This is a genomic window from Nocardia sp. BMG111209 (assembly GCF_000381925.1).
Taxonomy (GTDB): Bacteria; Actinomycetota; Actinomycetes; order Mycobacteriales; family Mycobacteriaceae; genus Nocardia.
This window is the reverse complement of sequence record NZ_KB907309.1, coordinates 572,925-1,034,297: the sequence shown is the minus strand read 5'-3', so window position 1 is coordinate 1,034,297 and position 461,373 is coordinate 572,925. Positions and strand designations below refer to the sequence as shown.

At 69.5% G+C, this 461,373-nt stretch carries 400 protein-coding genes, 7 tRNA genes, 1 other RNA gene, 5 pseudogenes and 1 riboswitch (2 of these 414 running past the window's edge); of the genes and pseudogenes, 235 read left to right on the top strand and 178 right to left on the bottom strand.

Annotated elements, in window-relative coordinates:
* The 3 genes from gltB to G361_RS0135840 all read left to right on the top strand — a co-directional run.
* On the top strand, nucleotides 1–4,341 hold the 3' portion of the coding sequence (gene gltB / locus G361_RS0135850) for a glutamate synthase large subunit (protein ID WP_026343912.1). It extends 327 nt beyond the left edge of the window; 4,341 of the gene's 4,668 nt are visible here — the last part of the coding sequence; its start codon lies beyond the left edge, outside the window; the stop codon is at nucleotides 4,339–4,341.
* On the top strand, nucleotides 4,334–5,803 hold the full coding sequence (locus G361_RS0135845) for a glutamate synthase subunit beta (protein ID WP_019931971.1): 1,470 nt from the start codon (nucleotides 4,334–4,336) through the stop codon (nucleotides 5,801–5,803). Before gltB ends, G361_RS0135845 begins: the two co-directional genes overlap by 8 nt.
* Before the next feature lie 385 nt (nucleotides 5,804–6,188).
* The gene (locus tag G361_RS0135840; protein WP_155981962.1) at nucleotides 6,189–7,109 is read left to right on the top strand and encodes a cutinase family protein; all 921 of its coding nucleotides are present in this window, start codon (nucleotides 6,189–6,191) and stop codon (nucleotides 7,107–7,109) included.
* A 91-nt stretch (nucleotides 7,110–7,200) separates the two neighbouring features.
* Here the strand turns inward: G361_RS0135840 and G361_RS0135835 are convergent, their stop codons facing one another.
* The 4 genes from G361_RS0135835 to lysX all read right to left on the bottom strand — a co-directional run bounded on the left by G361_RS0135835 (nucleotide 7,201) and on the right by lysX (nucleotide 12,258).
* Nucleotides 7,201–7,536 (bottom strand): hypothetical protein, encoded by a 336-nt coding sequence (locus G361_RS0135835; RefSeq protein WP_155981961.1) that lies wholly within the window; start codon nucleotides 7,534–7,536, stop codon nucleotides 7,201–7,203.
* Nucleotides 7,537–7,791: 255 nt separating this feature from the next.
* Entirely contained in the window at nucleotides 7,792–8,049 is a 258-nt protein-coding gene (locus G361_RS0135830; protein WP_019931968.1) for a hypothetical protein, read from the bottom strand.
* A gap of 132 nt (nucleotides 8,050–8,181) precedes the next feature.
* The gene (locus G361_RS0135825) at nucleotides 8,182–8,805 is read right to left on the bottom strand and encodes a histidine phosphatase family protein (RefSeq protein ID WP_019931967.1); all 624 of its coding nucleotides are present in this window, start codon (nucleotides 8,803–8,805) and stop codon (nucleotides 8,182–8,184) included.
* Between the two features lie 66 nt (nucleotides 8,806–8,871).
* On the bottom strand, nucleotides 8,872–12,258 hold the full coding sequence (lysX, locus tag G361_RS0135820; RefSeq protein WP_019931966.1) for a bifunctional lysylphosphatidylglycerol synthetase/lysine--tRNA ligase LysX: 3,387 nt from the start codon (nucleotides 12,256–12,258) through the stop codon (nucleotides 8,872–8,874).
* 148 nt (nucleotides 12,259–12,406) lie between these two features.
* On the opposite strand from lysX, the gene G361_RS0135815 reads away from it, so the two are divergent.
* The gene (locus tag G361_RS0135815) at nucleotides 12,407–12,631 is read left to right on the top strand and encodes an RNA-binding S4 domain-containing protein (protein WP_019931965.1); all 225 of its coding nucleotides are present in this window, start codon (nucleotides 12,407–12,409) and stop codon (nucleotides 12,629–12,631) included.
* Nucleotides 12,632–12,642: 11 nt separating this feature from the next.
* On the opposite strand, the gene rraA is transcribed toward G361_RS0135815, so the two are convergent.
* From rraA to G361_RS0135770, 9 genes are all read right to left on the bottom strand, one after another.
* Nucleotides 12,643–13,128: a ribonuclease E activity regulator RraA gene (gene rraA / locus G361_RS0135810; RefSeq protein ID WP_019931964.1), complete on the bottom strand. Its 486-nt coding sequence runs from the start codon at nucleotides 13,126–13,128 to the stop codon at nucleotides 12,643–12,645.
* Nucleotides 13,129–13,253: 125 nt separating this feature from the next.
* Entirely contained in the window at nucleotides 13,254–14,198 is a 945-nt protein-coding gene (locus tag G361_RS0135805; protein WP_019931963.1) for a copper resistance D family protein, read from the bottom strand.
* Nucleotides 14,198–14,752 (bottom strand): copper resistance CopC family protein, encoded by a 555-nt coding sequence (locus tag G361_RS0135800; RefSeq protein WP_019931962.1) that lies wholly within the window; start codon nucleotides 14,750–14,752, stop codon nucleotides 14,198–14,200. The genes G361_RS0135805 and G361_RS0135800 overlap by 1 nt, the downstream gene beginning before the upstream one ends.
* The gene (locus G361_RS0135795) at nucleotides 14,749–15,423 is read right to left on the bottom strand and encodes a YcnI family protein (protein ID WP_019931961.1); all 675 of its coding nucleotides are present in this window, start codon (nucleotides 15,421–15,423) and stop codon (nucleotides 14,749–14,751) included. Before G361_RS0135795 ends, G361_RS0135800 begins: the two co-directional genes overlap by 4 nt.
* A gap of 61 nt (nucleotides 15,424–15,484) precedes the next feature.
* Nucleotides 15,485–16,144 carry a hypothetical protein gene (locus tag G361_RS0135790; protein WP_155981960.1) on the bottom strand — a complete coding sequence of 220 codons (660 nt, stop codon included), beginning with the start codon at nucleotides 16,142–16,144 and terminating at the stop codon, nucleotides 15,485–15,487.
* 225 nt (nucleotides 16,145–16,369) lie between these two features.
* Nucleotides 16,370–17,059, bottom strand: coding sequence for a DUF6474 family protein (locus tag G361_RS0135785; RefSeq protein ID WP_019931959.1), 690 nt, complete (start codon nucleotides 17,057–17,059; stop codon nucleotides 16,370–16,372).
* A 160-nt stretch (nucleotides 17,060–17,219) separates the two neighbouring features.
* On the bottom strand, nucleotides 17,220–19,211 hold the full coding sequence (gene htpG / locus G361_RS0135780; protein ID WP_019931958.1) for a molecular chaperone HtpG: 1,992 nt from the start codon (nucleotides 19,209–19,211) through the stop codon (nucleotides 17,220–17,222).
* A gap of 52 nt (nucleotides 19,212–19,263) precedes the next feature.
* On the bottom strand, nucleotides 19,264–20,988 hold the full coding sequence (locus G361_RS0135775) for a TM0106 family RecB-like putative nuclease (RefSeq protein WP_019931957.1): 1,725 nt from the start codon (nucleotides 20,986–20,988) through the stop codon (nucleotides 19,264–19,266).
* 210 nt (nucleotides 20,989–21,198) lie between these two features.
* Nucleotides 21,199–21,966: an SDR family NAD(P)-dependent oxidoreductase gene (locus G361_RS0135770; RefSeq protein WP_019931956.1), complete on the bottom strand. Its 768-nt coding sequence runs from the start codon at nucleotides 21,964–21,966 to the stop codon at nucleotides 21,199–21,201.
* Between the two features lie 147 nt (nucleotides 21,967–22,113).
* Between G361_RS0135770 and G361_RS0135765 the strand changes: the two genes are divergently transcribed.
* Both G361_RS0135765 and G361_RS51980 read left to right on the top strand, forming a co-directional pair.
* Nucleotides 22,114–23,025: an SDR family NAD(P)-dependent oxidoreductase gene (locus G361_RS0135765; protein WP_052172951.1), complete on the top strand. Its 912-nt coding sequence runs from the start codon at nucleotides 22,114–22,116 to the stop codon at nucleotides 23,023–23,025.
* A gap of 60 nt (nucleotides 23,026–23,085) precedes the next feature.
* Nucleotides 23,086–23,316, top strand: a pseudogene (locus tag G361_RS51980) (TetR/AcrR family transcriptional regulator); the annotation flags it as partial.
* 264 nt (nucleotides 23,317–23,580) lie between these two features.
* Here the strand turns inward: G361_RS51980 and G361_RS51975 are convergent.
* The 4 genes from G361_RS51975 to G361_RS0135745 all read right to left on the bottom strand — a co-directional run bounded on the left by G361_RS51975 (nucleotide 23,581) and on the right by G361_RS0135745 (nucleotide 26,874).
* Nucleotides 23,581–24,405, bottom strand: a complete 825-nt coding sequence (locus G361_RS51975; RefSeq protein ID WP_019931954.1) for a TMEM165/GDT1 family protein — start codon at nucleotides 24,403–24,405, stop codon at nucleotides 23,581–23,583.
* Nucleotides 24,406–24,725: 320 nt separating this feature from the next.
* A complete protein-coding gene (locus G361_RS0135755) occupies nucleotides 24,726–25,256 on the bottom strand; it encodes a hypothetical protein (protein ID WP_019931953.1) in 531 nt (176 codons plus the stop codon).
* Between the two features lie 209 nt (nucleotides 25,257–25,465).
* Nucleotides 25,466–26,089 (bottom strand): superoxide dismutase, encoded by a 624-nt coding sequence (locus G361_RS0135750; RefSeq protein ID WP_019931952.1) that lies wholly within the window; start codon nucleotides 26,087–26,089, stop codon nucleotides 25,466–25,468.
* A gap of 173 nt (nucleotides 26,090–26,262) precedes the next feature.
* Nucleotides 26,263–26,874 (bottom strand): hypothetical protein, encoded by a 612-nt coding sequence (locus G361_RS0135745; RefSeq protein ID WP_019931951.1) that lies wholly within the window; start codon nucleotides 26,872–26,874, stop codon nucleotides 26,263–26,265.
* Between the two features lie 294 nt (nucleotides 26,875–27,168).
* Between G361_RS0135745 and G361_RS0135740 the strand changes: the two genes are divergently transcribed.
* The 4 genes from G361_RS0135740 to G361_RS0135725 all read left to right on the top strand — a co-directional run bounded on the left by G361_RS0135740 (nucleotide 27,169) and on the right by G361_RS0135725 (nucleotide 30,405).
* Nucleotides 27,169–27,552, top strand: a complete 384-nt coding sequence (locus G361_RS0135740) for a rhodanese-like domain-containing protein (protein ID WP_019931950.1) — start codon at nucleotides 27,169–27,171, stop codon at nucleotides 27,550–27,552.
* On the top strand, nucleotides 27,552–28,631 hold the full coding sequence (locus G361_RS0135735) for a DUF4328 domain-containing protein (RefSeq protein WP_019931949.1): 1,080 nt from the start codon (nucleotides 27,552–27,554) through the stop codon (nucleotides 28,629–28,631). The genes G361_RS0135740 and G361_RS0135735 overlap by 1 nt, the downstream gene beginning before the upstream one ends.
* A complete protein-coding gene (locus tag G361_RS0135730; RefSeq protein WP_019931948.1) occupies nucleotides 28,628–29,395 on the top strand; it encodes a glycerophosphodiester phosphodiesterase in 768 nt (255 codons plus the stop codon). Before G361_RS0135735 ends, G361_RS0135730 begins: the two co-directional genes overlap by 4 nt.
* 86 nt (nucleotides 29,396–29,481) lie before the next feature.
* On the top strand, nucleotides 29,482–30,405 hold the full coding sequence (locus G361_RS0135725) for a DUF5926 family protein (RefSeq protein WP_019931947.1): 924 nt from the start codon (nucleotides 29,482–29,484) through the stop codon (nucleotides 30,403–30,405).
* Nucleotides 30,406–30,423: 18 nt separating this feature from the next.
* Here the strand turns inward: G361_RS0135725 and G361_RS45930 are convergent, their stop codons facing one another.
* The 3 genes from G361_RS45930 to G361_RS0135710 form a co-directional block, all read right to left on the bottom strand.
* Entirely contained in the window at nucleotides 30,424–31,794 is a 1,371-nt protein-coding gene (locus G361_RS45930; RefSeq protein ID WP_019931946.1) for an LCP family protein, read from the bottom strand.
* Between the two features lie 70 nt (nucleotides 31,795–31,864).
* Complete coding sequence (locus tag G361_RS0135715) at nucleotides 31,865–32,653, bottom strand: CPBP family intramembrane glutamic endopeptidase (protein WP_019931945.1); 789 nt, start codon at nucleotides 32,651–32,653, stop codon at nucleotides 31,865–31,867.
* A gap of 24 nt (nucleotides 32,654–32,677) precedes the next feature.
* The gene (locus G361_RS0135710) at nucleotides 32,678–33,430 is read right to left on the bottom strand and encodes a DUF2470 domain-containing protein (RefSeq protein ID WP_019931944.1); all 753 of its coding nucleotides are present in this window, start codon (nucleotides 33,428–33,430) and stop codon (nucleotides 32,678–32,680) included.
* A gap of 94 nt (nucleotides 33,431–33,524) precedes the next feature.
* On the opposite strand from G361_RS0135710, the gene G361_RS0135705 reads away from it, so the two are divergent.
* From G361_RS0135705 to G361_RS0135695, 3 genes are all read left to right on the top strand, one after another.
* On the top strand, nucleotides 33,525–34,061 hold the full coding sequence (locus G361_RS0135705; protein WP_019931943.1) for a hypothetical protein: 537 nt from the start codon (nucleotides 33,525–33,527) through the stop codon (nucleotides 34,059–34,061).
* Between the two features lie 102 nt (nucleotides 34,062–34,163).
* Nucleotides 34,164–35,084 (top strand): prephenate dehydratase, encoded by a 921-nt coding sequence (pheA, locus tag G361_RS0135700; protein ID WP_019931942.1) that lies wholly within the window; start codon nucleotides 34,164–34,166, stop codon nucleotides 35,082–35,084.
* Complete coding sequence (locus tag G361_RS0135695) at nucleotides 35,081–35,785, top strand: histidine phosphatase family protein (protein ID WP_019931941.1); 705 nt, start codon at nucleotides 35,081–35,083, stop codon at nucleotides 35,783–35,785. Before pheA ends, G361_RS0135695 begins: the two co-directional genes overlap by 4 nt.
* Here G361_RS0135695 and G361_RS0135690 read toward each other — a convergent pair.
* The 3 genes from G361_RS0135690 to G361_RS0135680 all read right to left on the bottom strand — a co-directional run bounded on the left by G361_RS0135690 (nucleotide 35,728) and on the right by G361_RS0135680 (nucleotide 38,167).
* Nucleotides 35,728–36,606 carry an ESX secretion-associated protein EspG gene (locus G361_RS0135690; protein ID WP_019931940.1) on the bottom strand — a complete coding sequence of 293 codons (879 nt, stop codon included), beginning with the start codon at nucleotides 36,604–36,606 and terminating at the stop codon, nucleotides 35,728–35,730. The genes G361_RS0135695 and G361_RS0135690 overlap by 58 nt on opposite strands.
* Nucleotides 36,607–37,788, bottom strand: a complete 1,182-nt coding sequence (locus G361_RS0135685) for a PPE domain-containing protein (RefSeq protein WP_026343909.1) — start codon at nucleotides 37,786–37,788, stop codon at nucleotides 36,607–36,609.
* Nucleotides 37,789–37,855: 67 nt separating this feature from the next.
* Nucleotides 37,856–38,167 (bottom strand): PE family protein, encoded by a 312-nt coding sequence (locus tag G361_RS0135680; protein ID WP_019931938.1) that lies wholly within the window; start codon nucleotides 38,165–38,167, stop codon nucleotides 37,856–37,858.
* Between the two features lie 209 nt (nucleotides 38,168–38,376).
* On the opposite strand from G361_RS0135680, the gene G361_RS0135675 reads away from it, so the two are divergent.
* A complete protein-coding gene (locus tag G361_RS0135675; RefSeq protein WP_019931937.1) occupies nucleotides 38,377–39,249 on the top strand; it encodes a family 16 glycosylhydrolase in 873 nt (290 codons plus the stop codon).
* Nucleotides 39,250–39,252: 3 nt separating this feature from the next.
* Here G361_RS0135675 and G361_RS0135670 read toward each other — a convergent pair whose 3' ends face one another.
* On the bottom strand, nucleotides 39,253–39,603 hold the full coding sequence (locus G361_RS0135670; RefSeq protein ID WP_019931936.1) for a metallopeptidase family protein: 351 nt from the start codon (nucleotides 39,601–39,603) through the stop codon (nucleotides 39,253–39,255).
* A gap of 10 nt (nucleotides 39,604–39,613) precedes the next feature.
* On the bottom strand, nucleotides 39,614–40,732 hold the full coding sequence (locus tag G361_RS0135665) for a septum formation family protein (protein ID WP_019931935.1): 1,119 nt from the start codon (nucleotides 40,730–40,732) through the stop codon (nucleotides 39,614–39,616).
* A 102-nt stretch (nucleotides 40,733–40,834) separates the two neighbouring features.
* On the opposite strand from G361_RS0135665, the gene serS reads away from it, so the two are divergent.
* Together serS and G361_RS0135655 are read left to right on the top strand one after the other, a co-directional pair.
* Nucleotides 40,835–42,100 carry a serine--tRNA ligase gene (serS, locus tag G361_RS0135660; protein WP_019931934.1) on the top strand — a complete coding sequence of 422 codons (1,266 nt, stop codon included), beginning with the start codon at nucleotides 40,835–40,837 and terminating at the stop codon, nucleotides 42,098–42,100.
* A gap of 186 nt (nucleotides 42,101–42,286) precedes the next feature.
* Nucleotides 42,287–44,065: a bifunctional diguanylate cyclase/phosphodiesterase gene (locus G361_RS0135655; protein WP_231387195.1), complete on the top strand. Its 1,779-nt coding sequence runs from the start codon at nucleotides 42,287–42,289 to the stop codon at nucleotides 44,063–44,065.
* 36 nt (nucleotides 44,066–44,101) lie between these two features.
* On the opposite strand, the gene G361_RS0135650 is transcribed toward G361_RS0135655, so the two are convergent.
* Nucleotides 44,102–45,652, bottom strand: coding sequence for a Rieske 2Fe-2S domain-containing protein (locus G361_RS0135650; protein ID WP_019931932.1), 1,551 nt, complete (start codon nucleotides 45,650–45,652; stop codon nucleotides 44,102–44,104).
* A 169-nt stretch (nucleotides 45,653–45,821) separates the two neighbouring features.
* Here G361_RS0135650 and G361_RS0135645 point away from each other — a divergent pair, with 169 nt between their 5' ends.
* Both G361_RS0135645 and G361_RS0135640 read left to right on the top strand, forming a co-directional pair.
* Nucleotides 45,822–46,601, top strand: coding sequence for a 1-acyl-sn-glycerol-3-phosphate acyltransferase (locus G361_RS0135645; RefSeq protein ID WP_019931931.1), 780 nt, complete (start codon nucleotides 45,822–45,824; stop codon nucleotides 46,599–46,601).
* Between the two features lie 38 nt (nucleotides 46,602–46,639).
* A complete protein-coding gene (locus G361_RS0135640) occupies nucleotides 46,640–47,395 on the top strand; it encodes a 1-acyl-sn-glycerol-3-phosphate acyltransferase (protein WP_026343908.1) in 756 nt (251 codons plus the stop codon).
* Between the two features lie 30 nt (nucleotides 47,396–47,425).
* On the opposite strand, the gene G361_RS0135635 is transcribed toward G361_RS0135640, so the two are convergent.
* From G361_RS0135635 to G361_RS0135610, 6 genes are read right to left on the bottom strand one after another with little or no spacing between them, the layout of a single operon-like run.
* On the bottom strand, nucleotides 47,426–48,148 hold the full coding sequence (locus tag G361_RS0135635) for a hypothetical protein (protein WP_019931929.1): 723 nt from the start codon (nucleotides 48,146–48,148) through the stop codon (nucleotides 47,426–47,428).
* Nucleotides 48,145–49,809 carry an ABC transporter family substrate-binding protein gene (locus G361_RS0135630; protein ID WP_019931928.1) on the bottom strand — a complete coding sequence of 555 codons (1,665 nt, stop codon included), beginning with the start codon at nucleotides 49,807–49,809 and terminating at the stop codon, nucleotides 48,145–48,147. The genes G361_RS0135635 and G361_RS0135630 overlap by 4 nt, the downstream gene beginning before the upstream one ends.
* Nucleotides 49,810–49,825: 16 nt before the next feature.
* Nucleotides 49,826–51,499 carry an ABC transporter family substrate-binding protein gene (locus G361_RS0135625; RefSeq protein WP_026343907.1) on the bottom strand — a complete coding sequence of 558 codons (1,674 nt, stop codon included), beginning with the start codon at nucleotides 51,497–51,499 and terminating at the stop codon, nucleotides 49,826–49,828.
* A 9-nt stretch (nucleotides 51,500–51,508) separates the two neighbouring features.
* A complete protein-coding gene (locus tag G361_RS0135620; RefSeq protein ID WP_019931926.1) occupies nucleotides 51,509–53,359 on the bottom strand; it encodes an ABC transporter ATP-binding protein in 1,851 nt (616 codons plus the stop codon).
* Nucleotides 53,356–54,318 (bottom strand): ABC transporter permease, encoded by a 963-nt coding sequence (locus G361_RS0135615; protein ID WP_019931925.1) that lies wholly within the window; start codon nucleotides 54,316–54,318, stop codon nucleotides 53,356–53,358. The genes G361_RS0135620 and G361_RS0135615 overlap by 4 nt, the downstream gene beginning before the upstream one ends.
* 37 nt (nucleotides 54,319–54,355) lie before the next feature.
* Nucleotides 54,356–55,333, bottom strand: coding sequence for an ABC transporter permease (locus G361_RS0135610; RefSeq protein WP_019931924.1), 978 nt, complete (start codon nucleotides 55,331–55,333; stop codon nucleotides 54,356–54,358).
* A 216-nt stretch (nucleotides 55,334–55,549) separates the two neighbouring features.
* Here G361_RS0135610 and G361_RS0135605 point away from each other — a divergent pair, with 216 nt between their 5' ends.
* Complete coding sequence (locus G361_RS0135605; protein ID WP_036496414.1) at nucleotides 55,550–56,350, top strand: HAD family hydrolase; 801 nt, start codon at nucleotides 55,550–55,552, stop codon at nucleotides 56,348–56,350.
* Nucleotides 56,351–56,697: 347 nt separating this feature from the next.
* Here G361_RS0135605 and G361_RS45925 read toward each other — a convergent pair whose 3' ends face one another.
* Entirely contained in the window at nucleotides 56,698–59,622 is a 2,925-nt protein-coding gene (locus G361_RS45925) for an N-acetylmuramoyl-L-alanine amidase (protein WP_369798005.1), read from the bottom strand.
* Nucleotides 59,623–60,315: 693 nt separating this feature from the next.
* Here G361_RS45925 and G361_RS0135595 point away from each other — a divergent pair.
* From G361_RS0135595 to G361_RS0135505, 19 genes are all read left to right on the top strand, one after another.
* Nucleotides 60,316–61,857, top strand: coding sequence for a SpoIID/LytB domain-containing protein (locus tag G361_RS0135595; protein WP_231387194.1), 1,542 nt, complete (start codon nucleotides 60,316–60,318; stop codon nucleotides 61,855–61,857).
* Nucleotides 61,858–61,973: 116 nt separating this feature from the next.
* Nucleotides 61,974–62,738, top strand: a complete 765-nt coding sequence (locus tag G361_RS0135590) for a MerR family transcriptional regulator (RefSeq protein WP_019931920.1) — start codon at nucleotides 61,974–61,976, stop codon at nucleotides 62,736–62,738.
* 151 nt (nucleotides 62,739–62,889) lie between these two features.
* Nucleotides 62,890–63,378, top strand: coding sequence for a hypothetical protein (locus tag G361_RS0135585; protein ID WP_019931919.1), 489 nt, complete (start codon nucleotides 62,890–62,892; stop codon nucleotides 63,376–63,378).
* Nucleotides 63,379–63,467: 89 nt separating this feature from the next.
* The gene (locus G361_RS0135580) at nucleotides 63,468–64,343 is read left to right on the top strand and encodes a hypothetical protein (RefSeq protein ID WP_019931918.1); all 876 of its coding nucleotides are present in this window, start codon (nucleotides 63,468–63,470) and stop codon (nucleotides 64,341–64,343) included.
* Between the two features lie 72 nt (nucleotides 64,344–64,415).
* Nucleotides 64,416–65,618, top strand: a complete 1,203-nt coding sequence (gene glf, locus G361_RS0135575; protein WP_019931917.1) for a UDP-galactopyranose mutase — start codon at nucleotides 64,416–64,418, stop codon at nucleotides 65,616–65,618.
* Nucleotides 65,615–67,552: a glycosyltransferase gene (locus G361_RS0135570; RefSeq protein WP_019931916.1), complete on the top strand. Its 1,938-nt coding sequence runs from the start codon at nucleotides 65,615–65,617 to the stop codon at nucleotides 67,550–67,552. The genes glf and G361_RS0135570 overlap by 4 nt, the downstream gene beginning before the upstream one ends.
* On the top strand, nucleotides 67,549–68,118 hold the full coding sequence (locus tag G361_RS0135565) for a phosphatase PAP2 family protein (protein WP_019931915.1): 570 nt from the start codon (nucleotides 67,549–67,551) through the stop codon (nucleotides 68,116–68,118). Before G361_RS0135570 ends, G361_RS0135565 begins: the two co-directional genes overlap by 4 nt.
* A gap of 23 nt (nucleotides 68,119–68,141) precedes the next feature.
* Nucleotides 68,142–69,086: a decaprenyl-phosphate phosphoribosyltransferase gene (locus tag G361_RS0135560; RefSeq protein WP_026343903.1), complete on the top strand. Its 945-nt coding sequence runs from the start codon at nucleotides 68,142–68,144 to the stop codon at nucleotides 69,084–69,086.
* Nucleotides 69,087–69,090: 4 nt separating this feature from the next.
* On the top strand, nucleotides 69,091–71,121 hold the full coding sequence (gene zomB, locus G361_RS0135555) for a flagellar motor control protein ZomB (RefSeq protein WP_019931913.1): 2,031 nt from the start codon (nucleotides 69,091–69,093) through the stop codon (nucleotides 71,119–71,121).
* A 174-nt stretch (nucleotides 71,122–71,295) separates the two neighbouring features.
* The gene (locus G361_RS0135550; protein ID WP_052172950.1) at nucleotides 71,296–72,381 is read left to right on the top strand and encodes an alpha/beta hydrolase family protein; all 1,086 of its coding nucleotides are present in this window, start codon (nucleotides 71,296–71,298) and stop codon (nucleotides 72,379–72,381) included.
* Between the two features lie 278 nt (nucleotides 72,382–72,659).
* Nucleotides 72,660–73,700 (top strand): alpha/beta hydrolase family protein, encoded by a 1,041-nt coding sequence (locus G361_RS0135545; protein ID WP_081635737.1) that lies wholly within the window; start codon nucleotides 72,660–72,662, stop codon nucleotides 73,698–73,700.
* 363 nt (nucleotides 73,701–74,063) lie between these two features.
* Nucleotides 74,064–75,134 (top strand): alpha/beta hydrolase family protein, encoded by a 1,071-nt coding sequence (locus G361_RS0135540; protein WP_081635736.1) that lies wholly within the window; start codon nucleotides 74,064–74,066, stop codon nucleotides 75,132–75,134.
* Between the two features lie 234 nt (nucleotides 75,135–75,368).
* Nucleotides 75,369–77,192 (top strand): alpha/beta hydrolase-fold protein, encoded by a 1,824-nt coding sequence (locus G361_RS0135535; protein ID WP_052172949.1) that lies wholly within the window; start codon nucleotides 75,369–75,371, stop codon nucleotides 77,190–77,192.
* 154 nt (nucleotides 77,193–77,346) lie between these two features.
* Nucleotides 77,347–77,868 (top strand): DUF732 domain-containing protein, encoded by a 522-nt coding sequence (locus G361_RS0135530; RefSeq protein ID WP_019931908.1) that lies wholly within the window; start codon nucleotides 77,347–77,349, stop codon nucleotides 77,866–77,868.
* A 53-nt stretch (nucleotides 77,869–77,921) separates the two neighbouring features.
* Nucleotides 77,922–78,857, top strand: coding sequence for a cutinase family protein (locus tag G361_RS0135525; protein ID WP_026343899.1), 936 nt, complete (start codon nucleotides 77,922–77,924; stop codon nucleotides 78,855–78,857).
* A gap of 305 nt (nucleotides 78,858–79,162) precedes the next feature.
* Nucleotides 79,163–81,079: a long-chain-fatty-acid--AMP ligase FadD32 gene (gene fadD32 / locus G361_RS0135520; RefSeq protein ID WP_019931906.1), complete on the top strand. Its 1,917-nt coding sequence runs from the start codon at nucleotides 79,163–79,165 to the stop codon at nucleotides 81,077–81,079.
* Nucleotides 81,080–81,205: 126 nt separating this feature from the next.
* Nucleotides 81,206–86,536: a polyketide synthase Pks13 gene (gene pks13, locus G361_RS0135515; protein ID WP_019931905.1), complete on the top strand. Its 5,331-nt coding sequence runs from the start codon at nucleotides 81,206–81,208 to the stop codon at nucleotides 86,534–86,536.
* 21 nt (nucleotides 86,537–86,557) lie between these two features.
* Nucleotides 86,558–88,102 (top strand): acyl-CoA carboxylase subunit beta, encoded by a 1,545-nt coding sequence (locus tag G361_RS0135510; protein WP_019931904.1) that lies wholly within the window; start codon nucleotides 86,558–86,560, stop codon nucleotides 88,100–88,102.
* An 86-nt stretch (nucleotides 88,103–88,188) separates the two neighbouring features.
* Complete coding sequence (locus G361_RS0135505) at nucleotides 88,189–88,389, top strand: DUF5988 family protein (RefSeq protein ID WP_019931903.1); 201 nt, start codon at nucleotides 88,189–88,191, stop codon at nucleotides 88,387–88,389.
* 122 nt (nucleotides 88,390–88,511) lie between these two features.
* Here the strand turns inward: G361_RS0135505 and G361_RS0135500 are convergent, their stop codons facing one another.
* The 5 genes from G361_RS0135500 to G361_RS0135480 all read right to left on the bottom strand — a co-directional run bounded on the left by G361_RS0135500 (nucleotide 88,512) and on the right by G361_RS0135480 (nucleotide 101,884).
* Nucleotides 88,512–91,907 carry an arabinosyltransferase domain-containing protein gene (locus tag G361_RS0135500; RefSeq protein WP_019931902.1) on the bottom strand — a complete coding sequence of 1,132 codons (3,396 nt, stop codon included), beginning with the start codon at nucleotides 91,905–91,907 and terminating at the stop codon, nucleotides 88,512–88,514.
* Nucleotides 91,908–92,086: 179 nt separating this feature from the next.
* Complete coding sequence (locus tag G361_RS48830; RefSeq protein ID WP_155981957.1) at nucleotides 92,087–95,977, bottom strand: arabinosyltransferase domain-containing protein; 3,891 nt, start codon at nucleotides 95,975–95,977, stop codon at nucleotides 92,087–92,089.
* A 1,122-nt stretch (nucleotides 95,978–97,099) separates the two neighbouring features.
* Entirely contained in the window at nucleotides 97,100–99,412 is a 2,313-nt protein-coding gene (locus G361_RS0135490; protein ID WP_019931900.1) for an arabinofuranosyltransferase, read from the bottom strand.
* Between the two features lie 236 nt (nucleotides 99,413–99,648).
* Nucleotides 99,649–100,410 carry a decaprenylphospho-beta-D-erythro-pentofuranosid-2-ulose 2-reductase gene (locus G361_RS0135485; RefSeq protein ID WP_019931899.1) on the bottom strand — a complete coding sequence of 254 codons (762 nt, stop codon included), beginning with the start codon at nucleotides 100,408–100,410 and terminating at the stop codon, nucleotides 99,649–99,651.
* Between the two features lie 16 nt (nucleotides 100,411–100,426).
* The gene (locus tag G361_RS0135480; protein ID WP_036496190.1) at nucleotides 100,427–101,884 is read right to left on the bottom strand and encodes an FAD-binding oxidoreductase; all 1,458 of its coding nucleotides are present in this window, start codon (nucleotides 101,882–101,884) and stop codon (nucleotides 100,427–100,429) included.
* 287 nt (nucleotides 101,885–102,171) lie between these two features.
* On the opposite strand from G361_RS0135480, the gene G361_RS0135470 reads away from it, so the two are divergent.
* Entirely contained in the window at nucleotides 102,172–102,576 is a 405-nt protein-coding gene (locus tag G361_RS0135470; protein WP_019931896.1) for a GtrA family protein, read from the top strand.
* A gap of 25 nt (nucleotides 102,577–102,601) precedes the next feature.
* On the opposite strand, the gene G361_RS0135465 is transcribed toward G361_RS0135470, so the two are convergent.
* Nucleotides 102,602–104,794, bottom strand: a complete 2,193-nt coding sequence (locus G361_RS0135465; protein ID WP_155981956.1) for a molybdopterin-dependent oxidoreductase — start codon at nucleotides 104,792–104,794, stop codon at nucleotides 102,602–102,604.
* 73 nt (nucleotides 104,795–104,867) lie between these two features.
* A complete protein-coding gene (locus G361_RS0135460; RefSeq protein ID WP_019931894.1) occupies nucleotides 104,868–105,362 on the bottom strand; it encodes a hypothetical protein in 495 nt (164 codons plus the stop codon).
* 494 nt (nucleotides 105,363–105,856) lie between these two features.
* Between G361_RS0135460 and G361_RS0135455 the strand changes: the two genes are divergently transcribed.
* Nucleotides 105,857–106,726, top strand: a complete 870-nt coding sequence (locus G361_RS0135455; RefSeq protein WP_019931893.1) for a helix-turn-helix transcriptional regulator — start codon at nucleotides 105,857–105,859, stop codon at nucleotides 106,724–106,726.
* A gap of 67 nt (nucleotides 106,727–106,793) precedes the next feature.
* Here G361_RS0135455 and G361_RS0135450 read toward each other — a convergent pair whose 3' ends face one another.
* Nucleotides 106,794–107,165: a MarR family transcriptional regulator gene (locus G361_RS0135450; protein WP_019931892.1), complete on the bottom strand. Its 372-nt coding sequence runs from the start codon at nucleotides 107,163–107,165 to the stop codon at nucleotides 106,794–106,796.
* A gap of 279 nt (nucleotides 107,166–107,444) precedes the next feature.
* On the opposite strand from G361_RS0135450, the gene G361_RS0135445 reads away from it, so the two are divergent.
* Nucleotides 107,445–108,914, top strand: a complete 1,470-nt coding sequence (locus G361_RS0135445; protein WP_052172981.1) for an MFS transporter — start codon at nucleotides 107,445–107,447, stop codon at nucleotides 108,912–108,914.
* A 53-nt stretch (nucleotides 108,915–108,967) separates the two neighbouring features.
* Here G361_RS0135445 and G361_RS0135440 read toward each other — a convergent pair whose 3' ends face one another.
* Nucleotides 108,968–109,531: a dTDP-4-dehydrorhamnose 3,5-epimerase family protein gene (locus tag G361_RS0135440; protein ID WP_019931890.1), complete on the bottom strand. Its 564-nt coding sequence runs from the start codon at nucleotides 109,529–109,531 to the stop codon at nucleotides 108,968–108,970.
* 4 nt (nucleotides 109,532–109,535) lie between these two features.
* Nucleotides 109,536–110,405, bottom strand: a complete 870-nt coding sequence (gene rfbA / locus G361_RS0135435; protein ID WP_019931889.1) for a glucose-1-phosphate thymidylyltransferase RfbA — start codon at nucleotides 110,403–110,405, stop codon at nucleotides 109,536–109,538.
* 177 nt (nucleotides 110,406–110,582) lie between these two features.
* Here rfbA and G361_RS0135430 point away from each other — a divergent pair, with 177 nt between their 5' ends.
* Complete coding sequence (locus G361_RS0135430) at nucleotides 110,583–111,950, top strand: alpha/beta hydrolase (RefSeq protein WP_019931888.1); 1,368 nt, start codon at nucleotides 110,583–110,585, stop codon at nucleotides 111,948–111,950.
* A gap of 221 nt (nucleotides 111,951–112,171) precedes the next feature.
* On the top strand, nucleotides 112,172–113,173 hold the full coding sequence (rfbB, locus tag G361_RS0135425) for a dTDP-glucose 4,6-dehydratase (RefSeq protein ID WP_026343896.1): 1,002 nt from the start codon (nucleotides 112,172–112,174) through the stop codon (nucleotides 113,171–113,173).
* 9 nt (nucleotides 113,174–113,182) lie between these two features.
* Here the strand turns inward: rfbB and G361_RS0135420 are convergent, their stop codons facing one another.
* Both G361_RS0135420 and G361_RS0135415 read right to left on the bottom strand, forming a co-directional pair.
* Nucleotides 113,183–115,048, bottom strand: a complete 1,866-nt coding sequence (locus tag G361_RS0135420; protein WP_019931886.1) for a glycosyltransferase — start codon at nucleotides 115,046–115,048, stop codon at nucleotides 113,183–113,185.
* A 70-nt stretch (nucleotides 115,049–115,118) separates the two neighbouring features.
* Nucleotides 115,119–115,712: a GtrA family protein gene (locus G361_RS0135415; RefSeq protein WP_019931885.1), complete on the bottom strand. Its 594-nt coding sequence runs from the start codon at nucleotides 115,710–115,712 to the stop codon at nucleotides 115,119–115,121.
* A gap of 129 nt (nucleotides 115,713–115,841) precedes the next feature.
* On the opposite strand from G361_RS0135415, the gene G361_RS0135410 reads away from it, so the two are divergent.
* Nucleotides 115,842–116,810: a glycosyltransferase gene (locus tag G361_RS0135410; RefSeq protein ID WP_019931884.1), complete on the top strand. Its 969-nt coding sequence runs from the start codon at nucleotides 115,842–115,844 to the stop codon at nucleotides 116,808–116,810.
* The gene (locus G361_RS0135405) at nucleotides 116,810–118,384 is read left to right on the top strand and encodes a DUF2142 domain-containing protein (protein WP_019931883.1); all 1,575 of its coding nucleotides are present in this window, start codon (nucleotides 116,810–116,812) and stop codon (nucleotides 118,382–118,384) included. The genes G361_RS0135410 and G361_RS0135405 overlap by 1 nt, the downstream gene beginning before the upstream one ends.
* Nucleotides 118,385–118,441: 57 nt before the next feature.
* On the opposite strand, the gene G361_RS0135400 is transcribed toward G361_RS0135405, so the two are convergent.
* From G361_RS0135400 to G361_RS0135375, 6 genes are all read right to left on the bottom strand, one after another.
* Nucleotides 118,442–119,530 carry an LLM class flavin-dependent oxidoreductase gene (locus G361_RS0135400; protein WP_019931882.1) on the bottom strand — a complete coding sequence of 363 codons (1,089 nt, stop codon included), beginning with the start codon at nucleotides 119,528–119,530 and terminating at the stop codon, nucleotides 118,442–118,444.
* A 156-nt stretch (nucleotides 119,531–119,686) separates the two neighbouring features.
* The gene (locus G361_RS0135395) at nucleotides 119,687–120,535 is read right to left on the bottom strand and encodes an NAD(P)-dependent oxidoreductase (protein ID WP_026343894.1); all 849 of its coding nucleotides are present in this window, start codon (nucleotides 120,533–120,535) and stop codon (nucleotides 119,687–119,689) included.
* A 452-nt stretch (nucleotides 120,536–120,987) separates the two neighbouring features.
* Nucleotides 120,988–121,911: a glycosyltransferase gene (locus G361_RS0135390; protein WP_019931880.1), complete on the bottom strand. Its 924-nt coding sequence runs from the start codon at nucleotides 121,909–121,911 to the stop codon at nucleotides 120,988–120,990.
* 11 nt (nucleotides 121,912–121,922) lie between these two features.
* Nucleotides 121,923–122,735, bottom strand: coding sequence for an ABC transporter ATP-binding protein (locus G361_RS0135385; protein ID WP_019931879.1), 813 nt, complete (start codon nucleotides 122,733–122,735; stop codon nucleotides 121,923–121,925).
* 8 nt (nucleotides 122,736–122,743) lie between these two features.
* Nucleotides 122,744–123,610, bottom strand: a complete 867-nt coding sequence (locus G361_RS0135380) for an ABC transporter permease (RefSeq protein ID WP_019931878.1) — start codon at nucleotides 123,608–123,610, stop codon at nucleotides 122,744–122,746.
* Nucleotides 123,611–123,737: 127 nt separating this feature from the next.
* Nucleotides 123,738–124,316: a bacterial proteasome activator family protein gene (locus G361_RS0135375; protein WP_019931877.1), complete on the bottom strand. Its 579-nt coding sequence runs from the start codon at nucleotides 124,314–124,316 to the stop codon at nucleotides 123,738–123,740.
* An 87-nt stretch (nucleotides 124,317–124,403) separates the two neighbouring features.
* Between G361_RS0135375 and G361_RS0135370 the strand changes: the two genes are divergently transcribed.
* Nucleotides 124,404–125,609 (top strand): cysteine desulfurase-like protein, encoded by a 1,206-nt coding sequence (locus G361_RS0135370; protein WP_019931876.1) that lies wholly within the window; start codon nucleotides 124,404–124,406, stop codon nucleotides 125,607–125,609.
* 6 nt (nucleotides 125,610–125,615) lie between these two features.
* Here G361_RS0135370 and G361_RS0135365 read toward each other — a convergent pair whose 3' ends face one another.
* The gene (locus tag G361_RS0135365) at nucleotides 125,616–126,602 is read right to left on the bottom strand and encodes an NAD(P)H-quinone oxidoreductase (RefSeq protein WP_026343892.1); all 987 of its coding nucleotides are present in this window, start codon (nucleotides 126,600–126,602) and stop codon (nucleotides 125,616–125,618) included.
* Between the two features lie 223 nt (nucleotides 126,603–126,825).
* Here G361_RS0135365 and G361_RS0135360 point away from each other — a divergent pair, with 223 nt between their 5' ends.
* Nucleotides 126,826–127,275 (top strand): YtxH domain-containing protein, encoded by a 450-nt coding sequence (locus tag G361_RS0135360; RefSeq protein WP_026343891.1) that lies wholly within the window; start codon nucleotides 126,826–126,828, stop codon nucleotides 127,273–127,275.
* 33 nt (nucleotides 127,276–127,308) lie between these two features.
* Here the strand turns inward: G361_RS0135360 and G361_RS0135355 are convergent.
* Nucleotides 127,309–127,393: transfer RNA gene (locus G361_RS0135355), tRNA-Ser, on the bottom strand.
* Nucleotides 127,394–127,546: 153 nt separating this feature from the next.
* Here G361_RS0135355 and G361_RS0135350 point away from each other — a divergent pair.
* Complete coding sequence (locus G361_RS0135350) at nucleotides 127,547–128,602, top strand: alpha/beta hydrolase family protein (RefSeq protein WP_063711926.1); 1,056 nt, start codon at nucleotides 127,547–127,549, stop codon at nucleotides 128,600–128,602.
* 3 nt (nucleotides 128,603–128,605) lie between these two features.
* On the opposite strand, the gene hisC is transcribed toward G361_RS0135350, so the two are convergent.
* The gene (hisC, locus tag G361_RS0135345) at nucleotides 128,606–129,685 is read right to left on the bottom strand and encodes a histidinol-phosphate transaminase (RefSeq protein WP_019931872.1); all 1,080 of its coding nucleotides are present in this window, start codon (nucleotides 129,683–129,685) and stop codon (nucleotides 128,606–128,608) included.
* A gap of 124 nt (nucleotides 129,686–129,809) precedes the next feature.
* On the opposite strand from hisC, the gene G361_RS0135340 reads away from it, so the two are divergent.
* The 9 genes from G361_RS0135340 to G361_RS0135300 all read left to right on the top strand — a co-directional run bounded on the left by G361_RS0135340 (nucleotide 129,810) and on the right by G361_RS0135300 (nucleotide 139,330).
* The gene (locus G361_RS0135340) at nucleotides 129,810–130,520 is read left to right on the top strand and encodes a dienelactone hydrolase family protein (protein WP_019931871.1); all 711 of its coding nucleotides are present in this window, start codon (nucleotides 129,810–129,812) and stop codon (nucleotides 130,518–130,520) included.
* A gap of 87 nt (nucleotides 130,521–130,607) precedes the next feature.
* Nucleotides 130,608–130,697, top strand: a tRNA-Ser gene (locus G361_RS0135335).
* Nucleotides 130,698–130,738: 41 nt separating this feature from the next.
* Nucleotides 130,739–130,811, top strand: a tRNA-Arg gene (locus tag G361_RS0135330).
* A gap of 195 nt (nucleotides 130,812–131,006) precedes the next feature.
* The gene (locus G361_RS0135325) at nucleotides 131,007–132,152 is read left to right on the top strand and encodes a DNA cytosine methyltransferase (RefSeq protein WP_019931870.1); all 1,146 of its coding nucleotides are present in this window, start codon (nucleotides 131,007–131,009) and stop codon (nucleotides 132,150–132,152) included.
* Between the two features lie 129 nt (nucleotides 132,153–132,281).
* Nucleotides 132,282–132,698 carry a very short patch repair endonuclease gene (locus tag G361_RS0135320; RefSeq protein ID WP_036496187.1) on the top strand — a complete coding sequence of 139 codons (417 nt, stop codon included), beginning with the start codon at nucleotides 132,282–132,284 and terminating at the stop codon, nucleotides 132,696–132,698.
* A gap of 88 nt (nucleotides 132,699–132,786) precedes the next feature.
* Nucleotides 132,787–133,587 carry a DUF998 domain-containing protein gene (locus G361_RS45915; protein ID WP_019931868.1) on the top strand — a complete coding sequence of 267 codons (801 nt, stop codon included), beginning with the start codon at nucleotides 132,787–132,789 and terminating at the stop codon, nucleotides 133,585–133,587.
* A gap of 318 nt (nucleotides 133,588–133,905) precedes the next feature.
* Entirely contained in the window at nucleotides 133,906–135,693 is a 1,788-nt protein-coding gene (locus tag G361_RS0135310; RefSeq protein ID WP_231387192.1) for an ABC transporter ATP-binding protein, read from the top strand.
* A gap of 472 nt (nucleotides 135,694–136,165) precedes the next feature.
* Nucleotides 136,166–138,607, top strand: a complete 2,442-nt coding sequence (locus G361_RS51290) for an ABC transporter ATP-binding protein (protein WP_231387191.1) — start codon at nucleotides 136,166–136,168, stop codon at nucleotides 138,605–138,607.
* 174 nt (nucleotides 138,608–138,781) lie between these two features.
* Nucleotides 138,782–139,330, top strand: a complete 549-nt coding sequence (locus G361_RS0135300) for a putative glycolipid-binding domain-containing protein (RefSeq protein ID WP_255359888.1) — start codon at nucleotides 138,782–138,784, stop codon at nucleotides 139,328–139,330.
* Nucleotides 139,331–139,338: 8 nt separating this feature from the next.
* Here the strand turns inward: G361_RS0135300 and G361_RS0135295 are convergent, their stop codons facing one another.
* On the bottom strand, nucleotides 139,339–140,289 hold the full coding sequence (locus G361_RS0135295; RefSeq protein ID WP_026343889.1) for a prephenate dehydrogenase: 951 nt from the start codon (nucleotides 140,287–140,289) through the stop codon (nucleotides 139,339–139,341).
* Between the two features lie 58 nt (nucleotides 140,290–140,347).
* On the opposite strand from G361_RS0135295, the gene G361_RS0135290 reads away from it, so the two are divergent.
* The 3 genes from G361_RS0135290 to G361_RS0135280 all read left to right on the top strand — a co-directional run bounded on the left by G361_RS0135290 (nucleotide 140,348) and on the right by G361_RS0135280 (nucleotide 141,508).
* Nucleotides 140,348–140,884 carry a tRNA adenosine deaminase-associated protein gene (locus G361_RS0135290; RefSeq protein ID WP_019931863.1) on the top strand — a complete coding sequence of 179 codons (537 nt, stop codon included), beginning with the start codon at nucleotides 140,348–140,350 and terminating at the stop codon, nucleotides 140,882–140,884.
* A complete protein-coding gene (locus G361_RS0135285; RefSeq protein WP_036496186.1) occupies nucleotides 140,885–141,355 on the top strand; it encodes a nucleoside deaminase in 471 nt (156 codons plus the stop codon).
* 65 nt (nucleotides 141,356–141,420) lie between these two features.
* Nucleotides 141,421–141,508: transfer RNA gene (locus G361_RS0135280), tRNA-Ser, on the top strand.
* A gap of 40 nt (nucleotides 141,509–141,548) precedes the next feature.
* Here G361_RS0135280 and G361_RS0135275 read toward each other — a convergent pair.
* Nucleotides 141,549–141,743 carry a DUF6374 family protein gene (locus G361_RS0135275; protein WP_019931861.1) on the bottom strand — a complete coding sequence of 65 codons (195 nt, stop codon included), beginning with the start codon at nucleotides 141,741–141,743 and terminating at the stop codon, nucleotides 141,549–141,551.
* A 137-nt stretch (nucleotides 141,744–141,880) separates the two neighbouring features.
* On the opposite strand from G361_RS0135275, the gene G361_RS0135270 reads away from it, so the two are divergent.
* Nucleotides 141,881–142,726: a VOC family protein gene (locus G361_RS0135270; protein ID WP_019931860.1), complete on the top strand. Its 846-nt coding sequence runs from the start codon at nucleotides 141,881–141,883 to the stop codon at nucleotides 142,724–142,726.
* A gap of 82 nt (nucleotides 142,727–142,808) precedes the next feature.
* Nucleotides 142,809–143,744, top strand: coding sequence for an LLM class F420-dependent oxidoreductase (locus G361_RS0135265; RefSeq protein WP_019931859.1), 936 nt, complete (start codon nucleotides 142,809–142,811; stop codon nucleotides 143,742–143,744).
* 75 nt (nucleotides 143,745–143,819) lie between these two features.
* Here G361_RS0135265 and G361_RS0135260 read toward each other — a convergent pair whose 3' ends face one another.
* Entirely contained in the window at nucleotides 143,820–146,162 is a 2,343-nt protein-coding gene (locus tag G361_RS0135260; RefSeq protein WP_019931858.1) for an MMPL family transporter, read from the bottom strand.
* A 219-nt stretch (nucleotides 146,163–146,381) separates the two neighbouring features.
* Between G361_RS0135260 and G361_RS45900 the strand changes: the two genes are divergently transcribed.
* From G361_RS45900 to G361_RS45895, 6 genes are all read left to right on the top strand, one after another.
* Nucleotides 146,382–147,005 (top strand): TetR/AcrR family transcriptional regulator, encoded by a 624-nt coding sequence (locus G361_RS45900; RefSeq protein ID WP_019931857.1) that lies wholly within the window; start codon nucleotides 146,382–146,384, stop codon nucleotides 147,003–147,005.
* Nucleotides 146,989–147,516, top strand: a complete 528-nt coding sequence (locus G361_RS0135250; RefSeq protein WP_019931856.1) for an Rrf2 family transcriptional regulator — start codon at nucleotides 146,989–146,991, stop codon at nucleotides 147,514–147,516. Before G361_RS45900 ends, G361_RS0135250 begins: the two co-directional genes overlap by 17 nt.
* 12 nt (nucleotides 147,517–147,528) lie before the next feature.
* Nucleotides 147,529–149,265 (top strand): ABC transporter ATP-binding protein, encoded by a 1,737-nt coding sequence (locus tag G361_RS0135245; protein ID WP_019931855.1) that lies wholly within the window; start codon nucleotides 147,529–147,531, stop codon nucleotides 149,263–149,265.
* Between the two features lie 154 nt (nucleotides 149,266–149,419).
* Nucleotides 149,420–151,339, top strand: a complete 1,920-nt coding sequence (locus G361_RS0135240; protein WP_019931854.1) for an ABC transporter ATP-binding protein — start codon at nucleotides 149,420–149,422, stop codon at nucleotides 151,337–151,339.
* Entirely contained in the window at nucleotides 151,336–152,586 is a 1,251-nt protein-coding gene (gene tgt, locus G361_RS0135235) for a tRNA guanosine(34) transglycosylase Tgt (RefSeq protein ID WP_019931853.1), read from the top strand. Before G361_RS0135240 ends, tgt begins: the two co-directional genes overlap by 4 nt.
* A 193-nt stretch (nucleotides 152,587–152,779) precedes the next feature.
* On the top strand, nucleotides 152,780–153,352 hold the full coding sequence (locus G361_RS45895) for a universal stress protein (protein ID WP_019931852.1): 573 nt from the start codon (nucleotides 152,780–152,782) through the stop codon (nucleotides 153,350–153,352).
* A gap of 51 nt (nucleotides 153,353–153,403) precedes the next feature.
* Here the strand turns inward: G361_RS45895 and G361_RS0135225 are convergent, their stop codons facing one another.
* Nucleotides 153,404–154,156: a queuosine precursor transporter gene (locus G361_RS0135225; protein WP_019931851.1), complete on the bottom strand. Its 753-nt coding sequence runs from the start codon at nucleotides 154,154–154,156 to the stop codon at nucleotides 153,404–153,406.
* A 79-nt stretch (nucleotides 154,157–154,235) separates the two neighbouring features.
* Between G361_RS0135225 and G361_RS0135220 the strand changes: the two genes are divergently transcribed.
* Nucleotides 154,236–154,754 carry a DUF4190 domain-containing protein gene (locus G361_RS0135220; protein ID WP_019931850.1) on the top strand — a complete coding sequence of 173 codons (519 nt, stop codon included), beginning with the start codon at nucleotides 154,236–154,238 and terminating at the stop codon, nucleotides 154,752–154,754.
* Nucleotides 154,755–154,820: 66 nt separating this feature from the next.
* Here the strand turns inward: G361_RS0135220 and G361_RS0135215 are convergent, their stop codons facing one another.
* The 3 genes and pseudogenes from G361_RS0135215 to G361_RS51285 all read right to left on the bottom strand — a co-directional run.
* On the bottom strand, nucleotides 154,821–155,696 hold the full coding sequence (locus G361_RS0135215) for an RDD family protein (protein ID WP_019931849.1): 876 nt from the start codon (nucleotides 155,694–155,696) through the stop codon (nucleotides 154,821–154,823).
* Nucleotides 155,697–155,754: 58 nt separating this feature from the next.
* On the bottom strand, nucleotides 155,755–156,669 hold the full coding sequence (gluQRS, locus tag G361_RS0135210) for a tRNA glutamyl-Q(34) synthetase GluQRS (RefSeq protein WP_026343887.1): 915 nt from the start codon (nucleotides 156,667–156,669) through the stop codon (nucleotides 155,755–155,757).
* A 168-nt stretch (nucleotides 156,670–156,837) separates the two neighbouring features.
* A pseudogene (locus G361_RS51285) lies at nucleotides 156,838–157,242 on the bottom strand (DUF309 domain-containing protein); the annotation flags it as partial.
* A 288-nt stretch (nucleotides 157,243–157,530) separates the two neighbouring features.
* Between G361_RS51285 and G361_RS0135200 the strand changes: the two are divergent.
* Nucleotides 157,531–157,740: a DUF397 domain-containing protein gene (locus tag G361_RS0135200; RefSeq protein WP_019931846.1), complete on the top strand. Its 210-nt coding sequence runs from the start codon at nucleotides 157,531–157,533 to the stop codon at nucleotides 157,738–157,740.
* An 83-nt stretch (nucleotides 157,741–157,823) separates the two neighbouring features.
* On the opposite strand, the gene G361_RS0135195 is transcribed toward G361_RS0135200, so the two are convergent.
* On the bottom strand, nucleotides 157,824–159,464 hold the full coding sequence (locus G361_RS0135195; protein ID WP_019931845.1) for a cytochrome bc complex cytochrome b subunit: 1,641 nt from the start codon (nucleotides 159,462–159,464) through the stop codon (nucleotides 157,824–157,826).
* A gap of 138 nt (nucleotides 159,465–159,602) precedes the next feature.
* Between G361_RS0135195 and G361_RS0135190 the strand changes: the two genes are divergently transcribed.
* Nucleotides 159,603–161,069 (top strand): WS/DGAT domain-containing protein, encoded by a 1,467-nt coding sequence (locus tag G361_RS0135190; protein ID WP_026343886.1) that lies wholly within the window; start codon nucleotides 159,603–159,605, stop codon nucleotides 161,067–161,069.
* 117 nt (nucleotides 161,070–161,186) lie between these two features.
* On the top strand, nucleotides 161,187–162,011 hold the full coding sequence (locus G361_RS0135185) for a methyltransferase domain-containing protein (protein WP_019931843.1): 825 nt from the start codon (nucleotides 161,187–161,189) through the stop codon (nucleotides 162,009–162,011).
* Nucleotides 162,012–162,073: 62 nt separating this feature from the next.
* Here the strand turns inward: G361_RS0135185 and G361_RS0135180 are convergent, their stop codons facing one another.
* Together G361_RS0135180 and ffs are read right to left on the bottom strand one after the other, a co-directional pair.
* The gene (locus tag G361_RS0135180; RefSeq protein ID WP_019931842.1) at nucleotides 162,074–163,363 is read right to left on the bottom strand and encodes an aminotransferase class I/II-fold pyridoxal phosphate-dependent enzyme; all 1,290 of its coding nucleotides are present in this window, start codon (nucleotides 163,361–163,363) and stop codon (nucleotides 162,074–162,076) included.
* A gap of 152 nt (nucleotides 163,364–163,515) precedes the next feature.
* Nucleotides 163,516–163,610: signal recognition particle sRNA small type (gene ffs, locus G361_RS47900), an RNA gene on the bottom strand.
* Nucleotides 163,611–163,794: 184 nt separating this feature from the next.
* Between ffs and G361_RS0135175 the strand changes: the two genes are divergently transcribed.
* Both G361_RS0135175 and G361_RS0135170 read left to right on the top strand, forming a co-directional pair.
* Complete coding sequence (locus tag G361_RS0135175) at nucleotides 163,795–164,826, top strand: hypothetical protein (protein ID WP_019931841.1); 1,032 nt, start codon at nucleotides 163,795–163,797, stop codon at nucleotides 164,824–164,826.
* Between the two features lie 62 nt (nucleotides 164,827–164,888).
* Nucleotides 164,889–164,973: transfer RNA gene (locus G361_RS0135170), tRNA-Ser, on the top strand.
* Nucleotides 164,974–165,039: 66 nt separating this feature from the next.
* Here G361_RS0135170 and G361_RS0135165 read toward each other — a convergent pair.
* On the bottom strand, nucleotides 165,040–165,666 hold the full coding sequence (locus tag G361_RS0135165; RefSeq protein ID WP_155981952.1) for a hypothetical protein: 627 nt from the start codon (nucleotides 165,664–165,666) through the stop codon (nucleotides 165,040–165,042).
* Nucleotides 165,667–165,812: 146 nt separating this feature from the next.
* Between G361_RS0135165 and G361_RS0135160 the strand changes: the two genes are divergently transcribed.
* A complete protein-coding gene (locus G361_RS0135160) occupies nucleotides 165,813–166,388 on the top strand; it encodes an HhH-GPD-type base excision DNA repair protein (RefSeq protein ID WP_019931839.1) in 576 nt (191 codons plus the stop codon).
* A 3-nt stretch (nucleotides 166,389–166,391) separates the two neighbouring features.
* Here G361_RS0135160 and G361_RS0135155 read toward each other — a convergent pair whose 3' ends face one another.
* The gene (locus G361_RS0135155) at nucleotides 166,392–166,922 is read right to left on the bottom strand and encodes a PadR family transcriptional regulator (protein WP_019931838.1); all 531 of its coding nucleotides are present in this window, start codon (nucleotides 166,920–166,922) and stop codon (nucleotides 166,392–166,394) included.
* 124 nt (nucleotides 166,923–167,046) lie between these two features.
* On the opposite strand from G361_RS0135155, the gene G361_RS0135150 reads away from it, so the two are divergent.
* Nucleotides 167,047–167,640, top strand: a complete 594-nt coding sequence (locus G361_RS0135150; protein WP_019931837.1) for a hypothetical protein — start codon at nucleotides 167,047–167,049, stop codon at nucleotides 167,638–167,640.
* Between the two features lie 78 nt (nucleotides 167,641–167,718).
* Here the strand turns inward: G361_RS0135150 and G361_RS0135145 are convergent, their stop codons facing one another.
* From G361_RS0135145 to G361_RS0135130, 4 genes are read right to left on the bottom strand one after another with little or no spacing between them, the layout of a single operon-like run.
* Nucleotides 167,719–168,948 carry an LLM class flavin-dependent oxidoreductase gene (locus G361_RS0135145; protein ID WP_019931836.1) on the bottom strand — a complete coding sequence of 410 codons (1,230 nt, stop codon included), beginning with the start codon at nucleotides 168,946–168,948 and terminating at the stop codon, nucleotides 167,719–167,721.
* A gap of 13 nt (nucleotides 168,949–168,961) precedes the next feature.
* Nucleotides 168,962–169,960, bottom strand: coding sequence for an ABC transporter substrate-binding protein (locus tag G361_RS0135140; RefSeq protein WP_019931835.1), 999 nt, complete (start codon nucleotides 169,958–169,960; stop codon nucleotides 168,962–168,964).
* On the bottom strand, nucleotides 169,957–170,763 hold the full coding sequence (locus G361_RS0135135; protein WP_019931834.1) for an ABC transporter ATP-binding protein: 807 nt from the start codon (nucleotides 170,761–170,763) through the stop codon (nucleotides 169,957–169,959). Before G361_RS0135135 ends, G361_RS0135140 begins: the two co-directional genes overlap by 4 nt.
* Nucleotides 170,736–171,461: an ABC transporter permease subunit gene (locus G361_RS0135130; RefSeq protein WP_019931833.1), complete on the bottom strand. Its 726-nt coding sequence runs from the start codon at nucleotides 171,459–171,461 to the stop codon at nucleotides 170,736–170,738. The genes G361_RS0135135 and G361_RS0135130 overlap by 28 nt, the downstream gene beginning before the upstream one ends.
* A gap of 405 nt (nucleotides 171,462–171,866) precedes the next feature.
* On the opposite strand from G361_RS0135130, the gene G361_RS0135125 reads away from it, so the two are divergent.
* From G361_RS0135125 to G361_RS0135115, 3 genes are read left to right on the top strand one after another with little or no spacing between them, the layout of a single operon-like run.
* A complete protein-coding gene (locus G361_RS0135125; RefSeq protein WP_019931832.1) occupies nucleotides 171,867–173,126 on the top strand; it encodes an SfnB family sulfur acquisition oxidoreductase in 1,260 nt (419 codons plus the stop codon).
* 29 nt (nucleotides 173,127–173,155) lie between these two features.
* Nucleotides 173,156–173,671 carry an NADPH-dependent FMN reductase gene (locus G361_RS0135120; protein ID WP_026343882.1) on the top strand — a complete coding sequence of 172 codons (516 nt, stop codon included), beginning with the start codon at nucleotides 173,156–173,158 and terminating at the stop codon, nucleotides 173,669–173,671.
* Entirely contained in the window at nucleotides 173,664–174,182 is a 519-nt protein-coding gene (locus G361_RS0135115; RefSeq protein ID WP_019931830.1) for a flavin reductase family protein, read from the top strand. Before G361_RS0135120 ends, G361_RS0135115 begins: the two co-directional genes overlap by 8 nt.
* Before the next feature lie 37 nt (nucleotides 174,183–174,219).
* Here the strand turns inward: G361_RS0135115 and G361_RS0135110 are convergent, their stop codons facing one another.
* Nucleotides 174,220–174,858 carry a hypothetical protein gene (locus G361_RS0135110; protein ID WP_019931829.1) on the bottom strand — a complete coding sequence of 213 codons (639 nt, stop codon included), beginning with the start codon at nucleotides 174,856–174,858 and terminating at the stop codon, nucleotides 174,220–174,222.
* A 239-nt stretch (nucleotides 174,859–175,097) separates the two neighbouring features.
* Here G361_RS0135110 and G361_RS0135105 point away from each other — a divergent pair, with 239 nt between their 5' ends.
* A complete protein-coding gene (locus tag G361_RS0135105) occupies nucleotides 175,098–175,661 on the top strand; it encodes a hypothetical protein (RefSeq protein WP_019931828.1) in 564 nt (187 codons plus the stop codon).
* A gap of 52 nt (nucleotides 175,662–175,713) precedes the next feature.
* On the opposite strand, the gene G361_RS0135100 is transcribed toward G361_RS0135105, so the two are convergent.
* Complete coding sequence (locus tag G361_RS0135100; RefSeq protein ID WP_036496396.1) at nucleotides 175,714–176,346, bottom strand: hypothetical protein; 633 nt, start codon at nucleotides 176,344–176,346, stop codon at nucleotides 175,714–175,716.
* Between the two features lie 309 nt (nucleotides 176,347–176,655).
* On the opposite strand from G361_RS0135100, the gene G361_RS47545 reads away from it, so the two are divergent.
* The 3 genes from G361_RS47545 (at nucleotide 176,656) to G361_RS0135085 (ending at nucleotide 179,034) form a co-directional block, all read left to right on the top strand.
* Nucleotides 176,656–177,345, top strand: a complete 690-nt coding sequence (locus tag G361_RS47545) for a hypothetical protein (protein WP_019931826.1) — start codon at nucleotides 176,656–176,658, stop codon at nucleotides 177,343–177,345.
* Nucleotides 177,346–177,457: 112 nt separating this feature from the next.
* Nucleotides 177,458–177,802, top strand: coding sequence for a YciI family protein (locus G361_RS0135090; RefSeq protein WP_019931825.1), 345 nt, complete (start codon nucleotides 177,458–177,460; stop codon nucleotides 177,800–177,802).
* Nucleotides 177,799–179,034 (top strand): RNA polymerase sigma factor, encoded by a 1,236-nt coding sequence (locus tag G361_RS0135085; protein ID WP_019931824.1) that lies wholly within the window; start codon nucleotides 177,799–177,801, stop codon nucleotides 179,032–179,034. Before G361_RS0135090 ends, G361_RS0135085 begins: the two co-directional genes overlap by 4 nt.
* An 18-nt stretch (nucleotides 179,035–179,052) precedes the next feature.
* Here G361_RS0135085 and G361_RS0135080 read toward each other — a convergent pair whose 3' ends face one another.
* Entirely contained in the window at nucleotides 179,053–179,916 is an 864-nt protein-coding gene (locus G361_RS0135080) for an SDR family oxidoreductase (RefSeq protein WP_019931823.1), read from the bottom strand.
* Nucleotides 179,917–180,101: 185 nt separating this feature from the next.
* Here G361_RS0135080 and G361_RS0135075 point away from each other — a divergent pair, with 185 nt between their 5' ends.
* From G361_RS0135075 to G361_RS0135025, 11 genes are read left to right on the top strand one after another with little or no spacing between them, the layout of a single operon-like run.
* Nucleotides 180,102–181,052 carry an amino acid ABC transporter permease gene (locus G361_RS0135075; protein ID WP_019931822.1) on the top strand — a complete coding sequence of 317 codons (951 nt, stop codon included), beginning with the start codon at nucleotides 180,102–180,104 and terminating at the stop codon, nucleotides 181,050–181,052.
* On the top strand, nucleotides 181,049–181,855 hold the full coding sequence (locus tag G361_RS0135070; protein ID WP_019931821.1) for an amino acid ABC transporter ATP-binding protein: 807 nt from the start codon (nucleotides 181,049–181,051) through the stop codon (nucleotides 181,853–181,855). The genes G361_RS0135075 and G361_RS0135070 overlap by 4 nt, the downstream gene beginning before the upstream one ends.
* Nucleotides 181,856–181,891: 36 nt before the next feature.
* Nucleotides 181,892–182,866, top strand: coding sequence for an ABC transporter substrate-binding protein (locus tag G361_RS0135065; RefSeq protein WP_019931820.1), 975 nt, complete (start codon nucleotides 181,892–181,894; stop codon nucleotides 182,864–182,866).
* A 16-nt stretch (nucleotides 182,867–182,882) separates the two neighbouring features.
* Nucleotides 182,883–183,980, top strand: coding sequence for an LLM class flavin-dependent oxidoreductase (locus tag G361_RS0135060; protein WP_019931819.1), 1,098 nt, complete (start codon nucleotides 182,883–182,885; stop codon nucleotides 183,978–183,980).
* The gene (locus tag G361_RS0135055; RefSeq protein WP_019931818.1) at nucleotides 183,977–185,581 is read left to right on the top strand and encodes an ABC transporter substrate-binding protein; all 1,605 of its coding nucleotides are present in this window, start codon (nucleotides 183,977–183,979) and stop codon (nucleotides 185,579–185,581) included. Before G361_RS0135060 ends, G361_RS0135055 begins: the two co-directional genes overlap by 4 nt.
* 7 nt (nucleotides 185,582–185,588) lie before the next feature.
* Nucleotides 185,589–186,545, top strand: a complete 957-nt coding sequence (locus tag G361_RS0135050; protein WP_026343881.1) for an ABC transporter permease — start codon at nucleotides 185,589–185,591, stop codon at nucleotides 186,543–186,545.
* 27 nt (nucleotides 186,546–186,572) lie between these two features.
* Entirely contained in the window at nucleotides 186,573–187,532 is a 960-nt protein-coding gene (locus tag G361_RS0135045; protein WP_019931816.1) for an ABC transporter permease, read from the top strand.
* A complete protein-coding gene (locus G361_RS0135040; RefSeq protein ID WP_019931815.1) occupies nucleotides 187,529–189,157 on the top strand; it encodes an ABC transporter ATP-binding protein in 1,629 nt (542 codons plus the stop codon). Before G361_RS0135045 ends, G361_RS0135040 begins: the two co-directional genes overlap by 4 nt.
* Nucleotides 189,154–190,233 (top strand): LLM class flavin-dependent oxidoreductase, encoded by a 1,080-nt coding sequence (locus G361_RS0135035; protein ID WP_019931814.1) that lies wholly within the window; start codon nucleotides 189,154–189,156, stop codon nucleotides 190,231–190,233. Before G361_RS0135040 ends, G361_RS0135035 begins: the two co-directional genes overlap by 4 nt.
* A gap of 8 nt (nucleotides 190,234–190,241) precedes the next feature.
* The gene (locus tag G361_RS0135030) at nucleotides 190,242–191,603 is read left to right on the top strand and encodes an NtaA/DmoA family FMN-dependent monooxygenase (RefSeq protein ID WP_019931813.1); all 1,362 of its coding nucleotides are present in this window, start codon (nucleotides 190,242–190,244) and stop codon (nucleotides 191,601–191,603) included.
* Nucleotides 191,600–192,769 carry an LLM class flavin-dependent oxidoreductase gene (locus G361_RS0135025; RefSeq protein WP_019931812.1) on the top strand — a complete coding sequence of 390 codons (1,170 nt, stop codon included), beginning with the start codon at nucleotides 191,600–191,602 and terminating at the stop codon, nucleotides 192,767–192,769. The genes G361_RS0135030 and G361_RS0135025 overlap by 4 nt, the downstream gene beginning before the upstream one ends.
* Here G361_RS0135025 and G361_RS0135020 read toward each other — a convergent pair.
* Complete coding sequence (locus G361_RS0135020; protein ID WP_019931811.1) at nucleotides 192,750–194,642, bottom strand: ABC transporter ATP-binding protein/permease; 1,893 nt, start codon at nucleotides 194,640–194,642, stop codon at nucleotides 192,750–192,752. The two genes, G361_RS0135025 and G361_RS0135020, sit on opposite strands and share 20 nt — an antisense overlap.
* Before the next feature lie 108 nt (nucleotides 194,643–194,750).
* Complete coding sequence (locus tag G361_RS0135015) at nucleotides 194,751–195,116, bottom strand: glyoxalase (protein WP_026343879.1); 366 nt, start codon at nucleotides 195,114–195,116, stop codon at nucleotides 194,751–194,753.
* 110 nt (nucleotides 195,117–195,226) lie between these two features.
* On the opposite strand from G361_RS0135015, the gene G361_RS45885 reads away from it, so the two are divergent.
* Nucleotides 195,227–197,086: a glycosyltransferase family 39 protein gene (locus G361_RS45885; protein WP_019931809.1), complete on the top strand. Its 1,860-nt coding sequence runs from the start codon at nucleotides 195,227–195,229 to the stop codon at nucleotides 197,084–197,086.
* A gap of 246 nt (nucleotides 197,087–197,332) precedes the next feature.
* Here G361_RS45885 and G361_RS0135000 read toward each other — a convergent pair whose 3' ends face one another.
* From G361_RS0135000 to G361_RS0134975, 6 genes are all read right to left on the bottom strand, one after another.
* Nucleotides 197,333–200,059: a fumarate reductase/succinate dehydrogenase flavoprotein subunit gene (locus tag G361_RS0135000; RefSeq protein ID WP_019931807.1), complete on the bottom strand. Its 2,727-nt coding sequence runs from the start codon at nucleotides 200,057–200,059 to the stop codon at nucleotides 197,333–197,335.
* 20 nt (nucleotides 200,060–200,079) lie between these two features.
* Nucleotides 200,080–200,841: an ABC transporter ATP-binding protein gene (locus tag G361_RS0134995; RefSeq protein ID WP_026343878.1), complete on the bottom strand. Its 762-nt coding sequence runs from the start codon at nucleotides 200,839–200,841 to the stop codon at nucleotides 200,080–200,082.
* A complete protein-coding gene (locus tag G361_RS0134990) occupies nucleotides 200,838–201,710 on the bottom strand; it encodes an ABC transporter permease (RefSeq protein ID WP_026343877.1) in 873 nt (290 codons plus the stop codon). Before G361_RS0134990 ends, G361_RS0134995 begins: the two co-directional genes overlap by 4 nt.
* Nucleotides 201,707–203,137, bottom strand: coding sequence for an ABC transporter substrate-binding protein (locus G361_RS0134985; RefSeq protein WP_019931804.1), 1,431 nt, complete (start codon nucleotides 203,135–203,137; stop codon nucleotides 201,707–201,709). The genes G361_RS0134990 and G361_RS0134985 overlap by 4 nt, the downstream gene beginning before the upstream one ends.
* A gap of 117 nt (nucleotides 203,138–203,254) precedes the next feature.
* On the bottom strand, nucleotides 203,255–203,482 hold the full coding sequence (locus tag G361_RS0134980) for a ferredoxin family protein (RefSeq protein ID WP_019931803.1): 228 nt from the start codon (nucleotides 203,480–203,482) through the stop codon (nucleotides 203,255–203,257).
* Nucleotides 203,479–204,270, bottom strand: coding sequence for a GntR family transcriptional regulator (locus G361_RS0134975; protein WP_026343876.1), 792 nt, complete (start codon nucleotides 204,268–204,270; stop codon nucleotides 203,479–203,481). Before G361_RS0134975 ends, G361_RS0134980 begins: the two co-directional genes overlap by 4 nt.
* A 599-nt stretch (nucleotides 204,271–204,869) precedes the next feature.
* Here G361_RS0134975 and G361_RS0134970 point away from each other — a divergent pair.
* The gene (locus G361_RS0134970; protein WP_026343875.1) at nucleotides 204,870–206,141 is read left to right on the top strand and encodes an ROK family protein; all 1,272 of its coding nucleotides are present in this window, start codon (nucleotides 204,870–204,872) and stop codon (nucleotides 206,139–206,141) included.
* A gap of 10 nt (nucleotides 206,142–206,151) precedes the next feature.
* Here G361_RS0134970 and G361_RS0134965 read toward each other — a convergent pair whose 3' ends face one another.
* A complete protein-coding gene (locus G361_RS0134965; RefSeq protein WP_019931800.1) occupies nucleotides 206,152–207,264 on the bottom strand; it encodes an FAD-dependent monooxygenase in 1,113 nt (370 codons plus the stop codon).
* A gap of 134 nt (nucleotides 207,265–207,398) precedes the next feature.
* On the opposite strand from G361_RS0134965, the gene G361_RS45880 reads away from it, so the two are divergent.
* The gene (locus G361_RS45880) at nucleotides 207,399–207,989 is read left to right on the top strand and encodes a TetR/AcrR family transcriptional regulator (RefSeq protein WP_019931799.1); all 591 of its coding nucleotides are present in this window, start codon (nucleotides 207,399–207,401) and stop codon (nucleotides 207,987–207,989) included.
* A 95-nt stretch (nucleotides 207,990–208,084) separates the two neighbouring features.
* On the opposite strand, the gene G361_RS0134955 is transcribed toward G361_RS45880, so the two are convergent.
* Nucleotides 208,085–209,689, bottom strand: a complete 1,605-nt coding sequence (locus G361_RS0134955) for a DUF2207 family protein (protein ID WP_026343874.1) — start codon at nucleotides 209,687–209,689, stop codon at nucleotides 208,085–208,087.
* A gap of 365 nt (nucleotides 209,690–210,054) precedes the next feature.
* Between G361_RS0134955 and G361_RS0134950 the strand changes: the two genes are divergently transcribed.
* Together G361_RS0134950 and G361_RS0134945 are read left to right on the top strand one after the other, a co-directional pair.
* Entirely contained in the window at nucleotides 210,055–210,924 is an 870-nt protein-coding gene (locus G361_RS0134950; RefSeq protein WP_019931797.1) for a neutral zinc metallopeptidase, read from the top strand.
* 241 nt (nucleotides 210,925–211,165) lie between these two features.
* Entirely contained in the window at nucleotides 211,166–212,119 is a 954-nt protein-coding gene (locus G361_RS0134945; protein ID WP_019931796.1) for a neutral zinc metallopeptidase, read from the top strand.
* Nucleotides 212,120–212,123: 4 nt separating this feature from the next.
* On the opposite strand, the gene G361_RS0134940 is transcribed toward G361_RS0134945, so the two are convergent.
* The 3 genes from G361_RS0134940 to G361_RS0134930 form a co-directional block, all read right to left on the bottom strand.
* The gene (locus G361_RS0134940; RefSeq protein WP_019931795.1) at nucleotides 212,124–214,397 is read right to left on the bottom strand and encodes an MMPL family transporter; all 2,274 of its coding nucleotides are present in this window, start codon (nucleotides 214,395–214,397) and stop codon (nucleotides 212,124–212,126) included.
* A 74-nt stretch (nucleotides 214,398–214,471) separates the two neighbouring features.
* Nucleotides 214,472–215,767 (bottom strand): ammonium transporter, encoded by a 1,296-nt coding sequence (locus tag G361_RS0134935; RefSeq protein ID WP_019931794.1) that lies wholly within the window; start codon nucleotides 215,765–215,767, stop codon nucleotides 214,472–214,474.
* Nucleotides 215,768–215,849: 82 nt separating this feature from the next.
* Nucleotides 215,850–216,722 carry a hypothetical protein gene (locus tag G361_RS0134930; protein WP_231387188.1) on the bottom strand — a complete coding sequence of 291 codons (873 nt, stop codon included), beginning with the start codon at nucleotides 216,720–216,722 and terminating at the stop codon, nucleotides 215,850–215,852.
* A 426-nt stretch (nucleotides 216,723–217,148) separates the two neighbouring features.
* Here G361_RS0134930 and G361_RS48820 point away from each other — a divergent pair.
* The 5 genes and pseudogenes from G361_RS48820 to G361_RS51540 all read left to right on the top strand — a co-directional run.
* Nucleotides 217,149–218,756 (top strand): annotated as a pseudogene (locus tag G361_RS48820) (DNA polymerase III subunit gamma and tau); the annotation flags it as partial.
* 1,925 nt (nucleotides 218,757–220,681) lie between these two features.
* Nucleotides 220,682–221,893, top strand: a complete 1,212-nt coding sequence (locus G361_RS0134920) for an acetyl-CoA C-acetyltransferase (RefSeq protein WP_019931791.1) — start codon at nucleotides 220,682–220,684, stop codon at nucleotides 221,891–221,893.
* A gap of 45 nt (nucleotides 221,894–221,938) precedes the next feature.
* Nucleotides 221,939–224,083 (top strand): 3-hydroxyacyl-CoA dehydrogenase NAD-binding domain-containing protein, encoded by a 2,145-nt coding sequence (locus G361_RS0134915; RefSeq protein WP_019931790.1) that lies wholly within the window; start codon nucleotides 221,939–221,941, stop codon nucleotides 224,081–224,083.
* 133 nt (nucleotides 224,084–224,216) lie between these two features.
* Nucleotides 224,217–227,777 carry a serine/threonine-protein kinase gene (locus tag G361_RS0134910; RefSeq protein ID WP_019931789.1) on the top strand — a complete coding sequence of 1,187 codons (3,561 nt, stop codon included), beginning with the start codon at nucleotides 224,217–224,219 and terminating at the stop codon, nucleotides 227,775–227,777.
* 241 nt (nucleotides 227,778–228,018) lie between these two features.
* On the top strand, nucleotides 228,019–228,150 hold the full coding sequence (locus tag G361_RS51540) for a hypothetical protein (RefSeq protein WP_255359881.1): 132 nt from the start codon (nucleotides 228,019–228,021) through the stop codon (nucleotides 228,148–228,150).
* A 108-nt stretch (nucleotides 228,151–228,258) separates the two neighbouring features.
* Here the strand turns inward: G361_RS51540 and G361_RS0134900 are convergent, their stop codons facing one another.
* Both G361_RS0134900 and G361_RS0134895 read right to left on the bottom strand, forming a co-directional pair.
* Entirely contained in the window at nucleotides 228,259–229,575 is a 1,317-nt protein-coding gene (locus G361_RS0134900; protein ID WP_019931787.1) for a class I SAM-dependent methyltransferase, read from the bottom strand.
* Nucleotides 229,572–231,005: an FAD-binding oxidoreductase gene (locus G361_RS0134895; protein ID WP_019931786.1), complete on the bottom strand. Its 1,434-nt coding sequence runs from the start codon at nucleotides 231,003–231,005 to the stop codon at nucleotides 229,572–229,574. The genes G361_RS0134900 and G361_RS0134895 overlap by 4 nt, the downstream gene beginning before the upstream one ends.
* A gap of 321 nt (nucleotides 231,006–231,326) precedes the next feature.
* Here G361_RS0134895 and G361_RS0134890 point away from each other — a divergent pair, with 321 nt between their 5' ends.
* The 5 genes from G361_RS0134890 (at nucleotide 231,327) to recR (ending at nucleotide 235,364) form a co-directional block, all read left to right on the top strand.
* Nucleotides 231,327–231,764 (top strand): SRPBCC family protein, encoded by a 438-nt coding sequence (locus G361_RS0134890; protein WP_019931785.1) that lies wholly within the window; start codon nucleotides 231,327–231,329, stop codon nucleotides 231,762–231,764.
* A 168-nt stretch (nucleotides 231,765–231,932) separates the two neighbouring features.
* Nucleotides 231,933–233,123: an acyl-CoA dehydrogenase family protein gene (locus tag G361_RS0134885; RefSeq protein WP_019931784.1), complete on the top strand. Its 1,191-nt coding sequence runs from the start codon at nucleotides 231,933–231,935 to the stop codon at nucleotides 233,121–233,123.
* Nucleotides 233,120–234,259: an acyl-CoA dehydrogenase family protein gene (locus G361_RS0134880; RefSeq protein ID WP_019931783.1), complete on the top strand. Its 1,140-nt coding sequence runs from the start codon at nucleotides 233,120–233,122 to the stop codon at nucleotides 234,257–234,259. Before G361_RS0134885 ends, G361_RS0134880 begins: the two co-directional genes overlap by 4 nt.
* Nucleotides 234,260–234,415: 156 nt before the next feature.
* Nucleotides 234,416–234,742: a YbaB/EbfC family nucleoid-associated protein gene (locus tag G361_RS0134875; RefSeq protein WP_026343872.1), complete on the top strand. Its 327-nt coding sequence runs from the start codon at nucleotides 234,416–234,418 to the stop codon at nucleotides 234,740–234,742.
* Nucleotides 234,743–234,755: 13 nt separating this feature from the next.
* Complete coding sequence (gene recR, locus G361_RS0134870; RefSeq protein ID WP_019931781.1) at nucleotides 234,756–235,364, top strand: recombination mediator RecR; 609 nt, start codon at nucleotides 234,756–234,758, stop codon at nucleotides 235,362–235,364.
* On the opposite strand, the gene G361_RS0134865 is transcribed toward recR, so the two are convergent.
* Nucleotides 235,365–236,009 (bottom strand): hypothetical protein, encoded by a 645-nt coding sequence (locus G361_RS0134865; protein ID WP_019931780.1) that lies wholly within the window; start codon nucleotides 236,007–236,009, stop codon nucleotides 235,365–235,367.
* A gap of 60 nt (nucleotides 236,010–236,069) precedes the next feature.
* Here G361_RS0134865 and G361_RS0134860 point away from each other — a divergent pair, with 60 nt between their 5' ends.
* The 4 genes and pseudogenes from G361_RS0134860 to G361_RS0134845 all read left to right on the top strand — a co-directional run bounded on the left by G361_RS0134860 (nucleotide 236,070) and on the right by G361_RS0134845 (nucleotide 245,182).
* Nucleotides 236,070–239,549 carry a DUF2126 domain-containing protein gene (locus tag G361_RS0134860; protein ID WP_019931779.1) on the top strand — a complete coding sequence of 1,160 codons (3,480 nt, stop codon included), beginning with the start codon at nucleotides 236,070–236,072 and terminating at the stop codon, nucleotides 239,547–239,549.
* 30 nt (nucleotides 239,550–239,579) lie between these two features.
* Nucleotides 239,580–243,137, top strand: a pseudogene (locus tag G361_RS51280) (circularly permuted type 2 ATP-grasp protein).
* 1 nt (nucleotide 243,138) lies between these two features.
* Entirely contained in the window at nucleotides 243,139–244,044 is a 906-nt protein-coding gene (locus G361_RS0134850) for a transglutaminase family protein (RefSeq protein WP_026343871.1), read from the top strand.
* A 7-nt stretch (nucleotides 244,045–244,051) separates the two neighbouring features.
* Nucleotides 244,052–245,182, top strand: coding sequence for a putative zinc-binding metallopeptidase (locus G361_RS0134845; RefSeq protein WP_019931776.1), 1,131 nt, complete (start codon nucleotides 244,052–244,054; stop codon nucleotides 245,180–245,182).
* 103 nt (nucleotides 245,183–245,285) lie between these two features.
* On the opposite strand, the gene G361_RS0134840 is transcribed toward G361_RS0134845, so the two are convergent.
* Both G361_RS0134840 and G361_RS0134835 read right to left on the bottom strand, forming a co-directional pair.
* The gene (locus G361_RS0134840) at nucleotides 245,286–246,404 is read right to left on the bottom strand and encodes a DUF5685 family protein (protein ID WP_019931775.1); all 1,119 of its coding nucleotides are present in this window, start codon (nucleotides 246,402–246,404) and stop codon (nucleotides 245,286–245,288) included.
* Between the two features lie 79 nt (nucleotides 246,405–246,483).
* Nucleotides 246,484–247,254, bottom strand: a complete 771-nt coding sequence (locus tag G361_RS0134835) for a sulfite exporter TauE/SafE family protein (protein WP_019931774.1) — start codon at nucleotides 247,252–247,254, stop codon at nucleotides 246,484–246,486.
* 178 nt (nucleotides 247,255–247,432) lie between these two features.
* Between G361_RS0134835 and leuA the strand changes: the two genes are divergently transcribed.
* Nucleotides 247,433–249,235: a 2-isopropylmalate synthase gene (gene leuA, locus G361_RS0134830; protein ID WP_019931773.1), complete on the top strand. Its 1,803-nt coding sequence runs from the start codon at nucleotides 247,433–247,435 to the stop codon at nucleotides 249,233–249,235.
* Nucleotides 249,236–249,407: 172 nt separating this feature from the next.
* Nucleotides 249,408–251,267, top strand: coding sequence for a MinD/ParA family protein (locus G361_RS48815; RefSeq protein WP_019931772.1), 1,860 nt, complete (start codon nucleotides 249,408–249,410; stop codon nucleotides 251,265–251,267).
* Between the two features lie 72 nt (nucleotides 251,268–251,339).
* Here G361_RS48815 and G361_RS0134820 read toward each other — a convergent pair whose 3' ends face one another.
* The gene (locus G361_RS0134820; protein ID WP_019931771.1) at nucleotides 251,340–252,293 is read right to left on the bottom strand and encodes a LysR family transcriptional regulator; all 954 of its coding nucleotides are present in this window, start codon (nucleotides 252,291–252,293) and stop codon (nucleotides 251,340–251,342) included.
* A gap of 74 nt (nucleotides 252,294–252,367) precedes the next feature.
* Here G361_RS0134820 and G361_RS0134815 point away from each other — a divergent pair, with 74 nt between their 5' ends.
* The 7 genes from G361_RS0134815 to G361_RS0134785 all read left to right on the top strand — a co-directional run bounded on the left by G361_RS0134815 (nucleotide 252,368) and on the right by G361_RS0134785 (nucleotide 260,726).
* Nucleotides 252,368–253,318 carry an EamA family transporter gene (locus tag G361_RS0134815; RefSeq protein ID WP_019931770.1) on the top strand — a complete coding sequence of 317 codons (951 nt, stop codon included), beginning with the start codon at nucleotides 252,368–252,370 and terminating at the stop codon, nucleotides 253,316–253,318.
* Between the two features lie 214 nt (nucleotides 253,319–253,532).
* On the top strand, nucleotides 253,533–255,161 hold the full coding sequence (locus tag G361_RS0134810; protein WP_019931769.1) for an FAD-dependent oxidoreductase: 1,629 nt from the start codon (nucleotides 253,533–253,535) through the stop codon (nucleotides 255,159–255,161).
* Nucleotides 255,162–255,221: 60 nt separating this feature from the next.
* Complete coding sequence (locus G361_RS0134805) at nucleotides 255,222–255,845, top strand: pyridoxamine 5'-phosphate oxidase family protein (protein ID WP_019931768.1); 624 nt, start codon at nucleotides 255,222–255,224, stop codon at nucleotides 255,843–255,845.
* A gap of 70 nt (nucleotides 255,846–255,915) precedes the next feature.
* Nucleotides 255,916–257,157 (top strand): MurT ligase domain-containing protein, encoded by a 1,242-nt coding sequence (locus tag G361_RS0134800; protein WP_019931767.1) that lies wholly within the window; start codon nucleotides 255,916–255,918, stop codon nucleotides 257,155–257,157.
* Nucleotides 257,154–257,864, top strand: coding sequence for a type 1 glutamine amidotransferase (locus G361_RS0134795; protein ID WP_019931766.1), 711 nt, complete (start codon nucleotides 257,154–257,156; stop codon nucleotides 257,862–257,864). The genes G361_RS0134800 and G361_RS0134795 overlap by 4 nt, the downstream gene beginning before the upstream one ends.
* Before the next feature lie 293 nt (nucleotides 257,865–258,157).
* Nucleotides 258,158–259,777, top strand: coding sequence for a GMC oxidoreductase (locus tag G361_RS0134790; protein ID WP_026343870.1), 1,620 nt, complete (start codon nucleotides 258,158–258,160; stop codon nucleotides 259,775–259,777).
* A gap of 142 nt (nucleotides 259,778–259,919) precedes the next feature.
* Nucleotides 259,920–260,726: an ion transporter gene (locus tag G361_RS0134785; RefSeq protein WP_155981951.1), complete on the top strand. Its 807-nt coding sequence runs from the start codon at nucleotides 259,920–259,922 to the stop codon at nucleotides 260,724–260,726.
* A gap of 4 nt (nucleotides 260,727–260,730) precedes the next feature.
* Here G361_RS0134785 and G361_RS0134780 read toward each other — a convergent pair whose 3' ends face one another.
* From G361_RS0134780 to G361_RS0134770, 3 genes are all read right to left on the bottom strand, one after another.
* Nucleotides 260,731–261,936 carry a low temperature requirement protein A gene (locus tag G361_RS0134780; RefSeq protein ID WP_019931763.1) on the bottom strand — a complete coding sequence of 402 codons (1,206 nt, stop codon included), beginning with the start codon at nucleotides 261,934–261,936 and terminating at the stop codon, nucleotides 260,731–260,733.
* Nucleotides 261,937–261,968: 32 nt separating this feature from the next.
* On the bottom strand, nucleotides 261,969–262,427 hold the full coding sequence (locus tag G361_RS0134775) for an SRPBCC family protein (protein ID WP_019931762.1): 459 nt from the start codon (nucleotides 262,425–262,427) through the stop codon (nucleotides 261,969–261,971).
* 207 nt (nucleotides 262,428–262,634) lie between these two features.
* Complete coding sequence (locus tag G361_RS0134770; protein WP_026343869.1) at nucleotides 262,635–262,820, bottom strand: DUF1918 domain-containing protein; 186 nt, start codon at nucleotides 262,818–262,820, stop codon at nucleotides 262,635–262,637.
* A gap of 186 nt (nucleotides 262,821–263,006) precedes the next feature.
* On the opposite strand from G361_RS0134770, the gene G361_RS0134765 reads away from it, so the two are divergent.
* Nucleotides 263,007–264,272, top strand: coding sequence for an aspartate kinase (locus tag G361_RS0134765; RefSeq protein ID WP_019931760.1), 1,266 nt, complete (start codon nucleotides 263,007–263,009; stop codon nucleotides 264,270–264,272).
* Between the two features lie 2 nt (nucleotides 264,273–264,274).
* Nucleotides 264,275–265,309 (top strand): aspartate-semialdehyde dehydrogenase, encoded by a 1,035-nt coding sequence (locus tag G361_RS0134760; RefSeq protein WP_019931759.1) that lies wholly within the window; start codon nucleotides 264,275–264,277, stop codon nucleotides 265,307–265,309.
* A gap of 108 nt (nucleotides 265,310–265,417) precedes the next feature.
* Here G361_RS0134760 and G361_RS0134755 read toward each other — a convergent pair whose 3' ends face one another.
* Nucleotides 265,418–265,996: a TetR/AcrR family transcriptional regulator gene (locus G361_RS0134755; RefSeq protein ID WP_019931758.1), complete on the bottom strand. Its 579-nt coding sequence runs from the start codon at nucleotides 265,994–265,996 to the stop codon at nucleotides 265,418–265,420.
* A 105-nt stretch (nucleotides 265,997–266,101) separates the two neighbouring features.
* Here G361_RS0134755 and G361_RS0134750 point away from each other — a divergent pair, with 105 nt between their 5' ends.
* Nucleotides 266,102–266,515, top strand: coding sequence for a nuclear transport factor 2 family protein (locus G361_RS0134750; RefSeq protein WP_019931757.1), 414 nt, complete (start codon nucleotides 266,102–266,104; stop codon nucleotides 266,513–266,515).
* Here the strand turns inward: G361_RS0134750 and G361_RS0134745 are convergent.
* Complete coding sequence (locus G361_RS0134745) at nucleotides 266,512–267,849, bottom strand: serine hydrolase (protein ID WP_019931756.1); 1,338 nt, start codon at nucleotides 267,847–267,849, stop codon at nucleotides 266,512–266,514. The two genes, G361_RS0134750 and G361_RS0134745, sit on opposite strands and share 4 nt — an antisense overlap.
* Nucleotides 267,850–268,183: 334 nt before the next feature.
* Here G361_RS0134745 and G361_RS50580 point away from each other — a divergent pair, with 334 nt between their 5' ends.
* Complete coding sequence (locus G361_RS50580; protein ID WP_019931755.1) at nucleotides 268,184–268,822, top strand: LUD domain-containing protein; 639 nt, start codon at nucleotides 268,184–268,186, stop codon at nucleotides 268,820–268,822.
* 480 nt (nucleotides 268,823–269,302) lie between these two features.
* Here G361_RS50580 and G361_RS0134735 read toward each other — a convergent pair whose 3' ends face one another.
* The 3 genes from G361_RS0134735 to G361_RS0134725 form a co-directional block, all read right to left on the bottom strand.
* Nucleotides 269,303–270,790, bottom strand: coding sequence for a catalase (locus G361_RS0134735; protein ID WP_019931754.1), 1,488 nt, complete (start codon nucleotides 270,788–270,790; stop codon nucleotides 269,303–269,305).
* Nucleotides 270,791–270,802: 12 nt separating this feature from the next.
* Nucleotides 270,803–271,294, bottom strand: coding sequence for a transcriptional repressor (locus G361_RS0134730; protein ID WP_019931753.1), 492 nt, complete (start codon nucleotides 271,292–271,294; stop codon nucleotides 270,803–270,805).
* Between the two features lie 435 nt (nucleotides 271,295–271,729).
* The gene (locus tag G361_RS0134725) at nucleotides 271,730–272,404 is read right to left on the bottom strand and encodes a class I SAM-dependent methyltransferase (RefSeq protein ID WP_019931752.1); all 675 of its coding nucleotides are present in this window, start codon (nucleotides 272,402–272,404) and stop codon (nucleotides 271,730–271,732) included.
* Nucleotides 272,405–272,544: 140 nt separating this feature from the next.
* Between G361_RS0134725 and G361_RS0134720 the strand changes: the two genes are divergently transcribed.
* A complete protein-coding gene (locus G361_RS0134720) occupies nucleotides 272,545–273,105 on the top strand; it encodes a TetR/AcrR family transcriptional regulator (RefSeq protein ID WP_019931751.1) in 561 nt (186 codons plus the stop codon).
* A gap of 22 nt (nucleotides 273,106–273,127) precedes the next feature.
* Here G361_RS0134720 and G361_RS0134715 read toward each other — a convergent pair whose 3' ends face one another.
* Nucleotides 273,128–273,613 carry a glutathione peroxidase gene (locus tag G361_RS0134715; RefSeq protein WP_019931750.1) on the bottom strand — a complete coding sequence of 162 codons (486 nt, stop codon included), beginning with the start codon at nucleotides 273,611–273,613 and terminating at the stop codon, nucleotides 273,128–273,130.
* A 10-nt stretch (nucleotides 273,614–273,623) separates the two neighbouring features.
* Complete coding sequence (locus G361_RS0134710) at nucleotides 273,624–274,868, bottom strand: cytochrome P450 (RefSeq protein ID WP_019931749.1); 1,245 nt, start codon at nucleotides 274,866–274,868, stop codon at nucleotides 273,624–273,626.
* A 249-nt stretch (nucleotides 274,869–275,117) separates the two neighbouring features.
* Here G361_RS0134710 and G361_RS0134705 point away from each other — a divergent pair, with 249 nt between their 5' ends.
* Both G361_RS0134705 and G361_RS0134700 read left to right on the top strand, forming a co-directional pair.
* Nucleotides 275,118–276,749 (top strand): GMC family oxidoreductase, encoded by a 1,632-nt coding sequence (locus tag G361_RS0134705; RefSeq protein WP_019931748.1) that lies wholly within the window; start codon nucleotides 275,118–275,120, stop codon nucleotides 276,747–276,749.
* Nucleotides 276,750–276,813: 64 nt separating this feature from the next.
* A complete protein-coding gene (locus tag G361_RS0134700; RefSeq protein ID WP_019931747.1) occupies nucleotides 276,814–277,173 on the top strand; it encodes a DUF1304 domain-containing protein in 360 nt (119 codons plus the stop codon).
* A 6-nt stretch (nucleotides 277,174–277,179) separates the two neighbouring features.
* On the opposite strand, the gene G361_RS0134695 is transcribed toward G361_RS0134700, so the two are convergent.
* The 9 genes from G361_RS0134695 to G361_RS51535 are packed head-to-tail and all read right to left on the bottom strand — an operon-like array spanning nucleotide 277,180 to nucleotide 284,928.
* Complete coding sequence (locus tag G361_RS0134695) at nucleotides 277,180–278,256, bottom strand: hypothetical protein (RefSeq protein WP_019931746.1); 1,077 nt, start codon at nucleotides 278,254–278,256, stop codon at nucleotides 277,180–277,182.
* Nucleotides 278,243–278,974 carry a class I SAM-dependent methyltransferase gene (locus tag G361_RS0134690; RefSeq protein ID WP_019931745.1) on the bottom strand — a complete coding sequence of 244 codons (732 nt, stop codon included), beginning with the start codon at nucleotides 278,972–278,974 and terminating at the stop codon, nucleotides 278,243–278,245. The genes G361_RS0134695 and G361_RS0134690 overlap by 14 nt, the downstream gene beginning before the upstream one ends.
* Nucleotides 278,968–280,290: a glycosyltransferase family 4 protein gene (locus G361_RS0134685; RefSeq protein ID WP_019931744.1), complete on the bottom strand. Its 1,323-nt coding sequence runs from the start codon at nucleotides 280,288–280,290 to the stop codon at nucleotides 278,968–278,970. Before G361_RS0134685 ends, G361_RS0134690 begins: the two co-directional genes overlap by 7 nt.
* Before the next feature lie 57 nt (nucleotides 280,291–280,347).
* A complete protein-coding gene (locus G361_RS0134680; RefSeq protein ID WP_019931743.1) occupies nucleotides 280,348–281,208 on the bottom strand; it encodes a TIGR03619 family F420-dependent LLM class oxidoreductase in 861 nt (286 codons plus the stop codon).
* 35 nt (nucleotides 281,209–281,243) lie between these two features.
* On the bottom strand, nucleotides 281,244–282,752 hold the full coding sequence (locus G361_RS0134675; protein WP_019931742.1) for an FAD-dependent oxidoreductase: 1,509 nt from the start codon (nucleotides 282,750–282,752) through the stop codon (nucleotides 281,244–281,246).
* A 10-nt stretch (nucleotides 282,753–282,762) separates the two neighbouring features.
* The gene (locus G361_RS0134670) at nucleotides 282,763–283,161 is read right to left on the bottom strand and encodes a carboxymuconolactone decarboxylase family protein (protein WP_019931741.1); all 399 of its coding nucleotides are present in this window, start codon (nucleotides 283,159–283,161) and stop codon (nucleotides 282,763–282,765) included.
* Entirely contained in the window at nucleotides 283,158–284,057 is a 900-nt protein-coding gene (locus tag G361_RS0134665) for an NAD(P)-dependent oxidoreductase (protein ID WP_019931740.1), read from the bottom strand. The genes G361_RS0134670 and G361_RS0134665 overlap by 4 nt, the downstream gene beginning before the upstream one ends.
* On the bottom strand, nucleotides 284,054–284,806 hold the full coding sequence (locus G361_RS0134660) for an SDR family oxidoreductase (RefSeq protein WP_019931739.1): 753 nt from the start codon (nucleotides 284,804–284,806) through the stop codon (nucleotides 284,054–284,056). Before G361_RS0134660 ends, G361_RS0134665 begins: the two co-directional genes overlap by 4 nt.
* Entirely contained in the window at nucleotides 284,803–284,928 is a 126-nt protein-coding gene (locus tag G361_RS51535) for a hypothetical protein (protein ID WP_255359879.1), read from the bottom strand. The genes G361_RS0134660 and G361_RS51535 overlap by 4 nt, the downstream gene beginning before the upstream one ends.
* Before the next feature lie 248 nt (nucleotides 284,929–285,176).
* On the opposite strand from G361_RS51535, the gene G361_RS0134650 reads away from it, so the two are divergent.
* The 5 genes from G361_RS0134650 to G361_RS0134630 all read left to right on the top strand — a co-directional run bounded on the left by G361_RS0134650 (nucleotide 285,177) and on the right by G361_RS0134630 (nucleotide 289,482).
* The gene (locus G361_RS0134650) at nucleotides 285,177–285,983 is read left to right on the top strand and encodes an SDR family oxidoreductase (protein ID WP_026343866.1); all 807 of its coding nucleotides are present in this window, start codon (nucleotides 285,177–285,179) and stop codon (nucleotides 285,981–285,983) included.
* The gene (locus G361_RS0134645; protein WP_019931736.1) at nucleotides 285,983–286,186 is read left to right on the top strand and encodes a ferredoxin; all 204 of its coding nucleotides are present in this window, start codon (nucleotides 285,983–285,985) and stop codon (nucleotides 286,184–286,186) included. Before G361_RS0134650 ends, G361_RS0134645 begins: the two co-directional genes overlap by 1 nt.
* Before the next feature lie 156 nt (nucleotides 286,187–286,342).
* Nucleotides 286,343–287,953, top strand: a complete 1,611-nt coding sequence (locus G361_RS0134640) for an acyl-CoA synthetase (RefSeq protein WP_019931735.1) — start codon at nucleotides 286,343–286,345, stop codon at nucleotides 287,951–287,953.
* Nucleotides 287,954–288,028: 75 nt separating this feature from the next.
* Nucleotides 288,029–288,718 (top strand): acetoacetate decarboxylase family protein, encoded by a 690-nt coding sequence (locus tag G361_RS0134635; RefSeq protein ID WP_036496182.1) that lies wholly within the window; start codon nucleotides 288,029–288,031, stop codon nucleotides 288,716–288,718.
* Entirely contained in the window at nucleotides 288,715–289,482 is a 768-nt protein-coding gene (locus G361_RS0134630) for an SDR family oxidoreductase (RefSeq protein ID WP_019931733.1), read from the top strand. The genes G361_RS0134635 and G361_RS0134630 overlap by 4 nt, the downstream gene beginning before the upstream one ends.
* 6 nt (nucleotides 289,483–289,488) lie before the next feature.
* Here the strand turns inward: G361_RS0134630 and G361_RS0134625 are convergent, their stop codons facing one another.
* On the bottom strand, nucleotides 289,489–290,028 hold the full coding sequence (locus G361_RS0134625) for a PadR family transcriptional regulator (RefSeq protein WP_019931732.1): 540 nt from the start codon (nucleotides 290,026–290,028) through the stop codon (nucleotides 289,489–289,491).
* A 121-nt stretch (nucleotides 290,029–290,149) separates the two neighbouring features.
* Between G361_RS0134625 and G361_RS0134620 the strand changes: the two genes are divergently transcribed.
* A complete protein-coding gene (locus G361_RS0134620) occupies nucleotides 290,150–291,067 on the top strand; it encodes an SDR family NAD(P)-dependent oxidoreductase (RefSeq protein WP_019931731.1) in 918 nt (305 codons plus the stop codon).
* On the opposite strand, the gene G361_RS0134615 is transcribed toward G361_RS0134620, so the two are convergent.
* Complete coding sequence (locus G361_RS0134615) at nucleotides 291,030–291,464, bottom strand: helix-turn-helix domain-containing protein (protein ID WP_019931730.1); 435 nt, start codon at nucleotides 291,462–291,464, stop codon at nucleotides 291,030–291,032. The genes G361_RS0134620 and G361_RS0134615 overlap by 38 nt on opposite strands.
* Nucleotides 291,465–291,593: 129 nt before the next feature.
* Here G361_RS0134615 and G361_RS0134610 point away from each other — a divergent pair, with 129 nt between their 5' ends.
* Entirely contained in the window at nucleotides 291,594–292,223 is a 630-nt protein-coding gene (locus G361_RS0134610; protein ID WP_019931729.1) for a TetR family transcriptional regulator, read from the top strand.
* On the opposite strand, the gene G361_RS0134605 is transcribed toward G361_RS0134610, so the two are convergent.
* On the bottom strand, nucleotides 292,224–293,057 hold the full coding sequence (locus G361_RS0134605) for a crotonase/enoyl-CoA hydratase family protein (RefSeq protein ID WP_019931728.1): 834 nt from the start codon (nucleotides 293,055–293,057) through the stop codon (nucleotides 292,224–292,226).
* Nucleotides 293,058–293,208: 151 nt separating this feature from the next.
* On the opposite strand from G361_RS0134605, the gene G361_RS0134600 reads away from it, so the two are divergent.
* The gene (locus G361_RS0134600; RefSeq protein ID WP_019931727.1) at nucleotides 293,209–294,813 is read left to right on the top strand and encodes a succinic semialdehyde dehydrogenase; all 1,605 of its coding nucleotides are present in this window, start codon (nucleotides 293,209–293,211) and stop codon (nucleotides 294,811–294,813) included.
* 169 nt (nucleotides 294,814–294,982) lie between these two features.
* Complete coding sequence (locus G361_RS0134595; protein ID WP_036496374.1) at nucleotides 294,983–295,636, top strand: three-helix bundle dimerization domain-containing protein; 654 nt, start codon at nucleotides 294,983–294,985, stop codon at nucleotides 295,634–295,636.
* A 66-nt stretch (nucleotides 295,637–295,702) separates the two neighbouring features.
* Here the strand turns inward: G361_RS0134595 and G361_RS0134590 are convergent, their stop codons facing one another.
* The 3 genes and pseudogenes from G361_RS0134590 to G361_RS0134580 all read right to left on the bottom strand — a co-directional run bounded on the left by G361_RS0134590 (nucleotide 295,703) and on the right by G361_RS0134580 (nucleotide 297,596).
* Nucleotides 295,703–296,503: an enoyl-CoA hydratase/isomerase family protein gene (locus G361_RS0134590; RefSeq protein ID WP_026343862.1), complete on the bottom strand. Its 801-nt coding sequence runs from the start codon at nucleotides 296,501–296,503 to the stop codon at nucleotides 295,703–295,705.
* 111 nt (nucleotides 296,504–296,614) lie between these two features.
* A pseudogene (locus tag G361_RS49935) lies at nucleotides 296,615–296,731 on the bottom strand (enoyl-CoA hydratase/isomerase family protein); the annotation flags it as partial.
* Between the two features lie 109 nt (nucleotides 296,732–296,840).
* Nucleotides 296,841–297,596: a TetR/AcrR family transcriptional regulator gene (locus tag G361_RS0134580; RefSeq protein ID WP_019931723.1), complete on the bottom strand. Its 756-nt coding sequence runs from the start codon at nucleotides 297,594–297,596 to the stop codon at nucleotides 296,841–296,843.
* A gap of 297 nt (nucleotides 297,597–297,893) precedes the next feature.
* On the opposite strand from G361_RS0134580, the gene G361_RS0134575 reads away from it, so the two are divergent.
* From G361_RS0134575 to G361_RS0134555, 5 genes are read left to right on the top strand one after another with little or no spacing between them, the layout of a single operon-like run.
* A complete protein-coding gene (locus tag G361_RS0134575) occupies nucleotides 297,894–299,123 on the top strand; it encodes an amidohydrolase family protein (protein WP_019931722.1) in 1,230 nt (409 codons plus the stop codon).
* Nucleotides 299,124–299,129: 6 nt separating this feature from the next.
* Complete coding sequence (locus G361_RS0134570) at nucleotides 299,130–300,779, top strand: AMP-binding protein (RefSeq protein ID WP_019931721.1); 1,650 nt, start codon at nucleotides 299,130–299,132, stop codon at nucleotides 300,777–300,779.
* Nucleotides 300,776–301,612 carry an amidohydrolase family protein gene (locus tag G361_RS0134565; protein ID WP_019931720.1) on the top strand — a complete coding sequence of 279 codons (837 nt, stop codon included), beginning with the start codon at nucleotides 300,776–300,778 and terminating at the stop codon, nucleotides 301,610–301,612. The genes G361_RS0134570 and G361_RS0134565 overlap by 4 nt, the downstream gene beginning before the upstream one ends.
* A 22-nt stretch (nucleotides 301,613–301,634) precedes the next feature.
* Nucleotides 301,635–302,693: an acyl-CoA dehydrogenase family protein gene (locus G361_RS0134560; protein WP_019931719.1), complete on the top strand. Its 1,059-nt coding sequence runs from the start codon at nucleotides 301,635–301,637 to the stop codon at nucleotides 302,691–302,693.
* A gap of 13 nt (nucleotides 302,694–302,706) precedes the next feature.
* Complete coding sequence (locus G361_RS0134555) at nucleotides 302,707–303,888, top strand: acyl-CoA dehydrogenase family protein (protein ID WP_019931718.1); 1,182 nt, start codon at nucleotides 302,707–302,709, stop codon at nucleotides 303,886–303,888.
* A 6-nt stretch (nucleotides 303,889–303,894) separates the two neighbouring features.
* Here G361_RS0134555 and G361_RS49930 read toward each other — a convergent pair whose 3' ends face one another.
* Nucleotides 303,895–304,596 carry an NAD(P)-dependent oxidoreductase gene (locus tag G361_RS49930; RefSeq protein ID WP_019931717.1) on the bottom strand — a complete coding sequence of 234 codons (702 nt, stop codon included), beginning with the start codon at nucleotides 304,594–304,596 and terminating at the stop codon, nucleotides 303,895–303,897.
* The gene (locus G361_RS49925) at nucleotides 304,593–305,174 is read right to left on the bottom strand and encodes an NADPH-dependent FMN reductase (RefSeq protein ID WP_019931716.1); all 582 of its coding nucleotides are present in this window, start codon (nucleotides 305,172–305,174) and stop codon (nucleotides 304,593–304,595) included. The genes G361_RS49930 and G361_RS49925 overlap by 4 nt, the downstream gene beginning before the upstream one ends.
* Nucleotides 305,175–305,353: 179 nt before the next feature.
* Here G361_RS49925 and G361_RS0134540 point away from each other — a divergent pair, with 179 nt between their 5' ends.
* Nucleotides 305,354–306,244 (top strand): RNA polymerase sigma-70 factor, encoded by an 891-nt coding sequence (locus tag G361_RS0134540; RefSeq protein ID WP_019931715.1) that lies wholly within the window; start codon nucleotides 305,354–305,356, stop codon nucleotides 306,242–306,244.
* 107 nt (nucleotides 306,245–306,351) lie between these two features.
* Here G361_RS0134540 and G361_RS0134535 read toward each other — a convergent pair.
* From G361_RS0134535 to G361_RS0134525, 3 genes are all read right to left on the bottom strand, one after another.
* Nucleotides 306,352–306,425: transfer RNA gene (locus tag G361_RS0134535), tRNA-Pro, on the bottom strand.
* 77 nt (nucleotides 306,426–306,502) lie between these two features.
* Nucleotides 306,503–307,648, bottom strand: coding sequence for a hypothetical protein (locus G361_RS47535; RefSeq protein ID WP_019931714.1), 1,146 nt, complete (start codon nucleotides 307,646–307,648; stop codon nucleotides 306,503–306,505).
* 86 nt (nucleotides 307,649–307,734) lie between these two features.
* Nucleotides 307,735–308,697, bottom strand: coding sequence for a metallophosphoesterase (locus G361_RS0134525; RefSeq protein WP_019931713.1), 963 nt, complete (start codon nucleotides 308,695–308,697; stop codon nucleotides 307,735–307,737).
* Nucleotides 308,698–308,807: 110 nt separating this feature from the next.
* On the opposite strand from G361_RS0134525, the gene G361_RS0134520 reads away from it, so the two are divergent.
* Entirely contained in the window at nucleotides 308,808–309,272 is a 465-nt protein-coding gene (locus tag G361_RS0134520) for a GatB/YqeY domain-containing protein (RefSeq protein ID WP_019931712.1), read from the top strand.
* A 57-nt stretch (nucleotides 309,273–309,329) separates the two neighbouring features.
* Here the strand turns inward: G361_RS0134520 and G361_RS0134515 are convergent, their stop codons facing one another.
* Nucleotides 309,330–311,684, bottom strand: a complete 2,355-nt coding sequence (locus G361_RS0134515; protein WP_036496180.1) for a penicillin-binding protein — start codon at nucleotides 311,682–311,684, stop codon at nucleotides 309,330–309,332.
* 329 nt (nucleotides 311,685–312,013) lie between these two features.
* Here G361_RS0134515 and G361_RS0134510 point away from each other — a divergent pair, with 329 nt between their 5' ends.
* Nucleotides 312,014–312,337: a WhiB family transcriptional regulator gene (locus G361_RS0134510; protein ID WP_019931710.1), complete on the top strand. Its 324-nt coding sequence runs from the start codon at nucleotides 312,014–312,016 to the stop codon at nucleotides 312,335–312,337.
* An 82-nt stretch (nucleotides 312,338–312,419) separates the two neighbouring features.
* Here G361_RS0134510 and G361_RS0134505 read toward each other — a convergent pair whose 3' ends face one another.
* The gene (locus tag G361_RS0134505) at nucleotides 312,420–313,583 is read right to left on the bottom strand and encodes an ArsA family ATPase (protein WP_019931709.1); all 1,164 of its coding nucleotides are present in this window, start codon (nucleotides 313,581–313,583) and stop codon (nucleotides 312,420–312,422) included.
* Nucleotides 313,583–314,641, bottom strand: coding sequence for an ArsA-related P-loop ATPase (locus G361_RS0134500; RefSeq protein WP_369798001.1), 1,059 nt, complete (start codon nucleotides 314,639–314,641; stop codon nucleotides 313,583–313,585). The genes G361_RS0134505 and G361_RS0134500 overlap by 1 nt, the downstream gene beginning before the upstream one ends.
* A 172-nt stretch (nucleotides 314,642–314,813) precedes the next feature.
* On the opposite strand from G361_RS0134500, the gene G361_RS45865 reads away from it, so the two are divergent.
* The 3 genes from G361_RS45865 to G361_RS0134485 all read left to right on the top strand — a co-directional run bounded on the left by G361_RS45865 (nucleotide 314,814) and on the right by G361_RS0134485 (nucleotide 316,328).
* Complete coding sequence (locus G361_RS45865; protein ID WP_153349195.1) at nucleotides 314,814–314,978, top strand: DUF4177 domain-containing protein; 165 nt, start codon at nucleotides 314,814–314,816, stop codon at nucleotides 314,976–314,978.
* The gene (locus G361_RS0134490; RefSeq protein WP_019931706.1) at nucleotides 314,978–315,448 is read left to right on the top strand and encodes a RidA family protein; all 471 of its coding nucleotides are present in this window, start codon (nucleotides 314,978–314,980) and stop codon (nucleotides 315,446–315,448) included. The genes G361_RS45865 and G361_RS0134490 overlap by 1 nt, the downstream gene beginning before the upstream one ends.
* Before the next feature lie 88 nt (nucleotides 315,449–315,536).
* A complete protein-coding gene (locus G361_RS0134485) occupies nucleotides 315,537–316,328 on the top strand; it encodes an MBL fold metallo-hydrolase (RefSeq protein WP_019931705.1) in 792 nt (263 codons plus the stop codon).
* Nucleotides 316,329–316,352: 24 nt separating this feature from the next.
* On the opposite strand, the gene G361_RS0134480 is transcribed toward G361_RS0134485, so the two are convergent.
* Together G361_RS0134480 and G361_RS0134475 are read right to left on the bottom strand one after the other, a co-directional pair.
* A complete protein-coding gene (locus G361_RS0134480) occupies nucleotides 316,353–317,027 on the bottom strand; it encodes a Crp/Fnr family transcriptional regulator (RefSeq protein WP_019931704.1) in 675 nt (224 codons plus the stop codon).
* A 187-nt stretch (nucleotides 317,028–317,214) separates the two neighbouring features.
* Nucleotides 317,215–317,442: a hypothetical protein gene (locus tag G361_RS0134475; RefSeq protein WP_019931703.1), complete on the bottom strand. Its 228-nt coding sequence runs from the start codon at nucleotides 317,440–317,442 to the stop codon at nucleotides 317,215–317,217.
* Between the two features lie 294 nt (nucleotides 317,443–317,736).
* On the opposite strand from G361_RS0134475, the gene nth reads away from it, so the two are divergent.
* The 4 genes from nth to G361_RS0134455 are packed head-to-tail and all read left to right on the top strand — an operon-like array spanning nucleotide 317,737 to nucleotide 321,030.
* Complete coding sequence (gene nth, locus G361_RS0134470) at nucleotides 317,737–318,417, top strand: endonuclease III (RefSeq protein ID WP_231387217.1); 681 nt, start codon at nucleotides 317,737–317,739, stop codon at nucleotides 318,415–318,417.
* On the top strand, nucleotides 318,414–319,052 hold the full coding sequence (locus G361_RS0134465; RefSeq protein ID WP_019931701.1) for a TlpA disulfide reductase family protein: 639 nt from the start codon (nucleotides 318,414–318,416) through the stop codon (nucleotides 319,050–319,052). Before nth ends, G361_RS0134465 begins: the two co-directional genes overlap by 4 nt.
* A complete protein-coding gene (locus G361_RS0134460) occupies nucleotides 319,049–319,840 on the top strand; it encodes a CoA pyrophosphatase (protein ID WP_019931700.1) in 792 nt (263 codons plus the stop codon). The genes G361_RS0134465 and G361_RS0134460 overlap by 4 nt, the downstream gene beginning before the upstream one ends.
* A complete protein-coding gene (locus G361_RS0134455; protein ID WP_019931699.1) occupies nucleotides 319,837–321,030 on the top strand; it encodes a MarP family serine protease in 1,194 nt (397 codons plus the stop codon). Before G361_RS0134460 ends, G361_RS0134455 begins: the two co-directional genes overlap by 4 nt.
* Before the next feature lie 58 nt (nucleotides 321,031–321,088).
* Here the strand turns inward: G361_RS0134455 and G361_RS0134450 are convergent, their stop codons facing one another.
* From G361_RS0134450 to acs, 3 genes are all read right to left on the bottom strand, one after another.
* The gene (locus G361_RS0134450; protein WP_026343857.1) at nucleotides 321,089–322,072 is read right to left on the bottom strand and encodes an alpha/beta fold hydrolase; all 984 of its coding nucleotides are present in this window, start codon (nucleotides 322,070–322,072) and stop codon (nucleotides 321,089–321,091) included.
* Nucleotides 322,073–322,095: 23 nt separating this feature from the next.
* Nucleotides 322,096–322,620: a phage holin family protein gene (locus G361_RS0134445; RefSeq protein WP_019931697.1), complete on the bottom strand. Its 525-nt coding sequence runs from the start codon at nucleotides 322,618–322,620 to the stop codon at nucleotides 322,096–322,098.
* Between the two features lie 200 nt (nucleotides 322,621–322,820).
* Nucleotides 322,821–324,770: an acetate--CoA ligase gene (acs, locus tag G361_RS0134440; RefSeq protein WP_019931696.1), complete on the bottom strand. Its 1,950-nt coding sequence runs from the start codon at nucleotides 324,768–324,770 to the stop codon at nucleotides 322,821–322,823.
* Nucleotides 324,771–325,361: 591 nt separating this feature from the next.
* Between acs and G361_RS0134435 the strand changes: the two genes are divergently transcribed.
* Nucleotides 325,362–326,105 carry a hypothetical protein gene (locus G361_RS0134435; RefSeq protein WP_019931695.1) on the top strand — a complete coding sequence of 248 codons (744 nt, stop codon included), beginning with the start codon at nucleotides 325,362–325,364 and terminating at the stop codon, nucleotides 326,103–326,105.
* Between the two features lie 369 nt (nucleotides 326,106–326,474).
* Here G361_RS0134435 and G361_RS45860 read toward each other — a convergent pair whose 3' ends face one another.
* Nucleotides 326,475–327,449, bottom strand: coding sequence for an HAD-IB family hydrolase (locus G361_RS45860; protein ID WP_019931694.1), 975 nt, complete (start codon nucleotides 327,447–327,449; stop codon nucleotides 326,475–326,477).
* A 909-nt stretch (nucleotides 327,450–328,358) separates the two neighbouring features.
* Here G361_RS45860 and ssd point away from each other — a divergent pair.
* Both ssd and G361_RS0134420 read left to right on the top strand, forming a co-directional pair.
* The gene (ssd, locus tag G361_RS0134425) at nucleotides 328,359–329,441 is read left to right on the top strand and encodes a septum site-determining protein Ssd (protein WP_026343856.1); all 1,083 of its coding nucleotides are present in this window, start codon (nucleotides 328,359–328,361) and stop codon (nucleotides 329,439–329,441) included.
* Complete coding sequence (locus G361_RS0134420) at nucleotides 329,438–330,631, top strand: TadA family conjugal transfer-associated ATPase (RefSeq protein ID WP_019931692.1); 1,194 nt, start codon at nucleotides 329,438–329,440, stop codon at nucleotides 330,629–330,631. Before ssd ends, G361_RS0134420 begins: the two co-directional genes overlap by 4 nt.
* A gap of 313 nt (nucleotides 330,632–330,944) precedes the next feature.
* On the opposite strand, the gene G361_RS51970 is transcribed toward G361_RS0134420, so the two are convergent.
* Nucleotides 330,945–331,340 carry a hypothetical protein gene (locus tag G361_RS51970; protein WP_369797999.1) on the bottom strand — a complete coding sequence of 132 codons (396 nt, stop codon included), beginning with the start codon at nucleotides 331,338–331,340 and terminating at the stop codon, nucleotides 330,945–330,947.
* An 82-nt stretch (nucleotides 331,341–331,422) separates the two neighbouring features.
* On the opposite strand from G361_RS51970, the gene G361_RS0134415 reads away from it, so the two are divergent.
* From G361_RS0134415 to G361_RS0134395, 5 genes are all read left to right on the top strand, one after another.
* Nucleotides 331,423–331,920, top strand: a complete 498-nt coding sequence (locus tag G361_RS0134415) for a type II secretion system F family protein (RefSeq protein ID WP_369797998.1) — start codon at nucleotides 331,423–331,425, stop codon at nucleotides 331,918–331,920.
* Entirely contained in the window at nucleotides 331,917–332,513 is a 597-nt protein-coding gene (locus tag G361_RS0134410; protein WP_019931690.1) for a type II secretion system F family protein, read from the top strand. The genes G361_RS0134415 and G361_RS0134410 overlap by 4 nt, the downstream gene beginning before the upstream one ends.
* A 57-nt stretch (nucleotides 332,514–332,570) precedes the next feature.
* Entirely contained in the window at nucleotides 332,571–332,783 is a 213-nt protein-coding gene (locus tag G361_RS0134405; RefSeq protein ID WP_026343855.1) for a DUF4244 domain-containing protein, read from the top strand.
* Nucleotides 332,784–333,112: 329 nt separating this feature from the next.
* Nucleotides 333,113–333,421, top strand: coding sequence for a TadE family type IV pilus minor pilin (locus G361_RS0134400; RefSeq protein WP_231387187.1), 309 nt, complete (start codon nucleotides 333,113–333,115; stop codon nucleotides 333,419–333,421).
* Nucleotides 333,422–333,980: 559 nt separating this feature from the next.
* Nucleotides 333,981–334,400, top strand: a complete 420-nt coding sequence (locus G361_RS0134395; RefSeq protein WP_019931687.1) for an Rv3654c family TadE-like protein — start codon at nucleotides 333,981–333,983, stop codon at nucleotides 334,398–334,400.
* Between the two features lie 310 nt (nucleotides 334,401–334,710).
* Here the strand turns inward: G361_RS0134395 and G361_RS0134390 are convergent, their stop codons facing one another.
* Nucleotides 334,711–337,137 carry a DEAD/DEAH box helicase gene (locus G361_RS0134390; protein WP_019931686.1) on the bottom strand — a complete coding sequence of 809 codons (2,427 nt, stop codon included), beginning with the start codon at nucleotides 337,135–337,137 and terminating at the stop codon, nucleotides 334,711–334,713.
* 436 nt (nucleotides 337,138–337,573) lie between these two features.
* Between G361_RS0134390 and G361_RS0134385 the strand changes: the two genes are divergently transcribed.
* The 4 genes from G361_RS0134385 (at nucleotide 337,574) to G361_RS0134370 (ending at nucleotide 343,054) form a co-directional block, all read left to right on the top strand.
* Nucleotides 337,574–337,780, top strand: a complete 207-nt coding sequence (locus G361_RS0134385; RefSeq protein WP_019044597.1) for a cold-shock protein — start codon at nucleotides 337,574–337,576, stop codon at nucleotides 337,778–337,780.
* Between the two features lie 333 nt (nucleotides 337,781–338,113).
* On the top strand, nucleotides 338,114–340,993 hold the full coding sequence (gene topA / locus G361_RS0134380; protein WP_019931685.1) for a type I DNA topoisomerase: 2,880 nt from the start codon (nucleotides 338,114–338,116) through the stop codon (nucleotides 340,991–340,993).
* A 110-nt stretch (nucleotides 340,994–341,103) separates the two neighbouring features.
* The gene (locus G361_RS0134375) at nucleotides 341,104–341,610 is read left to right on the top strand and encodes a DinB family protein (protein WP_019931684.1); all 507 of its coding nucleotides are present in this window, start codon (nucleotides 341,104–341,106) and stop codon (nucleotides 341,608–341,610) included.
* A gap of 235 nt (nucleotides 341,611–341,845) precedes the next feature.
* On the top strand, nucleotides 341,846–343,054 hold the full coding sequence (locus G361_RS0134370; RefSeq protein WP_026343853.1) for a DNA polymerase III subunit delta': 1,209 nt from the start codon (nucleotides 341,846–341,848) through the stop codon (nucleotides 343,052–343,054).
* Nucleotides 343,055–343,370: 316 nt separating this feature from the next.
* Here the strand turns inward: G361_RS0134370 and G361_RS45855 are convergent, their stop codons facing one another.
* Nucleotides 343,371–344,666, bottom strand: a complete 1,296-nt coding sequence (locus tag G361_RS45855; RefSeq protein WP_019931682.1) for a bifunctional diguanylate cyclase/phosphodiesterase — start codon at nucleotides 344,664–344,666, stop codon at nucleotides 343,371–343,373.
* A 206-nt stretch (nucleotides 344,667–344,872) separates the two neighbouring features.
* On the opposite strand from G361_RS45855, the gene G361_RS49920 reads away from it, so the two are divergent.
* Together G361_RS49920 and G361_RS0134355 are read left to right on the top strand one after the other, a co-directional pair.
* Entirely contained in the window at nucleotides 344,873–345,028 is a 156-nt protein-coding gene (locus G361_RS49920; protein WP_019931681.1) for a hypothetical protein, read from the top strand.
* Between the two features lie 123 nt (nucleotides 345,029–345,151).
* Nucleotides 345,152–345,227, top strand: a tRNA-Thr gene (locus G361_RS0134355).
* Nucleotides 345,228–345,476: 249 nt separating this feature from the next.
* Here G361_RS0134355 and G361_RS0134350 read toward each other — a convergent pair.
* Nucleotides 345,477–346,364, bottom strand: a complete 888-nt coding sequence (locus G361_RS0134350; protein WP_019931680.1) for an SDR family NAD(P)-dependent oxidoreductase — start codon at nucleotides 346,362–346,364, stop codon at nucleotides 345,477–345,479.
* 99 nt (nucleotides 346,365–346,463) lie between these two features.
* Here G361_RS0134350 and G361_RS0134345 point away from each other — a divergent pair, with 99 nt between their 5' ends.
* From G361_RS0134345 to G361_RS0134335, 3 genes are all read left to right on the top strand, one after another.
* Entirely contained in the window at nucleotides 346,464–347,165 is a 702-nt protein-coding gene (locus G361_RS0134345) for a TetR family transcriptional regulator (RefSeq protein WP_155981950.1), read from the top strand.
* A gap of 95 nt (nucleotides 347,166–347,260) precedes the next feature.
* Complete coding sequence (locus tag G361_RS0134340; RefSeq protein ID WP_026343852.1) at nucleotides 347,261–347,734, top strand: YbaK/EbsC family protein; 474 nt, start codon at nucleotides 347,261–347,263, stop codon at nucleotides 347,732–347,734.
* A gap of 143 nt (nucleotides 347,735–347,877) precedes the next feature.
* Nucleotides 347,878–348,342, top strand: coding sequence for a flavin reductase family protein (locus G361_RS0134335; RefSeq protein WP_081635768.1), 465 nt, complete (start codon nucleotides 347,878–347,880; stop codon nucleotides 348,340–348,342).
* On the opposite strand, the gene G361_RS0134330 is transcribed toward G361_RS0134335, so the two are convergent.
* Complete coding sequence (locus G361_RS0134330; protein ID WP_019931676.1) at nucleotides 348,343–348,966, bottom strand: LysE family translocator; 624 nt, start codon at nucleotides 348,964–348,966, stop codon at nucleotides 348,343–348,345.
* A gap of 122 nt (nucleotides 348,967–349,088) precedes the next feature.
* Nucleotides 349,089–349,202: riboswitch (SAM riboswitch) on the top strand.
* Between the two features lie 52 nt (nucleotides 349,203–349,254).
* Here G361_RS0134330 and G361_RS0134325 point away from each other — a divergent pair.
* Nucleotides 349,255–350,565, top strand: a complete 1,311-nt coding sequence (locus G361_RS0134325; protein WP_019931675.1) for an aminotransferase class V-fold PLP-dependent enzyme — start codon at nucleotides 349,255–349,257, stop codon at nucleotides 350,563–350,565.
* Between the two features lie 4 nt (nucleotides 350,566–350,569).
* Here the strand turns inward: G361_RS0134325 and G361_RS0134320 are convergent, their stop codons facing one another.
* Together G361_RS0134320 and G361_RS0134315 are read right to left on the bottom strand one after the other, a co-directional pair.
* A complete protein-coding gene (locus G361_RS0134320; protein ID WP_019931674.1) occupies nucleotides 350,570–350,758 on the bottom strand; it encodes a hypothetical protein in 189 nt (62 codons plus the stop codon).
* Nucleotides 350,759–350,814: 56 nt separating this feature from the next.
* Entirely contained in the window at nucleotides 350,815–351,255 is a 441-nt protein-coding gene (locus tag G361_RS0134315) for a DUF2752 domain-containing protein (RefSeq protein ID WP_019931673.1), read from the bottom strand.
* A 212-nt stretch (nucleotides 351,256–351,467) separates the two neighbouring features.
* Here G361_RS0134315 and G361_RS0134310 point away from each other — a divergent pair, with 212 nt between their 5' ends.
* On the top strand, nucleotides 351,468–352,256 hold the full coding sequence (locus tag G361_RS0134310) for an SDR family oxidoreductase (protein WP_019931672.1): 789 nt from the start codon (nucleotides 351,468–351,470) through the stop codon (nucleotides 352,254–352,256).
* A gap of 13 nt (nucleotides 352,257–352,269) precedes the next feature.
* Nucleotides 352,270–353,352 (top strand): diacylglycerol kinase, encoded by a 1,083-nt coding sequence (locus G361_RS0134305; protein ID WP_036496174.1) that lies wholly within the window; start codon nucleotides 352,270–352,272, stop codon nucleotides 353,350–353,352.
* A gap of 23 nt (nucleotides 353,353–353,375) precedes the next feature.
* On the opposite strand, the gene G361_RS0134300 is transcribed toward G361_RS0134305, so the two are convergent.
* Nucleotides 353,376–353,696, bottom strand: coding sequence for a 2-oxo-4-hydroxy-4-carboxy-5-ureidoimidazoline decarboxylase (locus G361_RS0134300; RefSeq protein WP_019931670.1), 321 nt, complete (start codon nucleotides 353,694–353,696; stop codon nucleotides 353,376–353,378).
* 158 nt (nucleotides 353,697–353,854) lie between these two features.
* On the opposite strand from G361_RS0134300, the gene G361_RS0134295 reads away from it, so the two are divergent.
* The gene (locus tag G361_RS0134295) at nucleotides 353,855–354,676 is read left to right on the top strand and encodes a crotonase/enoyl-CoA hydratase family protein (protein WP_019931669.1); all 822 of its coding nucleotides are present in this window, start codon (nucleotides 353,855–353,857) and stop codon (nucleotides 354,674–354,676) included.
* A gap of 86 nt (nucleotides 354,677–354,762) precedes the next feature.
* On the opposite strand, the gene ppa is transcribed toward G361_RS0134295, so the two are convergent.
* Entirely contained in the window at nucleotides 354,763–355,254 is a 492-nt protein-coding gene (gene ppa, locus G361_RS0134290; protein ID WP_019931668.1) for an inorganic diphosphatase, read from the bottom strand.
* A 218-nt stretch (nucleotides 355,255–355,472) separates the two neighbouring features.
* On the opposite strand from ppa, the gene dacB reads away from it, so the two are divergent.
* From dacB to G361_RS0134260, 5 genes are all read left to right on the top strand, one after another.
* On the top strand, nucleotides 355,473–356,921 hold the full coding sequence (dacB, locus tag G361_RS0134280; protein WP_026343851.1) for a D-alanyl-D-alanine carboxypeptidase/D-alanyl-D-alanine-endopeptidase: 1,449 nt from the start codon (nucleotides 355,473–355,475) through the stop codon (nucleotides 356,919–356,921).
* A gap of 14 nt (nucleotides 356,922–356,935) precedes the next feature.
* Nucleotides 356,936–358,096 (top strand): zinc-dependent metalloprotease, encoded by a 1,161-nt coding sequence (locus G361_RS0134275; protein WP_019931665.1) that lies wholly within the window; start codon nucleotides 356,936–356,938, stop codon nucleotides 358,094–358,096.
* Nucleotide 358,097: 1 nt separating this feature from the next.
* The gene (gene tilS, locus G361_RS0134270) at nucleotides 358,098–359,084 is read left to right on the top strand and encodes a tRNA lysidine(34) synthetase TilS (RefSeq protein ID WP_019931664.1); all 987 of its coding nucleotides are present in this window, start codon (nucleotides 358,098–358,100) and stop codon (nucleotides 359,082–359,084) included.
* 16 nt (nucleotides 359,085–359,100) lie between these two features.
* Nucleotides 359,101–359,655 (top strand): hypoxanthine phosphoribosyltransferase, encoded by a 555-nt coding sequence (gene hpt / locus G361_RS0134265; RefSeq protein WP_019931663.1) that lies wholly within the window; start codon nucleotides 359,101–359,103, stop codon nucleotides 359,653–359,655.
* Nucleotides 359,656–360,216: 561 nt separating this feature from the next.
* The gene (locus G361_RS0134260; RefSeq protein WP_019931662.1) at nucleotides 360,217–361,101 is read left to right on the top strand and encodes a LysR substrate-binding domain-containing protein; all 885 of its coding nucleotides are present in this window, start codon (nucleotides 360,217–360,219) and stop codon (nucleotides 361,099–361,101) included.
* A gap of 6 nt (nucleotides 361,102–361,107) precedes the next feature.
* Here G361_RS0134260 and G361_RS0134255 read toward each other — a convergent pair whose 3' ends face one another.
* On the bottom strand, nucleotides 361,108–362,460 hold the full coding sequence (locus G361_RS0134255; RefSeq protein WP_026343849.1) for an amidase: 1,353 nt from the start codon (nucleotides 362,458–362,460) through the stop codon (nucleotides 361,108–361,110).
* Between the two features lie 229 nt (nucleotides 362,461–362,689).
* Between G361_RS0134255 and G361_RS0134250 the strand changes: the two genes are divergently transcribed.
* Complete coding sequence (locus G361_RS0134250) at nucleotides 362,690–365,056, top strand: serine/threonine-protein kinase (protein ID WP_231387185.1); 2,367 nt, start codon at nucleotides 362,690–362,692, stop codon at nucleotides 365,054–365,056.
* 30 nt (nucleotides 365,057–365,086) lie between these two features.
* The gene (locus tag G361_RS0134245; RefSeq protein ID WP_019931659.1) at nucleotides 365,087–365,803 is read left to right on the top strand and encodes a cyclase family protein; all 717 of its coding nucleotides are present in this window, start codon (nucleotides 365,087–365,089) and stop codon (nucleotides 365,801–365,803) included.
* Here the strand turns inward: G361_RS0134245 and G361_RS0134240 are convergent.
* Complete coding sequence (locus tag G361_RS0134240; RefSeq protein WP_019931658.1) at nucleotides 365,781–368,225, bottom strand: phosphoketolase family protein; 2,445 nt, start codon at nucleotides 368,223–368,225, stop codon at nucleotides 365,781–365,783. The two genes, G361_RS0134245 and G361_RS0134240, sit on opposite strands and share 23 nt — an antisense overlap.
* Before the next feature lie 279 nt (nucleotides 368,226–368,504).
* On the opposite strand from G361_RS0134240, the gene G361_RS0134235 reads away from it, so the two are divergent.
* Complete coding sequence (locus G361_RS0134235) at nucleotides 368,505–369,191, top strand: nucleoside/nucleotide kinase family protein (protein ID WP_019931657.1); 687 nt, start codon at nucleotides 368,505–368,507, stop codon at nucleotides 369,189–369,191.
* Nucleotides 369,192–369,371: 180 nt separating this feature from the next.
* On the opposite strand, the gene G361_RS0134230 is transcribed toward G361_RS0134235, so the two are convergent.
* Together G361_RS0134230 and G361_RS0134225 are read right to left on the bottom strand one after the other, a co-directional pair.
* Complete coding sequence (locus tag G361_RS0134230; protein WP_155981949.1) at nucleotides 369,372–370,253, bottom strand: PfkB family carbohydrate kinase; 882 nt, start codon at nucleotides 370,251–370,253, stop codon at nucleotides 369,372–369,374.
* Nucleotides 370,254–370,267: 14 nt separating this feature from the next.
* Complete coding sequence (locus G361_RS0134225; RefSeq protein WP_019931655.1) at nucleotides 370,268–370,519, bottom strand: DUF2277 domain-containing protein; 252 nt, start codon at nucleotides 370,517–370,519, stop codon at nucleotides 370,268–370,270.
* Nucleotides 370,520–370,658: 139 nt separating this feature from the next.
* Here G361_RS0134225 and G361_RS0134220 point away from each other — a divergent pair, with 139 nt between their 5' ends.
* Nucleotides 370,659–371,507, top strand: coding sequence for a DUF1266 domain-containing protein (locus G361_RS0134220; RefSeq protein ID WP_231387184.1), 849 nt, complete (start codon nucleotides 370,659–370,661; stop codon nucleotides 371,505–371,507).
* An 18-nt stretch (nucleotides 371,508–371,525) separates the two neighbouring features.
* On the opposite strand, the gene G361_RS0134215 is transcribed toward G361_RS0134220, so the two are convergent.
* Complete coding sequence (locus G361_RS0134215; RefSeq protein ID WP_019931653.1) at nucleotides 371,526–372,458, bottom strand: hypothetical protein; 933 nt, start codon at nucleotides 372,456–372,458, stop codon at nucleotides 371,526–371,528.
* Between the two features lie 346 nt (nucleotides 372,459–372,804).
* Here G361_RS0134215 and ftsH point away from each other — a divergent pair, with 346 nt between their 5' ends.
* The 18 genes from ftsH (at nucleotide 372,805) to G361_RS0134125 (ending at nucleotide 391,082) form a co-directional block, all read left to right on the top strand.
* Complete coding sequence (gene ftsH / locus G361_RS0134210) at nucleotides 372,805–375,195, top strand: ATP-dependent zinc metalloprotease FtsH (RefSeq protein WP_019931652.1); 2,391 nt, start codon at nucleotides 372,805–372,807, stop codon at nucleotides 375,193–375,195.
* Between the two features lie 73 nt (nucleotides 375,196–375,268).
* Entirely contained in the window at nucleotides 375,269–375,889 is a 621-nt protein-coding gene (gene folE / locus G361_RS0134205; protein WP_019931651.1) for a GTP cyclohydrolase I FolE, read from the top strand.
* A gap of 62 nt (nucleotides 375,890–375,951) precedes the next feature.
* Nucleotides 375,952–376,878: a dihydropteroate synthase gene (gene folP / locus G361_RS0134200; protein WP_019931650.1), complete on the top strand. Its 927-nt coding sequence runs from the start codon at nucleotides 375,952–375,954 to the stop codon at nucleotides 376,876–376,878.
* Nucleotides 376,875–377,258: a dihydroneopterin aldolase gene (gene folB, locus G361_RS0134195; RefSeq protein WP_019931649.1), complete on the top strand. Its 384-nt coding sequence runs from the start codon at nucleotides 376,875–376,877 to the stop codon at nucleotides 377,256–377,258. The genes folP and folB overlap by 4 nt, the downstream gene beginning before the upstream one ends.
* On the top strand, nucleotides 377,255–377,794 hold the full coding sequence (gene folK, locus G361_RS0134190) for a 2-amino-4-hydroxy-6-hydroxymethyldihydropteridine diphosphokinase (protein WP_019931648.1): 540 nt from the start codon (nucleotides 377,255–377,257) through the stop codon (nucleotides 377,792–377,794). The genes folB and folK overlap by 4 nt, the downstream gene beginning before the upstream one ends.
* A gap of 5 nt (nucleotides 377,795–377,799) precedes the next feature.
* Nucleotides 377,800–378,270, top strand: a complete 471-nt coding sequence (locus G361_RS0134185; protein ID WP_026343848.1) for a DUF3180 domain-containing protein — start codon at nucleotides 377,800–377,802, stop codon at nucleotides 378,268–378,270.
* A 169-nt stretch (nucleotides 378,271–378,439) separates the two neighbouring features.
* Nucleotides 378,440–379,876, top strand: a complete 1,437-nt coding sequence (locus tag G361_RS47530; protein WP_155981948.1) for a DUF6779 domain-containing protein — start codon at nucleotides 378,440–378,442, stop codon at nucleotides 379,874–379,876.
* Between the two features lie 149 nt (nucleotides 379,877–380,025).
* Complete coding sequence (locus tag G361_RS0134175) at nucleotides 380,026–380,937, top strand: Rossmann-like and DUF2520 domain-containing protein (protein WP_026343847.1); 912 nt, start codon at nucleotides 380,026–380,028, stop codon at nucleotides 380,935–380,937.
* Nucleotides 380,934–381,857: a pantoate--beta-alanine ligase gene (gene panC / locus G361_RS0134170; RefSeq protein ID WP_019931644.1), complete on the top strand. Its 924-nt coding sequence runs from the start codon at nucleotides 380,934–380,936 to the stop codon at nucleotides 381,855–381,857. The genes G361_RS0134175 and panC overlap by 4 nt, the downstream gene beginning before the upstream one ends.
* Before the next feature lie 32 nt (nucleotides 381,858–381,889).
* Nucleotides 381,890–382,309: an aspartate 1-decarboxylase gene (gene panD / locus G361_RS0134165; RefSeq protein WP_026343846.1), complete on the top strand. Its 420-nt coding sequence runs from the start codon at nucleotides 381,890–381,892 to the stop codon at nucleotides 382,307–382,309.
* A 22-nt stretch (nucleotides 382,310–382,331) separates the two neighbouring features.
* Nucleotides 382,332–383,126, top strand: a complete 795-nt coding sequence (locus tag G361_RS0134160; protein ID WP_019931642.1) for a type III pantothenate kinase — start codon at nucleotides 382,332–382,334, stop codon at nucleotides 383,124–383,126.
* 177 nt (nucleotides 383,127–383,303) lie between these two features.
* The gene (locus G361_RS0134155; RefSeq protein WP_081635724.1) at nucleotides 383,304–383,948 is read left to right on the top strand and encodes a cysteine dioxygenase; all 645 of its coding nucleotides are present in this window, start codon (nucleotides 383,304–383,306) and stop codon (nucleotides 383,946–383,948) included.
* Entirely contained in the window at nucleotides 383,945–384,376 is a 432-nt protein-coding gene (locus G361_RS0134150; protein ID WP_019931640.1) for a rhodanese-like domain-containing protein, read from the top strand. The genes G361_RS0134155 and G361_RS0134150 overlap by 4 nt, the downstream gene beginning before the upstream one ends.
* 190 nt (nucleotides 384,377–384,566) lie before the next feature.
* Nucleotides 384,567–386,033: a lysine--tRNA ligase gene (gene lysS, locus G361_RS0134145; protein WP_019931639.1), complete on the top strand. Its 1,467-nt coding sequence runs from the start codon at nucleotides 384,567–384,569 to the stop codon at nucleotides 386,031–386,033.
* Nucleotides 386,034–386,151: 118 nt separating this feature from the next.
* Entirely contained in the window at nucleotides 386,152–386,514 is a 363-nt protein-coding gene (locus tag G361_RS0134140) for an Lsr2 family protein (protein WP_019931638.1), read from the top strand.
* Between the two features lie 197 nt (nucleotides 386,515–386,711).
* Nucleotides 386,712–387,335 (top strand): FHA domain-containing protein, encoded by a 624-nt coding sequence (locus tag G361_RS0134135; RefSeq protein ID WP_019931637.1) that lies wholly within the window; start codon nucleotides 386,712–386,714, stop codon nucleotides 387,333–387,335.
* Nucleotides 387,336–387,628: 293 nt separating this feature from the next.
* Nucleotides 387,629–390,169, top strand: a complete 2,541-nt coding sequence (locus G361_RS0134130) for an ATP-dependent Clp protease ATP-binding subunit (protein ID WP_026343841.1) — start codon at nucleotides 387,629–387,631, stop codon at nucleotides 390,167–390,169.
* A 106-nt stretch (nucleotides 390,170–390,275) separates the two neighbouring features.
* Complete coding sequence (locus G361_RS0134125) at nucleotides 390,276–391,082, top strand: phytanoyl-CoA dioxygenase family protein (protein ID WP_019931635.1); 807 nt, start codon at nucleotides 390,276–390,278, stop codon at nucleotides 391,080–391,082.
* 79 nt (nucleotides 391,083–391,161) lie between these two features.
* Here G361_RS0134125 and G361_RS0134120 read toward each other — a convergent pair whose 3' ends face one another.
* Nucleotides 391,162–391,971 (bottom strand): LLM class flavin-dependent oxidoreductase, encoded by an 810-nt coding sequence (locus tag G361_RS0134120; RefSeq protein ID WP_019931634.1) that lies wholly within the window; start codon nucleotides 391,969–391,971, stop codon nucleotides 391,162–391,164.
* Nucleotides 391,972–392,170: 199 nt separating this feature from the next.
* Between G361_RS0134120 and G361_RS0134115 the strand changes: the two genes are divergently transcribed.
* On the top strand, nucleotides 392,171–394,873 hold the full coding sequence (locus tag G361_RS0134115; RefSeq protein ID WP_155981947.1) for a discoidin domain-containing protein: 2,703 nt from the start codon (nucleotides 392,171–392,173) through the stop codon (nucleotides 394,871–394,873).
* Between the two features lie 7 nt (nucleotides 394,874–394,880).
* On the opposite strand, the gene G361_RS0134110 is transcribed toward G361_RS0134115, so the two are convergent.
* The gene (locus G361_RS0134110) at nucleotides 394,881–395,195 is read right to left on the bottom strand and encodes an antibiotic biosynthesis monooxygenase (RefSeq protein ID WP_019931632.1); all 315 of its coding nucleotides are present in this window, start codon (nucleotides 395,193–395,195) and stop codon (nucleotides 394,881–394,883) included.
* A 125-nt stretch (nucleotides 395,196–395,320) separates the two neighbouring features.
* On the opposite strand from G361_RS0134110, the gene G361_RS0134105 reads away from it, so the two are divergent.
* The 3 genes from G361_RS0134105 to G361_RS0134095 all read left to right on the top strand — a co-directional run bounded on the left by G361_RS0134105 (nucleotide 395,321) and on the right by G361_RS0134095 (nucleotide 398,330).
* Nucleotides 395,321–396,061, top strand: a complete 741-nt coding sequence (locus tag G361_RS0134105) for an alpha/beta fold hydrolase (protein ID WP_026343840.1) — start codon at nucleotides 395,321–395,323, stop codon at nucleotides 396,059–396,061.
* An 83-nt stretch (nucleotides 396,062–396,144) separates the two neighbouring features.
* Complete coding sequence (locus G361_RS0134100) at nucleotides 396,145–397,329, top strand: acyl-CoA dehydrogenase family protein (protein WP_019931630.1); 1,185 nt, start codon at nucleotides 396,145–396,147, stop codon at nucleotides 397,327–397,329.
* A 176-nt stretch (nucleotides 397,330–397,505) separates the two neighbouring features.
* Entirely contained in the window at nucleotides 397,506–398,330 is an 825-nt protein-coding gene (locus G361_RS0134095) for an enoyl-CoA hydratase/isomerase family protein (protein WP_019931629.1), read from the top strand.
* 43 nt (nucleotides 398,331–398,373) lie between these two features.
* Here G361_RS0134095 and G361_RS0134090 read toward each other — a convergent pair whose 3' ends face one another.
* The 6 genes from G361_RS0134090 to carD all read right to left on the bottom strand — a co-directional run bounded on the left by G361_RS0134090 (nucleotide 398,374) and on the right by carD (nucleotide 403,010).
* Entirely contained in the window at nucleotides 398,374–398,676 is a 303-nt protein-coding gene (locus tag G361_RS0134090) for a DUF4190 domain-containing protein (protein ID WP_019931628.1), read from the bottom strand.
* Between the two features lie 99 nt (nucleotides 398,677–398,775).
* A complete protein-coding gene (gene rlmB / locus G361_RS0134085) occupies nucleotides 398,776–399,732 on the bottom strand; it encodes a 23S rRNA (guanosine(2251)-2'-O)-methyltransferase RlmB (protein WP_019931627.1) in 957 nt (318 codons plus the stop codon).
* Complete coding sequence (cysS, locus tag G361_RS0134080; protein WP_019931626.1) at nucleotides 399,733–401,130, bottom strand: cysteine--tRNA ligase; 1,398 nt, start codon at nucleotides 401,128–401,130, stop codon at nucleotides 399,733–399,735. It lies immediately after the preceding gene.
* 148 nt (nucleotides 401,131–401,278) lie between these two features.
* Complete coding sequence (gene ispF / locus G361_RS0134075) at nucleotides 401,279–401,761, bottom strand: 2-C-methyl-D-erythritol 2,4-cyclodiphosphate synthase (protein ID WP_026343839.1); 483 nt, start codon at nucleotides 401,759–401,761, stop codon at nucleotides 401,279–401,281.
* Between the two features lie 35 nt (nucleotides 401,762–401,796).
* Complete coding sequence (gene ispD / locus G361_RS0134070; RefSeq protein ID WP_081635723.1) at nucleotides 401,797–402,519, bottom strand: 2-C-methyl-D-erythritol 4-phosphate cytidylyltransferase; 723 nt, start codon at nucleotides 402,517–402,519, stop codon at nucleotides 401,797–401,799.
* A gap of 2 nt (nucleotides 402,520–402,521) precedes the next feature.
* Nucleotides 402,522–403,010 (bottom strand): RNA polymerase-binding transcription factor CarD, encoded by a 489-nt coding sequence (gene carD, locus G361_RS0134065; protein ID WP_019931623.1) that lies wholly within the window; start codon nucleotides 403,008–403,010, stop codon nucleotides 402,522–402,524.
* 269 nt (nucleotides 403,011–403,279) lie between these two features.
* Between carD and G361_RS0134060 the strand changes: the two genes are divergently transcribed.
* Complete coding sequence (locus G361_RS0134060; protein ID WP_019931622.1) at nucleotides 403,280–403,948, top strand: hypothetical protein; 669 nt, start codon at nucleotides 403,280–403,282, stop codon at nucleotides 403,946–403,948.
* 115 nt (nucleotides 403,949–404,063) lie between these two features.
* Entirely contained in the window at nucleotides 404,064–405,473 is a 1,410-nt protein-coding gene (radA, locus tag G361_RS0134055; RefSeq protein WP_019931621.1) for a DNA repair protein RadA, read from the top strand.
* A 3-nt stretch (nucleotides 405,474–405,476) separates the two neighbouring features.
* On the opposite strand, the gene G361_RS0134050 is transcribed toward radA, so the two are convergent.
* Together G361_RS0134050 and G361_RS0134045 are read right to left on the bottom strand one after the other, a co-directional pair.
* A complete protein-coding gene (locus G361_RS0134050; RefSeq protein WP_019931620.1) occupies nucleotides 405,477–406,163 on the bottom strand; it encodes a hypothetical protein in 687 nt (228 codons plus the stop codon).
* A gap of 123 nt (nucleotides 406,164–406,286) precedes the next feature.
* Entirely contained in the window at nucleotides 406,287–406,910 is a 624-nt protein-coding gene (locus G361_RS0134045) for a carbonic anhydrase (RefSeq protein WP_019931619.1), read from the bottom strand.
* A gap of 177 nt (nucleotides 406,911–407,087) precedes the next feature.
* On the opposite strand from G361_RS0134045, the gene G361_RS0134040 reads away from it, so the two are divergent.
* Complete coding sequence (locus tag G361_RS0134040; protein ID WP_019931618.1) at nucleotides 407,088–407,984, top strand: A/G-specific adenine glycosylase; 897 nt, start codon at nucleotides 407,088–407,090, stop codon at nucleotides 407,982–407,984.
* Nucleotides 407,985–408,049: 65 nt separating this feature from the next.
* Here the strand turns inward: G361_RS0134040 and G361_RS0134035 are convergent, their stop codons facing one another.
* The 5 genes from G361_RS0134035 to kstR all read right to left on the bottom strand — a co-directional run bounded on the left by G361_RS0134035 (nucleotide 408,050) and on the right by kstR (nucleotide 414,619).
* The gene (locus tag G361_RS0134035; RefSeq protein WP_019931617.1) at nucleotides 408,050–408,928 is read right to left on the bottom strand and encodes a metal ABC transporter permease; all 879 of its coding nucleotides are present in this window, start codon (nucleotides 408,926–408,928) and stop codon (nucleotides 408,050–408,052) included.
* The gene (locus G361_RS45845) at nucleotides 408,925–409,740 is read right to left on the bottom strand and encodes a metal ABC transporter ATP-binding protein (RefSeq protein ID WP_036496348.1); all 816 of its coding nucleotides are present in this window, start codon (nucleotides 409,738–409,740) and stop codon (nucleotides 408,925–408,927) included. Before G361_RS45845 ends, G361_RS0134035 begins: the two co-directional genes overlap by 4 nt.
* 374 nt (nucleotides 409,741–410,114) lie before the next feature.
* Nucleotides 410,115–411,008, bottom strand: coding sequence for a metal ABC transporter solute-binding protein, Zn/Mn family (locus tag G361_RS0134025; RefSeq protein ID WP_019931615.1), 894 nt, complete (start codon nucleotides 411,006–411,008; stop codon nucleotides 410,115–410,117).
* 190 nt (nucleotides 411,009–411,198) lie between these two features.
* Nucleotides 411,199–413,769 (bottom strand): trehalose-phosphatase, encoded by a 2,571-nt coding sequence (gene otsB / locus G361_RS0134020; protein WP_026343838.1) that lies wholly within the window; start codon nucleotides 413,767–413,769, stop codon nucleotides 411,199–411,201.
* Between the two features lie 193 nt (nucleotides 413,770–413,962).
* On the bottom strand, nucleotides 413,963–414,619 hold the full coding sequence (gene kstR, locus G361_RS0134015) for a cholesterol catabolism transcriptional regulator KstR (protein ID WP_019931613.1): 657 nt from the start codon (nucleotides 414,617–414,619) through the stop codon (nucleotides 413,963–413,965).
* Nucleotides 414,620–414,787: 168 nt separating this feature from the next.
* Here kstR and G361_RS0134010 point away from each other — a divergent pair, with 168 nt between their 5' ends.
* From G361_RS0134010 to G361_RS0133985, 6 genes are read left to right on the top strand one after another with little or no spacing between them, the layout of a single operon-like run.
* Nucleotides 414,788–416,974 (top strand): acyl-CoA dehydrogenase family protein, encoded by a 2,187-nt coding sequence (locus G361_RS0134010; protein WP_369797995.1) that lies wholly within the window; start codon nucleotides 414,788–414,790, stop codon nucleotides 416,972–416,974.
* Between the two features lie 27 nt (nucleotides 416,975–417,001).
* A complete protein-coding gene (locus tag G361_RS0134005) occupies nucleotides 417,002–418,063 on the top strand; it encodes an acyl-CoA dehydrogenase family protein (RefSeq protein WP_019931611.1) in 1,062 nt (353 codons plus the stop codon).
* On the top strand, nucleotides 418,054–419,223 hold the full coding sequence (locus tag G361_RS0134000; RefSeq protein ID WP_019931610.1) for an acyl-CoA dehydrogenase family protein: 1,170 nt from the start codon (nucleotides 418,054–418,056) through the stop codon (nucleotides 419,221–419,223). The genes G361_RS0134005 and G361_RS0134000 overlap by 10 nt, the downstream gene beginning before the upstream one ends.
* Before the next feature lie 37 nt (nucleotides 419,224–419,260).
* On the top strand, nucleotides 419,261–420,193 hold the full coding sequence (locus G361_RS0133995) for a bifunctional MaoC family dehydratase N-terminal/OB-fold nucleic acid binding domain-containing protein (protein WP_081635767.1): 933 nt from the start codon (nucleotides 419,261–419,263) through the stop codon (nucleotides 420,191–420,193).
* Nucleotides 420,190–420,606: a MaoC family dehydratase gene (locus G361_RS0133990; RefSeq protein WP_019931608.1), complete on the top strand. Its 417-nt coding sequence runs from the start codon at nucleotides 420,190–420,192 to the stop codon at nucleotides 420,604–420,606. Before G361_RS0133995 ends, G361_RS0133990 begins: the two co-directional genes overlap by 4 nt.
* Nucleotides 420,603–421,775: a lipid-transfer protein gene (locus G361_RS0133985; protein WP_019931607.1), complete on the top strand. Its 1,173-nt coding sequence runs from the start codon at nucleotides 420,603–420,605 to the stop codon at nucleotides 421,773–421,775. Before G361_RS0133990 ends, G361_RS0133985 begins: the two co-directional genes overlap by 4 nt.
* A 30-nt stretch (nucleotides 421,776–421,805) precedes the next feature.
* Here the strand turns inward: G361_RS0133985 and G361_RS0133980 are convergent, their stop codons facing one another.
* Nucleotides 421,806–422,015 (bottom strand): hypothetical protein, encoded by a 210-nt coding sequence (locus tag G361_RS0133980; protein WP_019931606.1) that lies wholly within the window; start codon nucleotides 422,013–422,015, stop codon nucleotides 421,806–421,808.
* A gap of 989 nt (nucleotides 422,016–423,004) precedes the next feature.
* On the opposite strand from G361_RS0133980, the gene G361_RS0133970 reads away from it, so the two are divergent.
* From G361_RS0133970 to G361_RS0133950, 5 genes are read left to right on the top strand one after another with little or no spacing between them, the layout of a single operon-like run.
* Entirely contained in the window at nucleotides 423,005–423,940 is a 936-nt protein-coding gene (locus tag G361_RS0133970) for a DUF4129 domain-containing protein (protein ID WP_052172945.1), read from the top strand.
* Nucleotides 423,941–423,986: 46 nt separating this feature from the next.
* Complete coding sequence (locus tag G361_RS0133965) at nucleotides 423,987–424,514, top strand: hypothetical protein (RefSeq protein ID WP_019931603.1); 528 nt, start codon at nucleotides 423,987–423,989, stop codon at nucleotides 424,512–424,514.
* Between the two features lie 30 nt (nucleotides 424,515–424,544).
* Nucleotides 424,545–425,507 carry a MoxR family ATPase gene (locus tag G361_RS0133960; RefSeq protein ID WP_019931602.1) on the top strand — a complete coding sequence of 321 codons (963 nt, stop codon included), beginning with the start codon at nucleotides 424,545–424,547 and terminating at the stop codon, nucleotides 425,505–425,507.
* The gene (locus G361_RS0133955) at nucleotides 425,504–426,778 is read left to right on the top strand and encodes a DUF58 domain-containing protein (RefSeq protein WP_019931601.1); all 1,275 of its coding nucleotides are present in this window, start codon (nucleotides 425,504–425,506) and stop codon (nucleotides 426,776–426,778) included. The genes G361_RS0133960 and G361_RS0133955 overlap by 4 nt, the downstream gene beginning before the upstream one ends.
* On the top strand, nucleotides 426,775–427,227 hold the full coding sequence (locus tag G361_RS0133950) for a hypothetical protein (protein ID WP_019931600.1): 453 nt from the start codon (nucleotides 426,775–426,777) through the stop codon (nucleotides 427,225–427,227). Before G361_RS0133955 ends, G361_RS0133950 begins: the two co-directional genes overlap by 4 nt.
* A 217-nt stretch (nucleotides 427,228–427,444) precedes the next feature.
* Here G361_RS0133950 and G361_RS0133940 read toward each other — a convergent pair whose 3' ends face one another.
* A complete protein-coding gene (locus tag G361_RS0133940; RefSeq protein ID WP_019931598.1) occupies nucleotides 427,445–428,308 on the bottom strand; it encodes a MaoC/PaaZ C-terminal domain-containing protein in 864 nt (287 codons plus the stop codon).
* A 41-nt stretch (nucleotides 428,309–428,349) separates the two neighbouring features.
* On the bottom strand, nucleotides 428,350–430,056 hold the full coding sequence (gene kstD / locus G361_RS45840) for a 3-oxosteroid 1-dehydrogenase (RefSeq protein WP_019931597.1): 1,707 nt from the start codon (nucleotides 430,054–430,056) through the stop codon (nucleotides 428,350–428,352).
* Nucleotides 430,057–430,192: 136 nt separating this feature from the next.
* On the opposite strand from kstD, the gene G361_RS0133930 reads away from it, so the two are divergent.
* The 3 genes from G361_RS0133930 to dmpG are packed head-to-tail and all read left to right on the top strand — an operon-like array spanning nucleotide 430,193 to nucleotide 432,974.
* The gene (locus G361_RS0133930) at nucleotides 430,193–430,978 is read left to right on the top strand and encodes a 2-keto-4-pentenoate hydratase (RefSeq protein ID WP_019931596.1); all 786 of its coding nucleotides are present in this window, start codon (nucleotides 430,193–430,195) and stop codon (nucleotides 430,976–430,978) included.
* Nucleotides 430,979–430,990: 12 nt separating this feature from the next.
* Entirely contained in the window at nucleotides 430,991–431,902 is a 912-nt protein-coding gene (locus G361_RS0133925; RefSeq protein ID WP_019931595.1) for an acetaldehyde dehydrogenase (acetylating), read from the top strand.
* Between the two features lie 34 nt (nucleotides 431,903–431,936).
* The gene (dmpG, locus tag G361_RS0133920) at nucleotides 431,937–432,974 is read left to right on the top strand and encodes a 4-hydroxy-2-oxovalerate aldolase (RefSeq protein ID WP_019931594.1); all 1,038 of its coding nucleotides are present in this window, start codon (nucleotides 431,937–431,939) and stop codon (nucleotides 432,972–432,974) included.
* Nucleotides 432,975–433,197: 223 nt separating this feature from the next.
* Here the strand turns inward: dmpG and G361_RS0133915 are convergent, their stop codons facing one another.
* Both G361_RS0133915 and G361_RS0133910 read right to left on the bottom strand, forming a co-directional pair.
* Entirely contained in the window at nucleotides 433,198–433,515 is a 318-nt protein-coding gene (locus G361_RS0133915; RefSeq protein WP_019931593.1) for a hypothetical protein, read from the bottom strand.
* Complete coding sequence (locus G361_RS0133910; protein WP_026343835.1) at nucleotides 433,515–434,714, bottom strand: Rieske 2Fe-2S domain-containing protein; 1,200 nt, start codon at nucleotides 434,712–434,714, stop codon at nucleotides 433,515–433,517. Before G361_RS0133910 ends, G361_RS0133915 begins: the two co-directional genes overlap by 1 nt.
* 221 nt (nucleotides 434,715–434,935) lie before the next feature.
* Here G361_RS0133910 and hsaA point away from each other — a divergent pair, with 221 nt between their 5' ends.
* Genes hsaA through hsaB form a run of 4 tightly spaced genes read left to right on the top strand, consistent with a single transcriptional unit; the run spans nucleotide 434,936 to nucleotide 438,548 of the window.
* Entirely contained in the window at nucleotides 434,936–436,099 is a 1,164-nt protein-coding gene (hsaA, locus tag G361_RS0133905; protein WP_026343834.1) for a 3-hydroxy-9,10-secoandrosta-1,3,5(10)-triene-9,17-dione monooxygenase oxygenase subunit, read from the top strand.
* Nucleotides 436,099–437,010, top strand: a complete 912-nt coding sequence (gene hsaD / locus G361_RS0133900; RefSeq protein WP_019931590.1) for a 4,5:9,10-diseco-3-hydroxy-5,9,17-trioxoandrosta-1(10),2-diene-4-oate hydrolase — start codon at nucleotides 436,099–436,101, stop codon at nucleotides 437,008–437,010. The genes hsaA and hsaD overlap by 1 nt, the downstream gene beginning before the upstream one ends.
* Nucleotides 437,007–437,906, top strand: coding sequence for an iron-dependent extradiol dioxygenase HsaC (gene hsaC / locus G361_RS0133895; protein ID WP_019931589.1), 900 nt, complete (start codon nucleotides 437,007–437,009; stop codon nucleotides 437,904–437,906). Before hsaD ends, hsaC begins: the two co-directional genes overlap by 4 nt.
* Before the next feature lie 42 nt (nucleotides 437,907–437,948).
* Nucleotides 437,949–438,548, top strand: a complete 600-nt coding sequence (hsaB, locus tag G361_RS0133890) for a 3-hydroxy-9,10-secoandrosta-1,3,5(10)-triene-9,17-dione monooxygenase reductase subunit (protein WP_019931588.1) — start codon at nucleotides 437,949–437,951, stop codon at nucleotides 438,546–438,548.
* 244 nt (nucleotides 438,549–438,792) lie between these two features.
* On the opposite strand, the gene G361_RS0133885 is transcribed toward hsaB, so the two are convergent.
* From G361_RS0133885 to G361_RS0133865, 5 genes are all read right to left on the bottom strand, one after another.
* Nucleotides 438,793–439,725, bottom strand: coding sequence for an AraC family transcriptional regulator (locus tag G361_RS0133885; protein WP_026343831.1), 933 nt, complete (start codon nucleotides 439,723–439,725; stop codon nucleotides 438,793–438,795).
* A 355-nt stretch (nucleotides 439,726–440,080) separates the two neighbouring features.
* Nucleotides 440,081–441,007, bottom strand: coding sequence for an NADP-dependent oxidoreductase (locus G361_RS0133880; RefSeq protein ID WP_019931586.1), 927 nt, complete (start codon nucleotides 441,005–441,007; stop codon nucleotides 440,081–440,083).
* A 178-nt stretch (nucleotides 441,008–441,185) separates the two neighbouring features.
* A complete protein-coding gene (locus tag G361_RS0133875) occupies nucleotides 441,186–441,593 on the bottom strand; it encodes a cupin domain-containing protein (RefSeq protein ID WP_026343830.1) in 408 nt (135 codons plus the stop codon).
* A 187-nt stretch (nucleotides 441,594–441,780) separates the two neighbouring features.
* Complete coding sequence (locus G361_RS0133870; RefSeq protein ID WP_019931584.1) at nucleotides 441,781–442,605, bottom strand: alpha/beta fold hydrolase; 825 nt, start codon at nucleotides 442,603–442,605, stop codon at nucleotides 441,781–441,783.
* On the bottom strand, nucleotides 442,602–443,219 hold the full coding sequence (locus G361_RS0133865) for a TetR/AcrR family transcriptional regulator (RefSeq protein WP_036496172.1): 618 nt from the start codon (nucleotides 443,217–443,219) through the stop codon (nucleotides 442,602–442,604). The genes G361_RS0133870 and G361_RS0133865 overlap by 4 nt, the downstream gene beginning before the upstream one ends.
* Nucleotides 443,220–443,288: 69 nt before the next feature.
* Here G361_RS0133865 and G361_RS0133860 point away from each other — a divergent pair, with 69 nt between their 5' ends.
* On the top strand, nucleotides 443,289–444,026 hold the full coding sequence (locus tag G361_RS0133860; RefSeq protein ID WP_036496344.1) for a Sir2 family NAD-dependent protein deacetylase: 738 nt from the start codon (nucleotides 443,289–443,291) through the stop codon (nucleotides 444,024–444,026).
* On the opposite strand, the gene G361_RS0133855 is transcribed toward G361_RS0133860, so the two are convergent.
* The 7 genes from G361_RS0133855 to G361_RS0133825 all read right to left on the bottom strand — a co-directional run bounded on the left by G361_RS0133855 (nucleotide 444,019) and on the right by G361_RS0133825 (nucleotide 451,614).
* Nucleotides 444,019–444,771 (bottom strand): DUF427 domain-containing protein, encoded by a 753-nt coding sequence (locus G361_RS0133855; RefSeq protein ID WP_026343829.1) that lies wholly within the window; start codon nucleotides 444,769–444,771, stop codon nucleotides 444,019–444,021. The two genes, G361_RS0133860 and G361_RS0133855, sit on opposite strands and share 8 nt — an antisense overlap.
* A 90-nt stretch (nucleotides 444,772–444,861) precedes the next feature.
* A complete protein-coding gene (locus tag G361_RS0133850; protein ID WP_026343828.1) occupies nucleotides 444,862–446,136 on the bottom strand; it encodes an MFS transporter in 1,275 nt (424 codons plus the stop codon).
* Nucleotides 446,136–446,615, bottom strand: coding sequence for a MarR family winged helix-turn-helix transcriptional regulator (locus tag G361_RS0133845; RefSeq protein ID WP_019931579.1), 480 nt, complete (start codon nucleotides 446,613–446,615; stop codon nucleotides 446,136–446,138). Before G361_RS0133845 ends, G361_RS0133850 begins: the two co-directional genes overlap by 1 nt.
* A 183-nt stretch (nucleotides 446,616–446,798) precedes the next feature.
* Nucleotides 446,799–447,854 carry an acyl-CoA dehydrogenase family protein gene (locus G361_RS0133840; RefSeq protein WP_019931578.1) on the bottom strand — a complete coding sequence of 352 codons (1,056 nt, stop codon included), beginning with the start codon at nucleotides 447,852–447,854 and terminating at the stop codon, nucleotides 446,799–446,801.
* Nucleotides 447,851–448,861, bottom strand: coding sequence for an acyl-CoA dehydrogenase family protein (locus G361_RS0133835; RefSeq protein WP_019931577.1), 1,011 nt, complete (start codon nucleotides 448,859–448,861; stop codon nucleotides 447,851–447,853). The genes G361_RS0133840 and G361_RS0133835 overlap by 4 nt, the downstream gene beginning before the upstream one ends.
* A 28-nt stretch (nucleotides 448,862–448,889) precedes the next feature.
* Nucleotides 448,890–450,020, bottom strand: a complete 1,131-nt coding sequence (locus G361_RS0133830; RefSeq protein WP_019931576.1) for an acyl-CoA dehydrogenase family protein — start codon at nucleotides 450,018–450,020, stop codon at nucleotides 448,890–448,892.
* Nucleotides 450,021–450,063: 43 nt separating this feature from the next.
* Entirely contained in the window at nucleotides 450,064–451,614 is a 1,551-nt protein-coding gene (locus G361_RS0133825; RefSeq protein ID WP_019931575.1) for a FadD3 family acyl-CoA ligase, read from the bottom strand.
* A gap of 53 nt (nucleotides 451,615–451,667) precedes the next feature.
* On the opposite strand from G361_RS0133825, the gene G361_RS0133820 reads away from it, so the two are divergent.
* The 6 genes from G361_RS0133820 to G361_RS0133795 all read left to right on the top strand — a co-directional run bounded on the left by G361_RS0133820 (nucleotide 451,668) and on the right by G361_RS0133795 (nucleotide 458,570).
* Complete coding sequence (locus tag G361_RS0133820; protein ID WP_019931574.1) at nucleotides 451,668–452,894, top strand: acyl-CoA dehydrogenase family protein; 1,227 nt, start codon at nucleotides 451,668–451,670, stop codon at nucleotides 452,892–452,894.
* 28 nt (nucleotides 452,895–452,922) lie between these two features.
* Nucleotides 452,923–453,717: an SDR family oxidoreductase gene (locus G361_RS0133815; protein WP_019931573.1), complete on the top strand. Its 795-nt coding sequence runs from the start codon at nucleotides 452,923–452,925 to the stop codon at nucleotides 453,715–453,717.
* 124 nt (nucleotides 453,718–453,841) lie between these two features.
* Nucleotides 453,842–454,630 carry a hypothetical protein gene (locus G361_RS0133810; RefSeq protein ID WP_019931572.1) on the top strand — a complete coding sequence of 263 codons (789 nt, stop codon included), beginning with the start codon at nucleotides 453,842–453,844 and terminating at the stop codon, nucleotides 454,628–454,630.
* Nucleotides 454,631–454,698: 68 nt separating this feature from the next.
* Nucleotides 454,699–455,358: a TetR/AcrR family transcriptional regulator gene (locus G361_RS0133805; RefSeq protein WP_019931571.1), complete on the top strand. Its 660-nt coding sequence runs from the start codon at nucleotides 454,699–454,701 to the stop codon at nucleotides 455,356–455,358.
* Between the two features lie 41 nt (nucleotides 455,359–455,399).
* Nucleotides 455,400–456,554: an acetyl-CoA C-acetyltransferase gene (locus tag G361_RS0133800; protein ID WP_019931570.1), complete on the top strand. Its 1,155-nt coding sequence runs from the start codon at nucleotides 455,400–455,402 to the stop codon at nucleotides 456,552–456,554.
* Nucleotides 456,555–456,605: 51 nt separating this feature from the next.
* On the top strand, nucleotides 456,606–458,570 hold the full coding sequence (locus G361_RS0133795) for a molybdopterin-dependent oxidoreductase (protein ID WP_019931569.1): 1,965 nt from the start codon (nucleotides 456,606–456,608) through the stop codon (nucleotides 458,568–458,570).
* Between the two features lie 27 nt (nucleotides 458,571–458,597).
* Here the strand turns inward: G361_RS0133795 and G361_RS0133790 are convergent, their stop codons facing one another.
* Nucleotides 458,598–459,056 (bottom strand): MarR family winged helix-turn-helix transcriptional regulator, encoded by a 459-nt coding sequence (locus tag G361_RS0133790; RefSeq protein ID WP_019931568.1) that lies wholly within the window; start codon nucleotides 459,054–459,056, stop codon nucleotides 458,598–458,600.
* An 89-nt stretch (nucleotides 459,057–459,145) separates the two neighbouring features.
* Between G361_RS0133790 and G361_RS0133785 the strand changes: the two genes are divergently transcribed.
* Nucleotides 459,146–460,552, top strand: a complete 1,407-nt coding sequence (locus G361_RS0133785) for an MDR family MFS transporter (protein ID WP_019931567.1) — start codon at nucleotides 459,146–459,148, stop codon at nucleotides 460,550–460,552.
* Nucleotides 460,553–460,760: 208 nt separating this feature from the next.
* A protein-coding gene (locus tag G361_RS0133780) for a YdcF family protein (protein ID WP_196814714.1) crosses the window boundary here: on the top strand, nucleotides 460,761–461,373 show its 5' portion. Its footprint extends 248 nt past the window's final position; only the first 613 of its 861 coding nucleotides appear in the window; it begins with the start codon at nucleotides 460,761–460,763; its stop codon lies off the right edge, out of view.

The window sequence follows — 461,373 nt, the reverse complement described above, 5'->3', positions numbered from 1 at the left end:
CGCGAGGCCGCCCGCGCCTGCTACGGCGTGGAGAAGATCGTCAAGGAAGAGGGCCTGGCCGTCCTGGGCTGGCGCGAGGTGCCCATCGACGAGTCGTCGCTGGGTGCGCTGGCGCGCGACGCCATGCCGTCCTTCCGGCAGTTGTTCATCGCCTCGCCGGCCGACGCCGCCGAGCAGTTGTCCGGCCTCGAGCTGGAGCGCCGCGCCTACGTCGTCCGGAAGCGGGTCGAGCACGAACTGGGCCGTTCCGGCGCCGGTGAGGGCGTCGGCAAGGAGACGGTGTACTTCCCGAGCCTGTCCGGCGAGACCTTCGTCTACAAGGGCATGTTCACCACTCCGCAGCTGCGGGCGTTCTATCTGGACCTGCAGGACGACCGCATCGAGTCGGCACTGGGCGTGGTGCACTCCCGCTTCTCCACCAATACCTTCCCGTCCTGGCCGCTCGCGCACCCGTACCGCCGGGTCGCGCACAACGGTGAGATCAACACCGTCACCGGCAACGAGAACTGGATGCGCGCCCGCGAGGCGCTGCTGAACTCCGACGTGTTCGGCTACGACCAGTCCGGCAACAACCGGCTGGAGAAGATCTTCCCGGTCTGTACCAAGGGGGCCAGCGATACGGCCCGCTTCGACGAGGTGCTGGAACTGCTGCACCTCGGCGGCCGCAGCCTGCCCCACGCGGTGCTGATGATGATTCCCGAGGCGTGGGAGCGGCACGAGTCGATGGACCCGGCCCGTCGCGCCTTCTACCGCTACCACTCGATGCTGATGGAGCCGTGGGACGGCCCGGCCTCGGTGGTGTTCACCGACGGCACGGTCGTCGGCGCGGTGCTCGACCGCAACGGCCTGCGTCCGTCCCGCATCTGGGTCACCGACGACGGCCTGGTCGTGATGGCCTCCGAGGTCGGCGTGCTCGACATCGATCCGGCCCGGGTGGTCCGCAAGGTCCGGCTGCAGCCGGGCCGGATGTTCCTGGTCGACACCTCGCAGGGCCGCATCATCGGCGACGACGAGATCAAGTCCGAACTGGCCGCGTCGCAGCCGTACCAGCAGTGGCTGGACGAGGGCGTCGTCAAGCTCGCCGACCTGCCCGACCGGCCGCACGTGCACATGCCGCACGATCGGGTGCGGATCCGGCAGCAGATCTTCGGCTACACCACCGAGGATCTGAACATCCTGGTCTCGCCGATGGCCATCACCGGCGCCGAGGCGCTCGGCTCGATGGGTACCGACACCCCGATCGCGGTGCTGTCGGCCCGGCCGCGGCTGCTGTTCGACTACTTCTCACAGCTGTTCGCCCAGGTCACCAACCCGCCGCTGGACGCGATCCGGGAAGAGGTGGTGACCAGCCTGCGCGGCACCATCGGCCCCGAGGCCGACCTGCTGCATCCGGGCCCGGAGTCCTGCCGGCAGATCACCATCACCCAGCCGATTCTCGACAACGACGAGTTGTCGAAGCTGATCCACATCAACGACGACGGCAGCCGGCCGGATCTGCGCTCGGTGGTCGTGCACGGCCTGTACCCGGTGCGCAAGGGCGGCAAGGGGCTGCGCAAGGCGCTGGAGGCGGTCAACACCCAGGTGTCGGCGGCCATCGAGGGCGGCGCGCGGATCATCATCCTGTCCGACCGCGAATCCAACGAGAAGCTGGCGCCGATCCCGTCGCTGCTGCTCACCGCGTCGGTGCACCACCATCTGGTGCGGGACCGCACCCGGACCCAGGTCGGCCTGGTGGTCGAGGCCGGTGACGCCCGCGAGGTGCACCACATGGCCCTGCTGAACGGGTTCGGCGCGGCCGCGGTGAATCCGTACATGGTCTTCGAGTCGATCGAGGACATGCTCGAGCGGGGCGCGCTGTCGCTCGGCAAGAACAGCGCGGGCAGTATAGCGGCCGACTACCGCAAGGCGGTCGCCAACTACAGCAAGGCCGCGAGCAAGGGTGTGCTGAAGGTGATGTCCAAGATGGGCATCTCCACCATCGCCTCCTACCGCGGCGCGCAGCTGTTCCAGGTCGTGGGCCTGTCCCAGGAGCTGGTCGACCGGTACTTCACCGGCCTGCTCTCGCCGCTGGACGGCATCGGGCTCGACGACATCGCCACCGATGTGGCGGCCCGGCACAGCGTCGCCTACCTGGAGAACCACAACGAGCGCGCGCACCGCGAACTCGAGGTCGGCGGCGAGTACCAGTGGCGGCGTGAGGGCGAGTACCACCTGTTCAACCCGGATACGGTGTTCAAGCTGCAGCACGCCACCCGCAGCGGTCAGTACCGGATCTTCAAGGAGTACACCAAGCTCGTCGACGACCAGTCCGAGCGGCTGGCCTCGCTGCGCGGCCTGTTCGCCTTCAAGACCGGTGACCGCCGGCCGATCTCGATCGATGAGGTCGAGCCCGCCACCGAGATCGTGAAGCGGTTCTCCACCGGCGCGATGAGCTACGGCTCGATCTCCTCGGAGGCGCACGAGACCCTCGCGATCGCGATGAACCGGCTCGGCGGCCGCTCCAACTCCGGTGAGGGCGGCGAACATCCGGCCCGCTTCGAGGTCGAGGAGAACGGCGACTGGCGGCGCAGTGCGGTCAAGCAGGTGGCCTCCGGCCGCTTCGGCGTGACCGCGCACTACCTGACCAACTGCACCGATATCCAGATCAAGATGGCCCAGGGCGCCAAGCCCGGTGAGGGCGGTCAGCTGCCGGCGCACAAGGTCTACCCGTGGGTGGCCGAGGTGCGGCACTCGACGCCGGGCGTCGGCCTGATCTCGCCGCCGCCGCATCACGACATCTACTCGATCGAGGATCTGGCCCAGCTGATCCACGACCTGAAGAACGCGAATCCGCAGGCGCGGATTCACGTGAAACTTGTCGCGGAGCCGGGTGTCGGCACCGTCGCCGCGGGCGTCTCCAAGGCGCACGCCGATGTGGTGCTCATCTCCGGCCACGACGGCGGCACCGGCGCCTCGCCGCTCACCTCGCTGAAGCACGCGGGCGGTCCCTGGGAGCTCGGCCTCGCCGAGACCCAGCAGACGCTGCTGCTCAACGGGCTGCGCGATCGCATCGTGGTGCAGGTCGACGGTCAGATGAAGACCGGCCGCGACGTCGTCGTCGCCGCACTGCTCGGCGCCGAGGAGTACGGCTTCGCGACCGCGCCGCTGGTGGTCTCCGGCTGCATCATGATGCGGGTCTGCCACCTGGACACCTGCCCGGTGGGCGTGGCCACGCAGAATCCGGTGCTGCGGCAGCGGTTCACGGGTAAGCCGGAGTTCGTCGAGAACTTCATGCTGTTCATCGCGGAGGAGGTGCGCGAGCACCTGGCCGCGTTGGGCCTGCGCACGCTGGACGAGGCGATCGGCCGGGTCGAACTGCTCGACACCGCTCGTGCCAAGGAGCATTGGAAGGCGAGCAAGCTCGACCTGTCGCCGATCCTCCACGAGACCGAGACGGCCTTCATGTACCAGGACCGTCGCAACACCAAGTCCCAGGACCACGGTCTGGACAAGGCGCTGGACAACCAGCTCATCGCCCAGGCCGCCGATGCCCTGGAGCGCGGTAAGCCGGTGAAGTTCGATACCAAGATCACGAACGTGAACCGGACCGTCGGCACGATGCTCGGCCACGAGGTGACCAAGCTCTACGGTGGCGCGGGCCTGCCCGACAACACCATCGACATCACCTTCACCGGATCCGCGGGCAACAGCTTCGGCGCGTTCGTCCCGGCGGGTATCACCCTGCGGGTGCTCGGCGATGCCAACGACTATGTCGGCAAGGGGCTTTCGGGTGGCCACCTGGTGGTGCGCCCGTCGCTGAACGCCCCGGCGGATTTCGTCGCCGAGGACAACATCATCGCGGGCAACGTGATCCTGTTCGGCGCGACCAGCGGTGCGGCGTTCATCCGCGGCGTCGTGGGTGAGCGGTTCGCCGTGCGCAACTCGGGCGCCACCGCGGTGGTCGAGGGCGTCGGCGACCATGCCTGTGAGTACATGACCGGCGGCCGGGTGGTCGTGCTCGGCGCGACCGGCCGCAACTTCGGCGCCGGCATGTCCGGCGGCGTGGCCTACGTCTACAACCCCGAGGGCACCTTCGCCACGAATATCTCGGCGGAGCAGGCGGAGGCGATCGAGCAGCTGTCCGGTGACGACTTCACCTGGCTGCACGATATCGTCACCCGTCACCGTGACGAAACGGGTTCGGCCGTGGCCGAGGCCATTCTCGGCGACTGGTCGCAACAGGTGAACCACTTCGTCAAGGTCATGCCGCGCGATTACAAGAAGGTTCTGCTCGCTATCTCCGAGGCTGAGAAGAACGGTCGGGACGTGGAGGAAGCGATCATGGAGGCTGCACGTGGCTGACGCACAGGGATTCCTGAAGCACACGAGCCGGGAACTGCCGAAGCGCCGTCCGGTGCCGCTGCGCCTGCTGGACTGGAAAGAGGTGTACGAGGAGAAGTTCTCCCACGACACCCTGCAGACCCAGGCGAGCCGCTGCATGGATTGCGGTATCCCGTTCTGCCACCACGGTTGTCCGCTCGGCAATCTGATTCCCGAGTGGAACGACCTGGTGTACAAGGGCCGGTGGCGCGACGGTATCGATCGCCTGCACGCCACGAACAACTTCCCGGAATTCACCGGGCGGCTGTGCCCGGCGCCGTGCGAGGCGTCGTGCGTGCTCGGTATCAACCAGGATCCGGTGACCATCAAGCAGGTCGAGGTCGAACTCATCGAGAACGCCTTCGACGAGGGCTGGGTGCAGCCGGTCTACCCGACCCGGCTGACCGGTAAGCGGGTCGCCGTGGTGGGCTCCGGCCCCGCCGGCCTGGCCGCCGCCCAGCAGCTGACCCGGGCCGGTCACACCGTGACCGTGTTCGAGCGCGACGACCGCATCGGCGGTCTGATGCGCTACGGCATCCCGGAATTCAAGATGGAGAAGCGGTTCATCGACCGCCGGATCGCGCAGATGGAGGCCGAGGGCACCATCTTCAAGCCCGGGGTGAACGTCGGCGTCGACATCACCGCGGCCCAGCTGCGGGAGCGGTTCGATGCGGTGGTGCTGGCCGGTGGCTCGACGATCGCTCGCGATCTGCCGGTGCCGGGCCGCGACCTCGACGGCGTGCACCAGGCGATGGAATTCCTGCCGCAGGCCAACCGGGTCCAGCTCGGCGACGACATCGCCGACGCGGACGGGCTGCCGCCCATTCACGCCAAGGGCAAGAAGGTCGTGATCATCGGCGGTGGCGATACCGGCGCGGACTGCCTGGGCACCTCGCACCGGCAGGGTGCGGCGAGTGTGCACCAGTTCGAGATCATGCCGCGGCCGCCGGCCGCGCGGGCCGATTCCACCCCGTGGCCGACCTACCCGCTGATGTACCGGGTGTCCTCGGCGCACGAGGAGGGCGGCGAGCGCGTCTACTCGGTCAACACCGAGCGGTTCGTCGGCGAGGACGGCAAGGTCACCGGCCTGCAGGCGCACGAGGTGACCATGGTCAACGGTCGGTTCGAGAAGGTGGAGGGTACCGACTTCACCATCGAGACCGATCTGGTGCTGCTGGCCATGGGTTTCGTCGGCCCGCAGAAGCGGGGTCTGCTCGAGGATCTGGGCATCGGCTACGACCAGCGCGGCAACGTCATGCGCGACAACAACTGGCAGACAACGGTTCCCGGCGTATTCGTGGCCGGTGACATGGGCCGTGGCCAGTCGCTGATCGTGTGGGCCATCGCCGAGGGTCGTTCCGCCGCCGCCGCGGCCGACCGGTACCTGGAGGGTGAGAGCGCGCTGCCCGCGCCGATCACGCCGACCGCCGTCGCCCAGCGATAGTCCGGCAACTCGCGCACCGCTCGACCGGCCGGTGTTGCCCGGCGATAACCGGCGACCGCCGAACCGCGCCGGATCGGCGTTTTCGGTAGCCGGGATCGGCCGGAATGCGACATCCCCGCGGATCGAATCCGCGGGGATGTCGCATTTCCGCCTCCGCGGATCGACAGCGATTCGCCACGGCCACTGTGTGTATCGCCGAAACGCGCCGAGGTGACGAGCGGGGATGCCGCCGACCGTTTATGCTGTTCGCGGAGATCGCCGACGGGGTACAGGTAGCGGGTAACCAGTTTCACGAACGTTAACCACACCGCCGTTCCACGCCGACACGATGATCACCCAAACATGGTCGGAAGCCCCAGGGTCGGGCTGGCTGAACTGGAGCAGTATGCGGTTGAAGAGGATTGCTGCCGCCACCGCAGTGGCCGCGGCAACAACGCTGGGCTCGATGTCCGGTATCGCGTTCGGAAATGGTGTCGCGGCAGCCGATCCGGGGTGCCCCGATCTGTATGTTGTTGCGATCCCGGGTACTTGGGAGACCGGTAAGGATCGCCCGGAGGACATGACCGGTCCGGGCATGCTCTCCGGCGTGACCCGCGGGCTACCGGGGTCGGTGGACGTCGACTATGTCGACTACGCCGCGACCGCCTTCCCGTGGGAGGGCGACATCTACGGCGCGTCCAAGAAACAGGCCGTCGACAATGCGCGCGGCCTGATCGGCAGTATGGCCGCCCGTTGTGGCGCAACGCGTTTCGCCATCGTCGGGTACAGCCAGGGCGCCGACGCCGCGGGTGATCTCGCGGCCGAGATCGGTACCGGGATCGGCGTGGTGCCGCCCGCTCGGGTGGCCGGCGTGGGCCTGATCTCCGATCCGCGGCGGTCGCCGACCGATGTGCAGGTCGGCCCGCTGGTCAGCGGCGCCGGCGCCGGTGGGCCGCGCGTGGGCGGGTTCGGATTCCTCAGCGATCGGGTGCGGACCATCTGCGCCGAGGGCGATCTGTACTGCTCCACCGACGACCAGGACTACCTGTTCCGGATGGCGGGCTTCCTCGCTCAGGCGTCGGATCCGAGCCCGATCAACCTGTGGCGGTACCAGATGGAGGCCGGTTCGATCATCGGCGACCTGATGGCGCACGGTGGCGTGGCCACCCTGGGCTCGCAGCTCACCGAGGATGCCAACAAGGAGCGGATGCAGCAGCTGACCGACTTCTACGGTTCCGGCGCGCACACCTCCTACGGCTTCTATCAGGTCGACGGCGGGCAGTCCGCGATCGGCTGGATGCACAACTGGATCGCCGGCATGGCCTGATCCACCGCGAGACACCGAAGGCCACTCCCGTTGCGGGAGTGGCCTTCGCTGTTGTCGGCGACCGGAAACTACCGGGCGCCCGCGCTGTTCGTCAGCCGAAGGAGCCGGTGGGCGGCAGCGGCGGGTAGCCGGGGCCACCCGGCCACGGGCCGTGGTCACGATCGTGATCCCACGGGCCGTGGTCGCGGTCGTGATCCCAGGGGCCGTGGTCGCGGTCGTGATCCCAGGGGCCGTGGTCGTGATCGTGATCCCAGGGGCCGTGGTCGTGGTCGTGATCCCAGTCGATCGCGACGGCATTCGGGGTGGCGTCGTCGGCGGCGGCCAGCGCCGGCGCGGCGACCGCGGCCAGCGGGGCGGCGAGCAGGGCGCCGGCGACCGCGATGCGGGCCGTCACCCGCCGGCCGCGAGTTGTCTTCGTGGAGCGCAACGGAATGCCTTTCTGTCGAGAACATGAGTCACGCCTGTGCGACGGCTCATGGTTCTCCATGCAAGGGTGGATACCTGAACGGCACGTGCGATCAACCTTAAAGTCCGCTGGGAATCGCGGCTAATGACTTGACGTGATGTCCTAAATGCGCCAACGATTTTCGCGTTCAGGCCGCTGAAATGCCGAGAGCCACATCCGCGCGGATGTGGCTCTCGTTGTCGCCGTGGAAATTCCACGGTGGCCGATCGGCGGATATCAGCCGAACGAGCCGGTCGGCGGCATCGGCGGCAGCGGCTGATCCGGGCCGTGGTCGTGATCGCGGTCCCGCGGGCCGCCGTCGTGGTCCCGGTGATCGCCGGGGCCGCCGTCGTGATCGTGATCCCAGTCGACGGAGATCGCGGTCTGCGGCGAGTCGGGGGTGGCGGCGGACGCGGAGACGGCGAGTGCGGTCAGCGGGGCGGCGAGCACGACGCCGGCGACGGCGATCCGGGCCGCCATCCGGCGGGACTTCATGGTGGAAAGCAACGTAGGGCCTCTCTGTTCGGTCCGGCCGCCGATCCGGCGGCCACAGGAACCATGTAACAGGGCGTTGCTTGGACCGGTGTAGCAGTGCGCTGGCAGGTGGCTGGGAACCGTACGCCGGAATCAGGCCTGGGAGATATTGCGTGGCAACAGGTCCCAGACGTGGCCGTTCTCGTTGATCGTGGCCACCGTGCGACGGCCGGTGCGCGACTGCAGGATTCGGGTGACCGAGCAGTAGTCGATCGGGAAGGTCAGCGGCAGTTCCAGATTCAGCAGATGTTGCAAGGTGGTGTTGACCACACCGCCGTGGGCGAAGGCGACCACGGTATCGGCCGGATCGGCCGCGCCGATCACCTCGTCGACGGCCGCCCGCACCCGGGCGCCGAAGGCGTCGGCGTCGATCGACTCCGGCAGATATCCGGCCTTGATCCGCTCGTACGCGGCCTGGGTGTTCAGGTCGCTGTCGCGGGCCTGTTCGATCGGCAGGTAGAGCGGCAGGCCGAGATCGTATTCCGCCAGCCCCTCGACGATCTCGACCGTCAGGCCGAGCTTCTCGGCCAGCGGCGCCGCGGTCTCGCGGGCCCGGCGCTGGGGGCTGCTCACCACGCGGGCGATCCGATGGTGGGCCAGCGCCGCCGGGACCCGCGCGGCCTGGGCCCAGCCGATGTCGGTCAGTTCCGGGTCGGCGATCCCGGTGGACGTGACCACCCGTTGCGGCTGGGCGTGGCGAACGAAGACGAGTTGCATGTCATTCACTGTGCCGTACCCGATTCGCCCGGTCCGCACGGACCCGGGCGATCGGTGCCCGCCGCCCTAGGAGGTCCGGGGTTTGACCAGCGGGAACGGCAGCGTCTCGCGGATGCTGCGGCCGGTGATCAGCATGACCACGCGGTCCACACCCACGCCCAGCCCGCCGGTCGGCGGCATCGCGAATTCCAGGGCCTGCAGGAAGTCCTCGTCCAGTTCCATCGCCTCCGGATCACCGCCGGCGGCCAGCAGCGACTGCTCGGTGAGCCGGTCGCGCTGTTCCAGGGGGTTGGTCAGCTCGCTGTAGGCGGTGCCGAGTTCCACTCCCCAGGCCACCAGATCCCAGCGTTCGGCCACCCCCGGGGTGCTGCGGTGGGCGCGGGTCAGCGGCGAGACCGAGGTGGGGAAGTCGATGTAGAAGGTCGGCTCCTCGGTCCGCGACTCCACCAGATGTTCGTACATCTCCAGCACCACCTGACCGGCGTCCCAGCCGTACTGGAACGGCACGCCCGCCTTGTCGCAGAGCACGCGTAGTCGTTCCAGATCGGTGTCCGGGGTGACGGTTTCGGCCAGCGCGTCCGAGATCGCGCCGTGCACCGTGCGCACCGGCCAGTCACCGGAGATGTCCACCTCGGCGAGGGTGCCGTCCGGTTGCGGCCGCAGGGCCACGCAGCTGCCGTTGGCGGCGACCGCGGCGTTCTGGATCAGCTGCCGGCACGCGTGCATCATGCGTTCGTAGTCGCTGTGCGCCTCGTACGCCTCCAGGATCGTGAACTCCGGATTGTGACTGAAGTCCACTCCCTCGTTGCGGAATACCCGGCCCAGTTCGAACACCTTCTCCACGCCGCCCACGCACAGACGCTTCAGGTACAGCTCGGGGGCGATGCGCAGATACAGGTCGAGGTCGTAGGCGTTGATGTGGGTGGCGAACGGGGTCGCGTTGGCGCCGCCGTGCACCTGTTGCAGCACCGGCGTCTCCACCTCCAGGAAATCCCAGGCGGTGAGGGTGTCGCGCAGCGCCTTCATCACCGCGCTGCGTTTGGCCAGGACCTCGCGGGTGTCGGTGCTGATCGCCATGTCGACGTAGCGCTGCCGGACCCGCGCCTCCGGATCGGCCAGGCCGCGCCACTTGTCGGGCAGCGGGTGCAGGCATTTGCCGATCATCCGCCAGTCCGCGGCGAGCAGCGACAGCTCACCGCTGCGGCTGTGCCCGATCTGGCCGCTGACCTCGATCAGATCGCCGAGGTCGAAGAATCCGTCGAATTCGTGCAGCCGGGCCGGGCCGACCCGGCCCCGATCGATGACCAGCTGGATCTCCCCGGACCAGTCGCGCAGCAGGGCGAAGATGACGCCGCCGTAGTCGCGGATGCGCAGCAGTCGCCCGCACACCCGGACCGTGGTGCCCTTCGGCGACTTCCGGGCCGCGGCGACGGCATGGGTCGGGGGATAGGCCACCGGATAGGCGTCCATCCCGGCCTCCTCCAGCCGGCGCACCTTGTCCATGCGGACCCGGACCTGTTCGGGGCGGCGGGCGACGGCCTGTTGCCGTTCCGCGGGCGGCAGCTCCGGCGGGCTGCCGTCGGCGTGCAGTCCGCACAGGGCCGCGGGGACCGCCGGATGCAGGCCGGTGTGTTCCATGGCGTCGGGCTGTTTCCCGAGGCGCGGCAGGAAACCCTCCGCCAGCGCGCTCGCGACGCCGACCCGCAGCAGCTGGCGGCGCTCCTCGAACAACAGGAAGCGCGGCACCCACAGCGGCTGATACTTCACGTTGGAGCGGTACAGCGCCTCCAGCTGCCACCAGCGCGAGAAGAACATCAGTACCCCGCGCCACAACCGCAGCACCGGACCGGCGCCGATCCGGCCGCCCTCCTCGAACACCGACCGGAACACCGCGAAGTTCAGCGAGACCCGGGTGATGCCGTACTGCTCCGAGGTGAGCGCCAGCTGGGAGATCATCAGTTCCATGATCCCGTTGGGGCCCCGGGGATCCCGGCGCATCAGATCCAGTGAGACCCCGGTGCGGCCCCACGGCACCAGCGAGATCATGCCCCACACCCGGCCGTCGCCGTCGTCGCCCACCCCGGCGTCGGGTGCGGCCGGGCCGACCGCCTCGACCAGCAGGCAGTTGCCGTCGAGCTGATCGCCGAGACGGCCCAGCGCCATCGAGAATCCGCGCTCGGTCTCGGTGTCGCGCCAGGTGTCGGCGCGGGCGATCACCCGCTGTAGTTCCGCGTCGGACAGCTCGCTGTGCCGCCGGACCCGGACCGAGATGCCGTGCTTCAGCAGCCGATTGGCCGCCTGCCGGACCTGTTTCATATCCGGGCCCGCCAGCGAGAACGACCGGGTGTCGAGAATCGCCTCGTCGCCGAGGCGCAGCGCCGACAGCCCGGCCCGGCGATAGGCGTTGGCGCCCAGCTCGCTCGCGCCCATCACCGCGGGCGCCCAGCCGTACTGATCGGCCACCTGCAGCCACGCGTCGACCGCCTGCGGCCAGGCCTCGCGCATCCCGATCGGATCGCCGGAGGCCAGGCACACACCGAGTTCCACCCGGTAGGTGACCGCCGCCTTACCGCTCGGCGCGAAGGCCACCGCCTTGTCGCGGCGGGTGGCGAAGTAGCCCAGCGAATCCTCGACGTCGGACCGTTCCAGCAGGCCGCGCAGCGCCGACTCGTCCAGGCCGGTCATCGCGTTGGAGGACCGTTGCGACCGGAACAGCACGATCGCGGCCGCCAGCAGCGCCATCGCGCCGAACAGGCCGAGCAGCAGGTTCACCCAGTGCCGCGGGCTGCCGCGGAAGTTGTTGGTGTCCACCAGGATCGTCGCGGTGACCTTCGCGAGCGCCCACAGCGGACGTTCCACGCCGCGCGGCAGGCTGCCGGGGAACAGCTCCACCAGCCCCCAGCCCAGCAGCCAGCCGATCGCCAGCCCGCCGGCCAGTACGCCGAGCGCCTTCCACACCGCGCCGCGGCGCACCTGGGTGTAGAACTCGGGCCAGGCGGCGATCAGCAGGACCACCACCACCGCGTGGACGATGAACGCGGCCAACGCGTTCCAGTCCTGTTCGTCGGCGAAGTCGAGGGTGTTGGCGACCGCGAACAGCGCCATGTACCCCACGACCAGCCACCAGGCGATCCGTTTGCGTCCGGCGGTCGCGCCCGCCAGCAGCCCGATCACCAGTGCCCAGACCAGGCTGGTCTCCGGTGCGTCGAAGTAATAGGCGTCGATGTAGCGCCGCGGCACCGCGATGATGTAGCGCAGCCCGGGGGAGATACTCCACAACGCGCACAGGACCGCGAAGATCCCCAGTACCAGCCCGGCGAAATGCGGCACCTCACCGAATCGGCCGTGGCCGCGGTGGGGCACCTCCGGCGATTCCGAGCCGCGCCGGTCGCCCGGCCGGTCGGCGGGCGGTGGTGTGGCAGTGCCGAACTGCCGGTCCTGCGTCGAGGTCACCGCACCAGTGTGAATGTTGTCCTCACTCGATCGCAGAAGGTCGCCGGGTATGTCCGCGTCGCCGCTCGCCCGGCCGGTCGGCTCGGGAACGCCCCGGGCGCGGGGGTCGGATTCGGTTCCTCCCGTGCGGGAAGGTAATGATGTACCCATGTCGGATCCAGTCGATGTGCCGATCGATGACGACGTCATTCGCCTCGGGCAGTTCTTGAAGCTGGCCAACCTCATCGAATCGGGCGCGGAGGCCAAGACGGTGATCGCCTCGGGGCTGGTCCGGGTGAACGACGAAGTCGAGTTGCGCCGCGGCCGGCAGCTGCATTCCGGTGACGTGGTCGCGCTGGCCGGGCACCTGGTCCGGGTCGTCACCGTCGGCTGACCGGCGCTCGCTCATTCGGCGCGGACGACGATCCCGTCGTGGTCGCTGTACACCATATCGCCCGGCGTGAAGGTGACCCCGCCGAATTCGACCGGGACGTCGCGCTCGCCCGATCCGGTCTGCGTGCTCTTGCGCGGGTTGGTACCCAGCGCCTTCAGACCGATGTCCAGCGTGCGCAATTCGGCCGAATCGCGGATCGCGCCGTGCACGATCACCCCCGACCAGCCGTTGGCGACGCCGCGACCGGCGATGATGTCGCCGACCAGCGCGGTGTGCACGCTCGCGCCGCCGTCGACGACCAGTACCCGGCCCGCGCCCGGCTCGCCCAGGGTCTGCTTGACCAGCAAATTGTCCTGAAAACAGCGGATCGTGACGATGCGGCCCGCGAACGCCGCGCGGCCACCGAACTGCGTGAACTGGGTGTCGCAACTCCGGATGTCGGGACCGATCTCGTCCGCGAGATCGGCGGTGGCGACTGTCTTTGCTGTTTCGGTCACGGGAGCAAGCTTGCCACGACTGGGTCACCGGCTCCCTGAGACCTTTCTGCCGGATTTCTCGAGATGCCTCGAGACGGCGGCGAACCGCCCGCGGAGGTGATACCGCCGAGCGGGGCGAACCACCGTCAGGCGGTGACCGCCAGCGTGGCCGCGAGTCCGTACACGATCGCCATCGCGAGTACCTCGGTCACGGCGCGTCGCAGCGAACCCTCGGCACTGACCCGATGCGCCGCGGCCCGCGGTACCCAGGTCCGCCGCCACCACCAGCCCAGGACCAGCAGTTCCACCAGCAGTGCGGTCTTGGCGAGCAGGATGTGGCCGTATCCGGTGGTGACCAGCGGGGTGAGCCCGCCGAGCCGGACCAGGGCGTTGCACACGCCGGTCGCGGTCACCGCGATCGCGGCCGGCATCGCCCAGCGCGAGTACTGCGGCAACAGTGCCGCCCAGTCGCCGCGGCTGCGGATCACCACGGCCAGCGCCACCAGCAGCCCGAACCACGCCGCCGCGGCCAGCGCGTGCACCGCCGCCAGCAGCGAACCGAACGGCTGCTGCGACATGTGCCCGGTGATCGGCCGCAGGGTCACCGTCACCGCGGCGAACACCAGCACCGGATCGGCCGCCGCGCGTCCGGGCCGGCGGAAGGCCGCGGCACTGTAGGCGGCGATCAGGCCGGTCCCGATCAGCACCGCGATGCCGACCTGTCCGGTGCTGACCTTCGTGAGATAGGTGCCGAACTGCCCGGCCCCCAGCCGGATCACCGCCACCCCCGCCACCTCGGCCGCCTGACAGCCGAGCAGGACCAGTTCCAGGATCGCCCACAGTCCGGCGAGCGCGGCCAGTGGCCGCCAGGCCGGTGGGCTCCCCGGACCCTGCAACCGCGGTAGCAGGGCCAGGCCGAGCACCGTAGCCCCGGCGCAGTCGGCCAGCCCCCGGATCGGCGCCTCGAACTGCACCGGATCGGGGGTGGCCAGCATCCAGGCCCACGCCGCGCCCACCAGCGCGGCCGGGACGACCAGCAGCAGTGCCGAACGCCGGGCGCCGAAACCGCCGTGGGTCGTCTTACCGGTCACTACGTCGCCGTGCCCTTCCCACGGCCGCGGGGCCCACCGAACAACGCGAACAGCAGTCCGCCGCCGAACAGCACGACCGCGGCGACGATGAACACCCACAGCGGGACGCCGCCGGAACCGCTGCCGGCCACCGGATTACCGTCGGCATCGGCCGCCTTCGGCCCGGGGGCGCCGGTCCCGGCCCGGGTCAGCGTGAAACTGCGGGTGCCGCTGACCGGATGGCCGTCGGCGGAGGTCACCCGGTAGGCGACCGTGTACGTCCCCACCGGTCCCAGCTCACCGACCGGCACGCTGATCACCGGCCCGGCGATGGTCGGCTGTCCTTTGGACCACAGGTTGCCGTCCGGGCCCACCACGGTGAGCGCCGGGAAGCTGGTCTGCAGATTCTCGTTGAACGTCAGGCTGACCCGGGCCGGTCCGCTGTCCAGCCGGGCACCGTCGGCCGGATCGGTCGACACCACGATCGAATGCGCGGCCGCCGGGCCCGCGGCCGAGACCGCGAGCCCGCCGAACAGCAGCCCGGCGACCAGGCCGGCGAGCAGTTTCCGGATCATGACCGCCGGCCCCGCAGCACACTGCCCAGCCCGAGCGCGGCGCCCAGCGCGCCGAGCGCCAGGCCGATCCCGCCGAGCCAGCGCGCGGTGTCGTCGGAGCCGTGATCGTCGTCGTGCCCGGCGGCCTCGGCGGGGGTACCGGCCGGGGCGTCCATATGACCGTGGTGGTCGCCACCGCCCGCGGCCAGGGTCAGCATCGGCGCGGGATGTTCCGGCTCCTGACCGTCCGGGCCCATCGGCTGATTCCAGTCGACGACCTTGCCGTCGCTGTAGGTCTGGGATGCCGGGAGGCTGACCGAATCCTGTTTCGGCAGTAGGCCGACCGAGAGGACGAAGCGCTGGAAGTGTCCCGGGCCGACACCCGGATTACCCGGGTCGGCGGTCCAGGTGACGGCGACGACCTGGTTCTTGTCGTTCTTGTCGACCTTGGCGGTCCAGCCGGCCAGCGGTTCGGTGAGGGCCGAGGATACTCCCGGCAGCTGGACCGACAACTTGGTGGTGGACGCGGTCTCCGATTCGGTCGGCACCCGGAAGGTGACGACCCCGTAGCCGCCCTGGGTCGCACCCGGGGCGTCGGCGGTGACGTGGGCGGCGGCGGTCCCGGCGGCCAGGAGGGTCAGCCCGGCGACGGCGCCGGAGGCGAGCAGGACGCGCGACAGCGCAACAGACATGAGGATGCTGCTTTCTCTGTGGAGTGCGGATCCCGGACGGGATCGCGGAGGTGTCGGCGGATCAGGCCGGCACCGGCGGCGCGCGCGCAGCGATCGCGCCGAGGTGGAGAAAGCGAGGAAGCGGGACCGGGCTGTCCGGCCGGCGGAGCGGGCCCGGCGCCGGGGACGGCGGGCGCGGACGATCGACGACGGCCCGGATCGCCCGGGAGACAACGGAGTAGAGCCGTTCGGCCGCCACCAGCAGCAGCGCGCACAGCAGGATCGCCACCGCGTGGGCGGCCAGCATGGCGTGCCCGGACCGGGCGAACACCGCCGGCGCCGCTACTCCCGGCGTGAATGTGGCGGCGGCCGTGGCATGTTCGTGCCCGATCAGCCCCGCCAGCGCCTGGTGCCCGGCCCATTGACCGGCCGCGAGAGCGGCGAGCAAGCCGGCCCGGCCGGTCGCCAGCGCGAGCGACGGCAGAGTCGTCGCGATCGCCCCCACCGCCGCGGCGACGGCGATCAGCAGCGTCAGCGCGGTCGAATTCGGGAAACCGCCACCGGCGAGCCCGTGCGCGGCCACCGCCAGGCCGGCGGAGACGACGCCGACCGCGCCGCCGCGCACACCCGCGAGCCCGGTATCGGCGCGGCCGGTGGCAGTGCGCTCGAGGTGGAGCCGGCTCGATGCGGTCCTGTTGTCCGCCGACCGACCTTGTGCCCGAGGCGTCGTCCGGCTGTCCACCGACCGACGATGTGCCCGGGGTGTCGACCGGTTGTCCGCCGGCCGCCGGCATGTGCGAGGCGTCGTCGCTCGGCTGTCCGGCTGTGTGGGACGGTCCGCGCCGGTCGCCGGAGCTCCGGTACGCAACGCCGATCGGGACCCGGCGGGCGCGTGGCCCGGGGTCGGCGATCGGTGCCGGTCACCGGAAGGCATCGGATTACGTCTCGGGCGGGGTGCTCGGCGGGATCAGTGCACGCCGAGGCGGGTCAGCAGATCGCCCTCGACCTCGGCCAGCTCGTTCGAGATCGACTCGTAGACGGCGTGGCGGCGGGTCGGCGGCATCCGGTCGGCGGTACGGATGGCGGCGGTCAGGCTGTCGAGGCGGTCGCGGGTGGCAGCGGCGAATCGGGCCGTCTCGTCGTCGCGGTTGCCGTTCTTGCCCCGGGCGCGGCCGGCGGTCTCGGGCCGCTTCTGCTCGGCCTTCTGCTCCAGCTCGGCCAGGGTCTGCCCGGCGTTGGCGATGCGCACCTGCAGCCTCGCCCCCGGGCCGGAGTATTCGGCGAGCTGGTCGACACCGATACCCAACTGCTGGGCGCGCCGGGTGTCGAGCTGTCCGCGCACGAAGGTGGCCGCGCGATAGGCCAGGGGGGCCAGCACCGGCACCAGAATCCGGGCCACCCCCAGGTATTTACGGACCTGACCGATGCTGAACAGATCCCGCTCGGCCTTCGCGGCGGCCTTCAGTGCCGCCTTCTCCTGCGCCTTCAGCGTCGCCACCTGCTGCTTGGCTACATCGCGCTGGGTGCGCAGTTCGGCGCGGTCGCGCCGGCGCGAGTTGCGGGCGCCGAGCTTGGCCTCCAAGCCGGCCTTGTGCTTGAGGGCTTTCGCCTCGGCTTTGCGGTTCGCGCGCCGCGAGCGCTTGGTGAACAACCCCATGGGTAGGCCCTCCGTCATGCTGGTTCGCCGTGGGCGGGGTGGTCGTCAGCCGATGCGCCTGCCCACGAGCCACACGGTTTGGGACAACCCTAACCGGTCCCGGTGACGGTCCACGAGGGACGGTCCGCGCCACCGCCGGGGGTGGCGCGGACCCGTTCGCTCACACGGTCTTGGTCAGCCGTTCGGTCAGGATCTTCGCGAACGCCGCCGGATCCTTCAGCTCGCCGCCCTCGGCGAGAATCGCGGTGCCGTACAACAATTCGGCGGTCGCGGTGAGGTCGGCGTCGGTACCGGCGTCGGCCTCGGCCCGGTTCTTGCCGTAGGCGTCGCGCAGGCCGGTGACCAGCGGGTGCGCCGGGTTCAACTCCAGGATCCGCTTGGTCTGCGGCAGTTCCTGGCCCGAGGCCCGGTACATGCGTTCCAGCTGCGGGGTGAAATCGAAGACGTCACCGACCACGCACGCGGGCGAGGTGGTCAGGCGCGACGACAGCCGGACCTCCTTGACGCTCTCGCCGAGGGCCTGCTGCAACCACTTCAGCACCTCGCCGAAGTCCTTCTCCTGCTGTTCGCGCAGCTGTTCGGAGGACTTCTTCTCCTCCTCGGTCTCCAGGTCGACCTCGCCCTTGGCGATGGACTGGAACTGCTTGCCGTCGAATTCGGTCACCGAGCCGACCCACATCTCGTCGACCGGATCGGTGAGGATCAGCACCTCCAGACCCTTGGCCTTGAACGCCTCGAGATGCGGCGAATTCTCGATCTGCGACCGGGATTCACCGGTCATGAAGTAGATCTTGTCGTGGCCCTCGGGCAGCCGCTCGAGATAGGCGGCGAGGGTGGTGAGCTCCTCGGTGGAATGCGTCGACGCGAACGACGAGACCTGCAGGATGGTTTCGCGATTGTCGAAGTCCGACAGCAGGCCCTCCTTCAGGACCCGGCCGAATTCCGCCCAGAAGGTTCGATACCTCTCGTCGCCGTCGGCCTCGCGGCCGGCGTTCTGCAGATCCTTGACCGTCGACAGCACCTTGCGGACCAGCCGCTTGCGGATCATCTGGATCTGCCGGTCCTGCTGCAGGATCTCGCGGGACACGTTGAGCGACAGGTCCTGCGCGTCCACCACGCCCTTGACGAAGCGCAGATACTCCGGCATGAGCTCTTCGCAGTTGTCCATGATGAACACCCGGCGCACATACAGCTGCACACCGCGCTTGTGCTCGCGGGTGAACAGGTCGAACGGCGCGCTCGACGGGAGGAACAGCAGCGCCTGATATTCGAAGGTGCCCTCCGCCTTCATCGGGATGATCTCCAGCGGATCGTCCCAGGCGTGCGAGACGTGCTTGTAGAACTCCTTGTATTCGTCCTCCGACACCTCGCTGCGCGGCCGGGTCCACAGCGCCTTCTGCGAGTTGAGGGTTTGATCCTCGATGATCGTCTTCTCTTCGGCGTCCTCGCCGGTGCCCTCGGTGATGGTCCGCTCGACCTGCATCCGGACCGGCCAGGCGATGAAATCCGAGTATTTCTTGACGATTTCGCGGAGTTTCCACTCCTGCGTGTAGTCGAAGAGGTGGTCCTCCGGATCGGCCGGCTTCAGCCGCAGCGAGACCGAGGTGCCCTGCGGTACCGCGGCGAGCCGCGCATCGTCTCCCGCCAGGGTCTCGATGGTGTAGCCGGAGCTGCCCGCATTCGACTCCCAGCGCGTGGCGGTGGTCTCACCGGCCCGGCGGGTGGTCAGCGTGACCTGGTCGGCGACCATGAAGGTGGAGTAGAAGCCGATGCCGAACTGCCCGATCAGCTCCTCGGCGGCGGCGTCGGACTTACCGTCCAGCAGTTGTCTGCGCAGCTCGGCGGTGCCGGACTTGGCCAGCGTGCCGATCAGATCGATCACCTCGTCGCGCGACATGCCGATGCCGTTGTCGCGGACGGTGAGGATCCGGTTCTCGGTGTCGACCGCCAGGTCGATGTGCAGATCGGAGATGTCGACCGCGAGATCCTTGTCGCGGAACGACTCCAGCCGGAGTTTGTCCAGCGCGTCGGACGCGTTCGAGATCAACTCCCGCAGGAATGTGTCCTTGTTCGAATAGACCGAGTGGATCATCAGTTCCAACAGCTGATGGGTTTCGGCCTGGAATTCCAATTGTTCGACGTGATCGGTCACGTCGACATAGTACGACGAGCGGCCGGGCCGCCCGGCGGGTCACCCGGACGCGCTATCGGAAGTCCGCCATCGCCGGGACTTCGGCTTCGGCGCTGCGGCCGCCGGACTCGGTGGGGTACATCCAGTCGCGCAGCGCCTTGGTGGCGCGCACATCGTCCTCGTTGTATTCCAGCAGCCGGGTGCGCTGTGACAGATCCGGCGGACCGTCGTACCCGACGGCCTGCCGGTACCAGCTCATCGACGCCTCGCCGCCGGCCTCCGGATCCCGCCAGCCGAATCCGGCCACCGGCGCGATCTTCTTGAGTCCCTTGCCGTTCGGGCAGATGAACTGGGTGGACACCGCCTCGAACATGTCGACCCACTGCGCGCCGTCGACGAATTCGCGCACCTGCGCCTCGGTGGGGATGCCGGGCAGGCCCGCGAACCGGCGGGCCGACTCGTACAGCCACTTGTCCTCGGCGGTGCGGGAATAGCAGTAGGCCGCAAAGGTTTTCCCGGCGGCGACGGCCTCGGCGCGGATATCCATCAGCCAGGTCCAGAACTCCGCGAAGGAGCGGGCCTCGTCCGTGGTGGGCAGCGGATCCCAGCTGACGAACGGGCGGTAGACGCCGTCGAGCAGCGTGCCCCACAGATAGGCGCCGTACTCCTGATAGCTCTCCAGATCGACGTCGACCTCGACATCGGCGCGGCGCACCCATAGTCGCTCGACCCGGCGGACCAGCGGCGCGCCGGACATCCAGGCCCGCGCGGTGACGACGGCCTCCTCGAACGGCTCGTACTGCCAGTCGTCCGGGGCGTCGCCGGTCCAGTTCGCCAGATCCTCGATGGTCTCCACATCGTGGCGGCGCAGGACCTCGGCCCGCGATCCGGCGGCGACCAGGCTCACGTCGTGATGGTCGACGAGCCAGCGCTCGCAGCTGGGAGTGTCCGGACCCTCGCTGCGGGTCCACCACGGGCACTGCCGGCATTCCGGCACCTTGGACGGCACGGTCGGCAGCTCACCGCGCACCACCGCGATGCGGTCGGCGTAACGGCGGTCGTAGTCGTCGAGCAGCGGGCCCAGTTCGTGGATCAGCACCCGATCGGCGTGGAAGCCGATGGCGCCACCCACCAGCGCGGGGCTCGCCAGCCCGTGCCGCTGCAACATCCGGTACAGATGCACCAGCCGCTGCTGATCGCGGGGCTGGGTGCGGACGCGAACGGTGCGGTCCGGCCGCGGCTTCCAGTCCAGCAGGCTGCTGGTGAGCGGGTGGTGCTCGGCCGGATCGGGCTGGCGTGGATCGGTGACCTTGTGGTTGACCACGATGATCGGGATGTAGCCGCCGCGGTCGTCGTCGCGCAGCAGGATCTCGACCCCGCCGCGGCGCCCGGTCTCCGGCTCCTGCGGCAGCAGCGCGCCCCAGATGCGTTCCGCCCCTTCGGCACACGCCTGCATGGTGTCCGCCGCGCGGGCGCCGGCCGGCCGGTCCGGGGTGATCACCGTCCAGCGGCCGGGCTCCGCCGCGATCAGCAGATCGCGCACCCGCTCGCGATGGGCGGTGGCGGCCTCGCGCCGCTGCATCACCCCGACATCCTCGGTGACGCCGGTGAGGACCTCGGGGTGGGCGGAGTTGAGATGCAGCCGATGGCGGCAGCCGATCAGGGCGCGGGCGTCGACATAGGCGCCGGACGGCGCGGCAGCGGTGTATCCGGCGGGCTCGCACGCCGCGGCCGCTCGTGGCTCGTCGTGCCCACCCTCGTCTTCGCGACCGTCGCGGTCACCACTGCCCGAATACACGTGTAGCAGTATGGGCCCTGCCCCCGACAAGACCGTGAACCGCACTGCACGCAGTGGTTGCGAACCGATATGGTAAGCGCCGCCACCCGCTCGGACGGGCCGGGATGTGACGTCGCACAGGCGGTCCGCGCCGAGCGGACGACCGTTCCCCGGATACGCGGCAGGCCCGCCGTGACAGTGCACGACGGGCCCGTGGATCGTGGACGCTCGCTAGCGCGGCGCCATGCGCAGCGCGCCGTCCATCCGGATGGTCTCGCCGTTGAGGTAGTCGTGCTCCACGATGTACTGCGCCAGCTGCGCGTACTCGTCCGGGCGGCCCAGCCGCGACGGGAACGGGACCCCCGCCTCCAGGCCCTTGCGGTACTCCTCGGTGACACCGGCCAGCATCGGGGTATCGATGATGCCCGGGGCGATGGTGTTCACCCGGATGCCGAACTGCGCCAGGTCGCGCGCCGCCGGAATGGTCATGCCGGCGACGCCGCCCTTGGAGGCGGAGTACGCGATCTGGCCGATCTGCCCCTCGAACGCGGCGACCGAGGCCGTGTTGATCACGACGCCGCGCTGCCCGTACTCGTCGACCGTGTCGGTCTTGGAGATCGCGTCCGCGGCCAGCCGCATCACATTGAAACTGCCCAGCAGATTCACGGTGATGACCGTCCGGAACAGCTCCAGATCGTGCGGGCCGTTCTTGGACAGGATGCGCCCGGCCCAGCCGACACCCGCGCAGTTCACCACGATGCGCGGCGGGACACCGGATCCGACCACGGTCGCGATCGCCGCGGCCACCTCGTCACCGCTGGTCACGTCGGTGGGCAGCAGGGTCACACCCCCGGGCACGCTGTCCCCGGCCCGCTCGATGGACTGCGGCAGATCCAGCCCGAAGACGGTGGCACCGAGGTCGGCGAGGCGTTTGGCGGTCGCGGCGCCCAGCCCGGACGCGGCCCCCGTGATGATTGCGGCGGAGCCCGAAATCTCCATGGCAAAGATCCTCTCGTTGACGATGGCTCGCTGGCCCTCCGTCAACGCACATTAACCGGCATTCCGGACGCGGTCACGACGGGTGGGCGGCGCGGTGCCGATCCGCATCGGCGAACAGTTCTGTTCATCGGTGGTACGGTCTGCGGTATGCACCCCCGTGTGGATCGCGCGTTCCGGCGCCGCGTGCCACTGCGTAGAAAAACCGTTGCCGGGCAACGGATTCTGATCACCGGCGCGGCCCGCGGCATCGGGGCCGCCCTGGCCCGGCAACTGCACGCGCACGGCGCCCGGGTGGCGGTTCTGGGCATCGAGGCGGAACTGCTGGCCGAGGTGGCGCACGACTGCGGCGAGGCGCCCTGGCGTTATTGCGACATCGGCGATCCGACCCAGGTGGAGCGCGTGGTGAATTCGCTCGTCGGTGAGCTCGGCGGGCTCGACGCGGTGGTCGCGAACGCGGGGGTGGCGCGGCAGCTGGCGCTCGTCGGCGGCGATCCGCGGGTGCTGGAGGAGACGTTCGCGGTGAACGTGCTCGGCGTCTACTACACGATGCGCGCCGCCGGTCCGCATCTCGCGCACGCCGGCGGATATCTGCTCGTGATGTCGTCGCTGGCCGCGGCCATCCATCTGCCCCTCGCCGGCGCCTACAGCGCCTCCAAGGCGGCGGCGGAGGCCCTGGCCAACACGCTGCGCAACGAGATCCGGCACACCGGCGCCCGGGTCGGCACGGCGTACTTCGCGGAACTCGACACCGATATGACCGAGCGCGGCTTCGGCACCGCGGCGGCGCACGCCATCCTGGGCCGGACCACCGTCTCCGGGGTGGCGCCTTTGGGACCCGCGATCGACTCATTGGAGCGCGCACTGGCCCGCCGCTCACGGCGGGTGGTATCACCATGGTGGGTCGGCGTGATCCTGCCGTTTCGACCGCTCGGTCAATGGGTAATAGACCTGGCGCTACGTCGTGGTGTGGGCGATGCGGTCGCGATCGCGCGAACCGAGCCGGCCGGATTCACCACCGACCAGCCGGCCCGCTCCCGCCGCACGGATCGGCCCGCCTAGTTGTCCGCAACGTTCCCGTCGACGGGCAGTGCCGGGATCCACGGCCCGTCGTGAACCGAAATGGAGTTGCTCGTCATGCCCCCCTCGGCCGGTATCACCCGTCAACTACCCCGTGGTCGCCACGGTCTGTCCCGGGAGACGGTGATCGCCTCGCAACGGGAGCGGATCCTCGGCGCGATGGCCGCCGCCATGGCCGAGAACGGCTACGTGGGCACCTCCGTCGCGACCATCATCAAACGGGCCGGGGTGTCGCGGGAGACCTTCTACGAGCAGTTCCGTTCCCGGGAGGACTGTTTCGAGGCGGGTTACCAGCGGGCGGTGGAGATGATGCTGGACCGGACCGGCGCCGCCCGATCCCGCACCGCGGCGGCCGATCCGGAACAGCGCCTGGACCGGCTGCTGCGGGCGTATCTCGACGCGCTGGCCGACGAACCCACCTATGCGCGGCTGTATCTGGTCGAGGTGTACGCGGTCGGCTCGAAGGCGATCGCCCGCCGGGTCGAACTGCAGGAGGGTTTCGTCGACGTCATCGTGGAGCTGCTCGGCGCGAACACCTCAGCGCAGCGTTTCGCCTGCACCACCCTGGTGGCCGCGATCAGCGCGATGGTCACCGCGCGCATCGCAGCCGGCGACCTGGACGGACTGCGCGGACTGCGCGAACCCATCCTCGAACTCGTCCATCGCGGCGGTGAGCTCTTCGGTATCGACGCGCCCTGACGACCGCCGGTCCGCCAGCCACAGCGCACCTCCGGCGAGGACCGGGACGACCAGCGCCAGCGCCAGTCCGGTGGGCCGGTTCAGGTCCGATACCAGCGCGGTGAGCAGGGTGTCGAAACCGAGGTAGCCGAACAGCAATCCGGATCCGATGGCGATCAGCCGCTCGGGCAGATGCCGGCCGACGGTCGCGCCGATCGCGATGGCCAGCCCGCCCGCGGCGACCATGCCGAGCACCGCGCCGATCCACACCGCCACCCAGTTGTGGCCGGAGGCGAGCGCGAGGGTGGCGAACATGGTGCGGTCGCCGAGTTCCGCGATCAGGAATGCGGAGAACACCACCACGAGGCCGCGGCCGGGCCGCTCCGCGGGAATCTCCTCGTCGCCGGATTCGTGGCCGGGACGGTTGTCGTACAGCGTCCACGCACCGACCGCGAGCAGCACCAGACCGGTGCACAGGGCGATGACCCGGGTGGGCAGCGCGGTACCGAGCACATGCCCGACGCCGGCGCCGAGCAGATTGACCACGACGCTGGCGACGCTGATCCCGATCAACACCACCCACCACCGATAGCGCAACGTGAACGTCAGCGCCATCAGCTGGGATTTGTCGCCGAGTTCGGCGAGGAACAGCATGCCGAAACTCAGCAAAATGGTGGCGATCATGTAGGGCTCCCCACCGCCCGGCCGCCCCACCGGCCGAAAGACGGATGCCCTCGGCCGGCGACGCATCCGAACGGAATTCGGTATCGGTCATCGGCCGAAGGTCTCGCCCACCGGAATCCGATCCGGTTCGCAGGGCCGGATCCCGGATGGGACCAGTATGTCGACCGTGCGATTGCGGGCTACTCCCCTTCGCTGGGACCAAGCCTACCCTAAGGGTCCGGATCCGCCAACCGCGTGTGCGCGAGATCGCATAGCGCACAATAAGTTTGGGGATCCGGCCGGATAAGTTCGGTTACCCTGCTGCGCGGGTTCCGGTCACCTCACGCGGCCAGCAGCATGGCCAGAACCGCAGTGTCGGGATCACTGATCGGGTCCACGCCGACCCGGCTGATCATCGAGGTGACGGTGCCGTCCAGCTCCGCCTCCACCCAGGCCGCGCGATGCGACAGGCCCAGGTGCGGCACCCCCGGCAGCAGGACGCAGCCGGACGCCGCGCCCGCGCACTCCGGCAGCGACGGCCTGGTCTCGGAGGGGGGATGCAGCATCATCAGCGCCGGTGGCACATGATCGGCAAATCTGCCGGGTGCGAGCGCCTCCTCGCCGAGTACCGGGCCCTCGGCCAGGACCAGCCCGACCGTGCCGGGCTGCGGATCGTCGGGCAGTTCCTCGCGGGCGCCGAAGACCGTCGAGGTGGTGAGCAGGCCGGGCATACTCGCCACCCGCACCGCCAGCACCAGCAACTGGGCCCATTCCTTGGTGGTGTCGGGCCAGCGCCCGGCGATGACGAATCCCCGCAGCGATCCGTGCAGTCCGAACGGAGTTATCCGCACCTGGTCGTCGTGTGCGCGCATCGTGGACCTCCAGAAGCCGAGTCGACCCGGCGGCGGTCCGCAAAGTGGCGAACGCGTCGCCGATGATCACTGGGTACCCGAGAATGCCTCGAACAATGCCTGGCACACAAGTCCCGGAGAGTGCCAATTCGCTGGTAACCCGGCCGAAACACGAACGAGCCCGGATCCTCACGAGGAGGATCCGGGCTCGCCGGTGTGCCGTCGGCGGATCAGCCGAAGACGAGACCCTTGCCCTGCGACACGGCCCGCGCGAAGCGCTCCTGGGTATCGGCCCAGTTGACCACGTTCCAGAAGGCGGAGACGAAGTCGGCCTTGACGTTCTTGTACTGCAGGTAGAAGGCGTGCTCCCACATGTCGACGATCAGCAGCGGGACGATGCCCACCGGGTAGTTGGCCTGGTGGTCGTAGACCTGGAAGGTCAGCAGCTTCTGGCCCAGGGTGTCGTAGGCCAGCACCGCCCAGCCGGAGCCCTGCAGACCGTTGGCGGCGGCGGTGAACTGCGCGCGGAACTTGTCGAACGAACCGAACTGGTCGTCGATCGCGGCGGCCAGCTCGCCGACCGGCTTGTCACCGCCGTTGGGGGACAGGTTCTTCCACCACAGCGAGTGGTTGACGTGCCCGCCCAGGTGGAAGGCGAGGTTCTTCTCGTTCAGGAAGATGGCGCCGTGATCGCCGGCCTCCCGGGCCGCTTCGAGCTTCTCGACCGCCGTGTTGGCCCCGGCCACGTAGGCGGCGTGATGCTTGGAATGATGCAGCTCGTTGATCTGCCCGGAGATGTGGGGCTCCAGAGCGCTGTAGTCGTAATCCAGATCTGGCAGCGTGTACTCAGCCACGTTGTCCCTTCCTTGATGTCGGGCTGTGTGCACTCGGTCAAAGGGTTCGAGCGCACCCAACCATCATTCGTACACCCGCTCCCGTGCAACTCGAGGCCGCGCCCCTCCATTCCGGCAGCTGGGCGGCCGTCGCGTCCGGCGCCCCGCGGCGGCGGCGTACCGGGTGCGCGAAATCACATGGGGGGAGCCACATCCGGGAGCATGGTGCGTGGGTCACAGGCGTCGTGCGCCTTCCACCACCGGCGGCTGCCGGCGATGAATTCCGGGAGCGCGACGGGCAGGCCGTCCTGCGTGGCGACCTCCACGCTCTCGAACCACACCCGCACATCGAGTTCGCGCGGATCGGTGCCCTCCTGCAGGCTGAATTCCAGCACGTGGCGCGGGGGCGCGTCGCTCACGACGGTGTCGAAGCTGAGCAGTTCCCGCCACAGCGACCAGCCGCTGTCGTCGGTGTCGATGAATTCCCAGCCGTGCAGGGCGGCGCCCCCGAAACCGAGGGCGGCCTCGCTGAGCCCGTCCAGGGTCAGCGGCAACACCTTCGGATCGAGTTCGTCCCAGTACTGGACACGCAGCGACGCGGCGACCCGGCCGACACCGGTGAGGGCCAGTTGGATCACGCGATCCTCCGGAGGCGGACCGTCGAGGGGGAGGGTGAGCACTTCGAGTTCCAGGTGTAACCGGTCGTTTGCGACATCGACCGCCACACCGCGGCAGGTTGCCTCGGAAAGTGCCATGTTCAGCCCGGCGGTATCGAGGTCGTCGAGTAGCCCCCTGGTCGCTTCCATAGGGGGAAGGTTACCGACGTCACCGGGCCGGATCCCGCATTTCCGCGGCTTCGGAAGTGTTGCCGGATTTTCGGAAGTCGCGGGAACCGAACGGTCCCGCACCCCGTCCAAGTATTCGGCGGGCGATTGCTCCGGGATAGGAGGAGGGGAGTCCCGGATCGATCGCCCGCTTCCGTCGTGGCCCGAATGCCGCATCCGCAACCTGTGGATAAGGTTGTGGACACTGTGCATAACCTGTTTTCGAGGGCCCCCGAACTCTCGGCATCGGTCGCCGGGCGTGGCAGGATCGAAGCCGTGACGAGCTCCGAGATTCCGTCCGTGCCGATCGAGGCCGTGCCGGCCGAATTCGACACCGCGGCGCCCGCCGGATCCGGCACCGCGGCCACCGCGCCGGCCCGCCTGCTGCTCGACGTCCGGGAGGACGACGAATGGCAGTTCGGGCACGCGCCCGGCGCCGTGCACATTCCGATGAACGACGTGCCGGCTCGCCTCGCGGAGCTGGACACCGGCACCGAGATCTACGTGATCTGCCGCCAAGGCGGCCGCTCCCTGCAGATCGTGCGCTATCTGACGCATTTCGGATTCGACGCGGTCAACGTGCTCGGCGGCATGGTGGCCTGGCAGCAGGCGGGCCGGCCGCTCGCCGCCGCCGGCGACCACGAGGCGAAGGTCTACTGATGAGCGTCCCCGGCGGTGCGGGCCGCGGTGGCGCCGTGGTGCAGCCCTGCGCGCGGTGCGGGTCGCGCTGGGCGGTGCAGGGCACCCCGATGCACTGGTGCCCGCGCTGCCGCGGGGTGCTGTTGTCCCCGGGTCCGGTCGACGCGCCGCCCGAGCGCCGCAACTATCGCTGGGTCGCCCGCCCGCCCGGCCGGCGGCCGCGCGGGAGCGCGCGTGCGGCGGCACCGGCGTCGGCCGGTACGCCCGGCTATGCCGAGGTGCCGCGCTGGGGCCTGCGCGACAGTCCGCCGGCGCCGGCGGCGGACAGGCGGGGCCGGTTGGCCCGGCTCGCCGATCGGGTCGCCGGGTTGCTGGTGCTCACCGCCGTGCTGTTCGCGCTGGCCGCCGTCGCCGAGATCGGCCGGTACCTGATCCTGTTGCGCAACCGCACCCGGCTGATTCCCCGGGCGCTGCTGGTGGTGTCGGACGTATCGCTGTACCTGCTGGCCGGATTCGCGCTGCTGGCCGCGCTGGTCACCGCGATCGCGCTGGTCGGCTGGCTGATCCGGGCCCGGCGCACCGCCTATGCCGCGGCGGGCGAACAGGATCCGCGGCCGGTGTGGATGGTGTTGTGCGGCTGTCTCGTTCCGGTGGTCAACCTGCTGTGGCCGGGAGTGTTCCTCACCGAGCTGGCCCGGCGCGCCGATCCCCGCGCGCTGCGCGCGGTGCGGATCTGGTGGTGCGCCTGGGTATTCGACGGTGTCCTGGTGGTCGTCGCGCTGTGCTGGCATACCGCCGATTCGCTGCAGGCGCGCGCCGACGGTGTGATGATCAGCGCCTACACGGATCTGGCGGCCGCGGCGGTCGCCCTGCTCTCGCTGTGGGTCGTGCGCCGCTGCGAGGGTCGTGACCTGCGCGGTCGCGCTCGGCAGCCGCGGCGCTGGGTGCCCGCCGCCGGTCCCGCCGCGGTGCTGATCGAACCGGTCCACGCCGTCGGGGAATCCGCCGGCCGCGCGCCGTCGACCCCGGTCGGGGATGATCGTGCCGCAACGGGCGCCACGCCCGGCGCCGCGGAGCAGGAGGAGGTCATGGCGAAATGAACGGGGGCAACCGCGCACCGTTCGTGGTCGCGCATCGTGGCGCGTCCGGAGAACGCCCGGAGCACACCCTGGCCGCCTACGAGCTGGCCCTGCAGGAGGGCGCCGCCGGACTGGAATGCGATATCCGGCTGACCCGCGACGGTCATCTGGTGTGCGTGCACGATCGCACGGTCGATCGCACCTCCGACGGCACCGGTCTGGTCAGCGAGATGAGCCTGGACGAGCTGAAGGAGCTGAACTTCGGCACCGCCGAGGAGCCCTCGCCGGTACTGACCCTGAGCGAGCTGATCACGCTCGTACTGGACTGGCGTTCCCAGCCGAGCAAGCTGTTCATCGAGACCAAACATCCGGTGCGCTACGGCGCGCTGGTGGAGAACAAGCTGCTGGCCGAGTTGCAGCGGTTCGGCATCGCCACCCCCGCCTCCGCCGACCACTCCCGCGCGGTGGTGATGTCCTTCGCCGCCACCGCGGTCTGGCGGATCCGCCGCGCCGCGCCGCTGTTGCCGACCGTGTTGCTCGGCGAGTCGTCCCGCTACCTCGGCGGCAGCGCCGCGACCACGGTCGGCGCCACCGCCGTCGGTCCCTCGGTGAAGACCCTGCGCGAACATCCTGATCTGGTCGACAAGGCGGCCGCCGCCGGGCGGGCCACCTACTGCTGGACCGTCGACGAGCCCGCCGATGTGAAGCTGTGCGCCGACCTGGGCGTCAGCTGGATCGCCACCAACCATCCGGGCCGGACCAAGGCGGTGCTCGACGCCGTCTGAGCCGGTGGCGGCATCCGGCCGCGCGCGGTGCGGATCGGCCAGGGGTTGCGGACGGTCGGCGGGCCGACACTGTAGGTTCTGCGTTCGTGGGTAAAAGCAAGCGCAACAGTCCCAAGCCCGACAGCAACCGGGCACAGCGCCTCGCCGAGCGCCGGGCGGCGCAGGAACAGGCGGCGCAGACCGTCACCCGTCCGTTCGCCGGGCTGGCCGCCGAATGCGATCTGGTCGCTCTCCGGGAGTTCGTGCCCTCGGCGACCGCGACGCTGAAGCTGGCCCCGGGCGCCCAGGGCGATCGGCCGGTCACCCTCGCCACGGTGCTGCCCGGTGCGGTGGCCGCGCTGGTGCGGGCCGGCGCCGAACCGACCGGATTCGTCGGCGCCCAGGTCCAGCACCAGTCCGCCGATCCGGCCGCGGACCTGGCCGCCGCCATCCTGTGGACGCAGTCCGCCGAGCCGGGCGGCTCGCTCGACTCGGTCGCCGAATCCGGCGTTGCCGCACCGGCGCTGACCGAGGTGATCGATCCCGGTGCGAGCCTCGATCTCACCGTGCACTCCGACTTCAACTGGTGGGTGCCGGCCGGTGTGCAGCCCGATCCGCAGGTGGCCGCCACCATCGAACAGGCCAACCGCGCGATCATGCCGTCGGCGCGACTGGAACTCGGCGCCGACGCGGTCGGCGCGGCCTGGTGGGTGGACGCGGGGGAGCGGGCGCATCTGCGCTGGGTCCGCCCGGAGAACGAGGACGACCTCATGCTGGCGCTGGCCCGGGTGCACGCCGCGGGCGGTCTGCAACTCGGTGAGGGTTCCCGGTTCGCCGGTTCGTTCCGGACGCACGGGCTGCTGGTGCCGGTGTTCGATCTGGATCACGATCGCCATCCGGCCGAATGGGTCACGGCCGCAGCCGAATTCGGGGTCCGGCTGCTCGCGGCCCTGGCCGCCGACTCGCCGTTGACCGCGGACGAGCGCCGCTCGCGCGACGGCCTGCGGTCGCGTCAGGTCACGCTGCGCTGAACCGGTTCGCCGGCCGCCTCAGCCGACCGTGATCAGATCCGGCGGCAGCGGGCGGTCGGCGGCCAGGTCACCGAAGAACGTGGTGGCCCGGTCGTGGTCCCACAGCAGGACGTTCCCGCTGCCGGACACGTCCTCGAAGCCGCCGATCGGCACGGTCGTGGCGATCGTGCCGCCGTGCAGCGCCCAGCCGAGCCGGGCCAGGTCCCACAGGTGATCGCCGTGGTCCACCTGGACCGAACCGGCGGCGCCCTGCGCCAGCGACCACAGCCGGAACGGATTGGCCAGCGTCGACGCGCCGGTCGCCTTCTTCAGCAGCGCGGCCAGGAACAGTCGCTGATCGTTCATCCGGTCCAGATCCGCGCGCGCGGTGGCGCGGCTGCGCACGAAGCCGAGCGCCTTCGGCCCGTCCAGATGCTGGCAGCCGGCGGGCAGGTCGATACCGGCCAGCGGATCGTTCATCGCCTGCGGCAGGCACATATCGATGCCGCCGACCGCGTCGACCAGTCCCGCGAACCCGCCGAAGCCGATCTTGGCGAAATGGTCGATGTGCAGGCCCGTGGCGACCTCCACGGTCTGCGACAACAACTTCGGGCCGCCGAGGGAGAAGGCCGCGTTGAGTTTGTCGCGGCCGTGGCCCGGAATGCTCACATAGGAATCGCGCGGCAGGCTGACCACCGTCGCCTGCCCCGATTTCGGCATGTGCACCAGCATGATGGTGTCGCTGCGCTCGCCACCGGCATCGGCGGCGCTACCGGTGGTGAGCTGGGCCTCCTGCGCCGAGGAGAGCCCGTCGCGGCTGTCCGATCCGGCGAGCAGCCAGTTCGTGCCGGGGGTGTCGCCGACCCGGTTCGCATACCCGCCCAGGGCGTCGATGCGGGTCAGGGTGCTGTCCAGATAGATCAGCGCCGCGATCGGCGCGATGATCAGGATCAGCAGCACGATCAGCAGCCGCCGGCCCCAGCGCGGCCGGCGGCGGCGCGGCGGGGCGATCGCGGCCTGCGGGGAGTCCGGCGGCGGATTGCGCCGGCCGCGGCGCGCGCCGCCCTCGCCACCACCGGCACCGCTCTGCGCGGTACGCCGCGGCGGCGGTCCGGGCGGCGGCGCGACCGGCCGCCGGTTCGGGGGCGGCGGGCCGCCGCGGTTCGCGCCGGGCGGTGGCCGGTGTGATTGCGGCGGCGAGTTGTTCGGGGTCGGCACCGCGGAATAGGCCAGCGGCGAACCGGATTGCCGATCGCGGCGCATGACCTGCGTCGGCTCGGGGGCGGGCCGGGTCGGCACCTCGTCCGGGGACCGATGGTTCGGGGCAGGCCGGTACGAGCCGGGCGTGCCGGACGGCGGTACCCGGCGTGTCCGTGCGTCGTGCCGGGGGTCTTCGCCGTTCATCTCCATAGATGCTACTGATGTCGCCGCCGGTACGGTTCATGTCGATTCCGGCGATGCCGATGACCTGCCGGATCGGTCAGGGCAGCCAGGACACGTGCCCGTGCAGCACGGTGTAGCCGACGTAGGCGACGGTATCGATGGTCGCGTGGGCCAGCACCAGCGGCCACAACCGCGTGGTCCGCTGCCAATAGCCGCCGAAGATCACGCCCATCACCAGATTGCCGAGCCCGCCGCCGAGCCCCTGGTAGAGGTGGTAGCTACCGCGCAACAGCGCCGAGGCCACCAGCGATCGCCGCGGTGACCAGTCCAGCGCCCGGAGCCGGCTGATCAGATAGCCGACCACCAGCACCTCCTCGGCGACCGCGTTCGCGATCGCGGACAGCACCAGCGCCGGCAGCCGCCACCAGTGGTCGCCCAGCGAACTCGGCACGATGGTGACGCTGAGGCCCAGGGCGTGCGCGACGAGATACAGCGCCAGCCCCGGCAGTCCGATCAGCGCGGCCAGCGCCGCGCCGGGCAGTACGTCGGCGCGCAGTCGCGGCCGGGCCAGCCCGATCAGCCGCGGTCCGATCCCGCTGCGCCACAACAGATACAGGCCGAGGGCCGCCCAGCCGACCAGGCGCAGCGCGCTCAGCAGCTGGAACAGCAGGTCGATGGTGGACTGTTCGGCGCGCGACGGATTCAGCGCCACCTTCTGCCCGCCGACACCGCCCGGGGCGAGCGCGCTCTCCACCAGCGACAGCGCCGCACTGGCCCCGCTGAGGCCGAACGTGACGACCAGGACGATGACGATCTCCAGCCGGATCGCCGTCCGCTCCCGATCCGGGGTGGGCGCGGGCCACGCGGGCGCGGGTTCAGACACCATGCCCGCCAATGTAGGGGCGCGGGATCAGGGGCGTCGCATGCGGTTCAGAAAGGGGCAGCCCGCGAGGATGCGCAGGGCGCGCGACAGTGACTGCACATCCTCGGCCGGACTGGCGAACGGCAGCCGCACATCGTGGTCGGCCTCCGGACCCTCGACGCGCAGCGTGATGCCGTAGCGATCGATGGCCAGCGGCCGGATCCGGCCGCCGCGCAGGCGAACCGGCAGATGCCGGGCCAGCGCGCCGACGATCTCGGCATGATCGCTGTCGATGTGCTGCAACCACGCCGATTCCAGCTCCCAGAACGGATCCGTTGTGGCGGAGCGCAATTCGGCCGGCGGCACCGAGACCGCGCCGGCCGCGTCGGCCATCACCGCGGAATCCAGGACCAGCCGCAGCAGCACGGTCGTGTGGCCGACGTCGAGCAGGGCCGGATGCGGATATTCGGCGGCGACCTCGGCGGCCAGTGCGCGCTGGGCGAATTCGGGGACCGCGCGCAGCCGGCCGCGCAGCCAGATCAGCGCCCGCACCGGTTCCCGCAGCCGCAGCGGGGCCCGATCGGTGAGCTCCAGCATCGCGGGGGTCCAGGCCGCGGCCGCCGCGGCGGCCCCCGAATCGGCGGCGACCGCGAGCACCGCGTCGCCGCAGGCCCGGACGTGATGCAACACGGTGGGAACCGGTTCGGCTCCGGGCAGGGCCAGGGTTGCCGCCCCGGCGCGTGCGCAGGCGCTGCGCACCCGCTCGGCGGCGGTGGGTGTGACGACGGTCGTGTGACCCATGCGAACCTCCAGGGATCCGAACCGATAGTTAGGTAAACCTAAGCTAAGTGATACCGGCCGGTCGCGCAAGCATTCCGGTCATTAAGGTCGAAACGTGCCGCACGACTCCGCTCCCACCCCGGAACCGGTTCCCCTGACCCTCGGCATGCCCGCGGCACCGGCACCACCGCGCGGCCTGATCGACGGACTGGTCCGCCGACAAACCGCTGCGGCCCCGCTGCCGCCGGTCGCTCCGGCACCGAGTGCGGCGGGTCCGGTATCGAGCCCGGCCGGGCCCGGCGACGAGGTGGATCGGTCGCCCGCGCCGGTCCTGGACCTGGACCTTCCCGACGAGGAGGTGGCCGGCTTCCTGGCCGGGATCGCGCACGCCGACACCGGATTCGTGGCCCGGACCCGCTCCGGCGACCGGGCGCTGGCCGTGGTGGCCGGGACCGCCGCGGCACTGTGCGGAATGGATATCCGGGCCGCCCTGGCCGCGCCCGATCTCGAGTTCCTGCGCGGGCTGCGACCGGCGGCGGTGGCGGCGGTGCGCGAGGTGTTGCTGGCCGTCGAGACCGCGGAGCCCGATGCGGTGACCCGCGGATTGGCACCACTTACGGCCACACCACCGGAGGTGGCGACACCGCGCTGAAACGCCCGGTGCGGCGGCCCTACGGCGTGGCGTCGCGGAGCGTCCCACCCGCGGAAGGCGCAGCGCGGCCGGATCCGGCGATCGGACAGTAATGTCGTATCCGTGCCTCGTATCGCCTACTTCGGGCCCTCGGGAACCTTCACCGAGATGGCTCTCGCCGAGTTGGAGGCGGCGGGAGCCTTCGACGGCCCCGTCGAACGGATCGCCGCGCCCAGTCAGGGCGCCGCGCTCGAGTTGATCCGGGCGGGCGAGGCCGAGGGGGCGGTGGTGCCCATCGAGAGTTCGGTGGACGGTTCGATCGCCCCGACCCTCGACGCGCTCGCGATCGGCCCGCGGTTGCAGATCGTCGCCGAGACCGAATTGGATGTGGCCTTCACGATCCTGGCCCGGCCCGGTGTCACGATCGCCGACGCGCGGACCGTCGCGGCCTATCCGGTGGCGCTGGCCCAGGTCCGGATGTGGCTGGCGGACCGGATGCCGCAGGCGCAGTCGTACACCTCCGCCTCCAACGCCGCCGCGGCCGAGGATGTGGTGCGCGGCCATGCCGACGCGGCGGTGTCGACCACCCTGGCCGGCGAACGGCTGGGGCTCGAGGTGCTGGCCGACGGGGTCGCCGACTACGACCATGCGGTGACCCGCTTCGTCCTGGTCACCCGGCCACGGCCGGCGCCGCCGCCCACCGGCGCCGACCGCACCTCGCTGGTGGTGCTGGACCTGCCCAAACAGCCCGGCGCGCTGATGCGGGCCCTGGACGAATTCGCCACCCGCGGTGTCGATCTCACCTTCATCGAATCGCGTCCCACCCGCACCGGCATGGGTACCTACCGCTTCCACCTCGACTGCGTGGGACATATCGAGGACACCGCGGTCGCCGAGGCGCTCAAGGCTCTGCACCGAACCGCCGGCCAGATCCGCTATCTGGGATCGTGGCCGGCCGGGTCGCCCAGCGGTACTCCGCCGCCGCCGGACGAACCGTCGGCCTTCTGGTTGGCGGATCTGAAGAAGGGGGTGGCGGACCTGTGACGGGAAAGCTGATCCTGGTGCGGCACGGCGAGACCGAGGGCAACGTCGCGAAGATTCTCGACACCCGGTTACCGGGCCTGCCGCTCACCGAACGTGGTGTGGCACAGGCCAAATCCTTCGCCGCGAATCTGCCGGCGCCGCCGCGCCGGCTGTTCTGCTCGGAGGCGCTGCGGGCCCGGCAGACCGCGAGTTGTATCGAGGCGGTCACCGGCGTGCCGGCCGAGGTGCTCGACGGCGTGTACGAGGCCCAGGTCGGCGATCTGGAAGGGGAGAGTTCCGAGGCGGCGCACGACACCTTCCAGGAGATCTACCATGCCTGGCATCTCGGCGACCTGGATGTTCGTGTGCCCGGCGGGGAGTCCGGGCAGGCGGTACTCGATCGGTGCCTGCCCGTGGTGGAGCGGCTGCGGGCCGACCTGCTGACCCCGGCGGCGCTCGCGGCGGATCCCGCGCCCGGCGATGTCCTGCTGGTCAGCCACGGCGCCGCGATCCGGCTGGTGGCCCGCGCGATCGGCGGCGTGGCGCCGCCGTTCACCACCCACAACCACCTGGACAACACCGAGACGGTCGAACTGCTGCCGCGCTACGTCGACCGGGACGGCACACCGGAATTCGACGGCTGGGAATGCGTCCGCTGGGGTCGCTACACGCCGCCGTTCGGTGGCGATGTGGAGCCGACGGTCGACGATCCGATGGGCTGACCGGTCCGCGGCCCGAAATCGGTGCGCAGCGGCAGCCGGTCCAGCAGATCCTTGACCGCGGTGCGCAGCCGCGCCGGGGTACCGGTGGCCAGCGAGGTCCACTGCACGCCGTCGTCGGCGCGGGTGGTGGTGCCGAGGAAGCGACCGTTGCGGGTGTTGTAGACGGCCACCGTGCCGTCGCTGATCTCGCGGGTGCCCTCGCCGTACACCACGCCCACCACCGAGGCGTGCGAATGGATCTCGACCAGCGCCGAGGCGAGCACCCGGGCGTCGCGGTCGGGCTTGCCGGCCCGGGTGAGGCGCTCGGTGGTGGCGTCGACATCGGCGGTGTCGCGCAGGATCGTCTTCAGATCCGCGGTGAACGCGTTCATACCGGACAACTCCAGCGGTTCGGCCGCGCCGAGTACGGCCAGTACGGTGCCGGGCAGATCGTGGCTCGCCTCGTCGACGACGTACGAGTCCGGTCCGCGCAGGACCGTCACCTCGAACTCGTCGCCGTGCGCGATACAGCAGCGGTTCACCCGGTCGCCGACGTACCAGCGGACGGCCAGTACCCAGTGCGGCAGGTACAGCGCGCGCAGCCGATCCGCCAGATCGCGGTGCACCGCGTCATCGATCAGCAGTCCGCGCTCGGTGAGCGCGGCGGCGGCCGCGGCCATCGCCGCGTCGTGCGCGGCCACGTGGTCGTAGCGGCCGATCGCGTCCAGGACCACCGGGACCTCATCGATGCGCAGCGCCTCGAGCAGATATTGCATCTCGTCCAGCGACAGCACGACCGCATCCAGCGCGGCCGGGCTGCGGCCCGCGCCGAGCACCGTCACCTAGCGCCCACTGGGCATCGGATCGGCGCCGATCACCCCGGGGGCGATGTCCCGGCCGTCGGCGAAGTGCTCGCCGCGCAGGTAATCGGGGCCCTGATGGTCGGCCTCGTCCTCGTCCTCCTGGGGCTGATAGCCCAGCAGCGGATTGCCGCCGACGGCCTGTCCGCGGCCCGCCGCATGCGGATCCTCGAGGTCGAGGGTGATATCGGTGCCGGTCGCGGCGGCCGGACCGCCGCCGATCACGCCGCCGGCGCCCCAGCCCTCGGGCAGCCGCAGGCTGTTGCCGCTGTTGCCGATCGAGCCGCCGCCGTAGGACACGGTGCGGGTGACCGCGGCCGGGCTCGCCGCGCCCGCGTTGCCCACGCCGCCCATCATCATCGGCGGCATCGAGCCGGAGGGCAGCAGCTGCGAGGGCATACCGCCGGTCGCGGCGTTGAGCACGCCGCCCGCGACATCGCCCGCGGCGGTGGCGCCGGTGCTCACCACCGTGCCGGCCACATGTGCGGCCTGGTCGAGCGCGCCCGTCACGCCCGGATTGCTCAGCGCGGCCTGAACGCCGGCGATCGCGGCCTGCGCCGGATCGGCCGCGGAGTCCTGGAAGGCCTGATCGGCGTCCTGACCGTCGACCGCGGAGCCCGCGCCGTTCGCGATCGCCGGGGGCAGCGGGAACTGGTTCGGGGTGGTGACGATCGCGGTGGTCGCGGCCTCGTAGGTCTCCATCACCATCGCGGCGCGCAGATCGATCGCGGCCTTGGCGGCCTCGGCGAGTTCGGCGCTGCCGTCCAGATCGCCGCCGGAGGCGTGCGCGACCGTACGCGCGGTATCGGCGGCCGCGATCTCCGGCAGGCTGGGCATGGCCAGCGAGGCGACCGTGTACGCGGTGGCGTTGGCGGCGGCCTTCATCCCCATCGCGGCGGACAGTGCGCCCTGCTGTTCGGCCCAGCCGATGAAACCGGTGAGCCGGCTCAGCGCCGCCACACCGTTGACGCCCTCGAGGCCGGCGCCGAGTTCGGCCAGCACCCGGGCGACGGTCGCGGTGGCATCCACCCAGGCGCCCGTCAACGCGCCCCACGCCGTGGCGGCGGCCGAGATGGGTACGGCGTGCGTCCCGGTCTCGAGTGCGGCCGAATTGCCCTCGGCCAGCCGGGGTAACCAGAACACCCCGGTGATCCCTGCGGTCATCGTGTCTCCCCTGAACTCGCTGTTTCCGCCCCCGTGCCGGTTGTGGTTCCCCCGGATCGGCCGCGGCCTACACCTCGATGGCGGCGATACCTGCGGCGTGTGCGGCGTCCTGAGCCGCGTACTGGACCACCTGCTGCCGCAACATCGCTGCGGCATGGTGCAATTCGAGGATCCCCTGGGCGACCGAGTTGTCGTGGGTGACCGCGGCCTGATTGAAGTGGTCGGCCGCCATCAGCGACACCTCCTCGGCGCCCGAGGGGAGCACATGGGTCACCGGACCGCTGAGGGTCGCGGCACCGGCCAGGCGCTCGGCCAGTAGGTCCAGTTCCGCGGCGGCGGCCAGAATCACTTCGGGTTGCACGAGCACATTGCCAACCATTGCTCGAACTCCTTCTCGAGACGGCGTAATCAGATTAGCCCATCAGCACTGCCGTGGCCGCCCTTCCCCGGCCTGCCGACGACCCGGTGATCCGTACCCGATCGCGCACCGCGGCGGGATCTCATCGAATCCTCATGCGGCACTCGGCAATATCACTCGTGCGGTCCCGCCGGGATCGCGGAAGTCGGCTCGGCCGAAAGGTTTGCGAGATGATGGTCCCCTCCGCATCCCGCCCCCCGCGCACCGGTAGCCGAGGCGCGGCCGCCGCCCTCACGGCGGCCGCGCTGCTCACCGTCGCGGGTACCGCGACCGCCGAGCCGGCCCCGGATCCGGCGGTGCGGCAACTGGTCTGGCAAGACGAGTTCACCGGCGCCGCCGGGGCCCGCCCCGACCCGGCGAACTGGGGTTACGACCTCGGCGGCGAACCGCAGTGGGGCAATCACGAGTGGCAGTACTACACCGATCGCGCGACCAACGTCGCCCTGGACGGCGCCGGACATCTGGTGATCTCCGCGCGCCGTGAGCAAGTGCCCGGGATGACACCGTGTCCCGACGGTCCGTGCGATGTCACCTCCGGCCGGATCACCACACTCGGACGATTCGCCCAGACCTACGGCCGGTTCGAGGCGCGGATGAAAATCCCTGCGGGCAAAGGGTTGTGGCCGGCCTTCTGGCTGATGGGCACGGATATCGATACGAATTCCTGGCCCGGCAACGGCGAGATCGACATCATGGAGACCATCGCCGACGATCCCGGCACCGTCTACGGCTCCGCCCACGGGCCCGGATTCGCGGATCCCGGCTATTCCCAGGGCTTCCGGGCCGCCGGGCAGCGGCTCGCCGACGACTTCCACACCTACGCCGTGCAATGGGGACCGGACCGCATCGAGTGGTTCCTGGACGACGCCCGCTACTACACGCTGTCCCGCGCGGACCTGAAACCCGGGCACACCTGGGTTTTCGATCACCCGTTCTACATACTGCTCAACCTGGCCGTCGGCGGTGAGTGGCCCGGACCGCCGGACAGCGCCACGGTCTTCCCCGCGAATCTGCTCGTCGACCACGTCCGGGTCTACCGGTGACCGCTAGCCCCAGCCCAATTCGTGCAGACGGTCCTCGTCGATGCCGAAATAGTGCGCTATCTCGTGGATCACGGTGACCACGACCTCCTCGACCACGTCCTCCTCGGTGGCGCAGATGTCGAGGATGGCCTCGCGGTAGATGGTGACGGTGTCCGGCAGCGAACCGCCGTACCAGGTATCGCGTTCGGTGAGGGCGATGCCGTGGTAGAGGCCCAGCAGCTGCGGATCCTCCGGATTGCGCGGCTCGATCAGCACGACCACGTTGTCGATCGCGCGGGCCAGTTCCGGCGGGATGAGGTCGAGCGCGTCGGAGACCAGTTCCGCGAAGCGCTGCTCCGGCATGGCGACGGTCATGCCCGGCCCGTCAGCGCGGCGGCGCCGCGCCCGGCAGCGGGGCGGGAGTCGAGCGGCCCGAGGTGGGCGGCGGCACCGGGGCCTGGCCGTCGATCAGGATGTCCGCCTTGGCCGGTCCGGTGATCGTCGAGAAACCGTCCTGGGAACCCTTGCCCACGAAGCAGTTCAGCTTCCGGCTGCCGACCAGCCAGCTGCGGGCGTCGATACTGTCCCAGAAGGCGGTGAGCGTCTTGGCGAGCAGCGCGTCCTGGCCGCCCAGATAGTCGTTGATCACCTTGCCGCACTCGTCCTGCATGAACTTGTCCTGGTCGTCCTTGGCCGGCGGACCACCGGTGAAGCGCGTGCTCAGATCCTCGGCCGACATCACCTCGTAGGCATGTGGTTTCGCGCAGTCGACCGGTTCGTTGGTGGGCAGGCTCTGCGCGATGCCGATGCACTGGCCGACCTCGAAGGTGCGGGACTGATCGCTGTCGCGGACCCGCCCGGTGACCGGCTGGGAGGCGCTGCCGGTGGCGCTGACCACCTGCAGGCCGCAGCGGATGGTGCGGTCGCCGTGCGCCCAGCCGGGCTCGCCCGGATTGATGATGCCGACGACGAAGCGGCCGCGCGGATCGAGTTTGCCGCCCAGATAGGACGCCGCCGCCGGGGCGCAGTGCTCGTCGCGCAGTTCGGAGAAGCGCAGCATGTCCGGGAATCGGCTGCCCGGACCGAACTCCTTGCCCGGATATTTGCTCAGGTCGATCTCGGCGGTCACCTCGAACAGGTGCTTGTCCGCGCAGTTGACCTTGGTGAGGTCCAGCGCCTTCGGCGAAGACCAGGTCAGGCAGTCGCCGGGGCGGGAGGATCCGAAGGCGGAGTGCGCGCGACCGGTCGGTTCCGTGGAACCGGGATCGTGCGCCTCCAGCCCGTGCGAACTGCGGAAACCACTGATCAGCATCGTGACCAGCGCCGCCACCACGGCGCCGACCGCGATGGCGAGCAGCCCCCAGCGGATCCGCTGGGCCGGCAACAGGGGCCGGCGGCCGGGGGCCGGAGCGGCGGAATCGGCCTCGTGCGCGAAGACGGCGGTGGACGCGCCGGTAGCGGGCGAGTCGGGCGGAGCGGTGCGCGGCGGCAGATCGGGTGGCATCGCGCTCCATGATGGCAGCGCAGTCGCGTGGCCGCCACGAGCAGGTTCACCCGCAACGGCCCGACGGTGCCGCGCCGGTCGTACCGACTAGGCTGAGGCCCCATGATCGACCTGCGATTCCTGCGCGACAACCCGGATGTCGTCCGCGCTTCCCAGCGGGCCCGCGGTGAGGACCCGGCCCTGGTGGACGCGCTGCTGGAGGCCGATTCCGCGCGCCGTTCCGCGGTCGCCGCCGCGGATACGTTGCGCGCCGAGCACAAGACACTCGGCAAGAAGGTCGGCAAGGCGAGTCCGGAGGAGCGCACCCGTCTGCTCGAACAGGGTGCGGAACTCTCCCGGCGGGTCAAGGAGGCGGAGGCGGTCGAGCAGACCACCGACGCCGCACTCGACGCCGCGGCCCGCGCCATCTCCAACGTCGTGCAGGAGGGCGCCCCGGCCGGCGGCGAGGACGACTACATCGTGCTCGAAACGGTCGGCGCCACCCGCGAATTCGACTTCGAGCCGAAGGACCACCTGGAACTCGGCGAGGCCCTCGGCATCATCGATATGGAACGCGGCGCCAAGGTCTCCGGCGCGCGGTTCTACTTCCTCACCGGATACGGCGCCCTGCTGCAACTGGGCCTGCTGCAGCTGGCGGCCCGCAAGGCGGTCGCCAACGGCTTCACCATGATGATCCCGCCGGTGCTGGTGCGCCCGGAGATCATGGCGGGCACCGGATTCCTGGGCCAGCACTCCGCCGAGGTCTACCACCTCGAGGAGGACGATCTGTACCTGGTCGGCACCTCGGAGGTGCCGCTGGCGGGCTACCACTCCGGTGAGATCATCGACCTCGGCGGCGGTCCGAAGCGCTACGCGGGCTGGTCCTCCTGTTTCCGCCGCGAGGCGGGCAGCTACGGCAAGGACACGCGCGGCATCATCCGCGTGCACCAATTCGACAAGATCGAGATGTTCGTCTACTGCCGCCCGGAGGAGGCGGACGAGGAGCATCGCCGCCTGCTGGCCTGGGAACGGGAGATGCTGGCCGCCATCGAGGTCCCCTACCGGGTGATCGACGTGGCCGCGGGCGATCTGGGCAGCTCGGCCGTGCGCAAATTCGACTGCGAGGCGTGGGTGCCCAGCCAGGCCGCCTACCGCGAGCTCACCTCCACCTCCAACTGCACCACGTTCCAGGCCCGCCGCCTGTCGGTCCGCTACCGCGACGAGAACAACAAACCGCAGATCGCCGCGACCCTCAACGGCACCCTCGCCACGACCCGCTGGATCGTGGCCCTCCTGGAGAACCACCAGCAAGCGGACGGTTCGGTCCGGGTACCGGCCGAGCTGGTCCCCTTCGTGGGCACGGATTTGCTGAAGCCTCCGAGTCGTTAGCCAGCTGGTTTCCCACACCGTGAACCCGCCGGAGCGAAGCGAAGGCCAATGACACAGCTTTTACTGCGGATGTGGCGACTGCTCCCTACTCGAGTGTTTAGGCTATGTCACGTGCGAGGAATCGGCTCTCGCGGCGATACCCGCACGCGGGTGCGGGCGGCATCGGCGCTGGCTACAGCAATGCTCATGGCGCGTACCACCGGGGCGTTCTACGTCATGGGCGGGGTACTGGGCCTGCTGATCACTGCCGTCGCCCCGGGTACCGAGGGCAACCGGCCGCTGGTGGGTGTTGCTGCCGCGATCGCGTTGTTGCTGGGCATCAGTTTGCTGATCTGGGGCCCGCATTTGCCGCACTGGATCCACCACGGCTACGTCGCGGTGGCGACGATCCTGGTGTCGGTGGCGGTGCACTGGTTCCCGAACATGGTCGGCGGTATCAGTCTCGCCGCGTTCTACGTCTTCGTCGCCTGCGATGCGGCGATCTTCTTCGCCTGGCAGTGGGTCGCCGCGCATGTGCTGCTGGCGGTGCTGCTGTGCCTGTGGGTGGTGCCCTCGCGCGGCCTGCCCTGGTGGGCGGGCATCATCCCGGCCGGGGTCACCGTCGGCGCCGGCATGGTGGTCGGCGTGCTGACTCGGCTGGCCGCCGACGCCGATATCGACACGCTGACCGGACTGCTCAATCGGCGCGGCTTCGATCGCGCGCTGTCCGGCGCCATCGGATACGCCACCCGCACCGGTCAGGGCCTGGCGCTGGTCCTGGTCGACCTGGACCGATTCCAGAAGATCAACGACCACCTCGGCCATCGCGCGGGTGACGCGGTCCTGCAGCGGGTCGGCGACACCTGGTCGAAGCTGCTCGCCCCCGATCAGCGGCTGGCCCGCTACGGCGGCGACGCCTTCGCGCTGTTGCTGCCCAACACCACCGAGCAGGCGGCGATCCTGCTCACCGAACAGCTGCGGGCCGCCGTCACGACCGGCTGTTCCGCCGGTGTCACCTCCTGGCAGCCCGGCGAATCCGGGTCGCTGCTGGTCAGCCGCGCGGACGTCGGTCTCTATCGGGCCAAGCAGGCCGGGCGGAACCGGACCGTGCTGGAATCCTCCCGGCAGCTCCCGCTGGCGGTGGAGTTGCGCGAGGCCATCGATACCGGCGCGCTGGACGTGCACTATCAGCCGATCGTCAGCCTGAGCGAGGACGGCGGTCAGGCGGTGGGCGTGGAGGCGCTGCTGCGCTGGTCGTCGAGCGCTCAGCCGGACGTCACCACCGAGGGCCTGATCCGGGTCGCCGAGGAATACGACCTCATCTCCGATCTGGACGAGCTGGTGCTGCGCCGGGCCTGCGCCGACGCGGCCCGGCTGCAGGAGAGTTTCACCAAGCTCGATCTGACCCTGAACGTCAACGTCAGCGGTCTGGAACTGGCCGAATCCGATTACGCGGACCGGGTTTCGGGCATCCTCGCCGATACCGGCTGGCCGGCCGAACAGCTGGTGCTCGAGGTGACCGAGAGCGAACTGGCCGCGGAATCCCAGACCGCCCTGGGCAATCTGCACAAGCTGCGCGACCGCGGGGTCCGGATCGCCATCGACGATTTCGGCACCGGATACTCGTCGCTGAGCCGCCTGGCCACCATCCCGAGCGACATCCTCAAGGTCGACCAGTCCTTCGTCGCGGCGATCCGCTCCGACTCCCCGGCCCCGCCGCTGCTCGGCGTGATCGCGGCGCTGAGCAAATCGCTGGACCTGCAGGTCATCGCGGAGGGCGTGGAGACCGAATACCAGGCCGCGGTGCTCACCGAACTGGGTTTCGCCCTCGCGCAGGGTTACCACTACAGCGATTCGCATCCGGTGGCCGAGCTGATCAGCGATCTCAACGACCGTCGCGGGCTGGTCGGCGCGGGCATCCCCGAGGGGGACCACACCTCCAACGGCTGGGTCCCGGTCGAGAACGGGTACGGCCTGCCGAACTGATCCGGTGCGGGGCGGCACGCCGCCCCGGCGATCGGTTCAGAGCCGGCGGCTGCGCAGTTCGTGGCCCTTGGAGGTCTTGCAGCGGCCCGATTCCAGATCCCACTGCCAGCCGTGCAGATTGCAGGTCAGCGTGGTGCCCTCGACCACACCGAACTTCGACAGGTCGGCCTTCAGGTGCGGGCAGCGCCGCTGCACCTCCCAGCCGGCCAGCTCGCAGGACGCCGTATCGTCGTGCGATTCGGCGAACCAGCCGTCGGCGTAGGCGATGCGCTCCTCGCTGAGGCATTTGAAGAAGGTGTAGAGGTACTCGTTGTACCCGCCGATCCGCCACGCCTGGAAGCGGGTGGACAGGAAGATGGTGTTCACCCAGTCCGGCTCGTCGTCGCGCAGCACCGTGCGGACCAGCTGCGGGTCGATGCGGAAGCCGTAGCGGTACTTGCCCTCGCCTTCGATCGGGGCGCGCACGGTCCGCTGCGGGAAGTCCAGCACCACGGTCTCGTGGCCGAGCACCAGGCCCACCGGATAGCCGATACCGTCGGAGATCTGCGGGCTCGCCGCCATGATCGGCTCGAACAGCGTCTTCAACTGCGGCAGCAGCGGTTCGTCGCCGATGGCCCAGTTGGCCTTCTCGGCGGCCAGGATCGGCGCCTTCTCCTGTGCCAGCCGCTCGATGTAGGCGGCCTTGTCGCCGTAGATCCGCTCCGGATCGACCGGATGCGCGACCGACAGTTCGGCGCCGTGCACCTCGGCCACCGAGCCCGGGATCATCAGCACGCCGTGGTCGTTGCCGTGCAACCGCAGCTGTTCCAGGAAGGTGACCTGGTCGGGGAAGATGTTGCCGTTCTCGGCGGAGGAGCGGTCCGGGCCGTCGTCGTTGAGGTAGCGCAGCTCCGGATCCAGGAATACCGGCGGTCCCGCCGACGGCACCACCCAGGTCGCGCCGACCTGCTCGACGTAGCTGCGCGCCCGGTCCATGCCGCGCTGCCGCTTCTGCTTGCCGAAGTTGGCCTTGGTGCGGGCCGGGATGTCGTACACCATCGGGTACCAGATGGCCCCGGAGTACTGCAGCAGGTGCACGTCGACGTGGCCGAACCGGTCGTGCAGCACATCCATGTCGACCGGCCGCGCGTCGTTCATGTTGAAGCAGACCGTCTCGCCGTCGGCGACGACCAGGCCCGAGTCGCCGATCGGGCCGTCCGCGGGGGCGCGCAGGGCGATGATCATCACATCCAGATCGCCGCCGGGGCCGCTGACCGTGTGCCGGACCGAATCGCGGGTCTCGAGGAACTTCCGGAAGCCGAGTTTCTCCAGCTCACGTTGCAGATCCGGCACCGGGAAGTCCGGCAGCAGGACGGTGGCGTCCTTGTTGACGTACTCGTCGAGCAGCCGGGCGTCGAAATGGTCACGGTGCAGATGCGAGACGTACAGGAAATCGACGTCGCCCAGCGTCGCCCAGTCCAGCCCCGAATTGTCCGGGAACGGGAACCACGACGCGAAGTACGCCGGGTTGACCCACGGATCACACAGGATCGACCCGGCCGCGGTGCGGATATGGAAGCCGGCGTGGCCGACGCTGGTGATCTGCACGAAACTGGTCCCTCCTGAACCGATTGCCGGTGACCCAGGGTAGCCGCTGAATCGTGACATCGCCGATCCGGCGGCACCGGGCCCGCCGTGTTCGCCGCGGATGTCCGGAATGACGTGATGTGCCGGTGTCCCGGGTCACCGGCGCCGCGACCGACTAGGCTGGCCGAACGTGGAACCCGTCTACCGGACGATCATCGGGCTGGCCCGGACCGTCTTCTTCGCACAGGGCCTGAAATTCGACGTCAGGGGTGCCGAGCGCATCCCCGCTACCGGTGGCGCGGTCATCGCCGTCAACCACACCGGATACCTGGACTTCACCTACGCCGGGCTGCCCGTGCGCACCCCGAAGCGGTACATCCGGTTCATGGCGAAGAAGGAGGTCTTCGATCACGGCGTGTCCGGCCCCATCATGCGGGCGCTGAAGCACATCCCCGTCGATCGCGGGGCCGGCGCCGACTCCTACCAGGCCGCGGTCGGCTATCTGCGCCGCGGCGAACTGGTCGGCGTGTATCCGGAGGCCACCATCAGCCGCAGCTACGAGATCAAGGGTTTCAAGTCCGGCGCGGCCCGGATGGCGATCGAATCCGGCACGCCGATCATCCCCATGGTGATCTGGGGCGCGCAGCGGGTGTGGACCAAGGGCTATCCGAAGCGGCTCGGCCGGACCAACACCCCGATCTCGATCGCGGTCGGCGAGCCGATCCGGCCGCCGGTGGTCGAGGGCGACGATATCGGCGCCGCGGCCGCCGAACTGACCGAGCGACTGCACTCGACCATGCAGGACATGCTGCTCGAGCTGCAGAAGGACTACCAGCACGAGCCCGGCGCGTACTGGGTTCCGGCCCGGCTGGGCGGCAGTGCGCCCACCCTGGAGGAGGCCGACGCGCTCGACGCCGCCGAGGCGCAGGCGCGGGCCGACCGGCGGAAGACGGAATCCGGCTCGCAGTAGGCGCGAATCGGGAGTTAGTGGCGGAGAGTCCGATGGTGATGGGGCAAGAACCGGTCTTCGATGTGCTCACCGGCCTGGTGCGTACGTTCTTCGGGCTGCAGGGCCTGCGGATAGATATCGGCGGCCAGGACAATATTCCGCGCACGGGCGGCGCCGTACTGGCGGTGAACCACACGGCGTATCTGGACTTCATGGAGGTCGGGCTGGTCGGCCGCAGATCCGGCCGCAACGTCCGCTACATGATGAAGGCCGAGTTGGAGCACGGCATCGTCGGCTGGCTGATGAAGCACTGCAAGGCGATCGGCGTCGACCGCAGCGCGGGGGCGCAATCCTATACGCGCGCGGTGGATTCGCTGCGGGACGGCGAGATCGTGGTGGTCTATCCGGAGGCCACGATCAGCCGCAGCTTCGAACTGAAGGAATTCAAGTCCGGCGCGGCCCGGATGGCGATCGAGGCCGGGGTGCCCATCATTCCGATGACCATCTGGGGCGCGCACCGGGTCTGGACCAAGGACCTCCCGAAACAGCTGGGCCGCCACCGCTTCCCGATCAACATCCGGATCGGCACACCCATCCCGCCGGGCGAGTCGGCCGACGACCTGACCGCCGACCTGCGCACGGCCATGACGGAACTGCTGACCCGCGCACAGGAGGGCTACGACATGCCCGCCGGCGCTCCTTGGGTCCCGGCCCGCCTCGGCGGCTCGGCCCCGACCCCGGAACGGGCGCTCGTCCTGGACCAGGAGGAAATGGCCCGCCGCCGCGCCGCCGCCGAGCGCCGCGCCGCGGGCTGAACGCCGAGCCGGAGGTGGCCGGGTCCGCGGTCAGCTCGGATCGGAGCCGCGGATGGCGGGTAGCCACACGGCCACCGCGGCGGCGACGACCGTCGCGCCGCAGTAGGCCCCGACTCCGCCCCCGGCGACGTAGATCCAGAGCAGGCCCGCGAACGGGGCCGCGACGGCGTGCTGCGCGTCGAGCAGCAGGCGGCGTCCCGGCCGGGCGCTGCGGGCGGCCCGAGCCGGACCGTCCGGATCGGCGCGGCCCGGATTGTCGATCAATCGGCCGGCGGGTTCCGAATCACGATGCCGCCCGGCCGGATACACCCGCAGCGTGCCGATTCGCACGGTGCCGCCGATGGATTCGATCGCCGCGGCCGGTACCGTGACCAGGGCGGGATCGAAATATACCGGCAGCCAACGGGTCCGGCCGTCGACCGAATATTCCAGCCAGGAGCGGCTGGTCAGCCGGTGCTGCTGCCGGACCCGTTCACCCGTCGCGGCCGGCGAGCCGAGCAGCCCGGGCGTCGTTGCCGGATGGCGACATTCGGCCGACTCCGTCCGGACGCCACCGCCGGACGTCGCCGGGCGGAACCACCCGAACGCGACGGCAAGCCGGAAACCGGTGTAGCCCAGCACGATCAGCGCCACCGTCACCAGCATGGCCAGCTGTTCCGGATCGGCGAACGGCGTCCAGGCCAGGCAGGCGACCAGGGCGCCGCCCGCCGTCAGCACCGGGTAGGCCAGTGGATGACGGAAGGCGGAACTCACTGCACGAAGCCGATTTTCGTCCAATCCGCGGACGCGAGCCCGAACGCGCCGATATTCGCCAGATTCGACCGGACCGCGTAATTGCCGGAGGCCTGGTTCAGCGGCAGCGAGAAGCCTTCTGCCCAGATCATCTTGTCGCACTGGTTGGCCAGGTCGATCGCCTTGCCCGGATCCAGTTCCGACAAGGTCTGATCGATGAGCGTATTGAGCTCCGTCGACCCGATCCGGCCGTGGTTACCCTGCGGGTTGTCCGGGTAGTACGCGTAGATCTGCTCCAGCGCGCCCAACGGCAGCGCGCTGCCGCTCCAACCGAACTGTGCCAGATCGAAATTGCCCGGGTTGATGACGTTGGTGAACAGACTCTGCCCGGGGTAGGTCTGGATGTCGAGCTTCACGCCGACCTTGGCCAGGTTCTCCTGGATGATCTTCGCGCTGTCGACCCACAGGTCCTGCTGATACATCACATCCCGCAGCACCAGCTTCCGGCCGTCCTTCTCCCGGGTGTCGCCGTTGAGCTTCCAGCCCAGCGAATCCAATTCCGCGGCGGCCTGATTCGGGTCGAAGGCGGTCGGCGCCGAATTGTCCTGGTACCCCTTCTGACCGGCCATGAAAATATGGTTGTTCAGCGTTTTCGGAGTGTCGACCACGCCGTGCTGGCTGGCGTTCACGATGGCCTGCCGGTCGATCGCCTTCGAGATCGCCAGGCGCAATTTGGCATCGGCCAGGATCGAGCCGTTCGCGCCGTTGAAGGTCAGTACGTTGAACGACGGCTCCGCGGCGCGCCGGACGGCGATTCCGGGTGTGGTGCGCGCGGCCGTCACATTCGCCAGCCCCGACATGTAGGCGTAGTCGAGTTCGTTGTTCTGGATGCCGCCCAGGACCGCGGTACTGTCCAGCACACTGAAGGTGACGGTGTCGAGTTTGGGGGTGTCGCCCCACCATTTCGGATTGCGGCTCAGCGTGATCCGATTCTGGGTGCGGTCGATATTGCTGATCACGAACGGGCCGGAACCGACCGTGAGGGTGTTGCGATCCAGGTCGTTGAACGCTTGCGGGTTCGCGGTGACCGCCTTCGGATACAGCGGGCTGAATTGCCCCTGCCATTCGGCGTACGGCTTGCTGAACGTGACGATCGCCTGCCGATCGTCGACCCCCCGCTCCACCTTCGCGACCCGGTCGAAACCGCCCGGGGAGTTGATCTGGAAACCCTTGTCCGCGCCGCCCAGCGCTGCCGCCTCGGACTGCAGGTCCGCCCAGGTGATCGGGCTGCCGTCGGTCCACACCGCCTTCGGGTTGATGGTGTAGGTGACCTGTTGCGGGTTGGTACCCGTCAACGCGACGTCGGTGAAATAGTCGTGATTCACCGAGGGCACAGCCGCGGCGTCGAAATTGAATGCCGACGGCAGCAGCGGGGCGACCACGGCCGAGACGTCGGCGTCCGTATCGACGTGCAGATTGTTGAAGGTCTCCGGGAAGGAGCTGATCGACATCCGCAGATTGCCGCCGTCCTTCAACGCGGCGGGATCCTGTGGATCGATATCGTTGGTCGTCCCGATATCGGCGGTGCCGGACGGGCCGGTGCCGGCGCTACAGCCCGACACCAGCAGTCCGACGGCGACCGCCGGGATCGCCAGTCGGGTCACCAGTGGACGAATCCGCATGGGTCGCTCCTTATCCTCAGTTCACGAAGCCGATGAGGGTGTAGTCGTAGGAGGCCAGGCCGGGTGCGCCGAAGTTGGCGACGTTGTCGCGCACTCCCCAGTTGCCCGGGTCCTGCGTGAGCGGCAGTGAGTGCCCCTCCTCGAACACACTGCGGTCCACCTGATTCGCCAGGTCGATCGCCTTGTCCGGATCGAGTTCGGACTGGGTCCGGTCGATCAGGTCGTTGAGTTCCGGCGAGCCGATCCGGCCGAAATTGCCCTGCTCGTCGTCGGGATGCAGCGCGTAGATCTGCGGCAGACTGCTCAGCGGGAACGGATCGCCCTGATAGGAGAACTGGGCCAGATCGAAATCGCCCGGAATCACCACACCGCTGAAGAAGTTCTGCGCCGGCCGCACGTCGATGGACATCTTCACGCCCACATGGGCCAGATTGTCCTGGATGATCTGGGCTATCTGCACCCAGGCCGGATCGTTGTACATGACGTCGCGGATCTCCAGCCGCCGGCCGTCCTTGACCCGCACGTCGCCCTGCAGGGTCCAGCCGAGCTTGTCCAGTTCGGCGGCGGCCGCCGCGGGATCGAAAACCGTGCTGTTGTCCCGATATCCGGGCTGCCCTTGCAGGAAGATGTGGCTGTTCAACGGAACCGGGGTATCGGTGAGGCCGCGCAGCGCCGCCGCGGCGATCCCCGACCGGTCGATCGCCTTCGAGATCGCCACGCGCAGTTGCCGATCGGCCAGGATCGAACCGGGGGCGCCGTTGAAGGTGAGCTGCCGCCAGCGGTTACCGGGTGCGCGCCGCAGCACCACTCCCGGCGAGGTGCGCACGGCCGCAACGTCGTTGCTGGTGCTCAGCCACGCGGCGTCGAGTTCGTTGTTCTGGAGTGCGCCGGGCCAGGCGGCCCGGTCCAGCACGCTGAAGGTGATGGTGTCCAGCTTCGGCGGCGTACCCCACCATTTCGGGTTGCGGCCCAGCGTGATCCGGCCCTGGGTGCGGTCGATCGACTGCACCGCGAACGGCCCGGCGGTCAGCGTGATCCCGTTGACCAGGCCGTGGTCGAACGCCTCCGGATCGCCGGTCACCGATTTCGGGTACAGCATCGCGTTGCCCGAGAACTGGCCGCGCCATTCGGAATAGTGCTGCTTGAAGGTGATCACGGCCTGCCGGTCGTCGGCGCCGCGCTGGACATCGGACACCCGGTCGAAGCCGTTGTTGATGGCGATCAGGTACTTCTTGTCGGCGCCGCTGAGCGCGTGCGCCTGCGCGGCGATATCGGCCCAGGTGATCGGCGACCCGTCGCTCCACACCGCCTTCGGGTTGATGGTGTAGGTGACCTGCTGCGGATCGGTGCTGGTCAGCTGCACATCGGTGAAGAAGTCGTGGTCGACCTCGAGCCGGCCGCCGGGATCGATCGTGAACGCCTGCGGCAGCATCGGGCGCACGATATCGGCGAAGTCGGCGTCGTTGCCGTCGTTGGAGAGCACATTCCAGTTCTCCGGGACCGACGGCGTCGGCAGCCGCAGATTCCCGCCCTCGCGAACCCCTTCGCGCGGTACGGGATTGATGTCGTTGGTGGTGCCCAGCGCGGTGCGACCGGCCGGCGCCGGCGCACCCCCGGAACAGGCGCCGAGCCCGAGGACCGTCGTCACGGCGACCGTCACCGCCAGCACTGCGCGCGCGGATATCCGCACGATGCCCTCCTATCGTGAGACGACCGGAACCGGTACCGCGTCGATCAGCGCCCGGGTGTACTCGTCCCGCGGATCGGCGAAAATCCGGTCCGCCGGGCCGTATTCGACGATCCGGCCGCGATACATCACCGCGATGTCGTGGGCGAGGTTGCGCACCACCGAAAGGTCGTGGGACACGAACAGATACGACAGGCAGCGCTCGATCTGCAGGTCCCGCAACAGGTTCAGCACCCCCGCCTGGATCGAGACGTCCAGCGACGAGACCGGCTCGTCGAGCACCAGCAGGGCCGGGTCGAGCGCCAGCGCGCGGGCGATGTTGATGCGCTGCTTCTGCCCGCCGGAGAAGTCGGCGGGATAGCGGTCGGCGTGTTCGGGCTCCAATCCGACCTGTCGCAGCAGTTCGGGTACCCGCCGGCGGATCTCGTCGCGGCGGCGGCCGTCGACGCGCAGCGGTTCGGCGAGCGCGTCGAAGATCGGCAGCCGCGGATCCAGCGAGGCCGACGGGTCCTGGAACACGATCTGCATCCGCCGCCGCAGCTCGCGGCGCTGCTCCCGGGTCAGGGTCGCGACGTCGGCGCCGAACACCTCGATCGTGCCGGATTCGGGCCGCACCAGATCCATGATCTGGGTCAGCGTGGTGGACTTGCCCGAACCGGACTCGCCGACCAGGGCCAGCGTGCGACCGGCCCGGATCTCGAAATCGACGCCGTCCACCGCCCGGACCACGCCGGTGCGGCGGCGGAACACCATGCCGGAGGTGAGCGGGAAGGTCTTGGTCAGCTCCGAGACCCGCAGCACCACCGGGGTGTCCGCCTCCTCGTCGCCGCCGGGCTCGGGCGCGACGACCTCGCGGCGGTACGCGGTGAACAGTTCCTCGGTGCCGACCTCGCCGGTGCGCAGGCAGGCGGCCGCGTGGTCGGCGGCCAGGGGCGCCAGCGGCGGTTCGACGGTGCGGCAGGCGTCGATCGCGACCGGGCAGCGCGGCGCGAACGGGCAGCCCGGCGGCAGCGCGTGCATGGCCGGCGGACTGCCGGCGATCGGGATCAGCGGGGAGCGGGCCGGGCCGTCCATCCGCGGGATCGAGCCCAGCAGGCCGACGGTGTACGGCATCCGCGGCGCGTTGAACAGCTCGGATACCGGCGCGGACTCGACGATCCGCCCGGCGTACATCACCGCCACCCGGTCGGCGAGGGTGGCCGCGATACCCATGTCGTGGGTGATCATGACGACGCCCGCGTGGGTGATGTCGCGCGCGGTGCGCAACAGTTCGAGGATCTGCCGCTGCACCGTCACGTCCAGTGCGGTGGTCGGCTCGTCGCAGATGATCAGCTCGGGATTGTTGGCGATCGCCATCGCGATCACCACCCGCTGCCGCATACCGCCGGAGAATTCGTGCGGGAAGGCGCGGGCGCGCTGTTCCGGATCCGGGATGCCGACCAGATCCAGCAGTTCGACCGCCCGCGCGTCGGCCTGCCGCCGGCCCAGATCCTTGTGCGCGGTCAGCGCCTCGGCGATCTGGTCGCCGACCCGGTACACCGGGGTCAGCGCCGACAGCGGGTCCTGGAACACCATGCTGATCCGGCTGCCGCGCAGCGCCGACAGCTGCCGGTCGCCCATGCCGAGCAGTTCCCGGCCGCGCAGCCGGATCGACCCGCGCACCCGGGCCTGGTCGGGCAGCAGTCCCATCACCGCCAGCGAGGACACCGACTTACCGGAGCCGGATTCGCCGACGATGGCCAGCACCTCGCCGTCGGAGACGGTGTAGTTCACCCCGCGGACGGCGTCGATGCGCCCCTCCTCGCCCGGGAACGACACCGCCAGATCGGACACCTCGAGCAGGGATACGTTGGGCTCGGTCATGACGCCTGGACCTTCTCGTCGGCGGACGGCGCCGCATCGGTCGTGGTGCTCTTGCGGCGCCGGGCCCGGGCGCGCCGGGAACCCGGATCGAACGCGTCGCGCAGGCCGTCACCGATCAGGTTCGCGCACAACACGATCGCGATCAGGAAGCCGCCGGGGAACAGGAACATCCACGGGGCGGTCCACTGGTCGGCGCCGCGGCCGATCAGCGATCCCAGCGACACGTCCGGCGGCTGCACGCCGAATCCCAGAAAGCTCAAACCGGTTTCGGACATGATCGCAGAACCCACCGCCAGGGTGGTGTCGATGATCACGATCGAGGCGATGTTCGGCACGATGTGGGTGGTGATCACCGTCCAGGTGTTCGCTCCCATATACCGTGCGGCCCGGACGAATTCGCGATCGCGCAGGCTCAGCGTCATCCCGCGGACCAGGCGCGCGCTGATCATCCAGCCGAACGCGGCGAGCAGCGCGGTCAGCAGCAGGATCGAGCCGCTGCCCTTGGTGCGCGGCGCGAAGATCGCGATGACGATGAAGCTCGGCACCACCAGCAGCAGATCCACCAGCCACATGATGGCCCGGTCGGTCCAGCCGCCGACCAGTCCGGCCACCGACCCGGCGGTGACCGCGATCAGCGAGGTGAGAATCGCCACACAGATACCGATCACCAAGGACTTCTGCAGCCCGTGCAGGGTCTGCGCGAGCATGTCCAGGCCGATGGTGTCGGTACCGAACAAGTGCTTCGGACTCGGCGGCTGCTGCAGCGCGTAACTGTCGCGCTGGGAGTACTTGTAGGGCAGCAGCGGTGGCAGGCCGAACGCGCCGGCCACGATCAGCAGCAGCACGATCGCGGCGGTCACCGCGGACCGGTTGCGCCGGAAGCGGCGCCACACCAGGGTGCGCCGCCCGGCCGCGGTGGCCTCCGGCGTGCCCTGCACGATCATCTCGGCGTCGGTCATGCCGCCTCCCCGGTCGACGTTCCGGCGTGCCCGGCGCTCATCCCACACGCACCCGGGGGTCGAGCAGGGCGTACACGATGTCGGACAGCAGGCCCGACACCAGCACCACCAGGCCGGTGAACGCCGTGACGGTCACCACGATGTACAGGTCGTTGGCGTTGACGCCGTCGATGAACCACTCGCCGACGCCGTGCCAGCCGAAGATCTTCTCGGTGAAGGTGGCGCCGGTGATCAGGCCGCCGAGGCCGTAGGCGAACAGGGTCGCCATCGGGATCAGCGCGGTCCGCAGCCCGTGCTTGTACAGGGCCCGGCCGCGGGTCAGCCCCTTGGCGCGGGCAGTGCGGATGAAATCGCTCTGCAGCACGTCGAGCATGGCGTTGCGCTGATAGCGGCTGTAGCCCGCCATCGAGCCGAGCGCCAGGCCCAGGCTCGGCACCACCAGATGTTGTAATCGGTCGACGAACTGGTTCCACCAGCCGTGCACCGCGGTGGCCGAGGTCTCGCCGGTGTACAGGAAGATCTGCATACCGGTGGCCGAATTGACTTGTAGCGCACCGTATTTCAACAAGGTGGCGAGCAGGAACACCGGCGTGCTGAGCAGCAGCAGCGAGACCACGGTCGTGAAGTAGTCGCTGAACTTGTACTGCCGGATCGCGCCCGCCGCGCCGATCAGCACGCCCAGCACAGTGCCGACGACCGAGCCGATCAGCAACAGCCGCAGGCTCACTCCGATCCGCCGCGGCAGCTCCTTCGAGATCGGCTGTCCGGCCAGGGTTTTGCCGAAGTCGCCGTGCGTCACGCCCTCCGCCCAGGTCAGATAGCGCTGCGGAATCGGCTCGTTCAGGTGCAGTTCCGCGGCCTTCGCGTCGATCACCGACTGCGGCGGCCGCGGATTGCGCTGCTCGAGATTGTTCAACGGGTGGAAGGTCAGCGACGCGAGAGCGAACGTGAGGAACGACGCCAGGATCAGCAGGACGACGTAGTTCAGCGCGCGCCGCAGCAGAAAGCCGGTCATCGGTCCCCTCGGGTCGGTTACTAGCCCCTGATCATAGGGACCGCCGCGGCGGACGGCCCGTCATGCGCGGTCTACGACATGCGGGAATCGTCTCATCCGGGACGGTCGTGTTCATATCGGCGCACCGCGCCCGACCGTTGCATGGCGTATCCTGGCGGACCCGTCCCGGCCGACAAGGAGGCACCGGTGACCATTCCCGACCTGCAGAAACCCAAGATGGTGGCAACCGATGTCGATGGCACGTTGATCGACGAGCGGGAGCAGGTGAGCGTGCGCACCCGGGCCGCGGTCGCCGCGCTGGTGGCCGACGGCGTGCCCTTCGTCCTCGCGACCGGCCGCCCGCCGCGCTGGATCGCCCCGGTGGTGTCGGGCCTGGGCCACGCGCCGCTGTGCGTCTGCGGCAACGGCGCGGTGGTCTACGACAGCGCGACGGACCGGATCCTGGAGGCCCGCACCCTCGAGCCCGCGGACCTGACCTGGATCGCGGAGCTGGCCGAGCGGGTGCTGCCCGGCTGCGGCCTGGCCGCCGAGCGGGTCGGCCGCAGCGCCCACGACGCGGCCACCCCGCAATTCGTGAGTTCACCGGAATACGAGCACGCCTGGCTCAATCCCGATGACACCCGGGTGTCGCGGGCCGAGGTGGTCGCCGCTCCGGCGATCAAGATGCTGATCCGCCTGCGCGGCGCCGAGAGCGCCGACATGGTGGCGGCGCTGGCCCCCGAGCTGGCGGACCGCGCCGATCTCACCTACTCGACCAACAACGGGCTGATCGAGGTCTCCGCACCCGGCGTCACCAAGGCGTCCGGCCTGACCACGGTGGCGGAGCGGCTCGGCGTCGCACACGCCGCGATCATCGCCTTCGGCGATATGCCCAACGACGTGCCCATGCTGCTCATGGCCGGCCACGGGGTCGCCATGGCCAACGCCCACCCGGCCGCGCTGGCCGCGGCCGACGAGGTCACCGAGACCAACGGCGCCGACGGCGTCGCCCGCGTCCTCGAACGCTGGTGGCACTGAGCGGACGCCGGTGGTGCTGAGCGGACGCGGGTGGCGCTGAGCGGACGCGGGTGGCACTGAGTGAGCGGACGCGGGTGGCACTGAGTGAGCGGACGCGGGTGGCACTGAGTGAGCGGACGCGGGTGGCACTGAGTGGATGCCAATGGCACTGAGCTGGGCGGATGCCGGTGGCACTGAGCTGAGTGGATGCCGGTGGCACTGAGCCCGCCGCTGGAACGACGGCGGGCTCAGCTGGTTCCGGAGCGGCTCCGCGCCGGTGGGTTCCAGCGCGGCGGCTCAGTGGTTTTCGGCGCGATGCGTTCAGCGTGTCCCGGAGTGGCGTGCCCAGCGTGTCCCGGAGTCGTGCGTCAGCGGGTTCCGGAGCGGCTGCCGGTCCCCGGTGGCCAGGCCGGGTTCGCGCCCGGCGGCGCCTGCACCGCCGGTGGCACCTGTGGGGCCGCCGGCGCGCCGGGGGCCCGATTCCCCGGTGGCGTGACCGCCGGTCCTGCTGCGCCGGGGGAATCCTGGCCACGGGCCGCACCGGCCTGGTCGCCGCGCTGGCTCACGTCCGCGTAGTAGCTGACCAGCGTGGTCACGATGCCGGTCAGCTGATTGAGGATCAGCGATCCGTACTGGAAGTCCGCCCGCAGCCCGTCCGGCACCGCATAGGCGTTGCGCGTCGGCAGTCCGAGGACGCCGGATTCGGCGCCCAGCTGCAGGAATCGGTCCATCAACCGGCCGACCACCTCGACCACCTGCCCGTCCGGCCGCGCGTACACGTACCCGTTGACGAAGCGCGCGTACTGACCACCGTCGCTGGTGCGGCGCGGTTCCGAGGCCGCCGCGCCGAGCCGACCGTTCGGGCCGCCCTGCCCGGACCAGTACCTGGCGATGATGTTGTCGTTGACCAGGCCGAGCAGCTTGGTGGTCAGGTCCGCCAGCGCCTTCAGATCGATCGGCGGGCCCGGCGGCGGAGCCGGTGCGGCGACCGGTGGCCGGTTCGAGGACACCCCGAGGTTCGCCGGCTCGGTCCCGCCGCTGGGTGCGGCGGCCTCGGCGGCCGCGATATCGCGGATCCGGTCCATCTGCGCGTAGGCGGCGTCGCCGGGACAGCTGGTGTTGCCGACATCGCGGTGCGCGAACACGATCGGCAGCCGCACCGCCTCGCCCTCGTCGTACTTGCTGTAGATGGTGCCCTCCGAATACAGCGTGGTGCTGCCCTTCGGATCCAGGCCCGCCATCCGGGCCCGCCAGCCGATGAACTGCCCGGCCGCCTGCAGCGCGGCCTCGCTGGGCGCCTCGTCCCCGTAGTTGCCCATCAACGCGACGCCGGAGGTGTTCTCGTTGAAGCCGCCGGCGTGCGCACCTTCGACCGCCCGGTCCAGGCCGCCCGCGCGGCCCTCGAAGATCTGCCCGTACTTGTCGACCAGTGCGTTGTAACCGATATCGCACCAGCCCAGCTTGCGCGCGTGATAGGCGTAGATGGCGCGCACGATGCCCGCCGATTCGGCCTTGGTGTACTCGGTGCGACCGGCGGTGTGGTGCACGGTGATCGCGCTGACCCCGTCGTCGTAGGTGGGTTCGGAGCAGCGCAGCGATTCGTCCGCGCCCCACTGGGCCCGGCTGATCACCCGCGGCCCGTTACCCGGCAGCGGCGTGGCGACCGAGGACAGATTCTCGTCGATCAGCCCGCGGCCCGGATCGATCAGCACCGCGGCCAGCGTCCGGGCCGGATCGTCGGCGGTCGCCGGAGTACCCGACAGCGGTTCGGAGGCCGGATCACGTTGGAACTCCGGCAGATTCGGCACGATCGCCGGATCCGAGCCGTCGGGCGCCGCACTGTCGTGCGTGGCGGGCACGGTATCTCCGGGCGCCGCGAGCGGATAATCGCCCGGCGCACTGTGCATCTCCGGCAGGACGACGCCGATGCCGTCCTGCGCGCGGTCCCCGGCCGTCGGCGCCGGGGCTTGTCGGTCGACCGCCGCGAGGCCGGGCTGCCGGGTGACCAGCACCTGCACGGCCTTGGTCGTGCCGACATAGATCGGTTCGGTACCGGTCTTGTCGTCCGCGGACGGGGCGAGGTGATCGCTGCGGCGGGTGTCGACCCGGTCGGTCGCGTACCACGGACCCCAGCTGCCGTCGGCCTGCTTCGCCCGGACCATGGTGGTCGTGCCCCCCAGATCCTGCGCGGTGAACGCGACCATGCTGAACGGGGTGTCGCGGCTCAACTCCTTCACCGTCGCCCCCACCCGATCGGCGAGTTCCGCGGGCACCGCGCCCGGACTCAGCGCCGGGGCACTCGGATCCGCGCCCGCCGGGATCACCGCGTCGGCCGCGCCGGTCCGCGACCGGCCCGCCGGGACCGGATCGGTGGCGGTCGTCGTGGCCGGAGCGAGGCCCGGCGCCGCCGATCCGGAGCCCGGCGCCTTACGCAGCCGCTCACCCGCGATGGCACCGGCCGTCGGCGCCGGCGTGGCCACCGGCAGCGGGACCGCGGGAGCCTGGAGCGCTGGCAGCGGCGGGAATCCGGGCGCGTTCGGAGTGGTGGTCGGCGCGACCGCCTGCGGCCCGCCGGTGGGCGCGAAACCCTGCGGCGAGACCGGAGTGGTAGCGGGTGCGACCGCTTCCGCTGAGACCGGCGCGCCTGCCTCCGGTGAGATCGGCGAGGCGGGTGCGACTGCCTCCGGCGAGACCGGTGAGGTGGGTGCGAAGCCCTGCGGCGAAATCGGCGTGGTGGCGGGTGCGACCGCTTCCGGTGAGACCGGTGAGGTGGGTGCGAAGCCCTGTGGTGAGACCGGCGAGGTGGGCGCGACCGCCTGCGGGGCGATCGGTGCGGTGGTCGGCGCGAAGCCCTGCGGCGAAATCGGCGTGGTGGTCGGCGCGAAACCTTGTGGCGCGATCGGTGTCGTGGTGGGCGCGAAACCTTGGGTCGGTGTCGTGCCGCGGTCGAACTGCGGCAGCGGGATCTCGTTGGGTAGCACCATGCCCGGGACCAGCGATTGCAGTCCGCCCGGCACCGGGATGGCCGTCGGCAGCGGCAGCGCGCGCAGGTCGGACAGGTGCAGATCGGGGAGGTTCAGCCCGGTCAGCTCCCGCAACGGCAAGGTCACGTCGGGCGCCGCGGCGAGCGCGACCTCGGCCATCCGAGCCGGTACGGCGGCGATGCCGTTCTCGTTCGCCGGTCGGTAGCCATCGGGTTGATGCACGGCGTAAGCGGTCGCCAGCGGCGCGGCGACCGCGACGACGGCGACGACCGGGAGAACATAGGGGCGTTTGCGTCTGCGGTACGGCACGATCATCTCCCATTCCAGGTAGAACCCCGTCGATCGGGCGGACAGTGCGCAGATTGATATCCGGCCGATCAATGGCCGCACGTGTCTCGGCTGTACAAACCTAAGTCTCTAGTAGAGGATTAGCCCGAATCGACCCGAATGTAGCTGTGCTTTTGCCGGTGACGGCCGGGACATGCCGATGTCACGGTCACGGCGTGATCACATCCCCGCGATCACCCGCGATCCGGCACCGGCGACCACCGGCGTGCAGCACAGGCGGACGTGCGGGCGGACGTACGGACGAAGGGCCGCACAGCAGCACAGGCGGACCGGCGCGCGGAGCACGGCGGACGGGCGCCCCGGCGGACGGGCGCACCAGAGGACAGGCGCACGGGTGGATAGGGAGGACGGGTGCACAGGCAGACGGGTGCACAGGCAGACGGGCGGACAGGCGGACAGGCGAGGAGCGCCGGACGGGCGGAGCGGCGGGCGGACGCACCGACCAACGGGCGGACTGGAGCACGGGCGGACCGGCGCACAGAGCACCGGCGGACAGGCGCACCGGCGGACGGGTGCGCAGGCGGACGGGGCGAGCGGACGGGCATCCCGGTGTGAGCACATTTCCGCAGCCCGCGGCGTGGTCACCTCCGAGCACCACAGCACGACGCGACAATTCACCCCCCGATCCGGCGGGCCGACACGACGGAGGTTGCAGTGACGCGACGCGGTGACCTACCCAGCCGCAGGCGTGGCCGGCCGGCTGCGGCCGGCCTCGCCGCCCTGCTCGTGACCTCGGGTGCGGCCGCCGTCGGCTGGGTGACGGCCACGCCGGTCGGACCCGCCCACGCGGCCGCGGCGTACCGCCCGACCGGCATCGGCCACGGCCGCGGCATGAGCCAGTTCGGGGCGATGGAACAGGCCGCGGCCGGCGCCTCGGCCGACCACATCCTGCTGAGCTACTACCCCGGCGCGACGCTGGCCGCGGTCCCGCGCACGCCGGTCCGGGTCCGCCTGATGTCCGACGACGGCGAGACCCTCGACGTCCAGTCCGATACCGGCCTGCTGGTCGGCGGCCGGCGAGTGGTCGCCGGCCAGGCCGCCCACCTGACCCCTACCTCCGGCGGTGGCGCCGACGTGGTCGTCACCATCGACTGCGACGGCGACACGCTGTGGCGCGGGCACACCGACGACCCCTGGGCCTATCCGCTGGATCAGGGCAACAACCGCCCCGCCGCCGAACATCTGAAGATCTGCGGTGGTGGCGCGTATCGCGGCGCGCTCGGCGTCGCGCTGGAGGGTGACGCCGCGCGCACGATCAACGAGGTGGACGTCGAGGACTATCTGCTCGGCGTCGTGCCCGCCGAGATGCAGGCCAACTGGGCCGACCGCGGCGGCACCGAGGCGCTGCGCGCCCAGGCGATCGCCGCCCGCTCCTACGCACTCGCGGAACACCGCTACGCCTACGCGCAGACCTGCGACACCACCGACTGCCAGGAATATCCCGGCACCGAACGCGAGGACGACCGCGCCGCGGCCGCCGTGCGCAGCACCGCCGGCCAGGTCCTGCTCCGCACCGGCCGCATCCTGCGCACCGAATACTCCTCGTCCCCGGACGGTGGACAGCCGATCGATATCACCACCCTCGACCTGGGCCCCGCCCCGCAACAGCTGGGCGCCGTCCCGCATCCGAACATTGCCCCGATCCCGCGCCCGCAGACCGTCATCGACGTGAAATACGCCGAGACAGGCGGCAACACCGGCCCCCTCGGCGCTCCCGACGGCCCGGAACTGCCCCTACCGGCCGGCCTGGGCACCTACCGCCAATTCCACAACGGCGTCATCGTCGCCACCGCCGCACTCGGCGTCCAGGTGATCGACCTCCGCGCCCTGAACGCCCTCCTCCACCCCGTCCCCCGCCCCGCCGACCACCCCCAACCCGACGAGCCTCCCACCACAGCCGCCACCCCCACCCCACCCCCGACGCCGATGGCATCCGGTCCCGTCGCAGCATCGAACTCGACCCCGTCCCCGGCCGCCCCCGGTGCCTCCACTCCGAGCGTCGCAGCAACAGCCGCCACCGGAGGCGGCGGCGCCGGCGAAGCGCCCTCGCGACGCCAGGACGCCATCGGTCCGGACATCGGCGCCGACGCCACCCGGAGCCGAGGCGGCAACTCGGCCGACAGCATGCCAGGCCGCAGCGGCCGCCAGGGCCCGACCGCTGCGGACGCAGGCGCTGCGGGGCGAGTCGGCAACTGAGCCCGGGCCGCGGCAACCGCCGGCGGGCGGCACGGTTTCACCACGAACACCCCTTGACCTTGACGTAACGTCAAGTTGCAACCTGGAGTGGTCGACGCGACGAGGGAGCGAAAACCGTGGAGTCCAGGGCCGAATGGTCGATTCAGGAGCTGGCCCGGGCCGCCGGGACCACCAGTCGCACGCTGCGCCATTACGGGCAGGTGGGGCTGTTGCCGGCGGCTCGGATCGGGGCCAACGGCTATCGGTACTACGACCAGGACTCCCTGGTCCGGCTGCAGCGCATCCTGCTGTTGCGGGAGCTCGGTCTCGGCCTGCCGGTGATCGCCGAAGTTCTTGCCGGACAGCAGGATACGGTGGTCGCACTGCGGACCCACCTCGGCCTGCTGGAGCAGGAGCGGGAGCGGATCACCCGGCAGATCGCGTCGGTGCACACCACATTGCGCAAGACGGAAGCGGGAGAGCCACTCATGGCCGAGGAAGTATTCGACGGATTCGATCACACGCAGTATCGGGACGAGGTGATCGAGCGCTGGGGTCAGGACGCCTACGACAGCGGTGATCGCTGGTGGCGGTCGATGACCGACGCGCAGCGGCAGGAGCACGGGCAGCGACATCTCGACATCGCCGCCGACTACGGCCGGGCGCACGCCGCGGGGCTGGCGCCGGGCGACGACGCGGTGCAGGAGATCGTGCAACGGCACTACGACTGGATCACCGTCGGCTGGCAGGGCCGGCGGCCCACGGCGGCGGCGTTCACCGGTCTCGGCGATATGTACGTCGCGGATCCGCGGTTCGCCGCGAACTACGATCGGCACGGCGCGGGCACGGTCGGATTCGTGCGCGCGGCGATGGGCGTGTACGCCGAAAACCGGTTGGCGTGACGGGAATTCGTGCCCCACGAATTCACCACGGACGGTTCACGGTTCCGTCTCGAGTGTGGACAGTGCCGTAACGGAACCCTAGCCTCGATTCTTATCCGATTGTCCTTTTCCGACCGGTGATCACACCGCCTTCACGGAGGGTGGGACAAGCATGCGCAAGCTCCGTGTGACGGCCCTGCTCGACGGGCGGGTCATCGACCTGGACGCCGTATCCGGCGTCTGGACGCTGTTCATCGACGGTGTCTGCCACCACCCCGACGACATCGTGGACGACCCCCGTACCGGGCGGGTCTTCTGGGTGGAGCGGCCCGACGATTTCGACCCGGCCCGCATCGCGATCCAGCGGGTCGAGGCCGACGGAGCCGATCGGGTGACCATCGTGCCGGGCGGCGACGGGGTGCCGTCCGGCCTGGTCTGCGATGTCGACGCGGGCAAGCTGTACTGGGGGGTGCTGGGGAGCCCGCGCGTGCTGCGCTGTGATCTGGACGGCGCCAACGTCGAGAGCGTGATCGATCTCGCGTGTGCCTATACCTCCGTGCAGGCGGTGCGCCGCAATCTGTCGCATTCCTGCCGGGGCCGCAACGATTTCTCGTCCTCGGCGGGGGCGAATCCGGCCGGGTGGTTCTGCGGCCGCCGGTAGGCGTTCGGGGAATTCACGGCGAATTCTCGGTGACGGTGGTTCGTGGTGCGGGTTTCCGGGTGGCGATACATGACGAAGCGAGGTTTCGCATGGGCAAGCTGCTGGCGCTGGCGGTGTCGCGGGGCGAGATCCTCGAGGTGGATATCGATACCGGGACGACCGCCGCATTCGTGACCGGGCTGAACCGGATGCCCGACGGCATCGTCGAGGATCCGAAGACCGGCCGGGTGTACTGGACGGATATGGGCGCCGACCCGGCCGCCGGCACCGGGTCGATCGAGCGGGTGGACGCCGACGGCGGCGGCCGGACCACGATCGTCCCGGTCGGCGGCACCCACACCCCCAAACAGCTGGCCGGGGACTGGGTCGAGGGCAAGCTCTACTGGAGCGACCGTGAGGGCATGCGGGTGATGTGCTGCGACCTGGACGGCGAGAACGTGGAAACCCTGATCGACCGGTCCACCGGCGACGAGGACGCGGAGCTGCGGCGCTGTGTCGGCGTCGCCGTCGACCACGGGCGCGGCCAGCTGTACTGGACCCAGAAGGGCCCCGAGAAGGGCGGCCGGGGCCGGATCTTCCGCACCACCGCGGCCCCGGCCGCCGATCCGGCCCACCGCCCCGACCTGGAGATGTTGTGGTCCGGGCTGCCGGAGCCGATCGATCTGGAGCTCGACCTCGACAACGAGCTGGTCTACTGGACCGATCGGGGCGCGCCGCCGGCCGGCAACACCCTCAACCGCGCGCCGCTGCCGGCCCATCGCGCGCCGGGCGGGCCGCCGGAGATCCTGGCCGACGGATTCCGGGAGGCGATCGGCCTGGCGTTGACCGCGGATCGGACATCGGCCTACGTCAGTGATCTCGGCGGCACGATCCACGAGGTGGATGTCACCGCCCGGACGAAACGGCCGGTGCTGCGGTCCGGCACTCCGCTCACCGGGCTGGTGATCCGCAAGTACGGCGGCTGATCGGGCCGCCCGCGGACCGGGCTCACCGACTCGCCCTGGCGGCGGAGCGGACTTCCGATACGCTGGGCTCCCGTGACCGTCGCTTCCCCCTTCGATCTCATCGTCGTCGGCTCCGGCTTCTTCGGGCTGACCATCGCCGAGCGCACCGCGAGCCAGCTCGGCAAGCGTGTCCTGGTCGTCGAACGCCGCCCCCATCTGGGCGGTAACGCCTACTCCGAGCCCGACCCGGAGACCGGGATCGAGGTGCACAAGTACGGCGCCCACCTCTTCCACACCTCGAACAAGCGGGTGTGGGAGTACGTGAACCAGTTCACCGAGTTCACCGGGTACCAGCACCGGGTCTTCGGCTTGCACAAGGGGCAGGCGTACCCGCTGCCGATGGGCCTCGGATTGTTGTCGCAGTTCTTCGGGCGGTATTTCAGCCCCGAGGAGGCCCGCGCGCTGATCGCCGAGCAGTCTGCCGAGGTCGACGGCAAGAACGCCGCCAACTTCGAGGAGAAGGCGATCTCCCTGATCGGCCGTCCGCTCTACGAGGCCTTCTTCCGCGACTACACCGCCAAGCAGTGGCAGACCGATCCCAAGGAACTTCCCGCCGGCAACATCACCCGGCTCCCGGTCCGGTACACCTTCGACAACCGGTACTTCAACGACACCTACGAGGGCCTGCCGCGCAACGGCTACACCGCCTGGCTCACCAAGATGGCCGAATCCGACCTGATCGAGGTCCGGGTGGACACCGACTGGTTCGCCGTCCGCGACGAGCTGCGCGCGCAGAATCCGGACGCCCCGGTGATCTACACCGGCCCGCTGGACCGCTACTTCGACTACGCCGACGGCGAATTGGGCTGGCGCACCATCGATTTCGAGACCGAGGTGCTGCCGACCGGTGACTTCCAGGGCACCTCGGTGATGAACTACAACGATGCGGACGTGCCCTACACCCGCATCATCGAGCCGCGGCACTTCCACCCGGAGCGGGACTATCCGGCCGACCGGACGGTGATCCAGCGCGAGTTCTCCCGGTTCGCGCAGACCGGTGACGAGCCGTACTACCCGATCAACACCCCGGAGGACCGCGCCAAGGTGCTCGCCTACCGCGAGCGCGCGAAGGCCGAAACCGCTTCCGCCAAGGTCATTTTCGGCGGTCGCCTGGGCACCTACCAGTACCTGGACATGCACATGGCCATCGGCAGCGCGCTCAGCACCTTCGACAACGTGCTGCGGCCGCATCTGGAAACCGGTGCGCCGCTGGTGGATCAGGACACGAACCGATGACCCAGGCCACCGTGGAGAACGCGACGGAGATCAACGGTTCGCGCGCGATCTCGTTGCTGCAGCGCATCATTCTGCCCCGGCCGGGCGAACCGCTGGACGTGCGCACGCTGTACCTGGAGGAGTCCGCGACGAATGCCCGTCGCGCCCATGCCCCGTCGCGTACCTCGCTGTCGATCGGCGCGGAGTCCGAGGTGTCGTTCTGCACCTACTTCAACGCGGTCCCGGCCAGCTACTGGCGGCGCTGGAGCATCCTGAAGTCGGTGGTGCTGCGCCTGGAGCTGTCCGGTCACGGCCGCGTCGACGTGTACCGCTCCAAGGCCGACGGCTCGCGAATCCACGTGCAGGGCAACGAGTTCAGCGCGTCGGATGCGGCACATGTCGAATTCGAGGTGGATCTCGGCCCGTTCGAGGACGGCGGCTGGATCTGGTTCGACATCACCACCGACACCGCGGTCGAATTGCGCAGCGGCGGTTGGTACGCGCCGATCGAGGCCCCGGGCGACGGCGGCATCGCGGTCGGCATGCCCACCTTCAACCGGCCCACCGACTGCGTGAAAACCCTTGCGGCCCTCGGCTCGGACCCGCTGGTGCTGGAGAAGATCAAGGCCGTGATCATCGCCGACCAGGGCACCCGCAAGACGGTCGACGAGCCCGGATTCGCCGAGGCCGCAGCGGGTCTCGGCGGCCGGCTGGCCATCCACGATCAGCCCAACCTCGGCGGCTCCGGCGGCTACAGCCGGGTCATGTACGAGGCGCTGAAGACCACCGACGCCCAGTACATCGTCTACATGGACGACGATATCGAGATCGAGCCGGACTGCATCCTGCGCGCGCTCGCCTTCGCCCGCTTCGCCCGCACCCCCACGCTGGTCGGCGGGCAGATGCTGAACCTGCAGGAGCGTTCGCACCTGCACGTGATGGGCGAGATCGTCGATCGCGGCATCTGGATGTGGACGTCGGCCCCGAACGTCGAGTACGACCACGACTTCGCCAAATACCCGCTGCGCGACCGGGACAACTCCAAGCTGCTGCACCGGCGCATCGATGTCGACTTCAACGGCTGGTGGACCTGTGTCATCCCGCGCTCGGTCGCCGAGGAGATCGGCCAGCCGCTGCCGCTGTTCCTGAAGTGGGACGACGTCGAATACGGCCTGCGCGCCCGCGCCGCCGGCTATCCGACGGTCACCCTGCCCGGTGCGGCGGTGTGGCACATGGCGTGGAGCGACAAGGACGACGCCATCGACTGGCAGGCGTACTTCCACCTGCGCAACCGGCTCGTCGTCGCGGCGCTGCACCTGCCCAACGACGGCCGGCCGATGGTGCTCAACACGATCAAGGCGACGCTGAAACACCTGCTGTGCCTGGAGTACTCGACGGTCGCCATCCAGAATCAGGCGATCCGCGACTTCCTGGCCGGTCCGGACCGGCTGTTCGATCTGCTGCCCTCCGCTCTCGGCGAGGTGGCGCAGATGCGCAAGGAGTTCCCGGACGCGGTGGTCGTGCCGTCCGCCACCGAACTACCGCTGCCCAGCGGCAGCGGCGTGGGTGCGGTCGGCGAGCCGGGCAATCCGATCGCCAAGGTGGTGCGGCTGGCCAAGGGCGTGGTGCACAACCTGCGCGCCGCCGATCCGCAGCACCATCAGCGTCCGCAGCTCAATGTGCCCACCCTGGACGCCCGCTGGTACCTGCTGTCGCAGGTCGACGGCGTCACCGTGACCACCGCCGACGGCCGCGGCGTGGTCTACCGCAAGCGCGATCCGCGGCAGGCGTGGGGCCTGTTCACGGAGGCGATGCGGTTGCGCCGGGAACTGGCCGGGCGCTTCCCGACCGTGCGCGAACGGTATCGTGCGGCGCATCCGCGGCTGACCAGCACGGCCGCGTGGGAGAACATCTTCGGAATCCACGGCGAACCGATCCAGGGAGAGCAGCAATGACCGCCGCCCAGCCGGCCGACCCGCCCCGCCTGCACGTCGTCCCCGAACCGCCCGCGCCCCGGCCGATCGAGGTCCGGATCATCAACGCGGTGCAGAACTCGATCGGCGGCGATCCGCGGGTGGTGCGGGCCGCGCGCGGACTGTCGCACTTCGGCGAGCATTCCCTGGGCTGGCTCGGGATCGCCGCGGTGGGCGCGCTGGTCGACCGGCCGCGGCGGCGGCAGTGGGCCGGGGTGGCCGTCGGCGCGTTCGGCGCGCACGCCGCCTCCGTGATCCTGAAGCGGGTCGTCCGCAGGCCGCGGCCGCACGATCCGTCGGTCCGGATCAACGTGTCGACGCCGAGCAAGCTGAGCTTCCCGTCCTCGCACGCGACCTCCACCACCGCGGCGGCGGTGTTGCTGGGCAGGCTCACCGGGTTACCCTTGCCCGCGGTGCTGGTACCGCCGATGCTGATCTCCCGGGTCGTGCTCGGGGTGCACTACCCCACCGACGTGCTCGCCGGTTCGGCGCTGGGCGCTGCCTCCGCCGCCGTCGTGCTGGCCGCCGAAAAGAGACTCGAGAGTTGACCGCACAGGAAAGAGCCCTGGTCGTGAGTGAAGAGCCGACAACCGTCGAATTGGACGAGGCCGTCATCAAGGGCCCGCCGAAGACCCTGGTCGGCGGGCTGTTCAAGGCCATCCGGCCGCGGCAGTGGGTGAAGAACGTCCTGGTGCTGGCCGCGCCGATGGCCGCCGGCAAGCTACCCGACGGCCAGTACGCGCTGGCCGACGCCACCCGGCTCGGGCACATCGGCATCGCCTTCGTGGTGTTCTGCCTGGCGGCCTCGGGCATCTACCTGGTCAACGACGCGCTGGACGTGGAGGCCGACCGCGCCCACCCGACCAAGCGCTACCGGCCGATCGCCGCCGGCGTGGTGCCGGTGAACCTCGCCTACGTGCTGTCGGTGGTGCTGCTGGCCGCCTCGCTGGTGGGCTCCTTCCTGGCCTCCTGGCAGCTCGCCGTCGTGATGGCGGTGTACATCTCCATCCAGCTGGCGTACTGCTTCGGGCTCAAGCACCAGGCCGTGCTGGACATCTGCATCGTGTCCTCGGGCTTCCTGCTGCGCGCGGTGGCCGGCGGCGCGGCGTCGAACATCCACCTGTCGCAGTGGTTCCTGCTGATCATGGCGTTCGGTTCGCTGTTCATGGCGGCCGGAAAGCGCTATGCGGAACTGAAGATCGCGCTGGACACCGGCGCCAAGATCCGTAAGTCGTTGCAGTACTACACCCCTACCTACCTGCGCTTCATCTGGACGTTGTCGGCCACCGCGGTGGTGGTCTTCTACGGCCTGTGGGCGTTCGAAACCGATCACAAGCACACCCAGTGGTTCGCGGTCTCGATGATTCCGTTTACGATCGCAATCCTGCGCTACGCGGTCGACGTCGATGGCGGCGAGGCCGGTGAACCCGAAGAGATCGCGCTGGGGGACCGCATTCTGCAACTCCTGGCCATCGCGTGGATCGGAGCGGTAGGTGTTGCTGTCTATCTCACCTGACGAGATGGTGGTCGAGGGACAAGAGAACGAGGGAGGGCCGGCGGCGGGTGCCGCCGGCCCGGCCACCCGCGCTCAGAGGCGATCGGCTCTGGTGTCCCGGACCGTCTTCGTCGGTGGGGTAGTGCTCACCGCGGTCCTCTTCGCGCTCGGCGCCTGGCAGCGCCGATGGATCGCCGACGACGGACTGATCGTGTTGCGCACCGTGCGCAATCTGCTGGCCGGATACGGGCCGGTGTTCAACGAGGGCGAGCGGGTGGAGACCAACACCAGCGCCGCCTGGACCTACGTGATCTGGTTCTTCGCCTGGATCACCCACGCCCGGCTGGAGTACGTCAGCCTCGCCGTGGCGCTGAGCCTCTCGGTGCTCGCGATCGTGCTCGCCATGCTCGGCGCCGCACGGCTGTGGGGCCGGCCCTGGACCACCCCGCAGCGGGCCGGTACGCCGGTACTGCTGCTGCCCGCGGGCGCGGCGGTGTACATCGCGGTGCCGCCGGCCCGCGACTACGCCACCTCGGGCCTGGAGAACTGCCTGGTGATCTGCTGGCTCGGCCTGCTCTGGTGGCTGCTGATCCGCTGGAGCCGCACCGAACGCGCGAGTACCGGCCTGATGCTGACGATCGCCTTCGTCGCCGGGCTGTCCTGGCTGATCCGGCCGGAGATGATCATCGTCGGCGGCCTCGCCGGTCTGCTGATCTTCCTCGCCCCGATGCCCGCGAGCCGGCTGAAGCCGATCGTGCTGCGGTGCGCGATCCTGGTGGCCGGTTGCCTGGTGCCGGGCCTGTACCAGATCTTCCGGATGGGCTATTACGGTCTGCCCTATCCGAATACGGCCGTGGCCAAGGAGGCCGGCGGTGCGAAGTGGGGTCAGGGTTTCACCTACCTGTGGGATCTGACCGGACCGTATCTGCTGTGGCTGCCGGTGCTGCTGCTCCTGGTGGCCGCCGTGCTGAGCCGGCGTCCGGCCCGGGTCCGCCCGGCCGCCGGCACCGCGGCGGAGTCCGCCCGGCCCACCGGTCTCGGCCCCCGCGCGGCCCGGATGTGGCAGCGCCGCGATCGGCTGCGCACGCCGGCCGTCGTGGTCGCGCTGGTGCTGGTCGCCGGGCTGGCGCTGGTGGTGTTCGAACTGCGCGTCGGCGGCGACTTCATGCACGGCCGGATGTTGCTGCCGCAGTTGTTCTGCCTGCTGCTGCCGGTCGCGGTGCTGCCGGTGCGGGTACCGGTCCGGCGATCGGCCGCACCCGCCGAATCGGACGGGCGGCCCGCCGCGAAACCCGCGGGCCGTGCGGCGACCTGGCTCGCGGCGGGTACCGCGGTGGTCTGGCTCGCCGTCGTCGGCTGGTCGGTCTTCGTCACCGACAGCACCGGCAACAACTCCGGCGCCAACATCAGCTCGACCGGCATCGTCGACGAGCGGATCTACTACGTGCTCAACAGTTCTCATCAGCATCCGGTGCTGGCCGAGGACTATCTCGACTATCCGCGGATGCGGGCGATGGTGCAGGACATCGCCGCCACGCCCGACGGCGGCCTGCTGCTGAGTTCGCCGTCGTACATGATGTGGTACGTCGCACCGCCGCCACTGCCGATTCCCGACGGCGGCGCCGGGCATACGGTCTACTTCCTGAACCTCGGGATGACCAGCATGAACGTCCCGCTGGACGTCCGGGTCATCGATCAGGAGGGCCTCGCGTATCCGCTTGCCGCGCACACCGATCGGCTCAGCGACGGCCGGATCGGGCACGACAAGAACCTGTATTCGGACTGGGTGATCGTCGACGCCGGCGCGGTCGGCCAGCATCCCTGGATGCCGTGGTTCCTGGACGAGAAGTGGGTCAAGCAGGCCCGCACCGCGTTGACGTGCCCGGACACCCAGGCGTTGCTGGCCTCCTCGCGAGGGCCGTTGACCGCGTCCAGATTCCGCCACAACGTGGAGCAGGCGCTGCATTTCGCGAAATACCGGATCGACCGGGTACCCAAGTACGAGATCCAGCGCTGTGGTCTGGTCGATCCGACCACCCCGGTCGCTCCGAATTAACTGAACCTGGACGCTTATCCGAGCGGTCTCGGCGGGGTAACACCGCGATGGTCCCCGGACGATAAGCTGCCGGGAGACATCCGTCGGAAGCGCGTGTCCCACATCCGGTCCGGCGGTCGTGACGTAGCAGCGGCCGGGTTCGCTCGTCCGTACAACGGAAAGGCCGATCGAACTATGCGTGGGGTGACTGTTTTCCGGGCGCGGCACAGCAGCCCGGGCCGGCGTGCCGCCCGGTTGACCAGAGCGGTACTCGGCCTGGCGTTGGCGGCACTGTTGCCGATGAGCCTCGCGGTGGGCGGCGCCGGGACGGCGTCGGCCGCGTTCGATCCGTCCGCCATGGACTTCTGGGTCGACTCGCCGGTGATGGGTCCGATCAAGTCGCGGATCTTCCGCGCGGCGGACGGCAACACCAGCCGGGTCGTGTACGCCCTGGACGGTATGCGGGCCCGCGACGACCTCAACGGCTGGGAGATCGAGACCAATGTCGCGGCGCAGCTCACCGCCGCCAACATCAACGTCGTGATGCCGGTCGGCGGTCAGTCCAGCTTCTACGCGGACTGGAACGCGGCCAGCTCGTTCCTGGGCCTGCCGCCGGTGAGCGGCTCGTCCGGCTCGGCCTCGGGATCCTCCTCGGGTTCCGGCGGCCTGCAGGTGCTCGCGGGCGGCCCGGGTAAGAGCTACCGGTACGACTGGGAATCCTTCATCACCCGCGACCTGCGCAACGCGCTGCGGGACCGGCTGGGGTTCAGTACCTCCCGCAACGGCGTCTTCGGCCTGTCCATGGGCGGCAGCGCCGCGGTGACGCTGGCCGCCTACCATCCGGAACAGTTCAGCTACGCCGGTTCGTACTCGGGATACCTCAACGTGTCGGCGCCGGGTATGCGGGAGGCGTTGCGCGCGGCCATGATCGACGCCGGTGGCTACAACATCGACTCGATGGCGCCGCCGTGGGGTCCGCAGTGGCTGCGGATGGATCCGTTCGTCTTCGCCCCCCGGTTGAAGACCAACAACACCCGCCTGTGGATCTCCGCGGGCAGCGGTCTGCCCGGCGTCGCGGACGGGGCGAACTTCGCCACCGTCAACGCCATGGGCCTGGAAGGCCTGGCCCTGGCCAACACCCGGGCGTTCCAGGTGCGCATGGTGACGCTGGGCGCGGACAACGTGACCTACGACTTCCCGAACATCGGCGTCCACAACTGGCGGTACTGGGAGAGCGAAGTGAATCGGATGCTGCCCGATCTCTCGGCGAATATCGGCTGACCTTCGGCCACGATCGACGGACTCGGCCCGGGAACTCGTTTCCCGGGCCGAGTCCTTTTTATGCGACGTGACGGTCCGGCAAATACCAGGTTTACGTCACGGTTCGATAAAGGAGGGTGTTTCCCCCTGAATCGGACAGGGTGGTCTGCCTATAGAAGAGCCGGTAAGTCACAACGCCGAAACCTTCGTCACCACGGGAAGCCTTCGGTGTCGAGAGTCGATCGTCAAGCACTTGGGTTGCGGTCACCGCGTGATCGCACGGGCGAAAGGTCGAGTCGATGCGGGTTCGTTGGATACGCGAAAGGGTTGCCGCCGAGGGCGAAAGGGAACGAAGGCCCGGCGGCGGAAATGGTGGCCGGGTCCGGCGACTCGTGCGCGGGCTCGCGGGATTCGCGCTGGCCGTGGCGCTGCCGGCCGTCCTGGCGATCGGTGGTGCGCCGGTGACGAAGGCGGCGTTCAACCAGGACGGCTTCGATTTCTGGGTGGACTCCGGCATGGGTCAGATCAAGTCCCGGATCTTCCGGGCCGCGGACGGCAACACCAGCCGGGTGCTGTACGCGCTGGACGGCCTGCGGGCCCGCGACGACCTGTCGGGCTGGGAGATCGATACCGATGTGCCCCGGCTGGTCTCGCAGTACAACATCAACATCGTGATGCCGGTGGGCGGCCAGTCCAGTTTCTACACCGACTGGGCGGCGGCCAGTAACACCAACGGTCAGGCGAAGGCCTACACCTGGGAGACGTTCCTGACCCAGGATCTGCCGGGCGCGCTGCGGGATCGGCTCGGATTCAGCCCGGTCGGCAACGCCATCATGGGTTTGTCGATGGGCGGGTCCGCTGCCATGACGATGGCGGCCTATCACCCGGAACAGTTCAAATACGCCGCGGCGTATTCGGGCTATCTGAATCTGTCCGGGATCGGTATGCGCGAGGCGTTGCGGCTGGCGATGCTGGACGCGGGCGGCTACAACATCGACGCGATGTGGGGTTTCCCCTGGGATCCGCGCTGGACGCGCAACGATCCCACCCACGAGGTCAATCTGTTGCGGGCCAACGGGACCCGGCTGTGGGTCTCCTCGGGTAACGGCATTCCGGGCCCGCGTGACCAGATCAACCAGCCGATGGACGCCTTCCATCTGGTCAACGCGCAGGTGCTGGAGGCCATCGCGCTCGGTAACACCCGGGCCTTCCAGGCCAGCTGGGACGGTTCCGGTCCCGGCAACGCGACCTTCGACTACACCGCGGTCGGCGTGCACAGCTGGCACTACTGGACGGACGAGGTCGTCAAGATGCTGCCCGATCTGAGCGAACACCTCTAGTATTCGAGAGGGACACAACGGACAACCAGCAGTGCGCTGGTGCGGTGCGACGAAACATCACAGCACCGCATCCCGTCGCCTGCTGGTTGTCCATATGTGGACAGCCGAACGTGAAAAACGCTGCCGATTCACAGCTTTCGACGGCGCGACATCATCGGGCGGACGCGGTAAGGTCACTACACGATTACGAAAGGTGCACGGGCGGATTTCGGTCAGCCGACCGATACCGTCTTGCTAACGATTGGGCGGTCGAATATCGTCCAGCAAGCGCAAGTGTGACCAGTTCGTAGGTGGCGGCCCGGCCACTGCGCCAACGGCAGCGACTACAACAGCAGACACAGCAGAAGAAAGAGAGCAGTATCCATGCGTTTCGGCAGGTCCGCCGCGCCGGCTGCGGATTCGGCGCTCGCGACTGAGAGTCTCCGGTCGCGTCGGCGAGAAGCTCGGTCCGGTTGGCGCACACGACTTCTCGCTGTGGGGGCCGCAACCGTGGCTGTCCCGCTCGCGGCAGCCGCGGCTACCCCGGCGGTCGCACTGGCCAGCCCGGTGGTCAATTCCGTACATCGCACTCCGGCCGGTGGCTACGACGAACTGATGGTTCCGTCGGTCATGGGTCCGGTCAAGGTCCAGGTGCAGTGGGCGAAGAACGGCGGCAGCTCCGCGCTGCTGCTGCTCGACGGCCTGCGCGCCCGGGACGACAAGAACGCCTGGTCGTTCGAGACCAACGCGCAGGACCAGTTCGCCAACGACGACGTCACCCTGGTGATGCCGGTCGGCGGTCAGTCCAGCTGGTACGCCGACTGGGCCTCGCCGAGCAACACCAACGGCCAGAAGTTCACGTACAAGTGGGAGACGTTCCTGACCCAGGAGCTGCCCGGCTACCTGGCCAACAACTACGGTGTCTCGCAGAAGAACTGGGCCGTCGCCGGTCTGTCGATGAGTGGTCCCGCCGCGCTGCGGCTGGCCGGTTTCCATCGCGACCAGTTCAAGTACGCGGCCTCCTTCTCGGGTCCGCTGAACTGGAACGCCCCGGGCATGCGTGAGGCCATCCGCGCGATGATGCTCGACGCCGGCCGGTTCAACTGCGACGCCCTGGCGGTGCCGTGGAGCCCGCAGTGGCTGAAGATGGACCCGATGGTGTTCGCCCCGCAGCTGCGCGGCCTGCCGATGTACATCTCGGCCTCCAGCGGTCTGCCGGGTCAGTACGACCACCCGAACAGCGCGGTGGGCGTGTTCAACACCGGTACCGCGATGGGCATCGAGGCCATCTCGATGGTCAGCACCCGGGCCTTCCAGGCGCGGCTGAATTCGCTGCATATCCCGGCCACCTACGATTTCCCGGCGGTCGGCACCCACTCCTGGCTGTACTGGCAGGACGAGCTGGGTAAGTCCCGCCCGGGTATCCTGGCGGCTCTCGGCGCCAGCGCCGGATAAATCGCGGCGCCGCATACGGCGAACGCTACGAATCACCCACTGCCCCCGGCATCCCGCCGGGGGCAGTGGCGTTTCGGAACCGTGCAATACCGTTCAGTTATTTCCGGGCATTGTGGCGAAATGTCCGGGAACTGCCCGGAATCGATTGCATTACTCCGCGCGTCCTACCTGGCTACCCACCGGCATGACGGTAGAAACATGGTCGTGGCAGCAGCGCGAAATGATGCGGGGAGGATGTTCCGTGGCGTTCGGCGGGGCGCGGTGCTGGCCGCCGCCGCACTGCTACCGCTGACCGCCGGTGTCGTCGCGGTACCGGCCGCGGCCCAGCAGGCCGCGATCCCGGCGCCCGCCGCCGTTGTGCAGCAGGCGATCTGGCTCAGCGACCGCCGCGTCGCGCTGTGGATCAACTCGCCCTCGATGGGCGCTCCGGTACAGGTGCAACTGCTGCTCGCCCGGGACTGGAACACCCACCCCGAGGCGCGATTCCCGGTCATGTACCTGCTCGACGGGCTGCGGGCCACCGACGACGAGAACGGCTGGACCAAACAGGCCGGCGCGCAGGACTTCTTCGCCGACAAGAACGTCACGGTGGTGCTGCCGGTCGGCGGCGAGTCCAGCTTCTACTCCGACTGGCTCGAGCCGGACAACGGCCACAACTACAAGTGGGAGACCTTCCTCACCAGGGAGCTCCCGCCGCTGCTGGAGGGTCAGTGGCGGGCCACGGATGTCCGTGGCCTGGAAGGTATTTCGATGGGCGGCACGGCGGCGATGTTCCTGGCCGGCCGCAATCCGGGCTTCGCCCGGTTCGCCTCCGCGTACTCGGGCTACCTCACCACCACCACGCTGGGCATGCCGCAGGCGATCACCTACGCCATGCGCGATGCGGGCGGATTCGACGCCAACTCGATGTGGGGCCCGCCGACCAGCGACGAATGGGCCGCGCACGACCCGTACAACCTGGCCGAGAAGCTGAAGGGCACGAGCCTCTACATTTCCGCCGGCAGCGGTACCACCGGCACCTTCGACAGCCCGTCCGATATTCCGCTGGTCAGTACGAATTACACCGGTATGGGACTGGAGATACTGTCCCGGCTGACCAGTCAGAATTTCATCACCAAACTCGGCCAGCTACAGATTCCGGTCACGGTCGAATACCGTCAGTCCGGAACACATTCGTGGCCGTACTGGGATTTCGAGATGCGGCAGTCCTGGCCGCAGGCGGCCGCCGCGCTGGGCGTGGACTCCGACCGCTCCGACTGCGGGGTCGGCGGCGATATCGCCGCGGTGGCGCAGTCCACCGGCTGGCTCGGCGACTGTGTCACCGGCGAATATCCGGTGACCGGCGGCGTCGCCCAGGACTTCCACGGCGGCCGGGTGATCTGGTCGCCGCTCGGTGGCGCGCATCCGGTGGGCGGCATGATCGGCGGCAGCTACGAGGGCGCGGTCGGACCGGGCGGTCCGCTCGGCCTGCCCGTCGGCGACGAGGTTCCGCTGCCCGACGGGGTCGGCCGGATGCAGGAATTCCGCGGCGGCACCGTCTACTGGAGTCCCCGCACCGGCGCGCAGGCCGTACGCGGCGCCATCCTCGACGCCTGGGGCCGGGAGGGCTACGAGCGCGGCCCGGCCGGTTATCCCACCGGTCCGGAGGCGCGCACCCCCAGCCGGGACGGTGTGGTGCAGGGCTTCGAGAACGGGCCCATCTTCGCCGGCGAGAAATCCGGCGCGCATCGGGTGCAGGGGCTGGTCCTCGGCAAATACGCGCAGCTGGGCTTCGAGGGCGGCCCGCTGGGCTTCCCGACCGCGGGGGAGGAACCGCTCAAGGACGCCGGCCGGTTCAGCCGGTTCGAGGGCGGCAACATCTACTGGAGTCCGCTGTCCGGCGCCTGGGCGGTGCGCAACGGCCCGATCATGGAGGCCTGGGGTCAGCAGGGCTTCGAGAACGGCCGGCTGGGGTTCCCGATCAGCGACGAGTTCGCGATTCCCGGCGGGATCCAGCAGAACTTCCAGACCGGATTCGTGGTCGTCCACGACGGTCGCGCCGAGGTGCACGGCGTCTGAGATGCGGGATCGCGGCGGTCGGCGGCGAACCGGCCCGGTCGCGGGTTTCGGTCTGAGAACTGCATGAGGTTCGTCCTTGCCGTGCCCTGATCGCGCGCGTTGCCGTTAGCCTGGGTGACGACCTATCCCGAAAACAGATCGAGGACCCGCATTCATGCTCCGGATTCGTGGTAAGGCAACAGCGGCCTGCGCCGCCCTGGCACTGGTTCCCGTGTTCTACCTCACCGCCTGCGGTCACAACGACTCGACCGCCTCGAGCACGCCGACGCTGAAGACCTCGACCACGACCGCCGCACCGTCGTCCACCAGCGCGGTCGCCGAGCAGCCCTCCGCGCAGCAGCAGCCGCCGGCCCCGGCGCCGACCACCACGTCGGCCGTCGCCGAGCGGCCGCAGCCCGCGCAGCCGACCACCGATGCCCCGCTGGCCGGTAAGGATCAGGCGTTCCTGGACGAGCTGAACAAGCGCGGGGTACATCCGTCCAGCCCCGACATCGCGCTGACCACGGCCCAGTACATCTGCCAGAGCAAGGCCGCCGGCGCCTCCGATTCGGAGCTGACCACCTACGTCAACGCCATGGCCGGCGCCGATCCGTCCTTCGATCAGCAGAAGATGCCGGTGGAGCAGGCCGGGAAGATCTACATCGACGTCGCCGGCGCGACCTACTGCGACAAGTGACCGTGCGCCGTCCCGGATATCCGCAGCGTGGACCGCAGTCCCGCCGCCGCGGCATGGGGTGCCTGATCGCGCTGGCGGCCGTCGCGATCATCGTGATCGTGGTGCTGCTGCTGTGGTACCTGCTGGCCGGGCGGTTGCGGCCGCCGGGGCCCACCCCGCCGGGACCGAAGCGGCCCACCAGCCAACCGGCCAGTTGCCCGGATGTGCAGTTACTGTCCATTCCAGGCACCTGGGAGTCGCGCAGCGACGACGATCCGCACAATCCGGTGGCCAATCCGCTGGCGCTGCTGCGCAATGTCACCACTCCGGTGCGCGCGCAGTTCCCGCAGAGCCGGTTGGATATCTATACCGTGCCGTACGTGGCCCAATTCTCCAATCCGGTCGCACTGCCGCCGGACGGTCAGCAGTCCTACAACAACAGCCGGTCCGAGGGCGCCCAGCGGGCCCAGGACGAACTGGCCCAGATGAACCGGACCTGCCCGCTGACCAGTTATGTGATCGTCGGTTTCTCCCAGGGTGCGGTGATCGCCGGTGATCTCGCGGCCCAGATCGGCGCCAACCGCGGGCCGGTGCCCGCGGATCTGGTGCTCGGCGTGATGCTGATCGCCGACGGCCGCCGCGATATCGGGCCCGGCCAGGCGACCGAGGTCGGCGCCGCACCGCCCGGAGTGGGTGCGGAGGTGGCCCTGAAGGGCCTCAATGTGCCGGGGATCACCATGACCGGCCCGCGCGCGGGCTTCGGCGCGGTGGCCGATCGGACCTTCACCGTCTGCGCCCCCGGCGACCTGATCTGTGACGCGCCGCGGCAGGCGCTGACCCCGGTGAACCTCATCCCGAGCGTGCTGTCACTGGTGCGCGCGGCCGGTAATCCGGTGCACGCGATGTACAACACCTTTGTGGTCGACGACAAGGGAACGACCACGACACAGTGGACGACATTGTGGGCCGAGGGCATCATCTCCGATGCCCCGCATCCGGCCCACTCCTGATCCGGTCCGGCGGCGGTTCCGGTGGTAAATTCCTCGTCCACACCAAAGGCACAGTGAAGGTGAATCCGACTCGAGGAGGCAGCCGGTGGTGATTGCACTCTCGGGAGACTCCTCCCGTCGCTGCTCTGTAACATAGCCCTGGCTCGAGTACATCTGGCCGAACTGGCGGTCACCGCGCAGACCGCCACAAATAACCGCAGGCAGGCTCGCAAGTAGCACTCGAGCGCCCGCAGGCATGGACAGTCGGGGCCTCACAGGCAACAGCGGCGACGACGCCGTGCTGCGTGTGCCTCGGAGGAGAAGGAATGACGGACGAGACTTTCGACGACTACCTGGACGAAACCGGGAACATCAGAATTCCCGAGGGCCGTACCCTGGTCGATTACGTCGAGAAGCACACCCGCAACGATGCGAATGATCTTGCTTATCGATACATCGACTACTCACGCGAGCGCGACGGTGAGTACCAGGATCTGACCTGGAAGCAGTTCGGCGTCCGGCTGCGCGCGGTGGCCGCCCGCCTCCAGCAGGTCACCAAGCCCGGTGACCGAGTTGCGGTGCTGGCGCCGCAAGGTCTGGACTATGTGATCTCCTTCTTCGCCGCCATCTATGCCGGCTGTATCTCCGTGCCGCTGTTCGACCCCGACGAGCCGGGACACACCGACCGGTTGCACGCGGTACTCGGCGACAGCAAGCCGTCCGCGATCCTGACGGCGAGTTCGTCGGCGGCGGGGGTGCGGCAGCTGTTCCGCTCGCTGCCCGCCCCGCAGCGGCCGCGGATCATCGCGGTCGACGCGGTGCCCGATACCCTCGGCGAGTCCTGGGTGCGCCCCGCCATCCTCGTGGACGATATCGCCTACCTGCAGTACACCTCGGGATCGACACGCGTTCCAGCCGGCGTCGAGATCACCCACCGGGCGGTCGGCACGAATGTGCTGCAGATGGTGCACGCGCTGGACCTCAACGAGAACTCCCGCGGCGTCACCTGGCTGCCGCTGTTCCACGACATGGGCCTGCTCTGCGTGATCGTGCCCGCGATCGGCGGCAAGTACATCACCATCATGTCGCCCAGCGCGTTCGTCCGGCGGCCCTACCGCTGGATCCACGAGCTGGCCGCGGTCTCCGACGGCGCCGGCACCTTCGCCGCCGCGCCCAACTTCGCCTTCGAGCACGCCGCCGCCCGCGGCCTGCCGCGCAACGGCGAGTCGCTGGACCTGTCGAACGTCATCGGCCTGATCAACGGCTCCGAGCCGGTCACCGTCAGCTCGATGAAGAAGTTCAACGAGGCCTTCGCGCCGTACGGCCTGCCGAAGACGGCCATCAAGCCGTGCTACGGCATGGCCGAGGCCACCCTGTTCGTGTCGGCGACCCGGCACGAGGACGAGGCCAAGGTCATCTACGTCGATCGCACCGAGCTCAACGCGGGCCGGGTGGTCCGGGTCGAGCAGGGCACGCCGAATTCGATCGCCCAGGTCAGCTGCGGCTACGTGGGTATTTCGCAGTGGGCGGCCATCGTGGACGCGGAGTCCATCGACGACGCCACCGGCGCCCGGGAACTGGCCGAGGGCGAGGTCGGCGAGATCTGGCTGCACGGCAACAACATCGGCATCGGGTACTGGGGCCGCGAGGAGGAGACCCGCAACACGTTCGGGAATCGGCTGCCGAACCGGCTGCCGGTCGGCAGCAAGGCCACCGGCACCCCCGAGGACGGCATCTGGCTGCGCACCGGCGACTACGGCGTGTATGTGGACGGCGAGCTCTACATCACCGGCCGGGTCAAGGATCTGGTGATCGTCGACGGCCGCAACCACTACCCGCAGGATCTGGAGTACTCGGCCCAGGAGTCCAGCAAGGCGCTGCGCCCCGGCTTCATCGCCGCGTTCTCGGTTCCGGCCAATCAGCTGCCGGCCGACGTGTTCGGCCCGGAGACCGGCCTGCAGTTCGACGCGGACGACTCCTCGGAGGAACTGGTGGTCGTGGCCGAGCGCGGCCCGGGTGCCGGCAAGGCCGATCCGGAGCCGATCGCGGACGCGGTCCGCGCGGCGATCTCCCAGCGCCACGGCGTCACCGCCCGCGACATCCTGCTGGTGCCCGCGGGCTCGATCCCGCGTACGTCCAGCGGCAAGATCGCCCGCCGGGCCTGCAAGGCCGCCTATCTGGAGGGCACCCTCCGCGGCGGCTACACCCAGCAGGCCTTCCCGGATGCACCGGACGAGGACTGACTCGCACTCCCTCGGTCCCGGCGGCAGCTTCTGCCGCCGGGACTTCGGTACATTCGGCACGTGACGGCGACACCAGCTGTCAATCCCTGCCGTGCAACACCCCTACACAGGTAGCTTGAGGAATTGATGGCTGACAACGAGGGATTCCCCCAGACCGCCGACGGCGCCGCGGAAACCGCCGTCGCATCCACCCCGGCTGCCGGGCAGTTGGACGGCGCCGGCACCGGCATACACCGCCCCGCCACCGATCTCTCGGTGGCCGAGCTGCGGGAGTGGTTGCGCCGCTGGGTCGCCGACGCGACCGGGCAACCGATCGAGCAGATCACCGTGGACCGGCCGATGGAGGAATTCGGCCTGGCCTCGCGGGACGCGCTCGCCCTCGGCGGCGATATCGAGGAGCTGACCGGCGTCACGCTCAACGCGACGATCGTCTATCAGCACCCCACCATCGCCTCGCTGGCCGAGCGGATCGTCAACGGCGAGCCGGACGTCCCGGAAGGACCGCTCGACGAGGCGTTCTACACCGCCGGGCACCTCGCGGGCGACGCGCACGACGTCGCGATCGTGGGCCTGTCCACCCGATTGCCCGGAGCCGGTGACACGCCCGAGTCGACCTGGGAGTTCCTCGCCGGCCGCGGCGACGGGGTCCGGGAACGGCCGGCCGGGCGGTGGTCGGAGTTCACCGCCGATCCGCGGCTCGCGGCGGCGATCGATGCGGCCAACACCAAGGGCGGCTACCTCGACCAGGACGTCATCAAGGGCTTCGACGCCGAATTCTTCGCGATGTCGCCGCTGGAGGTGGAGCGGGTCGACCCGCAGCAGCGGCTGATGATGGAGCTCACCTGGGAGGCGCTGGAACACGCCCGCATCCCGGCGAACGAGCTCAAGGGCGAGCCGGTGGGTGTGTTCATCGGATCGTCCACCAACGACTTCATGCTGATCGCGGCGCTGGGGCTGTCCGGCGAGCGCGATCCGAACGTGCCGGTGTCGGCCGAGGCGTACTCGCTGATGGGCAGCGCGTCCTCGATCATCCCGAACCGGGTGTCCTACTTCTACGACTTCCGCGGGCCGTCGGTCTCCGTCGACACCGCGTGCTCGTCCACGCTGGTCGCGGTGCACCAGGCCGTGCGCGCGCTGCGCTCCGGCGAGGCCGACGTGGCCCTGGCCGGCGGCGTGAACATGCTGGTGGCGCCGGCCGCGACGCTCGGCTTCGAGGCGAACGGGGCGATCGCGAAGGACGGCCACATCAAGGCGTTCTCCGCCGATGCCGACGGTTTCGTCCGGTCCGAGGGCGGCGGCCTGGTGGTGCTGAAGCGCCTCGCCGACGCCGAGCGCGACGGCGATCAGATCTACGCCGTGATCAAGGGTTCCGCGGTCAACAACGACGGCCGCTCCAACGGCCTGCTCGCCCCCAACCCGGACGCCCAGGCCGAGGTGCTGCGCCGCGCCTACCGCGACGCCGGCATCGCGCCGACCTCCGTCGACTACGTCGAGGCGCACGGCACCGGCACCCTGCTCGGCGATCCGATCGAGGCGGACGCGCTGGCCCGGGTGATCGGCCGCGGCCGCGACGCCGACAAGCCGGCGCTGCTCGGCTCGGCGAAGTCCAATTTCGGCCACCTGGAGTCGGCGGCCGGCGCGGCCAGCCTGGCCAAGGTGGTGATGGCGTTGCAGCACAACGTCATTCCGCCGAGCGTCAACTACTCCGGGCCGAATCCGTACATCCCGTTCGACCAGGCCCGGCTGCGGGTGGTCGACGAGCCGACCGAATTCCCGCGCTACAGCGGCACCGCCACGATCGGCGTCTCCGGCTTCGGCTTCGGCGGCACCAACGCGCACGTGGTCATCCAGGAGTACGTGCCCGCCGCCGAGACCGAGGACGAGGAGTTCGAGGTACCCGCCGGGCTCGCCGCGAAGGCCGAACTCGAGGGCGACGTCGAGGACGAGCTGGACGACGAGACCACCGATGTGATCGCCGACGCGGAGGCGATCGTCGCGGCGGCCGGTCCGGCATCCGCCACCGATGTCCCCGAGTGGACCGACGCGCGCGCCACGCCACTGCCGGTGATCCTCCCGGTCTCCGGGTACCTGCCGTCCCGGCGTCGCCGCGCCGCCACCGATCTGGCCGACTGGCTGGAATCGGCCCAGGGCGCATCGACGCCACTGGCCGATGTGGCCCGCACCCTGGCCAAGCGCAACCACGGCCGGTCCCGCGGCGTGGTGCTGGCCACCACGCACGAGGAGGCGATCGCGGGCCTGCGGGCCGTCGCCGCCGGCAAACCCGGGCCGGGCGTGTTCACCGCCGACGCCCCGGCCGCGCACGGCCCGATGTGGGTGCTGGCCGGTTTCGGCGCGCAGCACCGCAAGATGGGTAAGCAGCTCTACCACGAGAATTCGATCTTCGCCCGGACCGTCGACAAGGTCGACGAGCTGATGGAGTTCGAGACCGGCTACTCGGTCCGGGAGATGATCCTGGACGACGAGCAGGACTGGGACGTCGGCACGTCGCAGGTCGGCATCTTCACCATCCAGGTCGGCCTGGCCGAGGTGCTGCGCGCACACGGCGCCGTGCCGGAGGCCGTGGTCGGTCATTCGATGGGTGAGGCCGCGGGCGCGTACATCGCCGGCGGTCTGAACCTGGAAGACGCGGTGCGCGTGATCAGCGCCCGCTCCCGGCTGATGGGCGAGGCCGAGCAGGCGCTCACCGACGATCAGGTCCGCAACATGGCGCTGGTGGAATACAGCGCCGATGCCATCGTCGAGGTGCTCGCCGACTATCCGGATCTGGAGGTCGCGGTCTACGCGGCCCCGACCAACACCGTGATCGGCGGGCCGCCGGAGCAGGTGCACGCGGTCGTCGCGCGCGCCGAATCCGAGGGCAAGTTCGCCCGGGTGCTGCCGACCCGCGGCGCCGGGCACACCTCGCAGATGGATCCGCTGCTGGGCGAGCTGGCCGCCGAGCTGGCCGGGATCGAGCCGACGCCGCTGCGGGTCGACCTGTACTCGACCGTGCATCGCGACGCGGTGTACCCGACCGGTAATCCGGCGGTGCACGACGTCGACTACTGGGTCACCAACATGCGGCATTCGGTGTACTTCACCAATGCGGTGCGGCATGCGGTCGACAACGGCATCACCACCTATCTGGAGCTGGCGCCGAATTCGGTGGCGCTGATGCAGGTGCTGGGCACCACCTACGCGGCCGGTGTGCACAATGCGGCGCTCGTCCCCACGCTGAAGCGCAAGGAGGACGAGTCCGCCGCGGTGATCGGCGCGCTGGCGCAGCTGTACGCGCAGGGGCATCCGGTGAACCTGACCTCGTTGCTGCCCGCGGGCCCGTTCGCGAACGCGCCGCGCACCGCCTTCCTGCGCAAGGAGTACTGGCCGAAGGCGAATATCGCGCTCGGTGGTTCCGGCGCCGGCCGGGTGCCGGGTGCGCACGTCGCGCTGCCCGACGGCCGGCACGCCTGGGAGGTGTCGGCCGAGGTCGTCACCGAGCTCGGTGCGCTGGTCGCCGCCGCCGCGGGACAGGTGCTCACGGAGGTCACGCTCGGCGCCTCGGTGGCCCACGCCGCGGCGCCCGCGAGCGGCACGCTGACCACCACGCTCACCCCGCATCCCGGCGGCGCGTCGGTACAGGTGCACGCCGCCGAGGGCGCCGGGTTCCGGTTGTTGTTCGACGCGGTCGTCACCTCGGGCGCCCCGCTGCCCGTGGCCGTCGCGGCACCGGCCGCGCCGAGCGAGAGCGTTGCGGCACAGCAGGATTCGGTCGATGCGGGTCCGGTATCGTTCGGTGAGCGCTGGAGTCCGGACAGCACGGAGACGATCGACGCGCGGCTGCGCGGCATCGTCGCCGAGACCATGGGCTACTCGCCCGAGGATCTGCCGATGGAGATCCCGCTCATGGAGCTGGGTCTGGACTCGCTGATGGCGATGCGGATCAAGAACCGGGTCGAGTACGAATTCGACATCCCGCAGTTGCAGATCGCCGCCGTGCGCGACGCCAGCCTCACCGAGGTCGCGAAGATGCTGCGGTACGCCATCGAGCATCGCGACGAGGTCGAGGCGCTGGCGGAGCAGCAGGCCGCCGGCGGCGGCACGCTGACCGTCGACGAGACCGTGGTTGCCGCGGCCCGCGCGGCCATCGAGTCCGGCGCGGATCCGGCGGCCGCCGCCAAGGCCGCCGCGGGTGTCGAGACCGCCACTGCCGCAGCCGGATCCGCGGGCGCCGGCGAAAGTGCAACGGCCCCGGCGGGTTCCGAGACGGCCGGCGAAAGCGCAACGGCCCGAGCGAATTCCGTGACCAGTGCGGACACCGACTCGGCCGCGACCGAATCCGCCTCCGCCGCAGGCGGTGTGCGGACCGAAGCCGGTCGCGAGGAGAACGTGCCGCCGCGCGATGCGGCCGAGCGACTCACCTACGCCACCTGGGCGACGGCCACCGGCAAGTCGGCCGGCGGCATCTTCGATCTGCTGCCCGCGATCGACGAGGAGCTCGCCGGGAAGCTCGCCGAGCGACTGTCCGAACGGGTCGGCGCCACCCTCGATCCGGTCGAGGTACGGGCCGTCCGGACCATCGAGCAGCTGTCCGATATCGTCCGCAGACATCAGGAGGACGGCGGCAGCCTCGACGGCTTCGTCCGCACCCTCCGGGCCCGGCCGGACGGCGCGACGACCGTGCCGGTCTTCGTATTCCATCCCTCGGGCGGTAACACGCTGGTGTACGAGCCGCTGCTGAAGCGGCTGCCCGCCGACACCCCGATGTACGGCTTCGAGCGGGTCGAGGGTTCCATCGATGAGCGTGCGCGGCAGTACATTCCGGAGATCCGCAAGCTCCAGCCGGAGGGGCCGTACGTGCTGTACGGCTGGTCGCTGGGCGCGGTGTTCGCGTTGCAGGTCGCGCAGATCATGCGGGACGAGGGCGCGGACGTCCGGCTGATCGGCCTGATCGACCTGGCGCTGCCGGTGGACAACGAGGTGAACACGCCCGAGGAGCGGGTGCGCCGGATCGAGCGGTACCAGGCCTTCGCCAAGAAGACCTACGGTTTCCAGGGCGAACTCGATGAGGAGCAGATGGCGGAGCTGGCCGGCGTCGACGACTCGGAGCAGTTCCAGATCATCTCGGAGCTCATCAAATTCGCGGGTGTGCAGATCCCCGGCGGCGTGCTGGAGCACCAGCGCACCTCATGGGTGGAGAGCCGCGAGTTGCAAAAGGTGACGCCCAGCCGGTATGACGGTGACACCGTGCTGTACCTTGCGGATCGTTACCACGACGGAATCATCGAGCTGGAACCGCGTTTCGCCGACCGCCGGCCCAACGGTGGCTGGGACGAGTACATCCCGAATCTGGAGATCATCCACATCCCGGGTGACCACCTGCAGATCATCGATGAACCGCGTATCGCTACGATCGGCGCCGACCTGACCGAGAAGTTGACCGAGATCCAACGCAGCTGACCGATATCCGAGGGGAGATCTGTGAGCACTACCGCTGAGAAACTCGCCGAACTGCGCAAGAAGCTCGAAGTGGCGCAGGAGCCGGCAGGCGAAGCGGGGGTAGCGAAACGGACCCGCAAGGGCATCCCCTCGGCCCGGGATCGGATCGCCATGCTGCTCGATCCCGGGACGTTCGTGGAACTCGGTGCGCTGGTGCGCAATCCCGGTGACCCCGACGCGCTGTACGGCGACGGCGTGGTCACCGGGCACGGCCTGGTCGACGGCCGCCCGGTGGCGGTGTTCTCGCACGACCAGACCGTGTACGGCGGGTCGGTGGGCGAGATGTTCGGCCGGAAGGTGGCCGCGATCTACGAATTCGCGGCCAAGGTCGGCTGCCCGGTGGTCGGCATCAACGATTCCGGCGGCGCGCGGGTGCAGGAGGCGGTGACCTCCATGGCCTGGTACGCCGAGCTGGGCCGCCGCCAGGAGCCGCTGTCCGGCATGGTGCCGCAGATCTCGATGATGCTCGGCAGCTGTGCCGGCGGTGCGGTCTACGCCCCGATCAACACCGATGTGCTGGTGGCCACCGAATCGGCCTACCTGTTCGTCACCGGCCCGAAGGTGATCCTGGAGGCCACCGGCGAGGATGTCAGCCTGGAGGAGCTGGGCGGCGCGCACAGCCAGGCGCAGTACGGCAACATCCACCACGTCGCGAAGGACGAGCCCGCGGCGTTCGAATGGGTGCGGCAGTACCTGAGCTATTTCCCGTCCAGCTGCCAGGAACAGGGCCCGGTGATCAATCCGGGTCTGGAACCCGAGATCACCGACAGCGACCGGGAACTCGACGCGATCGTGCCGGATGCCGACAACGCCGCCTACGACATGTACGACGTGCTGCTGCGCATCTTCGACGACGGCGACTTCCACGAGGTCGGCGCGGCGGCGGGCCGCAATCTGATCACCGGCTTCGCGCGGGTCGACGGCCGCGCGGTGGGCGTGGTCGCCAATCAGCCGATGATGTTCGCGGGCGCGCTGGACGCCCGCACCGCCGACAAGGCCGCGCATTTCGTGCGGATCTGCGACGCGTTCGAGATTCCGCTGGTGTTCGTCGTCGACACACCCGGATTCCTGCCCGGGGTCGAACAGGAGAAGATCGGCGTCATCAAGCGCGGCGGGCGGTTCATCGCCTCGTACGTCGAGGCCAGCGTGCCGAAGGTGACGGTGGTGATCCGCAAGTCCTACGGCGGCGGCTATGCGGTGATGGGCTCCAAACAGCTCGGCGCCGACGTGAATCTGGCGTGGCCCACCGCCCGGATCGCGGTGATGGGCGCGGAGAGCGCGATCAGCCTGATCGGGGCGCGACAGCTGGCGGCCGCGCCGGAGGATCAGCGCGAGGTTCTGCGCAGGCAGATGATCGACTTCTACAACGCGACCATGGCCACGCCGTGGGTGGCCGCCGAGCGCGGCTATGTGGACGCGGTGATCGAGCCCGCGGCCACGCGCCTGGAAATTCGCCGGGCCCTGCAACTGCTGCGGGACAAGAAGCTCATCCGCAATCCGCGCAAACACCACCTGTTCCCGTTCTGACCGTCCGACCGGCCGGAACACGACCGCAACCATTGTCTTTGCCGGAATCCGCGGGACCGGCGACCACTGTATGAGAGCCTTCTGCTATGGGTAGCTCACCGAAGGCTGTACTAGAAGGCGGACCGTCCGACCTGTCGCAGCGGATCGTCCCGATCACTCCACCGGGTATCGAGTTACGCGTTCCGCACGACGGCGGCTACGAGCGTTTCCGCGCGACCCCGCGCCGGCGGGACACCACCGAGGGCAGCCTGCCCGTCTACGAATGGTTCGAGCACATCGAACACTGATCCCGCTCACCCGGTCCGGTTCCGAAGACGAGCCGCGGGCGGCGTACCGAGTACGCCGCCCGCCCGTTCCGAACTTCACCGAGCCGATCCGCCGCGATCCGCGCGCGGATGGCCCGATCGACTCAGTACATCCGAATCTGACCCGGCGTCCAGAATCCCGATCGGGTCTGCTCCCCGGTATCGATCCTGGCCGGAGTGGCATTCGGGTAGTAGCGGTCGTAGCGCTCGAGCGAACCCCAGTCCCGCGCCCAATCGCCCTTCAGATAGGTCGGAATCGTCGAGGCGCCGGCCAGCATGTTCGCGAAACCGTTGACGCCACCGAACTCCTCGGCCTGCCAGGTGTCGGTCGAACTGACCGCGAGCGGCCGGTCCGGCTTGATCCGGAAGTTCGGCATATCGGCCACGCCGTCGCGGTGCAGGAACGGCTGCTGGCAGGGGAACTGCAGGCCCACCGCCCAGTCCTCCAGCACCTCCTGCTTGGTGCCGATGTAGTCGCCCAGCGTCTGCAGGACCGGCACCCGCGGTGCGGTGAAGGCCAGCCACTGATCGCCGATCAGCACGTTCCGGCTGGCGACGATGCGGATCGCGTCGGCGTCGCCCGCCAGCGCGTCCATCGGGACGCGCAGGTTGCGCCAGGACGGCGCCGGGCCGATATCGCGCGGGATGGTCGCGCCCAGCTTGGTGACGGTGCCGTCGGCGTTGCGCTTGCCGTACTCGACCGCCAGGTCCTGCCCGTATTGCAGTGCGCCCGCGGTGTCGTAGGACAGGATGCGCCCGGCCGCCGAGATCACCACCAGCGGTGACTGCGACGACCGCGCCGGCAACTGGTACCAGCTGGAGGTCAGATGCGCCGGCTCCTGGATCCCGGCCTGATAGCTGCCCTGGACCGGTGTGGTCTTCGGGTCGAGCCCGAACGGGAGCGCCACCGTACTGCCGTTGACCCCGGCGTCGGCGATGCGGCCGCCGCCGGTGCCGGCACTCTGCCCGTCGGCCACGTTGATACCGACGGACTGGGTGGTGGTGTTGCCGGAGCCCGGCTTCACCTCGACCGAATCGGCCTTCAGCGTGTCGGGAATTCCGTTGGGGTCGAAGCCCGTCGGATTCTCACCGCCCAGCGGGTCACCGTTCTTCGGCGGGTGTGCCGGATCGATGATCGGAGTCAGGTTGCCGCCGTTGGCATTTCCCTCCACCAGCACATCGTTGGCGAGACCGCACGAATTGCCGCCCAGCGCATCGAAATTCGAGCGGGCCAGCGAATAGGACGGGTACTGCGAGTACGCGCCCTTGGCCAGCGACAGCACCTCGAACGCCACCATGAGCAACGCCACGATCGTCAGCGGCACCCCGGCCAGCCAGCGCGCGGTCGCCGCGCGCCGCGGCCGGTCGCCCGGCGGTGCCACATAGTCCTCGCGCAGCGCCTGCCAGCCCACCAGCACCAGCGCGAGGCCGAACAGCACCAGCATGATGGTGTTGGACTGATGCCCGTGCAGCTGCACCGGCTTGTCGAACCACGGCACGCCGTAACTGGAGACGTACCAGTACCCGTTGGTGCCCGAGAACGACACCGCCAGCACGAACAGCAGCGCCGCCAGGAAGATCGACCGGCTCTTGCGCGACCGCAGCGTGGTCCGCGACACCGCGACCGCGGTCGCCGCCGCCAGCGCGCCGGCGATACCGGCGTACGCGCCGAAGTGGTGCGTCCACTTGGTCGGGTTGAACATCATGAAGAAGATCGTCCCGGCGACCATGCCGATCAGCCGCCAGGTCGGCCCGGAGGCCAGGCCGGGCACCTGCCGCCGGCGCAACAGCACCAGCGCGGTGGTGATCAGGCACAGGATCATCGCCAGGAAGGCGAAGCGGCGCGACACCGAACCGTCGACGGTCTGGACGAACAGGTAGTAGTAGCGGAGGTAGTCCTCCCACCAGGCCAGGTTGGGGCCGGTGATCTGCCGGATCCGGTCGGCCTCCTGGATATTGGCGAAGGTCTGGTCGCCGTAGACGACGGTCAGCACCAGCACCCCGGCCGCGCCGATCGGGGCCAGCTGCGGCACCGTCGCGCCCAGCCAGCGGCCCGCGCCCCGCGCGATCAACTCCCGGCGGCGGCGCACCACGATCCGCACCAGCGGGCGGATGGCGGCCAGCAGCGCGGCCACGCACATCAGGCCCGTCGGCGCCGCCGCGAGGGTGAAGGCCGCGAAGAACACCGCGATCGCGGCCGGCAGCAGCCGGCTGGTGGCGATGGCCCGCTCGAGCGATACCCAGGTCAGCATCGCGCCGAGCGCCACGATCGGCTCCGAGCGCAGGCCGTTGTCGTAGGGCAGCCAGAACGCGAGGAACACCATGCCGGCCGTCCACAGCGCAATGGAATCGCCCCGGACCAGGAGATTGCGGCCGAGCGCGCCGCGGGTGCCGCGACCCAGCCGCGGCAGCACCTCCCGGCTGATCACCAGCCAGCACAGGATGCCGCAGAGCAGGGCCGGGATCCGCACCCACCAACTCGCCGTGGAGAAGTTCGCGAACTCCTGGATCACGTAGTAGTACCAGCCGAACGGCGCCTCCGGTACGCCGTACCAGCGGAAGTAGTTGGCCAGATAGCCCGCGTGCGGGGCCACCCGCACCATGGTCAGGATGTAGCCGTCGTCGGAGGTGTTGGCGCCGATGAAGTGCCAGATGCCCAGCGTGCCGATCACCGCGCCGTCGGCCCAGGTGGGCCGCAGCCAGCGGGCCGGCAGGACGCGGCGGTGACCGCGGCCGTCGGCGAGGTCGATCCGGGCCAGCGCCAGCAGCGCGATGAGCGTGCACAGCACCGCGGCGATCGTCGCCACGATCTTGGTCAGCGTGGGGTGCGAGGTGAACCGGGAGTCGACGGTCATGTGGAAGGACAGCCCGGCCGGCGCCGCGCCCTTCAGGTCGGAGAACACGCCGACCACCTGCGGCCGCAGATCCCCGTTGAGGGATCCCTCGACCGGCACGGTGACCTGTTCGGTGGCGCCCGCCGGACCACCGGCCACCGGCCGCTCGACCGTGGCGGTGAGCCCGGTGAACGCGGCGCTGGTGTGGGTGGCGTCGGAGCTGATATCGATCGAGGTGCAGCGGCCGAGGTCGGCGCGCTTGGCGGTCGCGACGATGGCGTTGCGGTCCACCACGTCCACCGAATCCTCGGTGACGCGCACGAACAGCGATTGCAGCGCCGACCGATCGCCCTGCGGCGGGGCCGTGTTCAGCAGCAGGCCGCCCTGCTGCAACTGCGCCGCCAGGGTGCAGGGGATGCTCGCGCGCAGATCGACCGGCACCTGCGACATCAGCGGCGCCTCGATATTGCCGATCGCCCCGCTCTGCGGCCAGTTCACCTCCGCGGTGGTCTGCACCACCGGCAGGAACGGGGTGGCGAGTGCGAACAGTGCCCCGAGCAGCCCCGCGATGGCGGCGATGAGCCGCGCGGCACGGTAATCGCTCGGCTTGGGCACCGGTGGTAGCGGTGCCGGTTTCGTCAGGACAGCGGTTGCGACATCGGACACGGTTGGGAATGGTATCCGCATCGAGCCGATATCCGCCCACAGTGCACACGAGCACACAGGAGATTCCGTCCGGACGGAAAATCCGTCGCTTCCGGCGGGCCGGAAATTCGGTACTCCGGCGGGCCGGAAATTCGGTACTCCGGCGGGCCGGAAATTCGGTACCGGTCGGAATCCGGCGATCAGCGTGTCTTGATCGGCGCGTCCTTCCCGAGGCCCCAGCGATCCCGGACCGTGACGTCGATGGCAGCGGGTGCGGCATCCGGCCGGTACGGGGTGAAGCGCTCCAGTTCGCCCCAGTCCCGATCCCAGTTGTGGTTCAGGTAGGTGGACACCGTCGCCGGTTTCGACAGCAGTCCGGTCCAGCCGAGCGGACCGCCACCGATATCGTCCTGCCAGGCGTTGGCCGCGTCGGAGCCGACCCGGTCGGGCAGGATCCGCCAGCGCGGGGCCTCCGCCACCCCGTCGGCGTGGTCGAACGGCCGCTGGCACGGGAAGGCCAGTCCGACATGCCAATCCGCCAGCACCGGATCGGTGCGCCCCACCACATCGTCCAGCGTGGCCACCCGTGGCAGCCGCGGCGGCGTCACGGCCAGCCACTGCCGCGCGGTCAGGTCGTTGGCCACCGCGACCAGGCGCACGGCGTCGGCGTTGGCGGGTACCCGATCCAACGGCACCCGCAGATTGCGCCACGACGGCGCGCCGCCGATATCCAGCGGCAGGACCGAGGTCAGCGGCGCGAACGACCCGTCCGCGTTGCGATGGCCGAAGTCCACCCGCAGATCCTGGCCGTAGCTGACCACACCGTCCTTGTTGATCGACTTGATCCGCCCGGCCGCGGTCACCACCAGCACCGGCCGGTCCGGATCCTGCCGGGCGGCCGGATCGAGGCGGTACCACTGCGAGGTGAGGTGGGCCTGCTGCTTGTCGCCGGTGGTGTAGCTGCCCAGCACCGGGGTCCGGGCCGGATCCAGCCCGAACGGCAGCAGCGCGGTACTGCCGTTCACCCCCGCGGCCGTGGCGGTGCCGCCACCGGTCCCGGCGGCGGTCGTGCGGGTGGTCTTGTTCTTGGTGTTGGCGCTGGTCGAATTGGCGCCGCCGGCCACGGTCTCGTCCGGATCGGCGGTCAGGTCGTCGGCGACCCCGTCCGGGGTGAAGCCGACGTTGTCCCCGGGTGTGGCGGCCAGCCCGTCCTTCGCGGCCCCCGAATACGGCTGCAGGAGCGAATCCGCGGTATCGGTCTCCACCAGCACCTCGTCCGCCAGCGCACACGGATGCCCGGTCAGCGCCCGGAAATTCGATTCAGCGAGCGAATACGCCGGATACTGGGTCACCGCCGCCTTACCGAACGAGGCCACCTCGAACAACACCATCGCCGCGGCCGCGATGGTCAACGGCTCGACGGCGAACCGATCGAACCGGCGCCGGACCGGCCGAGCCGCCACATACGGCTGCCGGTAATAGCGCCACGCCGCAACCAGCAGGCACAACACCGCGAGCCCCAGAAATACCGTCGAGAAGCCCTTCCCCGCGATCATCGGCGGCTTGTCCCACCACGGCACGCCGTAACTGGACACGTACCACCAGCCGTTGGATCCGGTGAAGGTGACCGCCAGCAGGAAACACACCGCCGCCGCGAACAGCGACCGATGGTAGGGCGCGCGAATACTGTTGCTGCCCACGGCCATCGCGGTGAGAGCCGCCAGCGAACCGGCGAGCCCGGCGTACACCCCGAAATGATGCGTCCACTTGGTGGGCGTGAACATCATCAACAACAGCGACATGAAGACGATGCCGAGCACCCGGACCGCGGGCCCGCGCGAGGTACCCGGAATCCGCCCGTTCTTGCGCAGCATCACCAGCACACAGACACCCAGGCACAACAACATCCCGAGAATGCCGAAACGCCGGGCCAACCCACCGTCCGGCGACAACATCAGCAACGAGTCCCACCGAGTGCGCTCGTCGAACCAGGCCACATCAGGCCCGACCAACTTGCGCACCCGCGTCGCCTCCAGCACCGAGGCCAACGTCTGATCGGCGAAGACCACGACCAGCACCAGGGTCCCGGCGGCGATCCCGGGCGCCAGCAACGCCGCGAACCGCAGCCAGGCCGAGCCCGCCGCACGGGATTCCGCGGTACGCGACGTCGCTGCGTCCGGCGTGGTGCGCGGTACCGCAGTGCGCGATGTTGTCGCGTCCGGCGTGGTGTGCGATGCCGCCGCGTCGGGCGTGGTGTGCGATGCCGCCGTGTCGGGCGTGGTGTGCGATGCTGTCGCGTCTGGGGTGGCGCGCGATGCTGTCGCGTCTGGGGTGGCGCGCGGTGTCGCCGTATCTGGCGTGGTGCGCAGTGTCGCCGCATCGGGCGCGGTACCTGATGGCGCCGCATCCGGTGGCGTACCTGGTGCCGCTGTATCCAGTGTCGCCGTGTCCGGCGTGGTACGTGGTGCTGCCGTACCGGGCGCGGTATGGGCAACCGTCGCAGCCCGACCCGCCGGGCCGGAGACCGCCGCACCCGCCGGCCGGCCGAGGGCCCGCGCGACGAGCACCTGCAACACCGGCCGGGATCCGGCGATCAGCGCCGCGAGGCAGATCAGCCCGGTCGGCCCGGCGGCCAGCGAGAACGCCGCGATCAGCACCGCCAGCGCCGCGGGCAGCAGCCGCCGGGTGGCGATGGCCCGCTCGACCGAACACCAGGTGAGCAGCGCGCCGAGCGCGATCAGCGGCTCCGGCCGCAGCCCGTTGTCGTAGGGCAGCCAGGCGGCGAGGAAGACCAGCGCCGCCGTCCAGCGCGCGACCCCGCTGATCCGCAGGGCCTCCGGATGACCCGGCCGCCGCTGTCCCGGCCCGAGGATCCGCTCCTGCCGATCGTCGTGGACATCGCGGGCGCGCCGGACCCGGCAACCCAGCCGCGGCAACACCTCCCGGCTGATCACCAGCCAGCACAGCACCCCGGCGAGCAGTGCGGGAAGCCGCATCCACGGCCCCGCGTCGGTGAGCCGGGCCATCCACGCCAGCACCTCGTACGGCCAGCCGAACGGCGCCTCGGCCACCCCGAACCAACGGTAGTAGTTCGCCATATAGCCCGCGTGACGCGACACCCGGGCCATGGTCAGGATGTATCCGTCGTCGGAGGTGTTGGCGCCGATCAGATACCAGAGCACCAGCGTGCCCAGCGCGACCGCATCCGCCCAGGTCAACCGCCACCAACGAGAGGGCAGCACCCGCCGATCCCGGCGACCGTCGGTGGTGTCGAGCAGATGCAGGGCGATCAGCGCGATCAGGGTGAGCAATACCGCGCCCACGATCGCGACCAGCTTGATCGCGCTGGGCGAGGAGGTGAACCGGGTATCGATGTCGGCGTGCAGATGCGCGTTGCCCAGCCGCCCCCGATCCAGATCGGTGAAGACGCCGACCATCTGCGGCCGCGCATCACTGGTGACGGTGGTGAGATACGGCGTGCCGTCGTGACGCCGAGCCCCGACGAGCTCGGCGGTGGTTGCCGTCGCCGTGGAATGCACGGTGAGCGAGGAGCACTCGGCAATCTCGGCCACCGGCACATGCAACAGCGGGATATCGCGCACGATCACCGACAACACCGGCCCGCTCGCCGCACCCGAATCATTGGCCGCACCCGCCGTATCGGCCGAGCCCGGCCCGCCGGCCGCACCGGAACCGCCCGGTGCATTCGTGGCTGCACCCGGTGCACCGGCTGTGCCCGATTCGCCCGTGCCGCTTCCGGTTTCGGCACCGGGGGTGGTGGATGCACCGATCACCTTGGCGACCAGCCCTTTTGCCGCGGCTTGATCGGCCTGGGTCGGCGCGGTCGCGAGTACCGTCCCGGTGGGCAGATCGCGGAACGCGGTGCACGGCACCGAAATATCCACGGCCAGCGGCACATACGCCACCAGCGGGGCCTGTACCTCGAGTGACGACGATTGCGGCCAATCCAGGGTGGCTCGGTCCTGGCGCACCGGCAGCAGCGGAACCGCCACCGCCAGCAGCACACCGAACAGACCTGTCAGCAAAGCGATCAGCCGGATCCGGGACAACGCCGGGGAGTCTGCGCGCACGAAGCACGATGCTAGCCATAACGGGTCGTGGAATCTGCCGGCATCCACCACCCGGGACGGGAGCCTGCCCGGGAACCACCCGAATCGCTCACCCGGCCGCCGTGAGCGGCCCCCAATGGCCCGAGTTATCCACAGAAGTGCGACTTATCCACAGGAATGTGCAGTAGTCCACAGACTTGTGCACAGCCGAGGGTCGTCCCCGGCCGACTGTTACCCCGATCACTCCGATTCCGGCCGGTCATCGACCGTCCGGAATCGCGATGACGCCACGCCAGCCGGCGCACATCCATCGGCACAGTGGCGGTGGCGGTCCTCCCCCCACCGCACGACGGATCCCGATCTGCGGCTCGCGGTCGACCAAGACGGTCCGCGTGCGGCCAACCGGGACGGTCTGGGTGCGCCGACCGGGACGGTCCGGGTGCGTGTCGACCAGGACGGGCCCCGATGCGGTCAACGGTGTCGGTGCCGTCGACTGGGCCAGTCCCGGTGCGGTCAACTCGGCCGGGTCCGGTCGCGGTCGATCGGCCCGGCCGTGTGCGGTCGATCGGGCCGACTCCCGCTGCGGTCGGTACGGCCGGTCTTGTCCGGTCGATCGGCCCGGTCCGTGTGCGGTCGATCGGGCCGATCCCCGCTGCGTTCGGTATGGCGGATCCGGTCGCAGTCGACCGAGCTGGTCCGGTCGCGGTCGATTGGGTCGGCCCCCGCTGCGGCCGGTCCTGTCCGGTCGATCGGCCCGGTCCGTGTGCAGTCGATTGGGCCGATCCCCGCTGTGGTCGGTATGGCGGGCCCGGTCGCAGTCGACTGGGCTGGTCTGGTCGCGGTCGATTGGGCCAGCCCCCGCTGCGGTCGGTATGGCCGGTCCGGTCGCGGTCGATCAGCCCGGTCCGTGCGCGGGTCGATCGGACCGACTCCCGCTGCGGCCGGTCCTGTCCGGTCGATCGGCCCGGTCCGTGTGTAGTCGATCGGGCCGGTCCCCGCTGTGGTCGGTATGGCGGGCCCGGTCGCAGTCGACTGGGCTGGTCTGGTCGCGGTCGATTGGGCCGGTCCACGCTGCGGTCGGTATGGCCGGTCCAGTCACCAGGCCGGTCGAAGTTCGGTCGACCAGGCTGGGCTGGGCCGGTTTCAGCGTTGGACGGTGATCACCGTGAACGGGCCGGCGACCGTGCTGTGGAAATGTGGATCGTCGAACAGCGTCTTGGGGAAGGTGACCGTGTAGCGCCGCACGTTGGGGTCGTTCGGGTAGACGTCCTCGGACAGGCGCAGGGTGTAGTTGTCCCCGCTGGTGCGGAATACGAACGCATCCGGCGTCCGCCACGGGCTGGCGGCGAGCGCGTCGAGTAGTTCGGCAGGTGTCTTCAGCGAACTCCAATGCCCGATCTCCCGGGCGCGGCCGGCGAAGTCGGCCAGCGGATTGGCGTAGTGCGAGGTGAGCGCCTGGAATCCGAAGTAGGGGTAGTAGGCCAGGAAGCTGGTGTCGGCGGTGAGCACCACGGTCTGGTCACGGGGGCGTCCGGTGTCGGCGAGCAGGGCCGCGTCGACGGCCCGGTACCAGGACACCGCGGACGGGCTGCGCTTGTCGGCGCGTTCACCGTTGCCGTCGGTATCGGTGTAGGCGGTGGTGATCTCGTTGCTCAGGATGTTCGGGATGTGCTGGGCGAAGGCCAGTACCGCCAGCACGGACACCACCACGGCCACCGTCCGGAACCGCTGTGGCTCGTTCAGCGCCCGGTAGATCGCGCGGCCGCCCTCCGCCAGCCCGAACACCCCGGCTGCGGCCAGCAGCACCTGCAGGATCGGCTCCAACCGGAACGACAGCAGCGTGGTGCCGCCGACGGTGACGGCCATCGACAGCAGTGACCACAGATAGATCGCTACCACCGCGATCCCGAGCGCCTGCGCCCGCCGCGAACGAACCGACCGCAACACCAGCCAGACCGTGCCGACCAGGCACAGCGCACCCAGCAGCGAGAACTCGAACATCGGCAGCGGCAACTGCGACCCGGACTCCGGCAGATAGTGGAAGGCCGTGTTCGACAGAGCCCGGCCGCCGGTGAGCGCCTTGGCCAGATACGGCGCCCACACCAGCAGGGCGAGAATCCCGGCGAGCACCCCCATCCCGATCAGCCGAATCAGGATGGGCCACAACAGCCGCCACGGATTCGTCCGCTGCTGCCACCACAGCGACAGCCAGGCCAGCAGTCCCATCAGCACGACGGCGAATACCGCCACCACGAAGAACAAGCTGTAGGACATCGCCGAAACACCAAGGAACAACCCGGTTCCCAGCACCGCCCCCCAACCCCCGGCAGTGGTCGGCCGGGGTTCAGCGGTGGCCGGCCGGACGTCAGCGGTGGGCGGCCGGGCGTCGACGGTGGCTGGCCAGGAGTCGGCAGTGGCCAGCCGGGTTTCAGCGGTGGCTGACTGAGTGTCGGCCGTGGCAGTTTGGGTTTCGGTGGTGGCCGACCGGGTTTCGGTGGTGGCTGAATGGGTTTCGGCGGTCGCTGACCGGGCGGCGGCGGTGGCCGGTTGGGCTTCGGCAGTGGCCAGCCGGGTTTCAGCGGTGGCTGGCCGAATGTCGGCCGTGGCAGGTTGGGTTCCGGCGGTCGCTGGCCGAGTGTCGGCAGTGGCAGGTCGGGCGTCGGCAGTGGCTGGCTGGACTTCAGCGGTGGCCGACTGGGTTTCGGCGGTGGTAGATCGAGTTTCGACCGTGTCCGGCCGAGCGTCGTCGGCTAGTTCGGGGCGGTACAGCGCTCCCCAGGCCAGCACCATCGCCGGTGCGAACAGGATGACCAGGACGGCGCTGTATGCCTCGGGTGAGGCGTAGGCCACCATCACCACCGTGGTCACCGCCGCGACGGCAACCGCCCAGTCGGCTCGGATCAGCTTCGACCACAACACATATGCGAGTACCGAGGCGATCGACAGGGACATGATGGCCCAGGGCTTGAACGCCTCCCAGCCTGCGACGCCCAGCAGATTCGCCACGCGGCCGCCGATCCAGAACCAGCCTGCCGGATAGAACGGCGGCAGCCCGGCATAGGTCATGTCGTGCAGGGCTGCGGTGTCGGTGAGCCGGGTGAGGTATTCGGTACGGAACTCCTGATCCACCGAGATACCCAGCAGATACAGCTTGGTGGCCGCCAGCGGCATACCCAGCGTGACCGTGACGAAGCCCGAAATACCCACCCAGGTCAGCACTTCGGCGAACCGGCGGGCCCGGCGCAGCCGGATCAGCGCGACCGCGCCGACCAGCAGTGCGATCGTCACGACCTGCCCGACCGTGGTGATCGACCGGGTCACGTTGGAGGAGTTGAACGCCGGCCAGTGCACGACCGAGAACGCCTCGAGCCCGACGGCCGCGACGACCGCCGCGACCACGATCGCGAGCACCGCCTCGCCGAGCCCCCCGCCGACCTGCCGGACCAGTTCTCGCACGCCGCCTCCGCACCTCTTCATAGCCTGTGGACCATGGGCCGTGGGTCAGCCTACAAGTAGCCGCGAAACCCGGACGGTCCGTGCATGCCGGTCACCGGGGTCGCGAAAACCTTGTGGACAATCGGCCGCCTGTGGACAACCGGTGGCCGCGCCGTCACCCCACGCATCGGAAAAGGCGCCCTCCGGCGGGCCGGAGAGCGCCTTCCTGCGAGCGGCACGAAGCCGCTCGCGGTGGATCAGATGGGGAGCTTGCGGAAGATCGGCCGCGGGATGTGGCGGAGGATCATCATGACCCAGCGGAAGGTGCCGGGTACCCAGATGATCTCGCGGCCCTTCTCGGCCGCGGCGACCGCCTCGGCCGCCACGTCGTGCTTGTCGACCGTCAGCGCGTTCTCCTTGACGTGCGCGGACAGCTTGGTGCGCACCTGGCCTGGCCGGATGACCAGCACCCGCGGGCCGAAGGAGCGCAGCGCCTCGCCGAGGCCGAGGTAGAAGCCGTCGAGGCCGGCCTTCGTCGAGCCGTACACGAAGTTGAAGCGGCGCACCCGCTCGCCGGCGACCGAGGACATCGCCAGGATCCGGCCGTAGCCCTGCGCCTTCATCTTCTCGGCGAGCAGTACGCCCACCGAAACCGCGGCGGTGTAGTTGATCTCGGCCATCAGCACGGCCTTGCGCTGGTCCTGCCAGAAGACCTCGCCGTCGCCGTCGATACCGAACGCGACGATCGCCACGTCGACATCGCTCTCGGCCCACGCGGCCTCGATCACCTTGGGGTGGCTGCCGGTGTCCAGCGCGTCGAAGTCGACGAGTTCGACCGAAGCGGCGCCCGCGGCCTCGACCTGCGCCACCGCGTCCGCGCGCAGCGGATCGTTCGGCAGGGCGGCGAGGATCACGCGGGCCGGGCCCTTCTTCAGGTACTCGCCGACGATCGCCAGACCGATCTCCGAGGTACCGCCCAGCAACAGAATCGCCTGCGGATTACCCACTGCGTTGATCATTTGGTGATCTCACCGCTCACTGCAGCTCCAGCCTTCTCGCCATATCGGACATGAACACACCGTGCGGATCGACGCTGCGGCGGACCTTGATCCACTCGTCGATCCGGGGATACATCTGATGGAAGGTCTCCGCGGAGGTGCGGGAATCCTTCGCCGTGTAGAGCCGGCCGCCGAATTCCAGGACCCGGCGGTCGAGTTCGGTCACGAAATCGTTGAGCCCGGCCGTGATCGGGAAATCGACGCACACGTTCCAGCCCGGCATCGGGAAGCTCAGCGGGGCCTGGTTGCCCGGCCCGAACAGCTTGAACACGTTGAGGAACGAGTAGAACCCGGACCGCTGGATGTCGCGGATGATGTTCTTGAATTCCTCGACCGCTTCCGGCGGCACCACGAACTGATACTGCAGGAAGCCGTGCGAGCCGTAGGCGCGGTTCCACTCACCCATCATGTCGAGCGGGTGATAGAACTGCGTCAGGCTCTGCACCTTGCCCCGATAGGTGCCCGACTTGCGGTACCAGAGCTCGCCGATCGGGGTGAACGTGTACTTGTTGGCCAGCCCGTTCGGGAAGATGTCCGGCACCGTGAAGAAGGTCTTGCCGTTGAACCGCAACGGATCCTTGCGCAGCTTCGGCGGCAGCTGATCCAGTTTCGCCAGGTTGCCGCGGGAGATCGCGGCGCGGCCGAGCTTCGGCTCGGGGCTGATGGCGTCGAACCAGGCCGAGCTGTACGCGTAGCGATCCTCGGAACCGTCGCTGTGGAAGGCGACCGTCTCGTCCAGATCGGCGGTGACATCGCCGTCGGCGATGAAGTACGCGGACTCGGTCGGCGTCATCTCGATGGTGGCCCGCAGGATGATGCCGGTCAGACCACAGCCACCGATGGTGGCCCAGAACAGCTTCGCGTTGCGCTTGGGGGAGATGTGCTGGATCTGCCCGTCGGCGGTCAGCAGGTCCATCGAGCGCACATGGTTGCCGAAGCTGCCCGCGCTGTGATGGTTCTTGCCGTGGATATCGGAGCCGATGGCGCCGCCGACGGTGACCTGGCGGGTGCCCGGCAGCACCGGAACCCACAGGCCGAACGGCAGCGCGGCCCGCATCAGCTGGTCGAGGTTGACGCCGGCGTCCACGTCGACCAGATGGGTGTCACGGTCGATGCGGTGGATGCGGCTCATCGCGGTCATGTCGACGACGAGGCCGCCGGCGTTCTGGGCGTTGTCTCCGTAGGAGCGGGCCAGGCCGCGCGCGATGACACCGCGGCGCAGGTGGGCCGGCTTCGACTCGTTCTCCTCGGCGACGAGGGCAACGGCCTTCGCGATCAGCTCCGGATCGCCGGTGGAGAGCACTTCGGCGGAGGTGGGCGCGGTACGACCCCATCCCGTGAGCCGCCGCATACGCGTCGGTAGCGAGTACGTGTCGGTACCCGTCGTGGTCTCGGCCGAGGCCACCGCTGTGGAGGTCTGAGCATTCGTGGACATCGGGATAGAGGCTACAGGCATGACCCGACAAAGGGCCGGGTGTCGTCCACGTCACCCGGGTTCGGGACCGATGTCACAGGTCGGGCCCGTATACCGGCTCACGATCCGGCTGTGCGGATCCGAACCGACGGCGCACGCGGTGCGGCGCGGCAAGATCATCGCACGTGATCGTCGCCGTTGCCCCGCACACGATGTCTCGAACAGATTCGTGGTGACCGCCCGGCCCCGCTACGCTCGTGCGGGTGAGTGCGGAGCCCCATGTCCCCCTGCCGGTCGACCTGCCCGTCATGGACGAGCAGCAGGTCGCCACGGACCTGAAGACGCAACTGGTGCGGTTCGTACTGTCGGGCGGTTTCTCCGCGATCATCGACTACGGGCTGTACGTGCTGCTGGGCATGGCCGGACTGCCGGTGGCGGCGGCCAAATCGGTCAGCTTCGTCGCGGGCACCACAACGGCCTACCTGATCAACCGGCGCTGGACCTTCCGGGCCGAGCCCAGCCGCAAGCGTTTCCTGGCGGTCGTCGTGCTGTACGCGGTGACCTTCGCCGTGCAGGTGGGGATCAACCAGCTCCTCTACTTCACGCTCGAGGATCAGTGGTGGCGCAAGCCGCTGGCCTTCGTGATCGCCCAGGGCACCGCCACAGTGATCAACTTCGTGGTGCAGCGCGCGGTGATCTTCAAACTGCGCTGAACCCGCACGTCTCGACCGGGCCGGCTCAGGCCGGGCTCACGGTGACGGGCACCCCGTTGAAGACGGCATTCCCGGACGGTACGTCGACCACGGAATCGTCGGTCAGCACGTTGGCGCTGACACCCGCGTGCGCGCTCGCCACCGTCTGACTCGCGGTGTCGGCGTGGCCCCAGCCGTGCGGCAGGCTGACCACCCCGGGCATGATGTCGCCGTTCGGCTCGACCACCACCGTGATCGCGCCGGCCGCGGACTTCACCACCGCACGCTCGCCCAGGCCGAGCCGGGTCATATCGTCCGGATGGACATGCAGCGTGCACCGATTCGATCCGCCGACCAGGGTCGGCACATTGTGCATCCAGCTGTTGTTGGACCGCAGCTGGCGGCGGCCGATCAGCACGACATCGGGTGCGGCGTCGGCGAGCCGGCCGGTGAGCCGGGTCACATCGGCGAGCATCGGTGCGGGGGCGAGATCGACCGCGCGGGCGGTGGTCCGTAGCACCTCGGGAAGCCGCGGCCGCAGCGGGCCCAGGTCGATTCCGTGCGGATTGTCCAGCAGTACTTTCAGATTCAGCGGACCGTAGGGCGTGGGCAGCGCGGCCGGATTCCATTCGCCGTACGCCCCGAGCCGCAACATGAGATCGAGCCGCTGTTCGGTGGTGTCGGCGCCGAGCAGATCGCCGCGGCGTTCGGGGATCCCGGCCTTGTGCAGGGTGCCGGCGATGACCAGTTCGTCGACCGATTCCAGTGCGGTGCGGCCGGGCTCGGGCTGCTGGCCGAGCAGCGCCAGCGCCAGCCGGGCCACCACCTCCGACTCCGAGGGCCGGTCGTCGAGTGGGACCAGCGGCGGCGAGTACCGGGCGTAGTTGTGCACCGCGAACGCCAGCAGCGCGAAGTCGTAGTGCGGCGACTGCAGGGTGCGCGGCGGCGGCAGGATGACATCGGCGTGCCGGGTCGTCTCGTTCAGGTAGCGGTCGACGCTCACCATGAAGTCGAGACCGGGCAGTACGCGATCGAGCCGAGCGCCGTTGGGCGCGGACAGCACCGGATTACCGGCGACCGTGACCAGCATCCGGATCTGCCCCTCGCCCGGGGTCTCGATCTCGTCGGCCAGGGTCGCGACCGGGAATTCGCCCATGGCCTCGGGTAGTTCGCGCACCCGGCTGGTCCACCGGCCGAGCCGGAACGGCCGGGTGCGGACGATGCCGAGTGTGGCCGGCGTGGCCCACATCGCGCCGCCGGGGGAGTCGAGATTGCCGGTGAGCGTATTGATCACGTCGACCAGCCACTGCGTGACGGTGCCGAATTCGGCGGTGCAGGTGCCGATGCGGGCATAGACGGCCGCCGTCGGCGCGGCGGCCAGTTCGCGCGCCAGCCGGACCACGGTCGCCGCCGGGACGCCGGTGCGCCCGGACACCACCTCGGGCGTGAACGGCACTGCGGCGGCGCGGATCTCGTCGAGGCCGGTGACCTCGACCCGGACAGTGGTCAGCTCCTCCGCGAACAGAGTGTGCACGATCCCGAACAACAGATAGGCATCGCTGCCCGGCCGCACGAAGACGTGCTCGTCGGCCTGCTTGGCGGTGCGAGTGCGCCGCGGATCGACCACCACGAACCGGCCGCCGCGCCGCCGCAGCGCCTTGATCCGGCCCGGGTAGTCCGGTGCGGTGCACAGTGATCCGTTGGATTCCAGCGGGTTGGCCCCGAGCATCAGCAGGTAATCGGTGCGGTCCAGATCGGGGACCGGCACGGCGAGCGGATCGCCGAACATCAGCCCGCTGGCGACCTGCTTGGGCATCTGATCGGCGGTACTGGCCGAGAAGAGATTACGAGTACCCAGGGCGCGCAGCAGCGCCGGGAGATAGAGGGCGCCGGCGACGGTGTGCGCATTCGGATTACCGAAGTACAGCGCGGCGGATTGGCTGCCGTGCGCGGCGGTCAGCGCCGGCATGCGCGCGGCGATGAGATCGAAGGCCTCCGTCCAGGAGGCGGTCCGGCGCACGCCGGTGGCGCGATCGCGGATCAGCGGCTGGGTGAGCCGGTCGGGATCCTCGTCGAGATGTCCGAGGCTGGCGCCCTTGGGACAGAGGAAACCCCGGCTGAACGGGTCCTGCCGATCGCCGCGGATGCCGGTGACGTGATCCTCGGCGTCGAGGGTGACTTCGAGCCCGCACACCGCCTCGCACAGCGGGCAGGTGCGGAGCAGATTCCGGGTGGTCATGGCATCCATCATGACCCTCGGCTCCGACAGAAAACGGTGGAACCGGACGGACCGGGGCTCCGGCCCGCCCGATTCAGCTGGCGATGCGGGCGACCTGCGGCTTGCGGCCGGAGCGGGCCGCGCGGATGGCGGCGGCGACGGCCACCAGCGGCGGTGTCCAGCGCGCCTCGTGCGGCGCGACGGACCAGACGGCGGTGCCGGCCGACACGCGGCTCGGCGGCAGCGGCACACCCGCGCCGTCGGTGTGGACGACCACACCGGCTTCGCGCAGTGCCTGGATCGCCATGGCGGCCTTGCGAACACCCGCGACGATGTGGATCTCGCGGCGTTCGATGCCCGGCAGCTCGATGATCGGACCGGTGAGGTTGTTGGCGCGGAGGTAGCGGCGGACGGTGGCGGCGAGTTCGCCGGTGACCTCGATCGCCGCGATGTCCTCATCGGTGATCAGGCAGATGCCGTTGGCCGTTTCGGCGACCGTCCAGCCGCGCTGGATGTAGTCCTGCGCGGAGGCAGCCAGCTCGGCGGCCGAGACGGAAGTCGGAAACGTCGTACGCACTGTCTTCTCCATTCCCCGGGGTGGATCCAAGTCGAGCTTCGTTGTTCATGGGGCGTATCGGAGCGGGCCCTCGTACGTGTTACACGTCCGCGAAACTTTTTCGGGCGGCACCGAATTCGTCACAAGATCAGCGAATTCATGCTCTTCGGCTATGGTCTGGCGACTCGCTGGGGTGAGCCGACCACAACCAACTGTGGTCCCCGTTCCTTCGAGCCCGATGCGCGCAGTCTGGGAGCCACTCGAGAGCTCGCCGTGACGGTTCGTCGGCCGAAATCTACCGAAAACGGTGCGCCGGAAACTAATCATCTTTGGCCCACACTCGACGGTGACGTAAATGTGACACGACCGGTATCCGTGAGATCTTCCGCTGTGCAAGAATCCGATCGCACACCCGGTAGGAGGAATCCGGGTCCTGGCGTTGAGTTTTGCCGTTCGATGGGCCGTGAGGGCGGTTTCGATGTTCGGCCTACGAACGAGGGGGAAGCATGGCTTTACCACCGCACGGAATGACCGGATCCACGATCACCGGATCCACCATGCCCCGCCGGCAATTGGGACGGCAACTGCGCGATCTGCGCAACCGCGCCCGCATGACCACGAGGGTCGCCGCGCAGCGACTCGAGTGGTCCGAGGCGAAGATCTGGCGAATCGAAACCGGGCAGACCTCGTTGCGCAGCCTCGATGTCGAGGCGATGTGCAAGGTGTACGGCGCACCGGTCGAGATCGTCGAACCGCTGGCCGCGCTGGCCCGCGAGACCAAGGCGCGCGGGTGGTGGACCGAGTTCAGCGACGTGATCGCCGAGGGATTCGAGGTCTACATCGGGCTGGAGGAGGCCGCCGCACGGGTGTTCACCTACGAGACCGACCTGGTCCCGGGCCTGTTGCAGAGTGAGGAGTACACCCGGGCGGTACTGATCGGCGCACGCCCCGACATCACGGCCGACGAACTGGAGCGCCGGATCGCCGTCCGGGCCGCCCGGCAGGCCGCGATCACCCGGGAGCACTCGCCGATCCGGCTGGAGGCCGTGATCACCGAAACGTTGCTGTGGCATCGCGTCGGCGGCCCGGATGTGGTTGTCGCACAACTGGAACATCTGCGCCGGATGTGCGATCTGCCCAACGTCGAGGTCCGGGTGGTACCCACCGACACCGGCTATCACGACGGGATGGATTCCGGCCGGTTCGTGCTGCTGGAATTCCCGGACAGCGCGGGCGACGTCCCGGAACCGCCGGTGGTCTACGTCGAAACCTTCACCGGCTCGGTCTATTACGACAAGGAACCGGAGATCGACCGCTACCGCTCGGCATTCACCGACATCAAGGCCGTGGCGATGGATGCCCGCACGGCCATCGACGAGGCCCGCGCCGCGTTGTAGCCGGGGCGTAGCGCAGTAGGAACCGAGACCGCGGGCCGGGCGATAGCCGGGCCCGCGGTCTCGTCGTTCAGTGCAGGGTGTCCGCGAGTACCGCGCGATGCGTGGGTGCGGCCGCCGCGTGCAGCAGCCGGCCCCGATCGGTGACGCAGACGAAGATGGCCCGCCGGTCGTCGGTGCACATGCCGCGGGTGACCAGGCCGTCGCGCTCCAAGCGGGCGACGGCCCGGCTCAGCGCGCTCTGGGAGAGGTGGATATCCGTGGCCAGATCGCTCATCCGGTAGCTCTCGCAGTCCGCGTCGACCAGCCGGTCCAGACATTCGAATTCGCTCAGCCCGATGCTGTGCCGGCCCTGCAGTTCCTTCTCCAGGGCGCAGGAGGCGGCGGCGTGCTGGGCCAGCAGATCGCGCCAATGGCCCACCAGATCGGCCTCGCTGCGCACGTGCCCGGACCGCGGGCCGGAGCGATCGACCGTGCCGCAGGCGGCGGTTTCGAGACTCGCCGCCGGCGCGCCTTCGGGACTCGTCGCTCGCGCGCCTTCAGGACTCGTCGCTCGCGCAGTTTCGGGACTCGTCGCTCGCGCAGTTTCGGGACTCGTCGCTCGCGACGACGACGATGTCGACGACTTGGACATGGCCGTCATCCTAGTCGGCGCGGCACAACCATGCAACCGCATTTAATGCGTAGACATCATATGCGTGCGCATGTAATGTTCCGTGCCATGACATCCCCCGCAACGCTTCCGGCCGCCGACGCGGCCGGCACTCGGTGGTCGGCCCGGCTGTGGGGCCTGCTGATCACCCTGTGCATCGTCCTGTTCCTCGACGGGCTGGACGTGTCGATGATCGGCGTGGCCCTGCCCTCCATCGGTAAGGAACTGCACCTGTCCACCTCCACCCTGCAGTGGCTGGTCAGCGGATATGTGCTCGGCTACGGCGGACTGCTGCTGCTCGGCGGCCGCACCGCCGACCTGGTCGGCCGCCGCAAGGTCTTCCTGATCGCGCTCGCGATCTTCGCCGTCGCCTCGCTGGCCGGCGGCCTGGTCAGCAGCGGCCCGCTGCTGATCCTCACCCGTTTCGTGAAGGGCCTCGCCGCCGCGTTCACCGCGCCGACCGGCCTGTCGATCATCACCACCACGTTCGCCGAGGGCCCGGCCCGCAACCGGGCGCTGTCGATCTACACCGTCTTCGGCGCCGGCGGCTATTCGATGGGCCTGGTGTTCGGCGGCCTGATGACCGGCGTGGGCTGGCGGTGGACCTTCCTGCTGCCCGTCCCGGTGGCCCTGATCGCCCTGATCGCGGCCGCGGTGCTGGTCCGCAAGGACGGCCCCGCCGAGGAGGGCGGTCACGATCTGCTCGGCGCGCTGTTCGCCACCTCGGCCATGCTGCTGCTGGTCTACACCGTGGTGTCGGCGCCGCACGCGGGCTGGGGTTCGGCCCGCTCGGTGGCCTCGTTCGCGGCCGTCGTGGCCCTGTTCACGGCCTTCCTCGGCGTGGAGAAGCGGGTGCGGTATCCGCTGGTCCGGCTCGGAATCCTGCGCCGCGCGACGCTGGTGCGGGCGTGCCTGGCCATCGTGGCCGTGGCCGGGTCGTACTTCAGCTTCCAGTTCATCGTGACGCTGTACCTGCAGGGCACCCTCGGCTGGTCGCCGCTGCAACTCGCCCTGGGCCTGCTGCCGGTGGGCCTGCTGGTGGCGCTGTCCTCGGTGTTCTCCGACCGGCTGGTCGACCGGTTCGGCACCGGGCCGATCATCGCCGTCACGATGGTCGTGATGACGGTCGGCTACGCGCTGTTCCTGCGGGTGGACACCCACCCGTCGTACCTCACGATGATCCTGCCCGCGGTACTGCTGATCGGCATCGGCTGGATCGGCTTCCCGGCCATCAACATCCAGGCCACCAACGGCATCTCCGACGACGAACAGGGCCTCGCCGCCGGCGTGCTGCAAACCTTCATGCAGGTGGGTGCGGCGATCGTGCTGGCCGTGAACACCGCGCTGATCTCCGGCAGCACCGGCGACGGTTCACCGGCGGCGATCCTGCACAGCTTCCGGCCGGGCCTGATCCTCGCGGTCGTGGTCGCGGGGGACGGAGCGGTGGTCGCGCTGGCGCACTTCCTGCCCGGCCGCCGAGCGGCGGAGAGCGCGGACGAGGAGGTCGCCGCGGTCGACGAACTGGAACTGGCCGGGTGACCACCCGGAATGACGGACGCCGCGGTGCTGGCCACCGCGGCGTCCGTCGCGTCTCAGGACCGGCGCAGGCTGTGCAGTCCGGGTGCGGCGATGTCCTTGGCGGACCGGACGAAGGTCAGCGGCTGCCCGTCCCGGCCCACGGCCGGCCACTCGATACCCAGTTCCGGATCGAAGGCGTCCAGGTCACGGTCGAATTCGGGGGTGTACTCCAGCGAACAGAGGTACGTAACCGTGGATTCGTCCGCCAGCGAGAGCAGCGCATGCCCGAGCCCCTCGGCCAGGAACACCGACCGCCGGTCCACATCGTCGAGCAGCACGCTGTCCCAGACACCGAAGGTCGGCGAGTCGCGGCGCAGATCCACCACCACGTCCAGGAAGGCCCCCCGTACGCAGGTCACGTACTTGGCCTGACCCGGCGGATCCTCGGTGTAGTGGATGCCGCGCAGCACCCCCGCCGCCGAGGTGGACATGTTGACCTGCAACAACTCGAACGGCCGGCCGACCGCCTTCTCGAATTCGGAGGCCTTGAACGATTCGGTGAACACCCCGCGCTCGTCACCGTGCAGCCGGGGGGTGAACTCCCACGCACCCGGCACCGCGAGTTCGCGTATCCGCATGGTCCTACTCCTGCCCGTGCGCCAGCAGGCCCAATAGGTAGGTCCCGTATCCGGACCGCACCAGCGGCTGGGCCAGCCGACCCAGCTGTTCGTCGTCGATGAAGCCCATCCGCCAGGCCACCTCCTCGGGCACGCCGATCTTCAGGCCCTGCCGTTCCTCGATGGTGCGCACATAGTTGGACGCGTCCAGCAGCGAGTCGAAGGTGCCGGTGTCCAGCCACGCGGTGCCGCGGGCGAGCACCTCCACCTGCAGCCGGCCCTGCTCGAGATAGGTTCGGTTGATATCGGTGATCTCGTACTCGCCGCGCGCCGACGGCCGCAGCCCGTGCGCGATCTCGACCACGTCGTTGCCGTAGAAGTACAGGCCCGGAATGGCGTAGTTGGAGCGCGGCAGCTTCGGCTTCTCCTCGATCGAGATCGCCTTGCCCTCGGCGAATTCGATCACCCCGTAGGCGCTGGGATCCGACACCCGGTAGGCGAACACCGCACCGCCGTCCACCGCCTCGAACCGGGACAGCCGCGTGCCGAGGCCCGGACCGTGGAAGATGTTGTCGCCCAGCACGAGCGCCACCGTCTCGGCGCCGATGTGGCCCGCGCCGAGCACGAACGCCCGGGCCAGCCCGTCCGGCTCCGGCTGCACCACGTAGTCCAGCGACAACCCGAACTGGGAGCCGTCGCCGAGCAGCCGCCGGAACGCCTCGGCGTCCTCGGGAGTGGTGATGACCAGGATGTCCCGGATGCCGGCCAGCATCAGCGTCGACAGCGGGTAGTACACCATCGGCTTGTCGTAGACGGGGACCAGCTGCTTGCTCACCCCGCGCGTGATCGGGTGCAGCCGCGACCCGGTGCCGCCGGCCAGGATGATTCCTCGCATGTCCCAGCAGTCTGCCAGCCGCGGCCCGACCGGGTGCGACGAGGTTCCGAAACGATCACGGTGGTTTACGCGGCCCACTCGGAGGACAATTCATAGGTAGTGAGATGTCAGCGCCGACACCTCGCCCTTCGTTACCCGGCATCCCGTGTCGGCGCGCCAGACAGAGGTAGGTGCGCGATGGTGGCGATCCGGTTCGGTGAAGTTCTCGGCCACGTCCTGCCGGGCACGAGCGCTCTGCTCGCCCCGGCCCCGAAGCCGTTCGGCCGGCGATGCCGTCCGACCTCCCGGGCCATCCCGGCGGCATCCCAGCCGGTCCCCGCGGCGGCATCCCAGGACGCCACAGCTCAGGCGATCCCGGCTCGCACGTCGCAGGCCGTCCCAGCCTCCGCATCTCAGGCCGTCCCGGCAGCCGCATCCCTGGCCGTCCCGGCCGCCGCATCCCTGGCCGTGCCGGCCGCGACCTCGCAGACCGCGGTCCACGTCGACCTCCCCGCCACGGACGAGCCCGCTCACCCGGACCCGCTCGCCCTGGCGGATTCGGCGCTCACCCAGGCCGCGACCGTCGATTCCGCGGATATCGGCACGGTCATGAATCCCGGCAGCCGCAGTCTCTCGGCCCAGGCGCTGCTGCTGGCCTGCCGCGCCATGATCGGCCCGCTGCTGCGCTACACCCCGATCACCCCGTTGACCATGCCGGTGGCGCGGGCCGCCGTGGACACCCTCGCCCGGCTGCGGCCGGAGCCCGCCGGTGTGGAGCGCGAACAGGTCCAGCTGCCCGGTTTCCGGATGGAGATCGTGCGGCCCGCCGGCGCGCGGCGGTCGCTGCGGCACGGCGCGGTGCTGTATCTGCACGGCGGCGGCTTCGTGATCTGCGGCCTGGAAACCCATCGGCCGGTGGTGGCCGCGCTGGCCCGGCGCACCGGACTGCCCGTCGTCAGCGTCGACTACCGGCAGCTGCCGGACGCGCGGATCCAGGACTCGATCGAGGACTGCCTGACCGCCTACCGCTGGCTGCTGACCCACGGCGCGAATCCGAAGCGGATCGTGATCGCGGGCGATTCGGCGGGCGGCTTCCTGAGCTTCGCCGTCGCGCTGCGGGCCGTCGCCGACGGGCTGCCGACCCCGGCCGGGCTGGTCGGCCTGTCCCCGCTGCTGGATCTCGACCACGTCGCCAAGCAGAGCTACGTGAACGTCGCGCGCGACGCCTACATCCCGCTGCCCGGTCTGCAGCGGATCGTCCACTACGGCGCCGAACTCGACGGGCTGGTCGACCCGGCGTTGTCGCCGGTCAACGGGCCGCTGGCGGGTCTGCCGCCGGTGCTGATGATCGTCGGCGAGGACGAACTGCTGCGTTACGACTGCGAGCTGATGGCCCGTCGGCTGACCGCCGCCGGCGTGCCCAACACCCTCGAGTTGTGGCGCGGCCAGGTGCACGCCTTCACCAGCATCCTGCCGGGTATGCCGGAGAGCCGCGCCGCGCTGGGCCGGGTGGCCCGCTTCGTCCGCGGCCGGATCGACGAGCAGCCCGCCGCCCGCAGCGCCTGACCGGCCTGCGACGGCGCTCGGCCGAACGGGCAGCGGCCCGAACGGCATCGTGCGCCGGGAACAATCCAGGACCCGCCTGATACGCACCCCCGTCCGGATCCACCGGGCGGGGGTGTGGCCCGCCGCGAACCGTCCGATATGCCCGGACCGTCCCGGGACACGGTTGTTCGTGATCGGATGCTGCGGCGGCGCGGGCCACCCGAGCCGTTAGGGTGGCGGTCGTGCGAGTGCTCGTAACCGGGGGCGCCGGGTTCATCGGCGCGAACTTCGTCCACCAGACCGTCGCGGAACGGCCCGACGTCCACGTCGTGGTGCTCGACGCGCTGACCTATGCCGGAAATCGGGCCTCGCTGGCGCCGATCGCCGATCGCATCGAATTCGTGCAGGGCGATATCGCCGATCAGGAGCTGGTCGATCGGCTCGTCGGCGGTGTGGACGCGGTGGTGCATTTCGCCGCCGAATCGCACAACGACAATTCGCTGACGCAGCCGTGGCCGTTCGTGCAGACCAATATCGTCGGCACCTACGCGCTGCTGCAGGCGGTGCGCCGGCACGAGGTGCGCTACCACCACATCTCGACCGACGAGGTGTACGGCGATCTGTCGGCCGCCGAACCGGCCTTCGACGAGAACACCCCCTACAACCCGTCCAGCCCGTACTCCGCCAGCAAGGCCGCGAGCGATCTGCTGGTCCGGGCCTGGGTGCGGTCGTTCGGGGTGCGCGCCACGATCTCCAACTGCAGCAACAACTACGGCCCGTACCAGCACGTGGAGAAGTTCATCCCGCGGCAGATCACCAATCTGATCGACGGGGTGCGGCCGCGGCTGTACGGCGCCGGGCACCAGATCCGGGACTGGATCCACGTCGACGACCACAACCACGCGGTGTGGGCGATCCTGGAGCGCGGCCGGATCGGGCAGACCTATCTGATCGGCGCGAACGGCGAATCGGACAACAAGACCGTGGTGCAGCTGATCCTGGCCGAATTCGACCGGGCCGCAGACGATTTCGACCACGTCACCGACCGCCCCGGCCACGATCAGCGCTACGCCATCGACGCCACCCTGCTGCGCACCGAATTGGGCTGGGCGCCGAAGTATTCCGACTTCAAGGCCGGACTGGCCGCCACCGTCGCCTGGTACCGCGAGCACGAGGACTGGTGGCGGCCGCAGAAGGCCGCCACCGAAAGCGCCTACGCCGCCGCGGGGGAGCGGGTGCTGTAGCACCCGGGATCAGCTGCGGTACAGCCGTTCCCAGTTCTCCCGGCTGATCAGCTCCGGCACCGCCGCGCGGTACTGCGCGGAGAGGGCGGGCAGTTCCCGCTGCAACCGCCGCAGCACCCGCACGGTGCGCAGCAGCAGCCGGACGGCCTTGGCCTTGTCCCGGCGGCGGATCCGCACCCCGGCCTGCGAGGCGTCGGTCACCACCACGTGGTCGAACAGCGAGACGTGCCACCAGTAGGCGTCCTCGCGGGTGATCCCCACGATCCCGTGCCGGGTGCGGCCGGTCCACTGCAGGATCGCGCGCTTGATCAGCACCAGCAGCGGCCGGCTCGGTTCGCCGGTGGCCCGGTGCAGGTGGATGTCGGAGGAACGCACCGGCGCACTGGGCATCGGATGCTGGACCGTCTCCGGATAGTCGCCACGGCCGGAACGTGCGGCGGCCAGCGCCGCCCGGCCGCCGTCGCGCAGCACCGACGGACCCTGCAGGAAGTCCTCGATGCCCTGCAACGTGGTGTGCGCCAGGCCGTACTGCATCGCCACCAGATGTTCGGACAGTTCCCGGAACAGCTTCCGCGCCACCGCCTTCGGATCCAGATCGGTGTGCAGCGAGCCGACGATCAGGGAGTTGCGCATGCTGAAGTAGCGCGCCCAGTCGTCGTAGTCCTTCCAGTAGAAGTCCGCGTGCCACACCGCCGCATTCGGCAGGGTGACGGTGACGAAGCCGGACTTACGGGCCCGCAGGCCGTATTCCACGTCGTCCCACTGGAAGAAGATCGGCAGCGGCAGGCCGATCTCGGCGACCGCCTCGGCCGGGATCAGGCAGGTCCACCAGGCGTTGTAGCCGGCGTCGACGCGGCGCTCCTGGTGATGCTTCAGCATGCTGGTGTTGCGCAACGCCTTCGACACCTTCTGGCCGTGCCGCAGGTCGTCCAGATGTACCTCCTCGGCGCCGACGTTGAGGTAATCGGGGTTGAGCAGGAACAACATCTGCGCGCCGACCAGTGTCGGCTCGGTGGTCAGGTTGGCGAAGGCGTTGAGCCGCAACACCGTTTCCGGCTCGCAGAGGATGTCGTCGTCCATCAGCAGGATGTCGACCGGCTCGCCGTCGCGCGCGGACACCTCGTACAGGCCGCGCGTGAAACCGCCCGCCCCACCGAGATTCGGCTGCCGCAGGTAGTGCAGCTTGTCGCCGAGCCGTGGCGCGGTCTCCTGGAACAGGGTCCGGCTCTCCACCGTGTCGGTGCCCTGATCGACGACGTACACCGAATCCACGAGGTCCAGCACGGCCGGATCCGAGGCCAGCGCCGCGACCGTGGCCGCGCAGTCGTCGGCGCGGTTGAAGGTGCAGATCGCGACGGCGACCGGGCGGACGCGCTCGGGAGCCGCGGCGGTCCAGGCCAGTTCGCTGACGGTGACGCCGCCGCCGATCGCCTCGAACTCGAGCCACAGCGCGCCGCCGTCGACGTACTGGTTCAGCGGTGCGCGCAGCACCACGCGGCCGTCGGTGTCGACGTCGGCGAAGTCGACGATCCGGCGATGCCCGGCGATATCGGAGGCCGCCAGCCGGATCCGCACCCGGCCGGAGACCTCGAGCGTCATCGCGGCCTCGATCTCGGTGACCGTGGTCCACCGTTGCCAGTAGCTCGCGGCGAAACGGCCGAAGTAGGTGTTGGTGGTGACCCGCGCGCCCTTCTCCAGGCGGAGTGCCAGCCGCTGGCGCTCCACCTTGCCCTTGATATCGGCGTAGAGATCGTCGCTGACCCGCGCGGACGGCCCGGTGAACACGCCCCGCTGCAGTACCAGCCGGTCGGGAGCGTGTCGGTCGGTCACCCGCCCGTCGATCTCGGGTGCGGTCACGGCCTGGCCCTGGTCCATGTAATTCCCTCTGTGCTGTCTGGCGATGGTGCCCCCGGCTCGGCATCGAGCGGCCACCATTATGTCTACATCAAGGATTCGCCGCTGGTCCCGCGGGTGCGGCCGCGTCGGATTGCGGTGTGGCGGTGGTGACGAACACGAACGCTCCGTACGCCCAGAATCGGAACATCACCGCGATGATCTGCCCGATCAGCGTCCCGGAGATGTTGTCCGACAGGGGGCTGGACAGGCCCAGCGCATAGCGGGAGAAGCCCAGGCAGCCCAGTTGCAGCCCGATCGCGATCAGGTTGAACAGCGCGTACAGCACGTACTGCCGCGCCGAACCGCTACCGCGCTGGCCGTAGGTCCACCACTTGTTACCGAAATACGTGACGACCGTCGCGGTCACGATCGCGATGATCTTGGCGAGCAATGGTGAGTGATACAGCACACCCGTGCCACCGGCGAAGACCAGCAGGTTGTACGTGCCGGCGTCGACCACGAAGCCGATCGCCCCGACCACGAGGAACGCCGCACTGCGTTTCAGCGTGGCCGAAAGCCCACCGGCCGGCAGCCCACCGGCCGCGTGCGTGGCCGATAGCCCATCGTCTGCGGGCTCGATACCGGGCGCCGAACCGCCCTCGACCGGCGCGGTGGATCCGGTCACGGTCTCGCTGCTGGACACCCGGCGTACGGTACCGCAGCCGAAGACGATTCACAGCATATGGTCAGCCGTCCTGCTACAGTCCCCAACCGGTTCCCTTAACCCGGGCCGCGCTCTGCACGCTTTCGATTCAGATGAGGGATTGACGGGGTGGACCCCACCGAGCTTCGCATCGCCGCAGTGGTGCCGTGCCACAACGAGGAGGCCGCGGTCGGCAAGGTCGTCGCCGATCTGCTCGCCGCGGTACCCGGCATCGTCGTCTACGTCTACGACAACCGCAGCACCGACGCCACCGCCGAGCGGGCCCGCGAGGCCGGCGCGATCGTGCGCACCGAAACCACCAAGGGCAAGGGCAATGTCGTCCGGCGCGCCTTCGCCGATATCGAGGCCGACGTCTACGTCATGATCGACGGCGACGACACCTACGACGCGTTCGCCGCGCCGATCATGATCCAGACCCTGCTCGCGGGCCCGTACGACCACGTACTGGGCGTGCGTAAGCAGGCGACCAGCGAGGAGTCGGCCTACCGGCCCGGTCACGAGACCGGCAACCGGGTGCTGAACGGCGTGGTGGGCAAGGTGTTCGGCGAGAACGTCGAGGACATGCTCTCCGGATACCGGGTGTTCTCCCGACGCTTCGTGAAGAGTTTCCCGGCGGTGTCCCGGGAATTCGAGATCGAGACCGAACTCACCGTGCACTCCCTGCATCTGCGGGTGCCGCAGTCCGCGGTACAGGTCGGCTTCCGCGACCGCCCGGCCGGCAGCGAGAGCAAACTGCGCACGTACCACGACGGTTTCAAGATCCTGGCGCTGATCTTCGGCCTGGCCCGGCACGAGCGGCCGGTGGCCTTCTACGGTCTGTTCGGCACGATCTCCTGGCTCATATCGGTGATTCTGATCACACCGATCGTGGTGGAGTTCTACGAGATTCATCAGGTGCCGCGCTTCCCGACGCTGTTCCTGGGCTTCACTCTGCTGTTGCTGGGCAGTCTCGCCTGGACCGCCGGCCTGATCCTCGACGGCATCCGCCGCTCCCGGCACGAGGCCGCGCGGCTGATGTACCTGCGGTACTCGGCCGTCGGCGTGGACTCGTCCGAGCGGATCCGGCAGGTGTACTGATGACCGTCGAGGCGGAACGGGTGACCGATGTGATCGATACCGGCGCGGATGCCGGGATCGATGCCGACGCGAGTGCCGCGGTTGCCGCCGAGCCGGTGACGCCCGCGCGGCCGGGAACGAGCGCGCTGCGCCGGGCCGCGGGCTGGACCGACCGCAACATCGGTTCCGGCGCGGCGGCATTCGTCGTGGTCGCGGCCCTGTTCGGGGTGATCTTCTCGGTCCTCACCCCGGCGTTCTGGGGGCACGACGAGATCACCCAGTTCGGCCGGGCCTATCAGGTCGCGCACGGCGGGTTCACCCCGCAGCGCATCGAGGACGCGCGCGGTGTCGCCTACGGCGGGCAGATCCCGCTGAGTATCGACGGCCTGATGTCGTACGCCTTCGAGGATTACAACCGCAACGGTGAAGAGCCGGATCCGCTGATGGCCGATCCGGCCGCGTACCGGCAGATCGGCGCCGCGCCGATCACCTCCGCCACCAAGCAGATCTGGTTCACCAATACCGCCGCCTACTCCCCGGTGGCGTATGTGCCTGCGGCCGTGGGCATCCGGATCGCGCAGGCGGCCGGCCTGGACGTCTCGGCGACGGTCGAGCTGACCCGATTGTGCGGGCTGCTGGCCTATCTGGTGATCGTCGGCTTCGCGCTGCGGGCGCTGCGCGGCCATCGGGTGCAGTGGCTGGCGTTCACGGTGTCGGTACTGCCGATCGCGCTGTTCCAGGCCGGGACGGTGACCGCCGATACGGTGACCAACGCATTGGCCGTCCTGGTGTCCTGTCTGCTGGTGAAGGGCCTGTTCCTCGGTGCCCCGCTGACGGTTCCGGAGCGGGTGGCCGCCCTCGGCGCCACGCTGCTGCTGCCGTTGAGCAAGCCGACGTATGTGCTGCTGGCCATGTTGGTGGTGCTGATCCCGGCCCGGGAATTCGGTTTCACCCAGTGGCGCAAGTGGATTCCGTGGGTGGTCGCGGCCGTGGGTGCGATCGGTTTCGCGGCCTGGATGAAGATCGCCGCCCCGACCGGCGACGGTATGGGCCTGATGCGGCCGGAGCGCCAATGGCATTCGGTCCGCCCCGGCGATCAGCTGCACGGAATCCTCAGTCACCCGGTGCATTTCGTGACCGTCTTCACCGACAGCGCCTGGCTGCGCGATCAGCGCTGGTTCACCCAGTTCTTCGGCGAACTCGGCTTCGCGTACGTGGACGTCCCCGCCCTGACCATCGTGGCCTGTCTGCTGGCGTTCGCGGTCAGCGCCGGCATCTCCGAGCGGTTCACCATCGGCCGGTGGCGGACGGCGATCGTCGCCCTGACCATCCTGGCCAGCGTCGCGATGATCTATGTGACGCTGTACATGTCATTCACCCCGGTCGACTACTACCTGATCGACGGCGTGCAGGGCCGCTACTTCGTACCGCTGGCGATCGTCGGCCTGGTCGTCCTGTTGCGCTGGATTCCGGTGCGGCTCAGCGACTCCCGCGGCCGTACACCGGTCCGCGGCGCGGCGATCCTGATCGTGGCCGCGACGCTGGTGGGCCTGGTGGCTGCCGTCGTCAAGTACCACTACCTGGTCTGGGGCTGACCGGTCCGGGCTCGATCGCCCGTCGAGGCGCCGAATCCGACCCTCGGCGGCGAGTGATCAGACCCCGACCGCGTCGCGAGCCCGCACCCGCGGTAGCACCTCGGTGGTGAGCAGGTCGAGCGAGTGCTGCCAGGCGGGTAGCTCGTCGGCGAAATCGTGCACGTTCAGCAGTAGCGTGCCGAAGCCGCCGGTCTCGCGGGACAGGTCGCTGAGATGTTCGGTGACCGTCTCCGGCGATCCGGTCAGCCACAGCCGGTCGGCGACGAAATCCAGGTCGATGTGTTCCGGATCGACCGTCCGGCCGTTCGGCAGCCGGCCCAGCAACGGCGCCAGGCCCAGGCGCAGATACAGCGGTAACAGGAACTGTTCCCAGCAGCGTCCCATCGCGCCGGTGCGCGCGCGGCGGCGGGCCTCGGCATCGGTATCGGCCACGTAGACATCGCGGACGATCCGCCAGTCGGCCCGGTCGGCGCACCGGCCCGCGGCCGCCGCGCCACCCGCCACGGTCGCGAAATGCCTTGCCAGATAACGATTGTCGGGTGCGACCGCCGGACTGATCGGGAGATAGCCGCGGGCCCCGGCGAGCCGATGGTGCGCGGAATCGGCCCGCAACGCCGCGAGCGCGATCGGCGGATGCGGCCGCTGCACGGGGAACAGCTGGTGGCCCGGATCATCCGGCCCGTCCGAGGTCCGGAATCGAGCACGGTTGCGCGGCGGCCCGTCCGTCCACAGCCCGACGATCGTGTCGAGCGCGTCGAAGGTCATCGCGCGGTGCAGCCCCGGCATCGCGTCGATGCCGAACAGCTGCCGGTCGCAGGGCAGCGCCGCACTGGCCACGCCGAACTGATATCGCCCGCCGCCGAGCTGGTCCAGATAGGCGGCCCGATGCGCCGCCTCGACCGGATGATGGAACGGCAGCTGGGCCAGCGGCCCGAGCCGGATCGCCGAGGTACGCGAGAAGGCCTGCGCGATCAGCAGATCCGGCGCCGGACTGCGCGCCCACCGGGTGGTGAACTGCTCGGCCAGCCACACCTCGGTGAGCCCGGCGCGGTCCAGCAGCAGGATCTGTTCCAGATCGATGCGATGCCCGTCGGCGATCCGCCGCTCGGGCGGATGCGAACCCGCGAGATACGCACCGACCCGCATACGCGTTTCCTTCCCGGCGGCCGAGCATTCGGTCCTCGAGGTCGGGAGATCCGGCGCGTACGACGTGACCAGCGCCGATGCTCACCATCCGCCGGGATCGTATGGGCGATTCCGGCGGATCGGCAAGGCACGCGGCGTACCGAGACAGCTATGTGATCACAGGAACAGATCGAGACTCAGCGGTCCGTCGCCCGGAACCACCCGGTACTTGTCCAGATCGGTGATGCCGTGCGTGGCCAGGACGTCGTCGTCGATGAAGAAATTGCCCGTGGTGTCCTTCGCGGGCGAGGTCAGCACCAGATAGGCGGCGTCGGCGTAGATGTCCGGCGTGCGCGAGGACGAGATGGTCTCGTCGCCGCCGAGCAGATTCCGGACCGCGGCGGTGGCGATCGTGGTCCGCGGCCACAGCGAGTTGACGCCGATCCCGTACTTGCGCAGTTCCTCGGCCAGACCGAGGGTGGTCAGCGACATGCCGTACTTGGCGATCGTGTAGCCCAGCGAGGATCCGGCCCACTTCGGGTCCAGGTTCAGCGGCGGCGACAGGGTCAGGATGTGCGGATTCCGTCCGGCCTCGGCGGACTGCTTCAACGCCGGGATCGATGTCTTCGACAGCAGGAAGCTGCCGCGGGCGTTGATGTCCTGCATCAGGTCGTACTTCTTCATCGGCAGCGTCTCGGTCGGCGAGAGGTCGATCGCCGAGGCGTTGTTGACGACGATGTCGATACCGCCGAACCGCTGCACGGTCTGCTCGACCGCGTCTGCGACGGCAGCGTCGTCGCGCACGTCACCGACGTATTTCAGCACCGTGCCGCCGGCCTCCTCGAGTTCCGCGGCCGCGGTGTGGATGGTTCCGGGCAGCTTCGGATGCGGCGTATCGGTCTTCGCGATCAGCGTGATGTTCGCACCGTCGGCCGCCGCCCGCTTGGCGATCTCCAGCCCGATACCCCGGCTTCCGCCGGACATGATCATCGTCCGGCCGGCCAGTGGCTTACTTGCTTCCGTCATTGGCAGCTCCTCGTCGTGCGGCAATCCCCGCAACGATCGTGCCATGCCACACCGGCGTCGGCGTTGGTATCCGCCCGCGCTCGGCGCACCGCCGCCGAGGTGGATTCGGTGACGGTGTGCCGAGAAATGGAGAGGTGGCGAGAACGCGGGGCCGGGACCCAGCCGGTACCGTACGGCGGTGCGGCGGCAACGAGACGGCTGCGGGTCAGTACCCGAGCCGGACGGTGGATAGTCCGTCGCCGGAACGACATTCGTCGCCCGGACGCGAAACGACCTGTACCGCCGTCGAATTCGCGATCACCTATCCACCTCCTCTGCCGCGCACGGGCCCTGTGCCCTACCCGGTCCGCCTCTGCTGTGCGGGAACGACTTTCACGATGGCAGGCCGAAGGCACCGGCCGCAAACGAATTTCCGATGATCGAATTCGCGCGGACGGGAGAAGCGTTGTGACTCAGGGCTTGTCGAACTGCTCGCGGCGCCCCAGCCGCCGCAGCCGCAGCCATTCGGCCAGTCCGGCCGGATCCTTCTGCTGCACCAGGAAGAACCAGGAGAACCGGGCCCACTCCTGCGGCAGCAGCTTGCGCATCCCCGGCTGCGACATCAGATAGCCGCGGTTGCGGTAGGTGAAGTAGCGCTTGACCGGATCGTCCGGGTACTGGGTGTGCATCCGGCCGCCCAGGATCGGCTTGAACTCCGCCGACCCGTTGGGATGCAGATAGGCGGTCTGCAGGCAGGTGCCGAACGGCAGCCCGGACCGCACCAGCCGGCGGTGGATCTCCACCTCGTCACCGCGCACGAACAGCCGCAGATCCGGCACGCCGATCTTGTCGATCGCCTCCGCCGAGAGCAGGGCGCCGTTGAACAGCGAGGCGATACCGGGCAGGAAATCGTCGTCGCCGAGTTCCGAGCGATGCCGCCGCCACACCAGTCCGCGGCGCAGCGGGAAGGCCAGCCGGTCCGGTTCGGCGATATCGCACACCACCGGCGACACCTCCGAGAGCCGGTGCCGCCGAGCGCAGTTCATCAACTTCTCGAGTACGTCCGGACCCTCGGGCCGGCCGTCGTCGTCGGCCAGCCAGATCCAGTCCGCGCCCTGGGTCAGCGCGTGCAGGATGCCCAGCGCGAAACCACCCGCGCCGCCGAGGTTGTGCTCGGACCCCAGATAGGTGGACTCGATGTCCTGCTCCCGCACCAACTCACCGACGTCGGCCTCGTTGGCGTTGTCGACCACGATCAGATGATCGATCGGCCGGGTCTGCGCGCACAGCACCTTCAGCGATTCGGCGAGCAGATCTCGCCGCTTGTGGGTGACGACCACGGCCACGATCCGCGCGGACGGACTCCAGGTCGTCGCACCCGATATCGGCGGATTCATGCCCTGACCGTTCATGCAGACAGTTCCCGTTCCTGTTCCAGTTCGCGCAACACGTGGGCGACGTGGTCACCCGCCTCCGGGCCTTCGTAGGCCCGCACCACATCCTCGATCCCTCCGGACATTCTGACGTGTCCGTGATCGATCCACAGTGCGCGATCGCACAATTGCGCAAGGAACTCGTTGGAGTGACTGGCGAACACCAGGATGCCCGATCGGGCCACCAGGCGCTGCAATCGCGCCCTGGCCTTCTTCATGAACTCCGCGTCGACGGCCCCGATACCCTCGTCGAGCAGCAGGATCTCCGGATCGATGGAGGTCACCACCCCCATCGCCAGGCGCACCCGCATACCGGTCGAATAGGTGCGCAACGGCATCGCCAGATAATCCCCGAGTTCGGTGAAGTCGGCGATCTCGTCGATCTTCGACAACATCTGTTTCCGGGTCTGCCCGAGGAACAGGCCGCGGATGATGATGTTCTCGTAGCCGGAGATCTCCGGATCCATGCCGACACCGAGGTCGAACACCGGCGCCACCCGCCCGTGGATCTGCGCGATCCCGCGGGTCGGCTCGTAGATACCGGCCAGCAGCCGCAGCAGCGTGGACTTACCGGCGCCGTTGTGCCCGACCAGGCCGACGCGGTCGCCCTCGCGCAGCGACATCGTGATCTCGCGCAGCGCCTCGACCACCACCACGTCGGAACTGTTGCGCCCGATCGCGCCACCGGCCTTGCCCAGGAACGCCTTCTTCAGCGAGCGGGACTTGGCGTCGAAGATCGGGAACTCCACCCACGCGTCGTGGGTGTCGATGCTGACTCGGCTCGTCATATCACCCTCTACACCCAGTACGGGACGCGGGAACGGAATTGCTTCATGGCCAGGATCGCCGCGATCCAGCCGACCACGGTGATGGTCAGGACCAGCAGCCAGCTGTGCAGCACGATGTGCTCACCCAGCAGGGGAGCGCGCACGATCTCCAGATAGTGATAGGTCGGTATGACCTGGACCAGCCGGGCGCGCTCGCTCACCGAACCGCCGCGGTCCTCCAGCGCCTTCGTACTCCACATCACCGGGGTCAGGACGAACAGCATCAGGGTGGTGCTGGAGAGGATCGGCGCGATGTCGCGGTAGCGAGTGGCCAGGATGCCGAACACCACCGACACCCACATGGAATTCGCGAAGACCAGCAGGATGCCCGGAATCGCCAGCAGACAGGTCCAGCTCAGATTGCGCCACAGCCCGAAGACCACCGCCATGACCAGATAGATCACCGCGTTGTGCGCGAAGAACAGGAACTGCCGCCACACCAGCCGGTACACGTGCACGCTCAGCGCCGAGGGCAACTGTTTGATCAGGCCCTCGTTGGCGATGAAGACCTCCGACCCCTCCAGGATGGAGTTCTGGATCACGTTCCAGACGATCAGGCCGATGGTCACGTACGGCAGGTAGTACCGCATCGGCTGATGCAGCAGTGCCGAATACAGCACGCCCATCGCCGCCGCCTGGACGCCGGTCGCGATCGTGATCCAGAACGGGCCCAGCACCGAACGCCGGTACCGCTGCTTGATGTCCTGCCAGCCCAGCTGCAGCCACAGCTCGCGCTGGGCGAACCCGTCGCTCAGATCCTTGAAGGCGCGTCGGAACGACTGCGAGTCCGAGGCCGGCAACGCGGGGGCGTCGGCCGGAGTCTCGTCCGCGGTCACCGATTCAGCGGGGGCAGCTGCAGGCACAGTGCTCGACTGTAGCGGTGTCCGCTCCCCGGCAGGAGAGTGACCAGCCGATCGGGGTGATTCACGAGGACCCCGATCCGCCATCCGCTCGCCGCTCGATTCAGAGGTACTGTCCGCCGCTGGAACCACTCTGGCGGCCGTCCTGCGGGGTGTTGATGCCCGGGGGCAGCGCGTGCCGCATCTGCTCGAGCTGTGCCCGCGCCGCCATCTGCTGGGCGAACAGCGCGGTCTGGATGCCGTGGAACAGGCCCTCCAGCCAGCCGACCAGCTGGGCCTGGGCGATCCGCAGTTCGGCGTCGGACGGGATGCCGTCGTCGCTGAACGGCAGCGCCAGCCGCTCCAGCTCCTCCCGCAGTTCCGGGGCCAGGCCCTGTTCCAGCTCGTGGATCGAGGTGGTGTGGATCTCCTTGAGCCGGCTGCGGCTGGCGTCGTCCAGCGGTGCGGCGCGGACCTCCTCGAGCAGTTGTTTGATCATGGTGCCGATGCGCATGACCTTCGCCGGCTGTTCGACCATGTCGGCCAGCGATTCGTCCTTGCTGTCGGTGTCGGCATCGCCCGCGTGGTCGCCGCTGTCGCCGACGACCTGCCCGCCGACGATCTGACCGGCGGGTACGACCAGCGGTCGGCCCTCGGGTCCGATCACCACGATGGAATCAGGTGCTCCGTCCGGGTGCGTCATGCCCCCATCATGTCGCGTATCGGCGCGGCGCGCTAAATGCGGGAACACGGTTACGCCGTCTCGCCGGGTGCCCTTAGAGTGGCTCGCATGACTTACGACGTCGCGAGGGTTCGGGGCCTCATACCGTCCCTGGGCGACGGCTGGATCCATCTCGACCCGCAGGCGGGCATGCTGGTTCCGGATTCGGTCTCCAGGGCGGTGTCGACGGGTTTCCGCACCTCGGCGTTCAGTCACACCAATCGGCACACCGCGGCCAAGCGCAGCGCCGCGATCCTGGAGGGAGCCCGCGAGGCGGTCGCGGATCTGGTCGGCGGCGATCCCGCGGGGGTGGTGCTGGGCCCCGACCGGGCCGTCCTGCTGGCCTGGCTGTCCGAATCGTTGAGCTCGCGACTCGGACTCGGCACCGGAATCGTGTTGTCGCGCCTGGACGACGAGGCGAATGTGGCCCCCTGGCTGCGCATCGCCAACCGCTACGGCGCCCACGTCCGCTGGGCCGAGGTCGAGATCGAGACCTGCGAGATGCCGGCCTGGCAGTTCGAGGAACTGATCGGCCCCACCGCCCGCCTGGTCGCGCTCACGGCGGCCTCCCCGATAGTCGGCTCGGCCCCCGCGGTCCGGGTGGCCGCCGACCGGGTCCACGAGGTGGGCGGGCTCCTGGTGGCCGATTGTGTAGGTGCGGCCCCCTACGCCCTCATCGACATCACCGAACTGAACGCCGACGTCATCGCCCTGTCCGCCCCCGCCTGGGGTGGCCCCCAGATCGGCGCCCTGGTCTTCCGCGACCCCGCCTTCCTGGACCGTATCCCCGCGATGTCCCTGAATCCGTACGCGAAGGGCGCCGAACGCCTCGAGGTGGGCGGCCATCAATACGCCCTCCTGGCGGGCCTGACCACGTCGATCGACTACCTCGCCGGCCTCGACGAACAGGCCGGCGGCACCCGCCGCGAACGCCTGGAAATCTCGATCAGCTCGTTACAGGACTACCAGGACCATCTGTTCGAACATCTGATGACCGTCCTGGACCGCATCCCCGATCTCACCGTGATCGGCCGCGCCTCCACCCGCATCCCCACGGTCAGCTTCACCATCGCCGGGATGCAGGCGGAGAAGATCTCCGCCAAACTCGCCGACCACCGCATCGGCACCCTCAGCGGTATCCACGGCGGCAGCCGCCTCCTCGACGCTCTCGGCGTCAACGACGAGGGCGGCGCGGTCACGGTGGGCCTGGCCCCCTATACGACCAGATTCGAGATCGACCAGCTGGGCCGCGCCCTCACCGCGCTGGAACGCTGACCTCCGTCAGTCCCGAATCCGCAGAATCACCTTCCCCACGGTCTCCGGCGAATCGAGCAGCCGATGCGCCTCGGCAGCCTCGGTGACCGGCAACTCGGCATGTATCACCGGCGCCACCACCCCCTCGGCGACCAACGGCCACAGCTGCCGATGCACCTCCCCGATGATCTCGGCCTTACCCGACCGCCCGGTGGTGGGCCGCCCCCGCAACCCCATGGCATGGATGGTCCCCCGCTTCCCCAGCAGCGCACCGAGATTCAGTTCCCCCCGCACCCCACCCTGCATCCCGATCACACACAATTGCCCGTCCGGCGCCAGCGCCTCGACATTCCGCCCGAGATAAGCGGCCCCCATATTGTCGAGAATCACGTCGGCCCCACCCATATCCCCCAGCACCGCAACGAAATCCGCCTCACGATAATTGATCAGCGTACTGGCCCCGAGTTCCTTGCACCGAGCCAATTTCGCCCCCGACCCCGCCGTCACCGCAACCCGGGCCCCCAAACTCACCGCCACCTGAATCGCATGCGTCCCGATCCCACTCCCACCCCCGTGGACCAGCAGCAACTGCCCCGCATGCAACCCCGCCCGCATCACCAGATTCGACCACACGGTGGCCGCCACCTCCGGCAACCCCGCAGCCGCAACCGGATCCAACCCCGCCGGCACCGGCAACACCTGCCCCTCGGGCACCAGCACCTGCTCCGCATACCCCCCACCACTGAGCAGCGCACAAACCCGCTGCCCCACCTCGAAGTCCCGCACCCCCGCCCCCACGGCGGCGACAACCCCCGAACACTCCAGCCCCAGCACCTCGCTGGCCCCCGGCGGCGGCGGGTAATACCCCTGCCGCTGCATCAGATCGGCCCGATTCACCCCCGCCGCCGCCACATCGACGAGCACTTCCCCGGGCCCGGGCGCAGGCAGATCGGCCACCGAAGCCCACCGCATCACCTCGGGCCCACCGAAACCATCCAGTGTGATTGCGTACACGCGCACGATTGTCCCGCGCCCCACCGTGGCCGTGGGTCCCTCCCCCCGTCTTCCCCGCGTTTCCGGTGCTCGGGCGAGTCGGGCACCAACGCCGATCAGAGCTACCACGATGCTCGGCGTCCCCGCCGCCGTCCCCGTCAATCCGCTACCGCCCCGAAGCGTCGACCCTCGATGCGCGGCACGGCGTGATACGCAGGACCCCTGACCGAAAGGAGCCCGAGCCATGCCCGCTGTCGCAGACCTAGCCCTGGGCCTGGCACCCATCGCGGGCGGAGTAATTCTCGGCGCGGCGGCGGGTTACCTGAAGGGGCCGGACGTCCGCAAGGGGATCAGACAGGACATGGACCTGCTGGACCGTCTGCCGTCGGAGGATGTGGAGCGGCGAGCCGCCCTGCAACGAAGTATCGATACCCGCGTCGACGATCTGGTCGCGACCGTCCACCGATACCGCCCGCTCCGCCGAGCGGCCGCAACGTATCGCGGTGGCCTACGCGACATCCTGCTGTTCATCAGCATGATCCTGTTCACGGGCGTCTGGTGGAGCGTCGATCACGACAAGAACAGCTGGCTACCGATGTTCGTTGTCCTCATCGTGATTTCGATCTGGGCGGCCGCCTACGCCTCGAGCGGCCTCCTCAGAGCCGTACTCGGCTTCCGACACCGGAACGACTGACCCACAACACCTCACAGCAGGTACCCGACCTTGCGGTGGGTGTGGGATTTGAACCCACGGTGGCGTGAACCACGACGGTTTTCAAGACCGTTCCCTTAGGCCGCTCGGGCAACCCACCTTGCTCCGGGCGGTGCCGGGGCCGTTTCAGACTACTGGCGGGTGGTGGGGGATTCACAATCGGTGAGGTGCGCGGATGTGGCGCGGGTCACAATCCAGTGGACACGGGTTTATTTGCTGCTGGATTGCTATTGGCGCTGTCAGAGTGTGCGGCATGGGTGGTCGCCGCACGTGGCGCCGGTTTTCCGGCGTCTTCGTCAGTGCTGCGTTCGTATCTCACGCGGCCCTGGCTGTGACGTCGCCCGCCCAGGCGGAACCCGGTCTGCCCCCTACGGGGTCGGCGGATTGGGGGGTGCCCTGGGTGGTGCGACCGGTGGCTCCGGAGGAAGTCTCCATCGACCATGTCGAGGAGATCTCCGATCGGTGGCTGCGAGTATTCGTCAATTCCCCGGCGATGGCGCGGACCGTACAGGTTCAGGTGTTGCTGCCAGCGGATCGGGACACGCCGCGGCCTACCGTCTACTTGCTCGACGGGCGGGCGGCCAGCGACGACGGGAACAGTTGGCTCGATCAAGGGAATGCGGCGGACTTCTTCGCCGACAAGCAGGTGAATGTGGTGGCGACCGTGGGCGGGCCGGCGGGGTATTACACCGACTGGCAGCATCCGGATCCGGTGCTGGGCAACAACAAATGGGAAACCTTCCTCACCAAGGAGTTGCCGCCGCTGATCGATGCGGAGTTCGGGGGCAACGGGCACAACGCCATCGAGGGCGTGTCGATGGGGGCCGAGGCCGCCACGATGCTGGTGATGCGAAATCCGGGGCTGTATCGAGCCGTGGCCGCGCACAGCGGATGTTATGCGATGGGGTCGGAGTTCGGGCAGGCCCAGGCCCGGGCGGTGGTGCAGACCTACGGTGGCAATCCGGACAACATGTTCGGCGACCAGGACGATCCGGACTGGGCGGCACACGATGTGCTCATGAACGCGGAAGCCTTGCGCGGCAAGGCGATCTATCTGTCCGCGGGAAGTGGGCTGCCGGGTGCGTTCGACAGCGCGGCCACCATGGACGCGCTGAACGCGGTCGTCTTTGGCGGTCCGCTCGAGGCCGGGGCGAACATCTGCACGATGGTGCTCGCGGATCGGTTGTCGCGCATGCAGATTCCGGCGACGGTCGATATGCGGCCCAGTGGCACCCACTCGTGGCGGTACTGGGCCGACGATCTGGCCCACGCCTGGCCGACGCTGGCGGCGGCTCTGGGCGCGGAGTAGGGATCAGCCGAGGAAGCGGGTGCGGGTGGCCGCGTCGGTGGCGAAGGCCAGGAACAGGTCGTTCTCGTGCGGGTCGCCGGCGGTGACCCGCACGCCGTCGGTGCCGTACGGGCGGACCACCACGCCCGCCTCCTCGCTGGCCCGGCCGTACGCCGCGGAGCGGTCGCCCAGCGGCAGCCAGAAGAAGTTGGACTCGCTCGGCGGCACGGTGTAGCCGGCCGCGATGAGGGCGGCGCGCATGCGCTCGCGTTCGGCGACCACCCCGTCGGTGCGGTCCAGCAGTTCGTGCCGGGCCTCCAGGCAGGCGATGGCCGCGGCCTGGGCCACCCGGTTCACGCTGAACGGAATGTGCACCTTCAGCAGCGCGGTGATGACCTCGGGGTCGCCGACCGCGTAGCCGACCCGCAGGCCCGCGAGGCCGTAGGCCTTCGAGAAGGTGCGCAGCACCACCACATTCGGCCGGTCGCGGCGGATCGCGATGCCGTCCGGGAAGTCGTCCTCGGGCAGCCGCAGGTATTCGTAGTACGCCTCGTCCAGCACCACCAGCACGTGCTCGGGCACCTTGTCCAGGAACTCGACCAGTTCGGCGCGACCGGCCGCGGTGCCGGTCGGGTTGTTCGGGTTGCAGACGAAGATCAGCTTGGTCCGCGGGGTGACCGCCGCGGCCATCGCGTCGAGATCGTGGGTGAACTCGGGGGTCAGCGGCACCGGGACGGCCCGCGCATTGCCCACCTGAGTGACGATCGGATATGCCTCGAAGGACCGCCACGCGAAGATCACCTCGTCGGTGGGCGCGTCGCAGGTGATCTGCACCAGTTCCTGGCAGAGCGCGACGCTGCCGCAGCCCGCGGCCACGTTCTCCGTCTCGACGCCGAGGAACTTCGCCAGCGCTGCCCGCAATTCGCCGGCGCCGTTGTCCGGGTAGCGGTTGACCTGCTCGACCGCCTCCGCGATGGCCTTGGACACCGACGGCAGTGGGCCGAAGGTGGTCTCGTTGCTGGCCAGCTTGACCACGTCGGGCAGGCTGCGGCCCGCGACATAGGCCGGGATGGACGCGAGGTCCGGGCGAATACGAGCGTTCACATCACTACAGTAAAGGGTGCCGGACGAGCGGGATCGCACCGCCCAACCTGCCGGAAAATTTTTGGGTGCGCACCCGTTACAAAGGATTTCTGACGAAGCTACATCCGCGAACTATTATGGCGACATGTCGGGCGTCTACCGGGACACTGCACTCGTGCGCGACCGAATTCCGCAGGCGGCGGGCGGGCCGCAGGCGGCATTGGAGACACGGGTGCCCATCACCGTCGTCGAACCGGAGGGGGTGGGTCGCGGCGGCATCGTGGTGCTGCACGAATCGCGCGAATTCGCCGTTCCGCTGCTGGAGTTGATGGGATCGCTGGCCGGTGACGGCTGGATCGTGGTCGCGCCGCACCTGTTCCATCGCGATCCGGACATCGCGGACGCCGTATTCGGCCAGGACCTCTTCGACGATTTCGATGCCGCCTTCGACTGGCTGACCGGGCACGGGGTGTTCCCGGACTGCGTCGGGGTGCTGGGTTTCGACACCGCCGGCACCGCCGCCTTCCTGGTCGCCACCAACCGCCCGATCGGCGCCGCGATCAGCGTCGCCGCCCCCGGAATAGTGACGCCGCTGACCGAGGAGGCGCCCGCGCTGGTGCACGCCGCGCCGCTGCTGCAGGCGCCGTGGCTCGGGTTGTACGGCGCCGACGACGCCTCGATCGCCGCGGATCTGGTCGACGAATTACGCGATGCCGCAGCGGCTGCCGCCGTCGCCACTCTGGTGGTCACCTGCGCGGGTCAACTGCACCGCGCGGACCAGCCGCGTTTCGATTCCGGCGAGCCCGCGGACGCGGTGACCCGCATCTTCGACTGGTTCGACAGCCACCTGCGTTGACCAGCCGTTTTGCGTCCTGAGCGGTTGCTCTGTACTCTTGCGTCTCGGCGGTTCGAAAGGACCGGTGCCCTCGAAGAGAAGGCTCCAGGAGGCGTGCCAGAGCGGCCGAATGGGACTCACTGCTAATGAGTTGTCCCTTCACGGGGACCGGAGGTTCAAATCCTCTCGCCTCCGCCATGTCCGGTAACGGACGATACAACTACATATCGAACAAGCCTGCGCCCGTAGCTCAACGGATAGAGCATCTGACTACGGATCAGAAGGTTAGGGGTTCGAATCCCTTCGGGCGCGCTGAACTGTCCCCCATCGGAATTCCGATGGGGGACAGTTGTTTTCGTATGTGATGTGCATCCCGTTTTCGCGGGCTCCAGGGCGAGTTGTTCACCGGGGGTTCCCCGTGGCTCGAGTACCCTGCACCCACGAACTCGTTCGTGACGGCGAGTGGCCGGGGTCGGAGGCGAAAGGACGGGTGTGACGGGCGCGCGGATGGTCGGGCTGTTCGCCGGGATCGGTGGACTGGAGCTCGGTCTGAGCGCGCACGGATGGCACACCGAACTGCTCTGTGAGATCGATCCGGGCGCGCAGGCCGTACTGGCGGCGCACTTTCCGGATGTCGAGCGGCACGCCGACGTGACCCGGTTGCGCGCGCTGCCCGCCGGCACCGATCTGGTCGCCGCCGGATTCCCTTGCCAGGACCTGTCGCAGGCCGGCCGGACGGCGGGTATCACCGGATCGCGATCCGGTCTGGTGGACGAGGTGTTCCGGCTGGTGCGCCGCCGCCGCGGCCCGCGCTGGCTGCTCATCGAGAATGTGCCGTTCATGCTGCAACTGGATCGCGGCGCGGCGATGCGGCACATCACCACCGCGCTGGAGGAACTCGGCTACACCTGGGCCTATCGCGTCGTGGACGCGCGCGCCTTCGGACTGCCGCAGCGCCGGCAGCGGGTGCTGATGCTGGCGTCGCGCACCGAAGATCCGCGGCCGGTGCTGTTCGGCGCCGAGGCCGGGCCGCGCACGATCGGCGATCCGGCCACCGATCCGTGCGGCTTCTACTGGACCGAGGGCGTGCGCGGGCTCGGCTGGGCGGTGAACGCGGTGCCGACGCTGAAGGGCGGTTCCGGGCTGGGTATCGCGAGCCCGCCCGCGGTGCGGCTGCCCTCGGGTGAGATCGTCACCCCCGGACTCACCGATGCCGAACGGCTACAGGGCTTTTCCCGGGACTGGACCGCGCCCGCGGTGAACGCGCCCGGGGTGCGATCCGGGCATCGGTGGAAACTGGTCGGCAATGCGGTGAGCGTGCGGATGGCGACCTGGGTCGGCTCCCGGCTGGCGGGCCCGCTCCCGGACGAGCCGCTGCCCGACGAACTACCGCTGATCGGACCGCGCTGGCCGACCGCCGCATGGGGGCGCGCGGGCTGCGTCCATCGGGTGCCGGTCTCGACCTGGCCGGTGCACGAGCCCTACGAGGACCTGCGCTGGTTCCTCGACGACGCACGGCTGCTGTCCCCCCGGGCGACCGCCGGATTCCTGCGCCGCGCCGGCCGCGGCACCCTGCGCTTCCCACCCGGATTCCTCGCCGACGTGGAGAACCATCTGCTGCGCATGGGAGGCTTCCCGCAGGAGGCGGCGTGAGGACGCGTGCGGGGCACGGGATCGGCTCGGAACAGCTCGGCGTGCGCCTCACGAAATATTGATAGTCTCTGCCGGATACTTCCCGGGGTGGGAACATCGAGTCCGGTCCGGGCGCTGAAGAGGTGGTGCATGGGTTCCGGACGGCCTGCGACCGATGCCGTGACGAGTGCCCGGATGTCGCGGCAGAAGCGGGTGGGAACGGCGCCGGAGATCGCGTTGCGCCGGGAGTTGCATCGCCGTGGTTGCCGGTATTTCGTCGATCGGGCCCCGCTGACCGGGCTGCGCCGCCGGGCCGATCTGGTGTTCCCGCGCCGCCGGGTGGCGGTGTATGTGGACGGTTGTTTCTGGCACAGCTGCCCGCAGCACGCGACCTCGCCGCGCAACAACGCGCAGTGGTGGGCGGACAAGCTGGCCGGCAATGTCGTCCGCGATCGCGATACCGATGCCCGGCTGATCGCTGCGGGCTGGCAGGTCGTGCGGATCTGGGAGCACGAGGACGCCGTGACGGCGGCCGATCGGGTTCTGGCGGCCCTCGCCGATCGATAACTCGATCGAGTGGGTCATGATGGAGGCAGGTGCCGAGGCAACCATCCGACCAGTTTGTGGCGGCCGACGAACCTACGAATCGAGGGCAATGACGCCAACGGAACATCGCTGGGCGGGGCTGGCCGTTCTGGACCCGCCGCCGGCACCGGTACGCCGGGGCCCGCGGGTGCTGCGCTGGTGCGTGGCCGTGGCCGTGGCGCTCGCCGGAGTTTGTTATTCGTCCTGGGTGCTGGAGTTCGTACTGCCGATCGGGCTCGATCCGGTCAATTCGTTCCTCAGCGAACTGGACGCGCAGGGCCGTTCCTACGGCTGGGTCTTCTCCACCGCGGACACGCTGACCGGAATTCTCGCGTTGATCGCCGCGATCGGGGGGATATTCGAATATTCCTGGGGCAGATTGTCGATCGCGGCCTGGGTGGCGCTGGGTTGTTTCGGTATGTCGACGATCGCCGACGCGCAGTTGCCGCTGCGCACCTGCCATCCGGATCCCTGCCCCAAAACCGATGACAGTGGCCTGTTCCCGCAGCTGCATCAGATCCATGCCCTGACCAGCACGCTGGCGGTGACATCGATCTTCGTGGCGATGATCGCGTTCAGCGCGGCGGCGTTCCGGTACCGGCGCTGGCCGGTGCTGCGGCATTCCGGGTTGTGGATACTCGTGCTCGCGTCGGCGGTGACGGCCTGGATGCTGATCGCCGACAATCTGCCGGGTAATTACGGCCTGGGTATCGCGCAGCGCATCCAGATCGGGTCGATCTCACTGTGGCTGATCGCGCTGGGGGTGCAGCTTGGCGTGACCGCCCGCCGCGCCGAACTCAGCGTCGCCAACGGCGAGCATCCACCAGGGAGCGGGGCGCGGTGGCGGCGAGGGCACCGGAACTGGCCATGATCACGAGCACGGTCAGCATGACGGCGAGGGCGAGGATGTTCTCGAAGAGGGTCATGCAACGAGCGTCACATCGCACGCTCACAGGCCGCGGTGCGCACCGTGCGTAATCGCTGAGAGCTGTGCCGACGGTCCGGTGCCGATCTCTCGAGCCGGTGTGCGGGAACGGAAAATCGGTTGGCCCGGCGGGCGAATGCTGGCAGCCTGGAGAAGCCCTCGAGTGAATGTTCGGTAGCGGGCAGAGTGTGAGCGGTATCCGTGTGACCGGGTGGGGCGATTCGAATCTCCGCGTGACTGCTCCAGACGATGAAGGGGGGAGTTGTGCCGGTTCCGAGTTCCGGACCGTTACGACGCCTGTGGCCCGACCTGCGGGTCTTCCGGCGCGCGCTGTACCTGAGCGCCACCCTGTCCGGGGTGGGCATGATCTGCGATATCGTGCAGCCCGCGGTCACGGCCCGGGTCATCGACGGTCCCGTCGCGCGGCACGAGATGTCCGGCCTCTGGGCGCCGGTGCTGTTGATGCTGCTGCTCGCGGTGATCAACGCGGCCTCGTCCTACACCCGCCGGGCGATCATCGCCGAGCCGGCCGCCGCGGTCGAAACCACCTTGCGCGCCACCATGTTCCGGCAATTGCAGATCCTCTCCGTCGGTGCGCACGACGCCATGGAGTCCGGGCAGCTGACCTCGCGCGCGGTCACCGACATGTCCACGCTGCGCCGGTTCTTCGCGTTCGTGGTGCCGTCGCTGGTGGCCCTGGGCGCCACCGTCGCGGTCGGGCTGGGGTTGCTGTTCGTCTTCGCCTGGCAGATCGGGCTGGTCGAGCTGGCCATCGCGGTGCCGCTGGCGCTGCTCGCGCTGCGCTTCGAACGCGACTACGGCCTGGCGTCCCGGCGCGCCCAGGACCAGTCCGGCGATCTGGCCACCACGGTCGAGGAGTCGGCGCAGGGCATCCGGGTGCTGAAGGCGTTCGGACGCGGGCCCTGGTTCGGGCAGCGCTTCGGCCGGCAGGCCCGCGTACTGCAGGCCCTGGAGCTGGCGAAGGCGCGGCTGGCCGCCCGGCTGTGGGCGGCGCTGAACACGCTGTCGGCGCTGGGTATCGCCGCCGCGCTGGCCATCGGCGGATATCTGCTGGTTCATCACACGATGACCCTGGGCACGCTGGTCGCGGGCATCACGCTGACCACCTTCCTGCAGTGGCCGATCATCGGCTTCGGCATGTTGCTCGCCGAGCTCAACCATTCCCGCACCGCCGCCGAGCGGTACTGGGAGATCATCGACACCCCGGTCGAGATCACCGATCCGGACCGCCCGGTGCCGCTGCCGCAGCTGCTACGCGGCGATCTGCGGTTCGACCATGTGCGCTTCCGGTTCCCGGACGCGGAACGCGATCTGCTGCACGACATCTCGCTGCGGGTGCGACCGGGCGAGACGGTCGCGGTGGTCGGCGCCACCGGCAGCGGTAAATCGGCCCTGCTCGGGCTGGTGGCCCGGCTGTTCGACGTCGCCGGCGCGCCGGGTGGTCCCGGTGCGGTGACCGTCGACGGTATCGATGTCCGCACCCTGCGACTGGCCGATCTGCGCTCGGTCGTATCCGTGGCCTTCGAGGATCCGGTGCTGTTCTCCGCCAGCGTGCACGAGAACGTCACGCTCGGTTATCCCGATGCCACCGAGGCCCAGGTCCGCGCGGCGCTGGAGGTCGCGCGCGCCACCGAGTTCGTCGAGGCCCTGCCGTGGGGTCTGCGCACCCGCATCGGCGAACAGGGCCTGAGCCTGTCCGGCGGTCAGCGTCAGCGGCTGGCCCTGGCCCGGGCCGTCCTGGCCCGGCAGAGCCACGCCGGCGGTCACCTGGTGGTGCTCGACGATCCGTTGTCGGCCCTGGACGTGGCGACGGAGGAACAGGTCCAGACCCGCCTGCGCGTGGCGCTCGCCGGGGCCACCGTCCTGCTGGTCGCCCACCGCCCGTCCACCGCCGCCTGGGCCGACCGCGTCGCCGTCCTCGACGAGGGCCGCATCATCGCCGACGGCCCGCACGAACAACTGCTCGAAACCTGCCCGCGCTACCGGGAACTGATGGGAGGCGAGGTCGATGCCCCGGTCCACGCCCGATGAGAAACCGACGCCGTCGAAACACGCTGTGACAGAAGGTGCAACCGTGCCCGCCCCGGCGGATGACATCCGGAAAGGCCCCGAGGCGACCGCGCCGGGCGATGTGTCCGGCGGTACCGCACCGGGCCAGGTCGGCGGCGTCAGGCAGCACTCCGGAGCAGCCGCATCCGAGACGGTTCGCCGGGCCCACAGATCGGCTTCCGACGCGAAAGCGGTCGGGCGCACGGGGTCCGACGGTGGATCCGTCGCGAATGCGACCGGGCGCACAGAGTCCGGCGGTGGGTCCGACGTGAAAACGGGCGGGCGCATGGAGGCCGGCGGCGGGTCTGTCGGGAATACGACCGGGCGCACGGAGTTCGACGGTGGGTCCGTCGGGAATGCGGTCGGGCGCACGGAGGCCGGCGGCGGGTCCGTCGCGAAAGCTGCCGGCAGCATGGAGTCCGGCGGCGGGTCCGTCGGGAATGCGGTCGGGCGCATGGAGATCGGCGGCGGGTCTGCCGCGCAAGCGGGCGGGCGCATGGAGTCCGGCGGCGGGTCTGTTGGGGTCCTGATCGAGGATGCTCCGGCGGACGACGTGCCCGGCGGGTCCGGGGAAGCCGGGTGGCGTGGGGTGGCCGCGGAGGAGGCCGAGGCGACCGAGGAGGTCAACCTGGCGCTGGCGGCCAGGTCGCGGCGGTTGCTGTGGTCGTTGTTGCGGCCGTATCGGCTGCGCGTGATCGCGGCGCTGGTGATCATCGTGCTGGACAACGCCGCGATCGTGGCCGCACCCCTGTTCGTCGCGTACGGGCTCGACGCCGGGGTGGCTGCGGCGATGCGCGGGGACTGGTCACCGCTGATCGTCGCGGTCGCGGGGTCGGCCGGATGTGCGCTGCTCAGTGGGGTGACGACCTTCTTGTTCGTGCGGACGGCCGCGCAGCTGAGCCAGCAGGTCCTGGTCGATCTGCGGCTGCGGGTGTTCACGCATGTGCAGCGGCTGCCGGTCGCCTTCCACGAGACCTATACCTCCGGCAAGATCGTCGCCCGGCTGACCAGCGATCTGGAATCGCTGGAGGATCTGCTGGACCGCGCGCTGAACGACGCGCTCAGCGCGGTGCTGTCGCTGGCGACGATCGCGGTGGTGCTGCTGTGGCTGGACGTGCCGCTGGCGCTGGTGGTGCTGGCCGGCTTCGTGCCGCTGGTCTACATCACCCGCTGGGCCCAGCGGCATCAGCGGGCCGGGTATCGGCGCACCCGCGGCGCGATCGCGAAGGTCGTGGTCCACTTCGTGGAGACCATGGGCGGTATCCGCGCGGTGCAGGCGTTCCGGCGTGAGGAGCGTAACCAGACCATCCTGGGCGTCGAGGACACCGAATATCGGGCCGCCAACAGCAGTGCGCTGCGCGGCATGGCGATCTACATCGGCCTGGTCCGGGCCATCAGCGGCGCGACCACGGTGGTGATCCTGCTGGTCGGCGGCTGGCGGGTGATCCGCGGCGACACCGCGATCGGCGTGCTGGCCGCCTTCCTGCTCTACCTGCGGCAGTTCTACGGCCCGCTGGACGAACTGGCACAGGTTTTCAACTCGTACCAGTCGGCGGCCGCGGCGCTGGAGCGGATCTCCGGAGTGCTGGAGGAGCGGCCGACCGTGCCGGAACCGCTCGAACCCCGCCCGGTGGCCGAGCCGGGTGCGCGAGCCCGCGGCAAACTGCGCTTCGACCGGGTGTCCTTCGACTACCCGTTGCGTGGGGGTGCGGGACCGGATCCCGACGCGGCCACGACCGGGCACGACGGCATGGGCTCGGGTCCGGTTGGGACAGACCCGGTAGTGGGCTGGGCCGAGGCAGGGCACGACGCCATGGGCTCGGGTCCGGTTGGGACAGACCCGGTAGTGGGCTGGGCCGAGGCAGGGCACGACGCCATGGGCTCGGGTCCGGTTGGGACAGACCCGGTAGTGGGCTGGGCCGAGGCAGGGCACGACGCCATGGGCTCGGGTCCGGTTAGGGCAGACCCGGCGGTGGGCTCGGCCGAGGCAGGGCGCGACGGCGCGGGATCGGACCGGGTGGTAGGCGACGCGGCCGCGAGTACGACCGCATCCCGGCCCGGTGACGTGACCGCATCCCGGCCCGGTGACGCGACCGCATCCCGGCCCGGTGACGCGACCGCATCCCGGCGCGGTGACGCGACCGGAACCCGGCCCGGTGACGCGGGCGCGTCCGGATCCGGTGACGCGGGTGTGTCCCGGTTCGGCGACCGTCCGACCCAGTTGGAGTTGTCGCTGACCGTTCCGGCGGGGCAGGTGGTGGCGCTGGTCGGTGCGACGGGGGCCGGGAAGTCGACGCTGGCGAAACTGGTGGCGCGCTTCTACGACCCGACCGGCGGCAACGTGCGGCTCGACGGTGTCGACCTGCGCGATATCGCCGATGTCGAGCTGCGGCGCAACATCACCATGGTGACCCAGGAGTCGTACCTGTTCTCCGGTTCGGTGGCCGACAACATCCGGCTCGGCAAGCCGGAGGCCACCGATGCGGAGGTGCGGGCCGCGGCCGGTGCGGTCGGGCTGGCGGATTTCGTCGATACGCTGCCCGAGGGCTTCGAGACCGATGTGCGCAAGCGCGGCGGCCGGTTGTCGGCCGGGCAGCGGCAGCTGGTGGCGTTCGCCAGGGTTTTCCTGGCGGATCCGGCGGTGATCGTGCTGGACGAGGCCACGTCCAGCCTGGATATTCCGGGCGAGCGGCTGGTGCAGCGGGCGCTCGAGACGGTGCTGTACGGCCGCACGGCCGTCATCATCGCGCATCGGCTGTCCACGGTCGCGATTGCCGATCGGGTGCTGGTGCTGGAGGCCGGCCGGGTGGTCGAGGACGGGTCGCCCGACGAATTGGTCGCTGCCACAGGACGTTTCGCCGCGCTGCACACCGCGTGGCGGGAGTCGCTGGTGTAGGTCGGGTTCCGTTCGGACTGCGCGCGAGCGGCACTCCGATGACTGGGGCGTAACCTGTGGGCCGTCGTCACCTAACGTAGAGGGGTGACGAATCCAGCCCAGGGTGATACGACGGCCGCGCAAGAGGGCGGCCGCAACGGGGACACGGTCGCGGCGGAGTCGCGCTGGCCGGCGATTCTCACCTGGCGAGCACACAATTTCTCCCGGATGGAGTCGGTCCGGGTGACCGTCACCGGTAACCGCATCCGGGCCTCCGGCCGCATCATCGCCGGTGAGTGTGACGATCACCCGGCCTTCAGCGCCTCCTACGACCTGGTCACCGACGAGGCCGGGATGACCAAGCGGCTGTCGCTGCGCAGTACGGTCGCCGCGGGCGAGCGGCATGCGTCGATCGCGCGCGACGAGGAGAACTACTGGCTGATCGACGCCGGCGGCAGCCATGTGCGATCCACCTTCGGTGATGCCCTGGATGTCGACGTGGTGCTCAGCCCGTTCTTCAACACCCTCCCGATCCGGCGCTTCGGCCTGTCCCGCACCTCCGACTACGTGGAGGTGCCGGTCGTCTACGTGCGGCTGCCGGAACTGCTGGTCGAGGAGGCGAAGCTGACCTACTCCAGCGGCGCCGACGGCATCCACGTGCTGTCGCCGGTGTCCACCGCGACCGTGACAGTCGACCAGGACGGCTTCCTGCTGAACTATCCGGGTCTCGCCGAGCGGATCTGATCGGCCGATCAGTCCAGCTGCCGGATCACCCCGCCGCGCTGCCCGGCCGCGCGCAAGCGCTCGTGCCAGTCGTGGTCGCCGGGGCGGATGCCGGTGATGTCCTCGCGTTCCAGCGTGTCGTAGCGGTTGCGTTCGCTGTATCCGGCATCGATCAGCGTGCCGAGCGTGCCGTCGGCGGCCAGCGTGTCGCGGGCGTCGCCGAGCAGTCGCAGCGTGTCGTCCAGCGCGTCGAGCAGCGCCGCGGCATTCGGCTCGCAGATCGCGCGGACCAGGCCGGGCGCGGTGCCCGCGACGCGGGTGCCGTCCCGGAAGGATCCGGCGGCCAGTCCCAGCGCCAGATCACCGCCGGCGGCCCCGGCCACCGCGAGCGTCTCGGCGAGCACATGCGGCAGATGCGAGATCCGCGCGACCGCGCGATCGTGTTCCTCGGCGACCACCGGGGCGATCACCGCACCGCAATCCAGCGCCAGTCGTGCCACCCGCGTCCAGGACTCGGCGTGGGTGCCGGGATCGACCCCCAGCGCCCACACCGCACCGGCGAACAGATCGGCACCGGATGCCGCCCAACCGGATTCGGCCGTGCCGGCCATCGGATGCCCACCGACGAACCGCGCCTCGAGTTCGTGCTTGCGCACGGTCGCCAGCACCGGCGCCTTCACGCTGATCACATCGGTGAGCACACAGCCCGGGGCGAGCAGCCGGATATCGGAGAGGACCGAGTCCAGCGCGGGCATCGGCACCCCCACCACGATCACCGCATCCTCGGCCGCGGCCCGCTCCAGGACCGGCCGGATATCGGTGCCGACGTCGAATCCGTCGGCCCGCGCGGCCTCCGCACCTGCGGCGGAACGGTTGTATCCCCAGCTCCGGTAGCCTGCCGCCGCGGCGGCGCGCAGCACGGACCCTCCGATCAGTCCGGTGCCCAGCACACATACCGCTGATTTCCGTAGGGCTGTCATCGAATCAGATTCGCATACGACTTCAACATTTCCGCCGAAGCGGACTACCGTTGCGGCCATGGCACAGCGCTCGAGCACGAACAGGGCGGCGTCGGATGAAGGCGACGACGTGGATGGCTTCGCCGTGGCGGTAATTCGCGAGGACAGCAAGTGGCGGTGCAGCCCGCTCAGTTCGGCCGCACTGCTCAGCCTGGAGGCGGCGGACAGCGAGCTGCGAGCGCTGCGCAGCACCGGAGCCGTGTTCGGATTACTCGACGTGGACGATGAATTCTTCGTCGTGCTGCGGCCGGGCCCGGCCGGCAGCCGTCTGTTGCTCTCCGATGCCACCGCCGCGATCGACTACGACATCGCCGCCGATGTCCTGGACGAGTTGAACATCGAGATCCCCGATATCGATCCCGACGAGATCGATGACGTGGAGCCCTGGGGCGAAGGCGATCTCGGTGTGCTCGCCGATCTCGGCCTGCCGGAGCCGGTGCTCAGCGTGATCCTGGCCGATACCGAGCTCTATCCGGACGAGCAGATCACGATGATCGCGCAGCGCCTGGGCTTCGCGGGTGAACTCACCGCGGTGCTGGACAAACTGCCGCACTGAATGCGGCCACCCTCACCCGCTCTCGACGAGGCGTACGTGCGCGCGGCTCTGGCCGCCGCCGACGCCGCGGACCCCCGGGACGTGCCCGTCGGCGCGGTCGTATTCGACGCCGACGGCCGCGAGCTGGCCCGCGCGGCCAACGCGCGCGAGGCGACCGGCGACCCGACCGCACACGCCGAGATCCTCGCGCTGCGCGCCGCCGCGGCGGTGGGCGGCGACGGCTGGCGGCTGTCCGAGGCCACCCTCGCGGTGACCCTGGAGCCCTGCACGATGTGCGCCGGGGCCCTGGTGCTGGCCCGGGTGCGGCGGCTGGTCTTCGGGGCATGGGAGCCGAAGACCGGCGCCGTCGGCTCGCTGTGGGATGTGGTGCGTGACCGTCGTCTCAATCATCGTCCCGAGGTTCGGGGCGGCATTCTCGAATCCGAGTGTGCCGCAAGGCTGGACGCCTTCTTCCGCACCCAGCGCCCCTGATCGGCCGCGGCAGCGGGATCCAGGCGATTTACGGTTTCGGCGACCCTTCCGGTAAAGTCACCCGCGGTGGCGTGTCCGAGCGGCCTAAGGAGCACGCCTCGAAAGCGTGTGTGGGGTATCCCCCCACCGAGGGTTCAAATCCCTCCGCCACCGCCTCGAGCCCCTTACCTGTTTCGGCAGGTGAGGGGCTTTTTCATCCCGCCTGCTCCCAGTGCGGCCGATGTTCGGCCAATTCGCTGAACACCCGCAGGCCCGCGGCGATCTTGCCGGACATGATGTTCAACTGCTCGGGTGGTACCGGGGTGCCGGTGGCTGCAGCCGCGGCGAGGGTGTCGCGGACCTGTTCGAGCCACAACTGCGCGAAGTGGAGGTGGCGGTCGAGGGGCATGGGCCGAGACTACTCCGGTTCGAACGTACATTCGATAACGAATCCGTCTCGGGCCGATCCGGCGGATCGCTCGCGGCGCGGCCCGACTTGTCGGTATCCGGGGCTACGGTCGGAACCGAGACCGAAGGGAGTCACAGATGACCGGTGTGCGGACCTATCCCGCAGGTGTGACGTCATGGATCGACGTGGAGTGCCTCGATGTCGAGGCCGCGAAAGCGTTCTACGGCAACATATTCGGCTGGACCTTCGCCGACGCGACGCCACCGGGCGCGCCGTCGCGGTATGTCATCGCGCAGCTGGCCGGTGCGGATGTCGCGGGTATCGGAGTTCCCGTCGATCCGGCGGCCGCACGGCCCGGATCGGCAACGTGGAACACCTATGTCGCCGTCGACGATGCGCAGGCCGCCGCCGACCGGATCGTGGCCGCGGGCGGCCGCGTCGTCGCACCGCCCACACCTGCCGGTGAGGGTGGGATTCTCGCGGTCTGCGCGGATCCGACCGGCGCCGGGTTCCGGCTGTGGCAGGCCGGCCGCCGGTCCGGCGCGCAGCTCGTCAACGTGCCCGGTGCGTGGAATTTCAGCAATCTGCGCACGGCCGACCCGGCGGGGTCGCAGGCCTTCTACACCGAGGTTTTCGGCTGGTCCATCGAGGATCTCGGCTTCGCGACGATGATCCGCCGCCCCGGCTACGGTGATCATCTCGCCGCGACCGTCGATCCGGATATTCGCGAGCGCCAATCCGGTCCCATGGTGCCGCCCGGTTTCGCCGATGCGATCGGCTGGGTGGAGCCGCTCGCGCCCGGCGAGACGCCGCGCTGGCACGTTGCCTTCACCGTGGCCGATCGCGACGAAACCGCCAGTGCGGCAACACGACTGGGCGGCACCGTACTCGCCACCGGCGATACCGACTGGACCCGGGACGCGGTGATCCGCGACCCGCAGGGCGCGACGTTCACGGCGAGCCAATTCACCCCGCCGTCCTGAACCGGCGGCAACGTCGCCGGGCCGGGGGTCCGGTCCGCCACCGCCACGAATTCGTCCGATCAGGGGACTATTGTGGGCGGACGTGGACCTACGCATCTTCACCGAGCCCCAGCAGGGGGCCGACTACGACGACTTGTTGCGCGTGGCGAAGGCGACCGAGGCCGCCGGCTTCGACGCCTTCTTCCGTTCCGACCACTTCCTGAAGATGGGCGGGGTGTCCGGGCTGCCGGGCCCCACCGACGCCTGGCTCACGCTGGCGGCGCTGGCCCGGGAGACCTCCCGTATCCGGCTGGGCACCCTGGTCACCTCGGCCACCTTCCGGCATCCGTCGGTACTGGCCGTCTCGGTGGCGCAGGTGGACCGGATGTCCGGCGGCCGAGTCGAATTCGGGCTCGGCGCGGGCTGGTTCGCGGGTGAGCACGAGGCCTACGGCATCGAATTGCCCGGCCCGGCAGAACGTTTCGATCGATTCGCGGAACAGCTGGAGATCATCACCGGGCTGTGGGCCACCCCGGAGGGCGGCAGCTTCGACTTCACCGGCAAGCACTACCGGCTGGCAGGCGCACCGGCACTGCCGAAGCCGGTGCAGCGGCCGGGTCCGCCGGTGATCATCGGTGGCTTCGGCAAGAAGCGCACGCCGGAACTGGCGGCCCGCTTCGCACAGGAGTTCAACGTCGCCTTCTCCGATACCGATACGGCCACAACCCAATTCGAACGGGTCACCGCCGCCGCGCAGGCGATCGGCCGGGACCCGGGCGAGATCATCCGGTCGGTCGCGCAGGTGCTGTGTGTCGGGCGCGACGAGGCCGAGGTGTCCCGCCGGGCCGCCGCCATCGGCCGCGAGCCCGCCGAACTGCGCGCCAACGGTCTCGGCGGCTCGCCCGCCGAGGTGGTCGACAAGATCGGCCGCTACCGCGAGGCCACCGGCATCACCCGGCTCTACCTGCAGCTGCTCGACCTCTCGGATCTGGATCACCTGGAGCTGGTGGCCGCCGAGATCGCCCCGCAACTGGGCTGATTCGGCAACGCCCCGGAAAGCGCTCGGCCCCGCACCCGAATTCGGGTGCGGGGCCGAGCTTTTCGCTGCGGAGGATCAGCCGACCGGAACCGGTTCCGCGGCCGCCTGCTTGTCCTGCTGCTGCAACGCGCGCAGCTTGGAACCCTCGACGTCGATATCGGGCAGGATCCGATCCAGCCACTTCGGCAGCCACCAGGCCCACTTGCCCAGCAGCACCAGCAGCGACGGGATCAGCACCATCCGGACCAGGAAGGCGTCGAACAGCACGCCCGCGGCCAGCGCGAAGCCCATCGACTTCGCGGTGACATCGGATTCCATCAGGAAGCCCGCGAACACCGAGATCATGATGATCGCCGCCGAGGTGACCACCCGGGCGCCGTGGTGGTAACCCACCACCACCGCGTCCTTCGGTGACCGGCCGTGCATGTACTCCTCGCGCATCCGGGTCACCAGGAACACCTGGTAGTCCATGGCGAGGCCGAACACCAAGCCGATCAAGACGATCGGCAGGAAGCTGACCAGCGGATGGGTCTCCTTGATCAGCCCCAGCTTGCCCTCCTGGAAGATCAGCACCGTGGCGCCGAACGTGGCCGCCATCGACAACAGGAAGCCCAGGGCAGCGGTCAGCGGCACCAGGATCGACCGGAACACCAGCACCAGCAGGACGAACGCCGCCAGCGCCACGATCGACATGTACGGCACGATCTTGCCGAGCAGCGCGTTCGACACGTCGGCGTAGATGGCGGTGGTACCGGTGATGCCGTACTCCATGCCGTAGCGCGCCTTGAACGCGCTCTCCGCGTCGCGGGCGTGCTTCACCAGATCCTGCGTGGCCTTGTTGTTCGGCCCCGAGGTCGGGACCGCCTTCAACAGGGCGCCGGTGCTGTTCACGTAGTCGTTGGCTTTGCTCTGCTGATCGACCGTGTTGGTCTGCGCCGCGGTCACGTAGTCCATGCCGGGATACGAGGCCAGCTTGTCGTGCAGTTCGGTGACCGCCGCCTGGCGCTGCTTCGGATCCACGTTGGTCAGATCCGCGACCACGGTCAGGATGCCGTTGCTGCCCTCACCGAAACCCTCGGTGCGCAGGTCGTACGCCTTGCGGATGGTGGTCGTCTTCGGCTGCGCGTCCTCACCGGGCAGGCCCAGGGTCAGCTTGGTGGCGGGCAGCGCCAGCAGGCCGAGCACCACCACGGCCAGCACCAGCGTGACCGCCGGCATCCGGCCGATCAGGCGGCCGACCCGCATACCGTTGGTGACCGAGTTCTCGTCCTCGGGATCGTGCTTGGCGACCAGCGGCAGCTTCGGCTTGAACAGGAACCGGCCGAAGGCGCCCATCAGCGCCGGCAGCAGGGTCAGCGCGACCATGATGGCGAAGGCCGCGGCCAGCGCGCCGCCCAGGCCCATCCAGGTGAGGAAGCTGACGCCGACGATGCTGAGCCCGCACAGCGCCACGATGACGGTCATACCGGCGAACACCACCGCGGAACCGGCGGTGCCGATCGCGCTACCGGCCGCCTCCTCCGGCGAATCCTGTACGGCCAGTTCGTGTTTGTATCGGGAGACGATGAACAGCGCGTAGTCGATGGACAACGCGATACCGATCATCGACGCCAGCACGGTCGTGAACGCCGGGATATTGGCGATCGAGGTGCCCGCCATGATCAGCGCCGACGCCGAGCCGACACCGATGATGCCGGTCAGGATCGGCACGAACGCGGCGATCAGCGCCCCGAAGGCGATCATCATCACGATGAAGGCGACGGCGTAGCCGATCATCTCGGCGCTGCCGCTGCTCTGCATCTGCTTCTGCGCGACGGTGCCGTCCATCTCGACGGTCAGCCCGGCGGCGCGGGCGTCGTCGGCGACGTTGTAGGCCAGCGTCCGGTCGGCGTCGGTGACGTCGGCGAACTTCTTGATGGCGAACGGCGCCTGGATCACGGCCACCGAATCGGGGATGTCCTTGCTCAGCACGTTCAGTGGTGCGGCGCTGCAACGGGACACGAAGTCCGAGCCGGTCCGCTCACCGCCGAGGCAGTTCATCTGGGTGGCGGCCTCGATCGGATCGGCCAGCGGCTTGGCGTGGTCGATGATGTCGAGGTTGTTCAGCTTCTGCACCAGCGCGGTGACCGCGGCGTGGTTCGCGGGATCGGTGAGCTTCTGGCCCGCCGGGGCGCCGACCACGTAGGTGCCCGTGACCGCGTCGAACTTGAACTGCGCGGACAGCCCGGGGAACTGCTTGTCCAGAATCTCTGTGGCGCGGGCCGAGGGCAGGTTCGGCATGTTGAAGTCGTCCTTGACCGGCTGCTTCAAGCTGACGCCGAGGACGCCGAGGATCACGATGATCAGTAACCAGACGGGCAGGACGATCCATTTCCGGCGGAAGGCGAATTTGCCCCACCGGTACAGATATACGGACACGAGGGATGTGCTCCTAGTGATGGCTTCGGATCGGGTGCTGAGCTGTCTGTGGGGGCCCGTAGGGCAAGCACTCACGCGGTCGCCGCGCCGCGAACCGCCTCCATGTAACGCTGTCTACCTACCGTGCGGTAGGTAGACTACCTATGATTAACCGGAGGTACAACCTCGATATTAGGGGATGCCCCAACGGGGGTTCGAAGTCGATGAGAGGATCACCTTATGGCGGTGCGCAGTACTCCCGGAGGGGTCGTCGCAGGTAGAAGTACCAAAGAGGCGATTCGGGAGGCCGCGATCGAGCTGTTTTCGGACAAAGGATTCGAACAGACGAGCCTGCGCGAGGTCGCCGATGCGGTAGGAATCACAAAAGCTTCGCTGTATTACCACTACGCGTCGAAGCAGGATCTGCTGCTGGCGATCGTCGACCCGATCGTCGACGACCTGCACGCGGTCGCCGACGGCCTGACCGAATTGGAGCACGGCCCGGCCGGTCAGCGCGCGATACTGACCCGGCAGGTGCGCGCGATGCTCCGGCACCGCCGCACGGTGCTGATGTTCGTGCGCGACACCACGGCGATCGCGCGGGCCATCGCCAACCGCGACGAGGAGCTCAAGGATGCGCGGATGCGGCTGTGCCGCTGGCTGGCCGGGCCGGACCCCAGCGACGAGGCCCTGTTGCGCGCCGCCGCGGCCTTCCAGGTGCTGACCGTGGCGCTCGGATCGCAGGAACTGGTGCCGGAGGCCGACACCGAGCTCATCGAGCGAGTGGTGCTGGACGCCGCGCTCGGTGTGCTGGGTGTCGGAGCGGCGGACGGAACCGAGGACGATCGTGCACATCACGGCTAGGGTCGACTACGCCGTCCGGGCGCTGCTGGAGATCGCGGGGGCCCAGCCGGACGCCGCGAAGGCCGACGGTATCGCCGCCGCACAGGCCATTCCGCCCAAGATCCTGGAAACGGTGCTGGCCGAACTGCGCCGGGCCGAACTGGTCCGCAGCCGCCGCGGCCCCGACGGCGGTTACCGCCTGGCCCGGCCGCCCGCCGAGATCAGCATCGCCGACGTGATCCGCGCGATGGAGGGCCCGCTGGCCTCCGTGCGCGGGCAGCGGCCCGAGGATGTGGCCTACGGTGGTGCGGCACGGCCGTTGCAGCAGGTGTGGATCGCGCTGCGCGTGAATATCCGCGCTGTGCTGGAACAGGTGTCGATCGCCGATATCGCCGCCGGCGATCTGCCCGGCTTCGTGGCCGAGCTCACGAGCGACCCCGGCGCCTGGACGCGCCGGCCGGTTCCGGATGGGACCCCATCCGTGGTGCTGAGAGGAGAAAAGGGCGAGCCGTCCGTCGAACGATGGCGGTAGCCTGCACGCATCATGTTGATCCGATTGCTCCGCACCTTCCTGGCTCCCTACCGCACACAGCTGGTGGGTGTCGTGGTGCTTCAGCTGATATCTGTTATAGCGATGCTCTATCTTCCGTCGCTCAACGCCGACATCATCGACAACGGCGTCACCAAGGGCGATGTGACCTACATCTGGACGACCGGTCTGTGGATGCTGCTGGTGTCCGGGGTGCAGATCGTGGCCTCGGCCGCCTCGGTGTATCTGGGCGCGCAGGCCGCGATGGCGGCCGGGCGCGATATCCGCGCCGCCCTGCTGCACCGGGTCGGATCCTTCTCCGCCCGCGAGGTCGGCGTGTTCGGCGCGCCCTCGCTGATCACCCGCAACACCAACGACGTCCAGCAGGTGCAGCTGCTCATCGTGATGAGCGTGACCGTGCTGGTGATGGCGCCGATCATGTGCATCGGCGGCATCGTGATGGCGTTGCGGCAGAGCCTCGGGCTGTCCTGGGTGCTGGTCGTCGCGGTGCCGGTGCTCGGCGCGACGATGGGCCTGGTCATCTCGCGGATGGTGCCCGGCTTCCGACAGATGCAGGAACGCATCGACGGCGTGAACCGGGTACTGCGCGAACAGATCACCGGCATCCGGGTGGTGCGGGCGTTCGTGCGCGAGCGGCAGGAGACCTGGCGCTTCGGCGTGGCCAACAAGGAGCTGACCGACATCTCGCTGTACGTCGGCCGGTTGGCGGCGCTGATGTTCCCGGCGGTGATGCTGATCAGCAACGTCACCACGGTGGCGGTCATCTGGTTCGGCGGGCATCGGATCGACTCCGGGTCGATGCAGGTCGGCGCGCTGACCGCGATGCTGTCGTACATCATGCAGATCCTGATGGCCGTGATGATGGCGTCGTTCCTGGCGATCCTGGCGCCGCGCGCGGCGGTCTCCGGGGAGCGCATCGCCGAGGTCCTCGACACCGAATCGTCGGTGCAGCCGCCGCGGTTGCCGCAGCCGTTCACCGAGGACGCGGGCACGGTCGACTTCGCCTTCGCCGAGTTCAAATATCCGGGCGCCGAGAAGCCGGTGCTGCAGGCCATCCGGTTCCGGGTCGAGCCCGGCACCACCACGGCGATCGTCGGATCCACCGGTTCCGGTAAGACCACGCTGGTCAACCTGATTCCCCGGCTGATCGATGTCACCGACGGTGCGGTGTACGTGGGCGGCACCGATGTCCGGCACATCGACCTCGAAACGCTGCGCGGGTCGATCGGCCTGGTGCCGCAGCGCGGATACCTGTTCTCCGGCACCGTCGCGAGCAATCTGCGCTACGGCCGCCCGGAGGCCACCGACGAGGAGCTCTGGGCGGCACTGGAGATCGCGCAGGCGGCCGATTTCGTCCGGGATATGCCGCAGGGGCTGGAAACCCCGGTGGCGCAGGGCGGTACGACCGTCTCCGGCGGTCAGCGGCAGCGGCTCGCGATCGCCCGCGCGCTGGTCCGCAAGCCGCGGATCTATCTGTTCGACGACTGCTTCTCCGCCCTGGACGTGGCCACCGACGCGCGCGTCCGCGAGGCCCTCCGGCCGGAAATCGCGCAGGCCGCGGTCATCACGGTGGCGCAGCGGATTTCGACGATCCGCGACGCCGACCAGATCGTGGTGCTGGAGGACGGTGCGATGGTCGGCCTCGGTACCCACGACCAATTGGTCCGCGAGTGCAAGGAATATCGAGAGATCGTGGAATCCCAGCTCAGTGTGACGGAGGCGGCCCGATGAGCCACAATGGCGAAGCCGCTCACCGGGCCGCCCGGGTGCGGGTGTCCCGCAGAGACACAGCCGGCCCGATGAGCCACAATGGCGAAGCCGCTCACCGGGCCGCCCGGGTGCGGGTGTCCCGCATGACAGTGGCGGCGGCCCGATGAGGCCCGGGATGCCGGGCCCGGGGGCGCCGGGGACCAAGGCCAAGTCGTTCGGGCCGTCGTTGCGGCGGCTGGCCGTCCGGCTGGCTCCCGAAAGGCTCTATCTCGTCGTCATTTTCGTCCTCGCGGCGACCGCGGTGGTACTCAACACGCTGGGGCCGCAGATCCTCGGCCGGGCCACCAACCTGATCTTCGACGGTGTGATCGGCAAGCAGTTGCCGGCCGGTCTCACCAAGGATCAGGCGATCGCGGGGCTGCGCGACCAGGGCCAGAACCGGCTCGCCGACATGCTGCGCGGGATGGACGTGATCCCCGGTACGGGCATCGATTTCGGCGCGGTCGGCCGGGTGCTGATGCTGGTGCTGGCGCTCTACGTGGTGGCCTCGGTCTTCACCTGGTTGCAGGGTTTCCTGATCAACGAGGTGATCAACCGCACGGTGAAGCGGCTGCGCGCCGATATCGAGGACAAGATCCACCGGCTGCCGCTGAGCTACTTCGATTCCACGCCGCGCGGCGACGTGCTGTCCCGCGTCACCAACGACGTCGACAACATCTCGCAGAGCCTGCAGCAGACCATGAATCAGCTGGTCATCCAGGTGCTCTCGGTCATCGGCCTGCTGTCCATGATGTTCTGGATCTCGCCGACGCTGGCCCTGATCGCACTGGTCACGCTGCCGGCCGCGATCTGGGTGACGGCCCAGATCGCCAAGCGCTCCAAACCGCACTTCATCGACCAGTGGAAGTACACCGGCCTGGTGAACGCGCAGGTCGAGGAGGCGTTCACCGGCCACGAGGTGATCAGCGCCTTCGGTCGCATCCGGGAGGTCGGCCAGGAGTTCGATCAGCGCAACGAGAAGCTGTACCAGTCCAGCTTCCGCGCCCAGTTCATCTCCGGCCTGATCATGCCGACGATGACCCTGCTCGGAAATCTCAACTACGTGCTGATCGCCGTGGTCGGCGGCCTGAAGGTGGCCACCGGCAGCCTGTCGCTGGGTGAGGTGCAGGCGTTCATCATGTACTCGCGGCAGTTCAGCGCGCCGCTGATGCAGGTCGGCGCGATGATCAACCTGTTGCAGTCCGGCGTCGCCTCGGCCGAGCGGATCTTCGAGATCCTGGACGCCGAGGAGCAGCAGCCGGATCCCGCCGAGGAGGATCTGCGGCCGCTCGAGCACGGCCGGGTGGCCTTCGAGCACGTCGGTTTCGGTTACGAGCCCGACAATCCGATCATCGAGGATCTGTCGCTGGTCGCGGAGCCCGGTCATGTGGTGGCGATCGTCGGCCACACCGGCGCCGGCAAGACCACGCTGGTGAATCTGCTGGAGCGGTTCTACGAGATCGACTCCGGCGCCATCACCATCGACGGCGTGAACATCACCGACATCACCCGCGACCGGCTGCGGTCCCGGATCGGCATGGTGTTGCAGGACACCTGGCTGTTCGGCGGCACGATCCGGGACAACATCGCCTACGGCAATCCGAACGCCTCGGAGGAGGAGATCGTCGCCGCGGCCACGGCCGCATACGTGGACCGGTTCGTGCACGCGCTGCCGCACGGCTACGACACCGTCCTGGACGAGGAGGGTTCCGGGGTCAGCGCGGGCGAGAAACAGCTCATCACCATCGCCCGCGCCTTCCTGGCCAAGCCGTCGATCCTGATCCTCGACGAGGCCACCAGTTCGGTCGACACCCGCACCGAACTGCTGGTGCAGCACGCGATGGCCGAATTGCGCCGGGACCGAACCAGTTTCGTGATCGCGCACCGGCTGTCCACGATCCGCGACGCCGATCTGATCGTGGTGATGGACAAGGGCCGGATCGTCGAACAGGGTTCGCATCGCGAGTTGCTGACGGCCCGCGGGCCGTACCGCGAGCTGTACGACGCGCAGTTCTCGGGCGCGGCGGTCGGCGCGGAGGCGGTCGAAGCCCTGTGACCGACTTCGGTTTCGAGGTCGGCGCCCGGCTCGACGGGCGGCACGGCCGTACGGGTGTGCTCACCACCCCGCACGGCCGGATCGCCACCCCCGCCTTCGTACCGGTCGGCACCAAGGCGACGGTGAAGGCGGTACTGCCGGACACGATGCGGGAGATCGGCGCACAGGCGTTGCTGGCCAACGCCTATCACCTCTACCTGCAGCCGGGTCCGGACATCGTCGACGAGGCCGGGGGCCTGGGCCGGTTCATGAACTGGCCCGGCCCGACCTTCACCGACAGCGGTGGCTTCCAGGTGATGTCGCTGGGTGTCGGTTTCAAGAAGGTGCTCGCGATGGAGGCGGTCGGCGTGCCGCGCGACGACGTCGTCGCGAAGGGTAAGGAGCGCCTGGCCGTCGTGGACGACGACGGCGTCACTTTCCGCTCCCATCTGGACGGCTCGAAACACCGCTTCACACCGGAGGTTTCGATGCGCATCCAGCACGGGCTGGGCGCCGATGTGATGTTCGCCTTCGACGAGCTGACCACGCTGATGAATACCCGTGGCTACCAAGAGAAGTCGCTGCAGCGCACGCACGAGTGGGCGCAGCGCTGCCTGGACGAGCACGAGCGGCTGTCCGCCGAGCGCGCACATCGTCCCTATCAGGCGCTGTTCGCGGTCATCCAGGGAGCGCAGTACGAAGACCTGCGGCGCAAGGCATGTCGCGATCTGGAGGCGCTGCGCGGCCGCAGCGGAACGGAATTCGACGGTTCGGAATTCGACGGGTACGGCATCGGCGGCGCGCTGGAGAAGAGCAATCTGGGCACGATCGTCGGCTGGTGCTCCGACGAACTGCCCGAACACAAACCGCGGCATCTGCTGGGTATCAGCGAGCCGGAGGATTTCTTCGCCGCCGTCGAGAACGGCGCCGACACCTTCGACTGTGTGAACCCGTCCCGGGTCGCGCGCAATGCCGCGATCTATGTCGACGAGGGCCGATTCAACATCAACACCAGTCGATTCCGGCGCGATTTCACCCCTATCGACGAGACCTGCGATTGCTATACCTGCGCCAACTACACCCGCGCGTACATTCACCATCTCTTCAAAGCCAAGGAGATGCTGGCATCCACGTTGTGCACGATTCACAACGAGCGCTTCACGATTCGGCTCGTGGATCGGATCCGCGACAGTATCGATGCGGGCCGTTACGACGATTTCAAGGCCGAGGCGCTGGGTCGCTGGCAGGGACGTATCCGAACTCACTAGGTCCGGTGGCCGCCGGCCCTGGCCCTCAGAATTAACAGAGAGGTAATATTTCACGGTCCGCCGGAAGAATCGGCGGCGAGTGTCGAAGTTCCGCCCGGATGGCACCGGCGAGTGCGCACAGGCCGTCCACGGGTCGCCCCCGCCGCCGATAGCAAGGGCATTCCGGTGGGTTCTGGAGCTCTGGAGGGTCCGGGTGGCACAGCAAGTCCCGCGGGTACAGCGACTGTTCCCGCGCATCGTCGTGGGAGTGAGCGGTTCGCTCGGTAGTCTGGCCGCCCTGCACCGGGCCGTGGGCGAGGCGCGTCGCCGGCCCGAGGCCGAGGTGGTGGCGGTGCTGGCCTGGCAGCCGCCCGGCGGCGAGTACGCGCAGTCCCGATATCCCTGTCCGGAGCTGCTGGACGTGGCCCGCTCGGCGGCGCGCGGCCGGCTGCTGGCCGCGCTCGACGACGCCTTCGCCGGGATCGACCCCGGTGTGCCGTTGCGGGCCGAACTGATTCGCGGTGAACCGGTCGACGCGCTGCTCGCCTGCGCGGAACAGCCGGACGATCTGCTCGTGGTGGGTTCCGGCGGTGGCCGGTTGCGCCGCGGGCTGCGGCGGCCGGTGTCGGCGCGGCTGGTGCGGCGGGCCGTCTGCCCCGTGCTGGTGGTGCCGAAGCCGGAACTGCAACGCGAACTGGAACGCGTGGGGTCGCGGTGGCCGGCCTGGCTGCGATTCGGCCGGAATCCGGATCCGATCCTGCCGGACGCGACGGTCGGTACCGCCTGACCTCGGTTCACGATCCGGCACCGGGAACGGTGCCGGATCGCCGGTCCGGGGTCAGCTGAACAGCGCGGGCCGATCGAGCGGGGCGTAGCTCGGCTCGTGCTTCTTCAGATAGGCGATGCAGCGGTAGCTGATCGGCATGATGAACACCTCGCACATGGTCTTCCAGACGAAGCCCACGATGACGTAGTTGATGAACGAGCCCCAGGTGTTGATGCCGATCGCGGTGGCCGCGATCGAGCAGAACACGAGCGTGTCGCCGAACTCACCGGCCACGGTGGAGCCCAGCAGGCGGGCCCACAGATGCTTCTCCTTGGTGCGCTCCTTGATCAGCACGAGGGTCACCGAGTTGAGGAACTGCCCGATGACATATCCCGCGAAGCCGGCGGCGACCAGCTGCGGAGTGGTGCCGACCACGGTCCGGAAGGCGTCCTGATTGTCGTAGAAATCGGCCTTGGGCAGCCCGATCGCGATCCAGAAGCAGATCACCATCAGGCCGAGCATGCCGAAGCCGTAGTAGATGGTCCGGCGCGCGGCCTTGAAGCCGTACACCTCGCTGAGGATGTCGCCGATGACATAGGCCAGCGGGAACAGGAAGAAGGCGCCGTCGGTGGTGATCGGCAGGATATCGATGGGCCCCAGCGACACATGCTTGTCGCCGAAGAACTGCACGCCCTTGGTCGCGCAGATGTTGGAGATCATCAAGACGGTGGTGAACAGTGCCACGATCAGGGTGTATGCACTCCCCGAGACCTTCGCGAATGCTGCGTGTTCGGTCTCGGGGCGCCCAGATCCGTCGTTGTCCACCGGAGTTGCGGGTAGTTGTGTCTCACTCACGAGGTGTCGACGATACCTGCACGTCGGCGCTGTGGAATAGGCTGAGTCAATGACGAATCCCGGCGATTCCGACGAGTGGTGGAAGCAATACGGTGGCGAGGGGGTCTCCAGCGAGTCCGGAGGACGGTCCGAACCGCCGCCGCCCGCCCCGCCGGCGGGGTACTCCTCGGCCCCGCAGTACCCGCAGCAGCAGCCGCCGGCCACCCCGCCCCCGCAGCCGTATCCGGCCTATCCCGCGCCCCCGCCGTACCAGGCGCCGCCGCAGTACGGGCAGCAGCCGCCGGGGTACGGGCAGCCTCCGGCGTACGGGCCGTATCCGGGATATCAGCAACCGGCCCAGGGCAACAACGGCATGGCGATCGCCGCACTCGTGCTGTCGATCGTGGGACTGTTCTGCTGTCCTGCGGGGATCGCGGGGATCATCTGCGGTTTCACCGCGCTGAACCAGATCAAGGAGCGCGGCGGCCAGGGGCGCGGCATGGCCCTCGCCGGGATCATCATCTCGTCGATCGGCTTCGTCGTGACGCTGCTGATCGTCGTGATCGACGTCGCGACCAGTAACCGCTGACCGTACGGAACGACAAGGGGCGCATCCGAATTCGGATGCGCCCCAGATCTGCCGCCGGGCCGGGACTCAGCCCTTGACCACCACGGCGCCACCGGCGAACTTGTCGTGCCAGCCCTGGTGGTTCGGGTCCGAGGAGATCGTCATCGCGATCCGGATGACCAGCACCAGCGACGCGATGCTGCCGATGCAGGGAACGATTCCGGTGAGCAGGAACAGATTCCGCTTCAGCGACGAGCCCGCGTCGAGGTTGTTGCCGTCGGGACCGATCACGCGCAGACCCAGCGCCTTCTTACCCAGCGTCGCCCCGAGCTGGGTCTCCAGGCCGATGTAGTACAGCACGCCGAGCACGGAGATCAGGATCGGCAGCAGGAACCTGCTGACCAGACCTCCGCTGCCGATGGCCAGCAGCAGTACGAAACTGAGGATGTAGGACGGGATCGCGACGATGATGCCGTCGATGAGCCGGGCCGCGAACCGGATGCCCAGTTCGGCCGGATGGGCGCCCGGAGGCAGGTTCAGCGGCTGGCCGAACTGCTGCTGCGGGTAGGGCGCGTAGGGGGCCTGCTGCTGGCCGTACGGGTCCTGCGGCTGCTGTTGGCCGTAGGGCTGTTGCTGCTGCCCGTACGGTTGCTGCTGTTGGCCGTAGGGCTGCTGTTGGCCGTAGGGGTCCTGCGGCTGCTGCTGCCCGTACGCGTCCTGCCCATAGGGCTGCTGCTGCCCGTACGGCTGTTGCTGCTGTCCGTAGGGCTGCTGCCCGTACGGCTGGCCCGGTTGCTGTCCGCCCGGCGCGTACTGCGGCTGCCCGTAGGGCTGCTGCGGTTGGCCGTAGGGTTGCTGGCCGTAGCCGGACTGACCCGAATACTGCTGGCCGCCTTGCGGATACGGTTGCCCAAAGGACTGTCCGCCGGGAGGTTGGTTGGGATCGTACCCACCATTGGTCATATCAGGAATCCTCGATGCTGAATGGACGTGCTGGTATCGACTGGGTACGTTACGGATATCAACCGCGTCGCAACAAGCCGCTCGGTTCGAATATCCATGGTGAGCGCGACAACGTTTCCGGATCGAATGTCGTGAGCAACTCCGCCGCGGTCCCGGCCGTCGCATCGATCGAGCCCGTGAGCAGTGCCGTCACTTGCTCGGCGGTTTCGCCGGCGGCGAGCCGATCGGCGAGGGTGACCGCTCCGTCCCGTTTGGCCAATCGTGCGCCGTCCCGATTGAGAACCAGTGGCACATGGGCGTATCGGGGCACCTCGAATCCGAGCAGCGTGGCCAGATACGCCTGCCGCGGTGTGGCGGGCAGCAGGTCGTCGCCGCGGACGACTTGGTCGAAGCCCTGTTCCCCGTCGTCGACGACGACCGCCAGATTGTATGCGGGCGTACCGTCTCCGCGGCGCAACACGAAATCGTCCACGAGACCCCGGTAGTGCCCGTGTATTTCGTCGATCACATCGAATTCGGTGACCTCCGAACGCAATCGGAGCGCCGCCGGCCGTCCCTCGGCCCGGCGCGCGGCGCGTTCGGCCTCGTTCAGCTCGCGGCAGGTTCCGGGGTAGGCTCCCAGCGGTCCGTGCGGAGCGGTCACGGCCTGCTGAATTTCCTTTCGCGTGCAATAACATTCGTAGGTGAGTCCGGCCGCGGTCAGGCGCTCGAGGGCGGCGTGATGCCGCGGCAGCCGCTCCGATTGCCACACCACCGGGCCGTCCCAGTCCAGCCCGATCGCGGCGAGATCGGCGAGTTGCCGTGCGGCGACGTCGGATCGGGACCGGTCCCGATCCAGATCCTCCACGCGGATGCCGAATTCGCGTCCGGTGGAACGGGCGAACAGCCAGGCCAGCAGGGCGGTGCGCAGATTGCCGAGATGGAGATCGCCCGACGGGCTGGGGGCGAACCGCCCCGCGCCCGGGACCGGCACCCGCAGCGCCGGGCGCAGTCGCGAGTCCGCGGGCAGCCGGCCGGCCGCGAGCTCGGCCAGCAGCTCCCGCGCACGGCCGATCAGGCCGGCGGTATCGATGTCGTACGGCGCGGGTTCGGCGGCGGTCAGCCGGCCGACGGCCCGCTCGAGCAGTAACGTCGCCCCCTTGCGGTTACCCCGCTGGATATGGGTCAGGCCGACCGCGTACTGGGCCAGACCCTGCCACAGCATCTTCTCGGCAACCGGTCCGTTCTTCCACGCCGCCTCCAGGACCTCGTGCGCGTGGAACGCCGTACCGTCGTTCAGCAGCCGCTGCGCATAGTCCAAAGTTTGCCGAGAAGTTAGCTGGAGATCATCGGGGATGCGGGGCACCCCGGTACTACCCGGCGGTAACGGACGACCGAGCCGGTCGCGGGGCCGGGCATTCCGGGCGTGTCCGGCGTCGTCTCGGTCGCGTTCGGTCACCGGACCATTCTGCCCGGCGCCGCCCGCGCGTGAATATCCGGTACGAACCACTCGACCGTGCGCAGCCGGTAATTCCCACCGATCTGCAGCATTGATCTTGTAATTCATCAAGCAATTTGTCCGCAAACCATCAGACATCCGGATATGTCCGGATCCACGGCCGGTGAACGCGAAAACTGTCCCTGGCGCGACTGTGAAAACCTGCTAGTGTGCAACACGGCGGGCAACACCCCGCAAAGTGAACAGGCGGAGGTACGCGGCCGACGCGAGCGGCAGTTGTACACCACCACCCATGGCGTATCCCAGGATTCCGGTGCTCGGCAGGAGTCGGGGAACAAGATCGAATGATTAGCCAGGGTCAACTCGTATTCTCGATGTAGCGAAGGAGCTATAGCTGTGAAGGTCGACGTGACCGGTGCTGTGTGGCGAAAGAGTTCATACAGCGGTCCCGACGGAAACTGCGTGGAGGTCGCGTTTCTGGGCGACGACAATATCGCAGTCCGCGACACCAAAGACCATGGGCATGGTCCGATCCTGGCCTTCGCCCCCGGCGAGTGGGACACCTTCCTCGCCGAGGTGACGGGCGGGATGTTCGACCGGGCCTGAGCCCCGCGCCGAACCGTACGGAACCGGCCTCGGGCCGAACGGCTCGGGGCCGTGTGCGATATTCCGCGATTCAATCAATTGTTTCAGTCGGCGTACTCAATTTTCTCGGACGGGTCGCCCCCCGCCATTTCCTGAGCCTGCCGCAACACCGCGAGCCTGCGAGATTCCTGGGAATGCTCACCCGCGCGCAGCTGCTCGATTTCCGGCAGCGGATCGGCGCGGAAGAAGCTCCCGGCGCCCGGTTTACCGGAGAGTCCCAGTTCGTTCATCTTCTTCGGAACCGCCGCACCCTGGTACGCCAGCGGAATCGGATGGCCGTGTTCGTCGACCGGTCCCAGCGGCTGATGCAACTCGATGTATTCGCCGTCCGGCAACCGCCGGATGACCCCGGTTTCGATGCCGTGCGCCAGCACCGCCCGATCGGAACGTTGCAGGGCCAGGCACAACCGATAGGCGGCGAAATAGGCCACCGGCGGCACCACCAGCAATCCGATGCGGAAGATCCAGGTCGTCGCGTTCAGGGAAATGTCGAACTTCAGCGCGATGACGTCGTTGACGCAGGCCAGCGTCAGCACCGCGTAGAAGGCCAGCGACATCGCGCCGATCGCGGTGCGGACCGGCACATCGCGCGGCCGCTGCAGCAGATTGTGCGGCGCGCGGTCGTGGGTGAGCCGCTTCTCGATCCACGGATAGCCGATCAGCAGCCCGAACAGCAGCGGCATCAGGATCGCCACCGCGAACGATCCGGGCACCGTATGCCCGAACACGTAGATCTCCCAGGCCGGGAACAGCCGCAGGAATCCGTCGGTCCACATCAGATAGAAATCGGGCTGGGTGCCGGCCGACACCTGGGACGGGTTGTACGGACCCAGATTCCAGATCGGATTGATCTGCAACAGGCCGCCCATGAGCGCGAGTACGCCGAGGGTCATCATGAAGAACGCGCCCTGATCGAAGGCGAACACCGGCACGATGCGGGTGCCGACGACATTCTTCTCCGTCCGCGCGGGCCCCGGCAGCTGGGTGTGCTTCTGATACCAGACGAGGGCGACGTGCGCGGCCACCAGCGCCGCCATGATGCCGGGGAACAACAGTACGTGCGCGATATACAGCCGCGGGATGATGATCGTGCCCGGGAAGTCACCGCCGAACATCAGCCAGTGCAGCCAGGTGCCGACCACCGGGGTACCCAGTGTGATACCCGCGAATGCGGCCCGCAGCCCGGTGCCGGAGAGCAGATCGTCGGGTAATGAATAGCCGAAGAAGCCCTCGAACATCGCGATGATCAACAGCACCGAGCCGATCACCCAGTTCGCCTCGCGCGGTTTGCGGAAGGCGCCGGTGAAGAAGATCCGGCACAGGTGGACGACCATCGATGTCGCGAACAACAGTGCGGCCCAATGATGTACCTGCCGCACGAACAAACCGCCGCGCACCTCGAAGCTGATGTTCAGCGCCGTCTCGTAGGCCCGCGACATGGTGACGCCGCGTAACGGCTGATAGGCGCCCTGATAGACCACATCGGACATCGACGGGTCGAAGAACAGCGTGAGATAGATCCCGGACAGGATCAGAATGATGAAACTGTAGAGCGCGATCTCACCGAGCAGGAACGACCAATGCGTCGGAAAGACCTTGTTGATGGATCGTTTGGCGAAATTCGCCGCTCGGTAGCGCTGATCCGCGGAGTCCGCCTGTGCGGCGAGGACCTCTGATACTGCCATGGCAGTCACCCACTCGAGAGCGTGGAAATCTTCTACTACAGAGCGTAGCACTTCTCGTTTCGGCGATCGATGACTTTCGTGGACCGCGATAGCCAAGGCGAATCGCGGACCCGCGGCGCGGCGGCTATCGTCGGCGGCGTGCCCACGCTCGCCCCACCGGACGCGATCCGCTACTGGCTGTCGCGGCGCGCCTGCAACGATCTGTTCCTGCTGTACTGCTTCGACGAACCCGGCTGCCCGCCGGAGGCCCTGCGCGCGACTCTCCACGCCCGCTGCGCGGCCGTCGCCGATCTGCGAATCCGGCTGCGCGAGTACCGCTTCGCCTATCCACGCTGGGTGCCGTGCGAGATCACCGCCGCACGGTTCACCGAACACCGTCCGCCGCAATCGGAGTGGGCCACGGTCGTCGCCGCACTCGGCGACCTCCTCGCCGACGGGGTCCGAGCCGACCGGCAGCCCTGGCGACTGCACCTGTTCCGCGAGGTGACCGGAGCGCCGGGTGGCGACGGCCCGGCACTGGTCGTGATCCTGCAACTCTCCCACGCCCTCGCCGACGGCCGCCGCGCCGCCGAGATCGCCCGCGCGGTATTCGGTCCGGAGCCGATCCGGGCCCGGGTGCGGCACGCGACGGACCTCGGCGGCCCGTCGCCACGGCGGATGCCCGCTGCGATCGCCGCAGGGGGCCGCACGCTCGCCACGTGGACCATCGAGGCGCGGGCACTGGCGGCACTACCGGTCGCCATGGTGCGCACCGTCGTTCGCGGGACAGCCGCCGAACGGGCCCGCCGGGAATTGGCGGAGCGGACGGCGCGCGGCGAAATCCCCCGGCCGGGAGGCCAATTCGCGCCGACGGTACTGAACCGCCCACCCGCACCGATCCGGCACGAGGTGCGGATGCTGGTACGCGACGACCTGCGCGTACCCGGCCGCACGGTGACCGCACTGGTGCTCGCCGCCATCGCGGAGGCCCTGCCGGCCCATCTCGCCGAACGTGGTGCGCCACCTTCGGATCGCGCCGAGCCGGTATCCGTTGCGCGACCTGTGGATCCTGCCGAGCCGGTACCCGCGGTGCCACCCACCGAACTCGCCGCGCAGGTATCCGTCGCACTACCCACATCGAACCGATTGCGGCGCAACAATTATCGCGACGTGGCAGTCGAATTGCCTTGCGACGAACCCGATCCGCATCGGCGCACCGATCTGATCGCCACCACGCTGGCCGCTCGCCGGGTGCGGGCCGCCCATCCGCTGCTGGACGCCCCCGACCGGGTGACCGCCGTCCTCCCCGCCCCGGTGCTGCGCCGCGACATAGCCGCATTCCCACTCGACACGGTCCCGGCGACGCTGTCCGCGCACACCGTCGTCTCCAGCGTCCACCGCGGCCCGGCCGACCTGACCTGTGCGGGCGCGGCGGTCCGGTTCACCGCGGGCTTCCCGGCCCTCGGCGCGGTCATGCATCTGACGCACGGCGTGCACGGGCTCGGGGATACCGTCACGGTGTCGGTGCACGCCGATCCGGACGTGTTGCCCGACCTCGGCGACTATGCCGCGGCGCTGGACGCCGCCCTCACCCGGGTGGTCGCGCACGCCGTCGCGCCGCGGTGACCCATACCACAGTTGAACCGGCCGGTAGCCTGCGGTCCCGCGTAGGGTGGGCCCATGCCTGACACTCTGGCTACACCCCCCGTGGCAACGGTGCCGAAAGACAGAACGGTTACATCCATGGCGCCCACCCCCAGCACCTCGTTCCCCGGCCTGCGTCCGGACCACTTCGACCGCGAAGGTTACGACCAGCTCGTCGACGTCCGGGACCTGCGGGCGACCCTGCCCGGCATCCGCCGCCTGCGGACCTGGGCCCACGAGGCCCTCGCCGCCGCGGCCGGTGAGAGCGCCGTCGACGTCGGCTCCGGAACCGGTTCGGAGGTGCTGGCATTCGCGGACGCGGTCGGCCCGACCGGCGCCGCGATCGGCGTGGAACCGGACCCGGACCTGCGCCTGGCCGCGGAACGCCGTGCGGCACAAGCGGGTTCGTCCGCGCGATTCGTCTCCGGCGACGCCTACGGCCTGCCCTTCGCTTCGGACTCCGTCGATGTCGCCCTGTGCGAGCGCGTCTTCCAGCATCTGACCGCCCCGGCCCGCGCCACCGCAGAGATCGCGCGCGTGCTGCGGCCCGGCGGTCGCGTGGTGCTGATGGACAGCGACTGGGGCACCGCGATCGTGCACCCGGGCGACCGGCACGTCGTGCACGAGGTGGTCGAGACCCTGATCGCGAGCACCACCCAGCCGTTCTCCGGCCGCCGGTTGTCCGGCCTGCTCACCCAGGCGGGCCTGGTCATCGACGAGGTGGCCTCGCATGCGCTGGTACAGGATCCGAGTGCGGGGGCCGGTGCGCTGGTCGGCCGCATCTCCGCGATGGCGGTCGCGCGCGGCGCGATCACCGAACCGCAGCGCGAGCGGCTGCTGACCGATCTGGCGATGGGCGCCCGCACCGGCGACATCCACCTGTCGGTCACCGTGTTCGCGGTACTCGCCCACAAACCGGCGTAGTCCGGACCGACGAGAGACGGCCCGCCGGCGCTCCATCGGAGTGCCGGCGGGCCGTTCGGGTCTCAGTCGGTGATGTGCTTCTCGGTGGCCGCGAGCAGTACGCAGGTGGCCAGCCCGTCCATCGCCGTCTCCAGATCCGTCAGCGACGGGAAGCTGGGGGCGATGCGAATGTTCTTGTCCTCGGGATCCTTCCCGTAGGGGAAGGCCGAACCGGCGGCGGTCAGCGCGATACCGGCCTCCTTCGCCAGCGCGATGGTGCGCGCGGCGGTGCCCTCCAGGACGTCGAGGCTGATGAAGTAGCCACCCTTGGGCTCGGTCCAGGACGCGACCTTCGACGGTCCCAGCCGCTCCTCCAGGATGCGCAGCACCAGAGCGAATTTCGGCTCGAGCAGGGCGCGGTGCTTCTGCATGTGCGCGCGCACGCCGTCGGCATCCTTGAAGAACCGCACGTGGCGCAGCTGGTTGATCTTGTCCGGGCCGATGCTCTGCACACCCGCGTGCTTGAGATACCAGCTCAGGTTGGCGCTCGAACCGCCGAGGAAGCTCACGCCGGAGCCCGCGAACGTGATCTTCGAGGTGGAGGCGAAGACGAAGGGGCGGTTCGGATTACCCGCGGCGGCGGCCAGGCCGAGCACGTCCAGCACCGGATCGGCGAGGTCGGTCAGCGGGTGCACGGCGTAGGCGTTGTCCCAGAACAGGCGGAAGTCCGGTGCGGCGGTCGGCATCGAAACCAGCTCGCGGGCAACCTCTTCCGAGAGCGTGACGCCGGTCGGGTTGGCGTAGTTCGGCACCACCCACAGACCCTTGATCTGCGGATCCTCGGCCACCAGCGCCGCGATGGCAGGCATGTCCGGGCCGTCGTGCCCGATGGCGACCGGGATCATCTCGATCCCCAGCGCCTGGCTCAGCGCGAAGTGCCGGTCGTAACCGGGGGCGGGGCAGAGCATCTTGACGACGGGCTCGTCGACCCACCGGCGGGCCGAATCGGCGGTGCCGTACAGCAGCGAGAACGCCAGCAGGTCGTGCATGAGCGAGAGGCTGGAGTTGTTGCCCGCCAGCAGATTCGCCACCGGAATGCCGAGCAGTTCGCCGAAGATGGCCCGCAGCTCCGGAAGTCCTTGCTGCCCACCGTAATTGCGGCAGTCGGTGCCGGTGGCGTCGCGGTAGTCACCGGAGCCCGGCAGCGAGAGTAAGTCGGCGGACAGATCCAGCTGTTCGGGTGCGGGCTTACCCCGGGTGAGGTCCAGCGTCAGCTTCTCGGTCTGGAGCTTCGCGTAGTTCGCGGTCTGCGTCTCGTGTTCGGACACGAGTTCCGCATGGCTCATCAAACCGATCTGCGTCTGCCGGGGCATCGTGGGTAGCCTTTCCAACGGCGATGTGGTCGTGACCGGCCTCCGTCGCCGGTCCAGCGGACCACGTTACTCGCCGGTCCGGGCGCTGGCGACGGTTGTGTCGCGGCCGTTCGCGGCCTGGCAGGATGCCGCACAACCGGCGCGGCGGGAAGATTAGGGGACCCCGCGCACCCGGCAGAGCCCGTTGACCCTTGCTGCCTTCCGGCCCTGGGGGAGTTCACAGGATGCTCGCCGCGCGGGATCCGTTCGCCAGTGTAGCAGCGCCCCGGCGGTGCTCTGCGCACGGTCGATCCCGGCCCACGAGCGGGAGGTCGACTCCGAGACGTACGTCCTCGTACTGGTTACGATCGCTGCGAAGTTCGCCGCGAAAATCCGCGCTTCGAGAGGTTCGTCGCGGATCACCGCGTTTCGACCGGGGAGGAACCGAGCAAGTGACACGCAGCAATCCGCCGCAGGACGGGAGTCCCGGCGACGGGCATCCCAACGAGACCGTGCAGTGGTGGTCGACCCCGCCGGCCGACAGTGCCCCGGTCACCGGCACCGATCCGACCGTGCTCGGCGGATTCCCGAGTCCCCCACCGGCGTATCCGAGTGCGCCACAGCCCTATCCCCAGCCCGGCTACGATCCCCAGGCCACGGTCCTGGGGGCCGGCTATCCACCGCAGCAGTCGCCCTACCCGTCGCAGCAATACGGCACGGTCCCACCCTCATCACAGCAGTTCGGCACGGTTCCCCCGCCGCCGCAATACGGCGCGATGCCGCAATACGGCACCCCCGGCCCCATGCCCCAGTACGGCGCCATGCCGCCGAAGAAGAGCAACAACGGCGTGGTCATCGCCGTGATCATCGTCATCGTCCTGCTGATCGCGGGCGGTGTCGTCGGCCTCGTCGCGCTCACCCACAAATCCGGCGGCTCGGCCCTCGGCGGCGCCTCCGGCAGCAAGCACGACGGCAACTACACCATCAGCAAGGCCGGTAGCAACGCCTGCAGCGTCGTGGACCCGACCGTACTGCAGAAATGGGCCCCCACCGCCGGCACCTCCGAACACACCGAACGCCAGCCCACCAGCTACGACGGCGGCTCCCTGAACTGCTCGGCGCGCTACAGCGGCGCCGGGAAATACGGCAGCAACGACGCCACCCTGAGCGCCGGCGCCACCTTCGCCAGCGACTACGGCCCGCCGCAGTACAACTCCTGGCACGATTCGGACACCCGCACCACCGGCTCCGGCCGCTCCTCCGGCGCCCTCAGCGGCATCGGCCAGCAGGCCTACTTCGCCTCCGAACAGACCAACTACTCGTCCTTCGTGGTGCTCGACTACACCTGCGCCGCCCTGGACTCCAACCTGTCGGCCAAGGTGGAGCTGCGCGTCCACTCCGACCCGGGCACCCTCAACACCACCACGGTCGCGAACACCTGCACCGACCAGCTGAAGAAGGTCTTCGCCACCCTCCACAAGTAATCCCACCCCCGCCGACCGGCCCGTTTGCCGATAACCGGGGGGCAACCGGTATATTGCTCGACGGAGGATTCGCCTAGTGGCCTATGGCGCTCGCCTGGAACGCGGGTTGGGTTAACGCCCTCAGGGGTTCAAATCCCCTATCCTCCGCCGAAGCCGGCCCGGGACTGCACTCGCAGCCCCGGGCCGAGCCGTTTCCGCGGGCACTCGTGTTGTTCAACTCCCCAGGTCGGCGTGCCCCTGCGCCAGGAACGGGCCGATCAGGTTGTCCTGTTTCTTCAGGACGGCGGCGATGACCGTGGACAGGGTGGCGGCGTCCTGGGTCCAGGCGGTGGGGTCGTCGGCGCCGGGGGCGTCGGGGGTGAGGTATCGCTGGGCGAAATCGTCCCAGCGCCTGCCGAATTCCGCGAACGAGGTCGAGATTCGGGTTATCGGGCCGATCATCGCGTCGCTGCCGATCATCAGCAGGAGGGCGGAGGAGGCGTAGAACTGCACGGATCGGTCGCTGTAGGACTGGTAGCGGGTGGTGATGGTTTCGCGGGGGAGGGCCGTGCGGAGATTGCTCTGGAGGGTGCTGAGTTCTTTCAGCATTTCGAAATACGCTGTCAGATAAGCGTTGTAGATATTCTCGCGGTCGGGGTGGGCCGCCCGGGTGGCGGTGTGGTGTTCCGCGCGGAGGGTGTGGTCGACGCCGAGGGAGATCGCCGAGCCGGCGGCGACGATGCAGGAGATGATCGCGATCAGTACGGCGGTCACCAGCGCGTAGCGCGGGAGGGCGCCGGGCGGGGGGAACGTATCTTCCCGGATTCGGGGCGGTTCCGGAACGGGGTGTGCGACGGCCATGGTGTTCTCCAACCGGTGCGTGTCCGATAGGTCGGTGAACGTTGTTCATGAAGCGGTCGGGATGTTCTGGTCACCGTACAATCCGGGGCCGGTCCGGTGTGGCAGGTGGCGTCCGGCGCGGCGGGCGGGGATGAGATGATCGGTGCATGGTGAGCCGCATGCTGTGCCTCGCGCAGGAGCCGGAGGCCGACAAGCTGTTGTCGACGAACGATTTCGCGTTGTTGACGGGGATGCTGCTGGATCAGCAGTTCCCGATGGAACATGCCTTCCGGGGGCCGCAGAAGATCGCGGAGCGGATGGACGGATTCGATCTGCGGCGGATCGCGGAGGCGGATCCCGAGGGTTTCGAGGAATTGGGGGCCACGCCGCCGGCCATTCACCGATACGGGCGGTCGATGGCGCGACGGGTGCAGGAATTGGCCCGGTATGTCGTGGACAACTACGACGGGGTGGTGTCGAGGTTGTGGACCGACGGGGATCCCGACGGTAAAGAGGTGTTGCGGCGGCTGCGGGCGCTGCCCGGATTCGGGGATCAGAAGGCGCGAATCTTCTTGGCGCTGTTGGGTAAACAGCGCGGTGTGCAGCCCGCGGGGTGGCGCGAGGTGGCGGGGGCCTACGGCGACGAGGGGTCCACCCGATCGGTGGCCGACGTGGTCGACGCCGAATCGCTCGCGCAGGTGCGGGCGTTCAAGAAGCAGGCGAAGGCCGCCGCCAAGAAGTAAGGACTACTCGGCGGCGGGGGCGATGCGGTCGGCGACCTCGGCCTGCCAGTCGCGGCGCAGCGTCATGTAGCGCTTGCCGTATTCCAGCACCATGCGGCCGTAATGGGACAGATTGTCGTCGCCCCAGTTGATGTTGTTCTGGTCGTCGGTCTCCAGCTTCTCCAGCTGCGTGTTCAGATAGTCGACGCCGCGCAGCAGGTAGTTCCGGGCCTGTTCCGGTTCCACCTGGCCGAGGAAGAACATGCGCAGTAACGTCTCGTCGCGCACCGGCCGCCGTGGCGGGACCTCGACGAGCCAGTGCCGCAACTCCTCCCGGCCGGCCTCGGTGATCCGATACTCCTTCCGGCCGCGGGCCCCCTCGGCCGCGACCTCGATGAGGCCGTCGGCGGTGAGTTTGCCCAGCTCCGTGTACAGCTGGCTCTGGGTGGCCGGCCAGACGCCGGCCAGGGATACATCGAAGACCTTCATCAGGTCGTAGCCGCTGGCATGCTCGAGTTCGGCCAGCAGGCCCAGGACACCGTGTCGCAAACTCATACCCCGAACTTAACAGATCAGAGCTGACATATCACTATTGACATGTCTGTCGGTGGTCTTCTACCGTCGACCTGTCAAACATGGAACGTCGGGCCGCAGGGCTCGAGCGCTGAGAGGCACGACAATGCTGAAGTACTACGCCCGGACCTTCCTCCCCTGGATCCTGCTGGCGGTCGTCAGCAGCTTCGACGAGCGCGCCGGGGCGCTGTCCGGCCTGGCCGCGGCGGTGGTACTGCTGATCGATGATCGCCGCAAGGGAACCCCCTGGGACGCCATGATTCTCGACGTCTCCAGCACGCTCTACATGGTCGTGCTCAGCGTGCTCACGCTGGTGACGCCGCATCTGGCCGTACTGCACTACGGCACCTCGCTGGCCATCGGCTGGCTGGCGATCACGGCCTGGCTGGGACTGGCCGTCGGGCAGCCGTTCACCATCGGCATCGCCCGGCGCTCGGTCAACGAATTCGTCGCGAGCACGGCCGTCTTCCGGCGGATCAACATCGTGATCACGACGGTGTGGGCACTGTGCTTCACCGCCGATGCGGTGGTGCTGGCCGTCCTCCAGCACTGGGCCCCGCACAACGTGCCGGTGCTGGTGGTCTGCAAGGTCGGATTCTTCACGATCGCAACGATCTTCACGGCCCGGTACCCGAAGGTCGTGCAGCGGCGGCTCGGGGTCGACCCGGCGAATCTGCCGACGGCCGCTCCGGTGGAGTGAATCACCCTTCACGGCAACGGCATTCGGCCGCCGGTCCGCACACTGCGGATCGGCGGCCGAATGCCGTTGTGGCCGTGACTAACTGCTGGAGGCGGTCACCGCGGTGGCGAAGGGGGTCGACACCGGTCCCGCCGGACGCTGCGTCGGATGCTTCCACAGGCCCTTGCGCCGCAGGATCGGCAGCACGCCCTCACCGAACCAGTACGCCTCCTCCACATGCGGATACCCGGAGAGGATGAAGTGCTTGATGCCCAGCCGCGAGTACTCGATCAGCCGCTCGGCGACCTCCGCGTGCGAACCGACCAGCGCGGTGCCGGCCCCGCCGCGAACGAGACCCACACCCGCCCAAAGATTCGGCGCAATCTCCAACCGTTCGGTCGAGCTGTACCCTTCGGGCTTCCTCCCGGGGCCTTCCGTGGTGACGCTCGCTGCCGCCTCCAAGCCCGTCGCTCGGAAGCCGGCGTGCAGCTCCAGCATCCGCCGCTGCCCCTCCGACTCACTCTGCGCCAGATTCGCCTGCACCCGTTCGATATCCGCGGGGTCGACCGCCTGCAACAGCCGATCCGCCTCCGCCCAGGCCTGTTCCGAGGTGTCGCGGGAGATCACGTGGATGCGCAGCCCGTAGTCGAGCACCCGGCCGTTGTCGACGGCCAGCCCGCGAATCCACTCCAGCTTCTTGCTCACCGCGAACAGCGGTTCGCCCCAGGTGAGATAGGCGTCGGCGTACCGGGCCGCGACCGGGCCCGCCGGGCCGGAGGAGCCGCCGAAGAAGATCGGCGGCAGCGGATCGGGCCGGTTGTTCAGCAGCGCGTTCTCGACCTGGATGTGCTTGCCCCGGAACGAGATCGGATCGTGCGACCGCCAGAGTTCGCGCACCACGTGCAGGAATTCGCCGGTGCGCTCGTAACGCTGCTCCTTGGACAGGAAGTCGCCGTAGGCGCGCTGCTCGTGCGGCTCGCCGCCGGTCACCACGTTCAGCAGCAGCCGGCCGCGGGAATGCCGCTGGAAAGTGCCCGCCATCTGCGCGGCGAGCACCGGACTGATGATGCCGGGCCGGAAGGCCACCAGGAACTTCAGCGTCTCGGTGGTCTCCACCAGCATCGCGGTGGACAGCCACGCGTCCTCGCACCAGGCGCCGGTCGGCGTCAGCACACCCTCGAAGCCGTTCTCCTCGGCGGCGCCGGCGACCTGGTTGAGATAGCGCAGCGACGCGGGCCGGTCACCGGCCATCGAGGTGCCGTGACCACCCGCCATCAGGTTGCGGGAGTCACCGTAGGTGGGCAGGAACCAGTGGAAGGACAGGCTCATCCGGATACTCCTTTCAGGACTTCGGGAACAGGTCGTTGAAGCGGGTGTCGATGAAATCGGTGATGCGCACCTTGTGCGGGATCAGCGCGGCGTCCGAGAACGCATCGGCCACTTGTTGTTCCGCGGCGATGGTGGGGTCGTCGATCGGATGATCCTGGAAGGTCAGGCGTTTGACCGCGGCCGTGGCGATGTCCAGCGACAGGCCGGAGGTCTGCGAGAAGGTCTGTGCCCAGGCCGCGGTGTTGGCGACGGCCCAGGTGTGGGCCCGGGAGATGCGCTGGATCAGATCGCGCAGCGCGGCCGTCTTGGCCTTGTCGCCCAGCGCTTTCGTGCCGGCGACGTAGAAGGAGTCGCCGGAGATGTAACCGTCGCCGTCCACCAGGATCCGCGCGCCGATCTGCTGCTCCGCCTGCGCGGTGTACGGGTCCCAAATGGCCCAGGCGTCCACCTTGCCGGTGGACAGTGCCGCGAGCGCGTCGGCGGGCTGGAGGTACTGCGCCTGAATGTCGTTGAACGACAGGTTGTTCTTGGTCAGCACGCTGAGCAGATGGTGGTGCGCCGAACTGCCCTTGGCGACGGCGATCTTCTTGCCGCGCAGCTCGGTCAGGCTGTGGATGGGCGAATCCTTCGGCACCACGATCGCCTGCCCGTGCTTACCCGCCTGATAGGCGGTGACGATCTTGATATCCGAATTCGCCGCGGCCGCGAACACCGGCGGGGCGTTGCCCACCCCGCCGAAATCGACGGCGCCGGAATTGATCGCCTCCAGCATCGGCGGTCCGGAGGTGTATTGCGACCAGGAGATGTGGTACGGCGTGTTCTTCAATTCGCCGGCGGCGTCCAGCAGGGCCTGCAGCCCGGTGCCCTTCTGGTCGCCCAGGTTCAGGGTCACCTTGGTGAGGTCGACGGCGCCGTCCGAGCCGACCGCGGCGTCCTTCGCATCGTTCGAGGAACAGCCGGTCGCCACGATGGCGGTGAGTGCCAGGGCGGCGAACAAGCGGCGGGTGATCATGCGTTTCCTTCTTCGGATTCTTCTCGGACGGCGTCTTCATCTGTGGCAACGCCGAGTTCGCGGAGCAGTTCTCCGCGCAGTGTGGTGAAGCGTGGGTGGTCGCGCCGGCGCGGGCGGGGCAGGTCGACGCGGATCTCGCGCGCGAGCCGGCCGTCGGCCAGTACCAGGGCGCGGTCGGCCAGCAGCAGCGCCTCGTCGACGTCGTGGGTGACCAGCAGGACGCCGGGCCGGTGCTTGGCCCACAGTTCGAGCACCAGCGTGTGAATCGTGATGCGGGTCAGCGCATCCAGCGCGCTGAACGGCTCGTCGAGCAGCAGCAGGTCCGGATCGCGCACCAGGGCGCGGGCCAGTGCGGCGCGCTGGGCCTCGCCGCCGGAGAGCGTCAGCGGCCAGGCGTCGGCGTGATCGGACAGGCCGACCTCGGCCAGTGCCGCATCGGCGGCGGCCTTCGGATCGCGACCACGCAGACCCAGAGTCAGGTTGGCGCGCACCCGCTTCCACGGCACCAGTCGCGGCTCCTGGAAGGCGACGGCCACATCGCCGCCGACGGTCAGTTCGCCGCCGTGCTCGTGGTCCAGTCCGGCCAGGGCGCGCAGCAGCGTCGATTTACCGCTGCCGCTGCGTCCGAGCAGTGCCACGAATTCGCCGCGCTCGATCCGCAGATCGATCCCGTCCAGCACGGTGCGGTCGCCGAACGCCTTGGTGAGCCCGGCCACGCGGGCCACGACCGGATCGGCCGCGGCGGTATCGGCCGGGCGAAAATCGCTGTCCGCCTTCAGTTCCCCAGCAAACCGCGTCGCCATACCAGCGCCTTCCTTTCGATCAGCCGGACGATCGCGTCCGTGAGCAGTCCGAGCAGGCTGTAGACGAGCAGGCCGACGACGATGATGTCGGTGCGCAGGAATTCCCGGGCATCGTTGATCATGAAGCCCACGCCCGCATCGGCATTCACCTGTTCGGCGACGATCAGCGCCAGCCAGGCGATACCGAGCGACTGCCGCAACCCGACCAGGGCCTGCGGCAGGGCGCCGGGCAGCACGATGTGCCGGATCAGGCCGGCCCGCGACAACTGCTGCACCCGGGCCACTTCGGCCAATTTCCCGTCCACGCTGCGGATTCCGGCGAAGGTGTTGAGGTACAACGGAATCGCCGCACCGAACGCGACGAGCACGATCTTGGGCAGCTCGCCGATGCCGAACCACAGGATCAGCAGCGGGATCAGCCCGTAGAACGGCAGCGTGCGCAGCATCTGCATCGGCGGGTCGACGAGGTATTCGCCGAACAGGCTCAGGCCCGCCACCACCGCCAGCGCGACGCCGATCACCGCCCCGATGAGGAAGCCGATCAGTGCCCGCTGCAGGGAGACGGTGATCGCGTGCGGCAGCGTGCCGGCGCGGATCAGGTCGACCGCGGTGGTCACCACGGTGGACGGGGAGGCCAGCAGTTTCGGCGGCAGGACCCCGGTGGAGCTGAGCAGCTGCCAGAGCACGATGAGTACCACCGGGCTGATCAGCCGGACCCAGGACCCTGGGGATCGGTGCGATCGCGGCCTGGACGGCGCCGACCGCAGCGCGAGAGTGGACACCGTGAGAACCTCGTGCTCTGCGAAGAGGGGTGGACGGAGCCGGGCGGTCGGCATCCGTAATCGATGCTGGCAGTGGATGTCCAGCCGGTCACCGATTGAAATCTGCGTGGTTGGAACCCTCCCGCCCCGATTTCCGCGGCGGCGCGGACCGCGGCGATGCGATCCCGCCGATTCAAACCCTCGTCGCGGCCGGCGGGACGTGCTGTAGTGGATGGCGCGCCGGCTGCTCGGATGCCGCGTCCGGTGGCCGAGCGTGACCACCGGCACCACGGGAGCCCTGATGAGTTCTGCACACCGCTGTCGACCTGGGACGCGAAACCGATGACCGTGGTGGCCGAGCGCATCACCTCCGCCGCCCAGGCGCGGGCGACCGCCGCGGCGCTGGCGGACGAGTTCGCGGTGGAAGCCGCCCTGCGGGATCGGGAGCGCCGGTTGCCGGTCGCGGAGATCGAGCGGCTCGCCGCGTCGGGTCTGCTGGCGATCACCGTACCGGCCGCCTACGGCGGCGCCGATCTGCCGCCGAGCGAATTGGCCGAGGTGACAAGGCTTCTCGCGGTCGCCGATCCGAATATCGCGCAGATTCCGCACAGCCACTTCGTCTACGTGAACCTGGTGCGGCTGGCCGGGTCGGACTCCCAACGGGAGCACTACTTCTCGCGGCTGCTGGCGGGCGCCCGGATCGCGAATGCCCAGTCCGAACGCGGCGGCGCCACCGTCGCCGAGGTGGCGACCACGCTCCGGCCCGAGGACGACGGCCGGTTCCGCATCGACGGGGTCAAGTACTACTGCACCGGTTCGCTGTTCGCCGATCTGCTGGCGGTGCTGGTCCGGCTCGACGATCCGGCGGGCCGCGGCGGGCTGGAACCGGGCGAGTACATCGCCTATCTGCCCGCCGACGCACCCGGGGTCCGGATCGTCGACGACTGGAACGGGCTGGGGCAGCGCACCACCGGCAGCGGCACGGTCGCCTTCGACGCGGTGATCGTGAATCGTGATCAGTTGATCGCGCGCTCGGCCGCGGTGCGCGCGCCGACCGGATACGGGGCGTTCGCGCAATTGCTGCACGCGGCCATCGATGCCGGCATCGCGCGCGGGGCGCTCTCGGCCGCAGCGGAATTCGTCCGCACCCGCAGCCGCCCCTGGTTCGAGGCACAGGTGGCGCGCGCCGCCGACGATCCACTGGTGATCCAGCGCTTCGGCGAACTGGCCGTGGCCGTCGCGACCGCCGAGGCCACGCTGGTCGCCGCGGGCCTGGCGGTGGACGCCGCCACCCGCGCCGATGCCGTGGACGCCGCCACCCGCGCCGACGCGCCGGCCGCCGCCACGACCGCCGATGCGGTGGCCGCCGCCTCGCTGGCCGTCGCGACCGCGAAGATCACCGCCGACCGGGCCGCCACCGAGGTGTCCTCGGCGCTGTTCGAGGTGAGCGGAACCCGCAGCGCCGCAGCCGATCTCGATCTCGACCACTTCTGGCGCAACGCGCGTACCCATACCCTGCACGACCCGGTGCGCTGGAAGTACCAGCATCTCGGCCGTGCCGTACTGCACGGCACCCCGCCGCCGTTGCACGGGGTCATCTGACGAATTCGACCGAGCGAGAGGACACGACGATGACAGTGACGGTGGTGGTGGGCAATCCGAAGCCCGCCTCCCGCACGCTCACCGCGGCCGGACTGGTGGCGCGCGGATTGCGCCCGGACGCGGAGCCGGCCGTGATCGACCTGGTCGAACTCGGCCCCGCCCTGCTCGGCTGGGGCGATCCGAATGTCGCCGAAGCCGTTCGCGCGGTGGCGGATTCGGAGCTGGTGGTATTCGCCAGCCCGACCTTCAAGGCCACCTACACCGGACTGCTGAAGTTGTTCCTGGAGCAGTTCGACGGCGGTACCGGGCTGGCCTCGGTGGTGGCCGTGCCGGTGATGCTCGGCGCCGGACCGGCGCACGCGCTGGCCCCCGATCTGCTGCTCAAACCGGTTCTGGTGGAACTCGGCGCCACCACCCCCGTGCCCGGACTCTATCTGTCCGACAAGACCTTCGCCGAGGATGGCGTCATCGACGCGTACGCACACCGCTGGGGTCCGGTGGTGCGTGCGCTGTCCAGAAGTACGGAGAGCGTGAATCATGTCTGAGCTGAACGAGATTCCCGCCGACGGGGTCGGCCTGCGCCACGCGTTCGCCGCCTTCCCGAGCGGTGTGGTGGCCGTCTGCGCCGATATCGACGGCACGCCGGTCGGTTTGGCGGTGAGCACCTTCGTGCCCGTATCGCTGGACCCGCCGCTGGTGTCGTTCTGCGTGCAGAACAGCTCGAGCACCTGGCCCCGGCTGTCGCAGGCGGGCAACCTCGGCCTGAGTCTGCTCGGCACCGAACAGGCCGCCGCCGCGCGCTCGTTGAGCGCGAAGAACGGCGATCGCTTCGCCGGGCTCGAATTGCATCGCGGCACCGGCGATTCGGTGTTCGTGCACGGCGCCCCGGCCTGGATCGAGGGCACCATCGAGACCCAGGTGCCCGCCGGTGACCATCACGTGGTGCTGCTGCGCATCCACCGCCTGGCCACCCGGGCCGACATCGATCCGCTGGTGTTCCACGGCAGCCGGTTCCGCCGGCTGCACGCCGAGTCGCCGTTGCAGGCGGCCGGCTAGCCGAAACCACCCGAGCCGGGCCGGATTCCGGCCCGGCTCACAGTGGATGGGACGGCCGGAAGCACAGCCGCCGGCGCGGTCCGGTCCCGGGCCGGGTGTTCACGATCACGCCGGTCGCCAGGCCCTGCGCGGTGATGTCGTGGCGTTCCATGTCCTGGCTGAGCGCGTCGAGGTGGATCAGGGTGTGCCGCACCAGGATTGCGGCGATGTCCGCCGGCTCGCTGTAGGCCTCGCGATAGGCGGCCACCGCCCGCGGATCCTCGGTGAGCGCGGCCATCGCGCCGAGGCGCATCCGCTCGGTGAGGCCCTCCCACAGCCGCTCCTCCTCGGCGGTGCGCAGCCGCCGCCAGCCGCCGCGATAGTCCAGATCCTGCACGATCGCGTCGGCGGGCTTACCGAGCCGTGTCTCGCACACGACCGCCCACAGCGCGCACATCCAGCTCATCGCGAGCAGCACGTCGACCGGTTCCCAGTCGTCGAGCTCCGCCTCGGCCTCCTCCTGGGTGTTGAGGTTGGCCCAGCGGAACACCAGATCCTCGACCTCGGTGATCACATCCCCGGGCAGTTCCTCCTCGTCGGGCCGCACGATCTGCACCCCGCGCTCCGAGACGAGATCCTGCAACTCGACCATGTCGGCCTCCGCGGTCGACACCCAGCGGTGCGAATCCCCGATCATCCGTGACTGCCCCCGGTCCGAGCTACAGCAATTACCACTACGGATTCAGCCACGAATCGGACACACGCGCAACCAAAAACGGTGTGATCTGCACTTTCCCGGTCGCAGCAGCGGGATCCGGACGGTTGTCAGGACCCACAGCACGTTCCCATGTGCGGACCGGGCAATTTCTCGAGGTCGCCCCTTATGGTCGCCGATGGATCGGGACGCGACAGCATCGGACGCGGGAAGGCAGAGGTATGACGACAGGCGACGAGCAAGGACGCTCGACCGGACCGGCGGAACCGGCCACCGATACGGAACCGATCACCGCCGCGGAACCGGCCACCGGCGGCGAACCGGCCACCGAGTCGCAGGCAACGCCCGGCGCCGAAACGACCGCCGGATCGGAGCCCGGCACCGATGCGCGGTCGGCGGACCGGCAACCTCCCGCCGAGCATGCGACGGAACCGATCGCCGTCCACGGCCAACCGGCCCCGATCGGTCCCTTGGCCATCGTCGGGCCGCCCCGGCGCTGGGCCGATCGGTGGCGCGGCTCACGCCCGCTGCGCGTCGGCGCGGCGGTGCTGGCCGTCGTGGTGATCGGCGGGATCGGGTTCGGCGCCGGTCTGGCGGCCGGTGGCCACGGCGAGCACCGGCACGGCGACGGCCGGCATGCGGCCGACCACCGCTTCCATCCCGGCGCGCTGCCGTGGATGTACCGCTTCGAACACGGATCCCGGGACGACCGGCCCCGCGCGGAACGTCCCGCACCGCAACAACAACCGTCGCCCGGGACGGTGGCGCCCGCCCCGACGCACTGAATCCGCGGCCGTCCGGACGTTCACCCCCGGCGGCTCGGACCCGGTCGGCCGCTCAGGGCCGGCCGCTGAGCACCGCGGTCACCGCGTCCAGGAACGGCTGCCCGCCCATCGCGTAACCGCCCGCGACCGCGCCGACCAGCAGCCCGATCGGGCCGGTGAGCAGGCTGAAGAAGCCCATGCCGAGGACGGTGCCGAGGAGTCCGCCGAGGACCCCGCCCGCGACGACGCCGACGACGTTCTGGTTCACCTCGTTCGCCAGCTGGGCGGTGGAACTGATCGGCTGCATCTCGCCGATCTCGGCGGCGCCGACCTTCGGCGCCAGCAGCAGCGTGTGCCCGTCGTCGGAGATCTGTTGCGCGACCTGGACGGCGACACCCCGCACCCGGTACGTCAGCGGTACGGAGGTCATCTCGTCGCCGGTATCGGAGGTGAGCGTCACCCGGTCACCGGTGAGCGCGAACCGGCCCCCGGTCACGCTGGTGGTGAGTTCCCGGGACAAATCGGTGCGGACCACGTGATAGTCCACGCCCCGGTCGGTGCCGTCGGACGAGATCTGTTGCGCGGCGGTGGCGCCGGGCCGATCGAGCGGAGTGGGGGTGAGCGGGTCGGCGCTCACGGTTCCCGCGCCGACCCCGACGGTGGTGACTGTCAGGACCGCGAGCGCGGCGAACGAGCCGAACTTCATGAAGATTCCTCGTGGCAGGCGTGCGGAATCCGGCCGGGTGCGCCCGGCCGGGTGGAAACTGTACAGCGACCGGAACTTCATTCCCCCGAGTCGAAATTCGCAAACCTCCGTTCGCACACCGGATGGTGAAGTTATCGTATCGTTATCGAAATGCCGACAAACGGCGCAAACGTGACCGAATTCACTCGGGGCTCGACTCGGTCGTATGCCCTGCGGTAGATATCTTGTGATTCGAAAATCCGTATCCGGTCTCTCGAAACGGAAATCGCCGCTTTTATCAATAGCGTTACAGCTCTGGAGGACAGGCACATGTCGCGTCGACGTGGCCAGGCCCTGTTTGCGCTGCTGGGCTTCGTCGTCACCGCCTCGGTGGCGACCGGAGTGCTGGTCGGCGGCGCACTGTGGGCCGCCGACCACCGCAATCAGGACAATGAAAGTCGCAGTGCCACAGGCACTTCGGCTCCCACTACCGATCTCGTCGCGCTGCCGCCGACTGTGCCCGCCGGACCGGCCGACGAGGCGCCGCCCTCGGTCGCCACCGCGGCGAACGCGCCCGCCGGCGCCGCGGAACTGCACAAGGGCGCGCAGGAGAAGAAGCCCGGCGCCGATATCGCCACCGGTGATTGTGTGGGATTCGGTGGTGAAAACGGAGCAATTCAGAAAAGCGAGTGTGGCACACCGGGCGCCGATTTCCGGGTCGCCGGTGTGGCAGCGCGAAATACCTCGTGTCCGGCCGATTCCGATCGCACCTATCCGCGTCCGTTGCCCGGCGGTGATCAGGACACGCTGTGTCTCGACGTCCCCTGGACCGTCGGTAATTGCGTGGATGTGACCGGCGCCGGTCCGATCCCGGCCGCCTGTGTCGCCGCGCTGTCGAGCCGGGTCAAGGTGGTGGACATCAAGCGGGGCACCGCGGATGTGAATGCCTGTGCCGGCGCCGGCGACCGCGGATTCGTCTACGCCCAGCGCCGCTTCGTCGTCTGCGTCGCACACCTGTGACCGAGTCCGGACTGTGACCCGGGACACGGTGGACTACCGTCGAGATCGACCGCGGCCGTTCGTGTAGATCCCGGAGGCCGGCATCGGGCCGGTCCGCGGAGAGGAGCACACGATGAAGCAGTACTTTCTCGGCATCCAGCAGCCGGAGGGCGGCACCCCGCCGGACAACCTCGACGACATCATGCGCGACCTCGCGGCGCTCAACGACGAGATGCGGGCCGCCGGAGTGTGGGTGTTCTCGGCCGGCCTGCACGCGCCGAGTACGGCGACGGTCGTCCAGGCCCGGCCCGGCGGCGAGGTCCTGATCACCGACGGGCCCTATGTCGAGAGCAAGGAATATCTGGCCGGATTCAGCATCATCCGGGCCGAGGATCTGGACGCGGCCCTGGTCTGGGTGGGCCGGTTGGCATCCGTGATCGGCCTGCCGATCGAGGTGCGGCCGATCATCGACGAGTGAATCCCGATGCGGTGGTGGATGTCCGGGCGATCGAGGCGGTGTTCGCCGCGGAGTACGGCCGGGCCGTCGCCGTCCTGATCCGGGTCTTCGGCGATATCGACGTCGCCGAGGATGCGGTACAGGACGCCTTCGCCGCGGCCCTGCGGCACTGGCCCGCCGAGGGGCTGCCGCCCGCGCCGGCGGGCTGGATCATCACGACCGCCCGCCGCCGCGCCGTCGACCGGTTGCGCCGGGAGGCGGCGCGGGCCGGTAAGTACGCGCAGGCCGCGCTGGTGTCCGCCGAGGAGCAGACGCAGTCGTACGACGTGCGCGACGATCGGCTGCGCCTGATCTTCACCTGCTGTCATCCCGCGCTGGCGATGCCCGCCCGGGTCGCGCTGACCCTGCGGCTGCTCGGCGGGCTCGGCACCCTCGCGCTGGCGCGCGCCTTCCTGGTCTCGGAAACGGCCATGGCACAACGGCTCTCGCGGGCCAAGGGCAAGATCCGCGCGGCGGGTATTCCGTACCGGGTGCCCGCCGCGGCGGACCTGCCGCAGCGCCTGCCCGGGGTGCTCGCGGTGCTGTACCTGATCTACACCGAGGGACACACCACGACCACCGGACCGGAGCCGACCCGGGCCGATCTGTGCGGGGAGGCGATCCGGCTGGCCCGCCTGCTCACCGAACTGCTGCCGGACGAGCCGGAGGCGATCGGCTTGCTGGCACTGCTCGTGCTGACCGAGGCCCGCCGGCCCGCGCGGCTCACCGCGGACGGTTCGCTGATCCCGCTCGCGCGGCAGGACCGGCGGCGCTGGGATCCGGCCCTGCTCGGCGAGGGGCGGTCGCTGGTGCGAGAGTGCCTGCGGCGCAATCGGCCCGGCCCGTACCAGATCCAGGCGGCGATCAACGCCGTGCACGCGGACGCCGCCACGACCGCCGATACCGACTGGACGCAGATCGTCCGGCTCTACGATCATCTGGCGACGCTGGCGCCGAATCCGGTGGTGGCACTGAACCGGGCGGTCGCGATCGCCGAGATCGACGGTCCGGCAACGGCTCTGGCGCTGGTCGACGAACTCGGCCTGTCGAGCTACCACCTCTATCACGCGGTCCGGGGCGAACTGCTGGACCGGCTGGGCCGCTCGGCCGAGGCGGCCGCGGCCTTCGAACTGGCACTGGCACATACGGAGAATCCCGCCGAACGCGACCATCTGCGCAACCGGCGGGAGCAGCTCGACATCGAGCTGCCGTGAGGCGGAAGTCGCTGCCGGTCAACGGGTTCGGCCGGGCTCCGGCAGCGGCGGGAGTAATCGGTCGAAGCGCCGGTTGGCCAGGCGCATCGTCAGTTCGTAGGGGAGCGCGAACTTCCGGGCCACCCAGTAGGCCAGCCGGATGTCCGGGGAGGTGTGCACCAGATACCGGTTGTGCCGGATCCCGGCCAGGATCCGATCGGCCACCCGCTCCGGCGGCACCGCATACCCCTCGAACAGCCGGGTCAGCCGGCGCATCCGCGGATCGTCGCGGTCCACGCCGATGATCTGCACGCTCTGCACCAGCGGGGTGCGGACCGCGCCGGGCACCACCAGACTCACCCCGATGTCGTGCCGCGCGAGGTCGAAACGCAGCACCTCCGACACCCCGCGCAGCCCGAATTTGCTCGCGCTGTAGGCCGCGTGCCACGGCAGCGCCAGCAGCCCCGCCGCCGAGGAGACGTTCACCAGATGCCCGCCGCGACCGGCGCGCACCATCGGCGGCACGAAGGATTCGATGATGTGGATCGGGCCCATCAGGTTGACCTCGATCATCGAACGCCAGTGCCGGTGTTCCAGATTCTCCACGGTGCCCCAGGTCGCGACCCCGGCGATGTTCATCACCACGTCCACCGGGCCGTATTCGGCGTGCACCTCCTCGGCCCAGGCGGCGACGGCCTCGTGATCGGTGATGTCTAGGACGCGGGCGGCCAGGACGTCCCCGCCGGCGTCCTGGACGACCGCGACCGTCTCCGCCAGACCGGCGGCGGCGACATCGGTGAGGATCAGCCGGGCGCCGGCGCGGGCGGCCGCGAGCGCGGTGGCCCGGCCGATACCGCCGGCGGCGCCGGTGAGCAGACAGACACGGTCGGTCAGGTCGCGCATGGGCGGATCTCCTCGTCGAAATCTCCGGGGCAGGTATCCGCCGAACAGCGGATACGCCCGGTCACCCTATTTGTGAACATCAGTGTACGCAAATTGACGGCATCGCGAGCGGCATTGCCGAACAGTTGAATTCACGATGATCCGGAGTGCAGACATCGCGTCCGGCCCTGCCTACCTTGAGGATCATGAGTAGCGCGGCACCGGCCGGCGCGGCCGAACCGGTGACCGCCGGGCCGTCCGACGACGAAAGCCTGGTCGTCGCCCGCACCCGGCACCCCTGGCGCTGGGTGGTGGCGGTCGTGGCGCTGGTGCTGGTGGCGCAGTTCGCGCACGGCCTGATCACCAATCCGGGCTGGGACTGGCCGACGTTCCGGCTGTACTTCACCGCGCATTCGGTGCTGACCGCGCTGAAGGTGACCCTCGAGCTCACCTTCTGGGGCACCCTGCTGGGCTTCCTGCTCGGTGGTGTGGTCGCGATCGCGCGGCTGTCGCGGATCCCGGTGCTGCAGGTGATCGCGTGGACGTATGTCTGGGCCTTCCGGTCGATTCCGCTGATCGTGCAGCTGCTGTTCTGGTTCAACATCGCCTATCTGTACAAGCGGTTGTCGCTGGGTATCCCGTTCGGGCCGGCGGTGGTGACCTTCGACGTCAATCAGGTGCTCAGCGGATTCAGCGCCGCGGTGATCGGCCTGGCGCTGCACCAGGCCGCGTATTCGGCGGAGATCATCCGCGCGGGCGTCATCTCGGTGGACACGGGTCAGCTGGAGGCGGCGAAATCGCTCGGCCTGCCGCGACATCGGCAGTTCTTCACGATCATCGCCCCGCAGGCCATGCGCGGCATCCTGCCCAATGCCGCCAACGAGGTGATCAGCCTGTTCAAGGGCACCTCGATCGTCTCGGTGATGGCGATCGCGGAACTGTTCTACCAGGTCCAGGTGATCTACGGCCGCAGCGGCCGGGTGGTGCCGCTGCTGATGGTGGCGACGGTCTGGTACATCGTGCTCACCACCGTGCTGAGCATCGTCCAGTACTACATCGAACGGCATTTCGCGAAGGGCGCGTTGCGGGAGCTGCCGCCCACACCGTGGCAGCGGGTGCGTGCCACGCTGGCCGACATCACGGGGGGACGGACATGACGGAGACGGCCGTATCCGAACGCGTCGCGGACACCGCTGCCGGTGGCTACGCGGTCGAATTACGCGGTGTACACAAGAGATTCGGGCATCACGAGGTGCTGCGCGGGATCGATCTGGCGGTCCGGCCCGGCGAGGTGACGGTGATCCTCGGCCCGTCCGGTTCCGGCAAGTCCACGCTGCTGCGCACGGTCAACCACCTGGAGAAGGTGGACGCCGGCACCGTGCGGGTGAGCGGTGAGCTGGTCGGCTACCGCCGCAAGGGCAACCGGCTGCACGAACTGTCCGAGCGCGAGATCCTGCGGCAGCGGTCGCGGATCGGGTTCGTCTTCCAGAACTTCAATCTGTTCCCGCACCTGACCGTGCTGGACAACGTTGCGCTGGCGCCGATCTCGGCGCAGCGGCGGCCACGCGCCGAGGTCCGGGCCGAGGCGCGCGCGTTGCTGGCCCGAGTCGGGCTGGCGGACAAGGCCGAACAGTATCCCCGCCGATTGTCCGGCGGTCAGCAGCAACGGGTCGCGATCGCGCGGGCGCTGGCGCTGCGGCCGAGCGTGGTGCTGTTCGACGAACCGACCTCCGCGCTGGATCCGGAGCTGGTCGGCGAGGTGCTCGACGTGATCCGCGGGCTGGCCCGGGACGGCGCGACCCTGGTCATCGTCACGCACGAGGTCGGATTCGCCCGTGAGGTCGCGGACACGGTCGTGCTGATGGACGACGGCCGGGTCGTCGAACAGGGCCCGCCCGCCGAGGTTTTCGACAACCCGCGTCACCAGCGCACCAAAACCTTTCTCGCGCACGTCCTCTGAGTGCACATGCTCCGCTCGACGAAGGAAGAATCCATCATGCCGCTCTCCCGCAGACATGTTCCGGCACTGACCGTGCTCGCCGCCGCGGTATTGCTGACGGGGGCCTGCAGCAGCGCCGAACCGCAAGCCGGCGAGACGAATTCGGTGAACGGCCAGTCCTACGACCTGTCCCCGGAACAGGCGAGCCGGGTGCACGCCACCAAGGTCGACGCCATCGCCGCCGAACTGCCGCAGGTCTATCGCGACCGCGGTGTGCTGACGGTCACCGGACAGGTCGGCGCGGTGCCGCCGCTGAGCTTCTACGCCACCGACAACAAGACCATCATCGGCAGCGAGATCGACCTCGCCGACCTGGTCGCCGAGGTCCTCGGCCTGAAGACCGAGCACCGCAACGCCGACTGGGCCCAGAATTTCGTCGCGATCGACTCCGGTGCGGTGGACACCTTCGTCTCGAACGTCACCGTCACCGAGGAGCGCAAGGAGAAGTACGACTTCGCCACCTACCGGCTGGACAACGTCGGGCTGGAGATCCCGAAGGATGCCACCTGGACCTATGCGGATCGGAAATCGCTGGCGGGCAAGCGAATCGGCGTCGGCAGCGGTACCAACCAGGAGAAGCTGCTGGTCGACTGGGACAAGCAGAACCAGGCCGAGGGCCTGCCGAAGATCGATATCGCCTACTACCAGCAGACCAGTGACTACTTCCTCGCCCTGACCTCCGGCCGGCTGGACGGTTACCTCGGGCCCAACCCGTCGGTGCAGTACCACGCCTCCAGCACCGGCAAGACCAAGGTGGTGGCCACCTTCTCCGGCGCGGGAACGGCGTTGCAGGGCAAGATCGCGGTCCTGGTCAAGAAGGACAACGGGCTGGTGAAGCCGGTGCACGACGCCATCCAGTACCTCATCGATCAGGGGCTCTACCAGAAGTGGCTGGCGCACTGGGGGCTGGAGAGCGAGGCCGTCCCGGCCTCGGAGATCGACCCGGCCGGCCTGCCGAAACAGGCGCCGTAGGGCAGGGAGCGCGGTCGTGAAATTTCTGTTGCTGACCCTGATCACGCATACGCCGGATCCGGTCACCGGCGCGGTCGAATCCGCCGCGCAGCGGCTGGCGCGGGTGGTCGACAATGCCCGGCTGGCAGAGGAACTCGGCTACGACGGCTTCGCCGTCGGTGAGCGGCACGAGGATCCGTTCATCTCGTCGGCGCCGCCGGTGGTGCTGAGCCACATCGCGGCCGTCACCTCCCGCATCGCCCTGTTCACCGGGGTCACCACGCTGAGCCTGCTGGATCCGGTGCGGGCATTCGAGGACTACTCGACCCTGGACAATCTCTCCGGCGGTCGGCTCGAACTGATCATCGGCAAGGGTAACGGCGCCGCGCAGGCGCAGCTGTTCCATGTCACCACCGAGGATCAGTGGGACCGCAATCGTGAAGGCTACGAACTGTTCCGGCAGCTGTGGGAGAGCGACAGCGTCACCTGGGAGGGGCGGTTCCGGCCGTCGCTGACCGCCGCGAAGGCCCTGCCCCGGCCGTTGCAACCGCGCCTGCGCATCTGGCACGGCAGCGCCACCAGCCGCGAATCGGTGGATCTGGCCGCGCGCTACGGTGATCCGCTGTTCTCCGCCAACGTCACGCATCCGATCGAGCCGTACGCGGACCTGATCGATCACTACCGGGAGCGCTGGGCCGCCTACGGGCACGATCCGGCCGATATCCTGATCGGCGCCGGGACCGCCGGCTTCCACCTCGCCCGCGACTCGCAGGACGCGCTGCGGGCGTATCGGCCGATCTTCGAGGCCCGGCAGGCCGTCGGACGCACACACGGTCTGCCCGCGGTCTTTTCGAGCCTCGAGGATTTCGCCGAGCGCAGCTCCGCACTGATCGGCAGCCCGCAGCAGGTGCTGGAGAAGGTGCAGCGCTATCACGCCCGCTTCGGTCACGAGGTGATCCATATCGCCGCGGACGGAGACGGATTCACCGACAAACAGCATCGCGAGAGCCTCGAACTGTTCCAGTCCGAGGTGGCTCCCCTACTGCGCCACAGCATTCCCAGCCGCCCCCTCGGCGCGCAGCGTCATCCCACGGCCGATCCACGGCCGTCGTCCACCGAAGGAACCACTCGATGAAACGTCCCCTGGCCCTGTTCGGCGCGGTCGCCGCGGTCACGACCCTCGCCGCGTGCGGTTCCGGCTCCGGCGGCGGGGATCAGGCCGGCCCGCCGCGGCCCGGCGGCACGCTGCGCTACGGGCTGTCACAGGCCCCGACCTGCGCGGATCCGGTGCAGGCGCAGACCAATCAGACCGTCTACGTGACGCGTCAGGTGGTGGACTCCCTGGTCGACCAGGATCCGGCGACGGGTGAGATCAAGCCGTGGCTCGCCGACACCTGGCAGGTCGGCCCGGACGCCAAATCCTTCACCTTCCACCTGAAGGACGGCGTCACCTTCTCCGACGGCACACCGCTGACCGCCGATTCGGTCCGGAAGAACCTGGACGCGCTGGTGCACACCATCGGCGCGGCCAAGGCGTCGCTGGCGGCCAGCTATGTCGCGGGATACGTGGGGACCACCGTGGTCGATCCGCTCACCGCGCGGGTGGACTTCAGCGCGCCCGATGCGCAGTTCCTGCAGGCGGCCTCCACACCGCAGCTCGGCCTGGTCTCCGATGCCACCACGGCGAAATCGGCCGAGGACCGGTGCCAGGGCGTGATCGGATCCGGTCCGTTCAGCTACGCCGAATACAAGCAGGGCGCCTCGGCGACGCTGGTCAAACGCACCGGCTACCACTGGGGTTCGCCGGTGTTCGGCAACCACGGTGACGCGTATCTGGACAAGATCGTCTTCACCGTCATCCCGGAATCGGGGGTGCGTACCGGCAGTGTGACCTCGGGCCAGCTGGACGCGGTCAGCGACGCGCTGCCCCAGGACGCACCGCAGATCGAGGGCGCCGGCGGCAAGGTGCTCACCGTCTCCAATCCGGGCATCCCGTTCGGCATCGGGCCGAACATCAGCCGGGGCGCGCTGCGGGATCCGGCGGTGCGGACCGCCCTGCGCACCGCGATCGATCGCAAGGAATTGATCGATACCGTGCTGGGCCCGCAGTTCAAGCCGGCCACCGGCACGCTGGCCAGCAAAACCCCTGCCTACGTGGATCTTTCGGCCCGGCTCGGCTACGACCCCGACGCCGCCCGCCGGACGCTCGACGCCGCCGGCTGGGTCCCCGGGCCGGACGGCATCCGGGTGAAGGACGGGCAGCGGCTGTCGTTCGGGGTGTTGTTCGCGCCGGTCTTCGACGGTAATCAGGCCATCCTGGAACTCGTCCAGCAACAGGTGCGCAAGGTCGGCATCGATCTGCAGCTGGACAAGGAGGCGTCCAACGTGGTCGCCGCGCGGCAGCTCAGCAAGGATTTCGACGCGGTCTACTTCAACCTCACCCGCGCCGACGGCGACATCCTGCGCACCACCTTCGGTATCGATCAGCAGAACTACAACGCGCGCGGCCCGATTCCGGCGCTGGATCAGGCGCTGACCGGTGAACTCGGCAGTACCGACGCCGCCGCGCGGGCGAAGCTCATCGGTGACGCGCAGACATCGATTCTCGACCAGGGCCTGTGGGTTCCGACCATCGAGCTGTCCCAGGCCATCGGCACCGCCGCGACCGTGGTGGATCTGAAGTTCGAGGCCTCGGGCCGGTTGCAGTTCCACGACGCCTGGCTACGCGGGAAGTGAGGCACCGATGGGACGGTACGTGGCGTCGCGGGTGATCCAGGCCGTCGCCGTCCTGTGGGCGGCCTTCACCGGCTCGTTCATCGTGCTGTACCTGTTGCCCGGTGATCCGGTCACCCTGGCGGCCGCCAATCCGGGCATCCCGCTCGACGCCGCGGCCGTCGCCGAACTGCGGGCCCGATACGGGCTCGACAAGCCGGTCTGGCAGCAGTACCTCACCGCACTCGACCGGGCGCTGCACGGGGATCTCGGCCGTTCGCTGACCAACGGGCAGCATGTGCTCGACGCGATCGGCGACGCGATACCCACCACCCTGGTGCTGGCGGTCACCGCGCTGGCGCTGGCGCTGGTGTTCGGCACCGCGCTGGCACTGACCGCGGCCTACACCGAAAAGCGCCGGCTGCGTGGATTTCTGATCGCACTGCCGCCGATCGGCGCCTCGGCGCCCACCTTCTGGGTGGGATTGCTGCTGTTGCAGGTGTTCTCGTTCCGGTTGCGGCTGGTGCCGGCGTTCGGCGGCACCGGCGTGCAGGGCACCATCCTGCCCGCGGTCACGCTGGCCGTCCCGGTCGGCGCGGTGATCGCCCAGGTCCTGTACACCAGCCTGGCGCAGACCTGGCGGCAGCCGTTCGTCGAGGTCGCCTTCGCCAAGGGCGCCTCGCGCTGGTGGGTGCAGTTGCGGCATGTGCTGCGGCCCGCGCTGGCGCCCGCGCTCACCGTGGCGGGGGTCTGGGTCGGCACCGTGCTGGCCGGCTCCGTGGTCGTGGAGACCGTGTTCTCCCGGGCGGGCCTGGGCCGGCTCACCCAGACCGCGGTGCTGAACGAGGACATCCCGGTGGTGCAGGGCATCGTCGTCTTCACCGCGACGGTCTTCGTGGTGGTCAACCTGGTCGTCGACCTGATCTATCCGGTGCTGGATCCCCGTGTGGCACAGCACTTCCGGCGGAGAGGTGCGGTCCGTGTGTAATCCCTTGTCCCGCAATCGGAGCCGCTCATGACCGATTTCCTGGCGACGCGCGGTGCACCGCCCGATACCGGTCCCCGCGACCCCGCGCGGCCGGAGCCACCGGACGGGATACGGCCGGATCGCGGCCGTTCCGGCTCCGCCGAGCGGTCGTGGGCGGTTGTCCCGGGTCCGCGCGCGGTCGCGCGGGCGCTGCGGGAACACGCTGCGGTGGCGCTGTCGGTGCTGGTCCTGATCGTGGTGCTGGGCTGGGCGGTGGTGCCGGGCCGGTTCGCGGGGCGTGACCCGCTCACCGGTGTGCCGGCGCAGAAGTTGCGCGGGCCCAGCGCCGAACACTGGTTCGGCACCGACAATCTCGGCCGCGACCTCTACACCCGGGTGGTGCACGCGGCCGGGATCTCGGTGACGGCCACCCTGATCGCGGTCGGTATCGGACTGGTCGGCGGCAGCCTGATCGGTCTCGTGTCCGGCGGGCTCGGCGGTCCGGCGGACACCGTGATCATGCGCATCGTCGATGTGCTGCTGGCGGTTCCGGAACTGCTGAGCGCGCTGGTGCTGGTGACGGTGCTGGGGGTCGGCAGCCGCAACGTCGCGCTCGCGGTGGGACTGGTGATGATGGCGCAGTTCGCCCGGCTGATGCGCTCGGAGGTTCTGCGGGTGCGCCGCACGCCCTATGTCGAGGCGGCGTTCGCCTCCGGGGTGCGGTGGCCGGTGGTGCTCGTGCGGCACGTGCTGCGCAACTCCTACGCACCCGTGGTGGCGCTGGCCGCGGTCGACTTCGGGGTCGCGGTGCTGGCGGTGTCGTCGCTGAGCTTCCTCGGTTACGGCGCGAAACCGCCGACGCCGGAATGGGGTTCGCTGATCGCCGAAGGCCGCAACTTCCTCGCCACCGCCTGGTGGATGACCACGCTGCCGGGCCTGGTGATCATCGCGGTGGTCCTCGCGGCGCAGCGCATCGGCCGCGCCCTGGGCCGGGACGGTGCCCGATGACCGCGCCGGCGGAGCCGCTGTTGCGCGTCGTGGATCTGCGCGTCGAATATCCGGGGGCGGTCCCGGCGGTGGCCGGCGCCTCGCTGACCGTCGCGCGCGGCGAGACGGTCGCGCTGGTCGGCGAATCCGGTTCCGGGAAGTCCACTCTCGCCAATGCGGTGCTCCGGCTCGGCGACGGCGTGATCACCGGCGGCCGGATCCACTTCGACGGCGACCGCGTCGACGATGCCGGGCCGCGGGTGCTACGGCAGATCCGCGGCGCCCGGATCGGCCTGGTACCACAGGATCCGGGTACCTCGCTGAATCCGGTGCTGCGCATCGGCGATCAGGTGGCCGAGGCATTGCGCATCCACGGCCGCGCCACCCGCCGCGACGCCTGGGTGCAGGCGGTGGACATCCTGACCACCGCCGGACTGGACCGCCCGGAGCTGCGGGCCCGGCAGTATCCGCAGGATCTCTCCGGCGGTCAACGGCAGCGGGTGCTGATCGGGATCGCGCTGGCCTGCGGCCCGCAGCTGGTCATCGCGGACGAGCCGACCAGCGCGCTGGACGTCACCGTGCAGAAACGGATCCTGGATCATCTCGCGGCCCGCACCGCCGAATCCGGCACCGCCGTGCTGCTGATCACCCACGATCTGGGCGTGGCGGCCGACCGCGCCGACCGTATCGTGGTGATGCGCGGCGGCGAGATCGTCGAAACCGGTTCCACCGCAGATATTCTCGGCGATCCACGGCACGAGTACACGAAGCGGCTGCTGGCCGCCGCGCCGAGCCTGGACACCGCGACCCGCCCCACCCGCCCGGCCGCCGCCACTCCGCTGCTGGTGGCCACCGGACTGCGCCGCACCTTCCATCTCGGTCACCGCGAAACCCTCACGGCCGTCGACGATGTCACCCTGCATGTGGACCGCGGCGAAACCCTGGCCGTGGTGGGCGAATCCGGTTCCGGGAAGACCACCACGGCCCGTATCCTGGCCCGGCTGGAGCAGGCCGACGCGGGCAGCATCACCTTCGACGGCGTGGATCTCGGTGCGGTGCAGGGTAACCGGCTGCGCGAACTGCGCCGCCGCATCCAGGTCGTGTACCAGAACCCCTATGCCGCACTGAATCCCAAGCTCACCGTCGAGGCCATCGTGACGGAGCCGTTGCGGGCCTTCGGGCTCGCGCCGCGCCGGGATCGGCCGCGGCTGGCCGGGGAACTGCTCGACCAGGTCGAACTGCCCGCCGCGTACGCGGCCCGGCGGCCGGCCGAACTGTCCGGCGGCCAGCGGCAGCGGGTCGCCATCGCCCGGGCCCTGGCGTTGCGCCCGGACCTGGTGGTGCTCGACGAGCCGGTCTCCGCGCTCGACGTCTCGGTGCAGGCGCAGATTCTCACCCTGCTGGAGAACCTGCAGGCCGAACTGCATTCGAGTTATCTGTTCATCACCCACGATCTGGCCGTGGTCCGCCGTATCGCGGATCGGGTGGCGGTCATGCGCGACGGCCGCATCGTCGAAACGGCCGCTACCGCAGACATTTTCAGCGCGCCCACGCACGAATACACCCGAGAGCTGTTGTCGGCCGTCCCGGGTTCGGCGGGGACGGCGGGCGGGCGGCGCGCTCCCGTCGAAAGGACTCCCCGATGACCGCACGCAGGAATTTGCTCCTGGGAGTGGAACTGTCCGGCACCGGAGCGCATCCGGCGTCCTGGCGGCGCCCGGACTCGCGGGCCGAGGAACTGTTCACCGCCGGCTACTGGCTGGACGCGATCACCGCGGCGGACCGGTACGGACTCGATCTCGTCTTCCTGCCCGACTCGTTCGCGCTGCAACCCGTGGGTGCGCTCGGCCGGCTGGAGGCGGTCGGCGTCGCCGCGCGCGCCGCGGCCGCGACGTACCGGATCGGGCTGATCCCGCAGGTTCCCGTCACCCACACCGAACCGTTCCACGTGTCGAAGGCGGTGGCCAGCGTCGATTTCGCGACCCTCGGCCGGGCCGGATGGGAGGTCACGGTCTCGCGCGGGCAGTCGGCGCTGTTCGGGCGCAAGGCCGAACAGGACGAGGTCTCGCTGTGGGCCGAGGCCGACGAGGCCGTGGAGGTGGTGACCCGGTTGTGGGACAGCTGGGAGGACGACGCCGAGATCCGCGACGCCGCCACCGGCCGGTTCATCGACCGGGACAAGTTGCACTACATCGACTATGTGGGCGAGCACTTCTCGGTGAAGGGCCCCTCGATCACGCCGCGGCCGCCGCAGGGGCAGCCGATCGTGGTGATCCGCGCGGCCGATCCGCACAGTACCGCGGTGGCCGTCCGGCGGGCCGACGTGATCCGGGTCGCCGCGGCCGATCTCGCCGCCGCCGCACAGGCCCGCGCCGAGGTACGCGCCGCGGTGGCCGCCGCCGGCCGCGATCCCGACCGGGTCTCGGTGCTGGTCGACCTCGATGTGCACCTCGCCGCCACCGAGGAGAACGCCGTCGTGGACGTGGCGCAACTGGAGGTGTGGACGCCGACCGCCGATCCGAACACGTTGCGGCACATCGGAACCGCGGACACGCTGCGCGAACTGCTGGGGCGCATCCACGCCACCGGCGCGGGCGACGGGGTGGTGCTGCGGCCGCTGGCGGTGGCCGCCTTCACCGCCGCGCTGCCGAAACTGGCTCCCCGCCTGCGGGATCGGCTCGGTCTGCCGCGTCCCGTCGATCGCTACGCTCCGACCGCCTGAGGAGAGAGATGCCGGATACACAGGTACGCAGACAGGTTCATCTCGCCGCACACTTCCCGGGCGTCAACAACACCACCGTGTGGCGCGATCCCGACTCGGGCAGCCAGATCGACTTCGACTCCTTCGTACACCTGGCCCGCACGGCCGAGCGGGGGCTGTTCGACTTCTTCTTCCTCGCCGAGGGACTGCGATTACGGGAGCACCGCGACCGGATCCACGATCTGGACGTGGTGGGCCGGCCCGACACCCTCACCGTCCTCAACGCGCTGGCCGGGGTGACCACCCGGCTCGGGCTGGCCGGGACCATCAACACCACCTACAACGAACCCTTCGAGCTGGCACGGCAATTCGGCACGCTGGACCACCTCTCGGGCGGCCGGGCCGCCTGGAACGCGGTCACCTCCTCGGACGCCTTCACCGGCGAGAACTTCCGCCGCGGCGGCTATCTCGAACATGCCAAGCGGTACACCCGCGCCGCCGAGGTGATCGACGCCACCCGCGCGCTGTGGGACGGCTGGTCCGCACCGCCGATCGTCGACCGTGACCGCGGAATCTTCACCGCCGCACCGGCGACCGTGCGTTTCCACAGCGATCAGTTCGATATCGAGGGACCGTTCGTACTGCCGCCGAGCCCGCAGGGTTATCCGGTGCTGTTGCAGGCCGGTGATTCCGCCGAGGGCCGGGAGTTCGCCGCCGCCAAGGCCGATGCGATCTTCAGCATGCACGGCGAACTCGAGGACGGGCAGCAGTTCTACCGCGACGTGAAGGGCCGGCTCGCGAAATACGGCCGCTCCCGCGACGATCTGCTGATCCTGCCCGCCGCCACCTATGTACTCGGCGACACCCCCGCCGACGCGCAGGAGCGGGCCCGGCACATCCGGCGGCAGCAGGTCGGCCCGCAGACCGCGCTGGCCTTCCTCGAACAGGTCTGGGGCCGTGACCTTTCCGGCTACGACCCGGACGGCCCGCTGCCCGACGTGGATCCGGCGGACAATGTGAACATCACCCGCGGCCGGGTCCGGCACGCCAAGGATCCGCGCGCGGTCGCGGACGCGTGGCGGTCCCGGGCCGAGGCCGAGGGGCTGAGCATCCGCGAGCTGATCATCGCGGTCACCGCGCGGCAGCAGTTCGTCGGCACCCCCGCGGAGGTGGCGGCGGAGATCGATCGCTATGTGCAGCACGACGCCTGCGACGGCTTCGTGCTCGTCCCGCACCTGACGCCGGGCGGCCTCGACGACTTCGTCGAGAAGGTCGTCCCCGAACTCCAGGACCGCGGCAGTTTCCGCACCGAATACACCGGCACGACCCTGCGCGAACATCTGGGCCTGCGCCATCCCCATCGGACCAGCGAAGGAGTACGCGCCTCATGACCGGCATCCCACTCTCCGTTCTCGATCTGTCGCCGGTGAGCGCCGGATCGACCCCCCAACAGGCTCTGCGCAACACCATCGACCTGGCGCGGCAGGCCGAGGCCTGGGGATATCGCCGATTCTGGCTGGCCGAACACCATTTCGTGCAGGTCGCCAGCTCGGCCAGCATCACCCTGATCGGGCTGGTGGCCGCCGCGACCGAAACCATCCGGGTCGGCTCGGCCGCGGTACAACTGGGCCATCACACCTCGGCCTCGGTGGTGGAGGCGTTCGGCACCATCGACGCGCTGCACCCGGGCCGGTTGGATCTCGGCCTGGGACGCTCCGGACATCGGGGCACGCAGTTGCGCGACAAGGGCGCCGCGCCTGCCACACCGCCGCGGGAGACCGAGGTGCGCGACGGTGTGGTGATCCCGCCGCCGTTCAGTCCCGGGCAGTTCCTGAACCTGTCGCGGCTGCTGGCCGGGCAGGCGGCGCTGCAACTGCCGGGTGCGGAGCCGATCGAGTACACCCGGCAGGTGAACGAGATCCGGGCACTGCTGGACGGCAGCTATCAGACCCCGGACGGTGTTGCGCTGCACGCGGTTCCGGGTGAGGGCGCCGATATCGAGCTGTGGCTGTTCGGATCCAGCGGCGGTGAGAGTGCGCGGCTGGCCGGGGAACTGGGCCTGCCGTTCGCCGCGAACTATCACGTCTCGCCCGGAACCATCCTGGAAACCGTTGCCGCGTACCGGGATTCGTTCAAGCCGTCGGAGCGGCACCCGAAGCCGTATCTGGTGGTGTCCGCGGATGTAGTGGTCGCCGAGGACGAGCGGACCGCGCAGCGGCTCGCGGCCAGCTACGGCCACTGGGTGTACAGCATCCGCAGTGGCGAGGGCGCCGCCGCGTATCAGGATCCCGATACCGCGGGCGCGCTCACCGGCGAACAGCGGCAGCTGATCGAGGATCGCCTCGCCACCCAGTTCGTCGGCACCCCGGCGCAGGTCGCGGCGCGGCTGACCGCATTGCAGGAACTGACCGGCGCCGACGAGATCGTGATCACCAGCGTCACCTTCCGGCACGCGGATCGGCTGACCTCGCACCGGCTGCTGGCCCGGGAATGGGGTCTGACCGGGGTGAACGGGAGCGCGCCGGCGGACGCGGCCGTCACGAACGGGTCGCGCTGACCGGGGCGTAGGTCCAGGATCCGGCGCCGGTGAGCTCCAGCCGATCGGTGTGCAGGCGCATCACCGTCTCCCGGTGCGCGGTGCTGACCAGGACCAGATCGGGCAGGTCGGCGCGCAACCGGGTGTAGAGCGCGGCCTCCATGTCCGGGTCCAGGGCCGAGGTCGCCTCGTCCAGGAAGGCGACCTCCGGGGCGATCAGCAGGATCCGGGCGAAGGCGAGGCGCTGTTGTTCGCCCGGCGACAGCACCATCGCCCAGTTGGCGTCCTCGTTCATCCGGGGCACCAGATCGTGGAGCTGTACCCGGTGCAGCGCGTCGGCGAGCGCGTCGTCGGACAGGCAGCCGGGCAGGCCGGGATAGATGACCGCGGCGTGCAGCGGACCCAGCGGCAGATACGGCATCTGCGGTGAGAACACCACCCGGCCGTCCTCGGGGCGGCCGATCGTCCCGTCGACATACGGCCACATATCGGCGAGCGCGCGCAGCAATGTGGTCTTACCACATCCGGACGGACCGGTGATCACCACCGCGTCGCCGGCGGACAGCCGCAGGTTCAGATCCGTGACCAGGCGGGTGCCGTCGGGCCGGGACAGATTGATATCGGCCAGGTCGACCGCGCGCCGCTCGAGCCGGGTGCTGACCCGCGGCAGCCGCCGGGTGCGGTCGTCGTCGTGGAGCAGGCCGTCCAGGCGTGCCAGCGTGGCCCGGAACGCGGCGAAGGTGTTGTAGTTGTTGCGGAAATAGGACAGCGAGGTCTGGATCTGCCCGAACGCCGATCCGGTCTGCTGCACGTCACCGAGCGTCAACCGGCCGTCGAAGAACCGCGGCGCCTGCAGCAACCACGGCACCACGAACGCCGCCTCGGTGGCGGTCTGGTTCCAGCCGATCAGCATGGTGGTGCGGTTCACCAGGCTCCGATACACCCGCAGCACTTCCTCGAAGCGCGCGTGCAGGCCGTGTTCCTCGGCCGCCTCGCCGCGATAGAAGGCGATCGGCTCGGCGTTCTCCCGCAGCCGGACCAGCGAATACCGGAAGTGCGCGGTCACCGCCTGATAGCGGAATCCGAGCCCGACCAGCGGACGGCCGATCCGGAACGCGACCAGGCTCGCCACCAGCACGTAGACCAGTACCAGGAACACCATCGCGCGCGGCAGTTCGATACCGAGGATGTTCAGCGGCCCGGACAGCCGCCACAGGATCCAGGCGAACGACGCCACCGACACCACCGCGGACAACGCGCCGAGCGACAGCGAGCGGGCCATCGAGATCATGTCGCCGACGTCCTGCTGGATGCGCTGGTCGGGGTTGTCGGTCGGATGGGCCAGGAAGCGGCTGCGGTAGTACACCCGGTCGTCGATCCAGTCGCCGGCCATCCGATCGGTCAGCCAGCGGCGCCAGCGGATCTCGAACAGCTGGCCGAGGTAATAGTCCAGCTGCGCGCGCGCCACATCGATCACGGCCAGTACCGCGAACACGACCAGCGAGTTGCGGAAGCGACCGGCCGCGGTGTGCAGTGCCGCCCGGTCGCCGCGGCCGATCGCCTCGGCCGCGTACTGCAGGGCCGAGAACATGTCGTTGCCCTGATACGACGTCAGCACCTGGATCTTGACCGCGGTCACCGTGATCAGCACGAGCACCGCGGCGTAGCCGAGGGTCACCGCGCCGGTGCGGCCGTGGAAGAAGGCGCCGGTCACCCGGTCGAAATGCCGGCCCCACTCGGTGAGCCGCAGGGCCAGCCAGCCCACCACCGCGCACGCGGTCACCGCGAGGACGAAGACGATCGCCAGCCACCGCACCGATTCGATCGGTTCGGCACCCCAATCCAGCGACTCGGTCAGCGTGGCCTCCGGTCGTTCACGGGCACAGTCGGTCACAGGGCGAGCAGGTGGGACGGCGCCACGACAGGCGGCGATGTCACAGTAGTTGCTGGATGGCCGCGGACGTCGGATGCGACGCCCGGAATATGCCCGCGTGACGGCCGATCAGCCGTCGATGAACTCGAGCCGGTTCCCGACGCCGTCCTCGGAGTGGAAACGCCGCCGTCCCGGAATCTCCGCCGGATCGGCCCAGGTGACCGGGCTACCCGCGGCGGTCAGCGCGACGGCGGTGGTATCGGCGTCCACCACGAACGCGGGATGGGCCTTGCGGGCGGGCCGGAAATCGGGCTCCACCCCGACGTGCAGTTCACTGTCGGGTCCGCCGCGTCCGGGAATCCGGAACCAGCAGCCGCCGCGCGCCGCGAGCAGCGGCGGCTTGGGCAGCTCCACCCAGCCGAGCACGCCGGTGTAGAAGGCGCGCTGGCGATCCTCGCCGCCCGGCGGGCAGCCGACCTGCACATGATGGAGCACGCTCCCAGCGTAGTCGCCGTCTCCACCCGTAGGTGGAAATCGGCTGGCCGGCAGGTTGATTCGCCCGCAATTCGATTGACCCGCCCGCGCGGCGTTTCGATAGTGGACCTGTGACCGCACTCGCGCTACCGCGGGCCACCGGCGGTATCAGGTGGCAGTTCTGGCGTTCTCCCGACGATCAGCCCTGCTGGGCCCGACCGGCCCTGTTGCTCGTGGCCGCCGTCGCGGCCGTGAGCTACGCGTGGGGTATCACCGTACTGGTCCCGCACATCTACTACGCGGCCGCCGTCCGATCGATGGCCTCGTCCTGGCACGACTTCTTCTTCGCCGCCTTCGACCCCGACGGCCTGATCAGCATCGACAAGTTACCCGGCGCGTTCTGGGTGCAGGCGCTGTCGGTGCGGCTGTTCGGCCCGCACGTCTGGGCGCTGGCCCTGCCGCAGGTGATCGAGGGGGTGCTCACCATCCTGGTGCTGTACCGCGCGGTGCGGCGCACGGCCGGACCCGCCGCGGGCCTGGTCGCCGCGGTGGTGGTGGCCGCGACCCCGGTGACGGTGGCACTCGATCGGGGCAACATCTCCGACACGCTGCTGGTTCTGCTGCTCGTGCTCGCCGTCGACCGGACGCTGGCCGCGGTGCAGTTCGGCAACTCCCGGAACCTTTGGTACGCAGGTATTTTCGTGGGACTGGCATTCCAGGCGAAGATGGTGCAGGCCTGGCTGATCGTGCCGGTCCTCGCGCTGGCCTATCTGGTGGCGCGCACCGGCGTGCGGCCGGTGCGCCGACTGGTCGATATCGTGGGTTTCGGGGCCGTGACCTCGGTGGTGTCGCTGAGCTGGATGACCGTGGTGAGCCTGATTCCGACCCGCCACCGCCCGTATGTGGACGGCAGCAACCATGATTCGCTGTTCGATCAGGTTTTCGTCTACAACGGTGCGGACCGCACCGACAGCGGCTTCACCGTGGGCGCCGCCAACTTCTCGATGGCTCCCGGCGGCGTGAACTACCGAGACCAACTGGTACTCGGCCCCGACGACCGGCTGAATCACCTCTTCACCGGAGCGGGCGGCCGCGACATCGGCTGGCTGATCCCACTCGCGCTGCTGGTGTTGATCGTGGTCGCGGTGCTGGTGTGGCGGCGTACCGGCACGGGTACATCCACCGACCGCACTGCCGATTCCGCTGCTGCCGTGCAGCGGGCAGCGGTGATCCTGTGGGGTGGCTGGCTGCTGGTGTACGTCGCGGTATTCCTCGCGGCGGGCACGATCAACCCGTACTACCTCGCGGCGCTGACAGCCCCGGTGGCGGCGCTGATCGGCTGGGGCACAGTCGAATCGGTGCACGGGTCGAAATCCGCCCAGCGGGTGGTCGCCGTGCCGGCCGCGCTCGTCACGGTGTTGTACGGCTGGTGGCTGCTGCAACCCGCCCCCGTCGCGGTGCGCTGGACGACCGTCGCGGTGGCCCTGCTCGCCTGCCTGATCGCCATCGGATTGCGCGGTGCCGCAACGGCGATCGTCCTGCTGATCGCGGTGCTGGCGGGCCCCGCAGTGGCCGCCGCCTCGGTGGTCGAGGACGGATACAGCGGCCTCGATACGCCCTTCGAATCGGCGACCCAGGCCCACATAACCCACGACGTGGTCCGGGACGCGATGAACACCGGCCCGAAACTGGTCGCCTCCGCGCACAAGGCGTTCCCGGCGGCGCACGATCCGGCCGTCGCCTACACCTCGATCCTGGCCGCCCCCTTCATCTTCAGCACCGGCGCCGAGATCCCCCCGTTCGGCGGCTTCACCGGTATGGCCCAGGCCCTCACCACCGATGATCTGGCTCGTCTGGTCGCCCACGGCGATATCGGCTTCGCGCTGGTCACCCCGTCCGGCGACCCTCGGGTGCAGTGGATCGTGCAGCACTGCAAGCACCTTCCCGGCGACGAGGGAACGGTCGGCGCGTACATGTGCGGGCATCCGTGAGGTGAATGACCTCATCCGGCAGCCGGTCTCCACGAGACCGGCTGCCGGGCAGCGGTATTCGAGCCGGATCCCGCGCCGGTCGACGGGGCGGTCCGGCGGCCGGTTGCCACGCCCAGTTACCGGACGGCCGAAAACCCGACCTGCCTGTCGGTGGTGAGATCACCGGCCGGAAACCGCTCGGCGATTCCGCCCACGGAAATCGCTCGGCGATTCCGCAAAGGGGGGATACGGATTCGTTGTGGCCGTTCAGGAGTGGGTGAGGGCTCGGCGAGCGTAGGCACGGACGTCGGCGTCGGTGTCGTCGAGCACGGATTCCAGGGCGGTGCGGGCGGCGGGGTGGGCCGGCCAGTCGGCGAGGGTGAGGACGGCGGCCTTGCGGACGTCGGGGTGCGGGTCGGTGAGGGCGGTGTGCAGGGGTTCGGTGGCGGTTTCCGGGCCCAGGGCGGTATGGCCGCGGGCCGCACCGACGCGGACCTGCCAGGCCGAATCACGCAGGGCAGCAGTGAGAATCGGTGCGTCCGAGGTATCGCCGAGGGGCGCCAGGGCAGCCAGGGCGGCGGCGCGGACCAAGGGGTCGGGGTCGGTGGTGAGGGTGCGGAGGGTCTGCGCGCCACCGCGGCCGACGGTGGCCAAGCCGTGGGCGGCGGCGATGCGGACCTCCCGGTTCTCGTCGTGGGCCGCCGTTTCCAGGGCGGACCAGTCGTCCAGCGACACCAGGGCGCGGACCCCCTCGACGCGGACGCGATGATCGTTGTCGTGCACCGCCTTCGTGAACTGTTCGGTGGTGCCGGCGTGGAGGGCGCGGAGCAGATCGACCACGGCGGCCCGCACCTGAGGATCGGGAGAACCGGTGTGCGCGGGCAGGACACCCGGATGCGGCGGATCCGCGATGGTCACGTCGCGGGGCAGGATCTCCACGAGTTCGCGCAGGCCCGCGATGGCGGCAGCACGCACGGGCGCCTCGGTGTCGCCGAGTGCGGCGACGAGGGCCTCGGCGAAGCCGTCCGGGGTGTTCTCGGTGAGGACCGAGAGAGCGGTGGCGCGGACCCGGGGCTGCGAATCCGCCAGATAGGGAACGAGTTCGGCCACCGTGGGGGCGTCGAGTCGCAGCAGTTGGGCGATGCGGGGTGCGGCGGCATCGTCCGGTTCGTCGGCGCTGTGGATCGTGGTGCGGGTGGCGGCCGCGGCCGTGGTACCGGTGCGCGGCGGACCCGCGACGGGCTCCGGCTGGCGGACCGGGATCGGTTCGGTGGCGGCACTGGGCACATCGGCGAATTCGGGGACCGGCACCAGATACGGTGCGACCGGCCGCTTGAGGAATTCCATGGCGCCGTCGGCGTTCTTGCGCAGGTTCAGGTGGAAGCGCCAGTCGGTATCGTCGCGCTGCGGCAGATCGGCGCGTTCGTGGTAGAGACCCCAACGGGATTCGGTGCGGGTCAGTGACGAGCGGGCCGCCATCTCGGCGCAGTCGCGGATGAAGGTCACCTCGGCGCAGCGCATCAGCTCGTGCGGGGTGGTGGCGCCCATATCCGCGATCTCGGTGCGCATCCGGTCGAAGGTCTCGATCGCCAGCGACAACTTCGTCGATGTCTTCGGCGGGGCCACATAGTCGTTCACGAAGCGCCGGAGTTTGAATTCCACCTGGGGCTGGGGCGGGCCGTCGGGATGCCGCAGCGGACGGTAGATCAGTTCGTGCGCGGCAGTGAGTTGATCCGCCGGAAGTTCCTCGGGTGCGGTCACTTCCGCGAGAGTGGACGCGGCGTGCGCACCGGCCAGATCGCCGTAGACGAATGCGCCGATCATGTAGTTGTGCGGTACGCAGGCCAGATCGCCCGCGGCGTACAGGCCGGGGACGGTGGTCCGGGCGTGCTCGTCGACCCAGACGCCGGAGGCCGAATGTCCACTGCACAAACCGATCTCGGAGATGTGCATCTCGATGTCGTGGGTGCGGTAGTCGTGGCCGCGGTTGGCGTGGAAGGTACCGCGGGTCGGCCGCTCGGTGGTGTGCAGGATGCCCTCGAGCGATTCGAGGGTCTCGTTCGGCAGATGCGAGACCTTCAGATAGATGGGCCCGCGGGCGGATTCGATCTCCCGCTTCACCTCGGCCATCATCTGCCCGGACCAGTAGTCGGAATCGACGAAGCGCTCACCCTGCGCGTTCACCTGATAGCCGCCGAACGGGTTGGCGACATAGGCGCAGGCCGGTCCGTTGTAATCCTTGATCAGCGGGTTGATCTGGAAGCATTCGATACCGGACAGCTCGGCCCCGGCGTGGTAGGCCATGGCGTAACCGTCACCGGCGTTGGTGGGATTCTCGTAGGTGCCGTACAGGTAACCGGAGGCGGGCAGGCCGAGCCGGCCGCAGGCGCCGGTGGCCAGGATCACCGCCTTCGCGCCGACCGCGACGAATTCGCCCGTGCGCGTGTGCAATGCGGCCGCGCCGACGGCCCGGCCGTTCGCGGTCAGCACCCGCACCGGCATCAGCCGGTTCTCGATGCGGATCCGCTCGCGCATCTTCCGTTGCCGCAGTACGCGATACAGCGCCTTCTTGACGTCCTTGCCCTCCGGCATCGGCAGCACGTACGAGCCGGAGCGGTGCACCCGGCGGACCGCGTACTCGCCGTAGGCGTCCTTCTCGAACTTCACCCCGTAGCGCTCCAGCCGCTGCACCATCGCGAAGCCGCGCGTCGCCGTCTGATAGACGGTGCGCTGGTTGACGATTCCGTCGTTGGCGCGGGTGATCTCGGCGACGTAGTCCTCGGGTTCGGCCTTACCGGGGACGACGGCATTGTTGACCCCGTCCATCCCCATCGCCAGCGCGCCGGAGTGCCGCACGTGCGCCTTCTCCAGCAGCAGCACGTTCGCGCCCTGTTCGGCGGCGGTCAGCGCCGCCATGGTGCCGGCGGTGCCGCCGCCGATCACCAGTACGTCGCAGTCGAGGCGGGTGAATTCGGCCGAATCCGGAATCTGCATCGGGAACGCTCCACGGAGGGTCAGGACATCACGGCGATGTCGTCGGAATGGTCCAGTGCGGCAAGAATTTCGGCGCGCAGGCCGGAACGGTCGGCGGCGGCCTCGCGCGGCCGCGGCACCTCCAGCAGGGCGCGCGGCGGCCGGCCGGCGCGGCCCAGCACCACGATCCGGTCGCCGAGCAGCAGCGCCTCGTCGACGTCGTGGGTCACGAAGACGACCGTGGTCGGATGGGTGTGCCAGGTGTCGATCAGCAGCCGCTGCATGGTGGCGCGGGTGCGCGAGTCCAGCGCGCCGAACGGCTCGTCCATCAGCACCGCCCGCGGGGCGCCGGCCAGGCCGCGAGCCAGCTGTACGCGCTGCCGCATCCCGCCGGACAGTCGTTTCGGCAGATGATCGCCGAAGCCGGCGAGACCGACCTCCTCGATCCACCGATCCGCGCGTTCGCGCCGTCCGGCCCGCGGCACGCCCCGAAGTTTCAGTGCCAGTTCGATATTGGCGCGCACGGTGCGCCAGGGCAGCAGCGCGTCGTCCTGGAACACCATCGCCCGATCCCGGTCCGGACCCGTGACCGGGGTTCCGTCGGCGAGGATCCGGCCCGCGCGCGGCCGCAGCAGTCCGGCGAGTGCGCGCAGCACGGTCGATTTGCCGCAGCCCGAAGGTCCCGCCAGTACCAGGATCTCGCCCGGCCGCACGTCCAGGGTGAAGTCGGCGACCACGGCCGCTCCGCCGTAGGCCAGTTCGACACCGTCCAGCCGCAAACCCATTCCGGTGTCGCGTGTCATGCCGTGACCTCCTGCGCGCGCGGCAGCCACCGGGTCACCCGGCGGCCGGCCAGTTCGACCACCGCCGACGTGCCCAGTCCCAGTACGCCGATGGTGATGATGCCGACGAATACGCCGGGATAGTCCACGACCGTGTAGGCGGCCCAGGTGCGGTAGCCCACGCCGAGGCGGCCGGAGATCATCTCCGCCGAGATCACACAGATCCAGGACACGCCCATCCCGACCGAGAGCCCGCCGAATACGCCGGGCAGGCTGCCCGGCAACACCACTCGCCACAGCACGTCCCAGCGGCCGCCGCCCTGGGTGCGGATCGAGTCCTCCCAGATCGTCGGCAGCGCGCGCACCGCGTGCCGGGTGCTGACCATGATCGGGAAGAACGCGGCGAGGAAGGTGATGAACACGATTCCCGCCTCGTCGGTGGGGAACAGCAGGATCGCCACCGGCACGATCGCGATCGCCGGCACCGGCCGGAGCAGTTCGGTCAACGGCCCCAGCACATCCGACAGCAGCGGCGAGCGCGCCAGCGCGATACCCGTTGCCACGCCGAGCACTCCGGCCAGCCCGAATCCGCTCAGGATGCGGATCAGCGACTGCGCCAGATCCAGCCAGTAGGTGTTCGTCCCCAGCTGATGCCCGAGCGCGCGCAGGATCTGGGTCACGGTCGGCAGCGTGTCGAAGCGCACCCAGACCCGAATATGGTTGGCGGTCAACACCTGCCAGAGCAGTACGGCCAGCAGCACGGAGACGACCCGGATCGCGCGCGACCGCCACACCCGGCCACCCCGGGCCGGGGTCACGGGATCGGCGGGCGGGGCATCGGCGTCGAGCGCGGCCACCGGAATCGGTAAGGTCCCGAGGCTCGCGCTCATGATCGCACCTCGCCGACCGCCTGCTCGTAGGAGACCGCCACGCCGCCGGGGTGCGCCGCGAGGTACCGCTGCACCGCCGCGGGCGTCGTGAACGGCAGATAGGTGTCGCCCGCGTGCACCCACAGCGCCTTGTCGGCGAACCACCGGGTGCCGAATTCGGCGTCCGGCACATAGGCGGCGCGCACCTTCTTCCCTTGGGCGCGGGCCGCTTTCACCGCGCGCAGCAGGCCGGTGGGATCCGCCGCCGGGGTGGCGGTGTCCTGACCGTCGAGCCAGATCTCGCCGGCCAGGGCGGGATCGGACACCGGTCGGTTCGCGACCGGATCCGTACCGGTGATCGGCGCCGGATTGCCGAAGTTCGCCACGGCCGCGTCGTAGTTCGCGCCGTGTTCGGCGAACGCCTTGCGCAGCGGCTCGTCGTTCACGAACCCGTCGATGTCCAGATCGGCGAAGTCACCGATCGACTTCAGGTACGGCACATCACCTTTGAACGCCGAGATCAGCTGCGGCTTCAGCGGGGCGTCGAAGGAGGTGCCCCCCGGGCCGTTGTACAGGTACACCACCTCCGGCGGCAGTCCCGAACCGTCCGCGACCAGTTGCGCCGCCGTCAGCGGGTGCTGGTGCAGGAAGTCGGTCGCGTCGAGCTGGGCCTGGAGGAAGGCGTCGAGCACCTCCGGATGGTCCTTCGCGTAGTCGCGGCGGGCCACCACGCCGTGGAAAGTGGGCACGTTCAGTTCGGCGCCGTCGTACAGCAGCCTGGCCTTGTTCTGGAACACCAGCAGTCCGGGCCACGCCACGAACTGCGACAACGCTTGTACCTGACCGGATTCCAGGGCCGACGCGCCGACCTGCGGTTGCTGGTTGAGCACCTCGACGCCGGACTTCGGGTCGATGCCGGTGCGGCTCAACGCCTGTCGCAGCAACCCGTCACTGGCCGAACCGACGCTGGAGGACACCTTCCGCCCGGCGAGGTCGCGCAGCGACTGCACCGACGAATCCTGGCCCACCACAATCATGTTCAGCGAACCGTGCGGCTGATAGCCGGTGACGGAGACCAATTCGGTGCGCGACTTCTCGGTCGCCTGCGTGCGGGATCCGTTGATCAGCAGCGGATAGTCGCCCATCGAGCCGATATCGATCTTCTGCGCGACCATCTGGGCGGTGATCGGGGCGCCGGTGTCGTAATCCTGCCACTCCACGCGGTATTTCGGCCCGCCCTTCGCGCTCAGCGCGGAGAGCCGTTGTTCCAGAAAGCCTTTCGCTTTCAGGAGGGTGCCGGCGGTGACGGTGTTGATGGTCTTGGACTGATATCCGACGACGACCGCGACGGTGCCGGCGGAATCCGAAGTGCTGTCGAGCGAACAACCCGCGGCGGCCAGGGCCAGGGTCGCGGCGACGGCGACGAGACGGGCAGGACGGTACTTCATAGGGATCCTTGCGGGGGCGGCGCCGCAACAGCAGCGCGGGAGGCGGACGCGGATTCGCCGCTCATCGGGACGGACGGAAATGCGCTGCGGTGTCACGAGTTCGCAGCGGCCACGGATTCAGCGCAGCAGATAGGGCATGTTCACGGTGACGGCGCCGGTGGGACAGCGCGCCGCGCACGGCCCGCAGTACCAGCACTCGTCGACGTGCATGAACGCCTTGCCGTTGTCCGGATTGATCGCCAGCGAATCCAGCGGGCAGATCTCCACGCACAGTGTGCAGCCCTGGATACACAGGGATTCGTCGATCGTCACCGGGACATCGGCGCGCTGGTTGACCAGGGTCATCGGATCAGCCTCCAATCGCTGGCGTCGGCGGGCCGGAACAGGCTGCCGCGCATGGTGATACGGTCGCCGCGCATCCGGATGTACTCCAGATCCACCGGCCGGCCGTCGTCGAGCCGGGTGAGTCGTTCGAGCAGCAGCAGCGCGCCGCCCTCGGGCATCTGCAGGGTCGCCGCCGAATGGGTGTCGGCGGTGATGGCCTCCAGCACCAGATCGGCGGATCCCAGTGGCCCGCCGCTGATCTCCTCGATCAGGGCGAAGATGTCGTTGGACTCCAGATCGCGGTCCAGCACCGCCTCGCCGATATCGGGGGCGAGGTAGGTGAGGTCCAGGCTCAGCGGCAGATCGCCGAGGTAGCGCAGCCGTTCGAGGTACACCGCCTGCACACCCGGCTCCAGTCGCAGCCGGCGCGCGACGGCGGGCGGCGGATCCTCCCGGCGGGCCGCGCGCACCTCGTTGCGTACCTCGCCGTGCCCGCGCAGGGTTTCCTTCAGCCCGCGCAGGGTGTCCAGGCCGTGATCGTATTTGCGTTGCGCCACATGGGTGCCGACCTTGGGGGCGCGCTCGATGAGCCGTTCGTCCTTGAGCAGCGCCAGCGCGTCGCGCACGGTGTTGCGGGAGACGGCGAATTCCGCGGCCAGTTCGGTCTCGCTCGGCAGCGCGTGCGCGAAGGCGCCGGTATGGATCTGCTGGCGCAGGATGTCGGCGACCTGCCGGGCCCGGTCCGCCCGCCGGACGCGGTCGCCGCCCGCCGCGCGAACCGGACGGTCGGTGATATCGATCCCGTCCATCTCGACAGGCCGCAGCCGGTGATCGTGCCCACTGCCGCCGCTGGGCTCGTCGCCGGCCGCGGCCGGGCCGTTTCCGGCGCTCGGGCCGGGGTCGTGCGACGGCGCCGGTGCTGGCATCATCCGATCCTCCTTCATGCCCGTGACCTGCTGGTTCGTCACTGTACCGAGACTGTTCGCCGGTATCGGCGGGCCGGCGCCGGGCCGTCGGCGCGGGCGGTGGATTCCGCCGCCGGCCCGATGGTCCGGCCTGGCTGGATGCGCCGGATCGGGGCTATTACGCCACCGGCCCCAGGGGCGGAAAAGTTATGTTCAGGGTGATCGGAATGGATGCAGACCGCCCGGTCTGGCGTCTTCGAGACATGGGATGTTACATTTTGAAACATGTCTCCCAGCCATCCGAACGCCGCACACGTCACGTATGTGACGGTTGCGCTCGGTGTACGGCTGCCGCGGCAACGGGAACTGTGTTGCTCCCGGCCGCGCAGCTGAGAACCGCTCTTCGAGTCCTCCGGTAAGATCTCTCGGCCCTTCTCGCTGCCTTGTTGCTGTCTCGGAATTCGTCCCCTTGCCGCGGGGACCTCAACAAGGATTGCCGCCTCATGACGAGCCCCACCCTCGAGCGACCGTCTAATTCCGCCCTGTCCGCCACCCGGACCGCGCCCGCCCGACCCGCCGTTCCCCCCGAGCTGCGCATCGCCGACAACCCGGCCGCCGCAGTGCTCCGGGCCGCCACCCGTGGCCCCATCTTCCGTGACACCGCCGCACAGGCAACCGGATTGAGTATCGCCACCGTCAATCGCCAAGTGGCGGCCCTGCTTTCGGCCGGGTTGCTGCGAGAACGCGCCGATCTCACCGCATCCGGCGCGGTCGGCCGTCCCCGGGTTCCGTTCGAGGTCGACACCGACTCGTACGCGACCCTGGGCGTGCACATCGGCGCCAACGTCACCCGCATGATCGCCGCCGACCTGTCCGGCCGCATCCTCGGTGGCCTGGAGATCGCCACCCCGCAGACCGGTCAGGAGGCCGCGCTCACCATCATCGCCCGCAGCGCCAAGGCGTTCCTGGACCGGTTACCGCGCCGCCGCCCGTTATGGAGCGGTATCGCGCTGGCCGGCCGGGTCGACGCGGCCGCCGGTGTGGTGGACCATCCGCGCCTGGACTGGCACGCCGCGCCGGTCGGCGCGGTATTCGGCAGTGTGCTGGACCTGCCCGTCTCGGTCGCCGCGCACGTGGAGGCGATGGCCGCCGCCGAACTGCTACTGGCCACCGGCGACGAGCCGCGCACGCATCCGGACAGCAGCCTCTACATCTACGCGCGGGAGACCGCCGGTATCGCGGTGACGCTGCACGATCGCGTGCACACGCCGAGCAGCGGTCCCGGTTCCATCGCGCACCTGCCCACCGGTTCCGATATCGAATGCCGCTGCGGCCGGCGCGGCTGCCTCGAGGCCACCGTCGGTGAGGCGGCGGTGCTGGGCCGTGCCGTACGGGCGGGCATCGTGCCGAAGCGGGAGGCGCCGCGGCGCCCGGTGATCGCCGATCTGTACCGGGCGGCCGACTCCGGGTCGGAACCGGCGCGCGAGGTGCTGCTGGAGCGAGCCGAGATCCTCGGTCGCGCAGCGGCTCTGATCCGCGACATGTTCAATCCGGATCGGGTGGTACTGGGCGGGCAGGCCTTCACCGGCTACCGGCCCGGAATCGACCGGGTGGCAAGGGCTTTCGCGCAGAGCACCACCCTGCCGCCGGCCGATCTGCGGATCAGCCGGTTCGGCGGCCGGGTGCAGGAGCACGCCGCGGCGGTCACCTCGCTGAGCGTCTTCTACGCCGACCCGCTGTCGGCGATGCGGCGCGCCACCCGCACCCCGCGCTGACCCGCGGTCCTCATCGGCTCAGGACGCGAACCGCGTTGTCGCGCACCGCGATACCGGTTCGCGTCTTGGGCACCAGCAGCATTCCGGCGGTGCGGAATCCGCGCTGCCGCGGCCGGACCAGCCGGCGGTGCCGCCGCTCGTAGCGGGCGAGCGCCCCGGTGAGATCGCCGGGCGTCGCGGCGAGTTCCTCGGCGAGCGTGTACGCGCCGCAGATCGCGAGCGTGGAACCGTCGCCGAACAGCGACAGGCTCGACGCCGCGTCGCCGACCAGGGCGATCCGGCCGGAACTCCAGTGCGGCAACACCACTCGCGTCACCGCGTCGAAGTACACGTCCTCGGCCGCGCCGACCGCGTCGAGGTAGGGCTCGAACACGCCCAGCCGTCCGCCGTAGACCGACGCGATCATCCCGAACTGCCGCGCGGTGTCGCGATAGTCCAGGTCCGGTACCGGTTCGTGCCGGAACATGAAGGCGGCCACCGGTTGTCCCGCACCCGGATGTACCGACAGCGCCGCGCCCGGCAGGTTGTACATGACGACCTCGTCCGGCGCGGCGAACGGCCGGTCCACCGGCAGCGTCGCCACGTACATGCCGAGGTTGCGGGTGAACTCCGGCTCCGGGCCGAAGGCCAGCCGGCGGACCGTCGAATGGACGCCGTCGGCGCCGACCACCAGATCGAAATGCGCCGATTCGGCGCGGGCGAAGGTGACGTCGACCCCGGATCCGGCGGGGGTGAGCGCGGTGACGGTGTCGTCCCAGCGGATCTCGGCTTCACCGGCGGCGGCCGCCAGCAGGGTCGCGGCCAGCGTGGACCGGGAGATCTCCACCTCGCGGTCGCCGGCCGAACTCTGGAAGCTCCGCATACTCACCGACGACCGGATCTGTCCCGTGCGGTCGGCGAACACCAGCCGGTTCGTGTGCGAGGCCGCCGCCCGCAACTGCGGCATCACCCCCATGCGCTCGGCCACGTCCACCGCGGCGCCCTTCACGTCGACGGGATTTCCGCTGGACCGCAGCCCCGCGGCGCGTTCGGTGACGGTGACCCGGTGGCCGTGCCGGGCCAGCCAGTAGGCCAGGGTCGAGCCGGCGACACCGGCGCCGGAGATCAGGATGCGTGCGCCCATTTCGGCTTCCTCTCATCAAGTGGACGAAATTCGTCCGCTACGGCTCTACGGTACGCTAACCGGAACATTTTCGTCCACATGTTTCTCGTACCATTTCCCGGAGCGGAAGCAGACGAGTTCGAAGAGGTGCGCCGATGGCCGAACAACTGCGGGCCGACGCCCGCAGCAATCGCGATCAGATCCTGGCCGCGGCCCAGGTCATCTTCCGCGAACACGGGGTCGACGTCCCGATGAAGGCCATCGCGGATCAGGCCGGTGTCGGCGTCGGCACGCTGTATCGCCGATTTCCGGACCGCGCCGCGCTGATCAGCGCCGCGGCCCACGCCTATCTGACGGGTCTGGCCGATCTGGCCACCACCGCCCAGCAAGAGGAGGCCGGTGCCTGGCCCACGCTGTGCCGGATCCTGCGCGAATGCGCCGAACTACGCCTCGGCGCGATGGCCTCCGCGCTGGAACCGGGTCTGCACGGCGACATCCGCAACGACGCGACCCTCGCCGCCCCGCGCGCCCGCATCGCGGACCTGATCATCGCGCTCACCGAACAGGCACACGCCGACGGCGACCTACGCCCCGACGTCACCGCCGACGACGTGGCGAGCCTGATGACCCTCCAGGTCTACGTACTACCGGAACAGTCCTACTCCGCAACCGTCCACCGCGTCATGACGATCGCCCTGAACGGCATGCGCCCCAACCCCGAACCCCCCGAACGAAGCAAGGACTGACCCCGGTCAACGGCCCCACCCGGCCGATGGCTCACCCCTGTTGTTCGAGACAAAGGGGGCCACGAACCCGCCGAAGCGAAGCGAAGGCCGAAAACTCAAGCGAACAAGCCCTCGAGGGCGGTGATGAAGTAGGGGAAGTGGCCGGCGAAGCGGTGCAGGTTGCGGTCGCGCTCGAAGCCGCCGAACCAGTACAGGCCCGGATTCCGGTCGTTGGTGGGGTCCAGGTCGCGGAAGGCGCGGATCCAGTTGTCGACGCGGCCGCCGATGATGGTGAACGGCAGGGCACGGGAGAACACCAGTTCCCGGTCGGCCGAGGGGATCTGGCCGGCCTGCACCGCATCGAGGCCGCGTTGCAGGGCGCGCACCTGCCCGGCCAGCTTCCGGCCCGCGGCCGTGCGGCGGGGCAGATAGCGCGGCAGCAGCAGCGCCGCCACGCCGCCGAGCGCGACGGCCACGCCGACCAGGGCATGCCGTCCGGCGACGGCGAGCCCCACGGTCGCGCCGATGCCCACCACCAGCAGCGCGATACCCAGCCAGAAGGCGAGGCCGCGCCGGGCGGGGTCGATCAGGGTGCCGTTCGCGGCGGCGTCGGCGCGCAGCGCGGCCCGCGCCGGATTCGCCGCCACCCGCCCGCGCAGCTCGGACACCTGCACCGAATCGGTGCCGTCGGGCAGCAGCGCGCGGTACACCTCCCGCTCGTAGCCCCGCAGCTGATCGTCGGCGGCGTTGACCCGGTTGATCCGCCAGTCGGCATCGCTGATCGGGGTGATCCACAGGTAGCGCCGCACGGCCAGATCGACCACGGTGGCGGCCAGATCGGTGGCGTCGGCCGAGGCGTCGAGCAGCAGTCCGGCCTCACCGGGCAGCACCCCGTCGGGGGAGATGAACTCGGCTCGATTGTCCTTGTGCCGCACCGGATCCAGCGGTTCCCGCGCCGCCAGCGCCGCGGCGTCCTGGCGCCGGGACCAGAACACGAAACCGGCGGCGGCGAGCAGCGCGGCCACCAGGACGCCGAAGGCGACCAGGACCGGTGCGCCGAAGGAGAACGCGGTCGATCCCTTCCCGTCGTGGATGTCGGCGTTCGGCGGCACCGTACCCGGTGGCAACTGCATGCTCAGATCGATGATGTCGCCCTTGCGCAGCCCGTCCTTGTGCAGGGTCAGGACCCCGTCGGGCTCGACTCGCACATCGGCACAGAGCTGTTGCTGCCCGGCCGGCCCGATCTTGCAGTCCGCGATACCCATTCGGAAGCTGGGGCTGATCACCGAGGCGGTGATCGAGGCGACGTCGGTGTTGAGCACGCCGGTCCAGCGGAACACCTGGCTGCCCGGTGCGTCGTTGACGGTGCCGTGCACGGTGTAGTTGAACGAGGAGTCGCCGGGCCGCGCCTCGACGGTGAACAGGTCGCCGTCCACCGTGGCCGTGCCGGCGCCGGTGGAGCCGATATCGGTGACGGTGAAGCGCCGTTCCCCGCTGTCGCCGAACGCGACTCGCAGCGGCAGCACCATGTGGAACTGCCCGCCCGGCGGTACCTGTATCTTCTCCGCGACCTGCATCAGGCCGTCGTCGGTGAGTTTGATGTCCGCCGCGATGGTGACGCCGTCGATCGGATCCTGTGCCTGCGCAACCGGACCCGCGGCGAACAAGCCCGCGGCGACCAGCCATAGAGCGCCCAGGGCGCCCCCCCGAGAGATAAGCATGAAGCCAGATCTTAGACAGCTTGGTATGGTTCGTCATCGGCTGTAGAAGCGCCGACTCGGGAAGTACCTGCTAGAAACGGGGGCACGGGGGAGTGAGTCAACCACCCTACGGATACGGTTCGATACCGCCAAACAGTCGACCGGCGCCGTACGGGACGCCGTCCCATCCAGGTCAGGGGTACGGGCAGCCGGGATACCCGGCGCCACAATCATATCCGCAAGGGCGGCCGCCGCATCCGCAGCAGCCGTATTCCTCTCCCTACCCGGCCGCGCCGCAGTATCCGGCGCGGGCGCCGCAGCCCTACGGCCCGCCCGGCCGGCCGCCGCAGCGCCGCCGCGGTGGCGGGGGAATCGGCACGGTCCTGGTGGTTCTCGTACTCATCGTCGCGGGGCTGGTGGTGCGGGGCGCGATCAGCGGGAGCAAGCCCGGCAGCACCACTCCGTCGGACTCCGGCGCGCACTACACCTACCCCTCCGGCGTGCCGGCCCCCGGCAACGGAAAGGATTCCGGCGCCACGGGAGTCGCCGCGACCGGCGCCAATCCGCTGCTGGCCGACCCGGGTTCGCCGCTGAGTCCGGCGCACTGCGACTACGCCCCCTGGGGTACCCAGGTCGAGACGGCCCGCAAGTTCTTCACCAGTGCCGCATCATGTCTGGAGCAGGCGTGGCGCCCGGTGCTCACCGCCGACAAACTGCCGTTCACCCCGCCCAAGCTGAACGTCACGGCGACCACGGCCGGTATCACCACCCCGTGCACCGGTAACAGCAGCAATTTCGCCGCCTTCTACTGCAGCGCCGACCAGACCATCTACCTCCCCATCAGCCAGTTGCAGACCGACATGTTCCAGAACCATTGGGAGGTCTACCTGTCGGTCTTCGCGCACGAGTACGGCCATCACGTGCAGGCGCAGGCCGGGATCATGGCCGCGGCCAACAAGCAGCGCCGGGACGCGGGCGTGACCAGCTCCGGCGGTCTCGAGATCTCGCGTCGAATCGAGTTGCAGGCCAACTGCTTCGACGGCATGTTCCTGGCCGCGACCTCCGGCGGTGGTTCGCTCACCTCCGCGCAGACCACGATCACCCGCAAGGACGCCTACGGTCGCGGCGACGCCGGCGGCGATATGCGCGACCACGGCACCTCGCAGCACATGGGCGATTGGTGGAGCGCGGGTTTCGACGACAACAAGACCGCGCAGTGCAACACCTTCACTGCCTCGGCAACCGATGTGAGCTGAGGCGACGATGAGCTACCCGCCGGGATATCCACCACCGCAAGGGTTTCCGCCGCCACCGGGTTACGGGCCGCCGCCCGGCCCCGGGGCCCCCGGTTACGGGGCCCCCGGTTACGGTGCGCCGCAACCCTATCCACCGTCGGGCGGGTATCCCGGTCGGCCGCCGGGCTTTCCGCCGCTGCCGCCGTCGGGGTATCCGTATCCGCCGCGTCGCTCCGGCGGTGGCGGCGGGATACTGATCGCGGTGTTCGCGGTGTTGCTGGTGGTCGTGCTGGCCGCCGCCGCACTGGTGTTCGCGGTCGCGGGTGGCAGCAGCACGAATACCGCGCACCCGTCCTTCCCGCCGCCGAGTTTCACCTATCCGTCGACCGCCGACGCCGCGGTCCCCACCTCCGCCGCGCCGGTGCCCACCGCGGCCGCCCGGACGAGTTACGTCTCCCGGACCACGAGCGCGATCGCCACGACACCCACGCCCACCGGGCCGCGTCCGGCGACCGTCGACAACGCGATCTTCGCCGATCCCGAATACGGCCTGCAGAACATCGCGTGCGACTATCCGCGCTGGGCTTCGGATCAGGCGTCGGCGCGGGCCTTCTTCGAGGCGGCGCGCGGTTGCCTGGACCGGATGTGGCAGCCGCTGCTGCGCGCGGCCGGACTGTCGTTCGCCACCCCGAATATCGCGGTGCCGGTCCACGCCGCCGACCAGCCGTCGCCGTGCACCGGCGGATCGCCGAACTACGCCGCCTTCTACTGCTCGGCGAACAGCACCATCTACATGCCGCTGGACAAGATCCAGGTCGATATGTACGGCAACGACGCGGTCATCTACCTGGCGGTCTTCGCACACGAGTACGGCCACCACGTACAGGCGATGTCCGGGATCATGGCCAAGGAGAGCCGGGACCGCTACAACGCCGGGCAGAGTTCCGCGGCCGGCGCCGAGCTGTCCCGGCGCCTGGAGCTGGAGGCGCAATGCTTCGGCGGAATGTTCGTCGGCTCCTCGCAGGCGGCCGGAACCGTCACCGCGCAGCAGGGTCAGCACACCATCGACGACAGCTACACCCGTGGCGATCGGCCCGGTGACGTCCGCGACCACGGCACCACGAGGCATTACGGCGACTGGTGGGCGCAGGGCTACAAGTCGAACCGCTCGCAGCAGTGCAATACCTGGAACGCCGATTCCGGCGATGTCTCCTGACGGTTCACCGCACGTCGTGCAGTAATTCCGAATCGCTTGCGGCGCCGGACTTTTCGAGGTCCGGCGCATCCTCCTCGTGCAGGCCGAGCCGCTCGTGCAGGCGTGCGAGTGGCCGCGGCGCCCACCAGTTCGCGGTGCCCATCAAGCGCATCAAGGCCGGTACCAGCAGGCCGCGGATGAGGGTGGCGTCGGCGAGCACCGTCAGCGTCAGGCCGAGCCCGAACATCTGCATGAACGACACCTTCGACGACACCAGCGCGCCCAGCACGATCGCCATCAGCAGCGCCGCGGCGGTGACGATGCGGCCGGTGCGTGCCACGCCGATCGCCACCGAGCGCACGTTGTCGTCGCGCGTGCGCGGCGAGGCCAGCCACGCCTCGCGGATCCGTGACAGCAGGAACACCTCGTAGTCCATGGACATGCCGAAGGCCACGCAGAACATCAGGATCGGCATAGTCGGCACGAGCGTGCCTGTGGGCGTGAATCCGATCAGCCGGGACAGATGTCCCTCCTGGAAGATCCACACCATCATCCCGAACATCGCCGACAGCGACAGTGTATTGAGCACCACCGTCTTCAGCGGCAGCACCACACTGCCGGTGAACAGGAACAGCACCACCACGGTGGCGAGCACGATCAGCGCGAGCGCCAGCGGCAACCGGGCGCCCAGTGAGCGCAGGGAATCGGCGTTGATCGCCGCGCTGCCGCCGAACATGGCGGGCGCCGGTGGGGGTACCGCGCGCAGATTCTGCAACTGCTGCTTCCCGGCGGGAGCAAAGGGGTCCAGATCGCTTGCCGCCACCAGGTACTGACCGGTGGCGTTGGCCATTCGGGCCGGTGCATCGGCCATCCGATGCCCGCGGATGTACACACCGGTATCCGACAGCACCGCGGATACCTGGGGGACGGACGACAGCGCGGCTGCGTAACTGCCCGCGTCACCGGAATATCCGTCGAGCAGCACGGTGGTGCCACCGCCGGTGTTGATCGCGGGGAACTCGTGGCGCAGCACATCGCCGACGGCCCGGCTGCTGGCGCCGGTGGGCAGCACCCGATCGTCCGGATAGCCGAATTTCACGCCGAGAAAGGGTGCGCCCAAGGTCAGCAGCACGATGATCAGCACCACCGAGACCGGCACCGCGTGGCGCATGGTCACGGTCACGGTGCGGTACCAGAAGGTCTGCTCGAGCGGGCGTGGTCGCGGTGCGGGGCGCCGGAACAGCCGCCGGACCGGCTCGCGCAGATCCCACGCGTTGACCCGCTCGCCGAGCAGCACCATCGCCGCGGGCAGAATTACGATCGATGCGGCGGCCGCCGCCACCACCACCGCGACCCCGGCGTAGGCGAACGACTGCAGGAAGAACAGGTTGAACACCGCGAGCACGGCCAGCGCCAGCGCCACCGTGAGGGCGGAGAACAACACCGTGCGGCCCGCGGTCACCGCCGCCCGGATGGCGGCGTCGCGCGGGGCCCGGCCGTCGGCCAGTTCCTCCCGGAACCTGCTGACGATGAAGAGGCTGTAGTCGATCGCCAGGGCCAGGCCCATCGCCGTGGTCATGTTCAAGGCGAACACCGAGACGTCGGCGAGCAGCGCGCAGACCCGCAGGATCGCCAGCGTGACCAGGATCGCGAATATCCCGATCGCGAGCGGCAGCGACGCGGCGATCACACTGCCGAACACCAGCACCAGGACCAGCAGGGTCAGTGGCACGGCGATCGCCTCGGCGACCGCGAGATCCTTGGTGACCTGGCTGTTCGCCTCGTGGAACATGGTGGCCGAGCCGCCCTGGAGCATGTGTATGCCGGGGACGCGGGTGGCCGGCAACTCGTCCAGCTCGTCGGCGACCTTCCCGGCCGCTTTCTCGGAGGCCTCGTCGCCGCCGGTCAGATAGGCCAGGATCAGGCCCTGTTTCGCGTCGGTGCTGCGCAGGGTCGCCCGGACCGCCGGTGGGCTGGTCCAGTACGAGCGCAGACCGGCGATATCCGGCCGCGCCTGTAACCGGTCGAGCACGGCGTGCGCCGCGGCCTCCGCGGCCGGACTGTCGACTCCCTGGTCCGCTCCGATCAGCACCACCAGATTCGGGTCGGCGCCGTCGAAATGATCGGCCAGCAGCCGCGCGGAGCGGGCGGATTCCGCGTCGCCCGGCACGAAACCACCGCCCTTGAGTTCACCGGCGACCGAGGACCCGAACACTCCGCACAACAGCGCCACCACCAGCGCGAGGAACAAGGTGGTGCGCGGATGCCCAGTGGTGAGGCGGGCCAGGCGAGTCAGCATTGGGCGTCCCCCTGAAACGGCCGTACGGTGACGGTGCCAGCCTATCCGGGTGACCGTGGTCCACGGCGGGCCGGTCAGTGATCCCGATCACCGGGCGGTCGCGGGCTGTTGCCGAACAACCCGCGCGGCGCGTGACCGTGCACGCCCTCGGCGTATGCGGTCTCGGCATGCAGTGCGAAGTCGATGCCCGCGACCTCGTCCTCCTTGCTGATCCGGAAGCCCAGCACGCGATCGATCACCTTGCCGAGCGCGAACGAGATCGCGAACGCCCACGACGCCACCACCAGCACGGCCACGATCTGCTTGCCCAGCTGGGCGAGTCCGCCGCCGTAGAACAGGCCGCGGGCGCCACCGGTCATCACCTTGCTGGCCAGCAGGCCGATCAGCAGGGTGCCGGTGATCCCGCCGACGAAGTGCACGCCGACCACGTCCAGCGAATCGTCGTAGCCGCCCTTGAACTTCCAGCCCACGGCGAACGAGCACGCCACGCCCGCGACCAGGCCGACCACGACCGCGCCGAGCGTATCGACCGAACCGCAGGACGGCGTGATGGCGACCAGTCCGGCCACCGCGCCGGACGCGGCGCCGAAGGTGGTCGGATGCCCGTCGCGCACCCGTTCCACCACGAGCCAGCCGAGCATGCCGAGACAGCCCGCGACCAGGGTGTTGAGGAATACCGCCGCCGCGACCCCGTCGGCCTTCAGTGCCGAACCGGCGTTGAAGCCGAACCAGCCGAACCACAGCAGTCCCGCGCCGAGCAGCACGAAGGGCAGATTGTGCGGGCGCATCGCGTCCACCTTGAACCCGATCCGCGGTCCCAGGACCAGGGCCAGCGCCAGCGCCGAGGCGCCGGAGGCGATCTCCACCACCAGGCCGCCGGCGAAGTCCAGCGCGCCGAACGAGGCCAGCCAGCCGTCGGGTCCCCACACCCAGTGCGCGATCGGGACGTACACCAGCAGCGTCCACAGCGGCACGAACACCACCCAGGCCGAGAACTTCGCCCGGTCCGCGATGGCGCCGCTGACCAGCGCCACGGTGAGAATCGCGAAGGTGAGCTCGAAGGTGACATAGAGCAATTCCGGAACACCGACCCGCACGGTTGCGGGCGTGATCCCGGACAGTGCGAAATGCCCGAGGTTGCCGATGATTCCACCGCCCGCGTCCCGGCCGAACGCCATCGAATAGCCGAACAGTAGCCATGTCACCGTCACCAGCGGAATGGAGACGAAGCTCATCATGAGCATGTTCAGGACGCCGGTGGAGCGGACCATGCCGCCGTAGAAGATCGCCAGGCCGGGCGTCATGAGCAGCACCAACGCTGTGCTGATCAGTAGCCAGACCGTGGCGGCGGGATCGATCGACGAGGGCACGGTAACTCCTTCGGACGCGGGCAGCGTTGCAAGAAAGTTACCGAATGCTCACACGGGTCCGGATCGCGCGGGTGACGTGCCCTTATCGCCGCGGTTTGCGGGTCAGCGCGCGCCGCCCGCGTGGGCCCGGTACCGGCAGATCCTCCTCCAGCGCGAGCCACTCGGCGGTGATCAGCCACTGCTGCTGTGCCCGGACGTCGGCGGTGTCGTTGAACACGCGCCGACCCCGGTCGTCCCGCAGGTCGTGAGCGAGTACCGACCAGCGCGGCGGGCGGCCCTGCTCGGTCCGATGCTGATCGAGGAAGCTCGCCACGAGTGTGCCGATGGTGTTCACCGGACGCAGCGAGACCCGGTTGCCGTATTTCGCGGCATGGAATCGCCGGCCCGCGCAGAGTGAGCGCGGCTCCGCGTTGTAGGCGATCCAGCCGGCCCGTTGGGCACGCTCGATCAGCCACAGGTGTTTGACCGCGTTCGGGGAGATGTCACCGACGCATTCGCGGATCAGCTCCAACATGGGGTCGGTGTGCAGGATGTCGCGGCGGGTCGGGCCGACGTCGTTCATCACCCAGTACTCGTGGGTGAGCTGGGCCAGCAGCCGGCCGACGTCGTCGATGCTGCGCTGCGCGCGTCGGCCGAGGCGCTCGATGCGTTCGGCCTCCCCGCGCATCTCGTTCTGCACGATGAGCGTCCGGATCGCGGCCATGGTCGGTACCTGGCCGCGCTCCAGCAGTTCGAGGATGGCGGCGGAGGTACGGGGATCGGCGGCGGCCGTCACCGGTAGCGAATCTCGTTTGAGGGCGTACTCGCGCGGGCTGATCGCTCTGCTCAGCAGACCGACGGCAGTCCGGTCGTCCGCGAACTCGGTACGTGAGAGCCAGGCGGCGGCGATGTCGTCACACGGCGGCACGGTCGGGTTTTCCTCCGGGATCCGGCAGGAGTTCGGGTGACGTCCCATCGAAGAACTCCCGCGCTGACTGCGGCGAGTTGCCAGGTTGTGCCCCGGTCGGGATGAGGGACCGACCGGGGCCACCAACCTGATGAAGGTTTGGCTACCGAAGTTGCCGGGGATCACGTTAGCCAGTCAATTGCGAGAAGGCTAATTGCTTGACATGATCGTTATGTTGGTGGCGTTGAGTGCAAACGGGGAAATAGTTTGCCCGGCGGCGCTGTTCGGGAATTCGAATTTTGTAGCCCGGGGGAAACCGTAAGTTATCAAGTCCGGTCCTGCCGGAATTCGGAAACGCTCGGTCGGTTCTCGTGCCCGGAACGGGTTTCCGGAATAATTGTGACATGGGTCACGTTTGGCCGGTGATCGAAGGTCGCAGAACGCGCGTGCCGCCATGACGGAGACGCTGTCGGTGGACGCCGGTACCCTCACCCCGTGGCTCTGTACCGGAAGTACCGACCGGCAACCTTCGCGGAGGTCGTGGGGCAGGAGCACGTCACGGATCCGCTCAGCACCGCGCTCGACACCGGGCGGATCAGTCACGCCTACCTGTTCTCCGGCCCGCGAGGCTGCGGCAAGACCTCGTCGGCGCGCATCCTCGCGCGCTCACTCAACTGTGTGGAGGGTCCGACCTCCCGGCCGTGCGGGGTCTGCGCCTCGTGCGTGGCGCTGGGGCCCGGCGGCCCCGGCAATCTCGACGTCATCGAGCTCGACGCGGCCAGTCACGGCGGCGTCGACGACACCCGCGAACTGCGCGACCGGGCCTTCTACGCGCCGGCCGAATCGCGGTACCGCGTGTTCATCGTCGACGAGGCGCACATGGTCACCACGGCCGGCTTCAACGCGCTGTTGAAGATCGTCGAGGAGCCGCCGGCCCACCTGATCTTCATCTTCGCCACCACCGAGCCCGACAAGGTGCTGCCGACCATCCGCTCGCGCACCCACCACTACCCGTTTCGGCTGCTGCCGCCGGCCACCATGCGCGGGCTGCTCGGCCGGATCTGTGAGCAGGAGGGCGTACAGGTCGAGGAGGCCGTCTATCCGCTGGTGATCCGCGCCGGCGGCGGTTCACCGCGCGACAGCCTCAGCGTGCTCGATCAGCTGCTGGCGGGAGCGGGCCCCGAGGGCGTCGCCTACAACCGCGCGCTGGCCCTGCTCGGCGTCACCGATATCGCCCTGATCGACGAGGCGGTCGAGGCACTGGCCGGCGACGACGGGGCCGCGCTGTTCGGCACCGTCGACCGGGTGGTCGAGGCCGGGCACGATCCCCGCCGCTTCGCCGGCGACCTGCTGGAGCGCATCCGCGATCTGATCCTGCTGCGCGCGGTCCCCGACGCCGTCGAACGCGCCCTCGTCTCCGGTCCCGGCGACGTGCTGGACCGCATGCACGACCAGGCCGGCCGTATCGGCCCCGCCACCCTGACCCGCTACGCCGAACTGCTGCACGCGGGCCTCGGCGAGATGCGCGGCGCCACCGCTCCCCGCCTGCTGCTCGAGGTGGTGTGCGCCCGCATGCTGCTGCCCTCGGTCTCGGACGCGGAATCCGCCACCCTGCAACGCCTGGAACGCCTCGAACGCGGCGTGGCGAGCGGCGCGATCGCCCCCGCCGCGGCATCGGCCGGCCGGCCCGCCGCCGATTCCCCGGCCGACTCCGCCACCGATCCGGCAGGATCCCCGGGCGGATCCGCGGCCCCCACCGCACCGGCCTCCGGATCATCACGCCGCCGCGGCGCCGAAGCGCTCGCCGCACTGCGAGCGAACAAGGGCCCGGCGGCCGAGCCGGAACCACCGCGATCCGCGCAGCCCGAGCCGCGCCCGCACCCGGCCCACCGCGCCCAATCGCCGAACGGCCCGGCCGAGCCGATCCCACCCGCCCCCGAGCCCGATCGGCCCGCCGACGAGCCGATGCCCGCCGACCCACCCGGACCGGCCCCCACAGCCGTCGGTGAGCCGGGTCATGCACCCCGGCCCGACACCGGAACCACCGCACAGCGTCCCAGCGCCGCCCCGGCAGGCAGCGCCGAGTCCGATGCGGCAGACGCCTCCCCCCGCCCGAACCCGGCTCGGACAGAGACGATCCGGGACACCTCCGACTCCGCGCGCGGATCCGGACACCTCGCCGATGGCGCGGATGCTTCCCCCGAATCCGCGTCTTCGGACGCGGATGCGGCACGTCGGTCCGACGACAGCGCAGCCACCCGCCACGAATCGTCCGAGTCGGCACGGCAGCCTCACGATGCGGGTCTCCAACCCGAATCCGCTGACGCGGCACGGCAGTTCCGCGACGATGCGAACGCCAGGCCCGAATCGGCCGGCGCGGCAAGGCCGTCCGGCGGCGCTTCGAGTGCTCGGTCCGAAAGCGACCACGCGGCAGGACAATCCGACCGAAATTCGGATATCCGGACCGAAAGTACCGATGCGGCAGGTCAATTCGACAATGACGCGGACGTCCGACCCGGATCCGCCGACGCGGCGGCGCAGTTCCGCGACGAAGCGGGCGTTCGGCCCGGATCCGTGGATGCGGCACAACGAGTCCGTGACGATGCGGATGCCCGGTCCGGATCTGCGGATGCGGCACGGCACGTCCGCGATGATGCGGATGCCCGGTCGGGATCTGCGGATGCGGCACAACGAGTCCGTGACGATGCGGTTGTCCGGTCGGGATCTGCGGATGCAGCACGGCACGTCCGCGATGATGCGGATGTCCGGTCCGGATCTGCGGATGCAGTACAGCAAGTCCGTGGGGATGCGGATGCCCGGCCCTCATCCGCCGATGCGATCCAGCGGCACGACGGCAGTGTGAGCGGTCGGTCCGCAGCGGCGGGATCCGATGGCGGTGTCGCGGCCGCCGGGCACCCGGATGTCGCGGAAGATCCGCATTCGTCCGCTGCGACCCCCGAGGGGGCCGACTTCCCGGCTGACGCAGCCTCGGCCGTTCCGGCAGGTGCCGCGGACGCTACTCGGGAGATCGAGGCGGCCTGGAGTGATATCCGGGCGAAGGTGCGCGAGTTCGGGGCGGCGGTGCACGCCTTGTTGTCCGGGGCCGCGGTGTCCCGGGTCGACGGCGACACCATCGTCTTCACGCATCAGCACGCGCCGCTGGCGCAACGGTTGTCCAATCCGAAGTATGTCGAGGCGGTGGAGTCGGCCGTCCGGGCTGTGCTCGGGCGCTCGTACGGCGTCCGCTGGGAGGTCGGTGGGCCCGGGCAGCCGGCCGCCGGCGCGCGGTCCTCGGCCGGCGGCGCGGGAGCGCGTGGCACCGACGGTGCGAACGCCCGGCCGCAGGGGGGTGCGGCGAACGGCGGGCCCGCTCGCCCGCAGAACGGGCGGGCGGCGGCGAATCCGGCCAAGTCGTCGGAGCCGCCGAAGTTCTCCCGGCCCAGTCAGGCGCGGGCCGGCGAGGCGGGGACGCATACGCCCACGGCCAGGTCCGGCGACGCCGACAAGGGCTCCCGGAACGCCCCGCCGGACGACGACATTCCACCACCGGATGCTCCCGATTACCCCGATGATCCCGGTCCGGTCGATTACTCGTCGGTAGGTTATTCTGACTACCCGTCGGTAGGTTATGACGGTGTCCCGCCAGCGTCGACGCCCGAGGAGGAGCGCGAAATGCTCGCCGAATCGGCACGGCCGGTGGCTCCGGAAGACCGTCGTGACCCCGATGAGGTGGCATTGGAGCTGTTGCGCGCAGAGCTGGGGGCAACCCGTCTGGAGGGTTGACAGCAACCGGCACTACACCGTTAAGTTAACCGGAGTTCGCAACTGGCGGTACTATGGACGGGTGGTCGTCAGCAGTGGTGCAGCGCGGCTCGGAGGTGCTCGGGTGACCGGGTGCTCCGTACCACGTCAACCGCCGTGTGCCGATGTTCTTACAGCGTCAAGACGGTCGGTCGCATGGCCGGTCGGCGAGGTCTACCTGCGCACCGGCCGACCGGGCGCACCCTCGAGGAAGGAAAGTCTCCGATATGACCACAGAGGCCTACATCTACGAGGCCATTCGAACCCCGCGTGGCCGTAACAAGAAGGGTTCGCTGCACTCGATCAAGCCGATCGATCTGACCACCGGCCTGGTGCACGAGCTGCGCCGCCGGTTCCCGAATCTGGACGAGGAGCGGATCTCCGACATCATCCTCGGCGTCGTCTCCCCGATCGGCGATCAGGGCGCGGATATCGCCCGCACCACCGTGCTGACCGCGGGCCTGCCCGACACCGTCGGCGGCGTGCAGATCAACCGCTTCTGCGCCTCCGGCCTCGAGGCCGTCAACTTGGCCGCGCAGAAGGTGCGCTCCGGCTTCGACGACCTGGTGATCGCCGGTGGCGTCGAGTCGATGTCCCGGGTGCCGATGGGCTCCGACGGCGGCGCGATGTTCGCCGACCCGTGGACCAGCTACGAGAACTACATTGTCCCGCAGGGCATCTCGGCCGACCTGATCGCGACCATCGAAGGCTTCACCCGCGACGATGTCGACGCGTACGCCGTGCAGTCGCAGGATCGCGCGGCGGCGGCCTGGAGCGGCGGTTTCTTCGCCAAGTCGGTCGTCCCGGTCACCGATCTCAACGGCCTGACCGTGCTGGACCACGACGAGCACATGCGTCCCGGCACCACCGCGGCCGACCTGGGCAAGCTGAACCCGGCGTTCAGCGTCGTCGGTGACTTCGGTGGGTTCGACGCCGTGGCGCTGCAGCGCTACCACTTCGTCGAGAAGATCGACCACGTGCACACCGGCGGCAACAGCTCCGGCATCGTCGACGGCGCCGCGCTGGTGCTGGTCGGCAGCGAGGAGGCCGGCGCGGCCTCCGGCCTGACCCCGCGCGCTCGCGTCGTCGCGACCGCCACCAGCGGCGCCGACCCGACGATCATGCTCACCGGCCCGACGCCGGCCAGCCACAAGGTGCTCGCCAAGGCGGGACTGACCGTCGACGACATCGATCTGTTCGAGATCAACGAGGCCTTCGCCTCCGTGGTGCTGAAGTTCCAGCGGGATCTGAACATCCCGAACGAGAAGCTGAACGTCAACGGCGGCGCCATCGCCATGGGACACCCGCTCGGCGCCACCGGCGCCATGATCACCGGCACGATGGTCGACGAGCTGGAGCGCCGCAACGGCCGCTACGCCCTCGTGACGCTGTGCATCGGCGGTGGCATGGGTGTGGCCACGATCATCGAGCGGGTCTGACGACCTTCCGTAGCTGCCTTCGAACTTCTTGGGAGACAAGACCTTATGACCGACAACATGATCGCGTGGGAGAAGGACGCCGACGGCATCGTCGTGCTCACGCTCGACGACCCGAACCAGGGCGCCAACACCATGAACGAGCTCTACAAGAGCTCGATGACGGCCACCGTGGACCGCCTCGTGGCCGAGAAGGACGACATCACCGGCGTCGTCATCACCTCCGCGAAGAAGACCTTCTTCGCCGGCGGTGACCTGAAGAACATGATGCAGACCACCCCGGACGACGCGGCCGCGATCTTCGCCGAGGTCGAGGGCATCAAGAGCGATCTGCGCCGGCTGGAGACCCTGGGCAAGCCGGTCGTCGCCGCGATCAACGGCGCCGCGCTCGGTGGCGGCCTCGAGATCGCGCTGGCCACCCACCATCGCATCGCGGCCGACGCGCCGGGTTCGGTCATCGGCCTGCCCGAGGCGACCCTCGGCCTGCTGCCGGCCGGTGGCGGCGTGACCCGTACCGTCCGCCTGCTCGGTATCCAGGTCGCGCTGCTGCAGGTGCTGCTGGAGGGCCAGCAGAACAAGCCGGCCAAGGCCAAGGAGCTGGGCCTGGTCGACGAGCTGGTCGGCACCGTCGAGGAGCTGGTCCCCGCCGCGAAGGCGTGGATCAAGGCCAACCCCGACGCGTCCGTGCAGCCGTGGGACAAGAAGGGCTTCAAGATTCCGGGCGGGTCCCCGTCCTCGCCGGCGCTGGCCGCCAACCTGCCGGCCTTCCCGGCCAACCTGCGCAAGCAGATCAAGGGCACCAACATGCCGGCGCCGAAGGCGATCATGGCCGCCGCGATCGAGGGCGCCCAGGTCGATTTCGACAACGCGTCGACCATCGAGTCGCGCTACTTCGTGCACCTGCTCACCGGCCCGGTCGCGAAGAACATGATCCAGGCCTTCTTCTTCGACCTGCAGCACATCAAGAACGGCGGCTCCCGCCCGAAGGATGTGCCGAAGCGCGAGATCACCAAGGTCGGCGTGCTCGGCGCGGGCATGATGGGCGCGGGTATCGCGTACGTCAGCGCCAAGGCCGGCTACCAGGTCGTGCTGAAGGACGTCAGCCAGGAGGCCGCCGACCGCGGCAAGGGCTACTCGGTGAAGCTCGAGGAGAAGGCGGTCGCCAAGGGCCGCAGCACCGAGGAGAAGTCGAAGGCGGTCCTGGACCGCATCCATCCGACCGCCGATCCGGCGGATCTGGCGGGCGTCGACTTCGTGATCGAGGCGGTCTTCGAGAACACCGAGCTCAAGCACAAGGTGTTCCAGGAGATCGAGGACGTCGTGACCCCGGACGCGCTGCTGGGCTCCAACACCTCGACCCTGCCGATCACCGAACTCGCCACCGGCGTGAAGCGGACCGAGGACTTCATCGGCATCCACTTCTTCTCGCCGGTCGACAAGATGCCGCTGGTGGAGATCATCCGGGGCGAGAAGACCTCGGACGAGGCGCTGGCCCGGGTGTACGACTACACCCTCGCCATCAAGAAGACCCCGATCGTCGTCAACGACAGCCGCGGCTTCTTCACCTCGCGCGTGATCGGCACCTTCGTCAACGAGGCGATCGCCATGCTGAGCGAGGGCATCGAGCCGCAGACCATCGAGCAGGCCGGCCTGCAGGCGGGCTACCCGGCCGCGCCGCTGCAGTTGTCGGACGAGCTGAACCTGAAGCTCATGCAGAAGATCGCCAAGGAGACCGCCGAGGCGGCCGAGCGCGGCGAGGTCACCCTGCCGGCGCGGCACCCGGCCCAGGATGTCATCGACTACCTGGTCGCCGAGGGCCGTCCGGGCCGCTTGGAGAAGGCCGGCTTCTACGAGTACGACGAGAGCGGCAAGCGTACCGGCCTGTGGCAGGGCCTGCGCGACCACTTCAAGACCACCACCGACGAGGTGGCGCCGTTCCAGGATCTGATCGACCGGATGCTGTTCGCCGAGGCCATCGAGACCCAGAAGTGCTTCGACGAGGGCGTGCTGACCTCGACCGCCGACGCCAACATCGGCTCGATCTTCGGCATCGGCTACCCGGCCTGGACCGGTGGCGTGCACCAGTTCATCGTCGGTTACCCGGGTGGGCAGGCGGCCTTCGTGGCCCGTGCCGACGACCTGGCCGCCAAGTACGGCGCGCGCTTCCAGGTCCCGGCCTCGCTGCGCAAGTAACGGGCGCCGAATTCCCGAGGTGACGGGAGCTCCGACGGCCCGGATCGCGGAAATTCTCCACGATTCGGGCCGTCGCCCTGTCTGCCGCGCTACGTTGGAAATGAGTGCCGTCGGCTCGAGGTGGTGGTGAGACGTGGACCCGCACGCGAGCAAGTCCGGCGGCGGCGTACCCGGATCCCGAGAGCCGCGCGACGCGCGAACACGGCGCTATCGGCCGTTCGCGGCGGTCGCGGACCTGGCCGCGGTGGGTTTGCACGATCCGGAGGAGATCGGCCGCGGCGGTTTCGGGGTGGTGTATCGCTGTGTCCAGCGCGCCCTGGACCGGGTCGTGGCGGTCAAGGTGCTCTCGGCCGAGATCGATGACGACGCCCGCGAGCGATTCCTCCGCGAGGAGCAGGCGATGGGCCGGTTGTCCGGCCATCCGAACATCGTCGACATCCTGCAGGTGGGGGTCACCCCGGGCGGACTGCCCTTCATCGTGATGCCGTACGCGGTGCACGGCTCGCTGGAACGGCTGGTCCGCGACAACGGCCCGCTGGACTGGGTGGATTCGGTCCGGGTGGGGGTCCGGCTGGCCGGTGCGATCGAGACCGCGCACCGCGCGCAGGTGCTGCACCGGGACGTGAAACCCGCGAATGTGCTGCTGTCCCGGTACGGCGAACCGCAGTTGACGGATTTCGGTATCGCCCGCATCCCCGGCAGCTTCCGGACCTCCGCCGAACTGATCACCGGATCGCCCGCGTTCACCGCCCCCGAGATCCTCGCCGGGGAGGAGCCGACCGAGCGCTCCGACGTGTACGGCCTGGGCTCGACCCTGTTCGCGCTGATCACCGGCCATGCCGCCTACGAGCGGCAGTCCGGGGAGAAGGTGGTCGCGCAGTTCCTGCGCATCGCGTCCGAGCCGCTGCCGGATCTGCGCCGGCTCGACATTCCGGCGGATGTCGCCGACGCCGTCGAGCAGGCCATGGCCCACGATCCGGCGCGGCGGCCGTCGTCGGCCTTCGATCTGGGTGAGCTGTTGCGGTCGGTGCAGCGCCGGCACGGCCAGGTGCCCGACGAAATGGCGCTGCTGGCACCGGAATCCGCGCCGGTGGCGGAGAACACTATGGAAGACGCCGCCACCCACCGGTATTCGATCCACGATGCCGGCGCTCTGGTGACCGGCCCGCGCCGATCCGCCCCGCTGCGGCTACCGGCCGCGGACCGGACGCCGAGCGTACCGCCCACTCCCACAACGAAATTCGGTCCGGAGACCGCGACCCGCGCACCGATGGCGCGGCCGGAGCCGATCGACGCGCTACGGGCCGCCGGGGAGCGCCGGCTGACCCTCGTGCACGGTCCGGCGGGCTACGGCAAGAGCGCGGTCGCCGCGCAGTGGGCGGCGGAGCTGGCCGGTCGCGGCGCCGCGGTCGCCTGGCTGAGCATCGATCGCGACGACGATCAAGAGGTCTGGCTCCTCGCGCATCTGGTGGCGGCGATCCGGCGGGTGTGCCCGGAGGTCGGCGCGGGCCTGGAGCAGCTGTTGGAGGAGCGTGCGAGCGAGGCGGTGCCGTATGCGATCGCCGCGCTCGCCGACGAGATCGACGCCGGCGAGCGGCCGCTGGTCGTCGTGATCGACGACTGGCACCGGATCACCGACGCGGGTGCGCAGCGGGTGCCGGCGGCGTTGCTGGACAGGGGTTCGCCGCGGTTGCGCTTCGTGATCGTCACCCGCGAACGATCCGGGTTGCCGGCGAGCCGGTTGCGAGTGCGCGACGAGCTGGCCGAGATCGGCCCGGACCGGTTGCGGTTCTCCCTTCCGGAGACCGCGCAATTGCTGCGGGAGCACGACGGTTTCGCGCTGACCGACGAGCAGGTGCGGCGGATCCACGACGCCACCGACGGATGGCCCGCGGCGATCGGGCTGGTGAGCCTGTCGCTGCGCGACGGCACGGCGCCGGACGATCTGCCGGACGAGGCGATCCGCGAATATCTCGCCGAGAATCTGTTCGACAGCCTGGAACCGCGGATGCTGGACTTCCTGACCGCGATCGCGGTGGTCGAGCGGGCCTCCGGTCCGCTGGCGACGGCGCTGAGCGGCCGGCCGGATGCCGAGGGGCTGCTCGAGGAGGCGCAACGGCGGGAGCTGTTCGTCGGCCGCGACGAGCACGACGGCTGGTTCCGGATGCAGCCGCTGTGCGCCGAACAACTGCGGGAACGGCTGGAACGGGAACATCCGGAGAAGTTGAAATCGTTGCACCGCAAGGCTTCTCGCTGGTACGCCGAACACCGGCAACTGCGCCGGGCGGTGGATCACGCACTGGCGGCGACGGATTCGGCGCTGGCGTTGGATCTGCTGGAACGCCACGGTATGGACCTGATCGACGGTTCGCGGCTGGCGACGCTGCTGGGTTCGGTGGCGAAACTGCCGGTGCACGAGGTGGCTTCGCGCACGAAGCTGTTGCTGGCGCTGGCGCGGGCGAATGTCGGGCTGCAGCAGTCCGGTGCGGCCCGCACCGCGCTGGGCCGGCTGTCCGCGCTGCTGGCGCGCCGACCGGCCGACGATGCCGACGCGATGCGGCAGCGCTGCCAGACCGTCGTGCTCACCGCGGCCGACGAGGTCGCCCGGGACCGGACCGCCGGTGTGTCGGAACGGGTTTCGGCCTGTCTGGACAACGCCGCCGAGCTGCCCGCGTGGACCGTCTCGACCGGGGCGAATCTGGTGTCCTTCGTGCGCTGGTGCGAATTCGATTTCGTCGGCGCCCGGAGCATGCAGGAGTGGGCCGCGCCGTATCACGCCCGGTCGAAGGATCCGCTGGGCCCGGTCTTCGGCCTGCTGAGCACGGGCGCCGCCGCCTATGAACAGCTCGACATCGGCACCGCCACAGCCTGTTTCGAACAGGCTCGGGAGACCGCGCGGGAACGGTCCGGCCCGCGCTCGCAGGCGATGCGGGTATCGGCTGCGCTGCTCGGCGAATCGGTCTATCGGCGTGGCGATCTGGACGAGGCCGAGCGTCTGCTCGATTGCGGTCACGAGCCGGCGGCCCGGGTGGGCCCGGTGGATTTCGTCATCACGGTCTTCGTGATCGGTGCCCGGGTGCAGGCGGTGCTCGGCGATACCGCGGCGGCCGCCGAGCGGCTCGACGAGGGCCTGCGGATCGCGGCCGATCGCCGGCTGCCTCGGCTGGCGGCCCACCTGCGCGCCGAACGGCTGCGCCTGGGCATCGGCGGCGACGCGCTCACCGACAGCGCGATCCTGCAACCGGGGATGCGTTCGTGGCGGCACACCACCGGTGCGGCCGTGCTGCTGGCCGAGGCGGAGGAGATCGCCGCGATCCGGGCCCTGCTGGCCCGGCACTACCGCGGTCTGGAGACGCCCGGCGACGCCGCACCGCTCGGTACGGACGACACCGCGGTGAAGCGGGCCCGCGCGTTGTACGGCCGCATCCGCGAACAGCAGCGTCCTCGTGCCGAATTGGATGCCGGGCTACTGCTGGCCGAGTGTCTGGCCGCCGCGGGCTGGACCGGCGAGGCGATCTCGGTCCTCACCCCCGCGGTGCGGCGCTGCGCTGACCTGGGCTGGACCCGTCCGCTGCTGGACGCCGGCCCGGGTGTGCTGTCGCTGTTGCACACCTTGCGCAGTCAGGTGCTGCTCGATCCGGCGGACGGCGACGATCCGGAGGCCACCCGCCGATTCCTGGATCGGGTTTTCTGAGCCGGGATTTCGGGCCGGGATTTCGGCCGCGCTCCGCCGGAATCGGTTCCGGAAGAACCGGAGAGAATGGTGGGAAATCGAATATTCGGAAATTCGGAATTCGATTTCGGAGAATGGGTGCGGCAATGCGACGGCGGTAAATCCACGCCGCGATCTGTTATATGATCGAGATACCTCCTTCCGAGGGGCGATGGACTTACGTGGTCCAGACATCGCGCCCAGGAAGGAGGTGGGTGGGTTTATGGGAAAGCACCATAAGAAGATGACCCCGGCCAGCCGGTTGGCCGAAGCACTGTTCACCGCAGTGCTCGTAGTCGGCTTGGCCGGTATGGCCGAGGTCGTCTTGCGCGTGGTCCGCCGGTCGGTGGGCTAGCGATTCACCCGGGTGGAGCGTCTAGCCGGACGCTCCACCCCCGGCACATCACCGGAGTGACGAGATGAATTCTACACACAAATTCTCGGCGCGAGCCACTGTTTGCGCTCAGGCATTCCACCAGGGGCGCAGCGGCCCGGTCCATTCTTCGTCCTCGCCGAGCTTCATTCCCAGCACCTGGTGCAGCTGCACCACATTCCGCTGGAATCCCAGCCGGCAGCCGGCCATGTAGAGACCCCACACCTTCGCGGTACCCTCGCCGACCTCTTCGACGCACGCGTCCCAATTCGCGACCAGATTCTTGCACCATTCGTGCAAGGTGAGCGCGTAATGCGGCCGCAGATTCTCCTCGTGCACGACCTCGAGGCCCAGGTTCTGGATCTCCGAGATGATCCGGCCGGAACCGATCAGCTCACCGTCCGGGAAGACGTACCGGTCGATGAAGTCGCCCGCCTTGGTGGTGCGGGTGTTGTCCGGCCGGGTGATGCAGTGGTTCAGGAACAGGCCGCCCTCGCGCAGCTTCGACTGGATGAAGCCGAAGTACGACGGGTAGTTCTGCACGCCGATGTGCTCGGTGAGGCCGATCGACGACAGGGCGTCGAAGCCGCTCTCGCGCACGTCCCGGTAGTCCGAGTGCCGCACCTCGGCCAGGTCCTGCAGACCCTCCTCGGCGATGCGCGCCTGCGCCCACTCGGCCTGTTCGCGCGACAGCGTCGCGCCGATGACCTGCACCCCGCGCTTGGCCGCATACCGCACCATGCCGCCCCAGCCGCAGCCGATGTCCAGCAGCCGGTCGCCCGGCTTCAGGTTCAGCTTCTCGAACACCAGGCGGTACTTGTTCTCCTGCGCCTGCTCCAGGGTCTGGTTCTCGTCCTGGTAGACCGCGCAGGTGTAGGTCATCGACGGGCCGAGCACGTACTCGTAGAACGTGTTCGAGACGTCGTAGTGGTGGTGGATCGCCTCGGCGTCGCGAGTCTTGGAGTGCCGCAGGCCTTCCAGCGCGATCCGGCGCCACCGCGGCAGGGTCTCCTGCGGTGGCGGGGCGATCGGCTTGAGCGCGTCCCAGCCCAGCGAGCGCGCGATGGTGACCAGCGCCAGCGGCGAGGGCCGCCGGAACTTCATATCGCCCATCGCCTTCAGGATCGGGTACGGGTCGCCGGGGTGCACCCCCTCGGAGGCCAGATCGCCCGCGATGTAGGCCCGCGCCATGCCGAGATCGCCGGGCGCGGTGGCGATGTAGTTCATCCCGCGCGCGTTCTTGATCTCCAGGCCGAACTCCGAGTCCGCGGCGCCCGTGCTGGAGCCGTCGTACGCGGAGAAGCGGATCGGTACCTCACCTTCGAGCAGGGCCTCGAAGATCTCGGCAATGCTGAGTTTCGTTCCCAGCTCCGCGATTACGTCCGAACGTTCCCTGAACGTTGTCACTTGCGTTGCACCGCCTTCGAATACAAATCCAGCAATCGATGATCGGGGTCGTAGTTCTTCTTCAGCCGGGTGTAGACGTCACCGCCGTACAGCTGGGCGAACTCGTCCCGTTCGTAGAAGGAATCCGAGTACAGGGACTTGTGCCCGTCCAGCTCGGTGACTTTGCGCTCGATCGCGCGATTGGCCGCACCCTCGGCCTGTCCCGGCGTGGTCGGAACCGCCGACCAGAAGCCGACATTGACGTAGGTACGACCGGGTTCCAGCGGGTACAGCGGCCACGCGCGTTCGCTGGGATCTGCCAGCTCGTCCCGTAACCGCAAGGGGCACAACCAAATCGGCTCGATCGGGATCTCGGTGAGGAACCACCGCAGGAATTCGGCGGTGCGCTCGATGGGCACCTCGACGTCCTGCACCACGCGTTCCCGCGGCGGGTTGCCCTTGCGGGCCTCGAGCCGGTCGCCGATGTCGTACTTGTGGTCCAGCGCGATCAGCTTCCAGTAGAAGCTGGAGCGCCGGTACTGCTTCGGCCAGAATCGGCGGATCGACGGATTCTGGGTACCGAATGCCCGTGAGCACCAGAACCAGTCGGTGTCCCAGCGCCACAGGTAGTCGTGGATGGTGAGCCGGTCCCGCTTCGGCTGCGCCGAATCGTGCTGGATGGACTGGTAGTAGATGTCCATCCCGGTGTAGTCGCTGACCGGGCCGGGCTCGTCGGTCTGCCGGCCGAGGATCAGATAGCTCTCGTCGGCGGTGAAGACGACACCGTCGAGGTAGTCGACCCGCTCCCCGGCGTATTCGCGATCGGCGATGATCTGCGCCATCACCGTCTCCAGCTCGCCGAGGTCGTGGAACCGCACGTGCCGCAGCGCCACATAGGGCTGCACCGATTCCAGTTCGATCTTCAGCCGGGTGGAGTAGCCGAGCGTGCCGTAGGAGTTGGGGAAGCCGCGGAACAGATCCGCGTTCTCGGTGGGCGAGGCCGTGATGATCTCGCCGGAACCGGTCAGCACGTCCATCTCCAGCACGGATTCGTGCGGCAGGCCGTTGCGGAACGAGGTCGACTCGATACCCAGCCCGGTGACCGCGCCACCGAGGGTGATGGTCTTCAGCTGCGGCACGACCAGCGGGCTCAGCCCGTACGGCAACGTGGCGGCGACCAGATCCTCGTAGGTGGTCATGCCGGCCACCTCGGCGGTCTTCGTGGCCGGGTCGACCTCGATCACCCGGTTCAGCCCCGAGACGTCCAGCCCGGGAGCGTTGGTGCGGGCCCGGGCGCGGAACAGGTTGGAGGTCTTCTTCGCCAGCCGCACATCGGCGTCGCGCGGGATCGCGGCGTAGCTCGCCAACAGGCGACCGACTCCGTCCCGGTGCGCGGCGAAACCGCTCTCCAACTCGGCCGACGCGCGTCCGGCCTTGCCCAACAGACTCACTGCCACGCTCCTGACGCTATCTCGCACCCCTGTAACCGGCCACCGCGAGGGTCCCTCGAAGTGGAATTCTTCACGCACATGTTGCATTGTGTTGAGGTTTCGGCGCTATTGGCCCGAACCAGCGAACCACCTGGTCGGAGCCTGTTTCCCGGCACAATACGACAAGGGGCCGACATCCGCGCGGGCAACGGTGCAGGGAGGTTGCCCGCATGACGATTCCGATGACGCCGATGCCCTTGTCCACCGGCACGGCGGCGTAGCATAGCCCGGCGGCAGGTATGGTGCGCCCCCCGCACCGCCAACTCGATCAAGGAGCACTTCGTGGGACAGGTCAGCGCCTCCAGTTCGATCGTCGTTCCGGCGGATCCGCAGCGCACGCTGGAGGTGATCGCGGACTACGGGACCGTGCGGCCCCGCATCCTCTCCGCGCACTACCGCGACTACAAGGTGCTGGAGGGCGGCACCGGCGCGGGCACCGTGGCCGAATGGACCCTGCAGGCCACGCAGAAGCGTTCCCGCAACGTACATGCCGTCGTATCGGTCTCGGATTCGATGGTCACCGAACGCGATTCGAATTCCACCATGGTCACCACCTGGACCGTGACGCCGTCCGGGGCCGGCTCGCTGGTGACCGTGCGCACCAGCTGGAAGGGCGCCGACGGGGTGCCCGGATTCTTCGAGGGCATCTTCGCGCCGCTGGGCCTGAAGAAGATTCAGGCCGAGGTATTGGAGAACCTGAAGCGGGAACTGGCGGGCTAGATTTCTTTTCCGTGACGAACGCGCACTGATTCCGAATCGGCGGCGACGAGGAGTTGCCGTCCGATAACCGGAAAGGGTTGTGTGACAGCTTCAGCGTACAGTCGAGGCGTCGGTGCCCGATGCTCCGATATTCAGTCTTCGTCTGTGCGTACTCGGTACGGAGGACCGATGGACCTCGAACTCACTGCCGACGAGAAGAAGTTCCGCGACGGACTGCGCGACGTCTTCCGCAACGAGGTGCCGGCCGATATCCGGCAGCGCTCGCTGGACGGGCGCACCACCCGGGACGACCTGGTCACCTCGATGCGGATTCTCAACAGCCACGGCCTGGCGGTACCGGAATGGCCGGTGCGGTTCGGCGGGCAGGACTGGTCGGAGGTCCAGCGGTTCATCTACGCCTCGGAACTGCAACGGGCCTCCGTCCCGCAGCCGCTGGCGTTCAACGCCAGCATGGTCGGGCCGGTGCTGTGCGAATTCGGCAGTCCGGAGCAGCAGGAACGCTTCCTGGCTCCCACCGCCAACCTGGATATCTGGTGGTCGCAGGGGTTCTCCGAACCCGAGGCCGGCTCGGATCTGGCCTCGCTGAAGACCACCGCGCGCCGCGAGGGCGACGAATGGGTGATCGACGGCAGCAAGACCTGGACGACGCTGGGCCAGTACGGCGACTGGATGTTCCTGCTGGCCCGCACCGATCCGCATGCGCCGAAACGCCAGATGGGCATCTCCTTCTTCCTGCTGGATATGAACACCGCCGGCCTGGAACGACGGCCGATCGTCCTGATCGACGGCGAGCCGGAGGTCAACGAATTCTTCTTCGACGGTGTCCGGATACCCGCGGAGAATCTGGTCGGCGAGGAGAATCAGGGCTGGACCTACGCGAAATTCCTGCTGGGTAACGAGCGCAACAGTATTGCGCGGATCGGTACCAGCCAGACCTATTTCGAGGCCGTCACCGAGATGGCCGACGAGGTGGATATCGGCGGCGAACCGCTGTCGCAGGATCCGGAATTCCGGGCCCGGCTGTACGACATCAAATTACGCCTGCTGGCGCTGGAGGCCACCCAGATGCGGGTGACCGGCGCCTCCGCGAACGGGCAGCCCTCGCTGGTGTCGTCGCTGCTGAAACTCGAGGGCACCCGGGTGCTGCAGGATCTCAGCTCGCTGCGGATGGAGGTCGCGGGTTCGGACGCGGGCCTGGTCGGGGAGCACGACGGCCCCGATCTGAGCACCACCGATTTCGCGAATCTGGCCGCACTGCAATATCTGAATCTGCGCAAGGTCTCGATCTTCGGCGGGACCAACGAGATTCAGCGCCGCGTGATCGCCCTGAACATCCTCGGACTGAAGGGGACGCGATGAATATCGAGCCCGACGACGACCAGCGGATGTTGTTCGAGGCCGTCGACGGCCTGCTGGCCCGCTCCTACCAGCCGGGTTTCCGCGGTAAGACGGTGCGCTCGGACCGCGGCTACAGCGACGAGGTGTGGTCCGGGCTGACCGATATGGGCCTCACCGGCCTCACCATCGCGGAGGAGTTCGACGGTATGGGCGCCGGCCTCGGCGAGGTCTACGTGGCGATGACGGCGATGGGTAGACACGCCGCGGTGGAACCGCTGCTGGACGGCGTGTACCTGCCGTCCTGGCTGATCGCCGAGCTCGACACCGGCGACACCCGCGCCGGATTGCTGCGACGGCTGGCCGGCGGGCAGGAGATCTTCGCCGTCGCGCATGCCGAGCCGCGCCGGATCTGGCACGCCACCCCGACGGTGACCGCTACCGAGAGTGCCGACGGCTCGGTGGTTCTGGAGGGGGTGAAATCGCCGGTGCCGCGGGCCGCGCAGGCGGCGCTGCTGCTGGTCACCGCGGTCGGCGCCGACGGCCGGACCGGCGTGTACGCCGTCGACACCGATGCGCCCGGCATCGTCCGCGTCGACGGCCGCGGCCCGGACTGGACCCATGCCAGCGAGGTCCGGTTCACCGGTACGCCCGCGCGCCGCCTCGGCAGCGCCGGCGACGAGGCGGTCACCGCGCTGCGCGGGGCCTACTCCCGGGCCCGGCTGGCCGTGGCGGCCGAGGCGATCGGCCTGGCCGAATCCGGACTGGCGCAGGTCGTCGCCTATCTGCCGAACCGTCGGCAGTTCGGGGTGAGCCTGGACACCTTCCAGGCGTTGGATTTCCGCTGCGCGGATCTGTACGCCGAGGTGGAGCTGGCCCGTTCCTATGTGTTGTGGGCCACGACCGTCGCGGTCACCGGCACGGTCGATCCGGCGGCCGACGACGACGCCTTCGTCTACGCCGGCACCATGGCCCGGACCGCGGCGGAGGAGATCATCCAGCTGCACGGCGGTATCGGCATGACCTTCGAGACGGATGTCGCCCACCTCGCGGCCCGGCTGACCGCGATCCGGGAGAGCTACGGCGGCGTCGCGGCCGCCCGGCGCCGCGCACTGCGTTCGGCCGGCCTGACCACCGTGCCGGAGGCGCTGCCGGGCTGAGTGTCGGACGTGCTGCCGGGTTGAAGTGTTGGGGCTGCCGGGTCGAGTGCCGGTGCCGCCGGGCCGACGTGTCCCGGATACCGGCTGGCTGCGCGGTCGTTCCCGGCCGTGACTAGGCTGGGGGAACCCGATTCCCGCCAGAGAGGACATGGTTCGGTGCAGCCCGGTGGACAGATCGATATGCAGGCATTGCTGGCACAGGCACAGGCGGTGATGACCGCACAGGCCGAGATCGCGGCCACCGAGGTGGAGGGCGAGGCCGGCAACGGCCTGGTCAAGGTGCGCGTCAGGGCGACCGGTGAGGTGCAGCAACTGCTGATCGATCCGAAGGTCGTCGATCCCGAGGATGTGGAGACCTTGCAGGACCTCGTCGCCGAGGCCATCAACAACGCGATGGCCAACGCTCACGAGATGGCCGTGGCGAAGCTCGGCCCGCTGGCCGGCAACCCGGGCGGCGGCCAGCTGCCCGGCTTCCCGGGCTGAGCCAGGGCGCGGGGTGTACGAGGGGCCGGTTCAGGATCTGATCGACGAATTGGGCAAACTGCCCGGCGTCGGTCCGAAGAGCGCGCAGCGCATCGCCTTTCATCTGCTGTCGGTCGAGCCGCCGGAGATCGACCGGTTGCAGGCCGCCTTGCAGAAGGTGCGCGACGGCGTGCGGTTCTGCGCGGTGTGCGGCACGGTCTCCGACGGTGAACTGTGCCGCATCTGTGCCGACCCACGCCGCGACCGCACCATGATCTGTGTGGTCGAGGAGCCGAAGGATGTCCAGGCCATCGAGCGCACCCGCGAGTTCCGTGGTCGCTACCACGTGCTCGGCGGCGCGCTCGACCCGTTGTCCGGTGTGGGCCCGGATCAGCTACGGATCCGGGAACTGCTGGCCCGCATCGGGAATCAGGAGGACGGGGTCGACGTCACCGAGGTGATCATCGCCACCGATCCCAATACCGAGGGCGAGGCCACGGCCACCTATCTGGTCCGCATGTTGCGCGACTTCCCGGGTCTGTCGGTCACGCGCCTGGCCTCCGGGCTGCCGATGGGCGGCGACCTGGAGTTCGCCGACGAACTCACCCTCGGCCGGGCGCTGTCCGGCCGCCGCACCCTCTGATCAGAGGTCGACCGGCCGCCATTCCAGGGCGTCCAGCCCGGAACGGTCGCCGGTCGTCCACTCCCAGATGAGATCGGCGACCTGCTGGGCATCGTCGAGCTGGGTGCCGAAATGCCGATCGGGCGAGCCGTCGCGGAATTCCAGCGTGTAGCGCCCGGATTCCTCGCGCAGCGTCTGGATGTAGTTCTGCGGTTCGCGCTCCACGATCAGGTACGGATTCGGATCCGGCAACGACGGGATCCACTGGTCGATCAGCGCGCGGGTCAGATACGGGAAATCGCCCGCGCCGCCGTGCGTGACGGTCACCGGGACATGCCCGTCCGGATCGATCAGCCAGGTCAGCTGCGGATCGTAGACGGCGTAGTCACGCGGGGTGGCCAGCTCGAACAGCAGTGCGCGCAGATGTCCGACGGCGTCGTACGCGCTCGACACGAACAGTGTGGCGCCGGTGTCCGCGCCGCCGACCGGGCCGTCGGCGAGGAAGGAATCCGCCTCGGGCCGTGCCGCGTTGCGGCGGTTCAGTTCCGCGGCGATCGCCGCGACCGGCTCGGCCTCGGGCCGGCCCTGCTGAGCGGACAGGTAGGCGTCGACCTCGGCGGGCGTCACGGCGGCGCCGGAGGGCAGCAGGACGTGGTCGTAGCTCACCCGGTCAGGCTACGCGGTCGCTAGTCCGGCACGTTCGTGCCAGGTGTGGTGAACTTGGGTATGGGGATCAAGGTTTCCCTCGAGCACAGCACCCGCTATTCCTTCGATCGCCTCGTGCGGATTCATCCGCATGTCGTACGGCTGCGGCCCGCACCGCACACCCGTACCACCATCGAGGCCTATTCGCTGCGAGTCGCCCCGGCCGGGCACTTCGTCAACTGGCAGCAGGACGCGTTCGGCAATTTCCTTGCGCGCCTGGTCTTTCCGGAGCCGTCGCGGGAGCTGGAGATCACCGTCGGCCTGGTCGCCGACCTGGACGTGATCAACCCGTTCGACTTCTTCGTGGAGGAGGACGCCGAACATTACCCGTTCACCTACGCTCCGGAACAGGCCGCCGATCTGGAGGCGTACCTCCGGCCGGTCGACGAGGATCCGGACACCGAGTCCGGCCCGGGACCGCTGGTGCGCGACTGGGTGCGCCGGCACGCGCTGCCGTCGGCCGCCGACCGGCCGCGCACGATCGACTTCCTGGTCGAGCTGAACCGGATGCTGCGCGACGACGTCGACTACACGGTCCGGATGGAACCCGGTGTGCAGACCCCGGATTTCACGCTGCGGGCCGCGCTGGGGTCCTGCCGCGACTCGGCCTGGCTGCTGGTATCGATCCTGCGTGAGCTGGGGCTGGCGGCGCGGTTCGTCTCCGGCTACCTGGTGCAACTGTCCCAGGACGCGCCCTCGCTGGACGGGCCGTCCGGCCCGGTGGCGGATTTCACGGATCTGCACGCCTGGACCGAGGTGTTCCTGCCCGGCGCGGGCTGGGTCGGCATGGACCCGACCTCCGGCCTGTTCGCCGGTGAGGGGCACATCCCGCTGGCGGCCACCCCGCAGCCCAGTTCGTCGGCGCCGATCACCGGCGCCACCGACCGGTGCGAGGCCACCCTCGAATTCACCAATACGGTCCGCCGGATCCACGAGGATCCGCGAGTCACGTTGCCGTACACCGATACCGAGTGGCAGCGGATCACCGCGCTGGGCGCCGTGGTGGACGAGCGCTCCGCGGACATCGGCCTGACCATCGGCGGCGAGCCGACCTTCGTCTCCGTCGACGATCAGACCAGCGAGCAGTGGACCACCGCGGCCGACGGACCGGAGAAGCGGCTGCGGGCGGTCGATCTGGCCGCCCGGATGCGCCGCATCTACGCGCCGACCGGGCTCGTGCAGTATCGGCAGGGCAAGTGGTATCCGGGAGAGCCGTTGCCGCGCTGGGAGATCGCGGTCGCCTGGCGTTCCGACGGGGAGCCGGTGTGGACCCGCCAGGATCTGCTCGCCGACCCGTGGTCCACCCCCGATCTGCGGCGCGTCGACCACGAGACCGGCGCCGCGGTACACCAGCAGACGAATTCCGCGGTGGAGCCGGCGGCGGGCCGGTCCGGTGGATCGGCGCCGGCGGCCGACACGAACGGTCATCTGTGGCAGGCGAAGCCGGATGCCGCCCAGGCGCTGATCGCCGATGTGGCGGTGGCGCTCGGACTTCCGGAATCTCAGGTCCGGCCCGCGTACGAGGATCCGCTGTTGCGGCTGGCGACGGTACTGCGTACCCCGGTCGGCGAGCCGGTCTCGGAAGACCTTGCCCCGGAGGAGGATTCGGCGCAGGCTCGGAGCGAGTTGCTGGCACGGGCGGACCGGTCGGTCACGTCGGCTACCTCGTACGTGTTGCCGCTGTACCGCCGTGCCGACGACGGCGGCTGGGGCAGTGCCGACTGGCGGTTCCGCCGGGGCCGGATCGTGCTGGCGGACGGCGATTCCCCGGCGGGCCTGCGGCTGCCGCTGGATGCCGTCTCCTGGTATCCGGCCCCGCCGCAGTGGGAGCGGGATCCGATCGTGCCGGGCCCGATCGGATTGCCGCGCGCCGAACCTGCGGCCGTCGTCGAGGCCGCCGACTGGGTTCCGACCACCGCGCTGGTCGCCGAGGTACGCGACGGCCGGTTGTTCGTCTTCCTGCCGCCGCTGAACAGTTTCGAGGATTTCCTGGAGGTGGTCGGCCGGGTCGAGGCCGCGGCCGTCGCGCTGAACCAGCCGGTGGTGCTGGAAGGCTATGCGCCGCCGCCGGATCCGCGCCTGCGCACCTTCTCGGTGACACCCGATCCCGGCGTGATCGAGGTGAACGTGCAGCCCACGTCCTCCTTCGCCGAACAGGCGCGATTGCTGGAGACGCTCTACGAACAGGCCCGGCTCGCCCGGCTGGGCACCGAGACCTTCGATATCGACGGCACCCACTCCGGCACCGGCGGCGGTAACCACCTCACGCTCGGTGGAGCGAGCCCGGACCGTTCGCCGCTGCTGCGCCGCCCGGACCTGCTGGTCTCGATGTTGCGGCTCTGGCAACGGCATCCGGCGCTGTCGTATCTGTTCTCCGGTCGTTTCATCGGGCCCACCTCCCAGGCCCCGCGGGTCGACGAGGGCCGGCCGGAGGCGCTCTACGAACTCGAGATCGCCTTCGCCGAGATCGCCCGGCTGGCCGCGCGCAAGCAGCCCGGCGGCGGAACCGGTTCGGACGCGGTATTTTCCGCGCCCTGGGAGGTGGATCGCGCACTGCGGCACCTGCTCACCGATCTGACCGGCAACACCCACCGCGCGGAATTCTGCATCGACAAGCTGTACAGCCCGGACTCCGCGCGTGGCCGCCTGGGCCTGCTGGAACTGCGCGGCTTCGAGATGCCCCCGCACGACCGGATGGCGATGGTGCAGTCGCTGCTGGTGCGGGCCCTGGTGCTGCGCTGCTGGACCGAGCCGTACACCGCGCCGCTGCTGCGGCACGGCGCCAATCTGCACGGCCGCTATCTGCTGCCGCATTTCGTGCTGGCCGACATCGCCGAGGTGGTGGCCGATCTGCGTTCGCACGGAATCGATTTCGAGCTCAGCTGGCTGGATCCGTTCGCGGAGTTCCGATTCCCGCGGATCGGCACGGTGGCACTCGGGAACATCGAACTGGAACTGCGTTCGGCGATCGAGCCGTGGCACACCCTCGGCGAACAGACCGTCGCGACCGGCACCGCCCGCTACGTGGATTCCTCGGTGGAGCGGTTGCAGGTCCGGCTGGCCGGCGCCGACCGCGACCGATATCTGTTGACCTGCAACGGTTTTCCGGTGCCACTGCTGGCCACCGACAAGGCCGACGTACAGGTGGCCGGGGTGCGGTACCGAGCGTGGCAGCCGCCGAACGCGCTGCATCCGTCGATCACCGTCGACGTGCCGCTGGTCTTCGACCTCGTCGAGCGGGGAACCGGTGTGTCGCTGGGTGGCTGTACCTACCATGTCGCGCATCCGGGCGGGATGTCCTACGAAACCCCGCCGGTGAACGCCGTCGCGGCGCAGTCGCGGCGCAATCGCCGCTTCGAACCGATCGGGCATACGCCGGGTCGCCGCGACCCGGCCGATCTGCGTGCGAAAATAGCGGTACAGTCGGTCGATGTCGGGGCTCCGGGCATTCTCGATCTGCGTCGCGCACGAACCGTGTGGGGCGTGACCGGCGGCCGATAGGTATGCCTGTGAGAAGTGAGGGCCGCCGCGATGGCAGGGCAGGATCGAGACACTCGCGGTCGTGAGGCGGCGCGCGCGGTGGTGGCCGAATTCGCCCGCTACCGGGCCGCGGCCGCCGAGACCGCCTCCTATGACGCGTGTGGCGAGCCCGTCGACCGCTATTACGACGAACTGGTCGGTAGCGACGGCCGGGTACGTCCGATCTGGTCGGAACTGTCCGCCGATTTCATCGACCAGGGCCCGGACGGGCTGGCCCGGCTGGACCGGCGCGTGCGCCGGCTGGTCGAGGACGACGGCATCACCTACACCGAGGTCGGGGCCGGTGAGCAGTGGTCCGGGCCGACCGCCCCTGCGCCGGACACGGCAACCGCGGCGGGTTCCGGAACCGCTGCGGACGGGCCGGCCCCGGGGGTGACGCCCGCATCGGGATCGGATACCGCAACCGCAGCTGGATCTGAAACCGTTGCGGCAGAAGGGGATACGGCGTCCGGACCGGGTCCGGCGGCGCCGGTGCCGTGGCGGCTGGATCCGATTCCGTTGCTGGTCTCCGCCGACGACTGGGCCCGGCTGGAAGCCGGTCTGGCGCAACGGTCCCGGGTGCTGGATGCGGTGCTGGCCGATGTCTACGGGCCGCGGCGGCTGCTGGCCGACGGTGTCCTGCCGCCGGAGATCGTATTCGGCAGTACCGGCTATATCCGTGCGGCACACGGGATCACGCTGCCGGGCCGGCATCAGCTGTTCCTGCACGCGAGCGATATCAGCCGCTGGGGCGACGGTGAGTTCCGGGTGCTGACCGATTGGGCGCAGGCGCCGTCCGGGGCCGGATACGTGCTGGCCGACCGGCGGGTGGTGTCCGCGGCCGTCCCCGAGGCGTTCGAACATTCCAGTCCGCGGCCGCTCACACCCTTCGCGCGCGCGATGCGATTGCTGCTCATCGAGGCCGCACCGGCCGCCGCCGACGATCCCACCGTGGTGGTGCTGAGTCCCGGTGCGCACTCCGAAACGGCCTTCGACCAGGCATATCTGGCCTCGGTACTCGGCTTTCCACTGGTGGAGAGCGAGGATCTGGTGGTTCGCGACGGCATGTTGTGGATGCGGTCGCTGGGCACCCTGCACCGGGTCGATGTGGTCCTGCGGCGCGTCGACGCCGAATTCGCGGATCCGCTGGACCTGCGGCCGGATTCGCGGCTGGGGGTGGTCGGGCTGGTGGAGGTGCTGCGGCGCGGCGCGGTGACGATGGTCAACACGCTCGGTAGCGGCCTGCTGGAGAGCCCGGCGCTGGCGGCGCTGCTGCCGCGGCTGGCCCGCGAACTGCTCGGGGAGGAGCTGTTGCTGCCCGGCGCGCCGTCGTACTGGGGCGGTAACGCCGCCGAACGCGATCATCTGCTGAAACATCTGGACCGCTTGATCATTCGATCCGCCGTGGACGGCGCCACCCATGCCGGCCCGGCCCTGTCGGCGGCGCAGCGCGCGGAGCTGGCCGCCCGGATCGAGGCGCAGGGCTGGCAGTGGGTGGGGCAGGAGCCGCCGGAGTTCTCGGTCGCCCCGGCGGTCGTCGACGGCGCACTCACCGCCGCCCCGGTCGGCGTGCGGTTGTTCTCGATGGCCGGCCGCGGGGGATATCGGGTGCTGCCCGGCGGGCTCGGACAACTACATCAGCGCACCCAGCCGCAGCGCTCGGTGCTCGAGGTGGCGGCGAAGGATGTCTGGGTGCGCGCGGCGCCGGTCGCGGCCGCCGCGGCGGCCGCCGCCGAACCGGTGCACGAGGAGCGGGTGCGTTCGGCCGTCCCGATTCTGGAGACGATCAGTTCCCCGCGCGTACTGGAGAATCTGTTCTGGATGGGCCGGTACACCGAGCGCGCTCAGGCGACGGTCCGCCTGCTCATCGCGATCCACCGGCAGTACCAGGATTTCCGTTACCGCCCCTGGCTGGAGGGCGGCGACGCGGTGCCGGTCCTGATGGCGGCACTGTCCCGGGTGACCGGCGCCCCCGCCCCGGTCGCGACCGTCACACTGCCGCAACCGGATCCGCGCGCCGAGGCCGCCGCCGATCCGGAGCGGGACCAGTCTCCCGCGCCGGACCGGTCGCTCCTGCCCGCGGCGGACGAACTCGAACTACCGCCGCCACAACAACAGTCACGGGCGGCGGAGCACTGGCGCACCGCGGCCACCACGCAGCACTCCGCCGGTCGCGCCGCCCGCCGCTCACCGGAAGCGACTGCGGCGCAGAAACATTCGAATCCCGAGTCGGAATTCCCGGTCGGCCCGGTGGCGGCGGACGCGGTCCCGGCCGATCCGATCGCCTGGTCGGATCGCCTCCTCCCACCGCCGCCCGCCTCCCAGCAGGCATCGATGCAGGGCGCGGATGCGCCACCCGGTCCGGAACCATACCCGCCGACGCCGCCGCGATCCGATTCGGCTGCCGGACAACATGATCCGCTGTCGACGTCGAGCGAGGCCGATTCGACGGCCGGGCCGGTGACACCGCGCCTCGACCGGTCTCCGGACCCGGCAGCAGCCGAGTCGGCCCCACCCGGTGGCGGCCCGCGCGACATCGAGCCGCCGGTAGCGGCATCGTCCGGTCGCCTCGGCGCCGAGGCCGGCTTCGCCGGATCCCCGGCGGATGTCCCGGACGGCGATGACGACGCTGCCGGATCCCAGCCGCACGACCATGAGATCGGCGGGACGGGCACTCCGGTGGACGGCCGATCCGCCGGTGACCGTGAGCGAACGGAATCCGTTGCGGAGAAAGGTAATCCACCGTGGCGGCCGTCGGTGGTCGGCGCCTCCGCGGCCGGGTACGGCTATCTGGCGCGGGTGACCGCGGATCGGGAGCTGCCGGGATCGCTGGCCTACGCCATCGAACATCTCGGGGCGGATGCGCGGGCGGTGCGCGATCAGCTGTCGCCCGACACCTGGATGGTGTCGAGCGCGATGGATCGGGCGATGGCGGAGTATCGCGCCGGTGCGCGCGATCAGGAAGCGGCGCTGGCGGAGTTGCACGCCGCGGTGCTGGCCGCGCTGCTCGCCCTGTCCGGGATTGAAGCGGAGTCCATGGTGCGCGATACCGGCTGGTACGTCGCCGATATCGGGAAGCGGATCGAACGCGGGCTCGCGTTGACCGCCCTGCTGGCGGCGGCGTTCACCCAGACCTATCCGGACGCGGTGCAGCGGATCGTCACCGAGGCGGTCTTGCGGGCCACCGAATCGATGGTGAGTTACCGTCGGCGGCACCGGGATTCGATCCGGGTGGCGGCGGTGACGAGCCTGCTGCTGTTCGACGCCGCGAATCCGCGTTCGCTGGCGCATCAGCTGGAGCGCCTGGAAACCGACCTGCAGGCGCTGCCGGGTGCGTCGGGATCCTCACGGCCGCAACGGTTGCTCGCCGAGGCGCAGCGGATGCTGAGCCGGCTGGACCCCGCCGATCTGGAGGTCGCCGACGCCACGGGCCGGCGTACGGTGTTCGCCGAACTGATCGACGGCGTGCACCTGCGACTGCGTACGCTGTCGGAGGCCTTCGAGACCGGCCGCCTGGCCGGGCCCGGCGACACCCAGCCGCTGTGGGGCAATACGCGAGTAGTGGAATGAGATGAGCGGCAACGATTCCGGCGGCCGATGTTATCGAGTGTGGCATCGCACCACCTACACCTATTCCGACGACGTCACCAGTTCCTACGGCCGCGCCTATCTGCAACCGCGTGAGTTCGCGGGGCAGCGGGTGCTGTCGCACGATGTCGACATCGATCCGGTGCCCTCGGACCGTTCGGTCGGCGCGGACGTATACGGCAATGTGACGCTGTATTTCCATGTCACCGCGGCACATCGGCGCCTCGAGGTGGTCGGCGAGTCGGTGGTCGAGGTGCGGCGGCCGGCGCTGCCCGCCGCCGAACTGCCCTGGGAGCAGGCGCGTCCCAGCGGCGGCGCCGCGCCGCTGGCGGTCGAATTCGCGCTGGATCTGCAACCGCCGGAGATCACCGCCGAGGTGACCGCGTATGCCGCCGAATCGTTCACGCCCGGCCGGTCACTGCTGGCGGCCGTCACCGAGCTGACCTCGCGCATCCATCGGGATTTCGCCTACAAATCGGGTTCCACCACCGTCAGTACCCGGGTGGCGGATGTGTTCGCGGCCCGCCGCGGGGTCTGTCAGGACTTCGCCCGGATCGGCGCGGCCTGCCTGCGTTCGCACGGACTGGCCGCGCGCTACGTCTCCGGCTATCTCGCCACCGATCCGCCGCCGGGCCAGGAACGGCTGGTCGGCGCGGACGCCACCCACGCCTGGGCGGCGGTGTGGGCGCCCGATCCGGAAACGCCGGACGGCGAGGGTCATTGGATCGGATTCGACCCGACGAACGACACCTTCACCGACGATCGCTACGTGACGTTGTCCTGGGGCCGCGATTACGCCGACGTGCCACCGTTGCGCGGCATCATCTACACCGACGCGCGGGAAAGCACCATCGCCGTCGGTGTGGATGTCGCTCCGCTGGGGGTATAGCCGCAGCATGCGCGCCTTCGCCTGCCCCCACTGTGGCTGGAAACTCACCTTCGAGAACTCGTTGTGCCTGGGCTGTCGCAGCCCCCTCGGATTCAGCCTCGGCGAACGGGCGCTGGTGGTGATCGGCAGCCCGGAAGTGGTCGCCGCCGAGGCCGGGAACGGCGGCGTGGTGCCCGCCGACAAGTACCGGCTGTGCGCCAACCTGCACACCGCCAACTGCAACTGGCTGGTCGCGGCCGCCCCCGGCGACAACGGGGTGTTGTGTGAGTCGTGCCGGCTCACCCGCACCCGGCCGGCCGACGGGGATACCGACGGGCTGGCCGCGTACGGCGAGGCCGAGGCGGCGAAGCGCCGGCTCGTGCTGGAACTGGCCGAACTGGGCCTGCCGATCACGGACCGGCGGTCCGATCCGGAGCGCGGACTCGCCTTCGATCTGCTGTCCAGTGCGGCGGATGCGGTGGTCACCGGACATCTGAACGGGGTCATCACCGTCGATCTGGCCGAGGCGCACGATGTGCACCGGGAGCGGCTGCGCATCGAGATGGCCGAACCGTATCGCACGCTGCTGGGCCATTTCCGGCACGAGATCGGCCATTACTACTTCTCGGTCCTGGTGGACGACGCGGCGATGGATCGGTTCCGCGAACTGTTCGGCGACCCGTTCGCCGACTATCAGCAGGCGCTGGATCGGCACTACCGCGACGGCGCTCCGACGGGCTGGACCCGCAACTATGTCTCGTCGTATGCCACCATGCACGCCGCCGAGGACTGGGCCGAAACCTTCGCGCACTACCTGCACATTCGCGACACGCTCGATACGGCGGCCGCCTACGGTTTCGCGCCCGCCGGCGCGGCGCTGGATCGGCCGCAACTGGGCCGGGCCGGATTCGACCGGATCATCGAGCTGTGGCTACCGCTGTCCTGGTCGCTGAACATGATCAACCGTTCGATGGGCCACCACGACCTGTACCCGTTCGTCCTGGCCCAGCCGGTCCTGGAGAAGATGCGCTTCATCCACGACCTGTGCGCGCGGCGGCCCGCCGAAGCCGAAGTCCTGCCGATCGAGTCGGCCGAGCCGGCGCCGGCGGCGGCCGCTCGCTCCCGGCGGATACGGTGGCGTCGCCGGACGACCGCCTGAGTCGGCCGGCGGCGCCTGAGTCGGCCGGCGGCCGCGACTGTGCCGAACCGGCGCGGCCGCGGCCCGCTCGGTCGCTCGGGCCGGGCCGGGCCGTGCCGAAAGTTCAGCAGTCGCAACAGCTTTCGCCGCAGCAGGCCTCGTCGCAGCAGTTGCAGCCCTCGCAGGCGCAGCAGCAGTCCTCGCCGCAGTTGCAGCATTCGCAGCAGATCATGCCCTCGCAGAACGGGATGCAGGAGCTGCGGCGGCGGGGCGGACGACCGTAGCCCTGCGGCGGGTAGTAGCCGGGTTCGTATCCGTAACCCGGCGGCGGTGGGTAACCCCTTCGCCGCCAACGGCTTTCGACCGCATGCTCGGTGCGGCAGCTCGCATTGTGCCCGTGGCCGAAGGTGCGGCGGACCGATCGCTTCAGCTCGCGGGTGAGCATGGTCCGCACCAGCCGGTCGTCGGTGAATTCCACGTCGGCCAGGGCCAGTTCGATGCCCAGCAGGGCGTCGTCGCACAACCGGCGGGCCTCGTCGACACCGGTTGCGGTGGCGGGCAACGGATTCCATTTGCCGCGCGCGAGATCGTCGCCGAGATCCTCGACCGCGTCGACCAGATGCGCGATCCGCCCGAACATCCGGCCCACCTCGGCCAGCGGTTCGGTGTTGGCCGGTCGGCCGGCCAGGATCGCGGTGTGCCCGAAGGCCGCGGCGGTGGCCGTCTCGGTCGGTTCGGTGACGGTCAGCAGCGGGGTGCCGGGCCCGGCGTCGGCCTCGATCGCGGTCTGCCGCTCGACCGCGGTCAGCAGTACACCGGTGTCGAAGCCCAGGTCGGCGCCGGTTCCGGCGCCCTGGCGGGCCCAGCGCTGCGCGATCCGCCGGGCCGCGGGCCGGATGCCGGCGGTGCCCGCCAGACCGTCACCGTCGTCGGCGTGGTCGCGGACCTTCGCGGCGGCCAGCACCAGCGAGACGGTCGCGGCCAGCCGGACGCTGTCGCCGACCGCCACCTCGGCGCCGCGCATCCCGCGTAATGGGCACGGACCCGCGGCCCGGCGGCTGGTGGCGGCCGATTGCGCCTCCACCAGAGCCGAAATCAGCAAGCCGTCGTAATTGGTCGCGATCCGCGCGGCATGCCCGTGATCGTCCCGCAGTGCGAGACACAACCCGCACAACTGGGCCATCCAGGCCGCGCTCAACTCCTCGCCCAGCCGGTGGCGGCAGGGTCGGATGATGCCGAACATGATTCGACGGTAACCGCGAAACGTCTTCCTGTCGTGCGAATCCCACTGGGAAACGGCTGAGTGCCGGTGCCGGGGCCGTTCAGGTGAGCAGCAGCCGTACCACTGCCACGACGCCGACCACGACGATCACCGCGCGCAGCACGGCCGGCGGCAGCCGCCGACCCAGCCGCGCACCGAGTTGCCCGCCGATGATCGAGCCGACCGCGATCAGGCCCGCGGCCTCCCAGGACACGTCGGCGACCACGATGAAGATCGCCGCGGACACCGTGTTCGCGAGCAGTGCCAGCACATTCTTCACGGCGTTGAGCCGTTGCAGATCCTCGTGCACGACCACGCCGAGCAGCCCCATCAGCAGCACCCCCTGGGCGGCGCCGAAGTAGCCGCCGTACACGCCGGTGCCGGCCACCGCGAGCCACAGCAGCACGCCGTGCCCGCCGGTATCGTCCGCCTGCCCGTTCGCCGCCCGGCGGGCCCGGACCCAGCGCGACAGCCGCGGCTGCACCACCACCAGCACCAGCGCCAGGATGATCAGCGCCGGCACGATCGCCTTGAACGCGCCGGGTGGCAGCTTCAGCAGCAGAATCGCGCCGATCAGCGCGCCGAGGACGGTGCCGGTCCCGAGCCGCAGCACCCGGGCGCGCTGCCCGGCGAGCTCGCGACGGTAGCCGAGCACACCCGAGAGATTGCCCGGCACCAGCCCGACGGTATTCGACACATTGGCGGTCACCGGGGGATAGCCGAGGGCCAGCAGCACCGGGAAGGTGATGAGGGTTCCGGACCCTACGACGGCGTTGATGCCGCCCGCGGCGACACCGGCCACGAGGACGGCGAGTTGGTCCAGCGGAGACATGGGCTCCCTTCCGCTGCGAGATTGCGGGGTTGTAAACTACCGAACATCATGCAGCGGGCACTCCTCCTCGGCCGCCGCGACGGGTTCTGATACGGACCGGCTCCCGTCGCGGGGTTCAGCTGTGCCGGTCTACCCACATCCTTCTGGGACACATCACCCACACCACGGAGAAATTCGCATGTCACCCGCTGATGCCTTCGTTTCCGGAACGCGGTCGATCACCACTCCGGCCAAACCCGCCCCGGGCGACCAGCCCGCCTGGAACCAGCAGAAGAACTCGTCGATGCCGGTGTTCCGGTATCGGCCGTTCGCCGAGGAAGTACAGCCCGTCACCCTGCCCGACCGCACCTGGCCGGGCCGGGTCATCGACCGCGCGCCCGGCTGGTGCGCGGTCGATCTGCGCGACGGTAACCAGGCGCTGATCGACCCGATGAGCCCCGCCCGCAAGCGCCGCATGTTCGACCTGCTGGTACGCATGGGCTACAAGGAGATCGAGGTCGGTTTCCCGTCGGCCAGCCAGACCGACTTCGACTTCGTCCGCGAGATCATCGAGGACGGCGCCGTACCCGCCGACGTCACCATCCAGGTGCTGACCCAGTGCCGTCAGGAGCTGATCGAGCGGACCTTCGAGGCCTGCGCGGGCGCCCCCAACGTCATCGTGCACTTCTACAACTCGACCTCGATCCTGCAACGCCGGGTGGTGTTCCGGGCGGATCGCGCGGCGGTCAAGAAGATCGCCACCGACGCGGCGACGCTGTGCCTGGAGGTCGAGAAGAACTACCCCGACACCAACTGGCGCTACGAATACAGCCCCGAGTCCTACACCGGCACGGAGCTGGACTACGCCAAGGACGTGTGCGACGCGGTGACGGAGATCATCGCGCCGACCCCGGACCGGCCGATGATCATCAACCTGCCGGCCACCGTCGAGATGGCGACCCCGAACGTGTACGCCGACTCGATCGAGTGGATGCACCGCAACCTGGCCCGCCGCGATTCGATCGTGCTGTCGCTGCATCCGCACAACGATCGCGGCACCGCCGTCGCGGCCGCCGAGCTGGGCTATATGGCCGGTGCCGACCGCATCGAGGGCTGCCTGTTCGGCAACGGTGAGCGCACCGGCAACGTCTGCCTGGTCACCCTGGGGATGAACCTGTTCTCGCGCGGGGTGGATCCGCAGATCGACTTCTCCAACATCGACGAGATCCGCCGCACGGTCGAGTACTGCAACCAGCTGCCCGTGCACGAGCGCCATCCGTACGGCGGCGACCTGGTGTACACCGCGTTCTCCGGCAGCCATCAGGACGCCATCAACAAGGGCCTGGACGCGATGAAGACGGCCGCCGACGACGCCGGCGCCGATGTCGACGACATCGTGTGGGAGGTGCCGTACCTGCCGATCGACCCGAAGGATGTGGGCCGCACCTACGAGGCCGTGATCCGGGTCAACTCGCAGTCCGGCAAGGGCGGCGTGGCCTACATCATGAAGACCGACCACGGCCTGGCCCTGCCGCGGCGGCTGCAGATCGAGTTCTCCCAGGCGATCCAGCAGATCACCGACGGTGAGGGCGGCGAGGTCACCCCGAAGGAGATGTGGGACGTCTTCGCCGACGAATATCTGAACCCGCTGTTGCCGCTGGAGCGGATGCGGCAGAAGATGACCGCCTCCGAAACCGACGGCGGCACCGACCATATCGACGTCGTGGTCAAGGTGGACGGTGTCGAACAGGAGATCCAGGGCGAGGGCAACGGCCCGCTCGCGGCCTTCGTGGACGCACTGGGCACCATCGGTTACGACGTCCGGGTGCTGGACTATTCGGAGCACGCGATGTCCTCCGGCGACGACGCTCAGGCCGCCGCCTACGTGGAATGCGCCATCGGGGACAAGATCACCTGGGGTGTGGGGATCGCCACCTCCATCACCACGGCCTCGCTGCGCGCGGTGGTCTCGGCCGTCAACCGGGCCGCGCACGAGCGCTGATCGTCCCGAATCCGGTGCGCGAGTCCGGAGTTCTCCACCTGTGGACAACTCCGGGCTCATGCCTGGTGAGCCCGATCGGCGGCGCCACCGCCACCTCGACACCGTGCTAGCGTGAGACAGCAACAGCGCCGAGCTCTCTGCTCGAGAATGAACCCGGGCAGATGGGGGATACGTGACGACTGACGACAACTCGACCGCACCGCCCTGGCTCCACAACCATCCCGTGGAAAGCGCGGCGGACAGCGACGATTCGCCCGCCAAGCCGGCCCACGCCGCCGACCCCGCCGACGAATCCGGTGCCGGGCACGAGGGCGCCGCGGGGTCCGACGAGATCGGCGAATCCGAACCCGGTGCCGCGGGCCTGTTCCCGCCCGTGCCGGATCCGTTCGAGCAGAACGCCTTCCAGCCGGGTCCGCCGCCGGGCTACGAGCAGATCCCGCCGTTCGTGCCGCCGGGGCAGCCCGGCTTCCCGCCGCCCGGCCCGCCCGGATTCGCACCGCCGCCGGGCCCGATGGCGCCGCCCCCGGGTTATGGTGGTTACCCGCCGCCCGGGGCGTACGCACCCGAGGGCGCGTGGCCCGCACCCGGACCCGAGAGCTGGTCCCAGGCACCGCAACCCGGCCCGCCGCCGGGGATGGCCCCGTACGATCCGAACTTCCCACCGCCGGGAATCTATCCCGGTCCGCCGCCCAACGGTGAGGTGCCGATGGGGGGCTACGGCGAGATCCGCCAGGACACCCCGTACGGCGAGGTCCGTCAGGAGATCGGCCCGGACGGTCTGGTACGCCGGGTCTTCCCGGAGGATCCCGCCCGCGGTCCCGAGCAGGTCACCGGTGGTCACGAGCAGCCGGCGGAGCCGATCACCAGCTGGGCCCCGCCGCCGTTGCCGCCGCAGCCGATCTATCAACCGCCACAGCCCCCGCCGGGCTGGGCCGGGGCGCCCGCTCAGCCGCCGCCACCGCCGCAGCACCAGGGCCTGGCGCAGCAGTTCCCGCATACCGGCTCCACGCAGTCGGTCAACGATCTGAGCCTGCTCAAGCGCAGTCGCCGCGCCCCGCGCGGCGGCTGGCGGCGGGCCGTGCACCGGATGTCCGGCGGCGCCATCAATCCCGGCGAGTCCACCGCGGATCTGGCCCAGCGCGAGCTGGTCGACCGGGTGAACCAGCCGGTGCGCGGCGACTACCGGATCGCGATCCTGTCGCTCAAGGGCGGCGTCGGAAAGACCACCACCACAGTGGGTCTCGGCTCCACCTTCGCCTCGCTGCGCGGTGACCGGGTGATCGCCATCGACGCCAATCCGGACCTGGGCACGCTGGGCCACCGGGTGCCCAGGCAGACCCGGTCCACGGTGCGAAATCTGTTGGAAGACAAGCACATCGGCCGCTACTCGGATGTGCGGGCGCACACCTCGCAGTCGCCGAGCCGTCTGGAAGTGCTTGCCAGCGAACAGGATCCGGCGGTCTCGGAGGCGTTCAGCGAAGAGGACTACCGCCGCGCCATCGCGATCCTGCAGCAGTTCTACAACATCATCCTCACCGATTGCGGTACGGGCCTGATGCATTCGGCGATGAAGGGTGTGCTCGATCTGGCCAGTTCGCTGGTGCTGGTCACCTCGCCGGCCATCGACGGTGCGCGCAGTGCCTCGGCGACCCTGGACTGGCTGGAACACCACGGCTACAGCAAGTTGGTCGAGCGAACCGTGGTGGTGGTCAACGCCTCTCGGCGCGGCGCCTCCACCGTCGACCTGGACCAGCTGCGCAAGCTGTTCCTCGACCGCACCCGCGCGGTACAGGTGGTGCCCTTCGACGACCATCTGGCCGAGGGGTCGGAGATCGATCTCGAACTGGTCGGCAAGCCCACCCGCCGCGCGCTGCTGGAACTGGCCGCCATGGTCGCCGACGAATTCGGCTACCAGCTGCCCCCGCCGCCGTACTCCGGCAATTCGGGCCCGCAGTACGGCAGCGGTTATCCGAGCTCACCGAATTCGTATTCCGGTCCCGGCAACGGATATCCGGGCCAGTACGGTCAGTGACCTGCCCGTCCGGCCCCGCACCGCCGGGGCCGGACGGGACTCGCTTCTCGATGGCGCCGCGTCGATCGCCGCTCACCGATCGGGTCGAACCGGCGGGGTGGTGTGGCCGATGTCGGTCGCGACGGCCGCCGCGCGCCGGAATGCCGACAGGACCGCCGCGATCGCGGGCAGGCGTTCGGCATGTGGCCGCGTGGCCAGATCGTAGACGCGGGCGGCCCGGACACCGGCCAGGCGCAGTACCGCCAGCTCGGGGTGGCGGACGGCGAAGCGCGGCATCAGGGCGACTCCGTAGTTCGCCGCGACCAAGGCTTCGATGACACCGAAATCGTTGAGCCGCTGGGCTATTCGCGGCTGCACGCCGGTCACGGTGGCGATCGAGCGGAGGATGTCGTCGACCGGGAAGCCGCCGCGCACGCTCAGCCAGGTCTCGTCCGCGAGTTCGGCGGGAACCACCGCGCCCTGCCCGGCCAGCCGGTGCTCGCGGGACATGACCACATCGATGGGTTCCCGCATCAGCACCCGGGTGCTCACCCGCGGTCCGGCCTGCGGGGCGGCGCGTTCGTCGCGGTGGGTCAGCACCACGTCGTAGTCGGCGAGCAATTGCGGTACCGCGGTCGGCGGCAGATCCTCGTCGCTGGCGATCATGTCGACGCCGGTGCCGGCCAGTTCGGCCAGGACCCGGGGCAGGAGCAACGCCGCGCCCGAGGGGAACAGCGCGACCCGCACCCGCCCGCGCGCCGAGCCGCGATACAGCGCCATCTCGGCGGCGGCGCGATCCATCGCGGCCAGCACCTCGTCGGCGCGCAACACCAGCGCGCGGCCCGCGTCGGTGAGCCGCACCCGGCGGCCGTCGGGTTCCAGTAGGGCCACCCCGGCCTCCCGGGCCAGCACCTTCAGCTGCTGCGAGACCGCCGACGGGGTCATCGACAGGGCCCGGCCGACCGCGGCGACGGTGCCGCGGTCGGCCAGTTCGCGCAGTACCCGCAGCCGCTCGACGGACAGGAAGGCGGCGTCCGGCGCGGTCATCGTTCAGTTCTACTACATCGATACTGCATATATATTCGATTGTTCTCAGCTGTTGCCGCGGAGATGCTCGGAGGGTGACCAACCGCGATCGTCTGCTCGGCCTGGCCGTCGTCCTGCTCTGGGGCCTGAACTTCCTCTCGCTGCACATCGGGCTCGAACACTTCCCGCCCTACTTCTTCGCCGGTCTGCGATTCGCGGTGCTGGCGGTGCCGGTGGTGTTGCTGGTGCCGCGGCCGCGAGTGCCCCTGCGCTGGTTGTTGTTGTACGGCACCGGATTCGGCATCGCGCAGTTCGGATTCCTGTTCACCGCGATGCGGGCGGGCATGCCGACCGGACTGGCGTCGCTGGTGTTGCAGTCCTCGGCGCCGTTCACGGTGGTGCTCGGCGCGCTGTTCCTCGGCGAGCGGCTGCGCACCGGTCAGGTGCTGGGCTTGCTGGCGGCGGTCCTGGGGATGGTCGTGATCGGGTGGGATCGCGCGCAGCACACGAGTGTGATCCCGGTACTGCTCACCCTCGCCGGCGGATTGGGCTGGGCCTTCGGCAATATCGGCTCCCGCCTTGCGGTTTCGGGCCCGGAACGCGTCGATCCGTTACATCTGACGCTGTGGATGTCCGTGGTGCCGCCGGTGCCGATGTTCGCGCTCTCGATGGTGGCCGAGGGGCCGGGCACCGGATGGCACGCACTGGTGCGTTCGTTCGGCGGTCCGGGCCTGCCGGGGCTCGCGGCGCTCGGCTTCACGGCCGTGCTGGCGACCGCGGTCGGAACGGGCCTGTGGACGGATCTGCTGAGCCGCTATCCGGCCGCCGTCGTGGCGCCGTTGTCGCTGCTGGTGCCGGTCGTCGGCATCGCCGCCTCGTGGGCGGCGCTGGGTGAGCGGCCGACGGTGTTGTCGCTGGTCGGAGCGGTGATCGTGATCGGCGGCGCGTTCGCCGTGACCGTTGTCGGGCGGCGGGCGAAAGCCCGGGAGAACAAACCGCTCACCCCGGAATGCGCCGGAAATCCGGACCTCATTCTCAGCAAATAGCAGGCAATTCGGGTGGGGCGCCCCTAAAATACCACCCCAATCGACTCCGAGTCGGGATCGTGCGCATACAGTAGGCGCGATTGTGGGAGGTCCCGGTATGGCACGGCAGCTTGGGACCGTCTCGCGGCGGGCGTTATTGCGCGGGGCGGTAGCGGCAGGAATTTCGACAGCGGGTGCGGTCGCGGCTCGTCCGATACGGGCGGCGGCGGATCCGGTGCAGCGGGTAGCGGTCTTCGGCGGCGGTGTCGCCGGCCTGACCGCCGCGCACGAATTGGCGGAGCGTGGATTCGGCGTCACGCTCTACGAGCGGCGCGCGCTCGGCGGTAAGGCGCGCAGTATCGCGGTGGCCGGCAGCGGTCGCGACGGCCGCCCGGATCTACCGGGGGAGCACGGATTCCGGTTCTTCCCGGGTTTCTACAAACACATTCCGGACACCATGCGGCGAATCCCGTTCCCCGGCAATGCCAATGGGGTCTGGGACAATCTGGTCGCGGCGCCGGAGGCGCGCTTCGCCCGGACGGGCAGCGAGGACACCATCGTGCCGATGGGCCGCGCCGGAAAGCCCTGGGCCACCGTGGACGATTTCCGGCAGACCGTCGGCTCGGTCATCTCGACCTCGATGCGGATACCGACCTCGGACGCGGCCTATTTCGCCAACCGCCTGCTGGTCTTCAACACCAGCTGCGACGCCCGCCGGTTCGGTGAGTGGGAGAACCTGGCCTGGCGCGACTTCGTCGGCGCCCGCGGCCGCTCCACCGAATTCCGGGTGTTGTTGTCGCGCACGCTGACCACGCTGCTGGTCGCCGCCAAGGACGATCTGGCCAGCACCCGGACCATCGGCGCGATGGGTGAACAGTTCCTCGGCAATCCGCTGGAGGTCGGCAACGACGGCCCGCTGGACCGGGTGCTGAACGGCCCCACCTCGGAGGCGTGGATCGATCCGTGGGTGGCGCGGTTGCGCGACCTCGGCGTGCGTTTCGAGACCGCGGAGCTGCGCGGGCTGGACGTCGACGGCGGCCGGATCAGCGGGGCCCGCCTCGCCGACGGCCGCTCGGTCGACGCCGACCACTATGTGCTGGCCGTGCCGGTGGAGGTCGCGCGCGGGCTGTGGACCCCGGAGATCCTGGCGGTGCGGCCGGAACTGGGGGCCATGGACCGGCTGACGGTGGACTGGATGACCGGCATCCAGTTCTATCTGCGCCGCCCGGCCACCATCGCGCGCGGGCACACCGCCTACATCGACTCGCCGTGGTCGCTGACTTCCATTGCGCAGAACCAGTTCTGGCCGCGCACCCCGTTGCCCGGACGCGGTGACGGCACCGTGGCGGACTGCCTGTCGGTGGACATCTCGAACTGGAACACGCCGGGCATCCGCACCGGCAAGACGGCCAAACAGTGCACGGCACAAGAGATCTCGCGTGAAGTGTGGGCCCAGTTGCAGGCCCATCTGAAGGGGCACGCCGAGTTGCGCGACGCCGATCTGCACTCGTGGTTCCTGGATTCCGGCATCTCCTGGGACGCGGCGGGCAACAGCGCCAACGCCGATCCGTTGCTGATCAACACCGTCGGGTCCTGGGCGGCCCGGCCGGTGACCCACGGTGCGCTGGAAAATCTGTTCCTGGCAGGCGATTACGTGCGCACCGGGGTCGACCTCGCGACCATGGAGGGCGCGTGCGAGGCGGCCCGCACCGCGGTGAACGCACTGCTGGACGTGGCCGGTTCGAATGCCGAACGCTGCCGGGTGTTCTCGCTGTACCGGGCGGTCGAGCTGGAACCCATGCGGCAGCTGGACATCGCGCGCTACACCGCCGGGCAGCCGAATATGTTCGACGTCCCGGTATAGCCCGGTGGGATCTCCCACAAACCGCTGGTATCGGGGCCGGATCGGCAGTTCAATCGATGCATGAGCGAAATCACCAGCCCGGCGGAACTGCGTGAACTGCTCGGGCCGGTGATGCCGCGAGCCGCCGTCAAGGAGCGCCCCGCGCTGCATCCCCGCGATCGGCAGTGGATCGCGACCTCACCGTTCATCGTGCTGGCCACGAGCGATGCCGAGGGCAACTGCGATGCCTCGCCGAAGGGCGATCCGGCGGGCTTCGTCCGGGTGCTCGACGACCATACGATCGCCATCCCGGAACGGCCCGGTAACCGGCGCGCCGACGGCTATCTGAACATCCTGTCGAATCCGCACGTGGGTGTGATCTTCCTCATCCCGGGCCGCAACGAGACGTTGCGGATCAACGGCCGCGCGCGGCTGCTGCGGGACGCGCCCTATTTCGACGACATGGTGGTCAAGGGGCACCGGCCGATCCTGGCCATCGAGGTGGAGATCGAGACCATCTTCTTCCACTGTGCCAAGGCATTCCTCCGCAGCAAGTTGTGGCAGCCACCGCTCTGGCCGGAGGACACGCTGCCGAATGCCGCGTGCCTGGCCAAGGAGGTCCAGGCCGGTATCACCGAATCGCTGGCGGAACTGGAACGCCACTACGCCCCGGAGAACTACGAGAAGTTGCTCTATCGCGGCTGATTGCGGGGCCGTGCCACACCGGCGGCCCCTGAGTACGGCGTGCGGCCCCGGCTGCCAATACACTCGCGTCGTGGCAGACATCTCGGTACGCGGACGGCTGGCGCTGCAGGCGGCGGCGGCCGCGTCCTGGGCCTCGCAACGCGCGGGCCGGGGCAAGGGTTCGATGATCGGCGGCCTGATCGCGCTGCTGATCGATCCGTCGATCATGACGCAGCTCGGCCGGGGCCGGCGCACGGTCCTGGTGACCGGCACCAACGGCAAGTCCACCACCACCCGGATGACCGCCGCCGCGCTCGGCACGCTCGGCCCGGTCGCCTCCCAGGCCGACGGCGCCAATATGGACGCCGGTATCGTCGCCGCCCTCACCGCCCACCGCACCGCGCCGCTGGCCGCGATCGAGGTCGACGAACTGCATCTGCCGCACGTCGCGGACGCGCTGAACCCCGCGGCCGTGGTGCTGCTGAACCTCAGCCGCGACCAGCTGGACCGGGTCGGCGAGATCAACATGATCGAGCGGAAGCTGCGCGCCGGCATGGCCCGCCATCCCGATACCGTGCTGATCGCCAACTGCGACGACGTGCTGGTCACCTCGATCGCCTACGACCATCCGAATGTGGTCTGGGTGTCGGCCGGCAGCGGCTGGGCGGTGGACGCGACCAGTTGCCCGCGCTCCGGTGAGCCGATCGTCTGGGAGGGCGAGCACTGGCGCAGCACCGGCGCGGACTTCCATCGGCCCGAACCGGACTGGTGGGTCGACGAGGAGCATCTGTACGGGCCGGACGGCGTGAAACTGCCGCTGCACCTTGCCCTTCCGGGCCGCGCCAACCGCGGTAACGCCGCGCAGGCGGTCGCCGCCGCGGTGGCGCTGGCGGTTCCGGCGGCCACCGCCGTGGATGCCGCGGCCACCGTGCGCGAGATCGCCGGCCGCTACCGCACCGTGCAGGTCGGTGCGCACAACGCCCGCCTGCTGCTGGCCAAGAATCCGGCCGGCTGGCAGGAGGCGCTGTCGATGATCGATTCGGCCGCAACGGGTCTGGTGATCGCGGTGAACGGCCAGGTGCCCGACGGCGAGGATCTGTCCTGGCTGTGGGACGTACGCTTCGAACACTTCGAGGGCACCCAGGTGGTGGCCGCCGGGGAACGCGCCACCGATCTGGCGGTGCGCCTCACCTATGCCGGGGTGGAACACACCACCGTGCCGGATCCGTTGCAGGCCATCGCATCCTGCCCGCCCGGCCGGGTCGAGGTGCTGGCCAACTACACGGCGTTCCGGGATCTGAACCGCGATCTGGAAGGGGTCGTGACCGCATGAGCGAGTCCACGGTCCGGATCGGGCTGGTACTGCCCGATGTGATGGGCACCTACGGCGACGGCGGTAACGCGCTGGTGCTGCGGCAGCGGCTGCGGATGCGCGGCCACGACGCCGAGATCGTCGAGATCTCCTTGAACGACCCGGTTCCCGCGTCGCTGGACCTGTATACCCTGGGGGGAGCGGAGGATTCGGCCCAGCGGCTGGCCACGCGCCATCTGCAGCGGTATCCCGGCCTGCAGGAGGCCGCCGCGAAAGGCGTTCCGGTGCTGGCGATCTGCGCCGCCATCCAGGTGCTCGGCCACTGGTACGAAACCTCCGGTGGGGAGCGGGTGGACGGCGTGGGCCTGTTCGACGTCACCACCTCGCCGCAGCGGGTGCGGGCGATCGGCGAGGTGGCCACCACACCGCTGCTGCCCGGCCTCTCTCAGCCGCTCACCGGCTTCGAGAACCACCGTGGCGGAACGAAACTCGGCGGTGACGCCCGCGGCCTGGCCCGGGTGACCCGCGGCGTCGGCAACGGTGTGGGCGACGGCCTCGAGGGCGTGGTACAGGGTTCGGTGTACGGCACCTACCTGCACGGCCCCGTGCTGGCCCGCAATCCGGAACTGGCGGATCACCTGCTGGCCCGCGCGCTCGGCGTCGACTCGCTGCCGCCGCTGGACCTGCCCGAGGTCGACCGGCTCCGGCGCGAGCGCCTGCGCGCCTGAGATCCGAGCCGCGGCGGCCGGCGTCGTCCGAGTCACGGTGGCGCCGGTGGGCCCCCGTAGCCGCCGGTTGCCCGCCGTGGGTGCGGGTCCCGCGTTGTGGTGTGGCCCGCGGTAGCCGTCGTTCACAGGCGAATTGTGAAATGACACATATCGGCGGCTTCCGCCCTGCTGGAAGCCCCTACCTGGGTCGATACCGCGGCCCTCGGCGCCGGATGTGGCCGCCGATTCTGTTGAGACCGGCGGCCGGACCCGGTACGCTCGCGCGCGGCCACGCGTGATGAGGGAGGGGCCGATTGCGCAGACGTGTTCTTCTGCGAGCAGCCGCCGCTGCGGCGTTCTCCGGTGCCGCCGTCCGGTGGTCCGGAGCCGGTGTCGCGCGCGCGGATCCCAACTGGGTCAGCCTGTTTCGCTCGTGGGTACCGGAAGTCTTTGCGCCCCTGGCAGATCCGCCGGAGCATACGGAGGCGATCGTGGTCGGCTCCGGCTTCGGGGCGGCCGTCACGGCGTTGCGGCTGGCCGAGGCGGGCGTGACCAACACTGTGCTGGAACGGGGTTCGCGGTGGCCCAACGATCCCTGGCGGGAAATCTTCACCGGTGACGATCTGCCCGACGGCCGCGGCTTCTGGCATCGCACCTCGTTCACCGGAGTTACCAAGGTGCCCATGCGATTCGCCGATTTCGGCGGCGTGCTGGACGTCACGGAATTTCCCGGAATCGACGTCTGGCACGCCGCCGCGGTCGGCGGCGGATCGGTCGTTTTCACCGGCGCCATGATCGCCCCGGAACAGCGATTCTTCGACCAGATATTCCGGGGCACAGTCGATTACGGTGAAATGGACAGCGTCTGGTATCCGCGGGTGCGGCAGATGTTGCGATTGAGTCCGATGCCGGCCGATATCTACGCGTCGGGACCGTTCACCCACGCGCGGGTCTGGGACGATCAGGTGCGCAAGGCCGGATATCGGTCCGTACCCAACGACTCCATCTTCAATTGGGATATTCTCCGGGCCGAATTGGGTGGTACCACAAGGGCTTCCGCGACGGCGGCGCGCAGCAATCTGGGAAATTCCAACGGCGCCAAATTCGACCTCAACCAGAACTACCTGCGTTATGCGCAGGACACCGGACGCTCGGCCGTGTACCCGGGGCATCGGGTCGACACCGTCGCGCAGGAGCCGGGCGGCCGATTCGTCGTCACCGTCACCAAACTCGACCCGACCGGCGCCGTACTGGGTACCCGCACCCTCACCTGCGACCGGTTGTTCCTCGGCGCGGGTTCGCTGGGCACCTCGGAGCTGCTGGTGCGTGCGCAGGCGACCGGAACCCTGCCGAATCTCAACGAGCACGTGGGCGAGGGCTGGGGCACCAACGGCGACGTGGTGCTGGCGCGCGGCGAGAGCACGCTGTCCAGGCTGGGGCAGGGCGTGCCCAGCGCGAGCCGCATCGCCGACGAATCCGGCCCGCCGCTGAGCCTGGAGAGCTGGTACATCCCCGGCATCCCGGTGGAGACCGGGGCGCTGGCCTCGCTCGGTATGGTGCTCGATTCCACCCGGGCGCGTTTCACTTTCGACCGCGCCCGCAACGCGGCGACGCTGACCTGGCCGAAGAGTGCGCAGGACGCGGTGGCCGACGCCTGCCGGCACGTCGACCACCACATCGCCGAACGGGCGGGCGCGGTGCTGGACTACAAGCCGCTCGGTTACGACGCCAACGCGGTGTTCACCGCGCATCCGCTCGGCGGCGCGGTCCTGGGACAGGTCACCGACGGCAACGGCCGGGTCCTCGGGCATCCGGGGCTGTACGTGATGGACGGCGCCGCGATCCCGGGCAGTACCGGCACCGTGAATCCGTCGCTGACGATCACGGCGCTGGCCGAACGCAATATCGCGGCGATCGTGGCCGCAGGCCACTGAGTACCAGCCGCAGGCCACTGAGTACCGGCCGCAGGTCACCGTGTCCCGGCCGCAGGTCACCGACCCGGGCCGGGGGCGGCCCCTGTCCAGGCTCGGCGCCGGGCATTACTCTCGGCGCGAACGGTTCGAGGAAGGCATCGTCGTGTCGCAGTTGAGCGCGCCCACCGACACACCGGCCGCGGTCGCGGTCCACCGGGTGCGGCTGGAGCCCGAGTTCTGGGTGGATCTGGTGATGGTGCTGCTCGGCGCCGCGGCGGTGGCGGGGCTCGGGTGGATCCATTTCCAGCCGGTCGCACCGCGCACCGCGCGCGTGGTGACCGACGCCGACTACGTGCTGTGCGGGGTCTTCGCCCTGGAGTTCCTGTGGCGGTGGCGATTCGCGGGCTGGACGTTGTCGTACCTGCTGGGGCACTGGTACGACGTGGTCGGCATGGTGCCGGTGACGAATGTGTACCTCCGCGCGTTCCGGCTGCTGCGCGTGTTCGCGCTCGGCCTGCGGCTGGCCCGCGCCGCTGAGCAGGTGTTCGGCGACCGGGTCGCGATGGTCGTGCTGAACCGGTTCTTCGGCGCCATCGTCGACACGGTCAAACGGCCCGTCACCATCGCGGTGCTGGAGGAGGTCGCCGAGGTGATGCGCACCGGCCAGTACACCCGCAACCTGGCCTCCGCGCTGGAGGAGAACCGCGCCGAACTCGACGGGCTGGTCCTCGAGTTGATCCGCAACGATCCCCAGGTCGGCCGGGTGAAATACCTGCCCTTCCACGAGGACATCATCCGCGCGATCACCGACACCAGCTTCCGGATCCTGATGCAGGCGCTGGCCGATCCCCGCGTCGACGAGCTGATCGGCGACGTGCTGCGGGAGAACGTGCACCAGATGCGCCGGTCCGTCCTGGACGGGGTGCGGGTCGACGAATCGCTGGACAATCGCGGCGTCCGGCGGTCGTGACCGATCACTCCGCGTGCCGGACCTCGTCGCGCGGTCGCGCGTAACGCAGGGCCTCCCAGGCGATCAGGGCCACCAGCACCCCGCACAGCAGCCCCAGCGCGATGATCGCGGGCAGGCCCAGGGCCGCCGGCAGCAGCGCGGCGAGTGCCCCGGCGGCCACCACGCGCGGCCACAGCACCACGCGCGTGGCGTAGTGGCGGAATCCCACCAGCCCGAGCAGATAGACCGCCACACCGCCGTACAGCGCGTACAGCGGGACCGCGGGCAGTGATTCGTGCAGGGTGTGCCCCTCGGTGCCGCCCAGTTGGTGCAGCAGCTTCTTCAATCCCAGTGCCAGCCCGGCGATCCCGGCCACCATCGGAAAGTGCCAGTAGGTGTAGCAGTTCCGGGCGATCTGCACCCGGCGCTCGCCGCTCACGCGTTTCAGCTCGCGCTCGACCACCAGCGCGGCCACGTCGAAGTACGCCCACCACAGCAGGCCCGAGACGGCCAGCCCGAGCAGCGCGCCGAGCACGATCGGACCCGAGATCGACAGTCCCGCAACACCCACGCCGATCGAGACGACCGACTCGCCGAGCGCGATGATCACCACGAGACCGTGCCGTTCGGCGAAGTGCCCGGCGGAGTTCAGCCGCCAGCCGTTGCCGGCGAACAGGGTCCACGCCATATCGCCCGCGATCGCGGCGATCCACAGCCAGATCTGCGCCGCGCCCGTGGTGGTGCCGGCGACGATCAGCAGGGTGGTGCCGATCGTGATCGATCCGGCCGCCCAGCGCACCACCTGGCCGCGCAACTGCCGATCGTGGCTGCTCGCCAGCCAGAACATGCCCAGATGGATCAGCCGCACGACGAGGTAGGCGAGCGCGAACACCAGCGGCCCGTGCCAGCCGCCGGGCTGACTGTGGAACGCCTCGGGGATGGTGAGCGCGATGATCAGCCCGGTGCCCGTGGCCGCGAACATGGCCACCCGCGCCAGGCCCTCGTCGGCCCGCACCACGTTGCCGAGCCACGCGTAGCCGATCCACACCCACCACATCACGGCCAGTACCAGGAAGGCGCGCAACAGGTTCAGCATGCTGGACTCGTGCGCGGCGAGGTCGGTCACCTGGGTGAACGCGAACACCAGCACCAGATCGAAGAACAGTTCGAGCTGGGTCACCGAGGAGTCCTCGGCGGTGGGCCGCAACCGCGTCGGCAGCGCATCGGTCATGGGGGACATGGTGACACGGCCGAGCGGCGGCGTCAGGGCACGTCGTAGCTCTGTTCGAACCGGAATTTCTCGATGAACTCCGCGAGGTTGTGGACCGCTTCCTCGTGGAGCCGGGACAGACTGCGTTTCATCAGAATTCCGGGTACGGGAATTGGCAGGTATACCTCGCTGTGATACCAGATCTCGGTACCCTCCTCGGTTTCCGCCAGGTCGAACCAGCCGAGACCGCCGCCGCCCGCGCCACTTTCGACGACGCGCCAGGAGATTCGATCACCGTCGTACGTGTATTCCAGAACCTGGCGATCGGACGTACCGGTCGGACTCACGGTCGCATAGACGCGTTGTGGCCGGCCGTATTCGTCGTGTGTGGCCACCCGGACATCCCGATGCATCGGCGACCATTCCGGTATCCGTTCGACCGTGAGCAAAGCCTCCGTCACCACCGCGGGATCGACGTCGACCACGATTCGGTGGTTGGTCTTCGTGCGCATGCGTACCTCCGGCCCCCGGACTGCCTAGGGCCCGATTGTCTCCAGTGCCACACTTCGCGTCAACCATATGGTCTGTTATGGCACGAGCGAGAACGGTCCGATGCGTGTGAAACATGGCCAATCACGAGCTCATCACGAGGTCATCACGGCGGTGCGGCAAATCCACGGCGGCACCGCCGAATTCGTATCCGGAGGAGTGGGCTGCGCTCAGCCGCGGTGGCGGACCACCGAGTCCGGTCCCGGGAACACCAAGCTCTCGTGCCCGTCGTCGAATCGCACGATGTACGGGGGTGCACCGTCGGTACCACGCACCTCGACGATCTGCCCGGCGTGATCCGGCATCCCTACCGCTCGACCGTGGACGAGCAACCTGTCACCGATGTTTGCCTGCATGATCGCATTATCTGCCCGGAGTGATGTGCGTCACAAGGGGGTGCGAGTGCTGGCAGCGCGGCCCGTGGAGTGCCATCCGGACCGCGGCAGTGCGCCAGGCCACAGAGGTTGCCGGATAAACGCTGGACGACGGCCGGTACTCTTGGTTGCTGGCAGCAGTACGATCTCGATCTTGGAGGACCGGCCGTGGCTCTCGTCGTTCAGAAGTACGGAGGATCCTCGCTCGAGTCCGCCGAGCGCATCCGTCGTGTCGCTGAGCGGATCGTCGAGACGAAGAAGCAGGGTCACGAGGTGGTCGTGGTGTGCTCGGCGATGGGCGACACCACCGACGAACTGCTCGATCTCGCTCAACAGGTATCGCCCGCGCCGCCGGCCCGGGAGCTGGACATGCTGCTGACCTCCGGGGAGCGCATCTCGAACGCCCTGGTGGCCATGGCGATCCACTCGCTCGGCGCGGAGGCCCGCTCGTTCACCGGATCGCAGGCGGGTGTCATCACCACCGGCGCGCACGGTAACGCGCGGATCATCGACGTCACCCCGTCGCGGCTGCGGCAGGCGCTCGACGAGGGCCAGGTCGTACTGGTCGCGGGCTTCCAGGGGGTCTCCCAGGACAGCAAGGACGTCACCACGCTGGGTCGCGGCGGTTCCGACACCACGGCGGTCGCGCTGGCGGCGGCGCTGGAGGCGGACGTCTGCGAGATCTACACCGATGTCGACGGCGTGTTCACCGCCGACCCCCGCATCGTCCCCGACGCGCAGAAGCTCGAGCAGGTCTCCTTCGAGGAGATGCTGGAGATGGCCGCCTGCGGTTCGAAGGTGCTCATGCTGCGCTGTGTGGAATACGCGCGCCGCTACAACGTGCCCGTGCATGTGCGGTCCTCGTACACCGACAAGAGCGGCACCTATGTCTACGGATCGATGGAGGACATCCCCTTGGAGAAAGCAATCCTCACCGGCGTCGCGCACGACCGCAGCGAGGCCAAGGTGACCGTCGTGGCGTTGCCGGACGAGCCGGGGTACGCCGCCAAGGTGTTCCGGGCCATCGCCGACGCCGAGATCAACATCGATATGGTGCTGCAGAACATCTCGAAGGTCGAGACGGGCAAGACCGACATCACCTTCACGCTGCCGAAGACCGAGGGCCCGCGCGCGGTGGAGATGCTCACCAAGCAGCAGGGCGAGATCGGCTTCACCCAGGTGCTCTACGACGATCACATCGGCAAGGTGTCGCTGGTCGGCGCGGGGATGAAGAGCCACCCCGGCGTGACCGCGACCTTCTGCGAGGCGCTGGCCACCGCCGGCGTCAACATCGACCTGATCTCCACCTCGGAGATCCGGATCTCGGTACTGGTCAGGGATACCGACCTGGACGAGGCCGTGCAGGTGCTGCACCGGGCCTTCGATCTGGGCGGCGACGAGGTGGCGGTCGTACACGCCGGGACGGGGCGGTAACCATGGGCGTACGTGTGGGTGTGGTCGGCGCGACCGGGCAGGTCGGCGCCGTCATGCGGAAACTGTTGCAGGAGCGCGATTTTCCCGCCGACGAGGTGCGGTTCTTCGCCTCGGCGCGCTCGGCCGGTACGACGCTGCCGTGGCGCGGCGGCGAGATCGTGGTGGAGGACGCCGCGACCGCCGACCCGAGCGGGCTGGACGTCGCCCTGTTCTCCGCCGGCGCCACCATGTCGCGGGTGCAGGCGCCGCGGTTCGCCGCCGCCGGGGTGACCGTGATCGACAACTCCTCGGCCTGGCGCAAGGACCCCGAGGTCCCGCTGATCGTCTCCGAGGTGAATCCGGAGCAGGCGTACAACCTGCCCAAGGGCATCATCGCGAACCCCAACTGCACCACCATGGCCGCGATGCCGGTGCTGAAGCCGCTGCACGACGCCGCGGGCCTGCGGCGCCTGATCGTCTCCAGCTACCAGGCGGTCTCGGGTAGCGGGCTGGCCGGGGTCGAGGAGCTGGCCGGCCAGATCCGCGCCGTGGCGCCCGATATGGAGAAGCTGACCCACGACGGCTCGGCCGCGGTGTTCCCGGCGCCGAAGAAGTACGTCGCCCCGATCGCGTTCAACGTGCTGCCGCTGGCCGGTTCGCTGGTGGACGACGGCTCCGGCGAGACCGACGAGGACCAGAAGCTGCGCACCGAGAGTCGCAAGATCCTCGGCCTGCCCGATCTGCTGGTGAGCGGTACCTGCGTGCGGGTGCCGGTCTTCACCGGTCACTCGCTGTCGATCAACGCCGAATTCGCCGAACCGCTCTCGGTCGAGCGGGCGCGGGAGATCCTGGCCGCCGCCCCCGGCGTCCGGCTCACCGACGTGCCGACCCCGCTGGCCGCCGCCGGTGCCGACGAATCCCTCGTCGGCCGCATCCGGCAGGATCCCGGCGCCCCCGAGGGCCGCGGTCTGGCCCTGTTCGTCTCCGGCGACAACCTCCGGAAGGGCGCCGCCCTCAACACGATTCAGATCGCCGAGGTGTTGCTCGCGCAGCGCTGATCCGATCCCGACCCGCAGCGGGCCGCTCGATCATCCGATCGGGCGGCCCGTTCCGCGTCGAAGGGTGGTGTGGGCGTACCGATTCCGGGTGTGGCGAGCGGAAGTGGTTCAGCGCGCACGCAATCCGTCGAAGACGACGGCGAAGGTGCGGCGGCGGCGTTCGGCATCGAGACCGGCGGAGTGGGCGGCGGTGAAGGCGCCCTGCAGGATTCGCAGGAAATCGTCGATGTCGATGTCGTCGCGGACCGCACCGTGCCGCTGCGCCCGGCACAGCAGCAGGTTCAATTCTTCGTGGAATTGCTTTCTCGGGGCGGACAATTCGAGGGCGCGATCGCCGATCGCTTCGGCCAGGTCGCGTTTCACGCCGCCCTCGGCGACGACCCGGTCCAGGAAGCCGAAGAAGGCCGCGCCCGCATCGTCGGCGCCGGTGAGGGATCGGGCCGCCTCGGTCATCCGCTCGATGTTGTCGAGGATGGCGGCGTGGAAAAGTGCTTCCTTGGTGGGGAAGTGGCGATAGACCGTGCCGGGGCCGACGCCGGCGCGCCGTGCTATCTCGTCCAGCGGGACCGAAATGCCTTCGGCGGCAAAGGCTTCGCGCGCGGCGGCGAGTACGCGTTCGCGATTGCGGCGGGCGTCTGCGCGCTGGGTGCGGCGCCCGGCGGTCGCCTCGGGCTTGCTGTCGGTCACAACGGCGAGTGTACCGGCGCGTTGACAAACGGGGCGATCGTTCCGGATACTGAGCGGGGCGATCGTTCCGTTTCGTAATTCCGCCGTCCGAGAAGAGGTTTCGCCATGACCCTCACCCCACGCGAACTGGTCGAGCAGATGTTCCGCGAGCTGCCCGCCCGCGACGCCGACGCCTTCGCCGCACTGTTCGCACCCGACGGGGTCTTCGAGATCCCGTTCCCGATCCCCGGCATGCCCACCCGGCTGGTCGGGCCGGATGCCATCCGGGATCATCTGCGGCAGCGGTGGTCCGGTGGCCTGGCGACGATCGAGGTGCACGGAATCCACCCGCAGCTCCACGAGACCACGGACCCCGAGGTGATCGTCGTCGAGAACGAGGTCGACATGACCCGGCCGGGGGCCGGTCGCACGCGCTCGCGCACCGCCGTGAACGTGGTGCGGGTGCGCGACGGCCGCGTCCTGCTGTTCCGCGACTACATGGATACCGGCCGCTACGCGCGGATCGCCGCGGGCGACTAACGGATTCCCGGCGTCCTCGGGTCCGCGCCCAGGCACGCCACGATCAGACAGCCGGGCGGGACGGCCGCGAACGGCGGCGCCAGCGGGGCGTCCAGGCACGACAGCACATCGCAGCCGGGATAGGCGTCCGGTCCGGCGCCGAAGATCGCGAGCGTCATATCCGGATCGAACAGGCTGCGCGGATCCACCCGCCGCGACGGTTCCGCGTACGGGCCCGGATCCGGCACCGGCGGCTCCCGGAAGGCGGCGAACAGCTCCCGGAAGAATTCGTGGGTGAGTTCGGTCGAGCCGCCCAGCACCCCGATCGGCCCGGCCACCGAGCGGCTGCCGAACGCGCCGGTCCACATCACCGTCAGGTCCAGGCTGGGGATGACGAAGACGTTCTGCATCCCCAGCCCGGACATCTCGTAGCTGTCCGGCGGCAGGAACGCCGGCATCTCGACACATCCGGCCCCGGTCCAGAACAGGTATCCGTAGCAGGGATTGGCCGGCGAGGGCCGCCGCGCCAGGGCCAGATAGTCCCCGGACACCACCCGGGCGTCGCCCCAGCGCCCGTCGTCGCCGAGCAGCAGGGCGAGCTTGGCCAGATCGTTGGGCGGGATCGTCAGATGGGCGTAGCCGTAGGTGTGCCCGGCGCGGTCCCGGGACCAGAAATAGTCACCGGATCCGATGCCCAGCGGATCGAACAACGCGCGCTGCGCGAATCGCTGCAACGGTTCGCCGATCGCCAGCTCCACCACGTACGACAACAGATCGACGTTGCGCTGGCTGTAGGCGAAGGTGGTCCCCGGCGGATGGTCCAGCGGCACGCCGAGCGCCTGCACCGCGCTGTTCGGCTCGATCGGGACGATGCCGGTGATGCCCTCGTTCACCACGGCGACGCGCAGCCCGGAGGTCTCGGTGAGCAGATTCTCGACCGTGATCGCGCGGTGCGCGGCGTCGCCGAGGCCCGGCGGCAGATAGCGGTCGATCGGCGCGTCCAGGTCGAGCCGGCCCTCGTCCCAGGCGATGCCCGCGATCAGCGACACCACGCTCTTGGTCACACTCCACACGTTCCAGGCGATATCGCCGGTCCGGTCGTTGAGCGGGCCCGCGCCGATCAGGCAGCCGTGCCGGAAGATCTGCACGTTGAGGCGGTTGCGCGCGCCGGCCAGGGCCAGCGCGCCGGCCAGGCGCGCGGAGTCGAAACCGGCCTCCTCCGGCGCGGCCCGCGGCAGGTCGCGCCCGCTGGTCACCGCGCAGCGCACCTCGGGCTCCGGGTCCGCGACGGCCGGTGCGGCCACGGCCGTCGAGATGATCGAGACGGCCGTCAACCAGCCGAGTATTCGCCCCATTTCCGCAGGTTATCGGCGAATCCGGGGCCGATCGGGGTCGCCACGGCCGTCGCGATCGAATCGCGATCGAACGCCGCGCGAGCAACTCGCGTTGATCGGCCGGGCCGGGCATGAACCGGTGGCGTCGCGGGTACTCTGGCGAACAAGATCACACGTTTTCACATCCCGACGATCCGGTCTGTCCGCCGAAACCGGATACTCTGTCTTGTCTGCTGCTGCGGCGGGAGTCGTTCCGCGCGCGCTGTCGCCGGGCACTCGGCAGCGGCCACCACGCAACGAACACCGGCGATCCGGCGGCCACGAGGCCGGAGGCGAGCTCGAACGGGAGGCTACCGTGACGTCGCGGGAGGAAATCCTGCGCCGCGTGCGCGACGGGTTGAAAGCACTACCGGACGATGGTCGCACGATTCCGGTGCCGCGCAATTACGGCCGCAACGCACCCGAGCTGACCGCCGAGGACCGCGCGGAGATCGTCGACCTGTTCGCCGAGCGCATGAAGCACAACGGCGCCCAGGTGCATCGCATCACCGAACAGGGCGTCGGCGACAGCGTGGCCGGCGCCCTGCGCAGCCACAACGTGGCCTCGGTGCTGGCGCCGGACGGACTGGCCGAGGAGTGGCTGGCCGAATGGGCCACCGGCGCCGAACACCGGGTGGTCAGCGGTCCGATCGACCCCGACGAGGTACCCGACGCCGTCCTGACCGCCTGTGCCGGCGCCGTGGCCGATTCCGGCGCCATCGTGCTCGACGGCGGGCCGGGGCAGGGCACCCGCGGCGGTTTGCTACCCAATTGCCACGTATGTGTAGTGCAGATCGGGCAGATCGATCCGTCGCTGCCCGACGTACTGGACAAGATCGATCCCCGCCGGTCGATCACCTGGGTCGGCGGTCCCTCCGCGCCCGTCGATCCGGAGAAGGAGCGGGCGAACGGCAGGCACAGCATGCGTCAGCTGGTGGTCCTGATCGTCGAATGATCCGTCGCGGGCGGCGAATACGCCCGCGACCGGCAGCAATTCCCATCGCAAGATCTTCTTAAGGCCGCGCCAAGGGCGCGGCCGCATTGTCTGTGTCGAGACCGGTTCCGGGTTTCGACGCAGGCGGTGACGATCACGTTCCCGCTCGCCCGGCACCCGGTATCCGAGACCACCGCACGGTGGGGTTCGGGTGCGGCCCGCCGGCGAGGGGTGGCGGGTCGCACCCGGGACCGCACCGTGCGGCGCAGACCCGGCCGGCCTGTCCGCGAGGGGTGACAGGCCGGCCGTCCCACCTGAGAGTTCGTTCCGCCCCGGCATTCTCGAGGGATGATGGCAGGGACGAGCGGCACGAGGATCGGGAGGGAACGCGATGGACACCGTTGCAGTCTTCATACTGGCCTGCCTGTTCTACTGGTGGGGAATGGTTTAGGCCGGCGGCAGGACGGAATATCCTGCACTGCAACGGAATCGGATCGGTAGTCAGTCGCGGTCGGCGGTCCGGGCGCCGCGCACGCCCGCCTCGATGCGCTTACCGATCTCCGGGTCGACGTTCGTCCAGTACTCGAACACGCGCGACAGCACGGGCTCGCGCACGCCGTCGAGGACGTGACCGATCACGTTGCTCACCAGGCGATCACGCTGCGCGTCGTCGAGCACCTCGCGGACCAGCGTGCCCGCCTGACCGAAGTCGTCGTCCTCCGGATGCCGGATGTAGCCCGCGCGGATCAGTTCCGGTTCGAAGTTCCAGCGGCCCTCGTCGCCGGCGGCGGTCGGGTCGGCATGCGGTCCGCCGAACGAATTCGGTGCGTACACCGGCACTTCCGGGCCGTTGAAGTGGTGCCGCATCGGGCCCTCCTTGGCGTAGGAGTTCACCTCGGCCGCGTGCGGCCGGTTCGGCGGCAGTTCGGCGTAGTTGGCGCCGATCCGGTAGCGGTGCGCGTCGCTGTACGCGAACACCCGGCCCAGCAGCATCTTGTCCGGCGAAAAGCCGATGCCGGGAACGAGATTCGAGGGTTCGAAGGCGGCCTGCTCGATCTCGACGAAGTAGTTCGCCGGATTGCGGTGCAGCGTCCACCTACCGACCTCGATCAGCGGGTAGTCGTGGTGCGACCACACCTTGGTGAGGTCGAACGGGTTGACCCGGTAACCCTCCGCCTCGGCGACCGGCATGACCTGCACGTACAGGGTCCAGCTGGGGAAATCGCCCCGCTCGATCGCGTCCCACAGGTCGCGGCGGTGGTGGTCGGCGTCCCGGCCGGCGATGTCGTCCGCCTCGGCCTGGGTGAGGAAGTCGATGCCCTGATCGGTCTCGAAGTGGTATTTCACCCAGAAGCGTTCGCCCGCGGCGTTGGTCCACTGATAGGTGTGCGAGCCGTATCCGTTCATGTGGCGGTAGCTCTTCGGGATACCGCGGTCGCCCATCAGCCAGGTCACCTGGTGCGCCGACTCCGGGCGCAGCGTCCAGAAGTCCCACTGCATGTTGTGGTCGCGGAGTCCGTTGCCCGGCAACCGCTTCTGCGAGCGGATGAAGTCGGGGAATTTGATCGCGTCCCGGATGAAGAAGACCGGGGTGTTGTTGCCGACCAGGTCGTAGTTGCCGTCCGGGGTGTAGAACTTGACCGCGAAACCCCGTGGGTCACGCCAGGTGTCGGGGCTGCCCTGCTCACCCGCGACGGTGGAGAACCGGGCCAGTGACGCGGTGCGCACGCCGGGCTGGAACAGTTTCGCCGAGGTGTAGCGGCTCACGTCGCCGGTGACCACCAATTCCCCGTGCGCGCCCGCGCCTTTCGCGTGCACCACCCGTTCCGGCACGCGCTCGCGGTTGAACTGGGCCAGCTTCTCGATCAGGTAGAAGTCGTGCAGGGCAACGGGTCCCTGGGTACCCGCGGTCAGCGACTCGTCGTCGCTGGCGACGGGGATGCCGGTATTCGTCGTGGTCGGTTTGGCTGTCGTCGGTCGGATCGTCATGCGGAACCCCTCCTAGGGCCGGCGCGCAACCTCCTCGATCGGAGAGCTGCTGGATTGTTCCGGAGCGGACGTCTCGTCCGTCCGGCAGTTCGGGCACAGGCCCCAATACACGACCTCGGCCTCGTCGACCGCGAAACCGTGTGCGTCCGACGGGTCGAGACAGGGGGCGTGGCCGACGGCGCAGTCGACATCGGCGACCGTGCCGCACCTTCTGCACACCAGGTGGTGGTGGTTGTCCCCGATCCGCGCCTCGTATCGCGCGGCGGAACCGGCCGGTTCGATGCGGCGCAGCAGACCGGCGTTGACACAGGCGTGCAGAACGTCGTAGATCGCCTGGGTCGACACCGTGCCGAGCGCCTCCCGAACCCGGGCAGCCACCTGGTCGGCATCCGAATGCGGTTGGGTCACAACAGCATCCAGCACCGCCACCCGCGGGGCCGTGACCCGCAGGCCGACCGCGCGTAAGCGTTCGCGCGGATCGAATCCGCCGATGTGCATGACCATGAGTATGCCCCTATTCTGGAATTAGTCAAGAAAAGACCGATCGGTCACATTGCGGCCGGGGCCGCTACCGCCGACCCGGCCCCGCCGTATCCGCCGGGGAGCAATCACCCGGCGACGAAGGCGAACGGGCACACGCTCATTCCAAGTGTGCGCTGTCGGCCGGTCCGCACGGACGGATGGGGGCGCGGAGGTGGCGATGGGCACAGTCCGTGGCCCGCGCAAATGATTCGGACGCGACTGTGCACCGCGGGCTTTCGCGGCCGGCGGTGCACGGTGCTGTCGCGGCTACAGAAGCGGCTCGGCCGCTGTGCACAGAAGCGGCTCGGCCGCTGTGCACGGGAGCGGTTCGGCCGCTGTGCACAGGGGAGCGGCTCGGCCGCGGTGAACCAGAGCGGCTCGACCGCTATGAACTGGAGCGGCTCGGGCCGGTGTCGGTCAGGCCTGCGGGTGGCCGCCGCAGCCGGTGTCGTGCTCCAGCACGCGCAGCGAACCGGTCACCGCGACCTCGCGGAATCGGCCGCTGTCCAACGCCTTCCGATAGATGTTGTAGGGTGCCCGGCCGCCGTCGGCGGGATCGGGGAACACGTCGTGGATGGCCAGCGCGCCGCCGGGCGCGACCCAGTGCGCCCAGTTGTCGTAATCGCGTTGCGCCGCTTCCTCGGTGTGGCCGCCGTCGATGAACAACAGCCGGATCGGCGCACGCCAGATCCGGGCGACCGTGACCGACGCGCCGACGATGCCCACGACGCTGTCGCCGAGGCCGGCGCGGACGATCGCGCGGCGGAAGGCGGGCACGGTGTCGAAGCGGCCGGTCTCGGGATCGACCATCGTGGTGTCGTGGTACTCCCACCCGGGCTGATGCTCCTCCGAGCCGTGGTGGTGATCGATCGTGTAGACCACCGCGCCGGTCTCCCGGGCGGCCGCGCCGAGGTAGATCGTCGACTTTCCGCAATAGGTACCGATTTCCACGATCGTCCCGTCGCCGGCGTATCGGCGGGCCGCCTCGTGGAGCGCCTCGCCCTCGGCCGGCGGCATGAAACCGGTGGTTTGCTCCGCGAGCCGGAACAGTTCCCGGGTATCGGCGGAAATCGCGGAATGCGCGCGAGTCATCAGCTGTGAAACCTTTCCTCCGCCCGGGCCGGGCGGTGATTGCCGGGCGGCAGGTGAGTTGCCCCCGAAGCGGCACCATAGTAGCATCTGGACACGTGTCCGATCCCGTTTCCACCGGGCCCGGCCCGGCAGCTGTCCCGGTGAATCTGGAGGCCACCCGGCGGCGCCTCACCGAGAAACAGGCCGATACCGTCGACCGATTGACGCGGGCCGCGCTGGAAGTGTTGTCGCGCGAGGGTTTCGCGGGTCTCACCGTGCGGATGGTGGCCGCGGCGGCGGGGGTCGGCACGGCGACGGCCTATACCTATTTCTCCTCCAAGGAACATGTCGTCGCCGAGGTTTTCTGGCGGCGGCTGGCGGCCACGCCGGAAGCGCCGCAGGGCGGCGACCGGACCACGCGCGCGGTGGCTGTGCTGCGGCAGATCGCGATGCTGGTCGCCGACGAACCGGCGCTGGCCGGGGCCGTCACCAGCGCGCTGCTGGGCACCGACCCGGATGTCGCGCATCTGCGGCTGCGGATCGGCACCGAGATCCGGCGCCGTTTGCTGCTCGCCCTCGGCCCGGATCCCGATCCCGACATCGTGGAGACACTGGAACTGCTCTATGCCGGCGCGCTGGTCCGCGCCGGTGTGGGATACGCGTCCTATGTGGAAATCGCGGACCGGCTGGAGAAATCGGCCCGGCAGGTGCTGCCGGGCTGAGCCGGTCGCCGGCCGATCGGTATCAGAGCACCGATTCGATCGCGGCGATCACCGCCGGATCCTGCGGCTCGGTGCGCGGGCGGAAACGGCCCACCACCTTGCCGTCACGATCGACGACGAACTTCTCGAAATTCCACTGGATATCGCCCGCGACGCCCTCGGCATCCGAAGTCTGTACCAATTCCTGATACAGCGGATGGCGCGCGTCGCCGTTGACGTCGACCTTCGCCAGCAGCGGGAAATCCACGCCGTAGGTGGTCGAGCAGAATTCCTGGATTTCCGCGGCGGTGCCGGGTTCCTGGCCCATGAATTGGTTGCAGGGCACGCCGACGACGGAGAATCCGCGCGGGCCGTAGGTCTGCTGCAATTCCACCAGGCCGGTGTACTGCGGGGTGAGGCCGCAGCGGGAGGCCACGTTCACCACCAGCAGCGCCTGGTCGCCGACCAGGTCGGCGAGGGTGGTGGGGTCGTCGGACAGGGTGCGAACCGGGATCTCACGAATGGTCACGAAACCGATCCTAGTAGGCGACCCGCCAGTGCTTGATGCCGTTGATCCAGCCGTGCCGCAGCCGCTGCGGCTCGGCGAGCTGCCGCAGATCCGGCATCGCATCGGCGATGGCGTTGAACATCAGGTCGATCTCCAGCCGGGCCAGATTCGCGCCCACGCAGTAGTGCGCGCCGGTGCCGCCGAACCCGACGTGCGGGTTGGGATCGCGCAACACGTCGAAGTCGAAGGGATCGTCGAACACCGTCTCGTCGAAATTGGCCGAGCTGTAGAACAATCCGAGTCGCTGCCCGGCGGCGATGGCCTGGCCGCCGAGTTCGTGGTCCGCGGTCGCGGTGCGCTGGAACGCGCTCACCGGCGTCGCCCAGCGGACGATCTCGTCCGCCGCAGTACCGGGCCGCCGCTCGCGGAACAGCTCCCACTGCGCGGGATGATCGACGAATGCCTTCATCCCGGCCGTGATCGCGTTGCGGGTGGTCTCGTTGCCCGCCACCGTCAGCAGGATCACGAAGAAGCCGAACTCGTCGGAACCCAGTGCCTCCCCGTCGATATCGGCCGACACCAGCCGGCTGACGATGTCGTCGAGCGGCCGGGCCCGGCGCTGTTCGGCCATGTTCCAGGCGTAGCCCAGCAATTCGGCGTTGGCCGTGACGGATTCGCCCGCGAATTCCGGATCCTCGGTGTTCATCAGCTTGTTCGACCACTCGAACAGCCGGTGCCGGTCCTCCTGCGGTACCCCGAGCAGATCGGCGATGGCCTGCAGCGGCAGTTCGGCCGCGACCTGCTCCACGAAATCGCCACCGCCACAGTCCTTGGCGGCCAGCACGATTCGCTCGGCCCGCGCGGTCAGGGCGGCCCGCAGGCTCTCCACCGCGCGCGGGGTGAAGCCCTGGGAGACGATCCGCCGGATCTTGGTGTGCCGGGGCGGATCCATGTTCACCAGCAGGGCCTCGGTGGTCAGCTCCAGCTGTTCGTGGGTGGTGTACGAGGGCATCCGGATGATCGCGCCGTTGCGGTTCGACGAGTACAGCTCCGGATGCCGCGAGATCTCCTTGACGTCCTCGTGCCGGCTCACCACCCAGTAACCGCCGTCGTGGAAGGGCGCCGAATCCTCGTCGGCCAGTGCGTTCCACCACACGCCGGCGGTCCGGCGTAGCGCGGCGAATTCGGCGGCGGGGGTGCGCGTCTCCCAGAGACCGGGATCGGTGAAGTTGAATCCGGGTGGGAGCTGAGGGTCGGGCGAGGCTGGAACTGGCACGGCTTCCTCCTGTGGGCGCTGCGCTGCGCCGACATTGGAAATGAAACATGTTCTACGTGCATTCAACCATGGGTTCGCTGGTCAACATGGGGAATTGGGCATCTGGAAGTGCCAACTTTCGAGGGTGCCGAGCGGCCGTATCTTCACCAAGATTAGAACTTGTTCTACAGTGATCCGAGGCGGCTGCCGCACCGTGGCGTGCGCGGACCGCCGGCGACAACTCCGACCGATCAGCGAGGACCAGCGACCATGACCGACTCAGCGCGCACCCAGTCCGCCACCGAGGCCGATTACGTCGTCATCGGCGCGGGCAGCGCCGGCGCCACCGTGGCGAGCCGGCTCGCCGAGACCGGTGCCGCCGTCATCCTGCTCGAGGCGGGCCGCAAGGACGACACCCGGCTGGTGACCGTCCCCGGCATGATCACGATGGTGCACACCGTGCCGCAGTTGAAGCACCGGGTGACCTGGTCGCAGTACTCGATCCCGCAGAAGCACGCCAACGAGCGCGAGATCCCGATGACCCGCGGCCGGGTGCTCGGCGGCTCCAGCTCCGTCAACGGCATGCTGTTCGTGCGCGGCAACAAGGCCAACTTCGACTCCTGGGCGGCCGAGGGCTGCGACGGCTGGAGCTACGACGAGGTGCTGCCCGCCTACAAGCGGCTGGAGAACTGGGAGGGCGGCGCCGACGAATTCCGCGGCTCGGGCGGACCGATCGAGGTGACCCGGCAGAAGGAGCTCACCCCGATCGCCCAGGAGTTCATCGCCGCCGCCACCGAGACGCTGGGCGCGCCCCGGATCGCCGACTACAACGGCGAATCCCAGGAGGGCATCAGCATTTTCCAGCAGAGCGTGCGGGACGGCCTGCGCTACAGCTCCTCTCGCGGATACCTGACCAACCGGTCGAATCCGACCCTGACGGTGGTGACCGGCGCGCACGTGGCGCGCGTGGTGGTGGAGAACGGCCGCGCCGTCGGCGTCGAGGTGATCGAGGGCGATTCCCGCCGAATCATCCGGGCCGGCAAGGAGGTCGTGGTCTCCGGCGGGGTGATGGCGTCGGCGCAGATCCTGATGCTGTCCGGAATCGGCCCGGCCGGGCATCTGCGCGATCACGGCATCGAGGTGCACGCGGATCTGCCGGTCGGCCAGAACCTGCACGACCACCTGTTCGTGCCGATGACCTACATCTCGAAGAAGGCGCTGCACCGGGGCATTCCGTCGCACTTCGCCTCCGGCGTGCTGCAGGAGACCCTCCGCCGCGGCAGTTCCTGGTTCGGCCGCACGGTGTTCGAGGTGGCCGGCTTCGTGCGGACGCAGTTCGCGAAGGACGTGCCCGACATGCAGATCCACACGCTGCCGTGGTCCTACCCGAGCCCGAACCAGGACGAGGACAAGCTGCACATGGTGGATCGCCGGCAGGCGATGACCATCTTCCCGACCCTGATCTACCCGAAGAGCCGCGGCGAGGTGCGGCTGGCCTCGGCCGATCCGCTGCAGGCGCCGCTGATCGATCCGGGCTACCTGTCCGATCCGGCCGACGCGGACTTCCTGATCGAGGGCATCCGCCTGATCCGGGAGGTGATGGCCCACAAGACCATTGCCGGTTCGGTCACCGAGGAGCTCTCGCCCGGACCGGATTTCGCGGACGAGACGGCGCTGCGCCGGGAACTGCCCAACCGGATCCATTCGGTGTACCACCCGGTGGGCACCTGCCGGATGGGCGTCGACGAGCGCGCGGTGGTCGATCCGCAACTGCGGGTGCGCGGTATCGAGGGCCTGCGGGTCGCCGACGCCTCGATCATGCCCAGCATCACCGGCGGCAACACCAACGCGCCCTGCTACATGATCGGCGAGAAGGCCGCGGAGTTCATCACCGCCGGGTGATACCGGCCACCGGTGGTGTGTCGCAGTCGGCGGCGCGATTGCCGGGGTCCTAGCATGTGGCGCCATGACCGTGGTTGCGAATGCGCTGGTGGTGATCGTCGCACTGATCCACTGCTACATCCTGGTGCTGGAGATGTTCCTGTGGCGCGGGCCGCGCGCGCGGGACATCTTCGGCACCACCGCCGAATTCGCGGCCGAGACCGGCGCCCTGGCCGCGAATCAGGGGCTCTACAACGGTTTTCTGGCGGCCGGGCTGTTCTGGGGCCTGGCCGCCGGGCACGCCGGATTCCAGTTCAAGGTGTTCTTCCTGCTGTGCGTGATCGTCGCCGGGGTCTACGGCACCGTGAACGGTGCGAGCCGGGCCTGGTTCGCGCAGTCCCTGCCCGCCGCCGTGGCGCTGCTGGCCGTCGTGATCGCGGGCTGAGTCCGCTCAGGGTCGCGAGGCCACGCAGTCGCAGACGTAACCCGCGGCGGTGACGTCGACGTTCGTGGCGAAGTCGCGGAAGATCCCGTTACCGCCGGTGGTGCGCGACAGCGCGTCGGCGGCCAGGATCATCGCGGCCCCGGTCCAGGTGGTCCGTTCCTCGGGCCAGCGCTTGCCGTCGGCGAATACCAGTCCGGTCCAATAGGATCCGTCGGACTCCCGCAGATGTTGCATCGCGGCGAGCAGGCGCCGGGCCCGCACCGGGTCGCCGAGGGTGTCCAATGCCAGTACCAGTTCACAGGTTTCGGCGCCGGTCACCCACGGCCGGTCGTCGACGCACCGGATCCCGAGCTCGCCGACCACGAATTCGTCCCAGCGCGAGTCGATCCGGGCCACCCCGTCCGCACCCTGGAACGCGCCGCACAGCACCGGGTAGTACCAGTCCATCGAGTACCGGTCCTTGACGGCGAACGCGTCCGGGTGGTGCCGCACGGCGTGTCCGAGCCGCAGCGCCGCCACCTCCCACTCCGGCTGCGCGATGCCGAGCAGATCGGCCAGCGCCAGCGCCGCGCGGATGCTGTGGAACATGCTGGCGCACCCGGTCAGCAGCGCCTCGGCCGCGATGCCGTTCGCGGTGCGCAGCCAATGGATTTCGCCGTTGCGGCCGCGCTGCATCGAGATCACGTAGTCGATCGCGGCCCGGACGTGCGGCCACATCCGCACGGCGAAGCGCCGATCGCCGGTGCAGGCGACGTAGTGCCACACCCCGGTCGCGAGATAACCGCAGAAGTTGGTGTCGGTGTCCTCGTTCTCGACGACACCGGCCCGGAACTGGGACGGCCAGGAACCGTCCGCGCGCTGGGTGCGGGCCGACCACTCGTAGGCGGCGCCGGCGGCGTCCAGCAGGCCGGCGGCGGTGAGCGCCATCGCGTTCTCCACGTGGTCCCACGGATCGGTGTGCCCGCCGGTGAACCAGGGGATCGCGCCGTCGGATTCCTGTGCCGCGGCGATGGATTCGGCGGTACGCAGGCATTGGGCAGTGGTCAGGACACCCGATAGGGCGGGTGGTTCACCGGCGGGCACCGCGCACCGCCGGCTTCGAGAAGTACAGGGCGACACTCTTGCCCAGCAGCGGATCGAGCGCGGTCTCGGCGAGCCGGGTCAGCGGTGGCCGTTTCATCATGTCCCAGACCAGCAGCCGATGGTAGGCGGCGACCGCGCGATGGTCGTCGTTCGTCACGCCCACCGCGCATTTCAGCCACCAGTAGGGCGTGTGCAGGGCGTGGGCGTGCGCGCTGTGCACGAAGCGCAGGCCTCGATCGGTGATCTTGTGGCGCAGTTCGTCGGCCCGGTAGATCCGGACGTGACCGCCCTCGTTGGCGTGGTACTCGTCCGACAACAGCCAGCAGATCCGTTCCGGCAGCCAGCGCGGCACCGTGACCGCCAGTGCGCCACCGGGTTTCAGCACCCGGACCAGTTCGGCGATCGCCGCCTCGTCCGCGGGGATGTGCTCCAGGATCTCCGAGGCGATCACCACGTCGAATTCGCCGTCGGGGTACGGGAGCGCCAGCGCATCACCTTGTACCGCTTCGGCTCTCGCGTGCTCCGGCGCCTCGCGCGCCTCGGCCAGCGCACCGAACATGAGTTTCACGTCGGCGAGGTCGTCCGCGTTCTGATCGAAGGCCACGACATCGGCCCCGCGCCGGTACGCCTCGAAGCTGTGCCGGCCCTGACCGCAGCCCACATCGATGACCCGTACGCCGGGACCCACCCGGAGCCGGTCGAAATCCACGGTCAGCATGCCTGCGCCTCCTCGGTGCCGGTGTGCCCGCTCGCGGTGGCCGGGTCGTCCGGCTCGGCTCGGCGCGGATGCTCGTCCGGCCGCAGCCGGGTGTGCCCGTGGTGCCGGGTGATCGCCTCCTCGTAGACCGAGACGGTCTGCGCCGCAACCGATTCCCAGCTGTAGACGGACAGCGCCCGGCGCCGGCCGGCCGTGCCGAGTTCGGCCGTGCGGCCCGGATCGGCGAGCAGATCGCCGATCGCGGCCGCCAATTCCTCGACGTTGCCGGGTTCGACCAGCACCGCGCAGTCGCCGACCACCTCGGGCAGCGCGCCGGCGCGGCTGGCCACCAGGGCGGCGCCGCTGGCCATCGCCTCCACCGCGGGCAGCGAGAAGCCCTCGTACATCGAGGGAATGCAGGCGATCTGGGCGGAGCTCAGCAGGAAGGCGAGTTCCTGGTCGGACAGTCCGGTGGCGACGGTGACCACATCGGAGAGGCCGAGTTCGGCGATCAGTTTCTCGGTCGGGCCGTCGGGCTCCAGCTTGGCGACCAGCCGCAGATCGATCTCGTGGGCGCCGCGCAGCCGGGCCACCGCGCGCAGCAGATGAGCGATCCCCTTGAGCGGTTTGTCCGCACTGGCCACCGCGACGATCCGGCCCGGTACCCGCAGTCGCGGCCGGGGCCGGAACAGCCCGGTGTCCACGCCGAGCGGCACCACGCGCAGCTGCCGCGCGTCGACCCCGAAATCGTCGGCGATATCCGTCGCCGAGGAGGACGAGACGGTGATCAGTTCCGGGATCTGCCGCGCCACCCGCTGCTGCATGCCGAGGAAGCCGTACCAGCGATGCACGAACGGCCGCCGCCACCAGCGCGCGGCCGCTAGATCGACCACCCGGTCGCGGGTGATCGGATGGTGGACGGTGGCCACCAGCGGCAGCCGCGCGGCGATGTCGAGCAGCCCGCTGCCGAGGCACTGGTTGTCGTGAACGACGTCGAAATCGGCCACGCGCGACCGCAGCAGCCGGGCCGCGCGCAGGCTGAAGGTGCGCGGCTCCGGGAAGCCGGACGTCCACATGGTGGCCAGCTCCAGCAGATCGATCCGGTCGCGCAGCTCACCCGGCCGTGGCGTGCGGAACGGATCCGGTTCGCGGTACAGATCGAGACTGGGCACCTCGGTCAGCCGCACCCGGGAATCGAGATTCTCCGGATACGGCTGCCCGGAGAACACCTCGACCTCGTGGCCCAGCTCGGCCAGACCGTGACTGAGATACCGGACGTAGACCCCCTGTCCGCCACAGTGGGGCTTGCTGCGATACGACAGCAGGGCGATACGCACAGGGGGCTCGCAATCTCGAGAGGTACAGAAGACAGGGGCGGGAAGCCGAACCGCCGGCTATTCGGTCGCGCCCAGGGTGGCCAGTTTCCCGGCCAGCCTATCGAGGTATGCCAGCACCTCGTCGGGTGTCTTGTCCGGAAGTCCGAACAGCGTGTCGGTGACTCCGGCCGCGGCCCATTCCGAGAGTTGCGCCGGATCGGGCCGCCCGGCGAGCGCGACCACGCGCGGCGCACCCGCGCGCCCCGCGTCCTGCCAGACCTTCGACAGCAGGCGCAGCCGTTCCAGCAGCAACTCGTTCTCGTACGGGGTGGTGATCCAGCCGTCGGCGGACCGGGCGATCCAGCGGAAACCCTGTTCGGTGCCGGCCGTCCCGATCAGCACCGGCAGATCCGGCCGGACCGGCTTCGGCCATGCCCAGCTGGGGCCGAACTTGACGAATTCGCCGTCGTAGGAGGCCTCCTCCTGGGTCCACAGCGCCCGCATGGCCTCCAGATATTCACGCAGTACGGTACGCCGCTTGTTCGCCGGCACGCCGTGGTCGGTGAGTTCGTCGGTGTTCCAGCCGAATCCGGCGCCCAGTGCGACCCGGCCGCCGGAGAGGTGGTCGAGGGTCGCGATCGTCTTCGCGAGCGTGATCGGGTCGTGCTCGGCGGGCAGGGCCACGGCCGTGGACAATTCGATCCGTTCGGTGACCGCGGCCGCGGTGGCGAGCGCGACCCACGGATCCAGCGTCCGGGTGTACCGATCGTCGGGCAGGCTGGCATCGCCGGTGGTGGGGTGCGCGGCTTCGCGTTTCACCGGGATGTGGGTGTGTTCGGGCACGAAGAACGAGGAGAAACCCCGATCCTCGGCGGCCTTCGCGGCGACGGCGGGGGTGATACCGCGGTCGCTGGTGAACAGGACGATGCCGAAGCGCATGGGCCTGTGATCCTTTCGATCGTGCAACGCGAAATTTACTGATCGGCCGGGTCGATGAGCGGCGTCGCCGCGGCGGTATTCGCGGCTGCGGCAATACCCGCCCGGCGACCGTAGAAACTTCCGTCGCCGAGGGAGGCGCCGGAGACGTAGCCGCCGGCGCAGATACCGGAGGTGCACCGGCCCGCCGCGAACAGTCCGGCGATGGGCTCGCCGGAGACGTGCAGTACCCGGGAGTCCAGATCGGTCCGCAGGCCGCCGAGGGTGAATCCGGCGGTGAAACCACGCAGATCGAATCCGGCCACCGGGGCGCCGATCGGCCGCACCCACTGTGGTTTCTTCCCCAGCAGCGGATCGGCGCCGTCGGTGGCGTGCCGGTTGTAGACCTCGACGGTGGCCTGCAGCGCGCCGGTCGGCAGGCCCATATCGGCCTCCAGTTCCGCCACCGTCTCCGCGGCCCATTTCGGCGGCTGCCGGAAGAACGGGGTCGCGGTCTCGGTGCCCTGGCCCTGTTCGAGCGCCTGCTCGTCGATGATCAGGTACGCCTGGTTGTCCTGCTGGATCAGCGTCGCCTGGCCGATCCGGCCGCCGTAGGTGTCCTCGGGGATGTAGCGCTGGCCGCGCCCGTTCACCAGGATGCCGCGGGCGAGCAGTTGTGGGTCGCCGAAGAAGGCCACCTCGGTGGCGTCCATATGCGCCACATCCGCGCCGAGGGCCTGCGCGACCCGGATGCCGATGCCGTCGTGCTCCTCGATGGCGGCGGCCGGGCGGCCGATCAGCCGCGGCGCGTAGTTCTCGATCATCTGCTCGTTGTAGGCGAAGCTGCCGGTGGCCAGCACCACCCCGCGCCGCGCGCGGATCAGCACCGGTTTGCCGTAGCGCCGGGCGGCGACGCCGAGTACGCGATCGTCCGCGCCGACGACCAGCCGTTGCAGCCGGACATCGTATTCGGTTCGCACACCGAGTGATTCGACGACGTCGGCGAGCGGCTTCATCAGCATGTAGCCGCCGCCCTTCAGCCCGGTGCGCTTGTTCGCCATCTGCGGCAGGTGCCCGCGCGGCGCCGGGGTGGCGATGGTGTTGAACGGCGCGGCGTTCTCGCCGCCGGAGTACATCAGGCCCTCGTCGTGCGGTGGCTCCCAGCCGGGTTCGCCCCAGAACGCCTGCTTGAACGGCACACCCTGCTCGACCAGCCAGTCGAAGTGTTCGAGGCTGCCCTCGCAGTAGTCGTGGATCTTGCCGGTGTCGACGCCCGGCCCGAGCGCGGCGAGCAGGAACTTCTCCATGTTCTCCGGCGAATCCTCGAAGCCGAGGGCGCGTTGCAGCGGGGTGCCGCCGCCGAGATAGACATATCCGCCGGACAGCGCGGCCGCGCCGCCCCAGCCGCCGGTGCGTTCCAGCACCAGGACATCGGCGCCGGCGCGGGCGGCCTCGATCGCCGCGCAGGCGCCGGCGATGCCGTAGCCGGCGATGACCACATCGGCGGTCAGATCCCACTCGGTCACCTCGGCGGCACGCAGCGGGCGGACGGTCGCGGTGTCGGACATCAGCGATACCTCACTTGCTCTCTCGGGCGGATTCGCGCTTCTTCCGTTGCGCCGCAACCTTGCCCGCGATGTGGTCGAGTTTGGTGCCGGCGGGCCAGCCGACGTAATGGCTGAGGAACAGCGCGATCTCGTGCAACTGCTCGGCGGTCAGCTCCTCGTTGTGCAGCGCGGCGCCGATCTGGATCTCCGCGACGTCGAACAGGCCCTGTGCGGACAGCGCGCCGAGCAGGAGCAGGCGCCGATCGCGCAGACTCAGGCCCGGCCGGGACCAGATGTCGGCGAACAGATGGTCCGCGGTGACGGCGAAATGGTCGCCGGGGCCGTCGGTGAACTCCATGCCGTACACCTCGCCCATCCGGGCCAGGCCGCGCTGCCGGCGGTCGTCGGGCACGGATCCGTTGCCGCTCATGGTCGCTCCTTCGCGAGGGTGCCGGCGCCGACGCCCAGCCCGGGGCCCAGTTCGGTGAAAGCCGTTCGGGCCAGCGGTAATTCGATATCGAGCCGGTCCGCCAGCGCGAGCGCCAGGGACAGGTCCTTCTCCCCGAGATCGCGTACGTGCGACAGGATCGGGAACCAGAAGTCGTCGGCCGGGATCGGTACGGTGGTGTCGCGCAGGATGATCGAGCCCGCACCGCCGGTGACGGCGTCGGAATGGCGCACCACGCGGCCGAGCTTCTTCAGATCCAGGCCCGCGGCCTCGGCGAGTCGCTGTGCCTCGCCGGCTGCGGTGAAGGCCACGAAGTGCAGCAGGTTGCGGGCCAGCTTCATCCGGGTGCCCGCGCCGACCTCGCCGGCGCGCACGACCAGATCCGCGAAGCAGCGGAACGGTTCCCGCAGCCTGGCGTACGCCGCCTCGGTGCCGCCGACCATCACCGCGAGCCGGCCCTGCTGCGCCCCCACGGCGCCGCCGCTGATCGGAGCGTCGACGAGATCCACACCGTGGCTGGCACATTCGGCCGCCAGTTCGACGGCGGTGGCGTCGGCGATCGTGGAGTGCACCGCGATCACGGTGCCGGGGCGGGCGGTGCTCAGCAGCCCGTCCGGCCCGGTGACCACCGTGCGGACCTGATCGTCGGTCACGACCACCACCGAGATCACCTCGGCCTGCGCGGCGACCTCGGCCGCGGTGGCGGCGGCCTTCGCGCCGGCGGCGGTGAACGGTTCGACCACCTCGGGCCGCAGATCGCACACCACCAGCCCGCCGGGCCAGGCGAGCAACCGCTCGGCCATCGGTTTGCCCATATCGCCCAGGCCGATGAAACCGACCTGTACGGGTGGGGTTTCGGCGCCCTCCGGCCCGCTCATGCCCGGAACACCTGGCCGCCGTCGACATTGAGGATGTGGCCGGTGACCCAGGCCGCGTCGTCGGACAGCAGATACAGGCAGGCGCCGACCATGTCCTCCGGAGTTCCCATGCGCTTCAACGGGATCCGGTTCACCATATCCTTGACGATATTGCCCGGGGTGACCGTGCGGGTGGCCTCGGTGTCGGTGGGCCCGGGTGCGATCGCGTTGATCCGGATCTTGGAACCGCCCAGTTCGTAGGCCAATTGCTGGGTGAGGCCGTTGATCCCGACCTTCGCCAGGCCGTAGAAGCCGGAGTACACCCAGGCGGCCGTGGAGGATTGGTTGACGATGGACCCGCCGCCGTTCGCGGCCATCGGTTGCCAGACCGCGCGGGTGACGTTGAGCGCGCCGTCGAGATTCACGCTCATGAACTTCTTGTAGTAGTCCCACGGCACGGTCAGCAGCAGGTCGATCTTCATATCGCCGTAGATGGCGGCGTTGTTGACCAGGTGGTGGATGCCACCGAATTCGGCCACGGTGAATTCGGCCAGGGCCGTGGCGGATTCGGGATCGGCGACGTCCACGCGGTGGAAGACGGCGGTGCCGCCGGCCGCGGTGATCTCCTTGGCGACCTCTTCGCCCGCCTCCGCGTTCAGGTCGGCGACGACCACCTTGGCGCCCTCGGCGGCCAGGGCGCGCGCATAGGCGGCGCCGATGCCGCGGGCCGCGCCGGTGACGATCGCGGATCGTCCGGTGAAACGGGTCATGAGAAGTGCTCCTGTTCGACGGTCGCGATCAATTCCGATTCCGGTGTGCCGGTCCGGGTGCCGGCGACGACCCGGCCGCCGCCCGGCCGGGCGGCGTTGCCGGTGCTCACGAGCCTGCCCATCGGTAGCTCCCTAGGTGTCCGGACACGTGTACGGACTATAGGTTCGAGTGCTCTCGGCGCGCAAGAACTCGTTTCAATTCTGGCCCGCCGCGGCGGTGTGCTCCGGCATCATCGGGAGTGGATCGCCGTGGGCATTGTCGGCGCGGGCCGCCGATGGTAGCGTCCAGACACATGTCCAGCTATGTGTCTCTCGCAGCGCCGGAACAGCGTCGCGGGTGGCCGAACTCGTTCCCGGTGGAGGTCCGCTGATGCCTCGATTCACCCCGCATCCGCAGCGCCGGCCGGCGCTGGTGGCCGGCGCCTCGTCCGGTATCGGCGCGGCCACGGCCCGCGCGCTGGCCGAACTCGGCCATCCGGTGGCCCTGGGCGCCCGCCGGGTGGAGATCTGCGAATCGCTGGCCGAGAAGATCCGCGCCGACGGTGGTGAGGCGTTCGCCCATCGGCTCGACGTCACCGATCTGCGGTCGGTCGACGAATTCGTGACCGCCGCCGAGGCGGCCCTCGGGCCGATCGAGATCGCCGTCTCCGGCGCGGGCGATCTGGAGTTCGGGCAGGCGTACCGGATGGATCCGGAGATGTTCCTGAAACAGGTGCACGTCCACCTGGTCGGCGCGCAATGGCTGGTCAATCGGGTGATTCCGGGGATGGTCGAGCGCCGCCGCGGCGATTTCGTGCTGATCGGTTCCGATTCCGCGGATATTCCGCGACCCGGTATGGGCGCCTATGTCGCCGCCAAGTCCGGGCTGGAGGCGATGGGGCATCAGCTGCGAATGGAGTTGGAGGGCACCGGCGTTCGCGCCTCGGTGGTCCGGCCCGGACAGACGCAGACCGGGATGGGGATGACCGCGGCGCCGGAGTCGATCGGCCCGGTGCTCGAGAATTGGGTGCATTGGGGATTCGCCCGGCATTCGTACTTCCTGCGCGCCTCCGATATCGCCGCCGCGGTGACCGCGGTGGTGTCCACCCCGCGCGGCGCGCATCTGGTGCTGGTCGAGGTACAGCCGGAAGCGCCGCTGCGCGAGGTGGATTCGAACGAGACCGGAGGGAACGGCTGATGCGCATCGAGGTCGATCTGGATCTGTGCCAGGGGCACGCGGTCTGCCAGGACGAGGCGGGCGCGGTGTTCACCGTGCCGAAGCACGGCAAGGTGGAGGTCCGCCGCGCCGATCCCGGGGCCGATCTCGAGGCGGTCCGTGCCGCGGTCCGGTACTGCCCGACCCAGGCGTTGTCGCTGGTCGACGACGACCCGAATTCCTAGATACCGCACGGCAGGAGAGGGACACCGATGTCCTGGCAGCGCTACTTCTTCGACTTCGGCAACCGGTATCGGATCGGCGAATCCCCGGTCCTGTTGTGGTGACGGATATTTCGCACCGCTGACCGCCGCCCGCCGCTCGCACCGAGGGAATCGCACATGCCGAACAACTTCGCCGACCTCTTCGAACACGTCGTGGACGCGATGCCCGACCGGATCGCCGTGATCGAGGGCGAACGCCGGATCACCTTCCGCGAGTTGGAGGACCGGGCCAATCGGCTCGCCCACCATCTCGCCGCCGCGGGCATCGGCCGCGACGCGCACGTCGGCTTCCAGATGCACAACAGCGTGGCGACCATGGAGACCCTCCTGGCCTGCTTCAAGCTGCGCGCGGTGCCGATCAACATCAACTACCGGTACGGCGCCGAGGAACTGCGCTACCTGTTCGACAACGCCGATCTGGCGGCGCTGGTGCACCATCGCTGCTACGCGCCGGTGGTGGACGCGGTGCGGCCGCTGGTTCCCGGACTGCGCCACGTGCTGGTGGTCGAGGACGATCAGGGCGGTGCGGGCCTGCCCAGCGATTCGGTGCCGTATGCCACCGCCTTCGAGAACACCTCCGCCGAACGGGATTTCGAGCCGCGCAGCGGCGACGACCGGTTCGTGATGTACACCGGTGGCACCACCGGGCTGCCCAAGGGCGTGGTGTGGCGGCAGGAGGACATGTGGCGGGTACTCGGTGGCGGAATCGACTTCTACACCGGCGTTCCCGTCGCCGACGAATATCAGCAGTCCCGCACCGGCGCGCAGAACGAGCCGTGGTTGTGGTTCGTGCTGCCGCCGCTGATCCACGCCGCGGCCATGATGCCGACCTTCAACGCGCTGTGGTCCGGTAGCGGTGTGGTGTTCGAACCGCGCTTCGACCCGCGCCGGGTGTGGCAGGTGGTGTCGGCGGTGCGACCGCAGGTACTGGTCATCACCGGAGATGCCATGGCCCGCCCGCTGATCGATGCGTTGCGCGCCGAACCGGCCGACACCTCGTCGCTGCTCTCGATCGGCTCCGGCGCGGCGCTGCTGTCGCAGCCGGTGAAGAACGCGATGCTCGAGCTGCTACCGCAGACGGTGCTCACCGATTCCATCGGCTCGTCCGAAACCGGTTTCGGCGGAATCGGTTTCGCGCAGAAGGACGACGATCCGGGGCGCGGCCCACGGGTGCGGATCGGTCGTGGCGCACTGGTGGTGGACGATGCGGGCGAGCCGGTCGCGCCGGGCGGGGAGGGCTGGGTCGCCAAGTCCGGCAACGTCCCGATCGGCTACTACAACGATCCGCAGCGGTCCGCCGCGTTGTTCCGCACCGTCGGCGGTACCCGGACGGTCGTCACCGACGACCGTGCGCGGGTGGAGGCGGACGGTTCGATCACGCTGCTCGGCCGCGGCAACATGGTGATCAACACCGGTGGCGAGAAGGTGTTCACCGAGGAGGTGGAGGCCGTCGTGAAGGCGCATCCGGCCGTCTACGACGCGGTGGTGATCGGGGTTCCGCATGAGCGCTGGGGGCAGCAGGTGGCGGCCGTGGTCGCGGCGGCCGGGCCGGAGCCGATCGACTTCGCGGATCTCGAGCGGCATGTCCGCGTACATCTCGCGGGATACAAACTGCCGCGGCGGATCTGGGTGGTCGAGGAGGTCGGCCGGACGCCGAGTGGCAAGCCGGACTATCGGTGGGCCGCGGAGCTCGCGGCCGGGCGGGATTCGGAGCACGACGCGGGGTGAGTCCGGTGATCCGGCGCGCCGGGCGGGTTCCGGCATTCGGGTCCGGCAGGAATAAGAACGTGTTCTACTTTTTGGATGTCTGGGATGCATTCGGTACTGGGGGAAGTGGTCCGCTCGCCGGTGCGGGTCCGGGCGGCCTCCGCGAGTTCGGCGCTGTTCGCGGTCGATCCGGCCGCGGCCCGTGATCTGCTCGCGGGGACCGGTCTCACGCCCGCGAAATATCTCGGCCGCGCGCTGTGCTCGATCGCCTTCGTGCGCCACATCGATACGGATCTCGGCCCGTACCACGAGTTCTCGTTCGGCCTGCTGGTCCGGTACCCGGGCCGGTCCGGGATCGGCGTCCACATCCAGTGGCTGCCGGTGAATCAGGAATTCGCCTGTGTGGCCGGCCGCGACATCTGGGGCTTCCCCAAGGAGGTCGTCGAGGTCGACATCACCGCCACCGGCCGCGGTCAGCGCTGTGAGGTGCGCGCCGACGGCGAACGGGTGATCGCGATCCACACCACCTCCGGCCTCCCGGCCCCCGGTGGGGCAGGCGGCGCCTCGGTCGACGCGTACACCTATCGCGGCGGCGTACTGCGCCGCACGCCCTGGACGATGCATCCGGCCGGGGTGCGAATCATGCCCGGCGGCAGCCGGATCGAGCTGGGGACGCATCCGGGCGCGGACCGGTTCCGGGCGCTCGGCCTGCCCAAGCGCGCCCTGTTCACCAGCCGGATCGGCTCTCTCACCATGCAATTCGACGACGCGGAGGATCTGTCGTGAACAAGACCGCCCTGGTGACCGGCGCGGCGAGCGGTATGGGCCGGCTGGTGGCGCGACGCCTGGCCGCCGCCGGGCACCGGGTGGCCGCCCTGGACGTCAACGAGATGGGCCTGGCCGAAACCGCCCGCCGCTCACCGAATACCGGCACCTACATCTGCGACGTCTCCGATCCGGAGGCGGTCACCGCGGCCGTCGCGAAGGCGCGCGCCGACCTCGGCCCGATCGACCTGCTCGTCCACGCGGCCGCCCTGTGCCGGGTGGGTTCCGCACTCGGGCACGACGTTTCGGAGCTGCACCGGGTCATGGCGGTGAACTACCTGGGCACGGTGAACATTTGCCAGGCGGTGGTACCCGCGATGAAGGAGGCAGGCGCCGGCACCGTGGCGCTGTTCGCCTCGCTGGCGGGCTGGCTGCCCTCGCCCGGCCTGGCGGCCTACTCCGCCTCCAAATTCGCCGTGATCGGCTACACCGAGGTGCTCGCGCAGGAACTGCACGGCACCGGCGTCCGGCTGGTCTCGATCTGCCCGCCGATGGTGGAAACCCCACTGCTGGACGGGATCCGGGCCGTGGATCCGGCCGTGGTCGCCGGGCAGAACGGGATGTCGCCGGAGAAGGTCGTGGACGCGCTGGAGAAGGCGATCGCCGATCCGAAGGCGCCGCTGTTCGTCTTCCCCGGTTCCGCGCGGCCGCTGGTGCTGGCGCGGCGTTTCGTCCCCGACCTGCTGCGCAGGCAGGTGACCCGGATGGTCAAACCCGCGGTGTGAGCGGGCCTATGGCGCTGCGCCGCCGCCGGGTGGGCGGCCCGCGGCCCAGTCGGCCCAGTCACCCAGCGCCTCGGTGATCCGGACCCCGGCCTCGGCGGTGACGCGCAGCGCGGCCACCTGCGGGGTGTAACCGTATTCGCCGTTGTCCTTGGCGGCGGACAACTTTCGATAGGCCTCGGCCAGGCCGTGGTAGAAGGCGGCCTCGCGTTCGAGGTGGTCCGCGAGTTCCCCGGGTGTCATCAGCCAGAAGAACACCGACCGCAGCAGGGGTTCCAGCCGGAACGTGTGATCGACCTCGACCTCGGTCAGCCACCGCCGCACCTCGGCGAGCCCGGTATCGGTGATGCGGTAGTCCTTGCGTCCGCGCGGCCCCTCACCGTCCACCACGATGTACCCGTCCTGCTGCAATTTGCGCAGTTCACCGTAGATCTGCGGATGTCCGGCCGGCCAGACCGAGCCGAGCAGCTCGTCGAAGCGCCGGGTCAGATCCCAGCCGCTGGCCGGTTGTTCGGCCAGCAGTCCGAGCAGCGCATGCCTCAGCGACATGGCACACCGCCGTGATGTTCATACGGACATGTTCCTGTTGACATGTTGATGCCCACATGAGAGGGTTCCTTCTGGCTCACCTGTTCAAAGTAACATGTCGAAATCGACACCTGGAGGAACCATGTCCGAATCCGGACAGGGGAATGTGTTCATCACGGGAGCGAGTGCCGGGATCGGGGCCGCGACCGCCGACCTGCTGGTCCGTCGCGGCTACACCGTCTTCGCCGGCGTCCACACCACCGCGGCCACCCCGCGACCGGGCCTGCGGCCCGTGCCGATCGATGTCACCGATCCCGAAAGCGTCTCGGCCGCAGCCGAACTGGTGGCGGCGGAGGTCGGCGGGGCGGGCCTGCGCGCGGTCGTGAACAATGCCGGCATCATCGTGCAGGGCCCGCTCGAGCTGGTGTCGCCCGCGGAACTGCAACGGCAGTTCGCGGTCAACACCCTCGGCCCCGCCTATGTGTGCCGCAGTTTCCTGCCGCTGGTCCGCGCCGGTCACGGCCGGATCGTCAACATCAGCGCCCCCACGGCCCGGGTCCCGGTCCCGTTCCTCGGGCCCATCGGCGCCAGCAAGGCCGCGCTGGTCTCGCTGTCGGACGCGCTGCGCAGCGAATTGGCGGCCTGGCACATCCCGGTCGTCGTGGTCGAACCCGGCGGCACCCGCACGGAGATCTTCACCAAGGCGGAGCGGGTGGCGGCCGCGACGATGGCGACCGACCGCGCCCCGCTGTACGGTGCGCAATTGGCGGCGGTCGCGAAAGCCGCTGCCCGCCAGCCCCTGGGGCCCATCGATCCGGTGGCGGCGGCCGTCGCCCGCGCCGTCGCCGCCCGAAATCCAAAGCGCCACTACGCCGCCGGCACCGGCGTCCGCCTGTTCGGCGTCATCGCGGCCCTCCCGGATCCCCTGCGCGACCGCGTGGTCGCCACCGCCTTCGGGCTGACCGGCGCGGCCCGCAAGGCCGATGCCGGGAACCGACAGCCCACTGATCCGCGCCTCGGGGTCACGGAAGGGACAGTTCCGCCGCCATCCGCGCGGTGATCGTGGTGAGCACCCGGGCGGCGGTCGCCAGATCCTCCGGCGAGACCGAACCGTAAGCGCGCGAGATTGTTTCGCCGGTCTCGGTGCGGATGCGCGCGACCAGGTCGCGACCGGCCGCGGTGAGTTCGGCGCGGCCTTCGGGCAGTTCGCGGAGCAGGCCCGCGTCGAGCAGGCGGGAAAGGGCGGTCCCGACCTCGGCGGGGGACCAACGGGTGAGGGTCGCGATGTGATCGATGTGGCCGGCGCGGTCGATCGGGGTGCCGGCGGCCACGATCTGGTTCAGGGTGATCCACTGGTGCTCGTCGAGCGTGGTGCCGGACAACGCCCTGGTCAGGATGGCCGAATGGTGCTTCTCGGCGCGGCCGACGATGGACGGGTTCAGAGTGGGGGCGGTCATGGCGATCTCCTCGGTTCGGCGGTGGTTCCGCGTGAAACCATTCTGACACTCAGTCCCAGAAAAACTCAAGTGTCTTTAGTGACGTAGTGTCTTTTGGGACTGAGAGTCGGTTCGGGTTACACTGCCGGGATGGATCCGGATGATCGTTCGCTGCCGCTGCGGGAACGGAAGCGGCTGCGCACTCGGCGGTCACTCGCCGATACGGCGTTGCGACTGTTCGCGGAGCGGGGGTTCGATGCCACCACGGTGGACGAACTCGTCGACGCCGCGGAAGTCTCCCGCAGCACGTTCTTTCGCACCTTCGCCACGAAGGAGGCGGCGGCGGTGGAGGCCGAGACCGAGTTGTGGGCCGCGTATCTCGCCGCGGTGCCGTCGCGGGCCCGTGCCGGGACGGTGCTGGATGCGTTGCGCGACAGTCTGATCGCGGCGGTGGACGGATTGCCGGGGGACTGGGACGCGCGGTATGTCGCCACCCGGCGGCTGATCCTCACGACGCCCGGTCTGCTCGGATACGTGGAGTATCACCGAACCGGGGTGGAACGCGACGTGATCGGTGCGCTGGCAACCGAACTCGGGCTCGACGCCGATGATCTGCGATTGCGGATCCTCGCGGAACTCGCCACCACGGCGTGGAGTATCGCGGGGCGGGACTGGGTCCGGGCGGACGGCGCGGGCGGTCGGCCGGGCCTGGCCGACCGCCTGCGGGCGGCCTTCGCCGCGATACCGCTCAGTCTCGGACTGGCGGCGGGAAGCCGGTGATCAGCGGCCCTCGAATTTCGGTTTCCGCTTCTCCGCGAAGGCTTTCGGGCCCTCCTTGGCGTCGTCGCTGAGGAATACGCTCAGGCCGACCTTCGCGTCGGCGGCGAACGCCTCCTCCTCGTGCATACCCTCGCTGTCGCGGATGGTCTTGAGGATGGCGCGGACCGCGAGCGGGCCGTTGGCGTCGATCAGGGCCGCGATCTCCAGGGCCTTCGCCAGCGCGGTGCCGTCGGGGACCACATGGCCGATCAGGCCGTATCCCAACGCCTCCCGCGCGGTGATGTGGCGGCCGGTGAGCAGCAGATCGCAGGCGACGGTGTAGGGGATCTGGCGGGGCAGCCGGACCGCCGAACCGCCCATCGGATACAGCGACCAGCGGGCCTCGGAGATACCGAATTTCGCGCTCTCCCCGGCGATTCGGATATCGGTGCCCTGCAGGATCTCGGTGCCGCCCGCGATCGCGGCGCCCTCGACGGCGGCGATCAGCGGTTTGGTGAGGCGGCGGCCCTTCAGCAGGCCGGGAATGCGGGCCGGGTCGAAGGCGCCGCCCTCGCTCATATTCTTGCCCGGGTCGTTGCGGGTCATCGCCTTCAGATCGGCGCCCGCGCAGAACGCGTTGCCGGCGCCGGTGAGGATGCAGCTGCGGATGTCGGGATCGTCGTCGACGGTGTCCCACGCCCGCACCATGATCTCCAGCATCTCGCCGGAGAGCGCGTTGCGGACGGCCGGGCGGTTCATCGTGACGATCAGGGTGTGCCCGCGGCGCTCGACGAGGGCGTGCGGTTGCGAATCGGTCCCGGTCGCCGGCGCTGCGGCGGAGGTCGTCTCGGCCATCACTGCTCCTTCTCGTGTACGTCGGGGCTGTGGTCGAAGTTACCCCGGACTGTTGTCCAGAACAATAACGTGTTCTAGTTTGGGAACAGGCCGGATCCGCGACGGCGCCCCTCGGCGCCGCGGCGGTGCGACGACGACGGAGGGAGCGGCGATGGAGACGACGGCGACGGAGGCGGCCGGAACCGGCGGTACGGCCACGCTGCCCGCGCGGATCACGCCGGCGCTCATCGAACGACTCACCGCGCGGGTGGTCGCGGGCGCGGCGCGCGAACCGTATCGGATGATCGAGGTGTACAGCGGCGCGGTCGTCGGCGGCCTACCGCAGTCCGCGCCGGCGGATGTGGCCGAGGCCGCGGCGAAAGCACGTGCGGCGCAACGGGAATGGGCCGCCTGGCCGGTGTCGCGGCGACTGGCGGTATTCGCGCGGGTGCACGAGCTGATCCTGTCCGAGCACGAGACCGTCGCCGATCTGATCCAGATCGGCTGCGGTAAGACCCGGCGGATGGCGTTCGAGGAATCCTGCGATGTGCCGATGGTGATCAGCCACTATCTGAAGACCGCGAATCGGGTGCTGAAGCCGGCCCGGCGACCGGGTGCGATACCGGTCATCAGCGCCGGCCTCGAACAGCATCGGCCCAAGGGCGTGGTCGCGGTGATCTCGCCGTGGAACTTCCCGTTCGCCATCTCGCTCTCGGATGCGACCCCCGCCCTGATCGCGGGCAACGGCGTCGTGCTCAAGCCGGACAACAAGACCGCGCTGTGCGTGCTGTTCGGCGTGGAACTGCTGTACCGGGCCGGGCTGCCGGAAGGACTCGTGCAGGTGGTGTGCGGGGAGGGTCCGGATATCGGGCCGACCCTGATCGACAACACCGATTTCGTCATGTTCACCGGCTCCACCGCGACGGGCCGCACGATCGGGGAACGCGCGGGGCGCAACCTGATCGGCTGCAGCCTGGAACTCGGCGGGAAGAATCCGATGATCGTGCTCGAGGACGCGAATCTCGACGAGGCGATTCCCGGCGCGCTGTTCGCCGTGTTCGCCAACAGCGGTCAGGCGTGCATGCACATCGAGCGAATCTATGTGCACGAGCGCGTATACGAGGAGTTCGAGCGCCGATTCGTGGCCGCCGCAGCGCAATTGGGGGAGACGGCGGGTGCGGTCTACGACTACACCGCGGATTTCGGCTCGCTGGTCTCGATCGAACACCTCGAACGAGTGGCCGCGCATGTGGCGGACGCGCGCGCCAAGGGGGCCACCGTGCTGACCGGCGGTACCGCGCGGCCCGATCTGGGGCCGGCTTTCTACGAGCCGACCGTACTCACCGGGGTCACCTCGGAGATGGTCCATGCGACCGCGGAGACCTTCGGCCCGGTGGTGTCGCTGTACCGGTACACCGACGAGAACGAGGTGATCCGCCTCGCCAACGCCACCACCTACGGGCTCAATGCCAGTGTGTGGAGCCGGGATACGGCCCGCGCGGCCCGGGTCGCGGATCGGCTCGAGGCGGGCAACGTCAACATCAACGACGGTTTCGTGGCGACCTATTCGGCCAAGGGCACCCCGTCCGGCGGCGTGAAGCAGTCGGGGGTCGGTACCCGGCACGGCGCCGCGGGCCTGCTCAAGTACACCGACACCGTCAACATCGGCGTGCAGAAGCGGCAGGTCCTGTCCGCACGGGCGGGGATGCCGTACGAGAGACAGCTCGCCACCACGCTGCTCACCCTGCGGTGGATGCGGCGGTTGCGGCTGCGCTGACCCGATCCGCAGGGCGGCAAGGGTATTCCGAGCCCCCTCGCCGAAACCCGGTCCGGGTGGAGCGAATTCGGTCGACTGTCCGCAGAACACGGTTCACCTGCTCGCCATCCCGGGCTGGGACCCTTGGGCGGTGTCTCAGCCCGGTGACCGGAAGCGGGTCGGATACGCACTGCTGACTCCGGCTTACCGACTTCTGGAGCTCGACCACCCGACGGCGCTGTCCCGCGCCGAGATTCGACTGCGCGCGGAGTTCGCGACCGTATTCGACCGCGATTCCGTGCGCCGGATCCTGCACGATTCCTACGATCGTTTCATCGCGCAGGCGAGCGTGACGCTCTACCTGCCGGTCCTGGCGGAACGGTTCGCCCGGCAACGGCTGCAGGCCCAGGCGAAAGCCGAAGGGCGAGTGGCGCAATCGAAACCGATCGTGCTGTTCCTGTGTACGCACAACGCCGGTCGGTCGCAGATGGCGCTGGGCTACTTCCTGCAACTGGCCCGCGGCCGGGCCATCGGCTGGTCCGGCGGCACCGAACCGAGCCGATGGCTCAATCCGGCGGTGGTCGGCGCGATGGCCGAGGCCGGCATCGACATCACCGACGAATATCCGAAGCCGTGGACCGACGAGATCGTCCGGGCCGCCGACATCATCATCACCTTGGGCTGCGGCGATATGTGCCCGCAGTTGCCGGACACCTATTACGAGGACTGGATCGTCGACGATCCGGCGGGTCTGTCACTGGCACAGGTGCGGCCGATCCGCGACGATCTGCGCCGCCGCGTCGTGCGGCTCCTCTCCGATCTGCACATCCCGGTGGCGGGCTGAGCCCTGCCGCGTCGCGGTGTGGCGCAGCTGTGCCCGGAAGCCGTTGCCGCGCGGACTCTTCCGAATTCAGCGTCCGGTGAAGTTCGGTGGCCGGCGTTGCAGGAAGGCGGTGATGCCCTCGCGCATGTCGTGGGTCGTGAACACGATGTGCTGAGCGCGGGCCTCGTCCTCGAGCGCCTGCGCGAACGAGATCGAATCGCTGCCGTCGAGCGACCGTTTGATCAGGCTCAGCGCGGTGGTGGGTCCGGCGGCGAGGCGAGTGGCCCAGTCGCGGGCCACCTTCGGCAGTTCGTCGGCGGGGACCACCTCGTTGATCAGGCCCCACTCCAGCGCGCGGTCGGCGCCGAATTCGTCGCCCAGCATGGCGATCTGCTTGGCCCGGCGCTGCCCGACCTGACGCGGCAGGGTCCAGGAGGTGCCGCCGTCGAGCGCCAGTCCGCGCTTGACGAACACCTCGCAGAACCGGGCCCGATCGCTGGCGAGGACGAGATCACAGGCCAGCACCAGCCCGAGCGCCACCCCGAACGCGACGCCGTCGACCGCGGCGAGGGTCGGCTTCGGCAGCCGGTGCAGGCGGTCCACGATCTCGCCGACCGCGCGCATCTCGAACAGGATCGACTGCTGCGCACCGCCGGTGAGCCCGCGGCCGTCACCGGAGCTCATATTGCCGGACAGATCCGCACCGGCCGAGAAATTGCCGCCCGCGCCGGTCAGCAGCAGCGCGCGGTCGGCGGGGTCGTCGGTCACCTCGATCAGGGTGCGGCGCAGGATGTCCCAGTCCTCGGCGCCGAGCGCATTCTTCTTCGCGGGACGGTCGAAGATGATTGTCACCAGGCCGTCGGCCCGTTCGACACGTGTCGATGACATGGAAACTCCTTCTGGAGAACTGTTCTCGGGTCACGGCGCGGCGGGCGCGACGGTGACGAAGCGCTGCGCAATCTTGTAGGCGGACAACCGTTCCCGCAGGCCGGTGCGGAGCGCCGCCGGCACCGGTTTCGCCAGGTGCGGGCTCAGCGCGTTCAACGCCGCGGGCCGATTCGGGGTCAGCGTGGCGGTGTGCCCGTCGACCTCGTAGGTGATCGTGGAGAACGCCATGCCGAACCCTCCGACGCCGAGGTACGGACGGGCTCGCCCGCGCCTCGAGCGCTTACTGTCGTATGTACAGTAAACACTACCGGAGGGTCGGGTGCGGCGGAAGTGCCCGCTACCGGGTGGCGGCCGGGCGGCTCCGGCGGGCAGACGGTTTCGCGGCTTTCGCCGGCGGCGCGACCAGGCGGGCGGCGTGATCGAGGATGCAGGCCAGGCCGTATTCGAAGTTGCGCTCGTCCGGGGCGCCGAACCGATGGCCGCGGGCCGTCGCCTCGGCGAACAGCGGGGTCGTCTCGGGGGCGACCACCATGTTCTCGTAATAGGCGCCGGTCTCCGCCTCCGCCGACTGCCGGCGCTTCTGGTGCAGCCGCTCCAGCACGACCGACCCCCGGACGTGCAGTTCCACCGCCGAATAGGTGTCGAAGGCATCCTCGAGCGACAGCCCGGCCGCCACCAGATTGGCGACGGCCTCCTCGGTCTGGCGCACCCCCAGGCGCGCGGCCTTCGGGCTCAGCGCCGCGCCGATCAGGATCAGGTCGCAGAGAATCGGATTGCCCAGGAAGGTGTTCCGCATCATGCGGGCGTGCGCGGCCAGCGATTCGCGCCAGTCGTCGGCGGCCACGAACGGTGTGTCGAAGGCGTACTGCCGCAGGGCGCGATCGGCCATCGCGGTCAGCAGGTCGTCCTTCTTCCGGAAGTACCAGTAGATGCTGGTGACGCCGACGCCGAGATGCTTGCCCAGCAACGGCATACTCATGTTGTCGATCGAGATCTGTTCCGCCAGTTCGAACGCGCCGTCGATGATGTCCTCGGGATTCAGCGATCCGCGCTCACGTCGCTGCCCCTTGACGGGGGTGCCTCGCTTGGTCATTGCTGAACTCGTCCTTCGCGAAATATCGGGATGGGAGGGAGCGGCTTCGTGCCCACCGGCGGACAGTGGCAGTGGTACGCGGCACGGTAAGTCTTACCGATACCCATTCTATCCTCCCGTTTGCCGGAGGTGTGCGCGCCGGGGTCGGGTGCGACGGCGGCGATTCCCGCGCAGAACCTTGTGAAAGCATTATAGATAGGCATACAGTATGTGTATCCACAAGGCTCGCGGCCCGTCCCACGCTGCGAAAAACTGAGCGGCGGTGGCACTTCGGCCGGAGACGACGGAAGGACGCTGATGACCGACCTCGACGATGCGCGGCCCGGATACCGGCCGATCGATCTGGACAACCACTACTACGAACCGCTGGATGCGTTCACCCGCCATCTGGACAAGGCGTTCCGGCGGCGTGGGGTCCGGATGGTCAGCGACGGGAAGCATTACACCGCCGTCATCGGTGATCGGGTCAACCGGTTCATCCCCAATCCGACCTTCGACCCGATCATCGTGCCGGGCTGCCTGGATCTGCTGTTCCGCGGCCAGGTTCCGGAAGGGGTCGAGCGCTCGGCGCTGATGCGGGTGGAGCAGCTGGAGCTGCGGCCGGAGTATCGCGAGCGCGATGCCCGGGTGGCGGTGGTCGAACAACAGGGCCTCGCCACCGCGGTGATGTTCCCGACCTTCGGCTGCGGCGTGGAACAGGCTCTGCGCGACGATATTCCGGCGACCATGGCATCGCTGCACGCCTTCAACCGCTGGCTGGACGAGGACTGGGGCTTCGACCGCCCGGACCATCGCGTCCTGGCCGCGCCGATGATCTCGCTCGCCGATCCGGCGGCCGCGGTGGCCGAGGTCGACGACGTACTGGCGCGTGGCGCGCGCCTGGTCCACCTGCGCCCGGCGCCGGTGCCCGGTGCGACCGGGCCGCGCTCGCTGGGGCATCGCGCGCACGATCCGGTGTGGGCCCGGCTGGCCGAGGCCGGCGTGCCGGCGGCATTCCACCTGGGCGACAGCGGATATCTGCGGATCGCGGCCATGTGGGGCGGTAAGGAGACGTTCGAGCCGTTCGGGCCCGGCGATCCGCTGGACAAGATCCTGGTCGACGATCGCGCGATCCACGACACGATGGCGTCGCTGATCGTGCACGGGGTGTTCGACCGGCATCCCACGCTGCGGGTGGCCAGTATCGAGAACGGGTCGGAGTGGGTGCATCGGCTGTCCAAGCGCCTGCACAAGCTGGCCAATCAGACGCCGCGGTCCTTCCCGCACGATCCGGTCGACGCGCTGCGCGAACATGTCTGGGTCTCACCGTATTACGAGGAGGATCTGGTCCGGCTCGCCGGCGTGATCGGGGTCGATCGCATCCTGTTCGGCTCGGACTGGCCGCACGGTGAGGGCCTGGCGCAACCACTGTCGTTCCTCGACGAGCTGTCCGCGTTCGGGCCGGACGACGTCCGGAAGATCATGCGTGACAACGCCCTCGACTATCTAGGGCTGCCCGTCCCGGCCACGGCCGCCGCGAACGGCTGAGCCGCGATGCCCGAATGGACCCTCGGCGCAGTGCTCGACGCCGTGGCCGCGGCGGTGCCGGACCGGCTCATGACGGTGTGCGGGCCCCGGCGGACCACCTTCGCCGCGGCCGCCGCCGGCACCCGCGCGTTCGCGAACTTCCTGGCCGACCGGGGTTTCGGCGCGCACACCCCGCGCGAGCGACTGGCGCGCTGGGAATGCGGACAGGACCGGATCGCGCTGCTCATGCGCAACGACCGCTATCCGGAGGCATTGATCGGATGCCTGAAGGCCCGGGTGGTCCCGGTCAACGTCAACCATCACTACACCGCTGCGGAGATCCGTGATCTGCTCGCGTACGTCCGTCCCCGTGGGGTCGTCTACCACCGCGAGTTCGCCCCCGTGGTGGCCGAGGCGCTCGGCGGGGCCGAATTGCTGGTCTCGGTCGACGACGGCAGTACCGGCGCGGACCTGCCGGGCGCGGTGTCCTTCGACGACGCCGTCGCGGCCGGGGGCACCGCCGGGGTTCCGGACACCTCGCCGGACGACCTGATCATGATGTGCACCGGCGGTACCACCGGCCGTCCGAAGGGCGTGCTGTGGCGGCAGAGCGATATGTACGTGGCCGCCATGGGCGGCGCCGACCACGCGAATGCCGAAGCGCTGCACACGATCGCGCGCAACGGCGGCCAGACCTGGTTCGCGGTGTCGCCGCTGTTGCACGCGGCGGGGGTGTGGACCGTACTGGCCGGTGCGCTCAACGGGCACACCGTGGTGCTCTACGACGACCGCGAGCCCTTCGACGCGCACCGCACCTGGGAAACTGCGGCGCGGGAACGGGTCCGGATGCTCACCATCGTCGGGGACGCCTACGCCGGTCCGCTGGTCGCGCAGCTGCGCCGCGGCGAATACGACCTGTCCGCGTTGCGCTCGGTCGGAACCGGCGGCGCCGCAACGCATTCCCGGCACCGGGAGGCGCTGTTCGAACTGCTGCCGGGCGTCACCATCGTCGACGGGTACGGCTCGTCGGAGACCGGCGGCATGGGATACGGCAACAGCCGCAACGACGCTCGCGTGGACACCTTCGCGCTGATGCCCGGCGGCGCGGCCGTCGCCGCGGATCGCCGGCGATTCCTGCGGCCCGGTGACACCGAGACCGGCTGGGCGGCGCGCACCGGACGAGTTCCGTTGGGCTACTTCGACGATCGCGCGGCCACCGAATCGACGTTCCCGGTCATCGACGGCGTCCGGGTGGCGATTCCGGGCGACCGCGCGACCCTCGACGCCGACGGCACCCTGCGGCTGATCGGCCGGGATTCGCTGGTGGTCAACACCGGCGGCGAGAAGGTCTTCGTCGAGGAGGTCGAGACCGTGCTGCGGGCCCAGGACGGGGTGGCCGATGCCCTCGTGGTGGGCCGCCCCAGCGCGCGCTGGGGTCAGGAGGTGGTCGCGCTGGTGTGCGCGCATCCCGCCGCCGGCCTCACCGGCGACGCATTGCGGGCCGCGTGCCGGGCACGACTGGCCGGATTCAAGGCGCCGAAGGCGGTGCTGTTCGTGGACGAGATCCGGCGGCTCGGCAACGGCAAACCGGATTACCGCTGGGCCCTGGCCCGCGCGGCCGATGCGGTGCCCGTGGGGGATACGGCGGATATGGTGAACGGGACGGAGCGACGATGACCGCGGCGATCGATTGTCTGGTCAATGTGCATTTCGGGGAGACCGAGAAACAGCCCGGCTGGATGCTGAAGGTGCGCGACGACTATTTCAAGGGCCCGTCGTCGATGTACGACCAGGTCGAGTTGAGTGCCCTGCTCGACGAGATGGACGAGATGGGCGTGCGCCGGGCGATCCTGCTGGATTCGCTGTCGAAACCGTCGGTCACCGCGCGGAAATTCGCGACCGCGCGACCGGACCGGTTCACCCTCGGCATGGGCGGACTGGACCTGCTGCGGCCCATGCCGACGCTGCGCAAACTCGCCTCGGCCGTCGCCGATCTGCCGGTGTCCTATGCGGTGATGGGCCCGAGTTTCTGGGGCGACGGCCGGTATCCGGCCAGCGATGCCGTCTACTATCCGCTCTACACCAAATGCGCGGAACTCGGTCTGCCGCTGTGCCTCAACACCGGTATTCCCGGTCCGCCGATTCCCGGCGAGGCGCAGCATCCGATACATCTGGACCGGGTGTGCATCCGTTTCCCGGAATTGCGGCTGTGCATGATCCACGGTGCGGATCCGTGGTGGGACGTGGCCATCCGGCTGATGCTGAAATATCCCAACCTGCGGCTGATGACCTCGGCGTGGTCACCGAAACGGCTGCCGGAGACGCTGTTGCACTATATGCGCACCCGCGGCAAGGACCGGGTGATCTTCGGTTCGGACTGGCCCGTGCTGCCGATGCGCCGGGTCATCCCCGAGGCGGCGGCGCTGGATCTGCCCCCCGAGGTACTGGACAACTACCTCCACCACAATGCCGAGAAATTCTTCTTCGCCGACCGCAATTCCGCGGTGTGACCACAGGCAGACAAGGATCACCATGGACCGCTACGAATTGCGGCGACAGGATTACAGCCTGTCCGACCAGCAGCGGGAGTTGCGGAGTACGTACGCGAAATTCTTCGCCGCGCAGTGCCCGCTGCCGGTGGTCCGGGCGGCCGAGCCGCTCGGATTCGCGCCTGAGCTGTGGAAGAGATTGTGCGCCAACGGTTCCGCCGCGATGGCCGTCCCCGAATCGGTGGGCGGTGACGGCGCGACCCTGGTCGATCTGATCGTGGTGGCCGAGGAGATCGGCCGCACGCTGGCCCCGGTGCCGTGGATCGATCACGTCTGCGCCGCGCGGCTGCTGGCCCGGCTCGGCGCGTTCCCGGCCGAGGCGGTGGACGGGCAACGGCTGGTCGCACTGGATCCGCAAGGGGCCGTGCGCGGTTCGCGCCTCGTGGCCGCCGGCGCGATCGCCGACGAGCTGGTGGTCCGGGACGGGGACGAGATCGTCCGGCTGACCCACGACACCCCGCCGCCGCGGGTCGGCAATCTGGGCCGGCTGCCGATGGCCCTGGTCGATCCCGGCGCCGCGAGCAGTCGTACCGTGCTGGCCGCCGGACCGGCCGCGCTCACCGAATATCAACGGGCCCTGGACGAATGGCGGTTGCTGACCGCCGCCGCGCTGGTCGGGCTCATCGAGGAGACCATGCGGATCGCGGCGGCCTTCGCCACCACGAGATACACACTGGGCGTGCCGATCTCGACATTGCAGGCGATCTCCCATCCGCTGGCCGATATCGCCGTTGTGGTGCACGGCGGCCGGAATCTGGTGCGGCGGGCGGCCTGGTTCCTCGACAACGAACCGGACGAGCGCGCCGAACTGGCCCCCGCCGCCTTCGTCTACCTGAGCGAGGAGGCCGCGCGAGCGGCCACGGTCGCGGTGCACATCCAGGGCGGGCTCGGGGTGTCCACCGAATCCGCGGCGCCCGCCTACCTGGTCCGGGCCCGCGGCTGGCCGCTGGCCGCGGGCGATCCGGCCGCCGACGCGGTGCGGATCGCCCGCATCGTGGCCGCGCGGACCGCCGCCCCGGCCCCCGATTTCTCGGTGCGATAAGGCAGGAGTGGCAATGGATTTCGCACGAGTGGCACTGTCCGGAGCGGACGAGGAGTTCCGGGACCGGGCGCGCGCCTTCCTCGACACCCACGTCACCGACGAGGTACGCCGCCGCGACCGGGAGACCGGCGACAACTTCGACGAGGCGGTACATCTCGCGATGGGCGCCGAGGGCTGGCTCGCCGGGGAACTGCGGTCCGAGGCCCGCGGCGGCTTCGATCGACTGCGAACCCGCTTGTGGGAGTTGGAGAAACGACGCTATCGGGTGCCGTGGGTGACCTGGGGGACCACCGCGATCGTGGTGCCCGCGGTGCGCACGCACGGTAGCCCCGAACTACAGGAGGAGGTGCTGCCCGGGGTGTACGACGGCCGAATTCGCCTGTGCCTGGGCTACACCGAGCCCGAGGGCGGTTCCGACGTGGCCACCTGCAAGACCCGCGCGGTCCGCGACGGCGACGACTGGGTGATCAACGGCGCCAAGATGTTCACCACCGGTGCGCACAATTGCCAGTACGTCTTCCTGATCACCAACACCGATCCGGCCGGGAAGCGGCATCGCAACCTCACCATGTTCCTGGTGCCGCTGTCGGCGCCGGGCATCGAGATCCACGGCATCCGCACCGTCGACGGCGACCGCACCAATATCGTGTACTACACCGATGTGCGGGTTCCCGATCGGTATCGGCTCGGCGCCGTCGACGGCGGATGGGCGGTGCTGCAGGGTCCGCTGAACGAGGAGCACGGCGTGCGCAAGACCGCGCCGGACGGCCTGCAGGATGTCTCGATCATGGCGCATCAGGCGTCGTACATGGCCGCGGTGGTCGACGAGGTCGCCGCGGCGGTGGCGCAACCCGGACCGGACGGGCAGCGCCGCCTCGACGACGCCTCGGTGGCATATCGCCTGGGGCACAGCATCGCCCGGATGGAGGCCGCGGTATCCGCGCCCGGGGTGTTCGGTCGGGTCGCGGTCGCGCAGACCATGCGCGACATCGCCCCCGAACTCATGGACGCACTCGGCCCCACGGCGGCGCTGACCACCGAGGCCGCCGCGATCGACGACGGCGGCGGGGCCGAATACCTGTTCCGGTGGGCGCCGCTGTGCGGGATCTACGGCGGCACCCTGGAGGTCTTCCGCAACATCATCGCGCAGCAGACGCTGGGCCTCGGCCGTCCCGCCTACGCCCCGCCGCGCTGACCGGACTCAGCCGCCGGCCATCGCCTCCCGCCGAATCCATTGCAGCAGAGGCGGATTGTCCACGGTGGTGATCACCCCGGCGATGCGGCGCACCCAGCGTTCGTCGCCGAGCAGGTCCAGCATGCTCGCGGCCAGGTCCGCCCGCGCGGTGAACCGGCCGTCGGCATGCCCCTCGACCACGGTGTAGTCCGTGGCCGAGGGCAGGTGGTAGAGCCCGCTCGGCCGGACGATCGTCCAGTCCAGATCGCCGTCGCGCAACAGGGTTTCCATCCGCCGCATGTCCTCGTACAGGGTCCGGCCCAGTACCCGGGTCACCAACGGCAGCAGTACCCGGTTGAACAGGACCCCGCCGTCGGAATACGGCCGCGGATCGACCCCGCTCGAGCTGATCACGACCAGCCGGCGGATCCCGTGGTCGCGCATCGCGGCCGCGATGTTGGCGGTACCCGCCGAATAGGTCGTGATCGGCCCGTTGCCCGGCGGCACCCCCAGCGCCGACAACACCGCGTCCCGGCCCGCGACCGCCGCGTCCACCCCGGCCGGATCCAGCACGTCCGTCCGCACCACCTCGAGCCGATCATGCTGCAGCGGGAAGGAGTCCGGCTGCCGGGTGACCGCGGTGACCCGATGTCCGGCCTCCAGCGCGCGGGCGGTGAGCAGGCGGCCGGTGCGCCCGTTGGCGCCGAAGATCGTGAGCCGCGCGGTCACGAGGCGGCACCGGCCTCGGTGCGCAGCGAGACGAGCGCTCGCTCCCACGCCAGCAACTCGTCGAGCAGTTCGTGCAGCCGGCCGGCCTGGAACTCGCGCGGCCGGAACTCGGTGAAGTTCACGAAATCCTCCGCCAGCGTCAGCGCCACCTGCGGCCCGATATCCGCCATCCGCAGCACGCCCGCCTGCGCGCGCAACTTGTGGATCGCCATCACCGCGCCGTAGATGCCGTACCCCACATAGCCGACCGGTTTCCCGGCCCACTCGCGCAGCAGGTAGTCGATCGCGTTGGTCAGCGAGGAGGGTGCGGTGGTGTTGTACTCGGGCGTGACGACGACGAAGGCGTCGCAGGCGCCGATCCGCTCGGCCCAGCGCCGGGTGTGCGGTTGCGTCCCGTCCGCCCGGGCCGCCGGGATCGGTTCGTCCAGCAGCGGCAGCCGATAGTCCTGCAGATCGACCAGGTCGAAGTCCGCGGCATCGCCCGCATGCGCGACGGCGAGTTCCCGGACCCAGCGCGCCACCTCCTCGCCGTTGCGGCCCGGCCGGGTACTGCCGATGATGATGCCGATCGTGGTCATGATCGATCTCCTCGAAGTCGTGGAAGGTCCTCGTGTCCCGAGTGCCGAACACAAGTGGCGCGAGGCCGTCCCCCCGTGACACCCGCCCGATGTGACGAACACCACCCCGCCCGGATGTCACGGATCCCCGCCCCCGGACCACGTATGCATGACAAGACCCCCGAAGGCAGGAGCGACACATGACGGACCCGATGGACCCCGCCACCGAGGCCTTCGTCACCCACCGCAACCTGCTGTTCACGGTCGCCTACGAGATGCTCGGCTCGGCCGCCGACGCCGAGGACGTCCTCCAGGAGACCTGGCTGCAATGGGCCGGCGTCGACCTGGACCAGGTGCGCGACCCCCGCGCCTACCTGGTCCGGATCGCCACCCGCCAGGCGATCGGCCGCCTGCGCACCCTCGGCCGCCGCAAGGAGTCCTACGTCGGCCCCTGGCTACCCGAACCCCTGCTCACCGCCCCCGACGTGGCCGACGACATCGAACTGGCCGAGAGCGTCTCGATGGCCATGCTCCTGATCCTCGAGACCCTCACCCCCACCGAACGCGCGGTATTCGTCCTGCGCGAGGTGTTCGACCTCGGCTACGACGAGATCGCCGAAGCCGTCGCCAAGACCCCCACCGCCGTCCGCCAGATCGCCCACCGCGCCCGCGCCCACGTCGCGGCCCGCCGCCCCCGCGGCACCGTCTCCGCCACCGAGGCCCGCGCCACCCTGGCCGCCTTCCAGCGCGCGGTCGAAACCGGCGACCTGCAACGCCTCCTGGACCTCCTGGCCCCCGACGCCGTCTTCCTCGGCGACGGCGGCGGCATCAAACAGGCCCTGCTCCACCCGGTCGTAGGCCGCACCCCCGTCGCCCGCCTCCTCTCCGGCGGCACCCGCTGGATGGGCGGCGTGGTCACCACCGACCTCACCCAGGTCAACGGCCACCCCGCCCTCCTGATCCGCCTGAACGGCAAAATCGACGGCGTCGTCGCGATCCGCATGGACGACGGCCTCATCACCGGCGTCTACTCCGTCCGCAACCCGGAAAAACTCTCCCGGGTAGCCCAGGAAACAACAATGAGCCGCTGAGCGCGATACCAGTGCCCGATGCCCGATCCGGGCCGGTCTCCAACGAGTAGGACCCCCCTCACCGAACATGCCGGTGAGGGGGGTCCTGTCGTGTCTCCACACACGAGTCGGGGTGACAGGATTTGAACCTGCGACCTCTTCGTCCCGAACGAAGCGCGCTACCAAGCTGCGCCACACCCCGTGAAGTGAGCCTGCGATAGCTTATAACAAGGTCGCGCTATCCGTTAAATCGCCTGGTCATCTGCCCTGAAGGGGTGGTCAGTGGGTTTGCAGGGGGCGGATGCTGGCCAGGATCTTCTTGGCGGTGTCCTCGTCTACGGCCTTGGGGACGCCGGTGTCGGCGGCGATGGTCATGACGAAGCTGCCGTTCTCGTTGGGGAAGGCGAAGGTGTAGATGGCGAAGGTTGCGGCGCAGCCGGGGGCGGGGGCCGGGGCGGTGCCGTTGACCTGTACGAACGAGCCGTTCAGCTGGCCGTCCAGGGAGGTCAGGGGTTCGGCGAGATCGGCGCGGGCGCCGGTGGCGGTGGACCAGCCGATCTTGGCCATCCGCATGCCGACCTCGTTGGCCGCGCGCGCCGGATCGGATTGGGACGAGGTGGTCAGGAACGCGTTGGTGCGCACGTAGTTCGGGCAGTAGTCCTTGCCCTCCTGGGTGAGCCCGGCGATCTCCAGGCTCTCCGGCGGGTCGCCCCAGATCGCGGTGCCGATGCTGTCCACCACCCAGTCCTTGGGGACGTCGTAGGCGGCGCCGCGGGCGGGGACCGAGACCACCTGGTAGCCGGGGATCACGGCCGTCGCGGGGGCGGTCGGCGCGGCGCCGGCGGCCGGGTTCGGTCCGCCGCGGCCCGGGACCGGGGTGTCGCTGGTCAGGGCGCTGATCATCGTCGGGCCGGTGGATTCGGCCTCGGACTGGGCCGCGTGTTGTCCGGTCGAGATCACCGCGACGGTGATGCCCGCGACTACGACCGCCGCCGCTGCCGCGACAACGGTGTACAGGCGGGTGCGGCCGCCGCCGTCCGGTGGCGGCGGCGGATCCCAGGCCGGGTATCGGCCGGTCGAATAGGGCTGCGGTGCAGCGTAATTTGGGACGCTGCCGAGGTTCCAGGGTTGTTCCGGGCGTGGCGGCGCGTGTCCGGTGAACGCGGGCCGGGTGCCGGTGTTCGGGTCGAATCGGGGCAGGGCGCCGGTGTTCGGGTGGTATCCGGACGGATAGGAGCCGGTGTGCGGGCCGTCGGGGTTCGGCGTCGCTCGGGGGATGCGTGCGGCCGGGTCCACTCGCCGGGGCGGCTTGGAACGCGCGGGGAACAGGTCGTTCGCGTCACCGGGGGACGCCGCGGCGCCCCCGGTAGTCTCGGCACGGCCCGGCCGCTCGCGTTCGATCCGCTTGGTCGGTGCTTCCCCCACCGGGTCCGGTCTCGGTCCGCTCCCGTCGCCGGGTCGCGGTTGGATCCCACTGCTCAACTGAACCCCTACGTCATTGTCGGCGCAACCTAGCGCGCGACCGCCTCCGATTCCGATACCCCTCGGCCGCTGTCCGAAACCGGCCGGTCGGGTGCTGCCGCGACCAGGGTGAGCAGTGTGGCCTCCGGCCGGCAGCAGAACCGGTACGGCGCCCACGGCGAGGTGCCCAGGCCGGCCGACACGTGCAGTTGGGTGTGCGCGCCCCAGCGGGACGGGCCCTTCACCCGGGAACGGTCGATCCCGCAGTTGGTGACCAGTGCGCCGAATCCGGGCAGGCACAGCTGACCGCCGTGGGTGTGCCCGGCGAGGACGAGGTCGTACCCGTCGGCGGCGAACCGGTCCAGTACGCGCGGTTCGGGCGAGTGGGTCAGGCCGATGCTGAGGTCCGCCAGCGGATTCGGGGTGCCCGCGACGGTGTCGTAGCGGTCGCGCTGCAGGTGCGGATCGTCGACACCCGCCGTGGCGATCCTGATTCCGGCCACCTCCAGATCGCGGCGCACGTGGGTCAGGTCCAGCCAGCCGCGTTCGGCGAACGCGGCACGCAGATCCTGCCAGGGCAGCGGCGCGCCGTAGACCCGCTTGTGGTTCTTGTCGAAGTACTTGAACGGATTCTTCGGCACGGGGGCGAAGTAGTCGTTGCTGCCGAAGACGAACAGGCCCGGCCGGGACAGCAGGCCCGACAGCGACTGCACCACCGCGGGCACCGCGCGCGGATGCGCCAGATTGTCGCCGGTGTTGACCACCAGATCGGGCTCCAGCCGCGCCAGCTCGCGCACCCATGCCTGCTCGAGCTTCCGCCCGGGGGTCAGGTGCAGATCGCTGATGTGCAGCACACGTAGGCTCGACGACCCCGGTTTCAGCACCGGCAACGTGGCCTCGCGCAGCGTGAAGGCGTTGCGCTCGATGAGCGAGGCGTAGCCGACTCCGGCTGCTGCGGCGCCGACGGCGCCGAGAGCGACCCGTTGGAGTGCGGGGGACGAGAATACCGGCATTCGATCAGGATAGGCGACCGGTGTGACCGACGCCCGGTGTGATTCGGCACAGGGACACGGCCGGGACAAATCAGGTGAGAACCCGCTGGTTCACCGATACCGTGGGGCGCATGTCGGAACTGAAGTCGAAGCTGCGTGCCGATCTCACCGCGGCGATGAAGAGCAAGGATTCGCTGCGCCGCGGCACCCTGCGCATGCTGCTGGCCGCCGTGCAGACCGCCGAGGTCGCCGGTCCGCAGGCCCGCGAGCTCTCGGACTCCGACGTGATCGCCGTGCTCACCAAGGAGGCGAAGAAGCGCAACGAGGCGGCCGTGGTCTACGAGCAGGCCGGTCGCGGCGAGCTGGCCGCCAACGAGCGCGCCGAGGAGTCGATCATCGACGAATACCTGCCGACCCAGCTCACCGACGCCGAGGTGGCCGATATCGCCGACACCGCGATCGCGGATGTCGCCGAGGAGACCGGCGCCCGGCCCACGATGAAGCAGATGGGCCAGGTCATGAAGATCGCCACCCAGCTGGCCGCGGGCCGCGCCGACGGCTCCCGCGTCTCCGCGGCGGTCAAGTCGCGGCTCTGATCCGCCGCTCCGCAATGACGAAGGGCCTCGCACCGTGGTGCGAGGCCCTTCGCACAGCTAGCGCGGCAACGGGATCGGGATGGGGATCGGTGGCAGGCGCGGTGGCGCCGGGAGCGGCACCGGCGGCGGAGGCGGTGGCGCCGCGGCGGTCTGGGTGCCGTCGCTGACGTTCAGCGTCACCATCGAACCCGGGATCGCCGAACCGTTGGGCGAGGTGCCGATCACGGTGCCCTTCGACTGCGAACCCGGCTGCGGCACCACCGACACCCGGAAGCCGGCCGCGACCAACGCCGAATTGGCCTGCGCCTGCGACATTCCGGCGACGTCCGGGATCTGGGCGTTGTTGGCGCCCCGCACGTACTTCTCGTCGGTCGGCGGGAAGGCGGTCGGCGGGAAGTGGTCGAGCACCGGCTTGATCGCCCCGAACCAGCTGCGCGCCGGTTCGTTACCGCCGTACAGGTTGCCGTCGCCACAGCTGCGCAGCGGGTACGAGCAGATCTCGCCGGGGGTCGGCGAGTCGCCGTAGATGTACGCCGCGCCGGCCATCGCGTTGGTGAAGCCGAAGAAGGCCGAGGAGCGGTGGGTTTCGGTGGTGCCCGTCTTCGCCGAGACCGGCACGTTCCAGCCGACGCTGCGCGCCGATCCGGCCGCGGTACCGCCGACGGCGTCCTGGCCGAGCGCGTTGGCCAGCGTATCGGCCAGACCGGGTTCGATCACCTGTTCACAGGGCGCCTGGGTCAGCGGCACCTGCTTGCCGTTGCGGTCGAGCACCTCGCGGATCGGGGTGGGCGGGCACCACTTGCCCGAGGAGGCAATCGTGGCGGCCACATTGGACAGCTCCAGCGGATTGATCGCCAGCGGGCCCAGCGTGAACGAGCCCAGATTCTGCTGCTTGATCATGTCGGCGAGGCTCTGGCTGCCGTGCCCCGAGCTGCCCGGTTCGGCGTACGAGCGCATACCCAGCCGCAGCGCCATATCCACCGCCGGCGTCACGCCGACGTCCTGGATCAGCTTGACGAACGCGGTGTTCGGCGACTGTGCCAGCGCCTCCGTGACGGTCATCGGCGACCGGTAGTTGCCGGCGTTCTTGACGCAGTAGGTCTCGGGCGGACAGCCCGCGGCGCCGCCGTTACCCATGCCCTTGGCGGCGAAGAACGGGGGCACATCGAGTTCGGAGGCGATGCCGAGACCCTTCTCCATCGCCGCGGCCGTGGTGAAGATCTTGAAGATCGACCCGGCGCCGTCGCCGACCATCGAGTACGGCTGTGGCTGCACGGTCTGGTGGGCGCCGCTGTCGAGTCCGTACTCGCGACTGGACGCCATGGCCAGCAGCGCATGGGAATCCTGGCCGGGCGCGATGATGCTCATGACCTCGGCGATGTCGTCGAGGTCCGGTTTGGTCACCGAGTCGACCGAGGCCTTCACCGAGTTCTGTACCGCCGGATCCAACGTGGTGCGGATCAGGTAACCGCCCTTGTCGAGCTGGTCCACGCTGATGCCGGCGTTGGCCAGGTACTGCATCGCGTAGTCGCAGAAGAAGCCGCGGTCACCGGCGGCGATGCAGCCGCGCGGCAGCGCCTTCGGCTCGGGCAGCACACCCAGCGCCTCGGACTTGTCCTTGCGGAATTCGTCGGCCCGGCTGGGGATGTTCTGGATCAGCGTGTCCAGGACGGTGTTCCGGCGCTCCAGCACACCCTGCGGGTTGTTGTACGGGTTGAGCTTGGAGGAGCTCTGCACCATGCCTGCGAGCATCGCGGCCTGCGGCATGGTCAGATCCTTGGCGTCGACCCCGAAGTAGGTCTGCGCGGCGTCCTGGATGCCGTAGGAGCCGTTGCCGAACGGCACCAGGTTCAGGTACCGGGTGAGGATCTCGTCCTTGGTGAGCTGCTTCTCCAGGTTCAGCGCCATCCGGATCTCGCGCAGCTTGCGAGCGGGCGTGGTCTCCACCGCCGCCCGGCGCTCGGCGTCGGTCTTGGCCACCACCAGCAGCTGGAAGTTCTTCACGTACTGCTGGTCGATGGTCGAACCGCCCTGCTGCACACCGCCGGAGGAGGTGTTGGTCAGGAAGGCGCGGAACGTGCCCTGCCAGTCGACGCCGCCGTGTTCGGCGAAGCGGCGGTCCTCGATGGAGACGATCGCGAGCTTCATATCGTTCGCGATGCGGTCACTGGGCACCTCGAAACGGCGTTGTTCGTAGAGCCAGGCGATGGGGGCGCCGGAGGCGTCGACCATGGTCGACACCGCGGGCACCGTGCCCTCCACCAGTTCGGCGGAAACGTTGTCGACGGTGGCGGCGGCGCGGTTGGACACGTAGCCGAAGCCACCGGCTAGCGGGAAGAGCAGCCCGGCGACGATCACGGCCGCGAGCACGCACGCTCCGGCCAGTCTCGCGAGCGATCGTGAGGTCGGCACGCCTTCAGCCTAATTCCCCGGTGCATTGTCCGTGGTATGCGTCCTCAGGTCCGGCCTCGTGCCTGGTCACGGCTCGTCAACTCGGGCGTGTCGGCCTTATTGAACCGACCGATCGGTACTTTATCGCAATTGCAGGGACGTTCGTACCAAAAAAGCAGGAGACGGTCTTGCGCGGACTCATACCTTTACCTAGATTGAGAACCCAGTGTGATAGAGCTAACACTCAAAGTGGAATGTGGTGCAGTTCGCAGCGGGGTTGGGTTGCTGTGTGCTGCACGCGATTCCGGAGCGCCGTTGACCGGTGTTCGGACTGCAAAGGGGCACACCAAATGCACATGACTACCCCCATCGCTCGATTGGACGTGGAGCAGGCCGAAGCAAGGATCGCCTGGGTGTCCCAGGCGCGATGCAAGGAAGTGGATCCCGATCAGCTGTTCGTGCGCGGCGCGGCGCAGCGCAAGGCAGCGACCATCTGCCGCCACTGCCCGGTGTTGATGGAGTGCGGTGCCGATGCCCTGGACAACCGGGTGGAGTTCGGGGTGTGGGGTGGCATGACCGAACGGCAGCGCCGGGCGCTGCTCAAACAACATCCCGACGTCACGTCCTGGGCGGACTTCTTCCGGTCCCAGCGCCAGCAGAAGGTAGCCATGTAACCCGTCCCCGCAGTCCACGGTCCGAGCCCGCACGGGGCTCGGACCGTGTCTTTTTGCGCGCATCCCGTCCGCGCGCATTCCGCTACCCGGCCGGAGGGGAACCGGTCAGCTGATCGCCGACGACCCGCAGCGCCTCGAGATCCGAGACCTCGAACGGCAGCGCCGTCACCGCGGCGATCGGCACCCGGGGATGAGCGCCCGTGAAGCGCAGCAGTAGATGCTGTTCCCGCTTCGAGGTGATGGCCCGATCGGCATGGATACGCAGCACATCGGCGGTGAGCGCGGCGGCGTCGGCGCCCGGCGCGGGCTCTTCGGCGCCGTCCGGACTCAACCGGTCGGCGGCGGCCAGCGCCTGGGCCGGCGACAGCGAACACCACACCGGATGGGTCCGGTTGAGTACCAGCCCGGCCAGCGGCATCCGGTCCGTGGACAGCCGATCGACGAAGAACGACGCCTCCCGCAACGCATCCGGTTCCGCGGCCGCGACCACCAGGAAGTGGGTGCCCGGCCGCGACAGCATGGCGTAGGTGCGTTCGGCGCGGGCCTGGAAGCCACCGAACAGCGTCTCCAGCGACTGCAGGAACAACGAGGCGTCCTTGAGCATCTGACCGCCCACGATGGTGGACACGCCGCGTACCGCGAGGCTCATCGCACCCGTCACGAGCTTGCCGACCCCGCGGCCCGGCGCCATGATCACGCGGATCATCCTTCCGTTGAGGAAGGTGCCCAGCCGCTTCGGCGCGTCCAGGAAATCCAGCGCGTTGCGCGACGGCGGGGTGTCGACCACGACCAGATCCCACTCCCGCCGGCCCACCAGCTGGCCCAGCTTCTCCATCGCCATGTACTCCTGCGTACCGCCGAACGATGAGGCGATCGCTTGATAGAACGAATTGGCGAAGATCTGCTCGGCCTTCTCGGGGCTGGCGTGTTCCAGCACCATCTCGTCGAAGGTGCGGCGCATGTTCAGCATCATCGCGTGCAGTTCGCCCGGCACCTCCGGGCCCAGCGGCACCCGCTGCGGGCTGTTGCCGAGATCGTCGACCCCCAGCGACTGGGCCAGCCGGCGGGCCGGATCGATGGTCAGCACCACCACCTTGCGGCCGGATTCCGCGGCCCGCAACGCGATCGCGGCGGCCGTCGTGGTCTTGCCGACGCCGCCGGAGCCGCAGCACACGACCACCCGGGCCTCGGGATCGGCGATGATCCGCGCGATGTCCAGGACGGGCGTGGTGCCGGGCGTGGTCATCAGCGAACCCCCTGCGTCGTGAGCTGCTCCGCGAGCTCGTACAGGCCGCCGAGGTCCATACCGCCCGGCAGCGAGGTCAGGTACAGGCGGCTGCCCGCCACCTCGGCGAGTTCGATCGCGCTGTCGTCCTGGGCCCGCAGCGCGGCGGAATGCTCCACGGTCTCCCGCAGCAGGCCGCGGAAGTCCTCGTCGGACAGGGTGATTCCCTGGGCCGTGAGTTCCGCGCGGATCGCGTCGGCGTCGATATCGCCGGCGGCGGCGCGGGCGCGCAGGTCGGTCGGCAGATAGCCGGTGGCGGCGCGGTTCACGATCACCGCGCCGATCCGGAAGTCGCCGGCGGTCAACTCCGCGACGGCGTCGGCGGTCTCCTGTACGGGCAGGGCCTCCAGCAACGTGACCAGATGGATCACGGTCTGATCCGAATGCAGCAGCGTGGACACCCCCTCGGCCTGGGAGGCGATCGGGCCGCCCTTGGCGACCTCGGCCATCACCTTGGTGACGTCCAGGAAACCGGCGATCCGGCCCGTCGGCGGGGCGTCCACCACGATCTCGTCGTAGACCGGCCGGGACACCGCGTCCTTGCCGGTGCCCGTCCTGGTGGTGCGGACGACGCACTCCTTGATCTTGCCGGTGAGGATGACGTCCCGCAGGCCCGGCGCGATCGTGGTGACGAATTCGACGGCGCCCATGCGGCGCATCGCACGACCGGCGAAGCCCAGGTTGTAGAACATGTCCAGGTATTCCAGGAAGGCGTGCTCGATATCGAGGGCGAGCGCCATCACCTCGCCGCCACCGTCGGCGGTCGCGATCTTGGTCTCGGTCGGTGGCAGCGGTGGCAGGTCGAACAGCTGCGCGATCGACTGCCGGCCCTCCACCTCCACCAGCAGCACCCGGCGCCCACCCGCGGCCAGCGCCAGCGCCAGCGCCGCGGAGACCGTGGATTTCCCGGTGCCCCCCTTGCCGGTGACGTAGTGCAGCCGCGCCTTGTCGGCTCGGTCCGGCCAGCCTCGTTCCTGCCCCGCCTCCACCGAAACGGGCACCGTCGTCGGTACTCCCACGTCCGCGAGCCTATAACTGGTTCAAATCCGCCGGACACGGGATCGCGCCAGTGTCTGGTAGACCACAACCGCGGCGATGGCGTTCCGTGATGTGCTCGGGGGACGGGTTCGATCGTGATCCGGGTGAGCCCAGGGGTTCTCGGTGCCGCCGGTCACCGATACGCTCTGCGGCATGAGTGATGCGACCGTGTGGGAATATGCGACCGTGCCGCTGCTGACGCACGCGACCAAGCAGATCCTGGACCAGTGGGGAGCCGACGGCTGGGAGCTGGTCACGGTGCTCCCCGGCCCGACCGGCGAGCAGCATGTCGCGTACCTGAAGCGAGCGAAGAACTGATGGGCGCCGCCGCGACCGCCTGGCGGGAGAATCTGGAGCGGCTCGGGGTGGAGGTGCCGCCGGTCGTCGTGCCGCTGGCCGCCTACGTCCCGGCCGTGCGGACCGGTTCGCTGGTCTACACCTCCGGGCAGTTGCCGTTCGTGAACGGCGCGCTGCCGGTGACCGGCAAGGTCGGCGCCGCGGTGAGTGTCGAGCAGGCGGCCGAGGCCGCCCGGCTGTGCGCGCTGAACGCGCTCGCGGCCGTGCACGATCTGGTCGGCCTGGACGAGGTCGTACGGGTGGTGAAGGTGGTCGGTTTCGTCGCCTCCGCACCCGGATTCGGCGATCAGCCGGTGGTGATCAACGGCGCCTCCGAATTCCTGGGCGAGGTGTTCGGCGACGCCGGCAAGCACGCTCGTTCCGCGGTCGGCGTGGCGGAACTGCCGCGCGACACCCCGGTCGAGGTGGAGCTGATCGTCGAGGTCCGGTAGCCCGGACGGCCGGCTCCGGTTCGGACGCGGATACTGGAAGTCGTTGGAGCACAGGGGCGTTGCGGCCCCACGCGCGTTAGGACGAGCAATGACCCTCACTCATCCCGCGTACGGGCAGTTGCGTGCCGTCACCGAGACCGCCTCGGTGCTGCTCGCGAACAACCCGGGCCAGATGACGCTGGACGGCACGAACACCTGGATCCTCCGGGCGCCCGGAGGATCCGAGTACGTCGTGGTCGATCCGGGGCCGGAGGATCACGCGCACACCGACGCGATCGTGCGGGCGACCGGAGGTTCGATCGCGCTCACCCTGATCACCCACCACCATCCCGACCACACCGACGGTATCGATCGGCTGGTCGAGCTGACCGGGACGCCGGTGCGCGCGGTGGATCCCCGCTTCCTGCGCGGCGAGGTGACGGCGCTCACCGACGGTGAGGTCGTCGAGGCGGCGGGCCTGCGGATCACGGTGGTGGCCACCCCCGGGCACACCGAGGATTCGGTGAGCTTCCTGCTCGACGACGCGGTGCTCACCGGCGATACCGTGCTCGGCAGCGGCACCACCGTGCTGGAAGCCCGCGACGGCGCCCTCGGCGACTACCTGGATTCGATGGACCAGCTCGTGGAGGTGGCCGACGGGCGGGCGCTGCTGCCCGCCCACGGTCCGGATCATCCCGCCGCGGACCCGGTTCTGCGGTACTACATCCGGCATCGGCGGGAGCGCCTCGACCAGATCCGGGAGGCGCTGCGAGTGCTCGGCGCCGACGCCTCCCCGGAGCAGGTGGTGGAGCGGGTCTACGCGGACGTGGACAAGAGCCTGTGGCCGGTCGCGCAGCACTCGGTGCAGGCACAACTGTCGTATCTGCGCGGCCGGAACTGATCGTCCGGCGAGCCGGGCGCGAAACTATCGAGCCCGGCGAGCCAGCCGTTCCGAATCGGTGATCAGCACACTCTTACCCTCCAGCCGCAGCCAGCCGCGGTGGGCGAAGTCGGCGAGCGCCTTGTTCACGGTCTCGCGCGAGGCGCCGACCAGCTGGGCGATCTCCTCCTGGGTCAGGTCGTGGGTGACCCGCAGCGCGCCGGCCTCCTGCGTGCCGAAGCGCTGTGCCAGCTGCAGCAGCGCCTTGGCGACGCGGCCGGGCACGTCGGTGAAGATCAGATCGGCCAGGTTGTTGTTGGTGCGGCGCAACCGGCGGGCGAGCACACGCAGCAGCTGCTCGGCGATCTCGGGACGCTGATCGATCCAGGCCTTGAGCGCGTCGCGATCCATCGTGACGGCACGGACCTCGGTGACCGTGGTCGCGGTCGAGGTGCGCGGGCCCGGGTCGAAGATGGACAGCTCGCCGAACATGTCCGACGGGCCCATGATGGTGAGCAGGTTCTCGCGTCCGTCCGGAGAACGGCGGCCGATCTTCACCTTGCCCGATGTGATGATGTAGAGCCGATCGCCGGGTTCACCCTCGTTGAAGATGACATGGCCACGGGGGAAGTCCACCGGCTCCAGCTGTTTGGCGAGAGCCGCGACCGCGGTGGGCTCGACGCCTTGGAAGATGCCTGCTCTGGCGAGGGCCTCGTCCACGAATGTGCTCCTATCCGACGATTGGCTCTGTCCTCCGGACCGTAGCGATTCGGCCGACAGTGCAGTCTACTTTGCGCGCGCACAGCGTAGTGACAGACACCACGTAACGTGCGGTTCGTGCAACGTACGAGGTGCCTTCAGGGTTCCCGCGGCGGATGTCCGCGGGCGCCGACCGGCCGGAGCGGTGTCAGCTGGCCTGTGCGACGTCCAGTTCGTCTTCCCTGGCGCGGGTGCGGCGCATCCTCGTGGCGGCGGGGGGTACACCGAGCTTCGCCAGCTCGTTGACCTCGGCGTTGCTGGCGCGGTCCAGGTACTGCTGTACCTCTTCCTCGGGCTCGAGCAACTTGCGTAGCCGGTTCTCGACCCGTTCCATGAACAGCGCGAACAGCATCAGCACCACCGGGAAGAGCACCACAGCGAGTCCTTGCATACGGAGGAGTAAACACTGAGAAGGTCTCGGATGGAACACGGCGGTCGATGTGCGCACGCGCTCGCACCCGCTACCGGCGCGGCCGTCGGTGGGGTTCCGTATGGTGGACGGGTGCGTTTACCCAGATCCGCCGCCGCGAACGGGCACGAACCGGTTACGACGTCCGATGATGCCGCGCCCGAGGCTCCCGCCACCCCGGCCCGCCGCGGCAAGGTGCAGGCGCCGGCCGGCCGGTTCACCGACGAGACCCGTCTCGGGCTGGTCCGCCGCGCGCGGCGCATGTACCGGTCGCTGACCGTGGCCTTCCCGGACGCGCACTGTGAGCTCGATTTCGGTGATCCGCTCGAATTGGCGGTCGCCACCATCCTTTCCGCGCAGTGCACCGATGTGCGGGTGAATCTGACCACCCCCGCGTTGTTCGCCCGCTACCCCGATGCCCGCGCCTACGCCGAGGCCGATCGCACCGAACTCGAGGAGTACATCCGGCCGACCGGTTTCTATCGGAACAAGGCCAACTCGCTCATGGGGCTGGGCCGGGCGCTGCTGGAGAAATTCGACGGCGAGGTGCCGCGCACGCTGGAGGAGCTGGTCCGGCTGCCGGGCATCGGCCGCAAGACCGCCAACGTCATCCTCGGCAATGCCTTCGATGTGCCGGGAATCACGGTCGACACCCACTTCAGCAGGCTGGTGCAGCGCTGGCGCTGGACCACCGAGGACGATCCGGTGAAGATCGAGCACGCCGTCGGCGCGCTGATCGAGCGCAAGGACTGGACCATGCTGTCGCATCGGGTGATCTTCCACGGTCGCCGCGTGTGCCATGCCAGGAAACCGGCGTGCGGTGTCTGCGTGCTTGCCAAGGACTGCCCGTCCTTCGGCGCCGGGCCGACCGATCCGGCCACCGCCGCCGCGCTGGTGAAGGGGCCCGAAGCGCCGCACCTGCTCGAACTGGTGGGCCGGTGAGAGCTTTCCCCCCGGCGTGGCGCTGGACGCTGGTCGCCGTCGTGGCGGTGGTCGCGCTCGCGGTCGCGGTGTGGCCGCGTGACCAGCACCGCTCCGTCGCGACGGTTCCCGCCGCGTCGAGCGTTCCGGCGGTCGCCACGGAACTACGCGCCGCCGCGGGCCTGCCCGATTGCCCGCACCCCGCCGCCGGGGCGCCGCCGGTGACCACCGGCCCGCTGGCCGGCCTCACCCTGGAATGCCTGGCCACCGGCGCCCCCGTCGACCTCGCCACCGCGCTCGCCGGTCGTCCCGCGCTGCTGAACCTGTGGGCCTACTGGTGTCAGCCGTGCGCCCGGGAACTGCCCGCGCTGCAGCAGTACGCCGATCGGGCCGGCGGCGCGGTCACGGTGCTGACCGTGCACAGCGATCCGGCCGAGCCGCGCGGGCTGGCCCGCCTCGCGGACCTGGGCGTCCATCTGCCCGGTGTGCAGGACACCGACTCCCGGCTGCGCGGCGCCGTCCGGGCCCCCGCGGTGCTCCCGGTCTCGGTGCTGATCCGGGCCGACGGCTCCCTCGCCAAGGTCGTGGTCCGCCCGTTCGCCGACGCGGACGACATCGCGGTGACGGTAGACCGGGAACTGGGGATCCGGGCATGAGCGACAAGGACCCGGAGGCGATAGCGGAGCACGACGGGCATCAGGAGACGATCGTCGTGGCGGGCCATCACGGTCCCGGCGATATCCCGCCCTGGTTGCGGCGGGTGGCCGAGCGGCCGCCGGCCGATCCGGCCGGGGTGAACCAGGTGCTCACCCGGCGTTCCACCCTGCACGAGTACGCGGCGATGGCGTCGCGGGTGCGGCAGGCGGCGGTGCTGGTGCTGTTCGGCGGTGCGGTGCGGCCGGATCCGGCCGCGACGGGTGGTCTGCCCGCCGACGCGGACGTGCTGCTCACCCAGCGCGCGGCCACCCTGCGCCAGCACAGTGGCCAGGTCGCGTTTCCCGGCGGCGGCGTCGAGCCCGGCGACGACGGCCCGATCGGCACCGCACTGCGCGAGGCCCGGGAGGAGACCGGTCTCGAGCCCGGCGGGGTACAGCCGCTGGCGGTGCTGCCGAAGATCTTCGTGCCGGTGTCCGGCTTCGATGTGACCCCGGTGGTGGCGTACTGGCGCACCCCCGGCGAGGTCGGCGTGGTCAGCGCCGCGGAGGCGACCAAGGTGGTCCGGGTGCCGGTGGCGCACCTGCTCGACCCGGCCAACCGGTTCGTCGTCAAACATCCGCGCGGCTACCTGGGCCCGGCGTTCGCCGTCGACGGCATGCTCGTCTGGGGCTTCACCGCGGGTGTGCTGGCCGGTCTGCTGGCGGTTTCGGGATGGGAGCGGGAATGGGATCACCACGATGTGCGTGATCTGCAGGCCTCGCTCGCGGCAGTGGGGATGACGTTATGAGTTCCTCGGCGTGGCTCGACCTCGCGGTCGTGATCATCGCGCTGCTGGCGGCCTCCTCGGGCTGGCGGCAGGGGGCGGTCGCGTCGGCGCTGGCCTTCCTCGGCGTGATCTTGGGGGCGGTGGCGGGCATCCTGATCGCGCCGCACATCCTCATCCACATCAGCGAGGGCCGGAAACGGGTGCTGGTCGGCGTCGTGCTGATCGTGGCGCTGGTGATCATCGGCGAGGTCGCCGGGATGGTGCTGGGCCGGGCCGCCCGATCGGGGATGCGGCATCCGTTCACCCGCAGCGTCGACAGCGTGGTGGGCGCCGCGCTGCAATGCGTCGCGGTGCTGGTGACCGCGTGGCTGCTGGCGCTGCCGCTGGCCTCCTCCTCACAGCCGGGTATCGCCGCGGCGGTCAACGGTTCCCGGGTGCTCTCGGACGTCAACGAGGTCGCGCCGAACTGGCTGCGCCGGGTGCCGAACGAATTCTCCCGGCTGCTCAACACCTCCGGACTGCCGGATGTGATCGGCCCGTTCGGCCGCGCGCCGATCGCGGCCGTCGAACCGCCGGATCCCAGCGTGCTGGATACCCCGGTCGCACTGAACCTGCAGCACAGCGTGCTGCGGATCCGCGGTGTCGCACCGAGTTGCCAGCGCGCGCTGGAGGGTTCGGGTTTCGTGGTGGCGCCGGAGCGGATCATGACCAACGCACACGTCGTGGCCGGCACCACCACGGTGCAGGTGGACACCGCGCGCGGGCCGCTGGACGCCTCGGTGGTGCTGTTCGATCCGTCCCGTGACGTCGCGGTGCTGGCGGTCCCGGGCCTCAGCGCGCCGGTCGTCCCGCTGGCCGCGGTGGCGGCGAAGTCGGGACAGAGCGCCATTGTGCTGGGCTATCCCGGCGGCGGCCCGTACACGGCCAGTGCCGCCCGCGTCCGCGAGACCCTGGATCTGACCGGTCCGAACATCTACAAGAGCGGCACCGTCGAGCGCGAGGTCTACACCGTGCGCGGCCGGGTGCGGGCCGGTAATTCCGGTGGCCCGCTGGTGGATACCGACGGTGAGATCCTGGGCGTGGTCTTCGGCGCCGCGGTCACCGACGACGACACCGGATACGTCCTGACCCTCAGCGAGGTGAAGGCGGATCTGGATGCCGCGACCGGTTCGACCCAATCCGTCGGGACCGGGGAGTGCGTGCTGAGCTGATCGACGGCCCGCGCGGGCCGGTCGCCCGCGCGGCCGGATCGCTTGCGTGCGGGCCGGATCAGCTGCCGGGCCGGCCGAGGAGTTTGGCCAGTTCGGCGGTCACCGCGTCCGGATTCTCCTGATGGGCGAAGTGGCCCGCGCTCGGGATCTGGGCGACCCGCCGGTTCGGCGCGAGATTGTGGCCGCGGCGGACCGTGGTGTCCAGGATGTACGGATCGGTCTCGCCGTACAGCGAGAGCACCTGCACCCGCACGGGTTCCCGCATCATCGACATGAACCGGCGGCCGTCGGGCCGCCACTGACTGCGGAACGCCCAGCGCTGATACTCCAGCGCACAGTGCGCGACGCCGGGAATCCGGATCGCCGAGCGCATCCGGCGCGCGGTGTCCACGAATTCGGCCGAGCCGGACCAGCGCGGATCCACGCGCGCCCGCAGCAGTCGTTCGATCTCGAAACCGTCTGCGGTGGTGAGCAATTGCTCCGGATACCGGGGTAGCTGATACCGGAGGAAGTTCGGCAGCCACGCCGCCCGTTGCCGTCGGTCGCGCAGTACCGCACGCTTCAGCGCGACCGGATGCGGCGAGCTCACCAGGGCGATCGACCGCACCAGCCGCGGATGCAGTACCGCGGTGGCCCAGCACACCAGCCCACCCTCGGCATGTCCGACCAGCGTGGCCTCGGTATGGCCGAGCGCGCGGATCAGACCGGCCACATCACCGGCGAGGGTCCAGCCGTCGTAGCCGCGCGGCGGCTTGTCGGAATCGCCGTACCCGCGCAGATCGACCGCGACCACCCGATGACCCCGATCGGCCAGGCCGGTCAGTTGATGCCGCCAGGACCACCAGAAATCGCCGAACCCGTGCAGCAGCAGTACCAGGGTGGCGTCCGGGTCGACGCCGGCCCGCTGACCCGAGGCGGCACGCGCGGGCGATTCCGGCGCCTCGACGATATGGAACCGGATGCCGTTGGCATGCACATCCCGGTGTGTCCAGGCGCCGTCGTAGCGGACGCTGGACGGATCCGGGGTCGGAGTAGACGACACGCTGTCGGAGCGTAGTAGGCGAATTACCGCCCGGACCTTTCGGTTACCACGTGTTCATCGGGTCCGGCGGAAACCGGCTCGGCGTGTGCGCCCAGTCCGTGCGGCAGCACCGAACGAGTCTCCTTGAGGCTCTCGATGGTCTTGGCCGGCGCCCGCAGCCTGCGGACCTTCAGATAGCCGAGCAGCCCGAGCCCGGCCGTGGCGAGCAGCATCAGGCCGAACACGATCAGGAACGACGCCCACCGCGGCAGCCAGACGTTCAGCAGTTCGGCGAGGAAGAAGAAAAAGAAGAAGGTACTGAACAACAGGATGGTCAGCGCCGCGATGAAATACACGCTGCCCTGCAGGGCCTTGCGGATCTCGCGACCCACCTCGGTCTTGGCCAGCTCCACCTCGGCCCGGACCAGGGTCGACACCTGCTCGGAGGCATCGCGGACGAGATCGCCGATGGTGGCGGCCGCGGTGGTGTCGACGCCGGACAGCGGAATCGAGGTGATGGTCCGATTGCGGCCCCCGTCGCTCCCGTTACCGCCCTGTGTGAAGCTCAATTACTCGACCCTTCTCGATGTTCCGGTGCTGCCCGGCCGGCCGCGTCGTGCCGCGGCGGTCGCCTGCGGCCGCGCGCCTACCCACACACGGCCCGGTCGCAACACTAGCGTTTGACCGCCGATGGTTCAGCGACCGCCGCTGCGGATTGTCGCGGTGGTCGCCGAACCCTCGTAATTCGGTGTGTCCCGAGCCTTCCGGGCTATGCCTTCTCGGCGCGGATCGCTTCGAATACGGTCGGGTCGACCAGGGTGCTGGTGTCGCCGAGTTCGCGGCCTTCGGCCACGTCGCGCAGCAGTCGCCGCATGATCTTGCCGGAGCGGGTCTTCGGCAGTTCCGGGACGATGTGGATCTCCCGGGGCCGGGCGATCGGGCTGATCTCGTGGGCCACTGCCGCCTTCAGTTCGTCGACGAGGGCCTGCCCGGTGTTGGTGGTACCGCCGGTGAGGATCACGAATGCGACGATGCCCTGCCCGGTGGTGGCGTCGTCGGCGCCGACCACCGCGGCCTCGGCCACGCCGGAATGCCCGACGAGTGCCGATTCGACCTCGGCGGTGGAGATCCGGTGACCGGAGACGTTCATGACGTCGTCGACGCGGCCGAGCACCCACAGATCACCGTCGGCGTCGAGCTTCGCGCCGTCGCCGGCGAAGTACCAGCCCTGTTCGGCGAACCGCTCCCAATACGTGGAGCGGTAGCGGTCCGGGTCGCCCCAGATGCCGCGCAGCATCGACGGCCACGGCTGATCCAGTACCAGGTATCCGTTGGCCTCGGTGGCGCCGAGGACGACATCCTTGCCCTCTTCGTCGACGACTTTCGCCGAGATACCGGGCAGCGGGGTCATCGCGGCGCCGGGTTTGGCGGCGGTCACGCCGGGCAGTGGGGAGATCATGATCGCGCCGGTCTCGGTCTGCCACCAGGTGTCCACGATCGGGGTCCGGTTCGCGCCGATGACCTCCCGGTACCAGCGCCACGCCTCCGGATTGATCGGCTCACCGACCGAACCGAGCACCCGCAGACTGGACAGGTCGTGCGCGTCGGGGATCTCCCGGCCCCACTTCATGAACGTCCGCACCAGCGTCGGCGCGGTGTAATAGATGGTGACGCCGTACTTCTCGATGATCTGCCAGTGCCGGTGCTCGTCGGGGAAGTTCGGGGTGCCCTCGTAGACGACCTCGGTCGCGCGGTTGGACAGCGGCCCGTACACGATGTAACTGTGCCCGGTCACCCAGCCGATATCGGCGGTGCACCAGTACACGTCCCGCTCGGGCTGATGATCGAACACGTAGTGGTGGGTGTAGGAGACCTGGGTCAAGTACCCACCCGAGGTGTGCAGGATGCCCTTCGGCTTCCCGGTGGTACCGGAGGTGTAGAGGATGAACAGCGGATGCTCGGCATCGAAGGGCTGCGCCTCGTGCTCCGGCGAGGACAGCGCGACCGTCTCGTCCCACCACAGATCCCGGCCCGTGGTCCACGGCACATCGATCCCGGTGCGCCGCACCACGAGTACATGCTCGACGGTCGACGGCTCGTCACCGGACAGCGCCTCGTCGACGGCGTCCTTCAGCGGTGCGGGCCTACCGCGGCGCCACTGCCCGTCCGTGGTGACGACCAGCCGGGCCTGCGCGTCGTCGACGCGCTGACGCAGCGCGGTGGGAGAGAAGCCGGCGAACACCACCGAATGGGTCAGCCCCAGCCGCGCGCAGGCCAGCATCGCCACGATCGCCTCGGGAACCATCGGCATATAGATGGCCACCCGATCCCCGGGCACCAGTCCCAGCCCCGTGAAATAGTTGGCCGCCTGGGACACCTCGGCGAGCAGTTGCGCATAGGTGATCTCCCGGGAATCGCCGGGCTCACCCTCCCAGCGGATCGCGACCTGCTCCCCGTGGCCGTCGAGTACGTGCCGGTCGACACAGTTGTAGGCGACGTTCAGCTTGCCGTCGGTGAACCAGCGCGCGACCGGCGCGTCGTCCCAGTCCAGCACCTGGCTGAAGGGCTCGTGCCAGTGCAGGCGAGCGGCCTGCTCGCCCCAGAACGCCTCCCGATCGGCGGTAGCGCGGTCGTACAGGGCAGCGTCGGCATTCGCCGCGGCAGCGAACTCCGCGGTGGGCGGATACGAGTCTCGAGGATCGGCAGTGGTTTCGGTCATGTCGTCTCTTCTTTCGCATGCGCTTCGGCCGGGGTGACCGCGGCCACGTTCCGACCCTAACGGACGGTAACCGGGGTCGTGGGCACGTCCCGTTCGGACGCCGAAACCGCCGATTGCCGACGAACGGGCACCGACGCGAGGGTGCCGCGACCGCCCGGCGATGTGCCGATTGCCCGCCATCCGGCCGGGATATTCCGGAACCGATGAGATACCTTGGTGCGCAACGGAACAGGCGGACGTCCCCGTCGTGGCACAGAGGTCGCCCGGGTGGTGAGATACCTTGGTGTGCAACGGAACCCGCAGCGCGGTCGATCTCTCGTTCCGCCGGGGGACATCCTGCCACCGCAGCACGGTCCGATGTGCCCGGATCTCGTAATCAACTGTTACGCAACAGTTCTCGGCTTGTTGTGGCAGTCCGCCGGATAGGTCCGGACGTCCTTCATCGCCCCCGGCCCTGATTCTGCGGATCGTCACCGGAGGAGCCCCGTCCACCCACCGTCGAATTGTTCGATCGGTCGCATACGCTCAACGGCTGCCGGACCCCGTCCGGGCCGGAATCTGCCGCTACCGGCGTGACAGTAGCGTGAGGGCGTGACCGATGTGCTGCAACCCCTGGCCGATCTGCCCGGCGTGCGCGAGGCCGCCGAGCGGGCCCGTGATGCGCTCGCTCAGGTGCACATGCATCGCGCCAACCGCCGTGGCTGGGCAGTGACGGCGGCGGAGGCCGCGGTCCGGGCCGCCCGGTCGTCGGCGGCGATCGATGGCGCCGGTACCGAATTGCCGCCGGACGGGCAGGTCGCCGATCCGGTCCTGGCCGGGGCGCTGCGGATCGGGCAGGCGCTCGACGGCGACGCGCTGCGGAATCTCGCCGGCGTCTGGCAGCGTGCCCCGCTACAGGCCCTGGCCCGCCTGCACCTACTGGCGGCCACCGATCTGGTCGCGGATCCGGAATTGCTGGGCCGTCCCCGTGCCGAATCCGGGATCGCGCAGCGATTGGACCTGCTGGCCCAGACCGTGCTGACGTCCAATGCCCCCGCCCCGGTGGTAGCGGCCGTGGTGCACGGCGAGTTGCTGGCGCTGCGGCCGTTCGGCACCGCCGACGGCCTGGTCGCCCGCGCCGCCGCGCGACTGGTCACGGTGTCCAGTGGCCTGGATCCGCGCGCCCTCGGCGTGCCGGAAGTGTTCTGGTTGCGCCGTCGGCAGGCTTATCACGATGCGGCCGCCGGATTCGCCGGCGGCGGTCCCGACGGGGTGCGCGAATGGACGCTGCTCTGTTGCGAAGCGCTGGAGGACGGCGCCCGGGAAGCGCGCTCCATCGCCGACAGCGCCGCCTGATCCGCACACGCAAGCGGGCGGTGTGGCCCTCGTGGCCTCACCGCCCGCTGGCACGGACAGCCCGGTTACCATGCGTGCTGGTCGGGTTGTGTTCTGCGGCCTCGGCGAGCCTCCAGTTCCCGGTGGTTCATCCCCGCAACCCGTGCGAGGCTCTCGCCACCGCGGCCCCGGATCTCGCAAGCCCACAACGCTGTTGCCCTTGTCGCGGCGCGCTCCGCGTGGGTGCCCGGCTACCGTGCCGGGAAGGGTGGGTAGGGAGATCGGGCCTTCTCTTCCGGCGCGATCCTGGCCTTCCGTCCTTCCGTGGCACCATTGTTACTCTGTGAGCCGCCTCACATCAAGCCCTGTGTGGGAATCGAAACATGCAGGTCACTGCCGCCGGCGTAGCAGCCGGTAACTGATGGCGCCCGCCAGCACCGCGCTGAGCCCGACCGCCACACTGGCGGCGATCGTCGCCGAGGACGGGGTCTGGATCCGCGACCACAGCGATACCGGATCGGAGAATGTCAGGATCGGCCAGCCTCGGGTCGTGGCCTCCCGGCGCAGCGCTCGATCCGGATTGACCGCCGTGGGATGGCCGACCGCCGACAGCATCGGCACATCGGTGATCGAATCCGAGTACGCGTAGCAACGGGTCAGGTCGTAGCCGTGCTCCGCGGCGAGTTCCTGCAGCGCGCGCACCTTACCCTCGCCGTAGCAGTAGAACTCGACAACGCCTGTGTACCTTCCGTTTTCGACCACCATCCGGGTCGCGGCGGTATGTGTCGCGCCGAGCGCGGCCGCGATCGGCGCCACGATCTCCTCGCCGGAGGCGGAGACGATCACGACATCGTGGCCACGGATCTTGTGGTCCGCGATCAGGTCGGCCGCCTCCGCGTAGATCAGCGGATCGACGATGTCGTGCAGGGTCTCCGCGACGATGGACTTCACCTGCTGGACATCCCAACCGGCGCACATCTTGGTCAGGTACTCCCGCATCCGCTCCATCTGATCGTGATCAGCGCCGGAGAGCAGGAACAGGAAATGCGCGTAACTGCCCTTGAGCACGGTGCCGCGGTTCAGCAGGCCCTGGGCGAAGAACGGCTTGCTGAACGCGAATGCGCTCGACTTCGCGATGACCGTCTTGTCCAGATCGAAGAAGGCCGCCACCCGGCCCGACTCTCCGCCCGGATGGGTTCCCGTCGCGGCGTGTGCGACCGCATCGGGCGCGGACCTCGAGCCGTTGCCCGACGCGGTGTGCGCCGAAATCGCGGCCTTCGCACCCACGCCGTTGGTCCGCGCTTCGGTCACCGCGTTGTCCTCGGCGGACTCGTCGCGCACCCCGGCGTCGGGGTCGTCGGCCATCGACTTCGAGCCGGCGTCATCCGCAGACTGCGATCCAGCGGGCGTCACAGACTCCGGTTCGGCGCCCGCCACTGCCTTCGGTTCGGCGCCCGCAACAGACTTTGATTCGGCGCCGGCGCCGGTGGTCTCCGTCACGCGGTCAAGGATAGGGAACTCGGCAGTCGTGCGGGTGACCAGGTTCGGGGGGACGTGCGGAACCGGATTGTGGCGATCGACGGACTTGCGTTTCGTGCGGTGCCTGGGTGTACTATTGCTGACACCTGGACATGGTCCAGGCGTGTTCAGCCCGACCCCCCGGGGCTGAACCCGACGGCCCCAGCCTCCTCCCCCCCGGCTGGGGCCGTCTTCTATTTCCGACCAGGTCATTTCCTGCGGCACTCCATCTTCGATGTCGGATCGCTCTGGATCCCGCGACATGATTTCGGCCCGCGCGCAGAGCGGTTTCCCGGGCACGACGGTGGTTCGTCGGTCTTGCACACAACTCGGAACCCGACCGGTATCGGTCCGAACCCGTTCGCCGACTGTGTCTTCCGTCTCGTCGTCGGACCCGCTCGCCGCCTTCGCGGACGCACTGGAAGTACATCCGCCAGTGCCGTCGGAACCGGACCGTCGAACGGTGTGCGCCCACCATTCGGACGAGCTGCCGTACCCGCCACCACAATCGGGCAGGGCGCCGAACTCCAGTGGTGACCGATCCGCTCCCCCGGCGCGACTCTCACTGCCTTCGGACCGGTTCACACTCCGCTGGCTTGTCCGTTCGGCAGTGCTGTTCGGTCCGCAGCGGCCGGTGATGCGGTGATCGCATATGTCTGGCACCGGCGGTACCGATTCTGCTCACACCCCCCGAGTTGTCCACATTCGGTCGATCGGCACTGTCGGAGGCCAGAGATGGACGCGACTCTGGGCCGCATGGGTTCCGAATCGACCACACCCTCCGCGCTGATGCTGATCGCAGAGCACCGGCTGCGCGACGAAGTCCGCCGGATCGCCGCGGCAGCCGACCGTCACCTGGACGAGCAATCCGCGCCACCAGGGCGGCGTCTCTGGACCGAAGCCGCGCTCGTGGTGCTCGACAGCGCCACGGTCGCCACGGCGGAACTGTCCCGATATCCACGCAGGTCCGACACCATCCTGGTCACCGAAGGCGAACCGGCCCTGCCCGATTGGCAGGCCGCCGCGACCGTCGGCGCCGATCGAGTGTTCGCGCTACCGGACGATGCCGACCGTCTCATCGAGGCGTTCGCCGAATCCGAGGCGACCGGTGCGGACGGGACGGTGGTCGCGGTCGCGGGGGCCACCGGAGGCGCGGGCGCCTCCGTCCTGACCGCGGCGATCGCCATCGTCGCCGCGACCCGTCGCTTCCGCCCCGAAACCGTGGTCGTCGACGGTGACCGCCTCGGCGGCGGCATCGACCTCCTGCTGGGAGTCGAAGCGGTCGACGGCCTGCGCTGGCCCGACCTCGTCGTCCGGGACGGCCGGGTCGCCGCCTCGGCACTGCATGCTGCATTGCCCGCCGCGGCGCCCGGCCTGGGTGTGCTGGCATGCGGTCGAGCCCTCGACGGCCGCGTCCCGGACGAACCGGGACCTGCCGCCGTTCAGGCGGTCCTGTCCGCCGCCCGCGGCGCCGGCGATCTGGTCGTGTGCGACGTGTCCGGTGAGCGCGGCCCCCATACCGACCGCATGCTCGACGCCGCCGATCTGGTCGTCCTGGTGGTACCGGCCCGGCTGCGCGCGGTAGCCGCTGCCCAAGCGGTATCCGCATACATCGGCGAACGAAACACCAACCAGACCTTGATAGTTCGAGGCCCCGCCCCGGGCGGTCTCCGAGCCGCCGAAGTGGCCGACGCACTGGGTCTGCCACTGCTGGCCGCGATCAGAGCCGAACCCGGCCTGGATGTCCGCCTGGAGCGTGGCGGCCTGGCACTGGCCCGTGGACCGCTGCGGACCGCCGCCGAGGCGGTCCTCGCCGAACTCGGTGGCGGTACCCGATGACCACCCTCGTCACTCCGGAACTGCTGGAACGGGTTCGCGAACGCCTGGCAGGCGAGCATGCCGGTCCGGATCCGGCCCGGCTGGCCGCCGCGATCCGCGCCGAATCCGCCGGTGTACTGGGCGACACCGACCTGCTGCGCGCCCTGCGCCTGCTGCAGACCGAGATGACCGGAGCCGGCGTCCTCGAACCGTTGCTGCACGATCCGCAGGTATCCGACGTCCTGGTCACCGCACCCGATGCGGTGTGGGTGGACCGAGGACACGGCCTGCATCGCACATCGATCACATTCCCCGACGAGGCCGCCGTACGCCGTCTGGCGCAACGTCTCGCACTGGCCGCCGGCCGCCGCCTCGACGACGCGCAGCCGTGGGTCGACGGCCGCCTGCCGGAACTCGAAGGCGCACTGGGTGATTCGTTCGGCGTGCGCCTGCACGCGATCCTGGCCCCGATCGCCCACGGCGGCACCTGCGTCTCCCTGCGCGTGCTGCGCCCCGCCGCACACGACCTCACCTCCCTCGCCGCGGGCGGAACCATCCCCGCCACCGCGAAAGTGTTGCTGGAGCACATCATTCGCGCGCGCCTGGCTTTCCTGGTGGTGGGCGGCACCGGGGCGGGCAAGACAACCCTGCTGGCCGGCTTGCTTGCCGAGGTCGACGATGCCGAACGTATCGTCTGCGTCGAGGATGCCGCCGAACTCGCCCCACCCCATCCGCATGTCATCCGGCTGGTGTCCCGCACCGCGAATGTCGAAGGTGCAGGCACTGTTACGGTCCGCGACCTGGTCCGTCAGGCACTCCGTATGCGTCCCGACCGCATCGTCATCGGGGAGGTTCGCGGCGCCGAGGTCGTAGACCTGCTGACCGCGCTGAACACCGGCCACGACGGCGGCGCCGGTACGGTGCACGCCAACTCGCCGCGAGAGGTCCCTGCTCGCCTGGAAGCCCTTGCGGCACTGGGCGGTATGGGCCGCGACGCCCTGCACAGCCAGCTCGCCGCCGCGGTTCAGGTGATCCTGCACATGCACCGCCGGGCCGACGGCTCCCGCGCTCTCCGTGAGGTAGGACTCGTCACCCGTGGCCCCGACGGTACCGTCACCATCGAAGCCGCCTGGCGTTCCGACGCCGCTCCCACCCCCGCCGCCCCAGCACTGCACCGCCTCCTCGACGAGCGGCTGGGAGCCTCGGCATGACCACACCCGCCCATATCGGGTGCGAGCACCAGACGCCGTCGTTCGTCAACGGGACAGTGTCGTTTCGTGATCACACCACCGACCACTCCGGCGGCGACTCGAAGGCTGGAGTGACACTGTGCGGGGCCGATGCCCGGCGGAGCGGAAGCACTGCGCTTGGTCGATCCATCCGGAAGCGCTCGATGCCGGGTCGCGCGGTGTCTGTGCCGATGTCGCGAGGCGCGTGGCTCATAGGGCGTGACGAGAAGCCGGTCCTGCGCCTTCGTCCGGTGTCTGTGGTGCGGACTCTCGCCGGAATGGCATCGGCGCACAGTCAGAAGTCGGCACGCAATCTGATGTCGGCACGCAGTCGGAAGTCAGCGGCTTTCGTTGCAGCACCGTCTGTTTCGGTTCGCTGGACGGTTGGACGAGCCGAGTTCGACGTCCGGATGTGGTCGAATGTCGGCTCGCCCATCGCATTGCCGGTCTGGACTGCCGGGCTCACCGGTTGCGGACCGCGGCCGTGGACGCTCGTCTTCTGCGCCGTCGCATTGCTGGCGTGGCCGGGAGCCCGGTCACGTAGACGGTTGTCGGTCCTGCTCGTGTCACGTCGGCCGGAGCGAAAAGTCCCTTCCCGGTTGTTGTTTCGAGCCTGCGTCTTGGTGGTGCCGACAGTCGCGGCGTTCGCGGGCATCGGCGTCTTGATCGCGGTGTGCCTGGTCGCGGTCACGGCTGGTGTCCGGATCCGACGAGGCAGGAGCAAGCAAGAGCACGACCGCGAGTGTCGTGCGCTGGCAGAGGGGTTGGAGGCGGTGATCGGCGAGTTGCGGGTGGGCGCTCATCCCAGTGCTGCTGCCGCCAGCGCCGCCTCCGATCTGACTGGAACTGCGGGCCGGGCACTGACGGTCGGCGCCGCGCGCGGTCGCCTGGGTGGTTCGGTGGCGGACGGTTTGTGCTCTCCCGGAACGGTTCTCCAGGACGAGCTGGCTCGGATCGCGACGGCGTGGCGGTTGGCCGAGCAGCACGGACTCGCACTCGTCGAGCTGCTGGCCGCGGCCCGGACCGATCTGTCCGGCCGAATGCGGTTCCGGGAGAGCGCCACCGCTGGGCTGGCCGGTGCCCGTGCCACAGCACTCGTGCTCTCGGGCCTGCCCCTGCTCGGGGTCGCGCTCGGCGAGTTGATGGGCGCCCACCCGATCGGCCTGTTGCTCGGTCGAGGTCCGGGAACGGTGCTGCTGCCGCTCGGTACCGCACTGGCCTGTGCGGGAGTGTGGTGGACCGACGCGATCACCGAGCGGGTGTCGCGATGACGGGCACACTGTCGATGGCTCTGCTCGCCGCGACTCTGCTGGTACTGCCGCATCGCGGCGTTGCCGCCGGACGTCTGCACGCACTCATCGGGAAAGTCACTCCAGCACAAAGTATTTCGCGACCGACAACCGAATCCGATCCGTTGGCCGCAGCGGCGGTATTCGATCTACTGGCAGCCTGCCTGCGGGCAGGACTGCCGATCGCGGCGGCTGCGCGCGCGGTCGCTGCCGGGGCCGGGGGTCCACTGGCACCATCGCTGCGGCGTGCAGCCGACCTGCTGGCGCTCGGCGCCGACCCGGTCGCCGCATGGGAGCGCGCCGCGGCCGACGCCCGCTCCGACGAATTGCGGACACTGGCCCGGCTGGTGCGACGGTCGGCCCGTTCCGGCGCGGCGCTCGCCGATGCGGTCGCGGAGGTGGCGCAGCGCTGTCGCGCGGGGGTCACCGACGCGGCCACCGCGCGGGCTGCCCGCGCGGGCACGCTGGTCGCCGGACCACTCGGGCTGTGCTTCCTACCGGCCTTCGTATGCCTCGGCATCGTGCCTGTGGTGATCGGTCTGGCCGACCGGGTGCTGGGTGGTGGGTTGCCGTGACTGACGTCGGAACCTGGCACGGACGGACCGTGCCGATCGGAGAGGAAGGAGAGATCTATGCGATCGACGGTTCGAGGGGCGTTGCGCACCTTGCGGATTCGCCTGACGCTGGCATTGGTCGACGATGCCGGCATGAGTACGGTCGAGTACGCGATAGGCACGATCGCAGCCGCGGCCTTCGGCGCGGTGCTCTACACCGTCGTCACCGGCGACAACATTGTGAACGCCTTGACCAAGATCATCGACCGAGCCCTGAACGCCACCCCCTGAGTCGCGGCCACGAACCGGGCGCGATCGCTGAACCGTTCGCGCTGAACGAGTTTCACGCGGCCACCTCAGGACCGCCGGTCGGATCCGGTGCCGCAGGGGCGCCGCAGCACCTGAGCCCGCACGCCGAATCCGGTTCGAGCGCATGGCGGTGTTTCGATCATGCCGCCACAGGTATTTCAGGACCGATGTGGAGTGGGTGTCGGCTGCCGTCTGCGGTCGGCTCGGTGGCGTGGTGGTGCGGAGGTCGTGAACCGGCCGATTCGGATCATCGCAGAACCCGGTCGGTGATCCGGCGGACGTGGGGCGGCGGAGAGCGCGGTGCCGTCACAGTGGAGGCGGCGTTCGCACTGGCGGCGTTGGTCGCCGTACTGACGATGTGCCTCGGTGGGCTACTGGCGGCATCCAGCCAGGTGCGATGCATCGACGCGGCGCGGGAAGCGGCGCGACTGGTTGCCCGCGGTGCGGAGGACGAGGCAGTCGCGGCGGCGCGGCGGGTAGCGCCGCCGGGGGCCGAGGTCGCCGTCCACGTCGACGGCGACCGAGTGACCGCAACCGTCACCGCACATACCCCCCTGCTGCCGCGACTGAAACTGCACGCCAGCGCCTTCGCGGTTCGTGAGCCCGGGGTGGCGCCATGAGTCGGCGGATCAAGGTGGCGCCATGGCTCAGGGGGCCGCAGCGGCTTCACGAGTCGGCGGGACGGGCTGACGTCGCGAATCGGCCGTACTGGAGATGCATCCCGAGCCGGCCACACAGGAGCGGCGTCGTGAGTCGGGTGGGCTGGAGCGGCGTCGTGAGTCGGGTGGGCTGGAGCGGCGTTGTGTGTCGGCCGCGTTGGAGCGACGTCGTGAACGGGCCGCGTTGGAGTGGCGTCGTGAACGGGCTGGGCAGGAGTGGCGTCGTGAGCTGGCCAGGCTGGAGCGGCGTTGTGCGTCGGCCGCGTTGGAGTGACTTCGTGGATCAGCTGGGCCGAAGAGACGTTCTGAGATGGCTGGCGTGGAGGGGCGTTCTGAGTCGGCCGCGCAGGGGTGGCGTCGTGAGTCGGTCACACCGAAGTGAACTCAGGAGTCGGCGGGACCGTGGTGAAGTCTCGAGTCGGCTGGATCGGAGTGAACTTGTGAGTTGGTGGGACCGGTGTGAAGTCGGCAGCCGGTGGGACCGGAGTTGGGGCGTGAGCAGAGCTCGGGGCATGGCTTCATGAGTTCCGGGGGTGGGGGTGCGGGCGTTGCGGGGATCCGTGGGGTCGTCGGGCGGCGGATCGCGGCGGAGGACGGGGTGGCGACCGTGGCCGCGTGCTTCGCGGTGCTGGCGCTGCTGACGATCACCGGACTGATCGGACAGGTCGGGGTGGTGGCGGTGATGCGGCATCGGGCGCAGTCGGCGGCCGATCTGAGTGCGCTGGCGGGTGCCGGTGCATTGGACGAGGGGATCGCGGCGGGGTGTGCGCGGGCCGGAGTGATCGCCGGGCGCGCGGGATTTCGCCTCGGCGCGTGTTCGGTCGTGGATTGGGATGTGATCGTCACGGTCGATAGGGAGGTCTCACTCGCGACATTGGGATTACGTCGGGTTCGGGCGAGTGCGCGTGCGGGTCCGGCGAGTCCTTACGGAACCGAATGAATACCGAACGGTTGGTGATGGAGGCTTTAAGTGAGTCCGACCACAGATCCCTCCCGACGTGATTGGAAATTGCCGAAATGGAGTACGAATTATTCGGGATCGATCAATTGCAGGCCCACTCGCCGGTGCCATTCCCGAGTTCTCGCAGCTCGCAGTTAATTCACTCGGGCAATGAACTAGTTAACATGACGGTTTTCCTTTTTATTCGGCCCACGTTGAACCCGTTCGGATCAGCGACGCGCCCGAAGTCGGTCGATGCGACGCGCGCGACGCGCATCACGACACGCGGAAACGGATGGCGACTGTGCCGTCACGGTTGAACAGTGTCGCCGTCATCCGACGACTGGCCGCCTGGTTCCTCGGGTGGGTTCGCACCCGCGCGGAGCTCGGCGAGGACGGCGGTCAGCAGGGCCGCGGCGCCCTCCTTGTCCAGCGGATGGTTGCCGTTGCCGCACTTCGGCGACTGCACGCAGGACGGGCAGCCGCTCGGGCAGCCGCAGGACTCGATGGCCTCGAGTGTCGCGGTCAGCCAGGTGCGGAGCTCGGCGAAGCCGCGTTCGGCGAAGCCGGCGCCACCCGCGTGGCCGTCGTAGACGAAGACGGTGGGCAGGCCGGTGTCGGGGTGTTCCGCGGTCGACACGCCGCCGATATCCCAGCGGTCGCAGCTCGCGACCAGCGGCAGCATGCCGATCGCGGCATGTTCGGCCGCGTGCAGGGCGCCGGGCAGCCGGCGGGCGTCGAGCCCGGCGCGGGCCAGCAGGCTCGGCGTGACCGTGTACAGCACGGCGCGGGTGGGCAGCCGCTGTTCCGGCAGCTCGAGTTCCACGAGGTCCAGCACCTCGCCGGTGGACAGGGTACGGAGGTAGGCGACCACCTGACGGGACACGTGCACCCGCGCCAGCGCGGCGGTGACCTCGCCGAATCGGTGTTCGGTGGTCACGTCGACGATTCCGATGGATGTCACCGTGCGCGGGCTGGTGGTCCAGCCGGGCTGGTCGGCGTGCACGAAGGCGACGCCCGCCTCCAGGTCCAGGTCATCGACCACATAGGTCTCGCCCTGGTGCAGGTGGACCGCGCCGGGGTGCAGGGTGGCGGGGGCGCGGCCCGCGTCGGCGGTGCCGAGCAGGCGCCCGGTCTCCTCGTCGACGATGGCGATCTGGGTGCCGATACCGCCGCGCACATCGACGGCATCGTGCGGTTGTTCGGTGGTGGTCGCGTACCACCGGGCCGGTCCGCGGCCGCCGGTCCGGCGCCGGATCAGCCCCTCGGCGGCCAGGTCCGCGGCCAGTTCGGTGGCGCCGAGTTCGGCGACCTCGAGATCGGTCAGCGGCTGCTCCAGCGCCGCGCAGACCAGGTGCGGACCCAGTACGTACGGATTGCGGGGGTCGGTGATCGTGGCTTCCACGGGCCGGCCGAGCAGGGCCTGGGGATGGTGGATCAGATAGGTGTCCAGCGGGTCGTCGCGGGCCACCAGCACCACCAGCGAGCCCTGGGTACGCCGGCCCGCGCGCCCGGCCTGCTGCCAGAACGAGGCCACCGTCCCGGGGAAGCCCGCGATGACCACCGCGTCCAGCCCGGCGATGTCCACACCCAGCTCCAGCGCGGTGGTGGTGGCGACGCCGAGCAGAGTGCCGTCATTGAGGGCCGACTCCAGTTCGCGCCGGTCGTCGGCGAGGTATCCGGCCCGGTAAGCGGCCACCCGGTCGCGCAGTTCCGGGTCGATCTCGCCGAGCAGGCGGCGGGTGTCGATCGCGACCGTCTCGGCGGCCCGGCGGGACCGGACGAAGGTCAGGGTGCGCGCACCCTCGGCCACCAGGTCGGTCATGATCCGGGCCGCCTCCGAGGCGGCCGGTCGCCGCACCGGGGCGCCGTTCTCGCCGCTGATCACGGGCAGCAGAGGCGGTTCCCACAACGCGACCGTGCGCGCCCCGGTGGGGGAGCCGTCCTCGGTCACCGCGATACACCGCGCGCCGATCAATTCACTCGCCGCGGCCGCGGGTTCGGCCGTGGTGGCCGAGCACAACACGAAGACCGGGTCGGCGCCGTAATGCGCGGCCAGCCGCCGTAACCGGCGCAGCACCAATGCGACGTTCGATCCGAATACACCTCGGTAGGCGTGACATTCGTCGACCACGACATAGCGCAGCCGGCGCAGTACCCGCGCCCAGCGCTGATGCGATCGCAGAATGCCCAGATGCAACATGTCGGGATTGGTGAAGATCCACCGGGCATTCGCGCGCACCCATTGCCGCACTTCGGCGGGTGTGTCGCCGTCGTAGGAGGCGGGCCGGACGTCGCGTAGCGGGCCGTCGAGGACGAGTTCGGAGACGGCGCGCAATTGATCGGCGCCGAGGGCTTTGGTCGGCGCCAGATACAGGGCTGTGGCCTGCGGATCCCGATACAGATCGGTCAGAACCGGCAGCTGATATCCCAGTGATTTGCCGGAGGCGGTGCCGGAACTGACCACCACGTGCCGGCCGGTAACGGCGAGCTCGGCGGTGCGGGCCTGGTGTGACCAAGGTGTGACCACCCCGTTCGCCCGGAATGCCGCGATCACCTCCGGGGCCGCCCACTCCGGCCAGTCCGTGACCTGCGCGGATCGTGCCGGAAGCTCGGCGAGATGGGTGAGTCGTTCCTCGCCGTCCGGTACGGCGGCCAGGACACGGTTCAGCAACGCGCGGCCGTATCCGGGCGCCGTTTCCGGCGTGGTGTCGTGTGTCGTGCGCGTCGGGTTCATTCGACCGTGATCGCGACACGCTGAAGAACTGTGAACCATGTGTGTGGTGTGTGCCCTACCTGCCATTTCACTACAGAGTAGCGATCTGTATCACACCCCCATTGCCTGACGCCAACCCGGTTATCGCGAAGCAAACCTACCTCAAGTACGGATTTGAGCATTCGAGCCCTCACCTGCGCATTCGCAAGATCATCTTTTTTGCAAATTGTCGGTAACTCGACTGTTGAATTGCTCGGAGACATGGTTCACTGGTTCCTGGTCGCAAGCTTCTGTGTTCGAGGGAACGGATCCAAAGTCCAACACCATCAGCAGGATCGATGTTGCGAACGGTGTGCTTGATGCTTCCTGCAGGGGGAACAGAGTACAGCGGTCGGAACGGGCCCGGTGGACGAACCTAACTAGTCTGCCGTTCCGGTATGGAAAGAGAAGGAACAGAATGGCACAGGGAACTGTGAAGTGGTTCAATGCGGAGAAGGGTTTCGGCTTCATCGCGCCCGAGGACGGCTCCGCTGACGTCTTCGTTCACTACTCCGAGATCCAGGGGACGGGCTTCCGCACCCTCGAGGAGAACCAGAAGGTCGAGTTCGAGGTCGGCCAGGGCACCAAGGGCCCGCAGGCCACCGGAGTTCGCGCGCTCAGCTGAGCGGTAACCCAACAGGTCCGAAGGCTACGTCCCTCACCGCCCACCGCGGTGGGGGACGAGCCGTTTCCGGGCCCAGTACACTCGACCGCGAACGGGGCATCGCCCGGCGCCGGGCCACCGGCGCGGCGATCTGCGCACCCGCTGCATCGGGGGCGCAGTGCTGAAACACGGTATAAACGTCTCTGGCGGGGATAGGTTCCTCCGCCGCTTGCCCCAGCCGCGCGCTGCGCTCCTGTGTCGCGCGGGTCGACAGGAAAGGTGTGTTCGCCGGTGGCAACACGAGACCGCAACGCCTCAGCAGGGCCCGACCAGGGTCGTCACGTGCGTCGTCTCGTGATCGTGGAGTCACCTACCAAGGCCAAGAAGATCGCTCCGTACCTCGGCCGGGGATACGTCGTCGAGGCGTCCGTCGGGCACATCCGAGACCTCCCGCGCGGCGCGGCCGACGTGCCCGCCAAATACAAGGGGCAGTCCTGGGCGCGCCTGGGTGTCGACGTCGACAACGACTTCGAACCGATCTATGTCGTCAGCCCGGAGAAGAAGAGCAAGGTCACCGAGCTCAAGCGGCTGCTCGAGGACGCCGACGAGCTCTACCTCGCCACCGACCCCGACCGTGAGGGCGAGGCCATCGCCTGGCACCTGCTGGAGACCCTGAAGCCCAAGGTCCCGGTGCGGCGCATGGTGTTCCACGAGATCACCGAGCCGGCCATCCGGGCCGCCGCGGCCGATACTCGTGAGCTGGACAACGATCTGGTCGATGCGCAGGAGACCCGGCGCATCCTGGACCGGCTGTACGGCTACGAGGTCAGCCCGGTGCTGTGGAAGAAGGTCATGCCGCGACTGTCGGCGGGCCGCGTGCAGTCGGTGGCGACCCGCATCATCGTGCAGCGCGAGCGCGAGCGGATGGCGTTCCGTTCGGCCGAATATTGGGACATCGCAGCCAAATTCGATACCGGCGGCACTTCGGCCGATGTCGCGAACCCGCGCACGTTCGGCGCCCGGCTGGTCACCGTCGACGGGTCCAGGGTCGCGGGCGGCCGCGATTTCGGCTCCGACGGGAAGCTGAAGTCCAGCGGCGTGACCGTGCTCGACGAGACGCATGCCCGGCGGCTCGCGGAGGCGCTGGCGGGTGCGGACTTCCAGGTCTCCTCGGTGGAGTCCAAGCCGTACACCCGCAAGCCCTATGCGCCGTTCATGACGTCCACGCTGCAACAGGAGGCCGCGCGCAAGCTGCGCTTCACCTCCGAGCGGACCATGCGGGTCGCGCAGCGGTTGTACGAGAACGGCTACATCACCTATATGCGTACCGACTCGACCACGCTGTCCGAGTCGGCGATCGCGGCCGCCCGCGCGCAGGCCACCCAGCTGTACGGGCCGGATTACGTGCATCCGACGCCGCGGCAGTACAACCGCAAGGTCAAGAACGCGCAGGAGGCACACGAGGCCATCCGGCCCGCCGGCGACACCTTCGCCACGCCGGGACAGCTGCACGCGCGGCTGGACCAGGACGAATTCCGGCTGTACGAGCTGATCTGGCAGCGCACGGTCGCCTCGCAGATGGCCGACGCCCGGGGCACCACCCTCACCGTGCGGATCACCGGCCTCGCCGGTACCGGCGAGGAATGTGTCTTCTCGGCCTCCGGCCGCACCATCACGTTCCCGGGCTTCCTCAAGGCGTACGTCGAGAGCGTCGACGAGGATTCCGGCAGTCAGTCCGACGACGCCGAATCGCGGCTGCCCACGCTCGCCGAGGGACAGGGCGTCACCGCCGCCGAGCTCAACCCGGACGGGCACACGACCAACCCGCCCCCGCGCTACAACGAGGCCTCGCTGATCAAGGCGCTGGAAGAGCTGGGCATCGGCCGTCCGTCGACGTACGCGTCGATCATCAAGACCATCCTCGACCGCGGTTACGTGTACAAGCGCGGCAGCGCGCTGGTGCCGTCGTGGGTCGCGTTCGCCGTGGTCGGACTGCTCGAGGAGTATTTCGGCCGATTGGTCGACTTCGACTTCACCGCGGCCATGGAGGACGACCTGGACGCCATCGCCGCCGGCCGGGAGCGACGCGGAAACTGGTTGTCCAGTTTCTACTTCGGCGGCGACAACGGTGTCGAGGGCTCGGTGGCCCGCTCGGGCGGCCTGAAGAAGATGGTGGGCCAGCAGCTCGACGACATCGATGCGCGCGAGGTCAACTCCATCAAGCTGTTCCTGGACGATCAGGACCGCGACGTGGTCGTGCGGGTCGGCCGCTACGGGCCGTACCTGGAGCGCATGGTCACCGACCCGGACGATCCGGACGGCACACCGGTCTCGCAGCGCGCGAATCTGCCCGACGACCTGCCGCCGGACGAGCTGACACCCGAGGTCGCGGAGAAGCTGTTCTCGACTCCGCAGGAGGGGCGGTCGCTCGGCGTCGATCCGGCCACCGGGCACGAGATCGTCGCCAAGGAAGGCCGATTCGGGCCCTACGTCACGGAGATCCTGCCGGAACCCGCGGCCGATCTGGACGCGAAGACCAACGGCAAGAAGAAGGCCGACGCGAAGGCGCCCAAGCCGCGGACCGGCTCGCTGTTCAAGTCCATGGACCTGGCCACCATCGGCCTCGACGATGCCCTGAAACTGCTGTCGCTGCCTCGTGTCGTCGGCACCGATCCGACCTCGAACGAGGAGATCACCGCGCAGAACGGCCGCTACGGGCCGTATCTGAAGAAGGGCGCCGACTCCCGGTCGCTGACCGGTGAGGATCAGATCTTCACCGTCACGCTGGAAGAGGCGTTGCAGATCTACTCCGAGCCCAAGCGGCGTGGCCGGCAGGCGGCCAGCGCGGCCGCGTTGCGTGAGCTGGGCGCCGATTCCGCGACCGGTAAGCCGATGGTGATCAAGGACGGCCGTTTCGGCCCGTACGTCACCGACGGTGAGACCAATGCCAGCCTGCGCAAGGGCGACGAGGTCGAGTCCATCACCGACGCGCGTGCCTCGGAACTGCTGGCCGAACGCCGTGCCAAGGCGCCGGTGAAGCGCACGGCGAAGAAGACCGCCAAGAAGGCGGCGACCAAGACGGCCGCGAAGAAGACCGCGGCCAAGACGGCGGCGAAGAAGACCACCGCCGCGAAGGCGACGGCGGCCAAGGCGACGACCACCGCGACGAAGACGACGGCACGCAAGACCGCCGCCAAGAAGACCACCGCGAAGGCCACCACCGGCGAGAAGTAATCCGGCGCCACGCTCGTTCACTGGCGGAAATCGGCCGTAGTCCGATTTCTGTCGGTGGCCTGCCGTACCGTGACCAGCCATCGAAGCCCGCTCGAGCGGAAGGACCCGCGATGGCCGTCGACACCGAACGCGAAGATCTGATCGGCATGCTGGCGAGCCAGCGCGATCTGTTCCGCATCACCCTGCGCGGAATCGATGACGAGCAAGCGCGCCAGCGCACCACCGTGAGCGAGCTGACCCTCGGGGGGCTGCTCAATCACATGGTCAATATCGAGCGGCACTGGTACACGGTCATCGTGGAACGGGACGAGACCGCGACATTCGATGTCTCCCGGATGGATTCGGAATACCGCCTCGGCCCCGGCCAGTCCGTCGCGGATCTGCTCGCCACCTGGGAAGAAGCGGCCCTGGAGACCGAGAAACTGATCCGCGACCTCGACAGCCTGGACACGTCCATTCCGCTGCCGACCGCGCCGTGGTCACCCGAAAGGCAATGGTGGACAGTGCGTTTCGCGCTGCTCCATATCCTCCGCGAGATCGCCCACCATTCCGGCCACGCGGACATCATCCGCGAGGCGCTGGACGGCGCCAACACCACATATCAACGAGCCTCGTAGCGGCGGAAATCGGCGTCGTCGCGCTCGAAACGAGCTGGGATCGGCGGCTTTTCGACGCGTGATCGTTCGGCGTTCGAACAGCCACGGCCGCAACATGGTTCACGGAACGGTGGGCTGGTTTGCGAAGTTTGCGAGTATTCCGGATGTGATCCTCGTCGCGGTGGCGGTGGGTCGTGGTGGCGCCGGGGCGGACGGTGAAAGTTCGCTGTCGGTGCCGGCCGTTAGGGTGTACGTCGTGGCGGGAGTCTTCGATCGGCTGGTCGGCCAGGATGCGGTCGAGTCCGAACTGACCGCTGCCGCGGTCGCCGCGCGCAGCGGGGGGTCGTCGTCGGCCATGACCCATTCCTGGTTGTTCACCGGCCCACCCGGTTCGGGCCGGTCCGTCGCCGCCCTGTGTTTCGCCGCCGCCCTCCAGTGCACCGACGCGGGCGTCCCCGGCTGCGGGCGCTGCCATGCCTGTACCACCACCATGGCGGGTACCCACGGTGATGTCCGCCGGGTCATCCCCGAGGGCTTGTCCATCGGCACCAAGGAGATGCGCGAGATCGTGCAGGTCGCCGCCCGGCGGCCCAGTACCGGTCGCTGGCAGGTGGTGCTGGTCGAGGATGCCGACCGCCTCACCGAGGCCGCCGGCAACGTGCTGCTGAAGGTCGTCGAGGAGCCACCGGCGCGCACGGTGTTCCTGCTCTGCGCCCCCTCGGTCGATCCCGAGGACATCTCGGTGACCCTGCGCTCGCGCTGCCGGCACATTCCGCTGGTCACCCCTTCCGTCCCGGCGATCGCTCAGGTTTTGCGCGACCGCGACGGTCTCGACGATGAGACCGCCACCTGGGCGGCCTCGGTCAGCGGCGGTCACGTCGGCCGGGCCCGCCGGCTCGCCACCGATGCGGAAGCCCGTACCCGCCGCACCCGCGCCCTGGCCCTGGTCGCCGCCACCGCTCGCCCCGGCGCCGCGTATGCCGCCGCCGACGAACTGGTCAAATCCGCGGATGAGGAGGCCAAACAGGTCAGCGCCACCCGCGACGAACGCGAGCGCGAGGAACTGGCCACCGCTCTCGGCGCCGGCGGCACCGGTAAGGGCACCGCGTCTGCCACTCGTGGATCGGCCGGCGCGTTGAAGGATCTGGAACGTCGCCAGAAGTCCCGGGCCACCCGCACCGGCCGCGACGCACTCGACCGCGCGCTCATCGACGTCGCCGGCCTCTACCGGGATGCCCTCGCCGTCCGCCTGCGCGCTACCACCCCCGCCGCCGGCGGTGTCACCCTCACCCATCCGGACCTCCCGGACCAGATCCGCGATCTGGCGTCCGAGGTCCGCCCCGAAGGTCTGCTGCGCTCGATCGAAGCAGTCCTCGCCTGCCGTCAGGCCCTGGACCAGAACGTGAAACCCCGGTTCGCGGTCGCGGCCATGGTCGCCACCATGATCGCCGCACGGGGCGCCTGACCGGCCCGGACACAGTGGAGTTGGACCAGCCGGTTCTCGTGATCCGGCCGGGAGGCGCGACGTCTCGGTCCGGTCGGGACGTGTGCGGCCTTGGTCTGGTCGGGAGGCGTGCCGTCTCGGTCTGGTCGGGACGTGTGCCGCCTCGGTCTGGTTGGGACGCGGCGGCCTCGGTCTGGTTGGGACGCGGCGGCCTCGGTCCGGCCGGGAGGCGTGCGGGCTCGGTCTGGTTGGTACGCGTGCCGCCTCGACCCGGCCGGTGCGGATCGGTTGCCGGGTCGCTGTCCTTGCTCAGAGATACGGACAGCGGAGCCGGATGTCATTCGCCGCGTCGAATTGCGCTCGGCACCTGCGATATTTCCGGTAGCTTCAGGTCCAGCGGGATCCGGCCGGCCATGAGATGGGGCTCCACTGCCTCGGCGGGCATCGGCTGTGCGATCAGAAAGCCTTGTGCCCGAAAGCATCCCAGCCCGACCAGGGTGCGTGCGGCGGCGGTCGTCTCCACACCCTCGCCGACGACCTGGAGCCCCAATGAATGGGCAAGTCCCACAATGAATTCGACGAACGGCAAGTCGTCCGGGTCGGCGCCCAGCCGCTGCACGAAGCTGCGGTCGATCTTCACGACATCCACCGGGAGCGCCTTCAGCTGGGACAGCGAACTGTATCCCGTACCGAAGTCGTCGATGGCGATCTGTACGCCCAGCTCCTTCAGCCCGTTCAGCGTGGCGCAGGTGCGATCCAGATCCTGCACGACCACGTGCTCGGTGATCTCCAGGCAGATCGAGCTGCCCTCGATGCCGTGCCTGCGCAGCACATCCTCGATGTTCTCCACGAAGTCGAGCGCGACCAACTGCACCGGCGAGACGTTGATCCGCAGCACCACATTCGACGCCAGCCCACACCGTCGCCACTGCGCCAACTGGGCGCAGGCAGTGCGGATCACCCATCGCCCGAGTTCACCGGCCAGATTGGTGGCCTCGGCGACCTGCAGGAACGCGCCCGGCGGCAGCAGCCCGCGCGTCGGGTGCTGCCAGCGCACCAGCGCCTCCAGCGCACGGATCGTGCCGGTGCGCAGATCCACCTCGGGCTGGTAATGCAGCACCAGCGAGCCGTCGGCGACCGCGCGGCGCAGATCGTCCGGCTCGAAATCCGGACGCACCACGTCGTTCGAGACCACGACTCGGCTGCCGCGGCGTGACTTCGCCGCCAGCAGCGCGTGATCCGTCCGGTGCGGCCCGTCCGTGAACGTGTTGTCGCTCGAAGCACTCACGGCCACACCGATATTCGCGCCGTAGCCGACCGGCTTTCCGCGTGCGGCAACCCGCTCTCTGATCACCCGCTGCTCCTCCTGGACACCCGCGCTCCACAGTCGCAGCGCCACGGCGGCGGCAGGTTCACCCGCGAGCACCCTCGCGAGACCGGCGGCCATGCTGTGACTGGGCATCCGCGGCCCGGTCAAAGCCTTGTAGACCGCCTGATGTGAGTAGTCGAGCAGCCGGCCCAACTGCGGGGTCGACATGTCGCCGTTCTCGATGACCAGGCGCTGCATGTACGCGAAGAAACTGTGCCGGGCGCCCAGAGGGACGCTGGGTGGCTTGAGCGGCTTCTTGGCCATCGTGGCAATCTCCCGTGCTCGAACGCTGGGCACCTGCGGGTTTCAACCTCATTGACTCCGGATTTGCCCTGCTCTTCTCCTGTCGAGCCGAAGTACTTGATCCCGAGCGATCAAGACTGAGACTCTGCTTCTGGCGCCAACTTTAGGCGTCAAGTATGTTTCTGGTCAATAAACAAACCTGAGGTATGTTTTGGAAGGGTGGATGTATGAACGGAAAGCGGTGGGTCGACCTCATCGCCTTCGCTCTGGTGCTGGTGGCAGTGGTTCTGCTGGTCGTGTACGGGCACGCGCAGGGCGCCGCGCTGATCGCCGCGAGCCAGTTCGTCGCAGCCGGCTATCTGCTCTGGGGCAGGCGGCGATGATCCCGGGATCGCCACCGGCCCGAGGGGTCCGGGCCGCGCGTGCCGACCTGGACCGCGGTGACGAGGAGCACCGATTTTCGTGATCCGGCCACGAGACGATAGACTTCCACCGCCGGAAGGCACGCCGCCTTAGCTCAGTCGGTAGAGCGCTTCACTCGTAATGAAAAGGTCGGGGGTTCGATTCCCCCAGGCGGCTCCACTTTTCCCCTCTCACCGGATGGCGGCCGATAGGCAACATCGGGCACTGCCGAACGGGCCTGTTCATGCAGGCTGCGGCGTCATGCAGCATCCGGTCGGCGACCTTCGGGTATGGCGTGGTGTTGTCGGCGGGGCGCGATAACGGTCGGCTCTTCCGGTGGATCGAGCGAGAGCGGTGCCGGTGATCGACCGGCCGAAATGGCTTGTGCCCCACCATGAGTGGGGCACAAGTGTTCGGGGTGTGGGTCGGTCACGACCGGACGTCGGGGAAGCTCACTCCGCGTTGGGCGTGCCAGCCGCCCTCGGGGGCGTCGTCGTGGTCGGTGGAGCGGCTGAGGTCGGCCCATCGGGTGTCGATGTCGACGCGGTTCTGCCAGGCGTCGCGGCCGATCTCGTAGGCGTCGCTGCCGGCGAGGATGCGCAGCGGGGGTTCGTCCAGGGCGGCGACGGTGAGTACCAGTTGGGCGACCTTGCGGGGGTCGCTGGTCGCGGTGTGCTCGAAATCGGCCATCGCGGCGACCGAGGCGCCGAGGGTGGGCCGGTAGGGCTCGCTGATCTCGGGGATGGTCATCGATGAGCCGGCCCAGTCGGTGCGCATGCCGCCGGGTTCCACGACGGTGATCTTGATGCCGAGCGCGCCCACCTCGGCGGCGAGGGCCTCGCTGAAGCCGCCGACTGCCCACTTCGCGGACTGGTAGGCGGTCATGCCGGGGCCGCCGACGCGACCGCCGACCGAGGAGATCTGGATGATCCTTCCGCCGCCCTGCTTGCGCAGGATCGGCACCACCGCCTTGGTGACGTAGACGGTGCCGAGGAAATTGGTTTCGATCTGCCGGCGGAAGACCTCCAGTGTGGTGTCCTCCAGTGCGACGCGGTCGCCCTGACCGGCATTGTTGACCACGACATCCAGGCGGCCGAAGGCGGCGACGCCGTTGGCGACAGCTGTTTCGGCGGCGGCCGGGTCGGTGACGTCCAGCGCCTCGACGTGGATGCGGTCGCCGTACTTCTCGGCGAGGTCGTCGAGCGAGCGCGGGTTGCGGGCGGTGGCGACCACGCGGTGACCGGCGTCCAGCGCCTGCTCGACGATCTGACGGCCGAGCCCGCGCGAAGAACCGGTGACGAAGAATACCGAGCTCACGGTGGTGAGTCCTCTCTGACGGGTAACGCAATGTGCTTGCGTTATAGACGATAGGCCGATCCCACGGTTAAGTCAATGGCCTTGCGTTATCGTGTGGGGGTGGGTTCGACGAGGCAACGCGCCCGATCGGTGCAGGACAAGGAACTGCGGAAAACCGCGCTGCTGGCGGCCGCGCGGGAGCTGGCGGTGGAGCAGGGGGTGCGCGAGGTCACGCTGACCGCGGTGACCGCGCGGGTCGGGCTGCATCCCTCCGCCTTGCGGCGGTATTTCGAATCGCGGGAGGAGCTGCTGCTCGAACTCGCGCAGGACGGGTGGGCGGACTGGCGGGACGGGCTGCTGGCCGAGCTCGGTGCGGCGCGTGGCCTGGAGGCCGACCGGATCGCCGTCCTCGTCGCCGAGTCGATGGTGCGGTTGCCGCTGTTCTGCGATCTGCTCACCCACGTCGCCCTGAGTCTGGAGGGTGCGGTGCGGATCGAGCGGGCGCGGCAGTACAAGTTCGCCGCCGGCAGCGCCTACGACGCGATGGTCGCGGCCGTGGTCGCGGCGTCCGCCGACCTCGACAAGGTCGCGGCGCAGCTCGTGCTGACGGGTGCGATGACCATCGGGGCGTACCTGTACCAGCTGTCCCAGCCGACCGAGACGCTGCGCCGGCTGTACGAGGAGCAACCGCGGTGGGCGCACAGCGCATTGCGTTTCCGCGAGCAGCTCACGACGCTGCTCACGGCCGTCGCCGTGGGTGCGCGGCCGAGTGTGCGGCGGACCACCGGCGAGCCGCTACCGGACGTGGTCGTCGAGGAGTGAGTGCGGCTCCCGGTTGCCGTGGGAATGCCGTTGCGGTGGTGTCGGATTCGATCGCCCGGTCGGCGGGGCACAGCTTGCCCCTCTACTCTGGTGCCATGCGCAGGTCGTTGCCTCCGGTCGCATCTCGGGTGTCGGACACGCTCATCGCACGTGGGCATCACGGGGTGATCATCACGCAAACCGAGCCCACGCATTCCGCTGAACAGGCGGCGCGGGCGCTCGGGGTGGACGTCGGCGCGATCACGGAGTCGATGGTGTACCTGCTCGACGACGAACCGGTGTTGCTGCTGGTTTCCGGGGCGCACGGGGTGGATCTGGCCCGGACCGGGGACCGGCTGGAAGGGACGCTGACGCCCGCCCCGGCGGCGACCGCCCGGGAGGTGACCGGGCAGCCGATCGGCGGTATCGCGCCGGTGGGCCATCCCACGAATCTGCCCACCTACGTGGACAATGCGCTGTCGGAATACCGGGAGCTGTGGGCGGCCGGAGGCCATCCGAACACCGTCTTCCGCACCTCGTTCCCGGAGTTGGTGCGGATCACCGCGGGGCTGTCGATCGACGTCGACTAGGCGGTGTGACGCCGGTCATCCGTCCTCCCGGCGAGGGTCGCGATCGCGCGACGTAGTTTGGAACTGTGAGCAGATCTCCCGACGCGGAACTACGGGCGTCCGTGGGCTCGGACGGCATTCCGGCCGAGCAGTACCGGTCGGCCATGCGGCATTATCCGGCCGGTGTGACCATCGTCACGCTCGCGGGTGCGGACGGGCCGGTGGGGTTCACCGCCACCTCGTTCGCCTCGCTGTCGCTCGAGCCGCCGCTGATCTCGTTCAACATCGCGCACACCTCCTCCAGCATCGCGTCGATGCTGGGCGCGGATTCGCTGGTCGTGCACTTCCTCGGCGAGCATCAGCAGGAGCTGGCGCGGCGGTTCTCCCGGGAGGCCGGACAGCGGTTCAGCGAACCCGCGCTGTGGACCACGCTCGACTCCGGCGAGCCGGTGCTGCACGGGACGCCGCTCTGGGTGCGGGCGACCGTGTGGGAACGTTTCGCGATCGGTGACCACACCCTGGTCGTGGGCCTGGTGACCCGGGTGCACGACGAGACCGGCGCCGCGCCCCTGGCCGCGCCGCTGCTGTACTACAACGGCGCCTATCACCGGGCCACCGCCCTGGACTGATCAGGCCGCCGACGCCGCGGTGCCGATGCCCAGCGCCGTCAGCACGCCCGCGCTGATCTGTTCCAGCCGGGCCCGGGTGCGCGGCCGCCGCAGCAGTTCGATCGCGCGGGCGGCCAGCGTCGCCAGCAGTACCATCTCGACGGCGGCGACCGTCGATTCGATCGCGCCGAGCGCCAGCGCGTTCAGGAAGGTGACCGTCGTGAGGAACTGCGGGAGCACCGCCAGATAGAACAATCCGACCTTCGGATTCAGCAGGCACGACAGCAGGCCCGCGCTGAATGCGGACGGCACGGTCGCCGTGCTGGCCCGGGTGTCCGCCGGCTCGCCGTCCGCGCGGGCCCGGCGATGTTCGATCAGCGTCCGAATTCCGAGATATATCAAGTAGATTCCGCCGACCACCTTCACCGCGCGGTAGGCGGTCGCAGATTGCTCGAGCAGGGCCGCCACCCCGGCCGCGACCACGGTTGCCCAGACGATGCCACCGACCGCGGAACCGAGCGCCGCCGCGATCCCGTGCCGGCGCCCGGCGATCGAGAAGCGCAGGACCAGGAAGGTGTCCGGGCCGGGGGTGATGGCCAGCAGTACGCACAGTCCGGTGAATCCGAGCAGCAGGGAGACGGTCACCGTTCGATATAAGCGCAGGTCGGATCGGGATGGCAAGGCGATTACGGCGAGTCCCCCCGGACATGCGCGGCGACACGTCCGAATCTTGACAAGGGTTCGGGCCAGTGCCTATCTTCAGCTCAGGTCATGAGTGCCAGCGTCAAGCCCCGGCTTGCTGGCCGGCAACCCTCCTCCGCGGCGGGGTGCTCCGGGTGACGACCGGGCCGCAGCCCGACCGGGCTCGGCAAGCGCGGACTCCGACTTTTTTCCTCGTCGTTTCCGGAGTCCCCGAACCGAAGGGATTGCGTGATGACCGCTGTTCTCGACCCGACCTGTGCCGCCCAGGTATCCGGCGCCGACCTGCAGGTTCCGCTGGTGTCCGGTGGCACCGTGCGCTACGCGAATTTCGACTACGCCGCCAGCGCCCCGGCCCTGGCACAGGTCACCGACCGGGTGTCGGAGTTGCTGCCCTACTACGCGAGCGTGCATCGCGGGGCCGGATACGCCTCGCGGATCTCCACCGACTGCTACGAGGCCGCCCGGACCTCGGTGTCCCGGTTCCTGGGCTGTACCGACGACCAGGTCGTGGTGTTCACCCGCAACACCACGGACTCGCTGAACCTGCTGGCCGCCTGCGTACCCGGCGATACCGTGGTGCTCGACATCGAACATCACGCCAACTTCCTGCCGTGGCTGCGGCACGGGCGGCGGGTGGTCCGGGCCGCCGACACCGTGGCCGAGACGATCCGCCGGGTGGTCGCGGAGCTGTGTACCAAACCCGCTGCGCTGCTTGCCATCACGGGTGCGTCGAACGTCACCGGTGAGGTGCTGCCGCTGGAACGGCTCGCGACCGTCGCGCACGAGTGCGGGGCCCGAATCCTGGTGGATGCCGCGCAATTGGCGCCGCATCGGCGAATCGACCTGCGGCACAGCGGAATCGACTACCTCGCCTTTTCCGGGCACAAGCTGTACGCGCCGTTCGGCGCGGGAGTGCTGGTGGGCCGCCGGGATTGGCTGGATGCCGCCGAGCCGTACCTGGCCGGCGGCGGGGCGGTCCGAGAGGTCCGCACGACCGGTGTCGACTGGGCGCCCGCGCCGCAGCGGCACGAGGCCGGATCGCCGAATGTCCTCGGCGTGGCGGCCCTGGCCGCGGCCTGTGATGCGCTCACCGAACTGCAGGAGCGGGCCACCGAACACGAGCGGCGGCTGGCGATCCGGCTGCGCGAGGGGCTGGGCGGTATCGCGGGGGTGCGCTTCCTGCGCATCTGGTCGGACAGCGCCGACAGCGTCGGCATCGTGACCTTCACCCTCGACGGTGTCGAACCGGGCCGGGTGGCGGCGTATCTGTCCGCCGAACACGGGATCGGGGTGCGCGACGGCCGATTCTGCGCGCATCCGCTGCTCGCCCGGCTCGGCGTCGACGGCGCGATCCGGGCCAGTATCGGCCTGGGCACCACCGCGGCCGATGTGGATCGTCTGGTCGACGCGATCGATGTGCTGGTGCGGCGGGGGCCGTCGTGGGAGTACACGTGCGCGGACGGCCACTGGAATCCCCAGCCGGAGACCCGGCCACGGCTGACCGCTCAGGACGCCGGCGGTGCGGCGCCGTGTTCCTTCTGAACGGTCAGAACACCAGATAGCGTTCGGCGAGCTGCTCCACCAGCGGGTCGTCGTCGGCGACCGACTCCAGTGCGTCGAGGTCGGTCGCCACGGCGACCAGACGGGGATCGTCCAGGTCCGGATCGTAGGGCCCGTCCTCCCGGAGCTGTCGCATCAACTTCTCGCGCACCCGGTTCTTCAGGGAATCGATCATGCCGTCAGCATGCCCAGTACCGGGCGGATGTCACGGTCACCACGCCGTCGGCCGGGTCACACCGGCGCCAGCCAGCTGCCCCACGGCGTGTTGCGCAGCACACTGAACACCGCCAGCAGCGCCAGCGACACCGCGAGGGTGATCGGACCGGCGTGGAACGGGAACGGCCGGCGCCGGCCGTTCCATCGGTTCACCACCAGGTGCACCCACCACACCACGAACGCCACCGTCAGCGGGAGCAGCAGGATATTGCTGTGGATCGCGTCGAGTACGTGACCCTCGCTGAGGTTGTGCATCGCGCGCAGCCCGCCGCACCCCGGGCACCAATACCCGGTCAGCGCGTAGAACGGGCAGTAGCCGTAGGAGCCGGAGACGTGCGGATCGCGGAAGTGCAGGACCGCGACGGCGGCGGCGAGCCCGCCGGCGATGAGGGCCGGCTGCCCCAGAGTGACCCAGCCGGTGCGGGTTTCGGCCGGCGGTGCGGCTGCGGTGTCCACAGTCGTCCACGGTAGCGAGGGCAGGCCGGGTCTCGCCAGGTGGTTCCGATCCCGCGATCCGGCACCGACCCTTGACAGACTAGAACTTGTTCTAAAGACTGCTCTGTGACGGTCGTCACGCCGCTCCGGTGGGGTGGGTGAGTTCGTCGGTACGCCAAGGCTTTTCGAGCACAGCTCGGGCGCGCACGGTCGGTCGGAGGAGGAACCCCGCAATGATTCTGGACAACTTCCGTGTGGACGGCCGGGTCGCCGTCGTCACCGGCGCCGGGCGCGGGATCGGCGCCGCGGCCGCGCTGGGCCTGGCCGAGGCCGGGGCCGATGTGCTGATCGCCGCGCGCACGGCCGAACAGCTCGAGGAGGTCGCGGGCAAGATCCGCGCGCTGGGCCGCCGGGTGGTGACCGTAGCCGCCGATCTCTCCGATCTGGACGCGGTCGCGGGGCTGGCGGAGACCGCGGCCGCCGAACTCGGGCGGATCGATATCGTCGTCAACAACGTCGGCGGGACCGCACCCAACACTTTCCTGACCACGACGCCGGGATATCTGGAGCGGGCGTTCCACTTCAACGTCGCCACCGCGCACGCGCTGACCCGCGCGGCGGTGCCGCACATGCTGACCGGGGGCGGCGGATCGGTGGTCAACATCTCCTCGATGATGGGCCGCACGCCGGGCCGGGGCTATCTCGCCTACGGCACCGCCAAGGCCGCGCTGGCGCACTGGACGCGGCTGGCCGCCACCGATCTGGCCCCGCGGATCCGGGTGAACGCGATCGCGGTCGGCTCGGTGCTCACCTCCGCGCTGGACGTGGTCGCCTCGCAACCGGCGATCAAGGAGACGATGGAGACCGCCACGCCGCTGCACCGGCTGGGCGAGCCGTGGGAGATCGCGGCGGGCATCGTGTATCTGTCGTCACCGGCCGGTGGCTACATCACGGGTAAGGTGCTCGAGATCGACGGCGGCATCGAACAACCCAACCTGGACCTCGGTCTTCCCGATCTGTGACAGGAGTTTTCGGATGTCCGCACCGACCTACCGCGTAGTGCAATGGAGTACCGGCAATGTCGGCCGCCGGTCGCTGCGATCCATCATCGCGCGGCCGGAGCTGGAACTCGTCGGGGTCTGGGTGTCCTCCGACGCCAAGGCCGGTCTCGATGCCGGTGAGCTGGCGGGCCTGGATCGCGAGATCGGCGTCGCCGCCACCACCGACGCGCAGGCCCTGCTCGATCTGAAGCCCGATTGCATCGTGCACACCGCGATGGCCGACGACCGGCTGGCCGAGGCGGTGGAGGATCTGAAGACCTTCCTGCGCGCGGGTATCAACGTGGTGTCGTCGAGCCCGGTCTTCCTGCAGTTCCCGTACGGGACCGTGCCGCCCGAACTGATCGATCCGGTGCTCGAGGCGGCCGAGGCCGGCGGGGCGTCGTTGTGGGTGAACGGCATCGATCCGGGCTGGGCCAACGACTGGCTGCCACTGCTGCTGTCCAGCGGCAGCGAGCGCATCGACACCATCGTGTGCTCGGAGATCCTGGACTACTCCACCTACGACAATCCGAAGGTGCTGTTCGACATCATGGGCTTCGGCCGGCCGATGGGTGCGGGGGACGAACTGCCGCTGCTGTTGCAGCCGGGCGTGCTGACGCTGGCCTGGGGCAGTGTGATCCGCCAGCTGGCCGCCGCGCTGGATGTGGAACTCGACGAGGTGACCCAGGACTTCCAGCGCCTGCCCGCGCCGGAGCCGATCGGGATCGGCGCGCACACCGTCGAATCCGGCACCGCGGCCGCGCTGCGCTTCCGGGTCAGCGGCGTGCGGGGCGCGCGCGAGGTGCTGGTGCTCGAACATGTCACCCGGTTGCATCCCGATCTGGCGCCGGACTGGCCGCAGCCCGCCGGGCACGGCGGCTATCGCGTGGAGATCCTGGGCGATCCCGACTACGTGCTGGACCTGCAACTGTCCAGCAACGGTGACCACGCCCTCGGCGGCGTGGTCGGCACGGCCGCCCGCCTCGTGAGCGCGGTGCCCGCGGTCGTGCAGGCGCGGCCCGGACTGCTCACCGCCGTCGATCTGCCGCTGACCACGGGGCGTGGACTGGTGCGCTGAGAACCGGGTGCCGAAAACCTGGTTCAGTACTCGGGATAACCCTCTTCGGGACCGAGCATCCGGGTCAGCCGAATTCGGGTGACGCGGACCAGATCCTCGAAGGTGGGTTCGGAAACACCCTCGCGGGCAACCGAATCGGCGATTCGATCGAGATCGGCCCGGGACAGAGCGGGCAATTCGACCTCGGCGGCGTCGAGTAGTCGCCGATAGTCGGGATAGGGCCGGCCGCCGGCCAGCTTCTCGGCCCACAGCACGCTGCAGCAGCATTCGTACAGGGCGTACACGGCACGCGTGTGGGGTAATTGGTTGAAACGATCCAGGCCGATGCCCTTGTGCATCAACATGAACAACCTCCGAAGGCCCGGTGGTGGCGGTGGAGTGGAAGCGACGCGCCAGTTACATCATCCGTCGCCGACGGTCCGGCACACCCCAACCGGGCCGCAAGTTTTCACAAGTTTTACACACCCGCTGTGAGCCGAAACCGGCCCGCTAAGCTGGGCAAATGACTGAATGGAAGGCTTTCACAGTCGAGAGCAAGGATCTGGTGGCCCGGGTCACGCTGACCGGTCCCGGCAAGGGCAACGCGATGGGCCCGGACTTCTGGCGCGAACTGCCCCTGATCTTCGGGGAACTCGACGCCGATCCGGAGGTGCGCGCGGTCGTGCTCACCGGCTCGGGCCGGCATTTCTCCTACGGTCTGGACCTGGCCGCGATGGGCGGCATGTTCGCCCCGCTGATCGGCGAGCGCGGATTGGCCGCACCCCGCACCGTATTCCTCCACGAGGTGCGGCGGATGCAGGCCTCGATCACGGCCGTCGCCGACTGCCGCAAGCCGGTCATCGCGGCCGTCTCGGGCTGGTGCATCGGCGGCGGGCTCGATCTGATCTCGGCGGCCGACATTCGGCTGGCCGCCGCCGACGCGAAATTCAGCCTCCGTGAGGCCAAGGTCGCCATCGTCGCCGATGTCGGCTCGCTGCAACGACTTCCGGGCATCATCGGCGAGGGGCACCTGCGCGAGCTGGCCTTCACCGGCAAGGACATCGACGCCGTCCGCGCCGAGAAGATCGGTCTGATCAACGACATATATCCCGATCAGGACGCGACGCTGGCCGCGGCACAGACCCTCGCCGAGGAGATCGCCGCCAATCCGCCGCTGGTGGTGCAGGGCGTGAAGGATGTGCTCGACCAGCCCCGGACCCGGCAGATCAGCGAGGGCCTGCGCTACGTATCGGCGTGGAACGCGGCCTTCCTGCCCTCGGAGGATCTCACCGAGGCGGTCGCGGCGGTGTTCGAGAAGCGGCCGCCGAACTTCCGCGGGCAGTGAACGTCGCGGGCCGCTCCACGCGGCGGCCCGCGCCTACCGGTCCGCCGCGATGATCCCGGCGGACCGGCGGGATCATCGCGGCGGAATCAGTGGCCGCCCTGCTCCTTCAGCCGGGCCACGGCCTCGTCTACCAGCACCTCGGCCTTGGCGCGGTCGCCCCAGCCGTCGACCTTGACCCACTTGCCGGGCTCGAGGTCCTTGTAGTGCTCGAAGAAGTGCTCGATGGCCTTCCGGTCGAATTCGCCGATATCCGAGGTGTCCTGGATGTGGTCCCAGCGCTTGTCGCCTGCGGGTACCGCGACGATCTTCTCGTCGCCGCCCGCTTCGTCGCTCATGAGCAGCACGCCGACCGGGCGGGCCTCGACGATGACACCCGGGAACACCGACTCGGGCAGCAGCACCAGGCAGTCCAGCGGGTCGCCGTCGGACCCGAGGGTGTTCTCGATGTAGCCGTAGTCGGCCGGGTAGACCATCGGGGTGTAGAGGTAACGGTCCAGCCGCACCCGCCCGGTCTCGTGATCGACCTCGTACTTGTTGCGCTGACCCTTGGGGATCTCGATGGTGACGTCGAACTCCACGTCATCTCCTTCGTCTGGTGCTTGTCATCAGCGTTGGGTTCGGCGCTCGCGCCGACGAGCATTCGGCGCTCGCGCCGGTGACCGCGAGGCTGCCGACTCGCCTGCTCGATCGGCGGAACGTCGGCGTGGTGAGGATAGTGTGGTCGCTGGGCCGGTGGGTGCGGCAGGGCACCGGCACAGCGCGCGCTGTTACGGGCGAGTAGGGAGACGGCGGTCACGTGGTAGGTCGGAGCAGGAAGAACATCGGCAATCTGGCTGCTCGCCGGCGCCGGACGATCTGGATCGCGGTATCCGCCGGTGTGCTCGTCGTCGTGATCGCCATCGGCGCGGTGCTCGTGATTCTGAAGCCGTGGACCGAGGAGTTCCGTCACGGCGGGTTGACGGTATCAGCTCCGCCGGCGCCGGTGAAACCGTTCCCCCAGGTGACGGCCGCGCCACCGGCGGCGACCTCGCCGAGCGTCCAGGGTCTGTCGGCGGCGCTGGCGAAGGTGGCCGGCGCCCCGGACCTCGGCGCGTTCAGCGCCTCGGTGACCGATGCCGACACCCGGACCGTGCTGTGGAGTACCGATCCGGACAAGCCGATGGTGCCCGCGTCCACCGCGAAGGTGCTGACCACGGCGGCCGCGCTGCTGATGCTGCCGCCCGACCACCGGCTCACCACCAAGGTCGTGACCGGCGCCGATCCCACCGAACTGGTACTGGTCGGCGGCGGCGACCCGACGCTGACCGCTCAGGCCGACGGTAAGGGCTACTACCCGAACGGGCCGCGGCTGGCCGATCTGGTGAGCCAGATCCGCGCCGCCGGCCGCAAATTCGACACGGTCGCGGTCGACGTCTCCGCGTATCCGGGGCCGACCGCGCCGGCCGGTTGGGATCCGGCCGATATCGCCGGCGGTTCCTGGGCGCCGATCGAGCCGGTGATGATCGACGGCGGCCGGCTGGATCCGCTCGTGGAGTACTCGCCGCGCTCGGCGACCCCGGCACTGGACGCCGGTCGGCGGCTGGCGGCCGACCTCGGCCTGGATCCGGTCAGGGTGCGAGTGGACAAGGCGCCGGCGCAGGCGACCGAGATCGCGCACGTGCAGTCCGCATCCCTGCGGGATCGGTTGCGGGACATGATGGTCCATTCCGACGACGTCCTCGCCGAGGCGATCGCCCGCGAGATCGCGGCCGCCGGGGGTGGCGAGGCGTCGTTCGCCGGGGCGGCCACCGCCACCGCCACCGCGCTCGCCGCGGCCGGGTTCGACACCACCGGCCTCACCCTGCTCGACGCGAGCGGCCTGTCCACCGAGGACCGGGTGCCGCCGCGGCTGCTGGACCGGATCCTCGCCGAGGCGGCCGGGCCACAGTCCGGGGTGGCGACCACCGCCGCCTCGAACACCTCCGCACCGTCGTCGCCGTTGGCCCCGCTGCTGGACTACCTGCCGGTGGCCGGGGCGACCGGATCGCTGGCCGATCGGTTCACCACCAAGGACCACGGTGCGGCGGGCTGGGTCCGCGCGAAGACCGGAACTCTGTCGGTATCCAGCGCGTTGGCAGGGTATGTCCTCGACAGTGATGGCCGGGTGCTGACCTTCGCGTTGATGTCGAACGACCGGCCGCCGGAAGCGAGCCGGCCGGCCCTGGATGCCATCGCTGCCACGCTCCGCAACTGCGGATGCTCCTGACGGGTGGGTGAACCATGACCGGACCTGACCACGATGCCCGAGCCGACCGGCCCGCTCCCTCGGAGCAGGTACTGGTCGACGTCGAGTCCGGTGAGTTGATCCGCAGGCCCAGGACGCCGCTGGCCGGCACGGTCGACTGGCAGCTGGCCGCGCGCACCGGCGCCGCGCTGGTACCGGCCGGGCCGCGGGTCACGCGATTCTCCGCGGAACAGGTGGTCGACGAGCTCGCCGCCGCCTCGGTGCGCGCCGAGGGCCCGGTGCGCGAGGTGTCCGGCCTGATCGACGATCGCCCGGTGCCGGCGGCCCGGATCGTGGACCGGCCCGGCTGGATCGATGCGGCCGCCGCCTCCATGGCACAGCTCACCGGCGAGGCCGGGCACCCGGCCGAGCACGAGTCGATCCGGAGCCGGTTGGCGGGTAAGCCGGCGGGCGTCCAGGTGGGCGCGATGCTGGCCTTCCTGTCCACGGCGATCCTCGGCCAGTACGACCCGTTCACCGGCGAGGACGGCATGCTGCTGCTGGTCGCGCCCAACATCGTGGCGGTGGAGCGCGTGCTCGGCGTGCACCCCGGCGATTTCCGGCTGTGGGTCTGCCTGCACGAGGTGACCCATCGGGTGCAGTTCTCCTCGGCGCCCTGGCTCGGCGAATACATGCGGCAGAACGTGTCCGTCCTCGGCGATGTCGGCGACGAATCGTTCGACGAGATGCTGTCGCGGCTGATGAGCGCCGTCCGCGAGCGGCGGCAGCGTACCGACGCGCTGCCGGCCGGCGATCCGGCCGATCGCGGCGTGCTCGGGCTGTTGCGCGCCACCCAGGCGCCCGCCCAGCGCGAGGCCCTGGACCGGCTGCTGATGCTCGGCACTCTGCTGGAGGGCCACGCCGACCACGTGATGGATGCCGTCGGCCCGGCCGTGGTGCCGTCGGTCACGCAGATCCGCCGGGCCTTCGACGAACGCCGCCGCCGCCCGGTGAATCCGGTGCAGCGGCTGTTGCGCGCCCTGCTCGGCGTGGACGCGAAGGTGGCGCAGTACGTGCGCGGCAAGGCGTTCGTCGACGAGGTCGTCGGCAAGGTGGGGATGGCGCGGTTCAACACCGTGTGGACCGATTCCGAGACCCTGCCGCGGCCCGACGAGATCCCCGAACCGGGGCGCTGGATCGCCCGCGTACTCGGCTGACGTGCCGGCCCGACTGCCGGAGACCGCGGCGGCGCTGCAACTGCGGCATGCGGTGCGGGACTGGCTGTCCCGCTACGCGCCGACCGGCGTGGTCGCGGTCGGGCTGTCCGGCGGCGCGGATTCCCTGGCGCTGACCGCCGCCGCGGTGGTCGAGGCGGAGGTGGTCGACGCCCTGATCGTCGACCACGGCCTGCAATCCGGTTCCGGCGCGGTGGCGGCGGAGGCGGCGGCCGCCGCACTGGCGCTGGGCTGCCGCACCGCCCGCGTACTGACCGTGACCGTGACCGGTGGCGGCGGGCTCGAGGCCGCGGCCCGGCGGGCGCGCTACGCCGCCCTGGACGACGCCCGCGACGGGCTGCCGGTGCTGCTCGGCCACACCCTCGACGATCAGGCCGAGACCGTGCTGCTCGGCCTCGCGCGCGGCTCGGGTCCGCGCTCGGTGCAGGGGATGGCGCCCTATGCCGCGCCTTGGGGCCGGCCGCTGCTCGGTGTGCGGCGCGATATCACCCGGCAGTTGTGCGCCGATCTGGGGTTGCGGCCGCACGAGGATCCGCACAACAGTTCCCCCGAATTCACCCGGGTGCGGCTGCGCACCGAGGTGCTGCCGCTGCTGGAGGAGGTGCTCGGCGGCGGCGTGGCCGCGGCGCTGGCCCGCACCGCCGAACAGCTGCGCGCCGACGGTGTGGTCCTCGACGAACTTGCCGGAAAGTTGCTTGTGGCCGCCGGTGATGGTGCGACACTGAAGATCGAGACACTCGCCACTGCCCCGGTGGCCGTCCGGCGCCGGGCGGTGCGGGCCTGGCTGCTCGACGGTGGTGCGAAAGCGTTGACGGACAAGCATTTACGGGCGGTCGACGCACTGGTCACGGATTGGCACGGGCAGGGCGGCGTCGCGATCGGCGGAGGTGCGGACGGGACGAGGTTGGTTGCCGCGCGCGAACATGGCAGGCTGACCTTGATGGCGCTCACCGGGGGCCGACATCACTGAAGGGAAACCAGCGCACGTGTACGGGGACGACATCGCGTCGGTGCTCATCACCGAGGAGCAGATCAAGGCGAAGGTCGACGAGCTGGCCGAACTGATCGCGAAGCGATATGCGGCCGACGCACCCGAGGGCGATCTCCTGCTGGTGGGCGTCCTCAAGGGCGCGATCTTCTTCATGACCGATCTGGCCCAGGCGCTGCCGATCCCCACGCAGCTGGAGTTCATGGCGGTGTCGTCGTACGGCTCCTCCACCTCGTCCTCCGGCGTCGTGCGGATCCTCAAGGACCTGGACAAGGACATCGCCGGCCGCAACGTGCTGATCGTCGAGGACATCATCGACTCCGGGCTCACGCTGTCCTGGCTCAAGCGCAATCTGTCCACCCGCAACCCGGCCTCGCTCGAGGTGGTGACGCTGCTCCGCAAGCCGGATGCGCTGCGCACCCAGGTGGAGGTCGCGCACGTCGGCTTCGACATCCCGAACGAATTCGTGGTCGGCTACGGCCTGGACTACGCGGAGCGTTATCGGGATCTGCCGTACATCGGCACCCTCGACCCCAAGGTCTACTCGGTCTGATCGGCCGCACGCGGCCGGTCCCACCGACCACACGCGACCGGTCCGATCGGCCGCACGCGGTGGTGGCCGCGCCTTTCCGGATTGCTCGAGTTGCGGCGACCGCCGCGGTGCGTGACCCTGATTCCGATCGTCCGGTCGCGGTGCGTCCGGCCGGTCGGGTGCTGTCGGGGCAGGGGTGGCCCGGTCTCCTGGCTCGTCTCGGTGACCGCGTGTGTCGTGGGCCGACTCGCCGGAAAGTGACGGAAATCACCGTTTAGGGGTCTGGCTCGGGAGCCCGATTCGGGCCTTTGTTGCTGGGTGGCGATCCGGGCCGGTCGCGTCGTGCCGCATCGGCGGGGTGGATCGTTTCCGGGGTCGTTTCACCTGGTCGGATGACCGGTCGGTGGGGGATGGGTTGGCGCGGGGAGAGTTTCCCAGAAGTTTGCCGAGGTGGCTGTGCGTCCGGTTTGTCTGGGCCATATGCTGTCAGTAACAAACCTGACGGCTGTTTCAGCGCCTAATCACTCAGTGAAGGGTCTGATATGGCTGGATTTTCCTTACCGATTCTGATAGCAAGGGGCTATGGACCCGCATTTGCGCGACTTGCGGTATTTCGTCGCGGTCGCTGAGGAACTTCACTTCACCAATGCCGCCCAACGGCTGCACATCGCGCAGCCGACGCTGTCGCGACAGATTCGCCAGCTCGAACGGCAACTCGACGTCGTCCTGTTCGACCGGAACCAGCGCAGTGTCGCGCTGACCGTCGCCGGGAAGGAACTGCTCGAGGGCGCCCGCAAGATCCTGGAACTGTGGGAGGTCACGAATGTGGCCCTGCAGGAGGCCGGGGAGGTGCTGCGGGTCGGCATCCAGAGTTCCATCGGCCGGGGCCTGATCGCCGATCTGGAGAGCGCCAGCGGTCATCGGCTGGCGTTGCACTCGGCGTCCTGGACCGATCCGTCCAGCGGATTGTCCGGCCGCCAGGCCGATCTCGCGCTGATGTGGCTGCCCGTGCCCGATACCAGCCGGTACCGCTGGCAGGTGCTGCGGTCGGAGACGCGCTGGGTCCTGTTACCGGAGAACCACGCCCTCGCCGACCGTGAGGTCATCGAGTTCGCGGACCTGGCCGGGGAACCGTTCGTCGCCATGCCGCCGGAAGCCGGTACCGGCCGCGACTTCTGGCTCGGCAACGACGGCCGCAACGGCCGCCAGGCGAAGATCGGCGGCGAGGCCGCGACCGCGGAGGAGCGGCTGGAGGCCGTCAGCCTCGGGCTCGGCGTCTGTCTGCTGGCCGAGAGCAATGTGCCGATGTACCGCTGGCCCGGTCTGACCGCCCGCCCGGTCGGCGGCTTGCCGCCGTGCGAGCTGGCCGTGGCGTGGCGGGCCGACGACGATCGGCCGACCATTCTCGACTTCGCCAACCGGGTGCTGTCCGGCGGCTTCGGAACTCCGGCGCAGCCGCAGGACTGACCGCCGTCACCGCACCGGGGCCACGCGCTGCCAGGGTCGTGCCGCTTCCAGTTGGGCGGCCAGGCGGAGCAGGGTCGCCTCGCTGCCGGGCGGACCGGCGAGCTGAGCGGCCAGCGGGGTGCCGGTGCGTGGATGGGTGCCCATCGGCAGGCTCAGCGCGGGCCAGCCGACCAGGTTCCACAGTGGTGTGAAGGGTGCGAAGCGCACGTTCGCGGCCATGTTGGCGACCCAGCCGCGGGTGTGCCAGGCCTGCGCGCGCGGTGCGGGCCGGGCCAGCGTCGGAGTGATCACGACGTCGTGGTTCTCGAAGAAGTCCAGCAGACGGGTCTCGATCAGATCGACCTGCCGGGGCCGGATCAGGCCGGTACGCAGCACGGCTCGGCCCAGGGCGGCGTGTACCCGGCTGCGTCTCTGTAGTCGGTCCGGATGGGACAGCTCCCCGGCGTCGCGCGCGGCGCCGGCCAGCCAGCGCAGCATCACGGCATTGGTGCCGCCCCCATACGGCAGTACGGCGTCGGTGACGCTGTGACCGGCCGCGGCGGCGGTCTGCGCGGCGGTACGGGCCGCGTCGGCCCAGTGCCGGTCCACCCGTGCCGGCGGTGTCGGCGCACCCGCGGCCAGCGCGATCCGCAGCGGCGGCGGAGGTTCCGGATCGGCCAGCGCCGGGCGACCGGCCAGCACCGAGAGCACCAGTGCGGCATCCGCGACCGTCGTGGCGAGGACGCCGTTCTCCACCATCCCGCCCCAGGAATCGGCGCCGACCTCGGCGGGCACCACATCGCGTCCGGGTTTGACACCCACCACGCCGCAGCAGGCCGCCGGGATGCGCACCGAACCCAGGCCGTCGTTGCCGTGCGCCACCGGGACCAGGCCCGCGCCCACCGCGGCCCCGGACCCGCCGGAGGACCCGCCGGCGCTGTATCGGATGTTCCAGGGCGAGCGGGTGATTCGATCCGGCGTATCGGTGACACCCCACAGGCCCAGTTCGGGCAGTTCGGTCAGGCCGACGACCACCGCGCCCGCGGCCCGCAGCCGGGCCACCACCGGATGGTCGGTGGTCGCCGGGTCGTCACCACCGGCCCGGGAACCGCCGCGGGTCACCTCGCCGGCGACCGCGATGTTGTTCTTGATCGCGATCGGCACGCCGGCCAGGGGCAGGGCATCCAGATCGGGCCGGTCGGCGAGGGCGCGGGCCTCCGCGAGGGCGCGCTCGGCGCGGACCACGGCGAAGGCGCCGAGCACCGGCTCGGCGGCGCTGATCCGGTCGAGCGCCGCCGTCACCACCAGATCGGGCCGCAGCGTGCCGTCCCGGACCTCCGCCGCGATCTCGGTCGCCGTGGCCGGAATGTTCACGCTCATCGGTACCTCCTGGGCAGCTGTGGCCCGCACAACAGCTTCGTGCGTCCTCGCAGTAACGTCGTGGGGCCCTGTGACGTTCACTTCGCGCGGTTCTGCCGCGGTAACCCCGTGCGGCACCGCCGCAGTAGTGTCCTCGTGCATCGTTGCAACCCCCTCGCGTCGTGGCCGAAATGGGGTATTTCTCACTGCTGCCGCGAAAATTATCATTCCCTCACCGCCGGAGCAGGGGATGATGGCTGGTGTGGCGGGTCCGGTCGAGTTCAAAGCGGTTGCTGCGTTCGCCGCTGCCTGGGAGTCGGACGACAGTCCGCCGGAGATTTCCGACTATCTGCCGGACGCGCAGACATTGCGATTGCGAGCGCTGCTCGATCTGATCCGGATCGACCTGCGTAATCGGTGGTTGCGCGCGGTGTCCACGTCGTCCGCGCCGGCCCGCAAACGGCTGCGCGAATACTGCGCGGAATTCCCGGAATTGGCGCCGCAGGAGATACCCGCCGGATTGGTCTACGAGGAGTTCGTGATCCTCCGGCACAGCGGCGAGCGGGTGGATCCGCGCGACTGGCTGCGGGAATATCCCACCCAGGCCGGGCAGTTGCGGGAACTGCTCAATGCCGACGGCGCGGATCAGAGCACCCAGCAGCCGGGTATCGGCACGGCGACCGCGACCCGGACGGGCGGCTGGTCCGGGGACGCCACCCGCACCACCACCGACCTCGGGGCGCCGCCGGTGGAGGATCTGGGAGATCTCGAGATCGGCCACAGCATCGACGATTTCGATCTGCTGACCATGCTCGGCAGCGGCGCCTTCGCCCGGGTGTTCCTGGCCCGGCAGCGCACCCTGCAGCGGTTGGTCGCGGTGAAGATCTCCGCCGACCGCGGCTCCGAACCGCAGACGCTGGCGCAGCTGGACCACGACTACATCGTGCGGGTCTTCGACCAGCGGTTGCTGGATCGGCCCGGCATCACGGCCGGGTCCCGGGAGCGCCGGCTGCGGTTGCTGTACATGCAGTTCCTGCCCGGCGGCACCCTGCTGAGCGTGCTGCGCTGGGTGCGCGCCACCCCGCCGGACCAGCGCAGCGGGCAGCTGCTGCTGGACGCGGTCGACGCGGCCATGGAGGAGAAGGGTGAGATCCGCCCGACCGACTCCAGCGTGCGGGCCGAGATCGCCGCGCTGTCCTGGCCGGATACGGTGGCCTGGCTGGGTTGCCGGTTGGCCGAGGCGCTGGCCTACGCCGATGCGCACGGGGTGCTGCACCGCGACGTCAAACCGGCCAATGTGCTGCTCACCGCCGAGGCGGTGCCGAAACTCGCCGACTTCAACATCAGCTTCAGCAAGCATCTGACCGACGCGAATCCCGTTGCGTACTTCGGTGGTTCGCTGTCGTACATGTCTCCGGAGCAGCTGGAGGCCTGTCATCCCGAGCACGAACGCACCGCCGAGGATCTCGACACGCGCGCGGATCTGTACTCGCTCGGCGTGGTGCTGTGGGAATTGCTCACCGGCACAAAGCCTTTCGCGGACGACGACACCACCGGCACGGAACACGGCGACGCCACCGTGCTGGCCGCGCTGCTGGCCCGCCGCCGCGCGGGGGTGGCCGCCGACACGTTGCGGGAACTGCCCGCCGACTGCCCGGCGGCCCTGCGCAGAGTGCTGCTGACCTGTCTGGAACCGGATCGCGAGCGCCGCTGGGCCGGCGGTTCGGAACTGGCCGCCCAGTTGCAGCTGTGCCTGGACCGGCGGGCCCGCGAACTGGTCGACCCGCTGCCGGACAGTATGCGAATGCGGTTGCGGGCCTGGATGATTCCGCTGATGGTGCTGGCCATCGGGGTACCGAACATGGTGGCGTCGCTGTTCAACATCCAGCACAACCGGTCGCTGATCGTGGACCGGCTCAGCCAGCCCGCGCATCATGCCTTCGAGATCGTCACCTTCATCGTGAATGTGGTGTTCTTCCCGCTCGGCTTCGCGCTCCTGGTCTATCTGTCCCGGCATCTGCTGATCGTGCCGCGCGGGTTGCGGCGCGGGCGGACCTTCGATCAACGCACCCTGGATCGGGCCCGCTGGCAGGCGCTGCTGCTCGGCGACCGGGTGGTGCTGATCGTCTTCGCGCTGTGGGCGCTCGCCGCGATCACCTTCCCGATCGCGTTGCAGGTGAGCACCGGCGAGGTGACCACGCCGATGGTGGTGCACTTCCTGGCCTCACTGCTGGTGTGCGGGGCGATGGCGGTGACCTACCCGTTCTTCCCGGTCGTGTTCTATCTGGTGCGCTGCATCTATCCGCTGTTCCTGCGCGAGGGCGAGCTCGACGCCGCCGACGCCGCCCAGTTGCGCGGTCTCGGCCGCCGCTGCACCGCCTACCTCGCGGTGGCCGCCTCGGTGCCGCTGCTGGCCGTGGCGGGCGTGACATTGCTACCGCCGGAGGACATTCCGCACGTGATCGTCTCGGTGCGGGTGCTGTGCATCGGCGCCATCGCCGCGTTCGTGGCCGCCTATCTGATGTTCCGCGCGCTCGAGGCCGATCTGAGTGCGCTGGAGCGGGTGGTGGATCCCGAGGGCGGACATCCGCACCCGACCAGGTCGAACCGGCGCTGATCGACCGGGCGAACCTGCGATGATCGGCCGATGACCACCCTGGTGAACCTGTCCCACGTACTCGATCCGGCGACGACGCCGCGGTACCCGGGCGATCCGGAGTTCCGGCTCGAGACGGTGGCGACGATCGAGGCGGACGGTTACTACCTGCAAGCCGTCCGGCACGGTGAGCACACCGGAACCCATTGGGGCGCACCGATTCACTTCGATCCCGACGGCGCGGCCGCCGACGAACTCGATCCGGACGACCTCTTCCTGCCCGCCGTGAAGGTGGACGTGCGCGACCGGTGCGGCGATCGGGACTACGCGATCACCGTCGCGGACCTGCGGGCGTGGGAGCGGGCGCACGGCCGGATCCCGGACTGCGCGGCCGTGATCGCGTGGACCGGCTGGGACGGCAAATGGGGCACAACGGAATTCGCGGGTAGCGGCGCGGAAGCCGGTCGGCAGCCCGGATTCTCGGTCGAGGCCGTGCAGTGGCTGCTCGATACCGGGCGGCTGGGCCGGCGCGGCGCCCTCGGCATCGACACCCTCGGCCCCGACGTCGGTCTCGACCACGGATACGCCGTGTCGAAACGGCTGTACCGAGAGCGCCGGATCAGCCTGGAATGCCTCGCGAATCTCGCCGCGCTGCCGGTCACCGGCGCCCGGATACTCGTCGGCGGGCCGCGCTACCGGAACGGATCCGGCGGTCCGGCAACGATTTTCGCGCTGCTGCCGGACGTCACTGCCAGCGCCACTGGGTGACCTCCGGGATGTCCTCGCCGTAGCGGCGGGTCCAGTCCCGGGCGGCCAGCCGGGCATCGGTCATGTCCTGCCGCAGCCCGGCCGCCGTCTCGCGCAGCTCCGGCACCAGATCCACCACATCCCGTACCAGGTGGTAGCGGTCCATGTTGTTGAGCATGACCATATCGAACGGGGTGGTCGTGGTCCCGTTCTCCTGATATCCGCGGACGTGCATGCCGGCGTGATTGGTGCGGCGATAGGTGAGCCGATGGATCAGCCACGGATAGCCGTGGAAGGCGAACAGGATCGGCCGATCCCGGGTGAACAGCGTGTCGAATTCGGAGTCCGGCAGGCCGTGCGGATGCTGGTCGCGCGGGAGCAGTCGCATCAGGTCGACCACGTTGATCACCCGAATGCGCAACTGCGGCAAGCGTTCCCGCAGGATCGACGCGGCGGCCAGGGTCTCCAGGGTGGGTACGTCGCCCGCGCAGGCCAGCACGATGTCCGGGGTGCTGCCCAGGTCGTCGTTGTGCCCGGCCCACTGCCAGATCCCGATACCGCGTGCGCAGTGCGTCGCGGCCGCGTCGGCCGAGAGCCAATCCGGTTGCGGCTGTTTGCCCGCCACCACCACGTTGACGTAGTGCCGCGAACGCAGGCAGTGGTCGTACACCGACAGCAGGGTGTTCGCGTCCGGCGGCAGGTACACCCGGACGATCTCGGGTTTCTTGTTCAGCACCACGTCGAGGAAGCCCGGATCCTGATGGGTGAAGCCGTTGTGGTCCTGTCGCCAGACATGCGAGGAGAGCAGGTAGTTGAGGCTCGCCAGCGGCCGTCGCCACGGCACCCGGCTGCTCGCGTCCAGCCATTTCGCATGCTGGTTGAACATGGCGTCGACGATGTGGATGAACGCCTCGTAGCAGGTGAACACGCCGTGCCGGCCGGTCAGCAGATACCCCTCCAGCAGGCCCTGGCACATGTGCTCGGACAGCACCTCGATCACCCGGCCGCTGCGGTCCAGATGTTCGTCGTGCTCGCCGATCTGCGCCTGCCAGTCGCGGCCGGTGACCGTCAGGATGTCCTGCAACCGGTTGCTGGCCAGCTCGTCGGGGGCGAAGGTGAGGAAGTTGTCCGGGTTGGCGGCGGTCACGTCGCGCAGGAAACCGCCCAGCACCCGGGTCGCCTCGTGCATCGTCGCACCCGGCGCCGGCACGTCGACGGCGTAGCCGGCCCATTCCGGCAGCCGCAGATCGCGCAGTACCGTTCCGCCGTTGGCGACCGGATTGGCGCTCATCCGGCGGTCGCCCTGCGGGACCAGCCGCAGCACCTGCGGCGACGGATGCCCGATCGAATCGAACAGCTCCTGCGGCCGATAGGACTGCAACCACTGTTCCAGCACCACACGGTGCTGGGTATCGGTGCGTGCGGCGGACAGCGGCACCTGATGCGCGCGGAAGGTGCCCTCCACCGCCTCGCCGTCCACGATCGGCGGGCAGGTCCACCCCTTCGGGGTGCGCAGCACGATCATCGGCCAGGCCGGTCGCTGATCGTCGTGGCGCAGCCGGGCGGCGTGCTGGATCTCCGCGATGCGGTCCAGGGCGGTGTCCAGTGCGGTGGCCATGGCCTGGTGTACGGCGGTCGGATCGTTGCCGCCGACCACCACCGGGTCGTACCCGTTGCCGCGCAGCAGTGCCAGCAGTTCGGATTCGGGGATGCGGGCGAGCACGGTGGGATTGGCGATCTTGTACTCGTTGAGCGCGAGGATCGGCAGTACCGCGCCGTCGCGGGCCGGATTGAGGAATTTGTTGCCGTGCCAGCTCGTCGCCAGCGGCCCGGTCTCGGCCTCGCCGTCGCCGATCACACAGAAGACGGTGAGATCCGGATTGTCCAGGGCGGCGCCGTAGGCGTGCAGCAGTGAGTATCCGAGCTCACCGCCCTCGTGGAACGAGCCCGGGGTCTCCGGTGCGCAGTGACTGGGCACGCCGCCGGGAAAGGAGAACTGGTGGAACAACTCTCGCATCCCCCGCGCGTCCCGGGGGATCGCGCTGTACAGCTCGGAACAGGTGCCCTCCAGCCAGGCGCACGCATTCGGCCCGGGGCCGCCGTGTCCGGGCCCGGCGACGAACACCGCGCGCAGGTCGCGTTCCAGGATCGCCCGATTGGCATGTGCCCACACCAGATTCAGGCCCGGCACGGTACCGAAATGCCCGAGCAGCCGGGGTTTGATGTGTTCCGCGGCGAGCGGTTCGGTCAGCAGCGGATTGGCCATCAGATAGATCTGCCCGACCGCCAGATAATTGGCGGCCCGCCACCAGGCGTCGAGCGTCTCGAGTTCCTCGCGGTCCAGCGGGCCGGGCAGGTCCGACAGTCGGTAACCCGGTGGCGCCACGGTCTCACCGCGGCCGGAGGTGACGTTGTCCGCCGAGGTGTCGCTGGTGGTGGTCACGACTTGCACCTTTCGCTCAGGTGGGTGGCCGGGTCGAGACGGAACACGCGGAGCGACGAATCACATCGGCTCGGACGTTATTGGCCGAACCCCGCGCTGTCGAGAGCTCGGCTCTAACGGTTGTGCGGCAGATGAGTAGGGTCGGAGCGGCGGACACGGGCCGGTGACGACGGTGCGGCACCCGGCTCGCCGCCGCTCACGCGGATCCGTCGGCGATGAGGTCCGCGTGCGGCTGCGGGACGCCCGCCTGCGCCGGCTCCCGACGACAGCGAGGGTACCGTGTCCGACACCTGGATGTCCTTGTCGCAGTTGGCCGCTCGGGTGCGGGCGGCGGCGGGAGCGCGGCCGGGCCGATTCGTCCTGGGTATCGCCGGTCCGCCGGGAGCGGGGAAGTCGACGTTCGCGGCGGCGCTGCGGGATGCGATCGACGCGCAGGCCGGTACCCCGGTGGCGGGGGTGGCGCCGATGGACGGATTCCACCTCACCAACGCCGAACTGGTCGCACGCGGGCTCTCGGAACGCAAGGGTGCGCCGGACACCTTCGATGTGGCCGGGTACGTGGACCGCCTACATGCGTTGCGCGACACGCCTCTCGGCCGGCCGCTGCGCTGGCCCGCCTACGACCGCGCACTGCACGAACCGGTGCCGGACCGGGTGATGTTGGACGAGCTGCCGATAGTGCTCACCGAGGGCAACTACCTGCTCCACGACCGGGCGGGCTGGGCGGCGGTCCGGGCCCGCCTGGACGAGGTCTGGTACCTGGACGCCGCGACGGCGCTACGCACCGAGCGACTGTTGGACCGGCACCGCCGCGGCGGCCGCACCGCGGATTCCGCACACGACAAGGTGCTGCGCAGCGACCTCCCGAACGCGGAACTGGTCGCGCGAACCCGGACCCGTGCAGACCTGATCCTGTACGCCGACGGCACGGGCTACCGCGTTGTCACCGGTGGTGGGGGCCACTGAGGTTCGACTGCCACGGCGTTCGGAACGACCGGATGCCGGTCGCGGACCGTCGCGGCGGCGTTCATCGAGCCCGGGGGATCGGTGCTGAGCATGGCCGAAGGGCAGGTGCTGAGTATGCCTGGGGGATTGGTGCTCGGCGTGGCCGAGGGGCCGGTGCTCATCGAGCCCGGGGATCGGCGTTCAGCGGGAACGAGGGATCGGGTGTCGCATCCACTCGCGGGTGCCGAGATATCGGCAGGAGGCCGAGGCGACGGCGGTCGCATCGCGCAGTGCGTCCGTAAACTGTTGTCCCGCAACGAGATAGTGGCAGAAGGCGCCGTGCAGGATATCACCGGCGCCGAGGGTGTCCACCGCGTCGACAGCGGGTACCGCGAGCTCGCCCCGCCCCTCCGGTGTGCGGAACGGCATCGGCGCAGGGCCCCGGCTGATCGCCGCGTACCGCACGCCCTGCTCGTGCAGGTGATCGAGGACCGCGTCCCTATCGCCGCCGGTTCCGGGTGGTGCGAAGGCGGCCGAGCAGATCGCGATCGTGGTGAGCGGCAGCAGGTCCGCGTGCACCGGCCGCCACCGGCCCGCGTCGAGGACGACCGGTATGCCCGCTCGCCGGGCGGCGGTGGCGAATCCGATCGCGATCTCGGGATGGTGACCGTCGACGAGCAGTACCTTCGCGTCGTCCGATGCGCGGAGCTGGGCGGGGTCGAAGCGCGCGGAGATCTCCGCGCCGTCCATGGAGACGATCGTCCGGGTCGCCGCTTCGGTCGCGACCACGATCGAGGACACCGGCGGGCGGTGCGTGCCGGTGGGAGTCACATCGTGCGGGGCCACCCCGTGGGCCTCGAGATCGGCGCGGATCAGCCGCGCGAGTGGATCGGTGCCGAGCGCGGTGACCAGCGCCGGCGTCTGCCCGGACAGTTGCGCGTAGGTCACGGCAGCATTGGCCGCCGGCCCGCCCCCGCCGAGGAATTGCCCGGTGGCCTGGGTCTTGCTGTCCTCCGCGGGATATCGCGGGACGGCATAGGCGATGTCCAGTGTCGCCAGACCGGCGAACACGGCTGTCGCCACGGGATATCCGATGGTCAGTCCGCGGCGGCCAGCCGTCGCAGCGGCGGCTCGGTCGACGGGGGCACCCGCCGCTCCGGCAACTCCGCCAGCAGGGTGGTGGTCGCGGCCGCGATCGCCGCCACCGCCTTGTCGAAGGCGGGCTTGGTGGTGGACGACAGCCCGGACAGGCCACCGACCTTCCGGACGTACTGCTGGGCTGCGGCGTAGATCTCCTGCTCGGTGGCAGGGGGCTCGAGCCCGCGCAGGACGGTGATACTTCTGCACATGGCGCCGAGAGTAGCGCTCTGCGGCCACCTGCGTCAGCCGGGAACGAGTCGGTGCGTAATTACCGTGTCGTAAAACCCCCGACGCGATGCGGAGACCGAAAACCGTGCTCGATCAAGATCGATGAGACACAATCGGAGGATGGCTGCTGCCCGCGACATGCCGACCCTGACCACGTTTCCGTACGAGGAGCTGGATCGGCGGGAGGACGACCACTGGTCCGGCGCGCAGGTATCCGACGACGAGCTGCGGGCGCTGTCCCTGGGCGCCTTCTACTCGGCGCGCTGGGACGCCTTCCACGATGCGCTGCTGCTCGGACCCGAACGCCAGCACCCGCTCGGTGACCGCCGGGAGCTGGCCATCGACACGCTGACCGGCGCCTGGGGTATCACCGACGGCGCCCAGGCGATGGCCTCGATGGAACAGCTGCTGGAGGGGATGCACGCGCCGCTGTACGAGCTGGTGCACCCGCTGGTGACCGCATCGGTGAATTCGCCGGAACGGGACCGCTTCGGCGAACGCGCCGACCGGCACCGCGCCTTCCTGCGGCAGGTCGGCTCGTTCCGGGGAATGGACAATCCGGAGGCGCTGGTCCGCGACTACGACATCTGGTCGCAGGCGATCAAGCTCGGGCTCACCGACCACCTGACCCAGCCGCTGCCCGCCGATATCGCCGCCTGGGATCTGGCCCGGGTGGTGGCCGTCGCCCGGATGGCCTTCACCGCGGGGTATCTGGACGCCGACGTGGCCTGGGAATACGTCATGCGCGCCCTGCCGCCGGCCCAGCGCCGGTACCGGAACTGGCGGCAGTTCGGCGACTCCTACCTGACCGGCTGGACCTACTGGCAGGCCTGTGAGGATCTGGCCGAGCTGAAGTCCGGCGGTCTCGACCGGCGGCTGGAGCTGTTGCGGTTGTGGCAGCGACCGACCAGCCCGTGGCGGCGTATCGGGTTGCGGAGCGCGGTGCACGCCTCCGGCCGGGCCGAATAGCCGCCCCGGGCGGTCCGGTCAGTCGGGCAGCGAGCGCAGGATCCCGCGGCCGTACCGCTGGAACTGCGCGTCGTCCACCATGCCGAGGGAATGCCGTTCGACCAGCAGATCCCATTCGGAGTACAGCTGTGCCACGCCCGGATCGGGTACGGCGACCGCCCCTTCGGCGGAGGACCGCTGGATGGCGAAATTGAGCGCGCCGATCACCCGATCGGTATCGGCCCGATCCGTCCCGGTGAAGTGCACGGTCAGATTGCCGTCGAAGACGTCGATGCCGTAGTCGCCACCACTGCCCGGCGCGGAATCGTCGGTGGGCTGGGCGGAGATCAGCGCGGCGACGGGCATTTCGTAGGCGTGCCGGGCATCGGCCTCGAGCGGTACGAACAACATGCGCTCGGTGGTGACCGCCAGAACCCCGCGTCCGGCCGGGGGCGGGACGGTATCGGTATCGGTGACCACGACCGCGGTCTCCAGGGCGAATTCGTCCGCGATGACCAGCCGGTGCAGCGCGGTGACGGCGGCCCGGGTATCGCGCTGCGGGGCCATCCGCTTCACCGCCCGGTCCACGTCCGCGCGCAGCGGGCCGTTGCGGCCCCATTCCGGTGCGGGCGGGGTCAGGTCCGGCATGGACATGTCGATGCGCTGGGTTTCCAGGATCTGAGCGTTGAGTCGCTCCACGATGACCATCGCCGCCGGCACGTCGTGCTCGGCGATGAGGACCGGAAGTGGCGTCCGGTCGGCCGGGATGCCGGTCAGCACCGGTGTCGGGTATCGCAGGTAGATCTCGATGACGACGGCGTCGTCGGCGCGACGGTTGAGCCGGACCTTGAGCAGCTCGGACACCGGTACGTCGAGCACGCGCTCGCCGTCGGTGCCGGGCCGCAGCACGGTCAGCCGCCCGTCGCCGTGTCGCAGAATCGCTGTGGGTGTCCGTAGCTCGACTATGTCCATACCCCCTGCGCTCTTGTTGTGTTGTCGCTCACAATAGAACCCGCATGCCATGATGAAGGGCATGTGGACAGACAGAGGCAGCATCTGTCTGGATCGCCCCGGTGCGGGTCGGGAACCAGAAACATTCCCCGGCCGTTTACCTGTTGAACTGGATCAGCTGCCGAACTGCGCGATGTATCGAGTAGACCGTACGCGGTAACGTGGCTTGTCCGCATCCTTTTCCGCCGCAGTCGGCGGGAATCGAGCAGATGAGTACCCGAAACCACGCACGCTCGCCCGATCGCACGCATAGTAGGCACGCACCCCGGAAGTCACCGGAAAGGACTGGCCCGCCGGCCGACGCTCTATGAACCGCAAGACAGTGTTTCGCAACCTGGCCATAGTCGCGGGCATCCTGCTCGTGATCTATCTGGTCAGCTATTTCAGCAACGACACGCGCGGCTGGAAGAACGTCGATACGTCGGTGGCGCTCAGCCAGTTGCAGGACAAGGCCAACGTCAAGCAGGTCCAGATCGATGACAAGGAACAGCAGCTGCGCATCACCCTGAACAAGGGCACCGATGCGACCAGCGGCTCGTCCCAGATCATCGCGAAGTACCCCGGCGGCAGCGAGGTCGCCGCCCAGGTGCTCAAGGATGTGCAGGACTCCGGGGCCCCGTACAACACCACCGTCAAACAGGACAGCTGGTTCACCCAGGTGCTGCTGTTCGTATTGCCGATGGTGATCCTGCTGGGCCTGTTCGTCTTCGTGATGGCGCGGATGCAGGGCGGTGGCCGCGGCGGCATGATGGGCTTCGGCAAGTCCCGGGCCAAACAGCTGACCAAGGACATGCCCAAGACCACGTTCGCGGACGTGGCCGGCGCCGACGAGGCGGTCGAGGAACTCTACGAGATCAAGGACTTCCTCCAGAATCCGGCGCGCTACCAGGCCCTGGGCGCCAAGATCCCGAAGGGCGTGCTGCTCTACGGCCCGCCCGGTACCGGTAAGACGCTGCTCGCCCGCGCCGTGGCCGGCGAGGCGGGGGTGCCGTTCTTCACCATCTCCGGTTCGGACTTCGTCGAGATGTTCGTCGGTGTCGGCGCCTCCCGCGTGCGCGACCTGTTCGATCAGGCCAAGCAGAACAGTCCCTGCATCATCTTCGTCGACGAGATCGACGCGGTCGGCCGCCAGCGCGGCGCGGGCCTCGGCGGCGGTCACGACGAGCGCGAGCAGACCCTGAACCAGTTGCTGGTCGAGATGGACGGCTTCGGCGACCGCGCCGGTGTGATCATCATCGCGGCCACCAACCGGCCCGACATCCTGGATCCGGCGCTGCTGCGCCCGGGCCGCTTCGATCGCCAGATCCCGGTCAGCAACCCGGATCTCGCCGGTCGCCGCGCCATCCTGCGAGTGCATTCGCAGGGCAAGCCGATCGCGACCGACGCCGATCTGGACGGGCTGGCCAAGCGCACCGTCGGCATGTCCGGCGCCGATCTGGCCAACGTCATCAACGAGGCCGCGCTGCTGACCGCCCGCGAGCACGGCAACATGATCACCGGCGCCTCCCTGGAGGAATCGGTCGACCGGGTCATCGGCGGCCCGCGGCGCAAGAGCCGCATCATCAGCGAGCACGAGAAGAAGATCACCGCGTACCACGAGGGCGGTCACACCCTGGCCGCGTGGGCGATGCCCGATATCGAGCCGGTCTACAAGGTCACGATCCTGGCCCGCGGTCGCACCGGCGGCCACGCCATGACCGTCCCCGAGGACGACAAGGGCCTGATGACCCGCTCGGAGATGATCGCCCGGCTGGTCATGGCGATGGGTGGCCGCGCGGCCGAGGAACTGGTCTTCCACGAGCCGACCACCGGCGCCTCCTCCGATATCGACCAGGCCACCAAGATCGCCCGCGCGATGGTCACCGAATACGGCATGAGCGCGCGGCTCGGCGCGGTGCGCTACGGCCAGGAGCAGGGCGACCCGTTCCTGGGCCGATCGATGGGTATGGGCTCGGACTATTCGCACGAGGTCGCCCGCGAGATCGACGAGGAGGTGCGCAACCTCATCGAGGCCGCGCACACCGAGGCGTGGGCGATCCTCAACGAGTATCGCGACGAACTGGACTCGCTGGCCACCGCGCTGCTCGAGCGGGAGACGCTGCACCGCCGGGAGCTCGAGGGGGTGCTGTCCACCGTCGAGAAGCGGCCGCGGATCACCGCGTTCAACGATTTCGGCGAGCGCACCCCGTCGGACCGCCCGCCGGTGAAGACGCCCCGGGAACTGGCCGCCGAGCGCGGCGAGCCGTGGCCCCCGGAGGGCCAGCAGCCGGTGCCCGCGACCGCGCCCGTCCCGGTCGGTCACGCCGACGGCGGCCGGCAGCCGGCCTTCGGTTATCCGGTGCCCGCGCAGCAGGCCCAGCAGCCGTATCCGGCGGCGCCCGGCGCCACCCAGACGTATCCGCGCCCGGGTACCCACGGTTCGCGTCCGGACTACGGCGCCCCGGCCGGTTGGTCGGCGCCGGGCTGGCCGCCCGCCGAGGACGTCGAGAACGGGCAACCCGGTACCGCCGGCGGTCCGCCGCCGGGTTACGGCGGTCAGGGTTACGCGGGTGGTCAGCCCTCCGCGGGCTGGGCACCGGCCGGTGGCGCACGGTACGGCCGTGGCTGGAACCGGCCCGAACAAGATCAGTCCGGCCGTCCCGCGCCGAACGGAGATGGTGAGTCGACCGAGTGGGACGGTCCGAACGGCCGCCACTGAGCGGCTGTGGTTACGCTCGAAGGTCGGGGTGCCGAAAGATTGCCGGCACCCGGGATTTTTGGAGGTTTCTCGAGTGTCGGTCAACAACCGTGTCGTTTCCGGGCCGGTAGCGCTCGACAGCGGCCGCCCTTTCGATCAGGAACGAGCCGAGGCGGCGGTCCGGGAATTGCTGATCGCCGTCGGTGAGGATCCGGATCGTCCGGGCCTCATCGATACCCCGGCCCGCGTGGCGCGGGCCTACCGCGAGGTGTTCGCCGGCCTGTACACCGAGCCGGACGCGGTGCTCAACACCACGTTCGACGAGGGTCACCAGGAACTGGTGCTGGTCCGCGACATCCCGATGTACTCGACCTGTGAACATCATCTGGTGTCGTTCCACGGGGTCGCGCACGTCGGCTACATCCCGGGCACGCACGGCCGGGTGACGGGCCTGTCGAAGCTGGCCCGGCTGGTCGATCTCTACGCCAAGCGGCCGCAGGTGCAGGAGCGGCTCACCAGCCAGATCGCCGACGCGCTGATGCGCAAGCTGGATCCGCGCGGCGCGATCGTGGTGGTCGAGGCCGAACATCTCTGCATGGCGATGCGCGGCATCCGCAAGCCGGGCGCCAGCACCACCACCTCGGCGGTGCGCGGACTGCTGCAGACCAACGCGGCCTCGCGCGCCGAGGCGCTCGATCTCATCCTCCGCAAATAGGCCGTCGCGGCAGCCGGATACCGGCAGCGACGCGCCGGAACGGATAGGCGAAGATACTGCCCATGATCCCGCTGATCACGCCCCGCGCCGGACGGTCCTGTGTGGTCATGGGAGTCGTGAACGTGACCAGCGACTCCTTCTCCGACGGCGGCCGGTACCTCGATCCGGCGCTGGCCGTCGAGCACGGTATCCGGCTGTACCGGGCGGGCGCCGACATCATCGATGTCGGCGGCGAGTCCACCCGGCCCGGTGCGGTGCGGGTCGATCCGGCCGCGGAGACGGCGCGCGTGACCCCGGTGATCCGGGAGTTGCGCGCGGCCGGCGTGCCGACCAGTGTGGACACCATGCGGGCCGCCGTCGCCGCGGCGGCGATCGAGGCGGGCGCGTCGGTGGTCAACGACGTCTCGGGCGGCCGGGCGGACGCGGATATGGTCCGGGTCGTCGCCGACGCCGGGATCCCGTGGATCCTCATGCACTGGCGGGCGGCGGCCGACTACCGCCATCTGGGCCCGGCCGACCACTACGACGATGTGGTCACCGAGGTGATCGACGAACTGTCCACGCAGGTGGATCTGGCGCTGGCCGCCGGGGTCCACCCCAGCGCGCTGGTCCTGGATCCGGGCCTGGGGTTCGCGAAGAACGCCGGTCACAACTGGGCATTACTGCATGCGCTGCCCCGGCTGGTCGGGCAGGGGCTGCCCGTATTGGTCGGCGCGTCCCGGAAGCGCTTCCTGGGCTCGCTACTGGCCGAACCGGATGCCGCGGCGACCCCGCGCCCGGCCGACGGGCGTGAGGTGGCGACGGCCACCGTCTCGGCGCTGGCGGCCTGGCACGGCGCGTGGGGGGTCCGGGTACACGATGTGCGCTCGTCGCTGGACGCCCTGGCGGTGACCGAGGCCTGGCGGCGCGGCGGCGTCGAGCCGGCGGCCGTGGACGGCACGGATACGGGTGCGATCGACGGGGATCGACGGCGACAGGGAGTCAGGTGAATACCGATCGGATCGAGCTGCGCGGTCTGCGCGCGTTCGGCTATCACGGCGTGTTCGACTACGAGCGCCGCGACGGCCAGGAATTCGTCGTCGACATCACCGTCCGGACGGATTTCGCGGCCGCCGCGGCCACCGACGATCTCGGCGCCACCGTTGATTACGGCACGCTCGCCGAACTGGCGGTGCGCATCGTGCAGGGCCCGGCCCGCGATCTCATCGAGACCGTGGTGTCGGAGATCGCCGACGCCGTGCTCGCCGCCGATCCGCGCATCGCGGCCGCGGAGGTGACCGTGCACAAGCCCTCGGCGCCGATCCCGCACACCTTCGCGGATGTCCGCGTGGTCACCACCCGCAGCCGCACGGCCGAGGTGGGATCGTGAGCCGGGCGGTGTTGTCGATCGGGTCGAATCTCGGCGATCGGCAGGCGCATCTGCGCGGCGTCGTCGACGCGTTCGCGCCGTGGCTGGTGGCGGTGTCGCCGGTCTACACGACCGCCCCCTGGGGTGGCGTGGAACAGGACGACTACCTGAATGCCGTTCTGGTGGTGGACGATCCGGAGGCCGGCCCGTGGGAGTGGTTGCGCCGCGGCCAGGAACTGGAACAGGCCGCGCACCGGGTGCGCGAGGTGCGCTGGGGCGCCCGCACCCTCGATGTCGACGTGATCACCTGTGTCACAACGGATTCGGCAGGCGGTGCGACGCCGGTCCGGAGCGCCGATCCGGCACTGGTCCTGCCGCATCCGCAGGCGCGCCATCGCGCCTTCGTGCTGGTGCCGTGGCTCGCGGCGGAACCGGAGGCCACGCTCGAGGTGGACGGCCGGGCCCGGCCGGTCCGAGATCTGCTGGCCGAACTCGACCCCGCCGAACGCGCCGCGGTACGACCCACCGAACTGACGCTCGGGGCGGTCTCGCGGTGAATGTCATGAAACCGACGCGGGCGCTGGACCTGACGGCGAACGTGCTGATCGCGGCGGTCGTGGCCTGGGTCGCCACCCGCTGGGCGTACTCGAGCTTCCCGCCGATCACCGTGATCGCGGGCGCGTCCCTGTATCCGGTCGCGGCGCTGGAAGCGGTGCTGGGCTTCATGATCCGGACCCGGGTCGGCGACGAGCGCATCGGCGACGGTCCCCGGCAGCTGCATCCGATCACCGTGGCCCGCGCGGTGGCGCTGGCCAAGGCCTCGGCGCAGGTCGGCTCGCTGGCGGGCGGGGTCTGGCTGGGGTTCCTGGTCTGGGTGTATCCGCAGCGGTCCAGCCTGCACGCGGCGGCCGCCGACACCCCCGGCGCGATCGTCGGTCTGGTGGCGGGCGCGGCCCTGGTGGCGGCCGCGTTGTGGCTGGAGTATTGCTGTCGGGCGCCCGGCGAGCCACCGGATGAATCCGCAACCGCTTAGTTATCGATGGGTTCCTAGTCACCTGATCAGAAACGAGCCGGATTCAGCTGAGCAAGCTACCCTAGCGGGCATGGCTCCACCCTCCCGTAGCAGTGCTTCCCGGCAGTCCCGGGGTGACACGGGGAAACTTGTTCTCGGTCTTTTGATTCTGCTCGGTCTGATTGCCAGTGTGTTCCTGATCTTCAGTGACAGCCTGCAGTTGGTTCGGATCGGACTGGTGGCCGCACTCTGGGCGGCCGTTCTCGGCGCGCTCGCTGCGACCCGCTATCGCCGCGAGTCGACGGATGACCGGGCCAAGGCCCGTGACCTGCAGAAGGTCTATCAGCTGCAGCTCGAGCGCGAGATCAGCGCGCGGCGCGAATTCGAGCACGATGTCGAGTCCCGGGTCCGGGAGGAGGTCGGCGCCGAGTCGGAGGAGCTGGCCGCCCTGCGCGCCGAACTCGTGGTGCTGCGGGAGAACCTGCAACGTCTGTTCGACGGTGTACAGATGGATCACCGGCCTGCCCTGCACGCGGACGCGTTCCGGATCCAGGAATTGCCGAGCGCGTCGTCGGCGAACGATAACCACACGGAAACCGACTGGGATCCCTGGAACGCCCCGCCGCTGTCGCCGATCTCGATGACCCCGATCTTCGAGCCCGACCATCCGGAGCCGCCCGCCTTCGCCAGCCCTTTCGACGATCCGGTGACCGCCGAGACCTCGATCGTCACGCCGGAACACTTCGCGCACGAGGCGCCCGCGGATCCGCATCCGTCCGATATCTCCTTCGCCGCCTTCCTCGATTCGCACGCGTCGGAGACCTTCGCGAGTTTCGACGCCTACCGGTCCGCGGCGTTCGATCCGTTCGACCCGCTGGAGGGCTTCGATCCGTCCCACCGGGTCGAGCCGATGCTGCGTCCGGAACCCCGCGAGGAGCGGGACTTCCGGAAGGAATCGCGCTGGGGCGACACCGCCGAGACCGGCGCGACCTGGGCCGGCGAGCCGTCGCGTGACGATCCGGACCAGCCGGCGAGACATGCCGGCTGGTCCTGGGAGCAGACCAGCGCGCCCGCCGAGCCGGCCTGGCCCCAGGACGACGCGACCGGGTCCGGCGACCCGGTGCGAAACGCGGCCTGGCCCGAAAGCGCCACGGACGACGACTGGGCCCGGTCCCGCACGGACGCGCCGCCCGCCGAGGACATCTCCCGCGACGACCGATGGTCGCCGGACACCACCGGCGACACCCCTCCCGCCGAGATCCACCGGCCCGTGGAAGCGCCGCGCCGCGGCGCGATCTGGGATCGGGGCGCCGCCCGGGAGCCCAGCGTGGCCCCCGACATCCACGCGAACCGCGACGACCAGGCCCGCAACGGCGCCCCGCAGCCGGAGTACGCCGACCGGCAACCTCCGGCCGAGCCCGCGTCCACCGGCTGGCAGGACCTCCGGGACCAGACCTCGCCGACCCACGCACCGGCCGCCGCGAATCCGGCCGATCCGGGCACGCCGATCGGCACCCCCGGCGCCCGCCGGCGCCGCCGCGCGGCGGAGGACAGCACCCACCGCCTCTCGGTCGCCGAGATCATGGCCAACCTGCGCTCGGAACAGGACGACGACACCAACCGCTGAGCCCGGGCCACGGTGTTCGTGAGGCGAACATCACGGTCCCCGTGCTGGCCGCGTGCGCGGCCGGGCGCCTATTCTCGACTCGGTAAGTCCGGTACCTGCGCATTCGCGGGACTGGAACTGTGTCGAAGCATCATTTCGAGAGGACAACGGTGACCTCCAGTCACTTTGCGCCTGCACGCTTGACGGTGGGAATCGTCTCGGCGGGACGCGTGGGTTCGGCGCTGGGCGCCGCGCTGGAGCGGGCCGGCCATGTGGTGTTCGGAGTGTCCGCGATCTCCGACGCCTCGGTGCGCCGGGCGCGCACCCGGCTACCCGAATCGCAGATCCTGCCCGCCGAGGAGGTGGCCGCGCGCAGCGAGCTGCTGATCCTGGCCGTCCCCGACGCCGAACTGTCCGGCCTGGTATCCGGCCTGGCCACCGCCGCGGTGGTACGGCCCGGCACGATCGTCGCGCACACCTCCGGCGCCAACGGCATCACCGTCCTCGCCCCCCTGACCGAACTCGGCGCGCTGCCGCTGGCCGTCCATCCGGCCATGACCTTCACCGGTCACGACGAGGACCTCACCCGGCTCGGCAACGCCTGTTTCGGTATCACCGCCGCCGACGAGATCGGCTACGCCATCGCGCAGTCGCTGGTCATCGAGATGGGCGGGGAGCCGGTGCGGGTCTCCGAGGAGCACCGCACGCTCTATCACGCCGCGCTCGCCCACGGCAGCAATCACCTGGTCACGCTCATCGTCGACGCGGTCGCCGCGCTGCGGTCCGCGCTGGAGGGCCCCGGCCTGCTGGGCCAACCGCTGGTCGACGGCCAGCCCGGTGGCCTGCCCGAGCGAATCCTCGCCCCGCTGGCCTCGGCGGCGCTGGACAACGCGCTGCGGCGCGGCCCGGCGGCACTGACCGGCCCGGTGGCGCGCGGCGACGTCGCCGCGGTATCCGCGCACCTGGACGCGCTGACCACCCTCGATCCCCGGCTGGCCGCCGGCTACCGCGCGCTGTCGCTGCGCACCGCCGAGATGGCCGGATCCGATCCCGACCTCATCGAACTGCTGGAGGACCGTTGACGGCCGATCCGACGACCCTGCGCGCGAGCTATCGGCCGGGCGAGCTGACCGTGCTGCACGATCCGGCCCGGCTGGCCGCGGTGTCGAACGCGCTGCGCGCGGTGGGCCGCACGGTGGCGCTGGTGCCGACCATGGGCGCCCTGCACGACGGGCATCTGGAGCTGGTCCGCCGGGCCAAGCGCACCAATCAGGTGGTCATCGTCTCGATCTTCGTGAACCCGTTGCAGTTCGGCGCGGCAGAGGATCTCGGCAAGTACCCGCGCACCCTCGATTCCGATGTGGAACTGTTGCGCGGCGAGGGTGTGGAACTGGTCTTCGCGCCCAGTGCGGCCGAGATGTATCCGGACGGTCCGCGCACCACCGTCGAACCCGGCCCGCTCGGCGCGGAGCTGGAGGGCGCGGTGCGGCCCGGCCATTTCGCCGGGGTACTGACCGTGGTGGCGAAGCTGCTGCAGATCGCGCGACCGCACGAGGCGTTCTTCGGTGAGAAGGATTATCAGCAGCTGACCCTGATCCGGCAGCTGGTGCGGGACCTGAACTTCGAGGTGCGAATCGTGCCGGTGGGCACGGTCCGCGAACGCGACGGGCTGGCGATGTCCTCGCGCAACCGCTATCTGGATCCGGTGCAGCGGGAGCTGGCGGCCGCATTGTCGGCGGCGCTGGCCGCGGGCCGGCACGCCGCCGGACTCGGACCGGAGGCGGTGGTCGCCGCCGCGCGCGCCGTCCTCGATCAGGCGCCCGGGATCGGCGTCGACTATCTGGAGTTGCGCGCCGCCGATCTGGGCCCGGTCGGCGCACCGGGCTGGAGCGGCAACGCCCGGCTGCTGGTCGCCGGCCGGATCGGCGGCACCCGGCTCATCGACAATCTGTCCGTGACGGTCGGGGTGTCGGCCGACGGCCATCCCACGTCCCCGGCCTGACCGGCCGTTCCGTATCGAGAGAGGCGACGACGTTGTTGCGCACCATGATGAAGTCGAAGATCCACCGCGCCACGGTCACCCATGCCGACCTGCACTACGTCGGTTCGGTGACGGTGGATCCGGATCTGATGGCGGCCGCCGACCTGCTCGAGGGCGAACAGGTCTGCATCGTCGACATCGACAACGGCGCCCGGCTCGAGACCTATGTGATCGCCGGTGAGCCGGGTTCCGGGGTGATCGGAATCAACGGCGCCGCAGCACATCTCGTACATCCCGGCGATCTGGTCATCCTGATCGCCTACGGCATGATGGACGAGGCCGAGCTGCGCGAGTATGCGCCGCGGGTGGTGTTCGTCGACGAGCGCAACCGCCCGGTGGACCTGGGCGCCGATCCGGCGCACGCGCCCGACGGATCCGGGTTGTCCTCCCCTCGTTCCCTGACCGTCGCCTGATCCGCGGGCGAGGCGCGACGCCATGCTGCTGACCATCGACGTCCGGACGACGAGCATCAGCCTCGGCGTCTTCACCGGCAGCGGATCGCATGCGAAACTGGCCCGCACCTGGCGGGTGCACACCAACCCACTGCTCACCGCCGACGAATTCGCCATGCAGGTGCGCGGGCTGCTCGGCGAGCGGATGGACCAGGTGGTCGGGGTCGCCGCCTTGTCGACGGTGTCGCCGGTGCTGCGCGAACTGCGCACGATGCTGAGTCGATACTGGGCCGAGGTACCGCACGTGCTGGTGGAACCCGGTGTGCGGACCGGGATTCCGCTGCTGGTCGACAATCCGAAGGAGGTCGGCGCGGACCGGATCGTCAACTGCCTGGCCGCCTATCAGCGGTTCCACACGGCGGCGATCGTGGTCGATTTCGGCACCGCGACCTGTGTGGACGTGGTGTCGGCGAAGGGCGAGTTCCTCGGCGGCAGTATCGCCGCGGGCGTGGAGACGGCGACCGAGGCGTTGGTGTCGAATACCGCGCTGCGCCGGGTGGAGCTGGCCCGGCCGCGGTCGGTGCTGGGCAAGAACAGCACCGAATGCCTGCAATCCGGTGCGATCTTCGGTTTCGCCGGCCTGGTCGACGGGCTGATCGATCGCATCCGGGACGAACTGGACGCGCTGTCCGGCGACAATGTCGCGGTCGTGGCGACCGGCGCCGCCGCCCCGCTGATCGTGCCCGAATCGGAGACCATCGAACATCACGAGCCGCATCTGACCCTGGACGGCCTGCGCCTGGTCTACGAGCGCAATCAGCAGCAGCGCCGCCGATGACGGTCACCGGTGTCGGATTCGCCACAGGGGTATCGGCGGCGCGCCGGAATGCTGCTAAGCTCGCATCCGTGTTCAAGCGCATGATCTCCCAGGAGTGTTGTCGAGGCTGATTCGCCTCGGCCGACGTCGGGGCTTCGTATCTGCCCCCGGTCGTCCACTTCTCCTGGAGATTCGCTCATGCGTTCTTCTGTCACTTCCCCTCGTTCCGTCACCGTGACCGCACCGCCGTTGGTGTCCGGTACCCCCGGGGTCCGCGCCCGCACGCTGCCGTCCGAGGTCGTCGAACGACCGGTGGCCTCGGCCCTGCCCACCCGGTTGCGGCCTGCCGACCTGCTGCGGCTCACCGACGAGGGCGCCGAGGATGTGCTGGCCGGCCGATACGACCATCTGCTGCCCGCCGGTGGGGTGTGGCCCACAGCGAATCGATGGGCCACCCGCCTGCTGACCGACGACGAGGTCGACGTCTGGCTGATCAGCTGGGTGCCCGACAAGGCCACCGAATTGCACGACCACGCCGGTTCGCTCGGAGCACTCACCGTGCTCGGCGGCGCGCTGTCGGAATTCCGTTGGAATGGAAGGGAATTGCGGCAACGGACGCTGTCCGCGGGCGATCAGGCATCTTTTCCGCTGGGGTGGGTGCACGATGTGGTGCGCGCCCCCGGCCTACTCGCGGATCCGGGTGGGGCGCAGGAACCGACCCTGTCGGTGCACGCCTACTCGCCACCGTTGACAGCCATGTCCTATTACGAGATCACCGGCCACGGGTCGCTGCGGCGGACCCGGACAGTGCTCACCGATCAGCCCGAAGGCGATGTGAAATGACCCACTTGACCATCGATCGCATGTTGGAGAACGCCCGGGCACAACTGCAGCGGATCTACGCCTTCGAATTGCCGCAGGCGATCGCCCGGGGCGCGCTGCTGGTCGATATTCGACCGCAGGCGCAGCGCGTCAAGGAAGGCACGTTGCCGGGTGCGCTGGTGATCGAGCGGAATGTCCTGGAATGGCGGCTGGATCCGACGAGTTCGGCCCGGCTGTCGCTGGCCACCGGACACGACGTGGAATGGATCGTGGTCTGCTCCGAGGGCTACACCTCGAGCCTGGCCGCGGCGGCCCTGCAACAACTGGGCCTGCATCGATCCACCGATCTGGTCGGCGGCTATCAGGCGTTGAAGGCGGCCGGACTCTTGTCGGTGGCCGCGCGGTCGGCGCATTTCACGCGTGAGGTCAACACGCTGGCTTCGCTGTAAATTCGTACCCGAAGCGATACGGAGTCGTTACCGGTTCCGCCCTCCCGCCCGCGCATAAATTGGTTTCGGGCGCAGGATAGGCTGGTTCTCCGTGAGCAACGCGAACCCCCCTTCGTCCGGTCGCGACCGGGCTGGCGCACCTGCCGGGCAATCCCGTCCTGCCGCAGCGGAAGTCGAGCTGCCCGAGCAGATGCGGATTCGCCGGGAGAAGCGGGAGCGGTTGCTCGAGTCCGGCGGCGAAGCATATCCCGTGGTGGTGCCGCGCACGCACACACTGGCGGAAATTCGCGCCGCCTATCCGGAGCTGGCGCCGGATACCGCGACCGGACTCGGGGTCGGTGTCGCGGGGCGCGTCATATTCATGCGCAATACCGGCAAGTTGTGTTTCGCGACGCTCCAGGAGGGCGACGGCACCCAGTTGCAGGCGATGATCAGCCTCGCCGGTGTCGGGCCCGATCCGCTGGCCGCCTGGAAGGCCGATGTCGACCTCGGTGACTTCGTATTCGTGCACGGTGAGGTGATCACCTCCCGCACCGGCGAATTGAGCGTCATGGCCGACTCCTGGTCGATGGCCGCGAAGGCGCTGCGACCGCTCCCGGTGGCCTTCAAGGAGATGAACGAGGAGGCCCGGGTCCGGCAACGCTATGTGGACCTGATCGTGCGGCCGGAGGCGCGGGAAATGGCGCGTACCCGGGTCGCGGTGGTGCGCGCATTGCGGAATGCGTTGGAGCGCAGGGGTTTCCTGGAAGTGGAGACCCCGATGTTGCAGACGTTGCACGGTGGCGCCGCGGCCCGGCCGTTCGTCACCCATTCCAATGCGCTCGACATCGATCTGTACCTGCGCATCGCGCCGGAGCTGTTCCTGAAGCGCTGTGTGGTCGGCGGTATCGAGAAGGTCTTCGAGATCAACCGGAACTTCCGCAACGAGGGCGCCGACTCCACACATTCGCCGGAGTTCGCCATGTTGGAAACATACGAGGCGTATGGCACCTACGACGATTCCGCGCGGATGATGCGGGAATTGATCCAGGAGGTTGCCCGCGAGACGTACGGAACGCTGGTGGTCACGCTGGTGGACGGTACCGAATACGACTTGGGTGGCGAGTGGACGACGGTCGAGATGTACCCGTCGCTCTCCGATGCGCTCGGCGTGCAGGTCACACCCGAAACGACGGTGCCGGAATTGCTGTCGCTGGCCGATCGGGTGGGACTGGAAATTCCCGAGGGCAAGGGCTACGGCCACGGCAAACTGGTCGAGGAACTCTGGGAGCACTGCTATGGTGACAAGCTCTACGCGCCGACTTTCGTGCGCGACTTCCCCGTGGAGACGTCACCGTTGACCCGGCAGCATCGCGACAAGCCGGGCGTCACCGAGAAGTGGGATCTGTACGTACGCGGCTTCGAGTTGGCCACCGGCTATTCGGAACTGGTGGATCCCGTGATTCAGCGCGAGCGGTTCATCGATCAGGCGAGATTGGCCGCTGCGGGCGACGACGAGGCGATGCGCCTGGACGAGGACTTCCTCGCCGCGATGGAACAGGGGATGCCGCCGACCACCGGTACGGGTATGGGAATCGATCGCTTGCTGATGGCGTTGACCGGGCTCGGAATCCGGGAAACGATACTGTTCCCAATTGTGCGTCCGGCGGCACGCTGACCGTCACTTGAATCGAATGTCGAATCTTCGTGTTGGAAATCTCGGAATTCGAGGTATTCTCAACTCGGGTATCGGCCCCGGTATGCGGGTCGCACGATTTCGAGAGGACGTTCATCTCATGGCAAAGAAGGTCACCGTTAGCCTGATCGACGATGTCGACGGTGAGTCCATCGCGGACGAGACCGTCGAGTTCGCGATCGACGGTGTGTCGTACGAGATCGACCTGTCCGCGGCAAATGCGGCAAAGCTTCGCGACGGGCTGGAGCAGTGGGTGTCCAACGCGCGCCGGGTCAGCGGCCGGCGGCGCAGCAAGCCGGCCGGTACCGGCACCGGGGCGCCCAAGAGCCGGGTCTCGATGGATCGCGAACAGAGTGCCGCAATTCGCGAATGGGCGCGCCGCAAGGGACACAAGGTCTCCGCGCGCGGCCGTATCTCGGCGGACATTACCGAGGCTTACAACAAGGAGGTCGGCCGCAGCTAGCGGCTTTCCGCCGCTGCCGTCCGGAAGGAATCGTGGTGACCCGGGCGGCGGCGGCATTTTCATTCCTTTTCCGTATAACCGGGGAACGTGTCCGCCGGTCCCGCGGGGAGTACGATCTTGCTCGTGGTGGGGAGGCGCGGCACCATGGAAACCGTGCGAACACGTCGCCGGGTCGGGCAGCCTGAGGTATCGCTGTAGTGACCACATTCCACGGATCGTTCCTCCGATTCACCGACGACACCGGCAGGCCACAGGAACTGGTACTTTCCCCGGATCGGCAGCGCCTGACCATCGGGCGCTCGCCACAGGCGGATGTCACGCTGTCCTGGGACGCCGAGGTCTCCCGGTTGCACGCGGCCATCGAATACCTGGGCGCGCACTGGACCATCGTCGACGACGGCCTGTCCCGTAACGGCACCTTCGTCAACGGGGAACGCCTCGTCGGCCGGCGGCGGCTGGTGGCCGGCGACCGGATCCGGGTGGGCACCTCGATGATGTCGTTCCACGATTTCAGCGGCGTGGTCGACGACGCGACCCGCACCTCGACCGCCTCGCTGCCCACGCTCCGTCAGCTCACCGATACCCAGCGCGCGGTGCTGATCGCCCTGTGCCGCCCGTACAAGAACAACGCGGGCTTCGCGACGCCGGCCTCCAATCAGCAGATCGCCACCGAGCTGTTCCTGAGCGTGGACGCCATCAAGACGCATCTGCGCGCATTGTTCGGCAAGTTCGGCGTCGAGGATCTGCCGCAGAACCAGAAGCGGGTGCGGCTGGCCGGCCTGGCCCTGCAGAGCGGCATCGTCTCCGAGCGGGACCTCTGAGCCGGCCGGGCGCGTCCCATACGGGCTGCTCGGCGGTGCCGGCGGACCGGATTGCCGATGTTCGCTATGGGCATATCCGTGACGGAAACGTTCTCTGTAGCAGTCACGTTATGACTGAATGAGTCGCGTTGTCGCCGGTTCGCAATAGGGTGGACGGACGACGGCAGTGACCCCCGCCAACTAGAGTGGAGGCGGGGAGGTGCAACCCCAGGGCTTCATGGCAGGCTGGCGCAACAAGTGAATGGCATGTGGCGCCGGATGCCGTCGAAAGCGGAGCAGGAAGTGAGGGAGCGATGTTCGAGAGGTTCACCGACCGCGCGAGGCGGGTCGTTGTCCTGGCTCAAGAAGAGGCCAGGATGCTCAACCACAACTACATCGGCACCGAGCACATCCTGCTGGGCTTGATCCACGAGGGTGAAGGTGTCGCGGCGAAGTCCCTGGAATCCCTGGGTATTTCGCTCGAGGGTGTGCGCAGCCAGGTGGAGGAGATCATCGGGCAGGGCCAGCAGGCGCCGTCCGGGCACATCCCCTTCACCCCGCGGGCGAAGAAGGTGCTGGAGCTGAGCCTGCGGGAGGCCCTGCAGCTCGGTCACAACTACATCGGCACCGAGCACATCCTGCTCGGCCTGATCCGGGAGGGTGAGGGCGTCGCCGCCCAGGTGCTGGTCAAGCTCGGCGCCGACCTCAACCGGGTCCGTCAGCAGGTCATCCAGCTGCTGTCCGGGTACCAGGGCAAGGAGCCGGTCGAATCCGGCGCCCGCGGCGAGTCGGGCACCCCGTCCACCTCGCTGGTCCTCGACCAGTTCGGCCGCAACCTGACCCAGGCCGCGCTCGAGGGCAAACTCGACCCGGTCATCGGCCGGTCGAAGGAGATCGAGCGGGTCATGCAGGTGCTGTCCCGCCGCACCAAGAACAACCCGGTGCTGATCGGCGAGCCCGGTGTCGGTAAGACCGCCGTGGTCGAGGGCCTCGCACAGGCCATCGTCAACGGTGAGGTCCCCGAGACCCTCAAGGACAAGCAGCTCTACACCCTCGACCTGGGTTCCCTGGTCGCCGGTAGCCGCTACCGCGGTGATTTCGAGGAGCGCCTGAAGAAGGTGCTCAAAGAGATCAACACCCGCGGCGACATCATCCTGTTCATCGACGAGCTGCACACGCTGGTCGGTGCGGGTGCGGCCGAGGGCGCCATCGACGCGGCCTCCATCCTGAAGCCGAAGCTGGCCCGCGGCGAGCTGCAGACCATCGGCGCCACCACCCTCGACGAGTACCGCAAGTACATCGAGAAGGACGCCGCCCTGGAGCGCCGGTTCCAGCCGGTCCAGGTGGGCGAGCCGACCGTCGAGCACACCATCAACATCCTCAAGGGCCTGCGCGACCGGTACGAGGCGCATCACCGCGTCTCCATCACCGACTCCGCGCTGGTCGCGGCGGCCACCCTGGCCGACCGCTACATCAACGACCGCTTCCTGCCGGACAAGGCGATCGACCTGATCGACGAGGCCGGCGCCCGGATGCGCATCCGCCGCATGACCGCCCCGCCGGACCTGCGCGAATTCGACGACAAGATCGCCGAGGCGCGCCGGGAGAAGGAATCGGCGATCGACGCCCAGGACTTCGAGAAGGCCGCGCGTCTGCGCGACAAGGAGAAGCAACTGGTCGCCAAGCGGGCCGAGCGCGAGAAGCAGTGGCGTTCCGGCGATCTGGACGTCGTGGCCGAGGTCGACGACGAGCAGATCGCGGAGGTGCTGGCCAACTGGACCGGCATCCCGGTGTTCAAGCTCACCGAGGAGGAGACCACCCGGCTGCTCCGCATGGAGGACGAGCTGCACAAGCGGATCATCGGCCAGGAGGATGCCGTCAAGGCCGTCTCCAAGGCGATCCGCCGCACTCGGGCCGGCCTGAAGGATCCGAAGCGTCCGTCCGGCTCGTTCATCTTCGCCGGTCCGTCCGGTGTCGGTAAGACCGAGCTGTCCAAGGCGCTGGCGAACTTCCTGTTCGGCGACGACGACGCGCTCATCCAGATCGACATGGGCGAGTTCCACGACCGCTTCACCGCCTCGCGGCTGTTCGGCGCCCCTCCGGGCTACGTCGGCTACGAGGAGGGCGGCCAGCTCACCGAGAAGGTGCGGCGCAAGCCGTTCTCGGTCGTGCTGTTCGACGAGATCGAGAAGGCCCACCAGGAGATCTACAACACCCTGTTGCAGGTCCTGGAGGACGGCCGCCTCACCGACGGCCAGGGTCGCACGGTCGACTTCAAGAACACCGTGCTGATCTTCACCTCGAACCTCGGTACCTCCGACATCTCGAAGGCGGTCGGCCTCGGCTTCACGCAGTCGAATGTCGAGGGCTCGAACTACGAGCGGATGAAGCTCAAGGTCAACGACGAGCTGAAGAAGCACTTCCGCCCCGAGTTCCTCAACCGCATCGACGACGTGATCGTCTTCCACCAGCTGACCACGGATCAGATCGTGCAGATGGTGGACCTGATGATCAACCGCGTCGCCACGCAGCTGCGGAACAAGGACATGGAGATCGATCTCGCCCCGCAGGCCAAGGATCTGCTGGCCAAGCGCGGCTTCGATCCGGTGCTGGGCGCTCGCCCGCTGCGCCGGACCATCCAGCGCGAGATCGAGGACCAGCTGTCGGAGAAGATCCTCTTCGGCGAGATCGGCCCCGGTCAGGTGGTCGATGTCGACGTCGAGGGCTGGGACGGCGAGGGTTCCGGCGAGAACGCGAAGTTCACCTTCGCGGGCCGGCCCAAGGAGTCCAAGGTCGACGCCTCGGAGCCGGTGGCGGCTCTCGCGGGCGACAGCGCCGCGGCCTCCGGAGAGTAGTTCTCCTCGAAAGCCCCGCCGTTCCGGGTTCGCCCCGGAACGGCGGGGCTTTCGCCGTTTCCGGCTCCGGAAAAATCACTGGCGGCGAGCCACCGGAAGGCGCATCGTGCAGACGGCACCCGAGCGAAAGGCCGTCATGCTCACCGATTCCCAGATCGAGGCGTTCGTCACCGACGGATATGTCCGCGTCGAGCAGGCGTTTCCCCGCGAGATCGCCGATGCCGGGCGGGAGATCCTCTGGCGGGCCACCGGATTCGATCCACAGGACCCCGCCACCTGGACGGCCCCGGTCGTCCGCCTGGCCGACCACGCCGAGGAACCGTTCCGGCACGCCGTCACCACCCCGGCCCTGACCGAGGCCTTCGATCAATTGGTGGGCCCCGGCCGCTGGATCCCGCGCAACAGCCTCGGCGGCTGGCCGATCCGCTTCCCCAGTGTGGAATCTCCCGGCGACGACGGCTGGCATATCGACGCGAGTTTCCCCGGCGACGGCGACCCGGGCGACTACCTGCGCTGGCGGATCAACGTGACCTCGACCGGCCGCGCACTGCTGATGCTGTTCCTGTTCTCCGACGTCGGCCCCGACGACGCACCGACCCGGATCCGGATCGGCTCCCACCTGTGCATGGCGAAGGCGCTGGAACCGTACGGCCCGCCGGGCGCCGAGATGATCGGCCTGCTCGACGCCTACGCCGCCACCGCCGACCTACCGGTGACCACGGCCACCGGCGCGGCCGGTGACGTCTACCTCTGCCACCCCTTCCTCGTCCACGCCGCTCAGCCGCACCGCGGCCACCGGCCCAAATTCATGGCCCAGCCCCCGCTGGGTCTCCGCGACCCGTGCGTCCTCGACCGCCTCGACGACGCCTACACCCCGCTGGAACGCGCGATCCGGCTCGGCCTGGGCCGCTGAGGGCGCGCTCTCCGCGGCCCACGTCCGGACGTTCGACCGGTCCCGGCTGCCGGTGGTCGTTGCCGCGAAGGCGCGCCTTTCAGCGCAGCCGGGCCAGGGCCGGCGCGAACAGGTCGACCAGTTCCGCGGGCACGATCACCTCGTCGATACCGAATTTGTCGCGGCGACCGGTCAGGATGTCGACGATCTCGGCGGGGTCCTCGGGCAGGACGGCGATCGACCCGGCCTCCCGGAGATCCGCCGCGTTCAGGCCCTGTGCCGCCACGAAGGCGTTGAGCCGATCGCCGATCCCGGCGATCTGGAGGCTGAGGGCGACCGGACCCAACGCCGCGGGCCGGTCGGCGGCACTGTCCCCGACATGGGTCACGAGGCTGTTCAGATCGTCCTCGGTGGCATGCGGTCCGGTCGCCAGCAGAATGCGATCGGCCACGGTCGCGGCGGCCGCCAGCATCTTCGGCCCACCGGCGGCGATCACGATCGGCGGCGCGGGATCCACCTCGGCGCGGACCGTGGTGGCCGTGGCGAGCAGCCGTTTCCGCCGCTCCGCCGTCGACCCGGCCGACCGCCCGAGCTTCTGCAACTGGATATCGGTATCCGGCCGGCCGACGCCGAGCCCGAGCTCGAAACGTCCCTCGGAGAGCAGTTGCAGCGCGGCGGATTCGCGCACGGTCTCCGGCGCGAGCCGCAGCGGATCGGCGAGCACGTTCGGCCGCAGCCGTAGTTCGGTGGTCACCGCCGCCGCGGCCGCGAGGGCCGGGAACGGCGACAGCGTGTAGACGGTGTCGGGTAGCAGCAGGGTGTGGTAACCGTCCTGTTCGGCGGTACGCGCGGTCTGTAGCCATTCCGCCGCCGATCTGGGGACGGACATGAGGCCGAATCGCAGGGCCATGATGAAACCTCCTCGCACAGTGGCATTCCCGCATTACGACCGGCATACCGGAGATCACATTCCCGTACCCGGCGTGCTGTCCGAATACCGCCGGGATGAGCAGGCGCCACTGCGGACTCCGGGTGGCGCCACCGGTCCGCATCCGGCGATACGCGGGTCGTGCCGGGGCGTCGACCAGCGGTTGTGCGATCCTGATCCGATGGCGTCGACGGCGCGACCGGTGATCCGGAGCCAGCGGTTGCTGGTGGGGCTCGCCGCGTCGGCGGTCACGATCGTGGTCGCCGCCACCGGGGGCTGCGGCATCCATACGGATCGAACCGCCGCGACTCCGTGCCCGGGTGATCCGGTATCGGGCCTGCCGGAGTGGGCGCCGGCGTCCACCTCGTTCGCCGCGCCGTACGACCAGCATCCGTTCGTCGGCAACGGATATCTGGGGCTGCGGGTGCCGCCCGCCGGGATGGGATATCTCGAGACCGGTGAGCGATCGGGGTGGCCGTTGTACACGCCGCGCTACGACGGCGCTTTCGCCGCCGGACTCTACGGCCGCGATCCCGGGTTGGCGGCGGGCCGGTCGGTGATCGCGGCGCTGCCGAACTGGTCGACCCTGCTGGTCGGTGTCGGCGACGAAACCTATTCGCCGGCAACGTCACCCGAGCAGGTGCGGGATTTCCGGCAGACCCTGTACCTGCGTTGCGGGCTGGTGCGCACCGAGCTGACCTGGCATCCGCGGTCGGGACGGGAGGTGGGTCTGGTGTACGAGGTGCTGGCGAACCGGGCCGATCCGCACACCGCCGCAGTACATCTGACGATCGTGCCGCATTTCGCCGGTGCGCTGTCGGTCACCGGCCTGACCGATCTCGCCGCGGCCCGCCGCATGCGGCGCACCGCCGTCCGCACCTCCGGTGCCGCCACGATGGATGTCGAATTCCGCACCACGACAACCGATGTCGTGGGCGACGTGGCGACCGTCCTGGCGGCGGGCGACCGGCCGGTGGCTCGTGCGGACACCGCGCAGCGGGTGAAATTCGAGGTGACGGCGAACAATTCGTATGGAGTCACGGAATATGTCGGCGTCGACACCGCGCTCACGGCCGCCGATCCGGCCGCGGCCGCGACCGCCGCGGCCGGTCGGGCGGCGGCCCAGGGCTGGCCGGAACTGCTGGCGCGGCAGGCCGCCGCGTGGCGTGAGCTCTGGTCCGCGGATATCGAGATCCCCGGCCGACCGGATATGCAGCGCTGGGTGCGCGGCGCCGAGTACGCGCTGTATTCCGCGACGAATGCCGAACAGGACAACAGCATTTCGCCGACCGGACTGAGCAGCGACAACTATGCCGGGCTGATCTTCTGGGATGCCGACATCTGGATGTTCCCCGCACTGCTGGAAACCGCGCCGCGACTGGCCCGTTCGATCGTCGAATACCGATACAAGACCCTGCCCGCCGCCCGGGACAATGCGCGCCGGCTCGGTTATCCGGGTGCGTTCTATCCGTGGACCAGTGCGGCCACCGGCGATCTGTGGACGGATTGTCACAGCTGGTCGCCGCCGCACTGTCTCACCCAGATCCATCTCCAGGGCGATATCGCGCTGGCGGTCTGGCAGTACTATCTGGCGACCGGGGATCTGGAATATCTGCGGCAGCGCGGCTGGCCGGTCCTGTCGAATATCGCCGAATTCTGGTCCGCGCGTGTGACATCCGATTCGGACGGCGGCTATTCGATCCGCGGCGTCGCCGGGCCGGACGAATACAGCAACGGCGTCGACGACGGCGTCTACACCAATGCCGTTGCCGCCGAATCGCTCTGGGTCGCCACCCGGGCCGCGCATCTGCTCGGCGCGGCGGTACCACCCGCCTGGCTGACGATCGCGAACGGGCTGCGCATACCGTTCGACGCGCAGGCGCGGATATTCCGGCAATACGACGGTTACGCCGGCGGCCGGATCAAACAGGCCGATGCGGTCCTGCTGCAATATCCGTTGCAGTGGCCGATGTCGGAGGAGGTCGCGCGCCGGACCCTCGATTTCTATGCCGACCGCACCGATCCGGACGGCCCGGCCATGACCGATTCGGTGCACGCGGTCGACGCGGCGGAGAACGGCGAGCCCGGCTGTGCGGTGAGCACGTACATGGACCGCTCGGCGCGGCCGTTCGTCCGGGAACCGTTCGGGCAGTTCGCGGAGTCGCGCGGCGGTAAGGCGGGCCGGGCCGATCCGCTGGCGGGAGCGCCGGCGTTCGGCTTCGTCACCCTCGCGGGCGGTTATCTGCAGGAATTCCTCAACGGCCTCACCGGATTACGCCTGCGCGAGGACCGGATCCGGCTCGCGCCGCTGCTGCCGCAATTGGTCCGCGACGGTGTGACCGTGCGGGGAATACATTGGCGCGGAAGAATTTTCGACGTCGCCATCGGACCGGTACGCAGCACGATCACGCTGCGGTCCGGCGCGCCGATGACGGTGGAGACCGCGGCCGGCCTGCGACGGGCCGGTCCCGGGGCTCCACTGGACCTGCCCACCCGCCGGCCGCAGTTGGCGCCGACCGACGATGCGGCCCGGTGTAAATCCGCCACCGCGACCAGCGAACAGCCCGGCTACTACGCGGAGGCGGCGGTCAACGGCACGCCGAGCATCGGCTGGCGCGCCGCGGATCGCACGGCCGATTTCACCGTCGACCTCGGCGCGGCCACGGTCATCGACCGGATCGTCCCGCACTGGTTCGATCCGGCCCCGGCCGCGCGCTTCGAGGTCTCCCTCGACGACCACACCTGGACGGCCGTCGCACCCGGCGCCGACGGCCGCCTGCCGGACCGGATCACCGCCCGCTACGTGCGCGTCCGCATGGACAGCGCCGATGCCGCGTCCCCACCCGGTCTCCGCGAACTCGAGGTCCGCACCCCGGGGCCGTGACGCCGGATCAGTTCGCCGACTTGCCCGAAACGTCCAGCACGACTTCGAATTCCAGCAGCGACGCCCCGGTCGAGACCGGCTGCCGCGCCTGACCGGCATGCGCCTCCTTGGCCGGGCCGTCGCGCCACGCGGCGAAGGACTCCTCGGAATCCCATTGCGTCACCACGAAATAGCGGTTGTCTCCGGCCACCGGGCGGAGCAGCTGGAAACCCAGGAATCCGGGCGAATTCTCCACCGCGTGCGCGCGGTGCGCGAACCGCTGCTCGAGTTCCGGTCCGGCTCCTTCGGGAACCTCGATCGCATTGATCTTCACGACTGCCATAACCCAATTCTGGCCCGCGTCGCCGCCGGGCGGATCCGCGACCCCCGGTCACCGGCGCCGGGCCCGGTCCGGCGGTTACGCTCGGCCGAGTCGCAAGGGTGGAGCGCGAGGAGGCGAGCCGGTCGATGTTGCACGACGAGGGTGGCGAGGGTGCGCCGATCCTGCTGTTGCACGGTCTGATGGGCAGTGCCCGCACCTGGGACACGCAGGTGGACTGGCTGCGCGACTTCGGCCACCTCTACACCTTCGACGCCGCCGGGCACGGCCGCGCCGCGCCGCCGGTCCTGAGCACGGAGGCGTTCGTGGCCGATCTGGCGACCGCCACCGCCGCGCTCCCCGGACCGCTCGTGGTCATCGGCCATTCCATGGGTGGCCTGCACGGCTGGATGTTCGCCGCACAGCATCCGGAGCGGGTGCGCGCGCTGGTGGTCGAGGATATGGCCCCCGATTTCCGCGGCCGCACCGCGAGCGACTGGGCGGCCATGGTGAATGCCTGGCCGCAACCGTTCCCCGACGCCGACGCGGTGCTGGACTATTTCGGCCCGGTGGCCGGCCGGTACTTCCTGAACTCCTTCACCGCGGGTCCGGACGGCTATCGCCTGCACGGAGCCGTCACCACCTTCCGCGACATCTCCGAGGAGTGGGGCACCCGCGACTTCTGGGCGCAATGGGATGCGGTCCGGGCCCCCGCGCTGCTGATCGAGGGCGAGTACACCATCACGCCACCGGGGCAGATGCGCGAGATGGCCCGCCGCCACCCGGATGCCCGGTACGTGGTCGTGCCCGGCGCCGGTCACCTCGTGCACGACGACCGGCCCGCCGCCTACCGGGCCGAGGTGTCGGCCTTCCTCCGCGATCTCGAGTGATGGCACCCGCCTTCACACTCCTGGGGCGGGACCGTATGCTCGGGCACACGCGCCGCGCCCCTCGAGCACAAAGGTGACCAACGATGATCGACTTCGCGATTCCCGCCGAGCTGGCCGCCGAACGTGACCGGATTCGCCGGTTCGTCATCGACAAGATCGTCCCCTACGAGCGCGACCCCCGGCTCACCTCGCACGGGCCGAACGACGACCTGCGGCAGGAACTCGTCGAGCTGGCGCGCGCGGAGAAGCTGCTGACCATCCAGGCTCCGGTCGAACTGGGCGGGGCGGGCCTGGGTGGCCGCAGCCTGACCCACGTCGAGCAGGCGGTGCTGTACGAGGCGGCGGGCTGGTCCACCCTCGGCCCGGTCGCGATGAACTGCGCCGCCCCCGACGAGGGCAACATGTTCCTGCTGTCGAAGGTGGCGAATCCGCAGCAGGTGGATCAGCATCTCGCGCCGCTGATCGACGGCCGCCAGCGCTCGGTCTTCGCGATGACCGAACCCGGCGGCGCGGGCTCGGATCCCGGCCAGCTGTCCACCGCCGCCACCTTCGACGGCGAACGTTTCACGGTGAACGGCCGCAAATGGCTGATCACCGGGGCCGACGGCGCGGTCAGCTGGATCATCATGGCCCGGCTCGCGGCCAATCCGTACCTCCCGGAGGGGCCGACGCTGTTCCTGACCGACGGCGGGCAGCCCGGCATCGTCATCGAGCGGACCATGAACACGATGGACCGCAACTACGTCGGCGGCCACGGCGTCGTCCGGTTCGACGACCTCACCCTGCCGAAGGAGGCGCTGCTCGGCGAGGCCGGGCAGGCCCTGCGCTACGCGCAGCTGCGGCTGGCCCCGGCCCGGCTGACCCACTGCATGCGCTGGCTCGGCGCGGCCGAACGGGCACAGCACATCGCCGTCGAACACGCCCGCACCCGCACCGCCTTCGGCCGTCCGATCGGCGAGCACGAGGGTGTGTCGTTCCTGTTGGCGGACAACGAGGTCGCGCTGCACCAGTGCCGCCTCACCATCTGGCACGCGTGCTGGCTGATGGATCAGGGCGAGCGGGCCCGGCACGAGAGCTCGATGGCCAAATCCTTCGTCTCCGAGGAGCTGTTCAAGGTCGCCGACCGCTGCGTACAGGTGCTCGGCGGCATCGGGATCAGCGACGAGACCGTGGTCGAGATGATTTTCCGCGATATGCGAGCCTTCCGTCTCTACGACGGTCCGACCGAGGTGCACAAATGGGCCATCGGCCGAAAGGTGCTCGGCTGACCTCGAGGGGTTTCGGAGAAGGCCCGAACTCGTCATAATCGAGCACCCGGTTGCGCCGGGGATCATGCGTGTGTTCTGCTCGGTGGCGGTGCCGCCGGGCCGATCAGGTCGGTGCGCCGTGAGCGGATTGTCGCCCGGCGTCGGCGCCGGGCCTGTCACAGCTAGGAACGAGTCGCATGAGTTCGGAATTGCACGTCGATGTGTCCGCCGGAATCGCTGTGCTCACGCTCCACCGGCCGGCCCAGCAGAACGCCTTCACGCCGACGATGGCCACCGAACTCGGCACCGCCTTGCGCCGCTGCGACAGCGAGGACGTGATCCGGGCCGTGGTCATCACGGGTACGCCGCCCGCCTTCTGCGCCGGCGCGGACCTCTCCAACCGGATCGGCGAGGTCAGCGCCACCATCGATCCGCCGCCGTGGCGGATCCGGAAGCCGGTGATCGCGGCGGTCAACGGCCACGCCGTCGGCATCGGGCTCGCGCTGGCCCTGCAGTGCGACCTCCGCTACATGGCCCGCGACGCCGTCTACGGACTGAACCAGGTGCGTCGCGCGGCGCTGGCCGACGGCTACGCGCACTGGACGCTGCCGCGGCTGGTCGGTATGGCCAATGCCGCCGACATCATGCTCACCGGCCGGACTTTCGACGGCGAGGAGGCGCAGGCGATGGGCCTGGCCAACTCCTGTCTCCCGGCCGGCGAGGTACTGCCCACGGCCCTGGCCGTCGCGCACGATCTGGTCGGCGGGTCCGCGCCGCTGCCGATGGCGCTGTCGAAGCGGCTGATGTGGGAAGGGCTCGGCATGAGCCCGGAGACGGTCGGCCGCCTGGAGTCCGAGCTGACCGCCTATGTCGCGGAGAGTGTCGACGGCGGCGAAGGCATTGCGGCACTGCGGGATCGGCGTCAGCCGAAGTGGAGCGGCAGTGTCGCCGGGGAATGGCCGGCGACCGAATGGTCGGAGACCGGCCTGTCCGGTGAACCGGAACCGCCCGGACTGGATTGAGCCGCAACCCGATCCGATCCGCACGCCGGGCGAGCGCCTCGGCTCAGGCGTTGCCGCCGAGCATGATCAGCACGAACATGATGGCCGTGATGACCATCAGCGCGGTGCCGACCACGCCGAGGATGTAACCCACCAGCACCTGTGACCGGCCGCCCAGACCGCCGTAGGACCGGTCGATCTGCGTCAGCGCCTGCTTGCCCATCACCCAGGCCACCGGACCCAGTGCGCCGCAACACAACACGCTCAGCGCCCCGAGGAGCAGCACCGTCGTCGCGTGCGGGTGCTCGACCGGCGAACCGGGCGGTTCCTCGGGTAGCCCCCCGTAGAAGGGCGCGTCATTCCACATGGCCACCCCATCGATTCTATGGGGGCAGAGCCGATTCTCGCCGAATCCGGTGCGGATCAGGCGAGTCGGTCGATCTCGGGCGCGGCGGAGCCGGTCGGCTCAGCCGCGCCGGCGGCGGGCGATATCGGCGAGCACCACGCCGGCCGCGACGGAGGCGTTCAGCGATTCCACCGGCCCGGCCATCGGAATGCTCAGAATGCGGTCGCAGGTCTCCCGCACCAGCCGCGACAGTCCCTTGCCCTCGGAGCCGACCACCACGACCGTCGGTGTGCTGCCGTCGAATTCGTCCAGAGTGGTGTCGCCACCGGCGTCCAGGCCGACCACCTGCAAGCCGGCGTCGGCCCATTCCTTCAGTGTCCGAGTGAGATTCGTCGCGCGCGCCACCGGGAGCCGGGCCGCGGCGCCGGCGCTGGTGCGCCACGCCACCGCGGTCACGCTGGCGCTGCGCCGCTGCGGGATCAGCACCCCGTGCCCGCCGAAGGCCGCCACCGAGCGGATCACCGCGCCGAGATTGCGCGGATCGGAGATGTTGTCCAGGGCCACCAGCAGCGGGGGAGTGCCGGAGCGCAGGGCGGATTCGAGCAGATCCTGCGGATGCTGATAGCGATACGGCGGCACCTGCAGCGCGAGGCCCTGGTGTAAACCGTTGCTGCTCAGGCGATCCAGATCGCCGCGCGGCACCTCCAGGATCGAGATGCCCTCGTCCGCCGCGAGTTTCACCGATTCGGTGAGGCGCTCGTCGTTCTCGGTGCCCACCGCCACGTACAGCGCGGTCGCCGGTACCCCGGCCCGCAGGCATTCGACGACCGGATTGCGGCCGAGGACCAGTTCCGGGCCGTCCTCCTGCTTGCGCCCGGCCGGCCGGCCGGGCCGCGCGGCCTGTTTGGCGGCCACCGCGGCCCGCTTCGCGGCGGGATGTTTCGGCCGCATGTGCGCGGGCGGGGTCGCACCCTTGCCCTCCAGGCCGCGACGCCGCCGGCCGCCGGAACCGACGACCGCGCCCTTCTTGCTGCCGGTCTTGCGGATCGCGCCCTTGCGCTGGGAGTTGCCTGCCATCTAGATCCCCTCCTGTTTGCCGAGTGCCCATTCCGGGCCGCTCGGGGTGTCGGTGACCTCGATGCCGGCCGTCTTCAGCCGATCTCGCACGGCATCGGCGGTGGCCCAGTCCTTTTCGGTACGGGCCTGCTGCCGCCGTTGCAGTTCCGCCCGGATCAGTACGTCGAGCGCGTCCAGCGCCGCCGAGGAATCCTGCGGGGCGACCCAGTGCGAATCCAGCGGGTCGACGCCGAGAATGCCCAGCATGGCCCGGACCTGCCCGGCCAGTTCCCGCGCGGTGTCGATGGAGCCGGAGCCCAGCGCGGTGTTGCCCTCGTGCACCACCCGGTGAATCTCGGCCAGCGCCTTGGGAATTCCGAGATTGTCGTCGAGCGCCTCGGCGAAGGCGTCGGTCCACTTGCCGACCGGCACTGCACCGCTGCGCTCCACCACCCGCTGCACGAAGGCCTCGAGCCGCTGATAGGTCGCGGCGGCATCGCGCAGCGCCTGATCCGAATACTCCAGCATCGAGCTGAAGTGCGCGCTGCCAAGGTAGTACCGCAGTTCGACGGCCCGCACCTGCTTCAGCACATTGGGCACGGACAGCGTGTTGCCCAGCGATTTGGACATCTTCTCGCCGCCGAGGGTCACCCAGCCGTTGTGCAGCCAGTATCGGGCGAATCCGTCCCCGGCCGCGCGCGATTGGGCGATCTCGTTCTCGTGGTGCGGGAACACCAGATCCATACCGCCGCAGTGGATGTCGAATTCGGCGCCGAGGTAGAACTCGGCCATCGCCGAGCATTCCAGATGCCAGCCGGGCCGGCCCGGACCCCAGGGCGAGGGCCAAGTGGGCTCGCCGGGTTTGGCGGCCTTCCAGAGCGTGAAGTCGCGCGGGTCGCGCTTGCCGGTGCCCGCGCTCTCGCCTTGGTGCACATCCTCGAGCCGATGCCCGGACAGCGAACCGTATTCCGGATAGCTGCGGACGTCGAAATACACGTTGCCCTCGGAGGCGTACGCGTGGCCGCGCTCGATCAACCGTTCCATCAGGTCGACCATCTGCGTGATGTGGCCGGTGGCACGGGGTTCCACCGAGGGCGGCAGCACGCCGAGCGCCTCGTAGGCGCGGTCGAAGGCGCGCTCGTGGGTCGCGGCCCACTCCCACCAGGGGCGGTCGTTGGCGGCGGCCTTGGTCAGAATCTTGTCGTCGATATCGGTGACGTTGCGGACGAAGGCCACGTCGTAGCCGTTGGCGGCGAGCCAGCGCCGGAGCACGTCGAACGCGACTCCGCTGCGGACATGGCCGATGTGGGGTTCGCCCTGCACGGTGGCGCCACACAGGTACACCGAAACGTGGCCGGGGACCAAGGGCGCGAAATCGCGCAGGGTCCGCGTCTCGGTGTCGAACAGGCGCAGAGTCACGACAGGCCATCCTACTGTGAGGTTTTTTCCAGAGAACCGGTGGAGGGGTTTTGTCAAGTATCGCGAAGGCGCCCTTGTCGGCGCCGCGGCGGGGGCGGCCGGAAGTGGGCCGCGTACACCATCGGCAGCGCGGCGGACCCCTTCGGAACTACGCTCGCGCCGCCTGGCTACAGCGATACAGCAGCGCGGTGGCGATCGCCGCCACACCCTCGCCGCGACCCGTCAGACCGAGACCGTCGGTGGTGGTCCCGGATACCGAGACCGGCGCCCCGAGCAGTTCGCCGAGCACCCGCTGCGCCTCGGCGCGGCGCGGGCCGATCTTCGGCCGATTCCCGACGACCTGGACGGCCGCGTTGACGACCGTGAATCCGGACTCGCCGAGCAGCCGCACGACCTCTTTCAGCATGGCCGCCCCGGACACACCGGCCCATTCCGGCCGGCCCACGCCGAACACGCCGCCGACATCGCCGAGGCCGGCGGCCGAGAGCAGGGCGTCGCAGAGCGCGTGCGCCGCCACGTCACCGTCGGAGTGCCCGGCGCAGCCGTCGGCATCGTCGAACAGCAGGCCCGCCATCCAGCAGGGACGGCCTGGCTCGACGGGGTGCACATCGGTACCGAGCCCGACCCGCATATCGGGGACGGTGTTCGCGGGGGAGTTCTCGATCGTCACCGGATCACCGCCTCGGGGCCGGCGCACAGGGTGCGGGCCAGATGCAGGTCCAGCGGTGTGGTGATCTTGAAGGCGCGCGGATCGCCGGGGATCACCCGGACCGGGACGCCGAGCAGTTCGACCAGACCGGCATCGTCGGTGATCGTGGGACGGTCGTTATCAACCCCGGGCGTGTCGAGCAGTGCGTGCGCCTCGCGCAGCAGCCGTACGTCGAAACCCTGCGGGGTCTGGATGGCGCGCAACAGGGTGCGGTCGGGTGTGCCGGTCACCGCACCGGCCGGATCGATCGACTTGATCGTGTCGGTCACCGGCAGGCCGGGCACCACCGCGGGATGACCGGCGCGCAGCTCGGCCACCACCCGGGCGATCAGATCCGGCGGCGTCAGGGCGCGGGCGGCGTCGTGCACGAGAACATGGGTGGCCTCGGGCGCGGCGGCGAGGCCGGCGCGGACCGAATCGGTGCGCTCGGCACCGCCGGTCACGACGCTGATCGGCACCGAACCGACCGGGACCAGGGCACGAGTGGTATCGATGAGGTCGGCGGGCACCATGATCACGATGTGGTCGATGACCCCGGACGCGATCAAACCGTCTGTTGCGAGGGCGAGCATGGTACTGCCGCCGATCTCGACGAACGCTTTGGGCAGCCCTTCGCCCAAACGCACGCCTCGACCGGCGGCAGGTACCAACGCCACGACACGAACGTGTGGCGTATTCACGATCAGGAGGCCGCGGCGAGAACCTCGTCGAGCAGGGTCTCGGCCTTCACGTCGTCGGTTCCCTCGGCGAGGGCGAGCTCACCGACGAGAATCTGACGGGCCTTGGCCAGCATCCGCTTCTCTCCGGCGGACAGACCGCGGTCCTGCTCACGGCGCCAGAGGTCACGAACGACCTCCGCCACCTTGTTGACATCGCCGGAAGCGAGCTTCTCGAGGTTGGCCTTGTAGCGGCGAGACCAGTTCGTGGGCTCCTCGGTGTGCGGTGCGCGCAACACCTGGAAAACCCGATCGAGACCTTCCTGACCGACGACGTCGCGGACGCCGACGTACTCCGCGTTCTCGGCGGGAACGCGCACAGTAAGGTCGCCTTGTGCAACCTTCAGGACCAGATACTCTTTCTGCACACCCTTGATGGTGCGAGTCTCGATAGCTTCGATCAGCGCCGCTCCGTGGTGGGGGTAAACGACGGTGTCTCCGACCTTAAAAATCATGTGTCCCGTGCCCCTTTCGATGCTCACAGTTTAACATGCGACTCGGTAACGGCGCGATCAACGACGCAGGTCAGGGCCACAACAGCAGGGCCCTGGGGGTTGACAGAACGAGCGTCGTGTGCATCTCGTTGTGCGAGAAAGGGTTACGGGCGAGTAGGCGTGACGCGCAACACTCCCCGGGGTCGGCGCGGGGAGTGGGGACAGAACTACTACGCTCCCTACTACTACTCTCCATCGTGGAGTGAACCGGTCGACATGGAGGACATCCCGTGACTGCCCTGAAAGCCACCACCGCCATTGCTGCGCTCGCCGCCGGTGCGGCGCTCGTGTTGTCGGGTTGCGGCGCCGGTCAGCTCTCGCAGACCGCGTCCCAGGTTTCCGCCGTCAACGGCAACAGCGCGAACGTGGGCAAGGTCTCGTTGCGCAATGTCCGAATCCTGCTGCCCGGCTCGGAGGAGTACACGAACGCCAAGGGCGGCAAGGCCGTTCTCGCCTTCAGCGCCGTCAACGGCAGCGGAGCGGCGCCGGACGAGCTCACCAGCATCACCACCGACCTCGGCGCGGTGCGCATCTCCCCGGCCACCCCCGAACTGCCGCCGCTGCAGGCGCTGGTCGCCGCGGGCCCGGAGGCCGGTCACGCCGGCGCGACCCCCGCCGCGAGCTCCAGCGCGTCGGCCACCCCGACCGCGGGCGCCGCCGCGAGCAGCACCGCGGGCGCCTCCGCCACCACGAGCGCCCCGGCCGCGGCCGCGAAGCCGTCCGCCGAGGCGAACACCGAGAACCGTACGGTCCTGGTCGAGATCACCGGCCTCACCAAGGACATCACGCCCGGCCTGACCTACCCGGTCACCTTCAACTTCAAGGACAACGGCACCGTCCTGGTGAACGTCCCGGTCGACGCCGGCTCCAACCGCGACCAGGCCGCCGAGCAACACTGAGCGTGCGCTCGGGCAACCGTTGAGTGGTGCTCACCGGCACCACTGAGCGGTGCTCACCGCTACTACCGGGCTGTGTCGGCCGAATCTGTCGGATCCACCGCCTAGGCTCCCTGCCGTGGCCAAGGTGAAATCGCTGTTCCGGTGCTCCGCGTGCAGCCACGAGGTTGCCAAATGGGTGGGTAGATGTCCGGCTTGCGGGGCGTGGGGGTCCATCGAGGAGGCCGCGGCGGCGCCCTCGACCCCCGCGGGTGCGCCCGCGGGCCGGCGGGCGCTGCTGCCGTCCACCGCGGCCGCCCCGCTGTCCACGATCGACTCGCAGCACACCCGGGCGCGTCAGACCGGCGTCCCCGAACTCGACCGGGTCCTCGGCGGTGGCATCGTGGCCGGTTCGGTCGTGCTGCTGTCCGGTGAACCCGGGGTGGGCAAGTCGACGCTGCTGCTCGAGGTCGCCCATCAGTGGGCCCGGCGGCACGAGGAGCGCGCACTGTATGTGACGGCCGAGGAATCGGCCGGTCAGGTGCGGCTGCGCGCCGACCGTACCGGGGCCGTGCACGAGCGCGTCTACCTCGCCGCCGAATCCGATCTGGCTACCGTGCTCGGGCATGTCGAGCAGGTGCGGCCGACGCTGCTGGTGGTCGACTCGGTGCAGACCATGCTGGCCGCCGACGCCGACGGTGTCATCGGCGGCGTCACCCAGGTGCGCACGGTCACCGCGGCGCTCACCTCGCTGGCCAAGGCCAGCGGTATCGCCGTACTGCTGGTCGGCCATGTCACCAAGGACGGCAACGTCGCCGGTCCCCGCACGCTGGAACACCTCGTCGACGTGGTGTTGCAGTTCGAGGGCGACAAACACTCCACGCTGCGCATGGTCCGCGGCGTGAAGAACCGGTTCGGCAGCGCCGACGAGGTCGGCTGCTTCGAACTGCACGAGGACGGCATCGTCTGCGTCTCCGATCCGTCGGGGCTGTTCCTGCACCACCGCACCGGTATGGTGCCCGGCACCGCCGTCACGGTGGCGATGGACGGCAAACGGCCGCTGCTCGGCGAGGTGCAGGGTCTCACCGTGCACACCCAGGTACCCGCTCCCCGCCGGGCGGTGTCCGGCCTGGACTACAACCGGGTGTCGATGGTGCTGGCCGTGCTGCAGAGCCGTTGCGGGGTCTATCTGGGCAAGCACGACGTCTACGCGGCCACCGTCGGCGGGATGCGGCTGGTCGAACCGGCCGCCGATCTGGCGGTCGCGCTCGCCATCACCAGTGCCGTGCGGGACGCGCCGCTGCGCGAGGGCATGGTCATCCTCGGCGAGGTGGGGCTGGCCGGTGAGGTGCGGCCGGTCACCGGGTTGCGGCGCCGGCTGGCCGAGGCCGAGCGGCTCGGTTTCACCGAGGCGCTGGTACCGCCGGGGCTCGACCGCACGGGCCTGTCCATCACCGTCCGGGAGGCGGTGAGCGTGCGGTCCGCACTGGCTCTCAGCGGACTGCCGAAACGGTCCGCCGAACCGTATGTGGAGGCGGTCGATCAGTGAGCCTCAGGCGATGTTGAAGGTTTCCGGGCTGCTGCGGATCGAACCGAACTGCGCCACCACGGCGTAGGCGCCCGGCGGCACCGGCACGCGCTGCCCGGCGCAGTTGGGCTGCGAGGTCGTGCCGGACCAGGTCAGGGTGAAGGCGGCCTGCTGACCGGCGGACAGGGCCCGCACGTCGGCCGGGCCACCGGTATCGCAGTCGGTGTTGGACCACAGCCGGCGCTGGCCGTCCAGCGACTGCACCGAGACCTGTTGCAGTCCGGATCCGACATCGCGCTGGCAGGAGGCCGTCGAGATGTTGGTGATCACGATGCCGAACACCGGCTGCTCACCCGGCTTGTAGGTGGGCCTGCCGACGCTGAGCTTCACCGCCAGCGACTGGTCGGCGCAGGAGGCCGGCGAACCGCTGGCGAGCGCGTTGGCGGTGGCCGCGGCCGCCTTCGACACACTGGGATCGGGTGTGCCGGAAGGCGCTTCGGTGGCCGCGGCGGTCGTGGTGGCGGCGGTCTTGGCCGTCGTCGCCGTACCGGAGGCCGCGGCCCGGGGCGCCTTCTTGGCGGTGGTGCCGCCGCGCACCACCGTGAACGCCAGCCAGATCGCCAGCGCGAGGGCCAGTACCAGCGCGGCGATGGCGAGCAGGCGGCGACGCCAGTAGATCTCCGGCGGCAGCGGTCCATTCGGTTCCAGCACGCAACAAAGGTAAGGGCAGCATCGAGCGTGCCCGGTTCACGTATCCGGCGTGTCGGTCCGTACGGTGGCGCCGACCAGCGCGTCGGCGGCCGGGCGGTGTGGCGGCCGCCCGGCCGGGCGGGATCAGACCGTTTCGCCGATGTTCCCGACCACCCGGTGCAGCTGCACCCGGCCGTCGGTCAGCTTGTAGGTGACGCACGCGATGGCGCATTCACCGGTGGCGACTCGCTGCGAGATGGTCATCGACCGCTGCATCAGCAGGCGGCTGGTCTCCACCACGTGCCGCGCCTCCAGCTCGTCGACCTCGGACAGGCCCTCGCGGCGGCCGATCAGGATCGAGGGGGTGACGCGCTCCACCAGGCTGCGGATGAAGCCACCCGGCACGTCGCCGCCGTCGAGCGCGTCGATGGTGGCCCGTACCGCGCCGCAGCTGTCGTGGCCGAGCACCACGATCAGCGGCACCTGCAGCACCTCCACGCCGTACTCGATGGAGCCGAGGACCGAGGAATCGAGCACGTGACCGGCGGTGCGGACCACGAACATATCGCCGAGTCCCTGGTCGAAGATGATTTCGGCCGCTACTCGGGAGTCACCGCACCCGAACAGGATCGCGGAGGGCTGCTGTCCGCTGACCAACTTGGCTCGGTCGGCCGCCCCTTGGCTGGGATGCTGCAGGGTGCCGTTCACGAACCTTTCGTTGCCCTCGCGGAGGGCCTTCCAGGCACTGATCGGGTTCGAATGAGGCATGCGTCCCATTTTCCATATGTCGCGGCCTACCGGCCAGTCACCGGAGTTACGGTCCGGCAACCAGCGGCTCACGCCACGCCCGGATGCGGGGTGCGCTCGGCCCGGCACCGCCGCCGGTCGGCCGCGGTGCATGCGGGAGAATCGGCGCGGTAGCCGGGCCGGGATCACGCGGCCCGAGTGTTCCGCACGACACAGGATGGTGGGCCCGCGTTGGATTCGGACGTCTTGATCGAGTGGTATCGGGAGACCGCGCGTGACCTGCCGTGGCGCCGGCCCGGCGTCACGGCGTGGCAGATCCTGATGAGCGAGATCATGTTGCAGCAGACCCCGGTGGTGCGGGTGGAACCGATCTGGCGCGAATGGGTGGCGCGCTGGCCGGTGCCGTCGGCGATGGCCGCCGCCGCGCCCGGCGAGGTGCTGCGCGCCTGGGGAAAGCTGGGATATCCGCGCCGCGCGCTGCGCCTGCACGAATGCGCACGGGTGCTCGCCACCGAACACGGCGACGAGGTGCCCGACGATGTGGACGTGCTGCTGGGCCTGCCCGGGATCGGCGCCTACACCGCGCGGGCCGTGGCCTGTTTCGCCTACGGGCAGCGAGTTCCGGTGGTGGACACCAACGTTCGCCGGGTGGTCGCCCGCGCGGTGCACGGCCGGGCCGAGGCGGGCAACCCGTCCAGCCGGGACCTGGCCGAGACCGAGGCACTGCTGCCGGTCCGGATCGACCGCGCGGCCACCTTCTCGGCGGCCCTGATGGAACTCGGCGCGACCGTCTGCACCGCCCGCACCCCGTCCTGTGCCGGCTGCCCGCTGCCGAGCTGCGCCTGGGTCACCGCCGGTCGCCCGGTCTCCGACGTGGTCCGCCGCGTCCAGAAATACGAGGGCACCGACCGGCAGGCCCGCGGCCGCCTGCTGGATGTGCTGCGCGCGGCCTCCGGCCCGGTCGAGCGCGTCGCCCTCGACCTCGCCTGGATCCACGATCCCGGCCAGCGTGCCCGCGCCCTGGACTCGCTGCTGGTCGACGGCCTGATCGAGCAGACCCCCGACGGACTGTTCGCCCTGGCCGGGGAGGGGTAGGTCCGGGCCACCCGACCGGTACGGATCACCGCGCGGCCCGATTGCGAGAGGGTGCGGGAATCACCTCAGGCGGGAACGAGGGTGCGGCGGCGATTTCGGGTGCGGCCGCCGAATACCCGGCAGATCAGGTAGATCGCGAACGAGATCGCCGTGATGAATGTGGATACCGGGACGCCGGGGGCCAGCGAGAGCAGGATGCCGCCGACCGCGGAGATCTCCGCGAACACGACGGCCAGCAGGGTGGCGCGGGCCGGACTCGCGGTGATCCGGGCGGCGGCCGCCGCCGGAGTGATCAGCAGCGAGAGGACCAGCAGCGCGCCGACGATCTGCACCCCGAACGCCGCGGTGACGCCGAGCAGCACCGCGAACACCACCGACAGCGCCCGCACCGGAACCCCGCGCGCGATCGCCACCTCCGGATCGGTGCTGGCGAACAGCAACGGTCGATAGACGACGGCCAGCACCAGCAGCACGCCTGCGGTGCACGCGGCCAGCAGCCCGAGGCCGCCGTTGCCGACGCTCACCACCTGACCGGTCAGCAGCGAGAACTTCGAACCGGCCCGGCTCGGACCGAGCCACAGGAACAGCACCGACAGACCGAGCCCGAACGAGAGCACGACCGCGATCACCGAATCCCGTTCGCGCACCCGGGTGCCCAGCAGGCCGAACAACACCGCGGCCACCACCGAGCCGGCGATGGCCCCCACCCCCACGCCGACCCCGGCCAGCAGCGCCGCGGCCGCACCGGTCAGCGACAGTTCGCTGGTGCCGTGCACCGCGAACGACATCTGCCGGCTGACGATCAGCGGGCCGATCATCCCCGCCAGCAACCCCAGCAGCGCCGCCGCCAGCACCGCCTGCTGGACGAAGTCGTAGGACAGCAGGTCGGCGGTGGTGCGGAAGTCGAACATCTCGGTGACGACCTCGGCCAGTTTGGCGCTCACGGATGCCCCCCGAGCGCGTCGGTGGCATCGCCGGTGCCGACGACGACCAGCCGGTCGCGCACCCGCAGCACGTCCACCTCGGTGCCGTAGAGCTCCGAGAGCACCTCCGAGGTCATCACCTCGTCGGGGGCGCCGATCCGGAACCGGCCGTCCACCAGATACAGCACCCGATCCACCAGCGGCAGAATCGGATTGATCTCATGGGTGACGAACAGCACCGCCGTGCCGTGGGACCGGCGCCGGTGATCGATGAGCTGCGCGACCAGCCGCTGATTGGCCAGATCGAGGCTCAGCAGCGGTTCGTCGCACAACAGCACCCGCGGATCGCCGACCAGCGCCTGGGCCACCCGCAGCCGCTGCTGTTCGCCGCCGGACATGGCATCCAGCGGCGAGTCCGCGTAGTGCGCGGCCCCGACCTGCGCGACGGCCGCCGCGACCAGGCGCCGCCGCCGCTTGCGATCGCGCAGCCCGAACCCCCACCGGTGCCCGTCCACCCCGAGCCCGACCAGATCCACCCCGCGCAGCTGCACCCCGGACTCGAACGACTTCTGTTGCGGCACATAGCCGATATGCGAATTGCCCAGTCGCGCGGGCACTCCCGCGATCTCGACCGCACCCGCACTCGGCGCGACCTGCCCCAGCAACATGCGCAGCAACGACGTCTTGCCGGAACCGTTGGGCCCCAGCACCGCGATGAACTCCCCGGCCGCGACATCGAGATCGAGCCCCTGCCACACCGTCCGCTCGCCGTACGCCAGCCGCGCCCCGCGTAGCCGGATCGCCGGCGCCGCGGCAGGTTCCGCCGCCGCAATGCCCGCCGCCTCGGCGACCGAATCGCCGGAGTCGCTGTCCGGGACGAACTTCCGCTGGACCGACGGAATACGCGCGGCCGGGTCCGCCACCGGATGCTCGCAACCCAGCGGACATTCGACCGAGAGGTTCGAGACCGTGCCGGACGGCAACGAAGTTGTTCCGGGAGCATCCGGTCCGAGCTCGGCCGCGGCCGGATCGGCGGCCGCCGGAACGGATGCGCCGGACGGGGTACCGCCCGTACCGATCCCGCCGTCGTCGGCCGGGCGGTCGCCGGGCAGTTCCGGCGCGTCGTCGTCGAGGGGCGATACGTGTGTGCGGCTGTCGGTGCGGGTGGTCTGGGGCATCGCTCGATCCGATCGGTTCTGCTCGGCGGTCAGCCGAGCGCGGTGGCCAGGGCCTGGGCGTTGCGGGTCTGCCATTGCAGGTAGTCCAGCCCCTGCGGCAGCGTTTCGGCGACCTCGATCACCGGAATGCCCGCGCTCTTCGCGGTGGCGGCGACCTCCTTCGTGGTCTTGTCCTCGGTCTGGACGTTGTAGAGCAGGGCGCGAACCTGTTTGCCGCGCAGCAGTTCCCGGACGGCGGCCAGATCGGCGGGCGCCGGATCGGTGCCCTGCTCGACGGCCTCGGCGAAGGCGTGCGGGGTGCGATCGTCGGCGTCGGCGGCCAGCAGCAGGTAATGGCCGATCGGCTCGGTCTGCAGCACCGGGGCCTTGGGATGCGCGGCGGCGATCTGCGCGGTCACGGCCGCGATGCCCTGGAGCGAATCGTGGAAGGCGGCGGCTCGATCGGTGTACGCCCGGGCGTGTTCCGGATCGATCTTGCCGAGTTCGGCGGCGATCCGGGCGGCGACCGCGTCGACGGTCGGCAGGTCGTACCAGATGTGCTCGTTGTCGTCCTGCTTCGCGCGGTCCGCGCGCAGATCGAAGGCGTCGACGGTGGGTTTGCTGCGTCCGGCGGCGGCCTTCTCGGCGAACTCGTCGTAATGACCGCCGTTCACCACGACCAGCGCCGCATCCCGGATCCGGGCGGCGTCCTGCGGGGTGGTCTGGTATTCGTGCGGGTCCTGGCTCGGATCGTCGATGAGCGAGACGACGCGCACGTCGGGCCCCGCGATCGCCCCGGCGATGCTGCCCCACACGTCGGTGGAGGCGACGACGGTGAGCCCGCCGGTGCCGGAGCTCGAACCGCCGCATGCGGTGAGGGTCGCCGCGAGGGTAGCCGTCCCGAGGGCGACGACGGCGAGTCTGCGGACGAATCTGCTGGTCACGCGGCGGTACTCCTGGCATTACAGAAAACGGAAACGATTTCCATTTGAATGTAGCGCACGTGTCCAGGTCCGGCGGTACGGACTGTCCCATTCAGGTTGTGTGTTACGACTCAGCAGGTGGCGCCGTGGAAACGACGCGGGCCCGCGGCCGGCGGCGAACGCCGGGCGCGGGCCCGAGTGCGGGAACCGATCAGGCCAGGGCCGGTACCGGCTGGCTCAGCAACTGCGCGCAGCGCAGCAAACCGAGGTGGCTGTACGCCTGGGGATGGTTGCCCAGTGATCGCTCGGCGATCGGGTCGTACTCCTCGCTGAGCAGGCCGGTGGGGCCCGCCACGTCCACGAGCTGGGCGAACAGCGCCTCCGCGTCCGATCGTTTGCCGATCAGCAGGTAGGCCTCCACCAGCCAGGCCGCGCACAGGTGGAAACCGCCCTCGCCGCCGGGCAGCCCGTCGTCGTGGTGGTACCGGTACACGGTCGACCCGCTGCGCAGCTCCGCCTCGGTGGCGACCACCGTGGCGGCGAACCGCGGGTCGGACGGGTCGATCAGCCCGCTCAGCCCGATGTGCAGGGTGGCCGCGTCGAGGTCGGGTCCGTCGTAGGCGGCGGTGTAGGACTGCACCTGATCGTTCCAGCCCTTCGCCTTCACCTCCTCGGAGATGACATCGCGCAGCGGCGCCCAGGCCGGGTCGGCGGACCGGCCGAACTTGTCCGCCAGCTTCAGGGCGCGGTCCACGGTCAGCCAGCCCATGACCTTGGAGTACACGTGATGACGCGGGGCGCCGCGGATCTCCCAGATGCCGTGATCGGGTTCGCTCCAGCGCCGCTGTACCGCGGACACCATGGCGCGCACCAACTCCCAGTCCCGGTCGGACAGCGCCGAATCGGGTTCGGTGGCGCCGTGCTTCTCCCGGGCCTCGGCCAGCGCCGCGATCAGGTCGACGATCGGGCCGAACACGTCGAGCTGGACCTGCATGTTGGCGGCGTTGCCGACGCGGACCGGCCGCGATCCGGCGTAGCCGGGCAGCTGGTCCAGTACGGCCTCGGGCGGCAGCGTCTCGCCGTACAGCGTGTACAGCGGGTGCAGCCGCTCCGGACCGGCCAGCGTCTCCAGCACGCGGTGCACCCAGTCCAGGTACTCCTCGGCCTCGGACAGCGAACCGAGGGTCACCAGCGCGTGCGCGGTGAGCGCGGCGTCGCGCAGCCAGCAGTAGCGGTAGTCCCAGTTGCGCACGCCGCCGATGTCCTCGGGCAGCGAGGTGGTGGCCGCGGCCATGATCGAGCCCGAGGGCGCGTGCACCAGGCCGCGCAGCGTCAGCGCGGACCGCTTCATCAGGTCCGGCTTCAGCGGCGGCAGCTCCAGCCGATCGGCCCATTCACGCCAGTAGCGCTCGGCGAGTCGGCGGCGCTCCGCCTCGGCGACCATGGTCGGCGCCAGATCGGAGGTACCGCAGCGCATTTCGAGCACCACGGGCCCGCGGGACGGATCCACGATCGCGCGCGCGGTCTGGTGGATGCCCTCCTCGAGGATCTCCCACTGCACGCCGGGGGAGCGCAGCACGATCGGGTCGTTGGTGCCGTGCACCCGCAGCCCGGCCGGTTCGCGCTCCAGCATGACCGGCACCTGGCCGAATTCCGGCCGCGGCGCGAAGGTCACCACCGCCTTGGCGTCGCCGGCGATGACCCGGGTGAGGTCGGTGCGCTCGGCCGGCACGTCGTGCGGCAGATAGTCGATGACTTGCAGGCTGGCCCAGCGGGTTTCGACGGTCATGGTGCCGTCGACGTAGCGCTGCGACAGCGGCAGGCCCGGCCGTTCCGGGGCCACGGTGAAGTGCCCGGCCTCCGGGCCGCCGAGTAGGTGTGCGAACACGGCCGCGGAATCCGGCTCGGGATGGCACAACCAGGTCACCGTGCCGTCGGGGGTGACCAAGGCCTTGGAGCGTGGCGCGGCCAGCATGGTCAGCCGCTCGATCCGGGGCGCGGAGGAGCCGGCCAGCCAGGTGCGGCGCTCCTCGAGCAGGAACGCCAGGGCCCTGGCCACCTCCTCGGTGCTGGTCACCCGGTATTTGGCCAGGCTCGCGCCGTCGCCGACCTTGATGCCCACATCGGGACCGGACAGCCGGGAGAAGGCCTTCTCGTCGGTGACGTCGTCGCCGAAGAAGACCGCCGCCGAGGCGCCCTCCTGATGCCGGATGATGTCCAGCGCGGCGCCCTTGTCGGTCTGCACGACCGCGAGTTCGATGACGGCCTTGCCCTCCGTCACCTGGACGCCCACCCAGCTGGCCGGGCCCTGGAGAGCCTGCTGGAGGGCACGCCGCCCGACCTCGGCCGCGGCATTGCGCACGTGCAGGGCGACGCTGGCGGGTTTGACCTCCACGGCCGCGCCGGGATTGCTCTCGGCGATGCGGGACAGCGCCGTCTGCACCTCACGCAGCAGCTGTTTCGCGTCGTTGTCGATGGCGTGCACGAAGCCGACATCGAACTCCGAGCCGTGGCTGCCGATCAGCTGTACCTCGACCGGTAAGCGCGAGAGCGCCGCCAGATCGCGTAAGGCTCTGCCGGAGATGACGGCTGCGGTGGTACCGGTCAGACCGGCGAGCGCACGCAGGGCGCTGACCGATTCTCGATGTGGATAGGCCTTCGTCGGATCGGACACGATCGGTGCGATCGTTCCGTCGTAGTCCGACGCGACCAGTAACCGTGGCATGCGGGCTACAGCAGCCAACGCACGCCGAAGTTCCTGTGGCAGATCCTGTGCGCTCACGCATCCAACCTCGTGATCGGAGGAGATTTTTCAGGGCGCGAGAAACTCTACTGGGTAGGGTTTGCTCGCGTGTTCGCGCAGTGATACGTGACGTTAACTTTTGCCCCGCTGCGCGTCACCCCGATTGTGCGGCCTCTTGTCGTACGTTAGCTGGCTTGCCACGCCAGAGCATCGGCAAACTTTTTGCCGGTTCTCAGGATTTGTCGCCGAGCAGCAGGTCGACGGTGAGTTCCAGGCGTTCGGTGACATCGGTCGCAGAGGCCCGCCGGGTGAGCCACGCCACCAGGTTCGACAGCCACACATCGCTGATGACGCGGGCGATCGCGAGGTCGCGATCCGTGGGCTCGCCGTCGTTCATGGCGCGGGCGAAGAAGCGGTCCATCACCCGCCCGACCCGATCGACCTCCGCCGCGGCGGAGGCGTCGGCGAACATGAATGCGCGCGTCATGGCCTCGGTGAGCAGCGGGTCGCGCTGCATGGCCCGGGTGACCTGGGTGAGCAGCGTGTGCATCCGCTCCCGCGCGCTCTGCCCGGGCAGCGGTTTGCGTTTGCTGTCGAACTGCTCGAATTCCCTGGACAGCGCGGAGACCAGGAGGTGCACCTTGGAGGGGAAGTACCGGTAGAGGGTGCCGACGGCCACGTCGGCTCGCTCGGCGACCGCTCGCATCTGCACGGCGTCGTAGCCGCCCTTGGAGGCCAGCGCGAGGGTGGCGTCCAGGATTCGCTTGCGGCGGTCTCGTTGTGCGGTCGAGCTGAGGTCGTCCTCGCTGAGTGTCGTCACCGGAGTGACGCGCGGGCGGGATCCCTGCGCACCCGTCTCGGTCGCCGGCTCTCGGGAGGGACTGGCCATCGGTGAAAGTCCTTTCCTGCACAGGTCGTTCGGTGGGCGCGGCGCGCCCGTCGACGGGCCTCGCTGCCCCGGCTGCGCTGTCGGTGTGCCGTCCGGCGGCGCTTGACTTCCGCCCGACGGTGATATTAGAACATGTTCTAGGTGTGGGAGTCACGCCGGAAAGGCGGGATGGATGTGACCATCGCCACCACTGACGAGCATAAAGCCGTTCAAGAGTCGATGCGCGGGTGGGCCGCTTCGGTGCGGCCGATTGCAACCATGCGAGGCCGGCGCGACGGCGACGGCGACTATTGGCGATCCTTCTGGCCGGGACTGGTCGGGCTCGGCGTCTTCCGGGTCGCGGTGCCCGAGGCCGCCGGTGGCGCAGGGGGTTCCGTCGGCGATCTGGCCGTCCTGCTGGAGCAGTCCGCCCACGATCTGGTCGGCGGTCCGGTGCTGTCCACCGCGCTGGCCGGACTGGTCGCCGGCGCGGCCCTGGACGAGGACATCCCCTGCGGCGTGGCCCTCGGCGAACCGGTTGCGCTGCCGGGGGATCCGGTGGCGGCCGGCGAACTCACCGGCTCCTGGGACACCGTGCTCGGCGCGGCGGCGGGCACGGCCGTGCTGCTGCCCGTGACGCGCGGCGACCGGCAGCAGTGGGCGCTGATCCCGCCGGACACCGCCGGTGTCGCTGTCGAGCCGCTGCCCGCCGCGGATCCGAGCCTGCCGCTGGCCCGGGTGCGCTGCGAGCGGGTCACGGTGCCGGCCGAGCGGTTCTTCGAACCCGACTGTGCGGTACCGGATCTGGTGGCCACCCTGGTGGCCGCCGAATTGGCCGGGATCGCCGGCTGGTGCCTCGGCACGGCCGTCGAATACGCCAAGGTGCGTGAGCAGTTCGGCCGCCGGATCGGCGAATTCCAAGCGGTGAAGCACCTCTGCGCCTGGATGCTGTGCCGGACCGAGCTGATCCGCGCGGTCGCCGCCGACGCCGCGAACGCGGTGGACCAGGGCGGCCGGGAACTGCCCCTCGCGGCCGCCATCGCGCTGGGTATCGCGCTGGACGCCACGGTGGAGACCGCCAAGGACGCCATCCAGGTGCTCGGTGGCATCGGGTTCACCTGGGAGCACGACGCGCACTTCTACCTGCGCCGGGCGACCGCGCTGCGGCAACTGCTCGGCGGCTCGGCGGCGCATCGGCTGCGGGTCGCCGAACTGGCCCGCGCCGGCCGGCGGCGCACGATCGGACTCGACCTCGGCGGCGCGGCCGGTGCGAACGACTGGGCCGCAGTCGGATTGGATCCGGTCGCGGCCGCCGATCTGACCGCCGAGGTGGCCCGGATCACCTCCCTGCCGGCGGACGAGCGGCGGAATGCCTTGGTGGACAGCGGTCTGTTGTCCCCGCACTGGCCACCGCCGTACGGCCGGGGCGCGGGCCCGCTACTGCGCGCGCTGATCGACGAGCGGGTGCGCGAGGCCGGTATCGAGGTGCCGGATCTGACCATCGGTAACTGGGCGGTGCCCACGCTGCTGCAACACGGCACGCCGGGGCAGATCGAGCGATTCGTCGAGCCGACCCTGCGCGGAGATGTGTTCTGGTGCCAGCTGTTCAGCGAGCCGGGCGCCGGTTCGGATCTGGCGGCGCTGCGCACCTCCGCGACCCGGGTGGACGGCGGCTGGCGGCTGCAGGGCCAGAAGGTGTGGACCTCGCTGGCGAACATCGCCAACTGGGGCATCTGCCTGGCCCGTACCGATCCGGGCAGCGCGGCCTCACAGCGCGAGAAGCACCGGGGCATCAGCTATTTCCTGGTGGATATGAGCAGTCCGGGCCTCGACGTGCGGCCGCTGGTGACCATCACCGGCGAGGCGCGGTTCAACGAGGTCTTCCTCGACGACGTCTTCGTGCCCGACGACTGTCTCGTGGGCGAGCTCGGCGCCGGCTGGAAGATCGCTCGTTCGACCTTGTCGTCCGAACGAGTGGCGATGGGCGGCAACGGTATCGGTGACGCACTCGAGTCACTGATCGCTACTGCGCCGCGCACCGGTCCGGGTTCGGAGCTGATCGCGGATCGGCTCGGCGGCCTGATCGCCGACGCGATCGCCGGTCTGCTGCTGGAAATCCGTGCCGCGCAGCGGATGCTGGCCGGCGGCGACCCCGGCCCGCAGAGCAGCGTGCGCAAGCTGGTCGGCGTGCGGCACCGGCAGGCGGTCGCGGAATTCGCCGTCGAACTCGCGGGTGCGGCAGGCGCTCTCGAATCCGAAGCGGTGCAGGAATTCCTGCTCACCCGGTGTCTGTCGATCGCCGGCGGCACCGAGCAGATCCTGCTGACCGTGGCCGCCGAACGGATCCTCGGGCTGCCGCGCGAGTCGCATCACTAGAGTCCGCATCTGAACCTGGAGCACCGCATGGACTTCACCACCGACTACCGCCAAGACGCGGTCGCCGAGGTCGTCGTGAGTTTGCTGGAACGCAACCACGAACGCGACATCTCGTTGTGGCCCGAGCTGGTCGACAGCGGACTGCTCGCCGTCGCCCTGCCCGAACGGTACGGCGGCGACGGGATGGGACTGCCCGAGATCTCCGCGCTGCTGACCGAACTGGCCACCGACGCGGTCGCCGTTCCCGCCCTGTCCACCTTCGGCTTCGGGGTGCTGCCGCTGCTCGGTCACCTTCCGGACGATCTGGCGGACAAGGTTTTTCCCGCCGTCGCCGGCGGCGCCGTGCTGACCGCGGCGCTGCACGAACCGGGTTCGCCCTTCGTGACGAGCCCGGCCACGACCGCGACACCGCGCGGCGGCGAGGTACTGATCTCCGGCCACAAGGTCGGCGTGCCCTACGCCGAACAGGCGGGCTGGATCCTGGTGCCCACCGATGCCGGAGTGGCGGTCGTGGACGCCGACGCCGCGGGCCTGGACCGCCGCGAGAGCCCCACATCGACCGGCGCGGCGGAATATTCGATCCGGCTGCACGAGGTGGCGATCCCGGCCGGACATCTGCTGTCCGGCAGCGCGCTGACGGATCTGCACCGCAGCGCGCTGGCCTGTCTCGGCGCGGTGGCCGACGGACTGCTCACCGGCGCACTGAAACTCACCACCGAGCACGTGCGCACCCGGCACCAATTCGGCCGCCCGCTGGCCGAATTCCAGGCGGTGGCACAGGAGATCGGCGATATCTACGTCACCTCGCGCACCCTGCACGCGGCCGCGCTGGCCGCGAACTGGGCGCTGGCGCAACTGCGCGGCGGCGAGGGCGATCCGGATCGCGTCGACGACGATCTCGACGTGCTCGCCTACTGCATCGCCGCGGAACTGCCGGCGGCCATGCAGATGTGCCATCACCTGCACGGCGGCATCGGGGTCGACATGACCCATCCGCTGCACCGCTACTACTCACAGGCCAAGGACATCACCCGCTGGCTCGGCGGGGAATCGTTGCGACTGGACCGGCTGGGGGCGAGATGTTCATAGATCTGACCACCGAACAGCGCGCGTTGCGCGACGAATTGCGTTCGTACTTCACCACTCTGGTGACCGCCGAGGAGGCGGCCGAGATGTCGGCGAACCGGCACGGCGACGCCTACCGCGCCGTGGTGCGCCGGATGGGCCGCGACGGCCGGCTCGGCGTCGGCTGGCCGAAGGAGTTCGGCGGCCAGGGTTTCGGTCCCGTCGAACAGCAGATCTTCTACAACGAGGCGGTGCGCGCGGATGTGCCGCTGCCGCTGGTGACGCTGCTGACGGTCGGCCCCACCCTGCAGCAGTTCGGTACCGAGGAACAGAAGCGCCGCTTCCTGCCCGGGATCCTGGCCGGCGAGATCCATTTCGCCATCGGCTATTCCGAGCCCGAGGCGGGCACCGATCTGGCGGCCCTGCGGACCGGTGCCGTGCGCGACGGTAACGGCGACTGGATCGTCAACGGCCAGAAGATCTTCACCACCGGCGGGCACGAGGCCGATTTCGTCTGGCTGGCCTGCCGCACCGGCTCGGTGGAGTCGCGGCACCGCGGCATCACGATCCTGATCGTGGACACCACCGATCCCGGCTATTCCTGGACGCCGATCATCACCTGCGACGGGGCCCATCACACCAACGCCACCTACTACGACGACGTCCGGGTTCCCGCGGACATGCTCGTCGGCGAGGTGGACCGGGGCTGGAAGCTGATCACCACCCAGCTCAATCACGAGCGCATCGGCCTGGGCCCGTCCGGCAAGATCGAACAGCTCTACGAGCGGGTGCACACCTGGGTGCGGGCGCACGATCTGCTCGCCGAGCACGATGTGCGGCGGCTGCTGGGCCGGCTGCACGCCATGGCCCGGTTGAACGAACTGCTGAACTGGCAGGTGGCCGGGAATGCCGTGCACGGCGAGACGGATCCGGCGCAGGTGATCGCCGACGCCTCGGCGACCAAGGTGTTCTCCACCGAGCACCTCCAGGAGGCGGGCCGGTTGGCCGAGGAGATCGTCGGCCGCTACGGCGACCCGGCCGATCCCGACACCGCCGAACTGCTGGTCTGGCTGGACCGCCGCACCAAACAGAACCTCGTGGTGACCTTCGGTGGCGGCGTCAACGAGATCATGCGCGAGCTGATCGCCACCGCGGGCCTGAAACTGCCACGGGTGCCGAGATGACCGCGTATCGAGACAGGAGTTGCCCGTGCCGGACACGATGACGGCCGCCGAGATCGCCGCGGCCGGCGAGCGGATCAAGGAGGCGGGGGAGTGCGCGCCGCGCGCCGCCCGCGACCCGGTCAACCAGCCGATGATCAACAACTGGGTCGAGGCGATCGGCGACGGCAACCCGATCTACGTGGACGAGCGGGCCGCTCGCGACGCCGGACATCCGGGTATCGTCGCGCCGCCCGCCATGGCCCAGGTGTGGACCATGTTCGGTCTGCACGGCGTGCGCCCCGCCGACGATCCGCTCGGCCGCATCACCGAACTGCTCGACGCCGCCGGGTACACCTCGGTGGTGGCCACCAACTGTGAGCAGACCTATCATCGGTATCTGCAAGTGGGCGAACAGGTCACGGTCCGCAGCCGGCTCGACGACCTGTTCGGCCCGAAGCGGACCGGGCTCGGTGAGGGCTGGTTCGCGACCGTGCGCACCGGCTGGTACGTCGGCGACGAACTGGTCACCGAAATGCTGTTCCGTATCCTGAAATTCGCCCCCGGCACCGCGAAACCGGTCCCGGCGCAGGACGATCCGAGCAAGCGGGCCCGCCCCGCGATTTCTCGCGACACCGAATTCTTCTGGGCCGGAACGAAACTCGGCGAGCTGCGGATCCAGCAGCTGCCCGACGGCAGCCTGCGGCACCCGCCGGTGCCCGCGCTGTGGCAGGACCCCGCCGAGACGCCGGAGTACCAGGTCGCCTCCGGCCGCGGCGCCGTCTTCAGCTATGTGGTGCACCACGCGCCGAAGGTGCCCGGCCGCGCGCTGCCCTACGTGGTGGCCCTGGTCGAACTGGCCGAAGGGGTGCGGATGCTGGGCGAACTGCGTGGCGTCGAACCGGATTCGGTCCGGGTCGGCATGCCGGTCGAGGTGGCCTACGAGGCGCTCGACGACGACATCACCCTGCCCTACTGGAAGGTGAGCCCATGACCGCCTCGCTGCGGCCGGGTACGGTGCCGGTCGGCACCGTCCTGCCCGAACTCGTCATCCCCGTCGACGCCACCTTCGTGATCAGCACGGCGCTGGCGACCCGGGACTTCCAGGACGTGCACCACGACCGGGACAAGGCCGTGGCGCGCGGGTCGAAGGACATCTTCGTGAACATCCTCGCCGACACCGGGCTGGTGCAGCGGTACGTCACCGACTGGGCCGGTCCCCGGGCCATCGTCCGATCGCTCGCGCTGCGCCTCGGCGTGCCGCTGTACGCCGGCGACACGCTCACCCTGACCGGCACGGTCACCGCCGTCGAGGGTGAGCTGATCCACCTCGAGGTCGTCGGCCGCGACAGCCTCGGTGACCACATCCAGGCGCAGGCCGTGATCGCGTTGCCGGAGGAGATATGAGCGGGTTGAGCGGGCAGGCCGCCGTCGTCGGCATCGGCGCCACCGATTTCTCGAAGGATTCCGGCCGCAGCGAACTGCGGCTGGCCGCCGAGGCGGTCACCGCCGCCCTCGCCGACGCCGGGCTGACCCCCGCCGACGTGGACGGCCTCACCACCTTCACCATGGACAACAATCTGCAGGTGGCCGTCGCCCGCGCGATCGGCATCCCGCAGCTCACCTTCTTCAGCAACATCCCCTACGGCGGCGGCGCGGCCTGCGCGACCGTGCAGCAGGCGGCGATGGCGGTGGCGACCGGGGTCGCCGACGTGGTGGTCGCGTACCGCGCCTTCAACGAGCGATCCGGGCACCGGTTCGGCCAGTTCGCCACCCATCTGGCCACCGCGCCGACCTCCTCGGGGGTGGATGCCGCCTGGGCCTATCCCCAGGGCCTCGGCACCCCGGCCGCCCAGGTGGCGATGGTCGCCCGGCGCTATATGCACGTGTACGGCGCCACCAGTGCGGATTTCGGCCGGGTCGCGGTCGCCGATCGCAAACACGCGGCGGTGAATCCGGCCGCGCACTTCTACGGCAAGCCGATCACGCTGGAGCAGCACCAGAATTCCCGCTGGATCGCCGAACCGCTGCACCTGCTGGACTGCTGCCAGGAGACCGACGGCGGGGTCGCGCTCGTGATCACCAGCGCGGAGCGGGCTCGCGATCTGCCGCGCCGCCCGGCCGTGATCGCCGCGGCCGCACAGGGTTCCGGCGCCGATCAGTACGTGATGACGAGTTATTACCGCGACGCCATGACCGGCCTGCCGGAGATGAACGTGGTCGGCGACCAGTTGTGGGCACAGAGCGGGCTACGGCCGGAGGATATGCAGGCCGCGATCCTCTACGACCACTTCACGCCGTTCGTGCTGATGCAGCTGGAGGAATTGGGATTCTGCGGCCGCGGCGACGCCAAGGATTTCATCGCCGACGGGGCCATCGAACTCGGCGGCCGGCTACCGCTGAACACGCACGGCGGCCAGCTCGGCGAGGCGTACATCCACGGCATGAACGGTATCGCCGAGGGGGTGCGCCAGATCCGCGGCGACTCCGTCAATCAGGTCGAGGGCCTGCGCAACATCGTCGTCACGGCGGGCACGGGCGTGCCGACGTCCGGGCTGGTGTTGTCCGCGGGATAACCCGCGGCGACCGGCCCGAACCCTCGTGCGCTACCGGCCGAGTCGGCGGGCCAGCTCGGCGTCGATGTCCTCGGCGCTCAGCGGCCGGGTGGCGGACAGGCCCGCGACGGCCGGTTTCCCTTGCGCGGCAGGCCCGGTCAGCAGCAGCTCGATCTGCTGAGAGAGGGTCAGCCCATGGGCTGCAGCCAGCCGGTGCAGCCTGTCACGGGTGGTCTCGGGAACCTTGATGGTGACAGTCATGCCGCCAGTATGCCGGATTCACCTGTGCCGCAGTTGAGTACCCACCGCGGTTGTGAGCTGTTCGATACGGTACCGTTCGCCACGCCCGCCTTCGCGCGGGAGCCGGGGGCGGGTGTAGACGCCCACCCGCCCGGTCCGGCTACCCCGGCGGCCCGGCCGCAAACCGTCCGTCCGGCAAGAGCTTTCGCCCGGCGTTCGCAATCCGGCGAACGCCCTGCGCGAGGCATTCCGGGGCCGCGAGCCGCCCGCCGCGAGTGCCCCGTCACACCCGTTCGATCGGCTCCCGCGACCGGCGTGGCGAGGTTCGCGTCGAATTCGCCGGGGCCGAATTCGACCCGACGGCCGGTGCTGCCGAGTGCGGGTCCCGGTCGGTGCCGCCGAGCATCGGTTCGCCGGCCGGCCGTGCGACCCGGGCCCTCGGCCGTGCGATCCGGGCCGGCGGGTCGCCGTCGCGATCCGCCGCCGACCCGGCCGGTCGGGGAACCCGAGCATGAGGCGGCATCCGAATACGTTGTGACACCGTCGTTTCCGGGTTACCGGGCATCGGCCGTCGCGGGTGCGGAAGAGCGCGCTATCCCTCGCCGTCATCGATTCCGGGTGGATCCGGCCGCGCGGCGGGCCCGATATCCCGGCGACCCGCCCGGCGGCCGTGGAAATCAGGATCTCTGTGAAACACGCGGACGGTCGAATGACGCGGCGGGATCAATTCGGCGGCACGGACGGAAATGCGGACGGTGCGTTTTCAATTTCGGGGGGAGCCGGACCGCGCCGGGTGCCGGATCGGGGGCGAACGCGCCGGTCCCGGGCCGGGTGGACAGCGTGGCGAACCGGAATTTTGTGGAGCGTCACAGTGCGGAGTGTGGGTCGTCTGGTGCGAAGGGAATTAGAACGACAATCCCGTGGAACGTGTCTCGATTTTCCGGTTGCCGATGGTTCCGGCATGTCACTATGTGCCTGTTTACCGCTGTATCGCTATTCCGGGAGATTTCGTGGGCGGAGCACGCCTCGTGGCGTCGCGCGCGGCCGGGCTGCTGACGCTGGTCGCGCTCGTCGTGGTCGCGCTGCGCGGGTTCGTGCCCGGAACCGGCGGGCCGCGGGTGGGTTCGCCGCCGTCGCTGATCGGCCTCGCGTTGATGCCGGTGCTGTCGCTGGTGTCCGTCGTGATCCTGCTGGCCGGTGTGCTGACCAGCGAGCACCGGCTGCCCCTGGCCATGCCGGTGCAGCAGCGCCGCGACGACCGGCCGATCCGGTGGCGGCGCGCGGGGACGGCCCTGCTGGTGCTGGCCGCGTTCGTCGCGATGGCGGCCGCCGCGGCCTGGGCCGCCGCCGTGCTGCACGGTCACGGCGGCGACACGGCCCGTCCCGCAACGCCTTCGACGGCCGCCGCACCGGACACCTCGGCGCCCCCGGCGCCGCCGCTGCCGTTCTCCGGCACTCCGCGCGCCGACGGCCGGGCCCTGATCTGGATCGTGGTGACGGCGGCCGTGCTGGTCGGAACGGCGCTCATCGGTCTCGTCGCCGTCGCGTCCGGCACCCGGCAGCGGGTCGAGGCGCAGGCCGGCGCGGCGCCCCCGGACCCCGCCGAACTCGAGGTGTCCCTCGTCCAGGTCGCCGAGCTGGGCTTGGCGGCCATCCTCGCCTCGGGCGATCAGGACGCGCGCACCGCGATCATCGCCTGCTACGGCGCGATGGAACGCGGCCTGGCCCAGGCTCGCGGCGTCGCCCCGCTGATCTCCGACACCCCCTCCGAGGTGCTGGCCCGCGCCTTCGACCGCGGCGCGCTGCACGACGCCTCCGCGCGCGAGCTGGTGACCCTGTTCGAGGAGGCCCGGTTCAGCCCGCACGCGATGCTGGAATGGCAACGGCTGCGCGCGGAACAACTGCTGCGCATCGTGCTGCGCGATCTGCGGGCGGATCCGGTATGAGCGCGCCGACCGGATCCGATGTCCGCCGCGTGCGGGAGGGAGCGATATGAGCAGCGCGGATCCGGTGCGGGTGCCGTACGCCGTGGTGGCCACGGGTGCGGCGGTGCTGATCGCCGTCGTGGAAGTGGTTGCGCTGCGCGGTCATCGAGGGCTCGCGCCGCTACTGGCCGCCGTCCCACTGACTCTCACGCTCGCGCTGCTGGTCCGATCGCTGGTGGAGCGGGCCCGTCCGGCGCCGGACACCGGGCCGGAGGACTACGAGATCGACAACGGCCCGGCGGAGATGTTGCGGCGCTGGCGGTCCCGCGCGCAGATGCTGGCCGATCGGGCCGACGGTTCCCGCGCTGATTGGGATCGGCACCTGCGCCCGTTGCTGGCCAAGGAATTCGAACTGTCCACCGGGCACCGGGTCGCCAAGGATCGGCGCGCCACGGCCGCCGCGGGACAGGTGCAGTTCGGACCCGAGCTGTGGCCCTGGGTCGACCCGGAGAACGCGGCGCCGCGCGAGCAGCACGAGCGGGCGCCGGGACGCGCGGCCCTGGACGAGATCCTGCGCCGGCTGCAGGAGATGTGAGGCAACGGTGAGGAACAGGCGGGTGCGACCATGACGGCGCCGATGGATGTCACGGTGTCCCGGACCGAGGCGATACTGCGCGAGATCGGCCGGGTCGTGGTCGGCAAGCGCGACGAACTACAGCTGATCATGGTCGCGGTGCTGTCCGGCGGGCACATCCTGATCGAGGACCTGCCCGGCCTGGGCAAGACGCTGATCGCCCGATCCTTCGCCGCCACACTGGGCCTGAACTTCACCCGGGTGCAGTTCACGCCGGATCTGCTGCCCGCGGACCTGATCGGCTCGACCATCTACGACATGTCCTCCGGCCGTTTCAATTTCCGCCGCGGCCCGGTCTTCACCCACATGCTGCTGGCCGACGAGATCAACCGCACGCCGCCGAAGACCCAGGCCGCGCTGCTGGAGGCGATGGCCGAGGGCCAGGTCAGCATCGACGGCGAAACCTTCCCGCTGCCACAGCCGTTCATCGTGATGGCCACCGACAATCCGATCGAGTACGAGGGCACCTACCCGCTGCCGGAGGCCCAGCTGGACCGGTTCGCCATGCAACTGCGGCTGGGCTACCTGTCGGAGGCGGACGAGACGCAGATGATCCGCCGCCGGCTGGAACGCGGCGCGGCCCCGCCCCGGGTCGGGCAGGTGGTGGACGCGCAGGGCCTGCTGGAGATGCGCGAGTCGGTCGAATACGTCACCGTGCACCCGGATGTCGTCACCTATGTGGTGTCGCTGGCCGCCGCCACCCGCGGCCATCCGCAGGTGGAGGTCGGCGCGAGCCCGCGCGCGGAACTGGATCTGGTGCAGATGGCCCGCGCTCGCGCCCTGCTGCTCGGCCGCGACTACGTGATCCCCGAAGATGTGAAGGCGCTGGCGGTTCCGGCCATGGCCCACCGGATCACGTTGCGCCCGGAGATGTGGGTGCGCCGCATCCGCGGCGAGGACGTCATCGCGGAACTGCTGCGCCGGCTACCCGTGCCACGCGCCACCTCGTCATGAGGCATCGGGACACCACCAACCAGGTCGACACCGAATTGCATTGGCGCCCGGCCCCGCTGGTGTACCTGCTGGCCGGGGTGGCGGGCACGGCGCTGGTGGCCGCGGTGGTGCTGGGCCGCTGGCAGCCGGTGGTGTTCGCCGCCCCGCTGCTCGGAGTGCTGGCGTCGGCGCCGTTGCAGTTGTCGCGCACCAGGATTCAGCTCGACGGGGGTGGGGTGCAGCGCTGCTTCGAGACCGAGGAAGTCGTGCTGAGCATCTCCGCCTCGGTGGAGGGCGGGCACGCGTTGCTGCGGATGCGGCCGGAACCGGTGCCGGGCGCGGAGATCCGCGTCGAGGAGGCGCTCGACTCCGGTGCGGCCCCGGCCGGGCTGCGGCTGGTGGTGTCGGCGACGCGCTGGGGCCGCTTCCCGGTGCCGGTCCGGATCGACGCACTCGGCCCGGCCGGACTGGCGACGGCGTCCGTGACGCTGCCGGCCGGCGACGTGTTCGTCTACCCGATCGCCGATCCGCAGCGAATGCGGTTGCCGCGCATCGAACTTCCCGAGCGCATCGGTACCCACCCGACCCGCCGGCACGGCCCCGGCGTGGAGTACGCCGATATCCGCCGCTACGTCGCCGGCGATCAGCTGCGCACGGTGAACTGGCCGGTGAGCGCGCGCCGCGGCCGCCTGTACGTCACCGAGCGGCTCACCGACCGGGCCGCGGATGTCGTTGTGCTGGTGGACAACTCGATGCAGGCCCCGGGACCGGCCGCGGAGTCGCTGGAACTGTCGGTGCGCGGCGCGGCCCAGGTGGCGCAGTCGGCGTTGCAGGCGGGCGACCGTACCGCGGTGGTCTGCCTCGGGCAGGCGCCGCGCTGGTTGCGCGCCGACATCGGCCGCCGGCAGTTCTACCGGATCGTCGACACCGTGCTGGATGTCGGCGAGGAGCACATCCGCACCACCGGCACGCTGGCCCCGCATCCGGCGGTGCCGCTCGGCGCGGTGGTGGTGGCCTTCTCGACCCTGCTCGACACCCAGTTCGCCCTGGCCCTGATCGATCTGCGCAAACGCGGGCACACCGTCGTCGTGGTGGACGTGTTGCGCGGCACGCCCTTTCGCGAGGAACTGGACGCGACGCTGGCCCGGATGTGGCAGCTGGAGCGCTCGGCGATGTACCGGGACATGAGCACGCTCGGCGTCGACATCGTGGCGTGGCCCGAGGACGCGCGCCTGGATCAGGTGATGCGGCTGCTACCCCAGCGCCGCCGGCGGATGCGGGTGCGGCGATGACCAGATTCCTCGCGGCGCTGTCCGGCCTGCTGCTCACGGTCGCGACGACGATCGTGCTGCCCTGGGCGGGTGCGGCGGCGCTGGTCCTGGTGCTGCTGAGCTGGTGGTGGCGGCTCGCCGCGGTGGGTGCGGCGCTGGTCGCGCTGGGTGCCCTGCTCTGGATGGGCACCGGCACCCTGGGCTGCGCGGCGACCGGCCTGGTGGTGACCGCGTATCTGCTCGGGACCGCGACCGTGCGCGCCCCGGCCGGGGTCGTCCCGACCAGCCTGCCCTCGGTCGCCGGGGCCTTGCTGTTCGCCGCCGCCGCGGTGGGGGCCGCGGCGGTCCCGGTGCGCCTGGCCTGGGCGCCACCGGCCGCGCCGATCCTGGTGATCCTGTTGTACGCCTGGATCGTCCGGGGATTGGCCGCCCCCTCCGGCCATCCCGCGATCGCCGAGAACGAGCCGTGACGGTCCTACCGCGACCCGGTGATAGCCGACGGTAATGAATGGTGATGCTGTCCACATCTACTGGCCTGGTAGTACTACTATCCGTAGTATCAGGTCCATGTGGATCATTCCGATCATCGCCGTCGTCTGCGCCATCGCCATCGGGGGCCTGTTCGCCACCGGCTTCCCGAAGTAGGCGCCGGATGCCGGCCGGGCGTCGCGCCCGGCCGGCGACGCCTCACTCGGTGACGGTCAGCACCACGTCCGCGAGTACCGGGGCATCGTCGCGTTCCACCACGGTGGCCGCGATGACCAGCTCGTTGCCGGTGCGCCAGATCCGCGAGCGGATCGTCTCACCCGGATAGACCACACCCGCGAAGCGTGCCCGGAAACCGGCCACCCGGGTGGCGTCGGAGTCCAGCACCGCGTCGGTGGCGGCCTTGCAGACCATGCCGTACGAGCACCGCCCGTGCAGGATCGGATCCGGGAATCCGGCGTCGTGCGCGAATTCCGGATCCGAATGCAGCGGATTGCGGTCGCCCAGCATCCGGTACAACAGCGCCTGCTGCGGCAGCGTCGGTGACAGCACCTCGAAATCCGGTGCGCGGTCCGGCAGTTCGGCCTTGTTGCTCGGTCCGCGCTCGCCACCGAAACCACCCTCGCCCCTGGCGAAGATGGAGGAGCGGGCCGTCCACAACGGCTGCCCGTCGGAACCGACAACGCTGATCTCCTCCACCACCACCGCGGCCGAACCCTTGTCCCAGATCTCGGCGACGCGACCGGTCGCGGTCGCCTTGCCCGAGGCCGGGATCGGCCGGTGCGTCACGATCTCCTGGCTGCCGTGCACCACCTTCGCGAGATCGATCTCGATGCCGGGATAGCTCACCCGCGGCGGCTCGGTATCGCGCAGCGTGCCCGCCACCGTCGCGAACGTGGGCAGCACCTGCGGCTCGCGGTCGTGCAGATAACGCAGTTCGCGCGGGTCGGTCCAGCGTGCCCCGGCGCCGAGGCCCAGGTGGTACAGCTGCACGTCGGACGGCTCCCACGCCAGTTCCTGCGTCGGAAGTGCCGCTCCCAGTGCGACTTTCGGATCAATCGGCATCTGCTTCCCGTCTCCTGTGTCCGAGTTCCGGCTCGTCGATGCTATTCGGCCGTGGCGGCGGCCCGCCGCGTCCGCTCGAGAATGTCGCGCACCGCCAGATATCCGAAGGTGATCGCCGGGCCGATGGTCGCGCCGGGACCGGCGTAGGTGTGGCCCATCACCGGGGCCGAGCAGTTGCCGGAGGCGTACAGGCCCTCGATGACGGTCTCGTCCTCGCGCAGCACCCGCCCGGCCGGATCGGTGACCAGGCCACCCTTGGTGCCGAGGTCGCCGGGCACCGTCTTCGCCGCGTAGTACGGCCCCTGCACCAGCCCGGCCAGGCACGGATTCGGCTTCACCGTCGGATCGCCGTAGTAGCGGTCGTAATGGCTGTTGCCGCGGCCGAAGTCGGCGTCGGTGCCGGTCTCGGCGAATCCGTTGAACCGCCGCACGGTCTCGGCCAACTGCTCGGCGGGTACGCCGATCCGCTGCGCGAGTTCCGCGAGGCTGTCGGCCTTCACGATATTGTCGTCGGCCAGCCAGCGCGACGGGAAGCGTTGTCCCGGTTGCAATCCCGCGAAGATGTACCGGTTGCGGTAGCGCTGGTCGAATACCAGCCAGGTCGGGATGTTCTCGCCCGGTCCCTCGCCCTGCCCGTACTCGCCGCCGTACATCGTGTGCACGGCCTCGACGTACGGCGCCGATTCGTTGCCGAATCGCTTGCCCGCGGCGTTGATCATGATCGCGCCCGGCAGATTCCGTTCGGCCAGTGCGAACCACGGCCGGCCACCCTTGAAAACCGTGGGCCCCCACCAGGCGTCCTCCATACAGGTGACCGCCCCGCCGATCGCCATCCCGGCCAGGATGCCGTCGCCGGTGTTGGCCGCCGCGCCGGTGGTCCACTCCGTGGTGATCGGCTGACGCTGATACTTGGCGCGCATCTCCGCGTTGTGCTCGAATCCGCCGCTGCCGAGCACCACGCCGTACTTCGCGCGGAAGCGCACGGTCTCGTCGCCCTGACGGACCTCGACCCCCACCACCCGGCCGTCCTCGACGATCAGCCCGGTCAGCGGAGTCTCCAGCAGCAGTGGCACATTCGCGTCCAGGAGTCCCTTGCGCATGGCCGCGATGATCGCCTGGCCCATGCCCAGCAGATGTTTGCCGGTGGCCTTCGCCCAGTAGGTACGCACGCCGACCCGCACGGCGCGCATGATGCCGATCGGGTGGCGGCGGATCAGGTTGAGCCGCCGGTAATCCGCCTGCATCACCACGACATTCATCGGCGCCTTGGCATACGGCGGTTCGAGCCGGAACCGTTCCTCGCCGAGGATCTTGGCATCGAACGGCGCGGGCTCGCACGAGCGGCCCTCGCCGCGGCCGCCGGGGGCCTCGGGATAGTAGTCGGAGTAGCCGGGCACCCACTTCATCTTCAACGGGGTGTGCGCGAGCACGAAATCGAACGCCTCCGCCCCGCGGTCGATGTAGGTGTCGATGCGTTCCTTGGGCACCACGTCGCCGATGATGCTGTGCAGGTAGGTGCGGGCCTGCTCGCGATCGGCGTCGTCACCGCGGCCCGCGGCCACGAGGGCCTTGTTACCGGGGATCCACACCCCACCGCCGCTGCGCGCGGTGGACCCGCCGTAATGGGCGGCCTTCTCGATGATCACCGCACGCAACCCGTGATGGGCGGCGGTGAGGGCAGCGGTCATGCCGGCGGCGCCGCTGCCGACCACCACCACGTCGTATTCCCGATCACTCATGTAGAACACGTTATAGAATCGCTCCCGTCTCGGTCTATATTGGACTGGCAGGTGAGTGGATCGACACAGGTAACTCGTTCCAATTTCTGCACGTCCGGTCTCGGTCGAAACGACGCTGATCTCGGTCGGGAGGAAGGGAATCACGGTGCTGTCCGACGCGGTACGCAAGGAACTGGCCGACGAACTCGCGGTCGCGGAGCGGGATCGGATACCGGTCGACCCGCTGGTGATCCGGCATCCCGACATCGATGTGGTGGACGCCTACGAGATCCAGCTGCACAACATCCGGCGGCGGGTGGCCGGTGGGGCGACGGTGATCGGCCACAAGGTCGGCCTGTCCTCGAAGGCCATGCAGCAGATGATGGGTGTCGACGAGCCCGACTACGGGCATCTGCTCGGCGAGATGCGGGTGTTCGAGGACGCCGATGTCGTCGCGTCGAACTATCTGTACCCGCGGGTGGAGGTCGAGGTCGGTTTCGTCCTCGGCGCGGACCTGCCCGGCGCAGCGTGCACCGAGGCCGACGTGCTGGCCGCGACCGTGGCCTACGCCCCCGCGATCGAACTGATCGACACCCGGATCCGGGACTGGAAGATCGCGCTGTGCGACACCATCGCCGACAACGCCTCCTCGGCCGGCTGGGTGCTCGGCCCCGAGCGGGTCGATCCGGCGACGCTGGACGTCACCGCGATCGATGCCGTGCTGACCCGCAACGGCGAGGTGGTCGCCGAGGGCCGCAGCGATGCCGTACTCGGCGATCCGACGGTGGCGGTGGCGTGGCTGGCCCGCAAGGTCGCCTCCTTCGGGGTGCGGCTGCGCGCCGGTGACATCGTGCTGCCCGGCTCCTGCACCCGCGCGATCGATGCCCGTCCGGGCGATGCCTTCAACGCCGAGTTCGCCGGACTCGGTTCGGTCCGTGTGAATTTTCAGTGAGGAGACGCGAACGTGTCAGCCACGCACAAGGTTTCGGCCGCGATTGTCGGTTCCGGCAACATCAGCACCGACCTGCTCTACAAACTGCTGCGCTCGGATCTGATCGAGCCGCGCTGGATGATCGGGATCGACCCGGACAGTGAGGGTTTGAAGCGCGCCCGCGATCTGGGCCTGGAGACCTCGCACGAGGGCGCCGACCATCTGCTGGCGTTGCCCGAGAAGCCGGATGTGCTGTTCGAGGCCACCTCCGCCTACGTGCACCGCGCCTACGCGCCGAAATACCTCGAGGCCGGTATCCGCGCGGTGGATCTGACCCCCGCCGCCGTCGGCCCCGCGGTGGTGCCGCCGGTGAATCTCGGCTCGCTGCTGGACGCCCCGAACGTCAACATGATCACCTGCGGTGGCCAGGCGACGATCCCGATCGTGGCCGCGGTCTCCCGCGTGGTCACCGTGCCCTACGCCGAGATCGTCGCCTCGGTGTCGTCGGTCTCGGCCGGGCCGGGTACCCGCGCCAACATCGACGAGTTCACCAAGACCACCAGCCGCGGCGTGGAGACTATCGGCGGCGCCGAGCGCGGCAAGGCGATCATCGTCCTGAATCCGGCGGAACCGCCGATGATCATGCGCGACACCATCTTCTGCGCGATCCCGGAGGACGCCGACACCGCCGCGATCGCCGACTCGATCCACCGGATGGTCGCCGACATCCAGCAGTACGTCCCCGGCTACCGGCTGCTGAACGAGCCGCAGTTCGACGAGCCGAGCGTGGTTTCCGGTGGGCTGGCGAAGGTTTCGGTGTTCGTGGAGGTGGAGGGCGCCGGCGATTTCCTGCCGCCCTACGCCGGCAACCTCGACATCATGACCGCCGCCGCCACCCGCGTCGGCGAAGTCATTGCCGACCAGATCATCTCGGCCCGAGTCTAGGCCCGCGCGGAGCACCCCTCAGAAAGGACTGGTCATGCCCTACTCCCAGGAAATCGATATCCGCATCACCGACACCTCGCTGCGCGACGGGTCGCATCACAAGCGGCACCAGTTCACCGCCGACGAGGTCCGCGGCATCGTCGGCGCGCTGGACGCCGCCGGGGTGCCGGTCATCGAGGTCACCCACGGCGACGGCCTCGGCGGTTCCTCGTTCAACTACGGTTTCTCGAAAACCCCCGAGCAGGAACTGATCACGCTCGCCGCCGAGACCGCGAAGCAGGCGAAGATCGCCGTCCTGATGCTCCCGGGCGTGGGCGTCAAGGAGGACATCAAGATCTCCCAGGACCACGGCGCCTCGATCGTCCGCATCGCGACCCACTGCACCGAGGCCGACGTCTCGATCCAGCATTTCGGCCTGGCCCGCGAACTCGGTTTGGAGACGGTCGGTTTCCTGATGATGGCCCACACCCAGCCCCCCGAGGTCCTGGCGAAGCAGGCCCGCATCATGGCCGACGCCGGCTGCCAGTGCGTGTACGTGGTCGACTCCGCCGGCGCGATGGTCCTGGAACAGGTCTCCGACCGCGTCGCGGCCCTGGTCACCGAACTCGGCGACGACGCCATGGTCGGCTTCCACGGCCACGAGAATCTCGACCTGGGCTGCGCCAACTCGATTTTCGCGATCCGCGCCGGCGCCCACCAGATCGACGGCAGCACCCGCCGGTTCGGCGCGGGCGCGGGCAACACCCCGGTCGAGGCCCTCGTGGGCGTCTGCGACAAGATCGGCGTCAAGACCGGCATCGACTTCTTCGCCATCGCCAACGCCGCCGAGGACGTGGTCCGCCCGGTGATGCCCCAGGAATGCCTGCTGGACCGCCAATCCCTGATGATGGGCTACGCGGGCGTCTACTCCAGCTTCCTCAAGCACGCCGAGCGCCAGGCCGAACGCTACGGCGTCTCCGCCGCCGACATGCTGGTCCGCGCCGGCCAACGCAAACTGGTCGGCGGCCAGGAGGACCAGCTCATCGATATCGCCCTCGAACTGCAGCGGGAAAAGCAGTCCGCCACGGCCTGATCGGCGGATGCCCGTCCGGGTCGTGATCGGCAAACGCGATCACGACCCGGGAATCGCCTTCTGCTGCGGCGTATTCGGAAGCCGCGAGCAGGTCGTCACGCTCCGGATGGTCCGATGCCCGTCCCGTCGCCCCGGCGGAAGCCGGTACCCGGATACCGCCGTCGATTCCGCGCCGATCGACGGGGCACTCGGGTTCCGGCTTCCACCGGGGCGACGAGAAGGGTCATTCCGGTGTGATCAGGCCCTCCGCGACCGCGTGGTCGATGGTTCGCTGGAGGTGGGGGCAGGAAGTGTGGCGGCCGGGGCCGCCACCTCGTTCCTTGAACACCGGGCAGTGGTCGGCGGGATGGACCGGCCACTGCACCGATGTCTGATGCGCACTGCTCTTGCGCACCAGCACTTCCGTGCCGCAATTGCGGCACGCCACCGGAGTCATTCCTGCCTCCAGATGGCCGTGTTTGTCGACGATCGTCTGGGCGCGCACCTCCGCCAACCGCTGCGGACGGTCCGCGAAATCCGGTGCCTTCGCCCAGCCGGCCATCAGGCGCTCGCCTCCTGCTCGGAGGACTGCTCCGCGCGGCGGCGCATGTTGTCGGCGACCTCGCGCTCCCAGGCCTCGTTGGCCTTGGTGGTGTCGACCTCGAATTCGAAGCGCTGCACCATCTTCGGATCGACGTCGGCGACGTCGACGTAGAACTGGTCGTACCAGCGGCGCAGCTGGTAGACCGGGCCGTCCTCCTCGCAGAGCAGCGGATTGTCGATCTTGGACTTGTGCTTCCAGATCTCCACGTCCTGCAGGAAGCCGTCGCCGAAGAACTTGGTCATGCTGGCGGCGAGTTTGTCGGCGGTCTCGTCGTCGACGCCCGCCGGCTTCTCGACGCTGAGGCCGTACTGCAGCACGAACGAGTTCTGCGTGACCGGATAGTGGCAGTTGATCAGCAGGATCTTGATCTCGTAGCCGCCGTAGCTGTTGACCAGCGGGTTGATCATGTACGACGGCCCGAAATAGGACGCCTCCGACTGCAACAGCGACTCCCCGCCGTACTTGGCGGCCATGCCGACGTCGGGCCGGCCCTTGGTCTCCAGGTACTGGGTGGCGACATGACCCTCGAACACGTTCTTGAAGTAGGTCGGGAACGCGTAGTGGATGTAGAAGAAGTGCGCCATGTCGACCACGTTGTCGATGATCTCGCGGCAGTTGGCGCCCTCGATGTGGATGGTCTCCCAGGTCCACTCGGTCCAGCGCTCGCCGAGTTGTTCGCTCGGCGCGCCGTCGGCGGTGGTGTACGGCCCCTCGATGTAGGGGATCGTCACCTCGTCCGGCGGCGGATTGCCCTCGTGGTCGTGCCATACGTACAGCTGCCCGTTGCGCTCGAGGGTGGTCCACGAGCGGGTGCGGGCCAGCGGCGGTACCCGGCGGGCATAGGGGATCGCGGTACAGCGGCCGTTGCCGCCCCAGCGCCAGTCGTGGAACGGGCACGCGATCGAATCGCCCTTGATCTCACCCATGCTGAGATCGCCGCCGAGGTGCCGGCAGTACGCGTCGAGCACCTTCAGATCGCCGGAACTGTCGGCCCAGACGACGAGTTTGGTCCCGAACGCCTCGATGGCGTGCGGCTTGCCGTCCCGGAACCCCGCGACCGTACCGAGGCAATGCCAACCGCGCGCGTAGCGGGTGGGCATGGATCCGACATCGATCTCACGTACCTTCCCGCCCGGCCGCGGTGTTGTCTCTGCCATCGTGAGCCCTCCTCTGGAAGTACTAGAACACGTTACAAAATTGCGGGCCGCTGCGCTAGTTATTCCCTTGGCCACCAGGCGAAGGGCATGTCCCGATCCTGGTGGTTACCCGTTCTCGACAGGAATAGTAACGTGTTCTAATCTCGACTGGAGTACGGCGCCCGTGCCGGTGCATCGCACGGGTGTTGGAGCAGGTAGGAGCAGGCAGGAGCCGCGAAGAGATGACGCAGGAAGTAACGGAACGGGTCGAAGCGTTGCTGCCGGCCCTGCGCGAGCGCGCGCAGGAGGCCGAGGATCTGCGGCGTATTCCCGACGAGTCCATCAAGGGGTTGCAGGAGGCCGGCTTCTTCAAGCTGCTGCAACCGCGCCAGTGGGGCGGCTACGCCGCCGACCCCGTCGTCTTCTACGACACCGTCCGCACGATCGCGAGCGCGTGCGGTTCGACCGGCTGGGTGTCCGGCATCGTCGGTGTGCACAACTGGCATCTGGCGCTGTTCGATCAGCAGGCGCAGGCGGACGTCTGGGGTGAGGACACCGGCGTGCGGATCTCCTCGTCGTATGCCCCGATGGGTGCGGGCGTCGTCACCGACGGCGGCTATCTGGTCAACGGTCAGTGGGCCTGGTCCTCGGGTAGCGATCACGCGCAGTGGACCTTCGTCGGCGGTCCGGTGATCAAGGACGGCAAGCCGGTCGACTTCGGCAGCTTCCTGATCCCGCGCAGCGACTATCGCATCGACGACGTGTGGAACGTGGTCGGTCTGCGCGGCACCGGCTCCAATACGCTGGTGCTGGAGAACGTCTTCGTGCCGCGGCACCGATTCCTCAGCTTCCGGGCGATGAACGAGCTCACCGCGCCGGGCCTGCAACAGAATTCGGATCCGGTGTACAGGATGCCCTGGGGCACGATCCATCCCACCACCATCTCCACGCCGATCGTCGGCATGGCCTACGGCGCGTACGCCGCGCACGTGGAGCATCAGGGCAAGCGGATCCGGGCCGCCTACGCGGGCGAGAAGGCCAAGGACGATCCGTTCGCCAAGGTGCGGATCGCGGAGGCGGCCAGCGATATCGACGCCGCGTGGCGTCAGCTGTCCGGCAACGTGGCCGACGAGTACGCATTGCTGCTGGCGGACAAGGAGATTCCGTTCGACCTGCGGGTGCGGGCGCGCCGCGACCAGGTCCGCGCCACCGGCCGCGCGATCGCCGCCATCGACAAGCTGTTCGAGAGCTCGGGCGCCACCGCGCTGGCGAACGGCACTCCGCTGCAACGGTTCTGGCGCGACGCGCACGCCGGCCGGGTGCACGCCGCCAACGATCCCGAGCGCGCCTACGTGATGTACGGCACCCACGAGTTCGGGCTGCCCGTCACCGACGGGATGGTCTGATGACCCCGCCGCCGGAGGCCACCGCGGCCGAATTCGCGACCGGGGAGCTGACCTTCGAGTCCACCTCCCGGTACGCGCAGGTGCGGCCGGATCTGCGGCTGCACTACCACGAGGCCGGCGTGGGCAACGGCCCCACCATCGTGCTGCTGCACGGCGGTGGACCCGGCGCCTCGTCGTGGTCCAACTTCGCCCGCAACATCCCGGTGCTGGCCCGCGACTTCCACGTGCTGGCGGTGGATCAGCCCGGATTCGGGTTGTCCGACAAGCCGATCGACCATCCGCAGTACTTCGTGCACAGCGCGACCGCGCTGCGGGATCTGCTGGACACCCTGGAGATCACCGGACGGGTGCACCTGCTGGGCAATTCGCTCGGCGGCGGCGCGGCGGTGCGGTTCGCCCTCGACAATCCGGACCGGGCCGGGAGACTCGTGCTGATGGGCCCGGGTGGGTTGAGCACCAACCTGTTCGCTCCCGATCCGACCGAGGGCGTCAAGGCGCTGGGCCGGTTCAACGCGCAGCCGACGCGGGAGAACATCGAGACGTTCCTGCGCATCATGGTGTTCGACCAGTCCCTGGTGACCCCGGAACTGGTGGACGAGCGATTCGCCTCCGCGAACACCCCGGAGGCGCTGGCCGCCACCCGTGCGATGGGAAAGTCGTTCGCCTCGGCCGATTTCGAGCTCGGCATGCTCTGGCGCGAGGCGTACAAGCTGCGCCAGCCGGTGTTGCTGATCTGGGGCCGCGAGGACCGGGTGAACCCGCTCGACGGTGCGCTGGTCGCCCTGAAGACCATCCCGCGGGTGCAGTTGCACGTCTTCGGGGGTTGCGGCCATTGGGCACAATTGGAGAAGTTCGACGAGTTCAACCGGCTGGCAGTGGATTTCCTCACTCCCAAGGAGAAGCGGGCATGAGCATCAAGGCACTCGGCTACCTCCGCATCGAGGCCACCGATGTGGCCGCCTGGCGCGAATACGGCACGAAGGTGCTCGGCATGATGGCGAGCGACGGGGCCGACCCGGACTCGCTCTACCTGCGGATGGACGAGTTCGCCGCCCGCCTGGTGATCGTGCCCGGTGAACACGACCGGCTGCTGGTCGCGGGCTGGGAGGTCACGGATGCGCCCGCGCTGCAACGACTCCGCGAGACCCTGGCCAAGGCCGGGGTGGCGTTCACCGAGGGCACCGAGGAGGAACTCGCCGAACGTCGCGTGGAGGGCATGATCCGCTTCCAGGATCCGTCCGAGAACACGCTGGAGGCGTTCCACGGCGCGCAGTATCTGGGCCGCCGGTTCGTCAGCCCGCACGGACACCGCTTCGTCACCGCCGAACAGGGTCTCGGCCACGTCGTCCTCACCTGCACCGACGACGCCGCGGCACAGACCTTCTACCAGGATGTGCTCGGCTTCCGGCTGCGCGATTCGATGCGGCTGCCCCCGCAGGTCGTCGGCCGCCCCGCCGACGGCGATCCGGCCTGGCTGCGGTTCTACGGCTGCAATCCGCGCCACCACGCGCTGGCGTTCCTGCCGCTGCCGAACCCCACGGGCATCGTGCACCTGATGGTGGAGGTGGAGAACTCCGACGACGTCGGCCTCGCCCTCGACCGCGCGCTGCGCAAGAAGGTGAAGATGTCGGCGACCCTCGGCCGGCACATCAACGACAAGATGCTGTCGTTCTACATGAAGACGCCGGGCGGATTCGACATCGAATTCGGTTGTGAGGGACTGGAAGTCGAGGACGAATCCTGGATCGCCCGGGAGTCGACCGCGGTCAGCCTGTGGGGCCACGACTTCAGCGTCGGATTCCGGTAGCGGCACCCTTCGGCACGAGCACACCCGGACCAGCGACAGAGGATGACCGACATGACCTCGGAAGCAGTGGCGGACAGCGGTTTCCCGGAAATCGACGCCCGTCGATTCCGGAACGTGCTGGGGCAGTTCTGCACCGGCATCACCGTGATCACCACGTTCGACGACGCGCACACCCCGGTGGGTTTCGCGTGCCAGTCGTTCGCCGCCCTGTCGCTGGATCCGCCGCTGGTGCTGTTCTGCCCGACCAAACAGTCCCGCACCTGGGCCGCGATCGAGCACGCCGGCCGTTTCTGCGTCAACGTCCTCGCCGAGGAACAACGAGAACTGTGCGCCCGCTTCGGTTCCCGCGAACCCGACAAGTTCGCGGGAACCGCCTGGCACACCACCGAATTCGACCTCCCGCAGATCGACGCGGCCCTGGCCGCCATCGAGTGCCGGGTGGACCGGGTCGTCGACGGCGGCGACCACCACATCGTGATCGGCCGGGTCCTGGCCCTCGCCGAAACCACCGAATCCGGCCGCCCCCTGCTGTTCTACCGCGGCCAATACACCGCCATCGAACCCGAGAAGACCGTCCCCGCCCCCTGGCGCGCGGACCTGGAACATTTCCTCACCACCACCACTCTCGATACCTGGCTCTGATTACATACGGCCCGTCCGCCGTGCGCTGTGGAGCAGCCGCGCGCAGTGGCGTCGCTGAGCGCAGTGGCGTCGCTGAGCGCGGCGGAGTCGCTGAGCGCGGCGGAGTCGCCGAGCGCGGCAGAGTCGCCGAGTGCGGCAGAGTCGCCGAGTGCGGCAGAGTCGCCTAGCACAGCAGACTGCCGTGTGCAGCGGAGCAGCCGCGCCGACCGCTCTGCCGACATCCGGTCGATCCGCGCGCGAATAGTCAAGCAGCAGAGCGGGTTTGACGCCGATATCGTCCCGGCGCCAAGCCGTATTCCCGCTTGAACGCCTTGTTGAAGGCGAACTCCGACCCGTAGCCGGCTCGCAACGCGATCGCACCGACGGGTAGATCGTCCTCGCGGAGCAGCCGGGCTGCGATGGTGAGGCGCCAGCGGGTCAGGTAGGCCAGCGGCGGTTCGCCGACCATCAGGGCGAACCGGCGGGCGAATGCGGCGCGGGACAGTCCGACGTGATCGGCCAGCGATTGCACGGTCCAGGTGACCGCCGGTTGTTCGTGGATGACGGCGAGCGCCGCAGCGATGGCCGGATCCCGCAGCGCCGCAGCCCATCCCGTGCTCACCGACGACGGCTGCTCGTCGATCCAGGCCCGCAGGATGTAGAGCAGCAGCGCATCGATCAGCGCGGGGACGATGCCGTACGAACCGGCCCGCGGATTGTCGAGTTCGGAACTCAGCAAACCGACGGCGGCGGCCAACTCCGGATGCCGCCCGTGCCGCGCCGGCAGATGAATCACCTCCGGCAACTGCCGCAGCAGCGGATGCGGCCGTTGCCCGTCGAGATGGTAGTTGCCACAGAGCAGGCTGGTCGGTGCCCCGTCCCCACCGACCTGCAACGCACCCACCGGCGGTCGCGCGGTGTACTGCTCGGCCGAGGGGACCTGCGCTTCGGTATCGGGATGGTCCGCGAGGATGTACCCGGCGCTGTCCCGCACGAAGATCACGTCCCCGGGGCCGAGTGCGATGGGTGTCATGCTGTGCTCGGACGGGTAGATCCAGCAAGCGCCGTGCAGCACCACATGAAATCCCGCACCCGCCGTCGGCGGCAGCCGCATGGCCCACGGCGCTCGTCCGTCCGTACGCACCGACCGCGGCGCCGCGGTCCGCATAGAGGCCAAGGCCTCACTGAGCACATCCATCCCCGCCTCCTTCGTACCGGAATCGGTGCCCCGACCCCAATCTTGTCCGTGCTGCCGTGCTGCCGTGCTGCCGTGCTGCCGTGCTGCCGTGCTGCCGTGCTGCCGTGCTGCCGTGCTGCCGTGCTGCCGTGCTGCCGTGCTGCCGGGTTGCCGTGCTGCCGGGTTGCCGTGCTGCCGGGTTGCCGTGCTGCCGGGTTGCCGTGCTGCCGGGTTGCCGGGTTGCCGGGTTGCCGGGTTGCCGGGTTGCCGGGTTGCCGGGTTGCCGGGTTGCCGGGTTGCCGGGTTGCCGGGTTGCCGGGTTGCCGGGTTGCCGGGTTGCCGGGTTGCCGGGTTGCCGGGTTGCCGGGTTGCCGGGTCAGCCGACCTCTAGCACAACCTTGCCGACGATGTCGCCCGCGGCGACCAGCTCGTGGGCCTTGCCGGCCTGCGCCAGGGGTAGGGTCGCGGCGACGGCGGGGCGCAGTGCGCCGGCGTCCACCAGTTCCGCGATCGACTCCAGGGCCGCGTAGTCCGGTTCGACCGAGATACCGGCGAAGCGGCGGCCCGCCGCACGAACCTCCGCTTCCAGTTGCGGATTCGTGTGTTCGAGGATGGTCACCAGGATGCCGCCCGGCTTCAGGACCCGTAGGGAGCGTGCGCCGGCGGCGACCGAGTCGAGGACGATGTCGACATCGCGGACCACCTCGGTGAAATCGGTACTGCGGTAGTCGATCACCTCGTCCGCGCCGAGACCCCGGACGAAATCGTGTTTGCCCGCACTGGCCAGGGCGATGACGTACGCCCCGCGCGCCTTGGCGATCTGCACGGCCAGATGGCCGACACCACCGGCTGCGCGATGGATCAGGACCCGGTCGCCGGGGCCGACGTGAGCCTTGTCGACCAGGCCCTGCCAGGCGGTCAACCCGGCCAGGGGCAGGGCCGCCGCTTCGATGTGGCTCAGCGACTTCGGTTTCCGGGCCAGCTGCCGGGACGGCGCGGCCACGTACTCCGCGTATCCGGTGGCGGCGCGGGGGAAGAACGGCATGCCGTAGACCTCCTCGCCGACCTCGTATCGCGCCCCCGGACCGGTCGCCTCCACCACACCGGAGATGTCCCAGCCGAGGCCGAACGGCGGTTCGCCGAGCATCGGGAAGGCGCCGGAGCGCACCGCCACGTCGACCGGATTGATCGCACTGGCCCGTACCCGTACCAGTACCTCGCCGGAAAGCAGTGCCGGCCGGTCGATCTCGACAAGTTCCAGTACTTCGGGTCCGCCGAAGGTCTTCTGGATCACCGCGTGCATCGTGAGCTCCTTCGTCCTCGTCGTCCGGCGGTTCGCCGGACCGACAGAAGCAACTGTAGAAATGCATCGAAAGACTCTGAATGGCTTCGAGTCTCCACTTTTTGTCCACACGTCTTGGGGATGGGTGTGCACAACTCCGCACGCGAATGCCTGTCCGACCGGAATCGGTGTCGGGCCGTCAATCCAGCCGGAAGTCCGCGAAATCGAACCCCGGGGAAACCACGCAGCTGACCAGAACGTACTGGTCACCGGCCGGGCGGGCGGCCTGGCTGACACCGCCGGGGACCACGGCCTGCAACAACTGCCCGTGCTCCACATCGGGCCCGAGGACGATCTCCGCGCCATCGATGTTCAGCAGCAGCGGGCCGCCGCGATGCCACAACCACAGCTCGTCCGAGCGGACCGTATGCGGTGCGGACCGTTCGCCCGGCAGCAACAGGAAATGGATCGCCGTCGCGGCCGCACGCGTGCCGTCGTATCCGCTGGTCATGAATTCCACTGGGCTGCGCCAGGTTTCGCGATACCAGCCACCCTCCGGATGTGGCTGCATATCCAGCACTGCCGCCAATTCGGGCCGTTCACCCATGTCCCGCTCCGCTCCGTCGCCTTCGAGACGATCGTTGCGCACGGCCCCGGATCCGGACAATACCCCGACGGATCCCGCACCCTCTGCTTACAGCGGCACCACTTCCCGGGCCACTTGCTCACAGCCGCACCGTTTCCCGGGCCGCCGGATATCGCAGACGGCCACCACCACGGCCGGATCCGTTCGCTCAGGAACGACCGGCGAAATCCGCGAGCAGCTCGGCGACCACGGCGGGTCGCTCGATGTTCGGGGAATGTCCTGCGCCGTCGACGATTTCGACGCGGGCGCCGGTGGCGCGATAGCGCGCCGTGGTGGTCGCGCAGTCGTAGAAGCGGTCGTGCGTGCCGTGCAGCACCAGGGTCGGCAGGGCCAGGGCGCGGATCTGCGCGTCGAGCGGGTTGACCGCCAGCCGGCGGCGGCGATCCACGATGACCGTGCGGGGCATGTACGGGCTCATCGCGCGGTAGTCCCGCACGCCCTGCTCCGGATCGTCGAAGGCGGTGCGCACATCGAAACCCGGTGCGACTCCGTATCGGAGGCCGAATCGAACGAACGGCGGCAGCGCCGCCCGGTGCAGCAGCGGTCCGAGCAGCGGATCGGCGAGCAGTCCGTTGCCGGCCGGGAAACGGGCGTCGCGATAGTCGGGAGCCTGATCGATCAGCGCGATCCGCCGCACGCGGGGCGACTGGTCGGCGGTGGCGAGGGCGACGTCCGCGCCGAAGGAGTGCCCGGCCACGGTGACGTCGTGCACATCCAGGGCGGTCAGCAGCTGTGCGATCGTGCGGCCCTGGGCCGGTCCGTCGAGGTCGTGGTGGCCGCCGGTGCCACCGTGGCCGCGCAGATCCGGCCGGATCACCCGGAACCCGCCGGTGAGCAGCGCCGCGACCCGGTCGTACCAGTGCCCCGATCCGGCGAAACCGTGCAGCAGCACAACGGGTTTCGCGGCCGGATCGCCCTCGTCGCGCAGCCGGACCCGCTGCCCGCCGACCGTGACGGACAGGTCCGGACTCACCGCGTCTCCTCGCTGTAGGCGAGCACCACCAGCGTGAACAGGTCGACCCGGCGGTCCCACGCGGTCACGTCGTAGGGCTCGAGCAGGCACTGCGCGGCGGTGCCGTCGTGCACGGCGACCAGGGCCCGGCCCAGCGCCACCTGATCGGTGACGATGCGTCCGACCCGGTTCAGCAGTTTCTCCACCACCGGCAGCAGGGCCGCCACGATCGCGTCCTCGCGCGCCGCGACCACCCGGCGCAGCGCCGGATTGCGCAGGGCGTGCGCGGTGAACTCGAAGGTGATGCGAAACCACTGGTCGTCCACCGGAACCGCGCGCAGCACCAGCTCCACGCCGGTGCGCAGATCGGTCATGGCCTCGGCGGCGTCCTCGGCGAGGACCGCGGTCACCTCGCGCAGCAACAATTCCGAGCGCTGCTCCCACATGGCGAGGAACAGTTCCTCCAGGGAGGTGAAATTGGAGTAGAAGGCCCCGCGCGTGAAACCCGCTCGCTCACAGATCTGCTCGACGGTGCAGCGGCCGAATCCCTCGTCGGCGAACGCTTCGAAAGCCGCGTCCAGCAGCCGCTGCCGGGTTTCGGCGCGGCGCCTGGTCACCCGTGGCTGGCTCGACACCCGCTGAGCCTAGCAATCGCCCCCGTGCCGGACGGATGCACGCCCGATGCCCCTCGTACCCTGGTGATCATGACGCAGTGGCGGCAGCGGCCCGGACCGATCGGCGTGCTCACCGGCGCGGGGATCTCCACCGATTCCGGAATCCCGGATTTCCGCGGTCCGCGCGGGGTCTGGACGAAGGATCCGATCGCGGAACTGCTGTCCACCTATCCGCACTATGTGGCCGATCCCGAACTGCGGCAACGCTCCTGGCTGGCCCGCCGGGACAATCCGGCCTGGCAGGCCACGCCCAACGACGCGCACCGCGCGCTGGTGCGGCTGGGCGAGGTCCGGGACGTCTCGATCATCACCCAGAACATCGATCGGCTGCATCAGCAGGCCGGGACGCCGCCGGACCGCGTGGTGGAGATCCACGGCAACATGTTCGAGGTGGTGTGCATCGACTGCGACTTCACCACCTCGATGGCCGCCACCCTGGACCGGGTCGCCGCCGGTGAGCCCGATCCGCCGTGCCCCGAGTGCGGCGGCATCCTCAAGTCCGCGACCATCATGTTCGGCCAGGCGATGGACGCCGGTTCGGTACAGGCGGCCGAGCGCATCGCCGTCGGCAGCGCGATATTCCTGGCGATCGGCACCTCCCTGCAGGTGGAACCCGCCGCGTCGATGTGCGCGGTCGCGGTGGACAGCGGCGCCGATCTGATCGTGATCAACGCCGAACCCACCCCGTACGACCGCTACGCCACCGAACTGATCCGCGAGCCCATCGGCGACGCGCTACCGCGCCTGGTCGCCGAGATACTCAGCTGAACTGCGTCTTCGGCCGCTCCTGCAGCACATCGTCGACGTACAGATCCACCTTCTCGTTGTAGAAACAGGCCAGGCCCGCGATCTTCTGGCTCTCCGGCAGCGGAGTCCGGTACAGCCACACCAGATCCGGATGTTCGGTGCCGTCCAGGCGGACGGTGAAGTATTCGGCGGTGCCCTTGTACGGGCAGCCGGTCCGGGTCGGCGAGGGGGTCAGCAGATCGAGCCGGACATCGGTGAGCGGCAGGTAATACCGTGGCGGCAGCCCGGTTTCGAACAGGATGCGCGGCGACCGTGAGTCGGCGACGGTCCGCCCCTCGATCTCCACCCGTACGTGCCGGGAACTGGCGAGGATGTCGACCCGGTGGTACGGATCGCGCGGGTGCGTGTAGACCGGCTCGTCCTCCTCGAACCAGTCGTCCATCGCCTGCCAGTCCAGCCGGACCACCTCCCGCAACTCCGGGATGGGCGACTCGGGATAGCGCAGGGCGGCGTCGGTCCGCACGTCGTCGTCGACGACCACGTTGTGCACGACGCCCTCACCGCGGCTCGGCGAATGTTTGCTCGCACCGGTCGGCTCCAGCCGGGCGTGCACATCGTCGACCGGGAAGTAATAGGTGGGGTAGTGCGGCCCCTCCCAGACCAGCAGCGGCCGGACGGTGTCGACCACCAGCCGCCCCCGCACATATGCCCGCACCCGGCGATGACCGGGCTCGGTCCGGATACGTCCACGATTCGTTTCCGTCATACCCGCCGAAGGTACTCGCGCCCGGTGACAATGTGAGCACGCGCGAAACGGGGCCCGGCAGATCGTGCCGGGCCCCGGAACCACCGCGATTCAGTCGTCGGCGAGGGTGATCGCCTGGGCCTCCGCGACGCTGTGCGGCGCCGGATCGTGGTGGTGACCGGTGGCGGGCCCCAGGGCGGAGCGGCCGCCCAGGAACACCACCACGCCGACCGCGGTACAGCCGGCGCCGACCCAGAACGGCAACGCCGTCGCGTGCTCGCCGAGCTTGCCGGCCAGATAGGGGGCCGCCGCGCCGCCGACGAAGCGGACGAAGCTGTAGGCGGCCGAGGCGGTGGAGCGTTCCACCGGCGCGGAGGTCATCACGGCCTCGGTGATCAGCGTGTTGTTGACGCCGAGGAACAGGCCGGCCAGCACGGTGCAGACGATCAGCACCGGCCGGTGGTGCGCGCCGATCGCCATCACGGCCAGGTCGGCGGCGAACAGCGCGAGCGCGGTCGCGACCATCGGAACGGTTCCGAAGCGGCGCTGCAATCCGGGCGCGAGCCACACCGAGGCGATCGCCAGCAGCAGACCCCAGCCGAAGAAGATGAAGCCGATCGCGTAGGTGCCCATGTTCAACGGGAACGGGGTGTAGGCCAGCAGCGTGAAGAATCCGTAGTTGTACAGCAGCGCGGTGATACTCACGAGCAACAGCCCGCGGAACCGTAATGCCTGGAACGGCGCGATGATCGAGGTGTGCCGGTCGGGCCGCGGCGCCTCCGGCAGCAGCACGATCAGCGCGACGAACGCCACCGCCATCAGCACCGAGACGCCGAAGAACGGTGCGCGCCAAGTGATTCCGCCGAGGAAGCCACCGACCAGCGGACCCGCGGCGATGCCGATGCCCAGCGCGGCCTCGTACAGGATGATGGCCCGGGCGACCCCGCCGGTGGCCGAGCCCACGATGGTGGCCAGCGCGGTCGCGATGAACAGCGCGTTGCCGAGGCCCCATCCGGCCCGGAAACCGACGATCTGACCCACGCTGTGCGAACTACCCGCCAGCGCCGCGAAGACCACGATGATCGCGAGGCCGGACAGCAGCGTCCGCTTGGCCCCGTACCGGCTGGAGACCACACCGGTGATCAGCATCGCCACGCCCGTGACCAGCATGTAGCTGGTGAACAGCAGCGTCACCTGGGACGGCGAGGCGTGCAGCTGTTCGCCGATCGGCTTCAGGATCGGATCGACCAGGCCGATACCCATGAACGCGATCACCGAGGCGAAGGCCACCGCCCAGACGGCCTTCGGTTGTGTGGTTCGCGGACGGGTGGCCGCGTGCTTCGAACGGGCGGCCGCATGGGCGGGAGGTCGGACGGTACTGGTCATCACTGTTCCTGGTCTGGAAAACGTTGTGGTGCAGTTCTTTTCAATTCACCGAGCAGCTCGGCCAGCTCGGCGCGCAGCCGGTCCAGCCGGTCCGGGCCGAAGGAGGGCAGCCGGTCGGCGAGGGTCGTGCCGATCACCCGGCGGGACGCGTTCAGGCAGTCGCGTCCCGCCGGGGTCAGCTCGACGACCACGGCTCTGGAGTCGCCGGGATCCCTGGTCCGGCCGACGAGCCCAGCGGCCGCCAGCCTGCCGATCAGCGCCGTTGCCGTCGGCTGGGAGCAGCCGTCGAGGCGGGCGAACTCGCTGATCCGCAGCGCCCGTCGTTCGTCCAGGACCGACAGCGCCCGCAGGGTCGCGGGCGGCCGCTCCTCGAGCGATCGGACCACCCGGACCAACCGGCCGACGGCGACCGCGATGTCGACCAGATGGCTCTGCGCCGGGGTGAAGGGCGCGGATCCCTCCGCCTGGTTCGACTGCACGACGATTACTTTACATACGCTAACTATCTAGATGAATAGTTCGGCTAACTATATTTGGGGTGAGGTGAGTCACGTGGAAGGGGTCGAGCCGCGGTAGTCGCTGGTCGAAGCGAGCATGGCCGGTACGGGGTGGCCGGTCGGGCCCACGCGACGGCATACGGGCCCGGGATGTGACCCCGGGAATCAGGCCGGTCGGGCCAGCGGTCGCGCGGGGACGCCGAACAACTCGGCGTCGGCGTGCGCGCGCTTGAAGAACAGATGGGCGTCGTGTTCCCAGGTGATGGCGATACCGCCGTGCAGCTGGATCATCTCCCCGGCCACGGATCGGAAGGATTCCGTGCAGTGGATCCGCGCGGCCGCGATCTCCGCGCCGGCGAACTCGTCGCCCGCGTCCAAAGCGGAGATCGCCGAATCGGCCACGGAGCGTGCCGATTCCACCAGTACGTACATATCCGCCATCCGGTGCTTCAACGCCTGGAAGCCGCCGATCGGCCGCCCGAACTGCACCCGGGATCCGGTGTATTCGACTGTCGCGCGGAGGCATTCGTCCGCCGCGCCCACCTGCTCGGCCGCCAGTGCGGCCCAGGCGATGTCGCGCAGCCGGGCGGCCGGCGCAGCGGCGTCACCCACCAGCGCACGGGCGGGGGCGGCGTCGAAGCCGATCTCCCACAGGCGCCGGGTGACATCCATCGTCGCCACCGCCGTCCGGGTGACTCCGGTTGCGGCGGCGTCGATTTCGTACAGTCCGGTGGCGGTGACCACGATCAGCGTATCGGCCGCGCCTCCGTCGAGCACGTAATGCGCGGTGCCGCTGAGCTTTCCGTTCTCGGCCCGGACGCCGAAGTCGTCCCAGCCGCGCGCGCCGGCCCAGCACACCGCCAGGGTGCGGGCACCCTCGGCGACCTCCGGCAGCAGTCGCGCACACGCGTCGGCGTCGCCGGACAGCAGCAGCGCCTGCACGCCGAGCACCGCCGAGCCGAGCATCGGCGGCGCGTGCAGGGTGCGGCCGAGCTCCGCCACGACGATCAGCGCCTCGGCGAGACCCGCGCCGATGCCGCCGAACTCCTCCGGCACCGCGAGCGCCGCGACGCCGACCTGCTCGCACAACACGCGCCACAGGTGCTCGTCGTATCCGGTGTCGCCGTCGATCGCGCGCCGCAGCACGGTGCGGTCACCGTGCCGGGTCAGGGCCGCGCGCACGGTGGTGGCGAGTTCGTGGCGTTCCGCGGTGGTGCTCACGCCGCACCCCGCTCGGCCCGCAGTGCCGCGGCGACCCGGCCGCGATGGAAATCGCCGGTGCCCCAGGCTGTTCGCAGCGCCATCACCTTCGTCAGCCACAGCGACAGGTCGAATTCGGCGGTGTAGCCGATGGCGCCGTGCACCTGCAGAGCGGTCCGGGCCGCACGGTAGGCGGCATCGGCGCAGGCCACCTTGGCCGCGGAGACGTCGCGGGCCCGGATGTCCGGATCGTCGCCGGCGACGCTCAGGGCCGCCCGGTACAGCAGCGGCTCGGCCATCTCCAGGCCGATCAGCACATTCGCCAGGTGATGTTTGACGGCCTGGTACTGCCCGATCGGCTTGCCGAACTGCCGCCGCTGTTTCACATAGGACACGCTGGTGTCCAGCAGTGCGCGGCCCGCGCCGAGGGTCTGGGCCGCGACGGCCAGCACACCGGCGTCGAAGGCGGCCGCCGCGGCGGCGCGCACCCCGTCCCCCTCGGCGACCGTCTCGTCGGCGGCGGTCGAGAACAGGCGGCGGGCGGCGTCCACCGAGCGGATCGGGCCGATCCGATGCGCGGCCGAGAGCCGGTCACCGTCGACGGCCAGCACCACCTCGGCGGTGTCGGCGTCGAGAGCGGGCTGGTCCGCGGCCGGGCCGATCGTGCCCAGCACCGTGCCCTCGGCCAGCGCGGGCAGCCAGCGCTGCGCCGGCGCGGGATCCGGAAGCGCTTGCAGCAGTGCGGGAATCACCGCGGCGGTCTCCACCAGCGGACCCGGCACCGCGGCCCGGCCGAATTCCACGCACGCCACCACCAGATCCACCGGCGTGGCGCCGAATCCGCCGTACCGCTCGTCGACGATCAGCCCCAGCGCACCGGCGCCCGCCAGCTGGCGGATCAGCCCGCGCCCGCCGCGGTGATCACCACCGCTCCAGCTGCGGACGATGTTCGGGGTCCCCGCGGTCTCGCAGATCTTGCGCAGGCTGCCGGCGAAATCCCGTTGTTCGGGAGCCAGGGCAAATCTCATATCGGTTCCGTTCGAAGTCGTGCGGCGGTCAGCGCGGCAGCCCGAGGAGGCGTTCGGCGACGATGTTGCGCTGAATCTCGTTGGTACCGGCGTAGATCGGGCCCGCCAGCGAGAACAGGTAACCGTCGGTCCACGGACCGCTGCGCTCGGCGGCGGCGCCCAGCAGGTCGAGAGCGGTCTCGTGCAGGCCGATGTCCAGATCCGACCAGAACACCTTGTTCACCGAGGATTCCGCGCCGAGCTTGCCGCCCTCGGCCAGCCTGGTCACGGTGCCCCAGGTGGCCAGCCGATACGCCTCGGCGCCGATCCAGCAGTCCACCACCGCATTCCGGGCCGCGGTATCGGCCGGATCGGCGGTCTCGCGCCACAGGTCGAGCAGCCGCCGCGCGGTCGCGGTGAACCGGCCGGGGCTGCGCAGCGACAGGCCGCGCTCGTTGCTGGAGGTCGCCATCGCCACCTGCCAGCCGTTGTGCGGTTCGCCGATCACGTCCCGATCCGGCACGAACACGCTGTCCAGGAACAGTTCCGCGAAGCCGGGCTCGCCGTCGAGCTGCGGGATCGGCCGCACGGTGACGCCGTCGGCGGTCAGCGGGAACATCACATAGGTGAGGCCGCGGTGCCGTTCCGCGTCCGGGTCGCTGCGGAACAGGCCGAAGGCCCAATCCGCGTACGCCGCACGGGAACTCCAGGTCTTCTGGCCGTCGAGGATCCAGCCGCCGGTGGTCCGCCGCGCGGTGGATCGGATACCGGCGAGATCGCTGCCCGCCTCGGGCTCGGACCAGGCCTGCGCCCAGATGTCGTCGCCGCGCGCCATCCGCGGCAGGATGCGGCCCAGCTGTTCCGGGCTGCCGTGTTCGAACAGGGTCGGCGCCAGCAGGAAGATGCCGTTCTGGCTGACCCGGCCCGGCGCGCCGGCGGCGTAGTACTCCTCCTCGAACAGCACCCATTCGAGCAACGACGCGTCGCGTCCGCCGAATTCGGCGGGCCAGGCCACCACCGACAGGCGGGCCTCGGCCATGGTGCGCTCCCAGGCGCGATGCGCCTCGAAGCCCGCGCGGGTGTCCATCGAGGGCAGCGGCGTGGCGGGTACGTTGGCGCGCAGGAACTCCCGTACCTCGGCGCGGAATTCCTCGGCGCCGGAATCGAAGTCGAGATCCATGGCTATCGGCCGTCCCGCTCGCCGGGAACCGGCGCTTGCGAATTCACGAATTCTCCTCACGTAGTTGCCGCTTGAGCACTTTCCCGGCGGCGCTGTAGGGCAGCTGATCGCGGAATTCGACGTAGCGCGGCACCTTGAAGTTGGCCAGGGAGCGGCCCGCGTGGGCGAGCACGTCCGCGGTGCTGACCTCGGCGCCGGGTGCGCGCACCACGTATGCCTTGCCGACCTCGCCCATCCGCTCGTCCGGTACGCCGATCACCGCGGATTCGGCGACGCCGTCGAGCCGGGCCAGGTTCTGCTCGATCTCGGCCGGATACACGTTGAATCCGCCGGAGATGTACATGTCCTTGAGCCGGTCGGTGATCTTCAGGTAGCCGCGCTCGTCCAGCACGCCCACGTCGCCGGTGTGCAGCCAGCCCTCGGGATCGATGGTCTCGGCGGTGTTCACCGGATCGTCCAGATAGCCGAGCATGACGTTGGGGCCACGCATCAGCACCTCGCCGTTGCTCGCGATGCGGATCTCGAAATCGGCGATGGCCCGGCCGGAGGTGTTGGCGATGGTCTCCGCGTCGTCCTCGGGCAGGCACATGGTGCCGAAGCCGGCCGATTCCGACAGGCCGTACGCGGTGAGCACCACGTCGAAACGCAGGACGTCGCGCATCCGCTCGATCAGCACCACCGGCACCACGGAGGCGCCGGTGACCGCGACCCGCAGGCTGGACAGATCGAATTCGGCGCGGCGGGGATGGTCCAGGACGGTCTGATAGATGGTGGGCGGCCCGGTCAGCACGGTGATGCGCAGATCCTGGACCAGCCGCATCGCCTCGGGTACGTCGAAGGTGGCCTGCGGCACGATGGTCGCGCCGGTGACCAGGCAGGTCAGGATCGCCGCCTTGTAGCCGAAGTTGTGGAAGAACGGCGGGATCACCAGATAGCGGTCGGAGCTGTTCAGGGTGGCGCACTGCGCCCACGCCCGGGACACCGCGAGGGCCTGCCGCTGCGCCACCAGGGTGCCCTTGCTGCGCCCGGTGGTGCCGGAGGTGAAGAGGATGTCCGAGATATCCTCCGGCGCAACCGATTCGCCGCGTTCGGTGATCCGCTCGGCGGGGATCGTCGCGGCGAGTTCGGGCAGTCGTGTCCAGGAGATCCGGTCCGGCGCGGCGGAATCGGTGCCCTCGGCGGGGATCGTGATCACCGTGGCGATGTCGAGTTCCGGTGCGGTGGCGCGTAATTCGGCCAGCCGATCCCGTCCGAGGAACGGCCCGGCGATGAACAGCGCGGTGGCGCCGACCCGGGCCAGGACGTCGGTGGCCTCGTCGGCGACGTAGCGGGTGTTCAGCGGTACCAGTGCCGCGCCGGTGTAGTGGGCGGCGAGCGCGGCGATCACCCAGTGATGGGTGTTCGGGGCCCAGATGGCGACCCGGTCGCCGCGGGCGACGCCGCGGGCGATCAGCGCACCGGCCACCTGCCGGACCTCGTCCAGCAGCTGCGACCAGCTCAGTTCGACGTCGCCGTCGTGTACGGCGGTCGCGTCGCCGTAGGCGCGGGCCGCCGCGTGCAGCGCGCCGGGGGTGGTCTGCGGAGGGGTTGTCACGGCCGTCCTCGATCGGTCTACAAAGCAAGTGCTTGGTAGGTTACTCTACCGGAGTGAGCGCGATCCAGACTTCCGATTCGGTCACCGGGACACCCGCCGACGACCGGCGATTCGCCGCCGAGATCCGTGAATGGCTGGCCGAGAACCTCGGCGGGCGATTCCGGGAACTGCGCGGACTCGGCGGACCGGGCCGCGAGCACGAGGCCTTCGACGAGCGGCTGGAATGGGACCGGCACCTCGCCGCGGCGGGCTGGACCTGCCTCGGCTGGCCCGCGCGGTACGGCGGCCGTGACGCCACGCTGCGGCAGCAGGTGATCTTCCACGAGGAGTACGCGAAAGCCGATGCGCCCGCGCGGGTGTCGCACCTGGGTGAGGAACTGCTCGGACCGACGCTGCTGGCCTTCGGCACCGAGGAACAGAAGCAGCGCTTCCTGCCCGGTATCAAGACCGTCACACAGCTGTGGTGCCAAGGCTATTCGGAGCCCGGCGCCGGTTCCGACCTGGCCGCGGTGAGCACCTCGGCCCGCCTCGACGGCGAGCACTGGGTGATCAACGGCCAGAAGATCTGGACCTCGCTGGCCCATCTGTCCGACTGGTGCTTCGCGGTCTGCCGCACCGAGCCGGGATCGGTTCGGCACAAAGGGCTTTCGTATCTGCTGGTACCGATGAAGCAGCCGGGTGTACAGGTCCGGCCGATTGTCCAGCTCACCGGCACCTCGGAATTCAACGAGGTGTTCTTCGACGACGCGCGCACCGAGGCGGGCCTGGTGGTCGGCGCACCCGGCGACGGCTGGCGAGTTGCCATGGGCACCTTGACCTTCGAGCGCGGCATCTCGACCGTCGGCCAGCAGATCCGGTTCGCCCGGGAACTCGCGGATCTGGAGGCGGTGGCCCGATCCACCGGCGCGCTCGGCGATCCGGTGCTGGCCGAGCGCCTCGACCGGGCCTGGGTGGGCCTGCGGGTACTGCGCGCACACGCGCTGCGCACGCTGGAATCCGCGCACGAGACCGTCGACGCCCGCACCGCCGCCGGGCAGGCCTCGGTGTCGAAGTTGTTGTGGGCCAACTGGCATCGCGGCCTCGGCGAACTCGCCATGGACGTGCTCGGCGCACCCGGCCTGCTGGCCCGCGACCTCGACGGCGCGAGTTCCGGCGAGCTGAACGAATGGCAGCGGCTGTACCTGTTCACCCGCGCCGACACCATCTACGGCGGCTCGAACGAGGTGCAGCGCAACATCATCGCCGAACGCGTCCTCGGCCTGCCTCGCGAAGCGCGTTGACCACATCACCGACCCGGAAGGACCATCCGTGACCGACCTCTCCGTTCCGCCGCCACCCGTCGCCGGCCACGGCCTGCTCACCGGCCGCACCGCGGTGATCACCGCCGCGGCCGGTACCGGCATCGGCTCCGCGACCGCGCGCCGGCTGCTCGACGAGGGCGCCGACGTCGTGGTCTCCGATTGGCACGAGCGCCGGTTGAAGCAGACCGAGGAGGAATTGCGCGCCGCGTATCCGGATCGCCGGGTCGCCGCGGTGGTGTGCGACGTGACCAGTACCGGACAGGTCGACGCCCTGATCCGCGACGCGGCCGCGGCGCTGGGCCGCATCGACATCATGGTCAACAACGCCGGTCTCGGCGGCGAGACCCCGGTGGTCGACATGACCGACGAGCAGTGGGACCGGGTCCTCGACATCACCCTCAACGGGACCTTCAGGTGTACCCGGGCCGTCCTCAACTACTTCCGCACCGCGGGCCACGGCGGCGTGGTGGTCAACAACGCCAGCGTGCTCGGCTGGCGGGCCCAGTACGGGCAGGCGCACTACGCCGCCGCCAAGGCCGGCGTCATGGCGCTGACCAGGTGCAGCGCGGTGGAGGCCGCCGAACTGGGGGTGCGGATCAACGCGGTGGCGCCGAGCATCGCGCGGCATCCGTTCCTGGACAAGGTCAGCTCCACCGAACTGCTGGATCGACTGTCGGCCGACGAGGCGTTCGGCCGGGCCGCCGAACCGTGGGAGGTCGCGGCCACGATCGCCGTGCTGGCCAGCGATTACACCTCGTATCTGACCGGTGAGGTGGTGTCGGTCTCCAGCCAGCGCGCCTGACCGGCCCGGCCGGAGCGAGCGCTCGTGACGAAACACCCTCGACCGAAATTGGGTGGCGCCGACCCGCCCCCGGTGTGCAATCCTGGGAGTGGCCGATTCGGCGATTCCGAAGGGACCTGGACCCATGGGTCTGGACCGTCGTCACAGCGACAACTGCGACAGAGACGACGACGCGGTCGACGGCGATGCGGTCGGCGACGCGATCGATGATGAAGCACGCGAGCTCGAGCTGGTACGCGAAGTGGTTCTGACGCGGCGCCGGGTCGACGGCATCGTGCTGGCGGCGCTCACCCTCGGCGCCGAACTGCTCGACCATTCGTCGCCGGTGGTGACGGCAACCCGGGCGGCCCAGATCCTGGCGGCGCACGCCGTCGACGAGACGGAAGTGGGCCGCGATCCGCGCGCCGCCCTGCACACCGATATGGCCCGCGATCACGACCGGGCTCGCCGCATCGGCCTGATCCGGCACAAGTGCGAGAACGACGACGATTCGCGACGCCGGCAGCGCACCGCCCTGCTGTGCGAGGTGCGGGCCGACCTGCTGGAGGTGGTGCGGCGCTGCCGTGGGTTCCGGCTCGACGGTATCGCTTTCGCCGACGGCATCTCACAGGGGTTGTGCGCGGCCACCGACAAGCTGGTGATCGGCGCGGATATGGACGCCTATCACGCCTGGCAGCGCGGCATGGTGCTGAAGATCAGCGAGGAGCCGACGCACAGCGGCCCGCCGCGCGCGATGGCCACCGTGGACGCCGGACCGGGCCGCGGCCCGCTGACCGTGGAATGGGACAGCTGTGAGCGGCGTCTGGCGCTGGTCGCGCGGATGGCGCGGGCGGGTGTCTCCCCGGTGGTCATCTGTGACCGGCTGCTCGCGGACCTCTCGGTCGCCTCGCCGTTGCGTTTCTCGCTGCGCTGACATCCGCCCCCGGGCTGTGGCCGGGCACATCGGCACGCCCGTGGACCAAGCAAATGCTTGGTTGTATCATGGCCGATGTGACCGCACCCGACACCGCCAAATCCGCACGTCGTACCGAACTGCTCGCCCTGGCGGCCGAGCTGTTCGCCGAACGTGGGCTGCGTGCCACCACGGTCCGGGACATCGCCGACGCGGCCGGGATTCTATCCGGCAGTCTCTACCATCACTTCGATTCCAAGGAGTCGATGGTGGACGAGATCCTGCGCGGCTTCCTCGACGACCTCTTCGGCCGCTACCGGGAGATCGTCGCCGCGAACCTGTCGGCGCGGGATACGTTGGAGGCGTTGGTGATCGCGTCGTACGAGTCGTTCGATCACTCGCACGCCGCGGTGGCGATCTATCAGGCCGAGGCCAAACGACTCAGTGGCACACCGCGTTTCGACTACATCGACGAATACAACCGGGAATTCCGGCAGATCTGGTCCCGGGTGCTGGAACTCGGCGTCGCCGACGGCAGCTTCCGGCCCGAGCTGGATGTCGAACTGGCGCTGCGGTTCCTGCGCGACACGGTATGGGTCGCGGTGCGCTGGTACCGGCCCGGCGGCCGGATCACCGTCGGCACCCTCGCCAAGCAGTACCTCACCATCGTGCTGGACGGGCTCACCAATCCGGAGACCCGGGCGGTGCCGGCCGAACAGCTTTCCGGCGCAACGGAACACAGCAAGTAGGAGCTCTCATGTCTGCACCGACCCGCCGTCAGTACGCCCCCGTGCGGGAGGCGTACGTGATCGACGCCGTGCGCACGCCGGTCGGCAAGCGCGGCGGCGCGCTGGCCGGGGTGCATCCGGCCGATCTCGGCGCCGCCGCGCTGCGCGGGCTGCTCGGCCGCAACGCGATCGACCCCGTGCAGGTCGACGATGTGATCGTCGGCTGCGTCGACAACATCGGCCCGCAGGCCGGCAATATCGGCCGCACCGCCTGGCTCACCGCCGGATATCCGGAGGAGGTGCCCGGCGTCACCGTCGACCGGCAGTGCGGATCCAGCCAGCAGGCGATCAACTTCGGCGCGCAGGCCATCATGAGCGGCACCGCCGAGGTGATCGTGGCCGGCGGCGTGCAGAACATGAGCGCCATCCCGATCTCGGCCGCGATGCTGGCCGGGAAGGAGTACGGCTTCGAATCCCCGTTCGTCGGCGCCGAGGGCTGGGACCACCGCTACGGCACCGGCGAGGTGTCGCAGTTCAACGGTGCGCAGCTGATCGCCGAGAAGTGGGACATCAGCCGCGAGGATATGGAGCACTGGGCGCTGCGCAGTCACGACCGGGCCCGCGCCGCCATCGCCGAGGGCCGCTTCGATCGCGAGATCGTGCCGGTCGGCGATTTCTGGATCGATCAGGGCCCGCGCGAGACCAGTCTCGCGAAAATGGCCGCGCTGCAACCGTTGTCGGAGGGCAGCCGGCTGACGGCGGCCGTCGCCAGCCAGATCTCCGACGGTGCGAGCGCCACCCTGCTGGCCTCGGAGTGGGCGGTGCAGGAGTACGGGCTGACCCCGCGGGCGCGCATCCATCACGTGAGCGCGCGCGGCGCGGATCCGATCTACATGCTCACCGCCCCGATCGCGGCCACCAGATGGGCGCTCGAGAAGACCGGTCTCACCATCGACGACATCGATGTGATCGAAATCAACGAGGCGTTCGCCTCCGTGGTGCTGGCGTGGCTGAAGGAGACCGGCGCGGATCCGGACAAGGTGAATGTCAACGGCGGCGCGATCGCCCTCGGACATCCGCTCGGGGCAACGGGCGCAAAGCTTTTCGCGACACTGCTGCACGAGCTGGAACGTCGCGGGGGACGGTACGGCCTGCTCACCATCTGCGAGGGTGGCGGCACCGCGAATGTGACGATCATCGAGCGGATCGGGGCCTGACGCTTCAACCGTCGCCGCGACGCGCACCGGAGCCGCGTTTACCATCAGTGGATGGAGGTTCTGGGTGCATGTCCGCTCGACTGCCCCGATGCCTGTTCCTGGGTGGTGACCGTCGCCGACGACGGGCGGGCGGTCGGACTGCGGGGCAACAAACATCATCCGGTCACCCGCGGCGCGCTGTGCGTCAAGGTGAACCGGTATCTCGAGCAGGTCGACTCGCCGGATCGGATCCGTTATCCGATGCGGCGGGTCGGCCGCAAGGGCGAGGGCAGATTCGAGCGCATCAGCTGGGACGAGGCCCTCGACGAGATCGCCGACCGGCTGACCGACATCATCGACGAGGACGGCGGCGAGGCGATCTGGCCGTTCCACGGCACCGGTAATCTCGGTTATCTGCAAGGCCTGGAAGGACTTTCGGGCCGCCGGTTCTTCAACGTGCTCGGCGCGACGCTGCACAATCCGACGATCTGCTCGATCTCCGGCTCGCTGGGGCTGAAGTACACCCTCGGCACCTCCGGCGGGATGGATCCGGAGGACTTCCCGAAATCGAAGCTGATCATCCTGTGGGGCACCAACCCGCTCACCACGGGTCATCACGTGTGGAAATTCATCCAGGACAGCGGCGCCTACCTGGTCGCGATCGACCCGGTGCGCAGCCGCACCGCCGAACGCTGCGACGAACATCTCGCGCCGCTGCCGGGTACCGACGCCGCGCTGGCGCTGGGCCTGATGCACGTGATCGTCTCGCTCGGTGCGGAGGATCGGGAGTTCCTGGCCGAGCACACCGAGGGCTGGCCGCAGTTCCGGGAGCGCCTGGCGGAGTATCCGCCCGAGCGGGTCGCCGAGATCACCGGCCTGCCCGCGGAGCGGATCATCGCGCTGGGCGAGCGGATCGCCCGCACCCGCCCCACCGCGATCCGCGCCTCCCAGGGTATGCAGCGGCACGCCGGCGGCGGAATGGCGTTGCGTACCTTGGCCTGTCTGCCCGGTGTGACCGGCGACTGGGCGATTCCCGGTGGTGGACTGCACTATTCGACCAGCGGTCACTACCGGCTGAACGAATCCGGGCTGGCGCGTTTCGATCTGCTGCCGCATCCGGTGCGCACGCTGTCGATGACCAGGATGTCCGAGGGCCTGCTGGAGGCGAAGGATCCGCCGGTGCGCGCGCTGTTCGTGATCGCCGCCAATCCGGTCGTCTCCAATCCGGACCAGTCCGCGGTGATCCGGGGACTGTCCCGCGAGGACCTGTTCACGGTGGTGCTGGAGCATTTCCAGACCGACACCGCCGACTACGCCGATATCGTGCTGCCCGCCACCATGCAGCCCGAACATCTGGACGTGGTGGCGGCCTACGGCAACATGTACCTGGCCTGGAACGAACCGGCCGTCGACCCGCCCGGTGAATGTCTGTCCACCACCGAGACGTTCCGCCGCCTCGCCCACCGCATGGGCCTCACCGAACCGTCGCTCTACGATTCCGACGAGGATCTGGCGCGGCAGTTGCTGAAGGGCCACGATCTGGATCGGTTGCGCCGCGAGGGTTTCCTGCGCGTCGAACCACAGCCGGTGCCGGCCGGCAAATTGCAATTCGTGTCCGCCCGCGCGGCGGCCGCCGGCCACGACGCGCTGCCGTCGTACATCCCGCCCGCCGACACCGGCGACGGCCTGGTGCTGATCTCGGCCGCCTCCCACTATTTCGTGAACTCCAGTTTCGGCACCAATCCGGAACTACGGCGGCGGGCCGGCGAGCCCCAGGTGACGATCCATCCCGCCGATGCCGCCGAGCGCGGAATCGACGACGGCGCAAAGATTCTGGTCTACAACGAGCGCGGCGCCTTCGAGGCCGTGGCGCTGGTCTCCGACCGGGTCCGGCCCGGGGTCGCGGCGACCACCAAGGGCCGCTGGATGAAGTTCTCCCGTGGCCCCACGGTGAATGCGACCGTCGCCGAACGGGATTCGGACTTCGGCGGCGGTGCGGTGTACCACGACAACCGGATCCACATCACCCTGCGCTGAGACTCGGGTACCGCCGGGCGGCAGTGATCATTCGCCGACCGGCGGTAGCGGCCGGTAGTTCTCGTCGTAGCCCAGCGCGCGCAACGACAACCGGTGCAGCGTGGCGCGTTCCGCGGGGTCGAGGCGGGCGAGCAGTCTGTCGTGCGCGGCCTCGATCTCGGCGTCGACCTTGCGCCGGGCGGCGCGGCCCGCGTCGGTGACCGACAGGCAGTGCTTGCGGCGGTCGGAGGTGTCGCGCTGCCGGACCACCAGGCCCGCGCGTTCCAGGCCGTCGACCAGGCGGACGACCTCGCTGCGATCGATGGCGAGCGCGTCGGCGATCTCCTGCTGGGAGATCCGGTTCGCGCGATCCTCCAGGTAGACCAGCACCCAGTGTTCCCGCAGCGGCGAGCCGACCTCCACGTGCACCGCGCGATGCAACTTCCCGAAGGCGTACGAGGGGAAGCGCAGCAGTCCTTCCAGGTGGACATCGGGTGCGTCGGGCATGTGCCGATTGTAGAGCTGTTGCCGAGACCCGAGATTGTTGATAACCTCCGCAATTGAGTCTACCAACAATAATTCGAAAGGGGTGCCCGATGACGCAGACGCGCTCGGCCACCGCGGTTTCCCCCTCCGATTCGATTCCCCCGCACGTCTGGCGCATCGCGGGCGTCGTCGTGTTCGGGGCGCTGATGAGCATGCTCGACACTTCGCTGGTGAATATCGGCCTGCACACCATCGGCGCCGACCTGCATGCGAGCCTGGCGACCGTGCAATGGGTGGCCAGCGGATATCTGCTCGCGCTGGCCGTCTCGCTGCCGCTGTGCGGCTGGCTCGCCCGCCGATTCGGGCCCGCCCGGGTCTGGGTGTGCGCGATCGTCGCGTTCACGGTCGCATCCGGCCTGTGCGCGCTGGCTCCCGGTATCGGCTGGCTGATCGCCCTGCGCGTGCTGCAGGGGCTGGCCGCCGGCGTCGTGGTACCGGCCGGGCAGACCATTCTGGGTCAGGCCGCCGGGCCGCGTTACCTGGGCCGGGTCATGGCGGTGGTCGGCATCGCGGTGGTGAGCGCGCCCGCGTTCGGTCCCACCGTGGGCGGGCTGATGCTCGCCCATCTGAGCTGGCAGTGGTTGTTCCTGATCAACCTCCCGTTCGGTGTGGTCGCCTGTGCGCTCGGCCTGCGGGTGCTGCCGCGGCAGTCCGGAACCCGCAGCGGCGCGGTCGATCTCGTGAGCCTGGCGCTCGCGGGCGGCGGTGCGTCGGCCGTGGTGTACGGCCTCGGCGAACTCGGTGTGCGCGGGGCGAATCCGGTGGTGTCGGTATGGCTGCCGATCGTGGCCGGACTGTTCGCGCTGGCCGGCTTCGTATTCCGTTCGCAGCGGCGCGACGTGCCGCTGCTCGACGTACGCATGTTCCGGGACCCGGTCTTCGCCGCCGCCAACGGCGCGAGCTTCTTCGCCGGTGCCGCGATGTTCGGCCTGATGGTGTTGCTGCCCTTGTACTTCCAGATCCTGCATCACGAGAGCCTGATCCGCACCGGCCTGTTGCTGCTGAGCTACGGCGTCGGCGGGATCGTCGCGCTGCCGCTCGGCGGCCGGCTCACCGACCGTGTCGGCGGCGGCATCGTCGCCGTCTGCGGCACCGTCGTGGTGGCCGCCACCGTCGCGCCGCTGGCATTCCTGCCCGCCGCCGCGAATGCGACTCTGGTGCAGATGTTGTTGTTCGTGTGCGGAGTCGGCACGGCCTTCTCGAGCATGCCTCTGGTCAGCACCGCCTACGCCGCGGTGCGGCACGATCAGATGCCCGACGCGGCCGCCTTCGTGAACATCCTGCAACGCATCGGCGGCGCGATCGGCGTCGCGCTCGTGGCCGTGATCCTCTCCCGCGCAGCGGATTCCGGCCACGCGGCGATCTCCGGCTATCACCTCGCCTTCGGCGGGATCTGTGTACTGTCGCTGATCGCCGCGCTGGCATCGGGGGTATTGCTGCGGATGCGCCGTAACTGATTCCGATCGGCTCACCCCGCTCGGGCATCCCGCCCGAGCGGGACCGCGCTCGTGGTTCAATGAACCATCCGGCCGAAAACAGCCTGGTATCGCCTGTTTTCGGCCGAGTTTCGCGCGACGATTGAAATGGAAGATGAACGGTGCAGGCGAGCCGGCGGAGATAGTGCACGTGGTCACCGATCGAGTGGCACGCGCACTGGAGCAAGGCATGTCCGCGGTCAATCGGGACAGTCGCGAACTGACGGGCACGGCCCGCACCGCCGTCGGGAAGCTCATCGAGGGTGAGACCCGTACCGCGATACCGCTCGACTCCTCCGGCCGCGCCCTCATCGCCGACGATCGGGTGCTGGGCGGCCGGAGGGAGGCCGCCTACGACGAATGGCTGAACGGCCTGCGCGCGCGGGGCGTCGACACCGACCGGGCACTCACCCATCTGGGCACGATCTACGATTACGTGCGCCGGGATCCGGCGTGGGAGATCGAGGCCGGCCGACACTACGGTGGCACAGTCGTATTCGGCAGCCCCGACATCGGCGGGGCCGGTGTGGTCGCGAATATGGTCTTCGACCACGGTTTGGCGGGCGTGCCCGTGGTGTTCTCGGGATATCAGGGTGAGGCCGAGGCGTTCCGGGTGGCAGCCGAGCGGCTGGGCTTGGCCGCCACCCGATGCTACGAGGAACCGTTGGCCCGCAACACCGTGGAGAATGCGATCTACGGGGTCGAGGTGCTGCGAGCGGGCGGACGCGACACCTCGTCGCTGATCGCGGTGACGAACCCCTTCCACGCGCGCCGGGTGTGGGCCACGCTGATGAAGCGGCCCG

Coding starts and splice junctions, on each gene's coding strand:
- G361_RS0135840 (WP_155981962.1), top strand. CDS start 6,189: ATGCGGTTGAAGAGGATTGCTGCCGCCACCGCAGTGGCCGCGGCAACA.
- G361_RS0135830 (WP_019931968.1), bottom strand. CDS start 8,049: ATGAAGTCCCGCCGGATGGCGGCCCGGATCGCCGTCGCCGGCGTCGTG.
- G361_RS0135825 (WP_019931967.1), bottom strand. CDS start 8,805: ATGCAACTCGTCTTCGTTCGCCACGCCCAGCCGCAACGGGTGGTCACG.
- G361_RS0135815 (WP_019931965.1), top strand. CDS start 12,407: ATGTCGGATCCAGTCGATGTGCCGATCGATGACGACGTCATTCGCCTC.
- G361_RS0135800 (WP_019931962.1), bottom strand. CDS start 14,752: ATGATCCGGAAACTGCTCGCCGGCCTGGTCGCCGGGCTGCTGTTCGGC.
- G361_RS0135795 (WP_019931961.1), bottom strand. CDS start 15,423: ATGTCTGTTGCGCTGTCGCGCGTCCTGCTCGCCTCCGGCGCCGTCGCC.
- G361_RS0135785 (WP_019931959.1), bottom strand. CDS start 17,059: ATGGGGTTGTTCACCAAGCGCTCGCGGCGCGCGAACCGCAAAGCCGAG.
- G361_RS0135770 (WP_019931956.1), bottom strand. CDS start 21,966: ATGGAGATTTCGGGCTCCGCCGCAATCATCACGGGGGCCGCGTCCGGG.
- G361_RS0135765 (WP_052172951.1), top strand. CDS start 22,114: ATGCACCCCCGTGTGGATCGCGCGTTCCGGCGCCGCGTGCCACTGCGT.
- G361_RS51975 (WP_019931954.1), bottom strand. CDS start 24,405: ATGATCGCCACCATTTTGCTGAGTTTCGGCATGCTGTTCCTCGCCGAA.
- G361_RS0135755 (WP_019931953.1), bottom strand. CDS start 25,256: ATGCGCGCACACGACGACCAGGTGCGGATAACTCCGTTCGGACTGCAC.
- G361_RS0135745 (WP_019931951.1), bottom strand. CDS start 26,874: ATGGAAGCGACCAGGGGGCTACTCGACGACCTCGATACCGCCGGGCTG.
- G361_RS0135735 (WP_019931949.1), top strand. CDS start 27,552: ATGAGCGTCCCCGGCGGTGCGGGCCGCGGTGGCGCCGTGGTGCAGCCC.
- G361_RS0135730 (WP_019931948.1), top strand. CDS start 28,628: ATGAACGGGGGCAACCGCGCACCGTTCGTGGTCGCGCATCGTGGCGCG.
- G361_RS45930 (WP_019931946.1), bottom strand. CDS start 31,794: ATGGAGATGAACGGCGAAGACCCCCGGCACGACGCACGGACACGCCGG.
- G361_RS0135715 (WP_019931945.1), bottom strand. CDS start 32,653: ATGGTGTCTGAACCCGCGCCCGCGTGGCCCGCGCCCACCCCGGATCGG.
- G361_RS0135710 (WP_019931944.1), bottom strand. CDS start 33,430: ATGGGTCACACGACCGTCGTCACACCCACCGCCGCCGAGCGGGTGCGC.
- G361_RS0135685 (WP_026343909.1), bottom strand. CDS start 37,788: ATGACCGCAGGGATCACCGGGGTGTTCTGGTTACCCCGGCTGGCCGAG.
- G361_RS0135680 (WP_019931938.1), bottom strand. CDS start 38,167: ATGGTTGGCAATGTGCTCGTGCAACCCGAAGTGATTCTGGCCGCCGCC.
- G361_RS0135675 (WP_019931937.1), top strand. CDS start 38,377: ATGATGGTCCCCTCCGCATCCCGCCCCCCGCGCACCGGTAGCCGAGGC.
- G361_RS0135670 (WP_019931936.1), bottom strand. CDS start 39,603: ATGACCGTCGCCATGCCGGAGCAGCGCTTCGCGGAACTGGTCTCCGAC.
- G361_RS0135665 (WP_019931935.1), bottom strand. CDS start 40,732: ATGCCACCCGATCTGCCGCCGCGCACCGCTCCGCCCGACTCGCCCGCT.
- serS (WP_019931934.1), top strand. CDS start 40,835: ATGATCGACCTGCGATTCCTGCGCGACAACCCGGATGTCGTCCGCGCT.
- G361_RS0135655 (WP_231387195.1), top strand. CDS start 42,287: ATGGCGCGTACCACCGGGGCGTTCTACGTCATGGGCGGGGTACTGGGC.
- G361_RS0135640 (WP_026343908.1), top strand. CDS start 46,640: ATGGGGCAAGAACCGGTCTTCGATGTGCTCACCGGCCTGGTGCGTACG.
- G361_RS0135630 (WP_019931928.1), bottom strand. CDS start 49,809: ATGCGGATTCGTCCACTGGTGACCCGACTGGCGATCCCGGCGGTCGCC.
- G361_RS0135620 (WP_019931926.1), bottom strand. CDS start 53,359: ATGACCGAGCCCAACGTATCCCTGCTCGAGGTGTCCGATCTGGCGGTG.
- G361_RS0135615 (WP_019931925.1), bottom strand. CDS start 54,318: ATGACCGACGCCGAGATGATCGTGCAGGGCACGCCGGAGGCCACCGCG.
- G361_RS0135610 (WP_019931924.1), bottom strand. CDS start 55,333: ATGACCGGCTTTCTGCTGCGGCGCGCGCTGAACTACGTCGTCCTGCTG.
- G361_RS0135605 (WP_036496414.1), top strand. CDS start 55,550: ATGGTGGCAACCGATGTCGATGGCACGTTGATCGACGAGCGGGAGCAG.
- G361_RS0135585 (WP_019931919.1), top strand. CDS start 62,890: ATGCGCAAGCTCCGTGTGACGGCCCTGCTCGACGGGCGGGTCATCGAC.
- G361_RS0135580 (WP_019931918.1), top strand. CDS start 63,468: ATGGGCAAGCTGCTGGCGCTGGCGGTGTCGCGGGGCGAGATCCTCGAG.
- G361_RS0135570 (WP_019931916.1), top strand. CDS start 65,615: ATGACCCAGGCCACCGTGGAGAACGCGACGGAGATCAACGGTTCGCGC.
- G361_RS0135565 (WP_019931915.1), top strand. CDS start 67,549: ATGACCGCCGCCCAGCCGGCCGACCCGCCCCGCCTGCACGTCGTCCCC.
- zomB (WP_019931913.1), top strand. CDS start 69,091: ATGGTGGTCGAGGGACAAGAGAACGAGGGAGGGCCGGCGGCGGGTGCC.
- G361_RS0135550 (WP_052172950.1), top strand. CDS start 71,296: ATGCGTGGGGTGACTGTTTTCCGGGCGCGGCACAGCAGCCCGGGCCGG.
- G361_RS0135545 (WP_081635737.1), top strand. CDS start 72,660: ATGCGGGTTCGTTGGATACGCGAAAGGGTTGCCGCCGAGGGCGAAAGG.
- G361_RS0135540 (WP_081635736.1), top strand. CDS start 74,064: ATGCGTTTCGGCAGGTCCGCCGCGCCGGCTGCGGATTCGGCGCTCGCG.
- G361_RS0135535 (WP_052172949.1), top strand. CDS start 75,369: ATGTTCCGTGGCGTTCGGCGGGGCGCGGTGCTGGCCGCCGCCGCACTG.
- G361_RS0135530 (WP_019931908.1), top strand. CDS start 77,347: ATGCTCCGGATTCGTGGTAAGGCAACAGCGGCCTGCGCCGCCCTGGCA.
- G361_RS0135525 (WP_026343899.1), top strand. CDS start 77,922: ATGGGGTGCCTGATCGCGCTGGCGGCCGTCGCGATCATCGTGATCGTG.
- fadD32 (WP_019931906.1), top strand. CDS start 79,163: ATGACGGACGAGACTTTCGACGACTACCTGGACGAAACCGGGAACATC.
- pks13 (WP_019931905.1), top strand. CDS start 81,206: ATGGCTGACAACGAGGGATTCCCCCAGACCGCCGACGGCGCCGCGGAA.
- G361_RS0135505 (WP_019931903.1), top strand. CDS start 88,189: ATGGGTAGCTCACCGAAGGCTGTACTAGAAGGCGGACCGTCCGACCTG.
- G361_RS0135485 (WP_019931899.1), bottom strand. CDS start 100,410: ATGATCAACGCAGTGGGTAATCCGCAGGCGATTCTGTTGCTGGGCGGT.
- G361_RS0135480 (WP_036496190.1), bottom strand. CDS start 101,884: ATGTCCACGAATGCTCAGACCTCCACAGCGGTGGCCTCGGCCGAGACC.
- G361_RS0135470 (WP_019931896.1), top strand. CDS start 102,172: ATGGACGAGCAGCAGGTCGCCACGGACCTGAAGACGCAACTGGTGCGG.
- G361_RS0135465 (WP_155981956.1), bottom strand. CDS start 104,794: ATGACCACCCGGAATCTGCTCCGCACCTGCCCGCTGTGCGAGGCGGTG.
- G361_RS0135460 (WP_019931894.1), bottom strand. CDS start 105,362: ATGGAGAAGACAGTGCGTACGACGTTTCCGACTTCCGTCTCGGCCGCC.
- G361_RS0135455 (WP_019931893.1), top strand. CDS start 105,857: ATGACCGGATCCACGATCACCGGATCCACCATGCCCCGCCGGCAATTG.
- G361_RS0135445 (WP_052172981.1), top strand. CDS start 107,445: ATGACATCCCCCGCAACGCTTCCGGCCGCCGACGCGGCCGGCACTCGG.
- G361_RS0135440 (WP_019931890.1), bottom strand. CDS start 109,531: ATGCGGATACGCGAACTCGCGGTGCCGGGTGCGTGGGAGTTCACCCCC.
- rfbA (WP_019931889.1), bottom strand. CDS start 110,405: ATGCGAGGAATCATCCTGGCCGGCGGCACCGGGTCGCGGCTGCACCCG.
- G361_RS0135430 (WP_019931888.1), top strand. CDS start 110,583: ATGGTGGCGATCCGGTTCGGTGAAGTTCTCGGCCACGTCCTGCCGGGC.
- G361_RS0135420 (WP_019931886.1), bottom strand. CDS start 115,048: ATGGACCAGGGCCAGGCCGTGACCGCACCCGAGATCGACGGGCGGGTG.
- G361_RS0135405 (WP_019931883.1), top strand. CDS start 116,810: ATGACCGTCGAGGCGGAACGGGTGACCGATGTGATCGATACCGGCGCG.
- G361_RS0135400 (WP_019931882.1), bottom strand. CDS start 119,530: ATGCGGGTCGGTGCGTATCTCGCGGGTTCGCATCCGCCCGAGCGGCGG.
- G361_RS0135395 (WP_026343894.1), bottom strand. CDS start 120,535: ATGACGGAAGCAAGTAAGCCACTGGCCGGCCGGACGATGATCATGTCC.
- G361_RS0135390 (WP_019931880.1), bottom strand. CDS start 121,911: ATGAATCCGCCGATATCGGGTGCGACGACCTGGAGTCCGTCCGCGCGG.
- G361_RS0135385 (WP_019931879.1), bottom strand. CDS start 122,735: ATGACGAGCCGAGTCAGCATCGACACCCACGACGCGTGGGTGGAGTTC.
- G361_RS0135375 (WP_019931877.1), bottom strand. CDS start 124,316: ATGACGCACCCGGACGGAGCACCTGATTCCATCGTGGTGATCGGACCC.
- G361_RS0135370 (WP_019931876.1), top strand. CDS start 124,404: ATGACTTACGACGTCGCGAGGGTTCGGGGCCTCATACCGTCCCTGGGC.
- G361_RS0135360 (WP_026343891.1), top strand. CDS start 126,826: ATGCCCGCTGTCGCAGACCTAGCCCTGGGCCTGGCACCCATCGCGGGC.
- G361_RS0135350 (WP_063711926.1), top strand. CDS start 127,547: ATGGGTGGTCGCCGCACGTGGCGCCGGTTTTCCGGCGTCTTCGTCAGT.
- G361_RS0135340 (WP_019931871.1), top strand. CDS start 129,810: ATGTCGGGCGTCTACCGGGACACTGCACTCGTGCGCGACCGAATTCCG.
- G361_RS0135325 (WP_019931870.1), top strand. CDS start 131,007: ATGGTCGGGCTGTTCGCCGGGATCGGTGGACTGGAGCTCGGTCTGAGC.
- G361_RS0135320 (WP_036496187.1), top strand. CDS start 132,282: ATGGGTTCCGGACGGCCTGCGACCGATGCCGTGACGAGTGCCCGGATG.
- G361_RS45915 (WP_019931868.1), top strand. CDS start 132,787: ATGACGCCAACGGAACATCGCTGGGCGGGGCTGGCCGTTCTGGACCCG.
- G361_RS51290 (WP_231387191.1), top strand. CDS start 136,166: ATGGAGATCGGCGGCGGGTCTGCCGCGCAAGCGGGCGGGCGCATGGAG.
- G361_RS0135295 (WP_026343889.1), bottom strand. CDS start 140,289: ATGACAGCCCTACGGAAATCAGCGGTATGTGTGCTGGGCACCGGACTG.
- G361_RS0135290 (WP_019931863.1), top strand. CDS start 140,348: ATGGCACAGCGCTCGAGCACGAACAGGGCGGCGTCGGATGAAGGCGAC.
- G361_RS0135285 (WP_036496186.1), top strand. CDS start 140,885: ATGCGGCCACCCTCACCCGCTCTCGACGAGGCGTACGTGCGCGCGGCT.
- G361_RS0135275 (WP_019931861.1), bottom strand. CDS start 141,743: ATGCCCCTCGACCGCCACCTCCACTTCGCGCAGTTGTGGCTCGAACAG.
- G361_RS0135270 (WP_019931860.1), top strand. CDS start 141,881: ATGACCGGTGTGCGGACCTATCCCGCAGGTGTGACGTCATGGATCGAC.
- G361_RS45900 (WP_019931857.1), top strand. CDS start 146,382: ATGGCGGTGCGCAGTACTCCCGGAGGGGTCGTCGCAGGTAGAAGTACC.
- G361_RS0135245 (WP_019931855.1), top strand. CDS start 147,529: ATGTTGATCCGATTGCTCCGCACCTTCCTGGCTCCCTACCGCACACAG.
- G361_RS0135240 (WP_019931854.1), top strand. CDS start 149,420: ATGCCGGGCCCGGGGGCGCCGGGGACCAAGGCCAAGTCGTTCGGGCCG.
- G361_RS0135220 (WP_019931850.1), top strand. CDS start 154,236: ATGACGAATCCCGGCGATTCCGACGAGTGGTGGAAGCAATACGGTGGC.
- G361_RS0135215 (WP_019931849.1), bottom strand. CDS start 155,696: ATGACCAATGGTGGGTACGATCCCAACCAACCTCCCGGCGGACAGTCC.
- G361_RS0135195 (WP_019931845.1), bottom strand. CDS start 159,464: ATGGCAGTATCAGAGGTCCTCGCCGCACAGGCGGACTCCGCGGATCAG.
- G361_RS0135185 (WP_019931843.1), top strand. CDS start 161,187: ATGGCGCCCACCCCCAGCACCTCGTTCCCCGGCCTGCGTCCGGACCAC.
- G361_RS0135180 (WP_019931842.1), bottom strand. CDS start 163,363: ATGCCCCGGCAGACGCAGATCGGTTTGATGAGCCATGCGGAACTCGTG.
- G361_RS0135165 (WP_155981952.1), bottom strand. CDS start 165,666: ATGGCCGTCGCACACCCCGTTCCGGAACCGCCCCGAATCCGGGAAGAT.
- G361_RS0135160 (WP_019931839.1), top strand. CDS start 165,813: ATGGTGAGCCGCATGCTGTGCCTCGCGCAGGAGCCGGAGGCCGACAAG.
- G361_RS0135155 (WP_019931838.1), bottom strand. CDS start 166,922: ATGAGTTTGCGACACGGTGTCCTGGGCCTGCTGGCCGAACTCGAGCAT.
- G361_RS0135150 (WP_019931837.1), top strand. CDS start 167,047: ATGCTGAAGTACTACGCCCGGACCTTCCTCCCCTGGATCCTGCTGGCG.
- G361_RS0135145 (WP_019931836.1), bottom strand. CDS start 168,948: ATGAGCCTGTCCTTCCACTGGTTCCTGCCCACCTACGGTGACTCCCGC.
- G361_RS0135140 (WP_019931835.1), bottom strand. CDS start 169,960: ATGATCACCCGCCGCTTGTTCGCCGCCCTGGCACTCACCGCCATCGTG.
- G361_RS0135135 (WP_019931834.1), bottom strand. CDS start 170,763: ATGGCGACGCGGTTTGCTGGGGAACTGAAGGCGGACAGCGATTTTCGC.
- G361_RS0135125 (WP_019931832.1), top strand. CDS start 171,867: ATGACCGTGGTGGCCGAGCGCATCACCTCCGCCGCCCAGGCGCGGGCG.
- G361_RS0135120 (WP_026343882.1), top strand. CDS start 173,156: ATGACAGTGACGGTGGTGGTGGGCAATCCGAAGCCCGCCTCCCGCACG.
- G361_RS0135115 (WP_019931830.1), top strand. CDS start 173,664: ATGTCTGAGCTGAACGAGATTCCCGCCGACGGGGTCGGCCTGCGCCAC.
- G361_RS0135110 (WP_019931829.1), bottom strand. CDS start 174,858: ATGATCGGGGATTCGCACCGCTGGGTGTCGACCGCGGAGGCCGACATG.
- G361_RS0135105 (WP_019931828.1), top strand. CDS start 175,098: ATGACGACAGGCGACGAGCAAGGACGCTCGACCGGACCGGCGGAACCG.
- G361_RS0135100 (WP_036496396.1), bottom strand. CDS start 176,346: ATGAAGTTCGGCTCGTTCGCCGCGCTCGCGGTCCTGACAGTCACCACC.
- G361_RS47545 (WP_019931826.1), top strand. CDS start 176,656: ATGTCGCGTCGACGTGGCCAGGCCCTGTTTGCGCTGCTGGGCTTCGTC.
- G361_RS0135090 (WP_019931825.1), top strand. CDS start 177,458: ATGAAGCAGTACTTTCTCGGCATCCAGCAGCCGGAGGGCGGCACCCCG.
- G361_RS0135080 (WP_019931823.1), bottom strand. CDS start 179,916: ATGCGCGACCTGACCGACCGTGTCTGTCTGCTCACCGGCGCCGCCGGC.
- G361_RS0135075 (WP_019931822.1), top strand. CDS start 180,102: ATGAGTAGCGCGGCACCGGCCGGCGCGGCCGAACCGGTGACCGCCGGG.
- G361_RS0135070 (WP_019931821.1), top strand. CDS start 181,049: ATGACGGAGACGGCCGTATCCGAACGCGTCGCGGACACCGCTGCCGGT.
- G361_RS0135065 (WP_019931820.1), top strand. CDS start 181,892: ATGCCGCTCTCCCGCAGACATGTTCCGGCACTGACCGTGCTCGCCGCC.
- G361_RS0135055 (WP_019931818.1), top strand. CDS start 183,977: ATGAAACGTCCCCTGGCCCTGTTCGGCGCGGTCGCCGCGGTCACGACC.
- G361_RS0135050 (WP_026343881.1), top strand. CDS start 185,589: ATGGGACGGTACGTGGCGTCGCGGGTGATCCAGGCCGTCGCCGTCCTG.
- G361_RS0135045 (WP_019931816.1), top strand. CDS start 186,573: ATGACCGATTTCCTGGCGACGCGCGGTGCACCGCCCGATACCGGTCCC.
- G361_RS0135040 (WP_019931815.1), top strand. CDS start 187,529: ATGACCGCGCCGGCGGAGCCGCTGTTGCGCGTCGTGGATCTGCGCGTC.
- G361_RS0135035 (WP_019931814.1), top strand. CDS start 189,154: ATGACCGCACGCAGGAATTTGCTCCTGGGAGTGGAACTGTCCGGCACC.
- G361_RS0135030 (WP_019931813.1), top strand. CDS start 190,242: ATGCCGGATACACAGGTACGCAGACAGGTTCATCTCGCCGCACACTTC.
- G361_RS0135025 (WP_019931812.1), top strand. CDS start 191,600: ATGACCGGCATCCCACTCTCCGTTCTCGATCTGTCGCCGGTGAGCGCC.
- G361_RS0135000 (WP_019931807.1), bottom strand. CDS start 200,059: ATGCAGATTCCGGATTCGGCCGAATTCACCCGCCTCGACTGCGACGTA.
- G361_RS0134995 (WP_026343878.1), bottom strand. CDS start 200,841: ATGACACGCGACACCGGAATGGGTTTGCGGCTGGACGGTGTCGAACTG.
- G361_RS0134990 (WP_026343877.1), bottom strand. CDS start 201,710: ATGAGCGCGAGCCTCGGGACCTTACCGATTCCGGTGGCCGCGCTCGAC.
- G361_RS0134985 (WP_019931804.1), bottom strand. CDS start 203,137: ATGAAGTACCGTCCTGCCCGTCTCGTCGCCGTCGCCGCGACCCTGGCC.
- G361_RS0134980 (WP_019931803.1), bottom strand. CDS start 203,482: ATGACCCTGGTCAACCAGCGCGCCGATGTCCCGGTGACGATCGACGAA.
- G361_RS0134975 (WP_026343876.1), bottom strand. CDS start 204,270: ATGGACGGGATCGATATCACCGACCGTCCGGTTCGCGCGGCGGGCGGC.
- G361_RS0134970 (WP_026343875.1), top strand. CDS start 204,870: ATGACGAGCCCCACCCTCGAGCGACCGTCTAATTCCGCCCTGTCCGCC.
- G361_RS0134965 (WP_019931800.1), bottom strand. CDS start 207,264: ATGGGCGCACGCATCCTGATCTCCGGCGCCGGTGTCGCCGGCTCGACC.
- G361_RS45880 (WP_019931799.1), top strand. CDS start 207,399: ATGGCCGAACAACTGCGGGCCGACGCCCGCAGCAATCGCGATCAGATC.
- G361_RS0134955 (WP_026343874.1), bottom strand. CDS start 209,689: ATGCTTATCTCTCGGGGGGGCGCCCTGGGCGCTCTATGGCTGGTCGCC.
- G361_RS0134940 (WP_019931795.1), bottom strand. CDS start 214,397: ATGCTGACTCGCCTGGCCCGCCTCACCACTGGGCATCCGCGCACCACC.
- G361_RS0134930 (WP_231387188.1), bottom strand. CDS start 216,722: ATGGGACGTCACCCGAACTCCTGCCGGATCCCGGAGGAAAACCCGACC.
- G361_RS0134920 (WP_019931791.1), top strand. CDS start 220,682: ATGACCACAGAGGCCTACATCTACGAGGCCATTCGAACCCCGCGTGGC.
- G361_RS0134915 (WP_019931790.1), top strand. CDS start 221,939: ATGACCGACAACATGATCGCGTGGGAGAAGGACGCCGACGGCATCGTC.
- G361_RS51540 (WP_255359881.1), top strand. CDS start 228,019: ATGGGAAAGCACCATAAGAAGATGACCCCGGCCAGCCGGTTGGCCGAA.
- G361_RS0134885 (WP_019931784.1), top strand. CDS start 231,933: ATGGACCTCGAACTCACTGCCGACGAGAAGAAGTTCCGCGACGGACTG.
- G361_RS0134880 (WP_019931783.1), top strand. CDS start 233,120: ATGAATATCGAGCCCGACGACGACCAGCGGATGTTGTTCGAGGCCGTC.
- G361_RS0134860 (WP_019931779.1), top strand. CDS start 236,070: ATGGGGATCAAGGTTTCCCTCGAGCACAGCACCCGCTATTCCTTCGAT.
- G361_RS0134850 (WP_026343871.1), top strand. CDS start 243,139: ATGAGCGGCAACGATTCCGGCGGCCGATGTTATCGAGTGTGGCATCGC.
- G361_RS0134845 (WP_019931776.1), top strand. CDS start 244,052: ATGCGCGCCTTCGCCTGCCCCCACTGTGGCTGGAAACTCACCTTCGAG.
- G361_RS0134840 (WP_019931775.1), bottom strand. CDS start 246,404: ATGTTCGGCATCATCCGACCCTGCCGCCACCGGCTGGGCGAGGAGTTG.
- G361_RS0134835 (WP_019931774.1), bottom strand. CDS start 247,254: ATGTCTCCGCTGGACCAACTCGCCGTCCTCGTGGCCGGTGTCGCCGCG.
- leuA (WP_019931773.1), top strand. CDS start 247,433: ATGTCACCCGCTGATGCCTTCGTTTCCGGAACGCGGTCGATCACCACT.
- G361_RS0134820 (WP_019931771.1), bottom strand. CDS start 252,293: ATGACCGCGCCGGACGCCGCCTTCCTGTCCGTCGAGCGGCTGCGGGTA.
- G361_RS0134805 (WP_019931768.1), top strand. CDS start 255,222: ATGAGCGAAATCACCAGCCCGGCGGAACTGCGTGAACTGCTCGGGCCG.
- G361_RS0134795 (WP_019931766.1), top strand. CDS start 257,154: ATGAGCGAGTCCACGGTCCGGATCGGGCTGGTACTGCCCGATGTGATG.
- G361_RS0134780 (WP_019931763.1), bottom strand. CDS start 261,936: ATGACCGATGCGCTGCCGACGCGGTTGCGGCCCACCGCCGAGGACTCC.
- G361_RS0134775 (WP_019931762.1), bottom strand. CDS start 262,427: ATGCGCACGAAGACCAACCACCGAATCGTGGTCGACGTCGATCCCGCG.
- G361_RS0134770 (WP_026343869.1), bottom strand. CDS start 262,820: ATGCAGGCAAACATCGGTGACAGGTTGCTCGTCCACGGTCGAGCGGTA.
- G361_RS0134760 (WP_019931759.1), top strand. CDS start 264,275: ATGGGCGTACGTGTGGGTGTGGTCGGCGCGACCGGGCAGGTCGGCGCC.
- G361_RS0134750 (WP_019931757.1), top strand. CDS start 266,102: ATGACCCTCACCCCACGCGAACTGGTCGAGCAGATGTTCCGCGAGCTG.
- G361_RS0134745 (WP_019931756.1), bottom strand. CDS start 267,849: ATGGGGCGAATACTCGGCTGGTTGACGGCCGTCTCGATCATCTCGACG.
- G361_RS0134735 (WP_019931754.1), bottom strand. CDS start 270,790: ATGACGATCCGACCGACGACAGCCAAACCGACCACGACGAATACCGGC.
- G361_RS0134730 (WP_019931753.1), bottom strand. CDS start 271,294: ATGGTCATGCACATCGGCGGATTCGATCCGCGCGAACGCTTACGCGCG.
- G361_RS0134725 (WP_019931752.1), bottom strand. CDS start 272,404: ATGACTCGCGCGCATTCCGCGATTTCCGCCGATACCCGGGAACTGTTC.
- G361_RS0134705 (WP_019931748.1), top strand. CDS start 275,118: ATGACCGACTCAGCGCGCACCCAGTCCGCCACCGAGGCCGATTACGTC.
- G361_RS0134700 (WP_019931747.1), top strand. CDS start 276,814: ATGACCGTGGTTGCGAATGCGCTGGTGGTGATCGTCGCACTGATCCAC.
- G361_RS0134690 (WP_019931745.1), bottom strand. CDS start 278,974: ATGCTGACCGTGGATTTCGACCGGCTCCGGGTGGGTCCCGGCGTACGG.
- G361_RS0134680 (WP_019931743.1), bottom strand. CDS start 281,208: ATGCGCTTCGGCATCGTCCTGTTCACCAGCGACCGCGGTATCACCCCC.
- G361_RS0134675 (WP_019931742.1), bottom strand. CDS start 282,752: ATGTCCGACACCGCGACCGTCCGCCCGCTGCGTGCCGCCGAGGTGACC.
- G361_RS0134670 (WP_019931741.1), bottom strand. CDS start 283,161: ATGAGCGGCAACGGATCCGTGCCCGACGACCGCCGGCAGCGCGGCCTG.
- G361_RS0134665 (WP_019931740.1), bottom strand. CDS start 284,057: ATGAGCGGGCCGGAGGGCGCCGAAACCCCACCCGTACAGGTCGGTTTC.
- G361_RS0134660 (WP_019931739.1), bottom strand. CDS start 284,806: ATGACCCGTTTCACCGGACGATCCGCGATCGTCACCGGCGCGGCCCGC.
- G361_RS51535 (WP_255359879.1), bottom strand. CDS start 284,928: ATGGGCAGGCTCGTGAGCACCGGCAACGCCGCCCGGCCGGGCGGCGGC.
- G361_RS0134650 (WP_026343866.1), top strand. CDS start 285,177: ATGCCTCGATTCACCCCGCATCCGCAGCGCCGGCCGGCGCTGGTGGCC.
- G361_RS0134645 (WP_019931736.1), top strand. CDS start 285,983: ATGCGCATCGAGGTCGATCTGGATCTGTGCCAGGGGCACGCGGTCTGC.
- G361_RS0134640 (WP_019931735.1), top strand. CDS start 286,343: ATGCCGAACAACTTCGCCGACCTCTTCGAACACGTCGTGGACGCGATG.
- G361_RS0134635 (WP_036496182.1), top strand. CDS start 288,029: ATGTCTGGGATGCATTCGGTACTGGGGGAAGTGGTCCGCTCGCCGGTG.
- G361_RS0134625 (WP_019931732.1), bottom strand. CDS start 290,028: ATGTCGCTGAGGCATGCGCTGCTCGGACTGCTGGCCGAACAACCGGCC.
- G361_RS0134620 (WP_019931731.1), top strand. CDS start 290,150: ATGTCCGAATCCGGACAGGGGAATGTGTTCATCACGGGAGCGAGTGCC.
- G361_RS0134615 (WP_019931730.1), bottom strand. CDS start 291,464: ATGACCGCCCCCACTCTGAACCCGTCCATCGTCGGCCGCGCCGAGAAG.
- G361_RS0134610 (WP_019931729.1), top strand. CDS start 291,594: ATGGATCCGGATGATCGTTCGCTGCCGCTGCGGGAACGGAAGCGGCTG.
- G361_RS0134605 (WP_019931728.1), bottom strand. CDS start 293,057: ATGGCCGAGACGACCTCCGCCGCAGCGCCGGCGACCGGGACCGATTCG.
- G361_RS0134600 (WP_019931727.1), top strand. CDS start 293,209: ATGGAGACGACGGCGACGGAGGCGGCCGGAACCGGCGGTACGGCCACG.
- G361_RS0134590 (WP_026343862.1), bottom strand. CDS start 296,503: ATGTCATCGACACGTGTCGAACGGGCCGACGGCCTGGTGACAATCATC.
- G361_RS0134580 (WP_019931723.1), bottom strand. CDS start 297,596: ATGACCAAGCGAGGCACCCCCGTCAAGGGGCAGCGACGTGAGCGCGGA.
- G361_RS0134575 (WP_019931722.1), top strand. CDS start 297,894: ATGACCGACCTCGACGATGCGCGGCCCGGATACCGGCCGATCGATCTG.
- G361_RS0134570 (WP_019931721.1), top strand. CDS start 299,130: ATGCCCGAATGGACCCTCGGCGCAGTGCTCGACGCCGTGGCCGCGGCG.
- G361_RS0134565 (WP_019931720.1), top strand. CDS start 300,776: ATGACCGCGGCGATCGATTGTCTGGTCAATGTGCATTTCGGGGAGACC.
- G361_RS0134560 (WP_019931719.1), top strand. CDS start 301,635: ATGGACCGCTACGAATTGCGGCGACAGGATTACAGCCTGTCCGACCAG.
- G361_RS0134555 (WP_019931718.1), top strand. CDS start 302,707: ATGGATTTCGCACGAGTGGCACTGTCCGGAGCGGACGAGGAGTTCCGG.
- G361_RS49925 (WP_019931716.1), bottom strand. CDS start 305,174: ATGACCACGATCGGCATCATCATCGGCAGTACCCGGCCGGGCCGCAAC.
- G361_RS0134540 (WP_019931715.1), top strand. CDS start 305,354: ATGACGGACCCGATGGACCCCGCCACCGAGGCCTTCGTCACCCACCGC.
- G361_RS0134525 (WP_019931713.1), bottom strand. CDS start 308,697: ATGCCGGTATTCTCGTCCCCCGCACTCCAACGGGTCGCTCTCGGCGCC.
- G361_RS0134520 (WP_019931712.1), top strand. CDS start 308,808: ATGTCGGAACTGAAGTCGAAGCTGCGTGCCGATCTCACCGCGGCGATG.
- G361_RS0134510 (WP_019931710.1), top strand. CDS start 312,014: ATGCACATGACTACCCCCATCGCTCGATTGGACGTGGAGCAGGCCGAA.
- G361_RS0134505 (WP_019931709.1), bottom strand. CDS start 313,583: ATGACCACGCCCGGCACCACGCCCGTCCTGGACATCGCGCGGATCATC.
- G361_RS45865 (WP_153349195.1), top strand. CDS start 314,814: ATGAGTGATGCGACCGTGTGGGAATATGCGACCGTGCCGCTGCTGACG.
- G361_RS0134490 (WP_019931706.1), top strand. CDS start 314,978: ATGGGCGCCGCCGCGACCGCCTGGCGGGAGAATCTGGAGCGGCTCGGG.
- G361_RS0134485 (WP_019931705.1), top strand. CDS start 315,537: ATGACCCTCACTCATCCCGCGTACGGGCAGTTGCGTGCCGTCACCGAG.
- nth (WP_231387217.1), top strand. CDS start 317,737: ATGTACCGGTCGCTGACCGTGGCCTTCCCGGACGCGCACTGTGAGCTC.
- G361_RS0134460 (WP_019931700.1), top strand. CDS start 319,049: ATGAGCGACAAGGACCCGGAGGCGATAGCGGAGCACGACGGGCATCAG.
- G361_RS0134455 (WP_019931699.1), top strand. CDS start 319,837: ATGAGTTCCTCGGCGTGGCTCGACCTCGCGGTCGTGATCATCGCGCTG.
- acs (WP_019931696.1), bottom strand. CDS start 324,770: ATGACCGAAACCACTGCCGATCCTCGAGACTCGTATCCGCCCACCGCG.
- G361_RS45860 (WP_019931694.1), bottom strand. CDS start 327,449: ATGGCCGACGACCCCGACGCCGGGGTGCGCGACGAGTCCGCCGAGGAC.
- ssd (WP_026343856.1), top strand. CDS start 328,359: ATGGGTTCCGAATCGACCACACCCTCCGCGCTGATGCTGATCGCAGAG.
- G361_RS0134420 (WP_019931692.1), top strand. CDS start 329,438: ATGACCACCCTCGTCACTCCGGAACTGCTGGAACGGGTTCGCGAACGC.
- G361_RS0134410 (WP_019931690.1), top strand. CDS start 331,917: ATGACGGGCACACTGTCGATGGCTCTGCTCGCCGCGACTCTGCTGGTA.
- G361_RS0134405 (WP_026343855.1), top strand. CDS start 332,571: ATGCGATCGACGGTTCGAGGGGCGTTGCGCACCTTGCGGATTCGCCTG.
- G361_RS0134395 (WP_019931687.1), top strand. CDS start 333,981: ATGAGTTCCGGGGGTGGGGGTGCGGGCGTTGCGGGGATCCGTGGGGTC.
- G361_RS0134390 (WP_019931686.1), bottom strand. CDS start 337,137: ATGAACCCGACGCGCACGACACACGACACCACGCCGGAAACGGCGCCC.
- G361_RS0134385 (WP_019044597.1), top strand. CDS start 337,574: ATGGCACAGGGAACTGTGAAGTGGTTCAATGCGGAGAAGGGTTTCGGC.
- G361_RS0134375 (WP_019931684.1), top strand. CDS start 341,104: ATGGCCGTCGACACCGAACGCGAAGATCTGATCGGCATGCTGGCGAGC.
- G361_RS45855 (WP_019931682.1), bottom strand. CDS start 344,666: ATGGCCAAGAAGCCGCTCAAGCCACCCAGCGTCCCTCTGGGCGCCCGG.
- G361_RS49920 (WP_019931681.1), top strand. CDS start 344,873: ATGAACGGAAAGCGGTGGGTCGACCTCATCGCCTTCGCTCTGGTGCTG.
- G361_RS0134340 (WP_026343852.1), top strand. CDS start 347,261: ATGCGCAGGTCGTTGCCTCCGGTCGCATCTCGGGTGTCGGACACGCTC.
- G361_RS0134335 (WP_081635768.1), top strand. CDS start 347,878: ATGCGGCATTATCCGGCCGGTGTGACCATCGTCACGCTCGCGGGTGCG.
- G361_RS0134325 (WP_019931675.1), top strand. CDS start 349,255: ATGACCGCTGTTCTCGACCCGACCTGTGCCGCCCAGGTATCCGGCGCC.
- G361_RS0134320 (WP_019931674.1), bottom strand. CDS start 350,758: ATGATCGATTCCCTGAAGAACCGGGTGCGCGAGAAGTTGATGCGACAG.
- G361_RS0134310 (WP_019931672.1), top strand. CDS start 351,468: ATGATTCTGGACAACTTCCGTGTGGACGGCCGGGTCGCCGTCGTCACC.
- G361_RS0134305 (WP_036496174.1), top strand. CDS start 352,270: ATGTCCGCACCGACCTACCGCGTAGTGCAATGGAGTACCGGCAATGTC.
- G361_RS0134300 (WP_019931670.1), bottom strand. CDS start 353,696: ATGTTGATGCACAAGGGCATCGGCCTGGATCGTTTCAACCAATTACCC.
- G361_RS0134295 (WP_019931669.1), top strand. CDS start 353,855: ATGACTGAATGGAAGGCTTTCACAGTCGAGAGCAAGGATCTGGTGGCC.
- G361_RS0134275 (WP_019931665.1), top strand. CDS start 356,936: ATGACCGGACCTGACCACGATGCCCGAGCCGACCGGCCCGCTCCCTCG.
- G361_RS0134260 (WP_019931662.1), top strand. CDS start 360,217: ATGGACCCGCATTTGCGCGACTTGCGGTATTTCGTCGCGGTCGCTGAG.
- G361_RS0134255 (WP_026343849.1), bottom strand. CDS start 362,460: ATGAGCGTGAACATTCCGGCCACGGCGACCGAGATCGCGGCGGAGGTC.
- G361_RS0134250 (WP_231387185.1), top strand. CDS start 362,690: ATGATGGCTGGTGTGGCGGGTCCGGTCGAGTTCAAAGCGGTTGCTGCG.
- G361_RS0134245 (WP_019931659.1), top strand. CDS start 365,087: ATGACCACCCTGGTGAACCTGTCCCACGTACTCGATCCGGCGACGACG.
- G361_RS0134225 (WP_019931655.1), bottom strand. CDS start 370,519: ATGTGCAGAAGTATCACCGTCCTGCGCGGGCTCGAGCCCCCTGCCACC.
- G361_RS0134220 (WP_231387184.1), top strand. CDS start 370,659: ATGGCTGCTGCCCGCGACATGCCGACCCTGACCACGTTTCCGTACGAG.
- G361_RS0134215 (WP_019931653.1), bottom strand. CDS start 372,458: ATGGACATAGTCGAGCTACGGACACCCACAGCGATTCTGCGACACGGC.
- ftsH (WP_019931652.1), top strand. CDS start 372,805: ATGAACCGCAAGACAGTGTTTCGCAACCTGGCCATAGTCGCGGGCATC.
- folP (WP_019931650.1), top strand. CDS start 375,952: ATGATCCCGCTGATCACGCCCCGCGCCGGACGGTCCTGTGTGGTCATG.
- G361_RS0134185 (WP_026343848.1), top strand. CDS start 377,800: ATGAAACCGACGCGGGCGCTGGACCTGACGGCGAACGTGCTGATCGCG.
- G361_RS0134160 (WP_019931642.1), top strand. CDS start 382,332: ATGCTGCTGACCATCGACGTCCGGACGACGAGCATCAGCCTCGGCGTC.
- G361_RS0134155 (WP_081635724.1), top strand. CDS start 383,304: ATGCGTTCTTCTGTCACTTCCCCTCGTTCCGTCACCGTGACCGCACCG.
- G361_RS0134150 (WP_019931640.1), top strand. CDS start 383,945: ATGACCCACTTGACCATCGATCGCATGTTGGAGAACGCCCGGGCACAA.
- lysS (WP_019931639.1), top strand. CDS start 384,567: ATGCGGATTCGCCGGGAGAAGCGGGAGCGGTTGCTCGAGTCCGGCGGC.
- G361_RS0134140 (WP_019931638.1), top strand. CDS start 386,152: ATGGCAAAGAAGGTCACCGTTAGCCTGATCGACGATGTCGACGGTGAG.
- G361_RS0134130 (WP_026343841.1), top strand. CDS start 387,629: ATGTTCGAGAGGTTCACCGACCGCGCGAGGCGGGTCGTTGTCCTGGCT.
- G361_RS0134120 (WP_019931634.1), bottom strand. CDS start 391,971: ATGGCCCTGCGATTCGGCCTCATGTCCGTCCCCAGATCGGCGGCGGAA.
- G361_RS0134115 (WP_155981947.1), top strand. CDS start 392,171: ATGGCGTCGACGGCGCGACCGGTGATCCGGAGCCAGCGGTTGCTGGTG.
- G361_RS0134110 (WP_019931632.1), bottom strand. CDS start 395,195: ATGGCAGTCGTGAAGATCAATGCGATCGAGGTTCCCGAAGGAGCCGGA.
- G361_RS0134105 (WP_026343840.1), top strand. CDS start 395,321: ATGTTGCACGACGAGGGTGGCGAGGGTGCGCCGATCCTGCTGTTGCAC.
- G361_RS0134100 (WP_019931630.1), top strand. CDS start 396,145: ATGATCGACTTCGCGATTCCCGCCGAGCTGGCCGCCGAACGTGACCGG.
- G361_RS0134095 (WP_019931629.1), top strand. CDS start 397,506: ATGAGTTCGGAATTGCACGTCGATGTGTCCGCCGGAATCGCTGTGCTC.
- G361_RS0134090 (WP_019931628.1), bottom strand. CDS start 398,676: ATGTGGAATGACGCGCCCTTCTACGGGGGGCTACCCGAGGAACCGCCC.
- rlmB (WP_019931627.1), bottom strand. CDS start 399,732: ATGGCAGGCAACTCCCAGCGCAAGGGCGCGATCCGCAAGACCGGCAGC.
- ispF (WP_026343839.1), bottom strand. CDS start 401,761: ATGCGGGTCGGGCTCGGTACCGATGTGCACCCCGTCGAGCCAGGCCGT.
- carD (WP_019931623.1), bottom strand. CDS start 403,010: ATGATTTTTAAGGTCGGAGACACCGTCGTTTACCCCCACCACGGAGCG.
- G361_RS0134045 (WP_019931619.1), bottom strand. CDS start 406,910: ATGCCTCATTCGAACCCGATCAGTGCCTGGAAGGCCCTCCGCGAGGGC.
- kstR (WP_019931613.1), bottom strand. CDS start 414,619: ATGGCCAGTCCCTCCCGAGAGCCGGCGACCGAGACGGGTGCGCAGGGA.
- G361_RS0134010 (WP_369797995.1), top strand. CDS start 414,788: ATGGATGTGACCATCGCCACCACTGACGAGCATAAAGCCGTTCAAGAG.
- G361_RS0134005 (WP_019931611.1), top strand. CDS start 417,002: ATGGACTTCACCACCGACTACCGCCAAGACGCGGTCGCCGAGGTCGTC.
- G361_RS0134000 (WP_019931610.1), top strand. CDS start 418,054: ATGTTCATAGATCTGACCACCGAACAGCGCGCGTTGCGCGACGAATTG.
- G361_RS0133995 (WP_081635767.1), top strand. CDS start 419,261: ATGACGGCCGCCGAGATCGCCGCGGCCGGCGAGCGGATCAAGGAGGCG.
- G361_RS0133990 (WP_019931608.1), top strand. CDS start 420,190: ATGACCGCCTCGCTGCGGCCGGGTACGGTGCCGGTCGGCACCGTCCTG.
- G361_RS0133985 (WP_019931607.1), top strand. CDS start 420,603: ATGAGCGGGTTGAGCGGGCAGGCCGCCGTCGTCGGCATCGGCGCCACC.
- G361_RS0133980 (WP_019931606.1), bottom strand. CDS start 422,015: ATGACTGTCACCATCAAGGTTCCCGAGACCACCCGTGACAGGCTGCAC.
- G361_RS0133965 (WP_019931603.1), top strand. CDS start 423,987: ATGAGCAGCGCGGATCCGGTGCGGGTGCCGTACGCCGTGGTGGCCACG.
- G361_RS0133960 (WP_019931602.1), top strand. CDS start 424,545: ATGACGGCGCCGATGGATGTCACGGTGTCCCGGACCGAGGCGATACTG.
- G361_RS0133955 (WP_019931601.1), top strand. CDS start 425,504: ATGAGGCATCGGGACACCACCAACCAGGTCGACACCGAATTGCATTGG.
- G361_RS0133950 (WP_019931600.1), top strand. CDS start 426,775: ATGACCAGATTCCTCGCGGCGCTGTCCGGCCTGCTGCTCACGGTCGCG.
- G361_RS0133940 (WP_019931598.1), bottom strand. CDS start 428,308: ATGCCGATTGATCCGAAAGTCGCACTGGGAGCGGCACTTCCGACGCAG.
- dmpG (WP_019931594.1), top strand. CDS start 431,937: ATGCCCTACTCCCAGGAAATCGATATCCGCATCACCGACACCTCGCTG.
- G361_RS0133915 (WP_019931593.1), bottom strand. CDS start 433,515: ATGGCCGGCTGGGCGAAGGCACCGGATTTCGCGGACCGTCCGCAGCGG.
- G361_RS0133910 (WP_026343835.1), bottom strand. CDS start 434,714: ATGGCAGAGACAACACCGCGGCCGGGCGGGAAGGTACGTGAGATCGAT.
- hsaA (WP_026343834.1), top strand. CDS start 434,936: ATGACGCAGGAAGTAACGGAACGGGTCGAAGCGTTGCTGCCGGCCCTG.
- hsaD (WP_019931590.1), top strand. CDS start 436,099: ATGACCCCGCCGCCGGAGGCCACCGCGGCCGAATTCGCGACCGGGGAG.
- hsaC (WP_019931589.1), top strand. CDS start 437,007: ATGAGCATCAAGGCACTCGGCTACCTCCGCATCGAGGCCACCGATGTG.
- hsaB (WP_019931588.1), top strand. CDS start 437,949: ATGACCGACATGACCTCGGAAGCAGTGGCGGACAGCGGTTTCCCGGAA.
- G361_RS0133885 (WP_026343831.1), bottom strand. CDS start 439,725: ATGGATGTGCTCAGTGAGGCCTTGGCCTCTATGCGGACCGCGGCGCCG.
- G361_RS0133880 (WP_019931586.1), bottom strand. CDS start 441,007: ATGCACGCGGTGATCCAGAAGACCTTCGGCGGACCCGAAGTACTGGAA.
- G361_RS0133875 (WP_026343830.1), bottom strand. CDS start 441,593: ATGGGTGAACGGCCCGAATTGGCGGCAGTGCTGGATATGCAGCCACAT.
- G361_RS0133860 (WP_036496344.1), top strand. CDS start 443,289: ATGACGCAGTGGCGGCAGCGGCCCGGACCGATCGGCGTGCTCACCGGC.
- G361_RS0133855 (WP_026343829.1), bottom strand. CDS start 444,771: ATGACGGAAACGAATCGTGGACGTATCCGGACCGAGCCCGGTCATCGC.
- G361_RS0133850 (WP_026343828.1), bottom strand. CDS start 446,136: ATGACCAGTACCGTCCGACCTCCCGCCCATGCGGCCGCCCGTTCGAAG.
- G361_RS0133835 (WP_019931577.1), bottom strand. CDS start 448,861: ATGAGATTTGCCCTGGCTCCCGAACAACGGGATTTCGCCGGCAGCCTG.
- G361_RS0133830 (WP_019931576.1), bottom strand. CDS start 450,020: ATGGATCTCGACTTCGATTCCGGCGCCGAGGAATTCCGCGCCGAGGTA.
- G361_RS0133810 (WP_019931572.1), top strand. CDS start 453,842: ATGGGTCTGGACCGTCGTCACAGCGACAACTGCGACAGAGACGACGAC.
- G361_RS0133805 (WP_019931571.1), top strand. CDS start 454,699: ATGGCCGATGTGACCGCACCCGACACCGCCAAATCCGCACGTCGTACC.
- G361_RS0133795 (WP_019931569.1), top strand. CDS start 456,606: ATGGAGGTTCTGGGTGCATGTCCGCTCGACTGCCCCGATGCCTGTTCC.
- G361_RS0133790 (WP_019931568.1), bottom strand. CDS start 459,056: ATGCCCGACGCACCCGATGTCCACCTGGAAGGACTGCTGCGCTTCCCC.
- G361_RS0133785 (WP_019931567.1), top strand. CDS start 459,146: ATGACGCAGACGCGCTCGGCCACCGCGGTTTCCCCCTCCGATTCGATT.